Source organism: Pseudomonas sp. AC247, from assembly GCF_979258015.1.
The window spans coordinates 3078776-3540148 of the sequence record NZ_OZ409829.1 but is presented as its reverse complement, the minus strand read 5'-3'; the positions used below and the strand labels follow the sequence as shown (position 1 = coordinate 3540148).

General features: G+C 58.8%; 390 protein-coding genes, 5 tRNA genes and 15 pseudogenes (2 of these 410 only partly in view). 198 read left to right on the top strand and 212 right to left on the bottom strand.

Annotated features, from left to right (window positions below; genetic code table 11):
• From ACZZ0B_RS16115 to ACZZ0B_RS16080, 8 genes are all read left to right on the top strand, one after another.
• Nucleotides 1-199 carry the end of an SDR family oxidoreductase gene (locus ACZZ0B_RS16115; protein WP_008083223.1) on the top strand. Its footprint begins 578 nt before the window's first position, so the window shows 199 of its 777 coding nt (coding positions 579-777); its start codon lies beyond the left edge, outside the window; the stop codon is at nt 197-199.
• A 169-nt stretch (nt 200-368) separates the two neighbouring features.
• Nucleotides 369-444: transfer RNA gene (locus ACZZ0B_RS16110), tRNA-Val, on the top strand.
• A gap of 56 nt (nt 445-500) precedes the next feature.
• A tRNA-Asp gene (locus tag ACZZ0B_RS16105) sits at nt 501-577 on the top strand.
• A gap of 93 nt (nt 578-670) precedes the next feature.
• Nucleotides 671-747 (top strand) — tRNA-Asp (locus tag ACZZ0B_RS16100).
• Nucleotides 748-1220: 473 nt separating this feature from the next.
• Nucleotides 1221-4052 (top strand): xanthine dehydrogenase family protein molybdopterin-binding subunit, encoded by a 2832-nt coding sequence (locus tag ACZZ0B_RS16095; protein ID WP_463545755.1) that lies wholly within the window; start codon nt 1221-1223, stop codon nt 4050-4052.
• On the top strand, nt 4045-4584 hold the full coding sequence (locus ACZZ0B_RS16090; RefSeq protein WP_008083226.1) for a (2Fe-2S)-binding protein: 540 nt from the start codon (nt 4045-4047) through the stop codon (nt 4582-4584). The genes ACZZ0B_RS16095 and ACZZ0B_RS16090 overlap by 8 nt, the downstream gene beginning before the upstream one ends.
• A gap of 2 nt (nt 4585-4586) precedes the next feature.
• Nucleotides 4587-5822, top strand: a complete 1236-nt coding sequence (locus tag ACZZ0B_RS16085) for a c-type cytochrome (protein ID WP_463545754.1) — start codon at nt 4587-4589, stop codon at nt 5820-5822.
• Between the two features lies 1 nt (nt 5823).
• Complete coding sequence (locus ACZZ0B_RS16080) at nt 5824-6795, top strand: XdhC family protein (RefSeq protein ID WP_463545753.1); 972 nt, start codon at nt 5824-5826, stop codon at nt 6793-6795.
• A gap of 130 nt (nt 6796-6925) precedes the next feature.
• On the opposite strand, the gene ACZZ0B_RS16075 is transcribed toward ACZZ0B_RS16080, so the two are convergent.
• Nucleotides 6926-8209 (bottom strand): NAD(P)/FAD-dependent oxidoreductase, encoded by a 1284-nt coding sequence (locus ACZZ0B_RS16075; protein WP_463545752.1) that lies wholly within the window; start codon nt 8207-8209, stop codon nt 6926-6928.
• Between the two features lie 185 nt (nt 8210-8394).
• Here ACZZ0B_RS16075 and ACZZ0B_RS16070 point away from each other — a divergent pair.
• The 7 genes from ACZZ0B_RS16070 to ACZZ0B_RS16040 all read left to right on the top strand — a co-directional run bounded on the left by ACZZ0B_RS16070 (nt 8395) and on the right by ACZZ0B_RS16040 (nt 13940).
• A tRNA-Val gene (locus ACZZ0B_RS16070) sits at nt 8395-8471 on the top strand.
• Between the two features lie 255 nt (nt 8472-8726).
• The gene (locus ACZZ0B_RS16065) at nt 8727-9122 is read left to right on the top strand and encodes a hypothetical protein (RefSeq protein ID WP_463545751.1); all 396 of its coding nucleotides are present in this window, start codon (nt 8727-8729) and stop codon (nt 9120-9122) included.
• Nucleotides 9123-9426: 304 nt separating this feature from the next.
• Complete coding sequence (locus ACZZ0B_RS16060; protein WP_264364856.1) at nt 9427-9681, top strand: hypothetical protein; 255 nt, start codon at nt 9427-9429, stop codon at nt 9679-9681.
• Nucleotides 9682-9684: 3 nt separating this feature from the next.
• Nucleotides 9685-9957 (top strand): hypothetical protein, encoded by a 273-nt coding sequence (locus ACZZ0B_RS16055; RefSeq protein WP_463545750.1) that lies wholly within the window; start codon nt 9685-9687, stop codon nt 9955-9957.
• Between the two features lie 524 nt (nt 9958-10481).
• Nucleotides 10482-11621, top strand: coding sequence for a protein kinase family protein (locus ACZZ0B_RS16050; RefSeq protein WP_463545749.1), 1140 nt, complete (start codon nt 10482-10484; stop codon nt 11619-11621).
• A gap of 79 nt (nt 11622-11700) precedes the next feature.
• Complete coding sequence (locus ACZZ0B_RS16045) at nt 11701-12954, top strand: HAD hydrolase-like protein (protein WP_463545748.1); 1254 nt, start codon at nt 11701-11703, stop codon at nt 12952-12954.
• 2 nt (nt 12955-12956) lie between these two features.
• Nucleotides 12957-13940 carry a DNA-processing protein DprA gene (locus ACZZ0B_RS16040; RefSeq protein ID WP_264364859.1) on the top strand — a complete coding sequence of 328 codons (984 nt, stop codon included), beginning with the start codon at nt 12957-12959 and terminating at the stop codon, nt 13938-13940.
• Between the two features lie 429 nt (nt 13941-14369).
• On the opposite strand, the gene ACZZ0B_RS16035 is transcribed toward ACZZ0B_RS16040, so the two are convergent.
• The 3 genes from ACZZ0B_RS16035 to ACZZ0B_RS16025 all read right to left on the bottom strand — a co-directional run bounded on the left by ACZZ0B_RS16035 (nt 14370) and on the right by ACZZ0B_RS16025 (nt 15960).
• A complete protein-coding gene (locus ACZZ0B_RS16035) occupies nt 14370-15008 on the bottom strand; it encodes a recombinase family protein (protein WP_463545747.1) in 639 nt (212 codons plus the stop codon).
• A gap of 143 nt (nt 15009-15151) precedes the next feature.
• Nucleotides 15152-15367, bottom strand: coding sequence for a hypothetical protein (locus ACZZ0B_RS16030; protein ID WP_463546944.1), 216 nt, complete (start codon nt 15365-15367; stop codon nt 15152-15154).
• Nucleotides 15368-15708: 341 nt separating this feature from the next.
• Complete coding sequence (locus ACZZ0B_RS16025; protein ID WP_463545746.1) at nt 15709-15960, bottom strand: helix-turn-helix domain-containing protein; 252 nt, start codon at nt 15958-15960, stop codon at nt 15709-15711.
• A gap of 599 nt (nt 15961-16559) precedes the next feature.
• Between ACZZ0B_RS16025 and ACZZ0B_RS16020 the strand changes: the two genes are divergently transcribed.
• Nucleotides 16560-17006 carry a 3-isopropylmalate dehydratase gene (locus ACZZ0B_RS16020; RefSeq protein ID WP_463545745.1) on the top strand — a complete coding sequence of 149 codons (447 nt, stop codon included), beginning with the start codon at nt 16560-16562 and terminating at the stop codon, nt 17004-17006.
• Nucleotides 17007-17659: 653 nt separating this feature from the next.
• On the opposite strand, the gene ACZZ0B_RS16015 is transcribed toward ACZZ0B_RS16020, so the two are convergent.
• The 6 genes and pseudogenes from ACZZ0B_RS16015 to ACZZ0B_RS15990 all read right to left on the bottom strand — a co-directional run bounded on the left by ACZZ0B_RS16015 (nt 17660) and on the right by ACZZ0B_RS15990 (nt 21496).
• Nucleotides 17660-18469 carry a hypothetical protein gene (locus ACZZ0B_RS16015; RefSeq protein WP_463545744.1) on the bottom strand — a complete coding sequence of 270 codons (810 nt, stop codon included), beginning with the start codon at nt 18467-18469 and terminating at the stop codon, nt 17660-17662.
• A gap of 342 nt (nt 18470-18811) precedes the next feature.
• Nucleotides 18812-19309, bottom strand: coding sequence for a hypothetical protein (locus ACZZ0B_RS16010; protein ID WP_463545743.1), 498 nt, complete (start codon nt 19307-19309; stop codon nt 18812-18814).
• Nucleotides 19310-19320: 11 nt separating this feature from the next.
• Nucleotides 19321-19575, bottom strand: a complete 255-nt coding sequence (locus ACZZ0B_RS16005; RefSeq protein ID WP_463545742.1) for a hypothetical protein — start codon at nt 19573-19575, stop codon at nt 19321-19323.
• 160 nt (nt 19576-19735) lie between these two features.
• Nucleotides 19736-19978 (bottom strand): hypothetical protein, encoded by a 243-nt coding sequence (locus ACZZ0B_RS16000; RefSeq protein WP_463545741.1) that lies wholly within the window; start codon nt 19976-19978, stop codon nt 19736-19738.
• Nucleotides 19979-20222: 244 nt separating this feature from the next.
• Nucleotides 20223-20447: pseudogene (locus ACZZ0B_RS15995) on the bottom strand (hypothetical protein); the annotation flags it as partial.
• Between the two features lie 92 nt (nt 20448-20539).
• Nucleotides 20540-21496 (bottom strand): tyrosine-type recombinase/integrase, encoded by a 957-nt coding sequence (locus ACZZ0B_RS15990; RefSeq protein WP_463545740.1) that lies wholly within the window; start codon nt 21494-21496, stop codon nt 20540-20542.
• Nucleotides 21497-21777: 281 nt separating this feature from the next.
• On the opposite strand from ACZZ0B_RS15990, the gene ACZZ0B_RS15985 reads away from it, so the two are divergent.
• Nucleotides 21778-22254 (top strand): hypothetical protein, encoded by a 477-nt coding sequence (locus ACZZ0B_RS15985; protein WP_463545739.1) that lies wholly within the window; start codon nt 21778-21780, stop codon nt 22252-22254.
• Between the two features lie 51 nt (nt 22255-22305).
• Here the strand turns inward: ACZZ0B_RS15985 and ACZZ0B_RS15980 are convergent, their stop codons facing one another.
• Both ACZZ0B_RS15980 and ACZZ0B_RS15975 read right to left on the bottom strand, forming a co-directional pair.
• Nucleotides 22306-22641, bottom strand: coding sequence for a hypothetical protein (locus ACZZ0B_RS15980; RefSeq protein WP_463545738.1), 336 nt, complete (start codon nt 22639-22641; stop codon nt 22306-22308).
• Nucleotides 22638-23111, bottom strand: a complete 474-nt coding sequence (locus ACZZ0B_RS15975) for a hypothetical protein (RefSeq protein ID WP_463545737.1) — start codon at nt 23109-23111, stop codon at nt 22638-22640. The genes ACZZ0B_RS15980 and ACZZ0B_RS15975 overlap by 4 nt, the downstream gene beginning before the upstream one ends.
• A 394-nt stretch (nt 23112-23505) precedes the next feature.
• Between ACZZ0B_RS15975 and ACZZ0B_RS15970 the strand changes: the two genes are divergently transcribed.
• Nucleotides 23506-23961, top strand: coding sequence for a DUF2214 family protein (locus ACZZ0B_RS15970; RefSeq protein WP_463545736.1), 456 nt, complete (start codon nt 23506-23508; stop codon nt 23959-23961).
• A 209-nt stretch (nt 23962-24170) separates the two neighbouring features.
• Here the strand turns inward: ACZZ0B_RS15970 and csrA are convergent, their stop codons facing one another.
• Nucleotides 24171-24365: a carbon storage regulator CsrA gene (csrA, locus tag ACZZ0B_RS15965; protein WP_003179932.1), complete on the bottom strand. Its 195-nt coding sequence runs from the start codon at nt 24363-24365 to the stop codon at nt 24171-24173.
• 250 nt (nt 24366-24615) lie between these two features.
• Here csrA and ACZZ0B_RS15960 point away from each other — a divergent pair, with 250 nt between their 5' ends.
• Nucleotides 24616-24984 (top strand): hypothetical protein, encoded by a 369-nt coding sequence (locus ACZZ0B_RS15960; RefSeq protein ID WP_008083248.1) that lies wholly within the window; start codon nt 24616-24618, stop codon nt 24982-24984.
• 87 nt (nt 24985-25071) lie between these two features.
• The gene (locus ACZZ0B_RS15955; RefSeq protein ID WP_463545735.1) at nt 25072-25983 is read left to right on the top strand and encodes a siderophore-interacting protein; all 912 of its coding nucleotides are present in this window, start codon (nt 25072-25074) and stop codon (nt 25981-25983) included.
• Between the two features lie 58 nt (nt 25984-26041).
• On the opposite strand, the gene ACZZ0B_RS15950 is transcribed toward ACZZ0B_RS15955, so the two are convergent.
• From ACZZ0B_RS15950 to ACZZ0B_RS15940, 3 genes are all read right to left on the bottom strand, one after another.
• On the bottom strand, nt 26042-26734 hold the full coding sequence (locus ACZZ0B_RS15950; RefSeq protein ID WP_008083251.1) for an endonuclease: 693 nt from the start codon (nt 26732-26734) through the stop codon (nt 26042-26044).
• A 4-nt stretch (nt 26735-26738) separates the two neighbouring features.
• Entirely contained in the window at nt 26739-27008 is a 270-nt protein-coding gene (locus ACZZ0B_RS15945) for a DUF1654 domain-containing protein (protein WP_371924610.1), read from the bottom strand.
• A 198-nt stretch (nt 27009-27206) separates the two neighbouring features.
• Nucleotides 27207-28295: an asparaginase gene (locus tag ACZZ0B_RS15940; RefSeq protein ID WP_008083255.1), complete on the bottom strand. Its 1089-nt coding sequence runs from the start codon at nt 28293-28295 to the stop codon at nt 27207-27209.
• A gap of 341 nt (nt 28296-28636) precedes the next feature.
• Here ACZZ0B_RS15940 and ACZZ0B_RS15935 point away from each other — a divergent pair, with 341 nt between their 5' ends.
• The 8 genes from ACZZ0B_RS15935 to ACZZ0B_RS15900 all read left to right on the top strand — a co-directional run bounded on the left by ACZZ0B_RS15935 (nt 28637) and on the right by ACZZ0B_RS15900 (nt 36252).
• Nucleotides 28637-29083 (top strand): hypothetical protein, encoded by a 447-nt coding sequence (locus ACZZ0B_RS15935; RefSeq protein ID WP_463545734.1) that lies wholly within the window; start codon nt 28637-28639, stop codon nt 29081-29083.
• Nucleotides 29084-29279: 196 nt separating this feature from the next.
• Nucleotides 29280-30236 (top strand): sugar ABC transporter substrate-binding protein, encoded by a 957-nt coding sequence (locus ACZZ0B_RS15930; RefSeq protein WP_007913476.1) that lies wholly within the window; start codon nt 29280-29282, stop codon nt 30234-30236.
• A 56-nt stretch (nt 30237-30292) separates the two neighbouring features.
• Nucleotides 30293-31846: a sugar ABC transporter ATP-binding protein gene (locus ACZZ0B_RS15925; protein ID WP_463545733.1), complete on the top strand. Its 1554-nt coding sequence runs from the start codon at nt 30293-30295 to the stop codon at nt 31844-31846.
• Nucleotides 31843-32820 carry an ABC transporter permease gene (locus ACZZ0B_RS15920; RefSeq protein ID WP_008083263.1) on the top strand — a complete coding sequence of 326 codons (978 nt, stop codon included), beginning with the start codon at nt 31843-31845 and terminating at the stop codon, nt 32818-32820. Before ACZZ0B_RS15925 ends, ACZZ0B_RS15920 begins: the two co-directional genes overlap by 4 nt.
• 9 nt (nt 32821-32829) lie before the next feature.
• Entirely contained in the window at nt 32830-33849 is a 1020-nt protein-coding gene (locus ACZZ0B_RS15915; protein ID WP_440096493.1) for a LacI family DNA-binding transcriptional regulator, read from the top strand.
• A 24-nt stretch (nt 33850-33873) separates the two neighbouring features.
• Nucleotides 33874-34791, top strand: coding sequence for a ribokinase (rbsK, locus tag ACZZ0B_RS15910; protein ID WP_463545732.1), 918 nt, complete (start codon nt 33874-33876; stop codon nt 34789-34791).
• Entirely contained in the window at nt 34788-35192 is a 405-nt protein-coding gene (gene rbsD, locus ACZZ0B_RS15905) for a D-ribose pyranase (RefSeq protein ID WP_008083269.1), read from the top strand. The genes rbsK and rbsD overlap by 4 nt, the downstream gene beginning before the upstream one ends.
• A 31-nt stretch (nt 35193-35223) precedes the next feature.
• Nucleotides 35224-36252: a nucleoside hydrolase gene (locus tag ACZZ0B_RS15900; RefSeq protein ID WP_008083271.1), complete on the top strand. Its 1029-nt coding sequence runs from the start codon at nt 35224-35226 to the stop codon at nt 36250-36252.
• A gap of 148 nt (nt 36253-36400) precedes the next feature.
• Here the strand turns inward: ACZZ0B_RS15900 and ACZZ0B_RS15895 are convergent, their stop codons facing one another.
• The gene (locus tag ACZZ0B_RS15895) at nt 36401-36607 is read right to left on the bottom strand and encodes a hypothetical protein (protein WP_463545731.1); all 207 of its coding nucleotides are present in this window, start codon (nt 36605-36607) and stop codon (nt 36401-36403) included.
• A 132-nt stretch (nt 36608-36739) separates the two neighbouring features.
• Here ACZZ0B_RS15895 and ACZZ0B_RS15890 point away from each other — a divergent pair, with 132 nt between their 5' ends.
• Both ACZZ0B_RS15890 and ACZZ0B_RS15885 read left to right on the top strand, forming a co-directional pair.
• Nucleotides 36740-37045 (top strand): hypothetical protein, encoded by a 306-nt coding sequence (locus ACZZ0B_RS15890; RefSeq protein WP_463545730.1) that lies wholly within the window; start codon nt 36740-36742, stop codon nt 37043-37045.
• Nucleotides 37046-37211: 166 nt separating this feature from the next.
• Nucleotides 37212-37529: an I78 family peptidase inhibitor gene (locus tag ACZZ0B_RS15885; RefSeq protein WP_008083276.1), complete on the top strand. Its 318-nt coding sequence runs from the start codon at nt 37212-37214 to the stop codon at nt 37527-37529.
• A 72-nt stretch (nt 37530-37601) separates the two neighbouring features.
• On the opposite strand, the gene ACZZ0B_RS15880 is transcribed toward ACZZ0B_RS15885, so the two are convergent.
• Nucleotides 37602-37814 carry a cold-shock protein gene (locus tag ACZZ0B_RS15880; protein ID WP_003179963.1) on the bottom strand — a complete coding sequence of 71 codons (213 nt, stop codon included), beginning with the start codon at nt 37812-37814 and terminating at the stop codon, nt 37602-37604.
• A gap of 290 nt (nt 37815-38104) precedes the next feature.
• Complete coding sequence (locus ACZZ0B_RS15875; RefSeq protein ID WP_008083281.1) at nt 38105-38407, bottom strand: hypothetical protein; 303 nt, start codon at nt 38405-38407, stop codon at nt 38105-38107.
• Between the two features lie 371 nt (nt 38408-38778).
• On the opposite strand from ACZZ0B_RS15875, the gene thrS reads away from it, so the two are divergent.
• The 9 genes from thrS to ACZZ0B_RS15830 all read left to right on the top strand — a co-directional run bounded on the left by thrS (nt 38779) and on the right by ACZZ0B_RS15830 (nt 46231).
• On the top strand, nt 38779-40701 hold the full coding sequence (gene thrS / locus ACZZ0B_RS15870) for a threonine--tRNA ligase (RefSeq protein ID WP_007913488.1): 1923 nt from the start codon (nt 38779-38781) through the stop codon (nt 40699-40701).
• The gene (gene infC, locus ACZZ0B_RS15865) at nt 40701-41252 is read left to right on the top strand and encodes a translation initiation factor IF-3 (protein WP_170947229.1); all 552 of its coding nucleotides are present in this window, start codon (nt 40701-40703) and stop codon (nt 41250-41252) included. The genes thrS and infC overlap by 1 nt, the downstream gene beginning before the upstream one ends.
• A 60-nt stretch (nt 41253-41312) precedes the next feature.
• The gene (rpmI, locus tag ACZZ0B_RS15860; protein ID WP_002553160.1) at nt 41313-41507 is read left to right on the top strand and encodes a 50S ribosomal protein L35; all 195 of its coding nucleotides are present in this window, start codon (nt 41313-41315) and stop codon (nt 41505-41507) included.
• Between the two features lie 28 nt (nt 41508-41535).
• Nucleotides 41536-41892: a 50S ribosomal protein L20 gene (rplT, locus tag ACZZ0B_RS15855; protein WP_007913489.1), complete on the top strand. Its 357-nt coding sequence runs from the start codon at nt 41536-41538 to the stop codon at nt 41890-41892.
• Nucleotides 41893-42001: 109 nt separating this feature from the next.
• Entirely contained in the window at nt 42002-43018 is a 1017-nt protein-coding gene (pheS, locus tag ACZZ0B_RS15850) for a phenylalanine--tRNA ligase subunit alpha (protein WP_003226365.1), read from the top strand.
• 26 nt (nt 43019-43044) lie between these two features.
• Entirely contained in the window at nt 43045-45423 is a 2379-nt protein-coding gene (pheT, locus tag ACZZ0B_RS15845) for a phenylalanine--tRNA ligase subunit beta (protein WP_463545729.1), read from the top strand.
• A gap of 3 nt (nt 45424-45426) precedes the next feature.
• A complete protein-coding gene (ihfA, locus tag ACZZ0B_RS15840) occupies nt 45427-45729 on the top strand; it encodes an integration host factor subunit alpha (RefSeq protein WP_002553164.1) in 303 nt (100 codons plus the stop codon).
• Nucleotides 45710-46066, top strand: a complete 357-nt coding sequence (locus ACZZ0B_RS15835; protein WP_003179985.1) for a MerR family transcriptional regulator — start codon at nt 45710-45712, stop codon at nt 46064-46066. Before ihfA ends, ACZZ0B_RS15835 begins: the two co-directional genes overlap by 20 nt.
• An 88-nt stretch (nt 46067-46154) precedes the next feature.
• Nucleotides 46155-46231, top strand: a tRNA-Pro gene (locus ACZZ0B_RS15830).
• Between the two features lie 79 nt (nt 46232-46310).
• On the opposite strand, the pseudogene ACZZ0B_RS15825 reads toward ACZZ0B_RS15830, so the two are convergent.
• Nucleotides 46311-47342, bottom strand: a pseudogene (locus ACZZ0B_RS15825) (tyrosine-type recombinase/integrase); the annotation flags it as partial.
• Between ACZZ0B_RS15825 and ACZZ0B_RS15820 the strand changes: the two are divergent.
• The 4 genes and pseudogenes from ACZZ0B_RS15820 to ACZZ0B_RS15805 all read left to right on the top strand — a co-directional run bounded on the left by ACZZ0B_RS15820 (nt 47252) and on the right by ACZZ0B_RS15805 (nt 48424).
• Nucleotides 47252-47968 carry a phage minor tail protein L gene (locus tag ACZZ0B_RS15820; RefSeq protein WP_463545728.1) on the top strand — a complete coding sequence of 239 codons (717 nt, stop codon included), beginning with the start codon at nt 47252-47254 and terminating at the stop codon, nt 47966-47968. The pseudogene ACZZ0B_RS15825 and the gene ACZZ0B_RS15820 overlap by 91 nt on opposite strands.
• Nucleotides 47950-48042: pseudogene (locus tag ACZZ0B_RS15815) on the top strand (phage tail protein); the annotation flags it as partial. The gene ACZZ0B_RS15820 and the pseudogene ACZZ0B_RS15815, both read left to right, overlap by 19 nt.
• Nucleotides 48028-48171, top strand: a pseudogene (locus tag ACZZ0B_RS15810) (cell wall hydrolase); the annotation flags it as partial. The pseudogenes ACZZ0B_RS15815 and ACZZ0B_RS15810, both read left to right, overlap by 15 nt.
• Nucleotides 48172-48229: 58 nt before the next feature.
• Nucleotides 48230-48424, top strand: coding sequence for a hypothetical protein (locus ACZZ0B_RS15805; RefSeq protein WP_463546982.1), 195 nt, complete (start codon nt 48230-48232; stop codon nt 48422-48424).
• 9 nt (nt 48425-48433) lie between these two features.
• Here the strand turns inward: ACZZ0B_RS15805 and ACZZ0B_RS15800 are convergent.
• Nucleotides 48434-49402, bottom strand: a pseudogene (locus tag ACZZ0B_RS15800) (acyltransferase family protein); the annotation flags it as partial.
• 475 nt (nt 49403-49877) lie between these two features.
• The gene (locus ACZZ0B_RS15795; protein WP_463545727.1) at nt 49878-50267 is read right to left on the bottom strand and encodes a hypothetical protein; all 390 of its coding nucleotides are present in this window, start codon (nt 50265-50267) and stop codon (nt 49878-49880) included.
• 768 nt (nt 50268-51035) lie between these two features.
• Here ACZZ0B_RS15795 and ACZZ0B_RS15790 point away from each other — a divergent pair.
• Complete coding sequence (locus ACZZ0B_RS15790; RefSeq protein WP_463545726.1) at nt 51036-51311, top strand: hypothetical protein; 276 nt, start codon at nt 51036-51038, stop codon at nt 51309-51311.
• A gap of 519 nt (nt 51312-51830) precedes the next feature.
• On the opposite strand, the gene ACZZ0B_RS15785 is transcribed toward ACZZ0B_RS15790, so the two are convergent.
• Together ACZZ0B_RS15785 and gspH are read right to left on the bottom strand one after the other, a co-directional pair.
• On the bottom strand, nt 51831-52442 hold the full coding sequence (locus ACZZ0B_RS15785; protein ID WP_463545725.1) for a type II secretion system protein GspJ: 612 nt from the start codon (nt 52440-52442) through the stop codon (nt 51831-51833).
• Nucleotides 52439-52900, bottom strand: coding sequence for a type II secretion system minor pseudopilin GspH (gene gspH / locus ACZZ0B_RS15780; RefSeq protein WP_463545724.1), 462 nt, complete (start codon nt 52898-52900; stop codon nt 52439-52441). Before gspH ends, ACZZ0B_RS15785 begins: the two co-directional genes overlap by 4 nt.
• 111 nt (nt 52901-53011) lie before the next feature.
• Between gspH and ACZZ0B_RS15775 the strand changes: the two genes are divergently transcribed.
• Nucleotides 53012-53443, top strand: coding sequence for a type II secretion system protein N (locus tag ACZZ0B_RS15775; protein ID WP_463545723.1), 432 nt, complete (start codon nt 53012-53014; stop codon nt 53441-53443).
• 6 nt (nt 53444-53449) lie between these two features.
• On the opposite strand, the gene gspI is transcribed toward ACZZ0B_RS15775, so the two are convergent.
• The gene (gene gspI / locus ACZZ0B_RS15770) at nt 53450-53836 is read right to left on the bottom strand and encodes a type II secretion system minor pseudopilin GspI (protein ID WP_463545722.1); all 387 of its coding nucleotides are present in this window, start codon (nt 53834-53836) and stop codon (nt 53450-53452) included.
• A 147-nt stretch (nt 53837-53983) separates the two neighbouring features.
• Here gspI and gspG (ACZZ0B_RS15765) point away from each other — a divergent pair, with 147 nt between their 5' ends.
• The 7 genes from gspG (ACZZ0B_RS15765) (at nt 53984) to gspF (ending at nt 63527) form a co-directional block, all read left to right on the top strand.
• Nucleotides 53984-54433, top strand: coding sequence for a type II secretion system major pseudopilin GspG (gspG, locus tag ACZZ0B_RS15765; protein WP_463545721.1), 450 nt, complete (start codon nt 53984-53986; stop codon nt 54431-54433).
• Between the two features lie 8 nt (nt 54434-54441).
• Nucleotides 54442-55428 carry a type II secretion system minor pseudopilin GspK gene (gene gspK / locus ACZZ0B_RS15760; protein ID WP_463545720.1) on the top strand — a complete coding sequence of 329 codons (987 nt, stop codon included), beginning with the start codon at nt 54442-54444 and terminating at the stop codon, nt 55426-55428.
• Nucleotides 55425-56603: a type II secretion system protein GspL gene (gspL, locus tag ACZZ0B_RS15755; RefSeq protein ID WP_463545719.1), complete on the top strand. Its 1179-nt coding sequence runs from the start codon at nt 55425-55427 to the stop codon at nt 56601-56603. Before gspK ends, gspL begins: the two co-directional genes overlap by 4 nt.
• Nucleotides 56596-57138: a type II secretion system protein GspM gene (gene gspM, locus ACZZ0B_RS15750; RefSeq protein WP_463545718.1), complete on the top strand. Its 543-nt coding sequence runs from the start codon at nt 56596-56598 to the stop codon at nt 57136-57138. The genes gspL and gspM overlap by 8 nt, the downstream gene beginning before the upstream one ends.
• Nucleotides 57135-59534 carry a type II secretion system secretin GspD gene (gspD, locus tag ACZZ0B_RS15745; protein ID WP_463545717.1) on the top strand — a complete coding sequence of 800 codons (2400 nt, stop codon included), beginning with the start codon at nt 57135-57137 and terminating at the stop codon, nt 59532-59534. Before gspM ends, gspD begins: the two co-directional genes overlap by 4 nt.
• A 1375-nt stretch (nt 59535-60909) precedes the next feature.
• Nucleotides 60910-62316, top strand: a complete 1407-nt coding sequence (gene gspE / locus ACZZ0B_RS15740) for a type II secretion system ATPase GspE (protein WP_463545716.1) — start codon at nt 60910-60912, stop codon at nt 62314-62316.
• The gene (gene gspF, locus ACZZ0B_RS15735) at nt 62316-63527 is read left to right on the top strand and encodes a type II secretion system inner membrane protein GspF (protein WP_463545715.1); all 1212 of its coding nucleotides are present in this window, start codon (nt 62316-62318) and stop codon (nt 63525-63527) included. Before gspE ends, gspF begins: the two co-directional genes overlap by 1 nt.
• 363 nt (nt 63528-63890) lie before the next feature.
• Here gspF and ACZZ0B_RS15730 read toward each other — a convergent pair whose 3' ends face one another.
• On the bottom strand, nt 63891-65033 hold the full coding sequence (locus ACZZ0B_RS15730) for a pectate lyase family protein (RefSeq protein ID WP_463545714.1): 1143 nt from the start codon (nt 65031-65033) through the stop codon (nt 63891-63893).
• Nucleotides 65034-65232: 199 nt separating this feature from the next.
• Here ACZZ0B_RS15730 and ACZZ0B_RS15725 point away from each other — a divergent pair, with 199 nt between their 5' ends.
• Nucleotides 65233-65988, top strand: a complete 756-nt coding sequence (locus tag ACZZ0B_RS15725) for a FadR/GntR family transcriptional regulator (RefSeq protein WP_008079675.1) — start codon at nt 65233-65235, stop codon at nt 65986-65988.
• Between the two features lie 4 nt (nt 65989-65992).
• On the opposite strand, the gene ACZZ0B_RS15720 is transcribed toward ACZZ0B_RS15725, so the two are convergent.
• From ACZZ0B_RS15720 to ACZZ0B_RS15710, 3 genes are all read right to left on the bottom strand, one after another.
• On the bottom strand, nt 65993-66886 hold the full coding sequence (locus tag ACZZ0B_RS15720) for an SMP-30/gluconolactonase/LRE family protein (RefSeq protein WP_463545713.1): 894 nt from the start codon (nt 66884-66886) through the stop codon (nt 65993-65995).
• Entirely contained in the window at nt 66883-67725 is an 843-nt protein-coding gene (locus tag ACZZ0B_RS15715) for an NAD-dependent epimerase/dehydratase family protein (RefSeq protein ID WP_463545712.1), read from the bottom strand. Before ACZZ0B_RS15715 ends, ACZZ0B_RS15720 begins: the two co-directional genes overlap by 4 nt.
• A gap of 96 nt (nt 67726-67821) precedes the next feature.
• The gene (locus tag ACZZ0B_RS15710) at nt 67822-68547 is read right to left on the bottom strand and encodes an oligogalacturonate-specific porin KdgM family protein (RefSeq protein WP_016987796.1); all 726 of its coding nucleotides are present in this window, start codon (nt 68545-68547) and stop codon (nt 67822-67824) included.
• Nucleotides 68548-68907: 360 nt separating this feature from the next.
• On the opposite strand from ACZZ0B_RS15710, the gene ACZZ0B_RS15705 reads away from it, so the two are divergent.
• The 9 genes from ACZZ0B_RS15705 to ACZZ0B_RS15665 all read left to right on the top strand — a co-directional run bounded on the left by ACZZ0B_RS15705 (nt 68908) and on the right by ACZZ0B_RS15665 (nt 79341).
• Nucleotides 68908-70062 carry a mandelate racemase family protein gene (locus ACZZ0B_RS15705; protein WP_008079679.1) on the top strand — a complete coding sequence of 385 codons (1155 nt, stop codon included), beginning with the start codon at nt 68908-68910 and terminating at the stop codon, nt 70060-70062.
• A gap of 72 nt (nt 70063-70134) precedes the next feature.
• Complete coding sequence (locus tag ACZZ0B_RS15700) at nt 70135-71745, top strand: ABC transporter substrate-binding protein (protein WP_463545711.1); 1611 nt, start codon at nt 70135-70137, stop codon at nt 71743-71745.
• An 84-nt stretch (nt 71746-71829) separates the two neighbouring features.
• Nucleotides 71830-72843, top strand: coding sequence for an ABC transporter permease (locus ACZZ0B_RS15695; RefSeq protein ID WP_371924614.1), 1014 nt, complete (start codon nt 71830-71832; stop codon nt 72841-72843).
• A gap of 46 nt (nt 72844-72889) precedes the next feature.
• Nucleotides 72890-74500, top strand: coding sequence for an ABC transporter substrate-binding protein (locus ACZZ0B_RS15690; protein ID WP_463545710.1), 1611 nt, complete (start codon nt 72890-72892; stop codon nt 74498-74500).
• A 62-nt stretch (nt 74501-74562) separates the two neighbouring features.
• On the top strand, nt 74563-75480 hold the full coding sequence (locus ACZZ0B_RS15685; RefSeq protein ID WP_008079683.1) for an ABC transporter permease: 918 nt from the start codon (nt 74563-74565) through the stop codon (nt 75478-75480).
• 11 nt (nt 75481-75491) lie between these two features.
• On the top strand, nt 75492-76331 hold the full coding sequence (locus ACZZ0B_RS15680; protein ID WP_440096523.1) for an ABC transporter ATP-binding protein: 840 nt from the start codon (nt 75492-75494) through the stop codon (nt 76329-76331).
• 10 nt (nt 76332-76341) lie between these two features.
• Nucleotides 76342-77118, top strand: coding sequence for an ABC transporter ATP-binding protein (locus ACZZ0B_RS15675; protein ID WP_026000817.1), 777 nt, complete (start codon nt 76342-76344; stop codon nt 77116-77118).
• A gap of 23 nt (nt 77119-77141) precedes the next feature.
• On the top strand, nt 77142-77510 hold the full coding sequence (locus tag ACZZ0B_RS15670; protein ID WP_463545709.1) for a 5-carboxymethyl-2-hydroxymuconate Delta-isomerase: 369 nt from the start codon (nt 77142-77144) through the stop codon (nt 77508-77510).
• 13 nt (nt 77511-77523) lie between these two features.
• Entirely contained in the window at nt 77524-79341 is a 1818-nt protein-coding gene (locus ACZZ0B_RS15665) for a glycosyl hydrolase family 28 protein (RefSeq protein WP_463545708.1), read from the top strand.
• A gap of 8 nt (nt 79342-79349) precedes the next feature.
• Here ACZZ0B_RS15665 and ACZZ0B_RS15660 read toward each other — a convergent pair whose 3' ends face one another.
• The gene (locus tag ACZZ0B_RS15660) at nt 79350-79628 is read right to left on the bottom strand and encodes a hypothetical protein (RefSeq protein WP_008079695.1); all 279 of its coding nucleotides are present in this window, start codon (nt 79626-79628) and stop codon (nt 79350-79352) included.
• Nucleotides 79629-79728: 100 nt separating this feature from the next.
• Nucleotides 79729-81333 (bottom strand): RNA repair transcriptional activator RtcR, encoded by a 1605-nt coding sequence (gene rtcR / locus ACZZ0B_RS15655; RefSeq protein WP_463545707.1) that lies wholly within the window; start codon nt 81331-81333, stop codon nt 79729-79731.
• Between the two features lie 205 nt (nt 81334-81538).
• On the opposite strand from rtcR, the gene ACZZ0B_RS15650 reads away from it, so the two are divergent.
• From ACZZ0B_RS15650 to ACZZ0B_RS15630, 5 genes are all read left to right on the top strand, one after another.
• Nucleotides 81539-83086, top strand: a complete 1548-nt coding sequence (locus ACZZ0B_RS15650; protein ID WP_463545706.1) for an RNA-binding protein — start codon at nt 81539-81541, stop codon at nt 83084-83086.
• Between the two features lie 336 nt (nt 83087-83422).
• On the top strand, nt 83423-84649 hold the full coding sequence (locus ACZZ0B_RS15645) for an RtcB family protein (protein ID WP_008079700.1): 1227 nt from the start codon (nt 83423-83425) through the stop codon (nt 84647-84649).
• A gap of 14 nt (nt 84650-84663) precedes the next feature.
• On the top strand, nt 84664-85452 hold the full coding sequence (locus tag ACZZ0B_RS15640; RefSeq protein ID WP_463545705.1) for a nucleotidyltransferase domain-containing protein: 789 nt from the start codon (nt 84664-84666) through the stop codon (nt 85450-85452).
• A gap of 8 nt (nt 85453-85460) precedes the next feature.
• Entirely contained in the window at nt 85461-86486 is a 1026-nt protein-coding gene (gene rtcA / locus ACZZ0B_RS15635; RefSeq protein ID WP_463545704.1) for an RNA 3'-terminal phosphate cyclase, read from the top strand.
• 151 nt (nt 86487-86637) lie between these two features.
• Entirely contained in the window at nt 86638-86967 is a 330-nt protein-coding gene (locus ACZZ0B_RS15630) for a hypothetical protein (protein ID WP_463545703.1), read from the top strand.
• Nucleotides 86968-87025: 58 nt separating this feature from the next.
• Here the strand turns inward: ACZZ0B_RS15630 and ACZZ0B_RS15625 are convergent, their stop codons facing one another.
• Nucleotides 87026-87439, bottom strand: a complete 414-nt coding sequence (locus ACZZ0B_RS15625) for a VOC family protein (protein WP_158833031.1) — start codon at nt 87437-87439, stop codon at nt 87026-87028.
• A 158-nt stretch (nt 87440-87597) separates the two neighbouring features.
• Nucleotides 87598-88185: a hypothetical protein gene (locus tag ACZZ0B_RS15620; protein ID WP_463545702.1), complete on the bottom strand. Its 588-nt coding sequence runs from the start codon at nt 88183-88185 to the stop codon at nt 87598-87600.
• Between the two features lie 124 nt (nt 88186-88309).
• Between ACZZ0B_RS15620 and ACZZ0B_RS15615 the strand changes: the two genes are divergently transcribed.
• On the top strand, nt 88310-90121 hold the full coding sequence (locus ACZZ0B_RS15615) for an ABC transporter ATP-binding protein (RefSeq protein WP_463545701.1): 1812 nt from the start codon (nt 88310-88312) through the stop codon (nt 90119-90121).
• Here the strand turns inward: ACZZ0B_RS15615 and ACZZ0B_RS15610 are convergent.
• From ACZZ0B_RS15610 to ACZZ0B_RS15600, 3 genes are all read right to left on the bottom strand, one after another.
• Nucleotides 90118-91062, bottom strand: a complete 945-nt coding sequence (locus ACZZ0B_RS15610) for an alpha/beta hydrolase (protein WP_463545700.1) — start codon at nt 91060-91062, stop codon at nt 90118-90120. The genes ACZZ0B_RS15615 and ACZZ0B_RS15610 overlap by 4 nt on opposite strands.
• Nucleotides 91063-91174: 112 nt before the next feature.
• The gene (locus ACZZ0B_RS15605; protein WP_440096533.1) at nt 91175-92173 is read right to left on the bottom strand and encodes an NAD(P)H-quinone oxidoreductase; all 999 of its coding nucleotides are present in this window, start codon (nt 92171-92173) and stop codon (nt 91175-91177) included.
• 71 nt (nt 92174-92244) lie between these two features.
• Nucleotides 92245-93519, bottom strand: a complete 1275-nt coding sequence (locus ACZZ0B_RS15600) for a YbfB/YjiJ family MFS transporter (protein ID WP_463545699.1) — start codon at nt 93517-93519, stop codon at nt 92245-92247.
• Between the two features lie 111 nt (nt 93520-93630).
• Between ACZZ0B_RS15600 and ACZZ0B_RS15595 the strand changes: the two genes are divergently transcribed.
• Both ACZZ0B_RS15595 and ACZZ0B_RS15590 read left to right on the top strand, forming a co-directional pair.
• Nucleotides 93631-94506, top strand: a complete 876-nt coding sequence (locus ACZZ0B_RS15595) for a LysR family transcriptional regulator (protein WP_463545698.1) — start codon at nt 93631-93633, stop codon at nt 94504-94506.
• Between the two features lie 251 nt (nt 94507-94757).
• The gene (locus tag ACZZ0B_RS15590) at nt 94758-95216 is read left to right on the top strand and encodes a hypothetical protein (protein WP_008079730.1); all 459 of its coding nucleotides are present in this window, start codon (nt 94758-94760) and stop codon (nt 95214-95216) included.
• Between the two features lie 49 nt (nt 95217-95265).
• Here ACZZ0B_RS15590 and ACZZ0B_RS15585 read toward each other — a convergent pair whose 3' ends face one another.
• Nucleotides 95266-95988, bottom strand: coding sequence for a pirin family protein (locus ACZZ0B_RS15585; protein ID WP_008079732.1), 723 nt, complete (start codon nt 95986-95988; stop codon nt 95266-95268).
• Nucleotides 95989-96210: 222 nt separating this feature from the next.
• On the opposite strand from ACZZ0B_RS15585, the gene ACZZ0B_RS15580 reads away from it, so the two are divergent.
• Together ACZZ0B_RS15580 and ACZZ0B_RS15575 are read left to right on the top strand one after the other, a co-directional pair.
• Nucleotides 96211-97161: a GlxA family transcriptional regulator gene (locus ACZZ0B_RS15580; RefSeq protein ID WP_463545697.1), complete on the top strand. Its 951-nt coding sequence runs from the start codon at nt 96211-96213 to the stop codon at nt 97159-97161.
• 90 nt (nt 97162-97251) lie between these two features.
• The gene (locus tag ACZZ0B_RS15575) at nt 97252-98688 is read left to right on the top strand and encodes an ATP-binding protein (protein WP_463545696.1); all 1437 of its coding nucleotides are present in this window, start codon (nt 97252-97254) and stop codon (nt 98686-98688) included.
• On the opposite strand, the gene ACZZ0B_RS15570 is transcribed toward ACZZ0B_RS15575, so the two are convergent.
• The gene (locus ACZZ0B_RS15570; RefSeq protein WP_463545695.1) at nt 98641-101439 is read right to left on the bottom strand and encodes an ATP-binding protein; all 2799 of its coding nucleotides are present in this window, start codon (nt 101437-101439) and stop codon (nt 98641-98643) included. The two genes, ACZZ0B_RS15575 and ACZZ0B_RS15570, sit on opposite strands and share 48 nt — an antisense overlap.
• 122 nt (nt 101440-101561) lie before the next feature.
• Nucleotides 101562-101993: a helix-turn-helix domain-containing protein gene (locus ACZZ0B_RS15565; RefSeq protein WP_008079738.1), complete on the bottom strand. Its 432-nt coding sequence runs from the start codon at nt 101991-101993 to the stop codon at nt 101562-101564.
• Between the two features lie 208 nt (nt 101994-102201).
• Between ACZZ0B_RS15565 and ACZZ0B_RS15560 the strand changes: the two genes are divergently transcribed.
• The 5 genes from ACZZ0B_RS15560 (at nt 102202) to ycaC (ACZZ0B_RS15540) (ending at nt 107267) form a co-directional block, all read left to right on the top strand.
• The gene (locus ACZZ0B_RS15560) at nt 102202-103125 is read left to right on the top strand and encodes a LysR family transcriptional regulator (protein WP_008079739.1); all 924 of its coding nucleotides are present in this window, start codon (nt 102202-102204) and stop codon (nt 103123-103125) included.
• A gap of 517 nt (nt 103126-103642) precedes the next feature.
• Nucleotides 103643-104059 (top strand): DoxX family protein, encoded by a 417-nt coding sequence (locus ACZZ0B_RS15555; protein ID WP_463545694.1) that lies wholly within the window; start codon nt 103643-103645, stop codon nt 104057-104059.
• Nucleotides 104052-104678 carry an antibiotic biosynthesis monooxygenase gene (locus ACZZ0B_RS15550; RefSeq protein WP_463545693.1) on the top strand — a complete coding sequence of 209 codons (627 nt, stop codon included), beginning with the start codon at nt 104052-104054 and terminating at the stop codon, nt 104676-104678. Before ACZZ0B_RS15555 ends, ACZZ0B_RS15550 begins: the two co-directional genes overlap by 8 nt.
• Before the next feature lie 43 nt (nt 104679-104721).
• Nucleotides 104722-106560: an amidohydrolase gene (locus ACZZ0B_RS15545; RefSeq protein ID WP_463545692.1), complete on the top strand. Its 1839-nt coding sequence runs from the start codon at nt 104722-104724 to the stop codon at nt 106558-106560.
• An 83-nt stretch (nt 106561-106643) separates the two neighbouring features.
• The gene (gene ycaC, locus ACZZ0B_RS15540; RefSeq protein ID WP_007913541.1) at nt 106644-107267 is read left to right on the top strand and encodes an isochorismate family cysteine hydrolase YcaC; all 624 of its coding nucleotides are present in this window, start codon (nt 106644-106646) and stop codon (nt 107265-107267) included.
• A 78-nt stretch (nt 107268-107345) separates the two neighbouring features.
• Here ycaC (ACZZ0B_RS15540) and ACZZ0B_RS15535 read toward each other — a convergent pair whose 3' ends face one another.
• Together ACZZ0B_RS15535 and ACZZ0B_RS15530 are read right to left on the bottom strand one after the other, a co-directional pair.
• The gene (locus tag ACZZ0B_RS15535) at nt 107346-108773 is read right to left on the bottom strand and encodes a mechanosensitive ion channel domain-containing protein (protein ID WP_463545691.1); all 1428 of its coding nucleotides are present in this window, start codon (nt 108771-108773) and stop codon (nt 107346-107348) included.
• A gap of 249 nt (nt 108774-109022) precedes the next feature.
• Nucleotides 109023-110039, bottom strand: a complete 1017-nt coding sequence (locus ACZZ0B_RS15530) for an alpha/beta hydrolase (protein WP_463545690.1) — start codon at nt 110037-110039, stop codon at nt 109023-109025.
• 228 nt (nt 110040-110267) lie between these two features.
• Here ACZZ0B_RS15530 and ACZZ0B_RS15525 point away from each other — a divergent pair, with 228 nt between their 5' ends.
• Nucleotides 110268-111167, top strand: coding sequence for a LysR family transcriptional regulator (locus ACZZ0B_RS15525; RefSeq protein ID WP_158832997.1), 900 nt, complete (start codon nt 110268-110270; stop codon nt 111165-111167).
• Nucleotides 111168-111430: 263 nt separating this feature from the next.
• Here ACZZ0B_RS15525 and ACZZ0B_RS15520 read toward each other — a convergent pair whose 3' ends face one another.
• The 3 genes from ACZZ0B_RS15520 to gspG (ACZZ0B_RS15510) form a co-directional block, all read right to left on the bottom strand.
• Nucleotides 111431-111988 carry a hypothetical protein gene (locus ACZZ0B_RS15520; protein ID WP_463545689.1) on the bottom strand — a complete coding sequence of 186 codons (558 nt, stop codon included), beginning with the start codon at nt 111986-111988 and terminating at the stop codon, nt 111431-111433.
• Nucleotides 111989-112063: 75 nt separating this feature from the next.
• Nucleotides 112064-113251 carry a type II secretion system F family protein gene (locus ACZZ0B_RS15515; protein WP_463545688.1) on the bottom strand — a complete coding sequence of 396 codons (1188 nt, stop codon included), beginning with the start codon at nt 113249-113251 and terminating at the stop codon, nt 112064-112066.
• A 14-nt stretch (nt 113252-113265) separates the two neighbouring features.
• Nucleotides 113266-113694: a type II secretion system major pseudopilin GspG gene (gene gspG, locus ACZZ0B_RS15510; protein WP_007913548.1), complete on the bottom strand. Its 429-nt coding sequence runs from the start codon at nt 113692-113694 to the stop codon at nt 113266-113268.
• 206 nt (nt 113695-113900) lie between these two features.
• On the opposite strand from gspG (ACZZ0B_RS15510), the gene ACZZ0B_RS15505 reads away from it, so the two are divergent.
• From ACZZ0B_RS15505 to ACZZ0B_RS15400, 22 genes are all read left to right on the top strand, one after another.
• Nucleotides 113901-114509 carry a lytic transglycosylase domain-containing protein gene (locus tag ACZZ0B_RS15505; RefSeq protein ID WP_008087278.1) on the top strand — a complete coding sequence of 203 codons (609 nt, stop codon included), beginning with the start codon at nt 113901-113903 and terminating at the stop codon, nt 114507-114509.
• Between the two features lie 199 nt (nt 114510-114708).
• Nucleotides 114709-120543, top strand: coding sequence for a manganese-oxidizing multicopper oxidase MnxG (gene mnxG, locus ACZZ0B_RS15500; protein ID WP_463545687.1), 5835 nt, complete (start codon nt 114709-114711; stop codon nt 120541-120543).
• A gap of 664 nt (nt 120544-121207) precedes the next feature.
• A complete protein-coding gene (locus ACZZ0B_RS15495) occupies nt 121208-123130 on the top strand; it encodes a YncE family protein (RefSeq protein WP_463545686.1) in 1923 nt (640 codons plus the stop codon).
• Nucleotides 123131-123144: 14 nt separating this feature from the next.
• Entirely contained in the window at nt 123145-123795 is a 651-nt protein-coding gene (locus tag ACZZ0B_RS15490; RefSeq protein ID WP_463545685.1) for an SCO family protein, read from the top strand.
• Nucleotides 123792-124412, top strand: coding sequence for an SCO family protein (locus tag ACZZ0B_RS15485; RefSeq protein WP_463545684.1), 621 nt, complete (start codon nt 123792-123794; stop codon nt 124410-124412). Before ACZZ0B_RS15490 ends, ACZZ0B_RS15485 begins: the two co-directional genes overlap by 4 nt.
• A 9-nt stretch (nt 124413-124421) precedes the next feature.
• Nucleotides 124422-125972: an ABC transporter substrate-binding protein gene (locus ACZZ0B_RS15480; RefSeq protein ID WP_463545683.1), complete on the top strand. Its 1551-nt coding sequence runs from the start codon at nt 124422-124424 to the stop codon at nt 125970-125972.
• Nucleotides 125973-125987: 15 nt separating this feature from the next.
• Nucleotides 125988-126749, top strand: coding sequence for a SurA N-terminal domain-containing protein (locus ACZZ0B_RS15475; protein WP_463545682.1), 762 nt, complete (start codon nt 125988-125990; stop codon nt 126747-126749).
• Nucleotides 126750-126968: 219 nt separating this feature from the next.
• Nucleotides 126969-127499 (top strand): response regulator, encoded by a 531-nt coding sequence (locus ACZZ0B_RS15470; protein ID WP_008086646.1) that lies wholly within the window; start codon nt 126969-126971, stop codon nt 127497-127499.
• Between the two features lie 81 nt (nt 127500-127580).
• Nucleotides 127581-129287 (top strand): GspE/PulE family protein, encoded by a 1707-nt coding sequence (locus tag ACZZ0B_RS15465; RefSeq protein WP_463545681.1) that lies wholly within the window; start codon nt 127581-127583, stop codon nt 129285-129287.
• Nucleotides 129268-130071 carry a hypothetical protein gene (locus tag ACZZ0B_RS15460; protein WP_463545680.1) on the top strand — a complete coding sequence of 268 codons (804 nt, stop codon included), beginning with the start codon at nt 129268-129270 and terminating at the stop codon, nt 130069-130071. Before ACZZ0B_RS15465 ends, ACZZ0B_RS15460 begins: the two co-directional genes overlap by 20 nt.
• A gap of 1 nt (nt 130072) precedes the next feature.
• Complete coding sequence (locus tag ACZZ0B_RS15455; RefSeq protein ID WP_008086652.1) at nt 130073-130618, top strand: PilN domain-containing protein; 546 nt, start codon at nt 130073-130075, stop codon at nt 130616-130618.
• A complete protein-coding gene (locus tag ACZZ0B_RS15450; protein ID WP_008086654.1) occupies nt 130605-131153 on the top strand; it encodes a GspMb/PilO family protein in 549 nt (182 codons plus the stop codon). Before ACZZ0B_RS15455 ends, ACZZ0B_RS15450 begins: the two co-directional genes overlap by 14 nt.
• The gene (locus tag ACZZ0B_RS15445; protein ID WP_463545679.1) at nt 131153-131665 is read left to right on the top strand and encodes a hypothetical protein; all 513 of its coding nucleotides are present in this window, start codon (nt 131153-131155) and stop codon (nt 131663-131665) included. The genes ACZZ0B_RS15450 and ACZZ0B_RS15445 overlap by 1 nt, the downstream gene beginning before the upstream one ends.
• Nucleotides 131662-133509: a secretin N-terminal domain-containing protein gene (locus tag ACZZ0B_RS15440; protein WP_463545678.1), complete on the top strand. Its 1848-nt coding sequence runs from the start codon at nt 131662-131664 to the stop codon at nt 133507-133509. The genes ACZZ0B_RS15445 and ACZZ0B_RS15440 overlap by 4 nt, the downstream gene beginning before the upstream one ends.
• 2 nt (nt 133510-133511) lie before the next feature.
• The gene (locus ACZZ0B_RS15435; RefSeq protein WP_158832972.1) at nt 133512-133985 is read left to right on the top strand and encodes a type II secretion system protein; all 474 of its coding nucleotides are present in this window, start codon (nt 133512-133514) and stop codon (nt 133983-133985) included.
• Nucleotides 133986-133990: 5 nt separating this feature from the next.
• Nucleotides 133991-134365 carry a type II secretion system protein gene (locus ACZZ0B_RS15430; protein ID WP_007919395.1) on the top strand — a complete coding sequence of 125 codons (375 nt, stop codon included), beginning with the start codon at nt 133991-133993 and terminating at the stop codon, nt 134363-134365.
• Nucleotides 134340-134879: a type II secretion system protein gene (locus tag ACZZ0B_RS15425; protein WP_008086659.1), complete on the top strand. Its 540-nt coding sequence runs from the start codon at nt 134340-134342 to the stop codon at nt 134877-134879. The genes ACZZ0B_RS15430 and ACZZ0B_RS15425 overlap by 26 nt, the downstream gene beginning before the upstream one ends.
• A complete protein-coding gene (csgE, locus tag ACZZ0B_RS15420; protein WP_141126716.1) occupies nt 134876-135268 on the top strand; it encodes a curli production assembly/transport protein CsgE in 393 nt (130 codons plus the stop codon). The genes ACZZ0B_RS15425 and csgE overlap by 4 nt, the downstream gene beginning before the upstream one ends.
• On the top strand, nt 135265-135696 hold the full coding sequence (locus tag ACZZ0B_RS15415; RefSeq protein ID WP_463545677.1) for a curli assembly protein CsgF: 432 nt from the start codon (nt 135265-135267) through the stop codon (nt 135694-135696). Before csgE ends, ACZZ0B_RS15415 begins: the two co-directional genes overlap by 4 nt.
• A gap of 28 nt (nt 135697-135724) precedes the next feature.
• Nucleotides 135725-136585 (top strand): CsgG/HfaB family protein, encoded by an 861-nt coding sequence (locus ACZZ0B_RS15410; RefSeq protein WP_463545676.1) that lies wholly within the window; start codon nt 135725-135727, stop codon nt 136583-136585.
• A gap of 1467 nt (nt 136586-138052) precedes the next feature.
• On the top strand, nt 138053-138526 hold the full coding sequence (locus ACZZ0B_RS15405; protein WP_008077333.1) for a hypothetical protein: 474 nt from the start codon (nt 138053-138055) through the stop codon (nt 138524-138526).
• A 600-nt stretch (nt 138527-139126) separates the two neighbouring features.
• Nucleotides 139127-139498: a DUF6124 family protein gene (locus ACZZ0B_RS15400; protein ID WP_064120102.1), complete on the top strand. Its 372-nt coding sequence runs from the start codon at nt 139127-139129 to the stop codon at nt 139496-139498.
• Between the two features lie 174 nt (nt 139499-139672).
• Here ACZZ0B_RS15400 and ACZZ0B_RS15395 read toward each other — a convergent pair whose 3' ends face one another.
• From ACZZ0B_RS15395 to ACZZ0B_RS15370, 6 genes are all read right to left on the bottom strand, one after another.
• The gene (locus ACZZ0B_RS15395; RefSeq protein WP_463545675.1) at nt 139673-139945 is read right to left on the bottom strand and encodes a type II toxin-antitoxin system RelE/ParE family toxin; all 273 of its coding nucleotides are present in this window, start codon (nt 139943-139945) and stop codon (nt 139673-139675) included.
• Nucleotides 139946-140137, bottom strand: coding sequence for a type II toxin-antitoxin system RelB family antitoxin (relB, locus tag ACZZ0B_RS15390; protein WP_463546943.1), 192 nt, complete (start codon nt 140135-140137; stop codon nt 139946-139948).
• A 373-nt stretch (nt 140138-140510) separates the two neighbouring features.
• On the bottom strand, nt 140511-141962 hold the full coding sequence (locus ACZZ0B_RS15385; protein ID WP_463545674.1) for a curlin: 1452 nt from the start codon (nt 141960-141962) through the stop codon (nt 140511-140513).
• A gap of 28 nt (nt 141963-141990) precedes the next feature.
• A complete protein-coding gene (locus ACZZ0B_RS15380) occupies nt 141991-142455 on the bottom strand; it encodes a curlin (protein ID WP_008077339.1) in 465 nt (154 codons plus the stop codon).
• Between the two features lie 73 nt (nt 142456-142528).
• Nucleotides 142529-144757: an Ig-like domain-containing protein gene (locus tag ACZZ0B_RS15375; protein WP_463545673.1), complete on the bottom strand. Its 2229-nt coding sequence runs from the start codon at nt 144755-144757 to the stop codon at nt 142529-142531.
• A 35-nt stretch (nt 144758-144792) separates the two neighbouring features.
• Entirely contained in the window at nt 144793-146139 is a 1347-nt protein-coding gene (locus tag ACZZ0B_RS15370) for a hypothetical protein (RefSeq protein ID WP_463545672.1), read from the bottom strand.
• Between the two features lie 423 nt (nt 146140-146562).
• Between ACZZ0B_RS15370 and ACZZ0B_RS15365 the strand changes: the two genes are divergently transcribed.
• From ACZZ0B_RS15365 to ACZZ0B_RS15345, 5 genes are all read left to right on the top strand, one after another.
• Nucleotides 146563-148011, top strand: coding sequence for an ATP-binding protein (locus ACZZ0B_RS15365; RefSeq protein WP_463545671.1), 1449 nt, complete (start codon nt 146563-146565; stop codon nt 148009-148011).
• Between the two features lie 270 nt (nt 148012-148281).
• Nucleotides 148282-151089, top strand: a complete 2808-nt coding sequence (locus ACZZ0B_RS15360; protein WP_463545670.1) for a multicopper oxidase domain-containing protein — start codon at nt 148282-148284, stop codon at nt 151087-151089.
• Nucleotides 151086-152189: an SCO family protein gene (locus ACZZ0B_RS15355; protein WP_463545669.1), complete on the top strand. Its 1104-nt coding sequence runs from the start codon at nt 151086-151088 to the stop codon at nt 152187-152189. Before ACZZ0B_RS15360 ends, ACZZ0B_RS15355 begins: the two co-directional genes overlap by 4 nt.
• Before the next feature lie 94 nt (nt 152190-152283).
• The gene (locus ACZZ0B_RS15350; protein WP_463545668.1) at nt 152284-153774 is read left to right on the top strand and encodes a sensor histidine kinase; all 1491 of its coding nucleotides are present in this window, start codon (nt 152284-152286) and stop codon (nt 153772-153774) included.
• Nucleotides 153743-155173, top strand: coding sequence for a sigma-54-dependent transcriptional regulator (locus ACZZ0B_RS15345; protein ID WP_463545667.1), 1431 nt, complete (start codon nt 153743-153745; stop codon nt 155171-155173). The genes ACZZ0B_RS15350 and ACZZ0B_RS15345 overlap by 32 nt, the downstream gene beginning before the upstream one ends.
• A gap of 115 nt (nt 155174-155288) precedes the next feature.
• Here ACZZ0B_RS15345 and ACZZ0B_RS15340 read toward each other — a convergent pair whose 3' ends face one another.
• Both ACZZ0B_RS15340 and ACZZ0B_RS15335 read right to left on the bottom strand, forming a co-directional pair.
• Nucleotides 155289-155636 carry a hypothetical protein gene (locus ACZZ0B_RS15340; protein ID WP_463545666.1) on the bottom strand — a complete coding sequence of 116 codons (348 nt, stop codon included), beginning with the start codon at nt 155634-155636 and terminating at the stop codon, nt 155289-155291.
• Between the two features lie 98 nt (nt 155637-155734).
• A pseudogene (locus ACZZ0B_RS15335) lies at nt 155735-155872 on the bottom strand (helix-turn-helix domain-containing transcriptional regulator); the annotation flags it as partial.
• A gap of 333 nt (nt 155873-156205) precedes the next feature.
• On the opposite strand from ACZZ0B_RS15335, the gene ACZZ0B_RS15330 reads away from it, so the two are divergent.
• Nucleotides 156206-157003, top strand: coding sequence for a class I SAM-dependent methyltransferase (locus ACZZ0B_RS15330; protein ID WP_463545665.1), 798 nt, complete (start codon nt 156206-156208; stop codon nt 157001-157003).
• A 127-nt stretch (nt 157004-157130) separates the two neighbouring features.
• Here the strand turns inward: ACZZ0B_RS15330 and ACZZ0B_RS15325 are convergent, their stop codons facing one another.
• The 17 genes and pseudogenes from ACZZ0B_RS15325 to ACZZ0B_RS15245 form a co-directional block, all read right to left on the bottom strand.
• Nucleotides 157131-157823, bottom strand: a complete 693-nt coding sequence (locus ACZZ0B_RS15325; protein ID WP_463545664.1) for an N-acetyltransferase — start codon at nt 157821-157823, stop codon at nt 157131-157133.
• A 114-nt stretch (nt 157824-157937) separates the two neighbouring features.
• Nucleotides 157938-158729: a ChbG/HpnK family deacetylase gene (locus ACZZ0B_RS15320; RefSeq protein WP_463545663.1), complete on the bottom strand. Its 792-nt coding sequence runs from the start codon at nt 158727-158729 to the stop codon at nt 157938-157940.
• A pseudogene (locus ACZZ0B_RS15315) lies at nt 158701-159885 on the bottom strand (GNAT family N-acetyltransferase). The gene ACZZ0B_RS15320 and the pseudogene ACZZ0B_RS15315 overlap by 29 nt, the downstream one beginning before the upstream one ends.
• 4 nt (nt 159886-159889) lie before the next feature.
• Nucleotides 159890-160579 carry an N-acetyltransferase gene (locus tag ACZZ0B_RS15310; RefSeq protein WP_463545662.1) on the bottom strand — a complete coding sequence of 230 codons (690 nt, stop codon included), beginning with the start codon at nt 160577-160579 and terminating at the stop codon, nt 159890-159892.
• A gap of 313 nt (nt 160580-160892) precedes the next feature.
• The gene (locus tag ACZZ0B_RS15305) at nt 160893-162815 is read right to left on the bottom strand and encodes a hypothetical protein (protein ID WP_463545661.1); all 1923 of its coding nucleotides are present in this window, start codon (nt 162813-162815) and stop codon (nt 160893-160895) included.
• Nucleotides 162812-164119: a lipopolysaccharide biosynthesis protein gene (locus ACZZ0B_RS15300; protein ID WP_463545660.1), complete on the bottom strand. Its 1308-nt coding sequence runs from the start codon at nt 164117-164119 to the stop codon at nt 162812-162814. Before ACZZ0B_RS15300 ends, ACZZ0B_RS15305 begins: the two co-directional genes overlap by 4 nt.
• A complete protein-coding gene (locus tag ACZZ0B_RS15295) occupies nt 164116-165117 on the bottom strand; it encodes a polysaccharide deacetylase family protein (RefSeq protein WP_463545659.1) in 1002 nt (333 codons plus the stop codon). The genes ACZZ0B_RS15300 and ACZZ0B_RS15295 overlap by 4 nt, the downstream gene beginning before the upstream one ends.
• Nucleotides 165118-165130: 13 nt before the next feature.
• On the bottom strand, nt 165131-166267 hold the full coding sequence (locus tag ACZZ0B_RS15290; RefSeq protein ID WP_463545658.1) for a glycosyltransferase: 1137 nt from the start codon (nt 166265-166267) through the stop codon (nt 165131-165133).
• On the bottom strand, nt 166260-167228 hold the full coding sequence (locus ACZZ0B_RS15285) for a glycosyltransferase (RefSeq protein ID WP_463545657.1): 969 nt from the start codon (nt 167226-167228) through the stop codon (nt 166260-166262). The genes ACZZ0B_RS15290 and ACZZ0B_RS15285 overlap by 8 nt, the downstream gene beginning before the upstream one ends.
• Nucleotides 167225-168598 carry an O-antigen ligase family protein gene (locus ACZZ0B_RS15280; protein WP_463545656.1) on the bottom strand — a complete coding sequence of 458 codons (1374 nt, stop codon included), beginning with the start codon at nt 168596-168598 and terminating at the stop codon, nt 167225-167227. The genes ACZZ0B_RS15285 and ACZZ0B_RS15280 overlap by 4 nt, the downstream gene beginning before the upstream one ends.
• The gene (locus ACZZ0B_RS15275) at nt 168595-169698 is read right to left on the bottom strand and encodes a glycosyltransferase family 4 protein (protein ID WP_463546942.1); all 1104 of its coding nucleotides are present in this window, start codon (nt 169696-169698) and stop codon (nt 168595-168597) included. The genes ACZZ0B_RS15280 and ACZZ0B_RS15275 overlap by 4 nt, the downstream gene beginning before the upstream one ends.
• Nucleotides 169683-171275, bottom strand: coding sequence for a GumC family protein (locus ACZZ0B_RS15270; RefSeq protein ID WP_440096583.1), 1593 nt, complete (start codon nt 171273-171275; stop codon nt 169683-169685). The genes ACZZ0B_RS15275 and ACZZ0B_RS15270 overlap by 16 nt, the downstream gene beginning before the upstream one ends.
• 16 nt (nt 171276-171291) lie before the next feature.
• Nucleotides 171292-172317: a polysaccharide biosynthesis/export family protein gene (locus tag ACZZ0B_RS15265; protein ID WP_008084475.1), complete on the bottom strand. Its 1026-nt coding sequence runs from the start codon at nt 172315-172317 to the stop codon at nt 171292-171294.
• Between the two features lie 21 nt (nt 172318-172338).
• A complete protein-coding gene (locus ACZZ0B_RS15260) occupies nt 172339-172986 on the bottom strand; it encodes a CpsD/CapB family tyrosine-protein kinase (RefSeq protein WP_008084477.1) in 648 nt (215 codons plus the stop codon).
• Entirely contained in the window at nt 172986-173732 is a 747-nt protein-coding gene (locus tag ACZZ0B_RS15255; RefSeq protein ID WP_008084479.1) for a sugar transferase, read from the bottom strand. The genes ACZZ0B_RS15260 and ACZZ0B_RS15255 overlap by 1 nt, the downstream gene beginning before the upstream one ends.
• 18 nt (nt 173733-173750) lie before the next feature.
• Nucleotides 173751-174788, bottom strand: coding sequence for an NAD-dependent epimerase (locus tag ACZZ0B_RS15250; protein WP_463545655.1), 1038 nt, complete (start codon nt 174786-174788; stop codon nt 173751-173753).
• Entirely contained in the window at nt 174785-176137 is a 1353-nt protein-coding gene (locus ACZZ0B_RS15245; protein ID WP_008084483.1) for a UDP-glucose dehydrogenase family protein, read from the bottom strand. Before ACZZ0B_RS15245 ends, ACZZ0B_RS15250 begins: the two co-directional genes overlap by 4 nt.
• 389 nt (nt 176138-176526) lie before the next feature.
• Between ACZZ0B_RS15245 and ACZZ0B_RS15240 the strand changes: the two genes are divergently transcribed.
• From ACZZ0B_RS15240 to ACZZ0B_RS15210, 7 genes are all read left to right on the top strand, one after another.
• Complete coding sequence (locus ACZZ0B_RS15240; RefSeq protein ID WP_463545654.1) at nt 176527-178224, top strand: sulfatase-like hydrolase/transferase; 1698 nt, start codon at nt 176527-176529, stop codon at nt 178222-178224.
• 253 nt (nt 178225-178477) lie between these two features.
• Nucleotides 178478-179131 (top strand): ABC transporter ATP-binding protein, encoded by a 654-nt coding sequence (locus ACZZ0B_RS15235; protein ID WP_045123215.1) that lies wholly within the window; start codon nt 178478-178480, stop codon nt 179129-179131.
• Nucleotides 179128-181599, top strand: coding sequence for an ABC transporter permease (locus ACZZ0B_RS15230; protein ID WP_463545653.1), 2472 nt, complete (start codon nt 179128-179130; stop codon nt 181597-181599). The genes ACZZ0B_RS15235 and ACZZ0B_RS15230 overlap by 4 nt, the downstream gene beginning before the upstream one ends.
• A complete protein-coding gene (locus ACZZ0B_RS15225) occupies nt 181589-182656 on the top strand; it encodes a lipocalin-like domain-containing protein (protein ID WP_463545652.1) in 1068 nt (355 codons plus the stop codon). Before ACZZ0B_RS15230 ends, ACZZ0B_RS15225 begins: the two co-directional genes overlap by 11 nt.
• 201 nt (nt 182657-182857) lie before the next feature.
• Entirely contained in the window at nt 182858-183100 is a 243-nt protein-coding gene (locus ACZZ0B_RS15220) for a hypothetical protein (protein WP_008084199.1), read from the top strand.
• Between the two features lie 10 nt (nt 183101-183110).
• Nucleotides 183111-183293: a hypothetical protein gene (locus tag ACZZ0B_RS15215; protein ID WP_440096590.1), complete on the top strand. Its 183-nt coding sequence runs from the start codon at nt 183111-183113 to the stop codon at nt 183291-183293.
• 84 nt (nt 183294-183377) lie between these two features.
• The gene (locus ACZZ0B_RS15210; protein WP_463545651.1) at nt 183378-183962 is read left to right on the top strand and encodes a hypothetical protein; all 585 of its coding nucleotides are present in this window, start codon (nt 183378-183380) and stop codon (nt 183960-183962) included.
• A 334-nt stretch (nt 183963-184296) separates the two neighbouring features.
• On the opposite strand, the gene ACZZ0B_RS15205 is transcribed toward ACZZ0B_RS15210, so the two are convergent.
• Nucleotides 184297-185124, bottom strand: coding sequence for a glycosyltransferase family 2 protein (locus ACZZ0B_RS15205; RefSeq protein WP_463545650.1), 828 nt, complete (start codon nt 185122-185124; stop codon nt 184297-184299).
• A 223-nt stretch (nt 185125-185347) separates the two neighbouring features.
• Between ACZZ0B_RS15205 and ACZZ0B_RS15200 the strand changes: the two genes are divergently transcribed.
• On the top strand, nt 185348-186160 hold the full coding sequence (locus tag ACZZ0B_RS15200) for a VanW family protein (RefSeq protein WP_463545649.1): 813 nt from the start codon (nt 185348-185350) through the stop codon (nt 186158-186160).
• A gap of 15 nt (nt 186161-186175) precedes the next feature.
• Here the strand turns inward: ACZZ0B_RS15200 and ACZZ0B_RS15195 are convergent, their stop codons facing one another.
• The 37 genes and pseudogenes from ACZZ0B_RS15195 to ACZZ0B_RS15015 form a co-directional block, all read right to left on the bottom strand.
• Nucleotides 186176-186673, bottom strand: coding sequence for a hypothetical protein (locus ACZZ0B_RS15195; protein ID WP_440096594.1), 498 nt, complete (start codon nt 186671-186673; stop codon nt 186176-186178).
• A gap of 30 nt (nt 186674-186703) precedes the next feature.
• Nucleotides 186704-187174 (bottom strand): hypothetical protein, encoded by a 471-nt coding sequence (locus ACZZ0B_RS15190; protein ID WP_463545648.1) that lies wholly within the window; start codon nt 187172-187174, stop codon nt 186704-186706.
• Between the two features lie 23 nt (nt 187175-187197).
• Entirely contained in the window at nt 187198-187461 is a 264-nt protein-coding gene (locus tag ACZZ0B_RS15185) for a hypothetical protein (RefSeq protein ID WP_463545647.1), read from the bottom strand.
• Nucleotides 187458-187787: a hypothetical protein gene (locus tag ACZZ0B_RS15180; RefSeq protein ID WP_463545646.1), complete on the bottom strand. Its 330-nt coding sequence runs from the start codon at nt 187785-187787 to the stop codon at nt 187458-187460. Before ACZZ0B_RS15180 ends, ACZZ0B_RS15185 begins: the two co-directional genes overlap by 4 nt.
• 184 nt (nt 187788-187971) lie before the next feature.
• Complete coding sequence (locus ACZZ0B_RS15175) at nt 187972-189285, bottom strand: hypothetical protein (protein ID WP_463545645.1); 1314 nt, start codon at nt 189283-189285, stop codon at nt 187972-187974.
• 261 nt (nt 189286-189546) lie between these two features.
• Nucleotides 189547-190302 carry a hypothetical protein gene (locus tag ACZZ0B_RS15170; protein ID WP_463545644.1) on the bottom strand — a complete coding sequence of 252 codons (756 nt, stop codon included), beginning with the start codon at nt 190300-190302 and terminating at the stop codon, nt 189547-189549.
• 367 nt (nt 190303-190669) lie between these two features.
• Nucleotides 190670-191347 (bottom strand): permease, encoded by a 678-nt coding sequence (locus tag ACZZ0B_RS15165; protein ID WP_463545643.1) that lies wholly within the window; start codon nt 191345-191347, stop codon nt 190670-190672.
• Between the two features lie 293 nt (nt 191348-191640).
• The gene (locus ACZZ0B_RS15160; RefSeq protein ID WP_463545642.1) at nt 191641-192558 is read right to left on the bottom strand and encodes a hypothetical protein; all 918 of its coding nucleotides are present in this window, start codon (nt 192556-192558) and stop codon (nt 191641-191643) included.
• A gap of 159 nt (nt 192559-192717) precedes the next feature.
• Nucleotides 192718-193470, bottom strand: coding sequence for a hypothetical protein (locus ACZZ0B_RS15155; RefSeq protein ID WP_463545641.1), 753 nt, complete (start codon nt 193468-193470; stop codon nt 192718-192720).
• An 86-nt stretch (nt 193471-193556) separates the two neighbouring features.
• Nucleotides 193557-194624, bottom strand: coding sequence for a hypothetical protein (locus ACZZ0B_RS15150; RefSeq protein WP_463545640.1), 1068 nt, complete (start codon nt 194622-194624; stop codon nt 193557-193559).
• A 604-nt stretch (nt 194625-195228) separates the two neighbouring features.
• On the bottom strand, nt 195229-196290 hold the full coding sequence (locus ACZZ0B_RS15145; RefSeq protein WP_463545639.1) for a hypothetical protein: 1062 nt from the start codon (nt 196288-196290) through the stop codon (nt 195229-195231).
• Nucleotides 196291-196292: 2 nt separating this feature from the next.
• On the bottom strand, nt 196293-196961 hold the full coding sequence (locus ACZZ0B_RS15140; protein ID WP_463545638.1) for a hypothetical protein: 669 nt from the start codon (nt 196959-196961) through the stop codon (nt 196293-196295).
• Nucleotides 196962-196970: 9 nt separating this feature from the next.
• Nucleotides 196971-197867, bottom strand: a complete 897-nt coding sequence (locus ACZZ0B_RS15135) for a hypothetical protein (RefSeq protein WP_463545637.1) — start codon at nt 197865-197867, stop codon at nt 196971-196973.
• A 379-nt stretch (nt 197868-198246) separates the two neighbouring features.
• Nucleotides 198247-198405, bottom strand: a pseudogene (locus ACZZ0B_RS15130) (hypothetical protein); the annotation flags it as partial.
• A 114-nt stretch (nt 198406-198519) separates the two neighbouring features.
• Entirely contained in the window at nt 198520-199113 is a 594-nt protein-coding gene (locus ACZZ0B_RS15125; RefSeq protein ID WP_463545636.1) for a permease, read from the bottom strand.
• Between the two features lie 381 nt (nt 199114-199494).
• Nucleotides 199495-199922, bottom strand: a pseudogene (locus tag ACZZ0B_RS15120) (contractile injection system protein, VgrG/Pvc8 family); the annotation flags it as partial.
• 78 nt (nt 199923-200000) lie between these two features.
• Nucleotides 200001-200732, bottom strand: a complete 732-nt coding sequence (locus ACZZ0B_RS15115; protein WP_463545635.1) for a hypothetical protein — start codon at nt 200730-200732, stop codon at nt 200001-200003.
• A gap of 173 nt (nt 200733-200905) precedes the next feature.
• Nucleotides 200906-201619, bottom strand: coding sequence for a hypothetical protein (locus ACZZ0B_RS15110; protein WP_463545634.1), 714 nt, complete (start codon nt 201617-201619; stop codon nt 200906-200908).
• Nucleotides 201620-201942: 323 nt separating this feature from the next.
• A complete protein-coding gene (locus ACZZ0B_RS15105) occupies nt 201943-202575 on the bottom strand; it encodes a hypothetical protein (RefSeq protein WP_463545633.1) in 633 nt (210 codons plus the stop codon).
• Nucleotides 202576-202916: 341 nt separating this feature from the next.
• A pseudogene (locus tag ACZZ0B_RS15100) lies at nt 202917-203090 on the bottom strand (contractile injection system protein, VgrG/Pvc8 family); the annotation flags it as partial.
• Between the two features lie 99 nt (nt 203091-203189).
• Nucleotides 203190-203333: pseudogene (locus tag ACZZ0B_RS15095) on the bottom strand (Hcp family type VI secretion system effector); the annotation flags it as partial.
• 14 nt (nt 203334-203347) lie between these two features.
• Nucleotides 203348-204016, bottom strand: a complete 669-nt coding sequence (locus tag ACZZ0B_RS15090) for a hypothetical protein (RefSeq protein WP_158832282.1) — start codon at nt 204014-204016, stop codon at nt 203348-203350.
• 1107 nt (nt 204017-205123) lie between these two features.
• On the bottom strand, nt 205124-205375 hold the full coding sequence (locus ACZZ0B_RS15085) for a hypothetical protein (protein WP_463545632.1): 252 nt from the start codon (nt 205373-205375) through the stop codon (nt 205124-205126).
• 2 nt (nt 205376-205377) lie between these two features.
• A pseudogene (locus tag ACZZ0B_RS15080) lies at nt 205378-205632 on the bottom strand (type VI secretion system tip protein VgrG); the annotation flags it as partial.
• A gap of 132 nt (nt 205633-205764) precedes the next feature.
• A pseudogene (locus ACZZ0B_RS15075) lies at nt 205765-205914 on the bottom strand (Hcp family type VI secretion system effector); the annotation flags it as partial.
• 14 nt (nt 205915-205928) lie between these two features.
• Nucleotides 205929-206558 carry a hypothetical protein gene (locus ACZZ0B_RS15070; protein ID WP_158833135.1) on the bottom strand — a complete coding sequence of 210 codons (630 nt, stop codon included), beginning with the start codon at nt 206556-206558 and terminating at the stop codon, nt 205929-205931.
• Between the two features lie 596 nt (nt 206559-207154).
• Complete coding sequence (locus ACZZ0B_RS15065) at nt 207155-207484, bottom strand: hypothetical protein (RefSeq protein ID WP_463545631.1); 330 nt, start codon at nt 207482-207484, stop codon at nt 207155-207157.
• A gap of 51 nt (nt 207485-207535) precedes the next feature.
• Nucleotides 207536-208450, bottom strand: a complete 915-nt coding sequence (locus ACZZ0B_RS15060) for a DUF6708 domain-containing protein (RefSeq protein ID WP_463545630.1) — start codon at nt 208448-208450, stop codon at nt 207536-207538.
• Nucleotides 208447-209238 (bottom strand): hypothetical protein, encoded by a 792-nt coding sequence (locus tag ACZZ0B_RS15055; RefSeq protein ID WP_463545629.1) that lies wholly within the window; start codon nt 209236-209238, stop codon nt 208447-208449. The genes ACZZ0B_RS15060 and ACZZ0B_RS15055 overlap by 4 nt, the downstream gene beginning before the upstream one ends.
• An 84-nt stretch (nt 209239-209322) precedes the next feature.
• Nucleotides 209323-210117 carry a hypothetical protein gene (locus ACZZ0B_RS15050; protein WP_463545628.1) on the bottom strand — a complete coding sequence of 265 codons (795 nt, stop codon included), beginning with the start codon at nt 210115-210117 and terminating at the stop codon, nt 209323-209325.
• A gap of 87 nt (nt 210118-210204) precedes the next feature.
• On the bottom strand, nt 210205-211269 hold the full coding sequence (locus tag ACZZ0B_RS15045; protein ID WP_463545627.1) for a hypothetical protein: 1065 nt from the start codon (nt 211267-211269) through the stop codon (nt 210205-210207).
• 561 nt (nt 211270-211830) lie between these two features.
• Nucleotides 211831-212502 (bottom strand): hypothetical protein, encoded by a 672-nt coding sequence (locus tag ACZZ0B_RS15040; RefSeq protein WP_463545626.1) that lies wholly within the window; start codon nt 212500-212502, stop codon nt 211831-211833.
• Between the two features lie 349 nt (nt 212503-212851).
• Nucleotides 212852-213862: a DUF6708 domain-containing protein gene (locus ACZZ0B_RS15035; protein ID WP_463545625.1), complete on the bottom strand. Its 1011-nt coding sequence runs from the start codon at nt 213860-213862 to the stop codon at nt 212852-212854.
• A gap of 172 nt (nt 213863-214034) precedes the next feature.
• Nucleotides 214035-217454: a toxin VasX gene (locus ACZZ0B_RS15030; RefSeq protein ID WP_463545624.1), complete on the bottom strand. Its 3420-nt coding sequence runs from the start codon at nt 217452-217454 to the stop codon at nt 214035-214037.
• Nucleotides 217451-218323 carry a DUF4123 domain-containing protein gene (locus ACZZ0B_RS15025; protein WP_463545623.1) on the bottom strand — a complete coding sequence of 291 codons (873 nt, stop codon included), beginning with the start codon at nt 218321-218323 and terminating at the stop codon, nt 217451-217453. Before ACZZ0B_RS15025 ends, ACZZ0B_RS15030 begins: the two co-directional genes overlap by 4 nt.
• Nucleotides 218324-220372: a type VI secretion system Vgr family protein gene (locus ACZZ0B_RS15020; RefSeq protein ID WP_463545622.1), complete on the bottom strand. Its 2049-nt coding sequence runs from the start codon at nt 220370-220372 to the stop codon at nt 218324-218326. It abuts the gene before it with no gap.
• 132 nt (nt 220373-220504) lie between these two features.
• Nucleotides 220505-221020: an Hcp family type VI secretion system effector gene (locus tag ACZZ0B_RS15015; RefSeq protein WP_007919523.1), complete on the bottom strand. Its 516-nt coding sequence runs from the start codon at nt 221018-221020 to the stop codon at nt 220505-220507.
• A 407-nt stretch (nt 221021-221427) separates the two neighbouring features.
• Here ACZZ0B_RS15015 and ACZZ0B_RS15010 point away from each other — a divergent pair, with 407 nt between their 5' ends.
• The gene (locus tag ACZZ0B_RS15010) at nt 221428-222105 is read left to right on the top strand and encodes a type 1 glutamine amidotransferase domain-containing protein (protein WP_008082478.1); all 678 of its coding nucleotides are present in this window, start codon (nt 221428-221430) and stop codon (nt 222103-222105) included.
• A gap of 70 nt (nt 222106-222175) precedes the next feature.
• Here ACZZ0B_RS15010 and hglS read toward each other — a convergent pair whose 3' ends face one another.
• From hglS to ACZZ0B_RS14980, 6 genes are all read right to left on the bottom strand, one after another.
• Complete coding sequence (gene hglS / locus ACZZ0B_RS15005) at nt 222176-223588, bottom strand: 2-oxoadipate dioxygenase/decarboxylase HglS (protein WP_463545621.1); 1413 nt, start codon at nt 223586-223588, stop codon at nt 222176-222178.
• An 88-nt stretch (nt 223589-223676) separates the two neighbouring features.
• On the bottom strand, nt 223677-224897 hold the full coding sequence (gene glcF / locus ACZZ0B_RS15000) for a glycolate oxidase subunit GlcF (RefSeq protein WP_463545620.1): 1221 nt from the start codon (nt 224895-224897) through the stop codon (nt 223677-223679).
• A 2-nt stretch (nt 224898-224899) separates the two neighbouring features.
• Nucleotides 224900-225949 (bottom strand): glycolate oxidase subunit GlcE, encoded by a 1050-nt coding sequence (gene glcE / locus ACZZ0B_RS14995; RefSeq protein ID WP_463545619.1) that lies wholly within the window; start codon nt 225947-225949, stop codon nt 224900-224902.
• Complete coding sequence (gene glcD, locus ACZZ0B_RS14990) at nt 225949-227448, bottom strand: glycolate oxidase subunit GlcD (protein ID WP_463545618.1); 1500 nt, start codon at nt 227446-227448, stop codon at nt 225949-225951. Before glcD ends, glcE begins: the two co-directional genes overlap by 1 nt.
• Nucleotides 227449-227573: 125 nt before the next feature.
• Nucleotides 227574-228500, bottom strand: a complete 927-nt coding sequence (locus tag ACZZ0B_RS14985; RefSeq protein ID WP_008082472.1) for an alpha/beta fold hydrolase — start codon at nt 228498-228500, stop codon at nt 227574-227576.
• Between the two features lie 21 nt (nt 228501-228521).
• Entirely contained in the window at nt 228522-229976 is a 1455-nt protein-coding gene (locus ACZZ0B_RS14980) for a flavin-containing monooxygenase (protein WP_463545617.1), read from the bottom strand.
• A gap of 265 nt (nt 229977-230241) precedes the next feature.
• On the opposite strand from ACZZ0B_RS14980, the gene ACZZ0B_RS14975 reads away from it, so the two are divergent.
• A complete protein-coding gene (locus ACZZ0B_RS14975) occupies nt 230242-231315 on the top strand; it encodes a diguanylate cyclase (protein WP_008082470.1) in 1074 nt (357 codons plus the stop codon).
• A gap of 214 nt (nt 231316-231529) precedes the next feature.
• Nucleotides 231530-232768 carry a M20/M25/M40 family metallo-hydrolase gene (locus tag ACZZ0B_RS14970; RefSeq protein WP_440096607.1) on the top strand — a complete coding sequence of 413 codons (1239 nt, stop codon included), beginning with the start codon at nt 231530-231532 and terminating at the stop codon, nt 232766-232768.
• Between the two features lie 239 nt (nt 232769-233007).
• Here the strand turns inward: ACZZ0B_RS14970 and ACZZ0B_RS14965 are convergent, their stop codons facing one another.
• The 8 genes from ACZZ0B_RS14965 to ACZZ0B_RS14930 all read right to left on the bottom strand — a co-directional run bounded on the left by ACZZ0B_RS14965 (nt 233008) and on the right by ACZZ0B_RS14930 (nt 241338).
• Complete coding sequence (locus ACZZ0B_RS14965) at nt 233008-233877, bottom strand: isocitrate lyase/PEP mutase family protein (RefSeq protein WP_007919546.1); 870 nt, start codon at nt 233875-233877, stop codon at nt 233008-233010.
• Nucleotides 233878-234109: 232 nt separating this feature from the next.
• Nucleotides 234110-235144 (bottom strand): arginine N-succinyltransferase, encoded by a 1035-nt coding sequence (astA, locus tag ACZZ0B_RS14960; RefSeq protein WP_008082462.1) that lies wholly within the window; start codon nt 235142-235144, stop codon nt 234110-234112.
• A 61-nt stretch (nt 235145-235205) separates the two neighbouring features.
• Nucleotides 235206-236222, bottom strand: coding sequence for an arginine N-succinyltransferase (locus tag ACZZ0B_RS14955; protein ID WP_463545616.1), 1017 nt, complete (start codon nt 236220-236222; stop codon nt 235206-235208).
• Between the two features lie 118 nt (nt 236223-236340).
• The gene (locus ACZZ0B_RS14950; protein ID WP_008082459.1) at nt 236341-237690 is read right to left on the bottom strand and encodes an APC family permease; all 1350 of its coding nucleotides are present in this window, start codon (nt 237688-237690) and stop codon (nt 236341-236343) included.
• 82 nt (nt 237691-237772) lie between these two features.
• Nucleotides 237773-238525 carry an N-formylglutamate amidohydrolase gene (locus ACZZ0B_RS14945; RefSeq protein WP_463545615.1) on the bottom strand — a complete coding sequence of 251 codons (753 nt, stop codon included), beginning with the start codon at nt 238523-238525 and terminating at the stop codon, nt 237773-237775.
• Nucleotides 238509-239840, bottom strand: coding sequence for a type I glutamate--ammonia ligase (locus ACZZ0B_RS14940; RefSeq protein ID WP_440096611.1), 1332 nt, complete (start codon nt 239838-239840; stop codon nt 238509-238511). The genes ACZZ0B_RS14945 and ACZZ0B_RS14940 overlap by 17 nt, the downstream gene beginning before the upstream one ends.
• On the bottom strand, nt 239837-240481 hold the full coding sequence (locus ACZZ0B_RS14935; RefSeq protein ID WP_463545614.1) for a cysteine hydrolase family protein: 645 nt from the start codon (nt 240479-240481) through the stop codon (nt 239837-239839). Before ACZZ0B_RS14935 ends, ACZZ0B_RS14940 begins: the two co-directional genes overlap by 4 nt.
• 2 nt (nt 240482-240483) lie before the next feature.
• Nucleotides 240484-241338, bottom strand: a complete 855-nt coding sequence (locus tag ACZZ0B_RS14930; RefSeq protein ID WP_440096613.1) for a MurR/RpiR family transcriptional regulator — start codon at nt 241336-241338, stop codon at nt 240484-240486.
• 334 nt (nt 241339-241672) lie between these two features.
• On the opposite strand from ACZZ0B_RS14930, the gene ACZZ0B_RS14925 reads away from it, so the two are divergent.
• Together ACZZ0B_RS14925 and cobF are read left to right on the top strand one after the other, a co-directional pair.
• Nucleotides 241673-242242, top strand: a complete 570-nt coding sequence (locus ACZZ0B_RS14925; protein ID WP_463545613.1) for a histidine phosphatase family protein — start codon at nt 241673-241675, stop codon at nt 242240-242242.
• Nucleotides 242242-242997: a precorrin-6A synthase (deacetylating) gene (cobF, locus tag ACZZ0B_RS14920; RefSeq protein WP_463545612.1), complete on the top strand. Its 756-nt coding sequence runs from the start codon at nt 242242-242244 to the stop codon at nt 242995-242997. Before ACZZ0B_RS14925 ends, cobF begins: the two co-directional genes overlap by 1 nt.
• Nucleotides 242998-243613: 616 nt before the next feature.
• On the opposite strand, the gene ftrA is transcribed toward cobF, so the two are convergent.
• A complete protein-coding gene (gene ftrA / locus ACZZ0B_RS14915; protein WP_463545611.1) occupies nt 243614-244588 on the bottom strand; it encodes a transcriptional regulator FtrA in 975 nt (324 codons plus the stop codon).
• Nucleotides 244589-244690: 102 nt separating this feature from the next.
• Between ftrA and ACZZ0B_RS14910 the strand changes: the two genes are divergently transcribed.
• The 4 genes from ACZZ0B_RS14910 (at nt 244691) to ACZZ0B_RS14895 (ending at nt 248405) form a co-directional block, all read left to right on the top strand.
• Nucleotides 244691-245119, top strand: a complete 429-nt coding sequence (locus ACZZ0B_RS14910; protein ID WP_463545610.1) for a rhodanese-like domain-containing protein — start codon at nt 244691-244693, stop codon at nt 245117-245119.
• Nucleotides 245120-245407: 288 nt separating this feature from the next.
• A complete protein-coding gene (locus ACZZ0B_RS14905) occupies nt 245408-246187 on the top strand; it encodes an ABC transporter substrate-binding protein (protein ID WP_008082447.1) in 780 nt (259 codons plus the stop codon).
• A gap of 199 nt (nt 246188-246386) precedes the next feature.
• The gene (locus tag ACZZ0B_RS14900) at nt 246387-247499 is read left to right on the top strand and encodes a succinylglutamate desuccinylase/aspartoacylase family protein (RefSeq protein WP_440096241.1); all 1113 of its coding nucleotides are present in this window, start codon (nt 246387-246389) and stop codon (nt 247497-247499) included.
• A 189-nt stretch (nt 247500-247688) separates the two neighbouring features.
• Nucleotides 247689-248405: an alpha/beta hydrolase gene (locus tag ACZZ0B_RS14895; protein WP_463545609.1), complete on the top strand. Its 717-nt coding sequence runs from the start codon at nt 247689-247691 to the stop codon at nt 248403-248405.
• Here ACZZ0B_RS14895 and ACZZ0B_RS14890 read toward each other — a convergent pair.
• A complete protein-coding gene (locus tag ACZZ0B_RS14890; protein ID WP_440096239.1) occupies nt 248395-248955 on the bottom strand; it encodes a DcrB/PsbP domain-containing protein in 561 nt (186 codons plus the stop codon). The genes ACZZ0B_RS14895 and ACZZ0B_RS14890 overlap by 11 nt on opposite strands.
• Before the next feature lie 211 nt (nt 248956-249166).
• The gene (locus ACZZ0B_RS14885; protein ID WP_440096238.1) at nt 249167-249949 is read right to left on the bottom strand and encodes a hypothetical protein; all 783 of its coding nucleotides are present in this window, start codon (nt 249947-249949) and stop codon (nt 249167-249169) included.
• Nucleotides 249950-250096: 147 nt separating this feature from the next.
• Between ACZZ0B_RS14885 and ACZZ0B_RS14880 the strand changes: the two genes are divergently transcribed.
• Both ACZZ0B_RS14880 and ACZZ0B_RS14875 read left to right on the top strand, forming a co-directional pair.
• Nucleotides 250097-250633, top strand: coding sequence for a chalcone isomerase family protein (locus tag ACZZ0B_RS14880; RefSeq protein ID WP_463545608.1), 537 nt, complete (start codon nt 250097-250099; stop codon nt 250631-250633).
• 111 nt (nt 250634-250744) lie between these two features.
• Nucleotides 250745-252064, top strand: a complete 1320-nt coding sequence (locus ACZZ0B_RS14875) for an Nramp family divalent metal transporter (RefSeq protein ID WP_158831773.1) — start codon at nt 250745-250747, stop codon at nt 252062-252064.
• Between the two features lie 224 nt (nt 252065-252288).
• On the opposite strand, the gene ACZZ0B_RS14870 is transcribed toward ACZZ0B_RS14875, so the two are convergent.
• From ACZZ0B_RS14870 to ACZZ0B_RS14860, 3 genes are read right to left on the bottom strand one after another with little or no spacing between them, the layout of a single operon-like run.
• Entirely contained in the window at nt 252289-253470 is a 1182-nt protein-coding gene (locus tag ACZZ0B_RS14870; protein WP_463545607.1) for an acetyl-CoA C-acetyltransferase, read from the bottom strand.
• A gap of 11 nt (nt 253471-253481) precedes the next feature.
• Nucleotides 253482-254147: a CoA transferase subunit B gene (locus ACZZ0B_RS14865; RefSeq protein WP_008082425.1), complete on the bottom strand. Its 666-nt coding sequence runs from the start codon at nt 254145-254147 to the stop codon at nt 253482-253484.
• Nucleotides 254148-254171: 24 nt separating this feature from the next.
• Entirely contained in the window at nt 254172-254870 is a 699-nt protein-coding gene (locus tag ACZZ0B_RS14860) for a CoA transferase subunit A (protein WP_440096235.1), read from the bottom strand.
• A gap of 273 nt (nt 254871-255143) precedes the next feature.
• On the opposite strand from ACZZ0B_RS14860, the gene ACZZ0B_RS14855 reads away from it, so the two are divergent.
• Complete coding sequence (locus tag ACZZ0B_RS14855; RefSeq protein WP_440096234.1) at nt 255144-256025, top strand: LysR family transcriptional regulator; 882 nt, start codon at nt 255144-255146, stop codon at nt 256023-256025.
• An 87-nt stretch (nt 256026-256112) separates the two neighbouring features.
• Here the strand turns inward: ACZZ0B_RS14855 and ACZZ0B_RS14850 are convergent, their stop codons facing one another.
• The 3 genes from ACZZ0B_RS14850 to ACZZ0B_RS14840 all read right to left on the bottom strand — a co-directional run bounded on the left by ACZZ0B_RS14850 (nt 256113) and on the right by ACZZ0B_RS14840 (nt 258942).
• On the bottom strand, nt 256113-256961 hold the full coding sequence (locus ACZZ0B_RS14850) for an NAD-dependent protein deacetylase (protein ID WP_440096233.1): 849 nt from the start codon (nt 256959-256961) through the stop codon (nt 256113-256115).
• 212 nt (nt 256962-257173) lie between these two features.
• On the bottom strand, nt 257174-258220 hold the full coding sequence (locus ACZZ0B_RS14845) for a class I SAM-dependent methyltransferase (protein WP_440096232.1): 1047 nt from the start codon (nt 258218-258220) through the stop codon (nt 257174-257176).
• 260 nt (nt 258221-258480) lie between these two features.
• On the bottom strand, nt 258481-258942 hold the full coding sequence (locus ACZZ0B_RS14840) for a GNAT family N-acetyltransferase (RefSeq protein WP_463545606.1): 462 nt from the start codon (nt 258940-258942) through the stop codon (nt 258481-258483).
• 233 nt (nt 258943-259175) lie between these two features.
• On the opposite strand from ACZZ0B_RS14840, the gene ACZZ0B_RS14835 reads away from it, so the two are divergent.
• Complete coding sequence (locus ACZZ0B_RS14835) at nt 259176-259988, top strand: class I SAM-dependent methyltransferase (protein WP_463545605.1); 813 nt, start codon at nt 259176-259178, stop codon at nt 259986-259988.
• A 120-nt stretch (nt 259989-260108) separates the two neighbouring features.
• Here the strand turns inward: ACZZ0B_RS14835 and pcsA are convergent, their stop codons facing one another.
• Nucleotides 260109-260831, bottom strand: a complete 723-nt coding sequence (gene pcsA / locus ACZZ0B_RS14830) for a phosphatidylcholine synthase (protein WP_008082412.1) — start codon at nt 260829-260831, stop codon at nt 260109-260111.
• Nucleotides 260832-261088: 257 nt separating this feature from the next.
• On the opposite strand from pcsA, the gene ACZZ0B_RS14825 reads away from it, so the two are divergent.
• Nucleotides 261089-261868 carry a tellurite resistance TerB family protein gene (locus tag ACZZ0B_RS14825; protein ID WP_463545604.1) on the top strand — a complete coding sequence of 260 codons (780 nt, stop codon included), beginning with the start codon at nt 261089-261091 and terminating at the stop codon, nt 261866-261868.
• An 84-nt stretch (nt 261869-261952) separates the two neighbouring features.
• On the opposite strand, the gene ACZZ0B_RS14820 is transcribed toward ACZZ0B_RS14825, so the two are convergent.
• Nucleotides 261953-262411: an REP-associated tyrosine transposase gene (locus ACZZ0B_RS14820; RefSeq protein ID WP_463545603.1), complete on the bottom strand. Its 459-nt coding sequence runs from the start codon at nt 262409-262411 to the stop codon at nt 261953-261955.
• A 411-nt stretch (nt 262412-262822) separates the two neighbouring features.
• Between ACZZ0B_RS14820 and ACZZ0B_RS14815 the strand changes: the two genes are divergently transcribed.
• The 3 genes from ACZZ0B_RS14815 to ligD are packed head-to-tail and all read left to right on the top strand — an operon-like array spanning nt 262823 to nt 267773.
• Entirely contained in the window at nt 262823-264199 is a 1377-nt protein-coding gene (locus ACZZ0B_RS14815; RefSeq protein WP_463545602.1) for an iron-containing redox enzyme family protein, read from the top strand.
• 11 nt (nt 264200-264210) lie between these two features.
• Nucleotides 264211-265164, top strand: coding sequence for a methyltransferase (locus ACZZ0B_RS14810; protein ID WP_463545601.1), 954 nt, complete (start codon nt 264211-264213; stop codon nt 265162-265164).
• A 17-nt stretch (nt 265165-265181) separates the two neighbouring features.
• On the top strand, nt 265182-267773 hold the full coding sequence (gene ligD, locus ACZZ0B_RS14805) for a DNA ligase D (protein WP_463545600.1): 2592 nt from the start codon (nt 265182-265184) through the stop codon (nt 267771-267773).
• Here the strand turns inward: ligD and ACZZ0B_RS14800 are convergent, their stop codons facing one another.
• The 3 genes from ACZZ0B_RS14800 to sodC all read right to left on the bottom strand — a co-directional run bounded on the left by ACZZ0B_RS14800 (nt 267774) and on the right by sodC (nt 269254).
• Nucleotides 267774-268175 carry a hypothetical protein gene (locus tag ACZZ0B_RS14800; protein WP_177323315.1) on the bottom strand — a complete coding sequence of 134 codons (402 nt, stop codon included), beginning with the start codon at nt 268173-268175 and terminating at the stop codon, nt 267774-267776. It lies immediately after the preceding gene.
• Nucleotides 268176-268255: 80 nt separating this feature from the next.
• Nucleotides 268256-268570 (bottom strand): DUF2388 domain-containing protein, encoded by a 315-nt coding sequence (locus ACZZ0B_RS14795; RefSeq protein WP_008082402.1) that lies wholly within the window; start codon nt 268568-268570, stop codon nt 268256-268258.
• A gap of 162 nt (nt 268571-268732) precedes the next feature.
• The gene (sodC, locus tag ACZZ0B_RS14790) at nt 268733-269254 is read right to left on the bottom strand and encodes a superoxide dismutase [Cu-Zn] SodC (protein WP_463545599.1); all 522 of its coding nucleotides are present in this window, start codon (nt 269252-269254) and stop codon (nt 268733-268735) included.
• A 222-nt stretch (nt 269255-269476) separates the two neighbouring features.
• Between sodC and ACZZ0B_RS14785 the strand changes: the two are divergent.
• The 3 genes and pseudogenes from ACZZ0B_RS14785 to mqo form a co-directional block, all read left to right on the top strand.
• Nucleotides 269477-270253: pseudogene (locus tag ACZZ0B_RS14785) on the top strand (MCP four helix bundle domain-containing protein); the annotation flags it as partial.
• Complete coding sequence (locus ACZZ0B_RS14780; protein ID WP_440096247.1) at nt 270248-271111, top strand: methyl-accepting chemotaxis protein; 864 nt, start codon at nt 270248-270250, stop codon at nt 271109-271111. The pseudogene ACZZ0B_RS14785 and the gene ACZZ0B_RS14780, both read left to right, overlap by 6 nt.
• A gap of 532 nt (nt 271112-271643) precedes the next feature.
• The gene (gene mqo / locus ACZZ0B_RS14775; protein WP_008082399.1) at nt 271644-273290 is read left to right on the top strand and encodes a malate dehydrogenase (quinone); all 1647 of its coding nucleotides are present in this window, start codon (nt 271644-271646) and stop codon (nt 273288-273290) included.
• Between the two features lie 154 nt (nt 273291-273444).
• Here mqo and ACZZ0B_RS14770 read toward each other — a convergent pair whose 3' ends face one another.
• Nucleotides 273445-273873, bottom strand: coding sequence for a nuclear transport factor 2 family protein (locus ACZZ0B_RS14770; protein ID WP_463545598.1), 429 nt, complete (start codon nt 273871-273873; stop codon nt 273445-273447).
• Nucleotides 273874-274396: 523 nt separating this feature from the next.
• On the opposite strand from ACZZ0B_RS14770, the gene ACZZ0B_RS14765 reads away from it, so the two are divergent.
• Complete coding sequence (locus tag ACZZ0B_RS14765) at nt 274397-274843, top strand: NUDIX hydrolase (RefSeq protein ID WP_008086879.1); 447 nt, start codon at nt 274397-274399, stop codon at nt 274841-274843.
• Nucleotides 274844-274897: 54 nt separating this feature from the next.
• Here the strand turns inward: ACZZ0B_RS14765 and ACZZ0B_RS14760 are convergent, their stop codons facing one another.
• The 3 genes from ACZZ0B_RS14760 to ACZZ0B_RS14750 form a co-directional block, all read right to left on the bottom strand.
• Nucleotides 274898-275662 (bottom strand): PoNe immunity protein domain-containing protein, encoded by a 765-nt coding sequence (locus ACZZ0B_RS14760; RefSeq protein ID WP_463545597.1) that lies wholly within the window; start codon nt 275660-275662, stop codon nt 274898-274900.
• 144 nt (nt 275663-275806) lie between these two features.
• The gene (locus ACZZ0B_RS14755) at nt 275807-276673 is read right to left on the bottom strand and encodes a CAP domain-containing protein (RefSeq protein ID WP_463545596.1); all 867 of its coding nucleotides are present in this window, start codon (nt 276671-276673) and stop codon (nt 275807-275809) included.
• Between the two features lie 228 nt (nt 276674-276901).
• Entirely contained in the window at nt 276902-277672 is a 771-nt protein-coding gene (locus ACZZ0B_RS14750; protein WP_463545595.1) for an alpha/beta hydrolase, read from the bottom strand.
• A 112-nt stretch (nt 277673-277784) separates the two neighbouring features.
• Here ACZZ0B_RS14750 and ACZZ0B_RS14745 point away from each other — a divergent pair, with 112 nt between their 5' ends.
• Nucleotides 277785-278729: an aldo/keto reductase gene (locus ACZZ0B_RS14745; RefSeq protein ID WP_463545594.1), complete on the top strand. Its 945-nt coding sequence runs from the start codon at nt 277785-277787 to the stop codon at nt 278727-278729.
• A gap of 170 nt (nt 278730-278899) precedes the next feature.
• On the opposite strand, the gene ACZZ0B_RS14740 is transcribed toward ACZZ0B_RS14745, so the two are convergent.
• Nucleotides 278900-279793, bottom strand: a complete 894-nt coding sequence (locus ACZZ0B_RS14740; RefSeq protein ID WP_463545593.1) for a LysR family transcriptional regulator — start codon at nt 279791-279793, stop codon at nt 278900-278902.
• Nucleotides 279794-279891: 98 nt separating this feature from the next.
• On the opposite strand from ACZZ0B_RS14740, the gene ACZZ0B_RS14735 reads away from it, so the two are divergent.
• Nucleotides 279892-280368 carry a (R)-mandelonitrile lyase gene (locus ACZZ0B_RS14735; protein ID WP_440096218.1) on the top strand — a complete coding sequence of 159 codons (477 nt, stop codon included), beginning with the start codon at nt 279892-279894 and terminating at the stop codon, nt 280366-280368.
• A gap of 97 nt (nt 280369-280465) precedes the next feature.
• Here the strand turns inward: ACZZ0B_RS14735 and paoC are convergent, their stop codons facing one another.
• The 4 genes from paoC to ACZZ0B_RS14715 form a co-directional block, all read right to left on the bottom strand.
• The gene (gene paoC / locus ACZZ0B_RS14730) at nt 280466-282664 is read right to left on the bottom strand and encodes an aldehyde oxidoreductase molybdenum-binding subunit PaoC (protein ID WP_463545592.1); all 2199 of its coding nucleotides are present in this window, start codon (nt 282662-282664) and stop codon (nt 280466-280468) included.
• Nucleotides 282661-283614 carry an FAD binding domain-containing protein gene (locus ACZZ0B_RS14725; protein WP_463545591.1) on the bottom strand — a complete coding sequence of 318 codons (954 nt, stop codon included), beginning with the start codon at nt 283612-283614 and terminating at the stop codon, nt 282661-282663. The genes paoC and ACZZ0B_RS14725 overlap by 4 nt, the downstream gene beginning before the upstream one ends.
• A complete protein-coding gene (gene paoA / locus ACZZ0B_RS14720) occupies nt 283611-284234 on the bottom strand; it encodes an aldehyde dehydrogenase iron-sulfur subunit PaoA (protein WP_463545590.1) in 624 nt (207 codons plus the stop codon). The genes ACZZ0B_RS14725 and paoA overlap by 4 nt, the downstream gene beginning before the upstream one ends.
• 357 nt (nt 284235-284591) lie before the next feature.
• Complete coding sequence (locus ACZZ0B_RS14715; RefSeq protein WP_008086892.1) at nt 284592-286346, bottom strand: L-lactate permease; 1755 nt, start codon at nt 286344-286346, stop codon at nt 284592-284594.
• Between the two features lie 243 nt (nt 286347-286589).
• On the opposite strand from ACZZ0B_RS14715, the gene ACZZ0B_RS14710 reads away from it, so the two are divergent.
• Nucleotides 286590-286793 (top strand): hypothetical protein, encoded by a 204-nt coding sequence (locus ACZZ0B_RS14710; RefSeq protein ID WP_007918829.1) that lies wholly within the window; start codon nt 286590-286592, stop codon nt 286791-286793.
• A gap of 42 nt (nt 286794-286835) precedes the next feature.
• Here the strand turns inward: ACZZ0B_RS14710 and ACZZ0B_RS14705 are convergent, their stop codons facing one another.
• Nucleotides 286836-287111 (bottom strand): hypothetical protein, encoded by a 276-nt coding sequence (locus ACZZ0B_RS14705; RefSeq protein WP_008086894.1) that lies wholly within the window; start codon nt 287109-287111, stop codon nt 286836-286838.
• 307 nt (nt 287112-287418) lie between these two features.
• Between ACZZ0B_RS14705 and ACZZ0B_RS14700 the strand changes: the two genes are divergently transcribed.
• Both ACZZ0B_RS14700 and ACZZ0B_RS14695 read left to right on the top strand, forming a co-directional pair.
• A complete protein-coding gene (locus ACZZ0B_RS14700; RefSeq protein WP_463545589.1) occupies nt 287419-288501 on the top strand; it encodes a hypothetical protein in 1083 nt (360 codons plus the stop codon).
• Between the two features lie 2 nt (nt 288502-288503).
• A complete protein-coding gene (locus ACZZ0B_RS14695) occupies nt 288504-288857 on the top strand; it encodes a DUF1428 domain-containing protein (RefSeq protein WP_463545588.1) in 354 nt (117 codons plus the stop codon).
• A 109-nt stretch (nt 288858-288966) separates the two neighbouring features.
• On the opposite strand, the gene ACZZ0B_RS14690 is transcribed toward ACZZ0B_RS14695, so the two are convergent.
• Complete coding sequence (locus ACZZ0B_RS14690; protein WP_008086897.1) at nt 288967-289161, bottom strand: hypothetical protein; 195 nt, start codon at nt 289159-289161, stop codon at nt 288967-288969.
• A 107-nt stretch (nt 289162-289268) separates the two neighbouring features.
• Between ACZZ0B_RS14690 and thpR the strand changes: the two genes are divergently transcribed.
• Complete coding sequence (gene thpR / locus ACZZ0B_RS14685; RefSeq protein WP_463545587.1) at nt 289269-289790, top strand: RNA 2',3'-cyclic phosphodiesterase; 522 nt, start codon at nt 289269-289271, stop codon at nt 289788-289790.
• 242 nt (nt 289791-290032) lie between these two features.
• On the opposite strand, the gene ACZZ0B_RS14680 is transcribed toward thpR, so the two are convergent.
• The 5 genes from ACZZ0B_RS14680 to ACZZ0B_RS14660 all read right to left on the bottom strand — a co-directional run bounded on the left by ACZZ0B_RS14680 (nt 290033) and on the right by ACZZ0B_RS14660 (nt 295320).
• Entirely contained in the window at nt 290033-291130 is a 1098-nt protein-coding gene (locus tag ACZZ0B_RS14680; RefSeq protein WP_463545586.1) for a polyamine ABC transporter substrate-binding protein, read from the bottom strand.
• Nucleotides 291131-291286: 156 nt separating this feature from the next.
• Entirely contained in the window at nt 291287-292162 is an 876-nt protein-coding gene (locus ACZZ0B_RS14675) for an ABC transporter permease subunit (protein ID WP_034155531.1), read from the bottom strand.
• A complete protein-coding gene (locus ACZZ0B_RS14670; protein ID WP_463546941.1) occupies nt 292159-293040 on the bottom strand; it encodes an ABC transporter permease subunit in 882 nt (293 codons plus the stop codon). Before ACZZ0B_RS14670 ends, ACZZ0B_RS14675 begins: the two co-directional genes overlap by 4 nt.
• Before the next feature lie 29 nt (nt 293041-293069).
• A complete protein-coding gene (locus ACZZ0B_RS14665) occupies nt 293070-294212 on the bottom strand; it encodes an ABC transporter ATP-binding protein (protein ID WP_008086902.1) in 1143 nt (380 codons plus the stop codon).
• A gap of 346 nt (nt 294213-294558) precedes the next feature.
• Nucleotides 294559-295320 carry a gamma-glutamyl-gamma-aminobutyrate hydrolase family protein gene (locus ACZZ0B_RS14660; RefSeq protein WP_463545585.1) on the bottom strand — a complete coding sequence of 254 codons (762 nt, stop codon included), beginning with the start codon at nt 295318-295320 and terminating at the stop codon, nt 294559-294561.
• Nucleotides 295321-295602: 282 nt separating this feature from the next.
• On the opposite strand from ACZZ0B_RS14660, the gene ACZZ0B_RS14655 reads away from it, so the two are divergent.
• The 4 genes from ACZZ0B_RS14655 (at nt 295603) to ACZZ0B_RS14640 (ending at nt 301037) form a co-directional block, all read left to right on the top strand.
• Nucleotides 295603-296979 carry a glutamine synthetase family protein gene (locus tag ACZZ0B_RS14655; protein ID WP_064120847.1) on the top strand — a complete coding sequence of 459 codons (1377 nt, stop codon included), beginning with the start codon at nt 295603-295605 and terminating at the stop codon, nt 296977-296979.
• Nucleotides 296980-297163: 184 nt separating this feature from the next.
• Entirely contained in the window at nt 297164-298654 is a 1491-nt protein-coding gene (locus ACZZ0B_RS14650) for an aldehyde dehydrogenase (protein WP_463545584.1), read from the top strand.
• A gap of 49 nt (nt 298655-298703) precedes the next feature.
• Entirely contained in the window at nt 298704-299987 is a 1284-nt protein-coding gene (locus tag ACZZ0B_RS14645; RefSeq protein WP_463545583.1) for an NAD(P)/FAD-dependent oxidoreductase, read from the top strand.
• A gap of 501 nt (nt 299988-300488) precedes the next feature.
• Nucleotides 300489-301037, top strand: coding sequence for a cupin domain-containing protein (locus ACZZ0B_RS14640; protein ID WP_053121083.1), 549 nt, complete (start codon nt 300489-300491; stop codon nt 301035-301037).
• Nucleotides 301038-301102: 65 nt separating this feature from the next.
• On the opposite strand, the gene ACZZ0B_RS14635 is transcribed toward ACZZ0B_RS14640, so the two are convergent.
• The 3 genes and pseudogenes from ACZZ0B_RS14635 to ACZZ0B_RS14625 form a co-directional block, all read right to left on the bottom strand.
• Nucleotides 301103-302977 carry a hypothetical protein gene (locus ACZZ0B_RS14635; RefSeq protein ID WP_463545582.1) on the bottom strand — a complete coding sequence of 625 codons (1875 nt, stop codon included), beginning with the start codon at nt 302975-302977 and terminating at the stop codon, nt 301103-301105.
• Nucleotides 302978-302990: 13 nt separating this feature from the next.
• The gene (locus ACZZ0B_RS14630) at nt 302991-305537 is read right to left on the bottom strand and encodes a hypothetical protein (RefSeq protein WP_463545581.1); all 2547 of its coding nucleotides are present in this window, start codon (nt 305535-305537) and stop codon (nt 302991-302993) included.
• A gap of 242 nt (nt 305538-305779) precedes the next feature.
• A pseudogene (locus ACZZ0B_RS14625) lies at nt 305780-306000 on the bottom strand (fructose-bisphosphate aldolase); the annotation flags it as partial.
• Nucleotides 306001-306648: 648 nt separating this feature from the next.
• Between ACZZ0B_RS14625 and ACZZ0B_RS14620 the strand changes: the two are divergent.
• Entirely contained in the window at nt 306649-307074 is a 426-nt protein-coding gene (locus tag ACZZ0B_RS14620; protein WP_463545580.1) for a hypothetical protein, read from the top strand.
• An 85-nt stretch (nt 307075-307159) separates the two neighbouring features.
• Here the strand turns inward: ACZZ0B_RS14620 and ACZZ0B_RS14615 are convergent, their stop codons facing one another.
• On the bottom strand, nt 307160-307591 hold the full coding sequence (locus ACZZ0B_RS14615; RefSeq protein WP_463545579.1) for a hypothetical protein: 432 nt from the start codon (nt 307589-307591) through the stop codon (nt 307160-307162).
• 164 nt (nt 307592-307755) lie between these two features.
• On the opposite strand from ACZZ0B_RS14615, the gene ACZZ0B_RS14610 reads away from it, so the two are divergent.
• Nucleotides 307756-308145, top strand: a complete 390-nt coding sequence (locus ACZZ0B_RS14610; protein ID WP_008086910.1) for a hypothetical protein — start codon at nt 307756-307758, stop codon at nt 308143-308145.
• A 15-nt stretch (nt 308146-308160) separates the two neighbouring features.
• Complete coding sequence (locus ACZZ0B_RS14605) at nt 308161-308583, top strand: HD domain-containing protein (RefSeq protein WP_008086911.1); 423 nt, start codon at nt 308161-308163, stop codon at nt 308581-308583.
• A 116-nt stretch (nt 308584-308699) separates the two neighbouring features.
• Here ACZZ0B_RS14605 and ACZZ0B_RS14600 read toward each other — a convergent pair whose 3' ends face one another.
• Nucleotides 308700-309476: an NAD(P)H-dependent oxidoreductase gene (locus ACZZ0B_RS14600; RefSeq protein ID WP_463545578.1), complete on the bottom strand. Its 777-nt coding sequence runs from the start codon at nt 309474-309476 to the stop codon at nt 308700-308702.
• 61 nt (nt 309477-309537) lie between these two features.
• Here ACZZ0B_RS14600 and ACZZ0B_RS14595 point away from each other — a divergent pair, with 61 nt between their 5' ends.
• Together ACZZ0B_RS14595 and ACZZ0B_RS14590 are read left to right on the top strand one after the other, a co-directional pair.
• Nucleotides 309538-310455 carry a LysR family transcriptional regulator gene (locus ACZZ0B_RS14595; protein WP_463545577.1) on the top strand — a complete coding sequence of 306 codons (918 nt, stop codon included), beginning with the start codon at nt 309538-309540 and terminating at the stop codon, nt 310453-310455.
• A 254-nt stretch (nt 310456-310709) separates the two neighbouring features.
• On the top strand, nt 310710-311495 hold the full coding sequence (locus ACZZ0B_RS14590; protein ID WP_463545576.1) for a DeoR/GlpR family DNA-binding transcription regulator: 786 nt from the start codon (nt 310710-310712) through the stop codon (nt 311493-311495).
• Nucleotides 311496-311607: 112 nt separating this feature from the next.
• Here the strand turns inward: ACZZ0B_RS14590 and ACZZ0B_RS14585 are convergent, their stop codons facing one another.
• The 7 genes from ACZZ0B_RS14585 to ACZZ0B_RS14555 all read right to left on the bottom strand — a co-directional run bounded on the left by ACZZ0B_RS14585 (nt 311608) and on the right by ACZZ0B_RS14555 (nt 318103).
• Nucleotides 311608-312891, bottom strand: coding sequence for an NAD(P)/FAD-dependent oxidoreductase (locus ACZZ0B_RS14585; protein WP_463545575.1), 1284 nt, complete (start codon nt 312889-312891; stop codon nt 311608-311610).
• A gap of 147 nt (nt 312892-313038) precedes the next feature.
• Nucleotides 313039-314403 carry a glutamine synthetase family protein gene (locus tag ACZZ0B_RS14580; RefSeq protein WP_158831890.1) on the bottom strand — a complete coding sequence of 455 codons (1365 nt, stop codon included), beginning with the start codon at nt 314401-314403 and terminating at the stop codon, nt 313039-313041.
• A 545-nt stretch (nt 314404-314948) separates the two neighbouring features.
• The gene (gene moaE, locus ACZZ0B_RS14575; protein ID WP_463545574.1) at nt 314949-315410 is read right to left on the bottom strand and encodes a molybdopterin synthase catalytic subunit MoaE; all 462 of its coding nucleotides are present in this window, start codon (nt 315408-315410) and stop codon (nt 314949-314951) included.
• Between the two features lie 3 nt (nt 315411-315413).
• Nucleotides 315414-315665 (bottom strand): MoaD/ThiS family protein, encoded by a 252-nt coding sequence (locus tag ACZZ0B_RS14570; RefSeq protein ID WP_463545573.1) that lies wholly within the window; start codon nt 315663-315665, stop codon nt 315414-315416.
• On the bottom strand, nt 315662-316147 hold the full coding sequence (gene moaC / locus ACZZ0B_RS14565; RefSeq protein WP_008088779.1) for a cyclic pyranopterin monophosphate synthase MoaC: 486 nt from the start codon (nt 316145-316147) through the stop codon (nt 315662-315664). Before moaC ends, ACZZ0B_RS14570 begins: the two co-directional genes overlap by 4 nt.
• Nucleotides 316144-316977, bottom strand: a complete 834-nt coding sequence (gene fdhD, locus ACZZ0B_RS14560) for a formate dehydrogenase accessory sulfurtransferase FdhD (RefSeq protein ID WP_463545572.1) — start codon at nt 316975-316977, stop codon at nt 316144-316146. The genes moaC and fdhD overlap by 4 nt, the downstream gene beginning before the upstream one ends.
• Before the next feature lie 226 nt (nt 316978-317203).
• On the bottom strand, nt 317204-318103 hold the full coding sequence (locus ACZZ0B_RS14555) for a LysR family transcriptional regulator (protein ID WP_440096198.1): 900 nt from the start codon (nt 318101-318103) through the stop codon (nt 317204-317206).
• Between the two features lie 286 nt (nt 318104-318389).
• On the opposite strand from ACZZ0B_RS14555, the gene moaB reads away from it, so the two are divergent.
• Together moaB and ACZZ0B_RS14545 are read left to right on the top strand one after the other, a co-directional pair.
• A complete protein-coding gene (gene moaB, locus ACZZ0B_RS14550; protein WP_463545571.1) occupies nt 318390-318929 on the top strand; it encodes a molybdenum cofactor biosynthesis protein B in 540 nt (179 codons plus the stop codon).
• Nucleotides 318926-320131 (top strand): molybdopterin molybdotransferase MoeA, encoded by a 1206-nt coding sequence (locus ACZZ0B_RS14545; protein ID WP_008086938.1) that lies wholly within the window; start codon nt 318926-318928, stop codon nt 320129-320131. Before moaB ends, ACZZ0B_RS14545 begins: the two co-directional genes overlap by 4 nt.
• A gap of 178 nt (nt 320132-320309) precedes the next feature.
• On the opposite strand, the gene acnB is transcribed toward ACZZ0B_RS14545, so the two are convergent.
• Nucleotides 320310-322919 carry a bifunctional aconitate hydratase 2/2-methylisocitrate dehydratase gene (gene acnB / locus ACZZ0B_RS14540; RefSeq protein ID WP_440096246.1) on the bottom strand — a complete coding sequence of 870 codons (2610 nt, stop codon included), beginning with the start codon at nt 322917-322919 and terminating at the stop codon, nt 320310-320312.
• A gap of 410 nt (nt 322920-323329) precedes the next feature.
• On the opposite strand from acnB, the gene ACZZ0B_RS14535 reads away from it, so the two are divergent.
• Nucleotides 323330-323800, top strand: a complete 471-nt coding sequence (locus tag ACZZ0B_RS14535; RefSeq protein ID WP_045123298.1) for a DUF1289 domain-containing protein — start codon at nt 323330-323332, stop codon at nt 323798-323800.
• Between the two features lie 86 nt (nt 323801-323886).
• Here ACZZ0B_RS14535 and ACZZ0B_RS14530 read toward each other — a convergent pair whose 3' ends face one another.
• A complete protein-coding gene (locus tag ACZZ0B_RS14530) occupies nt 323887-324750 on the bottom strand; it encodes a universal stress protein (protein ID WP_008084221.1) in 864 nt (287 codons plus the stop codon).
• 158 nt (nt 324751-324908) lie between these two features.
• On the opposite strand from ACZZ0B_RS14530, the gene ACZZ0B_RS14525 reads away from it, so the two are divergent.
• From ACZZ0B_RS14525 to ACZZ0B_RS14515, 3 genes are all read left to right on the top strand, one after another.
• The gene (locus ACZZ0B_RS14525; RefSeq protein ID WP_008084220.1) at nt 324909-325517 is read left to right on the top strand and encodes a MiaE family protein; all 609 of its coding nucleotides are present in this window, start codon (nt 324909-324911) and stop codon (nt 325515-325517) included.
• A gap of 212 nt (nt 325518-325729) precedes the next feature.
• Entirely contained in the window at nt 325730-326437 is a 708-nt protein-coding gene (locus tag ACZZ0B_RS14520; protein WP_122660760.1) for a response regulator, read from the top strand.
• On the top strand, nt 326438-327724 hold the full coding sequence (locus ACZZ0B_RS14515; protein ID WP_463545570.1) for an ATP-binding protein: 1287 nt from the start codon (nt 326438-326440) through the stop codon (nt 327722-327724).
• Nucleotides 327725-328274: 550 nt separating this feature from the next.
• On the opposite strand, the gene ACZZ0B_RS14510 is transcribed toward ACZZ0B_RS14515, so the two are convergent.
• A complete protein-coding gene (locus ACZZ0B_RS14510) occupies nt 328275-330467 on the bottom strand; it encodes a TonB-dependent siderophore receptor (protein ID WP_463545569.1) in 2193 nt (730 codons plus the stop codon).
• A 204-nt stretch (nt 330468-330671) separates the two neighbouring features.
• Nucleotides 330672-331160 (bottom strand): GFA family protein, encoded by a 489-nt coding sequence (locus tag ACZZ0B_RS14505; RefSeq protein WP_463545568.1) that lies wholly within the window; start codon nt 331158-331160, stop codon nt 330672-330674.
• A 215-nt stretch (nt 331161-331375) separates the two neighbouring features.
• On the opposite strand from ACZZ0B_RS14505, the gene ACZZ0B_RS14500 reads away from it, so the two are divergent.
• The 3 genes from ACZZ0B_RS14500 (at nt 331376) to ACZZ0B_RS14490 (ending at nt 334584) form a co-directional block, all read left to right on the top strand.
• Complete coding sequence (locus ACZZ0B_RS14500) at nt 331376-332260, top strand: LysR substrate-binding domain-containing protein (protein ID WP_463545567.1); 885 nt, start codon at nt 331376-331378, stop codon at nt 332258-332260.
• Between the two features lie 99 nt (nt 332261-332359).
• A complete protein-coding gene (aguA, locus tag ACZZ0B_RS14495) occupies nt 332360-333484 on the top strand; it encodes an agmatine deiminase (protein ID WP_463545566.1) in 1125 nt (374 codons plus the stop codon).
• A 2-nt stretch (nt 333485-333486) separates the two neighbouring features.
• Entirely contained in the window at nt 333487-334584 is a 1098-nt protein-coding gene (locus tag ACZZ0B_RS14490; protein ID WP_463545565.1) for an extracellular solute-binding protein, read from the top strand.
• A 303-nt stretch (nt 334585-334887) separates the two neighbouring features.
• On the opposite strand, the gene ACZZ0B_RS14485 is transcribed toward ACZZ0B_RS14490, so the two are convergent.
• From ACZZ0B_RS14485 to ACZZ0B_RS14475, 3 genes are read right to left on the bottom strand one after another with little or no spacing between them, the layout of a single operon-like run.
• Nucleotides 334888-335505: a DNA-3-methyladenine glycosylase family protein gene (locus ACZZ0B_RS14485; protein ID WP_463545564.1), complete on the bottom strand. Its 618-nt coding sequence runs from the start codon at nt 335503-335505 to the stop codon at nt 334888-334890.
• Between the two features lies 1 nt (nt 335506).
• Nucleotides 335507-336304: an isocitrate lyase/PEP mutase family protein gene (locus ACZZ0B_RS14480; protein WP_463545563.1), complete on the bottom strand. Its 798-nt coding sequence runs from the start codon at nt 336302-336304 to the stop codon at nt 335507-335509.
• Between the two features lie 33 nt (nt 336305-336337).
• Nucleotides 336338-337420 (bottom strand): bifunctional transcriptional activator/DNA repair enzyme AdaA, encoded by a 1083-nt coding sequence (locus ACZZ0B_RS14475; RefSeq protein WP_463545562.1) that lies wholly within the window; start codon nt 337418-337420, stop codon nt 336338-336340.
• Nucleotides 337421-337604: 184 nt separating this feature from the next.
• On the opposite strand from ACZZ0B_RS14475, the gene ACZZ0B_RS14470 reads away from it, so the two are divergent.
• Nucleotides 337605-338018, top strand: coding sequence for a VOC family protein (locus ACZZ0B_RS14470; protein ID WP_008088990.1), 414 nt, complete (start codon nt 337605-337607; stop codon nt 338016-338018).
• A 3-nt stretch (nt 338019-338021) separates the two neighbouring features.
• Here ACZZ0B_RS14470 and ACZZ0B_RS14465 read toward each other — a convergent pair whose 3' ends face one another.
• The gene (locus ACZZ0B_RS14465; protein WP_463545561.1) at nt 338022-338642 is read right to left on the bottom strand and encodes a LysE family translocator; all 621 of its coding nucleotides are present in this window, start codon (nt 338640-338642) and stop codon (nt 338022-338024) included.
• A 288-nt stretch (nt 338643-338930) separates the two neighbouring features.
• Between ACZZ0B_RS14465 and ACZZ0B_RS14460 the strand changes: the two genes are divergently transcribed.
• The 3 genes from ACZZ0B_RS14460 to ACZZ0B_RS14450 all read left to right on the top strand — a co-directional run bounded on the left by ACZZ0B_RS14460 (nt 338931) and on the right by ACZZ0B_RS14450 (nt 342739).
• Nucleotides 338931-339545: a biliverdin-producing heme oxygenase gene (locus ACZZ0B_RS14460; RefSeq protein ID WP_440096188.1), complete on the top strand. Its 615-nt coding sequence runs from the start codon at nt 338931-338933 to the stop codon at nt 339543-339545.
• Nucleotides 339542-341779, top strand: a complete 2238-nt coding sequence (locus tag ACZZ0B_RS14455; RefSeq protein WP_463545560.1) for an ATP-binding protein — start codon at nt 339542-339544, stop codon at nt 341777-341779. The genes ACZZ0B_RS14460 and ACZZ0B_RS14455 overlap by 4 nt, the downstream gene beginning before the upstream one ends.
• Nucleotides 341780-342151: 372 nt before the next feature.
• Nucleotides 342152-342739 carry a LysE family translocator gene (locus tag ACZZ0B_RS14450; protein WP_440096186.1) on the top strand — a complete coding sequence of 196 codons (588 nt, stop codon included), beginning with the start codon at nt 342152-342154 and terminating at the stop codon, nt 342737-342739.
• 121 nt (nt 342740-342860) lie between these two features.
• On the opposite strand, the gene ACZZ0B_RS14445 is transcribed toward ACZZ0B_RS14450, so the two are convergent.
• A complete protein-coding gene (locus ACZZ0B_RS14445) occupies nt 342861-343694 on the bottom strand; it encodes a helix-turn-helix transcriptional regulator (protein ID WP_463545559.1) in 834 nt (277 codons plus the stop codon).
• A 35-nt stretch (nt 343695-343729) separates the two neighbouring features.
• The gene (locus ACZZ0B_RS14440) at nt 343730-344233 is read right to left on the bottom strand and encodes a VOC family protein (protein ID WP_008086693.1); all 504 of its coding nucleotides are present in this window, start codon (nt 344231-344233) and stop codon (nt 343730-343732) included.
• Nucleotides 344234-344381: 148 nt separating this feature from the next.
• Between ACZZ0B_RS14440 and ACZZ0B_RS14435 the strand changes: the two genes are divergently transcribed.
• Nucleotides 344382-345719: an XAC2610-related protein gene (locus ACZZ0B_RS14435; protein ID WP_463545558.1), complete on the top strand. Its 1338-nt coding sequence runs from the start codon at nt 344382-344384 to the stop codon at nt 345717-345719.
• A 13-nt stretch (nt 345720-345732) separates the two neighbouring features.
• Here the strand turns inward: ACZZ0B_RS14435 and ACZZ0B_RS14430 are convergent, their stop codons facing one another.
• The 3 genes from ACZZ0B_RS14430 to ACZZ0B_RS14420 all read right to left on the bottom strand — a co-directional run bounded on the left by ACZZ0B_RS14430 (nt 345733) and on the right by ACZZ0B_RS14420 (nt 349744).
• A complete protein-coding gene (locus tag ACZZ0B_RS14430) occupies nt 345733-348159 on the bottom strand; it encodes a TonB-dependent siderophore receptor (RefSeq protein ID WP_463545557.1) in 2427 nt (808 codons plus the stop codon).
• Nucleotides 348160-348249: 90 nt separating this feature from the next.
• The gene (locus tag ACZZ0B_RS14425; protein WP_440096182.1) at nt 348250-349227 is read right to left on the bottom strand and encodes a FecR domain-containing protein; all 978 of its coding nucleotides are present in this window, start codon (nt 349225-349227) and stop codon (nt 348250-348252) included.
• Nucleotides 349220-349744 (bottom strand): sigma-70 family RNA polymerase sigma factor, encoded by a 525-nt coding sequence (locus tag ACZZ0B_RS14420; RefSeq protein WP_008086700.1) that lies wholly within the window; start codon nt 349742-349744, stop codon nt 349220-349222. The genes ACZZ0B_RS14425 and ACZZ0B_RS14420 overlap by 8 nt, the downstream gene beginning before the upstream one ends.
• Nucleotides 349745-350032: 288 nt before the next feature.
• Between ACZZ0B_RS14420 and ACZZ0B_RS14415 the strand changes: the two genes are divergently transcribed.
• Entirely contained in the window at nt 350033-350284 is a 252-nt protein-coding gene (locus tag ACZZ0B_RS14415; RefSeq protein WP_440096181.1) for a transmembrane sensor/regulator PpyR, read from the top strand.
• A 164-nt stretch (nt 350285-350448) separates the two neighbouring features.
• Here the strand turns inward: ACZZ0B_RS14415 and ACZZ0B_RS14410 are convergent, their stop codons facing one another.
• The 9 genes from ACZZ0B_RS14410 to ACZZ0B_RS14370 form a co-directional block, all read right to left on the bottom strand.
• On the bottom strand, nt 350449-351117 hold the full coding sequence (locus tag ACZZ0B_RS14410; RefSeq protein WP_008086703.1) for a class I SAM-dependent methyltransferase: 669 nt from the start codon (nt 351115-351117) through the stop codon (nt 350449-350451).
• Nucleotides 351118-351165: 48 nt separating this feature from the next.
• Nucleotides 351166-352059, bottom strand: a complete 894-nt coding sequence (locus tag ACZZ0B_RS14405) for a LysR family transcriptional regulator (protein WP_463545556.1) — start codon at nt 352057-352059, stop codon at nt 351166-351168.
• 81 nt (nt 352060-352140) lie between these two features.
• Nucleotides 352141-353193 (bottom strand): alpha/beta hydrolase, encoded by a 1053-nt coding sequence (locus ACZZ0B_RS14400; RefSeq protein WP_463545555.1) that lies wholly within the window; start codon nt 353191-353193, stop codon nt 352141-352143.
• A 49-nt stretch (nt 353194-353242) separates the two neighbouring features.
• Entirely contained in the window at nt 353243-354187 is a 945-nt protein-coding gene (locus ACZZ0B_RS14395; RefSeq protein ID WP_463546940.1) for an alpha/beta hydrolase, read from the bottom strand.
• Nucleotides 354188-354308: 121 nt separating this feature from the next.
• Entirely contained in the window at nt 354309-355082 is a 774-nt protein-coding gene (locus tag ACZZ0B_RS14390) for a carboxymuconolactone decarboxylase family protein (protein ID WP_463545554.1), read from the bottom strand.
• 228 nt (nt 355083-355310) lie between these two features.
• The gene (locus ACZZ0B_RS14385) at nt 355311-355778 is read right to left on the bottom strand and encodes a (R)-mandelonitrile lyase (RefSeq protein WP_463545553.1); all 468 of its coding nucleotides are present in this window, start codon (nt 355776-355778) and stop codon (nt 355311-355313) included.
• A 68-nt stretch (nt 355779-355846) separates the two neighbouring features.
• The gene (locus tag ACZZ0B_RS14380) at nt 355847-356437 is read right to left on the bottom strand and encodes a flavodoxin (protein ID WP_463545552.1); all 591 of its coding nucleotides are present in this window, start codon (nt 356435-356437) and stop codon (nt 355847-355849) included.
• Nucleotides 356434-357423 (bottom strand): aldo/keto reductase, encoded by a 990-nt coding sequence (locus ACZZ0B_RS14375; protein WP_064390495.1) that lies wholly within the window; start codon nt 357421-357423, stop codon nt 356434-356436. The genes ACZZ0B_RS14380 and ACZZ0B_RS14375 overlap by 4 nt, the downstream gene beginning before the upstream one ends.
• 157 nt (nt 357424-357580) lie before the next feature.
• Nucleotides 357581-357946 (bottom strand): DUF6124 family protein, encoded by a 366-nt coding sequence (locus ACZZ0B_RS14370; RefSeq protein WP_150750890.1) that lies wholly within the window; start codon nt 357944-357946, stop codon nt 357581-357583.
• A 532-nt stretch (nt 357947-358478) separates the two neighbouring features.
• On the opposite strand from ACZZ0B_RS14370, the gene ACZZ0B_RS14365 reads away from it, so the two are divergent.
• The 3 genes from ACZZ0B_RS14365 (at nt 358479) to ACZZ0B_RS14355 (ending at nt 360834) form a co-directional block, all read left to right on the top strand.
• Entirely contained in the window at nt 358479-359762 is a 1284-nt protein-coding gene (locus tag ACZZ0B_RS14365) for an AAA family ATPase (RefSeq protein WP_463545551.1), read from the top strand.
• A complete protein-coding gene (locus tag ACZZ0B_RS14360) occupies nt 359759-360268 on the top strand; it encodes a hypothetical protein (RefSeq protein WP_463545550.1) in 510 nt (169 codons plus the stop codon). Before ACZZ0B_RS14365 ends, ACZZ0B_RS14360 begins: the two co-directional genes overlap by 4 nt.
• A 173-nt stretch (nt 360269-360441) precedes the next feature.
• Nucleotides 360442-360834 carry a GFA family protein gene (locus ACZZ0B_RS14355; RefSeq protein WP_463545549.1) on the top strand — a complete coding sequence of 131 codons (393 nt, stop codon included), beginning with the start codon at nt 360442-360444 and terminating at the stop codon, nt 360832-360834.
• A gap of 111 nt (nt 360835-360945) precedes the next feature.
• Here ACZZ0B_RS14355 and ACZZ0B_RS14350 read toward each other — a convergent pair whose 3' ends face one another.
• A complete protein-coding gene (locus ACZZ0B_RS14350; protein WP_463545548.1) occupies nt 360946-361776 on the bottom strand; it encodes an alpha/beta fold hydrolase in 831 nt (276 codons plus the stop codon).
• 262 nt (nt 361777-362038) lie between these two features.
• Here ACZZ0B_RS14350 and ACZZ0B_RS14345 point away from each other — a divergent pair, with 262 nt between their 5' ends.
• From ACZZ0B_RS14345 to ACZZ0B_RS14330, 4 genes are all read left to right on the top strand, one after another.
• Nucleotides 362039-362494: a (2Fe-2S)-binding protein gene (locus tag ACZZ0B_RS14345; protein WP_003224136.1), complete on the top strand. Its 456-nt coding sequence runs from the start codon at nt 362039-362041 to the stop codon at nt 362492-362494.
• Between the two features lie 19 nt (nt 362495-362513).
• Complete coding sequence (locus ACZZ0B_RS14340; RefSeq protein WP_463545547.1) at nt 362514-364676, top strand: xanthine dehydrogenase family protein molybdopterin-binding subunit; 2163 nt, start codon at nt 362514-362516, stop codon at nt 364674-364676.
• A 1-nt stretch (nt 364677) separates the two neighbouring features.
• Nucleotides 364678-365256 carry a hypothetical protein gene (locus ACZZ0B_RS14335; RefSeq protein WP_008088506.1) on the top strand — a complete coding sequence of 193 codons (579 nt, stop codon included), beginning with the start codon at nt 364678-364680 and terminating at the stop codon, nt 365254-365256.
• A gap of 62 nt (nt 365257-365318) precedes the next feature.
• Nucleotides 365319-366284, top strand: coding sequence for a GGDEF domain-containing protein (locus ACZZ0B_RS14330; protein ID WP_038366049.1), 966 nt, complete (start codon nt 365319-365321; stop codon nt 366282-366284).
• Between the two features lie 190 nt (nt 366285-366474).
• Here the strand turns inward: ACZZ0B_RS14330 and fabI are convergent, their stop codons facing one another.
• The 8 genes from fabI to gloB form a co-directional block, all read right to left on the bottom strand.
• The gene (gene fabI / locus ACZZ0B_RS14325; protein ID WP_007910591.1) at nt 366475-367269 is read right to left on the bottom strand and encodes an enoyl-ACP reductase FabI; all 795 of its coding nucleotides are present in this window, start codon (nt 367267-367269) and stop codon (nt 366475-366477) included.
• A 19-nt stretch (nt 367270-367288) separates the two neighbouring features.
• Complete coding sequence (locus ACZZ0B_RS14320) at nt 367289-368899, bottom strand: ABC transporter ATP-binding protein (protein ID WP_440096169.1); 1611 nt, start codon at nt 368897-368899, stop codon at nt 367289-367291.
• A 1-nt stretch (nt 368900) separates the two neighbouring features.
• Nucleotides 368901-369920, bottom strand: coding sequence for an ABC transporter permease (locus tag ACZZ0B_RS14315; RefSeq protein ID WP_064390489.1), 1020 nt, complete (start codon nt 369918-369920; stop codon nt 368901-368903).
• A gap of 1 nt (nt 369921) precedes the next feature.
• Entirely contained in the window at nt 369922-370995 is a 1074-nt protein-coding gene (locus tag ACZZ0B_RS14310; protein ID WP_008088514.1) for a microcin C ABC transporter permease YejB, read from the bottom strand.
• A gap of 4 nt (nt 370996-370999) precedes the next feature.
• Complete coding sequence (locus ACZZ0B_RS14305; protein ID WP_463545546.1) at nt 371000-372841, bottom strand: extracellular solute-binding protein; 1842 nt, start codon at nt 372839-372841, stop codon at nt 371000-371002.
• Nucleotides 372838-374670, bottom strand: a complete 1833-nt coding sequence (locus tag ACZZ0B_RS14300) for an extracellular solute-binding protein (RefSeq protein WP_463545545.1) — start codon at nt 374668-374670, stop codon at nt 372838-372840. The genes ACZZ0B_RS14305 and ACZZ0B_RS14300 overlap by 4 nt, the downstream gene beginning before the upstream one ends.
• A 175-nt stretch (nt 374671-374845) precedes the next feature.
• Nucleotides 374846-376309, bottom strand: a complete 1464-nt coding sequence (locus ACZZ0B_RS14295) for a LysM peptidoglycan-binding domain-containing protein (RefSeq protein WP_158836078.1) — start codon at nt 376307-376309, stop codon at nt 374846-374848.
• A 99-nt stretch (nt 376310-376408) separates the two neighbouring features.
• Nucleotides 376409-377176: a hydroxyacylglutathione hydrolase gene (gene gloB / locus ACZZ0B_RS14290; protein WP_440096167.1), complete on the bottom strand. Its 768-nt coding sequence runs from the start codon at nt 377174-377176 to the stop codon at nt 376409-376411.
• A gap of 66 nt (nt 377177-377242) precedes the next feature.
• On the opposite strand from gloB, the gene ACZZ0B_RS14285 reads away from it, so the two are divergent.
• The 5 genes from ACZZ0B_RS14285 to ACZZ0B_RS14265 all read left to right on the top strand — a co-directional run bounded on the left by ACZZ0B_RS14285 (nt 377243) and on the right by ACZZ0B_RS14265 (nt 382588).
• On the top strand, nt 377243-378001 hold the full coding sequence (locus tag ACZZ0B_RS14285; RefSeq protein ID WP_008088524.1) for a class I SAM-dependent methyltransferase: 759 nt from the start codon (nt 377243-377245) through the stop codon (nt 377999-378001).
• 91 nt (nt 378002-378092) lie between these two features.
• Nucleotides 378093-378554, top strand: a complete 462-nt coding sequence (gene rnhA, locus ACZZ0B_RS14280) for a ribonuclease HI (protein WP_123532078.1) — start codon at nt 378093-378095, stop codon at nt 378552-378554.
• A gap of 202 nt (nt 378555-378756) precedes the next feature.
• Nucleotides 378757-379515 (top strand): DNA polymerase III subunit epsilon, encoded by a 759-nt coding sequence (gene dnaQ, locus ACZZ0B_RS14275; RefSeq protein WP_008088528.1) that lies wholly within the window; start codon nt 378757-378759, stop codon nt 379513-379515.
• A 188-nt stretch (nt 379516-379703) separates the two neighbouring features.
• A complete protein-coding gene (locus ACZZ0B_RS14270) occupies nt 379704-381959 on the top strand; it encodes an Orn/Lys/Arg family decarboxylase (RefSeq protein WP_463545544.1) in 2256 nt (751 codons plus the stop codon).
• A 14-nt stretch (nt 381960-381973) separates the two neighbouring features.
• Nucleotides 381974-382588: a GNAT family N-acetyltransferase gene (locus tag ACZZ0B_RS14265; protein ID WP_008079598.1), complete on the top strand. Its 615-nt coding sequence runs from the start codon at nt 381974-381976 to the stop codon at nt 382586-382588.
• Here ACZZ0B_RS14265 and ACZZ0B_RS14260 read toward each other — a convergent pair.
• Nucleotides 382554-383447 (bottom strand): LysR family transcriptional regulator, encoded by an 894-nt coding sequence (locus tag ACZZ0B_RS14260; RefSeq protein WP_463545543.1) that lies wholly within the window; start codon nt 383445-383447, stop codon nt 382554-382556. The two genes, ACZZ0B_RS14265 and ACZZ0B_RS14260, sit on opposite strands and share 35 nt — an antisense overlap.
• An 85-nt stretch (nt 383448-383532) precedes the next feature.
• Nucleotides 383533-383763, bottom strand: coding sequence for a hypothetical protein (locus ACZZ0B_RS14255; RefSeq protein WP_008079601.1), 231 nt, complete (start codon nt 383761-383763; stop codon nt 383533-383535).
• 184 nt (nt 383764-383947) lie between these two features.
• On the opposite strand from ACZZ0B_RS14255, the gene ACZZ0B_RS14250 reads away from it, so the two are divergent.
• On the top strand, nt 383948-384505 hold the full coding sequence (locus ACZZ0B_RS14250; protein ID WP_008079602.1) for an NADPH-dependent FMN reductase: 558 nt from the start codon (nt 383948-383950) through the stop codon (nt 384503-384505).
• Nucleotides 384506-384696: 191 nt separating this feature from the next.
• The gene (locus ACZZ0B_RS14245) at nt 384697-385980 is read left to right on the top strand and encodes an arsenic transporter (RefSeq protein WP_463545542.1); all 1284 of its coding nucleotides are present in this window, start codon (nt 384697-384699) and stop codon (nt 385978-385980) included.
• A 104-nt stretch (nt 385981-386084) separates the two neighbouring features.
• On the opposite strand, the gene ACZZ0B_RS14240 is transcribed toward ACZZ0B_RS14245, so the two are convergent.
• A complete protein-coding gene (locus ACZZ0B_RS14240; RefSeq protein ID WP_008079604.1) occupies nt 386085-387035 on the bottom strand; it encodes a DUF1853 family protein in 951 nt (316 codons plus the stop codon).
• Nucleotides 387036-387150: 115 nt separating this feature from the next.
• Between ACZZ0B_RS14240 and ACZZ0B_RS14235 the strand changes: the two genes are divergently transcribed.
• The 8 genes from ACZZ0B_RS14235 (at nt 387151) to pepN (ending at nt 395690) form a co-directional block, all read left to right on the top strand.
• Nucleotides 387151-388041 carry an NAD(+) kinase gene (locus tag ACZZ0B_RS14235; RefSeq protein WP_008079605.1) on the top strand — a complete coding sequence of 297 codons (891 nt, stop codon included), beginning with the start codon at nt 387151-387153 and terminating at the stop codon, nt 388039-388041.
• Complete coding sequence (locus ACZZ0B_RS14230; protein ID WP_463546939.1) at nt 388038-389012, top strand: metallophosphoesterase; 975 nt, start codon at nt 388038-388040, stop codon at nt 389010-389012. The genes ACZZ0B_RS14235 and ACZZ0B_RS14230 overlap by 4 nt, the downstream gene beginning before the upstream one ends.
• A 57-nt stretch (nt 389013-389069) precedes the next feature.
• Nucleotides 389070-390419, top strand: a complete 1350-nt coding sequence (locus ACZZ0B_RS14225) for an AAA family ATPase (protein ID WP_463545541.1) — start codon at nt 389070-389072, stop codon at nt 390417-390419.
• Nucleotides 390419-390904 (top strand): hypothetical protein, encoded by a 486-nt coding sequence (locus ACZZ0B_RS14220; RefSeq protein ID WP_008079608.1) that lies wholly within the window; start codon nt 390419-390421, stop codon nt 390902-390904. The genes ACZZ0B_RS14225 and ACZZ0B_RS14220 overlap by 1 nt, the downstream gene beginning before the upstream one ends.
• The gene (locus ACZZ0B_RS14215; protein WP_463545540.1) at nt 390904-391827 is read left to right on the top strand and encodes a tetratricopeptide repeat protein; all 924 of its coding nucleotides are present in this window, start codon (nt 390904-390906) and stop codon (nt 391825-391827) included. The genes ACZZ0B_RS14220 and ACZZ0B_RS14215 overlap by 1 nt, the downstream gene beginning before the upstream one ends.
• Nucleotides 391828-391934: 107 nt before the next feature.
• Complete coding sequence (locus tag ACZZ0B_RS14210; RefSeq protein WP_463545539.1) at nt 391935-392195, top strand: YeaC family protein; 261 nt, start codon at nt 391935-391937, stop codon at nt 392193-392195.
• Nucleotides 392192-393022: a DUF2797 domain-containing protein gene (locus ACZZ0B_RS14205; RefSeq protein ID WP_463545538.1), complete on the top strand. Its 831-nt coding sequence runs from the start codon at nt 392192-392194 to the stop codon at nt 393020-393022. Before ACZZ0B_RS14210 ends, ACZZ0B_RS14205 begins: the two co-directional genes overlap by 4 nt.
• Nucleotides 393023-393032: 10 nt before the next feature.
• Entirely contained in the window at nt 393033-395690 is a 2658-nt protein-coding gene (gene pepN / locus ACZZ0B_RS14200) for an aminopeptidase N (protein WP_008079613.1), read from the top strand.
• A 150-nt stretch (nt 395691-395840) separates the two neighbouring features.
• Here pepN and katG read toward each other — a convergent pair whose 3' ends face one another.
• Entirely contained in the window at nt 395841-398114 is a 2274-nt protein-coding gene (gene katG, locus ACZZ0B_RS14195) for a catalase/peroxidase HPI (protein WP_463545537.1), read from the bottom strand.
• A gap of 270 nt (nt 398115-398384) precedes the next feature.
• On the opposite strand from katG, the gene ACZZ0B_RS14190 reads away from it, so the two are divergent.
• On the top strand, nt 398385-398780 hold the full coding sequence (locus ACZZ0B_RS14190) for a hypothetical protein (RefSeq protein ID WP_440096158.1): 396 nt from the start codon (nt 398385-398387) through the stop codon (nt 398778-398780).
• 51 nt (nt 398781-398831) lie between these two features.
• Here the strand turns inward: ACZZ0B_RS14190 and ACZZ0B_RS14185 are convergent, their stop codons facing one another.
• Nucleotides 398832-401042 carry an LTA synthase family protein gene (locus ACZZ0B_RS14185; RefSeq protein WP_463545536.1) on the bottom strand — a complete coding sequence of 737 codons (2211 nt, stop codon included), beginning with the start codon at nt 401040-401042 and terminating at the stop codon, nt 398832-398834.
• Nucleotides 401043-401551: 509 nt separating this feature from the next.
• Here ACZZ0B_RS14185 and ACZZ0B_RS14180 point away from each other — a divergent pair.
• Entirely contained in the window at nt 401552-402568 is a 1017-nt protein-coding gene (locus tag ACZZ0B_RS14180) for an ABC transporter substrate-binding protein (protein WP_463545535.1), read from the top strand.
• 221 nt (nt 402569-402789) lie between these two features.
• Here ACZZ0B_RS14180 and ACZZ0B_RS14175 read toward each other — a convergent pair whose 3' ends face one another.
• The 6 genes from ACZZ0B_RS14175 to ACZZ0B_RS14150 all read right to left on the bottom strand — a co-directional run bounded on the left by ACZZ0B_RS14175 (nt 402790) and on the right by ACZZ0B_RS14150 (nt 407123).
• Entirely contained in the window at nt 402790-402987 is a 198-nt protein-coding gene (locus ACZZ0B_RS14175; protein ID WP_463545534.1) for a helix-turn-helix transcriptional regulator, read from the bottom strand.
• Nucleotides 402984-403358, bottom strand: coding sequence for a hypothetical protein (locus ACZZ0B_RS14170; RefSeq protein ID WP_463545533.1), 375 nt, complete (start codon nt 403356-403358; stop codon nt 402984-402986). The genes ACZZ0B_RS14175 and ACZZ0B_RS14170 overlap by 4 nt, the downstream gene beginning before the upstream one ends.
• 139 nt (nt 403359-403497) lie before the next feature.
• Nucleotides 403498-403977 carry a copper chaperone PCu(A)C gene (locus ACZZ0B_RS14165; protein WP_008079651.1) on the bottom strand — a complete coding sequence of 160 codons (480 nt, stop codon included), beginning with the start codon at nt 403975-403977 and terminating at the stop codon, nt 403498-403500.
• Entirely contained in the window at nt 403977-404582 is a 606-nt protein-coding gene (locus ACZZ0B_RS14160) for an SCO family protein (protein WP_008079652.1), read from the bottom strand. Before ACZZ0B_RS14160 ends, ACZZ0B_RS14165 begins: the two co-directional genes overlap by 1 nt.
• A 156-nt stretch (nt 404583-404738) precedes the next feature.
• Nucleotides 404739-406139 carry an efflux transporter outer membrane subunit gene (locus ACZZ0B_RS14155; protein ID WP_463545532.1) on the bottom strand — a complete coding sequence of 467 codons (1401 nt, stop codon included), beginning with the start codon at nt 406137-406139 and terminating at the stop codon, nt 404739-404741.
• A gap of 189 nt (nt 406140-406328) precedes the next feature.
• On the bottom strand, nt 406329-407123 hold the full coding sequence (locus ACZZ0B_RS14150) for a helix-turn-helix transcriptional regulator (RefSeq protein WP_440096152.1): 795 nt from the start codon (nt 407121-407123) through the stop codon (nt 406329-406331).
• Nucleotides 407124-407609: 486 nt separating this feature from the next.
• Here ACZZ0B_RS14150 and ACZZ0B_RS14145 point away from each other — a divergent pair, with 486 nt between their 5' ends.
• The 5 genes from ACZZ0B_RS14145 (at nt 407610) to ACZZ0B_RS14125 (ending at nt 448285) form a co-directional block, all read left to right on the top strand.
• Nucleotides 407610-414020, top strand: a complete 6411-nt coding sequence (locus ACZZ0B_RS14145; protein WP_463545531.1) for an amino acid adenylation domain-containing protein — start codon at nt 407610-407612, stop codon at nt 414018-414020.
• A gap of 238 nt (nt 414021-414258) precedes the next feature.
• On the top strand, nt 414259-427269 hold the full coding sequence (locus ACZZ0B_RS14140) for an amino acid adenylation domain-containing protein (RefSeq protein WP_463545530.1): 13011 nt from the start codon (nt 414259-414261) through the stop codon (nt 427267-427269).
• Nucleotides 427266-445109 (top strand): non-ribosomal peptide synthase/polyketide synthase, encoded by a 17844-nt coding sequence (locus tag ACZZ0B_RS14135; RefSeq protein WP_463545529.1) that lies wholly within the window; start codon nt 427266-427268, stop codon nt 445107-445109. The genes ACZZ0B_RS14140 and ACZZ0B_RS14135 overlap by 4 nt, the downstream gene beginning before the upstream one ends.
• A 66-nt stretch (nt 445110-445175) precedes the next feature.
• The gene (gene macA / locus ACZZ0B_RS14130) at nt 445176-446324 is read left to right on the top strand and encodes a macrolide transporter subunit MacA (RefSeq protein WP_463545528.1); all 1149 of its coding nucleotides are present in this window, start codon (nt 445176-445178) and stop codon (nt 446322-446324) included.
• A gap of 2 nt (nt 446325-446326) precedes the next feature.
• Nucleotides 446327-448285, top strand: a complete 1959-nt coding sequence (locus ACZZ0B_RS14125; RefSeq protein WP_463545527.1) for a MacB family efflux pump subunit — start codon at nt 446327-446329, stop codon at nt 448283-448285.
• A gap of 142 nt (nt 448286-448427) precedes the next feature.
• On the opposite strand, the gene ACZZ0B_RS14120 is transcribed toward ACZZ0B_RS14125, so the two are convergent.
• The gene (locus tag ACZZ0B_RS14120) at nt 448428-449177 is read right to left on the bottom strand and encodes a helix-turn-helix transcriptional regulator (protein ID WP_463545526.1); all 750 of its coding nucleotides are present in this window, start codon (nt 449175-449177) and stop codon (nt 448428-448430) included.
• A 165-nt stretch (nt 449178-449342) separates the two neighbouring features.
• Entirely contained in the window at nt 449343-450797 is a 1455-nt protein-coding gene (locus ACZZ0B_RS14115) for an MFS transporter (RefSeq protein WP_463545525.1), read from the bottom strand.
• Between the two features lie 97 nt (nt 450798-450894).
• Here ACZZ0B_RS14115 and ACZZ0B_RS14110 point away from each other — a divergent pair, with 97 nt between their 5' ends.
• Entirely contained in the window at nt 450895-451674 is a 780-nt protein-coding gene (locus ACZZ0B_RS14110) for a helix-turn-helix transcriptional regulator (protein ID WP_008088726.1), read from the top strand.
• Nucleotides 451675-451689: 15 nt separating this feature from the next.
• Here the strand turns inward: ACZZ0B_RS14110 and ACZZ0B_RS14105 are convergent, their stop codons facing one another.
• Entirely contained in the window at nt 451690-453150 is a 1461-nt protein-coding gene (locus ACZZ0B_RS14105) for an L-lactate permease (RefSeq protein ID WP_463545524.1), read from the bottom strand.
• A gap of 125 nt (nt 453151-453275) precedes the next feature.
• Between ACZZ0B_RS14105 and ACZZ0B_RS14100 the strand changes: the two genes are divergently transcribed.
• A complete protein-coding gene (locus ACZZ0B_RS14100) occupies nt 453276-453764 on the top strand; it encodes an Lrp/AsnC family transcriptional regulator (protein ID WP_463545523.1) in 489 nt (162 codons plus the stop codon).
• A gap of 136 nt (nt 453765-453900) precedes the next feature.
• The gene (gene ycaC, locus ACZZ0B_RS14095; RefSeq protein ID WP_008081401.1) at nt 453901-454533 is read left to right on the top strand and encodes an isochorismate family cysteine hydrolase YcaC; all 633 of its coding nucleotides are present in this window, start codon (nt 453901-453903) and stop codon (nt 454531-454533) included.
• 118 nt (nt 454534-454651) lie between these two features.
• Here ycaC (ACZZ0B_RS14095) and ACZZ0B_RS14090 read toward each other — a convergent pair whose 3' ends face one another.
• The 4 genes from ACZZ0B_RS14090 to ACZZ0B_RS14075 all read right to left on the bottom strand — a co-directional run bounded on the left by ACZZ0B_RS14090 (nt 454652) and on the right by ACZZ0B_RS14075 (nt 460875).
• Entirely contained in the window at nt 454652-457189 is a 2538-nt protein-coding gene (locus tag ACZZ0B_RS14090) for a PAS domain-containing protein (protein ID WP_463545522.1), read from the bottom strand.
• Between the two features lie 51 nt (nt 457190-457240).
• Nucleotides 457241-458779: a cryptochrome/photolyase family protein gene (locus ACZZ0B_RS14085; protein ID WP_463545521.1), complete on the bottom strand. Its 1539-nt coding sequence runs from the start codon at nt 458777-458779 to the stop codon at nt 457241-457243.
• 210 nt (nt 458780-458989) lie between these two features.
• Entirely contained in the window at nt 458990-460114 is a 1125-nt protein-coding gene (locus ACZZ0B_RS14080) for an alkene reductase (protein WP_463545520.1), read from the bottom strand.
• Between the two features lie 83 nt (nt 460115-460197).
• Nucleotides 460198-460875, bottom strand: a complete 678-nt coding sequence (locus ACZZ0B_RS14075; protein WP_463545518.1) for a type 1 glutamine amidotransferase domain-containing protein — start codon at nt 460873-460875, stop codon at nt 460198-460200.
• Between the two features lie 211 nt (nt 460876-461086).
• On the opposite strand from ACZZ0B_RS14075, the gene ACZZ0B_RS14070 reads away from it, so the two are divergent.
• Nucleotides 461087-461373: the 5' end (the start) of a TetR/AcrR family transcriptional regulator gene (locus ACZZ0B_RS14070; protein WP_008081396.1), read on the top strand. The gene runs 298 nt beyond the window's last position; only the first 287 of its 585 coding nucleotides appear in the window; it begins with the start codon at nt 461087-461089; its stop codon lies beyond the right edge, outside the window.

Below are 461373 nucleotides of genomic sequence, written 5' to 3'. Positions count from 1 at the left end.
TGCGCGCGATCCTTCTGCGCGTCGAGCCGAGCCTTTGGCCGATGCCGATCATGCTCAGCATCCGGCGGGCAGGGTAGGGACGGTTGAAGATGTGGCGGCGATGGTCGCCTGGTTGCTGTCGAGGAATGCCGGGTTTGTCACCGGGCAGGAATTCGTCGTCGATGGCGGCATGACCAAGAAGATGATTTACAGCGAATAGCGACCGAAGCGGCGATCCCCTATAGGAGGGAGCCTGCTCGCGATAGCGGTCTGACAGTTGATGGCATCTTGAGGAATGAAGCAATTTCGTCTTTTTTAGAAAAACTTCAATCCTGCTATTGACTTAGGTTCGCTACCTGCGTAAATTTCGCGGCCTCGGAGATGCAAACGGGTGATTAGCTCAGCTGGGAGAGCGTCTGCCTTACAAGCAGAATGTCGGCGGTTCGATCCCGTCATCACCCACCACTCCCCGAGATACTTGCGTAAGCAAGAACGTAGGCTGAAAGTGCCTGCACCGACGCGCAGCGGTAGTTCAGTCGGTTAGAATACCGGCCTGTCACGCCGGGGGTCGCGGGTTCGAGTCCCGTCCGCTGCGCCATATTGTACAAATCAGACTTGTCTGGTTTGCGATTGAAAAGCACCGAAGCTTTCAATCAAAACGAGTTACTTGAGCGCAAGCTCAAAGCGATACGCAGCGGTAGTTCAGTCGGTTAGAATACCGGCCTGTCACGCCGGGGGTCGCGGGTTCGAGTCCCGTCCGCTGCGCCATATCTGCTTCAAGGACCACTGAACGCCTTGAAGCACCGAAAGCAACCACTGGTTGATTCGGAATCGATAGCAAAGACCCTGGTCGAAAGACCGGGGTTTTTTGTGTCTGAAATTTGACCTCCGCTCCCATCACGCAACCCGGCTCCCTGTAGGAGCTGCGGCACGCTGCGATCTTTTGATCTTGATCGCAGAAGCAAGATCAAAAGATCGCAGCCTCGTTTTACTCGACAGCTCCTACATGGAATGCCTGTAACCATCATGCGGTGCCACGTCGCATTGTCTTTTTTGATTCTTTAGTCAGAAATTTGTATCTGGTTGTTTGCTGCGAGCGCAGAAACCTTTAAAGTTAACCTTTCGGTCAGCTTTGCACTGTCAACACGCCCTTCGTTTAGCCAAGAAGGGCTTCTGCAAGACTCGAGATTCCCCAGTAGATAACCAGAAGGGCGGACGTATAACCGCCCAGAGGATGATCCATGTCCAACCGTGATATATCCCGGCGCTCGTTCCTCCAGGGCGGGCTGGTGGCGGGTGTGAGCGTCACGCTCACGCCGCTCAGCAGTCAGGCGCTGGCTGCCTTGATGGAAAACAGCGTTACCGTGCCGTCCGAGAAATGGCTCGGCAACAACGGCAAGGCGCGTCAGCGTAACGACGCACTGTCCAAGGTCTGCGGCAGCAAGGTCTTTGCTCGCGACATCCGTTCCAAGGACATGCCGGGCTGGCCGGAACAGCAAGGCCACGCCATGCTGCTGAAAACCATCAAGGCTGACCGCATCTACGACGGCTATGACCTGTCGTGGCTGGGGGCCGATTTGCAGCCTGACCGCATCGTCACCGCCGCGGATCTGGACAAGGACGGCATCGTCTTCCCTGAAGAGCACGCGCCGGATCCATTGCTGCCGGAAGGCAAAGTGCCGATGTTCATCGGTCACCCGGTGGCCATTCTGATCTGGAATGATTTCGAGCGTTTCCGTCAGGCCAAGAACAAGCTCAAATTCAATGACAAAGCGATTCGTTACGGTGCACAAGTGCCGTTCTACGAAGGCGACCCCTACGGCAGCTTCCGCTATGTGCGCGTTGGCGGCCCGACCTCGGCCGACGAAGACGAATTCGCCAGCCTGAAGGACTCGATCCTCTTTCCGATGCTGAAAAACCGTCGTCCGGTGTGGAATTCCCAGCCCAACCTGCACGGCAACCTGACCGAGCGCGGCCTGTTCTACGCCGACCGCATGAAGAAAGAGATCGACACCCCGCCTGACAACTGGCTGGTGTTCGACGAACGCTACAAGACCCCGTCGATCGAACCGGCCGCCATGGAGCCGGACAACGGCAACGGCTGGTACGACCCGAAAACCAAGACCCTGCATTTCGTGGTGGCCACCCAGTGCCCACTGGAAGCTGCGACCGAGACCGCGAAAATGATCGCGCCGTCGCGCTTCGGCCTCGACAACCTCAATATGCACCCGGGTTACACCGTGGGTTACGGTTCCAAAGACCACAACATCTTCGTCTACTACGCAGCCCTTGCTGCGCTGTACGGCGCCGGTGTGCCGGTGCGCCTGGCCAACGACCGCTACGAGCAGTTCCAGAGCGGCATCAAGCGTCACCCGTTCGACATCCGCTACCAATTGGCCGTGGACAAGAACGACTACAGCTTCAAGATTTTCCGCGCGGAAATGAGCGTCGACGGTGGTGGCCGGATCAACTACAGCCCGTCGGTGGCTGCGGTTGGCGCCACCGCTGCGCAATCGATCTACTACATGCCGCAGAACGACCTGCAAGTCACCGCCTATCACTCGCGTGGCGTTGAAGCCGGTTCGATGCGCGGTTACGGCACCCTGCAAAGCATGGCGTCGACCGAAATGATGGTCGACGAAATCGCCAATCGCCTGGGTGTTGATGCGATCGATCTGCGTCGCAAGAACGCCCTGCGTTCGGGCATGAAAAACACCCAGGGCGCGATCCCGGCCGGTGCTTTGCGCCTGCACGAGATTCTCGATAAAGCCTCGGTGCACGAAGTCTGGAAAAACCGCGACGCGATCAAGCAACAGCGCGAAGCCGCAGACCCGGATAACTGGTACGGCGTCGGTTTTGCCATTTGCCAGAAAGACTTCGGCACCGGTTCCGAAGCGCCGATGGCCAGCATCGAATTCACCGCTGACGGTCGCATCACCTTGCGCCACATCGGTATCGAAATCGGCACCGGTATGTCCACCTCGCAAGCCTTGGTGGTGGCCGATTTCCTCGGCAGTCCGGCGCACGAAGTGAAGACTGGCGAAACCGAATGGAAGGAAATGCAGCTGATCACCAGCGGCAACCCTTACATCATGACTCAGGCCGAGCAGGACAACTTCCTGCGCAACCCGCGTTGGGTTGGCAAATTGGCCTCGGCCTCGTCGGCGACCAACTCGGCGTACTACTTCAGCCACGCCACCCGTGAAGCGGCGCGCGTGTTGTTCAACCACGGTTTGTGGCCGGCAGCGCTGGAGATCTGGCGTCAGGGGCCGTTCGGCGGCCAGGCCAACCCTTACGTGGTACGTCGCGAAGATGCGCATTGGGTCGACGGCAAACTGACGGCCAACGGCATGCAGCCATTGAGCTTCGAAGAGCTGGCCAAACGCGCTCACGAGCGTGGTCTGGTCACCGCGGCCACCGTCCACGGTTTCAACCGCTGGAGTTGGGCCGAGGCTGAGTACAGCATCGACGGCGTGCGCGAGCGTCTGCCGCTTGACGGTCTGGCGGTGAAGTACGGCGACGGTGCGCCGAAAGCCAAGCAAGCGCTGATGAGCACGGCCGGTTTCCACCTGTTGGATCGCCAGAACATCAGTTACCCGGCGACTCAACTGAACAACGCCGCCGTGACCTACTACAGCCCGGTCGCCACGCTGGTCGAGCTGAAGGTCAACAAGGGCTCGGCCGAAGTCGAAGTGCTCAACCACCATTCGTGGGTCGAGTGCGGCCGTGTGCTGGTCGAGGAGCTGGTCAAGGGCCAGATGGAAGGCGGTATCGCCATGGGCATCGGTCACGCCTTGATGGAAGAGATGCCGCTGTACGAAGGCGGGCCGGGGGAGGGTGACTGGAACTTCAACCGTTACCGTCTGCCGATGGCGCGTCATGTTGCCGTGTGGAAACAGACGTCGGAGATTCTCCCGGCACTGTCGCCAAGCGATCCGTCCAAAGGCATCGCCGAAGTGGTGATGATCCCGATCGTCGGTGCCATCGGTAACGCCGTGGCGCACGCCATCGGCAAACGTGTTCGCGATCTGCCTATCACTCCAGCGCGCATCAAGGAGGCCCTCAATGGCTAACCGTCCGCTTCAACTGACCCTCAATGGTCAATCCGTCGGCCCGGTGGACATCCCTGATGACCTGCCGATGATCGACTACCTGCACGAATACAAAAACCTCACCGGTTCGCGTCTGGGCTGCGGCCAGGGCATCTGCCACGCCTGCGTGGTGATCGTCGACAACGCGGACGGCACCAGCGAAGAAGTGCGCACCTGCATCACTGGCGCGCATTACTTCGAAGGCAAGAAAGTCCGCACCATTGAATCCCACGCCAAGCGTGACGAGAGTGGTCAGGTCACCGAGCTGAACCCGATCCAGCAACGCTTCGTCGACGAGTTCGCTTTCCAGTGCAGCTACTGCGCCCCGGGTTTCGTCAATGCTGCGACCGTGCTGGTCGAGAAGCTGCAGCGCCAGCCGATCGTCAAAAGCCAGCTGGAAAAAGTCATCGAGGACAGCCTCGGCCATCACGTCTGCCGTTGCACCGGGTACGTGCGTTATTACAACGCCACCCGCAACGTGCTCACCGATCTCGGCCTGGTCAAGGAGGGTTAAGCATGAAGCTTTTTCTGACCCGCCTGACCCTGGCGGTCGGCCTCGCTGCGCCGGTGTTGTTTGCCCACGCTGATGATCAGGTCAAGCGCGGCGAGTACCTCGCCCGCGCCGCTGACTGCATGGCTTGCCACACCGCTCCGGGTGGCGCGCCGTTTGCGGGCGGCCTGCCGATTGTCTCGCCGTTCGGCACGATCTACGGCACTAACATCACGCCGAGCAAAGAGCACGGCATCGGTTTGTACAACGATGACGAGTTCTTCGCTGCGCTGACCGAAGGCAAGCGTCGTGACGGTGCCAACCTCTATCCGGCGATGCCGTACACCTCGTATCACCTGATGCCGCGTGCAGATTCGGACGCGATCCATGCGTACCTGAAAACCATCGAGCCGATCGAGCGTGCAGCCCCGGTCACCAGCCTGAGCTTTCCGTTCAACGTGCGCCCAGGCCTGATCGGCTGGAACATGGTGTACGGCAAAGCGTTGAAGCTGGAGCCGGCCGAAGGCAAAAGTGACGCCTGGAAACGCGGCCAGTACATGGTCGAAGTCCTCGGCCACTGCGGCGAATGCCATACGCCACGCGGCCTGCCGGGCGCGATGCAGTTGGACAAGCGCCTGACCGGCGGCATCCTCAATGGTTACCTGGCGCCGAGCTTGTTGGCCACCGATCTGGCCGCTCGCGGCTGGAACGAGCAGGATCTGGGCACGTTCCTCAAGCACGGCATGAGTGCGCAGGGGACGATGTTCAACGAGATGTTCCCGGTGTTCCACAACAGCACGCAAGGCCTGAGCGACACCGATCTGGCGGCGATGGCGACGTTCCTGCTCGGCGACAAACCGCCGGCAGCGAAAACGCTGGTTGAAGTGCCCGTGGACAAACTCAGCGCCAGTGCCCAGCGCGGCCAGCAGGAATACCTGAACGTCTGCGCCGGTTGCCATGCGGTCGGTGGCGAAGGCAAACCGCACATCGCGGTGGCCATGCGCGGCAATACCACGTTGCGCCTGGAAGACCCACGCAACCTGTTGCGCGTGATCGAAGACGGTATCGGCGAGCAGAAGTTCTCCGGGTTCGAACACATGCAGCCGATGCCGGGTTTTGCCGACAAGCTCAGTCCTGAACAGCTGACCGATCTGCTCAACTACCTGCGTCAAGGGTGGGGAGGGCAGTCCGCCGAGCTGGCAGTCAGCGAGGTGCAGAAGCTGCAAGCCGACGCACCGTCCATCGAGCACAAGGCCCACTGACATGCAGCATCTCGATCTGCAAGTGGTGCGCCGGGCGCTGGAGTGGTCGGTGGCGGGGCAGCGCATCTGGCTTTGCACCGTGCTGACCACTTACGGCTCGGCACCGCGTGCGCCAGGTTCGCTGCTGGCGGTGAACGATGGCGGGCAGTGGATCGGGTCGCTGTCGGGTGGTTGCGTCGAGGAAGACTTCCTTGAGCGTGTTGCCGAAGGTGCGTTTCTCGATGCGGTCAATGTCGTGCGTTACGGCGAGGGTGACGATCCGCGTTCGCGGGTCAGCCTGCCCTGTGGCGGCATTCTCGATGTGCTGGTTGAGAAATTTGACGCCGACTGCGAGGTGCAGGCGCATCTGCGTGAACTGGAGTCGGCGTTGCTGGGGCAGCGTCGCTTGATTCGCGAGGTCGATCTGGCCAGCGGTGCGCGCGCTCTGTTCGCTGATCGCGAGCAGGGTGCGCGGATCGAGCGCGAGATCGATCGGGTGCGGATTCGTGTCGGCGCGGCGCAGCGCTTGTTGCTCGCCGGCTATTCCAGCGTGGCGCAGGCGTGTGCCGAGTTCGCCGTTGGCCTCGGGTTTGAAGTGATTCTTTGCGATCCGCGCGACGAAGTGCTCGAAGGTGTGGTGCTGGATGGTGTGGAGATTCGCCGGCAATTGCCTTCGGTGTTTATCGCCGATGGCGGCTGTCACCGTGATACGGCAGTTGTCGCGTTGACCCATGATCCACGCATCGATGATCTGGCGATGATGGAAGCGGTGCGCACCGAAGCGTTCTACATTGGCGTGATGGGTTCGCTGCAGACGTCACAGAAGCGCTTTGAGCGGTTGCGTCGAATCGGTGGGCTGGGGGAGGCTGAGTTGGCGCGGATTCATGCGCCGATTGGTCTTAACCTCGGCAGCAAGACGCCGGCGGAGATTGCCTTGGCGGTGCTCGCCGACATTCTGCGGATCCGCAGCGGCATCGCCCGCGACCAGCTCTGATTAGGTGGTAGGTGCATTTGTGGCGAGGGGATTTATCCCCGATGGACTGCGTAGCAGTCCCATTTTTTGGGGCCGCTGCGCGACCCATCGGGGATAAATCCCCTCACCACAGGGTTTCCATAGCTCGAATTTAAAAGCCGTACTTATCCCGCAACCCGTAATACCAAGCCCCCAACGCCGCAAATGGCGTTCGCAACATCTGCCCACCCGGGAACGGGTAATGCGGCAAATCCGCAAAAGCATCAAAACGCTCAGCCTGCCCGCGCAACGCCTCCGCCAGCACCTTGCCCGCCAAATGCGTATACGTCACGCCATGGCCGCTGCAGCCCTGCGAGTAATAAATGTTGTCGCCCAAACGCCCCACTTGCGGCAAACGCGACAGGGTCAGCAGGAAATTGCCCGTCCAGGCGTAATCAATCTTCACATCCTTGAGCTGCGGAAACGCCTTGAGCATTTTCGGGCGGATGATCGCCTCGATATTCGCCGGATCGCGCGCGCCATACACCACGCCGCCGCCGAAGATCAGGCGTTTGTCGCCGGTCAAACGGTAGTAATCGAGCAGGTAATTACAGTCTTCAACGCAATAGTCCTGGGGCAGCAGCGTTTTCGCGAGATCGTCACCCAGCGGCTCGGTGGTGATCACCTGCGTGCCGCAGGGCATCGATTTGGCCGCCAGCTCCGGTACCAGATTACCGAGGTAGGCGTTGCCGGCGACGATGATGAATTTGGCGCGCACCCGGCCTTGTGGCGTGTGCACCACCGGGTTGGCTCCGCGCTCGATGCGCACGGCAGGCGATTGTTCATAAATAGTGCCGCCGAGCGACTCAACCGCAGCTGCTTCACCGAGCGCCAAGTTCAGCGGATGAATATGGCCACCGCTCATGTCGAGCATGCCGCCGATATATTGATCACACGCGACCACTTCGCGAATGCGCTGCTGATCGAGCAGTTCCAGTTGCGTATGGCCGAAGCGCTCCCAGAGACGCTTCTGCGATTCCAGATGCCCCATTTGCTTGGCAGTGAGGGCCGCAAACACGCCGCCATCCTTCAAGTCGCACTGTATGTTGTATTTCGCCACGCGCTCGCGAATGATCCGGCCGCCTTCAAACGCCATCTGCCCGAGCAATTGCGCCTGCTTGGGGCCGACGCTGCGTTCGATCACGTCGATGTCGCGGCTATAGCTATTAACGATCTGCCCGCCATTACGCCCGGAGGCGCCGAAGCCGACCTTGGCCGCTTCCAGCACGGTCACGCGAAAACCGTTCTCCAGCAGGAACAGGGCAGAGGACAGTCCGGTGTACCCGGCGCCGATCACGCAGACGTCCGTCTCCACATCACCCTGCAAGGCAGGGCGGGGCGGTACGGCAGTGGCCGACGCCGCATAATAAGACTCGGGGTAAGGAGTGTTCGCCATCCTGCAGCCTCTGTGTTTAATATATTTTACGAGTGCAGCGATCCTACCCGAGTTGAAAAACCTCCGCCAGCTACCGGAAATCCAATGCCGCCGGGCCGAAATTAAATATTTTGCATATTCATAGGGTTAGGTGAAAAAAAGGTGTTGACACCCCTCCGGAATTCCGTAGAATGCCGCCTCACAGCAGGCACGTAGCTCAGTTGGTTAGAGCACCACCTTGACATGGTGGGGGTCGTTGGTTCGAGTCCAATCGCGCCTACCAAACAAAATCCGCTCTGCTGGGCGGTCTAGAAGGGCTCACCGAAAGGTGGGCCCTTTTTTGTGCTTCGGATTTCATGCAGAACGTTCACAAAATATAGGCTCCGTTCACACTGGGCAATGTGAACGACCAATCAGCCGCTTCTCATGCGCAATCCTTCCTCTATCTCCCTGTCTTTTTCACCACCTGTCTTCTCCCGCTTGAGCGAGCGTTTTTCAAACCGTCGTGCATGCACGGACAGTATGTGGCGCTACCCAAATGAAAGACGACCTAATCGATGAGGCGGGATTTGAGCTTGGCTTGCCCTCACATGAAGAGCTGCTGAAGCATCAATGCGACTTGTTGTGCTCGGAGCTTGAGCTGACTCGCCGGAATCTTCGGAGCGCACACAAGGAGTTGTCCGGGCTGATATCGATGTGCCGTCAGGCGGGCAAAGAGCTTGGCTCGCTCAAGGTTGAGCATGAGCGGTTGCGTTGGACGCTGAGCGATTTATACCGGCGGGAGAGTGGCAGGGAGGCGGGGAAAATGGTGTACCAGTACGGCGATCACACACCTTCTAAAAAAAATATTAAACGTACTGGGCCAGTCGGCACGGGGCTTGCAGGACGGTTCCGAATTTTAGATGCATTTACGCACTGGTTTATCCACATGTAGTACGTTGCAATTGTCACACGAAACGCAATATCCTGTATCTCAACGGAGCAAAACCCCTACATATAGGGCTTCCGTTAGCTGCTGATCTAGAATTAGTTACTTAGAAAAGTCTGCGAATGGTCGTGCTCGGTCTGGACAACTTAGATCACAACCATCCGCACCAACTAAAGCTAAACAGTAGCGATTACGTTAGCCCCAGGGGGACTGCATTGAGCCAAACATTGGCGGGATCGTCAACAGCTCTCTGCTGGTCGGCAATCCTTGGGGGTGACAATTCTATCCTTTGCTACAAAGGTAAAATGTCATGCCTAGTAATTCAAAGCAGTCCTCCGCGAAGGTGGCCAAGCTGGCCTCTGAAACCCTCCGCGATCCTCATGCCTCTGCAATCGCCAAAAGTCTCGCTGCCTCCGCGTTGGCCCAAGCCAACACTGGTAAGCAAACGAGTGCTGAGATGGAAGCGAAAGCAGGTCGGGTGCTTCAGAGTGAGAAGTACAGCGAAGAGACAAAGACCCTTGCTGGTTCGGTCGTATCTCAAGCCAACAAGGCGCGGGGGGATTGAGTCATGACCATTTTTGTAACCTTAACGGTGGACTTGAACGGTAACGTAGCTCAGTCAGCGAGGGCTAAGTTTTACGAATATCTCAAGGGTCAAAACTATTCAAAGCACAAGCTCACAACCTTGTGGACCGCGTGGTTCCTTCCCGGTAACACGATAGACAGTGCGGTCACTTTCACGAAGGCAACAGTGGCGGCGGCTGCACGTGCTGCGGGCATCTCGAATTATGAGGCTTTGGTCATGCCGGGGGAGCAGGGGCCAACAGAGTGGCGGCAGTAATAGTTTTGAAGGTCGTGGTGTGATGCAAAGCCCCGCTTCGGCGGGGCTTTGTATTGCGGTATCCGCTTTAGCCTAATGTCTGAACGCGGCTTTCTATGGCTGTGGCGTATAAAGCCAAACAAAGCGGGATCATTCCTGATCGGGTAGCGGTTCTAGAGACGGCCTCAGCACCTGATATTGCAGCGCTCTATGAGCCATGCCCTAGGTATTAATGGCATTTCGAAATCATTCGTATGCTGCTAGTCTTCTGCGGATGCGGGGGAGGCGATGAGTCAACCGACTCCACTCTCTCAGACGTACTCATTGAGGTTCATTTGGCGAGGATTGCTGAATGCAAACAGGTTTCCAGGCTCACGAAGTTCTGGGTTGTACGGTGTCTCAGCGCGCCTATTTCAATGAGCATAAAGGTTTTAATTCAATATATTCATCTATGCGCAACGACTATTCGTGCCTGGAAAGCATAAGGCCAAGTTTCTGTTATAAGCTTCTGGCGGTTGTAACTAAAGTTATAAGGGGGGGGTTAAATGGAGATTGACAAAAAAATTCACTTTCCCTTTGGTAGAAGCTTTATGCTTCGAGCCGAACTAGGTCAAGGATCGTGCGGCAAAACAGTTCTCCTACATGATGAAGTGATTGATGAGTATTTTGTTTGTAAAAAATACTCCCCCCTACTGGATGAGTGGAAGGAGCTTTTGTTTAAAGGCTTTGTTGACGAAATAAAGCTACTGTACTCGCTGCACCATATTAACGTTGTCCGTGTATTCAATTACATGCTGTACCCAGATAAATATAGTGGATATATTTTTATGGAGTACGTCGAGGGAATGGATATTGAAGAATATTTGACCCTACACCCTGAAAGCATCAATGAAGTATTCTTGCAGGTAATTGATGCCTTCGCTCATCTAGAGTCGCGAAATATTCTTCATCGCGATGTCAGACCATCTAATTTGATGGTTACAAACGACGGAGTCGTTAAAGTTATAGATTTCGGATTTGGAAAGAAAGTGCTGGAAGACGTGGATTTCGATAAGAGTATTTCATTAAACTGGTGGTGTGAACTTCCATTAGAATTTGAAAGCAAGCTCTATACGCACGCAACTGAAGTATACTTTGTCGGAAAATTATTTGAAAAGATTGTTTTCGATAACTCTATTTTCTCTTTTAATCATTCGCCTTTAGTTGAAAGAATGACGAAGCGATCACCTCATGAACGTACTGACTCTTTTGCTGGCGTGAGGGAAGAAGCATTAACTAATACGACAGAATCCGTAGCTTTTTCGGACTTAGAAATTTCGACTTATCAGGAGTTCTCACGAAGTCTAGTATCAGCAATTTCGAAAATAGTGTCAGATGCTAAGTATTTTGAAGTTGATGAATTTTCTGTCCGCTTGGAAAAAACCTATAAAAGTGTAATGCTTGAAAATCAGGTACCTTCTAATTCACAGGTGATTAAATGCTTTGTAAACGGCGCTTACTATTTCAGCAAAGTTAACCGAATGCCTGTTAATGTCATTAAGGAGTTTCTGCAGCTTCTATCCAGTAGCAATAAGGAGAAAAGAAACATTATTGAGGCTAACATTTATGCAAGGCTGGATGCGGTGGAGAAGTATAAGCCGAAACCAGTGCCAGATTTTAGTTCTTTTGACGAAATACCATTTTGATTTGCTTCGCGATCTATAGATATATTTAGAATGAAGTATTGGTCGATAAATAATCATACATAACCTAAGGGTGGCACGGATGCATTTTCAGTTATTGATATTTGATCTTGACAACACTTTAATTGAAACCAGTGATCTTGAATTGGACTTTCGCGGTTACGCTTTTAAAGGCGTCCAGTCGGCAGAATATATTAACAATCTCCGCGAAAGAGCAACAGCAATTCCCCAGCGGGTCATATACACCCTGCAATTTCTAAACCAGTTGAGATCGAAATATCCGAACCTCAAGCTCGGCGTATTCACGCGAGCTCCAAAGACTTATACGCATACCCTCCTATCGACATTCTATGCGGGATTTCATTGGGACTCTATAATCACAGCTGAAGATGTTGTTCATCCTAAGCCTGCACCTGATGGAATACAGCGTGCAATGGCTTCATTAGGGGTAGTTGATATATCTGCAGTAGTAGTGGTAGGAGACGGTAAAGTAGATATCAACGCTGCCTACGCAGCGGGTGTGTGGGCCGTTGCCGATACAACCACATGGCCGGACCGCCGCGTTCCAGACAACTATTATGTTACCGAACGCTTGCCTGATGCGGTGATCAACAATCCGGATCAGCTAAATAGTTTTCTAGAAAACCCAGTAAGCGGTTGGCCGCTCCTGGAACAGCTAGAGTATTATAAATCCACTCCGCCTATTGGATTGCCGGAGAGGGTAGAGGTGATAAATCACTTCGACAAGTCAGGTGACAACAGGCAATTCATCAAAGTTTCTGTGCTAGGGAGACGGTTTCGAAATGACGATTCCTTATCTGCAAGGCGTAAATGGCATCCAGTTTCACACGAAATCGAAAGCCATAAGAACTCATCAATTTTCCCATTTCACTGGATTGAAAGCTTACGCCGTTTTATTGCTAAAGATATAAATGTTCAGTTTGGCAATCCTGTAATTATAACTGTGATTCCTGCTCGTGCAGGAAGAACACCTCGCCTTGAGAATCTTTTAAACCAATTAGCTCTTTCCCATTCAACTACCCCGCTCACTGGAATTTTTGGCGCTGCTAATATAGAATTCATCTCCGACATCTTTGCGTATACGGATGGAATGCGCTCCAACCACGGGGAGAATCTCGGAGCAAAAGATCGTTTTATTAACGTCAGGGATCACATGGTCGTGCGACCGGGGTGTTCACCTAATGGAAAACGATATATAGTAATTGATGACGTGGTTACAACAGGTGCCACTTTATTTTATGCATCGCATTACTTAAAGAGTGCTGGTGCAGTTGATGTAACTTTGATTTCTTTGGCAAAGGCGGTTTCGGTTTAATAATGGTAATCTCAGAGCAAACGGAAAAAATGCTAGGCTTATCTTTACTTAAAGGTATTGGACCTGCTTCTTTGCATCAGATTGCAACCTTTCCGGATTTTTTGACTGAAGATATCGGCCGAATAGCGAACAAGCTTTCAAAGTTGCAAAAAGCAATTGACGGGCCAGGCGCTTGGGATACCGCGTTAGAACAGGCTCGCTATCAAATAGCACAAGCTGAAGCTTCAAATTGTCGAATTCTAAGTTTACTTGATTCCGAATATCCGTCATTGCTTCGACTTACTAAAGACGCCCCTTACATAATATATGTAAAAGGAAAACTTCATCTGAATCCGGAAAAGTCGGTCGCGATCATTGGCACTCGCCAACCGACAGCTCATGGCACATTAATCGCAGAAAGAATTACTAACTTCTTTGCAAAGAATCAATGGAGTGTTGTAAGCGGACTTGCATTGGGTTGTGACACCATTGCCCATCAAGCTGCTTTAGTTGCGGGAGGTCATACTGTTGCGGTGTTAGCCCATGGGTTACATACAATTTCACCATCTAGTAATAAGCGTCTTGCATCAGAAATCCTTGAATCCGGTGGGGCATTAATAAGTGAGTATGGGTTTGGTAGCGCTGCAATCCCTGCCCACTTTGTTAAACGGGATAGAACGCAAGCCGGACTTGCTCAAGGTGTTATTATGATTCAATCGGATATAAGAGGGGGTAGTCTCCATGCATCTCGCGCAGCCCTACAATATGGCCGCTGGCTTACTGTGCCTTATCCAACTGAAAGAGACAGACAAGCTGAAGAATCAAAAATTCAAGCAAATATGCTATTCGCCTCAAACAAAACGAGTGAGATATCTGATCTGTTGAAGTGTGATATAAAGGACTTGGAAAGACTTCATATAATTACGGGCAAAGAAGATTATCAAAAAATAATTGGACTTGAAAAATACACAGATAAATCCCAAAAAACTGTCGTCAACCTTATTTGATCCCTGTAATCAATCATCCAACGATGGTCGAGCCCGTCCGATTTGTGCTGAGATGATTCAAGTAGTTAAGTGCAAATACTTTTTTGTTGATTAGTCTCTGGTCGGCATAGTCACTTGTCGTACGCAGGGCGTGATTGGACCTGGTCTGATGGCTTGTCTGCACCAGGTGTCGGTCACTCCGCCACAACTCCTGAAATTCACAGATTTGCAATCTGGGATTCAACGTTCTTGATAGTGATCCAATCCGATGGATGTTTGGATATTGGTCACGAGAATTTAACCGTCCCACCTTTTGCAGAAGGGTGAGTGCTCAAATTTTTGCAAAATCCGTGTGGATGTTGTGCGATGGTCGGTATGCAGTCGGGGGTTACGCAGGATAGCGTAAAGGCCGTTTTAACTTGATGTGATTGTGACGCACAGCCTAGCCGTTTATCGTTGCTGGGTGAGCTTATGCGAGTCACGTTTGATTCTGTACACCGTTGCGACACCACAGTCGGCGAGCTTTGCAATCTGCTCAGCAGACATTGTTGGATGCTTCGCCAACAACGACTTCACCTGTTCCCACAGCGTGGCATTCCGCCCCTTACCCGATGGTTTCCAATCCGGTTCAGCAAGTTTTTTGTTCTCTAACCCTTGCTTGATTCGTTCCACGCGCTTGTCCTGATCCAGCCGTGCCATGGTCGCCATAAGATCAATCAGCATGTTGTTGATCACATCCATGATTTGCCCAGTGATTCCCTTCGCTTCAACCAGCATGTGACTGGTAGGTAAGTCAGCTACAACAAGCCGCAACCCCTTGGCCTTCATCGTGTCCTTGAGCGTGTCCCAGTCAGCTTGGGAGAGGCGGCTCAGGCGGTCTACAGACTCAACCAATAGCACGTCTCCACTCTCGGCAGTATTGAGCAGAGCAAGCAGTTCAGGACGATTAAGTTTGGTTCCGCTGATGTTCTCCGCATGCACGCCCACGATGCTCAACCCTTTCTCGGCAGCGAACAACTCAAGGGCGACTTTTGCACGATTGGCATCCTGATCTTTGGTCGAAGCTCTGAGATACAAGTGGGTATTCATTGCTGGCTATCCTTTGGTCTATTTAATTAATAGATTAATGATAGCGTATCGTTAGTCTATTTAGAATAGATTATTGATGGATAAATGCGGGGTGCGATGGACCGACTGCGGACTATCGGAGGGCTAGAGTCAATTGATAGTGGTTACTCGCGTATCCGAAGAATGCCAGTGGCGATGGCCGAGGCATTTTTGTCGATTGTTTCCAAGGCGGATATGACGCTCTCATGCACCTCGGGTGAGCCTTTTGACCTGACCCACACGGCTAGTTCTTCAATTGCAGCAGCAATCGCGTGCTGGTTGTGCAGCAGAAGCGTCAGCACGTCCGCTGTGTCGATGTGGGCATCTGTATTGTCTGGCATATCTTTATCCTTGAGCGTTGAGTGGATGGGCTTCAAGGCTCTTGCTCCATATGTGACAGAAGAGCGCAGGCCGCGACGATTTGCTTACGTTTTTTCGAAGATTTGCTACAAATTTGGGGTGTGAGGGCGAGAGTGCAGTGCGCTTGGCCTAAAGGTGCTTCAAGCCCAGGTTTAATCAGTGTTGCAGCTTGATCGCTACAAAATGCCGACGCACAGCCCCTGTTATTCCCCCTGATACTAGCTCTGTTCAAACGCCTGAAAGTAGTCGTTTATGATTGGCTGACCGTCGAGGGATTAGCTTGGAGATGCGGTAGAAGAGCAGTGGTCAGCAAAGGGCTGAATTAGTTAGAAACCGCGATAGCGTTCTCTAGCTCCTGTACAAATTTGCAGAGACTAATCCCAAGCACCTTGCACAGGTCTCGGAGCTGAATAATATCCAGCCGACGTGTTCCACTTTCTACGTCACTCATAAACGATTGAGGGCGGCTCAAAGCCTTTGAGCACTCAGCCTGTGTCAGCTTGGCTGCATTCCTGTGCTTCTTCAAAAGTGATAGCAGTACGTCGTGTTCGGGTCTATAGATCGTTTTTGGCATGGGGGAGGCCGTTTCGCGAGATTCAGCCCAGCAAGCTATATCTGGTTTTCAGATATCTGAAATTCAGATATTCTCGCTGTTCTGCTTCCTCCCAATATGGGAAGAAGCATTCATCGTTGACCCTCCTGAAACTCATCTGGGTGACTACAGGCAGTGAATAATCGGAATGAAATCGTTATGAGCACTCTAAACACGTCGGCTGCAACCTTGATCTTGAGCATTCTGTGTAGCTCAGGGCTACAGGCAGCTAACAAGGTGTCATCGGTGCAAGGCGCTACGGAGCTTTACGCTCTTAAACTTGAGCTTTGTACAGGAGATTTGAGTTTCTGCCAGGAATTTCCAGTAACCGAGAAAACAAACCGAATTTACATGCATGACATACTATCTTGTACTCAGACAGGGAAAGGATTGGCGCTAATTAAGGCTAATGAAAGCTCTAAAGAAAACGAGCTTACTTATAAGGTTACTTGCTCGGGTAAGAGCTATGATGCCCCGATAATTAACACCTATATACCATCTGAAGATTTCATGTAGGAACGCAACTTGCCTCAAAGCAATAGCACTCAAATCTTCATTTCACCTAAAACAAGGAAGAACTCATGCGACCAATGATTGCCGTTGCCGTTGCCGTTGCCGTTGCCGTTGCTGCGATTGCGATTTTGAACGGCTGCGCGTCACCTCAATCTGCCGGGGATGCTATACCTGTACCTGCAAATCGATTGCTTGCCTACCAATCAGAAGACAAGGGACGCGATGCCAGCGTCACCGTTATCAGGGAGGGAGACGTGAATGGTGCGGGTTGTTTATTTGCTATTTCTATCGATGGCAAGCTTGTAGCGCAAATTGGTGGAGACGAGAAAGCTCGTTTTTATTTGAAGCCGGGTAGAAGGCTAATCGGCGTTGGGCCAGACCCTGAAGCAACCGGACGGTGTGGCGGCTCTAGTGCGTTCAGAAGAGAACTGGCAACATGGATACAGATTGGTGAGAACCAAATATTCAGAGTTGTCTTCCAGCCAATGATGGATATTCGTGCATCCTCGTACTAACAGCCTACTGACACATACAATACGTCGTAGAAAACCTCTGAGCGCCGATGGTCGCTCAGGGGGAGGGCGCATATTACTTTAAACGTGAAGTCGCTCAGAAGCGATTGCGGAGCCTTGCAGCTATCGTGCACAGTCTAGATGCTAATCAATCCTCTGGAAGATAATGATGACGTATCGTGTTCACCGTCAACGGTGAAAATGAATGTCTGAAGCTTCTTTCACTTTCCTCTCCTTCTGGGTGTACTTAAAATGTATTTCTGTGTGTCTCACACAGGACGTTGCTGACATGGTCTCATTGTCAATCAGGAGTGACTTCTAGAGTTTATCAACTCTAATGCATAGACATGATAGCAAGCTGAACGAAGTGAAGTGCTCTAGAGAGGTGGAGTAGCGAAGCCCACCCGCTTTTGATATTCTGCTGTGGAACAGAATAGTTATTATCTGTCGTAACGACAGAATAGTATTCTTTGAATCCATGCTTTTTACTTGGTGGATTTGCTTGCACATCTCTCTTTCACTTTCCCTAGAGTGCTTGCACAGGGTATTACCCTGAAGAAATAATGCCTCTGGATGACCTCCAGAATAACAAGTTTCTTCGCTTCGCTCATACCTTCTCGCCCACTCTAAGGTATGGGTGGCGCGACTGGGTGAAGTCATGCCGCTGCTTTCAGCCAGCCTTGTTCCTGTGCGAAATCGAGGAAGTAGTCATGTGTCTTAGGCTCTGGAATAAACTTATCGACCGACTGCCGAGCCTTAATTCGCTTCGATGCCGGGGTGTCGGAACTTCCTTCAAGCGCGTCAGTAGCCTTCTTGGATCGTTCGAGTAGTGCAGAGATGGGCTCTTCACCCAACCCACTCATGAGTTTGAGAACGTGGCGGCGAGCCGCGAATCGTTGTTTGATAACGGCTTGGCTACTATCATTCTCGCTGAACTCAAACATGAATTCATTTATCAGTTCATCAAGGCGAGAGGAAAGCACGCTCGCGGCCTGCTCAAGAGAGGTGCGGCTTCCAGTTGGAACTGATTCGTCAACCCAGTCCGGTATGAATTTGGCGTCTTGACCACTGGTGACTGTCTGCTCCATTATCTTTGCCTTTACACGTTTGATGGTGTGTTTGTCGAACAAGCTTTCGTAGCGTCCTTCAGAATGGTTCCATGCACAACCATATTCAGAGTGGAGGACGCTACGGAGTTCATAATCCTTGACCCCTTGCGCTCTGGTTGCGAGGTCGTAGATTTGCTTCACTGACTTGTCGAATGCTGTTGTTGGGAGTTTGTTGGTTACAGGAACGCCAATAACAGCTTTGCGGACGAAGTGTTCACTTTCGCCTGTGGTAGCAGCAATCTTTCGTCGAGACATGCCTGTGACATGCAATGCAATAACCCGCTCTGTGCGAGCATCGTCATTCGCAGCATGTTCGGTGTTAAACGATTTTGATGCGGCAGAATTCTGAATTTTCATTGTTGTTTCTCCTTTTTCAGTTCATTTCATAGGCATTGCTCTCAGTAGCTGCCAGTGGGTTTGGGGAAAGTTAAGATATTCAAATCGGTGTGGGTTCTCGTCTCCAGCGAATGAAAACATTCTCTAAAAAAGGCGTCAAGCATCTTTGACTTTTCTAAATAAAAAATAGTTTTCTAAAGAAAACGAGTTCTGTAAATGAAGTCGGCTACACTCGCATGAGGAACTGACGGCAAGTAAAAGCCCCGCACAGCCTTGGTAAGCTGTCGGGGCGATGATGGGTAGGGTTGCATTGGGGAGCGACCTGTAAACGCGTTATACGAGGTTCTATCTGGCGTCACCGTGTTAGTCAGGCACTACGAGTTCGGCCCAAACATCGTTAACCTCTTTCTCCACTTCAGCAAGCAGCTTAGCTCGTTTATCGGCCAGCTTTTTCTGCTCAGCCAGTTCCGCTTTCTCCAACAATTGCTTGGTGAGGAGTTCTCGGTATTGGGCAAGCTCTGTTTCCAACTCAGCAATGTAGTCTTGCTTTACTTTTTCATCAATGATCGCCAAGTCGGCAGTTTGCAAGTGCTCCGGTTTGATCATGTGACAGTGATAGTTCATGCTACTCATAGTCATAGGATAACGATCGGTCAAGATGTAGCCCTCACCGAATTTCTCAATCACCCTAGTAAGAAAGAGATATGGAAGCTCCCCCCGCACCATCTCACAATTTTGATCGGTTGACCGATACATAGAGTGAAAAGCCTGCTGGCGTAGTAGCAGTTCGTTAGCATCATACTTCCTAGGTGCACCCTTGATTGATATGCGTGTCCTTGGATTGGTAGCTGTATTGGTCATTAAATTATTCCTTATGATTGGTTGGTTTGTTGGTTGTTATCATCTGCTTTCATTTGTGCAAGCCGTTCTCTCATCTTGCACAGTAGAGATTCTTTGTATGCATCACCATCAAGCTTCTTGGCTGATTGCTTAGTAATAGTATTTATAATGGCGGTATCAATCTGCTGTGTAGCTTGTGTGCATTCCTTTGCTTGTTGTTGCATTGCACGTCGTCGCTCAAAAGCTCTCGCAATACCACGACTGAAGTAATCCGGACTAGCACTCATAGCAATTCATCCTTGTTGTTCAATTTCTTCCGGCCAGTGCCTCTCAGGTTATTTGCAATCGTCGTAAGCATTACTTGGAGCGTGTGTTGCTTGTTTGTGTAACCCGTACAATCCATGATGAACTCAAGGTGTGCGACCGCCCTGTCATTCAATTGCACTCTCATTGCTCACATCCTGCAATCGCTTGAGCTTGTAGATAATCACTGATCGATACACCAACAGCTTCGGCATTACCTTTAATGATTTCATAGTTGGTGAAATTGAACATCAATTTAACTGAAATCACTGCTGATTGCTTTGCATGCCAAATCCGCCAGCGGCAAGTATTTGAACATGTTCGGGCATGACTTCTTTTATTGGTTAGCGCTGTTCCGCAACTGGAACATTGTTTTGTTTTGGACATAATAGACCCTCCATTGGATTGGTGGTAATAAAGGCTTAGTGTTTGTTAAAAAGTCTGTTTCGAGACATTAAAAAAGGTCTAACCGTTAAGTAAGACCTTTTGAAATTAGGGGGTAAGGAAATGGCTAAGCTTGGTAAATGGGTGCTCAGATAGGCGGTGTTGCCTCTCTCTCCTTATATGCACCATTCTACACTAGGAAGCGCACTTTTGTCAATATGTTGAGCAACTTTGTCAAGCGCTTTCTTTAGCTATCTTTGAGTGTCAAAGTTGAGTTGATATCGCTTAGCAGCGAAAGGTGTCCCAATGCTTCGACCATAGCTTTTATCGGGATACGGCTGCCGTAAACACCGAATGTCACGGCAGAGTCTTCGTGACTAGCGATACGCTTGATCAGGGAATCTTGTACGCAAGCATTCCTTAAGTCATCGATCATTGTGTGACGGAAACTGTGAAAGGTTTTCTTGGGGTCGTGGCTCAGCATGCTGCATTGGAGCTGACGAATCATTTGGAAGGGGAGAGGCAGCCAACTCCTATCTCATCATGGCTGCCCGCCCTGTTTGATCAGTCGATCAGGTGCAGCACGTCCCTAACATTGAGGTGGGAGTATCGCGCCACGGATCGTGTATCTCTATGCCCTGACACAATCATGATCTGAGCATTGTTGAAGCCTTTCTTTGCGACGTTGGTGATTCTGGTGTGCCTGAGTTGATGTAGCCTGACACTGCTGTCTAAGCCAGCCTTCACACGTGCCAAGCGCACGGCTTGAGTAACGGCGTGCGGTGTAACGGTAAACACTTGACCGTTTGGGTGGCGTGCCACAATGGCACAAAGTTGGGCGAGTTCAAGAATCTCTACCGCACGGTGGGTGAGGGGAACTGACCGTGTACCATTCTTCCCGTCGATAACATCAGCGATACGGTCCTTGAGGTGGAGGCAGTCTTTTGTCAGCTTCAGAATTTCGGATCGTCTCATGGCAGTCTCATAAGCCAGTTCAACGATGAGCTTCATGGTGGGTGAGAGCTTCGCCAATAGTCGCTCAAGCTCGCTCGCTCGGATCACCTTGTCAGAAGATCGGTCTGGCTTCGGTAGGGCGATATCACTCACAGGGTTGTGAATGTCGATCAGCAATCCGCGTTTAGCGAACCTGTAGAAACGTGACATGAATGCAAGCTGCGTCCTGCACGTCGATGGCTTCACTTTTTTCAGTCGCATGATCTTGAAGTCGTTGATCATCTGAGGCGTTATTTCGTGAATGGGCTGTGTGAAGTGTCTGCCCAGATGCTCCACGATTTTCAGTGCGTGGTCGTAGCTGCCTTTGCCCTTCAGCATGGTTTCGCAGTAGGTCATGCCCAGCGTATATATAGTGTGATGCTTGCGATCCACCGTCACGGCTTCGATCTGTCTCGCCCATAGTTCTGCTTCGGCCTTCGTGCTGAAGGTTTTTGACTGGGGGGATTTACCTTTAACCCGTACCTGAGCGTTCCAGTTGCCGGATGGGAGTAAGCGAAAGTTAGCCATTTTTGACGCCTCATGATGTGAATGGGCGTTCTGAGAAATCCAAGAGCACCAGGGCTCGGAGCTCGCTTCGAGCAGACCTTGACATGGTGGGGGTCGTTGGTTCGAGTCCAATCGCGCCTACCAAACAAAATCCGCTCTGCTGGGCGGTCTAGAAGGGCCCACCGAAAGGTGGGCCCTTTTTTGTTGTCTGGCGTTTGGGCAAGCTTTGGGAATGTTTTGGGCAAACGACCACCGAACACACTGCAGAGCGTCAAAGCACAGCAAGTAAATGGAGAGATGAAATGGAACTTCGCAGCGAGTTAATGCCGCCTGTGCTGGATGAATCCCGGGTTGCCCGGCTGACCAAGCTGGCGCAAGAGATTGATTGCGGGCACCCCGAGCAGACGCTGAGTCAGTTGGCGCAATTCAATCGTGAGGCCATGACCGAGCTTGAGTTCATCGACTTCCAAGGCATTTATGGTGGTCAGGATCACGATACGTGGGTTCGCAAGATCCTGGCCACGCCTTACGAGCAGCGCGTGGCAGACATCACCAGGCAAGAGTTGATCGAACTGGCTCGCAGGGTCATGGAGGGCGATGGCGCCGATCATGACGTCGAGTTCTGGCTGAGCATGCTGGAAATCAACATTCCGAATGAGCGGATATCGGATTTGATTTTCTGGCCAGACGAATACTTTGACGATGTCAGTTATTCGCAGGTGCTGTCCCCGGAGCAGGTGATCGATATCGCCTCAAAGGATGGACAGGCCACACTGTGAAAATGCTCGCCACCATCCTGTGTCCCGTGAGCGCGGGTGTGCAGGGCGGGTCTACGGACACTTGAAGTCCCAGGCATCAACGACCAGGTCTTCAACTTCTTCGCCCGTCGTCGAGATGCCCAGGCATTCGCTGTTTTTTTGGTAATGGAATTCGCAATATTGCACGCCTTGGGTGCATCGCTCGATTTCTACAATGCCGATTCTTTCCAGTTCTACGGCAGTGCCAACGGGCTGCATCGCTTTTGGTGCGCTTGGCTGCCAGCCGTGTTTGATCAATGCTTTTCGCGCGGATAGAAACGGCATGCCTTTTTTAATCGGGATGTCGGTTGCGCAGGCAAGCGCGCTGGAGAAACAAAGCAGGATGCAAGCGCCGGGGAGGCATCTCACTTTTCAAGGTTTTCCTGTTCTACGTCAGGGCATTCAAAGTTCCACGAATAAATTCTCATGTCCTTGGTCTCTTCCCCGACGGTGCCAACCCCCAGGCAGGTGTTGTTTTTGGTGTAGTTGAAGATGCAGTACTGAACGCCCATGGAGCAGGATTCAACTTCAACAAAGCCTTTTCTCACGAGGATGTTTTCGACACCGTATTCGCCGGAATAGGTTTTGTTAGGTTGCCAGCCACTTTGCAGCAGCGCTTTTCTCGCACCTATAAACGACATGCCTTCCTTGATAGGGACATCGGTCGCGTTGGCGAAGAGGCTGATGCAACACAAGAAGCTGATGAGCAGGGTTTGGCGTTTCATTTTTTCGCGGCCATCAACGCTTGTGGGGTTCTGGCGCGGCTTGCGTGGATTGTGCAGGCCTCCACGACGAATGAAGGGCGAGGGCGTCCTGTCCATAGGCGAAGAAGTTTTCAATGTTTACCGTTCGTGTAAATTTGCGCGGGAATAATCCTCCTGCGCGGAAGCGGTGGTCAACAACTCTTACACTGTCAGATCGGTTGATTTTTGACCGTCTGTCGCCAGCGTCCTTTTAAAAAGTGTGGATATTGAATGACTTACGATGATTATTAACCGACCGGTTATCAAAAATAAGTTGTTACACGTCAATTGATTCAGTAACATTCGCCCCGCGTTCACCACCACGGTTTATGCATTTTTAAATCCCAAGCTTCCATCAGCTGCTTGGGATTTTTTTTGCCTGCGATTTGGCATTGCTACCGTCGTCCTGACAATTGCACACGGGCAAAACCATACTTTTTCAACTACTACTGACTGGCCGATTTTCAACTCTTTGCGCAGGAGTGTGTCGATGCTGGTTCACTGGTCGCTTGCTGCTATTCATCTACTGGCGTTTGCCTTGGGTTTCTGGGCGGTGCTCACGCGAGGCATTGCATTCAATCGCCTGGCGGCTGGGACGGCGGATGCCGGTCGTGTACTGATCGCCGATAACCTGTGGGGTATTTCTGCCGTGATTCTGCTGATCACCGGTGGAATGCGTGCCTTCGGCGGTTATGAAAAGGGCACTGACTATTACCTCCACCAGCCGCTGTTCCACCTGAAGATGACGCTGTTCGTGCTGGTTCTGTTGGTCGAGCTTGCACCGATGATCACGTTGATCAAATGGCGCATTGCCTCAGCACGCGGCACGGCGTTCGATACCTCTCGGGCAAAGTTGTTTGCGCGAATCAGTCATGTTGAAGCGCTCTTGTTGGTGCTGATCGTGATTGCAGCGACTGGGATGGCGCGTGGCGTGACATTTGGCTAGGAGGGCAAATTCGCTGAGTCCTATCGGAAATGTCCGACAGCCAGACTCAATCATGGCGGGTAGTATCGCCGGAACAGGAGGGGGTGAAGGGGCTCATGTGTCAGGCGCCGTGCCCAAGGGGATTGGGAAGCGGGTGGCAATACGGCGCGTGAATCTTTAGCCAGTCATTACGCGCAGGTAAAAGAACTGGCTACTGACTGCAATGTGGCTCAGGGCGTTTGTGGCTTGTCCGGTGCGGTCAGGCCAGCCTGAATGCGCTGATAAATTTCTTCACGGTGCACGGCAACGTTTTTTGGAGCGTTGATGCCGATGCGGACTTGTTGGCCGCTTACGCCGAGGATGGTGATCGTAATGTCATCACCAATATTTATGCTTTCACCGACTTTGCGGGTGAGTATCAGCATGGTCTTCTCCTTGATTGCTTTGTAGGGCACCTGATTCAGACAGTGCAGAGGTCGGTGGTACGTATAGATTAGTGCGAAGTCTCACGGTTTGGGTGCCTCTTTCTGACGCGCAGATGCGGCATTAATTCCCAGGGCGTAACTATACAGAGGCTGCAATCATCAATCTCGTTGTTTTGTGCCCATTTTGCGGGGCTCGCGAAGTATTTTTGAATGTTAAGATCGCCGCTTTGAGAATTTCGAGGAAAGCGTTGTGCGCAAATTGGTCTGGGTAGTCGCGGCACTGGTTTTGGCCGGTTGTGGTGAAGGCAAGAGTGTAGACGTGCCGAAGCCGAAAACGGCAGTGACAGCAGCGCCTGCGGTGGCCTCTGCTCCGCAGTGGGATCTTGAGGTGCGCGGTGAAACGCCTCAAGCGGTCAGCGACTTGAGCGGCTGGCTGATCGAGCATGCCTTCGTGCCCACAGTCATCAAGGACAGCAGCGGCAAGACGCGCATTCTGATTGGCCCGTTCAATTCCCAGGCCGAGGCTGAAGCACGAAAGGTGCAAGTGGACGCCGCCTTGGTGAAGGCGAAAAAGCAGAACGTTGAATCGGTGCTGGTCGAGCATCCGCTCACCCCGTAAGCGGTCCGTTCGGCGGAGCTGCCTAAAGGCAATCAAACGCGATTCGTTCCTATTGGAATCGCTGATGATTTCCACAAGGAGCTCCCCATGGCCTCCGCCAATCCGTACAAATTGTTCGATGTTGTCCTGCACCGTAAAACCAGGCTGAGCCCGCACATGATGCGGATCACTCTCGCCGGTTCACCTGTCAATGAAATGGCCACTTGGGCACCGGATCAGCGGGTGAAGCTGTTTTTTCCGGCCGCTGACGGTTCGCAATCAAGTCTCGCCCAGGAAGAGGGCTGGTACGCTCGATTCAAGTCGATGCTTGCCGATCGACGTCCCGCGATGCGCACCTACACCATCCGTCATCTGCGCGCCGAACAGGGCGAAGTGGATATCGATTTTGTCCTGCACGGTGAAACCGGTCCGGCCTCACGTTGGGCGTTGCGTGCGCAGCCAGGCGATTCGATGCAGATTCTTGCCCCTGACAATCATTTTTCAGCGCAGGAAGCCGGCGGATTCGAATGGAAGCCCCCGCAAATCCTCAAACAATTATTGTTGGTTGCTGACGCCACGGCGCTGCCGGCGGCCATGGGCATTCTTGATGAGTTGGCGGCGCTTGCCGAGCCGCCGCAGGTGCAGGCCTTTTTCGAGGTGGACAGCGCTCAGGACATGCTTGCCGTGCCGGACTGGCCGGGGTTGTCGGTGCAGTGGTTGATTCGCGATCAGGCAAATGAAACGGCCGCCGGAACACTGATGGTGGAAGCCGTGCGTGAGGCGACCTTGCCCGTCCATTTATCGCCAGCGGGGCGTGCAATCGAGTTGGCCGATGTCGATATCGACAAAGACATTCTCTGGGAAATTGCCGATACCGCCCCTGAAGGATTTTACGGCTGGATCGCTGGTGAGTCGGCAGCGGTGATGAGTTTGCGCCGGTACCTGATCAAGGAATGCGGCATCCCGCGCGAGTCGCTCAACCTGATGGGCTATTGGCGCTACAACAAGGCCGGCAGCTAGTCACAAACGAAAAGGCCCCGAGCATCACACTCGGGGCCTTTTGTTTTTACGCGTCTGTTCAGCCGCAGGTTTTCAGATTCACCGGGCCGACAAATTCGTTACCGCGTCCCATCACGCACGCTACGCTCTGATTGCGCTGGCGCTCCCAGTCTTGCACCGGGTAAGTCTTGTCCCAGGCTTCATACAATTGCCGATCCTGTTTCGACAGGCGCAAGCCATATTGCTTGCTCATGTAGAAATAAGTGCGGGCAATCATGCCGCGAATCGACGGGCGAGGCATGACCTTCTTCGCCTTGAAATCGACCTGGGTCAGGCACGAACCGTACTGCCCGGATTGCACCGGCAGCCAGCCGTAGCTGAAGTTGCTGCGGTCGCCATTGACCTCGCCAATGCTTGGCACCAGGTTATGCAGATCGGCTTCGGCTTTTTGATAGGTCGGGTCGTAACGCGTGCAGTTCTTGCGCCCACCTTCTTGCCAGCATTGGCGCTGATGGCCAAATTGCCAGGCCGGCACAATGTGTTCCCACTCGATGCGCGACGCGCGCTTGGCATTCTTGCGCGGGACGTAACCACACGCCTTCAGATCGACCTTGTTGCCAGTGTATTTGCACCCGCAATAAAACTCGGTGGACTGCGGTGCGTAGAGCTTCCACGCAACCTTCTTGGCTTCAGAAAAAGTGCGTGGCGCCCCAGCTTGGGCGCCAAAAGCGATGAACGATAACAACAGCAAAGCAAAACAGCGGACACTCATTGAATCAATCTTCCTTCGGCACAACCCAAAAAATCTGCACGCCACCGTCGTCGCGGTAGGCAAGGGTAACGTTGTCGTTCTCGTCGATTTCCTCGAGCAGGCGCTCCCACTCATCCATCGGCTCGTCCGGCAGACGGAAGATCAGCGCCGCTTTGGCTTTTTGTGCGGTAGGGGAGTTGATGATTTTTTGAACGCGCAGACCCATGCGTTCGAAAGCGTCAGGAGCATCAGGGGAGGTGGCCACGAGGTTATCCTTATTAAGCTGTACGTGCATACAGTATTTAACTGTAAGCATTTTCGCAACTGCTTAAAATTCAAGAAAATCCTCTGACAGCGGTTTTCCGAATTTGGTGTAAGGCGCGTCGTGTTTTTTGTAGGAAAAATGCAGGAGGGATGTGGGCGACACACCACTCGCCCGGTAAACGAGTGGCGTGAAGAGTGCCCGATCAAGAACAGATCGGGCGAAGGTCAATCAGTATTCCCAGAACATCCGCTGCAGCTCTTTGCTGTCATTGGTTTTGGTCAGTGCGACCATGGCCAGGATGCGGGCTTTCTGTGGGTTCAAGTCGTGCGCGACAACCCAGTCATACTTGTCGTCAGGCTGTTCGGCGTTACGTAGAACGAAACCGCCGGCATTGACGTGGGACGAGCGAATGATTTGCACGCCGTCCTTGCGCAGTGCTTGCAGGGTTGGCACTACGCGCGAGGACACCGAGCCGTTGCCAGTACCGGCATGGATGATTGCCTTGGCGCCGGATTGCGCCAGTGCTTTGTAGGCAGTGTCGCTGACGTTGCCGTAGGAATAGGCGATCTCTACGTCAGGCAGGCTCTTGATGTTCTTGATGTCGAATTCCGAATCCATGGTGTGGCGCTTGGCAGGCAAGCGGAACCAGTAGGATTTGCCTTCAACCACCATGCCCAGTGGGCCCCAGGCGCTTTTGAACGCTTCGGTCTTGATGTTGATCATTTTGCTGACATCGCGACCCGACTGGATCTCGTCGTTCATGGTCACCAGTACGCCTTTGCCATGCGCTTCTTTGCTGCTGGCGACGGCCACGGCGTTGTACAGGTTGAGCATGCCGTCGGCGGACATGGCGGTGCCCGGGCGCATCGAGCCGACAACGATGATCGGCTTGTCGGTTTTTTCCACCAGGTTGAGGAAGTACGCGGTTTCTTCGAGGGTGTCGGTGCCGTGGGTGATGACGATGCCGTCAACGTCTTTGCTGTCAGCCAGTTCGGCGACGCGACGCCCCAGTTGCAGCAGGTTGTCGTTGGTGATGCTTTCGGAAGCGATCTGCATGACTTGTTCGCCACGCACATTTGCCAGCTTGCTCAGCTCGGGAATGCCGGCGATCAGTTGCTCGACGCCGACCTTGGCCGCTTGATAGGTCGCACTGTTGGCCGCGCTGGCGCCTGCGCCGGCGATGGTACCGCCGGTGGCAAGTACCACGACATTGGCGAGTTTGGTCTGGGTTTCGACTTCTTTTGCCTGAAGGGCGGTAGGCAGGAGCAGGAGGAGGGCCAAAGCGCCCGGAACCAAGGTGTTGAAAGCAGATTTCATTATTTTTCTCTCTAGTAGTGAGACGGTGCTGATGCAGGTTCATCTAGATACACCCCGAACCGATCTGGATGTCCGGGGTGCAGAGGAGGGAGCAGGATCTGTACCAGACGTACTATGCTGGAGAAAAATGTTTAACCTGATGATTTACATCAATATTTTGTAGATGGTCGAATCGTTGGTACGAAGCGCTCATCCGGGTTTCCGAACACCGGCGGGGTAGTTGTTCGGCTGACCGAAAAGTACAAGCGGTGATCGGGGCGGTTGTTTCCCGCTCTTGGCTAAAGAAACCGCCGTGCAGGCCGATGCGTGTTCAAGGAATCTGGATTTATTGAGGAGTTAACATGTCACTGTCGGTTGGTTTTCCAAATGCCAGCGCTATCACCATTGGCGGCAAGTCCACGGCCACCGTTAATGCGCTCAGCGATGCAACTGCCGAGACTTCCACGCAGTTGCTGGGTAAGGAAGAAGGCGATTCCAAGCAGGTCAGAACTGGCGGTGCCGCGCAGGAAGAAAGCAAGGCCCAGAGCGGCGGCGATCAAAGCATTGCGGTAAAAATGCTGCTCAAGCGGATGCAGGAACTGCAAAAACAATTGCAGGAACAGCAGCAACAACTGGCGGCCGCGCAAGCTGCAAGTTACCCAACGCCGGAAGCCAAGGCGACTGCAGTCATGTCGATTCAGGGGCAGATTGCTGATACCAACGGTGCACTCTCGGAAGTTTCCGGCAACCTGATCAAGGAGCTGGCAAAAGATTCCAGCAGCGGCGGCCTGATCAGCACCACGGCGTGACAGTGGGGCGAATCGAGCGATTCGCCCTGCAACAATTACTATTTCTGAATGTTGACAAATGTCGGCGGGATTCGCATAGTCTGGTCTACGCAAACGTTTGCGCGGCTTTCTCGGTGGAGTATTCCGTTGAACAAGCCAAATTAGCTTACGCCAGCGCAAGCGTTGCTCACAATAATCATAAGATCGGAGTGAACCCATGAAGCTGCCATTCGCTGGACGCCTTCTTGCTGTCGCTATGCTGGCTGCCACAGCCGCCGCACTACCTGTCTCCTCGGCGTTCGCCGAATCTGCTGAAAAACCCAAAGTCGCGCTGGTCATGAAATCCCTGGCCAACGAATTCTTCCTGACCATGGAAGACGGCGCCAAGGCCTACCAGAAAGAACACTCCGCCGATTTCGACCTGATCTCCAACGGCATCAAGGATGAAACCGACACCGCTGGCCAGACCCGTATCGTCGAGCAGATGATTCTGGCCAAGGTCAATGCTCTGGTGATCGCGCCTTCTGATTCCAAGGCCATGGTGCCGGTGATCAAGAAAGCCGTCGACGCCGGCATCACCGTGATCAACATCGACAACCAGCTCGATCCGGCCATCGTCAAAAGCAAAAACATCAGCGTGCCTTTCGTAGGCCCGGACAACCGCAAAGGCGCGCGTCTGGTCGGCGAATACCTGGCCAAGCAGCTCAAGGCCGGTGACGAAGTCGGCATCATTGAAGGCGTTTCGACGACGACCAACGCGCAGCAGCGTACCGCGGGCTTCAAAGATGCGATGGACGCCGCGCAGATCAAGATCGTTTCCCTGCAGTCCGGTGACTGGGAAATCGACAAGGGCAACAAGGTTGCTGCGTCGATCCTCAGCGAATACCCGGACGTCAAAGCGCTGCTGGCCGGTAACGACAGCATGGCCGTCGGTGCCGTTTCCGCCGTACGAGCTGCCGGCAAGGCTGGCCAGGTGAAGGTCGTCGGTTACGACAACATCAATGCGATCAAGCCAATGTTGAAAGACGGCCGTGTGTTGGCCACTGCTGACCAGTTCGCTGCCAAGCAAGCCGTATTCGGCATCGAAACCGCGCTGAAAATCATCAAGGGCGAGAAAGTCGACAGCGGCGCCAACGGCGTGATCGAAACACCGGTCGAGCTGGTCACCCAGTAAGTCTTCTGGCGACACAACGGCGCTCGTCCGTCCGGGCGAGCGCATGGAGAGTTTTTATGTCAGTTTCCGCCCCGAACGCTGTCCTCTCGGTCAGCGGTATCGGTAAGACCTATGCGCAACCGGTGCTGACCGGCATCGAGTTGACGCTGATGCGCGGTGAAGTACTGGCGCTGACCGGCGAGAATGGCGCCGGTAAAAGCACCTTGTCGAAAATCATTGGCGGACTGGTCACCCCGACCACCGGCCAGATGCAGTTTCAGGGCAAGGATTATCGCCCGGGCAGCCGTACCCAGGCCGAAGACCTCGGCGTGCGCATGGTCATGCAAGAACTCAATCTGTTGCCGACCCTGTCGGTGGCGGAGAACCTGTTTCTCGATAATCTGCCGAGCAACGGTGGCTGGATCAGCCGCAAGCAACTGCGCAAAGCGGCGATCGAAGCCATGGCGCAAGTCGGCCTCGACGCAATCGATCCGGACACACTGGTCGGCGAATTGGGTATCGGCCATCAGCAGATGGTTGAAATCGCCCGCAACCTGATCGGCGATTGCCATGTGCTGATTCTCGATGAGCCGACCGCGATGCTCACCGCGCGCGAAGTTGAAATGCTCTTCGAGCAGATCACCCGCTTGCAGGCGCGCGGCGTCTCGATCATCTACATTTCCCACCGCCTCGAAGAGCTGGCCCGTGTGGCGCAGCGCATTGCCGTACTGCGCGACGGCAATCTGGTCTGCGTCGAGCCGATGGCCAATTACAACAGCGAGCAACTGGTCACGCTGATGGTCGGCCGCGAGCTGGGCGAGCATATTGATATGGGCGCGCGCAATATTGGCGCGCCGGCGTTGACGGTCAAAGGCCTGACTCGCTCCGACAAGGTTCGCGATGTTTCCTTCGAGGTGCGTGCCGGCGAGATTTTCGGGATTTCCGGACTGATCGGGGCAGGGCGCACAGAGTTGTTGCGCTTGATCTTCGGTGCAGACACCGCCGACAGCGGCACCATCGCCCTCGGTTCGCCAGCGAAAGTGGTCAGTGTGCGCTCGCCGGTCGATGCAGTGCGCAATGGCATCGCGCTGATCACTGAAGACCGCAAGGGCGAAGGTTTGCTGCTCAGTCAGTCGATCAGCGCGAACATTGCGCTGGGCAACATGCCGGAAATTTCCAGCGGCGGTGTCGTCAATAACGGCGATGAAATCGCCCTTGCCAAGCGTCAGATCGACGCCATGCGCATCCGCAGTTCGAGCCCGACACAGCTTGTTTCAGAGTTGTCCGGTGGTAACCAGCAGAAGGTGGTGATCGGCCGTTGGCTGGAACGTGATTGTTCGGTACTGCTGTTCGATGAGCCCACCCGTGGCATCGACGTCGGCGCCAAGTTCGACATTTATGCATTGCTCGGCGAACTGACTCGCCAGGGCAAAGCGCTGGTGGTGGTGTCCAGTGACCTGCGCGAACTGATGCTGATCTGCGACCGCATCGGCGTGTTGTCGGCCGGGCGTCTGATCGACACGTTCGAGCGCGACAGCTGGACTCAGGATGATTTGCTTGCCGCCGCGTTCGCCGGCTACCAAAAACGTGATGCGTTGCTCAACGAAGCGGCGCCTAGGGATCTCCCATGAAAACTGCATCTCCTGCCGGCAAACGTAGTGGCAATTTCTACGGCCTGGGCACTTATCTCGGTCTGGCCGGGGCCTTGCTGGCGATGATTGCGCTGTTCTCGGTCTTGAGCAGCCACTTTCTGTCCTATAACACCTTCAGCACCTTGGCCAACCAGATCCCGGATTTGATGGTGCTGGCGGTCGGCATGACGTTCGTATTGATCATCGGCGGCATCGACCTTTCGGTCGGTTCGGTATTGGCGCTGGCGGCATCGACGGTCAGCGTGGCGATTCTCGGCTGGGGCTGGGGCGTGTTGCCCTCGGCGTTGCTGGGCATGGCGGTGGCGGCACTGGCCGGCACAGTCACTGGGTCGATCACCGTTGCGTGGCGGATTCCATCGTTTATCGTCTCTCTCGGCGTGCTGGAAATGGCTCGCGGCCTGGCCTATCAGATGACCGGGTCGCGCACTGCCTACATCGGCGACTCGTTTGCCTGGCTGTCGAATCCCATCGCGTTCGGTATCTCGCCTTCGTTCATCATTGCCTTTTTGGTCATCATCATTGCCCAGGCGGTTCTGACGCGCACCGTGTTCGGTCGCTACCTGATCGGCATCGGCACCAACGAAGAAGCAGTGCGACTCGCCGGGATCAATCCCAAGCCCTACAAGATTCTGGTGTTCAGCCTGATGGGGTTGCTTGCCGGTATCGCGGCGCTGTTCCAGATTTCCCGTCTGGAAGCAGCGGATCCGAATGCCGGCTCCGGTCTGGAACTGCAAGTGATCGCGGCCGTGGTCATCGGCGGCACCAGCCTGATGGGCGGGCGCGGTTCGGTGATCAGCACCTTCTTTGGCGTGTTGATCATTTCCGTACTGGCGGCCGGTCTGGCGCAAATCGGTGCGACTGAACCGACCAAACGTATCATCACCGGTGCGGTGATCGTCATCGCCGTGGTGCTCGATACTTATCGCAGTCAACGCGCCAGTCGACGGGGCTAAGAAACCGATATGGCAACGATCAAGGATGTGGCGGCGCTCGCGGGGATTTCCTACACGACCGTGTCCCACGTGGTGAACAACACCCGGCCGGTCAGCCAGCAAGTGCGGCTGAAAGTCGAGGCGGCGATCAAGAGTCTCGACTATGTGCCGAGTGCGGTGGCGCGCTCACTCAAAGCCAAGACCACCGCGACCATCGGCCTGCTGGTGCCCAACAGTCTGAACCCGTACTTCGCCGAGTTGGCGCGGGGTATCGAGGATTACTGTGAGCGTAACGGCTACTGCGTGATCCTCTGCAACTCCGACGACAACCCGGAAAAGCAGCGCAGCTATTTGCGTGTGCTGCTGGAAAAACGCATCGACGGTTTGATTGTTGCCTCCGCCGGCGGTGACAGTGGTCTGGCGCAAGGGCTGGCGGGTGTGAAAACGCCCATGGTCATCGTCGACCGGGGTCTGGACGGCGTCGATGCCGATCTGGTGCGCATCGACCACGAATACGGCGCCTACCTCGCGACTCGCCACCTGTTGGAACTGGGCCATCGCGACATCGCCACCATCGGCGGCCCGGCGAGTACCAGCGTGGCGCAGATGCGTCAGGCCGGTTATTGCCGGGCGCTGAAAGAGGCCGGTATCGAAGTGCGCCAGGCGCGCATGCTGGAAAGTGATTTTACCAGCACCGGCGGTTACAACGCGGCAGCGATCCTGCTTGAAGACAACCCGCCCAGCGCGATCTTTGCCGGTAACGACATGATCGGTATCGGCGTGCTGCGCGCAGCGGCGGAGCGCAACGTGCGTGTGCCGAGCGAGTTGTCGGTAATCGGCTTCGACGATATCCAGATGAGCCGCTACGTATACCCGGCGCTGACCACCGTCGGCCAGTCGATCCTGCAACTGGGTGAGATGGCGGCTGAAGTATTGTTGCGAAGGATTGCCACCCCGAATCTGGGCACCGATCAACGCATCGTGACCCCGAGTATTGTCCTGCGCGAATCGACCGCGCCGCTGTCCGGCGTGTTCACCGAATACCGCTGAAACCGAATTGACGAGTAATGATGTATGCCAGCAAATGTAGTGGTAATAGGCAGCCTGAACATGGATCTGGTGACCCGGGCGCCACGCCTCCCTGTAGGCGGTGAAACGCTGATCGGTCATTCCTTTGCCACGGTGTCCGGCGGCAAGGGTGCCAATCAGGCCGTCGCCGCTGCGCGACTGGGGGCGCAAGTGGCGATGGTCGGTTGCGTCGGCAACGACGACTACGGCGTGCAATTGCGCGACGCCTTGCTGGCCGAGCGGATTGATTGCCAGGCGGTGAGCGTTGTCGAGGATTCCAGTGGCGTGGCGCTGATCGTGGTCGATGACAACAGCCAGAACGCGATTGTCATTGTCGCTGGGGCCAATGGCGCGATGACACCGGCAGTGATCGACCGTTTTGATGCCGTGTTGCAAGCGGCGGACGTCGTCATCTGCCAGCTGGAAATTCCCGACGCAACCGTTGGCCATGCGCTGAAACGGGCGCGCGCGCTTGGCAAAACCGTGATCCTCAACCCGGCGCCGGCCAGCCGTCCTCTGCCCGCCGACTGGTTTGCCGCGATCGATTATCTGATCCCCAACGAAAGCGAGGCGAGCGCGTTGAGCGGGTTGCCGGTGGACTCGCTGAAATCCGCTGAAAAAGCGGCCAGTCACCTGATCGCCATGGGTGCGGGCAAGGTCATCATTACCCTCGGTGCTCAAGGCTCTTTGTTTGCCAACGGTCAGGGTTTCGAGCATTTCCCGGCGCCGAAAGTGCAGGCCGTCGACACCACAGCGGCGGGGGACACCTTCGTCGGTGGTTTCGCCGCTGCATTGGCCGCTGGCAAATCAGAAGCCGAGGCGATTCGCTACGGGCAGATCGCTGCGGCACTGTCGGTCACTCGCGCCGGCGCGCAGCCGTCCATTCCAACCCTATCCGACGTACAGGCCTTTAAACCCGCATGAAAAAAACTCCTCTGCTCAACGTCGCGTTGTCGCGGCTGATTGCCTCCCTGGGCCATGGCGACATGGTGGTCATCGGTGACGCCGGGCTGCCGGTGCCGCCAGGTGTCGAGCTGATTGATCTGGCGCTGACCCACGGCGTGCCGGATTTCGTCAGCACCTTGAACGTCGTGCTCAGCGAGATGCAGGTGGAAAGTCATGCGCTGGCCAAAGAGATCTTCGACAAGCAACCGACGGCGCTGAATACGCTGGACGCGTTGAATGAAGAGGGCGCCTTGGGGCGTCGCGATCTGCTCAGTCACGAGCAATTCAAGGTGCTTAGCCGACAGGCGCGGGCGATTGTTCGTACGGGCGAATGCCAGCCGTACTGCAACATCGTGCTGGTCGCCGGGGTTACCTTTTAATTTTTGATTTCACCAGCACAAGGAATGCGCCATGCAACGCTATGCTCTGAAACTGCACCAACTGCTCCGGAGTCTGCTGCTCTTGTCCGTTATCTCTGCAACCGGCGCTCACGCGGCGGAAAAAATCGATCTGATCATCGACACCGATCCAGGCGCTGACGATGTCGTCGCCTTGCTGTTCGCCCTGGCCTCGCCGGACGAGCTGAATATTCGCGCGTTGACTACCGTGGCCGGCAACGTCCGTCTGGACAAGACATCGCGTAACGCCCGCCTGGCCCGCGAGTGGGCAGGGCGCGAAGACGTACCGGTTTACGCCGGAGCGCCGAAGCCGCTGATGCGCACGCCGATCTACGCCGAAAACATCCATGGCAAGGAAGGCCTGTCGGGTGTCGCCGTGCATGAGCCGAAAAAAGGCCTGGCTGAAGGCAATGCGGTCAATTACTTGATCGATACCCTGAAAACAGCCAAGCCGCACAGCATCACTATCGCCATGCTCGGTCCGCAGACCAACCTGGCGCTGGCACTGATCCAAGAGCCGGAAATTGTTCAGGGCATCAAGGAAGTGGTGGTCATGGGTGGCGCGCACTTCAATGGCGGCAATATCACCCCGGTTGCCGAATTCAACCTGTTTGCTGACCCGCAAGCGGCCGAAGTGGTGCTCAAGAGTGGCGTGAAACTGACCTATCTGCCGCTGGACGTGACCCACAAGATTCTCACCAGTGACGCGCGCCTGAAGCAGATTGCCGCGCTGAACAACAATGCGAGCAAAATTGTCGGCGACATTCTCAACGAGTACATCAAGGGCGATATGGAGCACTACGGTATTCCGGGTGGTCCGGTGCATGACGCTACCGTTGTCGCCTACCTGCTCAAGCCTGAGCTGTTCACCGGTCGTTCGGTGAATGTCGTGGTTGATAGCCGTGAAGGGCCGACTTTCGGTCAGACAATTGTTGACTGGTATGACGGCCTGAAGGCGCCGAAGAATGCGTTCTGGGTGGAAAATGGCGATGCTCAGGGCTTCTTTGATTTGCTCACCGAGCGTCTGAAGCGTTTGAAATAAAGCATTCGCACTCGCAGAAGGTGCGTCGCCAGGAAGGCCGCCTTCGCGAGCAAGCTCGGCTCCTACAAATTAACGCGACCCTGTAAGAGCCGAGCTTGCTCGCGAAGAGGCCCGCACAGACACCCCAAACTTTCAGTCCTGCAAAGCTTCACACCTTTTCTGCATGCCCGAATTTTTCAGTCGGATAACGCTCGAAAATCTGCTTGATGAATTGCTGGGCCGCTTCCGTGCCCAGCTCTTTGACCAATAGATCGATCCCGATCAGTGCCAGTTCTTCCGTAGTCCCCGGACTATAGGAGCTGTGTCCGTCTGCCCACTTGGCTTTAATGTCGGCGTCGATGCTGATGGTGGTCATGAGGTACGCTCGAGAAGTCGCGAAGTCTGTGCGTCGAGTTAACCATTTTGTCGGGCATTTGGCACTGCGACTTAGGCATGAGCGGAGTGCTATGCGACACTTGGTCTTTTACGGCTTTCCAAGGATCGTGCTGTGCAGATCGATTTGAATACCCCTGACGGCCTCACGCTTGATGCCGTGCGCCAACTGCTCGCCTCGGCCAGTGACGACGAACACACTCAATTGCGTGTGACCAAAGGAGGTATTGCTTACATTTCCTCAGGCGTGACCGGTGGTCAGGATATCGACGGCCTGCTGTTCCGACTCGAAACCTGGGCCAAGGGCTCCGGTTATGTGGGCAATGTCGCGGCCAGCGATGAGGTGTGGGTGATGCAGATTTTCAATGCGCTAAAGGACAATTGGCCGAATCCGCCGTTCGACTACATCGACGTTTACTGAGCACGTTAATATTCAGTCACGATTGATTGATGAAGAGCCGGTTGTCGCTCAGGCACACTCGGCGTTTTTCCGATAGTGGGGCAAGGTGATGGCATTTGCCGTGAAACCAAACGCCGGAATGGCGGTCGCACGATCTCAGCTTAACTTTTGAAAACAAGGAGGCTTCATGCCTTTGAAGTTCGCGACACTGGGTGCACTTATGGCCGTTGCCATGTTGGCCGGTTGCAGTACGACCTCCAGCGAGTCGGCAAAGGATCCGGTGGCGACCGAAGCCGGTCACAGCCGTTGTGAAGCATCGGCGGCGCAATTCGCCATCGGCAAGAAAGCTTCGCCAGAACTGCTGGAGCAGGCGCGGGCCAAGGCGGGTGCGCAGAATGCACGGTTCCTCAAGCCGACCGATATGATCACGTTGGAATACCGTTCTGATCGCCTGAACCTGAACACCGATAACAACCTGGTGATCAATCGCGTCAACTGCGGCTGATTGCAGGGCGCTTTTGTTGCAGGCATAAAAAACCCCGTCACATGGACGGGGTTTTTTTAGTGCGCCGAGAAATTACTCTGGGCGAACCTGTGCAGCTTGCATACCCTTTTGGCCTTTCTCAGCCACGAAGGAGACGGTCTGGCCTTCTTTCAGGCTTTTGAAACCGTCGGATTCGATAGCTTTGAAGTGTACGAACAGGTCGTCACCGCCACCTTGAGGAGTGATGAAGCCGAAGCCTTTTTCATCGTTGAACCATTTAACGGTGCCGGTTTGGCGATTAGACATGGTGTATCTCCAAGAAACATATATTTTCAGTAGTACTGTGCTGCTCAGGCCAACTGGGCACACCGGAGTATCATAGTCGAAATGTTCGCTTTGGTAGCCCCCCGGACGTGCTGTTTGCCAATCAGTCGTGTTTTCTTTACTGCCTTTATCGGCTGAAAGCCCCGGTTTACAAGGCTTTCAGCGGAACGTAAAGACGATAAAAAAACCTGTAAAACCTGCATAAATCGTCTGAAAAGACGCAAATTCAGCCCTTTTCAGGGGCGCTGAGCCGATTCAGAACGCTTTTTTGATCACTTTTTCGCCGGGGTGTTGGCCTTGCATTTGGCGATTTGGCCCAGCGCTTTCTGCTGCAGTTCAGGGGTGGCCTTATTGTCCATCAGTGCCTGAATGTCGCTCGCTGGATAGGATTTGATGGCGTCAGCGCCACAGGCGCAATGAGATTTGGCCGCCGCAGCGCCAATCTGTGGGGTCGCTGCCTGGGTGCACTGCGCCATGTACTTCTCGCGTTCACCCTTAGGCCAATCGGCGTGGGCGCTCAGCGGCAGCAGCAGAACAATGGGGGCGACTACGGCGAACAGGGTATTCAGACGCATGCGAGGATGCTCCTTGTGGGTCAATGTCTTGTTATCTGAGGGCTTGAAGGCCGATCAAGTTCAGCACTCTGGCATAAAAACGGACGATTTGCCTTCTGATCAAACAGAGGCATAAGTGACCGCTCATCTGTGCTAGCATGCCGGGCTCAAGCGTTCTCAGGCGCCGGATGGCCTTCAGCCCCGGACGCGGTCAGCGTGCGAATACTTCGATTTGAATCCCAGTCACTCTGGTTCGGTTTTCCGGTTGGCCGCAAGGCTCCTGCCGCTGTAAGGCAGGCGTTCGTCATTGAATGGCCTGGATCGGATCTTGTACTGGCTCATCCCAACCCACGTGACCTTTGGTAGGGGTCACCACTAGGAGAGGAGGCGCCATGCCAACTATTACTCTTCCCGACGGCAGTCAACGTTCATTCGATCACCCGGTTTCCGTAGCCGAGGTCGCCGCATCCATTGGTGCTGGCTTGGCCAAAGCCACTCTGGCCGGCAAGGTCAATGGTCAACTGGTCGACGCCAGCGACATCATCAGCAGCGACGCGACCCTGCAAATCATCACGCCAAAGGATGAAGAGGGGCTGGAGATCATTCGCCACTCTTGCGCTCACCTGGTGGGTCATGCGGTCAAGCAGCTGTACCCGACCGCTAAAATGGTCATCGGTCCGGTCATCGACGAAGGCTTCTATTACGACATCGCCTTCGAACGTCCTTTCACTCCGGACGACATGGCTGCCATCGAACAGCGCATGCAGCAGCTGATCGAGAAAGATTACGACGTGATCAAGAAAGTCACTCCGCGCGCCGAAGTGATCGAAGTGTTCAAGGCCCGTGGCGAAGACTACAAACTGCGCCTGGTCGAAGACATGCCGAACGAACAGGCCATGGGTCTGTACTATCACGAAGAATACGTCGACATGTGCCGCGGTCCGCACGTGCCGAACACGCGTTTCCTGAAATCCTTCAAGCTGACCAAGCTGTCCGGTGCCTACTGGCGCGGCGACGCCAAGAACGAGCAATTGCAGCGCGTTTACGGCACCGCTTGGGCAGACAAGAAGCAACTGGCGGCTTACATCCAGCGCATCGAAGAAGCTGAAAAGCGCGATCACCGCAAGATCGGCAAGCGTCTGGGCCTGTTCCACACCCAGGAAGAATCCCCGGGCATGGTGTTCTGGCACCCGAACGGCTGGACGCTGTACCAGGTGCTCGAGCAGTACATGCGCAAGATCCAGCGCGACAACGGCTACCTTGAGATCAAGACCCCTCAAGTCGTTGACCGCAGCCTGTGGGAGAAATCCGGGCACTGGGCCAACTACGCCGACAACATGTTCACCACGCAGTCGGAAAACCGCGACTACGCCATCAAGCCGATGAACTGCCCATGCCACGTGCAGGTGTTCAACCAAGGCCTGAAAAGCTACCGCGAGTTGCCGATGCGTCTGGCCGAATTCGGTGCCTGCCACCGTAACGAGCCGTCGGGTGCGCTGCACGGCATCATGCGTGTACGTGCGTTCACTCAGGACGACGCTCACATCTTCTGCACCGAAGAGCAGATGCAGGCCGAATCCGCTGCATTCATCAAGCTGACCATGGATGTTTATCGCGACTTCGGCTTCACCGACGTCGAAATGAAACTGTCCACTCGTCCGGAAAAACGCGTCGGTTCTGACGAGTTGTGGGATCGCGCTGAAGCTGCACTGGCTGCAGCCCTTGATTCTGCGGGCCTGCCGTACGATCTGCAGCCGGGTGAGGGTGCGTTCTACGGTCCGAAGATCGAGTTCTCGCTAAAAGATTGCCTCGGTCGCGTCTGGCAATGTGGTACCTTGCAGCTCGATTTTAACCTGCCTGTCCGTTTGGGCGCTGAATACGTCTCCGAAGACAACAGCCGCAAACACCCAGTGATGTTGCACCGCGCGATCCTCGGTTCCTTCGAGCGTTTCGTCGGTATTTTGATCGAGCACTATGAAGGTGCATTCCCTGCGTGGCTCGCGCCGACCCAGGCGGTGATCATGAATATCACTGATAAACAGGCAGATTTTGTTGCAGAAGTTGAAAAAACTCTCAACGAAAGCGGATTTCGTGCCAAGTCCGACTTGAGAAATGAAAAGATCGGCTTTAAAATCCGCGAGCATACTTTGCTCAAGGTTCCCTATCTCTTGGTAATCGGAGATAAGGAAGTCGAGATGCAGACTGTCGCTGTGCGTACTCGTGAAGGTGCTGACCTGGGCTCGATGCCCGTCGCCCAGTTCGCTGAGTTTCTCGCGCAAGCGGTTTCCCGGCGTGGTCGCCCAGATTCGGAGTAATTATTATTAAGCGTGAAATGAGACAAGATAAACGAGCTGCACCGAAAGCCCCGATCAACGAGAATATCTCGGCACGCGAGGTTCGGTTAATTGGGGCTGAAGGTGAACAGCTTGGGATTGTGTCAATTGAAGACGCGCTTCTTAAGGCTGAAGAGGCCAAACTGGATTTGGTGGAAATTTCCGCCGATGCAGTACCCCCTGTTTGCAAACTGATGGACTACGGCAAATCGATCTTCGAGAAGAAGAAGCAGGTTGCCGCGGCCAAGAAAAACCAGAAGCAGATTCAGGTTAAAGAAATCAAGTTTCGTCCAGGGACGGAGGAAGGGGATTACCAGGTAAAACTGCGCAACCTGGTACGTTTCCTGAGTGATGGGGACAGGGCCAAGGTATCCTTGCGATTCCGCGGCCGTGAGATGGCCCACCAGGAGCTGGGGATGGAACTCCTCAAGCGGGTTGAAGCTGACCTGCTCGAGTACGGTTCGGTCGAACAGCATCCTAAGATGGAAGGACGCCAGCTGATCATGGTCATCGCCCCGAAAAAGAAGAAGTAATCAACAGGGCACGGCAGGCCTTCTGATTATGTTTATCAACTGAATGCGGAGTATCCGAACATGCCAAAAATGAAAACCAAAAGTGGTGCTGCTAAGCGGTTTCTGAAAACTGCTAACGGTATCAAGCACAAGCACGCTTTCAAGAGCCACATCCTGACTAAAATGTCGACCAAGCGTAAGCGTCAACTGCGCGGTAGCAGCTTGCTGCATCCGTCTGACGTGGCAAAAGTCGAGCGCATGCTGCGCCTTCGTTAATTTTAGTCAAGAATAGAGGAAGTAACTCATGGCTCGTGTAAAGCGTGGCGTCATTGCCCGTAAGCGTCACAAAAAAATTCTGAAACTTGCTAAAGGCTACTACGGTGCACGTTCGCGCGTATTCCGTGTTGCCAAGCAAGCGGTAATCAAGGCAGGCCAATACGCCTACCGTGACCGTCGTCAGAAAAAACGTCAGTTCCGCGCTCTGTGGATCGCTCGTATCAACGCTGGTGCTCGTGTTAACGGTCTGTCCTACAGCCGTTTCATCGCTGGCCTGAAAAAAGCGTCCATCGAGATCGACCGTAAGGTTCTGGCTGATCTGGCAGTGAACGAAAAAGCGGTGTTTGCTGCGATTGTCGAGAAAGCTAAAGCCACCTTGGCTTAAGTACCCCCGACAATCACCCGGCCTCACTTCCGTGGGGCCAGGTGGTAAACGTCTTAAATAGGGGAAGAGCCTTCAAGCTCTTCCCCTATTTTGTATCTGGAGTCTGTACATGGAAAACCTGGATGCGCTGGTCTCTCAAGCACTAGAGGCTGTGCAAAGCGCTGAAGATATCAATGCCCTGGAGCAAATCCGGGTTCAATACCTTGGCAAAAAGGGTGAATTGACTCAGGTGATGAAGACCCTGGGGAATTTGCCGGCAGAAGAGCGTCCGCAAGTCGGCGCCCTGATCAACGTTGCCAAGGAACGTGTTACAGGCGTTCTCAATGCGCGCATGGCCCTGTTTGAAGAAGCCGAACTGGCTGCCAAACTGTCCGCCGAGTCCATTGACGTAACGTTGCCGGGCCGTGGTCAGACCTCCGGTGGTCTGCATCCGGTGACCCGTACTCTGGAACGTGTTGAACAGTTCTTCACCCGTATCGGCTACGGCATTGCCGAAGGCCCTGAGGTCGAAGACGACTATCACAACTTTGAAGCGCTCAACATCCCAGGCCATCACCCGGCCCGGTCGATGCATGACACCTTCTATTTCAATGCCAACATGCTGCTGCGCACCCATACCTCGCCGGTACAGGTCCGCACCATGGAATCGAAGCAGCCACCGATCCGCATCGTCTGCCCAGGCCGTGTGTATCGCAGCGACTCCGATATCACCCACTCGCCGATGTTCCACCAGGTCGAAGGCCTGCTGGTTGACCGCGACATCAATTTTGCCGATCTCAAAGGCACCATCGAAGAATTCCTGCGGGTGTTCTTCGAGAAAGAACTGGCCGTACGTTTCCGTCCTTCGTACTTCCCGTTCACCGAGCCATCCGCCGAAGTCGATATGGAATGCGTGATGTGCAGCGGTAAAGGCTGCCGCGTCTGCAAGCAGACTGGCTGGCTGGAAGTGATGGGCTGCGGCATGGTTCACCCGAACGTGCTGCGCATGTCCGGCATCGATCCGGAAGAGTTCTCCGGCTTTGCCTTTGGCATGGGCGTCGAGCGTCTGGCCATGCTCCGTTACGGCGTGAACGACTTGCGTCTGTTCTTCGACAACGACTTGCGGTTCCTCGCGCAATTTCGCTAGTCGTAACGAATTCTTAGGAGAGCAGGATGAAATTCAGTGAACAATGGCTGCGTGGCTGGGTTAGCCCGCAGGTAGATCGCGATGAGCTGGTTGCTCGTCTGTCGATGGCCGGTCTTGAGGTCGATAGCGTTACGCCGGCCGCCGGTGTTTTCAGCGGCGTGGTCGTGGGCGAGGTGCTGAGCACCGAGCAACACCCGGATGCCGACAAGTTGCGCGTTTGCCAGGTGAGCAATGGCGCGGAAACCTTCCAGGTCGTGTGCGGTGCGCCAAACGTGCGTCCGGGCCTGAAGATTCCGTTCGCCATGATCGGTGCCGAGCTGCCGGGCGACTTCAAAATCAAGAAAGCCAAGCTGCGTGGCGTCGAGTCCAACGGCATGCTGTGCTCGCAAGCCGAGCTGCAAGTCGGTGAAGGCAACGACGGTCTCATGGAGCTGCCGGCCGATGCGCCGGTGGGTGAAGATTTCCGCGTGTATCTGGATCTGGAAGACGCCAGCATCGAGGTCGACCTTACCCCGAACCGTGGCGACTGCCTGTCCCTGGCTGGTCTGGCCCGTGAAGTCGGCGCGCTGTACGACGCGCCGGTTACCCGTCCGGTGGTCATGGCCATTCCTGCCGTGCACGACGAAGTGCGTTCGGTAGAAGTACTGGCCCCTGCTGCATGCCCACGTTACCTGGGTCGTGTGATCCGTAACGTTGATCTGTCCAAGCCAACCCCGCTGTGGATGGTTGAGCGTCTGCGTCGCGCCGACGTGCGCAGCATCGATGCTGCCGTCGACATCACCAACTACGTGATGCTCGAACTGGGTCAGCCACTGCACGCTTTCGATCTCGCCGAAATCAATGGCGGCATCCGTGTACGCATGGCGGAAGAGGGCGAGAAGCTGGTGCTGCTCGACGGTCAGGAAGTCAGCCTGCGTAGCGATACGCTGGTGATTGCCGACCACACTCGCGCTCTGGCGATTGCCGGTGTCATGGGTGGCGAGCACAGCGGTGTGTCCGCGACCACTCGCGACGTATTCCTGGAATCCGCATTCTTCGACCAGATCGCTGTCGCTGGCAAGGCTCGCTCCTACGGTCTGCACACCGATGCGTCGCACCGCTACGAGCGTGGCGTTGACTGGCAACTGGCCCGTGAAGCCATGGAGCGCGCCACTGGCCTGCTGCTGGAAATCACTGGCGGTGAAGCTGGCCCGGTCATCGAGACCGTCAGCGAACAGCACCTGCCATCAATCGCGCCGATCACTCTGCGTTCCCAGCGCATCGCTCAGATGCTGGGCATGGAAATGGATTCGGCACAGGTCGAGCGGCTGCTCAGCGGTCTGGGTCTTGGCATTACTGCCGATGATGAAGGCCAGTGGCGCGTAGAAGTGCCAAGCCATCGCTTCGACATCAGCCTGGAAGTCGATCTGATCGAAGAACTGGCTCGCCTGTACGGTTACAACCGTCTGCCGGTGCGTTACCCGCAAGCTCGCCTGGCACCGCAAGCCAAGGCTGAAGCGCGTAGCGACCTGCCGGAACTGCGTCGCCTGTTGGTGGCCCGTGGTTATCAGGAAGCGATCACCTACAGCTTCATCGATCCACGTCAGTTCGAACTGTTCAATCCGGGCGTTGAGCCGCTGTTGTTGGCCAATCCGATCTCCAACGACATGGCCGCCATGCGTTCTTCGCTGTGGCCAGGTTTGGTCAAGGCGCTGCAGCACAACCTCAACCGTCAGCAAGATCGCGTGCGTCTGTTCGAGAGCGGTCTGCGCTTTGTTGGTCAGCTGGAAGGCCTGAAGCAAGAGCCGATGCTGTCCGGTGTGGTTTGCGGTAGCCGTCTGCCGGAAGGCTGGGCGCAAGGTCGCGACACCGTCGACTTCTTCGACGTCAAAGCTGACGTGGAAGCGGTGCTGGGCTTCGCCGGTGCGCTGGATTCGTTCACTTTCGCTCCGGGCAAACACCCGGCGCTGCACCCGGGTCAAACCGCGCGCATCGAGCGGGAAGGGCGTGAAGTCGGTTTCATCGGTGCCATTCACCCTGAACTGTCGAAAGCTCTGGGTCTGGACCGTCCGGTCTTCGTTTTCGAGCTGGTCCTGGCTGAAGTGGCACTCGGTAAAATGCCGAAATTCCACGAGTTGTCGCGCTTTCCTGAAGTGCGTCGTGACCTTGCACTGATTGCGCACAAAGACGTCGCCGCCTCGGCAGTACTGGACGTAATCCGTGAAAATGCAGGCGAATGGCTCACAGATCTCAGGCTGTTTGACGTATATCAGGGTAAAGGCATTGATCCTGATAGAAAAAGCCTTGCAGTTGGCTTGACCTGGCAGCATCCATCGCGCACTCTTAATGACGATGAGGTGAATTCGACGACGCAAAATATCCTCACCTCGCTCGAACAAAGGTTGAACGCCACGTTAAGGAAGTGACGTATGGGGGCTTTGACGAAAGCTGAGATGGCGGAACGTCTGTATGAGGAGCTGGGCCTGAACAAGCGGGAAGCCAAGGAATTGGTCGAACTGTTTTTTGAGGAAATCAGGCACGCTCTTGAAGACAACGAGCAGGTCAAATTGTCCGGTTTCGGCAATTTCGACCTTCGGGACAAACGCCAGCGGCCTGGCCGCAACCCGAAAACGGGGGAAGAAATCCCGATCACGGCTCGCCGTGTGGTCACCTTTCGTCCAGGGCAGAAGTTGAAGGCCCGAGTTGAGGCTTATGCTGGAACCAAGTCATAACGACGAACTTCCCGTCATCCCGGGCAAACGCTACTTCACCATTGGTGAAGTCAGCGAGCTGTGTGCCGTAAAGCCACACGTGCTTCGCTACTGGGAGCAGGAGTTTCCTCAACTCAACCCCGTCAAACGCCGCGGAAACCGCCGGTATTATCAGCGCCAGGATGTGCTGATGATCCGGCAGATCCGCGCGCTCCTTTATGATCAAGGTTTCACCATCGGCGGCGCACGCTTGCGCCTGTCCGGCGATGAGGCCAAAGACGACACGACCCAGTACAAGCAGATGATTCGGCAGATGATTGCCGAATTGGAAGATGTACTGGTGGTCCTCAAGAAATAAAAAGCTGCTTTTGAATACTTCCAGTTTTCAAAAGCTTGCGCTATATTCTTGAGCGCTCTTCGAGGTGAAGGGCGGGTTGTAAATCAGTCGGGGCGTAGCGCAGTCCGGTAGCGCACTAGCATGGGGTGCTAGGGGTCGAGTGTTCGAATCACTCCGTCCCGACCATATTTTTCAATGACTTAGGCCAATGTTTACAGCATTGGCCTTTTTCATGCGCGTGACATTTGCGTGACTTCTCCATTTCTCACGCCTGCTTCCTCTTCAATATCGTCAGCACCGGCCCACGCGAATCGGTTGCTGATACCATATTTGCAGCTTCAATCAGATGCCCGAGCTCAGCGCCCGAGTAGTGACTGGTGATGCTGCCGTTCTTATGACCCAGAAGTGCCTTTCGGTCTTCCTCGGTTACGCCCGACGCTCGAAGGCGACGGCCAAACGTGTGCTTCAAATCGTGGATCCTGATCGACAGATAGCCAGGGTGAGCGGGGCGAAGGTTTTCCTCCTGCCAGAGTTTCGCCGCTCTCACTCGCGCCTTCTTCCAAGCAGAGTCGTTCATCCGATGCATTGCGTTACCGTTGTAAGGAAAAACCCATTCCTTGCTCAGGCCGCGCTGCTGATCGATGATCGACTTGGCAACGCTGTTCAGCACCACTAGGCGCTCGTCGCCATTCTTCACGCCGGACCGTTCGTGTCTGCCGCCAAAGTCAGCCGGGATTAGGAACACGCTGGTTCCGAGTTCCGGAACCGAAATCTCCCAATCCCACCTCAACTTGCAAACTTCCTGCTCGCGGCAGCCGGTGTTTACCTTGAACAGCGCCATCGTCTGCAGGTGAGCCGGCAACTCTCCGAAAAGGATCGACTGTTCTTCCCATGTCATGGGGTAGGGCTCGCGAACTTTCTTCTTTAAGTCCAGCTTGACCAGCGTCGGCACCGAATCAAGCCATGGCCTACGCTCCTCGTCCCGCCACTTCCTTGCGCAAAGCGATAGAACCCGGATTACCCGCTCGATTGAAATGTTTATCGTGCGCGGCGCTACCGGCTTCAACTGCTTGCCGCACGGCAACACCATTCCCTTCAAACGATCCTTCACGAACGGCTCAAGCGCGTGGTCATCGATATGCGTCAATGGCAGGTCTTTGAGATAAGGGTGCAAATGCTTCAGGTGATGCGCCGTCAGCTTGATTGATGGCTGATCCTTGCTCTCAATCAGAAACTTTGTTGCTTCTTCCCACGTTCTGGTTCGGCTTACACCGTATATTTTTTGCTGCCGAAGCTCCGCCGGTGCTAATGCCGAACAATTGCCGGCGAAAGCGATTTACATGGCAGGGCAATGAGTATAGCGCCTGGCCAATGCAGATCGATGGCATCGAGGCGAACGGTGACGGCACTGCGGTTCGACCAACGCTATCGGTGGGCAACGTCAGCGGGCGCATCACCGCGCTTTGCCTGGCCTTCGAGGATCTCCTCGAGTTCAACCTGACGATGCGCCACACGCTCGGAACTTACCTCGATGCGGCGAACTTTCCCGCCGGTAACCCAAATGCTGACCCGACCCAAGAGACGATTGAAGTCTGGTACATCGACCAGAAAACGAACGTAGACGGGGAGACGGTCAGCTGGGAGCTGGCCAGTCCGGGCGACGTCGGGAACGAATCGATCGGCCGGCAAGCTACGACGCTCTGTCACTGGTGTCTCACCGGCGGATATCGCGGGCCGAACTGCGGCTACACCGGACCGTACGTCACGAAGGATGGCATCGTCACCGACAACTCGGAGCTCGACGAATGCGACGCTGGGCAAGGGTTGCATCCCGCGCTTCGGCGAGGGCAACCCGCTGCCGTTCGGTGGCTTCCCCGCTGTTTCCCTGATCGCACGGATCTGACATGCGAAAGCACATCTTGAATGCGATCCAGGCGCACGCGGCGGCCGAGCACCCGAAAGAGTGCAGCGGGTTGCTGCTGTTGATAGACGGGAAGGTACCGGATCCTACCGGCGGCGCCACGCACTATTACGCGGTCAGCATAAAAAAGCCGCCAGCGTGGGCGGCGAAGGCAAAGCAGACGCTGAAATTGGGTAGGCACATCTTCTTCAAAGATTTAGCGTGATGGTCATTCGGTGGAAAGCGGCGGGCATAGTGGTACTGGTACCGATCGGCGCCGCACCTTGGATCATGCAACCGAACGCGCCGGAATTGCCCCGGTGCATGCTCAACAAATTATCGCTATCAACGACACCGGCGACGGCGCGGTGGGCGTGCTGGAACTACGTGCCAGAAGTGACGCGCTGATGGGGCAACGGGGGGCTACTGACTTTGAAAAACTGATATCTGAATCGATCAATCGGTCGCTCAACAAATAGCACTACGAGTGACGATGCAAATATGACAAAGAACAGTAACGGCACGGCAGGTGCATGCTGTATGTCAAGCGCCCAAACAATAAGAAGTGCTATGGGCACGTGCAAAATATAAATTGGATATGAAAGATCGCCCAGAAATTTATCGAAATTGCTTTTCTTTGTTAGCTCGAACAGCGTTGGAATGGCAAGTGATAGCATTAAGTAAAGCCAGCTATAATTGTTTGGCAGTGCAATTGCGGACAACAAGTAGAACGGGGTGAAGATTTTTACTGTTTCGAGCAGTGATTTGGTTTTAATGCTTTCGCTTAATCGATACCCTAGGATGCCAAGGCCGAAGTATATAAAGACATTTTGGTAGAATAGGTCAGTCCTGAATAGACTGGCAATATCTGCATTGATGTACTTCACGTAGATGCAGGATATTATGCTTATGGTCAGAATTATAAGCGATGTCCTTAAGCTTCTCACTATGAAAGGCGCAGCTATATAAAACAAAATCTCAATGGATAGCGACCAGGAGGGGAAGTTTAATATATACGAAGAACCGTTATGGTCAGGATCTTTGCCGTACTCTGAAAACACTGTTCGGCCATCGATGGCGCTCAAATGAACCAGTAAATCATTCCCTATCATAGTTGTATTTGAGAATATTGCTAAATATTTTAGTGTGGTGGGAAGTTCAAGTATCCATTGCGTAACTGCTTGTAGTTTTCCAGTTGGGATAAGTAGTAGAAGCGATATAAAATAGGTAGGCCATAGTCTAAGCACTCTACCGATGTAGAAAGTGGTATTTTTGCTTGGATCTTTGTAGCGATTGTTCAGGCCTAATGATATATAAAAGCCAGACATCAAGAAAAATGTGTTGATTGCTATTTGTGAGTTAATAAATAGGCTATTTATAAAACGTAATGAATCATCCGTCAGCGGATAGTGAAAAATCAATACAGATACAGCTAAGTAAAACCTAATTAAGCCCATAATTTTTCTTGTTCAAGGATATATTTCCTATACTTTATAGTTCGAGCACGTTCGTGTCGAGCATTAGCATGGCTAGCGGCCAGGACGGTCAAGGGGGGGCGGCGGCTCCCCGGTCGAGTCGATAAGGACATTCTGCATGCTCAGCCTCGACCCGCGGGCGCCGGCTTCGTCACAAAACCTCTTCCGGCGCAGGTCGGGCAATCATCGCGCTTGCCAAAGCTATTAAGGCAGACAGGGCGGGTGCGGAAAGTCGCCGATACGATATGAGGCCGAAACTTTTCAAAGGCGCGCAGATCTCGTTCTTCTTGAGCGATCTACGCTGCATCTATAAGCGCCCGGTAAGTTTCCGCGTCGTCCGGCGGTCGCTGGGTGCTGCCGGCGATCATCCGTCCCGTCTCGATCAACTGGTACCGACAACCATTCATCTCCAGCATCAGACCAATAATCCTCCCGATCTTTCGGGAGAGCCCAAGCGTCAGCCGCACACCTTCCTGATCTGAGTACACTTTCCCGTCATAGGTGAAGGAGCGCCGCGCGGTTCGTTATTTGCGAAGTTGAATATCGACCGGTTGATTGTGCCGAGCAATTTTTGGCTATCGATCTGCACGACATCGTCGGTCGATGCGCCCCTATACTGGCCTGAGGAGTTCTGCAGCTCCTTGACGGCGTGCCAGTACGCAGCGTCTGCCATCTCATTCATGTCGAGCTGCTCAAGCTGGTTGATCAGTCCTTCACTCATAAGAGCCAGCGTCATTTCTCGCAGGGTTGCCCGGTGTGCTTCAGGGCTCTGTATACGGAAATCGTGGTCATCTAGAGTGGCGCGCCAGCGCTCGACGCGTAGTGATTTTGCTTGTTCGAAATTCATGCTGCGGGGTTCGCTGTACATATGTTGTATGCATGTACAGTAATCGAGGCGCGACAGGTGGGCGAGGGTGAGGCGACGAGCTGTAGGATTTTGGATTGGTGTTCAGTCGGCAGAACGCCGGAGAGCGCGCCAAAAAGGCTCAGTGACTTTCCGAGTGATTTTGTAAAACACGGTTGTGCAACGTTGGGCATCGTTGCAGCGAGCACCCGGCGCGAAGCCTCGGGTTTGGCGGGCTGTAGGCCAGTCCGCTTGGATGGGGTGCTAGGGTCGAGTGTTCGAATAACTCCGTCCCGACAATATAATTCAATGACTTAGCCCAACTTTTGTGAGTTGGGCTTTTTCATGTTCAGGGATTTTTACGGGGCATTCCGATTTTCTCCCCAAGATAGTCAGAGCCTGTCCTCTCGAACAGATTGCCGACACTTTGCGCGGCACCTAGTCTTCTGCCGGAGTCTCGCTGCAGCAGATTGACGATGTCGCCATCTAGTTCGTTGTACAAATCGGCATATGATCGCGGCTTCAGAACTCCGGCGGCACCGCCGAACGATTTGACGTGGCAGGTGTGCGTCGCAAAGTGTTGCAGCACCCCTGGCCTGAGCCGAATATGCCACTGTGGTCGCCGATGGCTGACTGGTGTGATTCGTATAAGTCAGGTATTCAGTAGCTGCGCTGGTTGAAAACGATTTTCTACCCGAGTTTCTTCAGTATTTCTTGATTTTTACACCCTCTCCTTGGTTGAATGCCGCTGCCTCAAAGGAGGGGGTGTGGATGAATTTTCAGAGTTTCGAAAAACCGGTCAACAGGTTTGGGTTTGTGGTTTTTTGCGTGTCTGTCGCTCTTTGCCTGATCGCTTTTCTTGTTTCTTATCGGTCCTACTACAGCCTAAGCCTGGAGCGGCTTGCGTATCTGTTTTTGGATTCATCTACCACTTGGCAGCAAACCGTGTTCAAACTCGGCGTTGCCGGGGCTTTCGTCGGTGCCGCGTTGACGTGGAATTATTTCGATAAAGTTAAGCGCGTCTATCAGTGGGTGGTGAAAGCCTGAGATCAGAAGCAATTGAAGGTTGTTCCTGACTAAAACCTGCCACTTGAGCCGATCAGGTAGATCGGCTTTTTCATGCCCGCGTCTAACCGTTCAATTGGAAAATAGTAAGGAAGTAACGTGCTACGGAAGCTCATCTTGATTTTGGCCGCATCTCAACTAAGCGGCTGCGCCTGGCTTGGGGCTATCACCAACCCGCCTTATGATTGCTATGACGGGGTCAAGGCTGAATACCCGCTCGCACAGTTCCTCGGACCGTTTGTACTCATCGATTTACCCTTCACTTTCTTAGCCGATACCGCATCGCTGACATTCTGCTGGTACTGACTCATCAGCTTTTGTCTCGAACCTGTGTAAGCGCGACCCCGACAGATTCGAGCCTTTTCAGATTTTCGGATTGCTCACTTCCGCATTATCCAGAGCAGGCCCAGCTCCCCAAGTGCTATCAACCGGGGTCAGATGAACGTTGTCCTCAACAGCGAATTCGGCTGCAAACCTGCAATACACAATATCGCCAGCGCGCTAGTCCAGTGGCCCCACTACCTGCCGATAATGCTCCTCGCCCTGCGGCGTCTCTCGAGTCAGGCGAATCTCCAGACCTTGTGGGTTTTCTTTGCGGTTACCACTGAGTTGGCGCCAGCCCATGTCTGCTTCCCAGACGCGCACTTGCAGGTCGATGATGCTGTCGAGTACGGCCACGGCTTCTTTGGGGGCGGGCAGGGGATATCGATTGCGGGCTGGCGCAGTGGCACGGTACAGGGTTTGATTTTTCAGCCACCAGCGCACGCGCTGCAAACCGTCCTGCGGGTCTGCGGCGCTGCGGATCACGTCGAGACGAAAACTCTGGTTATCCGTGCTGCGCACGCTGATCGCGGCGGGGCCTTGAGGTGGGTCATCGTCGTTGTTGGTCAGGTTCGGCTCGCGCAGTTCGATGCTGGCGCGCAACGCCACATCGCGTTCCAGTTGGTGCAACGTGCGCAATAGCGCTTCGGTTTGCTCGGTGCTGGCCTGCAAGTGACTGTCGGCGCGAGTCACGCTGTCCAGACCGCGCCAGGCGATCAGGCTGACGATGGCCATCAGCATGATCGCGACCATGACTTCGATCAGCGTGAAGCCGTCTTGACGGGCACTCATGGCCGGTTTGCCAACTGTATTTTGCCCGCCGCCGTGCGTTGCACGATGAGTGTGTGCTGACCGTCCGAGAGTTGCAGTTGCAAGGGAGAGTCAAACCATTCGGCTTGCAGCACGACCGGCCGTTGAGGCGTGACTCTTATGGTCAGCGAAGGTGTTTCCCATGTGCGCGGATGCAGTTGCGGGTCGGTCAAAAAGTGATCGCGGCCCACGCCCTGTTCGTCACGACGGCTAAAGTGAAAGCCTTTCTTGTCCGTCAGCCACGTGATCGGGCGCCCGTCTGCCAGCGCTTCGGCCTGGGCGATTTGCAGCAACTGGATCAGGCGATTGGCGTCCTTGCGCAGTTGTTGCGCCGGGTCGGGCTTGATGCTCAGGCTGACAGCCGCACTGGCGATGCCGATGATGATCAGCACCACCATCAACTCGATGAGGGTGAAACCCTTTTGTCTGTCCTTGGTCATGCTGCAACGTTCCTTCGTCGTGAATCTGTCCTGGATTCGAATGATCAGCCCGGATAAAAAACCGCCTGTTGTCCTGTAGACTGCGCTGCAGGACAACAGGGAGGTTGGGTCTTGGCATTTACTTTTCGTTTATCGGCAGCACAACTGCTGCAGTCGGCGGCGCTGGTCGCAACAGTGGCAGGGGGGCTGTTCTGGTCATCGTTGTTGTTGACGTCGGCACAGTCCCACGTCCCCGTGGTGGAGCCGCAGGCCTTGGCTGCACGCGCCGACACTGCTGCCTTGCAGTGGTTTTCCAACCAGTCTGCACCCGTGGAGATCAAGGTCTCCGGGCTGATGGCGGGAGTGCAAGGTGCGGTAGCGATCCTCACACTCAACGATGGGCCTGCACGCAGTTTTCTGGTGGGTGATCGTCTGACCCAGGACATGCGTGTGGTGGCCATTGAAAAAGATGCTGTGGTGATTGAGCAAGGTGCGCAGCAGCGTCGATTAAAGGTCAGCACGTTGCCCGACATCCCGTCACTGCCTCGATTGACTCGCCCCTGAGCCACGTCATTGACGCTGTTCAAGCGGTTGGCTGAGCAGTGTTTCCAGTTGCGCCAAGGGCGGCGCTTCACGCTCGCGATCGGTTACCACCACCTTGACGCGCACCAGTCGGCCATCACCGCGCGCTGTGATGGATTGCTCGCAGCGCAGTTGCAAACGTCCTTGATCGCACGCGAACGTTCTCAGTCCGGAAGGAAAGCGTCCTTCCAGGCGCAGTTCGGCGAGTCGGCTTTGCGCGGCCAGTAAAGCGATCGAACGATCGCGCAACAACCCATTACTTTGAGTCATCAGACCGGCAACGCGTACCGCCGCGGACATGGCCACGGCGATGATCGCCAACGCCACCAACACCTCGATCAGGGTAAAACCTCGCTCCTTGCGCATCGCTTCCATAGCCGGCTCTGGGGTGAAACAGGTCGGCAGAATAGCACCCGATTCTCGACCGATGTGCAGAAAAAACACGGCGTTAATGAGTGTTGTACGATGACTGGCTTTTGTTACACTGCGCGCCGAATTGTAATCAAGCCAAGGAAGGTTGAAATGGATTTCGCGCGCGTCAAATCTCAATCCGCGGGCCGACGCGGCCAGGCGGGTTTCACCCTGATCGAGATCATGGTGGTGGTGGTCATCCTCGGTATTCTCGCCGCGATGGTCGTGCCCAAAGTGCTCGATCGCCCTGATCAAGCCAGGGCGACGGCGGCCAGACAAGACATCGCCGGCCTGATGCAGGCACTCAAACTCTATCGCCTCGACCACGGCACTTACCCTAGCCTCAACCAAGGGCTAAAGGTGTTGGTCGAGCGTCCGGCTGACGCAAAAAACAGCAACTGGCGTTCTTATCTGGAGCGCTTGCCCAATGACCCTTGGGGTCGTCCTTACAACTATTTGAATCCTGGCGCGAACGGCGAAGTCGACATCTTCTCCCTCGGTGCGGACGGGCAGCCAGACGGCGACGGCGTCAATGCCGATATCGGTTCCTGGCAGCTCTAAGCGTCGCGATGAAATCGGCTTCGTCGACAGCGACGAAACAGCGTGGCATGGCAATTATCAGCGCCTTGCTGATCGCCGCCGTGGTGACGGTGATTGCCGGTGGCATGCTCACCCGACAGAGCGTTTTCACCCGTTCCCTTGAAGCTGAACAGTCTCGCGTGCAGGGTGGCGCGGTGCTGTTGGCTGGCCTGGAAGTGGGTCGGCAATTGCTGAACGATGCCCGCCTGCAAGACAGCCTGACCCGGCTCGATCAGCCATGGGCGCAACCTCTCCAAAGCACTCTGGTGAACTCGGCGAATGGTGCTTTTGAAGGGCGTCTGGAAGACCAGCAAGGCAAGTTCAATCTGCGCAACTTGATCAGCAACGAACGGGTTGATCTCGGTCAGGTGCGCAGCTTCGAAAGGCTCTGCGAAATGATCGGCATCGACGCTGTCCTCAGTCAGCGCATCAGCGAACGAGTCATTGCCGCGTACCCGCGAGTCATGAGTTCGCCAGACGTCGGGCAAAGCACTGCGCAAATCGGTTTTGACAGTGGTCGATTGACTTCGCCGAACGCCAGTCGCAGGCCGTTGCCTGCGACCCGGCCGATGCTGCGCAGTCTTGAGGAGTTGCGGGATCTCGACGGTATGAGCGATCAGGCGATGGCTCGGCTGGGTCAATACGTGAGCATTGTTCCGGCCAGAACCTGGGTCAATGGCAACACGGCCAGCGCCGAGGTTCTGGCGGCGGTGGTGCCTGGGCTGTCGCTGTCACAAGCCAGGGCATTAGTGGTCGAGCGTGATCACGGTCAGTGGTTTATCAACCGTGGAGACTTCGTCAATCGCCTGCGTTTGCCGCACCTGACGGTGGACGGGCTCAACGTCGGGATCAGCAGCGAGTGGTTCCAGCTGCGCGGACAGGCGCGAAATGAGCAACGCCGTGTGAGCCTTGAGGCGTTGCTGCATCGCCCGCAGGACGGCATGCCCAAAGTGATCTGGTCGAGGTTCGGTGCATGAGTCGCTTGCGAATTGCCTTGCCGCCGCTGCATCAATTGACCTCGCACACCGAGTTTGAATGGGCATGCCTGGATCAGGCAGGGCGCGTCATTCAGACCGGTGTCAGTACGTTGTCGCTGTTGGAGCAGGAATCTCGAGCGCAGGCTGCGGAATGTTTTCTTCATCCCGCAGACAGCGTGCTCACTCGCCTGCAACTGCCACCGCTGTCGGCGACGAAGATAGCGGCTGCGGTAGCCTGTGCCGCGCAGGCGCTGATACTCGGTGGCAGTGAACAGATGCACGTCGCCCACAGCGCTCGAGATGGCAGTGGCGAGGTCTGTCTGGCGTGGCTTGCGAAGGCTGATCTTCAGCGATTGGGTGAGTTGTTGAGACAGCATCGACTGAAGCTGCGAGGTCTTTACCCCGCGCCTTATGCGTTGCCGGTGCCACTGGCCGGGCAGATCAGCGCGTGCGTGCTGGACGGGCAGTTGTTGCTGCGCCTCAGCACTGAGCAAGCCTCGGTGGAACCGATGGTTGACGAGCGAATGCAGGCGCTTTTAGCCGGTGGCAGCGCCGTGCAGTGGATCGGTGACGACATGCCTGCGGCTGTGCTTGAGCACAAACCTGCGGATCAGCGCTGGGCTGGCGCCGCACCCGGATGGGGGCTGCACGGCGGTATCGAAAAAACCGCAGAGCCCACGCCGGTCGGGGCCCGGACAGTGTTTTGCTGTGCCTTGGCGGTGGCTGTATGGGTTGTCGGTCTGAACCTTTACGCGGCTCGCGAAGCCAGCCAGGGCCAGCAACTCAAGGCGCAGATGAGTCAGCGAGTGAAGCAGGCGTTCCCTGAGTTGCCGGTCATTCTCAACCCGTTGCAACAGGCGCGTCAGCAGTTGGCGACGCGTCAGAGTGGAGCGGCGACGGACGCCGATCATGGTTTTGCCTACCTGGTGCAGAACGCTGCCAGTGCGATGCCTTTTATGGCGGGCAGTGTTCAGCGACTGACTTTCGATCAAGGTCGTTTGCAGGTGGAACTGGCCGCTGATACGCCGCACACAAGCGCCGAGGGCTCGGTGACGGGGGCGCTCAGTCAGGCAGGGCTGACGGCTGTGCGTGATGACAACGTCTGGACGTTGAGCGCGCAAGTTGAGCCGGAGTCTGCTGACAGCGGCGCCATTATGGATAACGACGATGAGTGAATGGTTGGCGCTGTATCGAGGCCGTTGGGTGCAATTGCGTCAGCAGATTGAGCGGCATTGGCGATCACTCACGTCGCGCGAGAAACACATGGTGGCGGGTACTGCGCTGATACTGGGCGGCGTGTTGATCTGGTTGTTGCTGATCGAGCCGCCGCTGAAAAAGCTCGATTTCTGGCAGACCGAAACGCCGAAATTACGTTCACAGGCGGCAGCGCTGGAGTTGCTGTTGCGCGAGGTGGCGAGCCCGCCCGCCGGGCAGAGCCTCGAACAGTCGTTGCAACAGTCGCTCGACGCCAGCGGGCTGGCTGGGCACTACCGATTGCAGGCCGTGGCTGGCGCGTGGCAGTTGACGTTCGAGGAGGCTGCGGCTGATGCGGCGATCAGTTGGTTGTTGAGCAGTCCGGTGCAGTTTTCACTGGAAGTGGTCGAGGCTCGCTTGCAGCGTGCAAGTGAGGTCAAGGTCGATGATACGGCAGGCACTCTGTCGGGAACCGTTCGCATGGATCAGGCGCAGGGCGCTAAGGAAGCTTCATGAAGTGGTCAGGTTCCAATTGTGTACGTACGGCCGCGCCGTTTCTGTTGTTGGCACTAAGTGCATGCAGCAACACCAGCACCACACCGCAAGACCAGCCGCCGTTGCTGGTCGACAGTGAACTGGGCCGGCCGTTGGCCAACACCCAGCGCAGCGGCGACGCGGTTCTTGACCGCGAACGTGCGCAGGCCCAGGCGCGACCGGCGCCGAAGCAATTGCACAACATATCTAAAAGTGCGCGCAGTGGGGCGGCGGCGTCATCGGGCATTGCCTTGCCGAGCAATCCTTTGGGCGATCAACCGGTGACGCTGAATTTTGTCGATGCGGATATTCAAGCGGTGGTCCGGGCGTTGTCGCGGTCGACCGGCCAGCAGTTTTTGGTCGACCCTCGGGTCAAGGGCACGTTGACGCTGGTGTCGGAAGGTCAGGTGCCGGCGCGGCAGGCTTACGACATGCTGCTGGCGGCGTTGCGCATGCAGGGCTTCAGTGTGGTTGATGTCGGCGGCGTGGCGCAGGTGGTGCCGGAGGCGGATGCGAAGTTGCTTGGTGGGCCGATTTACAGCGCTGACAAACCGGCGGGCAATGGCATGCTCACGCGCACGTTTCGCCTGCAATACGAGAACGCGGTGAACCTGATTCCGGTGCTGCGGCCGATCGTTTCGCCGAACAATCCGATCAACGCCTATCCGGGCAATAACACCATCGTCATCACCGATTACGCCGAGAACCTGACCCGCGTTGCGCAGTTGATTGCGAGCATTGATTCGCCGAGTGCGATTGACACGGATGTGGTGCAGATCCAGAACGGTATCGCTGCTGACATTGCGCCGATGGTCGCGGACTTGCTCGATGCGCCTGGCAATGATCCGACGCAGAAAATTGCGGTGATCGGTGACCCGCGTTCCAACACCATCATCATTCGTGCCGGCAGTCCGGAGCGTACCGAGCTGGCGCGTAATCTGATCTACAAACTGGATAACGCGCAGAGCAATCCGAGCAATCTGCATGTGGTTTATCTGCGTAATGCGCAGGCGGCGAAACTGGCGCAGGCGTTGCGGGGTTTGCTCACGGGAGAGAGTGACAGCGGCACCAGCGACAGTGCGCGATCGGTGCTCAGTGCGATGGGTAGCAGCACCGGTGGCAGCGCTGGGCAGAATGGCCAGAGTGGTACGCAAAGCAGCGGCTCAACATCGACTAACAGCAGCGGCAGCACGGGCGGCAGTTACGCGCAGGGCAGCGGTGGCAGCGGTGGCAGCGCAACCGGTAGCGGCGGGTCGCAGAACAGCGAACAGAACGTGGCGTTCAGTGCCGGCGGCGTGACCATTCAGGCTGACGCCACCACAAACACCTTGCTGATTTCCGCGCCGGAGCCGTTGTATCGCAACTTGCGTGAGGTGATTGATCTGCTCGACCAGCGTCGTGCGCAAGTGGTGATCGAAAGCCTGATCGTCGAAGTCGGCGAGGACGATGCCAGTGAATTTGGTGTGCAGTGGCAGACCGGCAATCTCGGCGGTAACGGCGTGATTGGCGGGGCAAATCTGGGTGGTTCTGGCATCAACGTCAACGGCAAGACCAGCATCGACGTGTTGCCGCAGGGTTTGAACCTGGGCTACGTCAACGGCACCGTCGATATCCCCGGTATTGGCAAGATTCTCGACCTGAAAGTGCTGGCCCGGGCGTTGAAGAGCAAGGGCGGCACCAATGTGTTGTCGACGCCGAACCTGCTGACGCTGGACAACGAAGCGGCGAGTATTTTTGTCGGCCAGACCATCCCGTTTGTCAGCGGCAGTTACGTGACTGGCGGCGGGGGCACCAGCAACAATCCGTTCCAGACGGTGACCCGAGAAGAGGTCGGTTTGAAGCTCAACGTGCGCCCGCAGATTTCCGAGGGCGGCACGGTGAAGCTCGATATCTATCAGGAAGTCAGCAGCATTGATGAGCGTGCCTCGAACAGTGCTGCGTCGGCGGGGATTGTCACCAACAAGCGCGCGATTGATACCAGCATTCTGCTCGATGACGGGCAGATCATGGTCCTCGGCGGGTTGCTGCAGGACGGCTACAGTCAGAGCAACGACGCGGTGCCATGGCTGGGCAGTCTGCCGGGGATTGGTGCGCTGTTTCGCAACGAACGCCGGGCGATCACCAAGACCAACCTGATGGTGTTCCTGCGCCCGTACATCATCCGCGACAGCGAAGCGGGGCGCAGCATCACGCTCAACCGCTACGACTTCATGCGCCGCGCGCAAGGTGGTTTGCAACCGGAACGCAGCTGGGCGATGCCGGACATGCAGGCGCCGCAGTTGCCGACGGCGGCGCAGGGCGTGCCGGCGGTGGCGCCCGCCTCAGGCCCACGCGCCACGATCAAAGCCGTGCCAATTGAAGGGAGCACGCGCTTTTGAAACCGACCCTCAATCTGAAAAATAACCCTGTGGCGAGGGGATTCATCCCCGATGGGTTGCGAAGCAGCCCCAAAACCTGCAACCAGATTTTTTCAGACATACCGAGTGTTTCGGGTTTGCGACTGCTGCGCAGCCGATCGGGGATGAATCCCCTCGCCACAGGGGACCGGATTGCCACACCAATCGGGTGCAACCCCGGACCTGTAGGAGCTGCCGAAGGCTGCGATCTGTTGATCTGGCTCTTCGCCGGACCCAAGCGACCAAAAATCAAAAGATCGCAGCCTGCGGCAGCTCCTACATGGGGTTGGCGGGTGGGCAATGCCACAGCAATCGAGTGCAACACCGGACCTGTAGGAGCTGCCGAAGGCTGCGATCTGTTGATCTTGTTTTTCGCCGGACCCAAGGGGCTAAAGATCGAAAGATCGCAGCCTGCGGCAGCTCCTACATGGGGTTGGCGGGTGGGCAATGCCACAGCAATCGAGTGCAACACCGGACCTGTAGGAGCTGCCGAAGGCTGCGATCTGTTGATCTGGCTTTTCGCCGGACCCAAGGGGCCAAAGATCAAAAGATCGCAGCCTGCGGCAGCTCCTGCATGGGGTCGGCGGGTGGGCAATGCCACAGCAATCGGGTGCAACACCGGACCTGTAGGAGCTGCCGAAGGCTGCGATCTGTTGATCTGGCTTTTCGCCGGACCCAAGGGGCCAAAGATCAAAAGATCGCAGCCTGCGGCAGCTCCTACATGGGGTTGGCGGGTGGGCAATGCCAAAGCAATCGGGTGCAACACCGGACCTGTAGGAGCTGCCGAAGGCTGCGATCTGTTGATCTGGCTTTTCGACGGACCCAAGGGGCTAAAGATCGAAAGATCGCAGCCTGTGGCAGCTCCTACATGGGCTTGGCGGGTGGGCAATGCCACAGCAATCGGGTGCAACCCCGGACCTGTAGGAGCTGCCGAAGGCTGCGATCTGTTGATCTGGCTTTTCGCCGGACCCAAGCGACCAAAAATCAAAAGATCGCAGCCTGCGGCAGCTCCTACATGGGGTTGGCGGGTGGGCAATGCCACAGCAATCGGGTGCAACCCCGGACCTGTAGGAGCTGCCGAAGGCTGCGATCTGTTGATCTGGCTTTTCGCCGGACTCAAGGGGCCAAAGATCAAAAGATCGCAGCCTGCGGCAGCTCCTACATGGGGTTGGCGGGTGGGCAATGCCACAGCAATCGGGTGCAACACCGGACCTGTAGGAGCTGCCGAAGGCTGCGATCTGTTGATCTGGATTTTCGACGGACCCAAGGGGCTAAAGATCGAAAGATCGCAGCCTTCGGCAGCTCCTACATGGGGTCGGCGGGTGGGCAATGCCACAGGGATTGGGGAGGGTTTGAGATGAGTGTGTTGCCTTACGCCTGGGCCAAGGCGCAGCGGATTTTGTTGTGTGATGGGGTGTTGACGGTGTGTCCGTCGACGCCGGGCTGGTCGATCACTGAGGCGCGGCGGCAGTTTGCTGCGACCACGATTCAGCGGGTGCGCGATGATGAGCTGGATGGTTTGCTGGCCGCCGCTTACGCCGACACCGGCAGTGCGGCGGCGGTGGTCGGGGCGGCGGAAAACGAAGTTGATCTGGATCGGCTGATGCAGGACATGCCGGAAATCACCGACCTGCTCGACACTCAGGACGGTGCGCCGGTGATTCGCATGATCAACGCGCTGCTGACCCAGGCTGCGCGCGACGAGGCCAGTGACATTCACATCGAACCCTTCGAAACCCATTCGGTGGTGCGCTATCGGGTCGACGGCACGCTGCGTGACGTGGTCTCGCCGCGCAAGGCGTTGCACGGTGCGCTGGTGTCGCGGATCAAGATCATGGCCCAGCTCGACATCGCTGAAAAGCGCCTGCCGCAGGACGGTCGCATTGCCCTGCGCGTGGCCGGGCGGCCGATCGATATTCGTGTTTCCACGGTGCCGACCGGTCACGGCGAACGCGTGGTGATGCGCTTACTCGATAAACAGGCCGGACGTCTGCACCTCGAAACCCTCGGTATGGACGCACAGGTGCTGGCCAAACTCGACCACTTGATTCGCCAGCCCCACGGCATCGTCCTGGTCACCGGCCCCACCGGCAGCGGCAAAACCACCAGCCTCTATGCGGCACTCGCGCGCCTCGATGCGAGCACCAGCAACATCCTCACCGTGGAAGACCCGGTGGAATACGACCTCCCGGGCATCAGCCAGATTCAGGTCAACGCCAAGATCGACATGACCTTTGCCCTGGCGTTGCGAGCGATCCTGCGGCAAGACCCGGACATCATCATGATCGGTGAGATCCGCGATCTGGAAACCGCACAAATCGCCGTGCAGGCCTCGCTGACCGGGCATTTGGTGTTGGCCACCTTGCACACCAACGATGCGGTGTCGGCGGTCAACCGCTTGATCGACATGGGCGTCGAACCGTTTCTGTTGGCGTCTTCAATGCTCGGCGTTTTGGCGCAGCGCTTGGTGCGGCGCCTGTGCAATCAGTGCAAGCAGGAAGATCCTGCGACACCCGGAACCTGGCGCCCCGTCGGTTGCGCGGTGTGCAATCAAACCGGCTACAGCGGCCGCACCGGCATTCACGAATTGTTCTGCATCGACGACGAAATCCGCACCCTGATTCACCAAGGGGCAGGGGAGCAGGCCTTGCGCGCATCCGCCGCCAAGGCCGGGATGTTCAGCCTGCGTGAGGACGGTGAACGCTGGATCCGCAGCGGCGCCACCGCGCCTGAAGAAATCTTGCGTGTGACACGGGACGCCTGATGAATCGCTATCGTTTTGAAGCTGCTGATGCCACTGGCAAGATCGAATCCGGACACCTTGAGGCGGACAGCCAGAGCGCCGCTTTCACAACATTACGCGGGCGCGGGTTGACCGCGTTGTCGGTGCACAAGGAGAGCAATGTCGCCAGCCATGGTGGCGGTGGACTGTTCAGCGCCAAGCTCTCGGACAACGATCTGGCCTGGGCCACGCGGCAATTGGCGAGTCTGCTCGGCGCCAGTCTGCCGCTGGAAGCTGCACTCAGCGCCACAGTCGAACAGGCCGAGAAAAAACACATCGCCCACACCCTCAGTGCCGTTCGTGCAGATGTGCGCAGCGGCATGCGTCTGGCGGAGTCGTTGGCGGCAAGGCCACGGGACTTTCCCGAGATCTACCGCGCGCTGATTGCGGCGGGGGAGGAGTCCGGCGATCTGGCGCAGGTCATGGAGCGGCTCGCGGATTACATCGAGGAGCGCAACAACCTGCGCGGCAAGATTCTCACCGCGTTCATCTATCCGGGCGTGGTTGGACTGGTGTCGATCGGCATTGTGATTTTCCTGCTCAGCTACGTGGTGCCGCAGGTGGTCAGCGCGTTTTCTCAGGCGCGACAGGATCTGCCGGGGCTGACCTTGGCGATGCTCAACGCCAGTGATTTCATAAGGGCGTGGGGCTGGTTGTGTGCGGCGATCATCGCAGGCGCGTTCTGGAGCTGGCGCCTGTATCTGCGCAATCCAGCGGCACGCTTGAGTTGGCATCATCGGGTGCTGAAATTGCCGTTGTTCGGGCGATTCATCCTCGGCCTGAACACTGCGCGTTTTGCCTCGACCCTGGCGATTCTCGGCGGCGCCGGGGTGCCGTTGTTGCGTGCATTGGAGGCGGCGCGGCAGACCTTGTCCAATGACCGCTTGAGTTTGAGTGTCAGTGAAGCGACGGCCAAGGTGCGTGAAGGCGTCAACCTCGCCGCTGCGCTGCGTGTGGAAAACGTCTTTCCACCCGTGCTTATTCACCTGATCGTCAGTGGCGAAAAAACCGGGTCACTACCACCCATGCTTGAGCGCGCGGCGCAAACCCTGTCCCGCGATATCGAACGCCGGGCAATGGGCATGACCGCGCTGCTGGAGCCGCTGATGATTGTGGTGATGGGTGGGGTGGTGCTGGTGATTGTGATGGCCGTGTTGCTGCCGATCATTGAGATCAATCAATTGGTCCAGTAGTGGTGTAGTTGCGCAGGGCCTCATCGCGAGCAGGCTCACTCCCACAGGATTCTGTGTTGTGAAGTAAATTGCATTCGATCATTGAGAGCACTGAGTTGATCCAGTAGTGGTGTGTCTGATTTTTCGCTGGTGTCTGACCTGTCCTCATCGCTGGCAAGCCAGCTCCCACAGGTTTTGGTGTTGTGTCGCAAATCGCATTGACCACATGGCTCCTTGTGGGAGCTGGCTTGCCAGCGATGGGGCCAGTCGGGGCAATAAATAATCCAGATTTTTTTCAGGACTTCACCCCTGCACGGTCTTCAAGCAGACATGAAAAAGCCCTCGTCACCGAGGGCTTTTCATTAACACGGTTACATCAACCAATCAGATCTTGCCAGCGCCAGCCTTGGCTTTAACATCAGCAGCGACTTTGTCCGCGTTCAGCGGAGTGTAGCTGTAAGGCGGGGTCCAGCCGATGCTCGAACTCCACGAACAGCTCAGTGCGCTGCCATTGAGTGTCGAGCCTTGGTCGCGGTAAACGCTGCCGCCGTAGTCGCCGGCGATTTTGTCGCAGCCGCTGATGCCGGAGATTTCGAAAGCGTTTTTCTCGGAAAAAATCTTCGAGTTTTTGCCCACACCGTGCGCGTAGCTGAACGGGTAGACCTTATGACTGGTGCTGCCCACGTGATAGTTGTTGTACAGGTGCACCTGGCCGAAGCGAACGCGTGGTGCGCGTGCGGAGATGTTTTCGAACAGGGTATTGTGAATCGTGACCTTGAGCTTGCCATCATCGGTGGTGCGGCTGTCGCTCGAACCGATCAGGTTGTTCTTCTCGTGCGATTTGAACGCTGAGTAGGAAATGGTCACGTAGTTGGCACCGTTCTTTACGTCCAGTGCGCCGTCGTGGTGTTGCTTCGGACGACCGTTGGCGGTGCCGTTCTGGTCATCGGTGCGGCGGCCATCGGTGAAGGTGACATGGTCGACCCACACATTGTTGGCGCCTTCGATGGTCAGCCCGTCGTACTCGGAGTTCCAGTTGCCGGCGCTGCCGTCATTGGCGTCCCAGATCGGCTCGGGATCCCACGGGTTTTCGATGGTGAGGTTGCGGATGATCACATCGTTTTCCTTGGCATAGAAGAAACCCTCGCGGATCTCTGCCGTGCTGCTCGTACCGACGATGGTCGTCTTGCCCGGGATATCCAGACGGCCGCGCTTTTTCATATCGGCGGTCGTCGTATAAGCTTTGCCTTCGCTGACGTCGATGAGCCCGGTAATCTTGATGATGCGACCGTTGGTGCCGACCGACGCGCTGAGTGCGGCTTTCAGTTCGGCGGCGTTCTTCACGGTGTAGATGTTGTTGGCTGCGGCTTTGGAGCCGCCCTTGGTGCCACCGTTTTGCGTGGCCCAGCCCGTCGTTGCAACATCCAGCCAGATATCGGCCGCTTGTGCAGGCAGGCTGGAAAACAACAGGCTGCCGAAGATGGCGCTGGCCAGTTTGCAGGCCGTGAAGGTTGATGGTTTTGTCATGAGTAATCAGATCCTTGATTAACTTGAGTGTTTTACACGCGAAGTTTCGACGTGTTTCTCGAGCGGACGTCCTTATCGCCATTGCAGCGAATCGAACGTCCGCTGCATGAGAAATCCTATCATGTGAACTGGTGCGTTGTCGTACAACTGAATGGGCTATGATGCGTAATTATTCGAAAATTCGAGATTTTTGTTGCTGATGGACAGACCCAACGCCACACCCAATGTTCGTCGCCGGCATCGCAGCCTGGCGGAGGACCTGGTCACCGAGCTGTCCCGACGCATTTGCAGCGGCGAACTCGCGCGCGCGACGAAGCTGCCGACTGAATCCCAGGTCATGGCCGAGCACGGCGTCAGCCGCACAGTGGTGCGCGAGGCGATATCGCGTCTGCAGGCAGCAGGCCTGGTGGAAACCCGTCACGGTATCGGCACCTTTGTTCAGGACATTCCCAGCCCGAGCGGTTTTCGCATTGATCCGGACAGCATCGTCACGCTTGAGGATGTCCTGGCGGTGCTTGAGTTGCGCATCACCCTCGAGGTCGAGGCCGCTGGCCTGGCGTGCGCGCGACGTACCGATGAGCAACTGCAACTGATGCGTGACTCGCTGGACGCGATCAATTCCCGCGCCGTCAGCGTCGACTACGCCGTGTCGGCGGATTTCCAGTTCCACCAGCAAATTGCGCTGGCCACCGGCAACCGCTATTTCACCGACATCATGCTGCACCTGGGCGCGAACATTCTGCCGCGCACACGCTTGCATTCCAAACGCCTGGAGAATGACCGCAAGGAGCCGTATCTGGAGCGCCTCAGTCGCGAGCATGAAGACATTTACATTGCGATTGTCCGGCGTGATTCCGACGCCGCACGCGCAGCCATGCGCTTGCATCTGTCCAACAGCCGCGAGCGTCTGCGCCGTGCCTACGAAGCTGCAGACGCGGCGGCGTTGAACGTCTGAAGCCTCAGGCGCGGGCCTTGGGTTCGGGCAGGCCTTGAACGCCTGGGTTGAGGGCAAAGACTCCGCCCGCCAGTGGCTGATCGGTGAGGTCGATGCCTTGCGGGCGAATAGAGGTGACAAACAGGGTGTCCAGCCGCGGGCCGCCAAAGGCGCACATCGTCGGTTTCTTCACCGGCACTGGCAACGCGCGATCCAGTTTCCCCTGCGGGGTAAAGCGCAGCACCAGGCCGGCATCAATTGCGCAGATCCAGTAACAGCCGTGTGAATCGACGGCCGCTCCGTCCGGTCGGCCGGGGTGGTCGTTCATGTCGACGAACAGGCGGCGGTTGTGCGGCGTGCCGCTGTCAATGTCGTAATCGAAGGCCCAGATCAGTTGCCGGCTCGGGTGCGAGTCGGACAGGTACATGGTGCGGCCGTCGGGGCTGAACGCCAGGCCGTTGGGCACCACGAGTTCCTCCAGTTGCGGCGCCAGCACCGATACATCGTTGGGGTTTTGCGCGTCGTAGCGATACAGCGCGCCAACCGCCTCGGCGCCCATGGCGGTTGGCATCGAGCTGGCCCAGAAGCGTCCCTGACGATCGCAACGACCATCATTGAAACGCATGCTCGGGCGGGCGTGCTCGACGCCGATGAGCTTTTCCGCAGCCAGATGTCCGTCAGCCTGCGGGCGCAGTTTGAACAGGCCACTTTCCTGCGCGCCCAGCCAATGTCCCGCTTCGCTGCGGGCGATACAGGCGAGCATTTCATCCGCCTGCCAACAGTCGGTCTGGCCGTCGAGTTGCCAGCGATGCAAGCGGCCGGCCGGAATATCCACCCAATACAAGGCGTTCTCGTCGGCTTGCCAGACCGGGCTTTCACCGGTGGCGTTGCGCGCATCGACAATCAGTTCGGCCGTCATGAGCGCGTCTGCGCTGGCGCTTCAAACGGACCTGCTGCGGTAAAGGCGCCGCCCTGGTACAAGCGGTCGGGATGGTCGGCGGCGAGTGCCGGTTGTTGTTCGACTTGTGCGCGAAAGGCTTCGGAACTGTCCTGCGGCGCAAAGCCCAGGTGCGCGGCGTGGCGGTTGTTCCACCACTGATCACGGTTGGCGGACACCCCGTACACCACGCTGTGCCCGACATCGCTGGCCAGCAGAGCGCGGGCGATGAGGTGCTCGAGATCGGTATAGCTCAACCAGGTCGCCAGCATGCGCAGGTTGCGCGGTTCGGGGAATGAGGAACCGATGCGCAGGCTCACTGTTTCAATGCCATAGCGGTGGAAATAAAAGGTTGCCATGTCCTCGCCGTAAGCCTTCGACAAACCGTAATAACCGTCCGGGCGACGCGGCGAATGGGCGTCGATCTGTTCGTCCTGCGAGTAGAAACCGGTGACGTGGTTGGAGCTGGCGAACACGATGCGCTTGACCCCGTGCAGGCGCGCGGCCTCATAAACATGAAAGGTGCCGCGAATATTCGCCTCGAGGATTTCTTCGAAGGATCGCTCCACCGAGATCCCGCCCAAATGCACGATGGCATCGACGCCCTCGGCCAGCGCGGCGACAGCGGCCTTGTCACTCAGATTGCAGTTGATCACTTCATCATGCGCGCCGCGGCTCGGCGTCATCGCACTGATGTCCGAGGAGCGGACGATGTCGGCGTGAACCTGCAGGGTTTCGCGCAGAATCTGGCCGAGCCCACCGGCGGCGCCGGTCAGCAAAATACGGTTGAAGGGTTTGGCCAGCGTGGTTTGTGTGGTCATGGTCGGGTCTTCCATTACGCGGTGGTGAAGAGGGTGGGCGGCAGGGTGTCTGCCCGACAAGCGATGCGCGCTCGCCAGGCAAAAGCTGCGCGCGGCTTACATGAAGTTGTATTGCACGCCCAGACGCCAGCGAGCCTGGCGGTCGGGTGAGGTGGACTCGACTTTGATGTCGCCGATTTCCATGAAGGGCGCCCATTGTTTGGTGAGCTTGTATTTGACGATCAGGTTCTGTTCGTAGTCGCTCTTCTTGTTGTCGTAGCGGATGTAGTCGGTCTTGAAATAGATGAACTGATATTCGTAAGCCCACTTGTTGGCTGGCGTGTAGCCGAGCCAGCCTTCGAAGCGGTGGGTAGTCTGGTCATCCTTGTAGTGATCGGGCATGTCTTTGTTGACCTGATCGCGATCGAGTTTGCGCAGGTCCAGGCGATAGCGCGTCGCTACGTAAAAGGCGTCGTCGATTTTGTAGTTGTACTTGAGGCCGAACTTGTAGGCGGTCGCATCCTTGGAGCTGTCCATCTGAAACGCCGGGGTCAGCGTCGACTGCGCGCTGAGCTTGTAGTTGTAGCTCACCGTGAACTCGTGGCCGTTGTTGACCATGTTGTCGTAGGCGACATCTTTGCGGTCACCGGCCGTGCGGTATTTCATCTCCGCCTCAAATCCCAGTCCACTGTCCAGGCGGTAGTTGAGCTTGATTCGGTCGGCGTGGGCGCTGTCCTCCTCGGTGTACTGATGGCGGTAGTTGAGGCTGGCAGAGTCAGCGAGGGCAGAGAAGGGCAGGCCGAGGGCCGCGACAGTGACAAGCGTGCGTAGGGTGGTGTTCATACGGTCTTCTTTTTTGTTTTTGTTAGGGTCGTTTGACAAGTACTACAGGCACCGCGATGTTGCGTATGGCTCTCATTTGAGGCGCAGATATAAGTTATCGTACGACAAGATGACTCGTCTACGTGATTTTGCTCATTTGGAAACATGTTGATACATATATGCCCTGTGAATAGGGGTCTAAAGCAAATCCTGTTATTCAGTAGTCGTCTTTAAAATTGGCGCTTTGATGGGCGTTTAGCTGCAAAGGCTTGGAAGAGCAGAAGGGTTATTGGGTCTTTTCAAGTGTTGTACGATGACCTATGATCGGTCGCAATCGACGACACTCCTGTCACAAATCCAATAAGAAGGCTCAAGACGTCCATGAGAATCACAGCAGTCAACGTCCAGGTTTTTTCCTATCCCACCCGCCGCGCTGTCGACAGCGCCGGTCATGCTCATCCCGGCGATGTCAGTCAGGCGCAAATGGCGTTGCTGCGCATCCAGACCGAAGACGGCAAGGAGGGTTACGCTCTCGGAGCGCCGGAGCTGATTCGTCCTTATGTGCTGGATGGTTTTGTGCGCAAGGTGCTGGTCGGGCAGAACGCCTTTGATCGCGAAAAGATCTGGCATGACCTGGCGCACTGGCAGCGTGGCAGCGCCAGCCAGTTGACTGATCGCGCGCTGGCGTTGGTCGAGCAGGCGTTGTGGGACTGGGCGGGGCGCAAGCTGGGCGTGCCGGTGCACAAGTTGATCGGCGGTTTTCGCGATAAGGTGCCGGCGTACGGCTCAACCATGTGCGGCGATGAATTGCCTGAGGGCCTGGCGACGCCGGAAGACTACGGACGCTTTGCCGAAACGCTGGTCAAGCGCGGCTACAAGGCGATCAAGTTGCACACCTGGATGCCGCCGGTCTCGTTCGCACCGAGCCCGCGCATTGACGTCAAAGCCTGTGCGGCAGTGCGCGAAGCGGTGGGCCCGGACATCGCCTTGATGCTCGACGGTTATCACTGGTACAGCCGCACCGAAGCGCTGTACATCGGACGCGAACTGGAAAAACTTGACTTCGCCTGGTTTGAAGAACCGATGATGGAAGAGTCCGCTGAATCCTATGCCTGGCTGGCGGGGCAACTGGACATTCCGGTACTCGGCCCGGAAACCCTGTCCGGCAAACACCTGAGCCGGGCCAGTTGGGTCAAGCACGACGTCTGCGACATTCTGCGTGCCGGCGTCGCCGGGGTCGGCGGGATCGGGCCTTGCCTGAAAGTCGCGCACATGGCCGAGTCGTTTGGCATGGACTGCGAAATCCATGGCAACGGCGCAGCCAACCTGACGGTGGTCGGCGCGATCAAGAACTGCACCTGGTACGAGCGCGGCTTGCTGCACCCGTACCTGGATTACGACGAGGTGCCTGCGTACCTCAAGCGCCTGGTCGACCCGATGGACAGTGACGGTTTTGTGCATTTGTCCGACCTGCCGGGTCTGGGCGAAGACATCGACTTCAACTTCATCGAGATGAACACGCTTAAAAGCTTCTGACGTGTACGCGGGCTGCCCGGTGCATGCCGGGCTGTCCGAGAGCCCTATAAATATAAGAAAGGCACTCTCGCTATGAACATTCTTCCTTCGCTGTGGGCGCGGGTTCTGGCGGCTACCCTGACGGTGACCGCGCTACCTGTCGTCCATGCCAAAACCCCGGCCGATCAATTGATCGTCGGCATGAGCATGATCAATCTGCTGTCTCTCGACCCGGCGGCGGCCACCGGCCTGGACGTGTCCGAGATCAATGCCAATCTCTATGACATGTTGCTGGTGCAAGACGTCGCTGCGCCGGATCGGCTGTTGCCGGCACTCGCCGAGCGCTGGCAAGTCAGCGACGACCGCAAGACCCTGACCTTCAATCTGCGCCAGGGCGTGCAATTTCAATCGGGCAATCCGTTGAGCGCCGAAGACGTCGCCTGGTCGTTGCAGCGCGTGCTCAAACTCAATCTCGCACTGGCGTCGACCTGGAAGGCTTACGGTTTCACTGCCGAGAATGTCGAGCGTTCGATGCGCGCGACCGATGCCAATACCTTCGTCATTGAATTGCCGCGACCCACCGATCCGCAGTTGGTGCTCAACACGCTGGCGACGTCGCCAAGCGCTTTCATTCTCGACCGCAAAAAAGTCCTCGAACACCAGAAGAACAATGACCTCGGCGCCGCCTGGCTGGTGACCCACGCCGCCGGCAGTGGTGCCTTCGTGCTCAATGACTGGCGGGCCAACGATGTGATTCTGATGAGCCGTTTCGACGGTTATTGGGGTGGCCCGGCCAAGCTCAAGCGCATCGTCATGCGCAACATGACCGAGTCGCAGTCGTTGCGTCTGATGATTGAGCGCGGTGACCTTGACATCGCCAAAGGCATGTCGGCGCCGGACATCCAGGCCTTGCAGAACAGCGACAAGGTCCGCACGCAAACTCTGCAACGCGGCACGCTGTACTACGTCGCACTGAGTGTGAAGCAGCCGATGTTCGCCGACGCGCGCGTGCGCAAGGCTGTGCGCTCGTTGATCGACTACCAGGGCATCAACCAGACCGTCATGCCGCACTACGGCGTGATCAATCAGCGGCCGATGCCGTTGGGACTGGCCGCGCGTCTGCCGGATCCCGGTTATCGACTGAATGTCGATGAGGCAAAAAAACTTCTCGCTGACGCCGGTTACCCCAACGGGTTCAAGACCAGCATCCGCGTGCTGGCCGAACCGCCCTTCATCAACATTGCCTCCAATCTGCAATCGACGCTGGCGCAGGCCGGGATCGAAGCCAGCATCATCACCGGCACCGGTAACCAGATCTACGGCGCCATGCGTGAGCGCAGTTTCGACATCATCGTCGGCCGTGGCGGTGGCGGCGCCGAACGTCATCCCCATTCGAGCCTGCGCACGCTGGTGTACAACCCGGATAACCGTGACGAAGCCAAGCTGAGCAACTTCCAGGGCTGGCGCACTTCGTTTTACAGTCCCGAGTTGAATCAGTTGATCGAGAGTGCCGAAGTCGAGCCCGATGCGCAGAAACAGCAGGCGCAGTATCAGGACATTCAGCAACAACTCGATCAGCAAGTGGGCGCCATTCTGCCGGTCTCGCAGATGACCGACACGGTGCTGGTCTACGCCGATGTTGCCGATTTTCAGGGGCACACGGCCGCGACCACGCGCTACAAAGACGTCTACAAAAAACGCTGAAATGCACGGATGAACTTCGCGTGCCGGGTGCACCGGTGACCGTTTTATCAGGAGCTGACTATGTTTGTTATGACTGCCTCTGCCATGGGAGCCCGCGCCTCCAATACCGCGCGGCGTGCCAGCACGGTACTGGTGACGTTGCTGGGCCTGCTGGCGCTGACGTTTATCATCGGTCGGGTGATGCCGCTCGATCCGGTGCTGGCGGTGGTCGGGCCGGACGCCGACAGTTCGACCTACGAGCAGGTGTACCGGGCGATGGGGCTGGACAAGCCGATCTGGACCCAGTTCGGCCTGTACCTCAACGACTTGCTGCACGGTAATTTCGGCAACGCGCTGTTGACCGGGCACCCGGTGCTCGATGACATCCGCCGGGTGTTCCCGGCTACCATCGAACTGGCGACCCTGGCCATCCTCTTCGGTGTGCTGATCGGTTTGCCGCTGGGCGTCTGCGCGGCGAGCAATCAGGGGCGACTGGGCGATCATGTCGCGCGAGTGATCACCCTGTTCGGCTACTCCACGCCGATTTTCTGGCTGGGCATGATGGGCCTGCTGGTGTTCTACGCCTGGCTCGGCTGGGCCGGGGGCGCCGGTCGCATCGACCTGGCGTACGACGGCATGGTCCCCGAAGTCACCGGGCTGTTGCTGATCGATTCGAGCCTGGCGGGTGATTGGGAAGCCTTCGCCAGCGCCTTGCGTCACATCGTCTTGCCGGCGTTGATCCTCGGGCTGAACTCGGTGGCTTACATCAGTCGGATGACGCGCAGCTTCATGCTCGAGCAACTGTCTCAGGAATACATCATCACCGCTCGGGTCAAGGGATTGTCGCGCCGCCAGGTGGTCTGGGGTCACGCCTTTCGCAACATCCTCGTGCAGTTGCTGACGGTGGTGGCGCTGGCTTACGGCTCGCTGCTCGAAGGCGCGGTGCTGATCGAAACGGTCTTTGCCTGGCCGGGTTTCGGCCAGTACCTGACCAGCAGCCTGATGCTCGGCGACATGAACGCGGTGATGGGCTGTGTGCTGGTGATCGGTTTGATTTTTGTCGCGCTCAACCTGATCAGCGATGCCTTGTACAAGGTCTTCGATCCGCGCACGCGTTAACACGCCTGGCAGCAGCACTAAAAATTATAAAAAGAAGGATTTTTCAATGACGACTGCATTTACCAAACTGCACGCTGGCCTGTTGGCAGCGGTCCTGGCGCTGGTGCCGATGACGCAGGTCAGCGCCAAGACGCCGGCCGATCAACTGATCGTCGGCATGAGCATGGTCAACCTGTTTTCCATCGATCCGGCCAACGCGCCAGGTCTCGACGCTTCCGGCGTCAATGCCAATCTTTATGACACTCTGGTCAAGCGAGATCAGGGCAATCCGGAAAAGCATTTGCCGCAACTGGCCGAGCGCTGGACGATCAGTGACGACGGCAAGCAGGTAACCTTTCATTTGCGCCAGGACGTGAAGTTTCACTCCGGCAATCCGCTGACCGCTGAAGACGTGGCCTGGTCGCTGTACCGGGTGATGAAACTGAATTTCGGCCTGGCCACGACCTGGAAAGCCTACGGTTATAGCGTCGACAACATTCAGTCACTGATCCGCGCCAGCGATACCCACACGCTGGTCGTCGACTTGCCGCAAACCATGGACCCACTGTTATTGATCGACTCGCTGGCGATCTCGCCAAGCGCGGTGGTGATCGATCGCAAAACGGCTTTGGCGCATGAGAAAAACGCTGACCTCGGTGCTAACTGGCTGGTGACCAACGAGGCCGGCAGCGGACCCTTTGTGCTGAGCAAATGGACGGCGAACGACTCGCTGTTGCTGACCCGCTTCGACGGTTATTGGGGCGGTGCTGCCAAGCTCAAGCGCGTGGTGGTGCGGCACATGACCGAATCGCAGTCGCTGCGCCTGATGCTGGAACGCGGAGACCTCGATCTGGCGTATGGCATGGCCGCACCGGACATCCGCGCCATTGACGGTTCGGAAAAAATCCATGTGCAGTCACTGCCGCGCGGCACCATGTACTACGTCGCGCTGAGCATGAAACAGCCCGAATTTGCCAATCCCAAAGTGCGCGAAGCGGTGCGCAACCTGATCGACTACAAGGGCCTCGACGAACAGGTGATGCCGTATTACGGCCAGTTGAATCAGCAGCCGATGCAACTGAGTCTGGCGGCGCGCCTGCCGGATCCGGGTTATCACATGGACGTCGCCAAGGCGAAAAAACTCCTCGCCGAAGCCGGTTATCCGGACGGCTTCACCACGACCATTCGCACATTGTCAGAGCCGCCCTTCATCGACATCGCCGCGCGTCTGCAGGCGACGCTGGCCGAGGGCGGGATCAAGGCCAGCATTGTCAACGGCACTGGTAACCAGGTGTATGGCGCGATGCGCGCGCGCAACTTCGACATCATCGTTGCGCGCGGGGCCGAGCGCTATCCGCATCCTTATTTCAGCCTGCGCACGTTTGCCTACAACCCCAACAACAGCGATGACGCCGGCCTGCCGAATTTCCAAGGCTGGCGTGCGTCGTTTTTCAGCCCGCAGCTCAATAGCCTGATTGATCAGGCCGGGGTCGAGCGCGATGCCGGCCAGCGCCTGAACCTGTATCACCAGGCACAGAAAATCTACGACGAGCAGGTCGGCCCGATCATGATGATTTCGCAGATGACCGACACCGTGGTCAGTGCCGCCGACGTCAAGGGTTTCGCCGGTGATGATGCCGAGGCGACGCGGTATCTGGGTGTCTACAAACAACGCTGAACGCTGCCCGGTGCGTCGGCGTACGCGCCGGGTGATCCTGAATTCAATCCGAGAACATGCCCATGATTGCCAACATGTCTTCTACTGATTCGAGCGCCAAGCGGCGGTTGGATCGTACCCCCGGATCCAGCTTCGACGCCTTCTGCAAAAGTGCCCTGAAAGTCTTGCGGCACTTGTTGCGCAACCCGATGACCCTGGCCGGATTGCTGGTCGCTTTGGTGCTGGTGGTGGTGGCGCTGTTTGCGCCGTGGATCGCCACCCATGATCCGGTGGCGCAAAACCTCGCCAATGCCCTGCAGGCGCCGGGCGCTGCCCACTGGTTCGGCACCGATGAATACGGCCGGGATATCTTCAGTCGGCTGGTCTACGGCTCGCGCATCACGCTGTACATCATCAGCCTGGTGACCGTGATCGTCGGCCCGATCGGCCTGTTTATCGGCACTGTCTCCGGCTACTACGGTGGTGTGGTCGACACGGTGTTCATGCGCCTGACCGACATCTTCATTTCCTTCCCCAGCCTGGTGCTGGCGCTGGCGTTTATCGCTGCGCTCGGTCCGGGCCTGGAGCACGCGGTGGTAGCGATTGCGCTGACGTCGTGGCCGCCGATCGCGCGACTGGCACGGGCGGAAACTCTGTCGTTGCGCAAGGCTGACTTCGTCGTGGCGGTGGAGCTGCAAGGGGCTTCGTCCACGCGCATCATCCTGCGGCACATTGTGCCGATGTGCATGTCGTCGGTGATCATCCGCCTGACCATGAACATGGCCGGGATCATCCTCACCGCAGCGGCACTGGGCTTTCTCGGCCTCGGTGCGCAGGCGCCGTCGCCGGAGTGGGGCGCGATGATCTCCACCGGGCGTCGCTACATGCTCGAGTGCTGGTGGCTGGTGGCTGTTCCGGGGGCCGCAATCATGTTGGTCAGCCTGGCTTTCAACCTGTTGGGCGACGGCCTGCGGGACATTCTTGATCCGCGCAGCGAGTAATCGGAGGCTGTATGTCTGCAATCAAATTGAACGTCGAAGGGCTCAATGTGCGCTTCGTCAATGCTCAGAAAGAAACCCACGCCGTGCGCGACGTGTCCTTCACCTTGGGGCGGGAAAAACTTGCCATTGTCGGTGAGTCGGGCTCGGGCAAATCGACGGTCGGGCGCAGCCTGCTGAAACTGCACCCGGCCAGCGCGCGGATCACCGCCAAGGCCATGCAGTTCGGTGAAGTCGATCTGCTGTCAGCCGGCGAAAAGGTCATGCAGAAGATTCGTGGCCAGCGCATTTCGATGATCATGCAGGACCCGAAATACTCGCTGAACCCGGTGGTCAAGGTCGGCGATCAAATTGCCGAGGCGTATCTGGCGCACCACAAGGCCAGCCGCAGCGAGGCCCGCGAGCGGGTGCTGGAAATGCTCGAAAAGGTGCATATCCGTGATCCGCAACGGGTCTACAACCTGTACCCGCATGAGGTCTCCGGTGGTATGGGCCAGCGGATCATGATCGCGATGATGGTCATCACCCGACCACAAGTGATCATTGCCGACGAGCCGACCTCGGCCCTCGATGTCTCGGTGCGCCAGCAAGTGCTCAACGTGCTGGAAGAACTGGTCGAGCAGCAGGAAATGGGCCTGATTTTCGTCAGTCACGACCTCAACCTTGTGCGCAATTACTGCGACCGCGTGTTGGTGATGTACGCCGGCAGGGTGGTCGAATCGCTGGCCGCCTGCGACCTGCAACACGCGCAACATCCCTATACCCGAGGCCTGATGGCGGCGTTGCCGAGCATGGACAACCGTCGCGAACGGTTGCCGGTGTTGCAACGCGATCCACTGTGGCTGACTTGCTGAGGAATCGACCATGTCCATGATCCAAGCACACGCGCTGAACCTGAGTTTCGGTGCCGGTCCGGCCCTCAATCAGGTGCTGCACGACGTCAACCTCAGTGTCGCCGACGGTGAGTCCTTCGGCCTGGTGGGGGAGTCCGGCTCCGGCAAGACCACCGTATTGCGCTGCCTGGCCGGGCAGTACCGGCACTGGACGGGCGAGTTGAGCATTGCCGGCGCGCCGCTGCAGCACAAGATTCCCAAGGAACATTTCCGTCAGGTGCAGATGGTGTTCCAGGACCCTTACGGCTCGCTGCATCCGCGCCACACCGTCGACACGGCGCTGCGTGAGCCGCTGATTATTCACGGCGTGCGCGACAAGGACGACCGGATCAACGAGATCCTGCTCAAGGTCGGTCTGAACGACAGTTACCGTTTTCGCTATCCGCACCAGTTGTCCGGTGGCCAGCGCCAGCGGGTGGCGATTGCCCGTGCGCTGATTCTCGAGCCGCGCGTGCTGCTGCTCGATGAGCCGACCTCGGCGCTGGATGTCTCGGTGCAGGCTGAGATTCTCAATCTGCTGGCGGATTTGCGCCGCCGCGAGAAACTCACCTACCTGATGGTCACTCACGATCTCGGTGTGGTCACGCACCTGTGTGATCGGGTGGCGGTGATGCAGCAGGGCAAGATTGTCGAGCTGCTCGACAGTCAGGCGCTCAGCCAGGATCTGGCAAGCCACGCTTACACGCGGATGCTGGTGCAGGCCAGTCGTGATTTCAGTCAGGAATCGGTGCGCCAGCTCGCTGGTTGAGCCGATCCATCAAGGAGCGCGACATGCCGCATTGTCTTATCGATTGCCCGCAAAGCCTGGCCCAGCGTGTCGGCGAGCAAACCCTGCTCGCTGCCGTGCATGACGCCCTCGATGCCTTCGGCCTGTTCAAGGCCGGGGATATCAAGGTGCGCCTCAATACGTTCACACATTACCGCTGCGGCGCGGGCGCGGACGATTTTGTCCACGTCGTCCTGTCGGTGTTGTCCGGGCGCAGTGCTGAACAGCGCCGGCGTCTGGCTTCGGCGACCGTGGCGGCGCTGCTCGCTTTGCTGCCGGACGTCGAGTCGCTGTCGATGGAGGTTGTGGAAATGCCCCGCGAGACGTTCGTCAACCGCAGCCAATACCTGCAAGAAGCCGGATTGTCGGCCTGAACAAGGAGTGCTCATGCCTTATCGAAATGTTGTTCCGATGCGGCGCAAACAGCCTTTGGCTTTGTCGCTGGCGGCCACGTTGACGCTGGTTTGCAGTGTGCCGTCGTGGGCGCTAGAGGCGCCGGTAAAACTGCAGGTGCCGACCCTGGCCTACGATGATCAGCAGATCATCCTGGTCTGGGAAAAGCCCGCCAATCACGCCGATATCAGCGACTACCGGGTCTACGCCAACGGTGTGTTCCTGGGCGGCAGCAACGCCAACAATGACCGCGTCTCGCCGGCCAAACCTTACATCGACCGCTTCTACGAACAGGATGTCGCCGGTTTTCATCATCGCATCGGCATTCACAGTTACACCGCGCAAGGCTTGAAACCGGATACGGCCTATCGGTTCACCGTGCGTTCGGTGGGCACCGATGGCACAGAGTCGGCCGACAGCCCGCCCGTTGTACAACGGACGAGCAAGGTTGCCGCCGTGTTTGATGTCAGGAAGTACGGCGCCAAGGGTGACGGCAAAAGCCTCGACACCCTGGCGATTCAGAACGCCATCGACGCCTGCACCCCCGGCTGCAAAGTATGGTTGCCCAAGGGCACCTATAAAAGCGGGGCGCTTTACCTGAAGAGCAACATCACCGTGGAAATCGCCGAGGGCGCAACGCTGTTGGGTTCCGAGCGGGCGGAAGACTATCCGCTGGCCGGCTATATCCAGTATCCGTATTCGAGCACCGTGCGCCCGGCGTCGTTGATCAACGCCTTGCCGCGCGATCCGCGTCAGCATCAGTCGTTCGAAAACATCCGCATCGTCGGCAAAGGCACGATTGACGGTAACGGCTGGAAGCGCCGCGCCGATGTCGTCGACGAACGCGGTCAGCCATTGCCGTTCTACCTGCCCAGCGACAACACCCGCTACCAGCAGGACGGCATTCTGGCCAAGGCGCAAGTCGAACAAGCGGTGGCGCGCGGCATGAACGTCAAGGATGCCTACGGGCAGATGCGCTCGTCGCTGATCACCCTGCGCAACGTGAAAAATGTGTTCTACGGCGGTTTCACCGTGGTGAACCCGGCCTTCCACGGGATCATGAACCTGGAAACCGAAAACGTGGTGCTGGCCAATACCACGCATAAAACCTACGACGCCAATAACGGCGACGGCATCGAATTCGCCAACAGCAAGGGCGCGATGGTCTTCAACAACTTCTTTGATACCGGCGATGACTGCGTCAATTTTGCTGCGGGCACCGGGGCGGATGCCGTGCAGCAAAAGCCGCAGGAAGACGCCTGGATCTTCAATAACTACTTCCGCAAGGGCCACGGCATGGTGGTTGCCGGCAGCCATACCGGCGCGTGGATTCAAAACATCCTCGCCGAAGACAACGTTTCCGATGGCACCGATGCCGGCCTGCGCATGAAGAGCACCAACTTCATGGGCGGCGGGGCGCGTAACGTAATCTTCCGCGACTCGGCGATCCGCAATACGCTCAAGCAGGCGTTCATTTTTACCCTCGACTATAACGATCCGAACGCCAAGCTGGATTACCAGCGCTCAACCATTCCCGGGCAATTTCGCGATATCCGCGTCGCCGACGTGAGCGTGGAAAATGCTCAAGGCAAGGCGATCGAGGTCAAGGGCGACAGTCAGCATGACGCCTGGCATCAAGGGTTGGTGTTCGAGCGCGTACGCTTCAGTGGCTCGGCCAAGGCGCAGATTGACGGGTTGAAGGATTCGCTGTTCGACCATGTGTCGTTCAGCGGGCACGGCGCTGCCAACCCGTGGCAAATCACCGGCAGTGTCGGGCTGACGTTCAAGGATGTGCAGCCACCACCTCCGTAGAACCCTGATCAAGGTTTCGGCGATTTACCGAGATCTTCCGAGTCGCTTGAAGTGGCTGCATCTTTTGCCGTTTCATGCGACTCGGCGCCGGAGTTCGAGCCCGACGCCTCTTCACCTTTCTTGTCCGCCTTGTCTGCGTTGGATTGAGCTTTGCCGGCCTGATTCACGCCGGGAAGCGCGGTCGGTGGCGCGGCAGACTCGTCAGCGGTCTTCGCGGCTGCCGAGGCGAAAAGCGGGCAGGCTGCGAGCAGGCCGGCCAGGGTGATCGCTGCAATTTTGCTGTTCATGATGGTCGTCTTCCGGTCGAAGCGGATGGTGATTCATTGGAAGCGCCCGGCAAGCAAAGGTGCCCGCTGCTGGACGGGCGGTCTGTCGCTAAAACTCGCCTCACTTGGGTTCGATAATCTGGCCCCACTCGAGCCCGAATCGGCCGAGGTATTTCCTCAGTCGATCGGCATCGTTGGGTTGAGCCTTGGCCTGGCGCGATATTCCGAACAGCCGGCGGCCGGCATCGGACAAGCTGTCTGCCTGCCGGCATACCTCGATCACTGCCTTCAATTGCAAGCGGTCAAACAGATCCATGGTTTCGGCGTCCCCCGGCAACTCTGCTGAAATCGCCTGCGGTTGCGCCAAGCCCCAGGCATAACGCAGCCGGTCGATCTCTTCCTGCACCTGCGCCTCATCAATCCGTCCGCTGTCGGCGAGGGTCGCCATGCGCGTAATCGACGCCGACAATTCGCGGAAGTTGCCCAACCACGCCGCCTCGCGAGAGCTGGCGAACGCCAGATAACTGCGCCGGGCTTCGAGGTTGAAGCGCACCAGTTGCCCGTGTTCGCGGGCGTGGCGTTCCAGCTCGAAATCAATGTTCGGTTCGATATCCTCGCGGCGGCCGGCGAGGCCGGGCAGGTCGAACGTCCACAGGTTGATGCGCGCGTACAAATCTTCGCGAAACATACCATCAGCGACTCGGCTGCGCAGGTCGCGGTGGGTGCCGGCGATGATCAGGAAATCGCTTTCGACTTCCTTGTCCGAGCCCAGCGGAAAGAAGCGTTTTTCTTCAATCGCCTTGAGCAGCATCGCCTGTTCGTCTGCGCCCAACTCGCCGATCTCATCGAGAAACAGCATGCCGCCATCGGCAGCGCGCAACAGGCCATCGCGAGCGTTCTGTGCGCCGGTGAAGGCGCCTTTGACATGACCGAACAACGCCGACATCGCGCCATCGCCACGCAAGGTGGCGCAGTTGACCTCGACAAAACGCCCCTGCATCTGATGGCGGCTGCGTTTGAGTTCGTAGATGCGTCGGGCGAGGAAGGATTTGCCGGCGCCGGTCGGGCCGATCAGCAGCATCGGCGCCTTCGAGCGCACGGCCACGCGCTCGATCTGTTCGATCGAACGGTTGAAGGCGGCGTTGCGTGTGGCGATGCCGGACTTCAAGAACTCCAGGCCTTCGAGGCGCTTGTTGGCGAAGCGCGAAGCGATGCGATCGTAGCGCGACAGGTCGAGATCAATCAGGGCATGCGTGCCGATGGCGTGATCGCTTTCGCTGTTGCGTTTGGCCGGGGAGGTCTGGATCAGCCGCGCGGGCAAGTAGCGCGCCTCGGTCAGCAGGAACCAGCAAATCTGCGCGACGTGGGTGCCGGTGGTGATGTGGACGAGGTAATCCTCGCGCTCGGTGTCGAAATCGTAGGCGGTGGTGAAGTCGTGCAGTGCGCCGTAGACCTCTTCGAAATCCCACGGGTTGCGCAGTGACATCGGGTGCAGGCGCACTTCGGTCTCTGGCGAAACCTGCTGGATGTCGACGCGCACCCGCTCGGCGAGGCTGACGTCGCGGGCGTCGATGCCGTGAATCAACTCGAGCCGGTTGATCAGCACGTCTTGCTGTTGGCAAAGGCCAACGCTGGGACGCCAATGGCTCCAGCGATTGGCACCCTTGCCGACGCGATCAAGGGTGGCACCGATAAATCCGATGGCGACGGTTTGCTTGCTTGGCATGTTTATCTCAAAAGATAAAAGACGATATCTAATGATAAATATTCGGTGATGGGTTTGTCGTCAGTTGATTCGATGAAACACGACATAAAAAATAAAAACGTTGCAAATCAATAAGATATAAATATTTTTTCGTTGGAAAGCAAAAGCTGGCACAGCCGCTGCAATGTCTATCGCAACGAACAGGACAACACAGCGAGATGCCAAGATGGCCAACTCAACGCTCTTCAACACGCAATCGAATCACCTGCCGGCCTGCGACACCTTGAATGCTTCCGGTGCCAGCGCTTATGCCTACAGCCCGAAGCACCAACTGGCGCAATTGGCTGTGACCGGTTGCCTGAACCAGACCTTTTACGCCTCCGCAGAAAGTCAGCTGGATCAAGTGTTGAAGCTGGTGGCCGAACTGGACAGTCGCTTCGTGGCGAAAGCCGCGATCTACGCTCGCAAGAAAGGGCACATGAAAGACATGCCGGCATTGTTGCTGGCGGCATTGACCGCGCAGCGTTCAAGTCTGGTGCCAGAGGTTTTCGAGCAAGTGATCGACAGCGGCAAGATGTTGCGCAACTTTGTGCAGATCCTCCGTAGCGGTGCCACCGGGCGTAAATCCCTTGGCTCGCAACCCAAGCGTCTGGTGCAGAACTGGCTGAACAGCGCGACCGAGCGGCAACTACTGCAAGCGTCGATTGGCAATCAACCGTCGTTGGCGGACGTGGTGAAGATGGTTCACCCCAAACCTGCCGAAGCGTGGCGCGAAGCGTTTTTCGCCTGGTTGATCGGTAAACCGGTGGAGGCAAAAGCCTTGCCGGAGCTGACCCGCGATTTGCTGGCGTTTCGCAGCGGCGCGAGTGATGAGGTGCCGGCGGTGCCGTTTCAGTTGCTCGGCAACGAAACACTGAGCAAGGAACAATGGGCCAATCAAGCCCGCAACATGGGCTGGCAGGGACTGCGCATCAACCTCAACACCCTGGCGCGGCACGGCGCGTTTGAAGTGCCGGGGTGCATCGACTATGTCGCGGCGCGATTGGCCGATCCACAGGAAGTGGCGAAGGCGCGGGTGTATCCGTACCAGTTGTTGTCGGCTTATCGGATGATGGGCGAAAACACCCCGGCAGCGATCCGCGACGCCTTGCAGGAGGCCCTGGAGTTGTCGCTGACCAACGTGCCCAAGCTTGAGGGCGCGGTGGTGGTTTGCCCGGATGTGTCGGGTTCGATGGGCAGCCCGGTGACCGGTTATCGCCCTGGTGCGACCTCGCAGGTGCGCTGCATCGACGTGGCGGCGCTGGTCGCCGCAGCGGTCTTGCGCAAACAGCCGGCTGCGCGGGTCATGCCGTTCGAGGTCGATGTGGTGGATATCCAGCTCAACCCGCGTGACAGTGTGATCAGCAACGCCGAGAAGCTCGCCGGCATTTTTGGCGGCGGCACCAACTGCTCGGCACCGCTGAAGAGGTTGGCGGACAGCAAGGCCAGGGTCGATACGTTGATCATGGTCTCGGACAACGAATCGTGGATCGATGCGCAGCGTCGCGGTGCCAGCGAGACGATGCGTCAATGGGAGCGGATCAAGAAGCTCAACCCACAGGCACGGCTGGTGTGCATCGACATCCAGCCAGGCCATGCAACACAAGCGGCAGATCGTGATGACATCTTGAATGTCGGCGGTTTCAGCGATGCGGTGTTCGACGTGATCGAGCAGTTCACCGGCGGCCAATACAGTGCGCAGCACTGGGTCGAGGCGATCGAAAGCGCGTCATGAATTGATTGATCACCGGCGCTGAATGCCGATGGGACTACATCCAAAACGTCTCATCAAGCCCTTGTCAGCGCCAGTGACGGCACGAATGCCTGATGGCTGTACATCCAAGGCCGGTTAAGTCCGGAGCGCGGCAACGCGCAACAGTCATCAACTTTTGTCGTGCCACCTTTTTTGCGGTTATTGGCAGCGAATGCGACAGGCACTACATCGGAAAGCGGGTTCGACTCCCGCCCCGGCAACGGGGGCTCAACTGGCAGAGCCACAGTGCCTGTGTTTTTGTCGCTGCGACTTACAGAACAACGCCGAATCATCGGCCAATGAATAAAGAATGAAGACATGAAAGAACACACTTACCAACTGCTCGAAGTCGCCAACGGCAAACCGATCAAACTCTGGACCGAAGGCGTCCCGGTGGAAAAAGAGGCCCGCGAGCAGTTGATGAACACCGCGAAAATGCCGTTCATCTTCAAACATCTGGCGGTCATGCCGGACGTACACCTGGGCAAGGGCTCGACCATCGGCAGCGTGATCCCGACCGTCGGCGCGATCATTCCGGCAGCGGTCGGCGTCGACATCGGCTGCGGCATGATCGCCGCGCGTACGTCGCTGACGGCCGCTGATTTGCCGGACAACCTGCTCGGTCTGCGCAGCGCCATCGAGCAAGCCGTGCCGCATGGCCGCAGTTCAAACCGTTCGCGACGCGACAAGGGCGCCTGGGATGAAATCCCGCAGCAAGCCGATCAGGCCTGGGCGGGACTGCAACCACGGTTCAAATTGATTACCGACAAGTACCCGAGACTGGCCAACACCAACAACCGTGGGCACCTCGGTACGCTCGGCAGCGGCAACCACTTCATTGAAGTGTGCCTGGATGAAGCCAACCGGGTCTGGTTCATGTTGCACAGTGGCTCGCGCGGTGTCGGCAACGCCATCGGCAACCTGTTCATCCAGATGGCTCAGGCGGATATGCGTCAGCACATCGCCAACCTGCCGGACCGTGACCTGGCCTACTTCGAAGAAGGCAGCCAGCACTTTGATGATTATGTCGAAGCAGTGGGGTGGGCGCAGGACTTCGCCAGGCAAAACCGTGAGCTGATGATGCGCGCGGTGATTCAGGCGACACGGCAGATTATTCGCAAGCCGTTCGAAGTGGCGCTGGAAGCGGTCAACTGCCACCACAACTACGTGCAGAAAGAGCGGCATTTTGGTGAAGAGGTGCTGGTCACCCGCAAAGGCGCGGTGTCGGCGAAGAAGGGCGAGTTGGGGATTATTCCGGGCTCGATGGGCGCCAAGAGTTTCATCGTTCGCGGTCTGGGCAACGAAGAGTCGTTCAGCTCCTGCAGCCACGGCGCTGGCCGCACCATGAGCCGCACCAAGGCGAAGAACACCTTCACCGTCGAAGATCAGATTCGCGCCACTGCCCACGTCGAGTGCCGCAAGGACGAAGCGGTGATCGACGAAATTCCGATGGCCTACAAGGACATCGACAAAGTCATGCACGCCCAGCGTGAGCTGGTGGAAGTGCTGCACACCTTGCGTCAGGTGGTGTGCGTCAAAGGATAAAAGGAAAGCAGGTCATGGAACTGAAAGAGCGTCATCCGCTGTGCGACACGATGCGTGCGCGGGTAATGGAAGAGCTGGCGCGCCTTGAGCGTGAACGCAATGTCACCGTTTTGTATGCCTGTGAGTCCGGCAGCCGGGCCTGGGGTTTTGCCTCGACCGACAGTGATTACGACGTGCGGTTTGTTTATGTGGAGAAGCCCGAGTGGTTCGTCCAGGTCGATACGCCACGTGACGTGATCGAACGTCCGCTGGACGATGAGCTCGACGTCAGTGGCTGGGAACTGCGCAAGACCCTTGGGTTGTTGCGCAAGTCCAATCCGACGTTGCTCGAGTGGCTCGATTCGCCACTGGTTTATCGCAGCGAAACCGCTCAAGTGGCACAGCTGCGCGAACTCGCTGAAGCGTTCTACAGCCCGCCAGCGGCGCGCAATCACTATCTGTCGATGGCGAAGAAGAACTTCCGCGGTTATCTGCAAGGGGAAACCGTACGGTTCAAGAAGTACTTCTACGTGCTACGACCACTGCTGGCGGTGCGCTGGATCGACCAGGGCCGCGGCCGGCCACCGATGACCTTCGCCGACCTGCTGACCACCGTCGACGACCGCGCGCTGCTCGCTGAAGTCGACGAACTGCTGGCCCTCAAACGCAATGCCGACGAAAGCGCCTACGGGCCGCGTCGTCCGGCGTTGCACGGGTTCATCGCCGCCGAGCTTGAGCGCGAAGTGCCCACATTACTCAGAACGTCGGAAGACTCGCGACGCCTGGATCAGTACCTCAGGGAAACCGTCGGTTTGTACGCGTAAGGAATGCAATGAAACAGGAAGTGATAGAACTGGACGGTGCCATCGGTGGCGGCCAGGTGTTGCGCAGTGCCTTGAGCCTGTCGATGCTGACAGGCCGGGCGTTTCGCATTAAACAGATCCGCGCCAAACGCAGCCGTCCGGGACTGTTGAGGCAACATTTGACGGCGGTCATGGCGGCGGCCGAGGTTTGCGGCGCAACGGTTGCCGGTGCGCAGTTGGGCTCGCAAACGTTGAGTTTTGAACCCGGCGCGATTCGCTCGGGCGATTACCAGTTCGCCATCGGCACGGCCGGCAGTTGCACGCTGGTGTTGCAGACCTTGTTGCCGGCCCTGTTGCAGGCAGCGCAGGCGAGTCGGGTGCGCATCTCGGGTGGTACGCACAACCCGCTGGCGCCGCCGACCGATTTCCTCGCGCGCAGTTGGCTGCCGCTGTTGCGGCGTATGGGCGCCAACGTCGAGCTGGACTTGTTGCGACATGGATTCGTCCCGGCAGGCGGTGGCGAGATTGAGGTGAGCGTGCAGCCGTCAAACCTGACGCGGCTGGATCTGTGTGAACGCGGCGAGGCCATCTCGCAACAGGCATCGGCGCTCACCGCCGGGCTGGCGCCGACGGTGGCCGAACGTGAGCTGAGCCAGGTTGCCAAGCGCTTGAGTCTGCCGCCTGCGGCGCTGCAACATGTCACGCTCGATCCGGCGCGGGGCCCGGGCAATGTGTTGTTGCTGGAGTACGCATTCGAGCACGTCACCGAAGTGTTCAGCGCGTTTGGCCAAGTGTCGCTACGGGCTGAAAAGGTAGCTGATGCCGCGATCAATCAGGCCGCCGACTGGTTGCGCAGTGGTGCTGCGGTGGCCGAGCATTTGGCCGATCAGTTGCTGTTGCCAATGGCGCTGGCCGGTGGTGGCTCGTTCACCACGCCACGCATGACCGAGCATCTGCACAGCAATATCGCGGTGATCGAGTTGTTTTTGCCGGTTCGCATCGATTGTCGGGAGGAGGGCGCTGATCGATTGCGCATTGAGGTCATCGCCAACTGATTGTCAGGCCAGGGGCGGTGGGATTTCATCAGGAAATCCCGCCGCCCTTTTTTACGTCCGCAAAAAACTCGCAAAAGGCGGCAAATTGCTGGCCCCCGGATTTTTGCTTCCCCGGCAAAATCGCCTTTTTTCAAAAGGTTAGGTTGGCTCTATGCGGACGATTGTCATCACCGTCGCAACGCTTTCCCTGGCTGTCCTCGTCACTGGGGTGCAGGCGAAAGAGTTGAGTAAAAGCCATCGCTTTGCCTGCACCTGGGGCTCGGACATTGCTGCCGGTGCCCAGCAATCGAAGCTGTCGGGCGTCTCGCTGTATGGCGCACGCAAACAATTACAGGTGCGTCGCTTCCAGCAGCCGTGGATGCGCATGACCGCGATGGGGATTATCGAGCAAACCTATAACAGCACGTCGAAGCTCAAACCGGCGGCGGTCAAACAGACCTATTACGAACAATGCGTGCGTCACGAGTTGGCCCAGCGTTAATACAAAAAGCCCAACCTGAACAGGTTGGGCTTTTTCATGGCTGACGAAAATCTCAGCGTTACTTCTCACTCTCGCAATTGACCATCCACGACACACCAAAGCGATCCACCAACATGCCGAAGCGCGCAGCCCAGAACGTCGCCTCCAGCGGCATGTCGACGCGGCCGTCCTTGGCCAAGGCGTTAAACACTCGCTCGGCTTCAGCGATGCTGTCGACGTTCAGCGAAATCGAGCAGCCACTCATGCCCTGGGTCGGGCGGTCGGGCGTGGTGTCCGAGGCCATCATCCTCTGATCGCCAACCTTCAGGCAGGTATGGATGATCAGACCATGATGTTCTTTGGGCACATGCTCGGCCGCAGGTGTTTCGCCGAACGTCATCATCGCCTCAAGCGTTCCTTGCAGGGCTTGCGCATAAAAGGTGAAGGCTTCGCGGCAGTCACCATTGAAGATCAGGTACGGGTTGATTTTCATCTCTCTGCTCCCGGCAGTCAGGCGCGGAGCGTGGCGAGGGTTCACCGGGTTCCGCGATGGCGGTTAAAACATAGCAGAGCGTTGGACGCCGGGACGGGCAGAGTCTTCCAGACGTTTTTCTTATGAGAAGTGCTGGGCTTAGCACTGCACTGAGCTGCCTAATCGACGATGACGCGATCGTTGCCCAGGCAAATTGACAATTGGTGGCCTTGTTTATCGAATGCGCAACTCGGCAGCGGCTTTTGCAGGGCGTTGTTTATCGGAAACCCGACAAACAACAGGGCGATCAGCAGTGCCACGACGATCTGGCCGATGAGGAGAGGGCGGGACGGTAGAGCGGTGTTCTTGAAGCGCGGGCGCAGGAACAGCCCCAAGGCCACAAAGGCGGCACCGGTCAACATGGCTCGGCCGATTTCGTCTGGACTGACGCTATAGATCAACTGATCCGCATTGTCTGGATAGTTGAGGTAGCAAAAGGAGCCAATGCCCAAGGTAGAAACGCCTGCGCCGACGCAGGCAAAAATCGATCCCGGCGTGCGCAAGATCAAGGTCAACAACATTCCCGTCACGGCCATGAGCCAGCCACCGTTGAGCACTAGTCCGTTCATACCGCCCATCAAGGTGCCGCCGACGTCGGTCGGTTTCAATAGCTTCCAGTCAGTGAAAACGATGTGCGCCAGCAGTGACAGCGCGGCAAGCCAGCAGATCAGGTAGTAAATCCATAGAGCTTTGGGGCGGGTTAACACACGCAGTCCTTTTCGTGGTGTCGGGGAGGGCGCCAGTATGCCGAGGAACCTTTGCGGTGTGAAATTCAGTGGTGGCGCTGGAGTACCATGAGCCACTGTCATCATCTGCAGAGCTTATTACCGCATGCCTGATCTATCGCGTATCACCTCTTTGTTTGATCAGGCGCAGCGAGCCATGCGACTGGTCTGGGAAACGTCGCGTGGCTTGTTTCTGGGGCTGGTGCTGGCAACGCTGGTGGCCGGCTTGCTGCCAGCACTGGCGGCATGGCTGGGCCAGCGGATTGTCGATGCCGTGGTGGCGGCGATGCAGTTGCACGCACAACAAGGCAATGCGCCGCTGTGGCCGGTGTTGCGTTATGTATTGCTGGAAGCTGGGGTGTTGGCGCTGTTGTCCGGCACGCAACGAGCACTCTCGGTGCAGCAGTCGCTGCTGCGGGTGCAACTGGGGCAGAAGGTCAATACGCTGATCCTGGAAAAAGCGCAGACCCTGTCACTGGTGCAGTTCGAAAACTCCGAGTTCTACGACAAACTGGTGCGCGTGCGTCGCGAGGCATCGACCCGGCCACTGGCGCTGGTCATGAAGTCGTTGGGCTTGATTCAGAACCTGATCATGCTGATAAGTTTTGGTGTGCTGCTGGTGCACTTTTCCCCTTGGGCGCTGGTGCTGCTGGTGGTGGGGGCGTTGCCGGTGTTCTTTGCCGAGGCGCATTTTTCCGGTGATGCCTTCCGCCTGTTCACCCGCCGCGCGCCGGAGAGTCGCCAGCAGAGCTACATCGAAACTTTACTGTCCCACGAAGCCTATATCAAAGAAGTCAAGCTGTTCGGCTTTGCCCCACTGTTGCTGCAACGCTATCGCGACACGTTCGCCAGGCTGTATGCCGAAGACCGACGCCTGACATTGCGGCGCGACGGCTGGGGTTTCGGCCTCGGCCTGCTCGGTACTGCGGCGTTCTACGTGGCCTATGCGTGGGTGGTGATCGATGCCGTGCATGGCCAGATCAGTCTCGGTCAGATGACCATGTACCTGGTGCTGTTCAAGCAAGGTCAAAGTGCGGTGAGCAGCAGCCTGAGTGCGATCAGCGGCCTGTACGAAGACGGCCTCTACCTGACCAGTCTTTATGAATACCTGGCCGAACCGGTGCAGGCGGATACCGGCCACCTGACCGTCGGAGCCTGCCCGGGCGATGGTCTGCGTTTCGAAAACGTCGGTTTCCGTTATCCCGGTGCCAGTCGGCCAGCCCTGGAAAACATCGACCTGCAATTGGTGCCAGGCAAGAGCATGGCGTTGGTCGGGGAGAACGGTTCCGGCAAGACCACACTGATCAAATTACTGACGCGGCTCTACCGCCCTGATCAGGGGCGCATTCTGCTCGACGGCAGCGATTTGCAGGATTGGCAGGAGACTGCGTTACGTCGGCGCATTGGCGTGATTTTTCAGGATTACATCCGCTACCAGTTCAGCGTCGGCGAAAACATCGGCGTCGGCGATACCCTGGCGTTCAACGACCCGCAGCGTTGGCAGGAGGCCGCTGCCCAAGGCATGGCGGCACCCTTCATCGAAGGGCTCGACAAGGGTTATGCGACGCAGTTGGGACGCTGGTTTGCCGGTGGCCAGGAATTGTCCGGTGGGCAGTGGCAGAAGATTGCCTTGTCCCGCGCGTACATGCGCCGTGATGCCGACATTCTGATCCTCGATGAGCCAACCTCGGCGCTCGACCCGGCGGCGGAAGCGGCGGTGTTCGAGCATTTCAGCCAGCACAGCGAAGGACGCATGACGTTGCTGATCTCCCACCGTTTTTCCAGCGTGCGCAATGCCGACCACATCATCGTGCTGCAACAGGGGCGGATTCTCGAGCAGGGTGGCCACGAGCAACTGATCGCCGCTGCCGGGCACTACGCGCAACTGTTCGACTTGCAGGCGCGCGGCTACCGTTAAGTGTCCCGGCCGCTGCGCACGCTCGCCGGCCCGGCGACACGGGGCGCGGATTTGCTCTGCATCAGGCTGTCGATGGCCTTGCGGTAATTCTGCCCGCCGAGCGCCATGCTGTTGTTGTGGGTACCGCCCGGCACCAGTAGCAGACGCTTGGGTTGCTGCGCGGCATTGAACAGTTGTTCGCTGAAGCGTGATGGCACGAATGCGTCAGCCAGACCATGCACCACCAGCAGCGGCATGTGAATGTCGGCAATCTTGTCGATCGAATTGAATTTCTGCGACATCAGCCAGTTCACCGGCAGCGAGGTGTGGGCCACGGAGGCGGCGACATCCGCCAGCGTGGTGAAGGTCGACTCGATGACTAATCCACGCACCGGCAGCGGGGTGTGATTGCGCGCCGCGTTCTGACCCAGTTCAGCCGCCAGGTCGACCGCCACGGCACCGCCGAGGGAGTGGCCGTAGATCAGGCGTTTGTTTGGGTCCGGTTGCAGCAGTTTGAAACGTTCCCACGCCACCCGCGCATCTTCGTAAACACTGCTTTCCGACGGCAGATCGCCGCGACTCTGACCGAAGCCCCGGTAGTCGATGGCCAAGACCGAGTAGCCTGCCGCGCGCAATTGTTCGATGCGAAACAGTTGCCCGGTGAGGTTCCAGCGCACGCCGTGCAAATAAAGAATGGCCGGAGCATTGGCCTTTTCTGCCGGCCACCACCAGGCATGAATGTTTTGCCCGGCCTTGAAGCTTTTCGGCCGCAGGTCCAGTTCCTGCACGCTGCCGGGCAGGCCGTGATACCAGCCCGCCGTGCCCGGCTCGATGCGAAACAGCAGCTTGCGTTCGGCGTGTTCCAGCACCGCACAACTCGTCGGCACGCCAATAATCAGCGCGGCCATGCAGGCGAACGCCAAACGGCGGCGACGCAGACGAGTCATGAAAGACAGGAACATTAAACGTTTCACCCATGCGCAGACAAAGAACGCTTTTTACCAGATGCCTTGGTCGGCGCGGGACATTTTCGACCACCGCCCGCAGCGGACAGTTACAAAATGCTGCAACGGCTCAAGCCACCTGCAGGACAATTTTGCCGATATGGTCGCCGGCCTCCATGTGCGCATGGGCCTGAGCGGCCTCGGCGAGCGGGTAGACCTTGTCGATGATCGGCAGACAACGCCCGGCAGACAGCGCTGGCCATACGTGCTCGCGCAGTTGCCTGGCGATCGCGGCTTTTTCGGCAGCACTGCGGGCGCGCAGGAGCGATCCGGTGATGACCGCGCGTTTGGCCATCATCGCCAACAGATCAAAGTCGTTGGCCCGTGCGCCGCCGAGAAAGCCGAGCATGACCAGGCGGCCATCCATCGCCAGGGCGCTGACGTTATCGTTTAGGTACGAACCGCCCATGATGTCGAGAATCACATTGACGCCCTGCCCAGCGGTTTTCTCGGCAATGACTTTGGCAAACTCGGCCTCGCGATAATTGATCGGCTGGCCGCCGAGCTTGCTGATCGCTGCGCATTTCTCAGGGCTGCCGGCGGTGGCGAACGCTTCTATGCCGAATTCGCGGCAGAGCATCAGCGCGGTGGTGCCGATGCCGCTGGTGCCGCCGTGAATCAATGCGCGTTGCCCGCGACTGGCGCCGCCAAGGCCGAACAGGTTGGCCCAAACGGTAAAAAATGTTTCCGGGATCGCGGCCGCTCGGACCCAGTCCAGCCCGTCGGGTATCGGTAAGGTCTGGCCTGCCGGCACTGCGCAGTACTCGCTGTAACCACTGCCGTTGGTCAGCGCGCAGACTTTGTCGCCCACGGCAAACTCGCTGACACCGGTGCCCAGCGCGACCACTTCACCGGCCACTTCCAGACCGGGGATCGGGTCCATTCCGGGCTTCATCGGATACTTGCCGGCGCGCTGCAAGGCATCCGGCCGGTTGACGCCAGCGGCATGCACGCGGATCAGCACTTCGCCAGCGGCAGGCGTCGGCAACTGCACGCGCTTGGGCTGGAGGACATCCGGGCCGCCGGGTGCGGTGATTTCGATTCGGGTCATTTCGTTGGGTAGGGACATTTCGGTTCCTCCTGGTCAAGGTGTGTGTAGATGGGAGTCGTGCTTCGCTCGATAAATTCAGGTCGATCCGGTTAACCCTGTGGCAGTGAGCTTGTTCGCGTGGGCGCCATGGTGCTCAGTGATGTGTTTTCAGACGGATTGCTATCGCGAGCAGGCTCACTCCTACAGTGGCTTGCGTGTTTCCATGCATTTGCGGCCTGCTCCAACATCAGCGCCACGACGATTGCGCCAGCGGCAATCAGGAACAGCAAGGCGTGATGGCCGCCCGAGGCATTGAACAGCGCCGAATAAGCAAACCCGGCCAGCGCCTGAAAGGAGGCAAACGACACCGTGGCGCGGCTCCAGGCAATTTGTTGGCGATGATGCTCCGGGACCAGTTCATGCACGCGAGCCAGGGCCAGGGGGACGATGCCGGGCGGAAAAGAGCCGAGTATCACCGCAAGCAGCGCCAGCGCCAGGAACGAATGGGCCACCGCCAGCAAACCAAGGGCGAGCGCCTGCACCACCAGCACCAGGCGAATGCTCCAGAGCGCGCCAAAGCGATCCGCCAGAAAGCCATAACTCACCGGCCCGACAATTGCCCCCAAGCCATACATCACCCACACCAGCGCACCGACATGCGCGCCGGCGCCGAGCCCACGGGCGACGTAATCGACCAGAAAGACCATGGCTGGCACCAGGCCCGCCGCCATGAATGCGTATTGGGCAAACAACAAATAAACGCCGGCCGGTGTCGGCTGAGCCACCGCGCTGTGTGGCGCGGCAACCGGATGTGGCAAATCAGTCGGCCAGCCGAACCAACTCAGCGCCGTCAGCCCCAGCGACAAAGCGCCGAGCCCCAGCCAAGTGGCTTGCAACCCCAGGCTCAACAGCGGCGGGACAATTGTCCCGGAGCCGGCGATGCCCAGGCCAATGCCGAGAAAAATCGCTCCACTGGCCAGCCCCCGACGCGCCGCCGGTACATGCGGCAGCACGGTGGCGGCGACCAGCACCATGATCGCGCCACCGGCGACCCCCGACAGCAGGCGCCAGCCGAAAAACCAGCTCAGCGACAGCGGATACGCACAGGCAAAAAACGCTGCCGTCACCGCCAGCATCATCAGGCGCAGCGACGTTTTATTGCCCAGATGCCGCGCCAGCGGTCGGCCGAGCAGGGCGCCGATCAGATAGCCGACCAGATTGGCGGCGCCGAGGTAGACCACGTCACTGGCGGCAAACCACTGCGCCTGAATCAGCGAAGGAATCAACGGTGTGTAGGCAAAACGCGCCAGACCGATGCTGACCAGGCTGGCGCAGAGCCCGGCGAAGATCGGCAGCCAGACGCCGGTCGAGGATGAGGTACGCATAATGGCGATTCCGAGGAAGGTTTATGGCGCCCAGCTTATCGGCTATCGTTGCGGCGATAATGCAGCGAATTGGCGGCACACTGATGCAGATTTGCATCATCAGGAGTTTCTATGAATTGGGATGATGCGCGGGTATTTCTCGCCGTTTGTCGCGAGTCCACATTGCGCGGCGCGGCGCGCGTTCTGGGGGTAGATCAGGCCACCGTCGGCCGGCGTGTCACCGCGCTGGAAAAATCCCTTGGCGCGACCTTGTTCTTGCGCACTTCCGACGGCTACGCACTGACGGCGGTCGGCGAAGCGGCACTGAAAAGTGTGGAAAAAATGGAGCATTCAGCGCTGGAACTGGAGCGACAGATTCAGGGCCTCGATGATCGTCTGACCGGCAACGTGCGGGTCAGCACCACCGATTCGCTCGCCATCGACTTTCTGATCCCGGCCATCGCCAGGCTGCACGAGAAACACCCGGATGTGCGCGTGCAACTGGACGCGTCGACGCAGATTCTCAGCCTGGCCAAACGCGAAGCGGACATCGCCGTGCGCAACACCCGGCCGGACAATCCGGATTTGATCGCGCGACGGATCGCTCGTTGGCCGGTGGGGTTGTTCGCGTCCCAGGCTTATGTCGACGCCAAGGGTGTTCCGCAGCCGGGTTCAGCGTTCGAGGGCCATGATCTGGTGGTCTATCAACCGTACTTGCAGGGCAACAAAGACCTGACCCTTGTCTCTGAACCGCTGAATCGCGGGCGCATTGTCGCCGGGCTCGGCTCCAGCCTGTTGGTGCGCCGCTCTATTGCGGCAGGCCTGGGTGTAGGAGAAATTCCCGTGTACATGGGCGAGCGCGATGGTTTGGTCAGGCTCTGGCCAGAGCGGACGCGGCCATTGCCCTACGAGGTCTGGCTGGTGACTCACGCGGATCTGCGCCATACCGCGCGGGTGAGGGCGGTGATCGAGCAGATTGTAGAGGCGTTTGCGGCGCAGAACGAATAGTGGCGGGGCTGTTCTGGCAAGGCTACATCGCCTGACGAAACAGCCTACAGCAGAGGCAGAATCGGCCGGCTTGTCAGGTTTTTGGATGGGTTCTATTGTTTCGACAGCTCGGTAAGAGACGCAGGTCTCGTACTGATGTGATGTAACAGGGACGGTATCGGTAGACCCAGGAAGGTGTCGAATTGAAAACCATGCAAATCAGTCAATCTCCAGTCAGTGACGTAACGAGCAAAGGTCGGAACCCCCAAGCCATGAACGCTATCAGTCGTGAAGAATTCAATGCCAGGATCGAGACCATTGAAACAAGGATGGATGCTCGGCTGGACGCTGTGTCGGCAAAAATCGACGGGTTTCTCTCGGTTCAGGCAGGGCGCGACAAGACCCAAGCCGAACGCGAAAACACTCAAGTCGAACGAGAAAAAACTCAAACCGAACGAGACAAGCGCTACGACCTGATCGCTCAGGAGATGCACGAACTTGCCCGAGGAGCGCAGGAGGCTGCCCGGCAAGGCGCTACGGTAAAGGCCAATGTCTGGGCTGCAACGGCCGTCCAGTTACTGGGCATAGTCGCCATTGTCGTCGGCTCTTATTACGCCAACCAGGCCAACATGTATGTAGCGATTCAAAGCACCCTGACGGCCATTCAGGCCGGCAAGGAGTTCAGTGTTCCCACGCCGTTCATGTTGCCATTGCCCACACCGCCACAATAAAAAACGGCCTTCAAGGAAGGCCGTTTTTTGTGGGCGTTAAAACACCGCATCATGGCATCTGCGGCAACTCCTGCGGCCGCAGATCAAACACCAGTACTTCGGCATCCACGCCATTGCTCAAGGTCAGCGCCTGTTCTTCACGAACCCGTACGCCATCGCCTTCCTGCAATTGCACGCCATTGAGTTCAACACGGCCACGCGCCACATGCACGTAGGCATAACGGTCAGCCGCCAATTTCAGCGTGGCGCTTTCCTTGCCATCGAACAGGCCGGCAAACACCCGCGCATCCTGACGGACTTTCAACGAACCTTGTTTACCGTCGGGCGAAATGATCAGTTGCAAGCGACCACGTTTCTGCTCGGCGCTGAAGTGCTCCTGCTGATAGCGCGGTTTGGCGCCGCTGACTTCCGGCACAATCCAGATCTGCAAAAAGTGCACAGGCTGGCTCGCCGAATGGTTGAACTCGCTGTGCGCCACACCGCTGCCGGCGCTCATCAGTTGCACGTCGCCGGGGCGGATCACTGAACCGGTGCCAAGGGTGTCCTTGTGTTCCAGTGCGCCTTCCAGCACGTAGGAAAAAATCTCCATGTCGCGGTGCGGGTGTTGGCCGAAGCCCTTGCCGGCCGCGACGCGGTCGTCATTGATCACCAGCAGGTCGGAGAAACCCTGCTCCCGCGGGTCGCGGTAGCTGGCGAAAGAGAAGGTGTGGAACGACTTCAACCAGCCGTGATTGGCGAGGCCACGATCGGAGGCTTTGCGAAGGGTCAGCATGATGAAATCTCCTGGGGGGACGTGAATTCGTCCGAGTGAGGAGAAGCTTACTGGTTACCATCCAATGCAATAAGTAGATGAAAATTGAAAGACTGTCCCGTTCAGGTTGACAGTAATGCGCAGCAGTTCACGCATTTTTTTCCGTCAACCGCGCTGCACTTGGCCATAATGCTCAGCCTGCTTGATGCGTTCATTTATTTTTGATTTCAGCGATGGCTCCCCATGAAAACCGTGGCAATGGTGTTGTTCCCCGACTTTCTCCTGCTCGACATGGCCGGGCCGATGGAAGTTTTCTCGGTTGCCAACCGCTATCTCAAGCCTGAGTCGCATTACCAACTGACGACATTGGGTACCGAGCACGGGCCGCTGCGTGCATCCAACGGTGTGCTGGTACACACCGACCGTCATATTGATCAGGCGCAGGAGCACCATGATTTGTTGCTGGTGCCGGGCGGTCCGGGGGCCTACAACGAAAAACACCCACCGTTGCTCGAGTGGTTGCAAGGGGCGGTCCGGCGTGCCGAGCGCTACGGATCGATCTGTACCGGGGCGTTCGTGCTCGGTCACGCCGGTTTGCTCGATGGCTACCGAGTGACTACGCACTGGAGCTACACCGAGCGCCTGATCAAGGGGTTCCCCAAGGCCAACGTCACGACCGATCAGATCTTTGTCGAGGATCGCAACCTGATCACTTCAGGCGGTGTGACCGCAGGGATCGACCTGGCCTTGGCCGTCGTCGCCCGCGATCACGGGAAAAAGGTCGCGCAGGATGTTGCCAAAGTGTTGCTGGTGGTGATGAAACGCCAGGGCGGCCAGGCGCAGTTCAGCCCCTTGATGGCGGCGGTTGCACCGCAGGAAACACCGATCACCCGCGTGCAGAACTTCGTTCTGGAGCACATTGACGAAGCCTTCAGCGTCGAGCGCATGGCCGGGTTGGCCAACATGAGCGCGCGGCATTTCGCTCGCGTGTTCACCCGCGATGTCGACATGACCCCGATGGAGTTTCTGCAAAGCGCGCGCATCGACTGCGCGCGAAACCTGCTGGAAACCAGTGAGCTGCCCTTGAAAACCGTGGCCTATAAAAGCGGTTTCGGCAGCGTGCGGCACATGCGTTTCCTGTTTGCTGAAAAGCTCGGCCTGACCCCCGCGCAGTACCGCGAACAGTTCAGCTAGAGCGGTTCTGTCCGTTTCGCGCACCCGGATGTCCGTGTTGCGCCCCGCGTGGCAGTTGTCCCGTCACCCGAGGCTGCCAAGATGGTTGGCATGAACAGCCTCAACGATTTGCACGCGGCATCTGTCCTGCGTTTCGGGCCTTTCGCCTTTCATTTGCGCCAGCGTCTGATCCTCGAAGGGGATCGGCAATTGCGCATGGGCGGCCGCGCGCTGGACATCCTCCAAGTGCTGGTCGAGCGCGCCGGTCGGGTGGTCAGGAAGGAACAACTGATTGCGCTGGTCTGGCCCACGTCGGTGGTCGAAGAGATCAACCTGCGTGTACACATAGCGGCGTTGCGCCGGGCGCTTGGCGATGGCGAGAACGGCCAGCGCTACATCGTCAATGTGCCGCAATGCGGCTACAGCTTTGTCGCCCCGGTACACGGTGACAGCGTGGCGCAAGTGGTCTTCGAAAGCCTGCAAGCCCCCCAGCATAATCTGCCCGCGCGGTTGACACCGGTAACTGGCCGCGATTCGCTGGTCGGCGCCCTGGTGCGGCAAGTGCCACTGTGCCGGTTGATGAGTGTGACGGGGCCGGCAGGTGTCGGTAAGTCGACTGTGGCGTTGCGGGTTGCAGAACTGCTGCTGCAACATTTTCGTGATGGCGTCTGGCTGGTGGATCTGGCGCTGATCGATGATCACACGCGGCTGCTCGACCATGTTCTGCAAACCCTCGACACCGATGTGTCCACGCTGGCGACTCAGCACTGTTTGCTGGTGCTCGACAATTGCGAACACCTGCGCGAAGCCTGCAAGGCGCTGACCGAGACGTTGCTGGGAGCGGCGCCGCGCCTGTCGATCCTCGCCACCAGTCGCGAAGCGCTGCAAGCCCACCTGGAAACCGTGCAACTGTTGCCACCCCTGAGCGTTCCCACGTCCTCGGCGTTGAACAGTGTCGAGGAGACCATGGGCTATTCGGCGGTGCAATTATTTGTCAGTCGTGCGCGTGCCCGGCAGCAGGGTTTCTGCTTGCGCGAACAGGATTTGCTGGTGATCCGCGACATTTGCCGGCGACTCGACGGTCTGCCTCTGGCGATTGAGCTGGCAGCGGCGCAGATCGATGCGCTGGCGCTGCTGGGGTTGCAGGCGCAGTTGGGCAATTGCCTGCAATGGCAGGGTCGCCGCACTGCGGTGCCACGGCATCAGACAATGCACGCTGCTTTGCAATGGAGCTACCGAAGTTTGAGCGAACCGCAGCAGCGGGTGCTGCAACGTCTGACGGTGTTCAAAGTGGGTTTTACGCTGGAGGCGGCGCTGGCCGTCATCGCTGAGGCCGACGGCCAATCGATCATTGAGCAACTGGTGCACAAGTCGTTACTGACAGTGGTGCGCGGGGACGGGATTGCGCAATACCGCATGCTCCATACCACTCGGCTGTATGCCCGGGAAAAGCTCATCAGCGGCGATTTCGAGCATCGCCATTTACATTATCTGGGTCGTTCAGCCCAAGCGGGCGACGTGCACCTGACTGCGCAACGCATCGATTAGCAGGCGCACCTTGCGCAAATCCGGCGTGGCGTAGCCTTCGGTGAAACGCTGGTAGATCGGGGTCAGCAGGTCCAGCGCTTGGTCGTAGCGCGACTGTTGCTGCCAGAGTAGGGCCAGTGAAGTGGCGCTACGCAGTTCCCAGGCCAGCGCGCCTTGGGATTGGGCGATCGACAAGGCCTGCAGCAGGGTCTGTTCGGCTTCGTGAACTTCAGTAGGGGTTGAACTCAGCAACTGCTCCGCCCGAGCCCGCAAAATCTCCGCCGTGCTCCAGCCCGCCGCGCCACTGTGAGCCCGCTCCAACAGCGCTTGATCAACGAAACGGCTGTCCAGCGTGACCATGATTTCCTTGATCAATCCGCTGTCATCGGCCGGCACCGAGGCGTTTGTCGGCGCATCGATGACCTGCGCATAGTGCCGCGCCCACGTATGAAACAGCAGCACCGAATGCTTCTGCGCCTGTTCCAGCAACAGCTGCAGCAAGGCCTTGGCATTTTGCCGATCGCCGTTGTAATGAGCGATCAGGCAACTGGCCAGCGCCAGCGTGTAGCAGATCGAGGTGCCGTGATTGATCTGCACCGCGATGTCCAGCGCCTGGCGCGCCGTGCGCCAGGCCTGCTCGGGAAACCCCTGCAGCCACAAGACCCGGGCGAGCACCGTCAACGAAGCCACGCTCTGGTCGTATTGCACGCCGAAACCGTGAGTAAACCGATTGAGATGACCGCTCTGCGCCATGCGCTGAATCACCTGTTCGGCATGCAGGCGGGCCTGCGGCTGATCGCCGGCGTAATGCAGCGCCAGCACCCGCAACCGGTGAGTGCTCAGCGACAACAGTGGATCACCGTGCAGGCCGAGACGATCGAATTGTTCGCTTTGCGCCAGGGCGGCCTGATACTGGCCGCAACTGAGGTTGACAGCCATGTGCCCGGACACGGCGCGCAGTTGCCCGGCGACATCGCCATGCTGTTGCGCCAGGGCGTGGGCGCTGGCGAAGGCTTCGATGGTTTCCGGGGTGCCGCCCCAGGTGTGATAACAGGCGCTGCCGAGCGCCAGTTTCAAAGCGATTTGCAGGTGCGGGCAGGGCTCGTCAGCGTTTTCCAGCAGCGTCAGGGCCTGGCGCACGTAGCCGCCATACTCCTTGAGCAGCGACAACTCCTGCCATAACGGCGCCGACGTCGCCGCCAGCGCAATCGCCAAATCCGCCGGGCCAGCGCCCTTGAGGCTCCAGTCCAATGCCGCGCGCAAATCTTCCAGACCGCGGGCGTAGCGTTCGATCCACAGCGCGGTCGGAGTGTGCTCCCAAGCGCTCTGCGCCTGATGCATCAACGCCAGGCAGCGTTCGCCATGACGTTTGCGGGTTTCGTCGAGCTCGGCGACCTGATCGAGTTTTTCCAGGGCATAGCGCCGGGTGGTGTCGAGCAAGCGGTAAAACACTTCTTCATCGCCGACCTCGACATTGAGCAGCGACTTGGCCACCAACTGCGTGATCGAGCCAAACACGGCCCCGGGCACGATGCGCTGACCGCCGATCACGGCGGCGGCAGACTCGAGCGTAAAGCCGCCGCGAAACACGCCCAAGCGGCGCAGGCAGGTCTGTTCGCAAGGGCCGAGCAGATTGAAGCTCCAGTCCAGCGTGGCGCGCAGCGTGACGTGACGCTCCTGACTGCCCGGCACCAACGGCGGTAAGCGGCCCTGCAACTGACTGAGCAACCCCGACAGGTCGGCGCTGTTGATTTGCGCTGCCGCCAATTCCAGCGCCAGCGGAATACCGTCCAGGCGCTGGCAGATCTCGATGGCCTGCGCCAGGTTGGCCTCATCGAGTTCGAAATGTTCATCGGCGGCCATGGCGCGTTCGACAAACAGTTGCAACGCAGAAAACCCCAGCGCCTGCGTACGATCCTCGACGGCCGACGGTGGCGGACAATCGAGCGATTCCAGACGCTGCACGTATTCGCCCTCGGCGCGCAGGCTCTCGCGGCTGGTGGCCAGAATGTGTACCTGCGGCGCGCCGCGCAACAGGCTTTCGCTGAGCAGCGCTACCGCGTCGATCAGGTGTTCGCAATTGTCGATCACCAGCAGCATCTGCCGCTCGCGCAGGCCGTTGATCAGGCTCGCCAGCGGATCGCCGTCGTGCAGCAGAATGTCGAGCAGGGCGGCCAGGTGCGAGCAGATCATGCGCGGGTCGCTCAGGGGCGCCAGATCGAGCAAGCGAATGCCGTCGCGGTAGCGTCCGATCAACTGCTCGGCAACGCGCAAGGCGACGGTGGTTTTGCCGATTCCGCCGGGGCCGACCAGGTTGATGCAGCGCTGGCGCGGCAGTTGCGTCATCAGGCTGTCGACCAGTGGCTGGCGGCCGATCATCCGCGTGCGGCGCAATGGCAGGTTATGTCGCCCGGCGCTGTCGCCGGCAGGTTGCTGTTCGATGGCGTGCAGGAGGATCGGCGCAACAAAACTGTAACCGCGTTGCGCCACGGTGACGATGTAGCGCTGCCCGGCCTGACCGTCGCCGAGTGCCTTGCGCAGGGCTGCCATGTGCACACGCAGGTTGATCTCTTCGACAACGCTGTCAGGCCAGACCGCGGCCATCAACTGTTGCTTGCTGACCACCTCGCCGGCATGCGCCAGCAGGGTCAGCAGAATGTCCATGGCACGACGCCCCAGACGCAGCGGCTGCTCGCCTTCAAGCACCAGGCGTTGTGCCGGATGGATTCGATAGGGGCCGAAACCGATGGCCTGATTCGCTGGGAAACTCAACAGCTCGCTCCTGTGCTGATGCGGCGGCCCCGACAGACCGCGCGCAAGCCGTCTGTTTCGAGGTGTCCGGGCATAATCCTCAGGTTTGCGCGTCGGTGCAATGGCTGGTAGCGGCGGCGGGTTCACAACACGGCAGGCGAGGGGCGCACGCTGTGCTGTTCGCGCACGACTCGGCAGCGCCAGGCGAACGGATTGATCCCTTCGCTGCGGGTGAAAATATGGCAGAAATGCGCCTGATCGCAGAATCCGCACTCCAGGCTGATTTGCGTCAGGCTCAGGTCAGTGTGCTGGATCAGAAGCTTGGCGCGAGCGAGGCGTTGGCGGCGAATCCAGTCTTGGGGCGATACCCCGGTGCTGCACTTGAAGGCCCTGGAAAAGTGACTGCGCGACAGCGAACAGGCCTGTGCCAGTTCCGTCACTTCCAGGCTTTCGCCGAGGCGATCCAGAATCAGTTGTTTTACCCGCCGCACCCGTTGCGGGCTGAGGCCGCCGGTGCGCGGGGTGCCGGGTTCGCAGGCAGGGGCGAGGGCGGCGGTGTGCTGTGAATGAGCCATGGCCAAGGTCCGTGTCGGTGGGGAATGCACACGGGCGCCTTCCCTCAGGTCAAAAAACAACGCTGCGCAGTGAAGCGATTGTTGGGTGCAGACCTGCGGCTGACGAGTTAATCGTTGTTAATTTGCTTGGCTGACCGGCGCTTCAAGGGCGGTTGATCGAGTAAAGTGCGTAGCACTTGCTGGCTGGCCATAAAAGGAAATCGAGCCCATGAACCGTAATGATCTGCGCCGCGTCGACATGAACCTGCTGGTGATTTTCGAAGCGCTGATGTTCGAAAAGAACCTGACCCGCGTCGCTGAAAAACTGTTTATGGGGCAACCGGCGGTCAGTGCGGCGCTGGGCCGCTTGCGTGATCTGTTCGACGATCCGTTGCTGCTGCGCAACGGCCGGTCGATGGAGCCCACGGCTCGCGCCCTGGCGATTCTCAAGGAGTTGCAACCGGCGATGGACGTGATCTCCGGCGCTGTCAGCCGGGCCAAGGAGTTCGACCCGGCCAGCAGTTGTGATGTGTTTCGTATTGGTTTGTCGGACGACGCCGAGTTCGGCTTGTTTCCGCCGCTGTTGCGTCAGCTTCAAGAGGAGGCGCCGGGCATCGTCGTGGTGGTGCGGCGCGCCAACTACCTGTTGATGCCGGCGCTGCTGGCTTCGGGTGAAATCTCTGTGGGCGTCAGCTACACCACCGACCTGCCGGCCAACGCCAAACGCAAGAAACTGCGCGACATTCCCTGCAAAGTCTTGCGTGGCGATGATCGTCCGGGGCCGCTGACGCTGGACGAATATTGCGAACGTCCGCACGCGATGGTTTCGTTCTCTGGCGACTTGAGCGGCAATATCGACATGGATCTGGCCAAGGTCGGTCGCAGTCGCCGCGTGGTTCTCGGCGTGCCGCAGTTCAGCGGCTTGCGCGCCTTGCTCGCCGGCACCGAAATGATTGCCACTGTGCCGGATTACGCCGCCTGCGCACTGGTGGAAGGCTGTGCTCTGCGCGCCGAAGATCCGCCATTCCCGATCGATGCCGCGCAGTTGTCGATGGCGTGGAGCGGGGTGCACGACAACGACCCGGCGGAGAAATGGCTGCGCGCAAGGATCAGCCAATTCATGGCGGCGCCGCTGGATATCCCGGCGATTTAAATCCCATCCCCCCTGTAGGAGTGAGCCTGCTCGCGATAGCGGTTTATCAGGCAGCATTGCAGTGTCTGACAGACCGCCATCGCGAGCAGGCTCACTCCTACATTGGATGGGTGTGAACCAGGAATTGTCGGTGACTTAAACAACGCCGTTTAAGCAACACCCGCAGACACTCTTTCAGGCTACGCAACGTTGCGCCTTTGCCTACAGCCGGTTCTAGAGTCCCGGTCTGCGACCCGCGTATAGCTGCCACCCTCATTCGTCTCGCAGCGAATCGTGGCAGCTCCATCGAGTGTAGGAACGATCAGAAATCCTGTGGGAGCCTGGCTTGCCAGCGATGGCGTCAGCTCAGCCAACGGCGATGGCGCCTGACACTTCGCGATCGCTGGCAAGCCATTTCCCACAGGGTTCTGCTGTGTTCACAGAATCCCGGCACAGCGCAGAACTGAGCACACCCATCCAATTTCCTCCCAGCCCTCCACGGCATGATTCACCCCAATAACTATTCAAGGGTGGGCCCATGCACGTTGCTCAACGGGATGAACAGGCACACGACATCGGTTTGCTGTTCCTGCGGGTCAGCGGCGGGTTGTTTTTAGTGTGGGTCCACGGTTTGCCCAAGCTGCTGGACTTCACCGCGCAACTGCAATTGATCGAAGACCCGTTCCACCTCGGCGCCCACCTCACCCTGATCCTGGCGATCTTCGCCGAAGTCCTCTGTCCACTACTGATCGTCGCCGGGTTATTGGCGCGATTGGCCTGCGTGCCTATTCTCTTTGTGCTGCTGGTAGCACTGCTGGTCGTGCATCCGCAATGGAGTGTGGCCGAGGGGCAGTTCGGCTGGTTGCTGTTGATCCTGTTTACCACTGTGTTGATCGCCGGGCCGGGACGGCTGGTGATTCCTGTTCGTTTGCCCGGAGTGCTGCGTTATGCCTGAAGTCCTCAATCCACAAGCACCGGGGGCCGATGAGACCGTCACGTTGATCATCAAGCACCGGATCAAGGCCGGTTTCGAGTCGGCGTATGAAGCCTGGCTGCGCAATATCGTCCGTGTGGCGAGCCAGCGTGAAGGCCATTTGGGCGTAGACGTGGTGCGTGGCAAACGCGGCCGTCTCGATTTCTACACCTGTGTGCTGCGTTTCAGCTCCACTGAAGCGATGCAAGGCTGGCTGGAGTCGCCGCAGCGTCATGCTCTGGTCGCCGAAGCCGCGCCGATGCTGGCTGATGGCGATCAGACCGAAGTTGCGCCGATCAAAGAGTTCTGGTTCTCGCCGCTGGCCGATGCCGCTTCGCCGCCGCCGCGCTGGAAACAAGCAGTGGTCACGCTGCTGGTGATTCTGCCGCACACCTTGCTCGTGCCCCTGATCTGGGGGCCGCTGCTGGGGCTGCATCCAATCCTGTCCAATTACGTGGTCGCCACGTTCCTGATCACCCTGACCATCGTCCTGTCGGTGGTGTACGTGGTGATGCCGCCGGTCACCCGTTTGTTTACGCCGTGGCTCGAAGCCAGTCAGGCCCATGAACACCTCGATTCCCAAGAAACCTCGCCGCGTTGAGCGCGCGGGGTTTGCTCCTTTTTACTTTGCTTGAGGAACTGCGATGAGCGCCGATCTGATTCTGTTCAATGGCCAATTTCATACCATCGACCGCACCAAACCGCTGGCCAGTGCCGTGGCGATCACCGATGGGCGCTTCGTCGTCGTCGGCAACGACAACCAGGCCATGGCCTTGCGCGGGCCGAACACGCAAGTGGTCGACATGCACGGCCGCTGCGTGATCCCCGGACTCAACGACTCGCACTTGCACCTGATCCGTGGCGGTTTGAACTACAACCTGGAATTGCGCTGGGAGGGCGTGCCGTCGTTGGCCGACGCCCTGCGCATGCTCAAGGATCAGGCTGACCGCACGCCGACCCCGCAATGGGTGCGCGTAGTCGGTGGCTGGAACGAATTCCAGTTCGCCGAAAAACGCATGCCGACCCTGGAAGAAATCAACCAGGCCGCGCCGGACACCCCGGTGTTCATCCTGCACCTGTATGACCGTGCGTTGCTCAACCGCGCCGCGCTGCGCGTGGCCGGTTACACCCGCGACACGCCGAACCCGCCGGGTGGCGAGATCGTTCGCGACAGCAATGGCAACCCGACTGGCATGCTGGTCGCGCGGCCAAACGCGATGATTCTCTACTCGACGCTGGCCAAAGGGCCGAAGCTGCCGCTGGAATATCAGGTCAACTCGACCCGCCAGTTCATGCGCGAACTCAATCGCCTCGGCCTGACCAGCGCGATCGATGCTGGCGGCGGTTTCCAGAACTACCCGGACGATTATCAAGTGATCGAGCAACTGGCCAAAGACGACCAGTTGACCGTGCGCATCGCCTACAACCTGTTCACCCAGAAACCGAAAGAAGAACTGAGCGATTTCCAGAACTGGACTGGCAGCGTCAAGTTGCATCAGGGCGACGACTACCTGCGCCACAACGGCGCCGGCGAGATGCTGGTGTTCTCCGCAGCGGACTTCGAAGACTTCCTCGAACCGCGCCCGGATCTGCCGCAGACCATGGAAGAAGAGTTGGAACCGGTGGTGCGCCACCTGGTTGAACAGCGCTGGCCGTTCCGTTTGCACGCGACGTACAACGAATCGATCAGCCGCATGCTCGACGTGTTCGAGAAGGTCAATCGCGACATTCCTTTCAACGGTTTGCCATGGTTCTTCGACCACGCCGAAACCATCACCCCGCAGAACATCGAGCGGGTGAAAGCGCTGGGCGGCGGCATTGCGATTCAGGATCGCATGGCGTTTCAGGGTGAATATTTCGTCGACCGTTATGGCAAGCAAGCCGCCGAAGCGACACCGCCGATCAAACGCATGCTCGCCGAAGGTGTCCCGGTCGGCGCGGGTACCGATGCGACGCGGGTTTCCAGCTACAACCCGTGGACGTCGCTGTACTGGATGGTCAGTGGTCGCACGGTCGGCGGTCTGGCCTTGTACGAAGAAGGTCTGCCGCGCACCACCGCGCTGGAACTGTTCACTCACGGCAGCGCCTGGTTCTCCTCGGAACAGGGCAAGAAGGGCCAGATCAAGGTCGGGCAACTGGCGGATCTGGCGGCGCTGAGCGCGGACTTCTTCCATGTCGAGGAAGAAGCGATCAAGTGGATCGAATCGGTCATGACCGTGGTCGGCGGCAAGATTGTTTACGCCGCTGGCGATTTTGAAGACCTCGGCCCGCGCTCGATTCCGGTGCTGCCGGACTGGTCGCCGGTGGTGAAAGTCCCGGGCCACTGGCGGCCGAATTCGCCATTGCAGGCGCAGGTTCACCAGTGCAGCGGCCCGTGCGCCGTACACACCCACAGCCATGAAAAGGCGCGAATGTCGAACGCGCCGGTCAGCGACTTCGCCGGTTTCTGGGGCGCGTTTGGCTGCTCCTGCTTCGCTTTCTGATTCTCCCCCAAAGCGCCGGCCGACCGGTCGGCGCTTCACGCTTCACGCTTCATCCATCCATCCGTCCATCCAGGAGTTTTCCCATGAGCGTTCCTTACACACGTCTGAACAAAGATGATGCGGTTGTACTGCTGGTCGATCACCAGACCGGCCTGATCTCGCTGGTACAGGATTTCACCCCGAACGAATTCAAGAACAACGTGCTGGCGCTGGGCGACATCGCCAAGTTCTTCAAACTGCCGACGATCCTCACTACCAGCTTCGACGCCGGCCCCAACGGCCCGATCGTGCCTGAGTTGCGCGAGCAGTTTCCGGATGCACCGTTCATTCAGCGTCCAGGCCAGATCAATGCCTGGGACAACGAAGATTTCGTTAAAGCGATCAAAGCCACCGGTCGCAAGCAACTGATCATCGCCGGTGTGGTGACTGACGTTTGCGTGGCATTCCCGACGCTGTCGGCGATTGCTGAAGGTTATGAAGTGTTTGTTGTGACTGACTCGTCCGGCACCTTCAACACCACCGTGCAGCAAGCGGCGTGGGCGCGGATGTCGGCGGCGGGTGCACACCTGTTGAACTGGTTCTCGGTGGCGTGCGAGCTGCAGGGGGATTGGCGCAATGACATGGAAGGGCTGGCGCATTTGCTGTCGGAGCGTCTGCCTAACTACCGCAACCTGATCAACAGCTATACCAAGTTCACTGCCAAGTAAGATCAAAAGATCGCAGCCTTCGGCAGCTCCTGCACGCGTTCTCATGTAGGAGCTGCCGAAGGCTGCGATCTTTTGTTTTCAGCGCCTCTGCAACCAGCGCAGAAAACCACTTTTGCTGACAGGCGCCGGCCTTGCCATCAACGCGAGATGACTGTTCTGCTGACGCACCGCCTGCAATTTATTCAACGCCCGACTGACCTCCGTGCGCTGCTCCATGCACTGACGAGTGAGGTTCTTGTCGAGTCGATAAATGATGCTCGACGTCAGCGCCGTGAACGTCGCCTGCGACGGCGTATCCGCCAGAATGCTTTGTTCACCCATGACCTCACTCGGCCCCATCCGCCCGGCCTCGACCTTGCTGTCGCCGTCCGCCACCGTCGCGCTGACCACCCCGGTGGCAATCACGAACAGACTGTCCGGCACTTCGTCCAGATCCAGCACCACCTGGCCCGCCGAGTACTGCTGCGCGACCATCGATTCAGCGAGGCGATCACGTTCTTCGCTGCTCAGCGAACGGAAGATTTTCACTTCATCGAGCAGCGCGCGAGCACGGGTGGACGGTTCAATTACGCCGTCTGGATGGCGCGAAATGCCTGCCGCTTCCAAATGCCGGTGAGCCAGATCGAACAGCTGATTGCGCACCTCGCTTTTCTTGCCCAGTTCGGCAATGAAACCGCTGGCGACGTATTCCGACATCGTTTCACCGGCCTCTTTCAGCACGGCTTTGGGTGCCGGGTTGAGCAACAGAGCATTGCTGCCCTGCAAGGTTCGGTCGAGCGCATCGAGCACTCGACGCGGGCGAATGTGGTTCGGCACTTTGATGCTGATCGACACGCCGTGCATGTTGTTCGGGCGGCTGAGGTTGACGATTTTCGCTTTGGCCGCAACCGAGTTCGGCACCACCGCCATGGTCCCGGCGCTGGTCAGCAGATGCGTGGCACGCCAGTCGATGTCGAAGACCTTGCCTTCGACGCCGTCGATCATCACCAGATCATCGACCTGATAAGGCTTGGTGGTGTTGAGGACGATCCCGGAAAACACATCGGCCAAGGTACTTTGCAGCGCCAGACCGACGACGATAGCGACGACGCCGGAGGTCGCCAGCAAGCCTTTGACCGGCAGTTCCAGCACGTAGCCGGCGGCGGCAACGATGGCCACCAGAAACACCAGCGCACCGATGACGTCCTGCAACAACCGCCCGCTGTGACCGATGCGGCGCATCAGCGCCAGGCCGATTATTTCGGTCAACACGCGAGCTGCATACAGCCACCAGAGAATCCCCAGCGCCGTTGCCCCCAGTTGCGCCACGCGATCATCGGCGAACAGCGGCGCCTGCAACGGGCTGACACCGGCGTTGATCACCAGCGCGCTGAAGGCCAGAAACAGCACCAGGCGCACCGCCACTTTCGGCGCACGATGGGTGAAGGGCGTGAAGTGCCAGAGCACGGCGTCGAGCAGCAGCAGAACAGCGCTCAGGGACAGCAGGTGGGTGAGGAGGAAGGACATGGAAGACTCCAGTCTAAGTCGAACTCTGCGGGCGATAATAATTTTGTCATTGAGGAACCTGTGGCGAGGGGATTTATCCCCGTTGGGTTGCGAAGCGACCCTAAAACCATCGACTACGATTTTTCTGAAATACCGCATTCGCTGATTTCACGACGGCTGCGCCGCCGAACGGGGATGAATCCCCTCACCACAGGTTCTTCATTTGCAGGGAGATCTCACCACACTGTTGGGTGTGGCGAGGGCTTGGGCTCAGTTCAAATGGGTTTTCAGCTCAGCCGCTGCCTGACGCACCGCTGCCTTCACTTCAGGAATCTGGCTCAGCGGATTGAGCAGGCCAAAGTCATGAATCATCCCGTTGTAACGCACCGAGGTCACCGCCACGCCGGCCGCATCGAGATGCCGCGCATAGCCTTCACCTTCATCACGCAACACGTCGAATTCAGCGGTCTGCACCAGGGCGGCAGGCAAGCCTTTGAGCTGGTCGGCGCTGGCGTTGAGTGGCGAAGCATGGATCTGCGCACGTTCGGCCGGGTTGGTGGTGTAGTTGTCCCAGAACCACTGCATCATGCCTTTGGTGAGGAAATGGCCCTCGGCAAATTGCTGGTACGAACCGTCATCGAACTGCGCATTGGTCACCGGCCACATCAACAGCTGAAAGCGCAGTGCCGGGGTTTTCTGTTCCTTGGCCATCAACGCCACGACCGCCGCCATGTTGCCGCCGACGCTGTTGCCGGCCACTGCCAGACGCTTGCCGTCGACACCGATGTCCTTGCCGTGCTCGGCCACCCATTTGGTTGCGGCGTAGGCCTGGTTGATTGCGGTCGGGTACTGCGCTTCCGGCGACGGCGTGTAATCGACGTACACCGCGACGGCGCCGGAACCCACCACCAAGTCACGAATCAAGCGCTGGTGCGTCGGGTAATCACCGAGCACCCAGCCGCCACCGTGGAAGAACATGAACACCGGCAATTCACCTTTGACCTTGCCCGGACGCACCACTTTCAGGTTGATCGTCTGGCCATCGACCTTGATCGCCTTGTCGCTGACTTCAACACCGGACAAATCCACTTTCACCGAAGCCTGCGCACCAGTGAGCAACGCACGGGCGTCTTTCGGGCTGAGTTGCTCCAGTGGTTTGCCACCACCGGCGGCGAGGGCGTTGAGGAAGGCTTGGGTGTTGTGTTCGACACCGCTGCTTTCGGCGGCGAAAGCGTTGCCGATGGAGAGGGCGAGGAGGGAGGCGGTCAGCGTCTTTTTAATGTTCATGTTCAATTCCATTTTCAAATGTGTGATGTAGGAGCTGCCGCAGGCTGCGATCTTTTAATCCTGCTTTGGCCTTTTTCCAGCCTCTGCGCAGATCAGGATCAAAAGATCGCAGCCTGCGGCAGCTCCTACCGGTAGGGGGTTGTTTTCAAACCGTGAGCACAGATTAATGAGCTGCTCGAAAGTGAAAAAGCGGCTATAAAGCGTTTGACTGTCCACCAGAGAGTGACAATGAACCCGTTCGAAGACATGCGTATTTTTTGCCAGGTCATGGAGTCCGGCAGCTTCACGTCGGCGGCTGATCAACTGGGGCTGTCCAAGCAGTTCGTCAGCCGGCGTTTGATGCAGCTGGAAGAACGCCTCGGCGTACGGTTGTTGAACCGCTCGACGCGGCGACTGGACGTCACGCCGCTGGGCCAGAGTTATTACGAATCGGCATTGCGCTTGCTCGGCGAAGTCGAGCAGGTGGAGCAGGGCATCGCCGGGCAGACCGCCGAGCCGCGTGGGACGATCCGCGTGAGTGCGCCGCTGTCGTTTGCCGTGGCGCATCTCGGTTGTCTGCTGCCGATGTTTTTGCAGCGCTACCGGGAGGTCACGGTAGAGGTGGATCTGAGTGATCGGCCGGTTGACCTGCTCGGTGAAGGCTACGACCTGGCGCTGCGCATCGGCGTGCTGGAAGACTCGACTTTGATTGCCCGCCGTATCGCTTCCATCGAACGGGTGTACTGCGCCAGCCCGGCGTATCTGGCTGAACGCGGCACGCCCCTTGAACCGGAAGACCTGCACAGCCATGACTGTTTGCCGTACGGGCATAGTCGTTCGGTGCAATGGCGCTTCAACGCGGGGCAGGGCAAGCCGGTGCTGGTGAATGTCACCGGACGCATGCGGGTGAACAACGGCGAGCTGCTGCGGGATGCGGCGGTGCAGGGGATGGGGATTACGTATTTGCCGACGTTTATTGTTGGCGCGGCGCTGAAGGATGGCCGGCTGGTGCCGGTACTGGATGATTTGCGTCCGGAGCCGCTGACGTTGTCGGCGGTGTATCCGCAGCATCGTCAGGCTTCACGACCGGTGCAGGCGTTGATCGAGTTCCTGCGCGAACGCCTCAACCAAAGCAACGTCGCCCTCTGATCCTTACGCAGATCAAACTGTAGGAGCGAGCCTGCTCGCGATAGCGATTATTCAGACACTTATGCTGTGCCTGATTCACTGCTATCGCGAGCAGGCTCACTCCTACAGTTGATCGCAGGCGACTGTGGATCTGCGTACACCACTGAACCCTGTGGGAGCTGGCTCGCCAGCGATGGCGGTGGGTCTGGCAATGCAGCAGTGTCTGATCTGGCCTCATCGCTGGCAAGCCAGCTCCCACAAGGGTTTGTGGTGTTGCAGGATCGTCAGTTGGTGCGTTTGTCGTCGCCGGGTTCGCCGCCGACATGTACGCCGCGATCATCCCCCGGTTCGCCTGCTGCATGCAGTCCTCGGTCATCGCCGACTTCGCCAGCGCGATGGACGCCATGGTCATCGCCGACTTCGCCGGCCCGGTGCACGCCGTGATCATCGCCTGGCTCGGCGTGGGTGCCGTTGCGGCCGGAGGATGAGGTGGAATCACCGGAGTGTCCGGAGCCCTGGCCGCTGCCGCTGTGTCCACTGCCGCCGTCACCGTGACCACTTCCACCATTGCCACTGCCGCCGTGGCCACCACCATTGCCGCCACCGCCACCGCCACCGCCGCTTCCGCCGCCTCCACCACTACCGCCATGCCCGCCGCCATTTCCTCCGCCGTTACCGCCACCCCCTCCGCCGTGTCCACCGCCACCACTCCCTCCACCGCCACTGCCACCTTCCTTGGCCTGAACACTGGAAATGCCGGAAAGACTATCCGGAATCAGCACGGTGGACGCCGACAGAACTGCGCCGATGGCCATTGCGAGCACGAGCTTTTTAATGTGCATATCGTTCTCCGTCTTTGTGGTCTTGTTGGGAACGTAAAAGTGCGTTGTTGCAGGGACCGGACCCGTTCCCGGGGGTCAGTGAATACTTGAAGCCAGTTCGAAAATCGGGATGTACATCAGGATCACGATGACCCCGATCAGCAGGCCGATAAACGTCATCAGCAGCGGCTCGAACAACTTCACGAACCACTCCAGCCAGCGGCTGATTTCCTCGTCGTAGAAGTCGGCACTGCGTTCCATCATTTGCCCGAGGTTGCCGGACTGTTCGCCGGCGCGCAGCAGTCGTAGCGACACCGGCGTCACCAGGTTATTGAGTTCCAGCGCGGTGGACAACGATTGCCCCTCGCGCACCCGCTCGCAGGCCTGATCCAGTCGCGTCCGCGAAGCCACGGTGAGCAAACCTCGGACCATGGCCATGGCGGTCACCAGCGGAATCCCGCCCTGCAGCAGAATCCCCAGCGAGCGATAAAAGCGCGCCAGTTCATACATGAAAATCCGTTGATGCACCGCCGGCAGTTTCTCCACCAGCCGATCCAGCCCTCGGCGAAACGCCGGTTGTTTTTGCAGCACGGCGAGGGCGATGACAATCACCGCCAGCGCGCCAAAGAATTCCGCCTGATGCGCATGCAAGAACATGCCACTGCTCATCAACACCTGCGACAGCCACGGCAGGTTATTGCCCAGCCCTTCGAACACCAGGCTGAAGCGCGGCACCACATAACCCATCAAGAACAGCACCACGCCACCGCCGACTATCAGCAACAGCATTGGATAGATCGAGGCGCTGATGATCTTCTGCCGCACCTCGTCCATGCGCTGCCGATAGCTGACGTAGCGACCCAGCGCATCGCCGACCGCGCCGGTCTTCTCGCTGGACTGTACCAGCGCCACGTACAACGGCGGGAACACCGCCGACAACTGGCCCAGCGCCTGCGAAAACGATTTACCCTCGTAGAGCAGGCGCACCAGCTCACTCAAGGTTTTCCGGGCCGCGGGGGCGGTTTCTTTTTCGGCGAGGCTTTCCAGCGCATCGATCAACGGCAGGCCGGCATTGAGCAGCGTGGTCAGTTCCTGGCTGAACAACACCAGATTGAAGGTTTCGCGCTGACGCAGTCGTAGCGAGCGCCAATGCTTGTCGGCGTGCGAACTGAGCACGCGCAGACCCTGATCCTCGGCAATGCGCCGCGCTTCGCTATCGCCCGCTGCCTCGACGCTCAAGGACACCACGCCAGCCTTGCCGACCGCTTTCAAATGAAATCGCATGGGCCGCGCTCCGCTTACTGCCAGTTGGTCACTTCAGCGTTTTCGCCTTCGCCGCCGGGCTGGCCGTCCTTGCCCATCGACAGCAAGTCGTACTCGCTGTTTTCGCCGGGGTAGCGGTAGGCGTAATTACGCCCCCAGGGATCCTGCGGGAGTTTTTTCTGCAAATACGGGCCGGTCCATTTCGCCTCGTCGCTCGGTGCGGTGACCAAGGCCTGCAAGCCCTGTTCGGTGGACGGGTAATGGCCGACTTCGAGGCGATAGATGTCCAGCGCTTTGCTCAGCCCTTCGATCTGCGCCTTGGCCACTTTGACTTCCGAGCGACCGAGTTGAGCGAAGTATTTCGGCGCGACGATCCCGGCCAACAGGCCGAGCACCACCAACACCACCAGCAGTTCGAGCAGGGTAAAACCGCGTTGGCCACGCGGACGAAATTGCAGCTTCATGATGACCTCCCGTGAGTGGCAGCCGTGTCGCCTGAAGGGCTTATGCAATTGCCATGCTCAGCCCCCGTTAAAAACCTGCTCACACGCCGGAACCCTTGTGATAGGGGCCTTTCAAGAGTCGGCACAGTGCTTGCGTATGGCTCAAACGTGATCGGCCATTGGGGCATTTCCCCCAATTTATCGGGGCCGATCCGGGGAGGCCCGACATGAAATTTCTCGCCAGCGGATTGCTCGGTTGTGTGCTGCTCAGCGGCGCCGCGCAGGCCGATGTGTTCATCTCGGTGGACGCCAAGGGCAGCTACGTGCTGTCCAACGTTCACCGTCCCGGACGCACCTACGAACGGGTGATCCACGAGGCTGAAATGCCTGTGGCCAGCCTCGATCAACAGCCGCAAATGATCGCCAACCAACCCTATGCGGAACTGGTTTCGGCAGCCGCCAAAGTCAACCAGTTACCCGAAGCGCTGCTGCACGCGGTGATCAACGCAGAATCCCACTACAACCCCGGCGCAACCTCGGCCAAAGGCGCGGGTGGGCTCATGCAGTTGATGCCCGACACCGCGCGGGAAATGGGTGTGACCGACGTCTACGACCCCAAGGCCAACATCCAGGGCGGCGCGAAATACCTCAAGCGCCTGATGACCCTGTTCGACAACGACATCGCCCTCGCCGTGGCGGCCTACAACGCCGGGCCCGACGCGGTGCTCAGCCGTGGCCGGGTGATTCCGCCGTTCGCCGAAACCCAGCGGTATGTACCGAATGTGTTGCGTCAGTACCGGCGTCTGCAGGGGTTGGCCATGGATGCGCCGTTGTGACCCCAACCCGGTTTCCCCACTTTCGGGGCAAACCGGATACACCCGAAAAGTGGGGAAAAGGGGTGGGGGATTTGCCCCGGATTCTCAAGTCGTCGCGGTAACTGATTGAACGCTAATGCAATTTTTTGTGGCACGCGGATTGCTCCGAGGCATTTGTCGAGAAGTGTTCCCAAGAGCACCCACTACGAGGTTACTGATCATGGTTGGCATTCATCACGCACCGTCTCTGTTCAACTGGCTGCTGATTCTGGCCTCGATGCTCAGCGTCGAGCTGGCCGGCGCGGCCGTACGTTGCGAGCGCAACCTGGTGGCCAACGTCGTCGCCTTCGATCAACCGCTGATGTTCAACCGCCTCGGTGCGCAGAATATCAACGGCATGATGTTTGCCCTGCGCCGCGACGTCGTTGATGACCGCAACATGTCGCTGGCCTACGGCGGTTCAGCGGTGCCGGGCAAGGTTTCGCTGCGCCCGGACAAGCGGCCACGGCCACTGGTGTTGCGCGTGGCGGCGGGTGATTGCTTGACGATCAATCTGCAAAATCTGCTCGACTATCAGGCCAACCCGAACAAGCACTTCGAGAATGAAGGTGAAGAAGAGGAGGGCGTGGAAAACGCCAACGCGGCTGAAGACTTCAAAGTCGATGAGCAAGTCGCTGACCGTCACGTCGGTTTCCAGGTCAATGGCCTGCAAGCGGTAAACAGTATCGATGACATTTCTTCGTTCACCGGGCGTAACGCCAACACCTTGGTGCCGCCGGGTGCGAGCCGTTCTTACACCCTGTACGCCGAGCGTGAAGGCGCGTTTGCCGTCAGCAGCCGTGGCGCAACGTTTGGCGGCGAGGGCGCGGCCGGCAACGTCGCCAATGGCTTGTTCGGCCAGGTTGTCGTCCTGCCCAAGGGCGGCCGCACCTATCGCAACACCCTCACTGAGGAAGAAATGCGCCTGGCCACCACCGGCCGCGCACCTACCGGGCAACCGATCGTTGACTACCAGGCGCGCTACCCACAGCGCGAGCCGTGGTTGCGCGAAGGCAAGGCTGGCACGCCGATCATCGGCATGGTCGACGGCAATGAAATCATTTCCAGCGAAAGCGATGCGATCGTCATGGGCAGCAATGCCGACGGCAGCTTCCCACCCAGCACTTATCCGCTGGAATCGGTTGGCAAACGCAACCCGGCAATCCCAAATCGACTGGAAGCGTTCCGCGATTTCGCCTCGCAATTTCAGGACGAAACCGCTGCCACTCAAGCGTTTCCGGCGTACTGGGCTGATCCGGTGATGGCTCATGTGCTGGAGCCGACCCGCGACTCGTTCATGATCAACTACGGCTCCGGCGGCATGGGCGCCGAAGTGGTGGCCAACCGTTTGGGTGTCGGGCCGATGCACGACTGCCTTTCGTGCGCCTACGAAGAATTCTTCCTCAGCTCGCACACCGTCGGCGACGTGGCGATGCTGGTGGACGTACCGGCCAACGCCGGGCTTGAGAACATCGCCCCTGGCCAGACACCCCGCGCTGATCAGATCGGTGTGAAAGCGACCATGGCGCTGTATCCGTCGGAGCCATCGAACGTCAACCACAGCTACATCGGTGACTTCGTCAAATTCCGTAACACCCACAATGGTCACGAGCAGCACATCTTCCACTTGCACGGCCATCAGTGGCTGTTCAACCCCAATGACGACAACTCCGATTACGTCGACGCCCAGGGCATCGGTCCGGGCGCCGGTTACACCTATGAAATCGCCAACGGCGGCTCGGGCAACCGCAACCGCGTGGCCGGCGATGCGATCTATCACTGCCATTTCTATCCGCACTTCGCCCAAGGCATGTGGGCCATGTGGCGGGTGCACGATGTGTTTGAAGAGGGCACCCGGCTCGACGTTTCCCAGCAAGGCGCCGACGGTTATCACAGCGAACCGTTTGCCCTGCGCAGCGGTAAACCGGCGACCGGCGCGCGCGCCTTGCCTGATGGCGAAATCGTCGCCGGCACACCGATTCCAGCGATAGTGCCGCTGCCGGGCAAAGCCATGGCACCGATGCCGGGCAAAGTCGTGGTCGTGCCGAAAATCGGCGAAACCCTGATCGCCGGCAATGATGACGACGAGGAGGAAGAAGAGGGCGATGACGATGGTGAGCACCATGGCGGCAATGGCGGTGGTCAAGCCATCGGTTCGCTGGCGCTGGTCGATCGCAGCGAAGCCAACCGCAATGCCGACGGCAGCCTGAAAAACCCTGGCTATCCGTTCTGGATTGGTGGCATGGAAAGTTCGGTGGGCCAACGTCCACCAACTCCGCCACTGGACATGCTCGACGCCGCTACCGCGCAATCGCTCAAGGCCAGCGGCAAAGCGCTGTGGGCCAACCTCGACCCGGCGCAGTCCGGTGGTTGGGACGGTGGCTTGCAGCGTCATACACTCGACGGCGTCTCGGCCGGTGGCGAAGCGCACACCGTGACCACCTCGCTGGATTTCTCCAAGGAAGTCACCCGCGCCAAACCGATTTACCTGCCGGAAGAAGGCACCGAAGTCGAACAGGCGGCGATGGCCTTCCACGCGAAAAAAGACCATCCAAGCTATGCCTTGTTGCCCGGCAATCAAGTGGTGGCCAAGGCGTTCCGCACCAACGGTGCCTTGCCAATGGCCGGCGCGCCGTACTACGAACCGTGCATGGACGATCGGCAAAAACGCCTGACCAGCAGCGCCGGCAGCGGTGAGTTCGCCAGCGGCGAGCGCATCGACGGCATGTCCTTTGTCGGCGCCTCGAGCTTCACCGCCGACCGCCCTCGGATCTACAAAGCCGCCAACATTCAGTTCGACGCGGTGTACAACAAGGTCGGTTATCACTTCCCGCAGGCGCGCATTCTCGCGCTGTGGGAAGACGCCTGGCCGGTGATCACCAAGCAGCGTCCGCCAGAACCGCTGGTGATGCGCATGAACACTTTCGATTGCGTGCAGTACCAGCAAACCAACCTGGTGCCGGCCACCTATGAGATGGACGACTATCAGGTGCGCACGCCGACCGATGTGATCGGTCAGCACATTCACCTGCCGAAGTGGGATCTGACCTCGGCGGACGGCTCGTCCAACGGCTGGAACTACGAGGACGGCGTGCTCTCGCCCGGCGCCGTGCAGGAACGTATTCACGCGATTCGCGAGTTCAACCAATGCGCCGGCACTGATCCGCGCGACGGCACCCAGGCCTGCCCGAAAGCCAAGAACCATCCGTTCTTCGGCCAGTACGGCCGCGCCGATTGGCTCGGTGCGCGCACGGCGATGCAGCGCTGGTTCGTCGATCCGGTGGTCAACGCTAAAGGCGTCGATCGCGGCCTCGGTACCATTTTCACTCACGACCACCTGGGCCCATCGACGCATCAGCAAATTGGTCTGTACGCCACCGTGTTGGCGGAACCGGCCGGTTCGACCTGGTTCCACGCCGAAACCGGTGAGCCTCTGTACAGCGGCGCGCGCCAGGACGGCGGGCCGACCTCGTGGCAAGCGGTGATCAATACCGGCGACCTCGATGGCGACGGCAAGAACGACAGCTTCCGCGAGTTCTTCCTCGAATACAGCGACTTCCAGCACGCCTATGAAGCTGGCGTCTATGTCGGTGCCGGCCCCAACGGTGTGCCGAATGCGCAGGCGTTCCCGGCCACCGCTGACAGCTTCCGCTACGCGATCAATCCGCCGGTGCGTAACAACGCCAGCAACTTGCTTGAAGGCGTGCTGGAAGTGCAGGGCGGTCAGGTGCCGGGCTGCCCGAGCCGGCCATGTCCGCAGGCGATTTCGGTGGATGATCCGGGCATGTTCGTCGTCAACTATCGCAACGAGCCGCTGGCCCTGCGCGTTTACGATCCGAACAAGGTCGGCCCGGATGGCAAGCGTGGCATGCAGGCTGACGGCCTCGGTGGCGATCTGTCGTTCGCCATGCAAAGCCGCACCGACCGCGCAATTCCGGCGATGAACCTGGCGCCGAATCTGCTCACCGCCGCCACCGGCCCAACCGGCGGCACTACGCTGTTCCCGCCGCACATCAACAAGGGCGGCGCTGAACCGGGCGATCCGTTCACGCCGATGTTGCGCACCTACACCGGCGACAACGTGCGGCTGCGGGTGCATGCCGGCGGCCATGAAGAAGAGCACAACGTCACCCTGCACGGCGTGAAATGGCTGCAGAGCGGTTCCGGGTTCGGCAACAGCTCCAACTCCGGCTGGCGCGCCTCGCAAATGATCGGCATCTCCGAGCAGATGGGCTTCATTGCGCCGGTGTCGATGCTCTCCAGTTCCGCTGCGACCACGGGCGACTATCTGTACTCGATGGACGCTTCGATCGAAGGCTACTGGAGCGGTATCTGGGGCGTGATGCGCAACTACACCGCCAAACGCGCCGACCTGTTCGCCATCCCGAACAACCCGAGCCCGGCGGGCATGCGCAACACCGTGGCGTTCGAGGGCAGTTGCCCACGGATCAGTGCCAACCCTAATGGCATCGGCACGCGGCCGACGGTACAGCGCAACTATGAAGTGGTGGCGGCGCTGGCCAACGACATCCTCGGCAACTCGCTGGGCCTGACCATCGGCGATCCCGAAGGACTCGGGCAGCATGTCGGCGGGCCGCTGAATCCGGCGGGTGGCACCCTGGTGCTGAACTCGCGCACGGTGAGCATTCCACAAGTCACCGTGACCGATCCGGAGGATGGCGAAACCATCACCATTGGCGGACAGAGCGGGCCGCTGCATGATCCGACCGCGATCCTGTACGTGCGTAAATCCGATCTGGATCCGCTCAGCGGCAAGCTGAAACCCGGCATCCCGGTTGAACCGCTGGTGCTGCGTGCGGCGGCAGGGGATTGCATCAACATCACGTTGGAAAACCGTCTGCCGAGCGTGATGCCCGACCTGACGCAAACCGCAGTGATGCAGGGCATGGTCAAGCGTGATCGCAACAGCGGGCTGGGCTCGACCACCTTCAGCAACAACCTGATGCGGCCGTCCAGCCACGTCGGTCTGCACGCACAGTTGCTGGCGTATGACATCACCAAATCCGACGGTGCCAACGTCGGCGCCAACCCGATCCAGACCGTGCCACCGCGCGTCGGCAACAGCGGCGCGTACCCGACCCGTACCTATCAGTACTACGCCGGGCACCTGGAGCGTGAAGGCAAACCGGTGACGCAACTGGGCCGCAGCGTCGACAACATCAACGCCACGGCGGTGGAGTTCGGCGGCTTGAACATCACCCCGGCGGACGTGATCAAGCAGCCGCAAAAAGGTCTTGGCGGGGCGATGAGTATTCTGCCGATCGGCGCGACCTGGGTTGACGATGCACGCAAGGTCAACGCAACGGTGACGGCGCCTGGGCAGACCAGCTACCGCGACTTCGCGATGGTCTGGCACAAGGCGTTGAACACTCGTTGGGCCAATGGCCGGCCGGTGGAAGGAATTGCCGCTGAAGGCTTCGGCGTGCCGACCGATCCGCAGGACAACTCGAGCATGGCGATCAACTACAAGACCGAGCCGCTGTGGTATCGCTTCGGCCTCGCCCCGGACGCGCCGTTTGGTCATGCCGATGGCGCGGGTTATGGCGACATGGTCAATGCGCACATGGCTTACAGCAATGCGTTGGTGGGTGGCGATCCGCAGACGCCGGTGCTCTATGCCAAACCGGGGCAGCCGTTCCGTACGCATATTTTGATGCCGAGCGGTGGCAGTCGCGGCACCACGTTCCAGCTCGACGGGCACGTCTGGTCGGTGAACCCGTTCCAGGCCGAGAAGAGCGATGTCGGTGGTTATCCGATGGGCTCGCCGGGCGTGGGCTCGGTGCGCTTCGGCTACAACCCGATGTCGATGTACATCGGCGCCCACGAAAGCATCCTGCCGGCCGCGCACTTCAGCTTCATGATCCCGAGCGCCGGCGGCAGCAACGCGATCCCCGGCGACTACCTGTTCCGCGACTACGCGGCCTACGGCAACACCTCCGGATTATGGGGACTGCTGCGCGTAACCAACGAACCGGAACCGGCACCGACCCCGTAGGAGCAAGGCTTGCCCGCGAAGGCCGCGCCTCAATTCTGGAATGGCGGTGGCACTAAAAGCTTCGCGAGCAAGCTTTGCTCCTACAGAGCGGTGGTTGGCAATGAGGACGGTGGGATGAATGCGAATCCCCTGTAGGCCTTCGCCTGCTCGCGATCGGGGACAACCCGGTTTCGGACGGTGAGGCGGATGACGCCATCGCGAGCAGGCGAAGGCCTACAGTGGGCCGGTGGTGGGCAGTGAGGGGCGGGATGCATGCAAATCCCGTGTGGGAGCGAGCCTGCTCGCGAAGCGGTCGGCACAGGCAACAGGTGTGGTGGCTGGCAGATTGCTTTCGCGAGCAGGCTCGCTCCCACAGGGTCTGCGGTTGGCAGTGAGGTTGGCGGGATGCATGCCAATCCCCTGTAGGAGTGAGCCTGCTCGCGATTGGGGCAGCTCGGTTTTCGATGGTGAGGCGGATGACGCCATCGCGAGCAGGCTCACTCCTACAAGGGGCTGCGGTTGGCAGTGAGGATGCGGGATGAATGCAAATCCCTTGTGGGAGCGAGCCTGCTCGCGAAGAGGGCGGCACAGGCAACAGGTGTGGTGGCTGGCAGATTGCTTTCGCGAGCAGGCTCGCTCCCACAGGGATCGCGTCGTTTGGCTGGAATGCGTAGCGGAGGGTGGTATGAACAGGATCATCAACATCATCGGGATTTGCACGCTGGCCATGGCCGGGGCGTTGCTGACGCTGAGTGAAATTGCGTTGGCGCAAACCGGCGCGGGTCAGACGCTAAACCGTGACGGTGTGGCGGTGGATTTCGATCTCAAGCCACTGGCCGCCGACGGCAAACTGCGTGAAGGCGAGTTCGCCGATGTGCAGTTCCGCATCCGCGACAGCGCTTCCGGCCAGCCTCTGTCCGGCGTGGCCCCGGGTGCCTGGGTCGATCCGCAAACCCTCGCTGCCGATAAGGCCCAGGGCCGTGACCAGAGCTGCAAAGCCCGGGTCGGCGTGTTCCTCAAGTCCAACATCGGCGCGCGGCCGTTGCTCGACCTCAACAGCTATTTCCTGCTGGTGATGAACCGCGACGCGAGCATCGCCGTGGTCGATCCATCAGTGTCCGTAGCCGGCATCACCAGCACCCTCGCGCGGATCGAACTCAAGCAACCGCCGATGGATTGGGTCACGCCCAAAGACAACAAACGCGTGTTCGTCTCGATGCCAACCGCCGGCGAAGTCGCGGTGATCGACAGCGAACAATTCAAAGTCATCGCCTCGATCAGCGCCGGCAGCCAACCGTTTCGCGTCGCCCTGCAACCGGACGGACGCCTGCTCTGGGTCGGTAACAACGCCAGCAAACCTGCAGACTCCGGCGTCACCGTAATCGACAGCCAAAGCCTCAAACCCCTCAAGTATTTGCAGACCGGTCGCGGCCACCACGAAATCAGCTTCAGCAAAGACAGCCGCTTCGCCTTCGTCAGCAACCGCGACGACGGCACCGTCAGCGTGGTCGACGTTGCCAGCCTGAACATCGTCCAGCAGATCAAAACCGGCTCCCATCCTCTGTCAGTCGCCTACTCGGCGCTGTCCGGCGCGGTCTACGTGGCCGATGGCAAGGACGGCACCGTCACCGTGATCGACGCCAGCACCCACGCCATTCGCCGGGTGATCAAACTGCAACAAGGCCTCGGCCCGATGGGCTTCAGCGCCGACGGCCGCTTCGGCGTGGTGCTCAACACCGTGGAAAACCGCGCCAGCGTCATCGATGCCGCCACCAACAGCGCCATCCATGATCTGGACGTCAGCGCCGAACCCTACCAAGTGGTGTTCACTCTGGCCTACGCCTACATTCGCGGACTCGCCTCGCCAAAAGTCACCATGATCAACCTGTCCTCGCTCGGCGAAGGCCGCCAGCCGATCAGCCAGGGTTTCGAAGCCGGCCCGCAAGCGCCGCGTCTGGCCGGGGATCTGCCGCTGGCCTCCAGCCTCGCGGTGTCGCGCGATGACAACGCGGTATTCGTGGTCAACCCGGTGGACAACACCACCTACTTCTACGCCGAAGGCATGAACGCGCCGATGTCCGGTTACCCCAACCGTGGCCAGATCGCCCGCGCCGCCATGGTCATTGATCGCAGCCTGCGCGAAGTCTCGCCGGGCCTGTACAGCGCACGGGTGAAACTGCCGGCAGCGGGGCGTTTCGACGTGGCGTTCCTGCTCAATCAACCGAACATCATTCACTGCTTTACCGCGCAGATTGATAGCGACGGCAAACAGCCCAAACACCTCGGCCAGCCGAAAGTCGAGTTCCTCCTCGACAAGACTGCCGTAGCGCTCAACGACCCCTACGTCGTGCGCTTCCGCATCGTTCAGGGCAAAGACAAAAGCCAACGCAGCGGCGTCAAAGACGTGCAACTGCGCTACTACCTCGCGCCCACCTCGCATCCGCGTGAAGTGGCGGCGCTGGAAGTCGCCGACGGCGTGTACGAAGCACCGATCACCCTCGACCGCAGCGGCGCCTGGTACCTGCATGTGCGCGCGGCATCGCTGGGTGCCGCTTTCGATGACAAGACCTTTGCCAGTGTTCGGGTAGCCCCCGGCCAGGCCCGTTGAAGAGGAGTTTCGACATGAACCGATTTGCATCCAGTGGCCTGCTGACCCTGTGCCTGTTGAGCCTCGGCGTTCAACATGCCAACGCCCATTCGGCGGACGAACACGCCGGGCACAAAGCCCCCGCCAGCAGCACGCAAGAACACACCCAGGTGAAATTCGCCAACGTGCCGCTGCTCGACCAGACCGGCAAAACCGTGCGCCTCGAACAAGACCTGGTACAGGGCAAAATCGTTGTCATGAGCTTCATCTACACCAGTTGCACCACGGTCTGCCCGGTGGTCTCGTCGATCATGGGCAAGGTGCAGAAACAGCTCGGCGCGCGGGTCGGCAAGGAAGTGCAACTGGTGTCGATCAGCATCGACCCGCAACGCGACGACCCGAAACGCTTGCAGGATTATGCGCGCGCCTTCCAGCGCGGCCCGGGCTGGAGCTGGCTGACCGGCTCAGCACAATCGATTAATGAAACCCTCAAGGGCCTCGGCAGTTTCAGCGGTGACCTGAAGAGTCATCAACCGCTGATCCTCGTCGGCGACGGCGACAGCCGCCACTGGATGCGCTACTACGGCTTCACCGATCCGGCGTTGCTGGCCAAGGAAGTGGAAAAACTCAGCGGCCTGCGCACCCACGCCAAACACACCGCCATCGCCATGGAGCAACAGCCATGAGACTGCTCGACTGGATCTCCCTGACCATATGTTTCTGGATTCTCAGCAACGTCGCGCTGGCCCACGAAGGTCACGTTTCAGAACCGCCAGCCGCTGTGGCTGCCGCGCCGGCCAAAGGCACCCACGACGCGAAAACCTGGTTCACCGACACGCCGTTGCAGGATCAGAACGGCGAGACGTTGCGCTTCTACAGCGACGCGCTGCAAAACCGCATCGTTCTGCTCAACGTGATCTTCACCAGTTGCAACGATGCCTGCCCGCTGATCACGCAAAAGCTCAAGGAAGTCCGCGAGCTGCTGGGCGACAAGGCGCCGGACATCACCTTCATTTCCCTTACCAGTGACCCGCTGCGCGACACGCCGGCGGTGCTCAAGGCTTACACCTTGAAGCAGGGTTCCGATGACCCTCATTGGCTTTTTCTTACCGGCGACAAGGCGCAGATGGATCTGGTGCTGAGTCGCATCGGCCAGATCGTGCCGACGCCCGAGCAGCACTCGACGCAGTTGATCGTTGGGGATGTCGCCAACAAACGCTGGAGCAAGATCCGTCCCGACGCCCCGGCCGCCGCCATTGCCCAGCGCTTGCAGTTGCTGACAATGCCCGTGGCCGGTCGCTGAGCCCGCGCCATGAACCGCTGCCGCGTACTCGCCCTGATCCTGCTCGCTGGCCTCAGCCTTGGCGCGGGTGCTGCGCCGCTGACCCCGGAAGAGGCGGCGGGCAAGCGCCTGTACCGTCAGGGCTTGTCGGCCAGTGGCGAGGCGATCATGGCGCGGGTCGGCGCGGCGGATGTGTTGCTGCCGGCGACCAGCCTGCCGTGCGCCAATTGCCACGGCGCCGATGGCCTCGGTCGACCCGAAGGCGGGGTGCGTCCGCCGCCGCTGAACTGGGCGCGACTGACCAGCACTTACGGTCAGCAACAGGTCAACGGGCGCAGCTATCCGGCGTACACCGAAAACACGCTGGCGACGGTCATCGAGCAGGGCCGCGACCCCGGCCACAATCGCCTCGACCCGAGCATGCCGCGCTTTGTGCTGTCGATGAAGGATCAGCGCAACCTCACCGCCTATCTCAAACGCCTGGCCGATGAGCGTGATCCCGGCCTTGAGGCGCAAACCTTGCACCTCGGCACCTTGCTGCCCAGCCAAGGACCGCTGGCCGAGGAGGGCATGACCGTGGCAGCGGTGCTCAACGGCAGTGTTGCGCGGATCAATCAGGCCGGTGGCATTCATGGGCGGCAACTGCGCCTGACGGTGATCGATCCCGGCCCGGATCGCGCCAGCGCCGAGCAAGCCCTGCAGCAGTTGATCGAGCAAGAACAAGTGTTCGCATTAATCGCGCCGCTGGCGCCGGCCCTCGACAGCGAACTGGGAATGCGTCTGGAACAGGCCGGTGTGCCGCTCATCGGCGCGCTGTCGTTGCTCGGCTCGATGCAGGCCAGTCCGCAGATTTTCGAGCCGTTGCCGGGCCTGCGCGAGCAACTGATCGCCTTGGCCGACTACGCCACGGCCAGCCTGCGCGTGCTGCAAGGGCCGACGCTGATTGCCTATCCGGACGACCCGTTGCAGGCGCAAGCGGCCACCACCCTCGCTGGATACTTGCAGGAACACGGCTGGCAGAAAGTCCATCTGCAAGCCTACGACCCGGCGGCGGAGGCGCTGCCGTTGGGCTCGCGCTCGGTGTTTTATCTGGGCAATGGTGGCGGTTTCGGGCGTCTGGCAACGAGGCTGCAAAGCGCCGGGCAAGTGCCGTATCTGTTCGCCGCTTCGAGCCAGGTTGCGGGTGAGTTGCTGCAAGTGCCGGAGGGATTTTCCCGGCGGGTGTTTCTTGCTTATCCATTCGTGCCCAGCGACTGGACCCAAACCGGGCGCATGGCCCTGACGCTGCTGCGCGAAGGTCAGGGCCTTGGCGCCCAGCACGCGGTGCTGCAAGTCGGCGCCTACGCCTCGATGCTGCTGCTCAGCGAAGGCATGAAACAGGCCGGCCGCGACGCCAGCCGCGAGAAACTGGTGGCGGCGCTGGAAGGCCTGCATGACTTCGACACCGGCCTGACCCCGCGCCTGAGTTTCGGCCCCGGCCGACGTCTGGGCTTGAGCGGCGCCCATGTGGTCACCGTGGATTTGCCCGATCAGCGTTTCTATCTGGTCGCGCCTTATAAACCGATTGTTGCCAGCCCCTGAACGGAGGGCCCGATCATGAAACGCACAACGCTGATCTTGCTGCTGAGCTGTTGGCTGCCACTGGCGTGGGCCAACAACGAAGCGGCCGTGGCGCGGGTCAACGGCGAGGAAATCTCCGGGTTTCGTTTCGAGCGCTTCTTCGCCGAATACCTGGAAGATCAGGGCCGCGCCGTGGCGAGCATTCGCAATCCCAAAGCCTACAAACAGCTGCGCCAAACAGCGCTGCAAACGCTGATCGATAAGGAGCTGCTGTGGCAAGAGTCGCAGAAACGCGGGGTGCAGATCGACCCGCACAGGGTGCTTCAGCAGGTTGAGCAAACCCGCAGCGCCATCGGCGGCACGGACAAATTCCTCCGCCGCTTGCAGGACGCCGGTTTCGACGAGGCTTCCTTCACCGAGTACACCCGCCGCGAACTGGCGGCGCAGCAGGTGTTCGCCGAGTTGATCCGGGCGAACACTTTGCAACCCCGGCATCAACTGATCCGCGTACCCGCGCACGCCGATGCCGCCACAGATGCCGCGGCGCGTCTACGCTTGATGCAAATGCGCGCCTCGATAGTCGACGGCGCCACGTTTGCCAGCCAACCGCTACGTTCACCGTTCGGCTGGCACCTGATTTATTTGCCGAACCACTTGGAGGCCGCCGATGTCCCAGATTTGCAGGGGCTGGATACAGTCAGGGCACAGCTCGCCCGACAGCAACAGACCCAGGCTCGTCGTCAGGTGCTCGCGCAATTACGGGTGCAGAACAGGATCGAACGAATTGACGACGATTGAAGGTTCCCCCCCAATAGTGGGGAATGGCTTCGATGCCCATTCAGGTGCTTCCCCGTTTCTGGGGAACGGGGTACCGGGACGAGCGGGCATTGTCATTAATTTCAAGGACATGAAGAGATAAAATTACCGGCGCTCAGCCTGGCATGAAGTGTGCGTTACCACGTGTAAGGCGCACTCTCAGGGCGGGGTCATCGGACCTGCTGTTTCAAGGAGTCGACCTTGGTTAACAAAGTACTGGTTGTCGAAGACGAACAGCTGCTTGCACAAAACCTTCAGGATTATCTGTCGGCGCAGGGGCTGGACGTCCGGATTGCACATGACGGAGCGACGGCGATCGGCCTGGCCGAAACCTTTGCCCCGGACGTGCTGGTGTTCGATTACCGCTTGCCCGATATGGAAGGCTTTGAGGTGCTCGACGCAGTCCGCCAGAACAGGACGTGCCATTTTGTGCTGATAACGGGTCACCCGACCGCTGAAGTCTGTGAGCGGGCGCGGCAACTGGGGGTCAGCCACATCCTGTTCAAACCGTTTCCATTGGCGGAACTGGCCCGAGCGGTCTGCGACCTTCTTGGCATCAAGCGTGAAGCGAAACCCGGTGCGAGCCCTTCCGAGGGCTTTGTCGAACGACGCCAGAGCAGGACCGAGAGCTTCCCGTTGCAGTTGTACGATGGCAGTTGGGTGTTGGCGGATCGGCGACGACAGTTGCACGCCATGGCACCGGACGACGATCAAATGCTCACCGGGGAGTAATGGCGCGATCAGACGTTCCGGCACTTGCCGCCAAGGTTTGCCGCGCCGACAGGGCACTAAGCCCCGGTTGGAGAGCAAGCCATGGAACGTCTGTCCGTTGTCGTCGAACCGCTGTTGGCCGAAAGCGCCCCCGCGCGCTTTTCCAGTGAACAGCTTGCCCAGGCCCGGGCGCGGGCCGCCACCTCTGGCGAACGCGTGCTTGAAGCCCTCGGCGTACTCTGTGAAATGGCGCCGATGCCGTTCATTCATACCCTCGGCGCCACCCTGCATTACCCGGTGCTCGACACCGACAGCCTGTTTCAAGCGACGCCGGTGTTTGACCGGGTCACCCTCGCACAATGCCTGAAACGTGAATTCATCCTGCTGCGCCACAACGACGAAGTCATCGGTGTGTTTGCCGACCCCTTCGACCCGGCGCGGCTGGCCTGGATTGACGACTGCCTGCACGGCGCGCCGCTGCATCTGGTCCACGCCGATGACCTCAAGGCCTATCTGGCCCGCCACGAAGAAAGCTTCCACGCCGTCGAATCGCTCAACGCCCAAGGCGACACTCACCACGAAATCGACACCCTGCAAAGCCTGTCGCTGACCAGCATCAGCGAAGACGCCAGCAGCGTGGTGAAACTGGTCAACTCGACCCTCTACGACGCGCTGAAAATGCACGCCAGCGACATCCACCTCGGCACCACCGGCAACGGTCTGGTGATCAAGTACCGCATTGACGGCGTGCTCAACAACATCAGCAAGGTCCAGGGTACGGAGTTCTCCGAGCAGGTGATCTCGCGGGTCAAGGTCATGGCCGAACTGGACATCGGCGAGAAACGCGTGCCCCAGGACGGTCGCTTCAAAATCGGCATCAGTGGCCGTCAGATCGACTTTCGCGTGTCGATCATGCCGAGCATCTTCGGCGAAGACGCGGTGCTGCGGGTGCTCGACAAACAGGATCTGGCCGACAAGGTCTGCGGCGTGCAATTGCAGGCGCTGGGCTTTGAAGATGAAACCCTGCGCCAGTTACGCCGCCTCGCTGCCGAACCCTACGGCATGGTGCTGGTCACCGGCCCGACTGGCAGCGGCAAGACCACCACGCTGTACGCGATGATCACCGAGATCAACCATGGCGTGGACAAGATCATCACCATCGAAGACCCGGTCGAATATCAATTGCCGGGGGTGCTGCAAATCCCGGTCAACGAGAAAAAAGGCCTGACCTTCGCCCGGGGCTTGCGCTCGATCCTGCGCCACGACCCGGACAAAATCATGGTCGGCGAAATCCGTGACCCGGACACCGCACAGATCGCCGTGCAATCGGCGCTCACTGGTCACCTGGTGTTCACCACCATCCACGCCAACAATGTCTTCGACGTGATTGGTCGCTTCACCCAAATGGAAATCGACCCCTACAGCCTGGTCTCGGCGCTCAACGCGATTCTCGCCCAACGTCTGATTCGCTTGGTCTGTGCCAGCTGCAGCGCGCCGGTCAATCCGAGCGATGAAGAGCTGCGCGCATCCGGCCTCGATCCGCAGAAAGTCGACCATTACCACTTCGTCCACGGCAAGGGCTGCGGCCATTGCCGGGGCAGCGGTTATCGCGGGCGCACGGCGATTGCCGAGTTGCTGCACCTCGACGACGAACTGCGCCAGATGATCGTCGAGCGCCAACCGATCAAACAAATCAAAGCCCTGGCCTGCGCCCGTGGTTTGCGCCTGCTGCGCGAATCGGCGCTGGAGCTGGTGGAACAAGGTCGCACCACGCTGGAGGAGATCAACCGTGTCACATTTATCTCGTGAGCGTTTTGTCGCCGTGCTCGGCGCCAGCGGTGTTGGCCTCGGTCAACGGCGTGGCAGCGACACCCTGTGGCTGGGCAGCGTCGGCTACATCGACGAAGGCTTCCAGAGCTACGCGGTGGCGCTGGACACCCTCGACTGCCTGCTCGGTGAACACGCCGGTGCCGGTGCCGAGTTGAGCGTGGTCATCTCCGGGCACTTCAGCCGCTTCTGCCTGGTGCCATGGAGCGCGCAGATCAGCAGCCCGGAAGAACTGCGTGGTTTCGCCCAACTGTGTTTCGAAGACCTGTTCGGTGCACCAACCCAGCCGTGGAGTCTGGTGTTGTCCGCCGAACCAGCCGGTTACGACCGCATCGCCAGCGCCTTGCCGCAAGACTTGCTCGAACGCCTGCGCACGCTGGTCAGCGGTCGCGGTTTGCGCCTGCGCTCGGTGCAGCCGTACCTGATGGCGGCGTTCAACCGCTTCGACAAAAGCCTCGATGCCGGCGACTTCCTCTTCGTCGTCGCCGAGCCGCAACGCAGTGTGTTGTTGCTGGCGAGGGAAGGGCGCTGGGCCGGTGTGCGTTCGGTCGGCGGCAGCGACAGCGATGCCGCGTTGAATGCCCTGATCGGTCGCGAACGGCAGCTGCAAGCCTCGACCAGCGAACGTGCGTTCAACGTGTATCTGCATGCGCCGGCGCGCCTCGATGCGCATCCGGACGTGGCGGGTGTGCAACTGCGCACCCTTGAAGATGACTCGATGACTGTGCGTGACGGCTTGTACGTCATGTCCCGGGCGGTGGCCTGAGATGCGCGCGCTCAATCTCGACTTCCAGCCACGTCCTCGTTCCGGCCCATTAGGTTGGAGTTTGCTCGGCGGCGGAGTGCTGCTGGCGCTGCTGTGCTTTGGCGTGCAACAGCACCTCGACGCGCACACCGAACAGCAACAGGGCCACCTGCAAACCACTCAGCGCCAGCTCACCGGCGACAACGGCGCCAAGTCCACCCTGAGCCCGGCGGAAACCCGCGAGCAGGCACAAAACCTCGCCGAAATGCGCAAAGTCTCGCAGCAACTGCGCCGGCCGTGGGAACGCCTGTTCGCCATGCTCGAAGCGATGCCGCGCGATGACGTCGCACTGCTCAGCCTGACCCCGGATGCGCGCAAAGGCCAGGTCCGCATCAGCGCTGAAGCGCGGGATCTGCAAGCGATGCTCGACTTCCACAAACGTCTGGAAGCCAGCGACGAGCTGTCCGACGTCTCGCTGTTGAGCCACGAGATCGTCGTCAAATCGCCGGAACAACCGGTGCAATTCAACCTGTCGGCGACTTGGGAGATGGGCGATGCGAATCCCTAGACTGATCGTCCACGAATACCTGCAAGGCCTCGGCATTCCAGGCCTGGCCGGGCTGGCGCTGCTGCTGGTCGCCGTGGCTTGGGCACTCGGTGGCTTGCTGCCGGGCTGGCAATCGTTGCAGCACCTCAGCCAGCAGACTCAGGAAGCCACCGCGTACCTGGCCAAGGTTGAAGACGGCAGTATCGCGCCGCCGGTGGTGCCGCAACGTCAGCTCGACGACTTCCGCAACAAACTGCCGGCGCAGCCGCAAGCCACCGTCGCCATCGACCGCATCTACGCCCTCGCAGCCCAGGAGCACATCACTCTGGCGCGTGGCGAATATGCCCTCGGCGTCGACCCGAAAACCCATCTGGCGCGCTATCAGATCCTTCTGCCAGTGCGCGGCAGCTACCCGCAACTGCGCCGCTTTGTGCACGCCTTGCTCGGCCAGTTGCCAGCGGTGGTGGTGGAAGACCTCGAGTTGCAACGCAAGAAAATTGGCGACACCGACCTCAATGGCCGGATCCGTATGACCCTTTACCTGTCGAGGTCATGATGAATACCAAGCGCGTGACAGGTTGGTTGGCGTTCTTCGGCGTAGCGGCCGCGCTGGCGTGGTTGCCGGCGTATTTCTCGCCAAGCGAAGACGTCGATTCCAATGAAGTGGCCGTCGCCACACCGGGGAAAACCCGTGGTGCGCTGCCAGCCAGCAGTGCCAAGGCCAAAGACGCGCCGATCAAGGACCTGAGCCCGGCCGGCGATCTGTTCGCGGCGAAATCCTGGAAGGCCGCGCCGACCCTGGCCACGGTCACCGAACAAGCGATCAACCCGGCCACAGTGGTGCAAGCCCCGAGCCTGCCACCGGTGCCGTTTCAGTTCGTCGGCAGGCTGCATGACCGCAGCGACCTGCAAGTGTTTTTGCAGAACGGCGAAAAAATCTACGTCGTGCGCAACGGGGATGTGATCGACGACACCTGGAAGATCACCGGCATTTCCGATGTGGAATTGAGCCTGGTCTACCTGCCTTTGCATTTGTCGCAGACCCTGTCTGTGGGGAGTACGCAATGAACCGTTCCCGTTTGCTGATGAGCCTGGGCCTGTGCGCCGGGCTGGCCGCGTGCAGTTCTGCACAAGTGGCCAACAAGGAAGCCGCCGACCTGATTGAACAGGGTCAGTACGAGGCGGGGCTGGCCCGCATCGAGGAAGGTCTGCGTGAAAATCCTCGCGACACCGAATTGCACTTGCTGCTCAACAGCGGCCGGGCCAAGGCGATCACCGCGCTGCTGACTTCCGGCGACACCGATCGCTCGCGTCGCGACTTCGCCTCGGCACGTATCGCTTACGCACGAGTGCTGACCATCGAGCCGAACAACCGCCGCGCTCAGGATGCCCTGAAGCAGATGGATTACCTGCGCAGCATGGACGAAAAACTCGAGCTGGCCCGTGGCGACCTGCGTCGCGGCGATATTTATGGCGCCGATCGTCAGGTCAAACAGATCCTCGAACTCGACCCGAACAACGACGGTGCGCTGGAGCTGCAAGGCAACATTCGTCTGGTGCAGAGCCGCAACGTGATTGCCTATCCGCAACTGCGCACCAAGCTTGATCGCCCGGTAACCCTGGAATTTCGCGACGCCAACCTCAAGACCATTTTCGAAGTGCTGTCGCAGGTCGCTGGTCTGAATTTTATCTTCGACAAAGACCTGCGCCCGGACATGAAAGCGACGATCTTCGTGCGTGACGTGCGCATCGAAGACGCCGTGACCCTGCTGCTGCAACAGAACCAGTTGCACCAGAAAGTGGTGAACGAAAACACCTTGCTGATCTACCCGGATTCGCCGCAGAAAGTGAAGGATTACCAGGAACTGGTGATGCGCACTTTCTACTTGACCAGCATCGATGCCAACACCGCACTGAACATGGTGAAAACCATGCTCAAGACCCGCGATGTGTTCGTCGACGAACGCCTCAATACCCTGACCATGCGCGACACCGAAGACGCCGTGCGCATGGCCGAGAAACTCCTGCAATCGCAAGACCAGTCCAACCCGGAAGTGGTGCTCGAAGTGGAGGTGATGGAAGTCGCCACCCAGCGCATTCTCGACCTTGGCCTGCAATGGCCGAGCACCTTCGGCGTGGTCAACTCCGATGGTTCGCCGGTGACGCTGTTGGGCCAACTCAAAGGCATCAACTCTGACCGCATCACCATCGGCCCATCGCCGCAAGCCAAGATCAACGCGCAGGACAACGACATCAACACCCTCGCCAGCCCGGTAATTCGCGTCAGCAACCGCGAGCAGGCGCGCATTCACATCGGTCAGCGTGTGCCGATCATCAGCGCGACCTCGGTGCCGTCGACACAGGGGCCGGTGATCACTGAAAGCGTGACCTATCTGGATGTCGGTCTGAAGCTCGAAGTGACGCCCACCGTGCACCTGAACAACGAAGTGGCGATCAAGATTGCCCTGGAAGTGAGTAACGCCACGCCGCTGGAACCGACCCGTCAGGGCACAATCCCGGTGCAGGTCGATACCCGCAACGCGCAAACCTCGCTGCGTTTGCACGACGGCGAAACGCAGATCCTCGCCGGACTGGTGCGCAACGATCACGGTGCTACCGGCAACAAGATTCCGGGCCTCGGCGACATTCCGGGCTTGGGCCGCTTGTTCGGCAGCAACAAAGACACCATCGGCAAATCCGAACTGGTGCTGTCGATCACCCCACGGATCGTGCGCAACCTGCCGTATCAGAGCCCGTCGGACATGGAGTTCTCCACCGGCACCGAAACCAGCATGCACATCCAGGCACCGGATCGTTCGCAGAGCTACGTGATGCCGTCACCGGCCGCGCAGCCGCGTGCCGTCGGTGAATCGGCCGTGGCCACCACCCGCGTCACCGTCGAGAAGCCTTGATCATGAACGCCTCCCAACGCGGTTTCACCCTGATCGAAGTCGTGGTGACGCTGGCCCTGATCGGCCTGTTGGCGAGCATGGCCGCGCCACTCACCGAGACCCTGGTGCGGCGTGGCAAGGAGCAGGAATTGCGCAACGCGCTGTACCAGATTCGCGATGCCATCGATGCCTACAAGCGTGCCTTCGATGCCGGTTACATCGAGAAGTCGCTGAACAGCAGCGGCTACCCGCCGAACCTGAAAGTGCTGGTCGAAGGCGTGCGCGATGTGCGCAGTGCCAAAGGCGCCAAGTTCTACTTTTTACGCCGCATCCCGCGCGATCCGCTGGTGACGGCCAAACGTGATGACGAAGGGGGTTGGGGCGTGCGCGCCTACAACAGTTCGGCTCAGAACCCGCGCGATGGCGAGGACGTGTTCGACGTCTACTCCCACGCCCGGGGCAAGGGCCTCAACGGCATCGCCTACCGCGAGTGGTGAACCTCATGCGCCGGGAAAAAGGTTTTACCTTGCTGGAGCTGATGGTGGTGATGGCGATCATCGCCACGCTGATGACCATCGCGCTGCCGCGCTACTTCAACAGCCTCGAAGCGTCGAAGGAAACCACCCTGCGCCAGAGCCTGTCGGCGATGCGCGAGGCGCTGGATCACTTTTACGGCGACACCGGGCGTTATCCGGATTCCATCGAGCAACTGATCGAACAACGTTACCTGCGCAATGCGCCACTCGATCCGATCACCGAACGCAAAGACCAGTGGGTGCTGATCGCGCCACCGGACGGTGTGGCTGGCGGCGTGGCCGACATCAAAAGCGGTGCTACCGGGAGGGCGCGTGATGGCAGCCAGTATTCCGAGTGGTAACCGTGCGCAGCAGGGTGGTTTCACTTACCTGGGCGTGCTGTTCCTGATTGTGGTGATGGGCATGGGCCTGGCCAGTGCCGGCGAGTTGTGGTCGACCGCTTCACGCCGCGACCGCGAGCGTCAGTTGCTCTGGGTCGGCACCCAATACGCACAGGCGCTGCGCAGCTACTACCGCAGCTCGCCGGGGCTGGCGCAGTACCCGAAAGAGCTTGAAGACCTGCTCGACGATCAGCGTTTTCCTGAGGCTAAGCATCACTTGCGTCAGCTCTATCCGGATCCGATCGGTCAGGGTGAATGGGCGCTGCAACGCGGTTTTGACGGACGCATCACCGGCCTCAACAGCCCGTCGACCGAGCTGCCTTTGAAGCAGGCGGACTTCCCGACGCAGTGGTCGGATTTCGATGGCATGCAGCGTTATTCCGATTGGCAGTTCGTCGCTGAAAAAGCCTTCCTCGAAGGCACTAATGGCCCGGCCAAAGGCCAGTCGAATTTGCCGCAGGCGTTGCAGCCATGACTCGTCAGTGGTGGTGCGCGCTGATCTTTACCGCTGTGGCGTGCTGCGCCAGCGCCGGTGAAGAAGACGAAATGATGGGCTTCATCGTCGACGACACGATCTCGCACATCGGCCACGACTTTTATTACTCGTTCAGTGAACGCTTGCGCGACACCAGCCCGATGGATTTCAACCTGGTGGTGCGCGAGCGGCCCGACGCGCGCTGGGGCAGCCTGGTGACCGTGGAATATCAGCAACGCCTGGTTTATCGGCGCTTCCTGCCGCCGAACACCGTGGAACTGAAGGACGAGGCGTATGACGCCGCCGACTGGGTTCGACGCCAGGTTGTCCAGCGCAAGCTGGAGGCTCTGTTGCAGGACACCACCGACCTTGAGAAGGACGAACTATGAACAGCACAACGTTCTCACGGCGCAGCGGATTGTGGATCTCGGGGTTGTTGATCGGGCTCGCCAGCGCTGCCGCTGTCCAGGCCACTGAACTGGTCTACACGCCGGTCAACCCGTCGTTCGGCGGCAACCCGCTCAACGGCACCTGGTTGCTCAACAACGCGCAGGCGCAAAACGATCACGACGATCCGGATTTGAAAAGCCGTTCGACCGTGGCCGGCACCTCGGCGCTGGAGCGCTTCACCAGTCAATTGCAATCGCGGCTGCTAGGGCAGTTGCTGGACAACATCTCCACCGGCAACACGGGGAGCCTGTCCACCGACTCTTTTATCGTCAACGTCATCGACGACTCCGGGGCACTGAGCATTGAAGTGACCGATCGAGCGACCGGTGAGGTTTCGGAAATTCAGGTGAACGGCCTCAACCCATGACGGGCTGACGGTTCCGGGGAGAACGGACATGAAAAAGATCATCGCGTTAGGGCTGCTGTTGGCGACATTACAAGGGTGCAGTCTGCGTGAGCCGATGTCGGCCGAGCAGGACACCGAAACCCCGACCCTGACCCCCAGGGCCTCGACTTATTACGACTTGCTGAAAATGCCGCGACCCAAGGGCCGGTTGATGGCGGTGGTGTACGGCTTCCGTGATCAGACCGGGCAGTACAAGCCGACGCCGGCGAGTTCGTTTTCCACCAGCGTGACCCAGGGTGCGGCGTCGATGTTGATGGACGCGATGCAGGCCAGTGGCTGGTTTGTGGTGCTGGAGCGGGAAGGGCTGCAGAACCTGTTGACCGAGCGCAAGATCATTCGCGCGTCGCAGAAGAAGCCGAATACGCCGGTGAATATTCAGGGTGAGCTGCCGCCGTTGCAGGCCGCGAACATGATGCTTGAGGGCGGGATCATCGCGTATGACACCAATGTGCGTAGCGGTGGGGAAGGGGCGCGGTATTTGGGGATTGATCTGCAGCGTGAGTATCGGGTGGATCAGGTGACGGTGAATTTGCGTGCGGTGGATGTGCGTAGCGGGCAGGTGTTGGCGAATGTGATGACCAGCAAGACGATTTATTCGGTGGCGCGCAGTGCGGGGATTTTCAAGTTTATCGAGTTCAAGAAGTTGCTTGAGGCGGAGGTTGGCTACACCACGAATGAGCCGGCGCAGTTGTGTGTGTTGTCGGCGATTGAGGCGGCGGTGGGGCATATGGTGGCGCAGGGGATTGAGCGGCATTTGTGGCAGGTGGCGGGTGACAGTTCTACGCCTTCGCAGGATGATGTGTTGAATCGGTATTTGACCCAGAACAAGATTGATCCTGAGGCGGAGTGAGGTTTTTGCTGTTGAGCTTGGCGGCCTGATAGCCGACCAGGCTCTCTCGGTCGAAACCGGTTTAAACCTGTAGGAGTGAGCCTGCTCGCGATAGCTATCTATTGGGCATCGACGATATCGCGAATGCACTCAGACCTTGTGGGAGCTGGCTTGCCAGCGATGGCGGCCTTACAGCCGATCAATCTCTGGCAGATGTACCCAGTTCCAATTGTGGGAGCCAGCCTGCTGGCGATGATTCTCTGGTTGGCTGAGTACATATCCATTCCTGCGGCAACGGCTGCTTAGGGTTTCGCCCTGACGGCGACTCACTTTTTTTTCAAACGCCTAAAAAAAGTAAGCAAAAAAACGCTTGCTCCTACGTGCGGCCCACTCGCTAACGCTCGGGGTTCCTTCGCTCCGGGACCGATCCGGGCGCAGCGCCTACGGTTTGCTTCGCTGCACCTCCTCTCGCTGTGTTTGGCTGCGCCAAACGGTCGCTGCGCTCCCACGCCCGGATCAATCCCTCCACTCAGCCTTCCGACGTCGCCCGTGGATCAAGATCAAAAGCAGGCGAGCTGACACTCGGCCTAATGGCGGGCGCGTTCACTGTAGGAGCTGCCGAAGGCTGCGATCTTTTGATCTCGCCCTTGCTCTTGTAGGAGTGAGCCTGCTCGCGATAGCTATCTATTGGGCATCGACGATATCGCAAATGCACTCAGATCTTGTGGGAGCTGGCTTGCCAGCGATGGCGGCTGATGAGCCGAGCAATCCCTGGCGGTTGCACACGTTCACTGTAGGAGCTGCCGAAGGCTGCGATCTTTTGATCTCGCCCTTGCTCTTGTAGGAGTGAGCCTGCTCGCGATAGCTATCTATTGGGCATCGACGATACCGCGAATGCACTCAGATCTTGTGGGAGCTGGCTTGCCAGCGATGGCGGCTGATGAGCCGAGCAATCCCTGGCGGTTGCACACGTTCACTGTAGGAGCTGCCGAAGGCTGCGATCTTTTGATCTCGCCCTTGCTCTTGTAGGAGTGAGCCTGCTCGCGATAGCTATCTATTGGGCATCGACGATACCGCGAATGCACTCAGATCTTGTGGGAGCTGGCTTGCCAGCGATGGCGGCTGATGAGCCGAGCAATCCCTGGCGGTTGCACACGTTCACTGTAGGAGCTGCCGAAGGCTGCGATCTTTTGACTTTGATTTTTTAGGATCAAGATCAAAAGATCGCAGCCTTCGGCAGCTCCTACATATGCGTATTTCGATTCGAAATGTTTGAAGGTTGTTTTGATTTTGCAGACTCTTCCGACCGGGTTTTCAGGTTATCCGTCCGCAACATTTCGCTTCGTAGACTACAGCCCAAACCTATCGACAGATTTTCAATGCTGTCTACTGTCAACCCTGACAGTAGACAGCGCAAAAAGCCGTACCTACCTTGATTCATCCAGATTCACTATCTGGTCACAGGACAAGACAATCAAGGAGATGAACATGGTGACTGAATTTGTTTTTCCGAGTGAAGAAAGCCCTACCTCAGGTTCCCTGCGCGCCAACATCAATGGTGTGGCTTTTGCGGCGGACGGTTTGAATTTCGCTTATGACTATCACGTTCCCATGCGACGGATGTATCTGACATTGGCTGCTGCCCAGGAAACGCAGGATGCCCAAGGGAAAACAGTGGTGAACGTCATTGAGGTTGTATTCAGTGCCGAGATAGAAAACGGTCGCAGTGATATCGTCAACGGGCACGTGGCCGCAGCCTATTCCACGATGCAGAAGACAGGCGGGAAATCCTCTACCCGGATCTTCAACGCCGATGAAGGCTCGTTCGATATAACCTTTGATCGCGAGAAGAATATCTACAAAGGCACATTTCACTTCCAGTCAAAGGATGCTGTACATCCCGGTGTTCTGATCAGCGACGGTGAATTCGATATCACGGGCCGAGACAGCTTTACCATCTAGCTGGAAAGCAGATTTTCCAGCACGGGTCGGCGTAGTCAGTACCTATTTCACGTGACGTCCAACGTGTTCGCAAAACGTTTGGGGCCTCGTTCATCGCCTGGTGGATAGCCCGGTGGTTTGAGAGCGGAGAGGCGGCCGGTTTTGGCGCTTTCCGAGACTTGAATTTAACTCGGTAGCGCACGTCGACGTCTCTCTCTCAATCTCCTCGGCAGTTCCCTCTCCCTACGGGCGGTCCGACGTTTCGGGAGGGCCAGGGTGAGGGTTGCGATCTGCGTTTGTTTAAAGACGTGTCTGAATCAGCGGAACCTTCCCACAAGGTTTTCAGGTTGTCCGTAGGACGTCCGGTCTTTAGCCTGTGTTCGTCGCTACCAATTCAGCGACCGGGCATGGAAACCCGAAGACACGAGAGAGCAGATAAGCCTTTCATAACGTATGCTTGCGCACTTTCATTGTGTGCACTCTGTTATGGCGGTTGTGCGCGGGAGACATTCGTGTCTGCCGGGTTGCTCTCTCCCGGATTTCCAGCCTGCGTACAGCTGCCACCCATTTTTCCTGGAAGTCGAATGGGCCAGCTGCAACTATCAATGAGAGAGAATCACCATGAAAAAACCAACCCCCAACCCCCCAGAATCAGACGCCGACACCACATCCCCCTACGCCTCAGTCGACAGCAAAAAACTCCACGAAGCCGCCGATCGCGCCCTCGATTTCTACCTCAACCCCACCGCCCACATCATGTCCAGCGCCAACGAGCCGGAACCCATGTACCTCGCCAACCCCCGGTACAACACCGAATCCCTGCTGGCCAACGCCAGCGAAACCCTCGGCTCGGCCAGCGAAATGCTCATCAACTTCGCCGCCTCCCTGGAAACCTCACATCGCAAAACCGCCTTGGGCATCGCTCAAGTCGTCATGCTGGGCGAACTGGCAGTCAACCAAGCGCTGGATCACGTCGAGTTGAAGGATGGCTAATTAGATCGTTCCCACGCGCAGCAAAGGAATGCCGCCCCTGACGCTCTGCGTCAAATTCGCGAGTTGGAACGCGGAGCGTCCCGAGAGGCATTCCCACGCAGAGCGTGGGAACGATCAAAAAAACTGTACCTCCACGGCAAGCACGGTTTCTTGTGTTGAGACGAGGAAGCGATCTTAACTGGGGTCGCGTCGAGGGTACTCCTGACCCGCATGCAAGATGCTCACAATCTCAATGTGGTCCGCCACTTGATAAACGACGAGATAGTTCGGGCTTACCACAATCTCTCGAGTGCCGGGAGAGCGGCCCTTGCGATACAGGTGTGGATGCCAACAAAGCGCAGATGTAGTTTTGACGACGGACTTGTGAAGTGCAGTCGCCGCTAAAAAATTCGCTCGCCAATGTACTTCAGGATTTTCGAGAGTTCGACCCGAGCCTTGGGTCGCCACTTAATCTGCATCAGCGCTTTTGCGCATTGATTCCATCAAGGCATTGATTTCCTCCATCACTTGCTCATGGGGAATACTCGGACGCGGATCATCGAGAGACGCTTGTACTTCCGCCCTGAACCAGCGGTCATAGCTCGCAGCCTGTTCTCCAGGATCAAGGTTCGAGACGACTGGGCACAGTGGGTCAATCATCTTTGGGTCGATCATGGCACCTCCGGGATCAATGCCTGAAAGTCTATTCGGTAAGGGGAATGTTGTCGTGGTTGTCTGGATGAATTGCACGTTGGTCGAGCTCCTTTGGGTTCAGGTTGTCCCGAAAAATCCTAGTCCTTGCGCTTCCGACGGCCAACCGCCAGAGGTAGTAGGAAAACGTGCAGCTTTTCCAGAAACCATTCCTTTTTCTGAAGCAAAAGAAATCTCATGTAGGAGCTGCCGAAGGCTGCGATCTTTTGATCTCAATCTTTAAAAGCAAGATCAAAAGATCGCAGCCTTCGGCAGCTCCTACATAAGGTTAAAAACCGCGACCCCCCTCACCAGAGAATCGCGGCCTATCAACACCCAACCCCTACTGCTGCAACACCGTCGCCTGGTTAGCCGAGCCAAACTGCTGAATATTCGCCGTCTGCGTAACCCCACTCTGATCGACATTGGCAATGTTCCCCGTCCCGCCCTGGGTCACATACGCCACGTTCATCGTATCCGCCTGCTTAACAGTGATCATGTTGTCGCTGCCATACAACTGCGCGGTATACGCCTGGTTGCCAGTCCCGGATTGATCGAACTCAGCACTGTTGCCGGTGCCATTCGAAGAACCCTGAATCAGGTTGGTCGTCCCGCGCTGATCCGAGATCAGAATGTTGTCGCTACCATTCTGATCAAAATACAGCTCGTTATACGACTCCGCCTGACTGACCGTGGTCTTGTTGCCAGTCCCGGTCTGATGCGTGGTCATCACGTGCCCGACGCCATCCTGAGTGAAGCTGGCGATGTTGCCATTGCCCGCCTGAGTAACCGTCGCGCGTTGGCCACTGCCGAACTGGCCGCCGGCTTGCGGGCCTTTCCAGTTGCTGGCGTAGACCTTGTTGTCGTTACCCACGGAGGTGGCGCTGAGCACGTGACTGTCGCCGTTCTGGTAGGTGAAGTGCACGTTGCCGTTACCCACCTGATACAGCGCCAGTGTCGAGTTGACCGATTCGAACTGGTCGGCGTAGATCGCGTTGGTGTTGCCGACTTGGGTGACGGCGGCGTTGTTGTTTTCGCCGAAGCTTTGGTCGACCACGGTTTCGTTGCTGTCGCCATATTGGTTGACGGTGGCTTGGCTTGCGAGTTGCGAGTCTTGCCAGATTTCGCTGCCGTTGAGGTTGCCGAACTGGTTGATGCTGATGTTGCCGCCGGTGCCGTTGCGCTGGTCGCCGTAGGCGTAGTTGCCTTCGCCGGCCTGGTTGATGCCGATCTGGCCGCCGTTGTGCAGTACTTGTTCGGCGGTGCCGTAGTTGGCGGTGCCGTATTGGGTGATCACCGAGCTGTTGCCGCTGCCTTCATAGAGTTGTTCGATGTTGGCTTCGTTGCTGTCGCCGAACTGGAAGGTTTTGCCTTCGCTGCCGTTCTGCGAGTCCTGATAAATGAACGAGAAGTTGCCGGTGCCTTGTTGCTGTTGCAACGCGCTGTTCGGTGAGCCGAAGCCCAGCGACTGGCTGGCGTGAGCGGTGTTGAAGGCGCCGACTTGTTGTTGGGTGATGGTGGCGTTGTCTTCGTAAAGCTGTTCGGCGTAACCGGCGTTGTAGTCGCCGACCGCGTCCTGGGTAATCACGCTGGTGGCGTGGTCTTGCACGGCGGCGGCGTCGTTGCCCTGGCCCAGTTGGGTCTGGGTGGCGGTACTGAACGGGGCCTGGGTCTGTTTCACGTCGGCGATGTTGGCGGTACCGACCTGGCTTTGGTTGGACAGGCTGTCGTCGGCCATGGTCTGGGCACTGATCATGACCAGCAGGGCGGCGGTGAGGGGCGTCAGTTTGAACATGATTGAACTCTCCGATGATTTGCAGTGCTTAGCGATATTGCTTGACCGAAACGCTCATGCCGTTGCCCGACTGGGTCACGGCGCTTTGCAGCCCCGCGCCGGCCTGCTCGATGCTGGCGTCGTTGTTGTTGCCGTTTTGCGAAATCTGCGCGCGGTTGTGGCTGCCGTTTTGCGTGATTGAGGCGGCGTTGCCGGAACCGTTCTGGTTGATCAGGGCCATCAGGTCGCTGCCCTGTTGCAGGATGTACGCCTCCTGATTGCTGCCCGACTGCACGATCTGCCCGAGCAGCGACTGACCGTTCTGTTGCAGCAGGGCGACGTTGGCCTGGCCGAGCTGGTCGATCAGGGCTTGCTGACCCACGGGTGGGGGCAGTTCGCCGAGGTCGCTGCTGGTCGGGGCCAGGTCGTCGTTGTCCATCAGGTCGTCGGCGCGCACGCCCGCAGTGCTGCACAGCAGGAGCAGACAAAGCAGGGCGGCGGTCGGCGTGTTCATGGCGAAAATCCTGTGTGGCGTTATCCGGTTGAGAACCGTGCCCCAGCCACCCGAAAGTGGCTGGGGATCTGGCCTACAGCGTGGTCACCGAGACCGTGCGCACGGTGCCTTGGGACGAGCGGATCGTCGCGGTCGGGTTGGCCGATGGCACCACCGTCGTGTTGTTCAGCGTCAGCCGCCAGCGACCGGTCACCGGTACGGTGGTGGTGCCGAGGGTGACCAGCCCGGTCGGGGTGGTGACCTGCACGGTGATGGTGTTGCCGGTGGTCACCGACGAGGTGCCGGTGAAGTCCCAGTTGAAGCGCCCGCCGGAGCGTGCCTGCACCGTCGATGCGGTCACGGCGAAGGTTTCCGCCGCTGGCCGTGGCGACACTTGCACCGTGACCGTGGCTGGCGTCGACAGGGCGCCGAAGCTGTCCCGGGCGATGTAGGTGAAGGTCGTGGTGAACGCCGTGGTCACGGTGGCCGGTGGCGTGTAGGTGATCACCGTGCCGTCAGTGCTGACCGTGCCACGGCCGGCGGCCGGTTGGGTCAGACTGGCGACGCCCAGCGGCACGTTGCCTTCCGGATCGGTGTCGTTGGCCAGCACGTTGATCGGGATCGCCACACCCAACGTGGCGACGCTGTCGGCGACGGCGGTCGGTGACCGGTTCGGTGCGACGGTGATCGTCACGGTCGCCGGATTAGCCGAGGCCAAGCCTTTGGCGTCTTGCGCTTTGTACGTGAACGTCGTGGTCAGTGGCGCGTTGACCACGGCGGGCGGCGTATAGACCACAGCGGCGGTGCCACTGAGGGCTACGGTGCCTTGGCCGGCCGCCGGTTGAGTCAACGCGGTGATGCCCAGCGGATTATCGCCATCGGGATCGCTGTCGTTGGTCAACAGGCTGAGGGTGATCGGCACACCGAAGCTGGTGCTGCCGGTGTCGGCATTGCTGATCGGCGCCTGGTTTTCCCCGGTGTCCGGCGCGGTGCCGACCACGACGACCGCCTCGGTGTCACTGCCGCCGGCGGCGGATTTCACCGTGACGGTGGCCGGTGGCTGGGTCAGGTCGGCGACGGTGATGCGTTGCAGCGTGCCGGTTTTCGACAGACGTCCGTAGCCTTGGGCAACCATGTCCGGGATCGCCACTTCATCGGTCGATGTCGCTTCGATCAACAGACTTTTGTTGGCCCAGCTGTAGCGCGCGGTCTGCACTTTCACCACGTCAGTGAGTTTGGCCGACACGGCGGTTGGCCGCGTGGTGCCCGTCGGGTTGGTGGCGGTCACGACCACCACCGGCGGCACGGCGCCAGTGCTCAGTCGCTGGCCGAAGAACAGACCGTTGTTGTCACCCAGCAAGTTGGTCTGGCATGGGGTCTGCGGCGGACCGGGCAGCAGCGCCACGCTTTCGCGGAAGCACAGGGTCGAGCTGCTGTCAGCCTTGGCGAACACCTCGGCACGCACGCCGGCGGCGGTGCGGCGGTAGGTGGCGCGGTCGATGTCGACGTGGGTTTGCTGACGATTGTCGAGCACTTTGCCGGACAGGCTGAACACGTTCGACTGGATGGTTCCGGCAGGCCCGGTGATGCGCACGAAGTTAGTGTTGAACGGGCTGCCGGTCACGGCCTCGTTGAGGTTCGGGTCGCCGACGAACGTTTCGCTGGCGCCGGAGTCCGGGTTCACTTCTGTGTAGGGGCCGTTGACGCTGCGCAGGAACGGGCCGATTGCGCCACCGACAGCGCCGCTGAAATTGCCCGGCGCGCCGATGCCGATGTCGCGAGTGATGTTGATCGCTCGCCGGCCAGGCGCGGTGACGTTGACCGTTTCCACACCATACGGGTGAGTGATGGTGTAGGTGCCGGCAAGGGGCACGTTCACCCGGATGCGAATCCGCGCGAAGCTTTGCTGATCACCATCGGCCGGATTCTCCGAAGCAAACGCTGCTTCAATCCCGGCGACATAGGCGTCCATCCCGTAACCGGCGGCGTTGTTGGCGATGGTGGTTTCGGCGAGAAACCAGAACGCTTCCGGCGGCCAGTTGTCCGGGAAAATCATCGGCTGAGCATCATCGTAGATACCCGGCTCGGCGAGCAGGATGCACATGTAGGCCGGTGGCACGCTGGCCGCCACTCGTGAGCTGGCGGCGCGCGACTGGCAGAGTTCCATCGACAGTTGGTTTTCGTCCTGATACCACATCGGGAATTTCCCGGTGGCGAAGGTGTAGGGGCCGGGGTCGACGGCGGCAAGTTGCGCATAGGCACTGCCGGTCAGCGAGAGAGCGAGCCCGAGCGCGTTGAGCGCAAAGCGTGGCCACTTGTTCATGATGCCTCCTGATGCGGATCTGGGCATGTGAGCGTTCATTGCACGATGACCACTTCTTCGGTATCGCTGCCGCCGTTGGACGACGTCACGCGGACCCGGGACGGTGGGATCGGTGAGATCCCGGTGGCCAGGGTTTTCACCGCACCGTCGCCACCGAGCGCGCCGATGGCGGCGCCGCTGCCGGAGGTGGCGGTGAGCACCGGCGGCGAAGTTTCGTCACTGGTCGAGGCCACCACGGTGAGTTGTCCGGAGCTCAGGCTGTATTGCGCGCTCTGGATCACCACCAGGTCGGTCAGGGCCATGGGCAGGGTGGTCGGTGTGCTGCTGGCGATGGCGAGGTGGTTGTCGGCGGTCACTTGCAGGGTGGTCGGCAAGGCCGGGTTGACCGAGGACTGTGCGTACCAACTGCCGGTGCTGTTGGCTTCGGTCATGTTCAGCACAGGCGTGCTGCTGGTGACGGCCGCCGTGCCCGGAGCGGGCGGGGCAAGGACGAAGACGTCTTGCTGCGCCACCGGTGCGCTGTCGCCGGCCTTGCGTGAGTAAGTGCTGCGCTGGGCGATCATCGGCGTTGGCCGCACGACGGTCGACAACTTGCCGGAGACGGCAAACGCCGTCGTACGCAGGTCGATCCCGCCGGGGCCTTCAATGCGCACGTAGTTGGTGTTGAACGGACTGCCGGTGACCGCCTCGCTGAGGTTCGGGTCGCCGACGAATTGCTCGGCGGCGCCGGTCACCGGGTTGGTCTCGGTGTACGGGCCGTTGACGCTGCGCAGGAACGGGCCGATGTCGCCCTTGAGTGCGCCGTCGTAGGTTTTCGGCGTGCCAATGCCGATGTCGCGGGTCATGTTGATCGCGCGGCGGCCGGGGGTGTCGATGTTGAACACGTCGACGCCGTACGGGTGGGTGATGACGTAAGTGCCAGCGGTCGGCACATCGACGCGAATACGGATGCGCGCGAAGCTGACTTGATCGCCCTCGACCGGTTCTTCGGCGGCGAAGGCGGCTTCGATGGCGCTGACGTAGGTCAGGTCGATGCCGCGCGCCGCGTCGACGAGGGTAGTTTCACCGGTGAACCAGAACGCTTCGTCAGGGAAATTGGTCGGGAAGACGATCGGTTGCGCGTCGTCGAACACCCCGGGAGTCGGCAGCAGCGAGCACATGTACGACGGCGCGCCGGGTGCGCTCGGTACGCGAGAACTGAGTGCTTTGGACAGGCACAGGTCCAGGGTGCGACCGTGGGTGTCCTGATACCAACTGGCGAAACCGCCGTTGGCCGGCGCGTACGGACCGGGGTCAACAGCAAACAAAGCGGCCTGAGCAATGCCCTGGGCCAAGGCGCTCACGACCAGGACGGTCGCGGTTTTGGACAGTAAAGGGTGCATGAGTTAATCCCTCTATCAAAGTACCTGCCCCTTGGGGTTGGGTCAGTTGCACAGGGCCTGTACACCTTCCATGCCAAGGTGCGGTGGATGGGCGGGAGAGGGCCGGATCAGAAGGGTTGGCGCGTGTGAGGCTGAGGTTTTCAGGCCGCGGGAAAAGGGCGTCATTCCCCAGGATTGGGGACGGTGGGGATACCCTCGATGGCCCGCTGTACACAAAACCCCTGTAGGAGCTGCCGAAGGCTGCGATCTTTTGATCTTGATTTAAAAACAGGATCAGAAGATCGCAGCCTCGTTTTACTCGACAGCTCCTACAGGGATTTGGGGTGGGTTTGGGAGGTGTACATCGGGTCGATATCCCCGCATCCGGGCAAACCCCCACCCGTGGGCTATAACCCTATAGGGACGTATCGGGAAGTCGCCGCCATGAATATTCAGTCAAAATCGCTACCCGTCGAGGAGGGCACCCTACGGTTGGGCTCGCGCAAGCAGCCGTTCAACCTGCTGCGTTGGTTTTCGCTGATCAGCATGGCGGTGATCGGCACCGTGGCCGTGGCCCTCGGAGCGGTGTCGACGCGGTTTGTCATCGAGGAAAGCGTGCAGCGCGATGCCTTGCTCACCGCGCAGTTCATTCAGGCCATCGCTTCGGCCGAGGTGCGCCACGTCTCCATTCCCAACGTGCGCACCATGGGCGAATTGCTCGACCCGCGCCAGGACATGCATTTCCCCGACGTCAGTCCACAGGCCCGGGCCGATGCGCGTGGTGAATTTCTCGATCACATCGAACACCTGCCGGACGTGATTCTCGCCAACATCTATGCGCCGGACCGCCAGGTGATCTGGTCGACAAACCCCGTGCTCATCGGCACCAGCATTCATGCCGACGAAGACCTTGATCGGGCGTTCAACGAAAAGATTCCGGTGTCCGCCAGTTATCACGACGTCGACAAGGCCCGTGAGGAACAGAAGTTCGTCATCCCGCCGGATTACATCTTTATTGAAAACTACATTCCGCTGTTCGACGCCGAGGGCAAGAACGTCACGGCGATGGTCGAGATCTACAAGGAACCCAAGGACCTGATCGCCCGCATGGAGCGTGGGCTGACGCTGATCTGGCTGGCCACCGCGCTTGGCGGCGGGCTGATTTATCTGGGTTTGTACTGGATCGTGCGGCGCGCGGCGATCCTGCTCGCGGCCCAGCAGAAACAACTGATCGCCAATGAAACGTTTGTCGCGCTGGGCGAGATGTCCTCCGCCGTTGCGCACAGCTTGCGCAATCCACTGGCGACCATCCGTTCCAGTGCCGAACTGGCGCTGGAGTTCGACGCGGGCCCTGCCGAAAAGAACATCAAGGACATCATCGGCCAGGTCGACCGCATGTCGAAATGGGTGCGCGAATTGCTGCAATCGCTGCGCCCGCTCAACGATGATCCGGAGCCGGTCAATCTCGTCGCGACGTTGCACGAAAGCCTCGTTGCCTTCGAACAGCAGATCGCCCGTGCCGGCGTAAAAGTGGTGTTCCACCCGCAGCACACGCCGATGGTGCTCAGCCAGTCGGTGCAACTGACGCAGATCCTCAACAGCCTGCTGGCCAATGCACTGGAGGCGATGGACAAGGGCGGCACGTTGACTGTCACTCTCGAGCCGAGCGACGACCGAGGTGTTTGCGTGGTGCTCAGCGACACCGGCAAAGGCATGAACGAAGAGCAGCGCACCATGGCCTTCCGGCCATTTTTCACCACCAAGGCCGGTGGTCTCGGCGTCGGCCTGGTGCTGGTCAAACGCATCATGGAACGCTTCGGCGGCGGCGTAACCCTGCACAGCCGCGAAGGTGAGGGCACCACCGTGCGCCTGGCCTTTCAATTAGTCCCCTGATCCACACCTTCCGCCCTGTAGGAGCTGCCGAAGGCTGCGATCTTTTGATCTTAAAAACCAAGATCAAAAGATCGCAGCCTTCGGCAGCTCCTACATGAGGTTTGTATAACTGAAAAATTGTGAACTTCCCCCACCAGTGGGTGTCAAGCCCCGGTCACCGGGGAGTGGGGAAACCCACAGCGTCCTCAAGTCCCTGTTACAACTGGAAATAATTTCTTGGCGCACTAGTTGCAAAACACCATCACCCCTTCCTTGATGAGGCGGCTGGTGATGGACAGAACAACGCGTGACCCAAGCAACACCTTCCTGCTGACGCCTTTGAGCGTCTTTCTGATGTTGACCCTCGGCACCATGGCCAGCGTTCGCGCCAGCCCCATCGATGACGAACGACAGCCAGAAACCTCCGACCCGTCGGCGTACTACGACGAACCGGCTGATCGTGCCGGGGCGCTCAATAACATCCTGACCCTGCCCGAGGCCAACGAAGACTCCTTCGATTTGCCCGACGGCGTCAAAGGCAGCCGCGACTCGACCCGCACGGAAAACATCCTGCCGCCGACGGTGCAGACCAGTTTCAACTACCCCACCAACGGCAAGCCCAGCCCGCTCTATGGCGCGCAGCCGTTCACCCAGCAGTTGACCCTGTTTGAAGAGTTCGGCCCGGAAAAACTCGACCCGACCACCCCGGCCGCGCCGCTGCCATTTCCACCGGCCGCGATTGGCCCGGCCCCTGCGCAGGACCCGAACAATGTCGCCCGCAGCGCGCCCCCCGGCAGCGCCCTCGATGCGTTCCTGCGCCAACCCGGACTGACGCCATTCCCCAGTCAGTTCTCCAACGTCGTCGACCGCAATCCGTGGCAGGCGCAGATCGAGGTGTTCCTCAATCGCCACATCGGTTCCTCCGCTGAAGGGCGGCCACCAGGAAAAGGCTGGGCGCACCAGCGCTGGAACGAGTTCTACCCACAAGTGGCGTACAAAACCGTGCAGACCGGCGCGCGCCTCAACGGTGGCCTGCGTGACAGCGTGCAAATGCACCATTACGCGGTGGGCGAGTTCGGCCCTGGCGGCCTGTACCACAACGTCGCCGGTGTACCGCTGACCGACGGCACCTCGAAGGGCGTCGACCCGCGTTTTCACCCGGCGATGCCGGCGCAAAACCACAACTCGGTATGGACCTTCGACGGCACGCTGCCGCCAAAACTGTTGATGGTGCGTTACGGCCAACCGGTGATGATGCGTCACTACAACGGCTTGCCGATCGATCCATCGGCCAACCACGGCTTTGGCCTGCACACCATCAGCACCCACGAGCACAACGGCCACGCGCCAGCGGAAAGCGACGGCTATGCCAACGCGTTCTTCTTCCCCGGCCAGTTCTACGACTATCGGTGGCCGATCCAGCTCGCCGGTTACGACAGCATCAACACCAAGGCCGAAGACCCGCGCGCCGCGTTCCCGTGCGCACCGGGCGAAACCCTGTGGGTCAACGACCTGGCGCCGGCGAAGAAGACCTGTGACAACGGCACCATCAAGATCCGTGGCGACTGGCGCGAAACCATGAGCACCCACTGGTTCCACGACCACATGCTCGATTTCACCGCGCAGAACGTCTACAAGGGCAACGCGGCGATGATGAACTACTACAGCGCGCTGGATCGCGGCAATGAGTCGATCAACGATGGCGTCAACCTGCGTCTACCCAGCGGCAGCGCCTTGCCGTGGGGCAACCGTGACTACGACGTAAACCTGGTGCTCGCCGACAAGGCCTGGGATCAGGAGGGTCAGTTGTGGTTCAACCCGTTCAACACCGACGGCTTCATCGGCGATCAGGTGCTGGTCAACTGGCAGTGGAAACCGACGCTGGACGTGCGCGCACGCAGTTATCGCTTCCGCATCCTCAACGGTTCGGTGTCGCGCTATTTCAAACTGGCGCTGGTGCGTGAAATCAAAGGCAGCGGCGGTGAGTTCCAGGGGCCGAAAAACGCCGGCGTGTCGTACAGCCGCGTGCCGTTCCACATGATCGCCAACGACGGCAACATCATGGAGCACAGCGTGCCGTTCGACGGCAGCATGGACCTCGACGCCGACGGCGATAAACAGAACCACAACGCGATCCTGCCGACCCAGGGCATCGCCGAGCGCTTCGACATCATCGTCAACTTCTCGAAAAACGGCATCAAGGCCGGCGACAAGCTGTTCTTCCTCAACCTGCAGGCGCAGGACGATGGCAAGGGGCCCAAAGACGTGATTTCGCTGGCCGATGTGCTCTCGGAGAAATACCTGCCGGTGATCAAACAGACCAGCAAAGGTCCGCAATGGGACAAGGGAGATCCGGCGGTGGGCAAGGTCTTGCAGCTCAACGTCAAGGCTTACACCGGTCAGGATCTGGCGATGAACCCGGCAGCCTACGAACCGGCCAAACCGGGCAAGGCCGAAGGGCTGGTGATGATTCCGCTGAAGATCCATCGTGACAACGCCGCCGACAAAGCGCTGCTGGCCAAGGCTCGTCACCGCACCTTCACCTTCGGCCGTTCCGACGGCACCGATGAAGCACCGTGGACGGTCAAGACTGACGGCGGTTTCGGTTACCACATGGACCCACGTCGCCTGAATGCCTCGACCCAGTTGTCCAGTGGCCCGACCGATGCCGGTGTCACCGGGTTCGGCACGTTGGAGGTGTGGAACATCAAGGCCGGCGGCAAGGGCTGGAGCCATCCGGTGCATGTGCACTTCGAGGAAGGCATCATCCTCAGTCGCGGCGGCAAGACCCCTCCAGAGTGGGAAAAATGGGCGCGCAAGGACGTCTACCGCATCGGTTCCGAAGCCGATGGTCTGGACAGCGTCGAGATGGCGATCAACTTCCGTGAGTTCGCCGGGACGTACATGGAGCACTGTCACAACACTCAGCATGAGGACAATTCGATGCTGCTGCGTTGGGACCTTGAGAAGCCGGGCCAACTGCAACTGATGCCAACCCCTCTGCCAAGCTGGGACGGTGTGCGCTACGTCAACTCCGCCGCGCTGCCAACCTTCCGCAACGGCGACGGTATGGGCCCGCAAGTGGTGGTCAAGCCATGAACCGCCGCCACGGTGACCGCCAACCGCTGCATACCCCGCGCTCCCGGGCGCTGGGCATGCACCTGGTGCTGCTGCTGGTGGCCTGTGTGCTTGGCAGCCGCGTGCTGCTGGCGCACCAGGCCAGCGTCAGCGAACCGCCAGCGTCCAGCGAATCCGCCACCCCGTGGGGTGGCGACTATTTCCCCAACACCTTGCTGACCGATCAGGACGGTCGGCAGGTGCATTTCTTCGATGACCTGATCAAGAACAAAGTGGTGGTGATTAATTTCATCTTCACTTCGTGCAGCGACTCGTGCCCGCTGGAAACCGCACGCCTGCGCCAGGTGCAGAAATTGCTCGGCGATCGGGTTGGGCAGGACATCTTCTTCTACTCGATCAGCATCGACCCGCTCAGCGACACCCCCGAAGTGCTCAAGGCTTACGCGCAACGCTTCAAGGTCGGCCCCGGCTGGAAGTTTCTCACTGGCGAATTCGAAGACGTCACCGACCTGCGCAAAAAACTCGGGCTGTTCATCGAAGGCGTCGACAACGGTCGCAACAAGGATCACAACCTCAGCCTGATCGTCGGCAACCAGACCACCGGGCGCTGGATGAAAGCCTCGCCGTTCGAAAACCCGTGGATCCTCGCCGATCAACTGGCCAACACCTTGCAGAACTGGAAGCAGCCGAGCATCGAGGAAAGTTACGCCAACGCCCCGGACATTCGCCCGCCGAGCAATGGCGAAGAACTGTTCCGCACCCGCTGCGCCTCGTGCCATAGCCTCGGCCCGCAGGACGGTCAGGGCATCGGCATGCGCAGCATCGGCCCCGACCTGATCGGCGTGACCCGCAACCGTGACAACAAATGGCTCAATCGCTGGATCCGCGAACCGGATCGCCTGCTCGCGGAAAAAGACCCGATTGCGCTGCAACTGTATGAACAATTCGAGCGAATCCCGATGCCCAACCTGCGCCTCGACGAGCCATCCGCGCAGTCGATCATCGACTTTCTCAGCGATGAAACCGAGCGTCAGCAACCGTCCACCGCGGCTGTGGCCGACGGTGCTTTGACGCCAGTAAAACCGGGCGATCCAGCCGCGACGGTGAGTCGTATGCAGTAGCGGCGAAATAGCATCATTGAACCGTGTGTTGCGGTCATAGCCACCTACACTGATGGCTGTAAGCGCTTCGATACAAACACTCCAGGGCACTCCCATGCAGCGACTGGAAGCACAAAAAACCACTGCACCGAACGCCTCGGTCGCAGGCAAGGGCTGGCGCGAGCAGTTCAATCTGCTGCGCTGGTTCTCGCTCGCCAGTTTTTTCATCATCGCCGCGGTGGCGCTGGGGCTCGGTTATATCTCCACACGCTTCGTGGTCACCGAAAGCGTGGAGCGCGATGCGCTGCTGACCGCGCAATTCGTCCAGGCCATCGGCGCGGCGGAAATACGCCACGCTGGCATTACCCCGGCGCGAACCATGGGCGAGATGCTCGACCCGCGTCAGGACAACAACTATCCCGATGTCGACCCGGCCGCACACGTCTCGGCGCGCACCGAGTTTCTCGACCACGTCGAACACCTGCCGGACATTCTCCTGGCCACGGTTTACGCACTGGATCGCACGGTGATCTGGTCGACCAACGCTGAGCTTATCGGTGTGCACATCAAGGATGACGATGAGCTCGACGAATCATTCGAGATGAAAGTGCCGGTGTCTTCCAGCTACCACAAAATCGACGATGAGAAACCCGAGCAGCAATTGCTGCGCGAGCCGAAATACCTGTTCATCGAGAACTACATCCCGATGTTCAACGCCGACAAAAGCAAAGTCATCGCCATGGTCGAGATCTATAAGGAACCGTCGGATCTGGTCGATCGCATCGACCGTGGTTTCGCCTCGATCTGGGCGGCGACCTGTTTTGGAGGCGCGGCGATTTTTCTGGCGTTGTTCTGGATCGTCCGCCGTGCGGCAAAACTGCTGCAGAGCCAGCAGCAACAACTGATCAGCAACGAAACCTTTGTTGCCCTCGGCGAGATGTCCTCGGCGGTGGCGCACAGTTTGCGCAATCCACTGGCGACCATCCGCTCCAGCGCCGAACTGGCCCAGGAAGTCGCCAGCCCCGGTGCGCAACGCAATATCGGCGACATCATCAGCCAGGTCGATCGCATGTCGCGCTGGGTGCGCGAATTGCTGGTGTCGCTGCGGCCGATGAATGACGACGGTGAAGCGGTCGATCTGAGCATGGCGGTCGAGGACACCCTCGGCGCGTTTGATGCGTTGATCCGGCGCAACGGCGTTGAAGTGCGATTCACTCCGCAAAACTGCGCGCCGGTCGTCAGTCAAAAGGTGCTGCTCACGCAAATACTCAATAGCCTGTTTGCCAACGCCCTGGAAGCCATGCCCAAGGGCGGTGTGCTCACCGTCGAGTTCGAATCGCCGCAGCCGGACAGGGTGCGCATGACGGTGATCGACACCGGCAAGGGCATGAGCGCGCAGCAGCAACTGTTGGTGTTCAAACCTTTTTTCACCACCAAACAGGGCGGCCTCGGGGTTGGCCTGGCTTTGGTCAAAAGAATCATGGAGCGTTTTCAGGGCTCGGTCGTCTTGACCAGCAAAGAGCAGGAAGGAACCCGCGTCAGTCTCAACTTCAAAGTGGCATCGGGAGGGGAATATGGAACACAGCATTCTGCTGGTCGAGGATGACGAACTGCTGGCCGAAAATATTCAGACCTACCTGGAGCGCAAGGACTTCGAGGTGACGGTCTGCCATTCGGCTGAAGACGCGCTGGAGCAATTGGGCAGCTTCATGCCTGACATCGTGCTGACCGACAACTCGCTGCCGGGCATGAGTGGCCACGACCTGATCCAGAAGCTGCGCATCAGCGCGCCGGATCTGAAAGTGATCATGATGACCGGTTACGGCAACGTCGAAGATGCCGTGGTGGCGATGAAAGAGGGCGCCTTTCATTACGTGACCAAACCGGTCGCGTTGCAGGAACTCAAACTGCTGCTCGACAAGGCGCTGGCGACTGAACGGATGGAGCGCACGCTGTCCTTCTATCAAGAGCGCGAGGCGCAGAAATCCGGGGTGCAGGCGCTGATTGGCGACTCGGCGCCGATGCAGTATTTGAAGAACACCATCGGCCAGTTGCTCGACGCCGAGCGGCGCATGGCCAACACCGATCTGCCGCCGGTTTTGGTCGAAGGCGAGACCGGCACCGGTAAAGAACTGGTGGCCCGGGCGCTGCACTTCGACGGTCCGCGCAGCAAAGGTCCGTTTATTGAATTCAACTGTGCGTCGATTCCGTCGAATCTGGTCGAGTCGGAGCTGTTCGGCCATGAGAAGGGTGCGTTTACCGACGCCAAGGATCGCCGGGTCGGACTGGTAGAAGCGGCGGATGGCGGCACGCTGTTTCTCGATGAGATTGGCGAAATGGACCTGCTGTTGCAGGCGAAGATTTTGAAGTTGCTGGAGGATCGCACCATTCGCCGGGTCGGTTCGGTGAAGGAGCGCAAGGTCAATCTGCGGGTGATCAGCGCGACCAACTGCAACCTTGAACAGATGGTGCAGCAGGGCAAATTCCGTCGAGATCTGTTTTTCCGGCTGCGGATCATTTCAATCAAAGTGCCGCGTTTGTACGCCCGGGGCGAGGATATTTTGCTGCTGGCGCGGCACTTCCTCGCCAGCCATGGCAAGCGTTACGGCAAGCCGAATCTGCATTTCAGCCAGCAGGCCGAGGAGTTGCTGCTCAGTTACACCTGGCCGGGAAATGTGCGCGAGCTGCGCAACATGCTTGAGCAAACGGTGCTGCTGGCGCCGAGCGACACGATTGCCGCGCATCAGTTGAATGTGTGCATGAGCCTGGTCGATGAGCCGCCGCTGCATATTCATGAAGCGCCGGTGCACTACGAACCACGGCCGGCGAGCAATACCGAATCGATGAACCTGCCGGAAGTCGAGCGCGACATGGTGCGCAAGATGCTCGACAAGACCGACTGGAACGTCACCAAATCCGCGCGCCTGCTGGGCCTGAGCCGCGACATGCTGCGCTACCGCATCGAAAAACTCGGCCTCGCCCGCCCTGACAAACGCCAGTGGTAGCGGCCGTACACAATAAATGTAGGAGCTGCCGCAGGCTGCGATCTTTTGATCTTGTTTTAAGATCAAGATCAAAAGATCGCAGCCTGCGGCAGCTCCTACAGTAGGCGTTCGGTATTCAGTGTTGTTGCCGGCTCAGACACTCCAGCAAACAACTAGGATCCAGCACCTCGTCATTCACATAAATCCCGCGTTCGGCATCGTACGTGCGAATAAACACCCGCACCGTCGCATCCGCCACCGTCGGCAGTTGCGAATCGTAGAACTCATGGTCACCCGGGATCACCACAAAATCCTGCGGCGCCGTATCGTCGTAAGGCTTGGGCGGCGTGGAATTCAGCGAATACGGAGCAGGGTGGGCGAAGGGCTGGTTCGGCCCGTAGTAAACAAAATTGCTGTCCAGCGCCTGCGCCTGAGTGGCAGCAAGCAGACAACCCAGCAACAACAGCCGTTCGAACATCAGCATGGCGGCACCTGCGAGTGCGGTATTCCCCAAGGCTATTAACTATAGCTGCCCTGCATTCAAGCGACTGGGTGATTGATCGCATGCCCCGGCTGATCGCAGGCCTTGATCACATAGCCGATTGCGCGAAGAAACTCTTCGTTATCCCCGTCTGCGAGTACCTCAGACAGGTATTCGCTGATGGCTTCGTCACTGTCCAGCAATGCTGCCACGTCGAAATTCGTTAACTTCTGGCTCATGGTTAAACCTCCTTAGCCATTTTTTGTGCGCGGCGGAAGTCTGCGCTTCGTGAGGATATCCATGTGAGCCGAGTTGAATAGTCAGCCGTGTCCGCTATCTGTTTTGATAATTCGCCGACACTTGTAGGCATAAACACTCAGATATGTAGGAGCTGCCGCAGGCTGCGATCTTTTGATCTTGATCTTAAAACAAGATCAAAAGATCGTCCGAACGCGGCCCGAGCCTTCGGCAGCTCCTACAGGGGGGGGGGCTTACAAGTTTGCAACAACCGGGATTGGCGGGCTGATCTAGACTCGGTTTCGCTCAATCACGAGCATCGTTTGGAGTGCGCCATGGAAGTGCCCAACAATAAAACCGCCATCGAAAGCAATCGACAGGCGTGGAACGATTCCGCTCGCCATCATGAGGATTCGCCTGATTGGCAGGTCTTGCTCGGCGAAGTTGCGCAGGCGGATTTCTCTTGCCTTGATGAGACGTTGAGCGGGTTGCTCGAGGTCGATGGTAAGGATGTGATTCAGCTGTGCTGCAACAACGGCCGCGAGAGCCTGTCGTTGTTTGCCCACGGTGCGAAGAGTGTGGTCGGGGTCGATCAGTCGGCGGCGTTTCTCGATCAGGCGCGTGAGCTGAACAAGCGTTCACCGCACAACGCTGAATTCATCGAAAGCGATATCCATCATTTGCCGGCGTCTTTGCACAACCGTTTTGACGTGGCGCTGATCACCATTGGTGTCTTCGGCTGGATGCCGGACATTGGCGAGTTCTTTCGCCATGTCGCTTCGACGCTGAAACCGGGTGGCAAACTGGTGATCTACGAAACCCATCCGTTTCTGGAAATGGTTGATCCCGATGCCGAGGATCCGTATCGCCTCGACAGCTCATACTTCCGCACCGAGCCGTTTGTGCAGGACGAGCCGATTGTGTATGTCGGTAAGGTCGAGCAGCAGGCGGCGAAGTCGTATTGGTTTGTGCACACGCTGGGGGATATTTTCAGTGGTGCGATTGCGGCAGGGTTGAACATTGCGCACTTCAAGGAGTATGCGCATTCGAATCGGGAAGAGGTGTATGACCAGTACCTGAATCGCGAGGCACAGATGCCGATGTGTTTTACCCTCATCGCCATCAAGACCTGATAATAATCTGCGCGGCTACCGACCTCATCGCGAGCAGGCTCACTCCTACAGGGGAATGCATTTCCAATGTAGGAGTGAGCCTGCTCGCGATGACGACATCAGTGCTGATGCAAATTTCAGATCTGAATCAAGCCTGCGCCGCCGCACTCACCACCGGCCGCCCCGGTTTGCGCAGCGGTTCCAGCCTTGAACCCTCATACCGCGTTTCGCGGAAAAACTTCCAGCGGCCAAACAGGCAATACACGTGCATCACGCGCCCCTGCTCGTGATAGCCCATCCGCATATGCAGCTTCAGCGCCGGAATGTTGTGCGTCTCGCAAACGTCCACCACCTTGTTGCAACCCTGCGCCGCCATGGCCTCCCACAGCGCCACCTGCACGTCCACCGAAAGGCTGCTACCGAAGTAGGTGCGGATCATCTCGCCGCCAAACTCAAAAAATTCACCCGGCTTCACCGGGAACGTGCAGCCGTAATAATGACGGTCGTGATAATCACGAATACTGCCCCAGATAAACCCGACCGCATGCCCGTCCGAATCGACGTACATGTGCCCGGTGTGACCCTCGGCGGCAAGTTCTGCCATGGTCTCGACCCGGTCGCCAAAATGCTTTGTGAACGCAACAGCATTCTCCGCCGTGATGTCGACTTTGCGCAGGCCCTCGTAAGGGCGCAGCTTGTGCGGCGGCACCGGGCTGACCAGGTCGCGCTCCATCCACAGCAGCTCCCAATGGAAAAACACGTAGCGTTTCCACAGCGTGCCGAAGGTGCGGCCGAGGCCTTTCTGGCGGATGCGTTCTTGTAGTTTTGTGATGACGCTCATGATGCCCTCCGTGGCCGCAGCCCGGGTGTTGTGGATGGTGCTTTTGAGGGTATAGATCACCCTTGCCAGTTCATTTCAAAGTGCCATCTTCGAAAGTATTGCAAGGTATGTAACTCAATCGAGTGCCGCGGCACCGCGTAGAAAATCCTTGTTCAGATCGGTGTAGGAAACCCGTGCAACACCTGCCAGCCGCTGCTCTAGCACGCGGCTCAGGGATTCGTCGGGGTTGAGGTAGGCGTCACCGAAGTCGGCGCCGAGTTGCGTCGGGTGCGCGACGATTTCCAGCACGCCGTCGGTCGGCGCGCTGTCGTTACGCAGGTCGATCGGCGTGCACACATAGTCAGCGGTGATACCGGCCAGACTCTGCAGACGCCAGTTGAGCAAACCCTTGAATACACGCTTGGGCAGATTGAGGTTCTGCCCCAGGTTACGCGCCAGCCGAATCGGCACACCTTGCTGTGCGGCAAACCGCGCGACGATCTCGCCAATCGGCCAGATGTTGTGCACGTGCTGATGCGAATCGATATGGCTGGGGCGCATGCCGTGGTCGACGCAACGCTGCCACTGCGCCTGCAACTCCTGATGCACCGCATCACGGTCTTCGCGGCCGAGCCAGAGGCTGTGGCGCGGCAGGCTAAGGTCGAACACGCCGTGGTCATCGCAAAAGGTACGGCGAGCAAGAATCGCCTGGCTCAGGGGGCGTCCGTAGGTCAGGTTGAAATGCAAACCGACCCGGCCTTGCAACGTCGGGTGTCGGGCCATGGCACATGCCGCTTCGAACGCCGGCATGTTGGCCATCGCGGTGGCAGAACTGATGACCCCGGCCTGAAACGCGGCAAAGATCACTGCGTTTTCGTTCGGGCTGAGGCCGAAATCGTCAGCGTTGACTATGACTTGGCGAGGCATGTTCGCCCTCCGTGGTGACCGCGACAGGTTTCAGTGGTGGTTTCGCCGGCTCGGCACGCCGCGCGCGCTAGGCTTGCACGTGCGGTTTGAGTCGATGCCACAGGCGCAAGCCCAGACCGAGCACAAGGCCACTTGGCCGCCAGGAATAGAAACTCCAGCGCCAGTGCTCAAGGTGCCCGGTCATGCGTTCGTGCAGTTGATGGCTGGAGTTTTCCAGGCTGACCCGCGAGGCATCGATCCAGCGCCAGTTGTCGTCCAGCCCCCAGCGAATCCATTCCTCCAGCAGCACCCGGCCGCTGCCCAGGTCGGCGTATTGCGGCAGAAAGGCGAGGTTGTAATCATAGAGCCGACCCTGCTCCAGCAGGCCGAGGCGATAGCTGATGCAGCGGCCGTTCAGCTCCAGCGTCACCACGCGCACCAGACCTTGGCCGGCGAGGGCGGTGAAGGCGCGTTCGATCAATTGCCGGCTGTGTTCGCTGGCAAAAATCCCCACGCCTTCGTCACCTTTCCAGCTCACCGCTTCGACTTCGCTGATGGCTTGCAACAACGGCCCCATGCTTGTCGCATCGGGAATGATCCTGCGCACTTGGGCACCACACGCGGCAATTCGCTTGCGCGCGCGGCGCAGCTTGTAGCGCGGATCGCCGGAGACTTCCTGATGATCGGCCTCGCTGATCAGATGCACCGGCACCCGACAACTCAAACGTCGCTCAGCGGTCGAGCTGCGCGCCATCCATTCGGTCAGCGCACTCTCTTCACCGGCAGGCTCGGACAGTTCATTGAGTTGCAGCAGCGCATGGGGCAGACGTTGGCGAATCAACACCAGTGCCTTGTGCATGTCCTCACGGTCGAGCAACGACAGCAGGGCCAAGCGATCTGCCAGCGGATACCCCAAGTGATGCAGCACTCGAAACGGCACGCCGGCAAAGCGCTCGCGACTCGCCACCAGCGGCAGACACAAACGCAATTCGTCCGCTTCCCAGCCCAGCAGGATGTGCAACCGCTCATCCGTACCAAGGGCCTGCTCGGCCGCGCACAACCAACCGAGGTTGTTGAACGGCGTGTGATCCGTCACCCGCAGGCGCAACGTTTCATACGCTGCTTCGGGGAAATCGGCGGCGCACAGTGAAGTGCGCCATTCAAATCGCGTCAGCATAGGCTCAGGCCGCCGTGGCTGTTACGGGTGGACGGGACGGTTTGCGCAACGCATCCAGACGCGAGCCGCTGTAGCGGCTTTCGCGGTAGAAGCGCCAGCGACCGAACAGGGTGTACACATTCATGATGCGGTTTTGCTCGGTGTAGCCCATGCGCAAGTGCAGTTTGAGCGCCGGGATGTTGTGGAATTCGCAGACGTCGACGACCTTGTTGCAACCTTGCGCGGCCATGGCTTTCCACAGCTCCAGTTGCAGATCCACCGACAGCTCGGTGCCCCAGTAAGCGCGGGTCAGTTCGCCGCCGAACTCGAAGAACTCGCCGGGTTTCACCGGGAACAGGCAGCCGTAGTAATGCCGGTCGAAATAGTCCCGCGAACTGCCCCAGATAAACGCCACGGCATCGCCCTGATCGTCCAGGTGCATGTGCCCGGTGTGGCCCTCATTGGCGAGTTCGGCCATGGTGCCGACGCGGTCGCCGAAGTAACGGGCGAAGGCGCTGGCGTTGTCTGGCGTGATCTTCATCACCCGCAACGGCGGGTAGGGTTTGAGGCTGTGCGGCGGCACCGGGCTGACCAGATCGCGCTCCATCCACAGCAGTTCCTGGTGGGAAAAGATGTAGTGTTTCCAGGCTTTCGCCAACGTGGCGCGCAGGCCTTTTTGTTTGATGTGTTCGCTGAGTTTGCTGACGATGCCCATGGTGTGTACTCCTGAACCTTGGCACGGCGAACCCTGTGGGGTGAGGCTTTTGTGGTGAGGCTCCTGAGGTAACGGGGTTCTGTGGTGATGAACTTTTGTGGTGAGGGGATTTATCCCCGATCGGCTGCGTAGCAGTCGTCGCTTCTCTAACTTGAAAAGCGGGGGCCGCTTCGCAGCCCATCGGGGATAAATCCCCTCGCCACAAAAACTGTTCAACACAACTTCCATCACCACAAACTCCCTTCATAAAAAAGCTTCATCACCACAGTTTTCAGGTTCGCCTGGCCTTTCTCATGATTGTTCGGAATTGGCTTCATGACGCGATCCAGCTCAGTGCAAACAGGGTCTGGCCTGGCAGATCAAAGCTGACGCGTCCATCGCGGCAGGTGAACGGTGCGTCGCGGCTGCGGTTGTCAGCGCCGAAGTAGCGTAGGGCGCCGTTGTTCAGCGGGCACTTGGCGCCGCTCAGATTCATGCGTTGCAGGCGCGTGCCTTTGTTCACCCCGAGCAAGCCACGCTGATCGTCGCCGGCCATCGCCAGCACATCGACTTCAAAGGAATCGTTCTCCAGCCACAGCACCTGATGCAGCCAGTGCTCAGCGATAAACTGCTGCGCCAGGCCAACGGGTTTCAGCTCGAAGCGTTGTTCATCCGCCGAAACCCGCAACATGCCCTTGGGATGCTGCGGCTCATCGGCAGCCTGGAACCAACTGAGCATGCTCAGCAGTCCATCCTGCGAAGCGTTGATCACTACCGACGCCCACCACAGCGAAGCGTAGTGGGTTTCCTGATCGTAGGGGCTGAGGCTGGAGCCGCTGGACATATTGGTCTGATCGAGCAGCAAGGCTTTGCGCGGCTGGCCTTGGCTGTCGAGGCCAACCAGTTCGGCGGCACGGCGCACGCTGTCGCGATAAACGCGCGTGGCGAGCAGGTCGCGGATCATCCATTCGTGCCACGCCAGCGCATCGACCTGATCGCCGGATTCACTGAGCAAACGCCGCGCCCAATCGATCCCGCGCTTGCTCACCGCGTTGTCGGCGAACGGCCCGTTGACCAGACGCGAACTGGCCGGCATGGCAATGCGCACGCCGGCCTTGGCATTCGCCGGGTCGCTGTGTACCTGCCGGGCCATGCTGGTGAAAATCGCCTGATACTGCGCGTAGCTGGAGTAATTGAGGTTCGGCTCGTCGGCAAAACCAATGTAGTGCGTACCTTTGCCGCCCAGCGCACGCGTCCCGGCCAGCCACGCATCGAGGCCGCTGTTGCTCTGCACATCGGCGCGCAGATCGGCCTGACGCTGACTGCCGGCCAGCAAGGTGATGTCCTGCTTGATGCCGAAACGCTCCTGGTACACCTGACGGAACGCGTCTTCGAAATGCGGATTCTTCGCCATCACATCAACAAAGCTGTAGTAACTCGCTGCCGTCGGTTTCAGCGCATCCAGCGCCGCGTGACTGGCGGGCGGCGGCATCACGTAGGGCAGGGCGATGCCCAGATCCGGCGTGCGCCCGAGGACTTTATCGTGCAGGGTCAAACGGGTTTGCCCGACGTCTTCGCGCAGCGGTTTCAGTTGCTGCGGATTCTGTGCGAACAGGTTCGCCGTGCCATCGAGCCAGAACGCCGCTTTGCCGCTGCCTTGCAAACGCAGGCGCCAGATTTGCTCGCGCTCGCTGACCGGCAGGGCCACCTGATCAAACTGCCAATAGGCGCGGTAGGGTTTCAGCGCCAAGGTCAGTTGCTGATCATCGCCAACCCGCTGCGCCTGCAAACCACTGACACCGCCATGAAACTTGCCGGCCAGTACCGCGTGCTCACCCGGCGCAACCTTGAAATACAACTCGTCGCCATTGTGCGTATCAGCGCTGAAATGCACTTTCGCCGGGGCGAACAACGCGACCGTGCGTTCGTCATGCTCGACGCGATAATTGCGGAAGCTGTAGCCGGGAATCTCCAGCCGATAACTGGCCGCGCCGGGCAACAATGGCCAGCTCTGACTGCCACGTACTTCGCTGGCCTTGATAAACCGATCACCCGCCAGTTTGCCCTGACCGTCGAGCAGGTACACATGCTCTTCATTGGCCTCGGCCTGCCACGCAGGCGTCCAGCGTACGGTCACCGTGTCCGGCCGATCCGCTTGCAGATACAGACTGCCGTCGCGGATCTCGCCCCAACGCATCGACGCGGCAAAGGCGTCCAGCGACAGGCCGAGACCGAGCAACAGGGCCAGGCCTTTCATGCAGTTTTCCGGCGTTGCAGCATCAGCCACATCGGCGTGAGGTCGCGGGGCAGAATGATCAGCACTTGCCAGAACGGCACGCCGCTCAAACGGCAGTAAAGCACCAGCATCGCCACGGTCACCGCCAGGTAGGCAATCGATGAAGCCGCCGCCGCACCGACAATCCCGTAAGCCGGAATCATGACCAGGTTCAAAGCCAGATTGAGCAGAGCGCCCAAGCCCATCAGCAACGACACCGTGCCCGGGCGATTCTTGCCCAGCAGATCCAGACGCAGAATGCTCGCGTAGCAAAGGCCCAACAGCCCCGGCAGCAAGGCGAGCAGGGCTGGATACGCCGGTTGGTACACCGCACCAAACAAGGTGACGATCAGCCATTCGCCAATCACCGCCATGGTCAGGCAGGCGCCGAGCATTACCGTGGCCGTCAGGCGCAGGGCCAGCGGCGTGACCTTGTCCATGCCTTCGTCCTGTTGCAACAGGCGTTTCATCAGTGGCGTGGTCACCGCTTCCGGGACGATCAGCAGCAGTTCGGCGGCAGCACTGGCCATCGCGTAATGACCGAGCGCGGTGCTGCCGAGCAGGGCGCCGATAAATAGATAATCCGAACGCAGGATCACTTGCTGGAACAACAGATCCGGATGACTGCGCGCGCTGTAGCGCAGCAGTTCTTTCTGGCTGGCGCGGTCCCATTGCAACTGCAAAGGTTGCGCGCGTTTGAGCCAGACCCAACCGGCCAGCACCACCAGACTGATCCCGGCCAGCCAACTGATCAGCGCCGCTTCGAGGGCGGCGCTTTTCCACATCCAGAACAGCGCAAGAAACAGCAGCAGCGGCGCCAGCGACTCGACCAGACGCAAGGCGTTGAACGCAACCACACCACCCGAGGCGTTGTGCAGCGTCAGCAAACCACTTTTCAGCACCGTCAACGGTACCGCCAACAACAACAGCCAAGCGAGCAAGCCCAGCTGCATCGTGACATCCAGTTCGCTACCGAATTCACGCACCAGTGCCACCACCAGCAAGGTCAGCAAAGCCGCGAGCAAACAGCCGAACACCAACACCTGACTCAGCAGCAAACCCATCGGCCGCTGCTTGGCCGCCTGATAACCCACGGCCGAATTCAAGCCGCCACTGGTGGCCGCGCTGATCAGATCCGGCAGGGTGCTGAGCAGCGCAAACAGCCCGCGCTCACTCGGCCCGAGAATCCGCGCCAGCAATACGTTGCGCAGCAAGCGCAGGGCGATCATCGCCAGTTTGGTGCCCATGCTCAGCGCCAGATGCTTGAGGTAGTTGCTTCGGCTCATGGCCGCGCCCCGCGAAAAATCCGCCACGACAACAACTCCGGATTGCGTGCGGTGCGCTGGCTGACACCAAAACGCGGCAGGTTCAGCGGATCGCTTTCGCCGCGATAAATGCCGGTGCCGGTACCCAGCGCAAACGGATATTCATGATTGGCAATCTGTTGCCGCACGCGCTCGTCGTTGTCGCCATTGGGGTAGCAATACACCGGCAGCGGCCGGTTGCAGCCGTTGTACAGGGCATCGCGGCTGCGAGTGATTTCTTCGTCCAGGCGCACATCGTCGAGGCCGGTGAGGATCGCGTGACTGGCACCGTGCGGGCCGAAACGCACCAGACTGGAGGCCTCCAGCGCGCGCACCTGATGCCAGTCCAGCGCTTGCGGTTGTGACTCCTGCGGGCACTCATCGGTCAGCCGTTCCAGCTCCTGCGGGTCAATCGACTTCAACCCTTGCAGGTAATGCAGCAGCGCCAGGCTGCGCCGGTCGACGTCGATGTCATCAAGCAATACCGGCAGCGGGTGATGCAGGCTGTGTAGGCATTCGATCAAATGCATCCGCGCCTTGTCGCCGTGGCTGCCCCACAGGGTTTCGCCGAGGCTTTCCCACCAGAAGCGCTGGCGGCTACCGATGAAATCGGTGGAGAGAAAAATACTCGCCGGCACCTGATGTTTTTGCAGCAACGGGAAGGCATTGACCGCGTTATCGCGCCAGCCGTCATCGAAGGTCAGCGCCACGCGCGGACGCTCGGTGCGCAGCGAGTTGGGCTGGAGGATTTCCATCAGCGGCACGCAATCGAAATGCTTGCGCAGCCACACCAGCAAATGCTCGAAGGCTTTCGGCCCCACGCACAGTTCGTTGCGGTGCGGCAGGTCGGCGGCGCGGTCGTTGGCCAGCACCCGGTGCAGCATCAGAATCACCCCGGCGCCGTGCAACTGGTTGCGGCCCATCGACGAGTTGAGATAGAGCCAGCCACTGGTGCGTTTTAGTAGTTGCTTGATCGCCATGGCTTCGGTCCTCTTAACGGTTCTGTTCAGGATTCCACTGGGCATACCGCTGACCGCGCAGGAACTGCCACAGGCCAAGACTCATCCCGGCGAGGGTGACCAGCAGAAACGCGGCGAGGCGGAAGGGTTTCGGCAAGCGGTGTTGCGAATCCAGCAGCCCGGCAATCGCAATGGCGTAGCCGAACAGTTGCGCGATCAGGGCGAGGCGATAGAAACCGTGGTCGTCCCACAGCCAGAAGTTGCTCAGCAACAGCGGCAGCAACAGGATCGGCGCCAGTCGGCGGATCAGTTTGTGGCTGATCAACGCGATCGAATACAGACCATATTTCAGCGGATTGAGCAGCTCGCGACGTTGCGCAAGGCTTTGCAAACCACCGACGGTGACGCGCTGACGGCGACGGAATTGTTTGTCCGCCTCATCGACACCGTGGTCGATCACTTGCGCCTCGGGCACATAGACAATGCGTTTGTGCGCGACCGGCGCGCAGGTGCTGATGAAGAAGTCGTCGTTGACCTCGGCCGGCACGTTCTGGAACAACTCGCGGCGCAGGGCGAGCAGGGCGCCGTCGGCGGAAACCATGCAACCGGTGCGGTTCTCGACCCGGCGCAACCAGCCTTCGTAATGCCGATAAAGGCTATCGCCAACGCTCAAGCCACCGCCGGTGACCGGGATCACCATGTGCCCGGCACAGCCGCCGACCTGCGGATCATTCAACGGTGCGAGCAGGTAGCCGAGGGTTTCGCGGGACCATTGGTTATCGGCATCGGTGAACACCAGAATGTCGCCAGTGCTCAGGGCTACGCCGGCATTCAGCGTCGCGGCTTTGCCCTGGCGCGGCAGGTCGAGAATGGTGATGCGCGAGTCGACGATTTTGTGCGCGCAGGCCACGGTGTCATCGGTCGAACCGTCGCTGGCAAGAATGATCTGCAGGGTCGCTGGCTGATAGTCCTGCGCCAGCAACGTGCGCAACTTGTGCTCGATATGCCGCGCCTCATTGTGTGCGGCAATCACGATGCTGACATGCAGCGGCGGCGCCGGGGTGTGGCGCCAGGCCGGAAACAGCGGCGCGACCAGCGTCAGCAGCAGCGGGTAGCCGAAGTAGGCGTAGACCGGCAGCAACAGGCACATCCAGAAAATGAACTCAGCCACGGGCAGGCCTCCTGGCGTTCCAATGACACAGACTCAAAATGAACGCGGCGCCGGCCAGGTGCAGACGCACCCAGTGCAGGCCCCACAGTTGAAGGGTCAGGCCGATGTTCCGGTGTTTGAAACTTTGGCGCAGGCTGAGCACCAGCCCCGGTATCAGTGTCAGCGTGACCATGACGGCCGCGTGATGCGGAAAGCCGTCGAGCAGCGCCGAAATCGCCAGAAAATCCAGCAACCACACGAACAGCGACAGCATCGGGAAACGCAGCAGGCGCAGGCTGAAGCCATGGGTACGCAGCAGTTGCAGATGACTGCCCTGACGCCACAATTCCTTGCCCATCCACTCGCGCCAGTTCATCTCGTAACCCCAATGCAGGGCGACGTTGTCATTGATCGACAGCAGTCGCGCGCCCTGTTCGTGCAGGCGCAGGGTGAATTCCTTGTCCTCGCCAGTGCGCAGGGTTTCGTTGAAACCACCGACCTTGTCGAACCAGCGCCGGCGCATCAGCAGGTTGGCGCTGGGCAGCCAATCGACAGCATGCGAGGCCTGCGACGACACGCGCAAGGTCCGGCGTTGCCAGGCGGTGGCGTACCACGGCGCTTCGGCGGGCGTGTGCAGATCCAGGGCGAAAACATCGGCCTGGCCGCTGGCCTCGATGTCGAACAATGGCTTGAGCCAGTTCTCCGGCATTTCGATGTCGGCATCGATGAACGCCAGCCACTCACCGCTGGCGATGGCCGTGCCGCGATTGCGCAACGCGCCGATCAACAACCCCGGCAATACCAACACCGTCGCACCGAACTGGCGGGCGATGTGCGGGCCATCATCGCTTGAACCGTTATCGACGACGATCAGCTCACATTCGACATTGGCGGCGAACGCGGCTTTTTGTGCGGCGAGCAACGTGCGGCCAATGTGCCGCGCCTCGTTGAACATCGGAATAACGATGCTGATCAGGCTCATGCCTTCACCTCCATCGCCAATGGCGCCTGTTCGGCTTTCAGGCGCAGTACGCTGGTCAGCGCGAGCATGATCCACACGTACTTCTGGTTCGGCGCGCTGAGGAACATCAGGAACAGGGTCAGCGACAGGAAGCTCACGCCCAGGTGCGTCATCAAGTCCGCCTGATACGCATCCCGGCGCAGCATCCACGCGGCGCGCGCGCGAATTAGGTTGTACAGACCGAGGCCGAGCATGCCGACGAACAACAATCCGGCAGGAACGCCCAATTCACTGAAAATTTCCAGATAGGTGTTGTGCGCACGGCGGTACAAGTCGCCGATCTTGCGGTTGGCGGAAAACGCCTTGGCGTAGCCAGTGGTCGCGTAATGCAGCGGGAAGGTGCCGGGGCCGGAGCCGAGCAGCGGGTTCTCGCGGATCATCTGGCTGCCGACCACGATGTATGAAGCGCGGCGGCCGAGGGATTCGTCGTTGTGGCCCTTGGCACCGGCACTCAACACGCTCAGCGACTGAATCCGCGCGAGGTAACCGGCGGGCATCGCATAAATCGCCAACGGAATCACGATGGCCGCGCCGAGCATGGCGAAACCCAGATGCCGTGGACGGATGTGGGTCAGTTGCGAGCGGTAGTGCCAGCAGCCGATCAACAGGCTCAGCGCCAGCACCACCAGCCCCGAGCGCGATTCGGTTTTGGTCATGCCGCCAAGCAACAGCAGGCAGCAACCGCCCCAGAACAAGCGGTGCAGCAGGTTCGGGCTGCGGATCACCAGCAGCAGGGCCAATGGAATGGCGAAAGCAATCAGCATCGCGAAGGCGTTAGGGTCTTCGAGCAACCCGGCGGCGCGGCCCTGGTCCTGGAATTTGGCCGAGAACATCGCCATTGCGCAGGTGGTGCTGATGGCGAGGGTGGCGAGGCGGGCAAACAGATCCAGATTCAGTTCGCGGCCGATCAACAGGGTGATGACGAACAGAATCAGCCCCACGCTCAGCTCGCGCAGATGCCCCAGCGACATGCCCAGATCATCGGTGTTGAGCAGGCTGAGGAAGTACAACAGCATGAACCAGATCAGGAAACGCCAGATATTGCTGCGCAAGCGTTCCGAGGGAATCTGATGCAGCGCCAGTTGCAGCATCAAAATCACTGCCAGCCCTGCGCCAAGCAGTTTGCTGCCGGACAGCGGGCTGTCTTTGAAAAATCCTTCAAACGGCACTAGCGCGACGATGCCGAGCAGGCCCCAGGTCGGCTTGCGATACAACACCGCGAAACCGACCAGCCCAAGCACCGCCCCCGGGGCCAGATACGGATAGGGGCTGGCCAGCAAAGCGATGCAGACCAGGCCAAGAAAACTGACGATCGAGAGCGGGAAAATCATGCGCGTGCCTCCCGTGCCGTGCGGATGTACAGCTGCGACCAACGCTCGGCCAGGGCCTTGAGGTCGTAGCGATCCTGTTGCGTGCGTTTTGCGTTGTCGCGCAGTTGCCGGGCCAGTTTCGGCTCGCTCAGCAACGTGTCGAGCTGGCGGGTGAGATCCGCGCAGTCGGTCGGTGTGGCGAGTAAACCGCTGTGCCGATGTTCCAGCACATCAGGGATCCCGCCGACGCCGAACGCCACCACCGGCACCCCTGCCTGCATGGCTTCGAGCAAAATCATCGGCGTGCCTTCGGTGCGCGAGCTGATTACCAGCGCATCGAATTGCTGCCACCACGGTTGCATGGCGGTCTGATAACCGGGCAAGCCAATCCGCTCGTGCAAACCAGCGTTGTCTATCCGCGCCTGCAGCACCTCGCGCTCGGGGCCGTCGCCGAGCATCACCGCATCCAGTTGCGGATGTTGATGACACAGCGGAATCAGCGCGTCGAGAAACAGATCCGGGCCTTTCTCACTGCTCAAACGACCTACGTAACCGGCCAGCCAGCGTTGCCGATTCGCATCCGGCACCATGGCTGCTGCCGCCGGCAAACCGTTGGGGATCACCTGCAACTTATCCGCCCGCACGCTGGCCTGACGGTGCAGCGTGGCGATGCTTTCCGCCACGCACACCACCCGATCCACCGACGCGGTGCGGCACAGTTGCAGGCTGAGCCAGGTGTAAAACTTCTGTTTGCGACTGCGCGGGGTAAACCCGTGCTGGGTGATCACCAGCGGCAGGCGCCATAACGTCGCGCCGACCCAGCCAAACAACAGGCCCTTGAAATTGTGCGTGTTGATCAACGGCTTTTCACCGCGACGCTGGCGCAAGTGCCGCAGCAACTCCCCAAGCCCGGCACAGCCACGACAGTCGACCCCGGCCTCGCGAAAGCGCGCGATCAATTCTGGCGGCGCGTCGAGGAACAGCACCTGATGCTGCCCCGGCGTCGCCAGACAGTGATCCAGCAACATCCGCTCGGCCCCATAGAAACCGCCGCTGCTGAGCAAATGAATGATCGGCAGCGCGGCCACAGGGGAGGGTGCGATGTTCAATTGCGCACCCAGTGCAGGAAGCTCGGCACGGTCCAGTTCTTGTGCGGATTGCTTGGCAGCGCGTTCTGGTCGTTGATCACCAGCAGCACCGGCACGCCCAGTTCGTGGCTGATTTGCGCTGGGTGTTTGAAACGGTGATCGAAGAACTCACGCACGTAGACCAGGGCAATCGCCAGCAGCAACCCGGTGAACAAGCCGAACGGAATGATCAGGCCAGGTTTCGGGAACGCTGCTTCGGTCGGTTCGAACGGCGGGCTGAGCACCCGGGCGTTGGACAGATCATCGCTGAGCGACCGCGTGGTGCTGCTTTCGGCAAACCGTTGGGCGTAGGTCGAGAACGCGGCATGCATCGCATCGATCTCGGTGTCCATCTGCCGCAGTTTGCTTTGGGTCTGCTGCAACTCGTGGATGCGGTTCTTGAAGTCAGCGATGCGCGCGGTTTTCTGATCGATGACTTGCTTGACCACCGCCAGATCGTTGGTGCGTTCCTGAATGCGGTTGCTCACCACTTTGAGAAACTGTCCGCGGGTGCGGGAGATCTGCTCACGGGTCAGCAGCATCGGTTCGCTGCTCGGCTGAAACACTGCCAGATCGTTCATGTAGCGGCTGACCTGTGTGGTCAGTTGCTCACCGAGCTGTTTGATTTCCCGATCCTCGAACGCCACGTTGTCGACGGTGGTGGTGAAGGTGTAGGGGAAGGTGTAGTCGTTGAGCTTGTTATTGCTCGCGGCGGCGAGGCTGGTTTTCAAGTATTCGAGCCAGCGCTGGCTCTGCAGCAGACGATCCTGGTACAGGTTCAGCGCCTGCTCTTCGGTGTTGATCGCGTTGAGACGGAAGGTGATTTCTTCCTTCGGATCCGACGAGCCAACGCTCTCCAGCAGGGCCTGACGGTTACCTTCGAGGCCATCGAGACGCACTTGGTAGACCTGCTTTTTCGACTCGTAGAAGGACTGCGGCAAGTCGATTGACTGCAGGGCCTGACGGCTCACCAGATAGTTCTGCAAGAGGGCGGCGACAAACGTCGTGCCCTGATGCGGATCAGGGAAGCTGTAGATGATCGAGATCACGTTGGAACCTGGCAGCGTCTCGATTTTCAGGCTGTCGATGGCCTGCTGGGTCAAGGCATCGAGCGCGGTGTCACGCACAGGATCGGTCTCAAGCCCGAGCATATTGCGCACCGGGTTGATCACGTACTGGCGCAGCGGCGAACTGACGTAGCGCTTGAACGGGTCGGCTACCAGTTTGCTGAAGATGCCCGGCGAAGGTGTGTACTCACCCTTGTCGCGCAGTTCGCTGATGGTCTGGCGGATCAGCGCCGGCGAACGGAGGATATTGCTCTCGGTTTCCATGTCAGCCAGCGACGGCGGAATGAAGGTGGCGTTGTCCACCGTAAGCGACGTGGTGGCGTCGCCTTGGGAGAGTTTTTTCGACTGCACGATCACCTGCGCGGTGATATCGAAGCTCTGTTTGAGCACCAGTGGCAGGAGCAGGGCGATCACTGCAAAGATCAGGAAGACCCGTTTCACCAGTTGCTTGTTGGCGAAGAAGATCCTGAAGAACTCGTGCAGGTAGTTTTCCTTTGGATTCATGTCGGTCACCTGAGAGTTAGTTGCTGTCACTGTCTTTGTTGTCGACGCGGTAGCCGAAGCTGAACCCGACGCCCTGGAACAGCACCACGTCGGCCAATTGCCGGGCGAGTTCGCCGGCGCTGGCCAGTTTGGTTTTCGGCACGTAGAGCATGTCGTCCGGTTGCAGGTAGGCGATTTGCGGCGCCTCACCCGACAGGGCCTTCTCGACGTCGTAACGCACCGCCTGCACCTGATTGCCGTTGCGGCGCATGATCACCACCGAATCAAGGCGTGCCTTGACGTTGGTGCCACGAGCCAGGGTCAGCGCTTCCAGTACCGAGACCGGCCGGCGGATCGGGTAGGAACCCGGTTGGCCGACTTCGCCGAGCACATAGATTTCGTTGCCGGCGGTGGACTTCAGCAGCACGTCCACGGTCATCCGGCCGGGCAGTTGCGCGTACTTCTTGTTGAGGAAGGTTTCCAGTTGATTGACGGTCATGCCTTGCAGCGGCACGGCGCCGATTTCCGGAAAACTCGCGTAGCCGTCGGTGCCGACAGTGATCTCGCGGCTCATGCCGGTGGCCGGGTGATTCAGCGCGCTTTTCAGGTTCTGCTCATTGGTCAGCGGGCTGATGATCTGCACGGTCAACTGATTGCGATTGGGCTGGAACAGTTGTTTGCGCTGATAGGCACGCTGGATTTCTTCGCGGGCCTGATCACTGGTCAGCCCGGCGATTTTCACCGAAGTGTTGGCGCCCGGCAGTTCGATGGTGCCGTCGGGCAGCACCAGTTGATTGCCGTTGAGCTGGCTGGCGGCGGTGAAGTTAAGGCCGATCTGGTCACCTGACTGCACACGGTAAGCGTCCGAGCCGCTGGTGCTGATGTGGAAGATCACGTCGAGCACATCCTGCGGACGCAGGGTCTGCTCGATCTTCGGCATATCAGTCGCTTGGGCGTTGGCCGGCGTGGCGGTGAGGATATTCACCGGCATGTTCTGGGTTTCGGAGGTGCTGGAGCAACCTGCAAGCGGCAGCATCAGCAGCACAAGAATCTTGGCGTTCATGGCGTCATCCTTCGCGTTCGCTTAGAGGTTTTTGTAAAGCCATTTGGGCATGTAGTACTTGCGCCGGTTGAACACGCTACCGACCACTTTTGCCCCGGCCTGCGTCAGGCGTTGCACGGCGGCCTGGGCGACTTCCCAGCGGGTGTCTTCGGCGCGCACCACGAACACCACGCCATCGACTTGCGTACTGATCACCAGCGTGTCGGCGGCGGAATACACCGCGTCGCCGTCGATCACCACAAAGCGGTACTGGCTGCCCAGTTGATCGAGCAACGGGCTCAGGCGCTCAGCGGTCAGGTGTTCCATGGTGCGGATCGGCCGGCCGTTGGGCAGCACGTGGAAGGGCAGGCTCGACACCTGCACCACGCAATCCTGCAACAGCGGTGGGTTGTCCGGGTTGAACAGCAAGTCGCGCAGGCCGCGTTCCTTGCTCAGGTTCAGTTGCTGGGTGAGGTTGCTCGCCGACTGGCTGGCGTCGACCAGCAGCACCTGGCCGCTGCTCATTTGCGCCAGTTGGCTGGCCAGCGCCAGTGCGCTGGTGGTCGTACCCGCGCCGGGGTTGGCGGCGGTCAGGAACAGGATCCGCAGATCAAGATCCAGCACGGTCGAGGTCAGGTTCGATTCGCTGGGATTGGCGATGCTCAGGCTTTTGTTGGTTGAACCGTCCATTAGCTTGCTCCGTGGCCGCTGAATACTTTGAAGGGGGTTTTCAACAGAATCTTCAGATCAAGCAAAAGGCTCTGCTCGGCGATATAGCTGAGGTCCAACTCAACGCGCTGGTCGAAGTCGATATTGCTGCGCCCGGAGATCTGCCACAGGCCGGTCATGCCGGGGTAGATCGCCAGACGGGCGAGGTGACTGTCCTTGTAGCGGTAGGCGTTGAACGAGGTCGGACGTGGTCCGACCAGGCGCATGTCGCCGGTCACTACATTGATCAGGTTGGGCAGTTCATCGAGGCTGGTGCGCCGCAGAAAACCGCCGATGCCGGTGATGCGTGGGTCCTGGTCAATCTTGAAGTCGATGGCGTCGGCACCGTGTTTGTTGAGGTGACGCAGCGACTCTTTCAATTCTTCGGCGTTGGCGACCATGGTGCGAAATTTGTACATGCCGAATTTGCGACCGCGATAACCGGTGCGCTTTTGCACGAACATCACCGGGCCTTTGCTGGAGTACTTGATGGCCAGTGCGAGCCCGAGCAACAGCGGCGAAATCAGCAACAGAATGGTCAGCGCGCCGAGGCAGGCGACCACGCGGTTGGTGCGCGACAGCTGCCATGGGCGACCGCCGTCACGGCCGGTAAACCAGCCGCGACCCTGACGGTGAATCGCTGCATCGAGGCGCATTCGCTGTTCCGGATCCATGCGCTTGTCGCGCTGCAGTTGTTGGATCGGTACACCTTTTTCATGTCCAGTCATAAAGTCCTCCGCTGATGTTCAGCCGCGAGCGGCGCGTGGGCGATAGGCAGTGGGGTAGTAGTCGCGAAACCATGCGATGAATCGTCCAAGTCCTTCGTCCAGCTCGATGCGTGGCTGGAATCCGGTGGCCTGGGCCAGATCGCTGGCGTCGGCACAGGTGTTGAGCACGTCGCCCGGTTGCAGCGGCAGCAGCTCGATAAGGGCTTTCTGGCCGAGGTGTTTTTCCATCAGCGCCAGATAGGTTTTCAGCTCGACCGGGTGCTGCCCGCCGATGTTGAACAACCGCCACGGCGCCATGCTGCTGGCCGGGTCGGGCTGCTCGCGATCCCACTGCGGGTTGACCTGCGGGGGTTGTTCGATAAGGCGGGCGATGCTTTCGACGATGTCGTCGACGTAAGTGAAATCGCGCTGATGCTCGCCGTAGTTGAACAGCTTCAGCGGCTCGCCTTCGCTGATCGCCCGGGCGAACTGGATCGGTGACATGTCTGGCCGGCCCCAAGGACCGTACACGGTAAAAAAGCGCAGGCCGGTGCAGGGAATGCCGAACAGGTGGCTGTAGCTATGCGCCATCAGCTCATTGGCTTTTTTGGTGGCGGCGTATAGCGACAGCGGGTGGTTGACGCCGTCCTTCACCGAGTAGGGCGTGTGCTGGTTGGCGCCGTACACCGAACTCGACGAGGCGTAGATCAAATGCTCGACCGGGTGATGCCGGCAGCTCTCCAGAATGTTCAGGAATCCGTTGAGGTTGCTGTCCAGGTACGCCCGTGGATTTTCCAGCGAATAACGCACCCCGGCTTGCGCCGCGAGGTGAATCACCACTTGCGGGCGTTCGCGGACAAACAGCGCTTCCATGGCCGAGGCATCGGCCAGGTCAACCGTTGCGAGCTGGAAATCGCCGACCTGCTCGCGCACCCATTGCACGCGGTCGTGCTTGAGTTGCGGGTCGTAGTAGCTGTTGAAGTTATCCAGGCCGACCACCGAGTGCCCGTCGCGCATCAGCCGCAACACGCAATGAGCACCAATGAAACCGGCCGCGCCGGTGACCAGAACCTTCATGGCCGTAGTCCTTCGGGCGCGATGTGGCGCAGGCCGATGCCGCTGTAATGCAGGCCGGCGGCGGCCACTTGTTCCGGGTTGTACAGGTTGCGGCCGTCGATGATCACCTTCGAACGCAGCTTTTCCGCGAGCAGTTCGAAATCGACCACACGGAAGTTTTTCCACTCGGTGCAAATCACCAGCGCATCGGCGTCTTCGAGGGTGTCGTCGCGGGTCGCGCACAGGTGCAGATCGTTGCGGTAGCCGTAGAGGCGGCGGCATTCGGACATGGCTTCCGGGTCATAGGCCTGCACGCTGGCACCTTCGGCCCACAGCGCGTCCATCAGATAACGGCTTGGCGCTTCGCGCATGTCATCGGTGTTCGGTTTAAACGCCAGGCCCCAGACCGCGATGGACTTGCCGGCCAGCCCTTGCGGGAACTGTGCTTTGAGTTTGCTGAACAGAATGTGCCGCTGCAGGTCGTTGACGTCGGTGACGCTGCGCAGCAATTTCAGCGGCATGCCGTTGTGTTCGGCGGTGTGCAGCAGGGCGCGCAGGTCCTTGGGAAAGCACGAGCCACCGAAGCCGCAGCCCGGATAGATGAAGTGGTAACCGATGCGCGGATCAGAGCCGATGCCTTTGCGCACCGCCTCGATGTCGGCACCGAGCAGCTCGGTGAGATTGGCCAATTCGTTCATGAAGCTGATGCGCGTGGCGAGCATCGCGTTGGCCGCGTACTTGGTCAGCTCGGCGCTGCGGTTGTCCATGAACATCAATTTTTCGTGGTTGCGGCAGAACGGCGCGTACAACTCACTCATCTGCTCGCGCGCCGCGTCGTCGCGGGCTCCGATGATGATCCGGTCCGGGCGCATGCAGTCGGCGAGGGCACTGCCTTCTTTGAGGAATTCCGGGTTGGAGACCACGCGCACGTTCAGCTCGGATTTACCGCGAAGCAGCAGTTCGCTGTTGGCAGCGGCCAGCACCTGATCCGCCGTGCCGACCGGCACCGTCGATTTGATGATCAGCGTGCGATCGGCCTCCATGTGCGAGGCGATCTGCCGGGCAACGTTGAGCACGTGGCTGAGGTCGGCGGAGCCATCCTCATCGGCAGGCGTGCCCACGGCGATGAAGATCAACTCGGCGTGCTCGACCGCATCGCTGGCCTGGGTACTGAACAATAAGCGCCCGGCTTTAATGTTTTCTTCCAGTGTGCTGGATAAGCCCGGTTCACTAATCGGAGGAACTGCTTGTTGCAGTTGCTTGATTTTATTCGGATCAATATCCACGCACAAAACGCGATGTCCAACATCGGCAAGTGCCGCTGCTTGTATCAGGCCAACATAGCCCGTACCAAATACGCTCACGTCCATATTGGCGTGCCTCGTAAGACGGTGGAAGAGTTCGAAATGAGACTGTCAAAAGGGGTATAGCGCAGGGTGGGAAAAGCGTGTCAGCAAAATGACATGTTGCACCTGTATAACAGCCCCAATTTTGGGGGCGATTGGCCATCAAGTGCTTGCTATTGCTGGATTTGTCCCGTGCTTGACGCTTTTTTCACATTTAAAAGAAAACGATAAACGGTCGAAGGCCGCGAAATTAAAGGCTTTCAGCAACTTGAGTGTGTCAGATTTGAGTCAACGTTTTTTTGACGCTTTATCGAAAAGTCAGCCATTTCTTGCGCTTTGATGGCCGGGTGCTAGTGTCAGATTTTGACCGACAAAACCTTGACCCTTTGCCGTCTCGCGCGACCGGAAAAGCCATGTTTCGATACCTCAAAGAACTGCTTTTAGTTATTTATCTGCTGCTTTATTGCGAATATTACATTGAGCGGTTAAATGCTATCGGCCTCGGTTTTTCTGTAGTTCTTTTTGGCGCGATGTTTTTGGCGCTTACTTTAGCGTTATATCTAACGGCCTATATACGACAGACCCTCGTTCGACATTTATTCGCATTGGTAATGTTTGCCTCTGCGGTGTTTTTTGATGTCTATACACGGGTCACTGCTGATTACCTGAACTACAGCAGTTTTGTCTCGCTGGTGTATTCCGGTGGCTTCATCCAGGAGGCCGCGTATCAGTATCGCGATGCGATCCTCCACGGCGTGCTCAACGGTTTGTTGCTGCTGTTCGGTATCGGTCTCAAGCCTCGCCATTCGCTGGTGATACCCAATGCGTTGCGCGTGGCGGCACCGGTGTGCGCCGTGTTGCTGCTGAGCGGGGTGCTGTTTTTACGTGCGGGTGAGGGCGCCCGCGGCTTGCCGATCATGTACACGCCGCTGGCCTACCTCAACCTGTTTGCCTATGAGGCGCTGCACAACACCGTCGGCCCGCGTGAACCGGTAACGCTGGCGCGCGTTTCGCAACCCGTCGGCCATGACATCGTGCTGATCATCGATGAAAGCATCTCCGGCAATTACCTCGACATCAACGCGCCGTTCGGTGTGCACAGCAATCTCAAACAGACGCACTCAGGCGTCGACATTTTCAATTACGGCTACGCCGCGTCCATTGCCAATTGCAGCGCCGACACCAACGTCACCCTACGCTACGGCGGCACCCGCGCTGATTACATGCGCATCAACAGCACGCTGCCGTCGATCTGGCAGTACGCGAAAAAGGCCGGGCTGCGCACGGTGTACATCGACGCTCAGCGCACCGGCGGCAATCTGCAGAACCTGATGACCAACACCGAAAGGAACGACATCGACGAGTTCGTGCAATTCGACCAGACCAGCGTGCGCGATCGCGACATGGCGGCCGCGGCGAAACTGATCGAGTTGCTCAACGACGACAAAGCGGAGTTGGTGGTGATCAACAAGATCGGCGCACATTTTCCGGTGCACGACAAATACCCCGATGCGTTCATGGCGTATCGCCCGACCTTGCCGCGCGGTCAGTTCACCGAGGTGGCGGATACCGGCGAGCGCACCGGTTTCAATGGCCAGCCCGATGATTGGGGGCTGTACCGCAATGCCTACAAGAACACCGTATTGTGGAACGTCGGCGAGTTCTTTGCGCGGGTGTTTGCCCAGGCCAATCTGAACAATGCGTTGCTGATTTATACGTCTGACCATGGTCAGGATCTGCATGAGCGCGGTAATCCGGGGTTGAACACGCACTGCGGTGGCGATCCGGTGGAGGAGGAGGGGTTGGTGCCGCTGGTGGTGATTCAGGGCCGCGATCTGAAAACGCTGGATTGGTCAGCGCAACTGGCCGTGAACAAGGATCGCTCCAGTCACTACAACATTTTCCCGACGCTGCTGCAGTTGATGGGCTATGACCTGGCGGGGATCGAGACGGTTTATGGCAAGCCACTGAGCGTGGCTACGGCGGATGAATTCACGTTTAACTACCGGTTTAATGCGCGGTTGGGGGCGAAGCCGGAGTGGAAGCATATTGATCTGGGCAGCATTGTCACGCCGACGCAGGCGCCGGCGAGTGTGGCGGCGGGGCAATGAGTTTTGGAGGGAATCCGCAGGCCTCATCGCGAGCAGGCTCACTCCTACAGGGGAATGGATTCCAAAGGTAGGAGTGAGCCTGCTCGCGATGGCGGTGTGAGGTTCATTAAATTTTTGCGTTTGCTTCCGATCCCGCCAAACTTTCGGACGCATGCCCTACCTGCAACAAACTCAACGTTCATTTCACCGCAAGATTCCGAGCGGTCATCGGCATCCGCTATCCTTGCCCCACACTGACCGATCAGGTGGCGGCATGCTTCGCGTTGAAAACGTTTTCAAAAGTTATCTCACTCCTCAAGGACCGTTGCCCGTGCTGCAAGGCGTCGACCTGACGCTGGACGCCGGCAGCAGCCTGGCGCTGATGGGCGAATCAGGCAGCGGCAAAAGCACGTTGCTGCATTTGGTGGCCGGTCTGGACAAGGTCGATCGCGGCAGCATCCGCAGCGGCGAGCATCGGCTGGAGGAGATGAACGAGGCGCAACTGGCGAACTGGCGGCGTACCGAAATCGGTCTGGTGTTCCAGCAGTTCAACCTGATCGGCAGTCTGCGCGTCGAGGACAATCTGGCGTTTCAGGCGCGTCTGGCCGGGCGCCATGAGCCGCGCTGGCAGGCGCATCTGGTGCAGCGCCTGGGTTTGGGTGATTTGCTCAGGCGTTATCCCGAACAACTTTCCGGCGGCCAGCAACAACGGGTCGCGTTGGGCCGGGCATTGGCGTCGCAACCAAAACTGCTTTTGGCTGATGAACCCACCGGCAGCCTTGATGAAGCGACCAGCGATGAAGTGCTGCGGCTGCTCCTCGAATTGCTCGATGACACGCCGACGACCTTGTTGATGGTCACCCACAGTCAGCGAGTCGCGGCGCAATTGGCGCAGCGCGTGGTGCTGTCCAAAGGTCGGCTGACGTGAAGGTTTTTCGCCAGACCCTGCGCGCGTTGCTCAGCCATTGGCGGCGCCATCCGGTGCAGTTTTTCAGTGTGCTGACCGGGTTGTGGCTGGCGACCAGTCTGCTGACCGGCGTCGAAGCGCTGAACAGTCAGGCTCGTGACAGCTACGCCCGCGCCAGTCGGATGATCGGTGGCGAACCGCAGGCCAGCCTGAGCACGCCAAGCGGGGCGACGTTTAGCCAGCAGTGGTTTGTCGATCTGCGGCGGCAGGGCTGGCCGGTGTCGCCGCTGTTACAGGGCCGCCTGACGCTTAAAGGTCACGAAAACCAGCGGCTGCAACTGATGGGCATCGAGCCGGTGTCGCTGCCAACGGATTCGGCGGTGGCCGGGCAAGCCATGCCGATCGAGCGCATCGTCGAGTTCTTCACGCCTCCGGGTAACACTTGGATTTCCCCGGAAACCCTACAAGCCCTGAACCTCGCCGAGGGTGCCACGCCGCAGACAGTCAACGGACGTTTACTGCCGCCGCTGCTTGCACAAAAGGACATGGCGCCGGGCGTGTTGCTGGTGGACATCGGCATGGCGCAAACCCTGCTCGAACAACCGGGGCAGCTGTCGCGGCTGTTGTTGCCCAAGGATTTCCACGCTGAGTTGCCGTCCTCATTCAAAGGTCAGTTGCAGCTGAAAAGCAGCGATGAGGAAAACAATCTGGCGCGCCTGACCGAGAGCTTCCATCTCAATCTTGATGCCCTGGGATTTCTCTCGTTTCTGGTTGGTCTGTTCATCGTCCATGCCGCCATCGGTCTCGCTCTGGAACAGCGTCGAGGCTTGCTGCGTACGTTGCGCGCCTGTGGTGTCAGTGCGCGGATGTTGATCGGTTGTCTGATCGTCGAGCTGGGTGTGCTGGCGCTGATCGGCGGACTTTTCGGCGTGGTCAGCGGCTACTGGCTGGCCAGCGTCTTGTTGCCAGACGTCGCCGCCAGCCTGCGCGGTTTGTACGGCGCGGAAGTGGCGGGGCAGTTGCGCCTGAGCCCTTGGTGGTGGTTCAGCGGCATCGGTTTGAGCCTGCTCGGCGCCATGCTCGCGGGCGGCAACAGCCTGCTGCGTGCGGCGCGTCTACCGTTGCTGGCCGTGGCCGACCCGCAAGCCTGGCATCAGCAATACGCGCGATGGTTGCGTCGTCAGGGTTGGCTGGCGGCCGTCCTGCTGGTGGTGGCCTTGGCGGCATTGATCTGGGGCGACAGCCTGGCCAGCGGTTTTGTGCTGATGGCCGGATTGCTGCTCGGCGCTGCATTGGCGCTGCCGGTGTTGCTCAGTGCGATCTTGAATCAGTTGCTGGGTCGCAGCCGTTCGGTGCTCGGCCAATGGTTTCTCGCCGATTGCCGCCAGCAATTGCCGGCATTGAGCCTGGCGCTGATGGCGTTGTTGTTGGCGCTCGCCGCCAATATCGGTGCGGGCAGCATGACCGCCGGTTTTCGCCAGACCTTCAACGACTGGCTCGAACAACGCTTGAGCGCCGAGCTCTACATCAACCCGAGCAATCCTGCGCAGGCTCGCGAAATGTACAGCTGGCTCCGACAGCAGCCGAACGTCACTGCGGTGCTGCCCAACTGGCAGGTCTCAGTGACGTTGCAAGGTTGGCCAGCGGACGTCTTCGGCGTGATCGATCACCCGCATTATCGCGAACACTGGCCGTTGCTCGATGCCAGCGGCGGCGATCCGTGGGGGCACCTGGCGACGGATGATGCGGTAATGCTCAGCGAACAACTCGCCCGACGCCTGAAATTGCACGCCGGTGAACACCTGGCGATTCCCACGCCGAATGGAACGTGGTCGCCGCGCATCGTCGGCATCTACGCCGATTACGGCAATCCCAAGGGACACCTGCTGGTCAACGTCAATCACCTGTTGCGCGGCTGGCCGCAGCTGACGCCGAACCGATTCAACCTGCGCATTGAACCGCAGAATATCGCGACGCTGCTGAGTACGTTGCAAGCGCGCTTCCAGCTCGATGACAGCCGTATCGTCGATCAGGCGCGGCTCAAGGGCTGGTCGGTTCAGGTGTTCGAACGCACCTTCGCAGCAACGGCCGCATTGAACAGTCTGACCCTGGCGGTCGCGGGCGTGGCGTTGTTTATCAGCCTGCTGACGCAAAGTCAGAGCCGCCTGGGGCAGCTCGCGCCCTTGTGGGCGTTGGGCGTCACGCGGCGGCAACTGATGCTGCTCAACCTCGGGCAAACCTGGCTGCTGGCGGTGTTGACGCTGGTGTTGGCGTTGCCTTTGGGGATTGCCCTGGCGTGGTGTCTGGACGCGGTGATCAATGTGCAGGCGTTTGGCTGGCGCCTGCCGTTGCGGGTGTTCCCTTGGCAATTGCTGCAATTGATGGGGTTGGCGTTGCTGGCGACGTTATTGGCTTCGGCCTGGCCGTTGTATTCGCTGTACCGCACGCAGCCGGCGGATTTGTTGAGGACGTTTGCCCATGAGGATTAACCGCGCGGTGCTGATGCTGGTGCTGCTGCTCGGCGGCTGCGATCAACCCGCGCCCGAACAGAAGGGCTTTGCCGGTATGGGCGATGAGGCGGCGGCGTTCACTGCGGTGGTGCCGGGGCGGGTGTTCAGCTTTCCGGCGGATCACGGCGCGCATGACGGCTTTCGCATCGAATGGTGGTACGTCACGGCCAATCTCAAGGATCAGCAGGGCCGCGAATTCGGTGTGCAGTGGACATTGTTTCGCAGCCCTTTGAAAGCGCTGCCCGAGCAAGCGGGGTGGGGCAATCAGACGATCTGGCTGGGGCATGCGGCGGTAACGTCCGCCGCTGTTCATCATGCCGCCGAGCGTTATGCGCGGGGCGGCGTCGGGCAGGCGGGCGTGCGGGTGGCGCCGTTCGAGGCGTGGATCGATGATTGGCGGTTTGCCAGTCAGGCCGCCGATCCTTTGAATGACCTGCAACTCAGCGCTCGCGATAAGAATTTCGCCTATCAACTGCACCTCACTTCCAGCCGTCCGCTGGTGTTGCAGGGGGACCAGGGTTTCAGCCGCAAATCCGCAGAAGGGCAGGCCTCGTATTACTACAGTCAGCCGTTTTTCCAGGCCAGCGGCACCTTGCAGATCGACGGCCAGACTTACAGCGTCATCGGCCCGGCGTGGCTCGATCGCGAATGGAGCAGCCAACCGCTGAGCGCCAATCAGACTGGCTGGGACTGGCTCTCCCTGCACCTGGACAACGGTGAAAAAGTCATGCTTTTCCGCACTCGACAGAAGGACGGCGCACCGTACCTGACCGGCACCTGGATCGCCGCCGACGGCCAGACGCAAACCCTGCGCAGCGAGCAGATCACGCTCGCCCCGCAAGACACCGCCGAAGTGGCCGGCCGCAAAATACCGATACGCTGGGCGATCCGCATCCCCGACAAACACCTCGACATCTCACTCGATGCCCTCAATCCGAATGCCTGGATGAACCTGCGCATCCCCTACTGGGAAGGCCCGGTGCGCATCAGCGGCAGCCATCCGGGCCGAGGCTATCTGGAAATGACCGGCTACTGATCGACCCCACATACAGACCCCAGGATATGCCTACTGATTGAACCTACAAACCCATGTAGGAGCTGCCGAAGGCTGCGATCTTTTGATCTTGTTTTTTGCAGGGCAACATCAAAAGATCGCAGCTTCGGCAACTCCTACAGGGTTCGGTTGAACTTGGTGGAGTGTGCGCTCCTCTACAGGGAAACCTATGGAGGATTGGCCATGAGCGACGACCTGCAAGCCCCGGATGTGAACACCTGGCAGCGTCTGTTCGAGGATGAGACTTACTGGCAGCAATCCCCCGACGCCCACTACTTCGACCTGCAACGCATCGCCGACGACCTGCTCGGCCAAGGCGCCATCGACCTGGAGCAGTGGCAGATCCTGCGTGCCAAAGCCGATGATTTGCACAAAGATTCCCCCGCCGTAAACGTCGCCCGCGAACTGGACGACCCCCAAGCCTGAGGACAGCCCCATGAAACCCATCACCCAAGGCGAACACCCCGACGAACCCCGGCCACCGGGCGAAACCGAACGCGACAACGACGCACTGCGCCCCACCGATCCAAAACAGCGCGAGCGCAGCGGCAAAGGCACCCCCAGCGGCGAATCGACTGCGCAGGACACCGCAAAGCAACAAACCAAAGCCAAGCCCTGAACAGCGTCTATGCTCAGTGGCACGCCCGCGCCGAACACACGTCGGCGCTTGGCGCTGCCATTCATCACAGGGAAAGTATCGCTTATGAAGCTCAACGCACTGGCCAAGGCCATCACCCTCGCAACTGTACTGTCCACCACCAGTTTTGCGGCACTGGCTGCCGATATTCCGTTGTCCGCCACGGTTGAGGCGGATAAGGTCACCACCAAAGTGATTTCCGTCGATGCGGCCAATCATCAGGTGGTACTGGAAGGCGCCGAAGGTAAGCCGGTTCACGTTCAGCTCAGCGACAAGGCAAAAAACCTAGGCAATCTGAAGGCCGGCGATAAGGTCGATATCGAAGTGCAGCGCTCGGTCGCCGCTTATCTCGATACTGATGTGGATAAAGGTCTGCCTGGCTCAGTCGAGCGTAGCGGTGAGTTGCGCAAGGCCCTGGGCAGCGATAATCCCGGCGGCGAAGCGTTCCGTCAGGTTCAGGTGCAACTGAAAATCACCAAAATTGATTTGAAGAAAAACCAGGTGACCCTGGAAAACCCATCGGGGCAATCGAAAACACTCGACGTCAAACGGCCAGAGATTCAGGCGAAACTCAAGGATTTGAAAGAAGGGCAGAGCGTCATCGTCACTTACACCGATATATTAAAAGTGACCAGCGAGCATGAGAGCTGAGTATTAACTCTACAGAATGATTATTCTTGTACAGCTTGTTGTATGAGAATAATCATACTATTTGAGTTCAACCAAGAGACTGGAAAGTTTGCCGGGAAATATCGGCGATACACAGTTTTTAACTTTTCAGTACATAAATTTCATGATTATGCCTGACGACATAAGCGCCAACTTCCATTAAAATCCCTTCCGTTCGCCCAGTGTCAGGGCTCTTTACCGGTGCATGGATTGCCAGGCCATTACACTGGGCGAACACCTCTTCGGAGGTGTATGTATACAATTTCAGATAAAAAAACGGCGACTTATAAAAGTCGCCGTTTTTTATTGCCACCGATCAGGCTGATGTGCGTATAGCCGGTTTACCCTGTTGCCCCTGAAAACGTTTGAGCGTGGCCTGATACATTTTGGTTCGCCGATGTTCTTTGCCGTAGGTGCCTGCCGCCGCCACGGTGCCGGACTGGATATGGTCGAGGTAACGGAATATCTTGCGTGGCGAAAGAAACTTGATGCCATAGCCGCGCGCCGCCATGCGGTCCTGTAGCGTGTAACCCGGCACGCGATCATCCATGCAGAAGTGCAGGCCTTGGGACTTCATCAATCGAGCATTCCACAAGGTGCAGAAACTCTTCAGATGAGTTTCCCTGTAGGGTTTTGGTTCTTTCGAGCGCAAGCCCAACTGTTGTTTTGCGCGACGAACATAGTGCTTGCAAAAACGCGAAGTTAAGCGCCAGGTATCTCTCAATGCGCCGCGATTGATTTGCTCGACACAACCGACCGCGGCGATATCCGCAGACTTTGTGCACTCATGCATCATCATTGCGAAGACTTCCTTGTCGTAGACAAAGGTGTCGGTGTGCAACAAAAACAGATAATCGCTTTCAACTTTCTCCAGCGCCAGATCCAGTGCCTTGCCATGGGCAATGTGTCCAGGCTCTTTGCCCGGTGAGCGCCGTTCGATCAGATTGATCCAGTCCAGCGAACGCAAGTAATCCAGACTTTCATCGGCTGAATCATTGTCCACAACCCACATTGGAATCCGCTGTTCCTGAACGTGCTCACGCAACAGCTCCAGACACATACGAGTGAGGTCCGGGGTCTTGTAATTGACCAACACAAGACTGAACTTCGACGGTAGTGGGGCGGGTAAATTGAACGCGCTCATGGGCAAAGACTCATCCACGGATAAAGGGGCGACAGTGCTTTCTTGAGCTCGGATGCTAACGGTGCAACCTTAGGCGAACCTTAATTTGCCGTTTTTGCAGCGCGGCGCCGTTGTATCGAGATGAGACCGAGTCAACGCCTCAGCTTTTTTCATGAATTACACGCTAGAATGCGCGCCCTTTTAACGCCTCAAGGATGATAACGGCGTCGCCGTTGGGTCACGGATGAAACCACTTTCCCTCTACCACCCGGCCTTGTACTGGCTACGCGTGTGGCAAAAAAGACTGTTCCGCCAGATCGCCTGGCGCTGCTCCAGCAAACGCTATGCTCGACCGGCCGCCACCCCCGAACGCCTGCCGTATCGCTACCTCAAGCACACCTCGAAACTGATCCGCAAACTCGGCGACTCCGACCTCGTCCTGCAACACAACAAGGTCATCAACCTTAAACTCGCCGTTGCTGCCATCGACGGCGTAACCATTGCCCCCGGCGAACACTTCTCCTTCTGCCGCCTGGTCGGCCGCCCGACACGTCAACGTGGCTATGTCGAAGGCATGGAGCTGTCGTTCGGCGAGGCGCGACGTGGCGTCGGCGGGGGCATCTGTCAGCTGAGCAACCTGATCCACTGGATGGCCATTCACTCGCCGCTGGTGGTGGTCGAGCGTTCCAACCACAGCTTCGACCCGTTCCCGGATGAGGGGCGCGTGCTGCCGTTCGGCTCCGGCGCGGCGATTTTCTATAACTACATCGATCTGGTGCTGCACAACCCGACCGACCGGCACTTCCAACTGAAGTTGAACGTGGGCGAGACGCAACTGGAAGGCGAATTATTGTGTGATCAAGTGCGCGATTATCGATATCACGTGTTTCAGCAGGCGCACCGGTTTGTGCGGGAGGCGGGCAGGGTGTTTCGCGAGAATGAAATCTGGCGAGAGATCAGGAACAAAGGCCAGGTCGGTGAGCTGGTGAAACGCGAACGGCTCTATCGCAACCGCGTAGTGGTCAAGTACGCGGTTGCCGACGAGTTGATCGAATAGAGGGTTTTTGCCTGATCAGTTTCTGAAGTAAAGCTCATCCAGTTGGCGTCGACGAATTGATACGTACTCGTTCCAGACGGCGGGGAAGTCCTGAACTTTGGTCAGCGGAAAGGTCAGGTAAATGAACTTGCCGACAACTTGTATGTATTGGCGCGCACGTTTGAAAGCAGGCTGTTCGTAGAGCGAAATACCCTCATCGTATGCGTCGTGGTGGTGATGAATACTCATGCGGTGGGGCGCGATCATTACCCGGGCAAAATCAATCACCCAGCTGCTATCCATGCCGGTGCTCAAATAACCATAAACCCCGTCACTTGAGAGCCGAATACACGACTGGGCCTGCGTGCCTTCATCGTCATTGACCACAATGATCTGGTCGGCGAAGTACTGAATACTCCTGTCGTCAGGCCCTTGCAGGTGCAAGCCCCAACCTTCTGCGCCCATGCGGAACTCACCGTTGTTTTCAAAGGTGGCGGTCCAGCCATTGGCCAATGTGATCACGTGCTTATTCATGGGGTCTTCCCTGGTTCATTTGATTCGACGTTAAAGCTTTTCCAGATCGACAGTGCAACCTCTGTCCTTCAGCCTTTGCAGTTCCTCAGCGAATGAGTACTTCGGCAGGTCCTGGTTTTCCTTGTCGTACACCTGCCGGAGCAGTCGGAAGAGCACGCCAACCGTTGTTTTACTTGTTTCATCAAGGGCCTCAATCACGTCGTAGCCTTGCGCCGATAGAAAAGTGATTTTGCTTTTGAGGACGTAATAAGCAGTGATGTTGCAAAGCAGTCCCTGCGCGTCAACATAGTTTTTCTTCAGGGTTACGACATATGTTTCGAAGAGCCGGGTCAGGGTATTTTGCGGGGTGTCCTGCGTTTTCAGTGCAGCACACAGGCCTTGCCAATTGCCGATATGCAGGTGATCCCCCCAGTCGCAGCCGCGCGCAAAATAGCGTCCGCTGCCTTTGAAAAAGTCCGGGATCTCATGCTGATCCAAAGCCGTTTGAAAACTGTCGGTCACGGGGGTATTTCCTGCGGTGGTTATCAGGTGGCGACGCCACGGTCCGAACCGGGCGCGAACATCAGGTGTTCATCTTCCAGCCTGTTCCGGCAGCGCTCGACAAATGCCAAGGCAGCCGCTGAGTCGATCAAAAACAAGGCGTAGGATTTCTCGCTGATTGCGTAGTATTCCTCATAATCGACCAGACGACTGCTCACGGGGATGGAAACGTAATGGCGACCCGTGCTGGTTTCGACGCCGAGGGTAAAGCGCTCAGTCCGGTTGACCAATGTTTCGTCGAACTTCAATTGTCACCTCGCTCGATTGCTTCAATACGTGGTTCGTAGCCTGACAGTCTGTTCGTCAGGCTATCGTCGTCTGAATACTTTTGCTTGAGCTGTTTCAGACGCTGGTCGGTTCCTTTGCAGGCGTGATTGATTGCGCTGATGACCTGGGCGAGGTTGTCGGGATCCGTCGGATCAGGCTCGGGGATGTCGCCGCGAAGCGTGTCACAGTTGGCTCGGTCGTTGATGAAAACGGCGACGTCGGCGGGGAGTTGTCTGTGGGCATTGGCTGCATTGGACATAACCGGAAAGGTCAGCGCGATGAGCAGGAAGAAGGGGGCGGCGTTCATGGTTTGACTCTTGATTGGCGCTTTTTTCGGGCGGTGCTGGCTGAGTGGCTGCGACTGCGTTCACGCTGTGCTACATCCAGTGTATAAATAAATTTGGCCTCATTTTCGACACCTGGCTCGCCCTGAAACAAGCTTGCAGCTATTTCAGGCTCAGCCAGTTTTCGAAGAGACATATCTATCCCGCCTATCCTCTATGGATATTGTCGTAGTCAGTTGCTTTAGGAGTAGCTTTAATGCCTTTCTTCTCTTGAGAGTGATAGTAGTCTTCGATGCTCAATGTGGAGTCAATTTTGGCCGTCAAAATGCACGCTTCAGTTTGCCAAGGATAATTCAGGTTTTTATTCATCATGGCTGGTCGTTCTGTGCGATCCCATACTTTGTATTTAGTATCGCGCCAACGGCGTGGTGGTCGGTTGGAAAGTTTGTCATGAGCCACAGTGGTTGGATCTAGATGGCGGAATTGTTCAAGGATCGGTAACTCCGGCAATGGCTGAGTTACGTCCATGTAGCGCTGTAAGGTATCCCAGAATGCCATGCATTCTTCACGACTCATTCCTAAGGATTGGACCTTGCCTCCAAGAAATATCTCAAAGGAACTGTAGCGGTGGTGCAACCAAACGGCCATGCTGCTGTTGCCATGTGGGGCTGGTCGCAATTCCATGGTCGCATCGAATTCATAAAATGGGGCAGTGAAGGCTGAGCGAAAGGGGCGAGCGACGGTGAGCATTCCCGTTTTTCTATTGAGTTCACTTACTCCTGCTCGGAGCAGCCGTAAGTAAAAGGAGATTACAAAGTCCCACCCAGCTAGCCCCATGAATACAGTTACCAACATCGCCATGATTAATTTTAGTGGTGAAGTATTTTCTGAAACTGTTTCAGGGGTGAGAATATATGAGGCTGTAGCAATAAATACTCCAACAGAAACCAGGATTATATATTTTTTATACTTTGGCTTATCTCTCCATATCATCCATGTGCTTATTGCCATAGATGATAGCGTGGTTGCTACTATTAATAGCATTAGAGACATTGTTGTATAAACACCTTTAGATGCATTGATATTATCGAATACATTTGAAAGCGCCTCGGTTACTGCGAATCCCCACAGGATCCATGGGATAAATATTATAGACCACCATTTGAGAAGCGGCAGAAGTGTTAAAAGTATATTGGAGGTTTCAAATCTCCATCGCTGATGGTTGATATAATGGTCAGGGTTGCTATCTTCCTTCGAAGTGTTTTGCAGCTCTAGTTGCAATTGGGCATCCACATCTTGCCAAGGGTCCAAGTTTGCATAGTTGCCCCAGTTCAGGGTCGTCCGAAAAATGCCAGATCGACTAGAATCTTCTTGCCATAAATGTCCGGGCTGAACTGGGATTTCACCGCTGTTGTATGAGGCTGGACCATAGTTGAGCGGAGCAGAATTTAAATAATTTGCGAATAACGGGGCACATGTATTCTCGGTAAATACTTGTTCAGGTTTATGTTCGTTGAGCAAGATAATATTTCCGCGCTGACTGTAAATGCTGGGTCATAGGGCTTGCATGGTATAGCCATTTCACAACAATGACTTCATTGTAATGCACAAACGTGCAATGGGTACTCGATCTTTCATGTAGGTTGTAATAAATCTGTTTCCTTTACTCTTCATTCGTTGTTGTTGTCTGCTCAAAACAACCTTATGGCGAGATTGTAGTCGTGAAGCCAAATGTAATATTTTTGGTTAGGTCTATTTTATTTGGTAGTGCTAAAGCCACCTTTAAGAAGTGGTGCTCATTGGTACATTTACCGTGGCTTTAATGAACGGGGTTTCAGGAAGTAGGTGTGGCTTGATGAAATTAGCTATGTTGCCTTTCTGGTGTTTTTTGCAAAAAATATTTAGGTTCCATTTCACGATTCGCCTGAGCCGCTCATCAAACTTTGTGAATTTTAGATCCACAACCTCTCGATTGGTTGCAATCGCCAGTTGGGTGAAGTCCTTCCATTCAAACTCTAGATGATGATATTGAGTATGCATGGCCTGATAATTTTTCGAATTGGCAAGCGAAATATACATTAGTGCCATGCTTCCCGGTCCAATTAGCGTACCTATCAAAAATTCGGGGTCAGTAATTGCCAAGCCCATAAAGATTATGGCCGTGATTCCAGTTAACCATTTCAAAATCGTTAGCGGCCATTTTGAAGGATTTTTCCACTCGCAGTACTCTATACCGGCATGTGTGAAGCGATAGGCGAAGTTCATTTTTTGATGAGTCATGCAGGAGATTGTGAACAGCATAAATGCGAAAAAAAACACGCAGGATAGAGTGCGCCAAGGTTGTTCCATTCCCTCATAGACAGAATACATAAATAGGGTTGCACACAGGATTATTACAGCCATAAATAAAAACATACAGTTTGCAACAAATGTGTTGTAGTTGCGTGCTCGGATTGTCCACCCAAGTAGCTCCGGTTTGTCGGCGTGCTTCCAATGAAGTTGTAGTGGTAGGGAGGGTGGTTTATTCAAATTTAGCATAATTCCGCCTGTAGGTGGATAGTGGGATCGACAGCTGTATAGACTGGGCGTGTTTCGAGATTGAACTCGTGTCTTCATTCTGATTTAACTCCCCCACTGAACTTTCCAGATTTGGTTTAATTCAAAAGTGGCCCACTCCAAAGCTATCCTGAACGTAGGCGCCTCCACCGTTTTGCTGAAATGTCCCAGGGGTAACTGGATAACGGAGCTTTTATACTGGTTGAGCAAGCGGATTTCAGGTTTAAATATGTTCTCTTCAGTTGTAGCTGAATCAGACTACGTGGCTTGTTCACGTTGTTTGTTTTGTTGTAAATTCCGGGCTCCATGCTTTGATAAAAAGTTTGGGTTTGCGCATTAGGGATTAAAATTATTGTTCCCATTTTTTTTGTGTATATATGGCAGTTTCGGGAAGTAGCGTCTTCAATGTTTTTAGGTACTGTTCGAGCAGTTGTTTGTCTGGGAAGCGAGCTTCAAATCCTACTGTTTGATCGTTGCAGTGAGTAATCACCATTAGTCTTTCGTGATCGATGGTGATGAAGTTGTATTCATTCCACGAAGTGCTATTTCTAGTGTGCGTTTCATTTTTCCAAAATAATAAAAATCTGGCAGAGCCTAAAGCCATCGCAACTGGGCCTATCAAAAATAAGAAAGAACCAGTATAGATTGCCGTTCCAATGAAGGATAAAGTCGCTAGCGCCGCGATGCTCTTAAACAAAGTGCCTGCGAAGTCAGGGTAGTGGAGATAGTAATCTGCTCGTCCGTTTTCAGAGTTTATCGTATATGTATATACGGTCTTTTGTCGTACGATCACCATTATAATATAAGTCGCAAATACAATCAGTGCTGCTCCAGTAGTTGCTGCCAACCTTATGCTATTATCAATTTTTACGAATGCTAACCAAGCTGCATATAAAAAAATCAGAGAGAACCCTACGATAATTTGAAGTTCGGCCTGCCTGATTTTTCTGGGCGACGCAGTGATTGCTTTGGTTGTCCAACACATAAGGGGCGTACTTTCATTTTGCATCATTAGCTGATTTTGCATGTAGATCTCTTTAATAGATTAGAGCTGTTACGTAATTGGGGGAAGTGAGTCTCCTTAATCGTTCCACTTATATGTGTTGGCGTGAAACAGTTACCGTGGATCCTACGGTGTAGTTCCCGACATCTAGAAATACGTCGTTCTTCTACCAAATGGTGTTCAGCACATCCGAGGGTTTGTGACCTGTAAGGAGGGGCAGCGGCGCCAAATAGTCATTGCGCGAAAACAGCCCGTTTTGCGTTGTGCCTGTCGGTGGTGTGCTCATGCGTGGCCCTGGATTATACAGCTACTCATCATCAAGCTAATGCTTGAGCCGTTTGTGCGGCTAATTCGGCTTCGCGCTTGGCGATGGCTTCTTCCAGTTCTGGGGAACGCTTTGCCCATTGCTCTGGCGGCAGTGGTTTTGACCTTTCGATAATGTCGGGGTAGAGCAGGTCTGGTGGGGAAGACAATTTCAAGTTCTGCAACTTTTCAGCGAAATAGGTTCCCAAAATCGTGATGCAGAATACCCCCCATATAACACCTATCAGATCGCCCTGACGCAGGTCGATCATGAGCGAGCCGATTTGCGTTTTTTCGTAGGGCGTGAAACCTACCCGGCTATTGGGTACGGCGTCCGGTCCTACTTCCATGTAGCTGCGTGTGCACTCCCACAACGCCATTGCTGTGGAACCGCCGCCGCAGTTGAAACCGAATGAAAAATGTTTGTTGTCCTCTTTGGCCTGCGGGTCTGGGTTTTCAAAACCAATGATCAACAAGCCCATGGTGGCTTTACCCGCCTGGCTCACCGAGGAATGTTGCGTCGCTGCCGCCGTGACGCTTTCCCAAGGCACCAGCCAATATTCGCCATTCTCTCGAGGCACACATACTTCACGACGTTGCCGATTGAAGCGCACGGGCAAGGGGACATCGCGGAGCAGGCCCTGAACAATAAAGAGTGCGGGTACTCCAATTATGATTGCCCCTACAATCAAGATCATTGCAGGCTTGGGGGTGATGTACGCCATCAGCGCTAATACCACCACCATCGGCCATAGCACCATCACCGCAGAACCGATGCTGTAGTTGCCGATGTCGAGAAAAACGTCGTTTTTACGCCAGATGGTGTTAAGCACATCAAAGGGTTTTTCACCGGTTGGGATGGGTAGCGGCGCTAAATAATCTTTACGTGAAAACAACCTTTTTTTTGTGGTGCCTGCCGGTGGCGTAATCATCTGCTTTCCTTGGCTTTATAAATCCCGCTACTCAACATCAAGCTAATGCTTGATCTCTCTGGGCGGCTAATTCGGCTTCACGCTTTGCGGTGGCTTCTTCCAGTTTAGGGGAGCACTTGGCCCATTGCTCGCGTGGCAGTGGTTTTGACCATTTGTGCTCTAATTTAAGACATCGATTTTCTCCGTTGTGCAAGTGGCGTCGAGGGGTAAATTGGATTTAATAATATCAGTCGCTTCTTCTCGTTGCGAGTCAAAAAAAACATAGAGGCTTCCTAGTGCTAGGTGCTTGGAGTTTTTTTGTGGTACGCCATACTCAAGTTCTACCATGTTTCTGTTTGTAGATATTATTAGTTTTTCTAGTTCTTTCCATTGTAAGAAATGGTGGTGATACTCGGTGTGCAAGTTTTGATAGTCTTTAGAGTTTACCATCGATAGATACATCAATCCCATGCCTCCAGGGCCTACCATCGCTCCTATCAAAAAAACTGGATCAATCGTTGCCAAAAAAATGAAAATAATCGCAGCCGCACCGGCGAACCACTTAACGAAAGTTAATGTCCATTTGGCGGGGGATTTCCATTCGCAATACTCAATTCCAGACTTGGTAAAACGATAAGCAAAACTTACCCGCTGGTGGGTCATGCACGAAATTGTAAATAATATGAAAAAAAAGAAAAATACACACGATAAGGTTCGCCATGGCTGGCTCATCCCTTCATAGACAGAATACATAATGAAAGAGCCGCCGAGCGTGATTGCAGCCATAAAAGCAAGCATGCAATCAGCCACGAATGTGTTGTAGTTTCGTGCGCGAATGGTCCACTCCAAAAACTTTGGTTCTGCAAAGTATTTCCATTGGACTTGCGGCGGTAAATCAGGTGCTTTGTTGAAATTGAATATTGTATGAATCATTTTGCTATTCCGTTAGGCACAGCTAATTTCAAAAATATGGTGCTTTTTTACTTAACACAATGTTAGGTGCTGTTAATGCTGGTGCCTCAGTCGGAATAATTCACATGCATTGCCATAAGATTTGGGCGGTTGAACGTGTCGATGTTATCTATGCGGGCACGCATTTGTTTGACTTTGATATTGAATGTGTCGTTTTCCATATCAATCCAGTAACGTGCGTTTCGACCATTTTTCAAATCGTGGGAGGCTGTAACGGGATCCAAGTGGCGATAGGGTTCGTGTGCGGGAATCTCTGGCAATGGTCGGCTGATGTCCATGAAGTTCTGTAGGAAATCCCATAAGGCGCAAGGTTGCTGAGTAGTATTGTCTGGGGCTATCAGGTCGTTAAAACTAATAGCGATATTGCTATACCGATGAGCTAGAGAAAGCCCGTTCATTGGTAGGCCTTGGCGATCTGGATTGGTAATGATATATGCATCAAACTCATAAAAAGGTGTTTTGATTTCTTTGGCTTTTCTTTGGTCTTTAAAATCTGTGTAATCGAATTTTGTTATGAACCCTGTACGCCGGTTTATTTCCCACAGAGGTCCAATAGGAGGTCTAAACCAAAATTTTGGAAAGTTTTGGATGATGATGTAGCCTACGATCCAACAAAGTAGTGGAATACCAATGAGCCATGAGTAAAAATTTATCAATAAATTACTTTTGAAATCCCATGGTGTTTTTTCTGAAGCAGGCATTATTGTCAGATGAGCAAGCAATGCTATAGGGGTCAGCATAATGGTTATCCACTTTCCCCAAGTCTTAAGAGACAACCAAAACTGTGAACGAAACGGCAGTTGGGCATGGCGGATCATCTCATGGTCATGCTTATAATGCAGTTCCATTCCTTCAAGTGGTCGTGATATATAAGTGCCATTCTCATTCATTTCTTTTTTTTCTTTTTCCCAGTCTTCCCAGTAACGCATGCTTTCAGGCGTAAGTTCTGTTAATACCCGCTCAGGCATCACGTCTTGTGTGTTTCCCCAAGGCAATCGCGTTCCTGAAAATTTATGAATGAAACTGCGTTTTGATGCTTCGGGTTGTACCAAATACTGATTTGAGGCATACGCTTTGCTCGAATAGTAAGAGTGAGATTCGCGAAGGTGAGACATTACGTAGCCTTAATCAGCTCATTGGTTCGTCCACTTTGTTTTTTACGTTGTAGGCAGCTCTCCATGTTTTGATGATAAGTCTGGTGTGGAATGTTAGTGATTAGCATAATTATGCCCTTTTTTTGTGTATATATGGCGGTTTCGGGAAGCAGCGTCTTCAATGTGTTTAGGTGTTTTTCAAAAAACTGGTTGTCTGGAGCGAGCTTCGAATCATACCGTTTGATTGGTGCAGTAAGTAATTACCATCAGTCTTTCTTGGTTGAAGGTGGCGAAGTTGTAGTTATTCCACGAACTGCTATTTGCAGTATGCGGAGCAGCGTGTTGATTGTAAGAAATACCCGCTGAAATTCTTGAGTTGGTGCTCGCTTAAATTTGTGTGCATACCATGCCTTGGCTTTGCGGAGTTGGATAAATGACTTGGCCGGACGGATACGCTTCAGATGAGCTTATAATTTTTTTTTGTGAATTTATGAAGCTTCTGAAACGCAGATATCGGTTCTAGATCCTCTGATGCAGCGTTTTCGCTATGTGGAAATGATGATAACGTTTTCAAGGAGAAGGATCTTTCACCATCGTCCAAGACCGTTCCCCATCTAAACACCGTTTAATCAATGTATTTTACTGCTTTTGCCATAAGGTTCGGGCGATCAAAGGTATCTATGGCGTCGATTTTTTCTAGCATTTCCTTAACCTTTGCTTTAAATGTATCGTTGTCCATGTCGATCCAATAGCGCGTTGGTCGTCCGTTTTTTTCATCATATTCAGAAGTGGTTGGATCCAGATTTCGGTAGGGCTCATACAGCGGGATTTCAGGTAGTGGGCGTTGGGTGTCCATAAAGTTTTGCAAGAAATCCCAGAGTGCACAGGGTCTTTGTGTCGTATTGTCAGGGGTTATCAGGGCGCTTAGATTAATGGTGGCATCACTATAGCGATGAGCAAGTTGTAATCCATTCGTGGGCAGTCCTTGGCGATCGGGTGAAGTTACGATATAGGCATCGAATTCGTGAAATGGTGCAACCATGTCAGCGGTTTCACTTTTTATATTCGTACGCGCACTATTGAAAATAGTCACCTGTCCTGTAACACGATTCAACTCCCATAGCGGCCCTTTTGGAGGTCGAAACCAGACTTTCGGAAAGTAATTTACAATAACGCTACTAATTAACCAGGCTGGGAGTAGTATTTTTATAACGAGTAGGGTGATGGAGTTTTTTATAATTTCCCCTATATCGAATGCAGATGAATCCATTTCGAATAGCCAGTCAATCAGAAAACAAAGTGGGAGGAGAATGATCAATCCCCACTTGCAGAAAGTTCTAAGGAAGAGCCAGAGCTGAGATCGAAAGGGAAATTGAGCGAATCGGAAATGTTCATGATCATACTTACAGTGCAGTTCCACGTCTTCGAATGGGCGTGGCACGTATTTCCCATTTGTTTTCATCTCTGCCTTTTCTTTTTCCCATTGCTCCCAAAAGCGCATATTCTCAGGTTTTGGATCTTCCATTATGTTTTTTGGAACCACATCTTGTGTGTGACCCCAAGGCAAGCGCGTGCCGGTAAGTTTGTGAAGGGGGCTTCGCTTCGTTGAATCTGCTTGCACGGGTAGACGGTCAGCCCGATAAGCGTCTTTAGAGTAGTAAAGCTGCAATTCAGCGTCTTTTGACATGCTCAGGCCTTGTTCGTCTGTTCGTCGGCCCAGAACGGGCGGTTGGTTTTGTTAAAGTCTGCCTTAGCATACGCTGCGTTAAAACGAGTAGGGTCTTTTACACCGGGTGCTGGAAAGTAACGTGTTTCAGACTTGCTTTTTAAAACGAACTGCGCACGTACAACCCATTCGAATCCTGTTGATTTTTTGGGTGTGATGATCATTTTTGGAGTATCAACGTACAGCTCCAGCGCATCCATGTATATACGCTGTGCTTTATAAATAGGATGGCTGCCAGAAACGCTTTTCTGAGTTGATAATGGCGAACCACGAAAATTAGTAGTCACCACTTCACGCATTCGACACTCGGCCTGAATTCCAATACTGCCTATGCTTCCAATAAGCCCGGGCAGTCTGCTTTCGATACGAATCAGTGTGTTGTCGCTCCGGACTTCAAAAGGGTTTTCCGAATGTATGTCCAGTTTTGCGTTGGGATCAAAAAGCGTGTTTTGTTTCACCGAAATTCCGATGCCGGAAAGCAACCCGATCAATCTATAAAAAGCTTCCTGCGAATCTTTAAGATGCTTAGCGTTGTCCTCACCCTCCGATGCAAAAGGGCCGTTCAGGAGCCAATCCTCCAGTGGAGTGCTACTGAGCCAAAGTACTAAACCTGCTCCAGTGCCGATGAGCAAGAGTGCCAGCTAACCCAAAGGGGTCAGCCCGAGCACCGGACCAGCACTCGCCGCACCCGTTGCCATTCCGGCAACTACACCAGATGCAGCACCGCCAGCCATCAGCAAGTATCCATACATCGCGTTGTCATTCCATTGCCAAGCATACCAGGCATCGTAAAGGCTTATGCCAGCAAAAATGATTCCTGAGAATGATTGAGTGATCAATCGAGCCGTGATTTTTTGTGTTAGTCGTTCAGTCAGGGCTTTACCGATCCACCTTTTTACATTGCTGTCCGCCAAGTCGTAAATCTGTTTTCGAGCTAAAGCGAGCGCGGATTGGGTCCCCAACAGTTTTACAGTCAATGACTCCATCGCAATTATCAGGTCTATTCCAGCAGCCAAAACCCCCAATCGGACTCGGTTTTTATTTTTCTCTCTGCTTGCGGCTTCCCTTACTTGCAACTCTGCATTCACATTCCACATTTCAAGCATCGGTACTGCTATTGAGAACGGGCGTGAATTTAAAATTCGGAATGTGGGGGCGCTATTGCGAGTTCTGTGTTGATCCACTGCTTCAGTGAGAGCGGATCCGGTCTGTACGACTCGTGCATTCGCTGCATCGGATGTCGCATTGGAAAGTTGGGCAGCCGTAAGTTGCTGGTTCATGTTTCTGACTAACTGCGCAGTACTATGATTGCGCGGGATTGCCAGCACCAAATGTTCGGAGCTTACGACGCCGGCTTCAGGCAGACGCGTTCGATCTGTGCTGCCTAAAAGTTTCCCTCTATTATCCAGAAACTCTCCGTAGTACGTGACGGGTACAGATTCGCGGGTGGGAAGATCTTCCAGACCAAAGAGATAATAGTTTTGTGTGACGGCTCCTCGACGCATGAAATAGGCGGGGCCGAATGTGTTCGGCATCATGCTGCGAAGCTGCTCCACTCCTCGTGCGTGTAGTTTCACATTGACGGGGCGCGCGCGTTCCGCGAGTCGATCACGTGTCCTTCGCATCCGATCATTTGCCCGGTTTCGGGCATCATTACTTGCATCGGCATCGGCATCGGCATCGGCTGACGCCTGATTGAATGCCTCCCGCGGCGGCAGGGTGGCGGCGAGCGCACTTTCAACCGCCGATTGAAGCGTGTCGCAGATGCCGAGAGAGCGCTGCTGATATTCTCTGAAGAGATGAGGTCGTCATTTTTATGAAGGTTCGGATTCTGTGGGGTTTCCTGTTTTTTAAACAACGATTCACTCCTGAATTACTAAAGCTAGCGCACCTTCACGATTTTCTTATTGTACTTGCGTGGCGCAGGGGCGGGCGGTTGGGCACGTCCCACGGCGTGGCCTTGAAGCGGTTGCGGTAGCCTTGGTGGAAATCGTCTTTGAGTGCGGTGGTGTCGCTGGTCACCGACTCTTCAAGCACTTGCGGCTGTTTGCCTTCGTGGTGGACTTCGGTGAGCAGATTTTCAGTTCTTTTTAATAGTATGTTAGTTTATAAGATTAAGTGTTTGTAATTATTTGTCCTCTAACTGTTTTCTGGAATGTGAAACTGAAATTCTAGGATTAGAATCTTTAATTACCATATCCAGTCGCGCTCTGTGAAGACTGCATTTTGTGGGAGTATTTTACGAAGTGTTTCTATATAGTTTTCGAATAATTCTTTTGTTGGTCTAACTTCAAAGCCGACCATTAATTCTGATTCTTGGGCTACGATGAGATTTCTTTTTCTATCAATGGTGACAAATTTATAATCGCCCCAGTTGGATGATTTTTCAATATGGGGCGTGTTGTCCCAGCTTAGAAAAAATTTGGCTGCTATTATTGCCATGCCAGCAGGGCCGGCGAGTATGATAAATAATGCCGGGTCATATGCGATGATGCCGATAATGGATGCTAGGAATAATGCTGAAATAACTTTGAATATTGTGGCGGCAGCTTTCGGAAAGTTAAGTCTTGATTCTTCTATCCCTGATACATCGCTAATTGTATAAGTATAGATTTTTTTTTGCCGGACAACGAGTGTCCACAAATAAACGCACATCAGGGTCCATACGATTCCAGCGTGAAGGCTTAGGAATACAGATCGCTCTGGTTCGGGCAAAAGAATAACGTAGGTTTCGTAAAATCCATTCGTGATCGCCGTTAGCCCTATTAGAGTTAAGATTGCCATACCTATGTCCATATGCACTGTGTCTCGAGGTAGCGCCTTTATTGTCCACGTCATTAGTAGTTTTGCATGCGTCGACCTTTCTTCGTTCGAAAATTCTTTGGCTTTATCCGTATTTTCATTTTTCATAGCAGGAAATTTTCATTAATTAAGAATGGGAGTACGGTTGCATTGTCGCGTCCTCCGAGTTTCTGCACGGCTAAGTTGCTCTTGTCTAAAGGGTTTAAGCGTGCGTCTTTCTGGTCGTCTACTCCATCATCTGTAAGCTCCAATTAGTAGCGGTAGCCTCTATCGCCTTCACCAGAAGCAAGAGTTTCAGTAGGGTACCAGATCTGGAATTCAATATTTTGAGCGTCAACAGTGAGAGGAACTCAAGTTTGCCTTGAGTTTCGGGAACACCGTGTGGTCATCGCCGAAGATCAGTTTGTGCGGCGCAGCGCGGCGCTGTGCTGGAAGTGGTAGTGAATGCTTTCTTCTTCGCACAGGCGCTGGATGAAGTGCAGGTCCGATTCGTCGTACTGCACGCAGTAAATGCGCTCGGGGTAGACCGCGCCGGTCTGAAAGGCGTAGGCATTGCCCTGGATGCCGTGCTCTTCCAGCACCTGGCTGATGATTTTCGGCACGCTGAGGTTCTGGAAGATGCGCTGGTTGATGCGGTGCGCGAGGTACGCCAGTTGCGGGCGCAGGGTCAGCGAATAGCGCGTCAGGCGTTTGCCCGAGTCGCCCTGCGCGGCGCGGTAGATCTGGCCGTGGATGCCGCTGCCGTCGGGCGACAATTGCAGGAAGGCCGGTTTGTGCAGGAGGGTTTCGAGAACCACGATGTTTGCTCATTGGCCAACTCAGGTTTAAAACGAAAACCTAGTTGCGGGCTCTTTGGTCGTGCAAAAAAATCAATTTTTGTCGCGGCCCTCTTCAAAACTTGTAGACGGTCGAGTAAGTTTTTTTGCGAGTACTAAGAATTTGTCAATGTCAGCTTTAGGTAGGTGTACCGGTATATATAGGTAGTTGTCTTCAAGGCGCATTTTTGGATTGTGACGGCGCTGGACAGCGACTAAATTTCGCTTTCTATCAGTAATTACGAGATTTGGTCGATCCCAAGTGAATCTTAAACTTTTTGTCGGGTTTTTCCAGTTTAAAAGATGTATGGCACTCACTATAGAGATTCCAGCGGGACCGGCTAGTAGCCATGCTGCTGATGGGTTGAAAATAATAAATACTAAAACTGCGAAGAGGAATATTCCAGATAGCCATTTGAAGAAGGTCCCCGCAAGCTTCGGGAAGTGAGTTTTGTATTTGACATCGATTTCTTTATCGGTAACTACGTAGTGGTATATATATTTTTGCCGTATCACTAATATCCAAAAATATAAAGTCATGCAGAGGCATACAGTTCCGAAGTGTGCGCTTAGAAATATTGAGCGTTGTCGTAGTGGGAGCTCAAGATAAAATATTTCATATATTCCATTTAAGAGTGCAGTTAGTCCGATTAAGGTAAGTACAATCATGCCCATGTCCATGATTGAAGTATTGTGAGGTAGAGCTTTAATTGTCCAAGACATCTGGACATTGCCCGCAATTGGTGCCTGTTCGATGGCGTTTTTGTCTGGTATTGAAGTAGTCATTTATTTTTCTTAAGCGGAGCTCGCATCAAGGCGCCACGTATTCGACCGCCTAGTATTTGATTTAGATGTGTGTGATTAAAAAGTTCTTTTTATGTCCTTATTCCTGTCAGTGTATTGGCTGGCTGTTCAGATTTAAATATATTGAAATTAGTGTTGGCTTGGTGTTTTAGCGCTCACCATTTCCAGTCTTCCTCAGAAAAAATTGCATCATCTGGAAGTATTGTGTGAAGGGTTTTTAGATACTCATCGAACAATTTGTCTGGCAGTCGGGCTTCAAATCCAACCATTAAGTTGGTTTGGTGGATTACTATTATATTTTTTTTTCGATCAACTGTTACAAATTTATATTTATCCCAGTTGCTACTCGTTTCGGTATGTGTTTCATTTTTCCAGCCTAAAAAGAATTTTGCAGAAATTATGGCCATGCCGGCTGGCCCCGCAAGTATTATAAGCATTGAGGGGTCGTATATGCATGCGCCGATAATCGCTATCAAAAAAAACGCTGAAATTGATTTAAATATATAATTCGCTATTCTTGGAAAGTTTAGTTGTGACTCTTGAGTTCCGAAAGTTCGATTGATTTTATAGTGGTAGATTTTTTTTTGGCGAACGACAAGCTTCCATAAGTAAATTGTCATAATCGTCCAGGCGAACCCTGCGTGGAGACTCAGAAATGTCGATTGGTCTTTTTCAGATAAGTTCAAGATATAGACTTCGTGAATCCCGTTTGCTATGGCCGTTAATCCGAGTATCAGCATTGCCGCCATGCCGATATCCATAAACCTGGAGGCGTGTTGTCGCGTTTTTATTGACCACTCCATAATAGGAGGAAGTTTGTTTGTATTTTTAATATTAGCGAGGGTTGGAGTGTCGTTATTTTGGCTCATTATCTTTTGCTCCATTTACTCGAGAATAGGAAGAACTGCTGCATTTTCACGTCCTCCTAATTCTTGTACTACGAGAGTGCTGTCATCCAAAGAACTAATTCTAGTATCATTTTGGTCATTGATTCCGTCGCTTTACATCTGTGTACATTCAAGATACAAAGATGTATGTCTCTCTTTGTTGATAGAGCCATGCAACCACCGTTTTTCTCCCAACGGTGCAAACGGGTCGTTGGGTTTTTGATCTATGCTCCAACTGTATCAAATAAAACTGGCAAGTTCTATCTGCGTCTTTTTTTTTGTTGTTTGATCCGGGTTTTATACTGCTACCATGGCCAGCGCTCAACACGATACTCTACAGATTCTGGAAGTAATTCGTGCATTATTTTCAAACAGTCATGAAGTGTTTCTTTATTCGGTAAGCGCATATTGAACCCAAATAATGGGTTGCTAGTGCATGTGGCGATTACCATCAATCTGTCCTGATCTATAATAACCAAGTCGTAAGTGCTCCATGCTACCGAATTGTTTTTTACTTCGTTCTTCCAATTTATAAAGAATCTGGCTGAGCTTAAAGCCATTGCAATCGGCCCAATCATGAAGGCAAGAGATCCTGTGAACACCGCAACAGAAACAAAGAGTATTACGATGGCGATGGCTGGAGATTTGAACATGGGCGTTGCAAACTTTGGGAAGTATAAATATTTCTCAACTTCTGCGCCGTTTTTGGTGATTCGATAATTAAATACGGTTTTTTGGCGTGTCATCATTAGGAATATAAGAAAAAGGCCATAAGCGATGCCGCAAATCGCTAACCAAATATCTAGATTTTCATGGATGTTATCCCACATATACCAAGTAATACCCAAGCAAATTAGTGTGGGTATTAGCATCATGACCACAGGGCCGAGATTTATGTCCCTTAATGGTTGCTCTAAAGAGCGAGTTGTCCACGCCAATAGAGCCTCGCTGGAGGGCTGGGGGGAGGGCTGTCGCTTTCTAAGTTGGAGTCGTCTGTAGTGTTGGTCGGTATTCTTCTGATATCGTTCATGTTATGTCTTTTTAATCTAGAACAAAAACAAGCGACTCATCCCGGCTTGCCGATTTAACTTGCAAGTTTTTTACTCAGACCGTCTGCCTCTGTTGAACCATCCGTGCTTATTTCGACTTGATAAAGGTTACCACGATCGTCGCTATCACCGCTGACAATGCGGGATGGGTACCATATTTGGAACTCTAAATAGTCTGTATTTTCTCCAAGTGTTACCCACGCCTGCCAGATAAAGCCCTTTCCTGGATCTACGCAGTAAATGCGTTCGGGGTAGACCGAGCCGGTCTGGAAGGCGTAGGCATTGCCCTGGATGCTGTGTTCTTCCAGCACCTGGCTGATGATTTTCGGCACGCTGAGGTTCTGGAAGATGCGCTGGTTGATGCGGTGCGCGAGGTACGCCAGTTGCGGGCGCAGGGTTACTGCCCGCAAAAGCGGGTCAACGTACGCGGAAATCTGGAGGGGCGTAAACAACATCGACCAGCAGAGCTGGCCGATGTTTGTAGCGATGAACCGTAATTGAACGACTGGAGCACGCCAGTCATCGGATCCCGAAGTACTGGATACTTCGTGGGTCCAGGTGATTTTACGGTAGGTGAACTGCACTTCTTCCAGGTGGGTGAAGTGCGAGTTGCCTGGATCCTGGCAGTTGTGCATTTTGTTGTTGATGGCGCCATAGGTAATCATGAACGATGAATATTATCGAAGTCATCGGCTTTCGGAGTTGCATGTATCCCTTTTGCTTCTTGAGCGCGGTAATACGCCTCAATCGTCAACGATGGGTCGATACGCGCTTTCACGATGCAGGGTTCTTTTTGCCATGGATATTCTTGCAACTGTTTGGCCAGAGCCTTCTGGCCGCCTGTAATCCATCCTTTCTCCGACTGATCTCTCCATCGTCGTGGGTTGCGGCCAGTTTTTGCGTCGTGGGCCACTGTCACGGGATCAAGATGGCGACTTTGCTCAAGTACAGGCAGGTCAGGCAACGGTTGTGTGACATCCATGTAACGTTGCAGGCAATCCCAGAACGCCAATGTATTCGGCTGGTCAAGACCTAAGGCGTGAACTTTGGTGGCTAGGCATACCTTGTTGTCGGTATATCGGTGATGCAGCCACAGGGCGTAGTCGTGAGAACCATAACCGCTAGGCAGTAGTTGGAGCACCGGATCAAATTCTTCAAAGGGTGCTACAAAAATTCTACGAAAACGTCGCTTGAAGCGGAGCATTCCGTCGAGGCGATTGAACTCGCTTCCGTCGTGGGTGCTCATTCTGCCGTACAGCCACAGCAGGCTATCAGTCCCTACAGTTGCTACGAAATAAAGAAATGTGCCTAGCCAGAGGCAAACTTGCATGCTGTCAGTTCCAAAAAGTGAACCATACCTCCATAAAACGGTACCGGCGAAAATTACGAAACCGCCGATTTGGATCTGATGCACCAGTTTTTTGCCACTCATGAATAGCGCAAGTGAAATATACATGGCAGCCACGACAGCTATGCATCCAATTAACATATAGAACGCATTAACATCGCTTCTCCCTGTGTCGGGGACGAACTCAATGACTATTCCGAGTCCCCAAACAGCTGATACGAAAGAGATACAAATTAATTTAAGTATAAATAGTAGGTGTGGAATCTTAGTGGTGCTTTGAAATTGCCAGCGGTTCGCGTTGCAGTATGTATTTTCAGTGTGTCCCGTCTCCCGCTGTCGGCGATATGCAGACTGTTCTTTACTCTCTAATTGGGCAGTGACTTCCATTTCTGGCTCTATGTATGCGTAGTGACCAAAAGCAAGATGAGTATCAAAGGTGCCTGAACGATTGAAGTCTTGTGCCGATTTGGGTGGCGGCAACGCTTCTTGGTTGTTGCTGTAATATGCACTTACAGCATATGGAGTGTCCAATTTAAATGTCATACAGGGAACTCAGTGATTTCAATTTGCCAATAGGGGGTGTTTCATTTGCAGGCAGATTGTCTGGCGGTAGTCGACGGTTTGACGGTGAAAATGCTGACCAGTTTTTAGGGCTGGGCTGAGGTAAAATCAAATGCTCGTCTTGCTGGTCTGAGCTTAATTCAAACTGAGCACTAATTTTTAAGCCTTGAGTCACCCGAACATTATAACGATCTAGGGGGCTAAGCTGAATTATGGCTAAGCTTGCGGGTACGATGTAAAGCACGCTAGTCGAGTCCAACGAAAGTGCTGCTACCTTAGGCGCTGCAGCGGGTACACGATGGTAGCGTTTTACGTCGAAAGGACCGTTAATTCGCAAGCTACTTTGGAACTCTTGAGTGATCAATTGAAATTGCTTGGTATTCTCGAACATTGACAATAGTGGAGAGCTGAGAACTATAGCCCAGTCCTGATCGTCTAGAGCTTGTTTCTGAGGTACAACGCATTGAAGCCCCGAAGTTGGTATTGGCGAGCGATCATGATCCGCTTGTTCTAAAGCCTTGCGGTGAGCTACGGGTGCTTTTTTTCGCCATTCGGCCAACCGTTGTACGAATATTTGCGGTTTTCCGAAATGCCGAGTAGTTGCTGATAGGCAACCTGCGGATCCTTCAAGTGAGAAAGACGCTGACCATTGCCCAAAGCATGATCCAGCATTCCCGCTTCGGCAAATTGGCTAGCGAATGGGCCTTTTTTCACCACTATCTCTATGTCACTGCCGGTCAGCAGATTGGCAGCGATAGTACCTCCTATAGCCAGAACCATGCGCGTTTGCCCGAGTCGCCCTGCGCGGCGCGGTAGATCTGGCCGTGGATGCCGCTGCCGTCGGGCGACAGTTGCAGGAAGGCCGGTTTGTGCAGGAGGGTTTCGAGGTCCAGCGACGGTTTTTCATTGACCAGTTCCACCTCGAACACGAAGGGTTGGCTGATGGCTTCCCGGCCTTGCAGGGTAAACACCTGAAAGTCGGCGGGGAGACCTTCGATGGTCAGGGCAAAGTGGGTTTCATTGGCCGGCGCGAACATCCGTTGTTCCTCGTGCTGTACAGCGGCGCTCGTCGACGGCCGCGAAAGCGGGTCAACGTACGCGAAATTCTGGAGGGGCGTAAACAACATCGACCAGCAGAGCTGGCCGATGTGTGAAGCGATCAGCCGTAATTAAACGACTGGAGCACGCCAGTCATCGGAACCCGAAGTACCGGATACTTCGTGGGTCCAGGTGATTTTACGGTAGATGAACTGCACTTCTTCCAGGTGGGTGAAGTGCGAGTTGCCCGGATCCTGGCAGTTGTGCATTTTGTTGTTGATGGCGCCATAGGTAATCATGAACGATGAATATTATCGAAGTCATCGGCTTTCGGAGTTGCATGTATCCCTTTCGCTTCTTGAGCGCGGTAGTACGCCTCAATCGTCAACGATGGATCGATACGCGCTTTTACGATGCAGGGTTCTTTTTGCCATGGATATTCCTGCAACTGTTTGGCCAGAGCCTTCTGGCCACCTGTGATCCATCCTTTCTCCGACTGATCTCTCCATCGTCGTGGGTTGCGGCCAGTTTTTACATCGTGGGCCACTGTCACGGGATCAAGATGGCGACTTTGCTCAAGCACAGGCAGGTCAGGCAGCGGCTGCGTGATATCCATGTAGCGCTGTAGACAATCCCAAAAAGCGAGTGTGTTGGCCTGATCCAACCCCAGCGAGTGAACCTTGGTCGCCAAGCAAATTTTGTTGTCGGTATAGCGATGATGCAGCCACAACGCGTAGTCGTGGGAGCCATAACCGCTTGGAAGCAGTTGCAGCACCGGATCGAATTCCTCAAAGGGGGCGACGAAGAGTCGACGGAAGCGACGCTTGAAGCGGAGCATACCGTCCAGGCGGTTGAACTCGCTTCCGTCGTGGGTGTTCAAGTTGCTGTAAACCCAGAGCACGCAATTGAAGCCAACAGCACCCAAAAAGTAAAGAAAGGTACCGAACCATAAGTAAATATGTAGCTTATCACTACCCCATAGCGCCCCTGTCTGTGAGTAGGCAGATATGGATAATGCAAAAAAACCTATTATTTGTAAGTAATGAACGGCTCTTTTTCCGCTCATGTAAAGAGCGAGTGAGCTAATCATTAGAGCGACAACTAGAAGTGATGACACTAAAATCAGAAATGCATTGAAGTCTTTACGTCCGGTATTAGGTAGAAACTCAACTATGAGTCCCGTCCCCCAAAGAACCCATATGAAGAAAAAACACATCATTTTACATGCAAGAATAATCTGTGGAATCTTGCTTGAGTTTTGAAAGCGCCAGCGCTTGGCATCGCAATATGCTTCTTCCTCTTTTCCTTGCTTATGTTGTCGCTGATATATATATTGCTCTTCACCTTGCAACTGGTTACTTGTCTCAGTCGCAGGTTCTAAGTTGGCGTAATGACCAAAGGCTAGATGCGTGTCAAAGTTTCCTGACCTATTAGCATCCTCAGCCCATTTCGGAGGAGGTAATGGTGAATCGCTATTGCTGCGATAGACACCTGTTGTATAAGGGGCGTTTATTTTAGCAGTCATAAAGAAAACTCGGTTGTTTCAATCTGCCAGTAAGGCGGTGCATCGGATCGCGGGTCATCCGATGGCAAACATCGGTTTGCCCCCCAAAAGTATCCGCCGGAATCGCGCTCGTGGTGAACGAGCCAAATACAGATCAGCATGACTGGCCAAATAACCATCACAGCAGAGCCAATGCTGTAAGAGCCAATATCGAGGAATACATCGTTTTTTCGCCAGATTGAGTTCAGTACGTCTTTTGCAGGCTGGCCAGTTGGAATAGCAGGGGGAGCCAAATAGTCTTCTCGCGAGAGTGGTCCCTTGCGGCTGCCGGGTGTGGCTGAGGTCATGCCTTATCCTTGGGCTTCAAACGTTAGAGCTCTACGGTTCTTAATTTTTATTCATTGCACCGTCTGCATAGCCAATTCGGCTTCACGCTTTGCGATGGCTTCTTCCAGTTCTGGGGAGCGTTTGGCCCAATGCTCGGGAGGAAGGGGTTTGGACCATTCGACGATGGCGGGATCGCTCAGATCAGGTGGTGGTGCGAGTTTCCAATTTTGCAATTTTTCGGCCCAGTATGTTCCTAGGAAAATAACGAAAAACAACCCGTGCAAGACGTCCAGAATGTCGCGTTTGAAAAGGCTGGCAACGATGGAACCGATCTGTGTTTCGGCGTAAGGTTTTCGACCCAATCGGCTATCCGGGATTGCATCTGGCCCCTTCTCCATGTAGCTGCGCATGCACTCCCAGAGGCTCATAGCCGTTTCACCACCGCCGCAGTTGAACCCTAGACTGAAGTCGCGCTCCTTTTCTGGGGCGTCGGGATCGGGATTGCGAAAGCCCACTACCAATAGACCTTGAGTGGTTTTTCCGTGCTGACCTACCGAGTCCATCGCCACTGCTTGGGCAGTAACCTGCTCCCAAGGCACGATCCAGTATCGGCCATCTTTGAATGGCACACATACTTCGCGGCGTTGACGGTTGAAGCGCACCGGAAGAGGGACCGGACGGCTCAACATGTAGATGAGGATCAAGATCGGAAACCCGCAGAAACACATAAAACCGTACCAGTAGGCAGCATCCAACGCGTCAAAACCCATGGCTTGCGTTAACCATAAAAAAATCAACAGCACAGGCCATAACACCATCACAAGAGAGCCGATGCTGTACGAGCCGATATCGAGAAACACCTCGTTCTTGTGCCAGATGGTATTAAGGACATCCTTGGGTGTTTGCCGCGTAGGAATGGCAGGTGGCGCCAGATAATGTTCTTGTGATAACAGTCCCTTACGGCTGCCGGGTGTTGCTGAGGTCATAGCTTGTCCTTTGGACTCAGAAAGCTGGAGTTCTGCTCAGGGCCTATTCGATGGACGATGGCCCTATCCAGTTCAGGGGTTGGTTCGCCTGGACGTAAAGTTATAATTTCACCGTCAGGGCTCAACAGGCCGCCATTAGGCGACAGCGTATAGGAAAGCCCCTTGGCGCCGCCGATGGTAGCACCGACACCAGCCAGCAATGCCACAGGACTGAGGTAACACAAACTTAGGGACAGACGGGTGAGGGGCTGCGGAAAGCTGCCGCTCAAGCGTAGACCTTGGCCGGCATCGACCGGGATCCAAGTACACAGACTTCCGTTCAGCCAACTGGCTCCGATATCCGTCGGCGTACCTCTAGTACCGGACCCAAACCCGGCCGAGACAGGGGTCAAGTTGCCGCTCATAGATAGATCGATTTGTGCGGGACCTGGAGCAGCCCCTGGCCAATCAATGATCAGTTGGCTAATGCCGTCCTGCGTGATGGTATCGCCCAGCGAACCACTGATCCGCACTTCCCAGGTCTCCATCGCCAATCGTGGCTGGTAGAGGAGCATCATCAGCTCATTGATTTCGTCCAGTTGAGCTTGAGGAGCGATAGTGTTGCTAGTGTTAGCTCTGCGATGAGACCAGCAACAGTTAGCGAGATAGCCTTGCATGGGAGTGGCTTGGCGGAACCAAGCGTACAAATACAGACCGCCGAGAGCCAACAGCAATAGGTTAATTGAGCCCATACCCAAGCGAAAGCGGCGAATTGCGACAGGTGTACTTATCATGTTTGCCAAACGCATGCATGTGAGACTTAAACCACAAACGGGCCGGCAGGTTTTCGATCTGTGCTCCATCCAGAAGCAGATAACGCGTGGCTGCGGAAATCATTTCATCGCCTTCAGTTTTCCAAATACAGCCCATGTCAGGGTCCGCAGAATCAGGCCTTTTGAATATGTTGCCATCTTGTTAGCAGCAGTCACGTCTGTACTTCCACTACCGTTCGTCTTGATTGCGGTTTTGGCTTCATCTATCCATTGTGCATAACTGGCTTGTGTTAGTTTCAGCGTTTTTTCACCCACTTCCAGGGACATCGCTCCAGCACGACTCCAAGCAGGGCCGACCCACAACGCAGCAAAAGCATTGGCGGCGTATGCAGCGCTTGATCCTAAATTTCGTAATTCATCTTCCGTAAAGTTACCGTCGTTTTGCGCTTGTTTCGCCGTGTTGTAAACGTTCCACACATTCAAACCGACCAGCAAGGCAGGCAAAGCATTGCCCAGGTTCTGTCCCACCCATGTTTTTGTGCGTGTCACATATTCAATGGTGCCTGCGCTTCTCAGTTGTGCAGCCAACTCTGACTGCCCAAGGTCGGCGAGCCAGCTGTTGATTTTAGGAAGGCCCGCATCCAGGCGAGTGCTGCCAGACGCTTTCGCAACGATTTGATGGGGTTGCGTCGAGAACAGGACTTTGAGCTCTTGTTCAAACGCTTGCAGAGATATACGCGCCGAGCGCTGATCGTAAGCAGCCCCCGGGCGCTCCAATACCCCTCTGGCACCGTCCATCTTCTTGTTCAGGGTGCTCAGCTTCATCTGCCAAGCTTGGTATTCACGCTGGTAGTTCGGATTGAAGGAGAGTTGAGTCGCGCTGGAAATCTCGTTGGATATCAGCACCTGCGGCACGGCGATTATCAGTGCGATTTCCTGTTTGATCGCTGGTATAGCCCCCAGCCACGTACAAGAATAATGGATGCTGTTAATGCTGGTACCTCAGTCGGAATATTTCACATGCATTGCCATAAGATTTGGGCGGTTGAACGTGTCGATGTTATCTATGCGGGCACGCATTTGTTTGACTTTGATATTGAATGTGTCGTTTGTCATATCAATCCAATAGCGTGTTTTTCGACCATTTTTCAAATCGTGGGAGGCTGTCACGGGATCCAAGTGGCGATAGGGTTCGTGTGCGGGAATCTCTGGTAATGGACGGCTAATATCCATAAAGTTTTGTAAAAAATCCCACAGTGCGCAGGGTTGCTGCGTCGTATTGTCTGGAGCTATTAAGTCATTAAAATTAATGCCGATGTCACGATGACGATGTGCAATCGATAATCCATTCATTGGAATACCTTGGCGATCTGGGCTTGTAATAATATAAGCGTCGAATTCATAGAAAGGAGCTTCTGCCTCTTCTATTTTGCCTTGGGTTTTAAAGTTTTTGTAATTGAAGATTTTCAACATGCCGGTACGACGGTTTAGCTCCCAGAGAGGGCCGGCGGGAGGGCGGAACCAAAACTCTGGAAAGTTATTAATGACTATATGACCAATCGCCCAGCACGATAGCGGGACTCCAATGGCCCAAGAATAAAAGCTAAAAATCAACCCGATGGTAAATTCCCATGCGGTTTCTTCGGATGAAGACATTACTGTAAGGTGGGTTAACATCAGGATTGGTATCAAGATAATGGTTAACCATTTTCCTCCTCCTCTTAAGAATAGCCAGAATTGAGATCGGAAAGGTAATTGAGCATGGCGTATCACTTCGTGATCATGTTTGATGTGTAAATCAAAATTTTCCAGAGGGCGAGGCACATAGGTGCCGTTCGCTTTCATTTCATTTTTTTTTCTCTCATGAACCTCCCAAAAGCGCATATTTTCAGGAGCGGGGTCTTCCATTATTCTGATAGGTACGACTTCTTTAGTATTGCCCCATGGTAATCGGGAGCCAATAATTTTATGTAAAAAACTACGAAGTGGCGCATCTGCCTGATTAGGGATTCGACGTGGATCGTATGCATATTGCTCGTAATAAGACTGTGGTTCGATGCTAGACATTACGTGGCCTTATGGGTCTGTTCATCGGCCCAGAAAGGCCGGTTAGTCTTGTTGAAATCCGCTTTGGCAAATTCAGGGCCATACCGTGTAGAGTCTTTAACGCTTGGTGTTGGGAAGTGACGTATTTGAGTCTCGCTCTTAAGAGTGAATTGTGCACGAACTGCCCATTCAAAACCTGAATATCTATTAGGCATAGACCTACTTTTAGGAGTGTTTAGATAGAGTTCTAAAGTGTCTGCGTAAATTCGCTGAGCTTTAAAAGGTGCTGGCACAGGATTTGAGCGCTTGAGTTTGAAATGATCGAGAAAAGTTTTTCCCTTTTCAAAAGTCGAGCGAATTTCGGCGCTTTTATTCAGACATGCTAGCTGTTGTAACGGATTATTTTTTTAGGATGGTACACAAATTTATCCTTGTAATCGCGAATATCCATACTTACCATGTTTATATATATGTATGAAGGCGATAGAGTAGATGGGTCCATCTTTTTGGGGGGGGTATCTATTTTTGGTGGTAGTCATGAAGTTTACGGTAGCTTTAGCTTGAAAGGGGGGGGCTTCTATTTCAGTGTGTTTGGCAAGTTTTGGATTCGCGCAATGCTGAGAAAAGTGCTAGCCGAATTGCTCCCGTCTTTACGTTAGTCTCATGATCCGAAGTGTTAATGTTTTTCGGTACTTTCTGAAATCGAAAAGGAATAGATTTTTTCTGATCCTTGTAAAAGCCATTTATAACTAATTCTTCACCGGGGAATATCAGGTAGCCGGAGTTGCCATCGTTTCCCTTCCCTTCAGATATGACGTCATTGCCATCCACAGTTGTCACGAGTTCGTAAGATACGGTGCTCATATTGCTGATCACTAACTCATACTTGTCTCCGGCCTTGCCAAGCGCAGTCGGATTATCAAAATCAAGATCGACATCTACGCTAAGCTCATAACCAGCCTCATGACGTACACTCAGTTGGACATTCTCAGCAAGGGGTAGATATACAAACCCCAAGCTTAACGAAGAGGCTGATTCATTGATGTAACGCAATACATTGACTGTGGTCGGAGTGTCAGGAGTCGCGCGTTCAAATCTTTTGTAATCTACTTCCTTCGCCTGTATACGCTCGTTTCCACTACTGTCGATGAGGTACAAACTGGCGATCATGCTAGGCGTAGGTAGCAATGACCCGCTGCAAGCTGTCAGGCCGATAATACCGGTGATTAATGAGAGACGTCTAAGTAAAGTCATTGTGCATAGCTCGAATATTGTGCAGGTGGTTTTCCCAAAAGCTTCCACCGAAAGGACAGCGGAAAATCTACGACGAGTTGGCGCTACGAATCATGCGGTGCTCATCGGTACGTTTACCTTGGCTTTGATAATAGGCACATCTGGCGATAAGTATGGCTTTATGAAATTGGCTACGTTCTCTTTTTGTTTTGGCTTGCAGAATATGTTGATGCTGTAACTTATGGTTTTCCCAAGGCGCTGGTTGAAATGAGTGAATTTAAAGTCGACTACCTCTCGATTCGTTGCAATGGCCAGTTGAGTTAAATCTTCCTATTCGTATATAAGATGATGGTATTGAGTGTGCATTTCTTCATGGATGAAACCCTGCACACTTGCATGCTTCGATAAACGTAGCTCCTTTTTTATCCATTGCTTCTTTTATAACCCCGTTGGCTTTTACTAAAGCTGGACTTGGTTTAGCCCAATGGTCTTCAGGCAGTGGATTTGACCAAGTTGTTACCTTCTCCGGTAAAGCAGGGCGTCCTGCGCGGTGGGCCCATTCAGCCAGCATATATGGCATTTTCCAAAAACTTAGGACTCGCCACATATACCAGCGGCGTAGTGGCCAGGGTGTGCGCTTAGGGTAGCCGTAATGTTCACGCTCTTTATCTGAGAGGTCCGCGCCTTCATCTTTCATATTACACATCCACCGAGCGTCATCACGTTCGACTTCAAATGTATGTAGCCCTTCGTAGGGTTTTAGTCGACTTTCAGTAGGGGGTAGCCCCAAAGCCGCCAGCATCGGGTTCGGTGTATCTACGAGTACGCCGTCCTCCATGTAATTGCGAATTGATGTCCACATCCCTAATGCATGAGCATCACTGGGTTGAGGGATGAGGAAAAACAATATTTTGTCTTGTTCGCTATCTTTGAGGCCTATTCCAAATGAATATTGACGAGTGGCGCCGTAACTTGTTATTCCTTGAGTGTTGGAAATCCAAGCAGCAACATTTTCCCACGGAGTTATTAGAACTCTCTTAGTGCTTTTGTCGACGTAGCATACTTCACGCCGCTCTCGATTGAAGCGGACCGGATAGCTTTTTGCAGAATGGCGAATTCCAGAAAGTATTCCATATATGTAGACGCCAATTGGTAGAATGAATAGTAGAGATCCCGTGGTGAAGACTTGCAAGGCATCTCCTATTATATCGGGAAATCTACGTTCGATTTCGGGTGGGCTGAAAGCAACTAGCCACGTACAAAGGATAACGGGCGCTATGAATGCTGTAGTTAAAGCCATCCAAATCAGGGCGGCAAGTATCTTACCCTGTGCTACAACTCCATTATTATTACCACCCAATTCTAGGTAGGTGCCATTCATTTCCGAAAAAATTCGACTCGATGCTGGGGGCTGACCTGTGTAGACGGGTAGAGGAGCAAGGAATAAAGTCTCGGTCAAACCCTCTGTACGTGTTTCTCCAGCGCACGGCGGAGAATGAAGAAATGTTTGAGAAGGTAGGTTGTCAATATCACTTCGTCGATTTCGGATTTTTTTAGACATCGATAATCGCCAACTCTTCTTTTTTAAGTGATTTGAAAATCCCTTTGCCTGTGTTTGGCGGCATGGTATCGGTAGATTCAAGCATATACGCCCCGATCGTTGGAACCCTTACTCCGTGGCTGGTAAGGATACGGAGATCTTTTAGAATAAAGCAGGTGCGATGCATTAAATCCCGCTCGGCTTCCAATTGATATCCAATATTAATGGCAAGGGCGAAATCTGAGTTTTGCAATGAGTTGCTGATAGGTAAATGAAGTGTGAGTGCTTCCTTTTCTTTGCTGGTGACAATAAAGCGCGTAGACCACAATGCCGTATTGTCACTCCAGCGCAAAGGCGGAAGATTGGGGTTATAAGCTCCTCGCATGGGAGTATCTCGAACCTGCTGATACGCCAGAAGTTGTAACTGACGATTATCCATTTCCTTGGTCGTGATACCTGGAAGAGTTAGCTTTAAATAGGTTTCTTTTTTATCGCGAATGAATTCGCAGGTAGGTTTTTGAACGATTTTTGCCAGTTCGCTCCACTCGTCTTGTGCATTTCGTTGTTTGCTGTTATTTCCCCAAGCACTGGACTCCATCCATTTTTGCAAATCGTCTAAATTAAAGTAATTGTATAGGCCTTCACCAAGCAGTTGTAAGGCAGTACCAATTAAGCCGATCACATTAGCTTTTGTTCCGATGGATAGTAGCCTTGGACTTGCATCTGCCCAAGCAATAGCTCGTATTTCCGTCGGCGCTTTCATTACAGTTCTTACAATAGAGGTTGTATGCTTGAGCCCGTAGGTGTTTGTGCCAATCAGTATTGCGTCTCCGCTAATTTGAAGCGTTGAGGCTCCCAGAGCTTTGTAGTCTCCTTCGCCATAGGCTTTGCCCCACTGCAAGGAGTGTTTGCTTAAGTCGATCGACGCAGATATTAAACCAAATCCGAAGGCTCCGACACCTGCGATCCCTGTCCACTGTCCCAAGCGAGTCATCGTGTTTAGTTTGCCTGCCGCACTGCTCATCTCTTCGAGGTGGGCTTGGAATATCGTAACCGATAGACCCTGAATCATCGCAAATCCTGCGCCGGACATACCTACAACTGCCTCAAAGAGTGCCCACCAGTCAGAAGTCGAAGGAACCGCCTTCTTGTTCACGGCGCTCATCGCTTCAATGAATTTTTTACCTTGTATAATAAATAATCCTAAAGCAAGGTGATCTCCTTTTGACTTTAAAGCGCCTAGAATGGGTTTTTTATAAGTCCCTGTAGCTCGGAAGTCTCGAACCGTCCTGTCCATTTCGACTCGAAGCTGCGGATCTAGACCATCTACAATAGTACCAATCTGGGCTGGACTGTTACTACCAACAACTAGTGCATTACTCAGTTTTTCTTCCAAAGGTAAAAGTTGCAATTTTAGCTGGTCGATACGTTGTTGGTGTACAACTTCGCTGCCTGCTAGAGAGGGGTCGGAAGCTTGTAGCATGAGTGCGCGATTGCGGAGTTTGTAGGCTTCGCTTAGTTGACTGCGAAAATTTAACGATAGATCACGTGCGTGATTGTAGGACGCTATTTCAGTGGCGTTGGCCGCGCGAAGCGTGAGCCCTTTGCTGGAAAATTCGTGAAGTAATTTTAAGCGCGCTGGGCTGCCGATACTGCGGATGTAGCTGTTTGGGTCAACATTCTGCATTCTTTTGAATGACTCATGAGCCTTTTCTAACTGATCCGCAGCTCTCAATTGTAGGGCTGGACTGTACGCCTCAGTTAGCATGCTTTGCAATCCCGAAAATTTAGTATTTATTTTTTCGTAATTAGGAAGACTTTTTGCCATTAAGCTGTGGAACTGATTAGACAGTATCTCAATGTTGGCTAGGTTTTCCTTGGCAGACAGCGCGTTCATAGCTAAGCTGCTCAAATCAACTAGTTTCTTTGCGATGTCGATCTGGGCGAACAAGTTTAGCGTGTCGAGTCCAGGTACAACGGTCAGTAAGTTAGCCTCCATGTAGATAGCAAGTTTTTCAACTGCTTCCCGATCTGGACAAATCGCTGAAACGCAGAGGAACTCGGTTTTTAAACGGTGTTCAATTTGTGCGTCAACGTGGAAGTCGTAATACCACGCAGAACGATGGAACAGTCCGCCTGAGAACATGGTCAGACGATCTTCGCGTATTTTTTTTAAGCGTTTTTGCCAATGGCTCAGCAGGTTTTGCTGGCGGGTAACAAATGTTTCCATTTCGTCCCGCTGGATCAGCTGTTCGATACCGCGCTGGCCTAGATCCTTTCCATGTAAGGCCTCCCAAGTTTGGAGACTTAGCGTATTGATTGTGCTTTCGTGCTTACGATAAAGCGTTTGCCCCATCGCATCGGTCATATCGATAAAAGCTTTGGCGTAAGGATTGGTCTGAGCGGCCCTTCTCCAGTTAGCTTCGTCACCGTACACACCTGGGTCACGATGGTCGCGACGGGCCTTCAAATAGTCGTATATTTTTGACTGCTGTTGCTCGGTCGTTTCATTTTTTAGGGCTTTGACGTTTGGATCCGTATTGCTCAGGGCTGACAGTCGAGACGCATTTACGTCATACAGCGACTGAATGTAGGAGCCGCTAAGGTACTGCGCCTGACACTTATCGTCAGCACTCCACTTTCCAATCCAATCAGCCACTTTCAACTGTGCGCTGGCCAGATCGCGCATTACACCAATGTCATCACGTAGCACCAGAAACAGGTAATCATCTTTATACGGGCCCTGTACCTTGCTGGTGAGCGTTTCTATCGCCGTATTTTGGAAGAGCGGCTCATATTCCCAATTGTAGGGTTTGTTCTCTTCTGGGTCGGCACCCTCCGGAAGGGCCTTTGCTCGAGATTCATTCTCAGCAACCTCTGCCAGCCATTTTTTTGCCTGTAACGTGCTCAGCAGACTTTCGCCACCCTTTTCAGGGCAGGCACTCGCCAGATCAATTGCCTGCATCAAGCGCTTTCGCTCATCCTTGGATTTAAGTACTTGTGAGCACTTGAAAGCCGTCCATTGGATTTCCGAATAACTGGCATACAACGCATGATTTCGAGGAAAAACCAGGTGCGGCTCACCAACGGAACTGGTTCGTGTATCGCCTGATACTTCTTGGTTGTTCCAAAGGAGCTTGGTGATTTGCCCTTTTTCAACGCGGTATTCGTGCAGGTAACCGGTAGTGCCGTCGATGATGTACAAGTAGCCGTCGCGTAACAGCCGGACGCCAAGTGGCTGGCTTTTTGTCTGAAATGGCATGGCCAGCTCTGTCTTCGGATCGAGATACTCAACAAGTCCAAAACGCAGCGGCAGTAACTGTACTTTTTTCTTTGCCAATTGACACTCACCCATAGGGGCCCGGGTATCCTTTGCGCTCTTGGCCATGGCGGCGGTATTAGGGCTGAGTTTTGGCGGTTGTTGGGTAGTCACGATGGGCTTCCTTGTCGATCGATGGCAAGGCGCTCAGCCAATTCGGCTGCTCGCTCAAGACGCTTCAATGGCGCCTCCGGTGTTGACTCCGTCAACAGGTGAAAGATATCGGGATGGTCAGTTACCGGCTCACCGGCTAGATACCCGAAAATATTCGCATAAAGAGTTATTTCCTGTTCAGAAGCAAACCCTTGCTGATAGGCGTCATCTGCGATTTTTTGTGCGTACTTGCGACGTTCTGGCTCTACAAAAGATGACATAAAGTCTGGGAAGTAATTTTGCAGATGTTCATTCAGCTCAGAGACGAAATTACGGAACTCTACTTCACCCAAGGCGGTTAGTTCTGAATCCGTCAACCGGTAGGTTTGTGGTTCGGCGTTGGCAGGATCTGGTCGCTTGTGTTGACGCCATTTACCCTCTACGCAGTCAGGTAAGCAGGCATGTGAGAATGGCCCGAACCAACGGGCGCTGCGTGCTTCCTCTGCTATTCCGAACAGTTGGTGCATGACTGCCGGATCTGCAATTCGGGGCATGACCTCCACACCGCTTGGATGCTCCACAGTTAGAAGACTGCGCCAGTGATCCCATAATTTATGGATATCAGCATCACTGAACAACAGATAGCCCCATTCAAACGCAGCATTGTCCTTGAAGTGCGCCAGAAGTGGATCGCTAGCGCCTTTAAGGGCGATCAGATAGGGCGAAATATCTGATAGCTCTTGCCAACGTGTGGTTTGGTAAAGGCTGTAGGCCGGGTTATCCCATTGGTAAAGTCGTTGCGCCAGATTCGGAACGCTGACTCCGTCCAGCAGCAAATAGGCCGGTAGCTTCCAAGGCAAGTCATTCGGGAGTGGCGGTAACTCATTCATTTATTTTTCAACCTTTTGCGCTGCGAGTTTGGCGGCTTCACACACCGCACAAATCGGCTTCTTCTGCATCAACGCCTGCCGCTGCGCCGGCACCAACAGCTGCCCAGCCTTATCCGCATCCGCCTGCTTCAACGGCCCCGGCAACAACGGCGCCGCCCCCGTGCCGCTTCCCGGCCCACCACCAGAGTTGATGTTGATCACCGGCCCGCTCAGAGTCACCCCACCAGCATCAATCTTGATAAAACTTCCACCACCAATCAGCGTCAGTTCCGCACCAGCCTCCATCACCACTTTCATGCCGCTGCTGAGGTGAATTTCCTGCCCCGCATCCATGAACTGCCCAGTACCAATCTTGACGTGCTGATTCACCCCAACCGTCAGGTGGTCATTGGCCTGCGCTTCAACTTTACGGTCTTCATAAACCGTGTGATGTTCTTCAGCTTTGAACTCGGTGTAGCTGTTCTTCTCAACCGTATCGTGACGCTCATTGCCGACCCGAATTTTCTGGTCGTGCTCGATGTTTTCATCCCAATCGCGCTGGGCGTGCAGGTAAATCTGCTCCTGACCTTTCTTGTCCTCGATGCGCAGTTCGTTGTACCCGCCGCCACCCATCGAGCTCAGGGTCTTGAACGTGCTGCGGGTCTTGTTCGCCGGCAGTGCATACGGGACGGTGTTTTCCTTGTGGTACAGGCAGCCGCTGATCAGCGGTTGGTCGGGGTCGCCTTCAAGGAAGGTGACCAGCACTTCCATGCCGATGCGCGGGATGGCGATGCCGCCGTATTGGGCGCCGGCCCAGGCGCTGGAGACGCGCAGCCAGCAGCTGGTTTTGTCGTCGGCCTGGCCTTCGCGGTCCCAGTGGAACTGGACTTTGACGCGGCCGTATTCGTCGCAGTGGATTTCTTCGCCTTTGGGGCCGGTGACCACGGCGCTCTGGCTGCCGAGGATGCGCGATTTGGCGTGGCGCAGGGGCGGGCGGTTGGGTACGTCCCACGGCGTGGCCTGGAAGCGGTTGCGGTAGCCCTGGTGGAAATCGTCTTTGAGTGCGGTGGTGTCGCTGGTCACCGATTCTTCCAGCACTTGCGGCTGTTTGCCTTCGTGGTGGATTTCGGTGAGCAGCCAGAGGTCGTTCCACTTGGCTTTCGGGTGCGCGGTGAGCGCGAGGAAATGGCCGCTGACCAGCAACGGTTGATCGCTTTTGCCTTCGGCCAGCTGGAAGTCGCTGCGGTGGCGTTCGAGGGCGCGTTTGGCCAGGTGTTTGCCGCGCGCGCGGTCGACGAAGCGGCCGGGGTAGTCGTAATCCTCAAGGTCGGGCAGGGCGTCGCCACGGTGTTCGCTTTCGAGGGTGAGGCGCGGTTTTTCGAAGTCGTAATCGCGGCGCGTGGTGCGGCTGGTGCGGGTTTCCAGGCGCAGGTCGAAGCGCTTGATCACCGGGTCGCTGGCGACCATGCCGGAATCTTGCTGGTAGGCCACGGGCTGAAGTTTCGGGAACACCGTCTGGTCATCGCCGAAGATCAGTTTGTGCGCCGTGGCGCTGTGCTGGAAGTGGTAGTGAATGCCTTCTTCTTCGCACAGGCGCTGGATGAAGTGCAGATCCGATTCGTCGTATTGCACGCAGTAGATGCGCTCGGGGTAGACCGCGCCGGTCTGAAAGGCGTAGGCATTGCCCTGGATGCCGTGTTCTTCCAGCACCTGGCTGATGATTTTCGGCACGCTGAGGTTCTGGAAGATGCGCTGGTTGATGCGGTGCGCGAGGTACGCCAGTTGCGGGCGCAGGGTCAGCGAATAACGCGTCAGGCGTTTGCCCGAGTCGCCCTGCGCGGCGCGGTAGATCTGGCCGTGGATGCCGCTGCCGTCGGGCGACAGTTGCAGGAAGGCCGGTTTGTGCAGGAGGGTTTCGAGGTCCAGCGACGGTTTTTCACTGACCAGTTCCACCTCGAACACGAAGGGCTGGCTGATGGCTTCCCGGCCTTGCAGGGTAAACACCTGAAAGTCGGCGGGGAGACCTTCGATGGTCAGGGCAAAGTGGGTTTCATTGGCCGGCGCGAACATCCGTTGTTCCTCGTGCTGTACAGCGGCGCTCGTCGACGGCCGCGAAAGCGGGTCAACGTACGCGAAATTCTGGAGGGGCGTAAACAACATCGACCAGCAGAGCTGGCCGATGTTTGTAACGATCAGCCGTAATTAAACGACTGGAGCACGCCAGTCATCGGAACCCGAAGTACCGGATACTTCGTGGGTCCAGGTGATTTTACGGTAGGTGAACTGCACTTCTTCCAGGTGGGTGAAGTGCGAGTTGCCTGGATCCTGGCAGTTGTGCATTTTGTTGTTGATGGCGACGATGATCGCGTCTTCCAGTTTGGTGGTGTAGTAGTGCTCTTGAGTACCTTGAGCCGAAGTACGGAACCACTGGATAACGATTTCGCTCATGCGCTCGCCCGAAGTCAGAGCAGCTTGCAGCAGCGGCGAAGCCTTGTCGTAGACCTTGGTGATCACAACTGGCTTGTGCACGCGTTGGCCGGTTGGCTGACCGGATTGTGGGTCACGCGGGATGATCACGTCGTGGCTGAAAGCCTGAACCATCACCTGGTCTTCGTGGCCTTCCTGGTAGGTGTTGCCTACGGAGTCAGCGGTGAATGCGCCTGCAGTGATCAGGCCTTGTTTTTCGCCGGTAACCGACATGTACGCTGGTGTTGCCATGGGGTGCTCTCCTTGCGGAATAATTTAAGGTGCCCGGGAGGCGAAATCGCCCGGTGGGTGCCTGACTGTTATCAAGGACCGTGCCAGCTTTTGCCAAGTCCCCGGCAGCCGGGGGTTAGACTGCTATAGCCTGCGGCTTTGCAGTTTTTTGGCAGGCGAAAGAGGGTAAAAGTGCGCAAGAAGTTGCGCAGTACTGCGCAACTTCTTGCGCACTCGTCTGCAGGCCACGTGGGACGTGGGCTGTAGAGCAGTTGATAGGTGGAAGTCGAAAACAAGTGCGCAACTTCTTGCGCACAATGGCTGTGTGCCATCATTCGGCAAATTGAAACGATTCGTCGTCGATCAAGGTCAATCACTGACATCTGTAAAAGTGCGTCTGACCTTTCCTCAAACCGAGTGAGACCGACATGAAAATTCTGATGGTTCTGACCTCCCACGATCAATTGGGCGACACCGGCAAGAAAACCGGCTTCTGGCTGGAGGAGTTCGCCGCCCCGTACTACGTGTTCAAGGATGCTGGCGCACAACTGACGTTGGCGTCGCCCAAGGGCGGTCAGCCGCCACTGGACCCGAAAAGTGACGAGCCGGATGCGCAGACTGCTGCGACCGAGCGTTTTCGCAAGGATTCTGCCGCGCAGTCGGCGCTGGCTTCGACAGTCAAGCTGGAGACGGTGAAGGCTGCAGATTTCGACGCAGTGTTCTATCCGGGCGGCCACGGGCCGTTGTGGGATCTGGCCGAGGATCGCCATTCGATTGCGCTGATCGAAGCGTTTTACAACGCGGGCAAACCGGTGGCGGCGGTGTGTCATGCGCCGGGTGTGCTGCGCCATGCCAAAGGCGCCGATGGTCAGCCGCTGGTCAAGGGTAAGCAGGTGACCGGGTTTACCAACAGCGAGGAAGAGGCGGTGCAGTTGACGAATGTGGTGCCGTTTCTGGTCGAGGACGAGCTCAAGGCCAAGGGCGGAATTTTCTCGAAAGGCGCGGATTGGTCGAGTTATACCCGCGAGGATGGGTTGCTGCTGACGGGGCAAAATCCGGCCTCGTCGGAAGAGACGGCGTTTGCGCTGCTTTCGAGATTGCGCTGAATAATCTCTGTGCTGAGGAGATTTGTGGTGATGGGATAAATCCCCTCACCACAGGGATATTTATTGGTTTTCAGGTCAGTTGAGCAGACAGGGTTTTGACGCACTCTTCGAGGGAACGTTGCTGCGTTTCGGCGTACAAGCCCAGCTCATCAATGGTCGAGCGGCCCAGCGCCTGTTCGAAGGCCTGGCGGTTGGAGTGTTCGCCATAGTGCGTCTGCGCAGCGTCCCCAAGGTTTGACTGAAAAATCCCCGCCGCACTCACCGGCAGGAAATCTTCGTACACCAGCGGTTCAGCTTTCACGTAGCCATCGCGCAATAAATCTTCCAGCGGCACCTCGCCCAGACTGCCTGCGGCCAGGCCTTTTTCCGTAACGAAATAGCGGAAATACGCCAGCCCTTGGTCACGCATGCCTTCGATGCTGTCAGGGAATTCGCCAAAGTGCTCAGCCATCAGCGCGTTGTAGTGTGCGGCGTTTGCTTCGTTGGGAAATGTGCCCAGCGCTTCGCGGGCGGCATTCAATAACAGGTCGTACAGCGCACGGCCCTTGGGCGTCAGCGCCGCGCCACGTTGTTCGATTTCACCGAAACGCGCGCTGTGGCTGCCACGGTTCTTACATTGATCGACACCTTGATCGATACCTTGATCGGTGAACGCGATCGGCTCGTCCAGTGCCTTGAAACTGGTCTGGCGCAGCAGGATGGGGAATTGTCGCCGTGGCGGACCTTCGATGACTGCTTTCGGCGTGATGCCATGGGCCGGCATCTGCTCCTGAACGCTGTCGATGTCCAGCGTGCGCGGCGTCAGGTGATTGATGTGCGGGCCTTTGAACGCCACTACGTCGGCGATCAAGCGGTGCTGGGCACTGAGCGTCTGGTATTGCGCGGCGGTGACGGTGGCGCTGTGGTGCCAGCGAAAAGTCTCCAGTGCCTGCAGGACAAATTCCCCGGCTTCGGTTTCATTCAGGCCGCCGGCCGTTTCGGCCTGGGCGATCAGGCGCAGCGCTGCCGGGGTGAAGATCGACCGCTTGGCCAACACCGATTCAGCAAATGCGCGCAGTTGCGGATCTTCAATCAGCTCCAGACGCAACAGCGAGGTAAACACCCGGAACGGACTGACCTGCAACGCCTGCTCATGCACGGCGCGAAACGCTGTGGAGTGCACCGGCACACCTGCCGGTGTCAGGTCGTAATAACCCACCGGTTGCATGCCCATCACCGCAAACAGGCGGGCGAGGGTGGCGAGTTCGCTCGCGGTGCCGACGCGGATCGCGCCATGGCGCTCCATGTCCAGCCGCTCGATCTCTCCCGTGCTGTGCAACTGCCGGGCGATCTGTGGCTCACGGTCGAGAACCTGGCGATTGGTCTGCTCCACCAGCGCCATCAGCGCGCCGTACAGCGGCACTTCTTCGCGGTACATGTCGGACATCGCTTTGGAGAAGCGTTGACGGATCAGGTCGGGGCTGACGAAAGGCTGCACGCTCATGAAAAAAATTCCTGCCACGGTCACGTATGGGATGGCAGAAAAGATCGCAGCCTTCGCCCACGCCGGCAAACGAAGAATCCTACGGACTTCATTCTGCCAACGACTGATCCACCAGTTCGATCCAGTGCACCACGGGCGTTCGTCTGGCGCTGGCCAGATGACTCTGGCACCCGATGTTGGAGGTGACGATCAATTGCGGCCCGCCGCTTTCCAGCGCATTGAGGCGGTTGTCGCGCAGTTGTCGGGCCAGCACCGGTTGCGTCAGCGAATAGGTGCCCGCCGAGCCGCAACACAAATGCCCGTCGGGCACGGCGGTGAGGTTGAAGCCGATTCGGCTCAGCAGCGCTTCGACGGCGCCGCCGAGTTTCAACGCGTGCTGCAAGGTGCACGGGCAATGCACGGCGATGCGCCGTTCACTGGCGGCGCACAGCTGTTCCAGCGGCTCGCGGGCGAGTATTTGCACCAGATCCAGGGTCATTTCGCTGATGCGCTGGGCTTTCGATGCGTAGGCCGGATCGTCCGCCAGCAAATGCCCGTAATCCTTGATGAACGCGCCACAGCCGCTGGCCGTTTGCACAATGGCCTCGGCGCCGTTTTGCAGGTGCGGCCACCAGGCGTCGATGTTCTGCCGAGCGCGGTCGAGGCCTTTGGCTTGCGCGTCGAGGTGATAATCGAGCGCACCGCAACAGCCAGCCTCGGCCACTGGCGTGACGCTGATGCCCAGACGATCAAGAACACGCGCGGTCGCGTCATTGGTGTTCGGTGACAAACCGGGCTGCACGCAACCTTCGAGCAGCAATACCCGGCGCGCATGCCGAGGGGCGGGGCGAGAGCCGTTAGCCGGCAAGTGCTGCGGCAGTTTGCTTTCTATCAATCGTGGCAGCAGCGGCCGAAACGTGCTGCCGATACGCAGCAAACCTTTGAACAACTGCGGATTCGACGCCAACGCGCGTAAGCCTTCACGCAGCAGGCGCTGGGCGGCCGGGCGCGGCACCGCCTGATCGACCACCGCGCGGCCAATGTCGAGCAGGTTGTGGTAATCGACGCCGGACGGGCAGGTGGTTTCGCAATTGCGACACGACAGGCAGCGATCCAGATGCAGTTGGGTCTGCACAGTCGCCGGTGCGCCTTCGAGCACTTGCTTGATCAGATAGATGCGCCCGCGCGGGCCGTCGAGTTCGTCGCCGAGCAATTGATAGGTCGGGCACGTTGCGTTGCAAAAGCCGCAATGCACACAAGTGCGCAGGATCTTTTCCGCCTCGGCGGCGCGGGGCAATTGGCGGGATTGCTCGCTGAGGGTGGTTTGCATGGCTAAAACTCCGCGTACATCCGGCCGGGGTTGAACAGCCCTTGTGGGTCGAGTTGCGCCTTGAGTTGCCGGTGGTAGCGCAACAGCGTCGCGGGCAATGGCTGAAACGGGTGCTCGCTCGCGCCGTGAGTGAAGCAGGTGGCATGGCCGCCGAAAGACTGGGCGAGGGTATGAATATCGTCGCTGGAGGATTTCAGCCAGCGTTGCGCACCGGCCCAGTCGATCAACTGCTCGCCGGGCAGATCCAGTGGCCCGAGATTGTTTGGCAGCGACAGGCGCCAGAGCGGCAGGCCTTCATCGAAAAAGCTCAGGCGGTGCTCATTCAAATCGCGCCAGAACCGTGAATCGAGTGGCTCACCGCCGAGCCGTTGATGCGCCGCTGTGACTGAGCCTTCGCCGCCCTCAAGACGCAGATACAGACTGTTGCCATCGTGGCACGCCGCGCTGATCGGCAACGGTTGCTGGCCCCACTCGGCCAGTTTGGCCAGCGCTCGTGCGCAATCGATGTCCAGGCGAATGCTCAGGCACTGACGGGGTTTGGGCAGGACTTTCAACGAGACTTCGGTGAGCACGCCGAGACAGCCGAAGCTGCCGGCGAGCAGTCGCGACAGGTCGTAACCGGCAACGTTTTTCATCACCTCACCGCCGAAACGCAAATGCTGGCCGAGGCCGGTGATCACCCGTGTGCCGAGGACGAAATCGCGAACCGAACCCGACCATGGCCGGCGCGGCCCTGACAACCCCGTGGCGATCATGCCGCCGACCGTGGCGCCATCGGCAAACGAAGGCGGCTCGCACGGCAGCATCTGCCCGCTGGCGTCCAATGCCGCGAGCAGCTCTGACAGCGGCGTGCCGGCGCGCACGCTGACCACCAGTTCGGTCGGTTCATACCGGACGATGCCGCGATGGGCTCGGAGGTCGAGCACTTCACCGGCCACTTCGCGGCCGAGGAACGCTTTGCTGTTACCGCCCTGGATCTTCAGCGGCGTGGCATTGGCCCGCGCCTCGTTGACCTGCTCGAGCAGGGCGTCGGCGGCATCGACGTCAGCCATCAGAAACGCTCCAGTTCGGGGAAGGGCAGTTGCCCGGCATGAATGTGCATGGCGCCGAATTCGGCGCAGCGGTGCAGGGTCGGGATGTTCTTGCCGGGGTTGAGCAAGCCCTGCGGATCGAAGGCGGCTTTTACCGCATGGAACAGGCTCAGTTCGTCGCTGTTGAACTGCGCGCACATCTGATTGATTTTCTCCCGTCCCACGCCGTGCTCGCCGGTAATGCTGCCACCCACCTGCACGCACAACTCAAGAATCTTGCCGCCCAAGGCTTCCGCGCGCTGCAGTTCGCCGGGTTGGTTGGCGTCGAACAGAATCAGCGGGTGCATGTTGCCGTCACCGGCATGGAACACATTGGCCACGCGCAAACCGTATTCCTCACCGAGGCGAGCGATGCCTTGCAGGACGCCGGGCAATTCGCGGCGCGGGATGGTGCCGTCCATGCAGTAATAGTCCGGCGACAGACGCCCGATGGCCGGGAAGGCGTTTTTGCGACCGGCCCAGAAGCGCACGCGCTCGGCCTCGTCGCGAGCCTGGCGCACTTCAGTGGCGCCGGCGAGGTTCATCACTTCGCGTACCCGCTGACAATCATCGTGGACATCGGCTTCGACGCCATCGAGTTCGCACAGCAGAATCGCCTCGGCATCGACCGGGTAACCGGCGTGGATAAAGTCTTCGGCGGCACGGATGGCGAGGTTGTCCATCATCTCCAGGCCACCGGGAATGATCCCGGCGGCGATGATTTCGGCGACCGCGCGGCCAGCCTTTTCCACCGAATCGAAACTGGCCAGCAGCACTTTTGCCACCTGCGGTTTGGGCAGCAGTTTGACCGTGACTTCGGTGATGATCCCCAGCAACCCTTCGGAACCGGTGAACAACGCCAGCAAATCGAAACCTGCTGAATCGAGGGCGTCGGAACCCAAGGTCAGGCGTTCGCCTTCGATGGTCAGCACTTCGATTTTCAGCAGGTTGTGCACGGTCAAGCCGTATTTGAGGCAATGCACGCCGCCGGCGTTTTCCGCGACGTTGCCGCCAATCGAGCAGGCGATTTGCGACGATGGGTCCGGCGCGTAATACAGCCCGAAAGCGGCCGCCGCCTGGGAGATCGCCAGGTTGCGCACGCCCGGCTGGACCCGCGCGGTGCGGGCGGCGGGGTCGATGTGCAGAATATTGTTGAAGCGCGCCATCACCAGCAGCAGGCCTTGTTCCAACGGTAAGGCGCCGCCGGACAGTCCGGTGCCGGCACCACGGGCGACCACCGGGACGTGGTGCTTGTGGCAGAGCGTAAGCAAGGTTTGCACTTGCTCCAGCCGCCGGGGCAGGGCGACCAGCATCGGTGTGGTGCGGTAGGCCGAGAGGCCGTCGCATTCGTAGGGTTTGAGTTCCTCCTCGCGCCAGAGGATGTCGAGATCCGGGAGGGCCTGCTGCAGGGTTTTCAACAGTTCGGCTTTGTTTACCTGCGGCAATGGGCCGTCGAGGCGTTCGTCATACAAAATGTTCATTTCACCCCCAAAATCCCGACCACTGAATTCTGTCCCTGTAGGAGCTGCCGAAGGCTGCGATCTTTTGATCTTAAAAGCACAATCAAAAGATCGCAGCCTTCGGCAGCTCCTACAGGGGATTCAGGTCAGCGTTGGTTGCCGAGGAATTGCCGGTATAACCGCGCGGTGTTCGACGGTTGTTCGACCATCGGCATGTGCCCGACGTGATCCCATACATCGACCTGCAGATTAGCGATGCCCTTGCTCCAGACCGGTACGCTGCTGACGTCGATCAAGCGATCCTTGCGTCCCCACAGCAGCAGCGCCGGGCATTTGATTTCGGCCAGTTTCGGCTCCATCGGCGGGCTGGCGCGGAAGTCGCGGAAGATTTCTTCCAGTTCATCACGCTGCTGTTCGTAGCGCTGCGCAATGGCGTCCAGCACCAGGCTCGGCACCCACGGTGGGGACTCCATGGTCATTGCGTAAAACTGGCGAAACTCCTCGCGGGAATTGATCAGGAACGGGTTATGCCCGCGCGCCAGATGACGCTCCATGTCACTGACTTCGGGGGCCGTGACGCCCGCCGGGTCGATCAGCGCCACCGAGGCAATCCGCTCCGGATATGTCGCCGCCAGCCATGCCGCGATGTAACCGCCCATGGAGTTGCCGATCACATGGACTTTCTCCACGCCACACACGTCGAGCAACTGGATCATGCGCTTGGCCTGCAGCGGGATGTCATAGCCACCGCCGGCCTTGAAGCCGGTTTCGCCATGGCCGGGCAGGTCCGGAATGATCACCCGGTACTGGCGGACGAAATGGCGGGCGCAGCGCAGCCACAGGTTCTTGTCGGCGCTGTAGCCGTGCAGCATCAGAATCGCGCTCGACGCTTCATAAGGCCCGCCTTGCCAGGTCGAAACACTCAGCTCGGCGATCGGCACTTCGATCTTGTGCAATTTGTACAACTTGGCCTCGATGGCCATGTTCAGGTCATACAGCCAATGGCCGACCGCTGGGTAACTCAACCAGCTCCAGGCCACGAAAACCGCGAGGGCGACAAACAGCAAAAGCATCGACGTCTTCCTTTTACGTGTTCAGGACAGAATGTGGTCGGCCGGTTTCAGCGCCCGGGTCAACCGGTAATAGCTGAAACTGAAGCCGGGAAACATCGCGATCACATGACCGCTCTTGCTTTGATACCAACTGTGGCAGCCGCCGGACTTCCACACCGTGCGTTCCATCTCCCGGTGGATCATTGCAGTGTAGGTACGTTCCGCCTCGCGACGCACTTCGATGCTGCGCAGGCCCTGGATTTTGAGGGTGCGAATGCAGTCGATGATGTAGTTCATCTGCGATTCGATGATGAACAGCGCCGAGGTGTGGCCAATTCCGGTGTTGGGCCCGGTGACGATAAACAGGTTGGGGAAGTCCGGCAGGCTGGTGCCGAGGTAGGCGCGCGGGTACTCGGCCCAGACCTCTCTGAGCTGCGCGGCGTTTTTTCCGCTGACCGGGTAGGAAATTACCCCGTCGGTGGCGTCGTAACCGGTCGACCAGATGATCAGATCAACCTCCAGGTGTTGCCCGTCCTGCGTATTGATCCCGCTTTCATCGATTGAGGCGATGCCTTGCTCGCGGGTGTGCAGCGTCACATTGGGTCGGGTCAGCGCCGGGTAATAGGTGTTGGAGAGCAACACCCGTTTGCAGCCGATGGTGAAGTCGGGCGTGAGTTTTTCCCGCAGCAGCGGGTCGTGTACCTGACGTTCAAGCAAGCGCAAGGCCTGACGCTGAACCATGCGGATCGCCGGTTTTGAATACTTGAAAGCGATCACCCGCGTTTCGAATTGCCAGTAGATCAGCCAGCGCAGCAGCTTGTAGGCCGGTTTCAATCCGAGCAGCCAGCGCTGGAACCGCCCGAAGACGCGATCAGCACGCGGCAACACCCAGTGCGGCGTACGCTGAAACACATGCAGTTGCTCGACCTGCGGCGCAATCGTCGGAATCACCTGCACAGCGCTGGCGCCGCTGCCCACGATGGCCACACGTTTACCGCGGTAGTCGTAGCTGTGATCCCAATTGTTTGTATGAAATGTCTTGCCCTGAAAGCGATCCTGCCCGGGGATTTGTGGGATGACCGGCTGGCTCAACGGCCCGCTGGCATTGATGACGAATTGCGCATGGAAAGTGCCTTTGCTGGCGGTGTGCACGGCCCAGCGCTTTTCTGTGTCATCCCACTCGATGCGCAAGACATCGGCCTGCAACTCTACGCGCTCACGCAGGCCGAACTGCTCGATCACCTGCTCGGTATATCGTTGCAGTTCAGCTTGTGCGGCGAACATCTGCGACCAGCGATAGGGCGCAAACGATAGCGAATACAGGGGCGACGGCACGTCGACCGCTGCACCGGGGTAGGTGTTCTGGCACCAGGTGCCGCCGAAGAAATCCCTTCGCTCCAGCAGGCGAAAATCATCGATCCCGGCCTTGAGCAAATTGACCGCCGCACATTGGCCGCCAAAGCCGCTGCCGATGATCAACACTTGGTAAGTCTGCATGGGCCTCCTTATAGTTTTTTTTCCGTTTTGCTCCTTTCATGTATAGCCAAATATTCGCTTGGCGGGGGTGTAGGAGCTGACGAGTGAAACGAGGCTGCGATCTTTTGATCTTTTTTACCAGGATCAAGATCAAAAGATCGCAGCCTCGTTTCACTCGTCAGCTCCTGCATGGCTTGCGCAGTGATGGCTATTTAACGTCGCCCTGATAGACTCCCAACACAGCCGTCCTACGGTGTGCAGGTTACGTCGAGTAATCGAGGCCCTTATGGGAAACACGGGAGGAAAGGGACTTTCATTGGCCAGGAGGCTTTATACGTCGCGAACCCTCGGGCTGCTGCTCGGGCTTGTGTGCGTCAGCGTGGCGATGTACCCGCTCGATCCGCCGCTGTGGGTCTGGGCGCTGATGCTGTTCAACGGCCTGCTCTGGCCGCATCTGGCCTTTCAATGGGCGCGCCGCTCGCCGACGCCTTATCACGCCGAACATCGAAACCTGCTGATCGACGCTTTTCTCGGCGGCTTCTGGGTCGCCGCCATGCATTTCAATCCGCTGCCCAGCGCCACGACGATTTCAATGATGGCGATGAACAATGTTGCCATCGGCGGCGTACGGTTTCTGCTGGCCGGTGCGGCTGCGCAGATTCTCGGGGTGGGCGTCGGTCTGGTGGTCTTCGCCCCGGCGTTCATTCCGTCAACCTCGCCGCTGCAACTGTATGCGTGCCTGCCGATGTTGATGTTGTATCCGCTGGCATTGGGCTTGTTGTGCTTTCGTCAGGCCCACACCCTGGGCCGACACAAACGTGAGTTGCTGGCCCTGAGCCGCACCGACAGCCTCACCGGTCTGCTCAACCACGGTGCGTGGAAGGATCAACTGGAGATCGCTTTTCAGCGCTGCAAACGGCAGAAGCAGGGCGCGGCGATTGCCTTGATCGACATCGACCATTTCAAAGCGATCAATGACACCTACGGCCATGTCGCCGGTGACATTGTGCTGCGCCAACTGAGCAAGTTGCTCAAGCAGAACCTGCGCGCCACCGACATTGCCGGGAGGTACGGCGGCGATGAGTTTTGCGTGATTCTGCCGGAGCTGCCGCTGTTCAACGCTGCTCAGGCCATGGAAGCGTTGCGCGAGCGTTTTATCACGTTGGGGTATGAGCAAAATCCGGCGTTGAAAGTCAGTCTGAGCATTGGCCTGGCGGCGTGGGATCCGTCTCACGTCGATGCGACGCGCTGGCTCAATGACGCCGATCAGGCGCTGTACGAAGCCAAGGCCAATGGACGCAATCGGGTGATCTGCAACTGCGACAACAAGCCCAGGCGCGAACTGCTCGACTCAGTCTGACCCCACAAATCCCCTGTAGGAGCTGCCGAAGGCTGCGATCTTTTGATCCTGATTTTTTAACAGCAAGATCAAAAGATCGCAGCCTTCGGCAGCTCCTACAGGTGTTTGGGAGCAGGTGTTCGGTGTGGGTCAGGGTGATGTCGTATTGGGAGTAGAGCGTCGCGCCGATGTCGGGTACGGTTAAATCCCCCCGACGCGAAACAAGGATCGCTTCATGACGTTCTCCTTTTCCCGCTCTCTGTTGGCCGCAAGCCTGGGTCTGTCCCTCGCATTCTCTGCGGCCAGTGCCTTTGCCGAACCGCATAAACAAGTCCTGGCCGATGCTGAGCAATATCAGCCTGATGCACTGAAACTGCTGGAACGGCTGGTCAATATCGACTCCGGCTCCGGGTATGAACCGGGCCTCAAGCAAGTCAGCGAGATCGCCATCGATGAGCTGAAAAAGCTTGGCGCGACGATCGAGTTGGTACCGAATACGCCGGAAAAATCCAACCATGTGCTGGCCACGTTCAAAGGCACCGGCAAGGCGAAAATCCTGCTGATGGCGCACATGGACACGGTGTTCAAGGAGGGCTCCGCCGCCGAGCGACCGTTTCATATCAAGGACGGCCGCGCCTACGGTCCGGGGGTGATGGACGACAAGGGCGGCATCGTTGCCGGGATCTACGCGCTGAAAGTCCTGAAAAACCTCGACTTCAAAGACTACGCACAAATCACCTTCCTGCTCGACGCCAGCGAGGAAACCGGTTCGGACGTCGCCACCGACCTGATCAAGAAAACCGCCAAACAGCACGACGTGACCCTCAATCTGGAGCCGGGGCGCCCGGCCGATGGCCTGGTGGTGTGGCGCAAGGGTAGCGCGACGGCGCTGGTCGAGGTCAAGGGCAAGGCGGCGCACGCCGGTGTCGCGCCAGAACTGGGACGCAACGCCGCGATGGAGGTGGCGCACCAGATTCTGCAACTGGGCAAGCTCGGTGATGAAGCGAAGAAAACCACCATCAACTTCACCGTGCTCAAGGCCGGCGACCGCACCAACGTGATTCCCGACCAGGCCACGGCCAAAGGTGATGTGCGCGCGGCGGTGCCGGAAGAGTTTGATCGGATCGAGAAGGATCTGGCGCGGGTGTCGCAGGACAAGCTGATTGCTGAGACAGAAGTGAAGACTTCGTTGCAGCGAGGTTTGCCACCGATGCCGCAAACGCCCGAGTCGGATCGCCTGATGGCCATGGCCCAAGGGATTTACGGCGAGATCGGCCGCAAGTTGACCGAGGAGGGCAGTGGTGGTGCGGCGGATGCCAGTCTGTCCGCTGGAGTAGGCACGCCGACGCTGGATGGGTTCGGGATTGTTGGTGGCAATATCCATACGCCTGAGGAATACGCCGAAGTGGCGAGCGTGGCGCCGCGGATCTATCTGTTGTCGCGGATGATCATGGAATTGTCCAAATCGTCGTGAGATTAGCGGTGCAGCGGCTGGCCTCATCGCTGGCAAGCCAGCTCCCACAGGGTTCGGTGCTGAACCATCAATCGATGTCGAACCGCATAACCTGTAGGAGCCTGGCTTGCCAGCGATGGCGCCAGCTCGGCCAATCCATCACTCAGCCCAAAGGATTTGGTATGAGCCATTAAGCCATGGTTGGCCGCATAACCTGTGGGAGCTGGCTTGCCAGCGATGGCGTCAGCCAGGTCAATCCATCACTCCTTGACGCTCATGTACTCCTTGGCCCACAGGATGTATTCCTCGGGCTGGGTATAGGTGTGCGTCAGTTCGGTTGCGCTCAGGTCGGAGGCCTGGGTGAAGATTTGTCGCTGTTCGCGCAAGCTGTCGTACGTTGCCTTGATCGCGGCAAAGTAGGCGCCGTGGCCGTCAATGGTCACGCGCACACCGAGTTCAGCCAGACGCTTGTCGTCGCGTAGCGCCGGGTTGCCGTAGGTGACCAGCATCAGCGGTACGGTCAAATGCTCGGCGATTTGTTCGAGCTGATCGAAGTCCTGAATCCCGACCATGCAGATCCCGTCGGCGCCCGCTGCCTGGTACTGCCGGGTGCGGCTGATGATTTCCTGGTTGGGCAGGATGCCGGCGTTGGTACGGGCGATGATTGCCATTTCCGTATCGACTCGAGCTTCCAGCGCTGCGCGGATCTTGCCGACGCCTTCGGCGACGGTGATCAGGTCGGTGGATTTGCGCCCGAATTGCGCGGGCAGCAGAGTGTCTTCGATGGTCAGGGCAGCGACGCCGGCGCGTTCCAGTTCAACGATGGTGCGCATCACGTTGAGGGCGTTGCCGTAGCCGTGGTCGGCGTCGGCGATCACCGGCAATTGCGCGACGCGGCCAATGCGCGTGGCCTGTTCGGCGAACTCGCTGAGGGTGATCAGGGCAAAGTCCGGTGCACCCAGCACCTGCAACGACGCCACCGAACCACCGAGAATCCCCACTTCAAAACCCAGGTCAGCGGCGATCCGCGCGGACATCGGGTCGAACACCGAGGCCGTGTGGTAGCAGGTGTCGGAGGCCAGCAACTGTCGGAAATTACGGCGCAAATCTTGATGAGAAAGCCTGGTCATACGAGTTCCACCAATACAAAGGAATGGAAAGGCTTGAGCAAATGTGTCAACGCCGAAGGTTTAAAAGGCTATCACGCGAATGGGTCAAGGATCATGACGAATTTGCAAGGGTCAGTTGGACGGGGGAGCTGTTTGCTGAAAGGTATCACCTGTGGAGAGGGGGCATATCTTTGCTGAAGGGGATTGGGCTGTGGTGCAAGGATGCCTGTGGCGAGAGGGTCGTGGCGGGCAATCAGGCCGCAACGGCCTGCTGTTGTTGATTGGGCAACATGACCGCGCGCACGGAGTTGCCTGGCTGCAGTTGCAGGCGTTTGGCCGTCAGGCGATCAATCACCAGGCTGCTGCCAACTCGACGGGCGCGGGCGACGGTGATGCGGCAGTTCTCCAGGCGGCGGTTGTGGATCAGCCACAGTGGCGCCTGGTCATCCGGGGTGCCGAGGCTCAGGGTCAGTTCCACGCTGTCGCGCACGGTACGGATACTGCGCACGGGGGCTTCAATCACCGGTCCACCGTCGAAAATGTCGATATAACCCTTGTGAGAAAAACCCTCGGCCTGAAGGATTTTCAGCGCCGGCTCGGTATTGGGGTGCGCCTGGCCGATGGCCGCCTGAGCCTCTTCGGTGAGCAGGCAGGTGTACAGCGGCTGGCGCGGCATCAGTTCGGCGATGAACGATTTGTTGCCCAGTCCGGACAGGTGATCGGCGTGGCTGAAATCCATCTGGAAGAAGTGTCGGCCCAGACTGTCCCAGAACGGCGAACAGCCCAGTTCATCGGCACTGCCGCGCAGTTCGGCGATCATCTTTTCGCCAAACAGGTGTGGAAACTCGGCGACGAACAACAGCCGCCCCAGTGACAACAACCGGCCATTGCTGCCATGACGTTGAGCATGGCCGAGAAACAGCGAGCACAGTTCCGATTGGCCGGTCAGTTCGTTGTTGAGAAACAGTGTCGGGATTTGCCGTTGTATGCCCAGGTCCGGCGCCGAACTCACCGTCAGCCCCACTCGATAGTTGTACCAGGGCTCGCGCAAGCCGACCGCCCCGGACAGCGCGCTGACGCCGACCACGCGCATGTCATCGTCTTCGAGCACGAACAAATAATCCGCGTCGGCACGTTCTACCTGCTCGGCGAATGCCCGTTGCGCCCAGCGTACCCGATGGGCCAGGCGATCTTCGTTGGCCGGCAGGGTGGTGAACCCCGGGCCGGCCTGTTGAACCAGAGTCATCAACGCTGGCAGGTCGCTGACATTGACCGGGCGGACAATCATGCTGTAACTCCTTTTGCGCGCCTGTTCGGGCACTGTCGTTGGCTGCGGCACCGGGCGTGGTTCACAGGGCAATCAGCCGGATCGGGCTGCCATCGGTCACGTTCAGCGCCGCACACATGGCCGGGGTGAGGGCCAGCGGTTGATCGGCCTGGACATCCAGTTCGGCGACGATGGCCCGGAAACCCTGCAGCGCATCGTTGCTCAGCAGGTAGCGGCCACGGGCATCGATCCGCGGCTGCTGCTGCACCGGGAGGATCTGGCTGCGAACGATCGACCGAATGTTTGCGGTGCGCGCATAGAGCGTCGGGCCGGCGTCGAACAGGTCGATGTAGCTGTTGGTTTCAAAGCCCTCACGCTCAAGAATGTCGAACGCTTCCTGCCCGTCAGGGTGAATGCGCCCGATGCATTCCTGCGCCGCCAGCGGCAGCATCGGCACGTAGATCGGGTATTGCGGCATCAGTTCGGCAAGGAACGAGCGGCTCTGCAACCCACACAACCTTTCGGCTTCGACGTAAGGCAGATCGAAGAAGTGTTTGCCCAGCGCATCCCAGAAGGGCGATTGGCCGTTCTCGTCGCTGTAGCCGACGATTTCAGTAATCACCGCTTCGGCGAAACGCGGCGCATGAGCGGCGATAAACAGCAGGCGCGCCCGCGAAAGCAATTCGGAAAAAGCTGTACGCACCAGCCCTGCGTCAATGTGAAAACCGCGCAGCAGCGTGTGATCGTTGAGGTCATGGCACAGCGACAGCGCCGGCACGCCGTGCTCGATGTTCAACTCCCGCGAGGCGCTGGTGAAATGGCGGTTGCGCAGGCTGTAGAACGGCTCGTTGAAGCCGGCGGTGGCAACAATTTCCGAGCAACCCGACAGGCGCCGCGTTTCAAGGTCTTCGAGCACGAAGAAGTAATTCTCCGGGCCCTGCGCCGCCGCTGCGCTTTCGAATGAGGCACAGGAGGCGGTGATTTTCTCGCGCAAGCGTTCGCTGTCATCCGGCAGAGAGGTCACGCCCACCAGGCTATCGCGGGCCAATTGTTGTAACTGAGGCAGGTCGGTTAGCTCGACTGGGCGTAAGACCAGCATGGATGTACTCCTGTATCAAAAGGTCCGGTGAGTTCACCGCACCTGACTATCACTGTCGGGTTCCACGCGTTAAATCAGCGGTCGCCTGATTTGTTGTCAGACGCCGCCCTTTTTCTTGTCAGCCATTGCTCGGGTCGGGCAGCGCGGTACTGGCGCCGAGCTTGTTCAGGAAGAACAGATACACCAGGCCCAGCGCGATCCAGATCAGCCCGAGTTTCTGCGCATCGACGCCCATGTTGTACATGATGGCCGCGACGATGATGAAGCCGATCACCGGGCAGATCAGGTGGCGCACGACCTTTCCGGACTTCTGCCGACGCCAGTAGTAGTTGATCACTGTCAGGTGCAACAGCATGAAGCCGCTGAGGGCGCCAAAGTTGACGAGGGAGGTCAGGGTGTCGACCGAGTTGATGAACAGGTAGCAGATCAACAGCGACAGTACCGCCACCAGATAAATGCTCAGGTACGGCGTGTTGTGTTTCGGATGTACTTTGGCCAGCACTTTCGGCAATTTGCCGTCGCGGGCCATGCCGAACAGCAGGCGCGACACCGCGGCTTGCGAGGTGATTGCCACGGCCACGCCCCACGCCAGCGCGGTGGCTACGCCGGTCAACGTCGCCAGCCAGCTGCCGGCAGCGATTTCGGCGATTTCATAGAACGCGGTGTCGGCGGAGGTGAAGCCCATGCCGGCCGCCAGATCGGTGGCGATCCAGGTTTGCGCGACGAAAATCACGCCCATGACCAACAAGGTAATCAGCGCCGCTTTGCCAACACTCTTGCCCGGATCGCCTTTGATTTCTTCGGCGAGCGTCGAGATTGCATCGAACCCGAGGAACGACAGCACCGCAATCGACACCGCTTGCATCAACAGGGCGAAATTGAACGTTTCGGGGTTGTACAGCGGCGCCAATGTCAGCTCGCCGTGACCGCCACCGTTATGCAGGGCCGTCCAGGCGTAAAACAGGAAGATCCCCAGCACGACCAGTTGGGCCAGCAGGAAGATGATGTTCATCCGCGCGGTGAACGTGATGCCGCGCAGGTTGACGAATGTTGCGCTGACGAGGAACGCCAGAATAAAGCCGACTTTTGGAATGTCCGGGTACAAATGGTTGAGCGCCATCGCCGCATACACATACAGCAGCGGTGGAATCAGCAGGTAGTCGAGCAGCATCAACCAGCCAGCGATAAAACCGACATGCTGGTTCAAGCCACGTTGTGCGTAGGAATACACCGAGCCTGCGATCGGAAATGCCTTGGCCATGCTGCCGTAGCTGAGCGCGGTAAACAGCATCGCCACCATGCCGATGATGTAGGCCAGCGGCACCATCCCCGGCGCCTCGGCGTTAACGTAGCCATACACACCGAACGGGGCGATGGGGATCATGAAGATCATCCCGTACACCACCAGATCGGTCAGCGTCAGGCTACGTTTCAACTCTTGCTTGTAGCCGAATTCTTCAATTTCCATGAAGCGCAACTCCTTGTCAGCCAGATCGGTCGTTTTTTAGTTGTTATGTCGGTCCATCGTTTACAGCGTCAGCAGTCTTGCGTTACAGCAATGGCGCGAGGTATCCGGCCCAGCGCGATACCGCTTCGGGGCTGCGCAACAAGTCGTTGCGCACCTCGATCAGCACCGAATCCAGGCCCCGGGCATCGCCGTGTACCGGCACGGTCATGTCGCCCAGCGGATCAATCTTGTACGGCTGGTTGCCCGCCACTTTCAGCGGATGCTCAGCGAGCCCGTCGAGCAGGCGTTGTGCGTAGTCCTTCGCCTGACCAAACAGCACGCCGACTTCCAGCGGTCGTGGCTGGCCGTAATACACCGGGGTAAAACTGTGAACCCCCACCACCCGTACCGGTTGCCCTTTGGCGATGCGTTCGTCGATCAGCGTCTGCAAACGTGCGTGAAACGGCTTGAACAGGGCCTGGCGCCGGTATTCGCGCGTGGCTTCGTCCAGCTCACGGTTGCCCGGGATCTGATAGATCTCGCTCTGTGCCGGAATGCTGTCGGGCGCATGCCGTGGGCGGTTCAGGTCAATCAGCAGTCGCGAATAATTGGCGCTCAACAGTGTGGCGCCAAGTTTTTCCGATAATTGCTCGGCCAGTTGCAGTGCGCCGATGTCCCAGGCGATGTGTTCACGGGCGGCGGCCTCATCCAGGCCCAGATTGTGCAGGGCATCGGGGATGTAGCGGCTCGCGTGTTCGCACACCAGAATCAACGGATGTGTCGAGTCCTCGCGGCTCAGGTTGTAGGCCGGGCGGGTGTACAACCCAAGCTCGGCGGATTCAGTACAGGCGTGCATAGTGCTCACACAGGTCAGCAGGCGAGAGCTGTTCCGTCAGCGCCAGTTCCTCGGTTTTAAGGGCGTGATACGTGTCGAGCAACGGCTTGGGCAGCCATTCATTGAAGGCTGCACTGTCGCGCAGGCAATCCAGCGCCTGGGCGAGCGAGGCGGGCAGGGCAACGATGCCCCGGGCCTGGCGTTGCTCGTCGTTGAGTGAATCGGGCACTTCGTCGGTGATCGCGTTCAGGGCCAGACGCTGTTCAATGCCCAGTCGCCCGGCAATCAGCAGTGCCGCCATGGCCAGGTGCGGCGACGCCGTGGCGTCCATGGCGCGAAATTCGAGGTTGAACTGCTGGGCCACGGATTTGCCACCCAGGGTCACGGTCGGGCAGATGCGCAGCGCCGCTTCACGGTTCTGTTGACCGAGGCAAGCGTAGGACGCGCTCCAGTGGTGCGGCTGCAAGCGTTGGTACGACACCGGCGTCGGCGCAGTGAACGCACACAGGGCCGGCAAGTAATGCAGAACGCCCGCTGCCCAGTGCTGGCCAAGACTCGACAGACCGTTGCTGGTGCCCGCGTCGTAGAGCATCGGCTGACCGGCCAGATCCAGCAGGCTGACGTGCAAGTGTACGCCGTTGCACACCGCATGCTCGGCGGTTTTCGGTGCGAAGCTCAGGTCCAGGCCCATTTGCCGGGCGATCTCGCGGGTGATTTCGCGCACGTTGACCGCGCGGTCTGCCGCGGCGACGCCCAGTGTCGGCCGACAGGTGATTTCGTATTGATGCTTGCCGTACTCAGGCAGGAACATTTCCGGCTCGACACCCCCCGCGCGCAGGGCGCTGAGCAGCCAGCCACCGAATTCGGCGCCCTGACGCTGGGCTTCGAGGGAAAACGCCAGATGCTCGACAAACCCGGCGTGCAGGTTGAATTCGTGTTCGAACGCGGCGTTGACTTGCAAGCCCAACGCATCGCGATAGCGCTCGATCTCATCACGCAGCAGTGTGCGCGGGCAGGCGCCCCACGCGCGACCATCGGTCTCGCGGATATCGCCGTGGATGAAGTCCAGCGCCGGCGCATCGGCATCCGGACCATTGCCAACGGTGACGCGACTGCTCAGATCGGGAATCAAACGCAGGTCGCCATAAGCGCCCCACGGATTGGTCGAGGCAATGATGTCCTGTGGCGTCAGCGCGCTGTTGGCCGGCACCCAGCCGCAACCGGCGGCCTGGTAATGCTCAAGCTCATCGGTGGGAAACGAGCGGCCACGGGTGATGCCGATCAGGTCGGTGGTGACGATGGTGGTCATCGGCAGCGGCGTCAGGCGTGCGCTCATGGCTGCATCTCCTGCAGGCGGCCGAGCACGGTGTCGGTGTCGGTGATCCAGCAATAACCCTTGATTGCGTTCAGGCAAGCGTGATGGCGTTCGGCGCTGTAGGTGGCGCAAGCGTCCTCGACCAGCGTCACCAGATAACCGCGATCGGCGGCATCGCGCACGGCCATGTCCACGCACTGGTCGGTGACGATGCCGGCGATGATCAAGTGGCGGGTTTCGAGGTTGCGCAGCACGTAGTCGATGGCGGTCGAGTTGAACACGCCGGACGAGGTTTTAGGCAGGACGATTTCGTTTTCCTGCGGGGTCAGTTCAGCAATGACCTGCGCCTGCGGGCTGCCCTTGGGCAGGTGCATGTCTGACAGCTTGTGATCGAGCGAGCGGTCGCGACCATCGGCGGTCAGGCTTTCAATAATCGTGTGCAACACATTCTGCCGGGCCTGGCGAAAGGCGCCGAGCAACCGCTGCTGGTTGGGCACCACCTGCGTGCGGGCGCGGTTGAGGAAGTACTCGGCGTCCGGGCCACTGAGGTGCGGGTCGAACTGCGGTTCGAGCCAGGCGCGCTGCATGTCGACCAGCAGCAACGCCGTGTGGTCGGTGACAAACGGCAGATCCCGTGGCGAGCGGTGGGGAAGGCTGAACATCCTTATTTTTCCTCCAGCAGATGAGTGGCGAATTCGTTGCGCAGGGCGTCGATGCCTTCCAGGCGATCGGCCAGCTCCGGGCCGCGCAGGGTCAGGCAGGCAATCAATGCCTCGACTTGGGCCAGCGCCGGCACCATGGTGTCGAACGGTGAGGCCGATTCGACCGGGGCGCTGATGATCAGATCAGCCAACTCGCGCAGGGGCGACGCGTAGATATCGGTAAACAACACCACCCGGGCGTTGTTGTTTTTTGCCGCGCTGGCGACGCGCAGGGCCTGGGTCTGATAACGGCGATAGTCGAACACCAGCACCACGTCCTGACGTTGCAGGTCGAACAACCGGTCGGGCAGCAGCGCATTGTCTTCCAGGGCAAAACAGCCGGGACGCAACAGGCGTAAATGATTGAGCAGGTACGTGGCCATCAGGCTGCTGAAACGGCCGCCGAAGCAGTACACCTGATGGCGTGCATCCAGCAGCCAGTCGACGAGGATTCGTATGTCTTCGGGTTGCGTCAGCGCCTGGGTTTCAAGTAACAGACGATGGCTGTCAGCAAGGTAGTGGCTCCAGGCATCGTCCTTGTTCTGATGCGAGCGAGGCTGCAACAGGGTGCTTGGCGAGCGCAGGCGATGGTCCATGTCACTGAGCAGGGCATCCTGGAATTCGGCATAACCACCAAAACCGAGCTTCTTTACCAGCCGCACGATCGTCGGGTCGCTGACACCGGCATGTTCGGCCAGACGTGCCATCGGCCCCAGGCCGTTACGCGGGTACTGATCAAGCAAGGCGCGAACGACTTTGCGCTCCGACGGCGTAAGATCAAGGCCGGGGTCGGTGATCAGGTCTCTGAGAGGGGGCATCCGGGCTCCTGCTGGATGGGGGGGGTGTTGAATTCGCTTCATAATCCGTTAAAACAGTATTTATGTAACTGACGCTACATGTCTAGTGAATTTTTTACCGTGGAGCAAAAGCCCCAAAATGGGGCGAGACGCCCGTGTAACAAGGGCTACACGGTAGTCGCACTGTCTTGTAGTCCATTGCCCGGAACGACGTCAGAAATTGCCGATTCGGCACTTCGCAAAAGGTTGCCGTCAGCGCCGTCGAGTTGGCTGCAACCCACCGGCATACGGCACAATGGCGGTTATTGCCGACGGCTGCGCCGATTTTTCCCGACCTTCGAATGAGTGACTGCTTGTGCGTACCACCCGTTTGACTCTGATTTGCCATGCCCGAACCGTCGCACAGAAATTGTCGCGTTTTCCTACAAACGAGCCTGTTGAAAATGAGCAATTAGCGTCTGACTTGTGGGCGACACGGCTCGATTCACCGTTCCGTCTGTTGTGTGGTCCGGAATTGCGCACCCGGCAAACGGCTGAGTGGTTCGGCACGGACGCTGAAGTGGTCCCGGCCTTGCGCGACTGCGACTGGGGGCATTGGCACGGGCAGTCGATCAAGGATCTGCAGCAGACCGATGCACAAGCATTGCAAGCCTGGCTGGCCGATCCTCACGCGGCACCGCATGGCGGTGAGTCAGTGGCGCAAGTGGGCGAGCGGGTCGCCGCCTGGCTCGAAGGGCTGACCGCAACACCCGGGCATGTCGTCGCCGTTACCCATCCTTACATTGTGCGCGCCGCGTTGATGCAGGTGGTGCAGGGCGCGGCTTTCAACGCAGTCGACGTCGAGCCTCTGGCCATCCTCGAGTTACGCTTCAACGGTATCTGGCGGCTACGCTTGCCGGGTATCGACAGCAAGGAGACGCGCTGATGAAAAAGCTGCTGGTGATCGGCATCGGCGCCGGTAATCCGGACTACATCACGATGCAGGCGGTGAAGGCGCTGAATCTGGTCGATGTGTTCTTCCTCATGGATAAAGGTCAGAGCAAGGACGCGTTGATTGACCTGCGCCGCGAGATCTGTGAACGCTACATCACCGATCGCGCTTACCGTTTCGCTGAAGCCCACAGCCCCGAGCGTGAACGCGGCGATGTCGACTACGCCGCCAGCGTCGCCGAGCTCAACCACGCCAAGCAACGCACCTTCGAAAGGCTGATCAATGACCAATTGTCTGACGGTGAGTGCGGTGGTTTCCTGGTCTGGGGCGACCCGGCGTTGTACGACAGCACGATTCGTATCCTGCAGGCGATTCTGGCGTCAGGGCGGTGTGCCTTTGAGTTTGAAGTGATCCCGGGAATTACCAGCGTCCAGGCGCTGGCGGCACAGCACAAGGTGCCGTTGAACACGATTGGCCGCTCAGTTGAAATCACCACCGGGCGGCGTTTGGCGGCGGGGCAGGTGAGTGACGCGGACAGCGTGGTGGTGATGCTCGACGCTGAAGATTCCTATCACACGGTGACGGATCAGCAGACGGAGATTTTTTGGGGTGCTTATCTGGGCACGTCGGACGAGATTTTGATCAGCGGCAAGTTGAGTGATGTTGCCGATGAAATCGAGCGGGTGCGCAAGGCGGCACGGGCGGAACATGGGTGGATCATGGACACGTATTTGCTGCGCAAGCCTTAGATTTTTGCTGGCCGGGCGGGCCCAATCGCCGGCAAGCCAGCTCCCACAGGTTTTTGTGTCGCTGGGGATTATGGATCTACCCCCGAACGGTGTAGGAGTGAGCCTGCTCGCGATGGCGTTGGTTCAGTCAATGAGGATGTTGGCTGGGCTGGCCTCATCGCGAGCAGGCTCACTCCTACAGGGATATGTTTTGAGTAGAGACAGTGGCAACAGTGCTGATCATTGGGGGAAAGGCGTCGGCATAGCTTGAATCGATGCCATCTGATCCACCGCCATCGCTCAGGTTTTTGTGTCGCTGGGGATTATGGATCTACCCCCGAACCCTGTAGGAGTGAGCCTGCTCGCGATGGCGTTGGTTCAGTCAATGAGGATGTTGGCTGGGCTGGCCTCATCGCGAGCAGGCTCACTCCTACAGGGATATGTTTTGAGCAGAGACAGTGGCAACAGTGCTGATCATTGGGGGAAAGGCGTCGGCATAGCTTGAATCGATGCCATCTGATCCACCGCCATCGCGGGCAAGCCTTGCTCCTACAGGTATTTGGGTTGTTCACACATCTTCAGTCAGCGCAAACCCTGTGGGAGCTGGCTTGCCAGCGATTGGGCCATCGACCACACCTCAGGAATCGGCATTGACCCCTCGCCCGAACCGCTCGCGATACACCGAGGGCGGCACGCCGACCACCGTGCGAAACGCCACCCGAAAACTCTCCACCGAGCGATACCCGCAACGCTGAGCAATCTGCTCGGTGTTCTGCGGCGTGCTCTCCAGCAGCTCCCGCGCTCGCGCCAGTCGTTCGTGCTGCAGCCACGCCTTGGGTGATTGGCCACTGGCCTCGGTAAATCGCCGCAGAAAGGTCCGTTCGCTCATCGCCGCCTCGCTGGCCAGGTCGCGCACCTCCAGCGGCTCATGCAGACGCTCGCGGGCCCATTGCATGACGCGTGACAGATCGTTGCGCGGCGTCGGGCTCACGGGCGTCGGAATGAACTGCGCCTGGCCGCCGGTGCGTTGCGGCGACATCACCAGTCGGCGAGCTACGGCGTTGGCCACTTGAGTACCGAAGTCCCGCGCCACCAGATGCAGGCAGGCATCAATCCCGGCAGCGCTGCCAGCGGAAGTAATCAACTGGCCAGAGTCGACGTACAGCACATCGGGATCGACCGCGATGGCCGGAAAGCGCTGCGCCAGTTCCGTGGTGTAGCGCCAGTGCGTCGTCGCGCCATGGCCGTCGAGCAAACCGCTGGCCGCCAGCACGAACACCCCGGAGCAGATCGACAACAGCCGCGCCCCTCGGGCGTGGGCCTGACGCAATGCGTCGATCAGTGCCGGCGGCACCGTGGCGTTCCGGTCGCGCCAGCCGGGGATGATGATCGTGCGGGCTTCGTCCAGCAGTTCCAGACCGCCGTCGGCCAACACCTGAATCCCGCCCATGGCGCGCATCGGGCCTGGATCGACCGCCGCAATCGCATGTTCGTACCACGGAAACTCGAACTCGGGACGCGCCAGGCCGAAGATCTCCACGGCAATGCCGAACTCGAACGTGCAGAGGCCGTCGTAGGCCAGAATCGCAACCAGACCTGGTGATGTCGGCATTTGGCGGAAAATTCCCGATGAGTGTCTTGTGCGCCACTGTAGCGATTCGCGGCGGCTGGATAAAGTCTGTTCATCCCCAACGAGACACAGGAGCAACCCCTTATGCCTAGCCTGGTTCGCGACATTCCCGCCGCCCCTTGCGCCATCGCCCTGATGCATTTCAGCAACCGTCTGACGTTCGAAACCGATTGTTCCGACGTCCACAGCAGCCAAGAGGCCGCCGAGGTCGACTTCGTGCTGGTCGACGTGCGCGGGCTGCTGGCCTTTGAGCGCGGCCATGTACCCGGTGCCATCAATATTCCGACGCGATTGCTCACGGCTGAAGGGTTGGCGATTTACCCGAAAACCACGCTGTTCGTGGTCTATTGCGCCGGCCCGCACTGCAACGGCGCGAACAAGGCGGCGGTAAAACTGGCGGCGCTGGGTTACCCGGTCAAAGAGATGATCGGTGGCGTGACCGGGTGGCTGGACGAAGGATTCCAACTGAGCGTGGCGCAACCCGCCCGCAGCGCATTCCCCTGCGAATGCTGAACCTTGTAGGAGCTGCCGCAGGCTGCGATCTTTTGATTCGTGTCGTTAAAAAGATCAACAGATCGCAGCCTGCGGCAGCTCCTACAGGGGGATTGGTGTTTTTCCTACAGCCTTTGATGTTGCTGAATTGTCTCGCCGGTTTTTTGTAAGTATTTGTCGCATCAACACAATTTACCCTGTGCGCGCCGCCATAGACTGCCGGCCACTTCAGTATTTGCCGCCAAATGGCCATGACTGAACGCTGAATCGAAAGCTGCCAATAAAAGCCTCCGCACACAGGAGTAATAAATGAAGAAGCTAGTGATGTTCGGTGCCCTGGCACTGTCGATGTTGTCCCTGACCGCTGTGGCCGAAGACGCCAAGCCGATCCGCATCGGTATCGAAGCCGGTTACCCGCCATTCTCGATGAAAACCCCTGACGGCAAACTCGCCGGTTTCGACGTGGACATCGGCGATGCGCTGTGCGAGCAGATGAAAGTCAAATGTACCTGGGTCGAGCAAGAGTTCGATGGCCTGATCCCGGCACTGAAAGTGAAAAAAATCGACGCGATCCTGTCCTCGATGACCATCACCGACGACCGTAAGAAAAACGTCGATTTCACCATCAAGTACTACCACACCCCGGCCCGCTTCGTGATGAAGGCAGGCTCGAACATCACCGACCCGCTGACCCAGCTCAAAGGCAAGAAAGTCGGCGTGCTGCGTGCCAGTACCCACGACCGTTTCGCCACCGAAGTACTGGTTCCAGCCGGGATCGACCTGGTACGTTACGGTTCGCAGCAGGAAGCCAACCTCGACATGACTTCGGGTCGTCTTGACGCGATGCTGGCCGACTCGGTCAACCTCAGCGACGGTTTCCTGAAAACCGACGCCGGCAAAGGCTTCGAATTCGTTGGCCCGACCTACGAAGACGCCAAGTACTTCGGCGGCGGCGCCGGCATTGCTGTGCGCAAGGGCGATACCGCGCTGGCCGAGCAATTCAACAAGGCAATCACCGAAATCCGCGCCAATGGCAAGTACAAGCAAGTGCAGGACAAGTACTTCGACTTTGACGTTTACGGCCATTAATACGCCGTAGGAAAAAAGTGGCCCCGTTTGCGCGGTGGCCACTTTTTTTGCGTTTTAATTGTGACCAGACCCTGTAGGAGTGAGCCTGCTCGCGATAGCGGTATGTCAGGTGCCATCGGTGCTGAATGTAAAACCGCTATCGCGAGCAGGCTCACTCCTACAGCGGATCTGTGTGATCCAGCTATTGAGGAGTCTTCCCATGCAACGTATCGATCATGTCCTGCCTTGGAGCCACTTGGGCAGCGAGCGCTCCCTCAGCGTGTTTCGTTATGGCGCCGGCGCGCGCAAGGTGTACATCCAGGCCAGCCTGCACGCCGATGAATTGCCGGGCATGCGCACCGCGTGGGAACTCAAGCAGCGCCTAAACGAACTTGAGCAGCAAGGGCGTTTACACGGCGTGATCGAGTTGGTGCCGGTGGCCAACCCGATTGGTCTCGATCAGCATCTGCAGGGCGCGCACATGGGGCGCTTCGAGCTGGGCAGTGGCAAGAATTTCAATCGCGCTTTCGTCGAACTGAGCACCCCGGTGGCGGCGTTGGTCGGTGAGCGCCTGGGCGCGGATGCCGCCGCCAACATCGCGCTGATCCGCCAAACGATGCTCCAGGTTTTCGATGACTTGCCAGCCCCGGCCTCGCAACTGGAGGCGCTGCATCGTCTGCTGCTGCGTCATGCCTGCGACGCCGACATCACCCTCGACCTGCACTGCGATTTTGACGCTGCGATTCACTTGTATGCGTTGCCGCAACACTGGCCACAATGGCAATCGCTGGCCGCACGCCTGAAAGCCGGTGTGGCGCTGTTGTGTGAAGACTCCGGCGGCAGCTCGTTTGATGAATCCTGTTCTTCGCCATGGCTGCGTCTGGCGCGCACCTTTCCTGACGCGGCAATTCCCCCGGCGAACCTGGCAACCACGCTGGAGCTGGGCAGCATGGGCGATACTCGGGTCGATCAGGCGCAGGCCAATTGCGAGGCGATTCTGGGCTTCCTCGCCGAGCAGGGCTTCATCGACGGCGAATGGCCGGCGGCACCGGCCGACTGCTGCGAGGGCTTGCCGTTTGAAGGCACCGAATACCTGTTCGCCCCGCATCATGGTGTGGTGAGTTTCCTGCGCAATGCCGGCGAGTGGGTGGAGAAGGGCGATGCGCTGTTCGAAGTGGTTGATCCTTTGCAGGATCGCGTAAGCACCGTGCGCGCCGGCACTAGCGGCGTGCTGTTTGCGATTGATCGTGGGCGTTATACGGAGCCTGGGATCTGGCAGGCGAAAGTGGCGGGGCGGGTAGCGTTTCGTACCGGGAAGCTGACTAACGACTGAGGGTTTACGCTGAATCCGCTGGCCTCATCGCTGGCAAGCCAGCTCCCACAGTGAATGAAGGTGTTCACACAAATCCTGTGGGAGCTGGCTTGCCAGCGATGTCGGCATCGAAAGCACCGCCGCATATTGATCTTTGCCGGGGAATGTTAGGCTCCCCCGCGAACCCGACACTCTGTGAAGGAAGGCTTTATGTTGAAGGCGTTTGCTCTGTTGACCCTGTTGGCGTCCACCGCCGTTCAGGCTCAAACCACACTGCAATCCGATCTGCCGCTCAAGTACATCGAACAGGTTCACGCTGACGCCGATCCGCGTCCGCTGGTGATTTTCCTGCACGGTTACGGCAGCAACGAAGCCGACCTGATCGGCATGAAGTTCCAGCTGCCGGCGCAATACAACTATCTGTCGGTGCAGGCGCCGCTGGCGTTGGGCGAAGGACGTTATCAGTGGTTTCGCAAGAAGGGCGAAGGGGCCTACAACGGCGAGACCGATGATCTGAAGGTCAGCGGCCAGAAACTGTGGGATTTTGTCGCGCAAGCGGCGAAGAAATATCACACCACCCCGGACAAGGTGTACCTGATCGGTTTCAGTCAGGGCGCGATGATGACCTACGAAGTGGGCTTGCGACCGCCGGCAGCTGTTGGCGGTATCGCGGCGTTGAGCGGGCGCTTGTTGCCGGTGTTAAAAACCGAGCTGAAGGCCGAACAACAACCGCTGCCGCTGAGCATCTTCATCGGCCACGGTACTGCCGATGATCGAGTGCCGTACCACGACGGCACCGAAGCCAAAGCCATGCTGGAGAAGCTCGACTACAAACCACAATTTCACGCTTATCCCGGCGTCGGCCACAGCATCAGTGCGGCCGAACTGCGGGATTTGAACGGTTGGTTGCAGCAGCTCAATCCTTGAGGATGGTTTTCACCAGCTTATCGTGGCCAGCCTTGTCGCTGACCCGGGAAATCACCTGAACCAAGGCCATGTGCGTGCCGGAGCCGGCCATCAACGTGGTGTTGAGGGTCTGGCCGCCACCTTGGGTAGCGGTGCTGTCGACTTGGCGCAGGCCGAGGCCGCTGCTTTTCTGCGTCAGACTTTTCTCGGTGAGTTTGTTGAAGTCCGGCAGCGCCTTACGTTGGGCGTCGATGAAGTCCGACACGGTGCCGTCGAGGAACGCACTGTCGTTGTCCTTGACGTTGTTGCCTTCGGGAATCACGTTCTCGGCGGCGATGACCACGGTTTTGGTGGTCTGGTTGGTGTACATCGTGCCTTTGGCGCCCGTCGGGCCGGCCGGCAGCGGGTCGGCCACGAAGCCTTTGGGCAGGACGAAGGTGAACTTGCCATCGAGCATCGAGACCTTCTCGCTGCCCGTGTCCTTGGCCTTGGCCGCCTGAGCATTGATGGCGCCGAGGCCGGCGACTGCCGCGAGTAAAAGGACAACGGCTTTTTTGCTCAACAATGACATTCGAATCTCCAGGGGATGGTCGCGCTTGGGCGGGCGATCATCCCATGCAGAGGACTGGCACTCCAGCCCGGCTCGTCTGAACATGGTTTTGAGTTGGCGACTTACCTGTGGCGAGGGGATTTATCCCCGCTGGCGTGCGCAGCGCGCCCATCTTTTTTACGACTGCTGCGCAGCCGTGCGGGGATAAATCCCCTCGCCACAGGGGACGGTTTCAACTTTGAGGCTGGGGCGTTTTAGAGGAAGGCGGTTTTGCCAGCAGCTTGCGGGTAACGCCAAGCATCGCCACCGACACAGCCACACCCACCGCAAACCCACTCAGCCCCATGCTCGGCAACGTCAGCGCCGACACCAGGCAAAACGCCGAAAACGAATACATCCCCGTCGCCGTCGCGCGCAGCAATGCCGCGGTAAACGCCGGGCCGCGTGTCTGCTGGGAAAACACCGCCATCACACTGCCGAGCACCGGGAACACCGCGAGCAAACCGCTCCAGCGTTCGCCGACGGTGCTGGCGAGCATCGTCACCAGCAACGTCAAAGCCGCACCGGCAATCATCCGCCAGATCAGTTTGTCCGACTTCGGTGCCGTACCATTCAGCACCGGTTGCACATCCGGAAACAGATACGGCGAGGCGAGCAGGGCAACCGCCGCCGCCACCACCGAAAACGGCAGCGACGGTGGAATCAGCGACAGCAGCAGCGCCAACACAGCCCAGACCGTCATCGATATCGCCAGCGCCCACGGCCAGTTCGCCCGTTGTGCGACCTGCGCATAGGTGATGCAGAAGGCAATCATTGCGAACATCGCCGACAACGCCGCCACTGCTGAATGCGCGGCAAACTGCGGCCCCTGTTCGATGGCGAGGAAAAACAGAATCGGCCCGACCACCACCGGCAACCCCGACAGCCACCCGGCCACACTCGGCCCCCAACGCTTGCCCGCCAAAGAAATCAGCAAGAGAAATCCGGGAATCAGCAGCAGTTTGAGGATCAGCACGCAGGTGGCTCCGTCGAGTGAGAGACGCTCACGTTAGCATCGTCGATCGTGGATTGCTGCATCGTTGTACAAAAATTGTATACAAAGTGCTCGGGCGGATAGCCGACTATGCTCTGATTATCAGGGCTTGCCGGAGTCGATGCCGCGATGAACAGAACACCGAAGGTGTTGCGGGGATGCTGCGGCATAGGCTTGTGGGCCCTGTTGTTGACGCCGACCTGGGCCAATTGGCAGGACGCCGTGCCCGGCGCGCAAATCATCGGCACCGGTGATTTCAGTGTGTTCGGTTTCGATGTCTACAACGCGCGATTGTGGAGTGCCGCGCGACCGCTGGCGGACGGTCAACCCTTCGCGCTGGAGCTGATCTACCGCCGCACCATCTCTCGGGATGATCTGGTCAAGGCCAGTGTCGACGAAATCAAACGCCTGGCCGGCCCCCGTGTCAGCCCGGCGCAACTGGCCGGTTGGCAGATTCAGATGCAGCAATCCTTCGTCGATGTGCAGGCCGGTACGCGCATCACCGGCGTCTATCTGCCGGGGCAGGGCGCGCGGTTTTTCGTCGGGCAGCAATTGCAGCATGAAATCGATGATCCACAGTTCGCCAGGGCGTTTTTCGACATCTGGCTGGATCCGCGCACCCGTAGCCCCGAATTGCGCGAGCAATTGTTGGGCGCGAGCCGATAAGATCAAAAGATCGCAGCCTGCGGCAACTCCTACAGGTGCGATCTTTTGATCTTCAACGTAACCGCTGAAACGTCTAAGCTGCGTCTTTCCGACTTGTTTCTGGATGTGTGCGTGAAATTCAGTTTGCCCAAAATCGCCACCGCGCCGTTTTGCCCACCAGAGGTGGCCGGCAGTGTCGCGGTCGACCCCAACGCCCCCTTCTTCAAACGCGTACTGCGTTTCGCCGGCCCCGGTCTATTGGTGTCGATCGGCTACATGGATCCGGGCAACTGGGCGACTGCGATCGAGGCCGGTTCGCGGTTTGGCTACAGCCTGTTGTTCGTGGTGTTGCTGGCGAGTCTGGCGGGCATGGTTGTGCAATGTTTGTGTTCGCGGCTGGGCATCGCCACCGGCCGCGATCTGGCGCAACTGTCGCGCGAACGCTACAGCACGCCGACCGCACGCTTGCAGTGGGTGTTGGCGGAAATCTCGATAATCGCCACCGACCTCGCCGAAGTACTTGGCTGTGCGTTGGCGTTTCACCTGTTGCTCGGTTGTTCGCTGACCTTCGGCATTGCCCTGACTGCATTCGACACGCTGCTGGTGCTGGCTCTGCAGAACCGTGGATTCCGCCGACTGGAAGCGATCATGTTGGTGCTGGTCGCGACTATCGGCGTGTGTTTCTTCGTTGAACTGGTGCTGATCAAACCGTACTGGCCAGACGTCTTCCAAGGTTTCAAACCTTCGCTGTCGGCGATCAGCGACGCCGCGCCGCTGTACCTGGCAATCGGCATTCTCGGGGCGACGGTGATGCCGCATAACCTCTACCTGCACACTTCGATCGTGCAGACCCGGATGATCGGCAAGGATCTGGCGAGCAAACAGGACGCAGTGAAACTGGCGCGCATCGACACCATCGGCTCGCTGGCGCTGGCGTTGCTGGTCAACGCGGCGATTCTGATTCTCGCGGCAGCGGCGTTTCACCAGTCGGGGCATACCGACGTGGTCGATATTCAGGACGCCTATCACTTGCTCGATCCGCTGGTCGGTGGCGCGCTGGCCAGCGTGTTATTCGGCGTGGCGTTGCTGGCCTCCGGGCAGAGTTCGACCTTCACCGGCACCATCGCCGGGCAGGTGATCATGGAGGGGTATCTCAATCTGCGGATTCCGTGCTGGCAGCGCCGTTTGATTACGCGCGGGCTGGCGCTGATTCCGGCGTTTATCGGCGTGTGGTTGATGGGCGATAACGCGGTGGGCAAGTTGCTGGTGATGAGCCAGGTGGTGTTGAGTCTGCAACTGCCGTTTGCGCTGTATCCGCTGATTCGCATGACCAATGACAAACAACTGATGGGGCCGTTTGTGAATCGGCTGCCGACGCGGGTGTTGGCGTGGGGATTGTTTGTGGTGATCAGTGGGGCGAATGCTTGGTTGATCCTGCAGTTGGCTGGCTGAGTTTTGAGGTGTTTGAGCTGGCCCCATCGCGAGCAGGCTCACTCCTACAGGATCGGGTTCACAAATCCCTTGTAGGAGTGAGCCTGCTCGCGATGGCGTCAAAACATTCAGCGCAGATTTTGAACAGACAAAAAAAGACCCGGTGCAACGCAAGCTGCACCGGGTTTTTTGTTGCCGGCAACCAGCGGATGTCGTGGATCCGCCGCCCGCCGTTGAACTCTTGCTTACGCGCGCTCCAGCGCCAGCGCTACACCCTGGCCGCCGCCAATGCACAGGGTCGCCAGACCCTTTTTCGCATCGCGCTTGATCATTTCATGCAACAGCGTCACCAGCACACGGCAGCCCGATGCACCGATCGGGTGGCCCAGCGCGATGGCGCCGCCGTTGACGTTGACCTTGCTCAGATCCCATTGCAGATCCTTGGCCACCGCCAGCGATTGTGCAGCGAAGGCTTCGTTGGCCTCGATCAGGTCGAGCTGCTCGATGTTCCAGCCAGCCTTGTCCAGGCAGCGGCGGGTTGCCGACACCGGGCCGATGCCCATGATTGCCGGGTCAACGCCCGCGTTGGCATAAGCAGCGATTTTCGCCAGCACTGGCAAACCCAAGGCTTTGGCTTTTTCTGCGCTCATCAGGATGACTGCGGCGGCGCCGTCATTCAGCGACGAAGCATTACCAGCGGTGACGCTGCCGTCCTTCTTGAACGCTGCACGCAGTTTCCCCAGCGATTCAGCGGTGGTGTCGCCGCGTGGCTGCTCGTCGACCTTGAATGCAACAGGATCGCCTTTGCGCTGCGGGATCAGGATCGGGGTGATTTCATCGACAAAGCGGCCGGCCTCGATGGCCGCGGCGGCTTTCTGTTGCGACGCAGCAGCGAAGGCGTCCTGTTGCTCACGGCTGATATCGTATTTGTCGACCAGATTTTCCGCGGTGATGCCCATGTGGTAATCGTTGAACGCATCCCACAGACCATCGCTGATCATGGTGTCGACGATTTGCGCGTGGCCCATGCGCAGACCGGTGCGTGCGCCCGGCATCACATAGTTGGCCAAGCTCATATTTTCCTGGCCGCCGGCGATGATCACATCAGCGTCGCCGCAACGGATTGCTTGCGCACCCAGGTGCAGCGCCTTGAGGCCAGAGCCACAGACTTTGTTCAGGGTCAGCGCCGGTACCGCATGCGGCAGGCCAGCCTTGATCGCCGACTGACGCGCTGGGTTTTGACCTGCGCCGGCGGTCAACACCTGGCCCATGATCACTTCATCAACCTGCGCACCGTCCAGACCGGTTTGTTCGAGCAACTGGCGGATCACCGCCGCGCCCAGATCCACCGCCGAAACGCTGGCCAGGGCACCTTGGAAACTGCCGATCGCGGTACGCGTGGCGGCAACAATGACGACGTCTTGCATTTTCGAATTCCTCACTCGGCAGCGAACTGCATTTCCGGTACGTGATCCGGGACGATCAGTTTACCAGCGGTTTTGGCGACGATTTCCTCGACGCTGACGCCAGGTGCGCGTTCCTTGAGGACAAAAGCGCCATTTTCGATTTCCAGGTAGGCGAGGTCGGTCAGCACACGCTTGATGCAACCGGCGCCAGTCAGCGGCAGGCTGCATTTGGACAGCAGCTTGGACTCACCATCTTTCGATGCGTGGGTCATGATCACGATGATGTTGTCGGCGCCCGCCACCAGATCCATCGCGCCGCCCATGCCCTTGACCAGTTTGCCGGGGATCATCCACGAAGCGATGTTGCCCTCGACGTCGACTTCGAACGCGCCGAGCACGGTCAGGTCGACGTGGCCACCGCGGATCATCGCGAAGGATTCGGCGGAGTTGAAAATCGACGCGCCGATGCGTGCGGTCACGGTCTGTTTGCCGGCGTTGATCATGTCGGCGTCGATGGTTTCTTCAGTCGGGAACGGGCCCATGCCGAGCAGGCCGTTTTCCGATTGCAGCATGACTTCCATGCCTTCAGGAATGTAGTTGGCGACCAGGGTCGGAATGCCGATGCCGAGGTTCACGTAGAAGCCGTCCTGCATTTCGCGGGCGACGCGCTGAGCCATTTGTTCGCGGGAAAGTGCCATGTTGTTATTCTCCGTCAGCCTGAATTATTTGCGGATGGTGCGCTGTTCGATGCGTTTTTCGAACGTGCCGCAAATGACCCGATCGACGTAGATGCCCGGGGTGTGAATCTGCGTCGGATCCAGCTCGCCGGGTTCGACGATTTCTTCGACTTCGACCACGGTGATCTTGCCGGCAGTGGCGGCCAGCGGGTTGAAGTTCTGCGCGGTGTGACGGTAGACGACGTTACCGAAATGGTCGGCTTTCCAGCCTTTGACGATGGCGAAGTCGCCGGTGATGGATTCTTCCATCAGGTACTTGCGACCCTTGAACTCTCGCACTTCCTTGCCATCGGCGACGGGAGTGCCGACGCCGGTGGCGGTGAAGAAGGCCGGAATGCCGGCGCCGCCCGCGCGCATTTTTTCAGCGAGGGTGCCTTGCGGGGTCAGGATGACTTCGATGTCGCCTTTGAGCAGTTGCTCTTCGAACAGCTTGTTTTCGCCAACATAGGAGGCGATCACTTTGCTGATCTGGCGATCGGTGAGCAGCACGCCAAGGCCAAAGCCGTCGACGCCGCAGTTGTTGGAGACGACGGTGAGGTCGCGGGTGCCTTTGCGCTTGATCTCGGCGATCAGGTTTTCCGGAATGCCGCACAGACCAAAGCCGCCGGCGATGACGGTCATGCCGTCTTCCAGCCCGGCCAGGGCTTCCTCGTAGGAACTCACGCGCTTGTCGAAACCTGCCATATGCACCTCTTTTATTATTTGCGGGCGGCTGGCTAGCCGAATGGTTGGAGTGTCGCGCTGGGGGATATATTTGTTAAGTTGATTTTTAAGGTTGATTGATTGATAAAGCTCAACAATCACCGAAATCGTCGAATACCTGTGGCTGATCGTTCCCACGCTCCGCGTGGTAACGCCTCCATGGACGCTCCGCGTCCAGTGACGCAGAGCGTCACGGGCTGCATTCCCACGCGGAGCGAGGGAACGATCATGCATCGAGAATTCTGAGGCTTGAGTATGACCATCAAACAGATCCGCGCTTTCCTCGCCGTCGCGCAAAGCCTGAGCTTCGCCGTGGCCTGCGAGCGCCTGCACCTGTCGCAATCGGCGCTCAGCCTGACCATCAAGGCGTTGGAAGAGGGCCTGGGCGGGCGCTTGTTCAGCCGTAACACGCGCAACGTCGCATTAACCCCGGAAGGCGAATCGCTGCTGCCACTGGCCCGCCGCCTGATCGCTGACTGGGACAACGCCGAAGATGAAATGCGCCAGCGCTTCAGCCTGCAACGCGGACGCGTGACGCTGGCGGCGATGCCGTCGTTTGCCGGCAATCTGCTGCCACCGATCCTCAAGACTTTTCGTGCGCGCTATCCGAACGTCAACGTTACGGTCAACGATGTGATCAACGAGCAGGTGCTGGAAATGGTCCGCGATCGCCAGGTTGAACTGGGCGTGGCCTTCGAGCCGATGCAGAACACCTCGATGACCTTTACGCCGCTGTACATGGATCGCTTCGTCGCAGTGGTGCCGAAGGATTCGCTTTTGGCCGCCCGCAACGAGATCGACTGGCAGACGTTGTTGCTGGAACCCTTTATCACCCTGCAACGACCCTCAACAGTGCGGGTGATGCTGGAGGAGCACTTGCAGGCGCGGGGCATGAAGTTGCCGGTAGAGTTCGAAAGCCACCAACTGGCAACGGTCGGGCGCATGGTCGCCAGTGGGTTGGGAGTGAGCGCAGTGCCGGCGTTGTGCGCCGAGCAGATGCAAGAACTCGGCGCGCATTGCCTGACACTGATTGATTCAGTCGAGCGGGCCATCGGCGTGCTGACCGAGCCGGGCAATGAACTGTCGGCGGCGGCGCAGGCACTGTTCGATATTCTTCAGCAGGAACACTACGCCTGAAACACATATCCCCGGTAGGAGCTGCCGAAGGCTGCGATCTTTTGATGTTGGTTTTAAAGATCAAAAGATCGCAGCCTTCGGCAGCTCCTACAGGGGGGTATTCAGGTGGTGGGCGAGCAGGGGCAGGAGCTGTTCGCAGGAGGCTTCGATTTTCAGGTCAAGCAAATCGTCTGCGCGGGTCTTGCCCAGATTGATCGCAATCAACGGTTTGCCGCGATCGGCAATCACCCGGCACAGGCGAAACGCCGAGTACGCCATCAACGATGAGCCAACCACCAGAAGGCCTGCCGCATTCTCTGCCGCAGCCATGGCCCGCGCCGCTGTCTGCGCCGCCACATTTTCGCCAAAAAACACCACATCCGGTTTCAGCCGCTCACCCGCGCAGCGCGGGCAGCGCGGGGTCTGAAAGCGTGCTTCGAAGGCCGGATCGAGCAAGGTATCGCCGTCCGGCGCCTGCACCGCATCGACGCCGGCCAGGTACGGGTTCTGCGCCTCCATCAACTGCTGGATCGCATCGCGCTCGCTGCGCTGGGCGCAATCCAGGCACAGCACCCAGTGCAGGCTGCCGTGCAATTCAATCACGTCATGGCTGCCGGCCTGATCGTGCAGGGTATCGACGTTCTGCGTGATCAGGCCGCTGATCTGGCCTTGGCGCTGCATCGTGGCCAATGCCTCGTGGGCGACGTTCGGCTGGGCCTGGCGCACGCGCGGCCAGCCGAGCATGGCCCGCGCCCAATAGCGGCGGCGTGATTCGGGGGCGGCGAGGAATTCCTGATACATCATGGGTTGCCGGCCCCGGCGTACGCCCTCGCTGTCGCGATAATCCGGAATGCCGGAGGGCGTGCTGATGCCGGCCCCGGTCAGTACCAGGAAGTCGCCGTCGGCCATCGCCTGTTGCAGCGTGTCGAGGTGTTCTTGGGTCGGGCTGTCGAACATGCTCAGCACTCCGAAGTGGACAGTGCCAGCAGGTTAGCACCAACCTCTGTGGTGGGGCGGATTGTGGCGAGGGAGCTTGCTCCTGCGGGATCGCCAAGCGACCCCGGGATCGGTTAATGATGTGTGTCAGGCACGGCGAGTTACGGGTTTTGCGACGACTTTGTCGCCGATCGGGGATAAATCCCCTCGCCACAAGGGTTGTCGTCACGCCTTTATTTACGCGCCTCGAGGATCAGGTTGAAGGGTGTTTGGGTGGCCCGGCGGAAGTGTTTGAATCCGGCTTCAGTGAAAACTTTGCGCAGGCGCATTTCCCCAGCCTGCGCGCCGAGTCCGAGGCCGACTTCCTGGGACAGCGAGTTTGGCGTGCAGATAAACGTTGACGCCGCATAGAACAATCGGCCGACCGGATTGATGTTGTCGTCCAGCGTGTCGTTGGCGAAAGGCTCGACCAGCAGCACCGTGCCGTCGTCTTTCAGCGAATCGTAGGCATGCCGCGCAGCACCGACCGGGTCGCCCATGTCGTGCAGGCAGTCGAAGTAGCAGATCAGGTCATAGTCATCGCCCGGATAGCTTTTGGCTGTGCCCTGGAAAAATTTCGCCCGACTGCTGACGCCGCCTTCTTCCGCACGTTGGCTCGCCACGGTGATCGACGGCGCGTGGTAGTCGAAACCGACGAAACGCGAGTTGGGAAACGCCTGGGCCATGATCACCGTCGAGGCGCCATGACCGCAGCCGACGTCGGCAACTTTGGCGCCGTCTTCAAGTTTGGCGACAACGCCGTCCAGCGCCGGCAACCATTCGGCGATCAGGTGGCCTTTATAGCCGGGGCGAAAGAACCGTTCGGTGCCGGTGAACATGCACGGATGGTGATCGCCCCAGGGCAGGGCGCCGTTGCCGCGCATGGCTTTGACCAGTTTGTCCTTGTCATGGAAAAACGACGCCACCACGCCGAGCCCGCCGGCGACATACACCGGCGAATCCTCCACAGCCAGCGCCAGCGCCTGTTCTTCCGGCAGGCGAAACTGGCCGTCGTGGTGTTCCATGTAGCCGGACGCCGCATGGGCGCTGAGCCATTCACGCACCAGGCGTGGGTTGCAGGTGGTTTTTGCAGCGAGGGCTTCGGGGCTGATCGGTTGGCTGTCGGCCATCGCCCGGTAGAGCCCGAGTTCTTCGCCGACGATGACATTGGCCAGCATCGCCGCGCCGCCCATGTCATTGACCAGTTTGCCCATGAAGTCGTTGAGTCGGGCCTCGTCCATTGTGTGTGCTCCTGAAACAGGATCACAGTCCGGCGGCGTTGAGGGTCGAGGCATGCGCCACCGGGCGGTGGTCGGGGATACGGGCAGGACGTACGCTGCGCCCTGCGGCCCCCTCGACTGGGTCATGAATGAGTCTAGCCCGACTGCGCCCCGTCACAACCCTCCTTGTAGGCGCTGCGGCACGCTGCGATCTTTTGATCTTCAAAACAAGATCAAAAGATCGCAGCGTGCCGCAGGTCCTACAGGGGAATGTGTCGGGTTCAGAGGTTGCGTACCATCAGCCACTGTTCGTTGTCCCAGGCGCGAAACCGCTCCAGAACCTGCCAGCCACGCTTGGCGTAATAATCCTGCTTGTTCTGAGTGTGCAGGTACAGATGCGCGATCCCGCGATCTTTCGCCTCCCGACAAATCCCTTCAATCAGTTGCTCCGCCAGACCCTGACCGCGCGCTTCGGGGTCGACGAACACGCAGGCCAGCCACGGCCCCAGATCGGGCCGATGCGCCAAGTCATCGCGGGCCAGCGCGGCACCTCCGACCAACTGTTCACCGTCCATGGCAATCAGGCACGACCAATCGCCGTTGCTTTGCCCTTCGGCAAATTCGCGCTGCCATTCGGCTAACGGTTGGTGGGCGTATTCGTAGTGAAATTGTCGGTGAATCCATTCGGCATAGTGGTCGCTGTGGTGCAAGTGATGAGCCAGCCAATCGAGGTGCAGTGACATCAGGTGAGTCCGTTGCAGAGGCGAGCGTGCATCAGAAACCAATCCGTCGGCACTGGCAATCCCGCAGGTGTTGCAGCGCCTTTACAAATTCTCGCCACTCATCGGCAAAGCCGCGGTTTTACAGGGTGCCGGACGATTGACAGGGACGCCGGCACGACTCGGCGCGATAGTGGCCGAGCAGGCTCATCAACAGCCCTGTGACCCAAAACAAGAACGCAGCGGAGCTCGACTTCATGAGTACCCCGATTGAACTGACTGCCTTAAAGGAACGCCAGAAAGTCGCCTGGGCCAGTGGTGACTACGCCGTGATCGGCACCACCTTGCAAATCGTCGGCGAAAACCTCGCCGAAGCCTGTGACCTGCGTTGCGATGAGCAAGTGCTGGACGTCGCCGCCGGCAACGGCAATGCGACGCTGGCGGCGGCGCGGCGCGGGTGTCTGGTCACATCGACCGATTACGTCGCGGCGCTGTTGGAACGCGGACAGGACCGAGCGCGGGCCGAGCATCTGGACGTGACGTTTCAAGTCGCCGACGCCGAGGCGCTGCCGTTCGCAGATGACAGTTACGACGCGGTGCTCTCGACCTTCGGCGTGATGTTCGCCCCGGATCAGGACAAGGCTGCCGTCGAATTGGGCAGGGTCTGTCGCCGTGGCGGGCGGATTGGCCTGGCAAACTGGACGCCGGAAGGCTTCGTCGGGCAGATGTTCAAAATCCTCGGCCGCCATCTGCCGCCCCCGGCAGGTGCGCAACCACCGTCGAACTGGGGCTCGGACGCGTGGCTGCACAAGCACTTCGATGATCGCGATTTTCTGGTGCGGGTCAGCCGGCGGGAATTCAACTTCCGTTATCGCTCGGCGGCGCACTTCATCGACATCTTCCGGCATTGGTACGGGCCGGTGCACAAAGCGTTCGCAGCGTTGCCGCCGGAGAGTGGTCAGGCGCTGGAAAGTGATCTGGCGGAGTTGCTCAATCGCTCGAACCGGGCGGGGGAGGGTTCGCTGGTGGTGCCGAGCGAATACCTGGAAGTGGTCATCAACAAACGCTAGAGACCATTGTAAGAGTGAGCCTGCTCGCGATAGCGGTGTGTCAGTCGAAAATGAGTTGACTGACACACCGCTATCGCGAGCAGGCTCACTCCTACAGGGGTTTGTGTTGGTGCTGGGGGCTTATTTCAGATGCGGCCGATCAAACCACTCCAGTGCCGTGCGCCAGATGCAGATGCCCAGAAAGTACGCCGACATCAATAACCACAAGCCCATCACCAGCGGGTTGATCACCGGGTGATTGAGCACCAGCGACAAGCTGCACAGCAGCCAGATCGCCGTCACCGCAATATTGATCGGCATGAACCGGCGCACGCGGAACGGGTGCAGGAACTTCATCTGCGTGACCGTCAACAGCGCCAGGCCGATCACCGTCAGGAAGGTAATCCATGGTCCCGGGCCGATGATGTACAGGCACAGCGCAACCACATTCCACGCGGCCGGAAAGCCGACAAAGTAATTGTCCTTGCTCTTCATATTGACGTTGCAGAAACAGAACAGCGACGACACCAGAATCAGCGACACCGTCAGCAGCAGGGTGTAGTCAGGCAACGGAATATAGCGATAGATAAACAGCGCGGGAATGAACACATAGGTCAGGTAATCGATCACCAGATCGAGGATCGAACCGTCGAAGCTCGGCAGCACCGATTGCACATTGACCTTGCGCGCCAGCGCACCATCGAGGCCGTCGACGATCAGCGCCACGCCCAGCCACATCAGGCAGTGGGTCGGTTGGTTTTCCAGCAGGGCGAGGGTGGCCAGGAAAGCTGTGACCACGCCAGTCGCGGTAAAACCATGGGCGCCCCATGCTTTGAGCCTGGCGATGTGTACGGTCGATATCACGGGGGCGTTCTCCAGAAAGTGAAGCAAGCCGGTTATCACCCTTGGGCAAAGGGCGCCGGCAAACCGGGTCGGGGTTGCAGCTATCGACCGGTCTGGCCGGGATAAGGTTCACCACCCTTGAATCTTAGCTGGCGGCTGGAAAAAATCCCGGGGCAAACCGCCCAGGCCTTGAGTGTCGGCCAAACGGTGCTGGCGCTATGGCCGCAGAGGTCTAGAGTTGCCTGACGCAGTCACTGCCAATGCCTGAGGATGACGTCATGAACACCAGCGATTTGCTCGAACAACTGCTGCGAGGCCAGGCCTCGGCTGGACAACAAGGTAGCGCCTCGGCCGGCGGAGGGCTGGGCGGGCTCGGCGGTTTGCTCGGTGGCCTGCTCGGCGGCGGTTCCGGTGCTGCCAGTGGCGCGGGCTCTGCTGGTGGGCTTGGCGGCCTGGGTGGTTTGCTCGGTGGGTTGCTTGGCGGCGGGGCCGGCGGTGGCCTGGGCGGCGCATTGGGTGGGGCGTTGGGCGGTGGTGGCGGTGGGGTCGGTACGCAAAGCCGTTCCGGCGGCACTAATTACGCGGCACTCGCATCGCTGGGAATGATGGCTTATCAGGCGTATCAAGCCTGGCAACGCAGCCAGGCCAGCGCGGCGCCGCAACAGATCCCGCAAACCGCCAATCTGCTTGCAGGCCCCGAGGTGGAAGAACACAGCCATGCGGTGCTGCGCGCGCTGATCGCGGCAGCCAAGGCTGACGGTGAGATCGATGACCGGGAACAGCAGATGATCAACGTTGAAATCAGCAAACACACCGACGATCCACAATTGCAGCAGTGGTTTGAAACCGAAGTCGCCAAACCGCTGGATGCGAACGAAGTCGCCCGAGCAGCCAACGACGACCCTGCAGTGGCCGCCGAGATGTATCTGGTCAGCGTGATTCTGGTGAACGATCAGCAGGACGCCGAACGCAGTTATCTCGATGAACTGGCGGCGGCGTTGCAGATTGATCCGGATTTGCAAGTGCATCTGGAGCAGCAGGCCAAAGGTCAGGCCTGAAGCAACGTCAAAAGATCGCAGCCTTCGGCAGCTCCTACAGGTGATTCCATGTAGGAGCTGCCGAAGGCTGCGATCTTTTGATCTTCAAAGCCAGACCGCATCCCACAACGGATAATCTCCCAAGCGCCGAACCAGCCCCGCGCGCAGAGGGTTCATCACAATGTACCGCGCTGTCGCCTGAAGATTCACATCGCGCCGTAAAGCCCGATCGTGATACCCGCGCTGCCATAACCGCCCATTGCTGCTGCGGCAGAGATTGATCGAACGACAACTGCGTGATTTGACCCGACACATCAGCTCTGCCAAAGAACCTCGCTTCAGCTCAACCAACCAATGCAAGTGATCGGGCATCAACACAAAGGCCAGCGACCGAACCATTCCTGATTCTTCTGCCAAGCGCAATTGCTCAACTAACAACCGCCCCAATCTCCAATCAGCGAAAACCGCCACCCGCTGGTCTACGACAACCGTTAACAAATAAACCTGACCCACCTCCGAATACCGCCCCTTCCTCAAACCACATCCTTTTGCCGCAACAGGCATTCCCTTGCCCTCCAAAAATGATCGTCCCTAAACCCTAGCCATCCCTGGCCCCTGCGCGAATCCAACCCATTGCACGATGTAACCCATTGCACAACCCAACCCCATTGCAGCTCATTGCACGATCTAACCAAATTGCACGATCTGACCCATGTAGGAGCTGCCGAAGGCTGCGATCTTTTGACGTTGTTTTTTAAGATCAAAAGATCGCAGCCTTCGGCAGCTCCTACAGTGAGTTTCAGCAGTTTCAGCAGTTTCAGCAGTTCCGCCAGTTTCCGGGGCTGCGAAAGCGCCGTAAGTCGCCGTCCGTCCGGGCAAATTTCACGTCGATTGAATTTTTCACAGGCGCACACCCTCTGCTGCTGTAGAGGCGTGTGAAACAGCGCCCTGCCAAAACCGACCGAGAACATTGCCATGACTGTCCTGACACGCCTGCACTCCGCGCCGGCCCAGCCGCAAGCGATCAATCCTGCCGGGAACCTTCGGCAAATATATGAAGCCTTGCTGCGCGAGGATGATCCTCAGGCCCTCGCGCAAGCGTTCTTGCAGGAACAACTGCAAGACGCTGCGCAACTGACCAATCCGCTGCCGGCTGACCCGACGATGTGGCACGCGTGGGTCGCCGACCATTGCACCGACGTCGGGCGCCAATACGCCGACTACCTGCAACGTCGCAAGGCTGGCGGGCCGCGCCAGTTTTTCGCCTGCAAGGCGCAAGCGCTGTACTTTCTGCAAGCCGTGGCGCCAACCAAACTGGTTGACGGCGCTTGGCTCGCCGGCCTGCTTCCGCAATGGCAGGATCCACGTTTCAGCGATTTACTGACCACCTATCTTGAAGAACTCGGCGACGGCAACCCCGCGCAAAACCATGTGGTGATCTACCGCAAACTCCTTGCCGAACATGACTTGCAAGACAGCAGCGCAACGGCTGATGAACACTATCTGCAAGGCGCTTTGCAACTGGCCCTCGGCATCGCCGGTGTCGATTACTTGCCTGAGGTGATCGGCTACAACCTTGGCTACGAGCAACTGCCGTTGCACCTGTTGATCAGCAGTTACGAACTCAGTGAACTGGGGATCGATCCGTACTACTTCACCCTGCACGTGACCATCGACAATGCCAGCACCGGCCATGCGCAAAAAGCCGTGCAGGCGGTTCTCGACCTGATGCCGCTGGAGGCCGATCGCGCGGAGTTTCTGCGCCGGGTATCGCTGGGGTATCGGCTCAATGATCTGGGGCAGGGCAGTCGCGCGATCATCGAAGGTTTCGACCTGGAGCAAGCGTTGCTGGCGATGCTTGAGCGCAAGCGCCCATTCGGCCAGCACATGCATTCCGATTACTGCCGCTTCGAAGGGCAGACCGTCAATCAATGGCTGTCAGCACCTGAGCAATTGCCCGGGTTCCTTGAGGCCTTGCAGAACAAAGGCTGGATCAAACGCCATGAAGACCCGCAGGCAAGTCGCTTCTGGCAACTGATCGCCGGCGATGGCGCGGCGATGTTCGGCGTGTTCAATGCTTATGAAAAGCAACTCGTGCACGACTGGATTGCCGGTGACTGGACGTCGTCGGAAAAACCGCGAGCGCCGCGGCGGCACAGTCAGATGGCGGCAGCCATCGAGGTCCCTGAACAGGATCCGGATGTGCAGCAACTCATGGCGGCGCTGCAAGGTCAGGACGCCCTCACGCAAATCGCGACACTCTTGCCCTGGCTCGCGCCAGCGCGGCATGCGCACCCGGCCGGGTTGCTCGCCACTCGGCGCTTTATCGAACTCAAATCCCGCCTGCCTTAAGGAAGCCGCCAATGACTCAGGAAGAACAACTCGACAGCAACGACTTGGCGTTGCTGCAACTCGGTCGGCGTCTGCAGGCCGACGGTTATCGCTTCATCACCCCGACGCCGCTGACGCATCAGCGCGTCAATCAGCGCGACGAAGGTCAAGCGGCCGATTGCCTGCGCGATGTGTTCGGCTGGTCGCGTCCGTTCCAACCGGGATTGTTGTCTGCCGATGAGCAACGGCAACTGCAAGACGCGCAGATCATCGATGCATACGACGGCCATTTGAAAAGCCGGGTGCGTTGGTCGAGTCTCGACGATTTGCTGTTCGTGCATTCATCGTTTCCCACTGACGCGGCGGATGCAGTGTTCTTCGGTCCCGACACCTATCGTTTCGCCCAAGTGATTCACGCTCATCTGCAGCAGAATTTTGCGCCGATCCATCGCGCCGTGGACATTGGCTGTGGTGCTGGCGTCGGCGCCATCGTGATCGGTCGTGCTCGCCGAGAAGCGCAAGTGCTGGCGCTGGACATCAACCCTGCTGCGCTGCGCCTGACTACGATCAACGCCGCGCTGGCCGAAGTGGCCAACGTCGAGGCACGCGCCAGCGATCTGCTGCAAGGTGTCGATGGCGAGTTCGATCTGATCGTCGCCAACCCACCGTACATGGCCGATCCGGCGGGGCGCGCGTATCGCCATGGCGGCGGCACGCTGGGGGCCGGGTTGTCGTTGCGGATTGTCGAGCAGGCACTGAATCGGCTGGCACCCGGTGGCTCGCTGTTGCTCTACACCGGTGTGGCGATGGTCGACGGTCGGGATCCGTTTCTCGACACGGTATTGCCACGCCTGGACGAAAAGCGCTTCGGCTGGACGTATCGTGAACTCGACCCCGATGTCTTCGGCGAGGAATTGCTCAACCCCGGTTACCAACGGGTTGACCGGATCGCCGTGGTGGCGCTGACCGTGACCCGATTGGGTTGACACAAGGCAGGTGTGTGATGAACAGGAACCTCGACGACTACAACCGCATGCGCGATTTTTCGGCGACGTCGGAACCGGCCGCGACCAAGCGCCGGGGGGGTAAAACCGCCACGGATCACGCCCTGCAGTTCTGCATCCAGAAGCACGACGCTTCGCACCTGCATTACGACTTTCGCCTGGAACTCGATGGCGCATTGAAGAGCTGGGCGGTGCCGAAGGGGCCGTCGCTCGACCCCAAGGTCAAGCGTCTGGCGGTGCATGTCGAGGATCATCCGCTGGATTACGCGACGTTTGAGGGCAACATTCCAGAAGGGCATTACGGTGCCGGCGACGTGATCGTCTGGGATCGCGGCGTGTGGATTCCGCTGGAGGACCCGCAAAAGGCCTACGCCAAGGGCAAACTCAAGTTCGAACTGCAAGGCGAAAAACTCGGTGGCATCTGGAATCTGGTGCGCACGCACAGGCCGGGGAAAAAGGAGCAGTGGTTTCTGATCAAGCATCAGGACAACGCCGCGCGCCCGCAGGATGATTACGACGTGCTGGTCGCCGAGCCCGACAGTGTGCTCAGCGAACGCACGATCGTCGGCAAACCCAAACTCGCTGCCGAGCAAAGCAAACCGGTCAAGAAACCCGCCGCCAAAGCGCGCAAAAAAGCCACCGGCACGCTGACCGGGGCGCACAAAGCCAAACTGCCCGCGCAGCTCAAGCCCGAGCTGGCGACGCTGGTCGACAGTGCGCCGGAAGGCCAGTGGAGCTACGAAATAAAATTCGACGGCTACCGGATCATGGCGCGGATCGATCATGACCAGGTGCAACTGTTCACCCGCAACGGCCACGACTGGACGCACAAATTGCCGCAACAGGCCGAAGCCCTGGCTGCGCTGGGGCTGGAATCGGCCTGGCTGGACGGCGAAATGGTCGTCGCCAACGAACACGGCGTGCCGGATTTTCAGGCACTGCAGAATGCCTTCGAAGTCGGGCGCAGCGCTAACATCCTCTACTACTTGTTTGATTTGCCATACCTCAACGGCGTGGATTTGCGCGAAGTGCCGGTCGAGGAGCGGCGAGCTGCGCTGTCGACGATCCTCGGCGCACAGAAAAATCCACTGTTGCGCTATTCCGAAGCGTTTGACGAAACCCCGGACGCCTTGCTCAACAGCGCCTGCCAGATGCAGATGGAAGGGCTGATCGGCAAGCGTCTCGGCTCGCCCTACGTGTCCCGGCGCAGCAGCGACTGGATCAAGCTCAAATGCAAACATCGGCAGGAATTCGTCGTGGTCGGCTACACCGAACCGAAAGGCTCGCGCAGTGCCTTCGGCGCATTGTTGCTCGGCCTGCATGATCGCGACAGCGGCGAATTGCGCTACGCCGGCAAGGTCGGCACCGGGTTCAACGAAGCGACGCTGAAAAGCATTCTTGCGCAACTGAAACCGCTGCAGACAAAGAGCGCGGCCGTGGTCAATCCACCCACGGGATTCGAAGCCAAAGGCGTGCACTGGCTGAAACCGAAACTCTTGGCCGAAGTGGCTTTTGCCGAAATGACCAAGGACGGCTCGGTGCGCCATGCTGTGTTTCATGGTCTGCGCAATGACAAACCGGCCAAGGATATCACCGAGGAGCGAGCGAAGCCCGTGAAGACTTCCGAGAGCAAAACCGCTGCGAAGAACCCGGCGAAAAAAGCGCCTGCGGAAAAAGCTGACACGGCGCCATCGCAACTCGGTCTGGCCAGCGGCAAAGTGCGCATCACCCACCCGGATCGGGTGATCGATGCTGTCAGCGGCACCACCAAGATGCAACTGGCCGAGTATTACGCCAGCGTTGCGCAGTGGATCCTGCCGCAGCTCAAGGATCGCCCGGTCGCCCTGGTGCGTGCGCCGGATGGCATTGCCGGCGAGCTGTTCTTTCAGAAGAACGCCGAGCGCCTGGCGATCCCCGGCATCACCACGCTGGACAAAGACGTCACCGGACAACCGGTGATGCTCATCAACAATGCCGAAGCGCTGATCGGCGCGGTGCAGATGAGCACAGTCGAACTGCACACCTGGAACGCGACCACCACTGACCTGGACAAGCCTGACCGCTTCGTCCTCGACCTTGACCCGGATCCGGCGTTGCCCTGGAAAAGCATGGTCGAAGCGACGGCCCTGACCTTGACGGTGCTCGATGAACTGGGGCTCAAGGCCTTTCTGAAAACCAGCGGCGGCAAGGGCATTCACCTGATGGTGCCGCTGACGCGCAAGCTGGGCTGGGATGAGGTGAAAGACTTCAGCCACGCGATTGTCAGTCACATGGCCAAGCTATTGCCGGACCGCTTTTCGGCGGTGTCGGGGCCGAAGAATCGCGTCGGAAGGATCTTCATCGATTACCTGCGCAACGGCCTCGGCGCCACCACCATTTGCGCCTACGCAGCGCGCACTCGCGAAGGTCTGCCAGTGTCGGTGCCGTTGTTTCGCGAAGAGGTTGCCGAGATCAAGGGCGGAAATCAGTGGAACATCCACAACGTCCACGAACGCTTGGCCGAAGTGGGCGACGAACCGTGGGCGGATCTGAAGAAAACCCGCCAGAGCATCACCGCCGAGATGCGCAAACGGGTCGGCATGAAGAAGTGATCAGGTGTCGCGCAACAGGTCGTTGGCGTTGAGCAGTTCGAAGGCGATTTCGGGGTTGTTATTCAGGCCACGACGAATCGCGGTGGGGATGGCCTTGCGCGTCTTGCGGCAGAGCCCCGGTAACTCGTCGATCTCTATTTCGATACCGAGCATGGTGCGCACTTCGTGAAAGCCGGGCGCGACCTCGACGCGGATACCCAACTGCTCGAACATGCGCTTTTGCAGATGCTTCAGATCATCGAGATTCTTCAGTTTTTCCAAGCGCGCGAGCAGGACTTTTTCTTCCTCGCGGGTCAGACGCAAGATGCGCAGATCCGCGCCGGGTTGCTCCAGCAACGGATCGCGCCCGCAGATGCAGGCGCCGGGCGGGCAGGGTGAACGCAAGGGTACGGAAGTCGTCATGGCCTCCATCATAGAGGCCGTCGGACAGTTTTGCCTATGCGCCTTCAGCGGCCATCCATCGGCTGCCTGATCCGTGAGCGCTACTGATTCAAACCTTCGTAATGCACCAGAATCGCATTGGCGAGGTCTTCATCGCTGGCGTTCAGGCCAGGGTTGTCCTGGCGAACCTGTTGCAGCACGGATTCAAGATAAACCCCACGAATGGCCCCGCCACTGGCGACAAATGCAGACAAGTCGTCACGGGCCGGAATCACCATTTTGTGATCCTTGAAGGTCGAGTACAGCGACGCGGAGACACCGGCCGAGGTAGCGACATCTCCGGCATCGACTTTGGCCAGAGCGGAGCCAACGGGCAGGCATAGGAGTAAAGAAGAAACGAGCACTAACTTGCGCATGACGGTGTTCCTCCACAAGCGCGAAGCAAAAAGGGAAGGACTACATAATGTGAGAGGGGCTTGGTGGGCGGGAGTTCCGTGGCAGGGCAAAGTCTGCGTTTTTGCAAAGCAAACGCAGGCAGCGCCATGGCGGGGCTGCCCGGTTTTTTCCACGGAGAAGCGTCAGATCACCCCGCACGCCATGCGATCACCGCCACCGCCCAGCGGTTTGGGCATGTCGGCGTGGTTGTCGCCACCGGCGTGGATCATCAGCGCGTGCCCCTTGATCTCGGAAATCTTTTTCAGGCGTGGCGCCAGTACGGGATAGTTGGCGATGCCGTCAGCTGTCACGTAAACCGCCGGCAAGTCGCCGAGATGGCCATCGGCGTAAGGGCCGAGGTGTTTGCCGGTTTTTTGCGGGTCGAAGTGGCCGCCGGCAGCCAGTGCTGCGCCTTTGACACCGTCTTTCATACCCGCCTCGCAACTGCCGTTTTCATGCACATGAAAGCCATGGATGCCGGCCGGCAGGGATTTCAGATCAGGGGTGTACAACAGGCCGTACGGCGTTTCACTGACAGTGACCGAGCCGATCGCCTGCGGCGCACCGTCGGCGCTGACCAGATTGATGGCGACTTTTTCCGTCGCTGCCTGCGCGGTGCCGATGGCGAAGGTGCCGAGCAAGCCTAACCACAGAGCGCGTTTCATAAGCGTTTCCTTGTGCATGAGGGTTTTTCAATGACGGACTCAATAGCCGGCCGGCATTAACCGGCGATGAAGGCCTCGGCCGCCTGCGTGCAAAGTGTGACTTGTCACGCAATCGGAAAGTTTTCTGGCATTCAGCCCTCACGCGGACACCTGCTGACACGCACTGGCCCGGCAGACCTGCGCAGATAGGCTTAACTGAAGGTCTGACAAGCGTTTACGGGCGTGACCAAGGAGGAAAACCCGGTGTCGATCAAACTGCGTTTAGTGTTGCTGATTGTTACTAGCCTGCTGACGGCGTTGCTGGTCAGTCTGGTCAGCTATGTCGGCAATCAGCGGATGGCCACGGCAGTCAGCGATAACGCGGTCAGCATGAGCGCGCTGCGCAACCACATGGAAGCCGACATGATGCACGACGCCCTGCGCGCCGATGTCTACTCGGCAATGCTGGTCGGGCTGGGCAAAAGCACCAGCACGGCAGTCGAAGCGCGAAACTCGATCGACGAGCATGCGGGGCATTTCCGTGAAGTGCTGGAGGAGAATCTCAAGCTGCCGATCAACCCGACGTTGCGCACGGCGTTGGAGCAGATCAAGCCGAGCCTCGACACCTACATCAATGCCGGTGAACGGATTGTCGGTCTGGCGCTGGACAATCCGCAGGCTGCGCAGCAGGAACTCGGCACGTTCAACAGCGCCTTCAGCCAGCTCGAAACACAGATGGCCGCGTTGAGCGAGTTGATTGAAAGCAATACCCGGCAAACCAGCGAAGCCACTGAAGCTGCCATCCGCAACGCCAACATCGCCCTCGCTGTCGTGTTGCTCGCCGGTTTGCTGCTGTTAATGGTGGAAGGGCGCTGGGTGATTCGCAGCATCACGGGGCCGTTGCAAACCGCCAGCCGCATCGCCGAGAGCATCGCCCACGGTAATCTGAGCGAGCCGATCAACGAGCCAACCGGCAAGGACGAAGCCAGCGCCCTGATTCGTACGCTGGCAACCATGCAGCGGGATTTGCGCAACATGATCGACGTGGTGCGCAGCAATGCCCATGGCGTCAGCGGCATGAGCGAGCAGCTCAGTCACGGTTGCCATCAGGTCGCCGACAGCAGCCAGCAGCAAAGTGTCGCCGCCAGCACCATGGCTGCCGCGGCCAGCCAGATGACCGCGAGCATCGAGGAAATCACCCGCCACGCCGAACGTGCCTTGAGCATGGCCAGCCAGGCCGAAAACCTTGCCAAGGAGGGCGGCGGGGTGATTCATCAAGTGGTCAGTGACATGGATGACATCGCCCGTTCGGCGCAACAGTCGGCACAGGTGATCCGCACGCTGGATCAGGAATCCGAAGGCATCTTCAACATCATTCAGGTGATCAAGAGCATTGCCGACCAGACCAACCTGCTGGCGCTCAATGCCGCGATCGAAGCCGCTCGCGCGGGAGAACAGGGTCGGGGCTTTGCCGTGGTGGCCGACGAAGTGCGCAGTCTGGCAGCGCGCACCAGTGCTTCTACCCAGGAAATCGCCGCGATGGTCGCGCGTATTCAAAGCAGCACGCGCGAGGCAGTCAGCAGCATGGAAGCGGGGGTTGCGCAGGTCGACAAAGGCATGGCGGTGACGGCGGATGTCGAGCGGGCGATCCGCGAAATCCTCGACGCCACGTTGAGCACGACGCAACTGGTCAACGACATCACCCGCACGATTGGCGAGCAGAGTCAGGCCAGTAACGAGATTGCCCACCAGGTGGAAATGATTGCCGGGATGTCCGAGGGCAACAGCCGGGTGATCGGGCAAACGGCGACTACCACCGATGAGCTGTCGAGCCTGGCAGGGCAGCTGGCGCAGTCGGTGGATCGGTTTCGGTTGTGACAGCAGGGCGGTTCTATGGTGTCGGGCCTGACGCCATCGCGGGCAAGCCCGCTCCCACAGTTTCTGCGGTGTAAATACAAACCTGGTAACACCATCAAACTTTGTGGGAGCGGGCTTGCCCGCGATGAGGCCAGACCCGTCACCCTGACGCTATTGATAAAACACACGGTCATGTTCAGCTGCTATCGGCCGATAAGCCCCTGAGCGGAAAAAGACTCTCAAGTCGGGAACAGACGCGCGGGTTTGCCCTGACGTGATATTCTGCGCGCCAACTTGGTTTGACCTAATTCAGTTTGCTTGCCTTCGGGCGGGCTGACGGAATCCCTGTCGCTCAAGTAGCTGAAGCCAATAATGATAAAAAGTCAGTTCAGAAGGGACATTAACTGAGGTCGATGCAGCACGTCGGCCTTGTGTGCCCACCCGTCAAAATTGAAGTGTGCCGGAATCTGCGACGCTAGCCTGAGCGTCATCAAAGCGGATCGCATACAGATAACAGCGGCGGGCGGAAGGCGTTTTATCATAGGTGCAACAGATGTTTAAAAAAGTGAACACAGCCCTGCTGGGTCTGGCTTTGGCGATGGGGATGACATCCGCCAATGCTGACGAAGCAAAGAAAGTCGACGTTCTGCTGATCGGCGGCGGCATCATGAGCACCACCCTGGGTGTGTGGATCAATGAGCTGGAGCCAAGCTGGTCGATGGAAATGGTCGAGCGCCTCGATGGCGTCGCCCTGGAAAGCTCCAACGGCTGGAACAACGCCGGTACCGGTCACTCGGCTCTGGCTGAGCTGAACTACACCCCGGAAGACGACAAAGGCAACGTGACGATCCCGAAAGCCGTCGAGATCAACGAAGCGTTCCAGGTGTCCCGTCAGTTCTGGGCCTGGCAGGTTCAGCAAGGCGTTCTGAAGAACCCTCGCTCGTTCATCAACACCACGCCGCACATGAGCTTCGTGTGGGGTGATGACAACATCAAGTTCCTGAAAAAGCGCTACGAAGCCCTGCAAGCGAGCCCGCTGTTCGCCGGCATGCAGTACTCCGAAGACCCGGCTGTGATCAAGAAGTGGGTTCCGCTGATGATGGAAGGGCGTGACCCGAACCAGAAAATCGCGGCCACCTGGAGCCCGCTGGGTACCGACATGAACTTCGGCGAAATCACCCGCCAGTTCGCTGCCCACCTGCAAACCAAGCCTAACTTCGATCTGAAACTGTCGAGCGAAGTCGAGGACATCACCAAGAATGCCGATGGCACTTGGCGTGTCAGCTACAAAAACCTGAAAGACGGCACTAAAACCGAAACCGACGCCAAGTTCGTGTTCATCGGCGCTGGCGGCGGTGCACTGCACCTGCTGCAGAAGTCGGGCATTCCTGAAGCCAAGGAATACGCTGGCTTCCCGGTAGGCGGCTCGTTCCTGGTGACCGATAACCCGACCATCGCTGAACAGCACTTGGCCAAGGCCTACGGTAAAGCATCGGTCGGCGCACCGCCGATGTCCGTTCCGCACCTGGACACCCGTGTTCTGGACGGCAAGCGCGTGATCCTGTTTGGCCCATTCGCGACCTTCAGCACCAAGTTCCTCAAGGAAGGTTCGTACCTGGACCTGCTGACCAGCACCACCACCCACAACATCTGGCCTATGACCAAGGTCGGCATCAAGGAGTACCCGCTGGTCGAGTACCTGGCTGGCCAACTGATGCTGTCGGATGAAGACCGCATGAACGCGCTGAAGGAATACTTCCCGAACGCCAAAGCCGAAGACTGGCGCCTGTGGCAAGCCGGCCAACGCGTGCAAATCATCAAGCGTGATGAAGCCGCTGGCGGCGTGCTGAAACTGGGCACCGAAATCGTTGCTGCACAAGACGGCTCCATCGCCGGCCTGCTGGGCGCATCGCCAGGCGCGTCGACCGCTGCTCCGATCATGCTGAGCGTGCTGCAGAAAGTCTTCAAAGACAAAGTGGCTAGCCCAGAGTGGCAAACCAAGCTGCATCAGATCGTGCCAAGCTACGGCACTCAGCTGAACAGCGATCCAGCCAAAGTGGCTGCAGAGTGGGCTTACACCGCCAAGATCCTCGAACTGCCGACGCCTCCAGTCATCGGTCAGGTAGCTGCTCCGGCCGCACCTGCTGCTGAAAAAGCTGAAGCACCGAAGGAAAACGCTGCACGTGACATGGCTCTTTAACTAGACCCCTGACACACAAAACCCACTGAACCGGCGACGGTCAGTGGGTTTTTTTATGCACTGTCCCCCTGTAGGAGCTGCCGAAGGCTGCGATCTTTTGATCTTGTTTTTAAGATCAAAAGATCGCAGCCTTCGGCAGCTCCTACAGGTCCATTCAGGGTTTGGCGGAGGCGAGGTACGCGCCGAGTCGACGGCCCATCTCTTCACCCAGCGCCTGCAATCCGCTCAGCGGTCGCACCATCACTTCAAACTCGACAATCTTGCCGTGCTCATCAAAACGAATCATGTCGATGCCTTTGAGCTCCTTCGCTCCCACCTTGGCGCTGAATTCCAGAACCACGTTCAAACCATCCGCTGTCGCCAGTTCACGGTGGTAGTGGAAGTCCTCAAACACCTCGAACACCGTATTGAGGATCATCGACACCACCGGTGCGCCGGGATAGGGCGTGTGTGCCATTGGCGAGCGAAACACGGCTTGCGCATCGAGCAGCTCGGGCAGGGCGCTCAAGTTGCCGGTGCGGATTATCTCGTGCCAGCGGTTCAGGGACTCTGCAACGTTGGCTTGCAGCTTCAGCTCAGTCATGTGCACTCCGGTTATTTTTGTTGTTGTTCAGACGATGGCGATGACTCTAGATCAACACGCCAACAAGGCAACCATGTTGCTATCCCCTGAATATCCCCCCATGCACACCTGTAGGAGCTGCCGCAGGCTGCGATCTTTTGACTTTCAATCTCGAAAGAAAAGATCAAAAAATCCCGGCCGCGACAGGATCAGATGTCATCTGATACGCTTTTTTCGTTTCAATCTGCCTCTGTAACCGGTTCAGTCACAGGCTCAGAATAGCTGCGCAGTCCGGTCACTCGCGACAGTTCTTCATCCCGAAGCGTCCGGTGCTCCGCAAGCTCAGCAATGGAGAGAGCAACATGAACAAGATGGCTTTTTTTCTCGGTGGATTTCTGACATTGACCATTCTGATCGGCATGCTGGCAACCATTTCTCCGGTCTGACCTCACAACGACGTCTGAGCGTGTGAAGTTCACGGATTGGGGCGCATTAATCATGTTTTAATGCCGCGCCCAAAAAACTGCAAATGGACTTCACACTCATGGCCGAACAACGTATTCGCGCGCTCGCACTCTGCGTCTTTCATGACAAAGGCCGGATCCTCGTCAATCAGTTTCACGACCCCGTCACACAGCAGACGATCTACCGGCCTGTCGGCGGTGGCATCGAATTCGGCGAAACCAGCGCCCAGGCAATTGCCCGAGAAGTCGAGGAGGAGTTGGGCTTTGCGATGACCGCGCTTCAACTGCTCGGGACGCTCGAAAGTCTGTTCGTCTACAACGGCACGCCCGGCCACGAGATCGTCCAGGTCTATGACGCTCACTTCGCCGATTCCAGCCTCTATGAGCGATCCCACCTTGAGGGGCATGAAAGTGACGGCGCTGCCTTCACCGTGCGCTGGCATGACAGCGCCAGCTTCAGCGAACAGACGCCGTTGGTGCCGGTGGGGCTGGAGGCGCTGCTGAAGAACGCCGGGTTGCTTGATTGAGTTCAGCGCAAGGTCGTGATGTGCGCCTTGCGCCTGATTGCAACGTGCATCGCCTCAATGATTGCGTGCGTACTCGATCAGGTCTTTCGGGTAGAACATGTGATCGATTTTGCTGTCATCGATGTTGTACAAAAAGGCAATGGCTGCCGCTTCGATCGCCCAGTAACCGACGAAGTTGCCGCACTCGCCCTGCAAGTGAGTGTCATGCCAGGGCGCGTGTTCGAAGGACGCGTACCAGCCCTGGCAAAACTCATCCAGGCGCGCCGAAGCTGCTTCAGCCGTCTCCACGTAAATCGCCTGAACAAGCGGCGTATAGGCGTCGTGATACCACTGATCGATGTCATGCCGCCCCGGCAGCACTTTTGTCAGCAGATCCTCATACAGCGTGTCATCGCCGGCATAACCAGCCTGGTCCAGCAGTTTGACGAAGCGTGCCAGCAAGTCGTGGCGGTGCAACAAAATGCACAGCCCCATGACTTGAACCGCTTCTTGATAATCGTTCGGCCAGTCATCGATCGCCAGCGGGGAAATATGTTCGAGTTCGTTATAGATCTCTAGCGCACGCTGCAGCACTTCATACTTTTCAATCACATCCTCAAGCAATGGCACCAGTAACTCGATGGCTTCTCCGGCCGTGTAAGTCGCCAGTAGCTTATCCAGGGCGAGGCCCTGCATGTGTCTCGCACGCAGGGAGGCTTCTTCTTCGTCGGAGTCGGACTCGAATCGGTTGGTCTTGCAAAACTCGATCACCTCATCGTGTTCTTTGAAGAAGTTTTCGTAGTGGCGCGCACTGAAATACGGCTGACGCTCGATTGGCATACAGGGATCCATACATTGGAAAAAAACGCGCAAAGGGTGCGGCATTCGGGTAGGCCGATCAAGCGCACGAACGTATTCTTTTGATCTTGAAAAAACAACATCAAAAGATCGCAGCCTGCGGCAGCTCCTACATTGGAAGGGAAATCAGGGGGCGCCGAACAGCATTGTCCAGTAAACCCCTTCATCGCTGCGCGCCTCACTGGCAAAACCGGCGCCGACCTGTGTGAACATCGGGTTCATCAGGTTGGCGCAATGCCCGGGACTGGCCAGCCATCCGGCCATCGCCTTGCCCGGTGAACTCTGCCCGGCGGCAATATTTTCGCCGACCTGTCGACCCCTATAACCCGCCGCTTTGGCACGATCCGCCGGCAGATCACCATCAGGATCGCGGTGGGCGAAATAGTTGCCATACGCCATGGCTTTGCTGTGGCCCTGAGCCACTGCGCCCAACGCCCCATTCCAGCTCAATGGTCGCGCCGCCGCGAAACGCTGGCGGCCGCACATTCTTGGGCGGGCGCGGGCGGCGTTGACCTCGGCGAGCAACGCTGTGCCGACACTGCGGTTGTCACCGACGCGGCTGTCGAGCACCGGGCGGGCCAGCACCACTTGCCATTCGCTGCGAGTACGACGGATGCCGATGTCGGCGTAGGTTGCATCCAGCAATGCACCGCAATAGTCGCTTTGCAGTCGGTCGAAGGCTTCTTCTGCGTCCTGCGCACCGACGATGCGGATACTGCGCACCGCAACCGCCGAATACCCCGCTGACTTCAGCGCCTCGCGCATGCCGCCGCTGTAGCGATAACCGTTGGGTAGCACCAGATTGGATTTCAGTGCCAGCGGCGCCAGCCGTTGCGCGGGGCGCCGATCACAGCGCTGTGGGTGCGCGCGGTAATCGTTGATGGCAGCCACCAGTTGCCGTTCTGCACCGGCGTGGGCCGTGGTGGTGACGAGGGGGGAAAGGATCAGCAGGCACAGCGAAACAAGGCGAGACGAGCGAACGGCGTGGCGCATGGGGTGGATGGCTCAGAAGAAAGACAGCGCTCAAATGGGTTGCGCCGCAGAAAGCGGCGCGAATAGGACTGGGGTTTCTGGACTTGGTTCATGGCGTAGCTTGGCTTTTGTGGCGGGATGACGCCATCGCGAGCAGGCTCACTCCTACATTGGAACGCGTTCCCCTGTAGGAGTGAGCCTGCTCGCGATGTGGTCGTAGGACCACACAATTTTTCAGGCGTCCAGACATCACCGATTCAACACATCCCCCATCCACCGCCAATACTCACGACGCTCGGAAATCGAGTTATGCCCCGAATCTGGCACGATTTTCTGCGTCGCCACGCCGTTGGGGAAGTTCTCCAGCAAGCGCTGCGTACTGTCCCGCGCTATCACCTCGTCATCACTCGCCGCCAGCAGCAACGTCGGCACGCGTAAATGCGCGGCGTACTTGCCCGACTCGTAGCGATCCTTGAGCAACCATTTCACCGGCACCCACGGATACTGTTTCACGGCGACTTCTTCGAGGTTGTTGTACGGCGTCACCAGAATCAGGTTTTGCACCGGCCGCTGACTGGCCAGACGCACGGCCACCCCCGAGCCCAGGCTGCGCCCGACCACGGCGATTTGCGGATGGCTGGCATACACCTGGTCAAACAGCGCCAGGGCATCCTCGGCAATCGCCTCTTCGGACGGCGAACCGCCGCTGCCACCGAAGCCACGGTAGTGCAGGAAATACAACGCGTAATCGGGAAATGCTGCGGCGAACTCCGGCACGTTGCGCGAGACGTCTTCGGCATTGCCGCCAAAATAGATCAGTGCCCGCGCGCCGACGCGCTCGTGCGTGGTCACCCAAACGTCCGCATCGGGCATTGCCAGTTTCAGGCGCGAGTCGGCCGAATTCACCGCACTGGGCTGCGGAAAATAGATCAACGAGCGCTGAAAAAAGAACAGCGCCGCACACAGCGCCAGGTACACGGCGACGATCAATACGACGAGTGACATCAGGGTTCGGGACATTCGGCTACTTTTAACGGGACAAGAAGGTTTGCTGTCGCAGTGTAGTTCAGGGTGTTCGCCGGGCAGCCTGCGCACACAACATGCAACAGATCCACGGAGCAGGGGAACCAGCATGAGCCACACTGAGGGTTACTCCCGTCGCCGATTGCTCACGCTGGCTGCCGGGGTTTCGGCAGTCTTCACTTTTGATCGGGCGTTGGCCGCAGCCACGCCTTCCGCGACTACCCGAGGCCAAACCATGCAGACCCGCGCCATCCCCTCCAGCTCAGAGTCATTGCCCCTGGTCGGTCTGGGCACGTATCGCGGTTTCGATGTGGCGCCGGGCGACCCGGTTTATCGGCAATTGCCCGCAGTGCTCGATGAGCTGTTCACCAAGGGCGGCACGGTGATCGACAGCTCGCCGATGTATGGCCGCGCCGAACAGACCACCGGTGAACTGCTGTCGATCCATGAACCGCGTTCGCCGGCGTTTCTGGCGACCAAGGTGTGGACACGCGGGCGCAAGGAGGGCATCGCACAAATGGAGCAGTCGTTCAGCCTGCTGCGCACCGAACGCATCGACCTGATGCAGATCCACAACCTGCTCGACTGGCAAACGCACCTGCCGACGTTGCGCGAGTGGAAAGCGCAGGGGCGCATCCGCTACATCGGCATCACTCATTACACGCCGTCGGCCTACGATGAAGTCGAAGCGGTGCTGAAGGCCGAACAGCTGGATTTTCTGCAAATCAACTACGCCCTTGATGACCGGGGCGTCGAGAAGCGGATTCTGCCGCTGTGCCGCGAGCGAGGGGTCGCGGTGATCTGCAATCGGCCGTTCGGCGGCGGTGGTTTACTGGGCCGGCTCAAGGGTAAACCGCTGCCAGCGTGGGTGTCGGACGTCCAAGTCAACAGCTGGCCGCAACTGGCGCTGAAGTTTCTGCTGGCGCATCCGGCGGTGACCTGTGTGATTCCGGGGACGAGCAATCCGCGTTATATGGCCGACAACGTCAGGGCCGGATTCGGGCCGATGCTCACGGATGCGCAGCGGCATCAGTTGATTGCTTTACTGGGCTAGTCAGCGGGGATATCCAGCTTGTGCCACGCGCGTGGGCCAACTCTTGCAACAAATTTTGCAGGAGCCGAGCTTGCTCGCGAAAACGGTGTATCAGTCAGCGAAAATATCGACTGATATGGCCTCTTCGCGAGCAAGCTCGGCTCCTACAGAAAGCAGGTTGGCGGTTGGGGTCAGGGACGATAGCGCAACGCTTCCAGCAACAACGCGAATGCCGGTGCTGCCTGGCGCCGGCTCGGGTAATACAGGTGGTAACCGGCGAAGGTCGGGCACCAATCCTCCAGCACTTGCACCAGGCGCCCGTCGGCCAGATAAGGTGCGACGATGTTTTCCGGAATGTAGCTCAGACCGAAGCCATCCAGCGCCGCATCAAGCAACGGGTAGACGCCGTTCAAGGTGATCTGCCCGGACACCCGCACTTTCAGGCTTTCGCCATCCTTCTCGAACTCCCAGCTGTAGAGCCCGCCATTGGTGGGCAGGCGCAGATTGTTGCAGGCGTGGTCGGTCAGGTCGCGTGGGGTTTGCGGGGCGCTGCGTTTGGCGAAATACGCGGGCGAGCCAACTACCGCCATGCGCATGTCCGGGCCGATACGTGTGGCGATCATGCCTTGCGCAACGTCTTCGCCCAAGCGCACGCCGGCGTCGAAACCCTGCCCGGCGATGTCGACGAAACCGTAATCGCAGCTGACTTCGACGGCGATGTCGGGGTATTGGGGCAGGAATTCCTTGAGCACCGGGCGCAGCAGCCAGTCCAGCGAATGGTCTGTGGCGTTGATGCGGATCTTGCCCGCCGGGGTTTCGCGCAGGTTGCTCAGGGCGGCCAGTTCCACTTCGATCTCTTCGAAACGCGGGCCGATGGTTTGCAGCAGGTGTTCGCCGGCCTCGGTGGGAGAGACGCTGCGGGTGGTGCGCGTCAACAGGCGCAGGCCAAGGCGTGCTTCGAGCGCCCGAATGGTGTGGCTCAGCGCCGATTGCGAGACGCCGAGTTTGGCCGCGGCTTTGGTGAAGCTACGTTCACGGGCCACGGCGAGGAAGGCGAGCAGGTCGGTGGCGTTTTCTCGGAGCATTGATGAGTGTCCTGCATAAGTTTTTTCGAATTCTAGTCGATTATCAAAAGAGTGCGGGTCGGTAAAGTAATTGCATTGATTCTGAGGAGGACATTGCCATGAACCCGATTGCTGCTTCTGCGTTGACCCTGTCCCTGCTGGCGGGTGAGGTACAGGCCAATGAAAATCCCCGGGTGAGCGTTACGCCCAATGGCTCGCAACCTTCGGCCCGTGGCCCGGCGGATTGGTTCACCGGCACTGTGCGCGTCGATGCGCCGTTCAAGGGCTCTGATGAAGCGCGGGTCAGTGGCGCGACGGTGACATTTGAGCCGGGTGCGCGCACCGCTTGGCACACGCATCCACTGGGACAGACATTGATCGTCACCGCCGGGGCGGGGTATGTGCAGGAATGGGGGCAGCCGGTGCGCGAGATTCGTCCAGGCGATACGGTGTGGATTGCGCCGGGCGCCAAGCATTGGCACGGTGCGGCAGCGACCACGGCCATGACCCACATCGCCATTGCTGAAGTGCTCGATGGCAAAGTGGTGGAATGGATGGAGCAGGTGAGCGCCGAGCAATACCCACAGATCGACTAATGGTCCATGTAGGAGCTGCCGCAGGCTGCGATCTTTTGACTTTTGATTTTTTAAAAGCAAGATCAAAAGATCGCAGCCTGCGGCAGCTCCTACAGAGTTAGATCATTTCGGGGAGTGAAGAGAGGATTTTATCGAGGGTGATCGGGTAATCCCGTACCCGCGCTCCAGTGGCGTTGTAGATGGCATTCGCCACCGCCGCGCTGACGCCGCAGATGCCCAGCTCACCGACCCCTTTGGCCTTCATCGGCGACGAGATCGGGTCGGTTTCATCGAGGAAAATCACCTCCTGATGGGGAATGTCGGCATGCACCGGCACCTCGTATCCGGCCAGGTCATGGTTGACGAAAAAGCCGAGCTTTTTGTCCACCGACAACTCTTCCATCAACGCCGCACCGACGCCCATGGTCATCGCACCGATCACCTGACTGCGCGCCGCTTTCGGGTTGAGAATTCGCCCGGCCGCGCACACCGCCAACATCCGCCGCACGCGCACCTCGCCGGTTGCTGCGTCCACCGCGACTTCGACGAAATGCGCGCCAAAAGTCGATTGCTGATACTGCTCGGCAAGGTCGGCGAACTCGATACTGTCCTCGGCCGTTATTGCGCCGTTTTGCGCCGCATTACGCAGCGGCACATGCTTGTCGCCTACTCGTACCTGACCGTCGACAAACTCCGCTTGATCTGCTGCCAAACCCAACTTGCCGGCTACTGCCTCGCGCAGTTTCATGCACGCGGCGTAGACGCCGGCGGTCGAGCAGTTGGCGCCGAATTGCCCACCGGAGCCGGACGAAACGGGGAAGCTCGAATCACCCAGATGCACGGTCACATCCTTCAACTCAACGCCCATCATTTCCGCTGCCGTCTGCGCGATGATCGTATAGCTGCCGGTGCCGATGTCGGTCATGTCGGTTTCCACCGTGACCCTGCCGTCGCGCTCCAGCCGTACTCGCGCGCCGGACTTGACCAACAGGTTGTTGCGAATCGCCGCTGCTACGCCCATGCCGATCAACCAGCGACCTTCGCGCCGGGTCCCGGGTTGTGCTTTACGTTGGTTCCAGCCGAACTTTTCAGCACCGACTTGCAGGCATTCGATCAACTGTCGCTGAGAAAATGGCCGGTCGGTTTTGACCGGGTCGACCTGCGTGTCGTTGAGGATGCGGAACTGAATCGGGTCGAGTTTGAGCTGCTCGGCCATTTCATCCATGGCAATTTCCAGCACCATTAACCCCGGGGTTTCGCCTGGCGCGCGCATGGAGTTGCCTTCTGGCAGATCCAGCGGTGAGAGACGCATACTGACCAGACGATTTTCAGCGGCGTAGAGCAATTGGCTAGGCTGCGCCGCAACTTCGACCTTGCCTTCTGCGAGGTTGCCCGACCAGCCTTCGTGGGCGATCGCGGTGAGTTTGCCGTCCGCCGTCGCGCCCATGCGAATGTGCTGAATGGTGGCGGGGCGGTGGGTGGTGTTGTTGGCCATCTGCGGGCGGGCGAGGGCGACTTTTACCGGTCTGCCAGCCATACGCGCACCGAGGGCCGCAAGGATTGAGTCGGCGCGGATGAACAGTTTGCCGCCGAATCCGCCACCAATGTACGGCGAGATCAGCCGAACTTTTTCCTTCGGCAGACCGAGGGTGGCAGCGATGTCGGCGACGCTCCAGGCGATCATCTGATTCGACGTCCACAGGGTCAGTTGATCGCCTTTCCACGCGGCCAATGTCGCGTGCGGCTCCATCATCGCGTGGGACTGATCCGGCGTGGTGTAGGTCTGGTCGAACTGCACCGGTGCGGCAGCAAAAGCCTTGGCGAAATCGCCGTGTTTGACATCAGGCAACTCGTCTTTCGGCTCGACGCCTTGGTCGCGCACGCTGGCCAGGTCGAACTTGCCTTCGGCGGTAACGTAATCGACCTTGACCATTTGCGCAGCGGCGCGGGCCTGTTCGAAGGTCTCTGCGACCACCAGCGCTACGGCCTGGTGATAGTGCTGAATCTCGGGCCCGGCCAGCAATGGCGCGGCGTTGTATTTACCCTTGCCGAGTTTGCCGGCGTTGGCGGCGGTGACAATGGCCAGGACGCCGGGCGCAGCTTTGGCGTCCTCCAGATCAATGTTGTTGATCCGCCCCTTGGCGATGGCCGAGCCGACCATGAAGCCGTAAGCCTGATTGGCCACGGCCTCATGCTGCTCATAGGCATAAGGCGCCTGGCCGCTGGTTTTCAACGGGCCTTCGACGCGGTCGGTGGCTTTGCCGACGACCTTCAACTGGTCAATCGGGTTGGTGGTGGCGGGCGTGTCGAATTTCATGCTTCGTCCCTCGCTTGGGCCAACACCGAGCCGAGCGTGCGCTCCACCAAGGTCAGTTTGAATTGGTTGTCATGGGTTGGCGTCGCACCGTCGAGGAGACGTTGGCTGACGGCTTTTGCGCCTTTGGGCAACAGCGCTTCGGCGGCCTCGACGCGCCATGGTTTCGGTGCAATACCGCCGACAGCGATGCGGCCACTGCCGTCCTTTTGCAGGATCAGGCCGACCGAAACCAAGGCGAACGCGTATGACGAGCGATCGCGTACCTTGTGATAAATGTGTGTGCCGCCGACGGGCGCCGGCAGTGTTACGGCGGTGATCAATTCGCCGGGCGTGAGGCTGGTTTCGATGTTCGGCGTGTTGCCCGGCAACAAATGAAAATCGGCCATGGCGATGCTGCGTGTGCTGCCGTCGGGTTTGACCGTTTCAATCTGTGCATCCAGCGCGCGCATGGCGATGGCCATGTCGCTGGGGTGCGTGGCGATACAGGCGTCGCTGACACCGATGATCCCCAGTTGCCGACTGACTCCGCCAATCGCCGCGCAACCGCTGCCGGGTTGGCGCTTGTTGCAGGCCTGATTGGTGTCGTAGAAGTAAGGGCAGCGCGTGCGTTGCAGCAGGTTGCCGGCAGTGGTCGCCATGTTGCGCAGCTGTCCGGAAGCACCGGCAAGCAATGCACGGGAAAGCAAACCGTAGTCCTTGCGCACGCGTTGGTCGGCGGCCAGATCGGTGTTGCGCACCAGCGCGCCGATGCGCAAACCGCCCTCTGGCGTGGCCTCGATTTGATCAAGGCCCAAGTGATTGACGTCGATCAGGTGCAGCGGGGTTTCGATGTCGAGCTTCATCAAATCGAGCAGATTGGTGCCGCCGGCAATGAAACGCGCACCTTCGGCTTGAGCGGCTTGCGCTGCGGCGGCCGGGGAATCGGCGCGGCTGTAACTGAACGGTCTCATGCTGGCACCTCCGCGACTTCGCTGATGGCTTCGATGATGTTCGAGTAGGCGCCGCAACGGCAGATGTTGCCGCTCATGCGCTCTTGAAATTCCCGGGCGATCAACTGTGGCGCCTCGGTGAGGCTTTCACTGACGTGGCTTGGAATGCCGTCACGGATTTCCTTGATGACAGCCACTGCCGAGCAGATTTGCCCGGGCGTGCAATATCCACACTGATAGCCGTCGTGCTTGATGAACGCGGCTTGCATCGGATGCAACTTGTCGGGCATGCCGAGGCCTTCGATGGTGGTGACTTCGCTGCCGTCGTGCATCACTGCGAGGGTCAAACACGAGTTGATCCGCCGGCCATCGGCAATCACCGTGCAGGCGCCGCATTGGCCGTGGTCGCAGCCTTTTTTGGTGCCGGTCAGTTGCAGGTGTTCGCGCAGGGCATCGAGCAGGGTGGTGCGGGTGTCGACATCAAGCGCGCGCGGCTTGCCGTTGACGTTGATCGTCACTTTGCTCATGGCCGGTTGCTCCAGGTTGGCCGCGTAGGCCTTAAGGCTGATAAATGGCGGCATCGCGAATGCCGTGGCGGTCACGGCGCCGAGGATCAGAAATCCGCGTCGGGAAATCGTCATGGTTCGATTCCTTTTCTCTCTCAATCAGGGCAGCAGGGTCGTCGATGGCCCAAGCGGGCAGCCAGCGTGATCGCCGGTCTCGTTAAGGAGTGACTGCTGGAGAGAGGAAAAGGTTTTTGCGGATTTTCGCTATAGAGTTATGCGCAGGGCTCATCAATCGCAGCTGCGACACGCATTACATGTAGGAGTGAGCCTGCTCGCGATAGCGCCCTGTCAGCCAACCTAAGTGTTGAATGACATGGCCCCATCGCTGGCAAGCCAGCTCCCACAGAGTTGCATGTTGTGAGTGAGATTGTGTTTACAGCACAAATCTCTGTGGGAGCTGGCTTGCCAGCGATGGGGCCAGATCACCCAACCTTAATGCCCGCCAACCACCATGGAGGTGAACGGCGCCACATAGGCCTGCAATGTCACCAATCCACCGACCAGTATCGCCAGCACGATCGAGTGGAAGAACACGTAGCGCAGAATCTCACCCTCATGCCCATACCAGCGGGTTGCGGTGGAAGCGACCACGATCGACTGCGCATCGACCATTTTGCCCATCACTCCACCCGAACTGTTTGCCGCCGCCATCAGCACCGGACTGATGCCGAGTTGCTCTGCCGTCACTCGCTGTAAACCGCCAAACAGCACGTTCGAGGCCGTATCGGAGCCGGTGAGCGCCACCCCGAGCCAACCGAGCAACGTGCCAAACATCGGGTAGAAAATCCCCGTCGCCGCAAACGCCAGCCCCATGGTTGCGTCAAGCCCCGAGTAGCGCGTAAGAAACCCCAGCGCCAGCATCGCCGCAATGGTGATCAGCGAAAAACGCACCACCCACAGCGTGCGCAGGTACTGCTTGATCAGTTGCGGAATCGAGTAGCCCATCAGCAACCCGCCGACGATTGCTGCCAGCAATATCCCGCTGCCAGTCGCCGTGAACCAGGTGAATTTGTACACGGCTTCTTCAGCCTTCGGCGCGGCCACCACCGGCGGGACTTTTTCGATCTGCAGGTGCAAAGAAGTGAAGATCACGGCCGGGGCGAAAATCGGGTTGGCTTCGTTGACCGGTTTGCCTTGCGGATCGAGCTTGGCCGAATGGGTGACTGGATCCATCGCCGGACGCACATCGAAGATGTTTTTGAAACCCTGCGTGCCCCAGGCAAATACGAACACGGTGAGGATGATCCACGGCATCCACGCACGCATGATAGCCGGGCGCGCCTGATCGCTGAATGCGGCGCTGGCGGTGACTTTCTCTTCATCGACTTTCGAGTTGTCGACCCGCCCGGAAAGCGCCGCCGAGGTGTGGATGGTCGCCGGTTTCCATACCTTCAAAAACAGCGTTAGGCAGGCCATGGAAATCAGTGCGGCGATCACGTCTACCAGCATCGGCCCGTGGTAATTCGACACGAGAAACTGCGGCACGGCGAAACTGACGCCGGCCACCAGAATCGCCGGCCAGATTTCCAGCATTTTGCGCCAACCGGCAAAAGCCCAGATCAGCCAGAACGGCACCAGCACCGAGAAGAACGGCAACTGCCGACCGACCATCATCGACAACTCCATTTCATCCAGCCCGGTAACTTTTGCCAGGGTAATAATCGGCGTGCCAAGTGCGCCAAACGCGACCGGAGCGGTGTTGGCGATCAGCGCCAGGCCAGAGGCTGCCAATGGCGAAAAGCCGAGCCCGATCAGAATCGCCCCGGTGACCGCCACTGGAGTGCCGAATCCTGCCGCGCCTTCAAAAAACGCGCCGAAGCAGAAGGCGATCAGCAGCAACTGCAAACGACGGTCATCGGTGATTCGGGCGAGGGAATCCTGTAGCACTTTGAACGAGCCGTTCTCGGTGGTCAGGCGATGCAGAAAGATGATGTTGAGGACGATCCAGCCAATCGGCAACAAGCCATTTGCCGCGCCGAACAACGCCGCCGAACCGGCCATGCTCGCCGGCATGCCGAAGGCGAAGATTGAAATCAACAGCGCCGATGCCAACGCCAGCAGCGCTGCGAGGTGTGCCTTGACGTGGAAAAACGCCAGCGCCGCGAGCATCACCACCACCGGCACGGCGGCCATCAGTGTGGAGATCAACGGATTGCCGAACGGATCGTAGATTTGCTGCCAGACCATGGTCCACCTCTGCTTGTTGTTATTGAGGGCGCAGATCCATTGCGTGGGGCTAGGTTGCAAGGAGTATAGGTGGCATTTCGCCGCCGTCCGCACAGGGCCGGCGGGGCGACAAACGGTCGCTAGTGGCCAGTGAATCAACCTCGATTTGCCCGGTCGTATCTGCGGCTGCGCGCACCGCGTCCTGAAGGCGTGGGCAGCGTGGCCGATTCCGTCGTCAAGACCTTGGTTTTAGGGAAGTGTTGAATGAAGCGCGCTACAACGATGCTGCTGACCGTGACCGCCGCCGTTTTGCTCGGTGGCTGTGTGGCGGATTTTGATGATGACCACCGCCATGGCCGGCACTACGACCGCGACCATGGCCGTAATTACGACCATGACCGCCGTTGGGATGACCGTGACGATCGCCGCGACGGACGTCGCTACTACCGTGATCGGGATGATGATTGATTGAACAGAAAAGGGCGTCCCGCAATGGGACGCCCTTTGTTGTTAAAAATGAGCGCTCGCCTGGACGCTGGATCGCGCAGGCACAGAGGCCTCGATGTCCAGCAAATGGGTGGCGAGAATGTCGCTCAGAAAGCGGAACTGATCGTTGATGCCCACCACTTCATTGCTGAAATGATTGGTAGCGGCGGGCATCAGCAAATCTTCGAAATCTTCGTTGAACAGCAGCGCCTGCGCTTTGTGCGACACCGCGTGCTGATCGTAGTAGTTGCTGCCAAACACCGGGAAACTCACGGAGAGGGTGACGTGGGTATGAATCATGCTGTGTGCTCCTCGTTGTGTCTCGGATGGGGTAATCGTGCCTATCGTTGGCGGCGGGCGGAAGGCAATCGTGGCGATGGTGAATATCGACGGCAGTGATGGTTCGGGTTTTTGTGTGAATTTGCGGGCCCCATCGCTGGCAAGCCAGCTCCCACAGGGAGCCATGTTGTGGCTAAGGTTATGTTTCCAACATAAGTCTTTGTGGGAGCTGGCTTGCCAGCGATGAGGCCGGTACATCCACCATCAGGCCCGGCTGATCCACCTATAATCAAAACTGCCTCTTCCTCATTCAAAGGATGCCCTCACCGTGAACCTGCGTGCGCTGGTCGTCGCCGCACTGTTCCTCCTGGCCGGCTGCGCCACGTCGGCGCGGGCCCCGGTGTCAGCGCCGCAGGCCGTGGTGGTTTCGCCTGCGACCTGGCAGCAGATCGACCGCGAAATCGTCAGCGCTTCGCAACAGGCCACCGAGCAGGTCAAGCTGTTCGCCCGTGGCTCGATGGAACATTGGCGTACTCGCGTCTATGAGCAAACTGAAGAAAATTTCATCCCGTGGTTCAGCAGCTACTGGACGCAGGAATGGCTGTCGATGAAGGTCAGTTGGTACACGATCAGCGCTGGCGGAGAGCAGGATGCTTCGGCCAAGCGTCTGGCGACGTATCTGCTTGAGCAATATCAGGAAAAAGTGCTGGCGCCGGTGGCGGTGGAGATTGATCCAGATGCGATTCTGGGTCAGGCCACGGCGTTCTATGCGCAGTTGATGGCGCAGCAAATGCCGCTCATCGCCCAACGTCATGGCGTGCCGGTTGCGCAGCTCAATGGCCGTCTGCAAAAGATTCCGGCGATTGCCCTCGGCCCGCCCCCGGCGCGCGATGCTTCGCTGTTTCAGGTCATCAGCACCGAACCGCTGAACACCTTGCCGGCCTATGCCGCGCTGATTGACAAGATCCACACCGATGGCGGCGCCAAGGGCATTGCCTCGACCGACGCCGGCATGGCGCCGGTGGCCAAGCGGGCCAGCCAGCGCATTGAAGCGGAAATGGCGCCTCGCGGTGCGGCGAGTGCCGTCGCCGCTGCCGCGGGCAAGCTCGCCGGGGCAATGATCTCGGTGGGCGTGGTGGGCATCCGCGCGATCATTCAGGCCAACGATCGCCCTGACAGCGAGGCGCTGATCCGCAGCAGCCTGGGCAACACCTTCGACAAGGCCTGGTTGAAACTGGTGCAGAACCCGACCACTGGTGTCATGGCGGGTACGCTGCACATGGCCGGGCAGGTCGAGCGCAATCTCGGGGCTAGTGACGCGCCGTCGGTCGGGTTGGGTGCCAATCGTGTCGAATGGCAGCCACCGCAATCGACCAATCAGCAGATCGAACCCAACGTGCAAGGAGAATGATCATGGCTTACATCGATATTTTTGTAGCACCCGTGCCGACCGCCAATCGTGAGCAGTACAAGCAGCACTGCATCATTGCCGCCAAGCTGTTCAAGGAATACGGCGCCCTGAGCGTGGTCGAGTGTTGGGGAGATGACGTGCCGGACGGCAAGCTCACCTCGTTCCCGATGGCAGTGCAGCTCAAGGACGGCGAGACCGTAGCGTCCGGCTGGCTGATCTGGCCCGACAAAGCCACCCGCGATGCCGGCATGGCAAAAATGATGGAAGACCCGCGCATGCAACCGGACGTCAACCCGATGCCCTTCGACGGCCAGCGGATGATCTACGGCGGCTTCCAGGACCTCCTCGAACCCTGAACCACGCACACACCCCTGTAGGAGCTGCGGCACGCTGCGATCTTTTGATCTTTTTTTACAATCAACATCAAAAGATCGCAGCGTGCCGCAGCTCCTACAGGGAATGTTGTCACTCGGGTGAGGGGGTGATGCGGCAGCTTTTGCGCTCGCGAATCTGTTCGTCCGTGGGGCGTTCGCGGACGAATTCGAAGCGCGGTTCACCCTCGCTGTAATGCACCAGCCAGCCCCATTCCAATTCCTGTTCGTCCTGCCCGGGCTGCGGCGGGCGGGCCCACCATGGCTCTTTGCTGAGGATCTCGCGCATGGCGGCCTCCGGTTGATGGCAATCCTTGAACTATAGCTTCCCGTGACGAGTCGTCAGTTCAGGCTGTGTAGAATCCGGCGGATCAGAATAAACAGGGGAGCAGGGCCATGACCGATGAAGCGAAGCGACTGTTTTTCGCCCTCGATTGTCCGCCGGTGCAGCGCAAGGCGATTGCTCAGTGGCGCGGGGAGTTGGGTTTGCGCACCGGTAAGCCGGTGCCGGCGGATAACTTTCATCTGACATTGCTGTTCCTCGGTGCTGTGCCGTTGGCGCAGATCAACGAGGTTTGCGAGGCGGCTGGCAACGTGCGAAAACCGGGTGAGCCGTTGCGGATTGCGCTGGATCGTTTGCAGGTCTGGCATCGCGCCGGCGTTTTGTCGCTGGCGCCGGAGCAGGCGCCACAAGCGTTGCTGCGGCTGGTCTACGCGCTGGAGCAGGCGATGTTGCCGTTCGGCCTTGAAGAGACTGCCCGCGAGTTTCGTCCGCACCTGACCTTGGCCCGCGACTACCGCGCACCGGAGCCGGAATCCGCCACGCCCCCGGAGTTTTTCCTGCGCGCTGAACGTTTTGCCTTGTTTGAATCGCACAAGGGCCGCTATCGGATTCTGCAGGAGTGGTCGCTGATTTGAAGGCACAAAAAAAGGCGCCCGAGGGCGCCTGAATTCACCTGAGCCGAGGGAGCCAGGTGAGGCCGTTCATAGCAGGGTGCAGCGGTGGTAAGGCGCTGCGCGAACGGGAAATTTTTACACTGATCGTTCCCACGCTCTGCGTGGGAATGCCGCTTGTGACGCTCCGCGTTACGCTTTGGGACGCAGAGCGTCCCGGGCTGCGTTCCCACGCGGAGCGTGGGAACGATCATCGTGCGTATCAGTTACTTACCGAGTTTCACCCGGGTCCAGCCGCGCGTCATGATGCGCTGCGTGGCAATCGGTTGATCCGGCACGGCGTACAACGTCGCCATCACCGCGTCTGTCGGGTACGAACCCGGGTCGTTGCGGATCGCTTCGTCCACCAATGGCGTGGCCGCCGCGTTGGCGTTGCTGTAGCCGTTGCTGTTGGTGATCTCGGCGATGATGTCCGGGCGCATCAGGAAGTCCATGAACAGGTAGGCGTTGTCGACGTTGGCGGCATCGCGCGGGATCGCGACCATGTCGTAGAAGCTGCCGGCGCCTTCCTTGGGAATGCTGTAATCGATCACCACGTTGTTGCCCGACTCCACCGCGCGAGCCTTGGCCTGCAGCACATCACCGGAGTAACCGACCGCCACGCAGATGTTGCCGTTGGCCAGATCGGAGATGTATTTCGAGGAATGGAAGTACGCCACGTTCGGGCGAATCTTCATGAACAGTGCCTCGGCTTCCTTGATGTGCGCGGTGTCCTTGTCGTTCACCGGATAGCCCAGATAGTGCAGGGCGGCCGGGATCATTTCGGTCGGCGAGTCGAGGAAACTGATGCCACAGGCTTTGAGTTTTTCAGCGTTTTCCGGCTTGAACAGCAAGTCCCAGGAATTGGTCGGGGCGTTGGCGCCGAGCACTTCCTTGACCTTGGCCGGGTTGAAACCGATGCCGATCGAGCCCCACATGTACGGGAACGCGTGGGCGTTGTCCGGATCACTGGCGGCAGCGTTTTTCAGCAGCACCGGGTTGAGATTCTTCCAGTTCGGCAGCTTCGATTTGTCCAGCGTCTGATAGACGCCGGCCTTGATCTGCTTGGCCAGGAAACTGTTCGACGGCACGACCAGGTCGTAACCGGATTTGCCCGCCAGCAAGCGCGCCTCAAGGGTTTCGTTGCTGTCGAAGACGTCGTAGGTCACGCGGATGCCGGTCTCGTCTTCGAACTTCTTGACGGTGTCCGGCGCGATGTAATCGGACCAGTTGTAAACACGCAGCACCTTGTCGTTGGCCTGGGCGCCCATGACCATCGCGCCCATTAAGGACAGTGTCAGCAGAGTCCTGCCAAACATATTCATCGGTACAACTCCATTCTTCTTATTCAAAAAACACAAAGCCAGAACTCGGTTAACAGCGCCTGCTTATGTAGGAGCTGTCGAGTGAAACGAGGCTGCGATCTTTTGATCTTTCACATCAAGGTCAAAAGATCGCAGCGTGCCGCAGCTCCTACAGGGTTATGCGGTGGCGGCTTGTTGCGGCTGTTGCCACGACTCGTTCGCCGTCTGATCCATCGCTTCCTGAATTGCCCGCTTGCGGTTGGCCTCTGCCTTGCGGCCGAAGTACCAGACCAGGAAGGTCACCAAGGAAACCGCCAGCAGAATCAGGCTCGCCACCGCGTTGATCTCAGGCTTCACGCCCAGACGCACCGCCGAGAACACTTCCATCGGCAACGTGGTCGAACCCGGCCCGGAAACGAAGCTGGCCAACACCAGGTCATCCAGCGACAAGGCGAACGACATCATCCCGCCCGCTGCCAGCGACGGCGCGATCATTGGAATGGTGATCAGGAAAAACACCTTGAACGGCTTCGCTCCGAGATCCATCGCCGCTTCTTCGATCGACAGATCCAGTTCACGCAGGCGGGCGGAGACTACCACCGCCACATAGGCGGCACAAAAAGTGGTGTGGGCGATCCAGATCGTGACGATGCCACGCTCCTGCGGCCAGCCGATCAACTGCGCCATCGCCACAAACAGCAGCAACAGCGACAGACCGGTGATCACCTCCGGCATCACCAACGGCGCGGTCACCAGACCACCAAACAGCGTGCGACCCTTGAAGCGCGTCACACGAGTCAGCACGAAGGCGGCGAGGGTGCCCAATGCAACAGCGGCAATCGCGGTGTAGCAGGCGATTTCCAGCGAGCGCACCACCGAGCCCATCAGTTGCGTGTTGTCGAGCAAACCGACGTACCACTTCACCGACCAGCCACCCCACACCGTCACCAGTTTGGATGCGTTGAACGAGTAGATCACCAGAATCAGCATCGGCAGATAAATGAACATCAGGCCGAAGATCAGCATGAACTTGGAAAAACCGAAGCGTTTCATCCCCGTGCCTCCATCTCTTTGGCCTGGCTGCGGTTGAACAGCAGAATCGGCACAATCAGGATCAACAGCATCACCACCGCCAGCGCAGACGCCACCGGCCAGTCGCGGTTATTGAAGAACTCTTGCCACAGCACGCGACCGATCATCAGCGTCTCCGGGCCACCCAACAGTTCAGGGATCACGAACTCACCGACCACCGGAATGAACACCAGCATGCAGCCGGCAATAATCCCGTTCTTGGCCAGCGGCACGGTGATTTTCCAGAAGTTGTTGAAGTTGCTCGAACCCAGATCCTGCGCGGCTTCCAGCAGGCTGCCGTCGTGCTTGACGAGGTTGGCGTACAGCGGCAACACCATGAACGGCAGGTAGGCGTAAACCACACCGATATAGACGGCGGTGTTGGTGTTGAGGATCTCGATCGGCTGATCGGTGAGACCCGTCCACATCAGAAACGCGTTGAGCAGACCGTTGTTGCTGAGGATGCCCATCCACGCGTAAACGCGGATCAGGATTGCGGTCCAGGTCGGCATCATGATCAACAGCAGCAGGACGTTTTGCGTTTCCTTGCCGGTTTTGGTGATCGCATAGGCCATCGGGAAACCGATCAGCAGGCACATCATTGTGCTCAGCGCCGCGACTTTCAGCGAACCGAGGTAGGCCGACAGGTACAGCTCGTCTTCGCCGAGCATGGTGTAGTTGCCGATGTTCAGCAGCAGCTGGAATTTCTGTTCGGCGTAGGTGTAGATCTCCGAGTACGGCGGGATCGACAGCGCGGCTTCCGAGAAGCTGATCTTCATCACCAGGAAAAACGGCAGCATGAAGAACAGGAACAGCCAAATGAACGGAATACCGATCACCAGTTTTCGTCCGCTGGGCACCAGGCGCAGGAATTGCTGATTGAAGGTTCTCATGAGCGCAGTACCACGCCGCTGTCGTCTTCCCACCACACGTAGACTTTGTCGTCCCAGGTCGGACGCGCGCCACGGCGTTCGGCGTTGGCCATGAACGACTGGACGATTTTGCCGCCGGGCAATTCGACGTAGAACACCGAGTGACCGCCGAGGTAGGCGATGTCATGCACTTTGCCTTCGGACCAGTTGTAGCGGAACTCGGGTTGGGTGGTGCTGACGAGCATTTTTTCCGGACGGATCGCGTAGGTGATCGACTTGTCCTGCACCGAGGTGCTGACGCCGTGACCGACGTAGATCTTCTGCTGCAAGTCCGGGCTGTGGATGATTGCGTGACCTTCAAGGTCTTCCACCACGGTGCCGTCGAAGGCGTTCACGTTGCCGATGAATTCGCAGACCATGCGGCTGACCGGTGCTTCATAAATGTCGATCGGGCTGCCGATCTGGGCGATCCAGCCGAGGTGCATGATCGCGATGCGCTCGGCCATGGTCATGGCCTCTTCCTGGTCGTGAGTCACCATCACGCAGGTCACGCCAACACGTTCGATGATCTGCACCAGTTCCAGTTGCATCTGCGAACGCAGCTTTTTATCCAGCGCACCCATCGGTTCGTCGAGCAACAACAGCTTCGGACGTTTGGCCAGGGAGCGGGCGAGGGCGACGCGTTGACGCTGACCGCCGGACAACTGATGCGGTTTGCGTTTGGCGTATTGGGTCATGTGCACCAGGCGCAGCATTTCATCGACGCGGGCATCGATTTCACTGGCTGGCAAACGGTCCTGCTTCAGGCCGAAGGCGATGTTCTGCGCGACGGTCATGTGTGGGAACAGCGCATAAGACTGGAACATCATGTTGATCGGCCGCTCGTAGGGCGGCATGTCGGTGATGTCCACGCCGTCGAGCAGAATCCGCCCTTCAGTCGGCCGTTCGAAACCGGCGAGCATGCGCAGCAGGGTCGATTTGCCCGAACCGGAGCCGCCGAGCAGGGCGAAGATTTCGCCCTGATGGATCTCCAGGGACACATCGTCCACGGCGGTGGTTTCGTCGAACTTCTTGGTGACACGATCGACTTTCACCAGCACCTTTTTCGGTTGCTGATGACCTTCAAGTGCCTTCCTGTAAGTGCTGGAGGCGTTTGCCATGTGAAACTCCCAACAGGTTTCAGTCGCGCGGCCAATGTGGCCGGGCTTAAGTGGATTGCAAGCCAGGAACAACCATTCCCCTCACACATGGCCCTGTAGGAGCTGCCGAAGGCTGCGATCCTTTGATCTTGTTTTTTACAATCAACATCAAAAGATCGCAGCCTTCGGCAGCTCCTACAGGGGCCACGTTTTCAGCGGGTTGCCCTGGCTTGGTCGGCGCCGCCGTCCTGGCTGCCTGGGTCGTACTTGTTGTTATTACGGGTGTTGCTGTTCACGAATGACGGATGCGCGCAGGCACACCCGATATTCATGGGGGCAGTAAATCGTTACTAATTCCTGGGTTGGATCAGCGCTGGTTGCGCCGCGCCGCCCGTTGCCGGCAAGCCTCGCCGAATGCCTGGAAAATCTTCAGGTAGTTCGGGTTGTCGAGCACTTGCCATTCCGGGTGCCATTGCACGCCGAGGGCGAAGGTCGGGCTGTGCTCGACCGAGACCGCCTCGATCAAACCGTCCGGCGCCAGCGCTTCGGCACGCAGGCCGGGCGCGAGGCGATCGATGCCCTGGCTGTGAATCGAGTTGACCTGAAACTCGCCCGGCAGCTCCAGTGCTTCGAACACACCGCCACCAAGCACGGTCACCGCATGGGCCGGTGCGTATTGCACGGCCACGTCCGGGCTGTCGGCTTCGCGGTGATCGAGCATGCCCGGCAGCTCGTGCACCTTCTGATGCAGGCTGCCGCCGAACGCCACGTTCATTTCCTGGAAGCCACGGCAAATGCCGAGCACCGGAATGCCCGCCGCGATGGCTGCACGTAATAAAGGAAGGGTGGTGGCATCCCGCGCCGGATCGTGATCCGTGCCGGGGGCGCTGGCCGGGCCTTGATAGTGGAAGGGTTCCACGTTGGAGGGCGAGCCGGTCAGCAGCAGACCGTCGAGTTGACCGAGCAGGTCTTCGATTTCTGTCAGGTTGCCAAGGGAAGGAATGACCACTGGCAACCCTTCAGCGCCAACGCTGACAGCACGTAAGTACTTGTCGCCGCTGATGTGATAGGGATGCAGGCCAATCTGTTTGACGCACGCAGTAACGCCGATCAATGGCTTGAATGCCATTTTTATTCACCTCGAAGTTTGACACTTGAACGAGCTTTTCCGGAGCTTAGCCTCGTTGATTTTAATTAACAACTGCCATGTAAAAAATTCTAAACGCCGTTCATCATATCTTCATGATTCTCGGGGCTCCGGCACCTGTATTGGCACTCAAGTGTTAAAAAAAGCCCGAAAAATAAACCCTGAGCGGTCATCTGTTCGCTATTGACTTCACTTTGCCGTTCGGGTTGACTGGCTCGGCGAAACAGCAGTGAACATAATAATTAACAGCTAAATAGGTGCATCATGTCGGTCCCTCTGCGTACCGTTCAACTCAACGAAGCAAACGCATTCCTTAAGAAATATCCTGAGGTTTTGTACGTCGACCTTCTGATTGCGGATATGAACGGTGTGGTGCGCGGCAAGCGCATCGAACGCACCAGTCTTCATAAGGTTTATGAGAAAGGCATCAACCTGCCGGCCTCGCTTTTCGCCCTCGACATCAACGGCTCCACGGTGGAAAGCACCGGTCTGGGTCTGGACATCGGCGACGCTGACCGCATCTGCTACCCGATCCCCGGCACCCTGAGCATCGAGCCGTGGCAGAAACGCCCAACCGCACAACTCCTGATGACCATGCACGAGATCGAAGGCCAGCCGTTCTTCGCTGACCCGCGTGAAGTGCTGGCGAACGTCGTGCGCAAATTCGACGATCTCGGTCTGACTATTTGCGCGGCATTCGAACTCGAGTTCTATCTGATCGACCAGGACAACGTGAACGGCCGTCCGCAGTCGCCACGTTCGCCAGTGTCCGGCAAGCGTCCGGTGTCGACTCAGGTGTACCTGATCGACGATCTCGACGAATACGTCGATTGCCTGCAAGACATCCTCGAAGGCGCGAAAGAGCAGGGCATCCCGGCTGACGCGATCGTCAAGGAAAGCGCCCCGGCGCAATTCGAAGTCAACCTGCATCACGTCTCCGACCCGATCAAGGCGTGCGACTACGCCGTCCTGCTCAAGCGTCTGGTGAAGAACATCGCCTACGACCACGAGATGGACACCACCTTCATGGCCAAGCCGTATCCGGGCCAGGCGGGCAACGGTCTGCACGTACACATTTCGATCCTGGACAAAGAAGGCAACAACATCTTCGCCAGCGAGGATCCCGAGCAGAACGCCGCGCTGCGTCACGCGATCGGCGGTGTGCTGGAGACCCTGCCTGCGCAAATGGCGTTTTTGTGCCCGAACGTCAACTCGTACCGTCGTTTCGGCGCGCAGTTCTACGTACCGAACTCGCCGAGCTGGGGCATCGACAACCGCACCGTGGCCGTGCGGGTACCGACCGGTTCGCCGGACGCCGTGCGCATCGAACACCGTGTTGCCGGTGCCGACGCCAACCCGTATCTGTTGATGGCTTCGGTGCTGGCCGGTATTCACCACGGTCTGACTAACCAGATCGAGCCGGGCGCTCCGGTGGAAGGCAACAGCTACGAGCAGAACGAACAGAGCCTGCCGAACAACCTGCGCGACGCACTGCGCGAGCTGGACGACAGCGAAGTCATGGCCCGCTACATCGACCCGATGTACATCGACGTGTTTGTCGCGTGCAAGGAAAGCGAATTGGCCGAGTTCGAGAACTCGATCTCTGACCTTGAGTACAACTGGTATCTGCACACAGTCTGACGGTTGACCCACCGCCGTAACCCTGTAGGAGCTGCCGAAGGCTGCGATCTTTTGATCTTGCTTTTAAAAAATCAAAGTCAAAAGATCGCAGCCTTCGGCAGCTCCTACAGGGGGGCGGGTTAGCAGATTTTGATCGGCGGCGTTCGTCCGCCGATCACCCCATCCCCCTTGTCGAGCCACAACAATGACAACGACCCGCAACGACTGGGAACAACGCTTCCAGTCCCTGACCATCGAAGCCCGCGCGTTCATCAACGGTGAATACCGCCCGGCCATCAGTGGCGAAACCTTCGAATGCCTGAGCCCCGTCGACGGCCGTTTCCTCGCCTCCGTGGCCAGCACCGATGAAGCCGACGCCAACCTCGCCGTTGAAGTCGCGCGCCAGTCTTTTGAATCCGGCGTGTGGGCGAAAAAAGCCCCGGCCGAGCGCAAGCGCATTCTGATCCGCTTCGCCGATCTGATCCTGCAGAACCAGGAAGAACTGGCACTGCTGGAAACCCTCGACATGGGTAAACCGATCAGCGATTCGATGAGCATCGACATCCCGGCGACCGCCAATGCGATCCGCTGGAGCGCCGAAGCCATCGACAAGATCTACGACGAAGTCGCCGCCACCCCGCACGACCAACTCGGCCTCGTCACCCGCGAGCCTTCCGGTGTGGTCGCGGCCATCGTGCCGTGGAATTTCCCGCTGATCATGGCCAGCTGGAAATTCGCCCCGGCGCTGGCCGCAGGCAACTCGTTCATTCTGAAACCTTCGGAAAAGTCGCCGCTGACGGCGATCCGCATCGCGCAGTTGGCGCTGGATGCCGGCATTCCGAAAGGCGTGTTCAACGTCCTGCCAGGCTTCGGCCACACCGTCGGCAAAGCGTTGGCGTTGCACATGGATGTCGACGTGCTGGCCTTCACCGGCTCCACGGCGATTGCCAAGCAACTGATGATTTATGCCGGCCAAAGCAACATGAAACGCGTCTGGCTCGAAGCAGGGGGCAAGAGCCCGAACGTGGTGTTTGCCGACGCACCGGACTTGCGCGCGGCAGCACAAGCAGCGGCCGGCGCCATTGCCTTCAACCAGGGCGAAGTCTGCACCGCCGGTTCGCGTTTGCTGGTCGAGCGTTCGATCCGCGAACAGTTCATCCCTTTGTTGGTGGAAGCGCTGCAAGCGTGGAAACCGGGTCACGCACTGGATCCGGCGACCACCGTCGGCGCCGTGGTCGATCAGCGTCAACTCGACAACGTGCTGCGCTACATCAGCATCGGTCGTGAGCAGGGCGCCGAGCTGATTACTGGCGGCCAGCGCACCCTCGAAGAAACCGGCGGCCTCTATGTGCAACCGGCGCTCTTCGACGGCGTGACCAACGCAATGACCATCGCCCAGGAAGAAATTTTCGGCCCGGTGCTGTCGCTGATCACCTTCGACACCGCCGAAGAAGCGCTGCAGATCGCCAACGACAGCATCTTCGGCCTCGCCGCCGGCGTGTGGACCAGCAATCTCAGCAAGGCGCACACCTTCGCCCGTGGCCTGCGTGCCGGCAGCGTCTGGGTCAACCAGTACGACGGCGGCGACATGACCGCACCGTTCGGTGGCTTCAAACAGTCGGGCAACGGCCGCGATAAATCGCTGCACGCGTTCGACAAGTACACCGAGCTGAAAGCGACCTGGATCAAGCTCTGACTCTATTACAGCGGTGGTCGCCGTTCATTGGCGGCCCTCGGAGAAACGTATGAAACAGCAACACGTAAACAGCTACTATGCCGCCACCCGCAACGAAGTCATCGACTTCCCGGTTCTGGAAGAAGCGGTGGACTGCGATGTCTGCATCATCGGCGCGGGCTACACCGGCCTGTCTTCGGCACTGTTCCTGACCGAGGCCGGCTACAAAGTGACCGTGCTGGAAGCGGCGAAAGTCGGCTACGGCGCCAGCGGTCGCAACGGCGGCCAACTGGTCAACTCCTATAGCCGCGACGTCGATGTGATCGAAGAGCGCTACGGCGACAAAACCGCGGAAATTCTCGGCAGCATGATCTTCGAAGGCGCCGACATCATCCGTTCGCGCATCAAGGAATACGACATCAAATGCGACTACCGCCCGGGCGGTATCTTCGCAGCGATGAACAAAAAACAACTCAACGGTCTGGCTGAGCAGAAGCGCGGTTGGGAACGTTATGGCAATCGCAATCTGAAGATGCTCGACGCGGCCGACATTCGTCGCGAGGTCGGCTCCGATGCTTACGTCGGTGGCCTGCTGGACATGCAGGGCGGGCACATTCACCCGCTGAACCTGGCGCTGGGTGAGGCCGCCGCCATCGTGCGTCTGGGTGGCAAAATCTACGAGCAATCCGCTGCCGTGGAAATCACCTATGGCGAGCCGATTACCGTGCGCACGGCCAAAGGCCTGGTGCGCGCCAAGTACCTGCTGATCGCCGGCAACGCCTACCTGCCGCAAGGTCTGGATAACCGCGTGACCGCGAAAAGCATGCCGTGTGGCTCGCAGATCGTCGTCACCGAGCCGTTGACCGAAAAGCAGGCCCGCAGCCTGATCACCAACAACTACTGCGTCGAAGACTGCAATTACTTGCTGGATTACTACCGCCTGACTGCCGACAACCGTCTGCTCTACGGCGGCGGTGTGGTCTACGGCGCGCGCGAACCGGATGATATCGAACAACTGATCCGGCCGAAGATCCTCAAGACCTTCCCGCAACTCAAAGACGTCAAAATCGATTACCGCTGGACCGGCAACTTCCTGCTGACCATGTCACGCATGCCGCAATTCGGCCGCATCGAGAAAAACGCCTACTACATGCAAGGCTACAGCGGCCATGGCGTTACGTGCTCGCACCTGGCCGGCAAACTGATCTCGGAAATGATCCGTGGCGACGCCGAGCGTTTCGACGCCTTCGCGTCCTTGCCGCACATGCCAATGCTCGGCGGCCGCACCTTCTCGGCGCCGCTGACGGCCCTGGGCGCCGTCTACTACTCGCTGCGCGACCGCTTCGGCATCTGAGTTACCTCCCCGGCGGCGGTCCCCAAGGCCCCGCCGGTTTTTCTTATCGCAACACCGCAGATATCCAGATGTGGGCGCGGGCTTGCCAGCGATGAGGCCAGTCAACACAACATCAATCCGACTGAAACACCAAAGATCAAATCGTAGGAGTGAGCCTGCTCGCGATGAGGCCAGCCCAGTCAACATCACCCCCGCTGACACACCACAAAACCCTGTGGGAGCTGGCTTGCCAGCGATAGCGGCCGATCAGCAAAAGGGATGTTGAATGTGCCACCCAATCGCTGGCAAGCCAGCTCCCACAGGTTTTGCATTCAGCCCGGATTACCACCGGCAGGTTCATTTCACCCACCGTCCATCGAACCTGCTGAGCAACACCGGCAAACGTGATTTAATAGCCGCCTTTCACGGTTCCGGGACACGGGAGCAACGTGATCCGCGCCCTCGGCGCGTCACCCGCCACCCACCCCCATCGCCCTTAAGTCGTTCTCACATAAGGCTGTCATGGATACGGGTTCTCGACTCAAACTAGTACGCGAAAGCTACAAACTCTCCCAGCGCGAGCTGGCCCGGCGTAGCGGCGTGACCAATGCCACCATCTCCCTGATCGAACAGAATCGCGTCAGCCCTTCCGTCAGCTCATTGAAAAAGCTGCTCGAAGGCATCCCGATGTCCCTGGCCGACTTCTTCACCTTCGACCAGCCGCCACGCGAACATCAATACGTATTCCGCGCCAACGAACAGCCGGACCTCGGCCGCCATGGTTTGCGCCTGCTGCTGATCGGCGCCTCGGTACCGAGCCGGCAGATGCGCTTGCTGCGCGAGCAATACGCGCCGGGCGCGAGTTCCGGGGAAGAGCCGATTGTGCACGCGGAAGGCGAAGAGTGTGGGCTTGTCACCCGTGGCACAGTCGAGTTGACAGTGGATGGGCAGGTGAGTGTGTTGGGGGCAGGGGACGGGTATTACTTTCCGACGACGCTGCCGCACAAGTTCCGCAATATCGGGGCGGATGAGGCTGAGATTATCAGTGCGAATACGCCGGCGAATTTTTGACGAGGATTTACTCTCACAAAGGCAGCCCTATTTTGATAGAGCTGCCTTTTTAATTGGTGCTGATGTTATGCAACTATTTCTAGGTACGTTTTTCTGTTTTCTTTTTTAAAGCTGGATCTCATTAAATATAGAAATTGAGAAATGTTATTCTTTAGGTCTGAGTTTTTTTCCTCTGTTTCGCCTGGCGTGATGGAACTCACTAGTAAGGCTGGTGTGACTGGGGTCGCACCATAAATGCTATAGCGCTGGTGATGGAAGTGTCGTGTTATACAGTGCTCGCTCGGATTAACAATCATTAGGCCAATCGATGGGTTAAGTCCAGTTTCCTTCTCATGAAGTCCATGTAAATACTTCATCGTAAGTTCTGGGAGGTAGTGAGTAAAAGCCTTCTTGCTGTTCGTGTATTTCGCATCAATGATCAGCTGTCGGGTTTCTCCATCAGATGATGTGATTGCTAGCAGTATGTCTGGGCAGCGATTGGCATTTGCACCCGTTTGACCTCTAGGTTTTAAGTCACCATTGTATTGGTTGAAAGTCCAGCCTTCGGAGTTAATTATTTGTGATGCGCTTGATTGTAGGTGCTCATGAGTCCACGCCTTGGGTTCGTACATTATCTTTATGTTGTAATCGCCCCATTGGTACTCGAAGTCATTTTTGCTCGGTGATGGGTTTTGCAGGAATTCAAACTTTTCGCCTAAAACTGTTTCGGTGTCCAAATGATTTTTTACTAAGAATAATAAATAGTACTCGAATAACTTAGGGATGCTTTGAATTGAGAAGAGTTCCTCTTGAACACTCCAGTCTGGTGAACCGAATCGGTGCCATGCGATAATTTTATGAAATATTTTTTGATAGTGAAGGTTGTAGCGAGCTTTTCTTGTGAATTGAGGGGTTCCTATGATAGGGCTGGTAACTGGCACCTTGTCATCAAATTTGCGTTTTAAACCCTGAAGCGCTTCTATTAGCTCTCTGCATCTTTCCGCTTTTTTTCGATTAATAATTTTGGCGTATTTGCTGAGTTGAGAAAAAAACGAAAGGTAGCCGGAGAGATCCTGTTGTGTGCGGATTTTAGAAGCTGGGTAATCTTCTAATCTCCGAAGCAGCTCTGATGCTGCCCTCATAAGTGAAATAATGAATCCATGTACTACTTGGTTCTCGTATATGCTTAGCTCTTCCTTTAAATGATTCTCTAGGATTTTTTCTGAAGAATATAATTTGCTATCGAACTCAAGCAATGCTCGTTCGATATCGTCAACAGGGAATAAACCGTCACAGTTTTCAGCGATCCACGCTAAAGTAGTGTCGTCTATCACCGAGTTCTCAGAGAATGCAACTACCTTTGTTACGGGGATGAGTTTCGCTATAGGTTTGGAGTATATCTTTGGTAGTTCTGCGCTTAGTAGTAGTACGTTTCTTTCGAGTTGGTCGATAAGAAAACTAACGGACTTGTCTCCCTCTTTAAATCCGGCCTTTAATCGAGTCACTCGAAAAAAAGCCGCCAGCGCTTCGTTGTCATGAGCCGCTAGAAAAGAAAGCATTTTTTCTGCACGTTCTGCGTTTATTTTTTTTGCCAATACTTCGATTGGCGAAAATTGTTCAATAATTATCCTTTCGTTGTAATTGTCTATTTTTGTTGCTAGTACAAGTTCAGCCATTCCGTAGTAGTTATGAAAAAAGCATTCGTAGCCCCACTTTGCTAGTGATTTTGGTTTCCATTCGTATATCCATTTTTCACCTTCTTTAAAATTATTTGTGGCGGAAATTTCATTTTCATGCAGGCATAGAGTAATGTCATCAACTGGTCTTTCTAGCTCAAGTTTGAATTCAATTGCCTCGTCTTCAAGAAAATAAATATTCTCGCCGATATGTGCTTCTATAGGGGTAAGTTCAAATATTTGATCTTTTCGTTTTCCGCTAATTATACGTGCTATGAATCGCATTTGATGCCCCTCTCTAGAAGTAAGAATAGGTGTCGGCGTAATTATCTCCTTCCTCGATAATGTTTCGTAGGGCGCGTTTTGAAATATTCAAATCGAAGTCGCTTAGTTTTTGTTCTAGTTTTAATAACCTATCTCGAAAGGCGGCGCCATATCCTTCAATTGCGGGGAGGATATGCTGGGCTACAGCATAGTCTAGAGGGCGGTTACGCATTCCTCCGAGCTCGTTTGCGATGTAGCAATATCTTTTTATTGCATTGGTTTTGCGTTTGCTAATATGGATTGCGCTGGTTTTTGCTACTTGAGACGTCAGAATAGAAAGTATCTGTTCAAGCGAAGCTTGCTCGTCTGGAAGGAGGTCAGCTTCGCTAGAAGAAATGTTGAAGGCTTGGTTAATTTGCTCGTGTGGAACTGCCCCGTTGAATCTGTGGGAGCTTATTAGTGAGGATATATCTTCCAGGTTAACATCTTCTCCGAGAGAAATAATTGGTGCGCGATCAATTAATCGCGGGGAAAGTTTTTCAGTTGTGGCATCGTTGTTTATAGTTGCAATGAATCTGAGATTGCCGCCAACTTCTAGGTACCGCTGAGTAGCATCGGGTATACCTAGGTCAATTCGGCGCTTGGTTCCCTCTGTATCACACATGCCTAAAAAGTCAGACCAGTAATGTTCAACGCTAGAAAGATTAGCCTCATCCAGCAGTACTATTTTCGTGAATTTTTCCGCAGATGTTTCTTTGTTTTTTAGAAATTGATAGAGACCACTGCGCGAAGGTTGGTAGACATCTTTTAATGAGTTGTAAAACCCTAGAATATCTCGCCCGGCCACCCAGCCACGGCCGACTGCTACGTTAAGGAAATTGCCGGCTCCATGATCATCTTCTGCTCCATTTAGCTTCAGCGCATGTGCCAGTCGTAGAGCTGTGGAAGTTTTACCGGTGCCCGGTGGTCCTGATAGGAACGTGAGGAAGGATTGAGTTGTGCTAATTACCAAGTTGGCCATTTCGTCATAAGTAAATGGCCGGCCCTCATCAGCATGAAATGTATTTAGTAAATGGTGTATATAGTCGGATCGGTTCTCTTTTGTTAATTCAATTTCTGAAGCTTTCAGGTGCGCAGTCTTTGCGTCTGTTTTTGTTTCGTAGTCCGGCTTCCCATTCAGCATTTGAATTAACGTTTTTAATTCTGTTAATTTCTCTCCTAGCTGAGGCGATGCAATGAGGGTTTTTTGACTTTCTAGAGTTCTTTCCAAGTCTATAATTTCTTTTTGTCGATCTTGGTTTGTTCTTTGCTGGAACTGGATTTCTTCCTTTAGACTGGTTACATGTCTTAGGTCTTGATTTTTCTCTAGTATTTCTTCCAGTGCTTTTTGGTTTTCTTTTATTTTTTGTTCTAGTTCGGTGTTCGTGTTGGTAAGTAAGGTTTGTTTCTCAAGCAGGCTTTGGTGGGCTTGCTCCGCGGACTGTTCTTGAATTCGTTTTAACTCCAGTTCCGCTTCTGTTCGCGCTCGCTCAACATCTTGATCTATTGTTTCGAGTTCCTTTCTTTTTTGGTCAGCGACCCGAGACATATCATTTATTTCTCTCTGTATTTTTTCCTTTTTTTCTATGGTTTGCTCATCAATTTCCTGTATTTTTTCTTTTATAAGGATGTCTTTATTTTTTTCGAAGTAGCTATCTAAGTATTTCTTTCCTTCGATATTGTCTAGTAAGAATTCTTCAATTATACCTTTTCCGTAACCTTCGTCATCCAAAAAGTCCGCAAGTACAAGTTCCAGTCGCTTTAAGCGCTGATCGTTGTCCATTGCTTTGTTTTTCTTTTTATATGAGTCTATTATTTGGGTTAGCTTGGTTGCTTCGTTCTTTCCCAGTGTAGGGTTGCCCTTGCCAAAACCAGATTTCGCGTAATATTTAATAAGTCGAGATGCTGAGATGTAATCTATTTTATCGAAATCTAATTTCTCTAGTTTTTTGAGTGAAGTAATAAAGCTTCTTGGTCCCCCCCTTACTTCAAACCGGAGTAGTTCGCCGCTGTGCTCCAAGGTGCTTTTGTCAAATTTGGCGATATGATCGGTAGGGAGATTTAAAGGTGTCAATCCAGTTGATGGTGTTAAAAACCAGTCATCTTCGTCTTTCGTAGCTAAAAATGGGCCATTTACAGTGCCCTCATTTTCTATAAAGAACAGGATGTTCCTAGGCAGATCGTAGCCTAAGCTTACTTTTCCAGTGTCTATATCTGGCATCGGCATTTTTATAACGGGAATTAAGGCATTATGCTCTAGCCGTTCAGCCCATTCACCTTTCGAATAGTACTTTTGCTTTCGCTTATCTTCCTGCCATTCGTTATCTGTCTCATGCCATTCTTTGATTATGAAAAGCTCGTCATCCTTAAAAAGCTCGTCAATTTTCATGTATTCTTTTGATATAAATATCCCTGAGTTTGGAAACTCCGAAATTTCAACGTTTCTGAAACTACCGTCTTCATGCTCCAGAGCTACGGGGATTACACTGCCGAGATCTGGATTGAAATTGCTTGAATCCTTTACGACTAACAAACGTCCCATACGATGTCCTTGTGTGTGGTTGAATAGCTTTTTGGTGCAGATGATGGCTTTTTGCCCGAGCCAATCTATCGTCTTCAGCTTAACTAACCAAGCGTATTTCGTCGTTTCCTTCGCGTGGGGGATCAAAAAGGCTGAGCAGATTTGGTTACCATCCTAAGCATCCATGCACGTCGCAAACGCGTATTTAGCACTGAAGGCTCAGTCTTAAAGCACATTATCGATTCGGGAATTTCGAGGTCATATCAAACCTCGCTGCTCAACCGAAACACATCACTCACGTCTTGCACCATTATCCTGGCGATGCTAGTTACGGTGTTAATGTCTGCTCGGCGTGGTCGGGCAGGCAGGTGCTTTCGATGAGGTCAAGATATTTGAGGACAGCGTTGAGGCGTTCGGCGACGCACTCATGGAGATCCTGTAATGGGGCGTTGGCGTCGATGAGGAGTACGGAATGGTCGGCGGCGGGGAGACATTTTTATAAGGAGTGAATCGGCTTTTGCATTGTCATGGTGATAATCCTAAGTGAAGAAGAATTGCCACCATTGAGTTGCGAAACAGAAGTGTGGTAGCTATGCGCGGGTTCGCAGACCGGAGAAGAGTCAAACCGGCAGACCCGAAGGTTTCCCACACACACAGCTGCCATATAGCGAAACGGCGGCGAATTTTGCCACAGTTGTCATCTAGCGGAGTGTGTCACTTCTGAGGGCTGCGAAACCCATCGCCAACTGCGGTCAGCGACAGCCCACTCTAGGCAGCAATTACCGCACCCACAAACGACCTGTAGGACGCAAACCCAACCTTGTGGCGAGGGGATTTATCCCCGCTCGGCGACGCAGTCGTCGCAATCCGTGGCGTGCGGCGTATCTGGAGAAATGAGCTAGCCGGGATGGGGCCGCTTCGCAGCCCAGCGGGGATGAATCCCCTCGCCACAAGGGGTGTTTTCCTACGCGTTTTTCAGATTTCAAATTCGGTCGAATCTCAAATCATGGCTTTGCATCCCGTTGGGAACTTTCCTTTAAAACGATGTCAATTTGACGGCGTGTCGCGACGCTCGTTTTGAACGGATCTAGCAGTGCCAGGCTGTTTCCTGGTAAGCCCAAGGAAGTGTGAGATGAAGCTGGTTCTTGCGATGTTGTTGATGTTCAGCGGTTACGCTTTTGCCGGTTGCGGCAATATTGATGACCATGACCAACGTGCCTTTTGCTATACGCGGGAGAGCGGTGGCAGTTGCGGCAACATTGATGATCATGATTTGCGTGAGCGCTGCAATGCGGAAAATGGCAATGGCTCCTGTGGCAACATTGCTGATCACGATCAGCGCACTTATTGCAATGCCAGGAAGAGCGGCGGCAGTTGCGGCAATATCGATAATCATGATTTGCGTGAGCGCTGTAATGCAGAAAATGGCAACGGCTCCTGCGGCAACATTAGTGATCATGACCAGCGCACTTATTGCGAGGCCATGAAGGGTAATGGGAGCTGCGGCAATATCAGCGACCATGACTTGCGTACCCGGTGTGATGCCAATAAGCGCTAAGCGCTGATAACGATGGTGAAGACAGCCCGGCTATGAGCCGGGCTTTTTTATGTAGTGAGCATCACGGATTAGCCGTTCGTTGCTTTCATTTTGCCTTCCATCGTCCACCCCCACTTTCACAATCAATCTTCGCCTGCCCCAGATTCTCCGCACCGTAGTAGTACGTGGTCACCTGCGCACCATCAGGAATATTCAACGCTTTGGCGTTTTTATCCTTGCTGGTGGAGTGCGGGTTGGCCAGTGATTCCTGGGTGAGGGTGGCGATGCAAGTGGCTTGGTAGTGGTCATCGCACTGTTGGACCTTTTTCTTGACGGCGTTAACCATGTCTTTGCTTTCGTTGCTGCATGACCAGTCGATGGAATTGACGGGCATGCCGTCGTATTCGTAGCAGCTGTGGCCGGATACGGCCGGCACCGAGGCGCTGGAGGATTGCGTTTGCACATCGCAACCCTCGGCCATGACGCAGGTGGGGATGACGCTGAAAGTGGCAAGCAGGAGCAGAAATCGAATGTTCATCGCTGTTTCCTCTGCGGTGACGCCATTGCCGATCACTGACAGGGCGTCTCTTTCTTTCGAGATGACGTGGCGCAGGGAGGTTCAATCAGGTTGTTCGTTTGCACCGCTCCGGTAGACTGCCAACCATCGCGACTCTCCAGCGCCCCAAGGATCGGAACATTGCCATGATCGAAATCGGCAGCCGCAACAACGCCCCCACGCCGCAACACAAAAGCCACGATGTGTATCTGTTCAGTATCGACCCGTCGCGGCCGGCGACACCGTTCTGTTTCGAGCAGTCGATTGGCGGTGGGCATGCCGAGCAGGGCGGGGCGCGCTGGCTGGCGCTGGACGAGCTGGACGCGTGGCCCGGCCAATGTCGGGAGCACCTGAAAAAAGCCGATTGCGCCTGGGTCGTCGAGTTGCTCGATGCCCACCCCGATGCCGATCAGGCAGCGCTGGTGTCGATGATTCTCAAGCAGCATGCCGAGGCGGGTACGTCCGGTGGGCGCTTGAAGGCGATTGGCGGTTGGCTCAAGCGCAATATTCATGTTGGCGGCCGCTACGGCCTTTAACCCTCGGAGACTCCCATTACTCAGACACTCGAACGCGCCATTGCCATCGCTGCCACGGCTCATGCGGGGCAGGTCGACAAGGGCGGCGCGCCGTACATTTTGCATCCGCTGAAAGTGATGATGCGCATGTCTTCGCTGGAGGAGCGCATCGTCGCCGTGCTGCACGATGTGGTCGAGGACTGTGACATCAGCCTTGAGGACCTGCGCCAGGAAGGTTTCAGCGAGGACGTGCTGACGGCCATTGCAGCCGTCACCAAAGTGCCTGGCGAGTCCTACGAGGACTTCGTCGAACGCGCGGGGCAAAACCCGATCGGGCGAGTGGTGAAACTGGCGGATCTGGAAGAGAACAGCGACCTCTCGCGTATCGCCTCGCCGAGCTGGGAAGACCTCGAGCGGATCGAGAAGTATCGCCGCGCCATCGCAAGACTGCGCAACTGAAACCCCGTCGGGCTGAAAGCACGCCACACCGCATCCGGTAGGAGCTGCCGCAGGCTGCGATCTTTTGATCTGCTTTTTGAAGAACAAAGTCAAAAGATCGCAGCCTGCGGCAGCTCCTACAGGAGGTGTGCTGCGAAGCCTTGGCGCTCGGGGGTGATTGGGTCTTTGAGGGTCAGTGCCGGAATCTCGTAATCGCCCGCGTTCTGTTGCCGAAACGCAATCGGGCGCGTACTCCACAACTCATCCAGTCGGCGGCCTAATTCGTCGCAGGTCTCGGCATACCGCGCCGTGTCCATCCGGCTGGTGCGATACACCAGAAACGGCGGCACCACTTCAAAACCGGGGTAGTACAAAATCCCGTGTTGAATCGGAAACAGCAAATCATCCATCGGCCCGTTAATCCCGCGCGGCGCGTAATGCGACTCCCACCCGCCAGTGGTAACCATCAACATCGCCCGTTTGCCTTTCATCTTCCCTTCGCCATAACGCTCGCCCCAACGACTGTCGGAGTGTTCACCGACGCCGTAGGCAAAACCGTAGGCGTACACCCGATCGACCCAACCTTTGAGAATGGCCGGCATGGTGAACCACCACAGCGGAAACTGCAGGATCAACGCATCCGCCCACAGCAGTTTCTCTTGCTCGCGAGCGATATCGTCGGCCTGGGTGCCTTCGGCGTAGGCGAGTTTCGAGTCGAGGGAGGCGTGGAATGCTTTCGTCGCATCGCGCTGCGGGGCGTCGTCGGCGTCGAGGGTGGGTTTCCAGTTCATCGCATAGAGGTCGGAGACCTGCACGGTGTGGCCGGCGGCTTGCAGGCGCTGGATAGTGAAGTCCCGCAGCGAGCCGTTGAGGGAAGTCGGTTCAGGGTGGGCGTAGACCAGTAAGACATTCATGTTGAGGTTCCTGTGCTTGAGTGGCAGCAGGATCGGCGTTCACCCGGTATATTGGAAATGAATGTCTGATATGTCTGGTATAGCCGTGAATAATTTGAGACGCCTCGATATCAATCTGCTGCTCACGCTCGATGTGTTGCTGTCCGAGCACAACGTCACCCGCGCGGCGCAACGGCTGAACCTGTCGCAGCCTTCGGTGAGCGTGCATCTGGCCAAGTTGCGCGACATTTTTGGCGATCCGTTGCTACTGCCGGGGCCGCGAGGAATGCGCCCGACTGCGCGCGCCGATGAATTGCGCGAACCGTTGCGCGAGGCGTTGGAGGCATTGGAAAGGGCGGTCGCGCCGGCCAGTGCGTTCGATCCGGCGCAGGCGACGCACACCTGGAAAATCGCCGCTACCGATTACGGCGAATCGACCGTCGTTCTCCCGGCGCTCAGCGGGTTACGCGAGCAGGCACCGGGCACGCGATTGGCCGTGATCGATCTGACACCTGCGCAGTTGGTCAAGCAGGCCGAGCAGGGTGTGTTTGATATTGCTCTGCACATCAGCGAAGACGCGCCGCCGGAGTTGCACTCACGACCGTTGTTCACGGAGCGATATGTGCTGGCCGGTCGTGTCGGTCATCCGGATTTACAGCGCGCACCCACCCGGCAACAGTTCTGCGCATTGGAGCATGTGATGGTGTCGCGTGAGGGCGGAGGGTTTTTCGGCGTGACCGACAAGGCGTTGGCCGATGTCGGGTTACAAAGAAAAGTGGTGTTGTCGGTGCCGCACTTTCTGATGGCGATGTCGGTGCTGGCCAGCACCGATCTGGTGGCGATGCTGCCGTCACGCCTGGTGCGTGGCAACCCGGCATTGCAAGTGGTCGACGCGCCGCTGGAAGTACCCGGTTACGAGATGACGATGTTCTGGGGCGAACGCTCGCACCGCGATCCGGCGCACAAATGGCTTCGCGAGCAGTTGCTGGCCTCGGTCTGACGGGGGTTACGCGTGGCCGAGCGCGACGGCAAACGACACGACGATCATGCACGCGAACGCGAAATTGAGATTCATGAGGTGTTCATCCTGAGCCTTATTGAAGTGCAGCCATTGTGGACAGGCTGAAAGCGAAGAAAAAATTCGCCTTGTTGATTCCAATGATCGAAACAATTGATAGCCGCTTGTTTGTGTTTGCCCGAAGCTTTCGCTAGTCTCGCTAAAACCTGCAATTACAAGCATAAACAGGCGTAACCATGCACGACCACTCCGCGTCCGAACTTCCCTCTCTGCGCCGCCAGAAAATTCTCCTGATCCTTGAACGCGACGGCAAAGTCATGGCGTCCGAGCTGAGTCAGCACTTCGCGGTGTCCGAAGACACCATCCGCCGCGACCTCGCTGAACTGGATAACGCAGGGCTTGTGCAGCGGGTTCACGGTGGCGCGCTGCCGCGTCCGAAGGACTCCGGCAAGGATTACTTCGCGCGGCTGGATGAAACCGATGAGGTGAAAATCCGTCTCGCGCAATTGGCCGCGCAGCAGATCGAGGATGGGCAGATTGTGCTGTTCGACTCCGGCTCGACGACGTTGCAGGTCGCGCGCTCGTTGCGTGCCGATATCAGCATCACGGCGGTGACGGCCTCACCGATGACGGCGATTGCGTTGTCGGAATTCAAGGGAGTGAAGGTGATTCTGGCGGGCGGGGTGTTGAACCCGAGGACCATGTCCGCGAGTGGTCATGAGACGTTGCGTTTGCTTGCGGGGATCAAGGCGGATCTGGCGATTACCGGCGTATGTGCGATCCATCCGGAGGTGGGGATTACCTCGTTGCATTTCGATGAAGTGCCGGTGAAACAGGCGATGCTCGAGGGCGCGGCGCGGGTGATTGCGGTGACCTCGGCGGACAAGCTTGGGGCGGTTGAGCCGTTTGTCGTGGCGGGGTGCGAGCGGTTGCACACGCTGATCACTGAACGGCATCTGGCATCAGGGAGTGTCGAGGATTATCGGCGCTTGGGCATCATTGTCGAGCAACTGCCAGACTGAGACCGCCCCCCCTGTAGGAGCTGCCGAAGGCTGCGATCTTTTGATCTTGATTTTAAAAAACAAGATCAAAAGATCGCAGCCCTCGGCAGCTCCTACAGGGGAGGGTGTTGTATCAGCGCAGCTTTTCGAGCATCTGGTAGTACCACATGCCTGCCGCCAGCATCGGGTTCCCCAGCCAATCCCCCATCGGCACACGAATGTGCTGGCACGCGGCAAACGTGTCGAACTGCTCCAACTGCCCGGTAATTGCCCGGCTCATGATTTCGCCCATGATGTGCGTGGTGGCGATGCCATGTCCCGAGTAGCCTTGGCAATACCAGACATTGTCCGAGAGTTTGCCCAGTTGCGGGATGCGGTTGATGACGATGCCCATCGCGCAGCTCCACTGGTAGTCGATCTGCACGCCTTTGAGCGCTGGAAAGGTTTGCTCAATGCAAGGCCGCAGTTCGCCGGCAATGTCGCGTGAATCCTTGCCGCTGTAGTTGGCGCCGCCACCGAACAGCAAGCGCCCGTCGGCGGTGAGGCGGTAGTAGTCGAGGACGAAGCGGCAGTCGTAGACCGCGAGGTCTTCGGGGTTGATCTGCCTGGCCAGTTCGCCCAGCGGCGCGGTGGTGACGATGCCGCCCATGGCCGGGAAGATCTTGCCTTTGAGCTGGCCCGGTTCGAGCTTGTGGTAGACGTCGCCGGCGAGCATCACTTGCTTGGCGTCGATCTGACCGTGAGCGGTTCTTACCCCTGGCGTATCGCCGTGAATGATCTCCAGCACTTCGCTGTTTTCGAAGATCAGCGCGCCGAGGCTTTCTGCTGCCCGCGCTTCGCCGATGCACAGATTCAGTGGGTGCAAATGCATGTTGCGGGTGTTCTTTATGGCGCCGTGATAGAGGTCGCTTTGCAGCAGATCGCGGACCTGGCTGCGGTCGAGCAGGCTGACTTCATCGCCCAGTCCACGACGCACCGCCTCTTCGTAATCGTTGCGCAGATCGGTCATGTGGCTCGGCTTGTAGGCCGCGTGCAGATGGCCGTGTTTGAGATCGCACTGGATGGCGTATTTTTCAACACGCTGTTTGATGATCTCGTGCCCGCGCCAGCGCAGGTGCCAGATGAAATCGTCGACGTTATCGCCGAGTTTCGCGCGCATCTGTTTACGCATTGCGCCGTCGCCGGAGAGGCTGCCGGTGACCTGCCCGCCGTTGCGCCCGGTGGCGCCCCAGCCGATTTTGTTGCTCTCGACGATGGCAACTTTCAGGCCTTTTTCGGCGAGTTCAACGGCGGTGGCGACGCCGGTGAAACCGCCCCCGATGATCACCACGTCAACCGCGTGCCGACCTTGCAGGGTCGGGTAGTGGGTGTCCTGGTTGAGGGTGGCGGTGTAGTAGGAATTGCAGCGTTCGGTCATGTCAGTGTCCACACAAATTCGCAAGGCTAAACAGGATCCTTGTGGGAGCTGGCTTGCCAGCGATAGCGGATTATCAGTCACCAACGATGCTGAATGTGCCGACCCCATCGCTGGCAAGCCAGCTCCCACAGGGTTTGTGTCAAATGGTCAGGCTTCGGTGAGGTACCAACGCCAATCCTGCTCGCCCACTTCAGCCATGAATTGCCGGTACTCGGCACGCTTCACCGCCAGATACACCCCGAGAAATTCCTGCCCCAACGCATCGCGTGCCCACACGGAATTTTCCAGTGCCTGCAACGACGTCAGCCAGTCAGTCGGCAGCAATTCCTTGGCTTGCGCGTAACCATTGCCCTCGACCGGCGCTCCCGGATCGAGGTGTTCACGAATGCCGCGATGAATGCCGGCAAGGATCGCCGCCGCCGCCAGATACGGGTTGGCATCGGCGCCGCAGATGCGGTGTTCGATGTGTCGGGTGTTGGCCGGGCCACCGGGTACGCGCAGGCTGACGGTGCGGTTGTCGACGCCCCAGGTCGGCGCCAATGGCGCGTAGCTGTTGGCCTGGAAACGACGGTAAGAGTTGGCGTTCGGGCAGAACAGCAGCAGCGTGTCCAGCAACGATGCGAGCATGCCGCCAATCGCCGTACGCAGCAGCGGCGTGCCAGCGGGGTCTTCGGAAGCAAACAGATTGTGCCCCGCGCTGTCGGCGAGGCTGACGTGCATGTGCATGCCGGTACCGGCCAGATCGTCGAACGGCTTGGCCATGAACGTCGCCTGCATGCCGTGCTTGTGCGCCACGGCCTTGACCAGGCGTTTGTAGCGCACTGCCTGATCCATCGCCTGCAACGCATCGCCATGTTCGAGGGTGATTTCCACCTGGCCCGGTGCGTATTCGGAGATCGCCGTGCGTGCCGGAATACCGTGCAGTTTGCAGGCGCTGTAGAGGTCGGCGAGGAACGGTTCGATCTGCTCCAGCTCGCGCAAACCATAGACCTGCGTATGTCGCGGTCGACCACCGTCAGCATCCAGTGCCGGTTGCGGGCGTCCGTTGTGATCGCGCTTGGCGTCGAGCAGATAGAACTCCAGTTCGCACGCCATGATCGGGTAGTAGCCCTCGGCCTTGAGGCCGTCGATGACCTTGATCAGCAGATGGCGCGGGTCGGCAATACTGGCCGGCATGCCCTCGGTCGGGTGCATGCTGACCTGCACCGCCGCGGTCGGAATCTGCCGCCATGGCAAGCGCACCAGGCTGCCTTCCAGCGGGTAGGCACGGCAATCGATGTCGCCGACGTCCCAGACCAGACCGGAGTTCTCGACGTCTTCGCCTTGCACGGTCAGGCCAAGGATGGTGCTCGGCAGCGGGCGACCGCTTTGATAAACGGCGAGCAGTTCTTCGCGGTGCAACAGCTTGCCGCGTGGCACGCCGTTGGCGTCGAGAATGAACAGCTCGATCATGTCGATATCAGGGTTTTGTTCGAGGAACAGGCGTGCGTCTTCAATGGCTGCGAATTTCATGGCAAACACTCAGGGGGGCGCCGCACAGGCGCGCAGATTCGGGCCGGACGACTTTAGAGGGCAAAAGCCCAGGCGTCCTGGCAGGGATATCGAAAGAGAAAGGGCCTACACGTTTTTCAGACGTGATCAGGCAGAAGCGCAGATATCCGGCGGGCGTGCGGAGTGACGCAGCTTGGAGCGGCGCAGGGCCATGGGGAGATTGACGATGCGATTCATGCGCAACCCCTGTCGCAGAGGGGGCGCACAGCGGAGACGTTCAACGATTTTAGTTGTTGTAGTGACGTGCTCATAACGCGTGTTTCCGTTGGCGGAAAACGTCGGTGGCGGGGCGGACCCGCTTACCGGTGTGCCACGGATAGTAAGGGGGAATCTGCGGGCGTGTAAACGCTCAATGTGAAATATCTTGAACACCCAAATCTGAAGAAGATTTTGTGGTGAAGGGATTTATCCCCGACGGGCCGCGCGGCGGTCTGCAAAAAAGCTGGGCCTGCTGCGCAGTCCATCGGGGATAAATCCCCTCGCCACAGGTTTTCATTCAATCGTGTTCAGGCGTGCGCCAGGCTCCAGCGCAGCGCCGCATTCTGGTCGCAGTCGCGCGCTTGCACCCAGTGCGCGCCTTCAGGCGTGGTTTCGCGTTTCCAGAACGGTGCGCGGGTCTTGAGCACGTCCATGATGAACGCGCAGGCTTCGAACGCCATGTGCCGGTGTTTGCTGCTGACGCCGACAAACACGATCGGCTCGCACACCGACAGTGCGCCCATCCGATGGATGATTTCCACACCCAGCAACGGCCAGCGCTCGCGCGCTTCGTCGGCAATCTGTTCGAGGGATTTTTCAGTCATGCCCGGATAGTGTTCCAGAAACAACTCGTTCACCGGTTGGCCAATGTTCAAGTCACGCACGTAACCAATAAACGTCACCACCGCGCCCACTCGTGGATTGCGCGCGTGCAGATCGGCAGTCAGTTGACCGATGTCGAAGCTCTTGTACTGGACTCGAATTGTCATCGGTCAGCCCCCGGTAACCGGTGGGAAAAAGGCGATTTCGTCGAAATCTTCAATTGCCTGACTCGGCTGGCACAGCTCCTGATTGACTGCGCACATCAGGTTGCCGGCACCGAGCACTTCGCGCCAAAGCTCACCGCGTGCCATGAGCATCTGTCGAACATCTTCGACACTGCCCAAGGCTTTGCTCAGCGGAATCTTTTCCCCGCCCAGGTTGAGCCGGTCACGGTAGCTGGCGAAGTAGTTGATCAGGATCATTGCGCATCCTCCCATTGAAAATGTCCGGAGCGACCACCCTGTTTGCTGAGCAGGCGGATGTCGCCGATGACCATCGCCCGGTCGACGGCTTTGCACATGTCGTAAATAGTCAGCGCGGCGACGCTGGCGGCGGTCAAGGCTTCGAGCTCGACACCCGTCTGCCCGGTGAGGCGGCAGGTGCTGGTGATTTGCACGCGATCCGGTGCGCAGGCCTTGAGCTCGACGTGAATCGAGCTGAGCAACAGCGCGTGGCACAGCGGGATCAGCTCGTGAGTACGCTTGGCCGCTTGAATCCCGGCGATACGCGCCACGGCGAACACGTCGCCTTTGGGATGACCGTTGGCCTGGATCATCTGCAGGGTTTCCGGGCGCATATGCACCCAGGCTTGCGCGGTGGCTTCGCGGCGAGTGGCAGCCTTGTCGCTGACATCGACCATGTTGGCGCGGCCCTGATCGTCGAGGTGGGTGAGGGTGTTGCTCATGCGGAAAACTCCTGAACCGGGCTATAAATGCGCGGGGCGTTGCGGTGGGGTACGTGGATCAGATTGAGCCGGTGCTTGAGCGCCCAGCGCACGGTCAATGCGGTGGGTGCCGACAGGCTGACGAGGGTGCCGAGGCGGGCGCGCACGGCTTTGTGAATCAATTCGAGGCTGCAACGGCTGGTGACCACGACAAAGCCTTGGCGGACGTCGACAGCATCGCTGTGCAGAGCGCCGATGAGCTTGTCGAGGGCGTTGTGGCGGCCAATGTCCTCGCGACACAGCAGGGCTTCACCCGTGGCATCGAAGTACAGCGCCGCGTGCAGGGCGCCACTGCTGCGGGCCAGTGATTGAGCCTGCTCGATGCGCTGGCGGATGTTGTCGAAATGCGCCGCCGGTGGCAGCGTTGACGGCGGCAGAATCTCCAGCGGCGGCAGCGCCTGCTCCAGCGCTTCGACGCCGCACAGGCCACAGCCGCTGGTGCCTGCCATTTGGCGACGATGTTCCTTCAGCGCCCAGAAGGCGCGGTTGGAAATCTGCACGTCGGCCTGGCAGGCCTGATCGAAATGGGTGAGTCGCAGGTCATGGATTTCGTCAACGCTGGCGATGATCGCGTTGCTCAGGCTGAAGCCTCGGATGAAGTCTTCAATATTGCCGGGCGAGACCATCATCACCGCTTGATTCAAGCCGTTGTAGGTGATGGCCAGAGCGATTTCCGCCGCGAGCGCCGTGCGCGATACCGCTGCGTCAGGCAGGTATTCGCGATACGCCACCTGCGCCGGTTGTGGTGCGGGGGCGTTGGGTTCGGTGGTGGGTTCGACGTGGCAGAGCATCTTGAAAGTCCCGAAGCGCTGAAGAGTGTTCAGGCTACGGGGGCGTAAAAAAAGCGTCCAATCGCTTGTTCCGATCTGCTGATCGGATGCATCTATCACTCCCTGTAGGAGCTGCCGCAGGCTGCGATCTTTTGATTTTGATTGTTAAAAACAAGATCAAAAGATCGCAGCCTGCGGCAGCTCCTACAGGTTCTGGATTTTGCGCAGGCTGGGTTGAACTGGTCAATTATTCGGCAGGCACCTCAACCCCAAACAGCTTGCGCGCCTCGGCAAAGCACTTCTCGGCAATCGCCGAGCGCGGTTCGGTCTTGCGCATCACCAGGCCCAATGGCGCAAGCACACTGGCATCCGGTAACTGCATGAACGACAGATGCTCGATCGGCTCCTCAAGCCCGCTGTCCAGCGGCATGATCGAGCAGCAGAACCCCTGGTGAATCGCCTGCAACAGCTGATACGTCGAATCGCTCTCCATGATCGGCTGCGGACTCAGCCCACGGCTGCGAAAGCTCAAGTCGATCGATTTACGGTAATGCATGCCGGTGGTGATCATGCCCAACGGCAGTTCGGCGGCAGCTTCCCAGCTCATTTCCGTGCCTTCGAAATGGAAGTGACGGTTGTCATAGAGCAGCCCGACGCGGGTTTCGCCGATCTCGAAAAACTCGAAATAGTTCGGGTTGACGTGGTCGAGGTAACACACGCCCAGGTCCAGTTGGTTGTTGCCCAGCCCTGCGATGATTTCGTCGGAACTGAGTGACGACAGGCTGAATTTCAGCTCCGGATACGAGCCCGACAAGCCCTGTATGTAATTGACCGGGTTGAAGCTGCTCAGTGGCACCAACCCCAGGCGCAAGCTGCCGACCAGTTGCCCGCGACACGCCGCCGCTTCGGCGAACAAGCCGTCGTGCGCCGCCAGCAAGGTCCGCGCCCAAGCCAGCACGCGCTCGCCTGCCTGGGTAAATCCTTCAAAGCGCTGGCCACGGTTGACCAGTACCAGATCCAGCTCATCTTCCAGATTGCGCAGGCGCATCGACAGGGTCGGCTGAGTGATATGGCAGCGTGCGGCGGCCTGGCCGAAGTGACGGGTTTCGTCCAGCGCGATCAGGAACTTGAGTTGTTTGATGTCCACGATGGCACCTGCTCGATGGGAATTTTGATTGAGTATTGACGCAGAGGCGCGCAGCGCACGAAAAGCGCAGGCGGCGACGATCTCATTTAAGCGGTTATTCGTCCAATCGGAAGCATTGAAAGGATTATCGACCGGCTCTATCAGCCACGTCGTTAGTGGCTTTCAGCGCAGTTGCGGCGGGCGATAGAGGCGCTCGATAGTCCGGTTGGCCAGAGTGATTAGACAGTACTAAGAAGAGGCACTTAGGCTTGTCGGCAATTGGATTAATTGCTGCCGGAGAATTCCCATGAGCGCGAAATCGGATGCCCTGTTTGTCCCCCTGAACATTGCCGTGCTGACGGTCAGCGATACCCGCGATTACGCCAGCGACACCTCGGGCCAGTTGCTGGTCAGCCGCTTACTGGAAGCCGGTCACACGTTGAGCGAACGTAATCTGCTCAAGGATGATTTGTACAAGATTCGCGCTCAGGTCGCGCACTGGATCGCCGACGACAGCATTCAGGTGGTGCTGATCACTGGCGGCACCGGCTTCACCGGACGCGACAGCACGCCGGAAGCGGTGACCTGTTTGCTGGACAAGAAAATCGACGGGTTTGGCGAACTGTTCCGCGCAATTTCGATTCTCGATATCGGCACCTCCACCGTGCAAAGCCGCGCCCTGGCCGGGCTGTCCAACGGCACGCTGGTGTGTTGCCTGCCGGGCTCGACCGGCGCCTGCCGCACGGCGTGGGAAGGCATTCTGGCTGAGCAACTCGACAACCGTCACCGCCCGTGCAACTTCGTCCCGCACCTCAAATCGGTACAAGCCTGCGGAACCCGCGGATGAGTCGGGCACCGTTGATGCCGGTCGAGGAAGCCCTCGACCAACTGCTGGCCATGGCCAATGAGCAGCCGCTGGTGGATAGCGAAATGCGCTCGCTCGATGACGCGCATGGTCGGGTGCTGGCCAGTGATCTGGTGGCGACGCTGGACCTGCCGCCCTGGCCGAACAGTGCCATGGACGGTTACGCCTTGAACCTCGCGGATCTGCACCGTCAGCCGTTGGCCGTGTCGCAACGGGTGTACGCCGGTCTGGCGCCGGATGCCTTGTTGCCGGGCAGTTGTGCGCGGATCTTCACCGGGGCACCGCTGCCGCCGGGTGCCAACTGTGTGGAAATGCAGGAAAACGTCGAGGTGCTGGAAGATGGCCGTGTGCGGTTTTTGCAGCCGCTGAAGGTTGGCCAGAATATTCGCGCGCAAGGTCAGGAGAATCGCGTTGGCGACATTCTGCTGCGCGCCGGCAAACGTCTCGGGCCGTTCGAACTGGCAGTGGCAGCGGGGCAGGGCGTGGCGCAAGTTCACGTGGTGCGTCGGCCTCGCGTGGCGTTGTTGTCGACGGGTGACGAACTGGTCGAGCCGGGGCTGCCACTGCGTCCCGGGAGCATCTATAACAGCAATCGCGTATTGCTCGCGCACTGGCTGCGTGAACTGGGCTGCGAGGTGATAGATGGCGGCATCCTGCCGGATCGTCCGGCACAGACGCGGCTCAAGCTTGAGCAGTTGCAAGTTGGCGCTGACCTGATTCTGACCACGGGCGGAGTGTCTGCCGGCGATGCCGATTGCCTGGGTCAGGTGCTGCGCGACAACGGTAAACCGCTGCTGTGGAAACTCGCGATCAAGCCCGGCAAGCCGCTGACAGTGGGGCATTTCGGCACGGTGCCGGTGATCGGTCTGCCGGGTAATCCGACCTCGGCGCTGGTGACGTTCGGTTTGCTGGCCAGGCCGTATCTGCTGAGGATTCAAGGGGTCGAAGAGGTGATGCCGCTGAGCTTCACGGTGAAGGCGGGCTTCGACTGGGCGAAACCGGGCAGCCGCCGCGAATACCTGCGAGCACGCCTGGAAGCGGGGGCTGCGGTGCTTTATCCGAATCAGAGTTCGGGCGTATTGCTTGGCGCCACGTGGGCTGATGGTCTGGTGGAGATTCCTGAGAACAGCACGCACACGCTCGGCGAACCGCTGCGCTTTATCCCGTTCAACGAACTCTTCTGACCCCCTGTAAATCTGTAGGAGCAAAACTTGCTCGCGAAAGCGGTTAACCATTGAACGAATATGTTGGCTGATGCGACGCCATCGCGAGCAAGCTCTGTTCCTGCATCGGTGGGTTGTGCGGGCATAAAAAAACGCCGCTCATCTTGCGATGGGCGGCGTTTTTCAGTGCGTTGTAACGTTAGGCTTGAACGACCGGAATGTTGGCGTTCGCAGCAGCTTCACGGAACTCGGCGATCTGGTCGAAGGACAGGTAGCGGTAGATATCGGCCGCCATGCTGTCGATCTTGCCAGCGTATTCCATGTACTCCTCGACGGTCGGCAGGCGACCCAGGATCGAAGCCACGGACGCCAGCTCGGCCGAAGCCAGGTAGACGTTCGCGCCGTCGCCCAGACGGTTCGGGAAGTTACGGGTGGAAGTGGAGACCACGGTCGCGTTCGGCTCTACACGTGCCTGGTTACCCATGCACAGCGAGCAGCCTGGCATTTCCATGCGTGCGCCAGCCTTGCCGTAGATGCCGTAGTAGCCTTCTTCGGTCAGTTGGTGAGCGTCCATCTTGGTCGGCGGCGACAGCCACAGACGGGTTGGCAGCTGACCCTTGACCTGATCCAGCAGTTTACCGGCAGCGCGGAAGTGACCGATGTTGGTCATGCACGAACCGATGAACACTTCGTCGATCTTCTCGCCAGCAACGCTGGAGAGCAGACGGGCGTCGTCCGGGTCGTTCGGCGCGCACAGTACAGGCTCGCTGATGTCGGCCAGATCGATTTCGATGACTTCGGCGTATTCGGCGTCGGCATCGGCTTCCATCAGTTCCGGGTTGGCAACCCACGCTTCCATCGCTTGAGCACGACGTTCCAGGGTACGTGCATCGCCGTAGCCTTCGCCGATCATCCAGCGCAGCAGGGTGATATTGGAGTTCAGGTACTCGGTGATCGACTCTTTCGACAGCTTGATGGTGCAACCGGCAGCCGAACGTTCGGCCGAGGCGTCGGACAGTTCGAACGCCTGCTCCAGGGTCAGACCTTCCAGACCTTCGATTTCCAGGATGCGGCCGGAGAAGGCGTTTTTCTTGCCTTTCTTCTCGACGGTCAGCAGACCGTTCTGGATGGCGAAGTAAGGAATCGCATGAACCAGGTCACGCAGGGTGATGCCAGGTTTCATTTTGCCTTTGAAGCGCACCAGGATCGATTCCGGCATGTCCAGCGGCATAACGCCGGTGGCCGCAGCAAACGCAACCAGACCGGAACCGGCCGGGAACGAAATGCCCATCGGGAAACGGGTGTGCGAGTCACCACCGGTACCGACGGTGTCCGGCAGCAGCATGCGGTTCAGCCACGAGTGGATGATGCCGTCGCCCGGACGCAGGGAAACGCCGCCGCGGGTCATGATGAAGTCAGGCAGGGTGTGGTGGGTGGTCACGTCGATCGGCTTTGGATAAGCCGCGGTGTGGCAGAAGGACTGCATCACCAGGTCAGCCGAGAAGCCCAGGCACGCGAGGTCTTTCAGTTCGTCACGGGTCATTGGACCGGTGGTGTCCTGAGAACCCACGGTGGTCATTTTCGGTTCGCAGTAGGTGCCAGGACGGATGCCTTTGCCTTCTGCCAGACCGCACGCCTTGCCGACCATTTTCTGCGCCAGGGTGTAACCCTTGGTGCTTTCGATCGGTGCATCAGGCTTCTTGAACAGGTCGAACGCAGGCAGACCCAGTTCGGCGCGAGCCTTCTCGGTCAGGCCGCGGCCGATGATCAGCGGGATACGGCCGCCGGCACGGACTTCGTCCAACAGTACCGGGGTCTTCATTTCGAAGGTGGTCAGGACTTCGTCGGTGCCGTGTTTGCAGACTTTGCCAGCATGCGGGTACAGGTCGATCACGTCGCCCATATTCATGTTGGACACGTCGAACTCGATTGGCAGTGCGCCGGCATCTTCCATGGTGTTGTAGAAGATCGGAGCGATTTTGCTGCCGAAGCAGAAACCGCCAGCACGCTTGTTCGGCACGTAAGGAACGTCGTCACCGAAGAACCACAGTACCGAGTTGGTCGCGGATTTACGCGAGGAACCGGTACCGACCACGTCACCGACGTAGGCGATCGGGAAGCCTTGACCGCGCATTTCTTCGATCTGCTTCATCGGGCCGATGGCGCCCTGCTGATCAGGAACGATGCCGTCGCGGGCCATTTTCAGCATGGCCAGGGCGTGCAGCGGGATGTCTGGACGCGACCAGGCATCAGGAGCAGGGGAGAGGTCGTCGGTGTTGGTTTCGCCGGTCACCTTGAATACGCGCAGGCTGATCTTGTCGGCCAGGGTCGGACGGTTTTTGAACCACTCGCCGTCAGCCCACGATTGCAGCACGGCTTTAGCGTGAACGTTGCCGTTCTTGGCTTTTTCCGCGACGTCGTGGAACGCATCGAACATCAGCAGGGTGTGCTTGAGTTGCGCGGCAGCGACTGGCGCCAGCTCGGCGTCGTCCAGCAGGTCAACCAGAGTCACGATGTTGTAGCCGCCCTGCATGGTGCCGAGCAGTTCTACAGCGCGTTTTTTGTCCAGCAGCGGGGAGGAAACTTCGCCCTTGGCCAGTGCAGACAGGAAGCCGGCTTTTACATAGGCCGCTTCGTCCACGCCTGGTGGAATGCGATTGGTGATCAGGTCAACGAGGAATTCTTCTTCGCCAGCCGGAGGGTTTTTCAGCAGCTCGACCAGGCCTGCTGTTTGTTCGGCGTTAAGCGGCTGGGGAACGATACCCAGGGCTGCACGCTCTTCGATATGTTTGCGGTAGGCTTCAAGCACAGTTATTACCCTCATCAGTGGTCCCAAATGGGTGTCCGGGACGCTCATCCCGAAATTGCCGTACTCATGCTCCTCACGACGTTGTGGGTCGTTCGGCCAGAATTACCGGCAATTCCTTACAGAAGCTGCTTTCAAAGTTTTACGCCTGCAGAACGGGGAGCTGATGAGGGTTGGCGTTGGGCTTTTCCCCGCTGGAAAAACCCCTCGCCAACACCGCTCTGAAGGAACGACTGTGCTCGTGACGCTTTGAAAACAGCTTCTAACGGACATTGGCGCCTTAAAAGGCTGGCTGATTCTACGGCAAAAAAAAATTAAACGTAAGTTCGTCCCTGAAGTTTGAGGGGTGATGAATGTTAGACAAAGGGCTAACATGCCGACCTGTTCCGCGTTTCAGTGCCTTTGCCTATCTTATGCCCAATCAGACCATCAAGACCCCCTGCGTCGGCCTCTGCTCCACTGTTTACGGTGATCTGGTGTGCCGTGGCTGCAAGCGTTTCCATCACGAAGTGATCCATTGGAATGGTTACAACGAGGAGGAAAAACGCGCGGTGTGGCTGCGTCTGGAACAATTGCTGTCACAAGTGATGGCGGGCAAGGTCGAGATTTTTGATTCGGCGCGTCTGCGCGAGCAGCTCGAACAGCGCAAGATCCGCTTCGTGCCGCATCAGTCGGAATATTGCTGGGCGTATCAGCTGATCGCGCGGGGGGCGCGGGTGATCATTAATCTCGAAGCGTACGGCATGGTGTTGCTGCCGGAGTTTCGCGAGTGGAATTTGCCGGAATTGCGTGACGCCATTGATCGGGAATTCTTCCTGCTGTCGGAAGCGCATTATCAGCGCTACATCGCCCCCGGTTTCCTTAAAGACGCCTTTGGTGCCTGAAGGTCAAAAGATCGCAGCGTGCCGCAGCTCCTACATGGAATGCGTTCTACCTGTAGGAGCTGCCGAAGGCTGCGATCTTTTGATCTTTAATGTTTCACCGCCAATTCCACCAGATGATCCTCAACCTCCTGCGGCTTGAGCACCAGCACGTCGCTTTCCAGCGCATCCAGCACCACTTCCGCGGTATTGCCGATCAGCGCCCCTGATAAACCGGTCCGCGCCACCGTGCCAATCACCGTCACCGCCGCCTGCAGCTTGTGCGCCATGAACGGAATCAACACATCCGCCGGCCCTTCCTCAATGTGCAGATGTTCATCATCGACATCGAACTCCGCCTGAAACGCCCGGCATTGTTCGCGATAGCGCGCCTCGATGGTTTCGCTCAGTTGCAGCGTCGGGTCCGCCGCTGACAACATCGGTGAGGGATGCGCTGCGATCACATGCAGGTGCGCTTTGGCCAGACTGGCAATGTCGTAGCCATGATCAATGATCGTTGTGTGCAAATGCCGGTGTTCGCCATCGACATTGCCGACATCCACCGCCGCCAGAATCACTTTGTCCTTCCACGAACTGGCGGTTTTCACTAGCAGCACCGGGGTCGGGCAGTGGCGCAGCAGTTTCCAGTCTGCCGGGGTCAGCAGGGCTTTTTTTAGCGAACTGTCCGGGAAATGCTGTTTGACTACCAGCCCGCAGCCCTCGGCCTGCTGCACATCGATGATGGTTTCATGCAGGCTTTCGTTCCACGCCTGCTCGGTGGTGACGCTGTAACCGTCGGCCAGCAGCGCGGCCTTGAGCACGCCGAGCATGCCGGCGTGGTCGTGCTTTCTGTCGCACACCAGCAGGTGCAGATGGGCCTGGGTCACACCCGCGATCAACTTGGCGCGCTTGAGCGCCAGGCTTTCCGAATGTTCGGGTTCGATGACCACCAGAATGCTGCGAATGGCTTGCATGAGCGGAGTCTCCAGCAAAGAAAAGGCACGGCGTTGCACAACTATAGTTGCTGCTCATGCGCCCGTGACTTGATGCATATCAACGCGGGCGGCTGGTGGTCTGCGGGCAGGCCGGTATAATCGGCGCCCTTCGCTCGAACACCTTTACCGTGAGCCCCATGATCCTTCCCGAAATCCACGAATTCCTTGGCTGCCGCACGCCAGACGCCTGGGTCCAGGCCGCACTGGCCGATCAGGAAACCCTGCTGATCGACCACAAGAACTGCGAGTTCAAGGCTGCCAGCACCGCGCTGAGCCTGATAGCCAAGTACCATTCCCACGTCGACCTGATCAACATGATGTCGCGTCTGGCACGGGAAGAACTGGTACACCACGAACAGGTCATGCGCCTGATGAAGCGTCGCAAGATCGAACTGCGCCAGCTCCACGCCGGCCGATACGCGTCGAGCCTGCGCAAAGTGGTGCGCAGTCATGAACCGGTGAAACTGGTGGATACGCTGGTGGTGGGGGCGTTTATCGAAGCACGCAGTTGCGAGCGGTTCGAAGCGCTGGTGCCGCATCTGGACGAAGAACTCGGCAAGTTCTACTTTGGCCTGCTGAAAAGCGAGGCACGGCATTTTCAGGGATACCTGAAGCTGGCCTATCAGTACGGCGAGGCCAAGGACGTTGAGCAAGTGATCGTGCGGGTTCGTGCTGCCGAGCAAGAGCTGATTGAGTCGCCGGACGAAGAATTCCGGTTTCACAGTGGTGTGCCTGTCGCGGCATAGCCCTGTTCGAAAAACAACGTCAAAAGATCGCAGCCTTCGGCAGCTCCTACGGGGAAACGCATTCCAAATGTAGGAGCTGCCGAAGGCTGCGATCTTTTGCGTGTGATTGTTAAAAACTCTTAAGAGTATGAAACATCACCGATAACCGGCTTCCACCCACGAATGCCGCCATAATGTCGACCCTTTCACACATGGGTTGGCACACGGTCGTTATGGATAACCTGGGTTTTGGCAAAGTCCTGCTGGTGGAAGACGACGAGCGCCTCGCGGCGCTGATCGCGCACTTCCTCGAACAACATGGCTACGAAGTCCGCTCGGTGCATCGCGGCGATCTGGCCGTGGCCGCGTTTCTTGAATTCAAGCCGAAAGTGGTGGTGCTCGACCTGATGCTGCCGGGGCAGAGCGGTCTGCAGGTGTGCCGCGAGATTCGCAGCGTGTCGGACACGCCGATCGTGATTCTGACGGCCAAGGAAGACGACCTCGATCACATCCTCGGCCTGGAATCCGGTGCCGACGACTACGTGATCAAACCGATCAAGCCGCCGGTTCTGCTGGCCAGGTTGCGTGCCTTGCAGCGACGTCAGGTGCCGGACAGCAGCGTGGTCAGCGCCATGGAGTTCGGCCGGTTGAGCATCGACCGCAGTTGTCGCGAAGTGCGCCTGGCCGGCGAGATCATCGAAATGACCACCATGGAATTCGAGCTGCTCTGGTTGCTGGCCAGTGCCGCCGGCAAGATTCTTTCGCGCGATGACATCCTCAATCGCATGCGCGGCATTGCCTTCGATGGCCTTAACCGCAGCGTCGACGTGTACATCAGCAAGTTGCGCAACAAGCTCAAGGACAACCCCCGCGAACCGGTGTGCATCAAGACTGTGTGGGGCAAGGGGTATCTGTTCAATCCGTTCGCGTGGGAGCTGTAGATGCTGCGGTTATTTCTCGGGCTGTTTCTGGTCATGACGGTGGGGCTGGTGTTGGCGTTGCAGACGGTTGAACACACGTTCGATGCGCTGCTCGATTATCAGCAACGCGACTACAACCGTGAAGCCGTGCGCGGTCAGGCCTGGACGCTCACTCAGCAGTTACGTGAACTCGATGGCCCGGCCCGGGAAAACCAGCTGCAATCGATACGCCCGCACTACGGGCTGGGGCTGACGCTGGTCGATGCCGGCCAACTGAACCTGACCGACGAGGAAAAAACCGAGCTGGCCGATGGCTTGCTGGTCATCCGCGACAAATACAGCCAATACATTTCCGCGATCGATGGCGGCGCGCAGTTGCTGAGTATTCGCCTGCCCGCCGAACCGAGCCTGATGCCTTTCTACATCGTCGCGGCGTACCTGATGATTGCCGTGGTGATCGGTATCGTCCTGTTTTTCTGGGTGCGCCCGCACTGGCGTGACCTGGAAAAGCTGCGGCTGGCCGCCGAGCGTTTCGGCGGCAACGACTTGTCGTCGCGTATTCAATTGTCGAAACGCTCGAACATCCGCGATCTGGCGGAGCACTTCAACTTGATGGCCGCACGCATCGAGGGACTGATCGCCAATCAGCGCGAGCTGACCAACGCCGTGTCCCACGAATTGCGCACGCCGATTGCGCGGTTGTCATTCGAACTTGATCAACTCAAGCAACAACCGGACGCCAGCCAGAACCGCGAACTGATCGCCGACATGTACGCCGACCTCGGCGAGCTGGAGGAGATGGTTTCCGAACTGCTGACCTACGCCAGCCTTGAGCGCGGCGCGACGGTGATCAAACGCGAGAACATTCAGGCCGCCAACTGGCTCGACAGCGTCGTCGGCAGCGTGGCGCTGGAAGCGGAAGCGGCGGGGGTGCAGTTGCTGATTGGCGATTGCCGGCTCGACACCGTGCGCATCGAACCGCGGTTCATGGCGCGGGCGGTGATCAATCTGCTGCGCAACGCCATTCGTTATGCCGAGCAGCGAGTCGAAGTGACCCTGGTGCGCCACGGCGATTATTACGAAGTGCGCGTAAACGACGATGGCCCGGGCGTGCCGCTGGAAGGGCGGGAGAAGATTTTCGAGCCATTTTCTCGGCTGGATGCCAGCCGGGATCGGCGTACCGGCGGGTTTGGTTTGGGCCTGGCGCTGGTGCGGCGGGTGTCGCAGTCCCATGGCGGGCAGGTTGAAGTCGGCGAATCGGAGTGGGGCGGGGCGTCGTTTCGGATGAGCTGGGCGCATCTGGATTGAATGATGTTGCCCGTGCTGGCCCCATCGCCAGCAGGCTAGCTCCCACAGGGTTGGTCGGTGTTGCCACTGTATTGGCAACGCCGCAAGACCTTGTGGGAGCCTGGCTTGCCAGCGATGGGGCCGGTCCGCTCGGTATTTTGTGACTGCCCCACCGCCATCGCTGGCAAGCCAGCTCCCACAGGGTTGGTGGGTGTTGCCACTGTATCGGCAACGCCGCAAGACCTTGTGTGAGCCTGGCTTGCCAGCGATGAGGCCGGTCCGCTCGGTATTTTGTGACTGCCCCACCGCCATCGCTGGCAGGCTAGCTCCCACAGGGTTGGTCGGTGTTGCCACTGTATCGGCAACGCCGCAAGACCTTGTGGGAACCTGGCTTGCCAGCGATGAGGCCGGTCCGCTCGGTATTTTGTGACTGCCCCACCGCCATCGCTGGCAAGCCAGCTCCCACAGGGTTGGTCGGTGTTGCCACTGTATTGGCAACGCCGCAAGACCTTGTGGGAGCCTGGCTTGCCAGCGATGAGGCCGGCACAGGCAGCAAAAAATCAGCTGAAGATCAGAAATCCCACTTGGTCGTCAGCATCACATTGCGCGGCTCGCCGTAGAACGTCGTGTCGAAGTTGCCCAGCCCTGTCAGGTAGCGCTTGTCGAACACGTTGTTGGCGTTGACCGTAAAGCTCAGATGCTCGTTGTACTGATAGCGGCTCATCAGGTCGACAAGGGTGTAGCCACCTTGCTTGATGCGCGTGTAATCGCCGGCCGGCGCACTGTAGATCTTGCCGTAGAACGCGCTTTGCCAGCTCACACCGCCACCGACGGTGACTTTGTCGAGCACGCCGGGCAAACGGTAGGTGGTGAAAGTGCGCACCACGTGTTCCGGCTTGGTGGTCGACAGCGGATAACCGTAGATGCGCTGCTCGTCGGCATCGCGGCTGCGCGCGTAGGTGTAGCCGGCGGAGACGTTCCAGCCGTCGGCCAGTTCGCCGGCCAGTTCCAGTTCCACGCCTTTGGTGGTGGCGCCGTCGATGGCTTTGTAAATGCCTTCGTTGGTCACCGCATTGGTGCCGATCGACTCGGCAACGCCGTCCTGTTCGATGCGGAAGAACGCCAGGCTGGCGTTCAGGCGACCGTCGAAGTACGCGGCTTTAAGGCCGGCCTCATAGCTGTCGCCCTCGACCGGCGCGAGGGTCGAACCGTTGCTGTCCTTATAGGTTTGCGGTTGGTAGATGCTGGTGTAACTGGCGTACAGCGAGTAGGTGTCATCGAGGTCATAAACCACCCCGGCGTAGGGCGTGACCACGCCGTGTTCCTTGTAGCTGGCGTGGGTGTCGTCGAGCCCGGCGCCCGGGTTGTAGCCGTAGTCTTCGTTGTATTTGAAGGTGCTCAAGCGGCTGCCGAGAATCACCGACAAATCATCGGTCGGGTTCAGGCGCGTGGCCAGGTAAATGCCGTTCTGGCTCTGTGTGCGCTCGTACTTGCCGTTCTTCGGGAAATCCTGTTTTGGCAGATCGCCGCGCCAGTCATAGATGCTCCCCGGTACTTGCGAAAAGGCGCTGGTGTCGTAGGTCGAACCGGTCTGGCGCGAGTGCGCGGTCATCACGCCGGCCACCAGTTCATGTTCGCGACCGCCGAGGGAGAATGGACCGGAGACGTTGACGTCAGCCGTGTTCTGCACGCGATGGCCTTCCCAGCGGCCCCAGTACAGGAACATCCCTTCACCCGTGGCGCGATCCGGGTTGCCGCCGCTCGCCGACGCCAGGCGAGTGTCGTGGTCGGTGGTTTTCTGGTCGACGCTGACCTTGAATTTCCAGTCATTGGCCAGCGCCTGTTCGAGCGAGGCGAAGTAGGTGATGTTGTCGAAATCGCGACGGCTCCAGTCGGCACCGGAGTTGAAGTGGCGCGCAAAGTCTGTGCGACCACCGTCGCTGAAGTACACCGGGTTGCCGGTCCAGGAGGTGCCGCGTGGGGTGGTGCTGGACTTGTCGATGCCGAAGGTCAGCAGGGTATCGTCGGTCAGGTCGGCTTCGAGGATGCCGTAGAACAGGTCTTTCTTCTGGCTGTAGTGATCGAGGTAGGAATTCTTGTCCGAGTAAGCGCCGACGAAACGCCCGCGCACATTGCCCGAATCGGTCAGCGAACCGGAGATGTCGCCGACAGTGCGGTAGGCATCCCACGAGCCGACGGTGCCGCTGATCGAGGCCTTGAATTGCTTGGTCGGCTTCTTGCGGATCAGGTTGACCGTGGCGGACGGGTCGCCATTACCGGTCATCAGCCCGGTCGCGCCCTTGATGATTTCGACGCGGTCGATGCTCGCGGCGTCGTCACCGTTGTTCGGGTTCTCGCCGTAAACACCGTCATACGGGATGTTGATGCCGTCGTACTGGAAGTTGGTGATTGCCAGGCCCCGCGCGGAAAATTCGCTGCGGTCGCTGTCGTATTTCTGCGTCGAAACACCGGGCGTGTTGCGCAGCGCATCGCCGACGCTTTGCACGCCGCGATCGTCCATTTGCTGGCGGGTTATCACGGTGACCGATTGCGGCGTTTCGCGAATCGACAACGGCAGGCCGGTGGCCGAGGACATGCTGCCAGTGGTGTAGGCGTGAGTGTCTTCGGTGGTGGCGCCGAGGCCTTCGGCAGAAATATTGGTGGCGCCCAGTTGCAGGGCGGCGGTTTCAGCGGCTTGGGCATTAAGGCTCAGCAGCGCCAGCGCCAACGGGCACAAGGCAAAACGAAAACGGACGTACGGCATGGAGATCCCTTTGCATCAAATCGATCGGTCGTTGAAGTGCTTCTGAGGGTTAACCGAACGAAAAACACAAAAGGGAACTGCCCAAGCAAAAATCCCCACATTCCTCCCTGTAGGAGCTGCCGCAGGCTGCGATCTCTTGATGTTGGTTTTTAAAAAAAGATCAACAGATCGCAGCCTTCGGCAGCTCCTACATTGGGGTGTTTATCAGGTGCTGATGCCGAGGCGTTCGTGCCACTGGGCGAGGGATTCTTCGGGGTAGACGTCGAATTGTTTGTCCTTGGCTTGGGCGTCGACTTCCACCCACGGTGCCTTCGAGCCGAGCATCAGGTGCGTGTGCTCCGGTGGCACGGGCAGCGGCGTATCGATTGCGCTGGCAAACGGGTGGATCAGCTCCGGCCACTGCGGGCTGAACAGCCACAGACCGCTGCCGCACAATGAGCAGAAATGCCGTTCGGCGCTGCTGCGATGGGCACGCTTGTCACCTTCGTCTTTCATCTTCGCGTGGTAGATGGCGATGTTTTTGCGGCCGTGAACCTTGAGCGTGGTCGCGTCACCGCCCAGGTTGATCGCGTAGCCGCCACCGCCCTGGGTCTTGCGGCAGATCGAGCAGTAGCAACGTTGATAAGGGTAGGGATGGGCGCTGGTGAGACTGAAGGTGACAGCGCCGCAGTGGCAGGAGCCTTTTAAATGCATGACGGGGGCCTCCGGTTGGCTGGGATGGGTTCGGTTCAGCCTAGAAGATGTGCGGTGAATGTGTTGCCGCCATCGCGAGCAGGCTCACTCCTACAATTTGAAATGCATTCCCCTGTAGGAGTGAGCCTGCTCGCGATAAACGATAACGCGGTTGCACTGGACGCCCACTCTTCCCCAAGTCAGCATGTTCCCCTAAAAACAGGGATCAAAAACCCATGCGACGACTTCCCTCACTGGCCGCCCTGCGCACTTTCGAATGCGCCGCCCGTCATGCGCATTTCGGCCGGGCCGCCGCTGAACTGTGCGTCACCGACAGCGCCGTCAGCCACCAGATCCGCCAGCTCGAAGAACAGCTCGGCGTCTCGCTGTTCATCCGCGAAGGCCGGCAGATTCGCCCGACCATCGCCGCCGGGCGCCTGATGCAGAGTCTGCAGCAAGCCTTCGAACTGATCGGCGATGCCTGCGATGAACTGCGCGATCCGTCCTCGCTGGCGGTATTGCGCCTGGCCGTCACCGCTGAGCTGGCGCAGAAATGGCTGATGAGTCGTCTCAGCGATTTCTACGCGCGCTACCCGCACATCACCTTGCACCTCTACGAACAACCGATCGACGCCAGCGCCCCCGGCGAAGACATCGACCTGGCGATCACCTACGGCACCGGCCCGGCCGACAGCAGCGCTTATTTCGTGCGGCCCTTGCCGGCGCTGCAGTTCTTCCCGGTGTGCAGCCCCGGCCTGTTCAACCAGGGCACATTGAAATCCCCGAAGGATCTGGCCCGCCACTGCGTGCTGCACGACGACCAGGACGGCAAGACCTGGACCGCCTGGCTGACCAGTCACGCCGGCGATCAACGCCCGCAGCGTCAGTTGTATTTCGCCCATGCAGGTCTGGCGCTGGAAGCGGCGGCGCAAGGGCAGGGCGTGGCAATGGGCGACAACCTCACCGCGCAGGAGGACTTGCAGAGCGGTCGGTTGGTGCGGCCGTTCCCCTGGAGCATGACCGCGCTCGGCCAATACGCGCTGGTGTGTGAGCGCGTGCGGATGGAGCGTCCGGCGGTGGCGCAGATGCTTGAGTGGTTCAACGATCAGCTGGCTGATTGATGAGTTGAATTCAACTGTTCCGCAATATTCATCGTTGGCGAGCCCGCCGCCAACGCCCGTACCTTGTGGTCATTCCCATCGCGAAGACGAGGTTTGACCATGGCACGTTTGCTCGACTCCACCCCTAAACACGACGGCTTCCGTCTGCCCGGCGAATTCGAAAGCAAGTCCGGCTGCTGGCTCGGCTGGCCGGAACGCACCGACGTCTGGCGCAACGGCGCCAAGCCGGCGCAGAAAGTCTGGGTGCAGATTGTCACCGCCATCTCCCACAGCGAACCGGTCACCGTCTGCGCCTCTGCCGCGCAATTCGCCACCGCTCGCCGCCAGTTGCCACCGCAAGTGCGCGTCGTGGAAATGACCTGCAACGACACTTGGTTCCGCGACAGCGGCCCGTGCTTCGTGGTCAACGACCAGAGCGGCGAAGTGCGCGGCGTCGATTTCGAGTTCAACGCCTATGGCGGCCTCGACGGCGGTCTCTACTACCCCTGGGACAAGGACGACCAGATTGCCAGCAAGATCCTCGAAATCGAGCGCTTCGACCGCTACCGCGCACCGTTGATTGCCGAGCTTGGCGGCATTCAGAGCGACGGTCAGGGCAGCATCCTCACCACCGAACAATGCCTGCTCAACCGCAACCGCAACCAGCACCTGGGCAAGGACGAAGTCACCCGGCGGCTCACCGATTATCTCGGCGCCGAACAAGTCATCTGGCTGCCGCGCGGCTGCAAGTTCGATGAAACCGATGGCCACGTCGACGACCTCGCCTGTTTCGTCCGTCCCGGCGAAGTGGTGCTGCAATGGACCGACAACCGCGACGATCCACAGTGGGAAATCTATCAAGAGGCCTACGACATTTTGCGCAGCACCCGCGACAGCCGTGGGCGCGAGTTGACTGTGCATAAACTGCCGCAACCGGACGTGCTCGAATGGACCGCCGAGGAAGCCGAAGGCCTCGACCAGCAGGACAGCACCCACACCCGTCAGGCCGGCACGAAAATCTGCGCGTCGTACATCAACTACTACGCCGGCAACAGCTCGATTGTGGTGCCGCTGTTTGGCGATCGTCAGGATCGGGTAGCCCTGGCGACGCTGGCCGAACTGTTCCCGCAACACAAGATCGTCGGCATCGAAAACTCCCGGGAAATTCTCCTCGGCGGCGGCAACGTCGCGTGCATCACCATGCCGCAATACGCCGGCACGCCTGTCCACAAGAAGGGAGCCTGACCATGCGCCTGCACAAACTGACTCAAGCGTTATTGCTGGTGCTTGCACCCTTGTGTGTGCAGGCCGCCGACACCGCCAAACCGGTGGTCAACTTGTACATCTGGGGCGAGTACCTGGCCCCGGATACCTTGAAAAACTTCGAGGCGAAAACCGGCATTCATGTGGTTGCCGATCATTTCGATTCACTGGAAACCGTCGAGACCAAACTGCTCACCGGGCGCAGTGGCTACGACCTGGTGCTGACCGCAGGCCAGCACCTGTCACGGGCCATCGAAAGCGGCGCGATTCAGCCGCTGGACAAGGCGCGGGTGCCGCACTTTACCGGCGTCGGTGAGGAATTCCGTCAGCACATGGCGGTGTTCGATCCGGGCAATCGTTACGCCGGGATCTACGCGTGGGGCACCACGGGCGTGGGCTATCAGGAAGAGGCTGTCAAAAAGCGTTTGCCCGATGCGCCAAAGGACAGCTGGGCGATGTTGTTCGATCCAGCGGTGGTGTCGAAATTCGCTGATTGCGGGGTGAGCCTGCTCAATGATCCGAACGAAGTATTCGCGGCGGTTATGAAGTACATGGGCCTGGACATCAACCGGCAAAACCTCGACGACCTGAAACTCGCCGAGCAGCAACTGGCGAAAATCCGTCCGTACATTCGCTACTTCGACAATGACCTGAACATCAGCGATCTGGCCAACGGCAATACCTGCGTGGCGATGTCGTGGAACGGCAACGTGGCGATTGCGGCGGGGCAGGCGGAGGCGGCGAACAAGCCGTTCAAACTCAGTTACCGGATTCCGAAAGAGGGCACGTTGATCTGGTTTGACGCGATGGTCCTTCCCAAGGACGCCCCGCACCCGCAGGCCGGGCTGGCGCTGATGGATTACTTGATGACGGCGGAAGTCATGGCGCCGATCACCGACACCATTCACTACGCCAACGCGATCACGGCGGCGGACGGTCTGGTCGATGCGGCGATCCGCAATGATCCGGGCACCTACCCCTCGGCCGACGTCAGGGCCACGCTGTACAGCAAAAACGACAACGGCAAAGCCTTCAATCGCGCGCTGATCCGCGCCTTCAGCCGCCTCAAATCCGGTCTCTAAGCCCCATTCCACCCGTAGGAGCTGCCGCAGGCTGCGATCTTTTGATCTTGTTCTAAAAATCAAAAATCAAAAGATCGCAGCCTGCGGCAGCTCCTACATGTTTGGGTTTTCAGCACAGGTGAATCGGTGCCATCTGACCCACCCCTGAACTCTGTAGGAGTGAGCCTGCTCGCGATGGCGGTGGTTCAGTCGATGGGGATGTTGACTGGACTGGCCTCATCGCGAGCAGGCTCACTCCTACAGGGTTCGGTGTAGCAAAAAACCTGTGGGAGCTGGCTTGCCAGCGATGAACGATAACGCGGTCTACACCTTGGCAACGCGCCAAAGGTACCAGGCGGCGACGGTTCTGAACGGGCTCCACTTCAACCCGATCTCGATCATCTGCTTGCGCGTCGGCTGCACCTCCAGCCCCTTCAGCCGCCGATAACCCTCACGCACACCAAAGTCATCGGCCGGCAGGATATCCATGCGCTCCAGGCTGTAAATCAGCAGCATCTCCACCGTCCAGCGGCCGACCCCGCGGAGGCTGATCAAGCGTTCGATCAGCACTTCATCGTCCATCGCCAATGCCGTGGCGTAATCCGGCACCACGCCGTCGAGCGTTGCCTGGGCGATCCCTTGAATCGTGGCAATCTTGCCTGCTGAAAACCCGCAACTGCGCATTCGTTCAAAGTCGGTCGCGAGGATTTGTTCCGGCCGTGGAAATGACTGCGACGGAAACAGCCCCACCAAGCGCCCGACAATCGCATCCCCGGCCTTGGCATGCAGCTGCTGATAGGCAATCGCCCGTACCAGCGACTCGTACGGATCGCGCGCCGGGTGCGGTTGATGCAGGCACGGGCCGACAGCGGCAATGTGCCGCTGCCAGTCGGAGTCGAGGCTGGCGAGGTATGCGCTGGCCGCTTGATAGGCGTCGGGCATGCTATTTCAGCAAGCCGTTGACTTCGCCGTAAGTGAAGGCCTTGAGGTCATGGGTATCGAGTTTGCCGCTGGCGAGGAAGCTTTTCACCAGCCCGCCCATCGCGCCGTAGAGGAACTCGGCGATGCCGGAGCCGGCGCTCAGGCGGCGCACACCCAAGGCTTGCAGTTCGGCGGGCGAGGGCAGGCAGGCGAAGCCGAGCACGTTGACCGGCAGCGTCGTGCCTTTGCAGATCGCTTCGATTTCGTAGCCCGAGGTGACCCCGGCGGCGAACAAGCCATCGGCACCGGCGGCCTGATACAGCGCGGCACGGCGAAGGGTTTCGGCGACGCGGTCTTCAGCCGGCACCAGGCTTTTCAGATAGACATCGGTGCGCGCGTTGATGAACAGTTTGACCGCGCGTTTGTCGGCGACTTGCCGCGCCACTTCGATCTTGCGCGCGAGCAGCTCCGGCGTTTGCGCGCCGTCTTCGATATTGACGCCGACCGCGCCCGCGGCAATGACCGCATCGAGCACTTCGGCGACCCGCCCGAGGTCATCGGAATAACCGGCCTCGACGTCGACGGTCAGCGGCACGCTGATGACTCGGGCGATGGATTCCACCGTCGACACCAGCCGTTCGAGGGGCAGCGTGTTGCCGTCCGGGTAACCGTGGGCCCAGGCCACGGCCGCGCTGCTGGTGGCGACGGCCTGACCACCGAGCTGTTCGACCAGTCGCGCGCCAGTGGCGTCGGCGACGTTGGTCAGGATCAACAGGCCTTGCTGGTGCAACTGGTGAAAGCGAGTGTCGAGCGTGCTCATCGAAATTCCTTGTTGTTGATGGGGCAAAAATCGTCAGAAAGCCAATGGTTGAGTGAGCTGCAGTGCGGCGTTTTCCAGCCTCAGCAAGAATGCCTTGCGCGGTTGTCCTCCACCATAGCCGGTCAGCGAGCCGTCCGCGCCAATCACCCGATGACACGGCACGACAATCGACAGCCGATTGTGCCCGTTGGCCAGCCCGACCGCCCGACTCGCGCCGGGTTTGCCCAACGCCGCCGCGATGGCGCCGTAAGTGCTGGTGTGACCGTAAGGGATTTGCAGCAGCGCTGCCCAGACCTGCCGGGAAAATTCGCTGCCGGGCAAATGCAACGGCACCGTGAATACGTTCAGCGTGCCGGCGAAGTAGGCCGTCAGTTCCTCTTCGATTTGCTGCAGGTGTGCGTTATGCCCCGGCGCGACCGCGTAGCCATAGCGGCTCTGCAATGCTTCAACTTCGCCGGTCAGCGCCGGCCGATCAAGAAACTCCAGCAACACCAATCCACGGCGTTCGGCCATGGCGATCATCGGCCCCAGCGGCGTGGTCAGCCGGGTGAACAGCAGCGGCTCGCTCTGTTCGGCGCGGCCCGGTGTGATGTGGAACGACTTCTGAAAGGCGTCACGAAAACCGCTGAGCGACTCATACCCCGAGTCGAATGCGGCATGATCAATCGAGGTGCCTTGCTTGATCCCGCCCAGCGCCATGCCCAACCGCCGGGTACGTAGCCAGGCGTGGAAAGTCATGCCGAAATGCTGCTTGAACCAACGCCGCAGCTTCAGGGGCTCGATGCCTGCGGCGAGCAGTTGTGCATCGCTCCAGCGCAGCTCCGGGTCGGCGTCCACAGCGTTGAGCAGGCGCTGCACCCAATCCGGGGCGATCGCCGCAGCGTCCAGTGGCTTGCAGCGCAGGCAGGCGCGATAACCGGCGGTCAGGCATTCATCGGCGTGCGCGAAGAACTCGACGTTCTCCGGTTTCGGTTTGCGCGCCGTGCAACTGGGGCGGCAGAAGATCCCGGTGGTTTTCACGGCCGTGAAGAACACGCCTTCATAGGCAGTGTCGCGTTCGAGCATGGCGCGAACCATCTCGGCGTGGGGCGGCAGGACAGCGGTCTGTATGTTCATGGCATGACTGTAAAAGCAGATTCTCGATGGCTCCACCGAAAAATCGACAGTGAATTTCCATTACCCCTGAACTACCGTGTAGGAGCTGCCGAAGGCTGCGATCTTTTGATCTTGTTTGTATAAATCAAAGTCAAAAGATCCCAGCCTTCGGCAGCTCCTACAGAGATTGTGAGGTATCGGGTTTATGCATCCGTTTTCCATTCAGCGTATTGATCACATTGTCCTGCGCGTGCAAGACCTGCAGCGCAGCATCGACTTCTACGGCCAGGTGTTCGGCGCCGAGGTGGTCAGGCGCAACGAACCGCTGGGGTTGATCCATCTGCGCGCGGGCAGCTCGATGATCGATCTCGTCGACCTGCAAGGCGAACTCGGCCGCAAGGGCGGCGGGGCGGCCGGTGCCGAGCGGCGCAACGTCGATCACTTCTGCCTGCGCATCGAGCCCTTCGATGAAGCGCTGCTGAGCGCACATTTGCAGTCTTTTGGTCTGAGCGTTGCCAAAGCCGAGTCGCGCTTCGGCGCCGAGGGCAAGGGTTTGTCCCTCTATTGCTTCGACCCGGACGGCAATCAGGTCGAACTCAAAGGGCCGTCCGAGGCGTAGACCTCAGGCGCGTTTGGCCATCAACAATACCGAAGCCGCCGCCGACAGCAGCCCCGCGCAGCAACGATTGAATATCCGTTTGCCGCGCGGCTCGGCGAACCAGCGGCGCATGTGCAGGCCCATCCACGCATAAGCGCTGATGGCGATCCATTCCAGCAGCAGGAACAGCACACCCAGTACGGCGAATTGTGCCGGCACCGGGTGGGCCGGATCGACGAACTGCGGCAGAAAAGCGGTGAACAGCAGAATCGCTTTCGGATTGCCGGCCGCGACCAGAAATTCCTGTCGCGCCAGGGCGAAGAAGCCAACGGTTGCACCCGCCACGTGCTCCTCGGCTTGCGGATTGGCCCGCCACAACTGCCAAGCCAGATACAGCAGGTACGCCGCGCCAATGATCTTGATCGCATGGAACAGCCATTCCGACGTCTGCAACACCACCGACAGACCGGCGCCGGCCAGCGCGATCATCCCGGCAAACGCCAGAATACGCCCGATGCCCGCCGTGCAGGCGCGGCGAAAACCGTAGCGGGTAGCGTTGCTCACCGACAGCAGGTTATTCGGGCCGGGGGCCATGTTCAGGGCAAAGCAGGCCGGGAGAAACAGGGAAAGGGTGGCGAGATCCATGACGGCACTCCAGAAACGAGAAGGCCATTTTTATCACAGCCCACGCGCCGCCAGACCCATACAGTCAGGCCCGGCTGTCGCGGTACAGCGCCCGGCCGTGCAGGACAACCCCGTCGAACTTTTTGCGGACGGCGCAACTCTGAAACAGTCAGAGGGCGATGGTTTCGTCAGAAAAAGTTATCCGCACGGTCAGAAACAGCGATTGCCGTGTAACATTTGCCCCCTGTTTCTGCTCCCTGTTTCAAACATCCCGCACGGCCCCAGGCGGCCCCACCAAGAGCGATCTACATGCAAGCAAAGGCCCGTGAAGTTTATGTGCCACCGGTGCTGCAAGATCTGCGGGCCGGCACTGCCGAACTGCACATCGCACTGGAAAAACGCCTTCCATTTTTCTCCGATACTCTCGATACCCCAGCTTTTGTGCAGTTGATGCAGGCTTATTACGGCTTCTATCTACCGCTGGAAGACGCGCTGCTGAGCAGCGGTGCAATTCCCACTGATTTTGATCTGACGCCACGACTCAAGGCGCCAACCTTGCGCGCCGACCTGCATGCCCTGGGCGTGAGCAGCGAGGCGCTGGCACGTCTGCCACAGTGTGAAGACTTGCCCCTGATCAATTCAGCGGCTTGCTGCCTCGGCATACTGTATGTGCTCGAAGGTGCGACGCTGGGCGGGCAGATCCTGCGCCGGGAAATCGCCAGCCGACTCGGCCTGGAAGCCGACAATGGCGCGGCGTTTCTCGATATCTATGGCGCCGCCACTGGCCGCCGCTGGCGCGATTTCATTGAATACCTGAGCCGTCGACCGATGGATGCGGACGAGCGCAAGGCCGTGGTTGCGGCCGCACACACCACATTCAGCTGTTTCGAGCGCTGGCTCGAACGCCGGGAGGTACTGGCATGACCCCGCAAGACCAACAAGCCTTTGAAGAACTGCTGGCCAACTGTGCCGACGAGCCGATTCGCTTCCCCGGCGCGATCCAGCCCCACGGTTTGCTGCTGACCCTGAACGAACCTGCGCTGGAGATCGTTCAGGTCAGCGCCAACGTTGCAACCCTGTTGGACCGTGAGCCGCTCGGCCTGATCGGCCAGCCACTGGCGCAACTGATCGGCGACGCCGAGGCCGCGCAAGTGCGCGAAGCCTTGCTGCAGCCGGCATTGTCCGACACGCCGCCGCTGCACTTTCGCCTCAATGGCACGGCGTTCGATGGCTTGTTGCACCGGCATCAGGGCGTGCTGATCCTGGAACTGGAAATCCACGTCGAAAACTTCCAGCCACGCAATGTCGCCGGCAACCAGACCCATCTGGGGCGCATGCTCCAGCGTCTGCACGCGGCCACGTCGTTGCAGGCGCTGTACGACATCAGCGTCAAGGAAATCCAGGCCATGACCGGTTACGACCGGGTGCTGATTTACCGCTTCGAAGAGGAAGGGCACGGCCAGGTGATCGCCGAAGCGTCCGACCCGTCGATGGAAGTGTTCAATGGTCTGTTCTTCCCGGCCTCGGACATTCCCGAGCAGGCCCGCGAGTTGTATCGGACCAATTGGCTGCGGATCATCCCCAATGCCGATTACCAACCGGTGCCGTTGCTGCCGAAGCTGCGCCCGGACACCGACACGCCGCTGGATTTGAGTTTTGCCACCCTGCGCAGCGTGTCGCCGATCCATTGCCAGTACATGAAAAACATGGGCGTGCTGTCGTCGATGAGTATCTCGCTGCTCAAGGGCGACAAGCTTTGGGGCCTGATCAGTTGCGGCAACCGTCAGCCCCTGCACGTGCCGCATGAACTGCGCGCGGCGTGCCAGACCATCGGCCAGGTGCTGTCGCTGCAGATCAGCGCGATGGAAGCGCTGGAGATCAGCCGTCAGCGTGAAGCAAAAGTCGCGGCGCTGGCCTTGCTCAATCAGGCGATGATCGATTCGCCACAAAACGTTTTCGATGGCCTGGCCAACCAGCCGCAAGTGCTCATGGCGCTGAACAATGCCGGCGGTATCGCGATCATTGAAGACAATCAATTGCACCGTTACGGCAATTGCCCGGAGCCTGCGCAGATCCGCGCCCTGCACAAATGGCTGCAGGACAGCGGCGAGCCGGTGTTCGCCAGCCATAATCTGGCCAGTGTGTATCCGCCGGCTGCGGAGTATCAGCAAGTGGCCAGCGGCGTGCTTGCCATGAGCCTGCCGAAACCGGTCGACAACGGCGTGCTGTGGTTCCGTCCCGAGGTCAAAGAGAACATCAACTGGAGCGGTGATCCGCGCAAGCCACTGGACCTGGAAAATTCCGACGCCGGTTTGCGCCTGCGCCCGCGCACCTCGTTTGAAATCTGGAAAGTCGAGATGGCCGGGATCTCCACCAAGTGGAGCCACGGCGATCTGTTTGCCGCCAACGATCTGCGTCGCTCGGCGCTGGAAAACGATCTGGCGCGCCAGGTGCGCCGCGAACAGGAAGCCGTGCGCGCCCGCGATGAACTGGTGGCGGTGGTCTCGCACGACCTGCGCAACCCGATGACAGTGATCTCGATGCTCTGCGGCATGATGCAGAAGGCGTTCAGCTCCGACGGCCCACACACCTCGCGCCGCATCTCCACCGCAATCGACACCATGCAGCAGGCGGCCGGGCGCATGAATACGTTGCTCGAAGACTTGCTCGACACCTCGAAGATTGACGCTGGGCGCTACTCCATCACCCCGCAGAAACTCGACGTCGGGCAGATGTTCGAGGAAGCGCAGGCGCTGCTCGCACCGCTGGCGCTGGACAAGGACATCAGCATTTCCTTTGCTGCTGATCCCGATTTGCGCATTCACGCCGATCCGGAGCGGCTGTTTCAAGTGCTGTCGAATCTGGTCGGCAACGCGATCAAGTTCACCCCGCGTCTGGGCACCGTCGGCGTGCATGCCAAATCAGTCGGCGATGAAATCGTCTTCACCGTGCGTGACAGCGGCGAAGGCATCCCCAAAGAGCACCTGCCGCACGTGTTCGACCGTTACTGGACGGTAAAGGAAGGCAACCCGAACGGTACGGGCCTCGGTTTGTACATCACCCAAGGCATCGTCGAAGCCCACGGCGGCCGGATCGTCGCCGAGAGTGAGCCGGGGCAGGGCAGCGAATTCCGCTTCACCGTGCCACGCCTCGATTGACCCCCTGTAGGAGCTGCCGCAGGCTGCGATTTGTTGATGTGATCGTTCCCCCGCTCCGCGTGGGAATGCCTCAACGTACGCTCTGCGTTCGGCTCTGGAAGGGACGCGGAGCGTTCCGGGCTACATTCCCACGCAGAGCGTGGGAACGATCAGGATCACAGGGGCATTTTCTTTTGATCGTTCCCACGCTCCGCGTGGGAATGCCTCAACGGACGCTCTGCGTTCGGCTCTGGAAGGGACGCGGAGCGTCCCGGGCTACATTCCCACGCAGAGCGTGGGAACGATCAGATCACAGGGGCATTTTCTTCAATACCGGGGATTGGGCGCTCGATACCGTGAGCACCTTGTTCCTCGATTTGAAGCAGGTGTGCGATGAGTCTGATTGTTTCGATGGCGGCGTTTGCGTTGGCGGCGTCGATCACGCCGGGACCGGTGAATATCGTGGCATTGAGTTCGGGGGCGCAGTTCGGCTTCCGCGCCAGCCAGCGGCATGTCGCCGGGGCAACATTGGGGTTTGTGTTGTTGCTGGTGTTGATGGGCCTGGGCCTGCACGAGGTTCTGCAGCTGTGGCCGTTCATGACGCGAGTGGTGCAACTGGCCGGGGTGGCGTTTCTGCTGTTCATGGCCTGGAAACTCGCCAGCGACGACGGGCAGTTGAACGCAAAGGATGCCGCGCGTGCGCCGTCGATGCTGTATGGCGCAGTGATGCAGTGGCTCAACCCCAAGGCCTGGCTTGCCTGCGTGGCAGGAATGGGCGCGTTCGTGGCGGATGGCGAGGCGCATCTGGTCTGGCAGTTTGCGGCGGTGTATCTGGTGATTTGCTATGTGTCGGTCGGCTGTTGGGTGTATGCCGGGACATTCCTGCGCGGCTATTTGAGCAATGCGGCAGGCATGCGCTGGTTCAATCGAAGCATGGCGTTGTTGTTGGCGCTGAGCGCAATCTACTTTTTGTTCACTTGACCCTGTTGGAGCGAGCCTGCTCGCGAATGCTGTGGTCAGTCACTGGATATGTCGACTGAACCACCGCTTTCGCGAGCAGGCTCGCTTCCACAAGGGGAAGTGTTCAATTTCAGGTGAAATGTCAGCCGCGATATTGGCCGGGGGTTGCGGCCAGGTGTTGCTTGAACGCCCGTTGGAAATGCGCCTGATCGGCAAACCCGGCCTCCAGCGCCACATCGGCAATCAGTTGTCCGCTGCGCAATCGCTCGCGAGCGAACTGGATGCGCTGATTGACCAGAAACGCATGCGGGGTCATGCCGTAATGCTGTTTGAAGGCGCGGATCAGATACGACGGTGACAGCTGCGCTGCCGCGCAGATGTCATCGAGGCTGAGCAGGTCGGTGCAATGTTCGCGGATGAACTCCGCGGCGCGTTCCAGCTTGAAGTTCGGCTCGCGCAACGCTTGCCCGGCAGGATTCAGGCGCAGTTGCAGATCGCTGAAAAACTCCACCGCCGTGCTCTGCTTACGCAGCACATCCTGCTGCTCGTCGACCAGCACTTGGTAAAGCGCGATCAACTCGCGAAACAGCTCGGCATCGTGCAAGTGCGTGGCCGAGAACCGTCGGAATTCCACATCCTCGGCAAAGCCCAACTGATGCTGCAAATCCGTCAGCCACGGCGTCTCGACATACAACATCACGTACGACCACGGCTGATTATCGATGGGGTTGCAGGCGTGCACATCGCCAGGATTCATCAACACCACCGTGCCCGCCGCCACCTCGAATTGCGCCTGCTCATGCACGTAAGTACTGCGCCCGGCGGTGATCGCACCGATCGAGAAGTGCGCGTGGGAATGCCGGGCGTAACAGACTTCGCGGCCATCGGCGATGGCCCGCGCTTCGATGAAGGGCAGGGCGTCGTCGCGCCAGAAGCGCGGGGCTTTTTCAGGGTTTTTGGCGGCAGCGTGTTTCATTGTGATTATTCCCGGCAGGCCAGTGCCCGAGTGTATTAGCTCTGGCCGGCAAAGGCCCGTTCCAGTTCGGCGATGTCGAGTTTTTTCATTTTGAACATGGCCTGCATTGCCCGTTGCGACTTGCTGGTGTCGGCATCCAGCATCATCTGCATGAACGCCACCGGTACGATCTGCCACGACACACCGAACTTGTCCTTGAGCCAGCCGCATTGCTGGGCTTCGACCGGGCCACCCTCGGACAGGTTGCCCCAGAAGTGGTCGACTTCTTCCTGATTCTGGCAATTGACTTGAAACGAGATCGCCTCGCTGAACTTGAACATCGGCCCACCGTTGAGCCCGGTGAAGGTCTGGCCGTCGAGTTCGAAACTGACGGTCATCACCGCACCTTCCGGCTTGCCGTGAAATTCCTGACCGACCTTGCTGTAGTGGGTCAGGCCGGTGATTTTCGCGTGATCGAAGATCGAGCAGTAGAACTTCGCCGCCGCTTCGGCCTGATCGTCGAACCACAGGCAGGGCGTGAGTTTTTGAAAGCGTTGCATGGCAGTCATCCTCGGCAGGTTAGACACGCTGGACTATCAGCGTAGACAGTCCTTGGTCGACTGGCAGCGCCGTAGATCGACAAGTGCGCGGCCCTTCGATTGTCGATAGACTTGCCGCCCCGATTTTGCCGCAAGGACGCTTCGCATCATGGTTGCCCCACGTTCACTGTTTTTCGCCTGCCTGTTCGCCACGGCCTCGGCCAGCGCTGCGCCGTTGAGCTGCCAGCTGCAGGACCCGGCGCAGAAATACCTCATCGACGTGCGTGTCGAGCAACCACCGGTAGCAAGCTTCGATCCGGTGGCGGCACACATCGTCCTGCGCGATAAAACCAGCGGGGCGGTGCTGCAAACCCTCGAAACTGCCGACGCTGCCGAGCTGCTGAAGACTGACGGCACAGGGCCAAGCCTGCGCTGCGACAACCAGCAACTGTTGGTGTTTGGCGACTTCAATTTCGATGGTCAGCAGGATGTGGCCGTGCGCAACGGCAATGACGGTGGCTACGCTGCCGCTTCCTACGATATCTACCTGTTCGATGCGGCGAATCCGGTGTTGATTGCGAACAAGGCATTCTCTGCGCTGACCCGCGAGCCGAACCTGGGCATGTTTGAGGTCGACAGTGCAGGCAAGCGTCTGATTACGCGTTCGAAAAGCGGCTGCTGCTGGCGGCAGCAGGCGAGTTGGGAGATTCAGGACAAGCTACCGGTGCGTGTAGCGGAGACCATCGAGGTGGCGCAGGCGCCTTCCGAAGGCAGTCCGTTTATGCCTAAGGGCTACACCGAAATCACCCAACGGGATTTGAAGGGCGGTCAGTGGGTCGAGCAACGTCGTCTCGAAGGGCCGATTGGAGAGGCGCCGGTGATGTTGCGGGGGAAGCTGGACGAGAAGATCGCTTTCCAATTGTGGTGGCAGTTGCAGGGCGGCGTTTATGTCGGCGAAGTGCGCTATGTCAGCGGCAGCGGCGTGCCCATTCGCTTGGTCGGCGAACCTTACGACGATGGCGGCATTGCCTTGCATGAAATCAGTGACGAGGGCGCGATCACGGGTAACTGGTTCATTGCCGGTGAGCCCGATGAACAAGGTTTTCAGGGCGGGACGTGGCACAGCGGCACCAAGTCGTATGTTATTCAAGCGCGGCCGACAGCGTTTCATGTTGCGCCGCAAAAATTCGCCGCTGTTGCGGCCAGCCAGCGCGAAGGGCGCTACGTGATGGTGACCGACGATGGGCGCTCCGCGTGGTTGACGTTGAAAATCAGCAAAGATGCGCAGGGCAGCGAGATAGCCTCGGTGCAAATGGCGGTCACGCAGCCAGGCAAACCCGCCAATCAAGTGGTTGAACAATGGCCTTTGCAAGCGGGCAATCTGATCATTGGCCAAAAGGAAGTCGCCGAGCCGCTCTATCGCGTGCGTTTGCTCGATGGTGTTGTCCGTGTGGAAGCTTTCGGTGAGTACGGCGATTTTCGCGGCACTTACCTGAAGCAACCGTAAATCGGCGGCAACCTCAGAAATCCCAGCGCGCAGTCAGTTGCAGGCTGCGCGGTTCGCCATAGAACCCGGTGCCGAAATTGCCGAGCCCGGTGTAGTAGGTCTTGTCGAAGAGGTTTTTGACATTGAGCGTGGTGCTCAGGTGGTCGTTGAAGCGGTAGCGTGCCATGGCATCGACCAGGTAATAACTGTCCTGAGTGATGCGTACGTTCTGGCCTGCTGTGGGCTGGAACACGTTGCCGAAGAACTCACTCTGCCAACTGACGCCGCCGCCCAGGGTCAGATTCTGCCAGGCGCCGGGCAGGCGATAGCTGCTGAACAGTCGCACCAACTGCTCCGGCGCGGTGGTTTGCAGGATTGAGGCATACACCGGGTCGCCCTTGGCATCGCGGGTGTGGTTGTAGGCATAGCCGGCGGAGAGGTTCCAGCCCTCAGCGATTTCGCCGGCCACTTCGAACTCGAAACCTTTGGTCGTTGCACCCTGCACGGCGCGATACACCGCCTGATTGTCGAAGCCGCTGACCTGCTCGGCGACGTTGTCCTGTTCGATGCGGAACACGGCAAAACTGGCGTTGAGCCGGCCCTCGAAGTATTCGGCTTTTATCCCCGCTTCATAGCTGTCGCCTTGCACCGGGTCGAGCACCTGGCGTGAGGCGTCCTTGCTCAGTTGCGGCTGATAAATGCGTGTGTAGCTGGTGTACAGCGAGTACGTGTCGTCGAGGTCGTAGACCGCGCCGGCGTAGGGTGTGACCACGCCGGTCTGGCGATAGCCGTCGCGGACATTGGCGGTGTTCGGGTCGCGATAGTCGAGGTGGTCGCTGGCGCTGAAATCACTGACACGTGCGCCGAGAATCAGCGCCAGATCGTCGCTGGCCTTCAAGCGCGTCGAGGCGTACGCGCCGGTCTGGCGTTGGCTGATGGCGTCGGTGCCGATCTGCGGGATGTCGGGTTTGGCGAACGCGCCGTGCCAGGCGAAAATGCTGGCGCCCAGCGCCGGATAAACCGAACCGTACACCGGGTTGTCCTGGCGGGTGTTCATCGACATGAAACCGACGATCAACTGATGCTCGCGACCGAACAGGCTGAACGGTCCGCCGAGGTTGAGATCGACATTGTCCTGCACCTCGTCGCCCTTGAATTTGCCCATGTACAGGAACATGCCGTCGCCGGTCAGCGGGTCCGGATTGCCGCCGCTGGCGGAGCCGAGCAGGGTGTCGTGCTCACGGTGTTTGCGGTCGTAGCTAAGCTTCAGCGTCCAGTCGTTTTGCAGTTGCCGGGTGAGGGCGGCGAACAGCGTCTGGTTGCTGAAATCCCTGCGGCTCCAGTCGGTGGCCGGGTTGAACGAACGCGAGAAATTCGTCCGCGTACCGTCGCTGTAGAACATCGGGAAACCGGTCCAACTGGCGCCGCGTGAACGGGTGTTCTGCTGATCGAAACCAAGGGTCAGCAGGGTGTCCGGGGTCAGGTCGGCTTCGACAATGGCGTAGGCGATGTCCTTGCTGTTCTGGTAATGATCGGCGTGGGCGCTGCGTTGCTGATGGACACCGACAAAGCGTGCGCGCAGATTGCCGCTCGCGGTTAATGGGCCGGAGATGTCGGCCTCACTGCGGTAGTTGTCCCACGAGCCGACGCTGCCGCTCAGGGATGCCTTGAACGCTGGGGTTGGACGTTTACGGATCAGGTTGACCGTGGCAGAGGGATCGCCTGAACCGGTCATCAGGCCAGTGGCACCCTTGATGATTTCGACCCGGTCGAACGTCGCCATGTCGGTGCTGGTGGTGCCGTAATCGTAGACGCCGTCGTAGTCGGTATTGACCCCGTCGTACTGGAAATTGGTGATCGGCGCGCCACGGCTGGAAAACTCCCAACGCTCACTGTCGTAGTTCTGCACACTGATGCCCGGCGCGCGGCGCAGCACGTCGGCGATGCCGGTGGCGCCTTGATCGTCAAGTTGCTGGCGAGTGATCACGCTGATCGATTGCGGGGTTTCGCGCAGGGACAGTGCCAGGCCGGTGGCGGAAAAGGTCTGGCCGGTGGTGTAGGCGTGGGTGTCTTCGCTGATGGCGCCGAGGGTTTTGCCGTTGATGGTGGTAGCGTCCAGTTGCAGCGGTTCTGCAGTGGCTGCGCTGCGCAAGACATAACCGCCGCCGCGTTGTTGCTGGGCTTGCAGGCCGCTGTCCTTGAGAAGAATTTGCAGCGCTTGTTGCGCGGTGTAGTCGCCGTTCAGGCCCGGGCTGCGCTTGTCGGCGGCGAGGTCGTTGTGGCCGGCGATGAACACGCCGCTCTGTTGTGCGAAGCGGTTAAGCGCTGAAACCAGTGAGCCGGCCGCGACTGAATAATGCTGCTTCTGCGCCTCTGCCCACGCACTCGACGCGCACAGCCCCGGCACGGCAGACGCCAAAGCCAGGGCGAAACGAGTACGGGCGAGGGTGAAGCGCAACATGGAGTTCCCGGGGGCGATCAACGAAGTGAGGGTTGCTGGGGGTTAACCGAATGAAAAAGCCAAAAGGGAACCACGTGGTGAAAAAAGTCCTCAGGCTTTCGGCCCGATGCTGACCCACCAGTTGAAGGTCTTGTCGACACGGATCGGCAGCGCCGCTTCCAGCAGGCGCAAGGCTTGATCGGTATCCGTGAGCGGGAATGAACCCATCACCGGCAGCGCCGCCACGGCCGGATCGCAATGCAGATGCCCCGGTCGATAGCGGCTGAGCGCGTCGATCAGTTCGCCCAGCGGCGTGTTGTCGGCCAGCAACAGGCCTCGGTGCCAGGCTTCGCGGGAGGGATCAGCGGCTGTCGCGGTGTTCAATCGGCCCGTGCTGAAGGCCATTTGCTGACCGCTCTGGACCACCTCGGTTTCACCTTGGCGGTTGTGCACTTCGACCGCGCCTTCGTAGACATTGAGCACGGTGTTGCGCTCGTTCTGCTGCACGCTGAAACGCGTCCCCAGCGCGCGCAATCGACCATGTTCGGTCTCCACCCAAAAGGCCCGGCCGAGGTCTTTGGCCGTGTCGATCAACACTTCGCCGGCGCGTAATTGCAGCAGTCGCTGATGGGCGTCGAAACGAATATTCAGTGCACTCAACGCGTTGAGCCAGACCCGGCTGCCATCGCTCAATGTGGCTTCGCGGGTTTCGCCGGTGCCCGTCGAGAGGTCGGCCGTCAAGCGATCGACCGAATCCATCAGCGGCGTATTGCGCCCGACAGCCCAGCCCGCCAGGCCGGTCGCGGCAATAACCAGCAAGCCCTTGAGCGACTGGCGGCGGCTGATCGCGTGGCGTGCGTTATTACGCAGGGCGTGGCTGCTGGCCTCGTTTTCGCTCTGCAACGGCGCAAAGCGCTGGCCAACGCGTTCGACATAACGCCAGGCTGCCTGATGCTCCGGGCTTTGTGCGAGCCAGGCCTGCCAACGCAGACGCTCAGGCTCGGCGACCTGTTCGTCATGCAATTGCACGTACCAGTTCGCCGCCTGTTCGAGGGAGGCATGGCTGAGCGTGTTCAGCGGATTATTCAATGAGCAGACCGTCGAGTTCGGCTTCGAGGATCGCGCAGTGCATCATCGCCTGCGCCAGATACTTCTTGATCATCCGCTCGCTGACGCCAATCTGGTCGGCAATCAGTTTGTAAGGCATGCCATGCAGTTGCGCGAGGATAAATGCCTCGCTGACTCGCGGCGGCAAGCGCTGGAGCATGGCGTCTACTTCGTGCAGGGTTTCAACGATGATCGCTTGCTGCTCGGGCGAGGGTTGCAAGGCTGGCGGACGGCTGGCGAGGGTGTCGAGCCAAGTCTGTTCCAGTTGCCGACGGCGCCAGTGATCGACGCACAAACCGCGGGCGATGGTCGCCAGATGCGAGCGCTCGTGGACTTCGCCATTGAAGGTTTGCGGGCGCTTGAGCACGCGGATGAAGGTGTCGTGGGCGAGGTCGGCGGCATCCATTGCGTTGCTCAGGCGTCGACGCAACAGCTCGTGCAGCCAGCGGTGATGGCTGAGGTAGAGATTCTGCACAAGTGAGGTGTCGGCGACCGTCATCAGAGCAAGCGTCCAGAACGACCGTGATCGGTCTAAATAGGAATGGGTCGCGATTAAAGCAAAAGGCTGGATGGTGTGCAAATGATATTGGTTTGCTTTTAGGCAGTGGGGTTCTGGTTTTTTTGCGGATGTAGTCGTAATGACTCTTGCTGGAGTCAAATTGACTTTTGGTTACCCGTGTCAAATTGACTCTCGTCGGCTCAGGTGCTTGATTCTATTGGGCTAAAAAACTGGCACGAGACTTGAAATACATAACGTACCCACCGAACGGATCAGGAGTACGCCGCCATGCTCACCTTCTTCGAAAGCCCGCTGCATGTTCTGCACCTGTCGAGCAAAGTCCTCGCTGCCGGCCTGATCATGCTGCTGGCCGGCATCTACGGCGCCTACCTCTACAACGGCCCCATGCCGATTGCCCTGCTGGTGGCGATGCATGCGCTGACCATCCTCGGCCCGACCCTGATCAAGATCGGCTACGTCATGCGCCTGCTGGCGCAATACCGCCTGCGCGGGCCACGACTGGTCCCGCAAGCTGCCTGACTCCCACAGGTTTATGGGGTGCCCACAAATCCCGATGACAACTGAAATCACTGTGGGAGCTGGCTTGCCAGCGATGAGGCCGTTCCCTTCAAGATCAATGTTGCCTGACCCGACGCCATCGCTGGCAAGCCAGCTCCCACAATGATTGGGGGTGTTTTCGAATGTCAGCGTCGCTCAGCGACGATCAGTAGCGCCTGCGGCACCGGGCTTTGTGGGTGTTGGGGTTCCTGCAGGCTGATCAGGCGGAAGCCGGCCATGTCCAGCGCATTGAACCAGCTCGACAACGTGCGGAAATACCACGGCATCGGCTGCCACTGGCCTTTGAACCCGACGAATGATTCTTCGCGCCAACCATCCTGATAATCGCCTGCCGCTGCTGCCCATGGATGCAATGTCTGAATCACCAGCGCACCACCGGGAACCAGCAGCACATTCATCGCGGCCAGTAGAGGAATAATGTCCTGATGCAGCAGCGAGAAATTCGCGCAGATCAAATCGAAGTCACAACCGATATCGACCTTGGCTTCGACCAGCGCGTCGTAGTCGGCGACATGCACCGTCGAAGATCCGCCCAGACGCGCCGCTTCAACCAGCGTCGCATCACCGTCCACGCCCACCGCAGCGATGCCCAGGTCCGCCAGCGCCCGCAACAACCAGCCTTCGCCGCAACCCAGATCAAGCACATGCTCCGGCTGGCGGCCCATGATCGCCAGCAGAATCGCCTGATTGGTCACCTGTTGACGGCTTTCGATGCCGCCGCTGCGGATCACTTCGATCCAGGCATCGGCGTTGTCGTGCCAGCTCTGCAAAAGGCTGGATTCGGGGGAGGGCATGGCGGTTTCCCGACGATTGAAAAACCCAGTATGGACGATGATCGCAAGCTAGGGCTTGTAGATCAGCGCATCCACCACAACCCCGAACGCAGACGAATGTTCACGGCGATTCGGGTAATAAAGATGATAGCCGGCAAAGGGCTGGCACCAGTCCTCCAGCACCCGCACCAGACTGCCGTCGGCCAGATTCCCGGCGACCATGTCTTCGGGCAGAAAGCCCAGACCGCATCCCGCCACCGCTGCGCGCAGAATCGGCACACTGCTGTTGAACGTCCATTGCCCTTCAACGCGCGCCTTGAGTTCGTGACCGTCCTTCTCGAAATCCCATTGCATCAGGCTGCCATGCGTCGGCAGACGCAGATTGATGCAGTTGTGCGCGGCCAGATCACCCGGCTCCTTGGGAAATGACCGCCCCCGAAAGTACTCAGGTGATCCCACAACTGCGATGCGCAACGACGGACCGATCGGCACGGCGATCATGTCCTTGGCCACCTGATCGCCCAGCCGCACACCGGCGTCATAGCGCTGCGCGACGATGTCGGCGAGCGCGTAATCGACGGTGATTTCGACCTTGATGTCGGGGTAGTCGGGCAACACCTTCAGCAGCTTCGGCCAGAGAATATTGTTCGCCGCATGCTCGGAGGCCTGGATACGCACATTGCCGGCCGGGGTGTCGCGAAACTCGCTGACCGCTGCCAGTTCCAGTTCGATCTCGTCAAAGCGTGGCGCCATCGATTGATACAAGCGCTGACCCGCTTCGGTCGGCGATACGCTGCGCGTCGTTCGCGTCAGCAGGCGCACACCCAGTCGGCTTTCCAGTGCACGCAGGGTGTGGCTCAACGCCGACTGCGAAACGCCCAGTTGCGCGGCAGCGCGGGTAAAACTGCCTTCGCGAGTGATGACCACGAAGGCTTGCAGGTCGTTGAGGTTGGCGCGGGACATTGATGAGAGCCTCTCATGAGGAGCGCGTGATTATTCCATGTAAGCAGGTCGCACACGGATGCGCGACCCTCAAAGCGCTCATCACAGGGTGCGTGCGTAGAACTCGCTCAGTTTGCCGATCGCCGCATCGACATAGCGCGGCACCCAATAGGTTTCGATGTGCGTGGCGCCGTCGAGTATGAACACTTCCTTGTCGGTCGAGCCGGTGGCTTTGGGGAACGCATCCTGAGTCATGTACAGGCTGTCGGCCTTGCTGCCGGCGATCATCAGCAACGGTTGGTTGATCAACTCGATATGGTCGGTGGCGTCGAAACGCATCAGGTCAATAAGGCTGCTGGTGGTGTATTTGAAGGTCGAGTTCGGGTGCGCATGGGTCTTCCAGTAGTACTCGTAGCCTTGGCGATACAGCTCGAAGGGCAGTTTCGCGATCTGCTCATCGGTGAGGTTGGCATCATCCGAATACAACACCGCGCCGCCGGCCGCTTCTTGCGCGCGGGCTGCTGATGCTTGTTGCAAACGTTGCTGGATGCTGTCGATTTGCGAGTCGTTATAGCCGTTGCGGCGTACCCGACCCGAGTTGAACATGCTCACCGTCGCCAGCGATTTGAAGCGTTTATCGGTTTGCGCCGCCGCCAACGAATAACCACCGCCGCCACAGATGCCGAGCAGGCCCAGACGCTTGTTATCGACGCCGGCAAACTGACTGATGAAGTCGGCCATGCCGTGGATGTCTTCGATGCGATACGCCGGTTTATCGATGCTGCGCGGCTGACCACCGCTGGCGCCCTGATAGGCCGCATCGGCAGTAATGGTGATGTAACCCTGTTCGGCCAGGCGCTGGGCATACAGCCCGGCGACTTGTTCTTTTACGCCGCCATTGGGGTGTGCGATGACCACGGTCGGGTAGGTCTTTTTCGCGTCGTAATTGGCCGGGGTGTAAACGTTGGCCACGATGTCCAGACCGTTGAGCTTGTAGCTGACCGGGCGGATGTTGACCTTGCCCGGTGCGTTCTTGCTGATCGCGCCGTCGTAGGCGAGGGTGAACGGGTTCTTTTTGTAGTCGGCGGCCAAGGCTTCGCCGCCCGAGAGGCCGACCAGTGCCGACATGAGCGTGGCTTTGAGGGTGTTTTTCACGTGAAGCTCCTGAGCAATCAAAAGGGCGGCAGTTGCAAAAGTGTCTGGGTCAGTCCAGCTGTTTTTCTTTGAGGAATTGCGCGACCAGATCAGCGATCTGCACGTTGTTCAGATCCGACATGGGGAAGTGGGTGTTGCCGTGGATGCCGATCTCCGGCAGGTGGATCAGGCGTACATCGCCGCCGTGGCGATTGACCGCATCACGCCACAGTCGGGCCATCTTCAGGCGTGCGCGCCAACTGTCCTGAGCGGGCAGGTCGACCGCCTGTTCCGGGATGTTGTCGCCGTAAAGGATCAGAATCGGAATGCGCGTCAGCGCCATGAACTGAGCCATTGGCACCGCTGCGCCTTGCACCGTGTCGAACGCGCTGGGGATCGGCGCCGGCACTTCACCTTCGGCAAACACGAAACTACTACCCGGCTCGAACGCCACGATAGCCTTGACCTTGTCGTTCTTGATCGCCGTCAACCAACCCGGCCCGCCACCTTGGGAATGGGTGAACAAGATGCCTGGGCCGACTCGGTCAAAAATTGCTGATACGCCGTCGGACATCACGCCCATGTCGAACGGCCCGGTGTTCGGCGTCATCGCCCGGAAAAACTGCTCGCGGGTCTGTGCGTCCTGTGCCACTTGCACGCCGTTGAAATAGTTGGGCCACAGGCCGATGCGAAACTGGTTGAACCACAGCTGTTCGTCCGGCACCGGTTTGATTGTGGTCTCGACCATGCTGCGCCCGGCGTCGCCACGCCGTGGTTGATCGATCAGATAAACGCCGTAGTGGCGACGCAGGAAAATGTTCTGAAAACCTTCGCGGCCATCGGCGGTGGTTTCCCAGGTCTTGGAAAACTGACCCGCGCCGTGCCACATGACGATGGGCAGTTTCCGCGCGTCGGCCGGGATCTGGTAGAACGCGTAGGCGTGATCACCGTGATAGGTCTGACCGTCGGGCATCATCGGTTTGCGTGGATCGAATATGCCCGCCGCGGTGGTCATCGTGCCGCCAGCGGCGAAACTGCCTTGCTTCTGAATCAGCAACGGGCCTTCGGGATGGTTCGCACACGCGGCCAATGCGCCGAACAGGGTGATCCCCAGCAGGTGTTTTGCCGATTTCATGTCATTTTCTCGAGGCCGCGACGGCCTGGGTCAGCGCTGCGTTGGCCCGTTCGGCAGTCTGAGCATCGCCATGTTTTTTCAGCAGTTCGGTGACCTCGCGCAACTGTGCCGCGCTGAGCCCGACGCGCAGGCTCGCCGCCATGTGCGAGCGCAATTGCGATTCCACGCCCGGCGTCGCTGCCAGCGCGCCGACGGTGGCCAGTTCGCGGCTTTGCCAGTCGAGGTTGTCGCGCTCGAAGATATCGCCGAACAGGTGGGTTTGCAGAAACTGGTTGGCCACCGGCGCGAACTCGAACACCGGGCCTTTGACCGGAGCGCCGGAGATCTTCGTTTGATTCGCGGTGCCGGCGGCCAGCAGTTCATCACCGACTGGAATCGCCCGGCTCGGCTCACGCCCCGGCGCATCTTCGATGCCGCGTTGTTTGCGCGCCTGCACCACGGTCATCAGCTCGTTCAAGGCGTTGAGGCTGCGCGGGAAACCGACGTAGGCGTAGAGTTGCACGAGAATTTCCCGGGTTTCGCTGATGCTCAGGCCAGCATCGAGACCTTGATTGAGGGCTGCGTTGAGGTTGGGCATGTCACTGGTCGCCATGAACGCGGCGATCAGTGGAATGGTTTGTTGTTTACTCGACAGTGCTGCTGCGCTGACTGGCGTGCTGGTCATGGTTTGCGATGCCTCGGCTGCTTGAGTGGTAACGCTGAATATCGCCCCGACGCTCAGGCAGAGCGCCATGAGTGCGGGGAGGGCAGTGCGGTTGCGTGCGTCAGTGTTCATCGTGAAAGGCTCCGTCCATTGCAGGTCACTGCGGTGTCGCTGGATCGTACGGAGGATGGTTGTAGCGATTAACCCCGAAATTGCGCATGGACTCCTGAGCAGAACTCATGAGTCGGCTCGGCGCTAAACGCTGAAATCCTGACGCGGCCCCGCTGGTGTGGGGCCTTGATGTCGTTTGCCGATTTGTTGCGAAAGTGCCGGCAGGAAACTTCGACACATTCCGTAACTTCATTGGCCAGCGTATTGCGCCTCTGAAACCTGTTCTGCCCAAGTGACAGTCTTGCCGTCCTCGGCTTCAGCGATGGCGATGTGGGTCATGCCGTTGCTGGCGGAGGCGCCATGCCAATGGCGGGTGTGCGGCGGTATCCAGACAATGTCGCCCGGGCGAATCTCCTGGCGCGGGCCACCTTCTTGCTGCACATAGCCGACACCAGCAGTGACGATCAGCGTTTGGCCCAGTGGATGGGTATGCCACGCCGTGCGTGCGCCGGGGTCGAAGGCCACCGTGCCGCCACCGATACGCGCCGGCGGTTCACCTTTGAACAGACCATCGACGCGTACGGAGCCGGTAAAATTTTCCGCCGCGCCCTTGATCGAGGGCTGAGCGCCGTTCGGGGTAATGCGGATTTCGCTGGCGGCCCCGGCCTCAGCGGTCATGAGCGACAAGGCAACAAATGGCGCAATTAATCGATTCAATGGATGAACTCCGGTCAGACAGTGAAGTGATCCGTGCAGGGAATCGCCGTGGCAGGGCAAGTGATCGCCTAGCCCTTGAGAGGGTTATCCGACAGCCAGCCGTTCACACGTTCCATGGTTCTGCGCTCCTGCTCGCCCTCCATTACAAAACCTTCGATCAGCCTGGCATTGGGCGCGTGCTGTTCGAGGACACTGCGGCTATTGCCCAAACCAAATCCACCGTGGGTGTTGAAGGGGATGAGGGTCTTGCCGGTCAGGTCGTGGGCGCTGAGGAATGCGCGCACGATCGGTGGGGCGGTTTCGCCCCAGATCGGAAAACCCAGATAGATCGTGTCGTAGTCGCTGAGGGCATGAACCCGTTTTTGCAACTCGGGTTCGAAGCCGCTGTCACGTTCCTGACGCGCCTGCTCCACGGTTTGCAGATAGTCCTCGGGGTAGGCGTGGGCCGGGCGAATCTCGAACAGATCGGCACCCAGTCCACGCTGAATCAGCCCAGCGACCACGCGGGTATTACCCGAGCGCGAGAAGTACGCGACCAGAATCCGCGAGCCTGAGCGCGGTGTTTCACTGGCACTCTGCGTGTCGGCGAGCGACAGCAGCGGGGCGCTGGCCAGTGCGGCGATTACCGTGCGCCGCAGCGGATCGTGATCGTGGCTCATCGGCCGACGCGCGCCTTGAGGGCTTCGGGATAACGCTCGCCTTCGATGCGAATCTGCGCCAGCGCCGTATCAATGGCCTTGAGTTCGGCGGCGTCGAGGGTGATGTCCGCGCCGCCGAGGTTTTCTTCCAGGCGATGCAGTTTGGTCGTCCCCGGAATCGGTACGATCCACGGTGCCTGCGCGAGCAGCCAGGCCAGCGCGATCTGCGCCGGTGTGGCTTGTTTCTGCGCGGCGATCTGACGAATCAACACGACGAGGCCCTGATTGGCTTGCAGCGCGGACTGGCTGAAACGCGGGACGATGCTGCGGAAGTCATCGCTGCCGTAAGTGGCCTCGGCCGACACCGTGCCGGTGAGAAAACCTTTGCCCAATGGGCTGAACGGCACGAAGCCGATGCCCAGCTCCCAAAGCGTCGGCAGGATTTCCTGCTCGGGCTCGCGCCACCACAGCGAATATTCGCTTTGCAGCGCCGTGACCGGTTGCACTGCATGGGCACGGCGAATGGTTTGCGCACCCGCTTCCGACAGGCCGAAGTGCTTGACCTTGCCTTCGCCAATCAGATCTTTCACCGCGCCGGCGACGTCCTCGATCGGCACGTCCGGATCGACGCGGTGCTGGTAAAGCAAATCGATGTAGTCGGTTTTCAGTCGGCGCAACGAACCCTCGACGGCCATTCGAATGTGCTCGGGGCGGCTGTTGAGAATCTGCTGCTTATTGTCATCGCCGAAGGTGAAGCCAAACTTGGTGGCGATGACCACTTGATCTCGAACCGGCGCCAGCGCTTCGCCGACCACCTGCTCGTTCAGGTAAGGGCCGTAGACCTCGGCGGTGTCGAAGAACGTCACGCCTCGGTCAACGGCTGAGCGGATCAGTGCGATGGCTTGTTGGGTATCCGTGGCCGGGCCGTAGCCATGGCTCAGGCCCATACAGCCAAAGCCGAGGGCGGATACTTCGAGTGAACTGTTGCCGAGTGTGCGCTTGTGCATGTCGATCTCCCGTTGGGCGTGGGGAGAACAGTAAGCGAGGTGACTGGTGAGGACTAGACGGGTAAAACGGGATGGCTTGATGAGTGTTGTTCATTAATCGACAGAGGGGGCAAACGCGAAAGTGAGGGGGTACTCCCTCACTTATTCCGTGTGTTGGCTACTGCGGGATGCGCAGCTTGTCCAGCAGACGGTTGACCAACAGCTCGTTCAGCATGATCACCTGTTGCAGCGCCAGCAGCGGTTTGCGCTCCGGGCCGCCTATTGAGTTGGCGATGTTACCGGCCATGGAGTGGGCGTAGGAAAGCGACTCACAGGCTTCGACCAACAGGGTTTCTTCATCCAGCGTGGGGTCGACCAGATAGACCGGGCGAAATGGAGGCGAGCTTGGTGGAGCACCCAGTGCTTCGGGTCGCAGGTAGTAGTCGAGGGCGCGGTCGGTTGCCTCTTTGACCTTTTGCGGGTCAAGCGCGGGGTCGTGAGGGATTGGATCGGTGTCTGGCGGATTTGGCGTGATTTTGAACATAGATAAAGCTCCAATTTGAAAAAATGGGAGCCATCACCCTCGCTACCAAACGGCGGGTGGCGGCCATGCGCGGGTTGGTAGACCGGTCAAATTGGGTAACCCGGCGCTCACGGATGAGCCCCACGCATGCCCACCATTCAAAGCCATACCTCAAAAAAAGGAGACAGCATCGACGGTGTCGCAACAACGACAATTTAAAGCGGGCTACCAAACCCGATCACTGTTTTGCAGTGACAGGCAAACGATATAGCCCGGCTCATAGCCGTGTAAGCCGGCGGATTCTGGCGTACGCGTAGGTAACGGCGCAAGGTGTTGTAGGGAGGAGGGCGTAACGGGTTGTGTTATTTAAACGTATCTGCTTAATCGTGTTTATGAACGCCAGACGAAGTGAACTGCCGGGTACTTGGACTGCGACAACGAGGGTCGTGTAGGTTTAGCCATTTTGTATCTATTAGCACCACGTCAAACGTTATGAGCGCCGAGTAACTGTATGATGGCGCAATTTATTCAAGGGTCTTAGCAAGGAGCACCCATGATCACTGAGCTGTCGCTCGAAAATTGGAAGAGCTACGAGAAAGCCACCCTTTATATCGATCCACTGTCAGTGCTTGTGGGCACCAATGCCAGTGGTAAGTCGAACGCCTTGGACGCGCTCCTGCTGCTCAATCGCTCCGCGTCCGGGATTATGCTGACTTCAGCCTTGCAGGGTGATGGCGTCCAGATCCCACTGCGAGGCGGCATCGAATGGGCGGCTAGGCGACCGGGTTCTATTTTCGCTTTGGCGGTCACCTGTCGTGCCGACGACCTGACGGATTACGAATACCGTCTCGAATGCAGCATTCGAGAGAATCGTTGCGAGTTGCAGGCAGAACAGCTCGTTCGAGTGAAGTATCGACTGGGCAAGGACGGTATTCGAAAATCGCCAGCTGGCAACATCAAGTTGTTCCGCACGGATGCTGGTGCGGAGGACTCGCCGACAATCGTCGCGCGTCTTTACAATGAAAAAAAGGGCTCTCCACGCCAGTTGAGTCGGACCAACTCAGTCCTTTTTCAGTTGGTTGGGCAGAAGTTGAGGCAGGAAATCCAGGATGGCGTCAACCTGGTCATTTCTTCGCTCAGAGACATTTTTATTCTCGACCCCATCCCCTCGCACATGCGGGGTTACTCCTCTCTTTCGGAGCGACTGGAGTCAGATGCGCGCAATATCGCTGGTGTGCTGGCGGCATTACCTGAAGAAAAGAAAGAAGAAATTGAAGCAGTACTGACCCGATACGCAAGCAAACTACCCGAGCGAGACATTCGAAGGGTATACGCAGAAACGGTAGGGAAATTTAACTCTGATGCAATGCTTTATTGTGAAGAGTTTTGGCGAGACCAAGGCGAAACCCCGACTGTTGATGCTCGTGGTATGTCAGATGGCACACTGCGGTTTCTTGCGATCCTGACTGCTTTGCTCACTCGCCCACCCTCAAGTTTGCTGGTCATTGAGGAGGTGGATAACGGCCTACATCCATCGAGGGCGCGCTTACTCCTGGACATGCTTAAAAGTGTAGGCACTCAGCGCGGCGTAGATGTTTTGGTGACTACTCACAATCCGGCGCTCCTGGACGCCATGGGCAACGAGATGGTGCCTTTTATTACGGTAGCCAATCGAGATCCGTCTACAGGTCATAGCGTACTCACCTTGTTGGAAAGCCTTGAGCAGTTGCCGAAACTATTAGCTCAGGGGCCTATAGGGCGCCTTTCTAGCCAAGGACTGATTGAGGAGAGTATTTCCAACGCGCAAACCGCATTGGCAGAAGGAGTTGCCGAATGAGTAAGCGCATTTTGATCATGGACACCTCAGTACTGTGTTGCTGGCTACAAGTTCCGGGGAAAGCAGAAGCAGGTCCGGCAGCGGATCGCTGGAACCATGAGCGAATCAGTAAGTTGATCGCTTTGGAACTTGAGTCAAAGAGCACGTTGGTTCTGCCTTTAGCGACTCTGATCGAGACGGGTAACCATATAGCCCAAGCCCCTGCTGAGCGGTTCGAGTGCGCCACAGCCTTGGCGGGTTATCTTCGCGAAGCCGCAAGTGCTACATCGCCTTGGGTGGCATTCACAGAGCAAACAGTCTTGTGGCAATCGGAGAACCTTCACGCCCTCGCTGATGCATGGCCAAAGCTTGCTGCCGAGAAACTGACCATCGGTGACACCACCATCAAGGACGTGGCGGAGTACTATGCCAAGGCCGGGTACTCAGTTGAAATTCTGACAGGGGATGCTGGCTTAAAAGCGCATGAACCAGCACAGCCTGTAAATGTTCCTCGGCGCCGTCGCTGAATGTCAACGCAAGTGGCTGGTCTAGCTGAAAAAACAAGACTGCCTTGATGCTGACGGGATTGAGAAAAGGCCGTTTTTTAAAAGCGGCCTTTTTAGTACTTCAAGGATAGCTGCCGAGGTTTGCACAACTGCTATGTTTCAACGGTGAAACAGGTAAACAGAGGACCGGTACTATGAACCGAGTTACCGGGGGATGCCTATGCGGCGATGTCCGCTTCGAAGTGACAGGTCAGCCCTACCGTGTCGGCATCTGCCACTGCCTCGACTGCCGCAAACGCCACGGCACGCTCTTTCACACTTCGGCAATATTTCCCGAGGATGCGTTGAAGGTCACTGGCAAAACCCGCGACTACAACGGCCGGTTTTTCTGCCCACGCTGCGGTTCACCCGTGTTCACGCGCTCGGCAGACGAAGTGGAAGTCAACGTCGGATCGCTCGATGAGCCGAATCAGTTCAAACCCACCTACGAACTCTGGACCATTCGCCGCGAGGCTTGGCTGCCGGCGCTTCCGCTGGCTCACCACTATGACCGTGATCGCGAAAACACTGGCCGAACCGAAGATTAATGGCAGCCCACAATCTGCCTGTGTAGGAGCTGCGGAACGCTGCGATCTTTTGACGTTGATTTTCAAGGCGCAAAATCAAAAGATCGCAGCGTTCTGCAGCTCCTACATTGTTCAGCCTCGAATAAAGGCTAAAAGATCCGCGTTGATTGTTTCGGCCTCCGTCGTCGGCATCCCGTGCGGAAACCCCGGATACGACTTCAACGTGCCATTGGGCAGCAACTTCGCCGACAACGGCCCCGAGTTCGCATACGGCACAATCTGATCATCCTCGCCATGCATCACCAGCACCGGCACCGTGACCTTCTTCAAGTCCTCGGTGAAATCCGTCTGCGAAAACGCCACGATCCCGTCGTAATGGGCTTTTGCGCCGCCGATCATGCCCTGACGCCACCAGTTGGCAATGATCCCCTCCGAAGGCGTGGCGCCCGGCCGGTTGTAGCCATAGAAAGGCCCCGTCGGAATATCCCGATAAAACTGCGCACGATTCGCCGCCAACTGCGCCTGAAAATCATCGAACACCGATTTCGGCAGCCCACCCGGATTGCTCTCGGTCTGCACCATCAGCGGCGGCACCGCGCTGATCAGCACACCTTTGGCGACGTTGTCCTGGCCATGCCGGGCGATGTAATGAATCACCTCACCACCACCGGTCGAATGACCGACATGCACGACATTCTTGAGGCCCAGATGATTGACCACCGCCAGCGTATCGTCGGCGTAATGATCCATATCGTGGCCATCCCAGACCTGGCTCGAACGGCCATGCCCACGCCGATCATGCGCAACCACCCGAAAGCCTTTGCCGAGAAAAAACAGCATCTGCGCATCCCAATCGTCTGAGCTGAGCGGCCAGCCGTGGTGGAAGTGGATCACCGGCGCGTCTTTCGGGCCCCAATCCTTGTAGAAGATTTCGACGCCGTCTTTGGTGGTGACAAATCCCATGTTCGCTACTCCAGACCAATGTGATGGATAACCCGCGCGGTGGGCGCGGACCGGTTTCGCTGATGACGTGCCTTCTGATGGCTCAGGTGCGAGCCGTTATCAACTGTAGGATTAAAGTCGACATCTGCATGACCGGTGGTCGCAACGTCTGGCTTCAAGCGCAAATTAGGCTTTGCTGAAAGGGATAAGCCGAGGCGCGCGTAGGCATTGCTGGCCACAGCGGCGCCCCTTCAGAACACCGTGAGTCTGAGGAAATTCCCCGATGCTGACCTTGAATATCAATGGCAAGGATCAGGAGCTCGATGTCCCCGCGGACATGCCGTTGCTCTGGGTCCTGCGCGATGTCGCGCACCTGACCGGCACCAAATTCGGCTGTGGCATGGCCCAGTGCGGGGCCTGCACCGTGCATGTTGACGGGGCGCCGCTGCGCGCCTGCATCACGCCCGCGACCGCCGTGGCTCACGGGCAGAAAATCCTCACCATCGAAGGCCTGTCCACCGACGGTTCGCACCCGGTGCAGCAAGCCTGGGCCGAACTCGACGTGGTGCAGTGCGGTTACTGCCAGTCGGGGCAGATCATGTCTGCTGCCGCATTGTTGGCGAAAATCCCCAAACCCACCGACAGCGATATCGATCAAGCGCTGTCCGGCAACATCTGCCGCTGCGGCACCTATCCCCGAATCCGCGCGGCAGTAAAGCGTGCTTCGGAAATCGGCTGATTTGGTGGGGAGATAGACGATGAACACTCCTGTATCGCGTCGGGGTTTTCTTAAAGGCAGTGCCGTGTTGGGCGGTGGGTTGGTGGTGGCGTTTGTCGTCCCTGGCGGGCACAAGTTTGCCTATGCCGCCGAGAACGAAGGCAAGGTCTTTGCGCCGAATGCGTTCTTGCGCATCGCGGCGGACAACAGCGTCACCGTGCTGCTCGGGCATTCGGAGATGGGCCAGGGCATCTGGACCGGCCTGACCATGTTGATTGCCGAGGAGCTGGACGCTGACTGGTCGAAAATCCACGTCGAGCATTCCCCCGCATCGGCGGCGGATTACGGCATGCCGGGGTTTGGCGGCATGCAGATTACCGGCGGGTCGACGTCGACCTGGATGGAGTTTGATCGCTATCGACTGGCGGGCGCGACCGCTCGGCAAATGTTGGTTGAAGCAGCGGCGAAGCGTTTTGAAGTGGCGCCCTCGACGATTCGCACTGAATCCGGTGTGGTGATTGCTGGCGACAAACGCGCCACTTACGGCGAATTGGCGGATGCCGCCGGGCAACTGCCGGTGCCGGATCCGAAGTCGATCACGTTCAAGGAAGCCAAAGACTGGAAAGTCATCGGCAAACCGACCAAGCGCCTCGACACCCCGGAGAAAATCACCGGCCGCGCCAAGTTCGGCATGGATGTGCAGTTCGAAGGACTGATGACGGCGATGGTCGCGCGTGCCCCGGTGTTTGGCGCCAGTGTCAAATCGTTCGAAGGCGCCGAGGCGTTGGCGATACCCGGCGTACAAAAAGTGCTGCAGGTGCCGACCGGTGTCGCGGTGATTGCCGATCATTATTGGGCGGCGAAATTGGGCCGGGATGCGCTGAAAGTTGATTGGGACTTGGGCCCGCATGCCGATCTGAGCAGTGAAAAACTGCTGGAAAGTTTCCGCAAACTGGCCACGACACAAGGCACTTCTGCCAGTCAGGCCGGCGATGCCAAGGGCAGTTTTGGCAAAGCGGCGAAGAAGATTGATGTCGAATACAGCGTGCCGTATCTGGCTCACGCGCCGATGGAGCCGCTCAACTGCACAGTGAAGATCAGCGCTGAAAAATGCGAAATCTGGACCGGCACGCAGTTTCAGACCCTCGATCAAATGGTCGCCGGCAAGATCACCGGGCTGAAGCCGGAGCAGGTGGAAATCCACACTGAATTCCTCGGCGGTGGTTTTGGACGCCGGGCCAACCCCACCTCGGATTTCGTCGCTGAAGCGGTGCAAGTGGCGAAAGCCGCGGCGATGCCGGTGAAAACCGTGTGGTCGCGCGAAGACGATATTCGTGGCGGTTATTACCGTTCGATGTTCTTGCATCAGGCGAAAATCGGTTTGGGCGCTGATGGTTTGCCCTCGAGCTGGCAACACGTGCTGGTCGGGCAGTCGATCATGACCGGTACGCTGATGGAGGCGACGATGGTCAAGAACGGCATCGACCCGACTTCGGTCGAGGGCGTATCAGACAGTCCTTACGTCAAAGGCCTGGCCAATCATCAGGTCGATCTGCATTCGCCGCAGACCGGCATCAATGTGTTGTGGCTGCGCTCGGTGGGCCATAGCCACACCGGTTTCGTCATGGAGTCGCTGATCGATGAAATGGCCACGGCGGCCGGTAAGGATCCGGTCGAGTACCGACGCACCTTGCTCAAGGATCATCCACGGCATTTAAGCGTTCTGAATCTAGCGGTGGAGAAAGCCAACTGGAAAGCACCGTTGCCGGACGGTCATGCCCTCGGCGTCGCCGTACACGAATCATTCGGCAGCTACGTCGCGCAGGTCGCCGAGGTGTCGCAGGACAATCTGGCGATCCGTGTGCACCGCGTGGTTTGCGCGGTGGACTGCGGGATTGCGGTGAACCCGCAGAGCATCGCTGCGCAGATGGAGTCGTGCATCACCTTCGGCCTGGGCATGGCGCTGCACAGCAAACTGACGCTCAAGGACGGCGCGGTGTTGCAGTCCAACTATCACGATTATCAGGTGCTGCGGCTCAACGAGATGCCGGTGGTCGAAGTGCACATCGTGCCCAGCAGCGACAAACCCGGCGGCATCGGCGAGGCCGGTGTGCCGCCGACCGCACCGGCGGTGGCCAACGCGGTGTTCGCCCTGACCGGGCAACGCTTGCGTGAACTGCCACTGCAACTGTCGGGGGTGTGAGATGAAACGACATCTGTTGTTGGGGACGGTGATTCTGCTGGGGCTCGGCGGTTATGCGTCAGACTTGTTCGCGGAGGATCAGGAGGCCTTGAAAGCCTTCGGCACGGTGCAGAAAGTCTTCCAGAGTCCGCGTTGCCAGAATTGCCACATTCCTGGTGATTCGCCATTGCAGTTCGACGCTGGCATCCCCCACGCCATGAACGTGGTGCGCGGCATGGACGGCAAGGGGGCGGCCGGTTTGCCCTGTGCAACCTGTCACGCAGAAAACAATCCGCCGGCCAGTTACGGCCCGCACGCACCGCCGGGTGCGCCGCATTGGAGCCTGCCGCCGGCGTCGCACAAAATGGCCTGGATTGGCCTGCCGCCAGACAAGCTTTGCGCGATGATCAAGGACCGTTCGAGCAATGGCGATCGCGACTTCGCCGCGCTGATCAAACACGTCAGTGAGGATAAATTGGTGCTCTGGGGCTGGAATCCCGGGGCAGGGCGCGCGCCGGTGCCGGTGCCGCACGATATTTTCGTCGCGCAATTCAAGCTCTGGGCCGATGCCGGCGGGCCGTGTCCGGTGGCGGGGATCTGACGGGGTGAAGCCTCGCTGATTTGCGCTACGCTCAAGTGCATTGATGACAATGGAGTGTACGAATGCTGGTTCCAGGAAAACCTGCCAATGAAGCTGCGCGGATTCAGGTGTTGCACGGGCTCGATCTGCTTGATTCGGCGCCGGAGGAGCGTTTTGATCGGCTGACGCGCTTGGCCAAACGCCTGTTCAATGTGCCGATCGCGCTGGTGACGCTGGTCGACAAGGATCGGCAATGGTTCAAGTCCTGCGTGGGCCTGGACGCCACCGAAACGTCGAGGGATGTGTCGTTCTGCGGCCACGCGATTCTGCAAAACGATTTGTTGCTGGTGCCCGATGCGCGCGAGGACGTGCGTTTCCACGACAATCCGCTGGTCACGGGCGAACCGAATATTCGCTTTTACGCCGGCTATCCGCTGACCGTGCCCAATGGCAATAAAATGGGCACCTTGTGCCTGATCGACACCAAGCCCCGTGAACTCGACGATGAGGAACGCGCGCTGTTGCGTGATCTCGCGGAAATGGCCGAGCAAGAGCTGACCGCCGTGCAGATGGCGAGCATGGACGAGTTGACGTTGCTGTCCAATCGTCGCGGCTTCAAGCAACTGGCGCAGCATGCGCTGGACGCGTGCGCCCGGCTGGAGCGGCCGGCGACGTTGCTGTTTTTTGACCTGAATGATTTCAAGCAGATCAATGATCTGTATGGGCATGCCGAGGGCGACAGTGCGCTGAAGACCTTTGCTGATGTGTTGCGTATAGCCTTTCGCGAGAGTGATGTGGTCGGGCGCTTGGGCGGCGATGAATTTGTCGCGCTGCTGACGGGGTCGAGCCATATCGAAACCAACGCGATCATGGCGCGGCTCAAGGAGATCCTTGAAGAGCGTAATGCCACGCTGCACCGGGGTTATGCGATTCGCTTCAGTGTTGGGCAGATCGAGTACGACGGCAAACGCCACGAAACCGTGGATCGCCTGCTCGCCGACGCCGATGGGGCGATGTATGCGCACAAGCAGGCCCTGAAGCGTTGTTAGTGAATGCACCGCAGATCCCCTGTAGGAGTGAGCCTGCTCGCGATTGCGTCCGCACATTCAACCTCTTCATTGGCTGACCCACCGCTATCGCGAGCAGGCTCACTCCTACAAGGGATTTGGGTTGTTCAAGAAATAGCAGGCATAAAAAACCCGCCTGAAGAGGCGGGTTTTTTTATCGGCTAAGCGAAGATCACTCTTCGATGTTGCCCATGGCGGTGGTGTTGAAACCGCCGTCGACGTACATGATTTCGCCGCTGATGCCCGACGCCAGGTCGGAGCACAGGAAGGCGCCGGCGTTGCCGACTTCGTCGATGGTGACGTTGCGACGCAGCGGAGTTTGCGCTTCGTTGGCGGCCAGCATCTTGCGGAAGTTCTTGATGCCCGAGGCTGCCAGGGTACGGATCGGGCCAGCCGATACGCAGTTGACGCGGGTGCCGTCCGGGCCCAGGGAGCCGGCCAGGTAACGTACGCCAGCTTCCAGCGAAGCCTTGGCCATGCCCATTACGTTGTAGTTAGGCATGGTGCGCTCGGCGCCCAGGTACGACAGGGTCAGCAGGCTGCCATTGCGGCCTTTCATCATTTCGCGGCCGGCTTTGGCCAGGGCCACGAAGCTGTAGGCGCTGATGTCGTGCGCGATGCGGAAACCGTCACGGGTGGTGGCTTCGGTGAAGTCGCCGTCCAGTTGGTCGCCCGGGGCGAAACCAACGGAGTGGACGATGCAGTCCAGACCGTCCCACTTCTTGCTCAGTGCTTCGAAGACCTTGGCGATTTCTTCATCGCTGGCCACGTCGCACGGGAAGCACAGCTCAGGGCTCGAACCCCAGCCTTGGGCGAATTCTTCAACACGACCTTTCAGTTTGTCGTTCTGATAAGTGAAGGCAAGCTCAGCGCCCTCGCGATGCATGGCGGCAGCGATGCCGGATGCGATGGACAGCTTGCTGGCGACACCGACGATCAGTACGCGCTTACCGGCGAGAAAACCCATGTGTTGCTCCTCTTTCAGGTTATTGCGCAGTGGCTGGTGCCAAAAAAGCGGCTTCCAGCAACTGCTGTGTATACGGATGTTGGGGGGCGGCAAAAATACTTTGCGCGTCTCCCTGTTCGACCACTTGGCCATGCTTGACCACCATCAACTGGTGGCTCAGCGCTTTGACGACAGCCAGGTCATGGCTGATAAACAAATACGTCAGGTTGTACTTGGCTTGCAGTGAACGCAACAGCTCCACCACTTGCCGCTGCACCGTCCGGTCGAGCGCGGAGGTCGGCTCGTCCAGCAGGATCAGCGCCGGTTTCAGCACCAAGGCCCGGGCAATGGCGATTCGCTGCCGTTGCCCACCGGAAAATTCGTGGGGGTAGCGGTGCCGGGTTTCCGGATCCAGACCTACCTCCTTCAATGCCGCAATAATCGCCGCCTGTTGCTCCTCGGCGGTGCCCATCTTGTGAATCCGCAGGCCTTCGCCAACGATGTCACTGACACACATGCGCGGGCTCAGGCTACCAAACGGGTCCTGAAACACCACCTGCATCTCCCGACGCAACGGGCGAACCTCGTTCTGCGTCAGGCAGTCTAGCTGCTTGCCTTCAAAACGGATCGCGCCTTTGCTGCCGATCAGCCGCAAAATCGCCAGACCCAGCGTGGATTTGCCGGAACCGCTTTCGCCGACAATCCCCAGAGTCTGACCCTGAGGCAGGCTGAAATTGATGCCGTCCACTGCCTTGACGTGATCCACCGTGCGTTTGAGCAGGCCTTTCTTGATCGGGAACCAGACTTTCAGGTCCTCGACCTCTAGCAGCGGCGCGCCGATTTTATTGCTCGCCGGGCCTCCGCTGGGCTCCGCGCCGAGCAATTCCCGAGTGTACGGATGCTGCGGCGAACGGAACAGCTCTGCGCACGATGCCTGTTCGACGATGCAACCGCGCTGCATGACACATACGCGATGCGCAATTCTTCGCACGAGGTTCAAATCGTGACTGATCAGTAACAGCGACATGCCCAATCGGGCCTGCAATTGCTTGAGCAAATCGAGAATTTTCAGCTGAACGGTCACGTCCAGCGCCGTGGTCGGCTCGTCGGCAATCAGCAGTTCCGGCTCGTTGGCCAGGGCCATGGCGATCATCACCCGTTGGCGCTGGCCACCAGACAATTCGTGGGGCAGGGCCTTGAGGCGCTTGTGCGGCTCAGGGATGCCGACCATCTCCAGCAGCTCCAAAGTGCGTTTGGTCGCGACTTTACCGGTCAGGCCCTTGTGGATGCCGAGCACTTCGTTGATCTGCTTCTCGATCGAATGCAGCGGGTTCAGCGAGGTCATCGGCTCCTGAAAAATCATTGCGATGCGATTGCCGCGAATATGCCGGATGGTCTTTTCGCTCATCCCCAGCAGATTTTGCCCGGCGTAATTGATGCTGCCGGCCGGATGACGGGCCATCGGGTAGGGCAGCAGGCGCAGGATCGAGTGCGCCGTAACCGATTTGCCCGAGCCGGATTCGCCAACCAACGCCAGGGTTTCGCCACGCTTGATGTCGAAACTCACGCCTTCAACGACCCGGTGTACGCGCTCGCCGAAACCGAATTCGACGGCGAGGTCGCGCACTTCGATCAGATTGTCCTGATTCATTTCACTTCCTCGGGTCGAAGGCATCGCGAGCGGACTCGCCGATAAACACCAGCAAACTCAACATTAACGCCAGCACGGCGAAGGCACTCATGCCCAGCCACGGCGCTTGCAGGTTGGATTTGCCCTGGGCGACCAATTCACCCAGCGACGGACTGCCGGCCGGCAAACCGAAACCGAGGAAGTCCAGCGCGGTCAGGGTGCCGATGGCGCCGGTGAGGATGAACGGCATGAAGGTCATGGTCGAGACCATCGCGTTGGGCAGGATGTGGCGGAACATGATCGCGCCGTTCTGCATGCCCAGCGCCCGCGCCGCGCGCACGTATTCAAGGTTGCGACCCCGGAGGAACTCGGCGCGCACCACGTCGACCAGGCTCATCCACGAGAACAGCAGCATGATCCCCAGCAGCCACCAGAAATTCGGCTGGACGAAACTGGCCAGAATAATCAGCAGGTACAACACCGGCAGCCCCGACCAGATTTCGAGAAAACGCTGCCCGGCCAGATCGACCCAGCCGCCATAGAAACCCTGCAACGCGCCGGCAATCACGCCGATGATCGAACTCAACACGGTCAAGGTCAGCGCGAACAGCACGGAAATGCGGAAGCCGTAAATCACCCGCGCCAGCACGTCGCGGCCCTGATCGTCAGTGCCGAGCAGGTTGTCCGCCGACGGTGGCGCCGGCGCCGGGACTTTCAGGTCGTAGTTGATGCTTTGGTAGTTATAGGGAATCGGCGCCCACAACACCCACGCATCCTTGGCCTTGAGCAGTTCGCGGATGTACGGGCTCTTGTAGTTGGCTTCCAGCGGGAATTCACCGCCGAAGGTGGTTTCCGGGTAGCGCTTGATCGCCGGGAAGTACCAGTTGTTGTCGTAATGCACCACCAGCGGCTTGTCGTTGGCGATCAGTTCGGCACCGAGGCTCAGCCCGAACAGAATCAGAAACAGCCACAGCGACCACCAGCCGCGCTTGTTGGCCTTGAACAGTTCGAAGCGGCGGCGGTTGAGAGGGGACAGGTTCATCTCAATGCTCCCGGCTTTCGAAGTCGATACGCGGATCGACCAGGGTGTAAGTGAGGTCGCCGATCAGTTTCACCACCAGCCCGAGCAGGGTGAAGATGAACAGGGTGCCGAACACCACCGGGTAATCGCGGTTGATCGCCGCTTCGAAACTCATCAGGCCGAGACCGTCGAGGGAGAAGATCACTTCCACCAGCAGCGAGCCGGTGAAGAAGATACCGATAAACGCCGACGGGAATCCGGCAATCACCAGCAACATCGCATTGCGGAACACGTGGCCGTAGAGCACGCGATGACGGGTCAGGCCTTTGGCTTTGGCGGTGACCACGTACTGTTTGTTGATCTCATCGAGAAAGCTGTTCTTGGTCAGCAGGGTCATGGTCGCGAAGTTGCCGATCACCAGCGCCGTCACTGGCAACGCGAGGTGCCAGAAGTAATCGAGGATCTTGCCGCCGAAACTCAGTTCATCGAAGTTGTTCGAGGTCAGCCCGCGTAACGGAAACCAGTCGAGATAACTGCCGCCGGCAAACACCACGATCAGCAGGATCGCAAACAGGAACGCCGGGATCGCATAACCGACGATGATCGCCGAACTGGTCCACACGTCGAAGTGGCTGCCGTGCCGCGTGGCCTTGGCGATCCCCAGCGGGATCGACACCAGGTACATGATCAGCGTGCTCCACAGCCCCAGCGAGATCGACACCGGCATCTTTTCCTTGATCAGATCGATGACCTTGGCGTCGCGGAAGAAACTGTCGCCGAAATCCAGCTTCGCGTAGTTCTTGACCATGATCCACAGACGTTCCGGGGCCGATTTGTCGAACCCGTACATGTGCTCGATTTCCTTGATCAGCGCCGGGTCCAGACCCTGCGCGCCGCGATAGGACGAACCCGCCACCGACACCTCGGCACCGCCGCCGGCAATGCGGCTGGTGGCGCCCTCGAAGCCTTCGAGCTTGGCGATCATCTGTTCCACCGGGCCACCGGGCGCGGCCTGAATGATCACGAAGTTGATCAGCAAGATGCCGAACAGCGTCGGGATGATCAGCAGCAGTCGCCGAAAAATATACGCCAGCATCTGATTACTCCGTGCCCACAGGGTCGGCTTGCAGTTTGGTTTCGACTTCTATCGCCGGTTTCGCGTCAGGCTTGACCCACCAGGTGTTGATGCCGATGTCGTATTTGGGTGAGACCTTCGGGTGACCGATGTGATTCCAGTAAGCCACGCGCCAGGTCTTGATGTGCCAGTTGGGAACTACGTAGTAGCCCCATTGCAGCACACGATCCAGCGCACGGGCGTGGGCCACCAGGCTTTTGCGCGAGTCGGCATTGATCAGGTTCTCGACCAGTTGATCGACGATCGGATCCTTCAGGCCCATGGTGTTGCGGCTGCTGGCCTTGTCGGCGGCGGCGCTCATCCAGTATTCGCGCTGCTCGTTGCCCGGCGAGTTGGACTGCGGGAAGCTGCCGACCATCATGTCGAAGTCCCGCGAACGCACGCGGTTGATGTACTGCGAAACGTCGACACGACGGATCACCAGGTCGATACCGAGGTCGCTGAGGTTGCGCTTGAACGGCAGCAAGACGCGTTCGAATTCGGTCTGCGCGAGGAGAAACTCGATGACTACCGGTTTGCCGGTGGCATCGACCATTTTGTCGTCGACGATCTTCCAGCCGGCCTCTTGCAGCAGCTGATAGGCCTCGCGTTGCTGGGTGCGGATCATGCCGCTGGCGTCGGTCTTCGGGTTCTCGAACGCTTCGCTGAATACCTGCGCCGGCAGCTTGCTGCGGAACGGCTCGAGGATCGCCCGTTGATCGGCGTCGGGCAGGCCGGTGGCGGCCATTTCCGAGTTCTCGAAATAGCTGCGGGTGCGGAAGTAGGCACCGTTGAACAGTTGCTTGTTGGTCCATTCGAAATCGAACAGCAGGCCGAGCGCCTGACGCACGCGCACATCCTGAAACAGCGGGCGACGCAGGTTGAAGACGAAACCCTGCATGCCGGTCGGGTTGCTGTTGGCGATCTGTTCCTTGATCAGGCGCCCCTCGGTGACCGCCGGGATGTTGTAAGCGTTGGCCCAGTTTTTCGCGGTCATCTCCAGCCAGTAATCGAACTGCCCGGCCTTCAACGCTTCGACGGCAACGGTGTTGTCGCGGTAGTAATCGCTGGTCATCGTGTCGAAGTTGTAGAAACCGCGATTGACCGGCAGGTCTTTGCCCCAGTAATCCTTGACCCGCTCGTAACGTATCGAGCGACCAGCCTTCACTTCGGCGACCTTGTACGGGCCGCTGCCGAGCGGAATTTCCAGGTTGCCCTTGGTGAAATCACGATCGGCCCACCAATGTTTTGGCAACACCGGCAGTTGGCCGAGGATCAGCGGCAGTTCGCGGTTGTTGCTGTGCTTGAACTTGAACAGCACTTTGAGCGGGTCTTCGGCGATGACTTCGGCGACGTCGTTGTAGTAGCCGCGAAACATCGGCGAGCCTTCCTTGGTCAGCGTGTTGAAGCTGAACACCACATCGTCAGCGCGCACCGGATGGCCGTCGTGGAAACGCGCTTCGGGGCGCAGATAGAAGCGCACCCAGCTGTTGTCCGGGGCTTTTTCGATTTTGCCGGCGATCAAGCCGTATTCGGTAAAGGGCTCGTCGAGGCTGTGCTTGGTCAGCGTGTCGTAGATCTGCCCGATGTCATCGGCGGGCACGCCTTTGCTGATAAACGGGTTGAGGCTGTCGAAGCCACCAAAACCGGCCTGACGGAAGACGCCACCCTTGGGCGCATCGGGGTTCACGTAATCGAAATGCTTGAAATCGGCCGGGTATTTCGGCGGCTCGTTGTACAGGGTCACGGCGTGTTGCGGGGCGGCAAAGGCCAGCCCGGCGAACAGCAAGCCGCTGGCCTGCACGAGCAGGGCGCGGATGGGTTTCATCGATCTTTCTCCGAAGACTTAAGCCACCATGCGCTCAGGCCCAGGGTGTAGGGCGGCGTGGTGACGAAGGCCAACCGGTTGCGGTAGGCCAGACGGTGATAATTGAGGTACCAGTTGGGAATGCTGTAATGCTGCCAGAGCAGCACGCGGTCGAGCGCCTTGCCAGCGGCGACCTGCTCGTCGCGAGTGCGCGCGGCAAGCAACTGTTCGAGCAGGTGATCGACCACCGGGTTGGCGATGCCCGCGTAATTTTTGCTGCCCTTGACTCCGACCTGGCTGGAGTGAAAGTACTGCCACTGCTCAAGGCCCGGGCTGAGGGTCTGGTTGAGCGTCATCGAGATCATGTCGAAATCAAATTGATCGAGGCGTTGTTTGTACTGCGCCCGATCCACGGTGCGCAGGCGCGCGTCGATGCCGATGCTGTTGAGGTTCTCGATGTAGGGCTGGTAGAGGCGTTCCAGGTTCGGATTGACCAGCAGCAGCTCGAACCGCAACGGTTGGCCGGCAGCGTTTTGCAGGCGCTGACCATTGAGCTTCCAGCCGGCCTCGCCGAGCAAGGCCAGCGCCTTGCGCAGGGTTTCCCGGGGAATGCCGCGACCGTCGGTTTTCGGCAGGGTGAACGGCTCGGTGAACAGCTTGGCCGGCAGTTGCTCCTTGTACGGCTTGAGCATCAGCCATTCGTGCCCGACTGGCAGGCCGCTGGCGCTGAATTCGCTGTTCGGGTAGTAACTGGTGGTACGTTTGTAGGCGTCGCTGAACAGCGCGCGGTTGGTCCACTCGAAATCGAACATCAGGCCTAGCGCTTCGCGGGTTTTGACATCCGAGAATGTCGCGCGGCGGGTGTTCATGAACAGGCCCTGACTCTGGGTCGGGATCTGATGCGGGATCTGCGCCTTGATCACGTCGCCACGGCGAATCGCCGGGAAGTTGTAGCCGTTGGCCCAGTTCTTCGCCTGATGCTCGATGTAGATGTCGAACTCGCCGGCCTTGAACGCTTCGAAGGCGACATCGCTGTCACGGTAGAACTCGACTTCCATGCGATCGAAGTTGTACTTGCCGCGATTGACCGCCAAGTCCTTGCCCCAGTAATCCTTGACCCGCTCGAAAATCAACTGCCGGCCCGGCGTCACCGAGGTGATGCGATAGGGGCCGCTGCCCAGTGGCGGTTCGAACGTGGTGGCCTTGAAGTCGCGGCCTTTCCAGTAATGCTGCGGCAGTACCGGCAATTCACCCAGACGCAGGATCAGTAGCGGGTTGCCCGAACGCTTCAGCACGAATCGAATGCGCTGTTTGTTGAGGATGTCGACGCGCAATACTTCCTGCAGGGCGGTGCGGTACAGCGGATGACCGTCCTTGAGCAGCGTTCGATAAGAGAACGCCACGTCATAAGCAGTGATCGGCGTGCCGTCGTGAAAATGCGCCTCGGGGCGCAGATTGAACACCACCCAGCTGCGATCTTCGCTGTACTCCACCGATTGCGCGATCAAGCCGTAGCTGGACGCGGGTTCGTCACCGGAGGGTGAATACTGGCCGGTGCCGACCATCAGTGGCTCGTTCAGCTCGTTGATGCCGTACTGGAGGAAATTCGGCGTGGTCACCGGGCTGGTGCCTTTGAACGTGTACGGGTTGACCGTATCGAAGGTGCCGAACGCCATCACCCGCAACGTACCGCCCTTGGGCGCTTGCGGGTTGACCCAGTCGAAGTGGGTAAATCTGGCCGGGTACTTGAGCGTGCCGAACTGCGCATAACCGTGACTTTCGGTAATCGTCGCGCTTGCGGTTGAGCTCAAGGCCAGGCTGATCAGGAGCAGGAGGAGGGGACGCTTCAAGTCAGATCTGATCCAGGCGGCTTGGGCTTTGTGGGCCGTACAGTAACAGCTTGTCTGGACAGGAAAAAGATGCGGGTTAATGCGGGGTTAATGCGCAAAAAAGATCGCAGCCTTCGGCAGCTCCTACATGGATCCTTGTAGGAGCTGCCGAAGGCTGCGATCTTTTGATTTCAAATCAGTGCGGCTGGTAAACCGTGAGCATCTGCCCAGGCTTGAGTGCCTTGCCCGCACCCGGATTCCAGCGTTTGAGATGTTGCATCTCAACGTTGAAACGCTTGGCCACCACGTACAGCGTGTCGCCGCGCTTGACCTTGTACTGGGTCTGCTGCGCGCTGTCGTCCTTGCCTTTGGTCTTGCTGTTGGCGGCAACCACCGTGTTGACCCGGCCGGACTTGCGTGCCGGGCTGCGCTTGGTGGTGTCCTGCATGACCAGGGTCTGGCCGACCTTGAGGTTCTTGCCGCTGAGCTTGTTCCAGCGCTGCAGATCCTTCACTTCGACCTTGTTGGCCTTGGCGATGGAGCCGAGGTTGTCGCCACGCTTGACGCGATAGGCGCGCTTGAGCTTGGCCACTTCCGACGGATCGGCACCTTCGAACACTGGTTTCAGCGAACGTTTGCTGATCAGCTCATCAGGACGCATGGTCTGCAGGCTGGCGGTCAACAATTGCGCTTTCGATGTTGGCACCAGCAAATGCTGAGGGCCGTCGATGGTGGTGCGCTGCTTGAATGCCGGGTTGAGCTGGAACAGTTCGTCTTCGTCGATGTTGGCAACCGCGGCGACTTTGGACAGGTCCATGCGCTGGTTGATTTCGACCACCTGGAAGTACGGTTCGTTGGCGATCGGGTTGAGGTTGACCCCGTAGGCTTCCGGCGCCAGCACCACTTGCGACAGCGCCAGCAGCTTCGGCACGTACGCCTGGGTTTCCGCCGGTAGCGGCAGGTTCCAGTAGTCGGTCGGCAGGCCGAGCTTCTCGTTGCGTTCGATGGCACGGCTGACCGTGCCTTCGCCGGCGTTGTATGCCGCCAAGGCCAGCAGCCAGTCACCGTTGAACATGTCGTGCAGACGGGTCAGGTAGTCCATGGCCGCAGTGGTTGACGCGGTAATGTCGCGGCGGCCGTCGTAGAAGCGGGTCTGGCGCAGGTTGAAGTAACGCCCGGTGGACGGAATGAACTGCCACAGCCCCGATGCATCGGCCCGCGAGTAGGCCATCGGATTGTAGGCGCTTTCAATCACTGGCAGCAGAGCCAGTTCCAGCGGCATGTTGCGTTCTTCGAGGCGTTCAACGATGTAATGGATATAGAGACTGCCGCGTTCGCCGGCATTCTCGAGGAAAGAGGGATTACTGGCGAACCACAGGCGCTGTTGCTCGATGCGCGGGTTCACGCCCAAGCCTTCCTGCAGCTGGAAACCCTGGCGCATGCGTTCCCAGATGTCCTGGGGAACCTGTGGGCTGGGCTTCTCGGTCAGCCAGATCGGCTTCTGCTTGGCTCGCGCAGCAATGTTGGGCGTATGGGTCGCTTCAGTCTGCGGAGCATGGCTGGAACAGCCCGCCAGCGTGGCGGACACAGCCACCGCGATGGCTTGCGCCAAGCGGGTCAATGCGTCTGAATTGACGGACTTACGTATGGATGACGACATTGGCTGGAAGTAAGTTCCGGGCAAAAATGTCGGGCGATTCTAGAAAGCGCACCCCCTGCGGTCAACCATTCAGAATTTTTGTACCAAGCCATGAGCCACTTAGAACTTATCTTTCCATGCCCGCAGAGCCGCAAAAACCTCGCTCGGCGCCCGGTTTTGAGCGCCTTCCCGTTCGTCCACTTTTTGTTTAACTAATGTTTCAGAGGTACGCAAAAACGGGTTGGTGAGCAATTCCAAAGCCAAAGTAGAGGGCAGGGTCATGACGCCGTTTTGTCGTTGCTGGCTGACTTTTTCCAGACGGGCGGCAATGTCCGGGTTGCCCGGCTCGACGGCGGCGGCAAACTTCAGATTGCTCAGGGTGTATTCGTGAGTGCAGTAGACCAGCGTATCTTCGGGTAGCGCAGCAAGACGGCCGAGCGAGTGGTGCATCTGCTCAGGCGTGCCTTCGAACAGTCGGCCGCAACCGGCGGCGAACAGCGTATCGCCGCAAAACAGCAGGCCGTGGTGGTAATAGGCAATGTGTCCCAAGGTGTGACCTGGCACCGCATAGACTGCGAAGTCCCAGCCGAGCACGCTGACGCTGTCGTTATCCTTCAACGCCACGTCGCGCGCCGGGATGCTTTCGCTGGCAGGCCCGTAGACTTTGGCGCCGCTCGCCGCTTTCAGGCGTTCGACGCCGCCGACATGATCATGGTGATGGTGGGTGATCAGGATATCGCTCAACACCCAGCCCGGATGGGCGTCGAGCCACGCCAGCACAGGCGCGGCATCGCCGGGATCGACCACCGCGCAGCGCTGGGTGCGGTGATCCTGTAACAACCAGATGTAGTTGTCGGTGAACGCGGGCAGGGCACTGATCTGTATCATCGTCGGAATTCGCCAAGCGGAAAACATTGGCGCATCTTAGTAGTTCCTGGCGCTTTGGAGAATGCGATGAGTGATAAAGCGTTCGCACAGGCTGATCCTGACTGGCTGGCCCTGATCGGTGCAGCCCGTGAATGGCTGTCCGGCCCGCTCGGGCAATTTCTGCTCGATGAAGAGCGGCGCATGCTCGAAGACGAGCTCGGTCGGTTCTTCGGCGGTTATCTGGTGCATTACGGCCCGTCCGCTGAAACCCCGCCGTCGGCCCCGCAGGTGCAGCGCAATGTGCGCCTCGGTGCGCCGTTGCCCGGCGTCGAAATTGTCTGCGAAGAGCAAGCCTGGCCATTGAGCGAGCACGCGGCCGATGTGGTGGTGATGCAGCACGGTCTGGATTTCTGCCTGTCGCCCCACGGTTTGCTGCGTGAGGCAGCGAGCAGCGTGCGCCCCGGCGGGCATTTGCTGATCATCGGCATCAACCCCTGGAGCACTTGGGGGCTGCGGCATGTTTTCGCCCATGACGCCCTGCGAAAGGCGCGCTGCATCTCGCCGTCGCGGGTCGCCGACTGGCTCAACCTGCTGGGCTTTGCGCTGGAGAAACGCCGCTTCGGGTGCTATCGTCCGCCGCTCGCGTCACCCAAGTGGCAGGCCCGCCTGGCCGGCTGGGAACGCAAGGCCGGTGACTGGCAACTGTCGGGCGGCGGCTTCTATTTATTGGTCGCGCGCAAGATCGTCGTAGGGCTGCGGCCGTTGCGTCAGGAACGTCGCGAGCCGATGGGCAAGCTGATTCCGCTGCCGATGGCCAAGGTCAACCGCCGTCGTATCGAACCGTAAACCTTCTTTTATTTGTGACCGGGTTTGTCCCGGTCCAGGTCATTGTCGATCCGTGATCGGCAAGACACGCATTTTTTCTGGATAGAGTGGCATGAGCGAAAGCGTCGATAGCGTAGAACTGTTCACCGACGGCGCCTGCAAGGGCAACCCCGGCCCGGGTGGCTGGGGCGCCTTGCTGGTGTGCAAGGGTGTCGAAAAGGAACTGTGGGGCGGCGAAGCCAACACCACCAATAACCGCATGGAACTGCTCGGCGCGATTCGCGGCCTTGAAGCGCTCAAGCGTCCGTGTGAAGTGCTGCTGGTGACCGACTCCCAATACGTGATGAAGGGCATCAACGAGTGGATGGCCAACTGGAAGAAGCGCGGCTGGAAAACCGCGGCGAAGGAGCCGGTGAAGAACGCTGACCTGTGGAAAGAGCTGGATGAGCAGGTCAACCGCCACAAGGTCACCTGGAAATGGGTGCGCGGCCACATCGGCCATCACGGCAACGAACGGGCTGACCAACTGGCCAACCGTGGGGTTGACGAAGTGCGCGGTTACAAACAGACCTGATTCCCAATACATACCCCCTGTAGGAGCTGCCGCAGGCTGCGATCCTTTGATCTTGATTTAAAAAACCAACATCAAAAGATCGCAGCCTGCGCCAGCTCCTACAGGTTGGTGGGGTGTCATTCAAGCCGGCGCGCGATGCGAACCGTGAGCGTGTTAACATCCGCGTTTTTGCACGATTGACCCCGTTGAGAGCTGAGCACTGATGGCCACCAGATCCGTTGTACTCGATACCGAAACCACCGGCATGCCGGTGACCGATGGTCACCGGATCATTGAAATCGGCTGTGTTGAACTGATCGGTCGGCGCCTGACGGGCCGGCACTTTCACGTTTACCTGCAACCGGATCGTGAAAGTGATGAAGGCGCCATCGGCGTCCACGGCATCACCAACGAGTTCCTGGTCGGCAAGCCGCGCTTCAACGAAGTCGCCGACGAGTTCTTTGAGTTCATCAAAGGCGCGCAGCTGATCATCCATAACGCGGCGTTCGACGTTGGCTTCATCAACAACGAATTCGCCTTGATGGGCCAGAAGGATCGTGCTGACATCACCCAGCACTGCTCGATCCTCGACACCCTGATGATGGCCCGGGAACGTCACCCGGGGCAGCGCAACAGCCTCGACGCGTTGTGCAAACGTTATGGCGTCGACAACTCCGGCCGTGAATTGCACGGCGCTTTGCTCGACTCGGAAATTCTCGCCGACGTTTACCTGACCATGACCGGTGGCCAGACCAGCCTGTCGCTGGCCGGCAACGCCTCGGACGGTAATGGCTCGGGCGAGGGCGCGGACAACTCGGCGACCGAGATTCGTCGCTTGCCGGCGGACCGTCAGCCGGCGCGGATCATTCGTGCGACTGAAGATGAGTTGGCGGCGCATCTGGTGCGGTTGGAGATTATTGCCAAGTCTGCCGGTGGCCCAGCGTTATGGACGCAGATCGCCGAAGCCGACGCCCAAGCCTGAAGATCAAAAGATCGCAGCCTGCGGCAGCTCCTACAGGGGATCACATTCCAATGTAGGAGCTGCCGAAGGCTGCGATCTTTTTGTTTCTGGAAATACTGACAACTGGCCACCCTCGCCACATTCGCTGCAACCCTCTACCCTGAGTGCATTGGCAGCCGCAAACCTGCCGCCTCAGGACACTGAGCCCCATGTACAAAGATTTGAAATTTCCGGTGCTGATCGTCCACCGCGACATCAAGACCGACACGGTCGCCGGTGACCGTATCCGTGGCATCGCCCGGGAGTTGGAGCAGGAAGGTTTCAGTATCGTCTCGGCCACCGACTACGCCGAAGGGCGGTTGGTCGCGTCGACCCATCATGGCCTCGCGTGCATGTTGATTGCCGCCGAGGACGCCAGCACCAACTCCCATCTCTTGCAGAACATGGCCGAACTGATCGGCCTGGCGCGGGTGCGTGCCCCGGATCTACCGATCTTTGCCTTGGGCGAGCAGGTCACCCTGGAAAACGCCCCGGCCGATGCCATGGCCGAACTCAATCAATTGCGCGGCATTCTCTACCTGTTCGAAGACACCGTGCCATTCCTCGCCCGGCAGGTCGCGCGAGCGGCGCGCAAGTACCTGGATGGCTTGCTGCCGCCGTTTTTCAAAGCGCTGGTGCAGCACACCGCCGACTCCAATTATTCCTGGCATACACCGGGCCATGGCGGCGGCGTGGCTTATCACAAGAGTCCGGTGGGGCAGGCGTTCCATCAGTTCTTCGGTGAGAACACCCTGCGTTCGGACTTGTCGGTCTCGGTGCCGGAACTCGGTTCATTGCTCGATCACACCGGGCCACTCGCCGAAGCTGAGGCGCGTGCGGCGCGTAATTTCGGCGCCGATCACACCTTTTTCGTGATCAATGGCACCTCGACCGCCAACAAGATCGTCTGGCACTCGATGGTCGCGCGCGACGATCTGGTGCTGGTCGATCGCAACTGCCACAAGTCAGTGTTGCACGCGATCATCATGACCGGCGCGATCCCGTTGTACCTGTGCCCGGAGCGCAATGAACTGGGGATCATCGGACCGATTCCGCTGAGCGAATTCAGCCGTGAATCGATCCAGGCCAAGATCGACGCGAGTCCGCTGACCAAGGGCCGTGCGCCGAAGGTCAAGCTCGCGGTGGTTACCAACTCGACCTATGACGGCCTCTGCTACAACGCCGAGCTGATCAAGCAAAGCCTCGGCAACAGCGTCGAAGTGCTGCATTTCGATGAGGCCTGGTACGCCTACGCGGCGTTTCATGAGTTTTTCGCCGGGCGCTACGGCATGGCCACCTCGCGCAGCGAAGACAGTCCGCTGGTGTTCACCACCCATTCCACGCACAAACTGCTCGCGGCGTTCAGCCAGGCCTCAATGATCCACGTGCAGGATGGCGGGGCGCGACAGCTGGATCGTGACCGCTTCAACGAAGCGTTCATGATGCACATTTCGACGTCGCCGCAGTACAGCATCATCGCCTCGCTGGACGTGGCCTCGGCGATGATGGAAGGACCGGCCGGGCGCTCGCTGTTGCAGGAAACCTTTGACGAAGCGCTGAGCTTCCGTCGTGCGCTGGCCAATCTGCGCCAGCACATTGCCGCCGATGACTGGTGGTTTTCGATCTGGCAGCCGCCGGGTGTTGAAGGCATTGATCGTGTACAGACTCAAGACTGGCTGTTGAAACCGGAGGTCGACTGGCACGGTTTCGGCGAGGTCAGCGACGACTACGTGTTGCTCGACCCGATCAAGGTCACGCTGGTGATGCCGGGGCTGAATGCCGGTGGCGCGCTGAGCGAGAAGGGCATTCCGGCGGCGGTGGTCAGCAAATTCCTCTGGGAGCGCGGACTGGTGGTCGAAAAGACCGGCCTGTATTCGTTTCTGGTGTTGTTCTCCATGGGCATCACTAAAGGCAAGTGGAGCACGTTGCTCACCGAACTGCTGGAGTTCAAGCGCAGTTACGACGCCAACGTCCGCCTCGACACTTGCCTGCCGTGCGTGGCGCAAGAAGACACTGCGCGCTATCGCGGCATGGGCCTGCGCGACCTCTGTGATCAGTTGCACGCCTGCTACCGCAGCAATGCCACGGCCAAACACCTCAAGCGCATGTATACCGTGCTGCCCGAGATCGCCATGAAGCCGGCCCACGCCTACGACCACTTGGTGCGTGGCGAAGTCGAAGCGGTGCCCATCGATGAACTGGAAGGGCGGATCGCCGCCGTGATGCTGGTACCGTACCCGCCGGGCATCCCCTTGATCATGCCCGGCGAACGCTTTACCGAGGCGACCCGCTCGATCATCGATTACCTGAAATTTGCTCGCACGTTCGATAGCAGCTTCCCCGGTTTTGTCGCGGATGTGCATGGATTGCAGCACGAAGACGAAGGCAATGGACGGCACTACACCGTCGATTGCGTCAAGGAATGAGGACTTTTCCCAGTATGCAACCGGTCATGAATCCGAAATACCCAGGGTTGTCGGTGCGGGTCGCCGATGAAGGTTTTGCGCCGTATATCTGGGGCAGCGACTTCAGTTTCGAGGTCGGCGCCTACGGTGAGGCGGTGATCGGCATGCCGGTCGAGCAATGGCGGGTCACGTCGATCGTGCCGTACCGCAAGTGCTACGGCATTGATCCCGAAGAATTCAGCAGCTTCCACAACGCCACCGACAGCGCCATTTTCATGGCCTATCTGGATGACGAGCCGGTCGGCCATCTGGTGATCAGTACCAATTGGAACGGCTTTGCCCACATCGACGAACTGGCGGTGCATGCGCCGGCCCGCCGTCACGGCGTGGCCAAGGCATTGCTCGATGTCGCGCAATTCTGGAGTCGCAAGAAGAAGCTGCCGGGGATCATGCTCGAAACCCAGAACAACAACCTCGGGGCCTGTCGGTTATATGAGCGCTGCGGTTATGTGATTGGCGGGGTCGACCAGTTGCGCTATCGCGGCATCGACCCGAACACTGCCGAAGTAGCGTTGTTCTGGTATCGCCTGTTTGATAACCCGTTGGAAAATTCGCTTAGCTCGACAGCATCGCCTCGGCTTGTTCCGTGATGATCGCCAGCAACGTCTGAATCGCTGATGACGGCGCGGCGTGCTTGAAGGTCAGGGCATAGAGGCTGATCGGCACGGCTGGCGACAGCGGGCACACGTCAAGTCCGGCGGCACGCGCGCCCAGTGCGGTGAACGGGTCGACGATGGCCAGGCCTTCGCCGGCCTCGACCATGCTGCGCATCATTTGATGGGTTTGCACGCGGGTCTGGATGCTCGGCGACGGGCGCAGCCCCTGGAGTTTGTTTTCCAGCGCCGGGCTCAACGGGTCCTGGCCTTCGAGGCCGACCATGGCCTGGCCGGCGAGATCCTGCAGGGAAATGTATTTCTGTTTCGGTTGCAGCCAGCCGTGGGGCGCGAGCAGTTGCAGCTTGCCTTGGGCCAGCGGCTGGCAATCGATATCGGGATGCTCGGGATCGTGCAGGCTCAGGCCCAGGTCACTCTCGCGCAGCAGCAGGCTGCGGACGATGTCGCGGGTGGGCGCGCTCAGCAGGCTGCACGGTGCATCGGGCAGGCGTCGGCGCAGGGCGGCCAGGCTTTGCGGTAACAGTTGTTGGGTGAGCGGCGGGGTGCCGATGATGCGCAGGGGCGGGGCGAGGTATTGCTTGAGGCTGCTGGCCAGCCGCTGGACGGGCTCCAGCGCCTCATACACGTGGGCGATCTCGACCTGCAACGCCCGCGCTTCGGGCGTTGACTGCAGGCGTCCGCGAACGCTGGCGAACAGCATGAACCCCAGCTGACTCTCGGCTTCGCGCAAACGCTCTTCAACCTCGGTCACTGGCAACTGCAGCCATTCGGCGGCAGTGCCCAGGTGACCGGTCTGCAAGAGCGCCTGAATCACTTCGATATGACGTAAACGCATGCGTGAAGTCCATGTTCAGCAGGTGGGGTCAGTGGCTGAATCCTACCCCAAGTCTGCGCATATGACTTCTGCTCATAACGGCCAGTTATGAAGCGACGGTTGGCTCAGGTTCGCGAATCAGGGTGATACCCGACTGAACCAGTTCGAACGTCTGGTCATCGATCTTTTTGATGCGATCGCCAATGGCCAGTTTGTAAATCGGCTCCGAGCCAGTGAGACCGTCGACCGACGGGGTGGATTCCTGGAATTCATGCACGGAATAAACGCGGCCTTCCGCATCTCTTGCATGGAACTGACCGACGAGTACTGCTGCCATCTGCTTAGAACCTCTGGAGATAAAACGCTTGATTTGCGGCTTGGTAGACCGTCATCAAGCGCGGTAAGTTTTCCTACAGGAAAAAAATAATCCGGACGCGGGAATTTCCCTCGTCGACTGGTGGAGTCGTCATTGAATCATCTATAACTACAGGCTCCTTCCCACGGACAGTCGAGAGTCTTCCATGAGCAATGTCTACAACGTCGCCGTAGTAGTCGGTAGCCTGCGCAAAGCGTCGATCAATCGCAAGGTCGCCTTGGCACTGGCGGAGCTGGCACCGGCCAACCTCAAGCTGGAGATCGTCGAGATTGGCGATCTGCCGCTGTATAACGAAGACATCGACGGTGATTCACCGCCGGCAGCCTACAGTACTTTCCGGCAAAAAGTGGGTTCATCCGACGCGGTGCTGTTTGTGACGCCTGAGTACAACCGTTCGGTGCCGGCGCCGTTGAAGAACGCGATCGACGTTGGCTCGCGGCCCTATGGCAAGGCCGTCTGGAGTGGCAAGCCGGGGGCGGTGATCAGTGTATCGCCCGGCGCCATTGGGGGTTTCGGGGCAAATCAGCATCTGCGCCAGTCGTTCGTGTTCCTCAATGTGCCATGCATGCAGCAGCCGGAGGCCTATCTGGGTGGCGCGGGCTCGGCGTTCGATGAATCAGGCAAGTTGAGCGAGACGGTGAAACCTTTCCTGCAAAGCTTTATCAATGCTTACGGACAATTCGTCGAGCAACACAAAAAATAATCCAGCACATTGGTGAATTCCTTGTGGTGAGGGGATTTATCCCCGAACGGCTGCGCAGCAGTCGCAAAACCTGCGAGCACGGTTTGACTGAATGGCGCAGGGGGCTGCTTCGCAACCCATCGGGGATAAATCCCCTCACCACAGGTATCCTGCCGTTTCTCAAAATTTTCTATTGAACAAGGCTGTTACGGATGCTGGCTGCGTCACTGATTTTCCTGCTGACCATTACCCTTGTCATCTGGCAACCCAAAGGCCTCGGCGTCGGCTGGAGCGCGACGCTTGGCGCCGTGCTGGCGTTGATCTTCGGCGTCGTGCACCTTAGCGACATCCCGCTGGTGTGGCAGATCATCTGGAATGCCACCGGCACCTTCGTCGCGCTGATCATCATCAGTCTGCTGCTCGACGAAGCCGGGTTTTTCAACTGGGCCGCGTTGCATGTGGCGCGATGGGGCCGTGGCAGCGGGCGCAAGCTGTTTGCCTTCATGGTGCTGCTCGGTGCGCTGGTGTCGGCGTTGTTCGCCAATGACGGTGCGGCGCTGATCCTTACGCCGATCGTGATTTCGATGCTGCTGGCGCTGCGCTTTTCCCCTGCGGCGACGTTGGCGTTCGTCATGGGCGCGGGGTTCATTGCCGACACCGCGAGCCTGCCGCTGGTGGTGTCCAATCTGGTCAACATTGTTTCCGCAGACTTCTTTCACATCGGCTTCAACCGCTACGCGGCGGTGATGGTGCCGGTGAACTTCGTCAGCGTGGCGGCAACGCTGGGCATGTTGCTGTGGTTTTTCCGTCGCGATATTCCCAAGGCGTACGACCCCGAGCAACTCGAACATCCTGAAACCGCGATCCACGACAAGGCCACGTTCTATGCCGGCTGGGCGGTTCTGGCGATTCTGTTGATCGGCTGTTTCGCGCTGGAGCCGTTGGGCATTCCCATCAGCGCGATTTCTGCCGTGTGCGCCGCGCTGCTGCTGGGCATTGCCGCGCGTGGTCACAAGATTTCCACGCGCAAAGTGATGAAAGAGGCGCCGTGGCAGATCGTGATTTTCTCGCTGGGCATGTACCTGGTGGTCTACGGCCTGCGCAATGCCGGGCTGACCGGGTATCTGGCCGGTTGGCTGGATGTTTTCGCAGGTCACGGTGTGTGGGGTGCGGCAATGGGCACGGGGGTGCTGACCGCGTTGTTGTCGTCGATCATGAATAACTTGCCGACGGTGCTGATCGGTTTGCTGTCGATTGATGCGAGTCAGGCGAGCGGGGTGATCAAGGAGGCGATGATCTACGCCAACGTGATCGGCAGCGACCTGGGGCCGAAGATTACGCCGATTGGCAGTCTGGCGACGTTGTTGTGGCTGCATGTGCTGGAGCGCAAGGGCATTCACATTGGCTGGGGGTATTACTTCAAGGTCGGGATTGTATTGACGGTGCCGGTGTTGTTGGTGACGTTGGCGGCTTTGGCTGTGCGGCTTTCCCTGTAGACCGAGTGGGCCCCATCGCGAGCAGGCTCACTCCTACATTGGAATGCGTTCCCCTGTAGGAGTGAGCCTGCTCGCGATGGGGCCGGTACAAACGCCCCAAAAACTCAGGCCTGGCCGGGAACGTTCGGCCAAAGGTCCGAGACCAGAAACAAGCGCTCCGCCTCTTCCCATTCCCCACGCGCATTTTCAATCAGGCGCACCATCAGTTGCGCCGGCGCCAGCGGCTCAAGATCCTCCAGCCACATTCGCAAATGCTCCGCAGTCCAGGTCTGATCCGCCGGATAATGCGCCGGCGCCAGCCAGGCATGGCGGGGCAGGGGTTGCCAGCGTCCAGCCGGGCGCTGCGCAACGAACGCCGGCCAGTCCTTCTGATGCAACCAACTGCCGCGCAAATGCTGTGGATGCGCGCCAACCGGTGACTCGGCCTGGCCAGGCCACGGATACAGCAGATAACCGCCCAGCCACAGCTGCGCGCTGAACACTTCGATGTCCAGTGCCGCCAGCACTTCACGGCTTTCCGGGCGCGCGGAAATCGGCAGTTGATGCTCGGCCAGGTGCGCCAGTTTGCGATCCAGCCGATCATGACAACCCGGCCCCAGCCATTGCGCCGGATCGCGCCCGTTGCCGTTTTGCGGGCCGAGGTAGAGCTTGATCGCCAGTTCCAGGTGATGCACGCCGTCGCGGTCGCGCAGCAGCATGTCCAGTTCGCCGAGGGTATGCCCCTCGCGCCGGATCGGCAGGTTGGCAGCAATCAACTCGATCCCCGGCGCCTGCTGAACGGCAAATTGCCACAAGCGCTCGTAATACAAGCCCAGCCGCCGCGTGCGTGCCTGCGACAACCAGTGCAGCAAGCCATAACTGTCGCGGTCGAGCTGACGTAACCAGCGTTCCAGCCGCTCGGGATCAGCCACCCAGTCGCTGCCGGCCAGCGGGTGGCGCTGTGGCCATGGTGTGGCCGCGAGCATTGGCGGGGCGAGGATCACCCACGCCAGATCACGCACTTCCGGATGGCGTAATTGGTGGGGCAGCTGCAGCAAGTCGGGAAATAGGATCATCTTGCGAGCATAGCCTTAAACACGCGCGCACCCCTGAGGCTGAAAGGATTTTGTCTATCGCAGGCTTTCGCCCATAATCGTGCTTTTCGCGTTTTCGATTGTCCGCAGAGGTCCCATGGAGCAATTTCGTAATATCGGCATCATCGGTCGCCTGGGCAGTTCCCAGGTGCTGGATACCGTCCGCCGACTGAAACGGTTTCTGCTCGATCGTCACCTGCATGTGATTCTCGAAGACACCATCGCTGAAGTCCTGCCCGGCCACGGCCTGCAAACCTCGTCACGCAAGATGCTCGGCGAAGTCTGCGACATGGTCATCGTCGTCGGCGGTGACGGCAGCCTGCTTGGCGCCGCGCGGGCGCTGGCGCGGCACAATATTCCGGTGCTCGGGATCAACCGGGGCAGCCTGGGGTTTCTGACCGACATTCGCCCGGACGAGCTGGAAGTCAAAGTCGCCGAAGTGCTCGACGGCCACTATCTGGTGGAAAACCGCTTCCTGCTGCAAGCCGAAGTCCGCCGCCATGGTGAGGCCATCGGTCAGGGCGATGCGCTCAACGATGTGGTGCTGCACCCGGGCAAATCGACGCGGATGATCGAGTTCGAGCTGTACATCGACGGCCAGTTCGTCTGCAGCCAGAAGGCCGACGGCCTGATCGTCGCGACCCCGACCGGTTCCACCGCCTACGCGCTGTCTGCCGGCGGGCCGATCATGCATCCCAAGCTCGACGCTATTGTGATTGTGCCGATGTACCCCCATACCTTGTCGGGACGGCCGATTGTGGTCGATGGCAACAGTGAGCTGAAAATCGTCGTGTCCAAAGATATGCAGATCTACCCGCAGGTGTCCTGCGACGGCCAGAACCACTTCACCTGCGCACCGGGCGACACCATCACCGTCAGCAAAAAAGCGCAGAAGCTGCGCCTGATTCACCCGCTCGACCACAATTACTACGAAGTCTGCCGCACCAAGCTCGGCTGGGGCAGCAAGTTGGGTGGTGGAGGCGACTGATGCTCGATCCCGCGCGCAGTTATGACCTGATTGGTGACGTGCACGGATGCGCCCTGACCCTCGAACACTTGCTTGACCGACTCGGTTATCACAAGCAGGGCGGGGTCTGGCGGCATCCATCGCGCATGGCCGTGTTTGTCGGCGACATCATCGACCGTGGCCCGCGGATTCGCGAGGCACTGCACATCGTCCACGACATGGTCGAGGCCGGTCAGGCCTTGTGCATCATGGGCAACCACGAATTCAACGCCCTCGGCTGGAGCACCCCGGCGCTGCCCGGCAGTGGCAAGCAGTTCGTCCGCGAGCACACGCCACGCCATGCGCGTCTGCTGCACGAAACCCTGACCCAGTTCGAAGGCCACCCCGGTGACTGGCACGATTTCCAACGCTGGTTCTACGAGTTGCCGCTGTTTGTCGACGCCGGACGATTCCGCGTTGTCCACGCCTGTTGGGATGCCGGCCTGATCGAGCCGTTGCGCGCGCTGTTCCCCAATGGTTGCATCGACGAACACTTCCTCCAGGCTTCGGCCGTGCCGGACAGCTTTGCCTGCACGGTTTTCGATCGCCTGCTGCGCGGCACCGACATGCGTTTGCCCGATGGTCTGACCATGACCAGCGGCGACGGTCTGGTGCGTTCGTTCTTCCGCACCAAGTTCTGGGAAGACGATCCGAAAACCTACGGCGACATCGTCTTTCAGCCCGATGCCTTGCCGGAGCCAGTGGCGCAGACGCCGCTGACCTCCATCGAAAAGAATTCCCTGCTGCGCTACGGCGTCGACGAGCCTTTGCTGTTCGTCGGCCACTACTGGCGCAGCGGCAAACCGGCGCCGATCCGCCCGAACCTCGCCTGCCTGGATTACAGCGCGGTGCTCTACGGCAAACTCGTCGCCTACCGTCTGGATCAGGAAACCCGCCTGGATCCGCATAAATTTGTCTGGGTCGATGTCGAGCGGCCGGAGGTGCTGCAATGATCGCGGCCTGCTCGTTCTGCTATTTCAATTCGCAACTGGCTGTCACAAGGATTCACCATGGATGACACGACGCTGGATCAACTCGAGGCCGCCTTGCGCGCCTCGCCGGGAAACGTCGCGCTGCTCACGCTGGTGCTCAAGGCCTGCCTTGAGCGCGGTGACCACGAGCGCGGCCTCAAACTTGTGCCCGCCGACCTGCACCAACTGCCGGACGCCGAGGCACTGAAGCCGATCGCCGCCCAGTTGTACCTGGCTGCCGGCCAGGCTGATAAGGCCCTGAGCCTGGCGGACGGTGAGGGCGCGTCGCTGCAACTGCTGCGCGCACGGGCACTGGCCGACCTTGACCGCCTCAAGGATGCGCTGGTCGAATACCGCGCGGCCATCAGTGCCAACCCGGCGCTGGAAGACATGGCGCTGTGGCGTCGCTTGAACGTGTCGGTAGTGGATTTCGCCGCCGGCGAAGGTCGCCCGAAGTTGCGCGTGATCTCCAACGATGACACCGACCAGACGGAAGTGCGCCGCCTGCTGGTGCCCGACAGCGAGACCGTGACCTTCAACGACATCGGTGGTCTGGACGATCTGAAGAAGACCATCCATAAAAAGATCATCCTGCCGTATCAGAAACCCGGGCTGTTCGAGCGCTTTCGCAAGCGCGTCGGTGGCGGTGTGCTGCTCTACGGGCCACCGGGTTGCGGCAAGACTCTGCTGGCGCGAGCGACGGCCGGCGAGTGCAAGGCAAAGTTCTTCAACGTGGCGATTTCCGATGTGCTGGACATGTACATCGGCGAATCCGAGCGCAAGCTGCACGCCTTGTTCGAGCAGGCACGTGCGCAGGCTCCGGCGGTGATGTTCTTCGATGAGGTCGAGGCATTGGGCGGCAAACGCTCGAATACCCGTGAGTCGACGTCGTCGAAACTGGTTAGCCAGTTCCTTTCGGAAATGGACGGTTTCACCCATGACAATCACGGCGTACTGATCCTCGCCGCGACCAACGTGCCGTGGTCGGTGGATTCGGCGTTCCGCCGTCCCGGCCGCTTCGACCGCGTGCTGTTCGTGCCGCCACCGGACCGTGCCGCCCGCGAAAACATGCTGCAACTGATGGTCAAGGGCCGTCCGGTGGCGGCGGATATCGATTTCGCGTTCCTCGCCAAACACACTTCGGGCTTCTCCGGTGCCGACCTCAGTGAGCTGGTGGAAACCGCTGCCGATGAAGCCATTGAAGCATCGATCAGCGAAGGCGCCGAGCAGCCGATCTGCGACCGCCACTTCAAGCAGGCCTTGAAGGAAGTCCGCGCGACGACGCTGGAATGGCTGACCACCGCGCGCAACTACGCGCGCTATGCCAATGAAGGCAATCAGTACGATGAAGTGCTGGCCTTCCTCGACAAACATGGCAAGGGACGCTGATGGGTACCCAGAATATTTACCGCATTGAAGACGAGCCGCGTCCGGGCGGCCTGGCGCGGTTTGCCGTGTCGCCGTTCTGGCCGTTGCTGGCGCTGATGATGGGCGGACTGTGGTTGGGTTTACCGTGGTTCGTGCTCAACTCGGTGGCGGTGGGCAGCCCGACGCGCAAGCGTGAGTGGATCTGGGTCGGCGTCGGTGCCGTGGGCAGCGTGCTCATCGGTCTGGCCTTGATCAGCTTGCTGAACAACGGCTACCTGAGCACTCAGGCACAGATCCAGTACGCCTTGCTGGTGCTGGTGGTGTGGAAACTCAGCGTCGGTTACGTGCTGTACACCCTGCAGAACTCGACCATCGAGCTGTACCAATATTATGGCGGCGTGCTCAATCGCTTCGCGCCGCTGGTCGCGCTCGCCGGCGCCTTCCTGCTCAAAGGGATCGTGGTCACGCTGGTGCCGGCGACCCTTTGGTACCTGGTGGTGAGCTGATGAATACCTCCTATCTGTTGCAAGTGGCCTATCAGCGTTTGCAGTCCGGCCACAATGACGGCGCCATCGACAGTCTGCGACAACTGCTGGCCGATGACCCGGAATGTGCCGAAGCCCACGCCTTGCTGGCGTTGTGTCTGCTCAACATGCGTCGTCTGCATGCCGGGCGCCACGAAGCCTCGATGGCGTTGGCGATGGACCCGGCCTTGCCGTTGGCGCATTACGCCGCCGCGCACATCGACATGGCCGCGCGGCAATTCAAGACCGCCGAGCAGCACTTGCTGCAACTGCTCGACATGGAGCCGACGGAGCCGCGCTACTACCGCAGCCTCGCCGACCTGTTTCAACTGACCGGACGCCTGGCGCAGAGTCAGCCGCTGCTGGAAAAAGCGCTCGAGTTGCAACCTGACGATCCGACCAACCTGGTGGCGATGGCTGAATATCATCAGGCCTGTGGTCATTGGCAGCAGGCGGAAAGTTTTGCCCGCCAGGCGCTGCAGGCTGATCCCGGGCATGCCGGGGCCGTGGTGGTGCTTGGTCGTTTGCTGCTGCGCCAGGGTGATATCAACGGTGCGCGCGAACACGCGATCTGGGCCCTGCAGGAAAACGCCAGCAATGTCTCGGCGCTGAGCCTGCTGACCGCCGTCAAGGCGCGCAGCAATGTGTTCATGGGTTTCTGGTGGCGGTTCAACAGCTGGATGACCGAGCGCAGTGCGACTGGCGCGATCATTCTGTTGCTGGCGATGTTTGTGGTTTATCGCGTCACCGTGATCACCGTCACCGCCCAAGGCTACCCCGGGGCTGCCGAGGTGATTGACTGGGTGTGGCTGGCCTTCGCGCTGTATACCTTCACCGCACCGCAGATTTTCCGCCGTGCGCTGGAGAAAGAACTGACCCAGGTAAAACTTTCAAGGGAGTTCTAGGACGCCGGGCCTTGCGCCCGGCGCTCCGCTCGCTGACCTGATGCCCGGCAGTGTCTTGCCGCTTCAGCGCCGTTAAACTAGCGACATTCATTGGAGAGTGTTCAAACATGTCGTCTTTTGCCGAAATGATCAAAAACATCACCCCGGACATCTACGAGAGCCTGAAACTGGCCGTGGAAATCGGTAAGTGGTCCGACGGTGGCAAGCTCACCGCCGAGCAGCGCGAGCTGTCGTTGCAGGCGATGATCGCCTGGGAAATCCAGAACCTGCCTGAAGACCAGCGCACCGGTTACATGGGCCAGCAAGAGTGTGCGTCGAAGTCGATCGAAGTGCCGAACATCCTGTTCAAGTCGGACGCTATCCATTGATCGAGATTGGCCGTGGTGCAATCAGCAAAATGTCGGCGCGCCTCGACGGGCCGAACGTGCAATACGCGTTTCGTCTGGATGACGTCGAGGTGCCGGTCAACCCCATGATCGGCACGACGGTGCGTCTGGAATACCTGGGGGCGATCCACTGCACCCATTGTGGGCGTAAGACCAAAACCAGTTTCAGTCAGGGCTATTGCTACCCGTGCATGACCAAACTGGCGCAGTGCGACCTGTGCATCATGAGCCCGGAGCGTTGCCACTATGACGCCGGCACGTGCCGCGATCCGGTGTGGGGCGAGCAGTTCTGCATGACCGATCATGTGGTTTACCTGTCCAATTCGTCGGGCATCAAGGTTGGCATCACCCGTGCAACGCAACTGCCGACCCGCTGGATCGATCAGGGCGCGTGTCAGGCCTTGCCGATCATGCGCGTGTCGACGCGGCAGCAGTCGGGCTTCGTCGAAGACCTGTTTCGCAGTCAGGTTGCGGATAAAACCAACTGGCGTGCTTTGCTCAAGGGCGATGCCGTGGCGGTGGATCTGGCGCAGGTGCGCGATCAACTGTTCGACAGCTGCGCCGAAGGCTTGCTGGGTTTGCAACAGCGATTCGGCCTACAGGCAATTCAGACGATTCCCGACGTGCAACCGCTGGAAATCCGCTATCCGATCGAGCAATACCCGGCCAAAATCGTCAGCTTCAACCTGGACAAGAACCCGATTGCCGAAGGCACGTTGATGGGGATCAAAGGCCAGTACCTGATCTTCGACACCGGCGTCATCAACATTCGCAAGTACACGGCTTATCAACTCGCCGTGCATCAATAAGGACTCCAGCATGCGCACCGAACAACCGAAGATGATTTACCTGAAGGACTATCAGGCGCCCGAGTACCTGATCGACGAAACACACCTGACCTTCGAGTTGTTCGAGGATCACAGCCTGGTGCACGCGCAGTTGGTCATGCGCCGCAACCCGGCGCGTGGCCCGGGCCTGCCGCCGCTGGTGCTCGACGGCCAGCAGCTGGAACTGCTTTCGGTGACCCTGGCCGATCAGGAGCTTGGCGCCGCTGATTATCAATTGTCCGAAAACCACCTGACCCTGCAGCCGACCGCCGAAACCTTCACGGTCGACACCAGCGTCAAGATCCACCCGGAAACCAACACTGCGCTGGAAGGCCTGTACAAGTCCGGCACGATGTTCTGCACCCAGTGCGAGGCCGAAGGCTTCCGCAAGATCACCTATTATCTCGACCGCCCGGACGTGATGAGCAAGTTCACCACCACCGTGGTCGCCGAACAGCACAGCTATCCGGTGCTGCTCTCCAACGGCAACCCGATTGCCTCGGGCCCGGGTGAAGACGGCCGGCACTGGGCGACGTGGGAAGACCCGTTCATGAAACCGGCGTACCTGTTCGCGCTGGTGGCCGGTGATTTGTGGTGCGTCGAAGACACCTTCACCACCATGACTGAGCGCAACGTCGCGCTGCGCATCTACGTCGAGCCGGAAAACATCGACAAGTGCCAGCACGCGATGAACAGCCTGAAGAAGTCGATGCGCTGGGACGAAGAGGTTTACGGTCGCGAATACGATCTGGACATCTTCATGATCGTCGCCGTCAACGACTTCAACATGGGCGCGATGGAGAACAAGGGCCTCAACATCTTCAACTCCAGCGCCGTGCTCGCTCGCGCCGAAACCGCCACCGACGCTGCCCACCAGCGCGTCGAGGCGATCGTTGCCCACGAATACTTCCACAACTGGTCGGGCAACCGCGTGACCTGCCGCGACTGGTTCCAATTGTCGCTGAAGGAAGGTTTCACAGTGTTCCGTGATTCCGGCTTCTCCGCCGACATGAACTCGGCCACGGTCAAGCGCATTCAGGACGTGGCTTACCTGCGTACCCACCAGTTCGCCGAAGATGCAGGTCCCATGGCCCACGCCGTGCGCCCGGACAGCTTCATCGAGATTTCCAACTTCTACACCCTCACCGTGTACGAAAAGGGCTCGGAAGTGGTCGGCATGATCCACACCTTGCTCGGCGCCGAAGGCTTCCGTAAGGGCAGCGATCTGTACTTCGATCGCCATGACGGCCAGGCCGTGACCTGCGACGATTTCATCAAAGCGATGGAAGATGCCAACGGTGTCGACCTGACCCAGTTCAAGCGCTGGTACAGCCAAGCCGGCACGCCGCGTCTGGCGGTGAGCGAGTCTTACGACGCTGCGGCGAAAACCTACAGCCTGACCTTCCGCCAGAGCTGCCCGGAAACCCCGGACAAAGTTGAAAAACTGCCGTTCGTGATTCCGGTCGAGTTGGGTCTGCTGGACAGCCAAGGCAACGAAATTGCCCTGCGTCTGAGCGGCGAAGCATCGGCGCAAGGCACCACCCGCGTGATTTCGGTGACCGAAGCCGAGCAGACCTTCACCTTCGTCGACATCGCTGAACAGCCGCTGCCATCGCTGCTGCGCGGCTTCTCGGCGCCGGTGAAACTGAGCTTCCCGTACAACCGTGATCAATTGATGTTCCTGATGCAGCACGACAGCGACGGTTTCAACCGCTGGGATGCTGGCCAGCAATTGTCGGTACAGGTGCTGCAAGAGCTGATCGCTCAGCAACAGAAGGGCGAGAGCCTGAAGCTCGATCCGCGTCTGGTCTCGGCACTGCGCACGGTGCTGTCGGACGAATCGCTGGATCAGGCGATGGTTGCCGAGATGCTTTCGCTGCCGGGTGAGGCGTACCTCACGGAAATCAGCGAAGTGGCGGATGTTGATGCGATCCATATCGCCCGTGAGTTCGCGCGCAAGCAATTGTCGGAAGGGTTGTTCGAGGCGCTGTGGCTGCGTTATCAGGCCAATCGTGACCTGTCCAAGCAAACCCCGTACGTGGCCGAGGCCGAGCATTTTGCCCGTCGCGCGCTGCAGAACATTGCGCTGTCTTATCTGATGCTCAGCGGCAAGCCAGAAGTGTTGGCGGTGGCGCTGGAGCAATTCGAAGCGGCTGACAACATGACCGAGCGTTTGACCGCGTTGGCGGTGTTGGTCAACTCGCCATTCGAAGAGCAGAAAGCACTGGCGCTGGCCAGTTTTGCCGAGCACTTCAAGGATAACCCGCTGGTCATGGATCAATGGTTCAGCGTGCAGGCCGGCAGCACTTTGCCGGGCGGTCTGGAGCGTGTGAAAGCGCTGATGCAGCACCCGGCGTTCAACATCAAGAACCCGAACAAGGTGCGTGCGCTGGTCGGTGCGTTTGCCGGGCAGAACCTGATCAACTTCCATGCGGCGGATGGTTCGGGTTATCGCTTCCTCGCGGATCTGGTGATTGAGTTGAACGGGTTCAACCCGCAAATCGCTTCTCGCCAATTGGCACCGCTGACGCGCTGGCGCAAATATGACAGCGCCCGTCAGGCGTTGATGAAAGCTGAGCTGGAGCGGATCCGGGCGTCGGGACAGTTGTCGAGTGATGTATACGAAGTGGTGAGCAAGAGCTTGGCGTAACCCGATCTAAAAACAATCCCACAGGTTTTTGCGTCACCAACTCATCGCGTTCTGTAGGAGCTGACGAGTGCAACGAGGCTGCGATCTTTTGATCTTGATGTTAAAGATCAAAAGATCGCAGCGTGCCGCAGCTCCTACATGTTTCAGGTTTCAGTTTCTCAGGTCGAAACGATCAAGGTTGGTGACTTTCGTCCAGGCAGCGACGAAGTCTTTGACGAACTGCTCCTTCGCATCCGAACTGGCATACACCTCGGCCAACGCCCGCAATTGCGCATTGGAACCAAACACCAGATCCACCCGCGTCGCCGTCCATTTCACGCTACCGGTTTTGCGATCACGCCCTTCGAACTCATCCGCATCCCGCGAAGTCGGTTTCCACTCCACCCCCATGTCCAGCAGGTTAGTGAAGAAGTCGTTGGTCAACGCTTCCGTCTGGGAAGTGAACACGCCATGGCGACTTTGCCCGACGTTGGTGTTCAACACCCGCAAACCACCCAGCAACACAGTCATTTCCGGCGCGGTGAGGGTGAGCAGTTGCGCCTTGTCGATCAACAGTGCCTCCGCCGAAACCGTGTATTTGCCTTTGCTGTAGTTGCGGAAACCATCGGCAATCGGTTCAAGGAAACCGAACGAGTCGACGTCGGTTTGCTCCTGAGTGGCATCGGTGCGTCCTGGACTGAATGGCACGCTGATCGAATGCCCGGCGTTTTTCGCTGCTTGCTCGACCCCGGCATTCCCCGCCAGCACGATCAGGTCCGCCAGCGAAACTTTTTTGCCAGCGGCACCGCCGTTGAATTCGTTCTGGATGCCCTCAAGGGTTTGCAACACTTTGGCCAGTTGCTCAGGCTGGTTGGCCTGCCAGAACTTCTGCGGTGCCAGACGCAGACGCCCGCCATTGGCGCCGCCGCGTTTGTCTGAGCCACGGAACGTCGAAAGTGCCGCCCAGGCGGTGGAAACCAACTGGGAAACTGAAAGGCCTGAGGCGAGGATTTTGCTTTTCAGCGCGGCGGCGTCGCTGTCGTCGATCAGCGGATGAGTCGCCTCCGGAATAGGGTCCTGCCAGAGCAGTTCTTCGGCGGGCAGTTCCGGGCCGAGGTAGCGGGACAGCGGGCCCATGTCGCGGTGGATCAATTTGTACCAGGCGCGGGCGAAGGCGTCGGCCAGTTGATCGGGGTTGGCCAGGAAGCGCCGCGAGATTTGCTCATAAGCTGGATCGAAACGCAGCGCCAGGTCAGACGTCAACATGGTCGGCGAGAGTTTTTTGCTCGGGTCATGGGCATGTGGAACCGTGCCGGCACCGGCGCCGTTCTTTGGTATCCACTGGTGGGCACCGGCCGGGCTCTTGCTCAATTCCCATTCGAAGCCAAACAGGTTTTCCAGATAGTTGTTGCTCCACTTCGTTGGCGTGGTGGTCCAGGTGACTTCCAGGCCGCTGGTAATGGTGTCAGCGCCCTTGCCGGTGCCGAACGCGTTTCTCCAACCCAGGCCTTGTTCTTCCAGCCCAGCCGCTTCCGGTTCAGGCCCGACATTGTCGGCAGGGCCGGCGCCGTGGGTTTTACCGAAGGCGTGACCGCCGGCGATCAGTGCCACGGTTTCTTCATCGTTCATGGCCATGCGGCCGAAGGTTTCGCGAATGTCGTGAGCGGAAGCGACGGGATCGGGATTGCCCTCAGGGCCTTCCGGGTTCACATAGATCAAACCCATCTGCACGGCGGCGAGCGGGTTCTCCAGATTGCGTTCGCCCTGATCGGTGCGGCTTTCTTCTTTGCCGTGCAAGTCCGGCTCGGCGACCAGCGTGCCGTCACCGGGCTCCTGCATGGGCGCATTGTCTTTGCCGTAGCGACTGTCGCCGCCCAGCCATTCGTGTTCCGAGCCCCAGTAGACATCTTCGTCCGGTTCCCAGACATCGGCACGGCCGCCGGAATAGCCGAACGTCTTGAAGCCCATCGACTCCAGCGCAACGTTACCGGTGAGCACAATCAGGTCAGCCCAGGAAATATTGCGGCCATATTTCTGTTTGATCGGCCACAGCAAGCGTCGGGCCTTGTCGAGGCTGACGTTGTCCGGCCAGCTGTTGAGCGGGGCAAAACGTTGCTGGCCGGAACCGGCCCCACCACGGCCATCCGCGGTTCGATAGGTACCGGCGCTGTGCCAGGCCATGCGCACGAAGAGCGGGCCGTAGTGGCCGAAGTCCGCCGGCCACCAGTCCTGGGAGTCGGTCATCAGCGCGGTGAGGTCTTGTTTGAGTGCCTGGAAATCGAGGCTCTTGAAGGCTTTGGCGTAGTCGAAGTCCTTGCCCAACGGATCGGACTTGGGCGAGTGCTGACTCAGGATTTTCAGGTTGAGTTGATTCGGCCACCAGTCACGGTTCGTCGTACCACCACCGGCGGCGTGGTTGAACGGGCATTTCGATTCGTTTGCCATGTTCGAGTCCTTATCAGGTCTGCTACGGCCGGCTGGTGCCGACTTCGGACTTGTAAGGCTAGACCCGACTGGGCAAGTCAGCTAATAGGCCGACTATTGGGGGGTGATAGGGCGACTCTCTCAGGATTTTTAATTTAGTTATTAGCGGCCAGTTTTTTACTTTGAATAGAAATACGTCACTGTCATTTGTGACAGGTGTAATGTCATTTACATGGCGTTAGTTTAGGGGGGGGGTAAAGACGATATCAATGGGTGAAAGGAGCAATCGATATGGTGAATGAGCAAATTCGAAAACTGTTCGAAGATAAAGAACGGGCGTCAGGGAAATTTGTCGCTTCTATAGATGGTGAACCATTTCTTGTAGGTACCAGCTTCGTATTTCACGGTACGAGCAAGGAATTTATCGTCGTGGGAAACGACAATAACAAGCACTGGGTGGCTTTTGCCGTTCCCAGTTCCTTACAAGGTGGCCCTCATGTTGTATCGCTCTACAACAGTTGGCAGACGTGGGAAGTCTTGATCGACTCTCAGTCTCATCGGGTCAAATCAGGCTCGGTAACTGTCACCTTTAATGATGACCAACTCGGTGTAAAAGGGACTGTTGATTTTGTTCTTCCAGATGGTCGGAGAGTGAGTGGAAGTTTTGATATTTCCAGGTCCGATTAATTGAATATCAGGGCGTTAGCGCGCCCCGATATTCGTTGAGCAACAAGTTGATTAGCTGGATTGAGCGGTGTCATCCACCGGCATTTCATCCAGCAAATCCTCCTGCCCCGGCAATTCAGTGATCACGCTGAAATCTGTCACCTCAACTGCACCTTCTCCATAGCCCAGCAAGTGGAAGGAAAACGCCTTGCGCTCTTGCGGGTTGTCGAAGCTGAAGTTCATTTGAAGCGGTTGCTCGGGGGTTGCCACCATCTCCGATGGCAAACCAATCTGCACGTCCTGTTCAAACTCCTTGGCCTTGAGTTGAATGTACGCTGCTTGCTGCGGATCAACCGAGCGCACGGTCAGGCGCACGCGGGTGTGCGAGCCCTTGGGCATTTCCAGATACTGCGCACCGATCAGGTTGTCGGCCCAGTCGTCCTTGATCTGCGCCTGCAGCGGGATGACGTTGGTGCTGCCGAACTGGTAGCGGTGATTGAGCGGGGTGCGCAGCAGCGACAGGTCCAGCGCGTTGGCGCGGGCGGCGATCTGGCGGGCCGGGTGACCGCTATAGTTGCCCTTGTACGTAGCGCTTTCAGCGATGAAACCGGCGCTTTCGTAATAACGGCAACGGCGCGGCATGTCGCATTCGGCGAAGATCCCCTGACCGTTGTGATAGCGCAGTTTGCCGTTGGTGAACGACATGATCTCGCGGCCAGTCTCGTAGTCGCGGAACAACGAACGACCGCTCAGCGCGGTCGGAACCGGCAGGTCGAAATAGTCGAGGATCGAGGTGCTCAGGTCGACGTGGCCATACACGCCTTTGTTCAGCCGTGGCAGTTGTTCGTGCTCCGGCGCCAGCGTCAGGTTGAAACCCCAGGAGGAGGCGAGGCGAACGCCATCGATGCCATGGGATTCATCCGAAGTAATCACCACCAGCGTGTCTTTCAACACGCCTTGGCGTTCGAGACCGCTGAGGAACTGCTCCAGCGCGTCGTCGAGGTAGCCGACGGCGGCTTGCTTGGGCGTTTCATAACGCTCCAGATAGTCTTCCGGTGCGGAGTAGGGCTGGTGCGTGCCCACGGTCAGCAGCGTCAGCATCCACGGGTTTTTCTGTTTTTTCAGTTGGCCGACATAGTCCAGCGCACCCTCGAAGAAGGCCTTGTCGTCCTTGCCCCAGGGGAATTCCAGATAGTTGCTGTTGGTGAACCATTCAAGACCGTGGGTCACATCGAAACCGATGTGCGGCATGATCTTGTCTTTGGCCATGAAGCGCAGCCCGGCACCTTGCAGGTAGTGAGTGCTGAAACCGTGTTCACGCAATTGCGCCGGCAGACACGCTTGATTGCGTTCGTTGAGGGTGAGCATTTCCACGCCTTTTGGCGTGCCGTTATTGAGCTTGTCGTAATCGCCGCAAAGCATCGCGTACAGACCGCGAATGGTCTGGTGCGTGTGCAGCACGTAATCGGGGGTGTTCATGCCGCGCTCGGCCCAGCGGCTGAGGTTGGGCATCAGGTCTTCCTGATAGTGGCTGCCGATGGCTTCGCGGTTGGCGCGGATGTAGGCGCCGGGAATGCCTTCCAGCGCAATGATCAACACGTTGCGCGCCTGACCCGGTGCCGCCAGCAGTTTCTGGCCGTTGAGGTCGACATCGGTCAGCCCGGTCATGGCCGGCGCAGGTTCTTCGACATCGCCGTCCAGCCATTCCTCGGCGCGGATCTGCAGATCCGCGACTTCGCTGGCCATCAGTTGATGCGGCAGGTTGTAGGCGCGCCAAGGATCAGCCTCGCTCGGCCAGAGGTTCTGCACGCCCCAATGAGCGGCGAACAACACCAGCGGCGCGCTCCAGAGCGCACGCGGCAGGGCTGGGCGCGCCTTACCGCGCGCGGTGAATTGCGTCAGCAGCCAGAACAGCAGGGCCAGCAGCAGCGTGAGGCCCAGCGCCGGATGGGCGAGGCCGCCGCCGCTGGAGTTTTCGACGAATTGCGGATCGATCAGATAATGAATGTCGGAAGGCGTCGGCAGACGCCCGACCGCGCTGACCAGTTCAGCGGTCGCCACCGCCAGCAGGCCCCAGAACAGCAAGACCGGTAGCGCCAGCCACCACGCCCGGCGATGCAGCAACACAATCAACAGGCTGCCGATGGCCAAGTCTGACAAATAGCCCAACGGCGTCGACCAACCCAGCGCCGCGCGCAGGCACACCGGTACGATCAGCACCAGGAGAGTCAGCGAAAAGAGGCGGGCAGACGGCCGCCGTAACCGGTTAAAAAGAGCGCTCACAAAAAAAGACCTTCCAGCCATTAAAACGTCATAAAAGTGTGCGCGATGATACCAAGGGTGAGCGGTCTGATCGTCTTTTAAAACAATTGGGTGATCTGGTTTTGGCAGGTGCTGGATGGCTTGCAGCCCTGAGTGGCTCTCGTCTGCCTCGGCAATTGGCGATATTGCTGTCGATGGTTTTATTGTTTCAGGCTGTTTAACCCGTACCCAAATCTGCTGTAGGCGCTGCGGCACGCTGCGATCTTTTGATCTTGTTTTTTAACAGTCAGGATCAAAAGATCGCAGCCTCGTTGCACTCGTCAGCTCCTACAGGGGGGCGGTGAGGCTGACTGCCAACGTTACCTGACGCTGTACAGCCTGACCGTCACGCCCTTCGTCGAGGCCGCGCGACGTTTTCGGCCCGCTGAACGTCCCCGTGCTATCGATATGCGATAAAGGTATTTAATTTCTATTTTTTATAGCGATAAAGTCAGGCCTTTCAGCACACCACCCCCTGTTGCGAGGTTGTCATGGCCACACCGTTCAAACGTTCCGCGCTGACTCTGTTGGCCGCATCCCTGGCAGCGAGCGCGCTGTTCAGCACCGGCGCCCAGGCCGAAGGCAAGATCAGCATCGCCCAGCAATTCGGCATCGGTTACCTGATTCTTGATGTGGTGCGTGATCAGCAACTGATCGAAAAGCACGGTAAAGAACAGGGCCTCGACATCAAGGTCGACTGGAACAGCATCTCTGGCGCCACCGCGATGAACGAAGCGCTGCTGACCGGCTCGCTCGATGTGGTCTCGGCAGGCGTGCCGCCGATGCTCACCGTGTGGGACCGCACCAAAGGCAAACAGAACGTCAAAGCCATCGCCGCGCTCGGTTCGATGCCCAACTTTTTGCTGACCAACAACCCGAACATCAAGACACTCAAGGACTTCAGCGACAAGGACCGGATCGCCGTGCCGGCGGCCGGCGTGGGCTTCCAGTCGCGCACCTTGCAAATCGAAACCGCCAAGGAATTCGGCGACGCCCAGTACAAGAAATTCGACGACATCTCGGTCAGCCTGCCGCACCCGGACGCCACGGCGGCGTTGATTGCCGGCGGTTCGGAAATCAACTCGCACTTCTCCAGCCCGCCGTTCCAGTACCAGGCGCTGCAGAACCCCAACGTGCACAAAGTGCTGAGTTCCTACGACATCCTTGGCGGTCAGGCCACGTTCAACGTGCTTTACACCACGGAAAAATTCCACGACGAAAACCCGAAGACCTACAAGGCGTTCTACGCCGCACTGGCTGAAGCCGAGAAAATCATCAAGGCTGACAAGCCCGCAGCCGCTCAGGCCTACATCCGCGTCGAACAGTCGAAGTTGCCGCTGGCGCTGGTCGAACAAATCGTCAAGGACCCGGAAATCGATTTCACCGTGGTGCCGCAGCGCACATTCATCTACGCGGAGAAATTGCAGGAATTGGGTGTGCTGAAGAATAAGGCGGGGAGTTGGAAGGATTACTTCTTTGAAGAGGCGCATGAGGGGGCGGGGAGCTGATACACGCAATACATCGAGCAGTGCGCCGCCCAGTAATCACTGTAACAAGTAGCCCGGTGATGAGACTTTCCGGAATGAGATAACCTGTGGTGAGGGGATTTATCCCCGATGGGTCGCGCAGCGGCCCCTCTTTTGATTCAGAAAAAGATGGGCCTGCTGCGCAGGCCAACGGGGATAAATCCCCTCGCCACAGGTTCTACTCACCAGCATCATCGGGGCGGTCAGGTTTGGCTGTCGTTGAAGATGCTTTCTATGGGCATTTCAAATGCCCGGGCAATCTGGAATGCCAGCGGCAAGCTTGGGTCGTAGCGTTCGTTTTCGATCGCATTGATGGTCTGGCGCGACACCTTCAGGCGTTCCGCCAGATCGACCTGTGACCACTTACGCTCAGCGCGCAGTTCCTTCAGGCGATTTTTCATTGGTAGCGGCGTCGCGCAATCTGCAGACCAACAATCCACATCAGACCCATCACCGGCCACACGCACGTCCACGGAATGTGCGGCGCGCCGACGTTTTCCAGAAAGCCATAACTGAAGGTCAGCAGTGCCGAGGCGGCGAAGGCAAAACCGAGGGCTTCGAACTGGATGCGCAGATGCATTTCATCCATGCGGCGCATGTTGCGCACAATGGCCCAACACATCAGGCCTGCCGGAATGACCGGGGCCAGAGCCACCACGGATCGCAGGAAAATATTGGCGTCCATCAGGTACTGACTAGCGATCAGGGAAAGGCTCAACACCAGCACATAGAGAACCAATGCGGCGCCCAGTTCGAGGTAGTAGCGGTTCATGCTTCACTTCCTATGTAAAAGACCCTTTACATCCTCGCCGAAGAATTTCCTGATGTAAAGCTCGCTTTCCATCAGCGCAAAAAAACGGGGCGGCATGATCGTTAATCATGCCGCCCCGCAGGTGTTTCAGTCAGTCAGATCAGTGCATTTTGCTGTGATCGTGACCTTCCATGTTGGTCAGCGCGCGCACCGGGGCTTTGACCTCGATGGTTTCTTTCTCGCCCTTGGCGTTCTCGACGGTCAGGGTCAGCGGCACGCTTTCGCCTTCTTTCAGTTGACCGGTCAGGCCCATCAGCATCACGTGGTAGCCGTTCGGATCAAGCTTGACGGCTTTGCCGGCCGGCAGCTCGACGAACTTCACCGGGCCCATGCTCATGACGTCGTTCTTCATGGTCATTTCGTGAATCTGCACGTCTTTCGCCACCGGCGTGGCGACGCTGAGCAGTTTGCTGTCGCTGTCGGCGGTGAGGGTCATGAATGCGCCGCTGGCGGTCTGGGTCGGCACCGTGGCGCGGACCCAGGCGTCGTCGACTTTGGTCTGGGCCGACGCCTGGAACGCCAGGCCCATCAGCGACAGGGTCAGTGCGGCGCGTTTGATGTGGTTCAGAACAGGGTGCATCAGCAAACCTCCATAACAGTAAGCAAATCTTCCGTGCATTGTTCTGCCGAAAGCGAAGTGGACAGACCCAGGCGCAGACCGCCGTTGGAGTCGTAAACGTAACTGGTGGCGGTATGCGAGATGGTGTAGGTGTCGCCGGCCGGGACTTTCTCGTAGAACACGTCGAATTCCTTGGCGGTGGCCGCGGTTTCCTCAAGCGTGCCGTACAGCGCAACGAAGGTCGGATCGAAGGCTTTCATGTAGGCGTCGAGGATTTCCGGCGTGTCGCGCTCGGGATCGAGGCTGATGAAAATCACCTGCAAGCGGTCGCCATCGGCGCCCATCAGCTTCTTGATTTTTGCCGCGCGGGCGAGGGTGGTCGGGCAGACTGCCGGGCACTGGGTGAAGCCGAAAAACACCATCGGCATCATGCCGCGAAAGCTCGACAGCGTCATGGTTTCGCCATCGGTGTTCTTCAGTTTGAAGGTGCGCCCCATGATCTTGTTACTCAGATCCTTGCCGTACTTGTACGACAGTTGGCCGCGGGTGTCGCAGCCGGCGAGCAGGCCGAGCCCGAGCACGCCCATTCCCGCAAGCACCTTGCGGCGAGTCAACAAAGCCGTCATCTAATACCGCCTTTTGCAGCCCGTCAGTCGACAGGACTGGCGGGGGGTTAACCGTAAAAGCGGCGCATGATACCAAACTGAGACCAGACGACGGCTGCGGATCGCCATGCGGTGTGGGATAGGGCGACAAAAGGTGTAAGAAAAAGTGACGTAGGCTCACTGCACGCGCGATTCATCGCCCCGCCAGCTGCCGCCCAGCGCGGTGTACAGGTTGACCTCGGCCACCAGTTGCGCGAGGCGGTCGGTGATCAGACCTTGCTGCGAACTGAACAGCGAACGCTGCGCATCGAGGAACGTCAGGCTACTGTCGACGCCGTTCTTGTAACGGTTCTGCGCGAGGTTGTAATAGGTTTGCGTGGCCGCGACCAGATCGCGTTGCGCCTGCAATTGCTGCTGATAGGTGGCACGCGCCGCGAGCCCGTCGGCGACTTCCTGAAACGCCGTTTGAATCGATTTTTCGTATTCGGCGACAGCGACGTCTTTCTGCAACTTTGAATAATCGAGGCTTGCGCGCAGGCTGCCGGCGTTGAAGATTGGCAGGCTGATTTGTGGCTGAAAAGTCCAGGCGCCAGAACCTGCGTTGAATAACCCGGATAGATCGCGGCTGGAAGTGCCGGCATTGGCGGTCAGGCTGACACTGGGGAAAAACGCCGCGCGCGCCGCGCCAATATTGGCGTTGGCGGCTTTGAGTTTGTATTCGGCCTGGAGAATGTCCGGGCGTCGTTGCAGCAAGTCCGAGGGCAAGCCGGCCGGCAGTTGCTCGACCAGATCGCTGGCCAGTGGTTGCCCGGGCAAGGACGCCGACACCGGCGTACCGACCAGCAAGGTCAGGCTGTTCAGGTCCTGCGCGACCTGGCGCTGATAGCGCGCCAGATTGGCCCGTGAACTGTCGACGCTGGTTTGCGCCTGAGCCTGTTCCAGCGCCGAAGATTTGCCGGCCTCGCGGTTGCGCGTGGTCAGGTGCAGGCTCTGCTCGTCGGCGGCGAGGGTGTCGCGGGTCAGCTCCAGCAGTTCCTGATCGGCGCGCCAGGTCAGGTAAGCGTTGGCAACGTTCGCCACCAGACTCAACTGCGCACTGCGCCGCGCCTGCTCGGTCGCCAGCCAGGTTTGCAGCGCCTGTTCGCTGAGGCTGCGCACCCGGCCGAAGAAGTCCAGCTCGTAGGCACTGATGCCAAGGTTGACCGCGTAGGTCGAATTGATCAGCGCTTTGCCTTGGGTCACGCTCGGCGGCATGCGCTGGCGTGTTTCGCTGGCATTGGCCGACACCGCCGGGTACAGGTCGGCCCGTTGAATGCGGTATTGCGCCTGGAACGCTTCGACATTGAGCGCCGCGACGCGCAGGTCGCGGTTGTTGACCAAGGCGCTTGCGATGAGTTGTTGCAGCGCCGGATCGTTGAACAGCGTGCGCCAGTCTTCAGTGCTGGCCGAGGCCAGCGTCGGCGTCGGCGTCGGGTATTGCGCGGCAATGGGGGCTGCGGGCCGCTGGTAGTCAGGAATCAGGGAGCAGCCGGCCATCAGCATGACCATGGACAGCAGAGAAAATCGCAACGTCGACATCGAACAGCCTCGTTCAAGAAAGAGCAGATGCTTGTAGTGAACAACCCGTAACCAGACACTCCCCCCTGTAGGAGCTGCGGCACGCTGCGATCTGTTGATCTGGTTTTTAACAAAAGCAGAATCAAAAGATCGCAGCGTGCCGCAGCTCCTACAGGGGGGGTTGAAGTCAGTGGGGGATTTTGAACCGGCTCAGGCCCCAGCCATCCATTTCGCCAGCCCATGCCGGCCGCTGACTCCCAGTTTCGCCGCGGCGCGTTTGAGGTAAGTCTCGATCGAGCTGTTCTTGACCCGCAGTTTTTCCGCCATCTGCGGCACGGTGCCGCCGGTCAATAAGCCCAGACACACCTCTTTCTCGCGCGCTGACAGAACAATCCCGTTCACCCCGAGACGCTCGTCAAACACCTGCGCCAGCGGCGCCTGATCCAGTTCGGCCAAAGGCTGGCGCGGTTGTCTGGCGAGGGTTTGCCGACTGATCTGCGCATGGCGTTCGATCAGCGGCAGCAGGGTGTCGGAGAGACTCTTGAGAAACGACAGTTCCGGGAGGGAAAACACTCGCTGGGTGCGCGGACGGTAAAACGAGATGACACAGCGCCGGTTGGAAGTGCGCGAGACCAGATTGCATTGATGAGCACTGTGCGAGGGGTGTTGCGATTGCAGCGAAGCTCTCAATTGAATCAACAGCGAGTCGTTCATTTCGATCATCTTTTCCAGCAGTGGATGATCGTCCGGGCGCTCCAGCGGATCCGGCGGCGGCAAGGTCTGCGGCAATCCGGCGCTGCCCAGTGCCTTGATCTCGACGACGCTGGCCTGTCGCTCGTCCAGCGTCCACTCGCTGAGATCGACCCGGTTGACCGGCACCAGCGTGTCGACCAACTGGAACATGTTCGTGGCGAAGTGGTCGTTGCCGGTGCTGGCAATCAGTTCGCCCAGTTGCCAGTAAAAATGCGGGTTTTCCATGTTGCGAATACTGCCGGTCAGATTCATATCCTTGTCATCCCTGGTTCAGAGCCGTCGCTGAATCGTCCGCCGTCTATGCAAAAGCCGCCCACGCAGTCATTTCTCCTTGAACATGATCTGAGGCGGGATTTAAGCCCATGGCTTTGTCCTACGTCTGTAGGGGAAAACAGGGACACAAAGTGCCACTATTTCTGAAGATTGGCGCCGGGGTTCTGACGGGGGCTGGGGCTGTCGACAGGCGGGAAGTGACTGCTCGGTCACGTCCGAGCCCGTAAAACCGGGTGCGGCGTGATCGCGGCTCAACAGCGCGCGGGCAAATGGCAGCGCTGGTGTGTGGCTCTTTTCCTACAAGCTTTTCAGTATTTCCTCTCCGAATTTTTCGACAATACCTGCGCCAGTCAGGCCAATAAGGTCGATGGACGCCCAAGCGCGCAGTGATGTCCGGGTTTCAGGTGTCATGTCGGCGTCAGGGCCGATGCTTGAATACCGGCAAAATCACATGAGAAGGATCTTATGCAGCCTACTTCTGCCAACGTGGCGGACGATCTGTCCGTGCCTGTCGAGACATTCCCGCTGACTGCCGCCCAACGGGATATCTGGCTGGACCAACTGAGTCGCGGAGATTCGCCGCTGTATAACATTGGCGGTTATGTCGAACTGAGCGGGCCGCTGGATCCGTTGTTGCTGCATTCGGCGCTTGAGCAACTGGTTGCAGGCAACGATGCCTTGCGCACGATTCTGCTCTGCGACGTCAGTGACGATGGGTTGCCGTTGCAGGGGTTTGCGTGGGCGCTACCGGTGGTTATGCCGTTGCATGATTTCAGTGAACAGCGCGATCCACAGTCGGCGGCACAGGCGCTGGTCGAACAGCAGATGGCCCAGCCTTACACGTTGAACGGGCAGGCGTTGTTCCGCTTCTGTCTGATTCGCCTCGATCACAATCGTCACTGGCTGGCGGCACAGGCGCACCATCTGATTATTGATGGCTGGGGGTTCGGCCTGCTGTTCAAGTCGGTGGGCGAAATCTACAGCGCGTTGTGCCGTGGCGAGCAATCAGGGGTGGCAGCGCCGTCCTATGTCGGCTTCATCGAGGATGACGCGCGCTACCAGCAGTCACCGCGCTATGAGCTTGATCAACGCTACTGGCTGGACAAATACCGCAGCGTCCCCGAGCCCTTGTTGACCCCCCGTCATCGCGAACCCCTTGACCCTGAAGCGGCGCCCGGTCGCATCCATGTCGAGGCGTTTCCGACCCCGTTGCACGAGCGCATGAAAGACACGGCGCGGCAGTTGCGCGGCTCGGCGTTTCATGTGTTGCTGGCGGCGCTGCACGTGTATTTCAGTCGCACCGCGCAACGCGACGAGTGGGTGGTCGGCTTGCCGATTCTCAATCGCTCCGGTGCCCGTTTCAAAAGCACACTGGGCCTGTTCACCCAGGTCAGCGCAATGCGCATGGGCTTTGGCCGAGCGTTGCCCTTTGGCGAATTGATCAAGGCAATCGGCGATGGCCTCAAGCAGGATTTCCGTCATCAGCGCTACCCGCTGAGCGAGATGAACCGCGCGCTGGGCCTGTTGCGCGAAGACCGTTCGCAGCTGTTCGAACTGTCGGTGTCCTACGAGCAGGACGACCATGACTACCGTTACGGCGACGCACCGGGGCACGTGGTCAAGGTCTCCAACCAGCACGAAGCGACACCGCTGGCCATTCACCTGCGCAGCAACCGCTACAACGACAAGGCCTGGCTGCATCTGGTGTATTCGCCAGGCTATTTCACGGCTGACGAGATCGCGTCGTTCACCGAGCACTTGTTGCTGATCCTGGAGCAAGGCCTGGAGTCTCCTAAGCGGATCGTCGCCGATTTCAATCTGAACAGCCCGGCAGAACTCGCCCGGTTGAATGAGTGGAATGACACCCGAGTCAGCTATCCGCAAAACCGGACAATTCATCAACGCTTCGAGTCGCGCGTGGCCGAACAGCCGGACGCCGTGGTCGCGACTTATCAGGGGCGGTCGCTGAGTTACGCCGAACTGAACCGGCAAGCCAATGCGCTGGCCCATCATCTGCTGGGCCTCGGCGTACGGCCCGATGACCGGGTGGCGATTGTCGCCCGCAGAGGCCTGGAAACCTTGGTCGGGCTGCTGGCGATTCTCAAGGCTGGCGCCGCTTATGTGCCGATCGACCCGGCGCATCCACCCGAGCGCCTGAGTTATCTGCTCAGCGACAGCGCGCCGGTGGCGCTGCTGACGCAAAGCGATGTGCGCGAGCGTTTGCCCGCCACAGCGCTGCCAGTGATTGAGCTTGATCGGCGCGAGTGGTCGCTCGACAGCGTCACCAATCCCGAGGTGCCGGGGTTGACCACGAATAACCTCGCCTATGTGATTTACACCTCGGGCTCGACCGGGTTGCCCAAGGGCGTGATGGTCGAACACCGCACCTTGTGCAATCTGGTCGACTGGCACTGCGCGGCATTTGGTCTCGGCCCCGGGCAGCACACGTCGAGCCTGGCCGGCTTCGGTTTCGACGCGATGGCGTGGGAGGTCTGGCCGGCGCTGTGTGCCGGGGCGACGGTGCATTTTTCACCGGCATCCGACGGCAGCGAAGACATCGATGCGTTGCTGGCGTGGTGGCGAGCGCAGCCGCTGGACGTCAGCTTTCTGCCCACGCCGGTCGCCGAATACGCCTTCAGCAAACAACTCGATCATCCGACCTTGCGCACCTTGCTGATCGGCGGTGATCGCCTGCGCCAGTTCAACCGCGCGCAGGGTTTTGCGGTGATCAACAACTATGGCCCGACCGAAGCCACGGTGGTCGCCACCTCAGGACTGATCATGCCGGGGCAGACGTTGCACATCGGCAAACCGGTGAGTAATGCCACGGCTTATTTGCTCGATGATCAGCAGCGCCCACTGCCGATCGGCATCATCGGCGAGCTGTATGTCGGTGGCGCCGGGGTGGCCCGGGGTTATCTGAATCGCCCGCAGTTGACGGCCGAACGCTTCCTCGACGACCCGTTCAGCGCACTGCCAGGCGCGCGCATGTACCGCACCGGCGATCTCGCCCGTTGGCGCGCCGACGGCAACCTTGAGTACGTCGGCCGCAACGATGACCAAGTGAAAGTCCGTGGGGTGCGTGTCGAGTTGGGTGAAATCGAAGCGGCACTCGCCAGCCATGACGCGGTGCAGGAAGCCGTGGTGTTGGTGCGTGACGGCCAGCTGTTGGCGTGGTTCACCGAACGTCAATCGCTGGACATCCTGCAACTGCATGCGCACCTGACCTCGCGCTTGCCAGCCGCCATGTTGCCGGCCGCTTACGTTCGTCTGGCGAGTCTGCCCCTGACCGCCAACGGCAAGCTTGACCGCCAGGCCCTGCCGCCACCGGGGCCGGAAGCGTTGATTCGTCGTGAATACGAGGCGCCACAAGGTGACGTCGAAATTGCCCTGGCGCAGATCTGGGCCGAAGTCCTGCAGGTCGAGCGGGTAGGGCGTCACGATCATTTCTTTGAGCTGGGCGGCCACTCGTTGCTGGCCGTCGGCCTGATCGAACGCATGCGTCAGATCGGCATGAGCAGCGATGTTCGGGTGCTGTTCAACCAACCGACACTGGCCGCGTTGGCCGCGGCGGAGGGCAGCGGCCGTGAAGTCGCGGTGCCGGCCAACCGTATTGCCGCCGATTGCACGCACATCACGCCGGACCTGTTGCCATTGGTGCAACTGGATCAGGCGATGATCGAGCGTATCGTCGCAACCGTGCCAGGCGGTGCCGCCAATGTGCAGGACATCTACCCGTTGGCGCCGTTGCAGGAAGGCATTCTCTATCACCACATCACCGCCGCACAGGGCGATCCGTACCTGCTGCAATCACTGCTGGCGTTCGACAGCATCGAGCGGGTCGAGTCCTTCGCCGCTGCGTTGCGTCAGGTCATGGCACGCCACGACATCCTGCGCACGGCCGTGGTCTGGGAAGGGCTGACATCACCGGTTCAAGTGGTGTGGCGCGAGGCGATTTTGTCGGTGCAGGAAGTCGAACTGGATCCTGCTCACGGCGCGATCATCGATCAATTGCACGAGCGTTTTGACGCGCGGCGTTATCGCCTCGACGTGAGTCAGGCTCCACTGCTGCGCCTGATGTTTGCCCGCGATCCTGCGCATGACCGCGTGGTCGGCATTTTGCTGTTCCACCACTTGGCAATGGATCATGTCGCACTGGAGGCAATGCGCGAAGAAATCCACGCCAGCCTGTCCGGGCACGGCGAACCGCTGGCAGCACCGGTGCCGTACCGCAACTATGTGGCGCAAACGCGATTCGGCGTCAGCGAACAGGAGCATGAACAGTTCTTTCGGCAGATGCTCGGCGACATTGACGAGCCGACCTTGCCGTTCGCGCTGCAGAACGTCCAGGGCGACGGCAGCAACATCGAAGAAGCCGAGCAAACCCTGGCGAGCGATCTCTACCAGCGCCTGCAACAACAGGCGCGTGTGGCTGGCGTGAGCGTTGCCAGCCTGATCCACCTTGCCTGGGCGCAGGTGCTGGCGGCGACGTCCGGCCAGCAAAGTGTGGTGTTCGGCACGGTGCTGATGGGCCGCATGCAGGGTGGCGCGGGGGCCGACCGTGCGCTGGGGGTGTTCATCAACACCTTGCCGCTGCGGGTCGATGTCGGCGAAGGCGCGCGCGCAGCGGTGAAGTCCACCCATGCCCGGCTGAGTGCTTTGCTCGGCCATGAACATGCCTCGTTGGCGCTGGCCCAGCGTTGCAGTGGCGTCGCCGCACCCGCGCCGCTGTTCAGCGCCTTGCTCAACTACCGGCACAGCGATGATGTCGAGCAAGACACCTCCCGGCAAACCTGGCAGGGCATCGAAACGTTGGCCAACGAGGAACGCACCAATTACCCGTTTACCTTGAGTGTCGATGACTTCGGCAGCGGTTTGCGGCTGACCAGCAGAACCTTGTCGAGCATTGGCGCGCAGCGGATTTGCGCTTACGTGCAGGCCGCTTTGAACGGTTTGGTCGAGGCGTTGGAAACTACCCCGCAACGGCCGTTGAACAGTCTGCCGTTGCTGCCGCAAGACGAGCTACAACAACTGCTGATCGAGTTCAACGATACGGCAGTCGATTGCCCAATGGACCAGCCGCTGCAGGCGCTGTTCGAACAACAGGTTCTGCGCAAGCCGGATGCCATTGCGGTGCAATTCGCCGAGAAGTGCCTGACCTATCGCGAACTCAACGAGCAAGCCAACCGCTTGGCCCATCACCTGCGCGGGTTGGGCGTTCAGCCTGATTCGCGGGTAGCGATTTGCGTCGAGCGCGGGCTGGAACTGGTGATTGGTCTGCTGGGCATTCTAAAGGCTGGCGGTGCGTATGTGCCGCTCGATCCGGATTACCCGCTGCAACGGCTGAACTACATGCTGCAGGACAGCGCGCCGGTCGTGCTGCTGGTGCATGCCGCGACGCGCGATCTGCTCGGCGAACCCGGCGTGCCGCTGATCGATCTCGACCTCGGCGCCTGGCAGGACCAGCCGCACGACAATCCGCAGGTGCCGGGTCTCGGCGCGACCAATCTGGCCTACATGATCTACACCTCCGGCTCCACGGGCACGCCGAAGGGCGTGATGATCGAGCACCGCAGCGCCTGCAACATGGTGCACTGGGGCTCGCAACTGGCGCCGCCGACTGAACACGGCGCGTTGCTGCAAAAGGCCCCGTACAGTTTCGACAGTTCGGTGTGGGAGATTTTCTGGCCGCTGTGTTCGGGCATGCGCCTGGTCCTTGCGCGCGCCGATGGCAATCGCGATTCGGCGTATGTGACGCAAGTGATCCGCGAGCAGAACATCACGGTGGTCAAGTTCGTCCCGGCGCTGTTGCAGCAGTTCATCGAACAGGACGACGTCAGCCAGTGCACCAGCCTCACCGACGTGCTCAACGGTGGCGGCGAGTTGACCGTCGCGCTGGCCCGGCAAGTGCGTGAACGCCTGCCGTGGGTGCGCCTGCACAACGTCTACGGGCCGACCGAAACCACGGTCGACAGCAGCGGCTGGACCCTGGAGCCCGGCGAGCCGCTGCCGCCGACACTGGTGCCGATCGGCAAGGCCCTGAGCAACACTCGGCTGTATGTGCTTGATGGCTGCGATCAACCGGTGCCGCTTGGCGTCAGCGGGCATTTGCACATTGGCGGAGTGGGCGTGGCGCGCGGCTATCTGGGACTGCCACAACTGCAGGCCGAGCGTTTTATCGACAGCCCGTTCGTGGCCGGTGATCGTTTGTATCGCACCGGGGATCTGGTGCGTTACGGCGCTGACGGCAATCTCGAGTTCCTCGGGCGCAATGACTTTCAGGTCAAGCTGCGCGGGGTTCGTCTTGAGCTCGGCGAGATTGAAGCGCGTTTGCTCGAACACTCGGCTATTCGTGAGGCGGTGGTGCTGGTGCGCGATGAGCGACTGGTGGCTTATTACAGCGTCCGTGCCGGGCTGGCTGCTCCGACGCTTGAAGCGTTGCGCGCGCATGTGTTGGCGCGGTTGCCGGAGTTCATGGTGCCCGGCGCTTACGTGCTGCTGGCGGCGCTGCCGTTGACACCCAACGACAAAATTGATCGCAAGGCCTTGCCGGAACCGGGGGCGGAGGCACTGCTCAGTCGGCCTTATGCGGCACCCGAAGGGGACGTTGAAACGGCTTTGGCGCAGATCTGGGCGCAGGTGCTCAAGGTCGAGCAGGTGGGGCGCGACGACAATTTCTTCGAACTGGGCGGGCATTCGTTGCTGGCGGTCAGTCTGGTTGCGCGCATGCGTCTGGCCGGGCTGCATGTCGATGCGCGGACGCTGTTCAGCCAGCCGACACTGGCCGCGCTGGCGGCCCAGACCTCGCGGCAGGCCAGGCAGGTCGAGATCGCCCAGACCACCATCCCCAACCTCAACCGCAAACGCCGCCTCTGACCTCTCCCTGTAGGAGCTGCCGCAGGCTGCGATCTGTTGATTTTGTTTTTAAAAGCAGATCAACAGATCGCAGCCTGCGGCAGCTCCTACAAAGGCGAACAGCGGGCAGGGCGGCTTGTCCCCGCTTCCCATGTCAGACACCCACGCCCCGATGTTTTAGTTTTTCCAGGCTGCGCGCCGCGTGCACGGACTCGCTGCTGCGCGCTCCTTTTTTTTCGTATTTACAGCAGGTTACCTCATGCATTTCAGCGAACTGATGGCTGTTATTTCCACCCATGCGATCCGCCTTCAACAGGAAGATGAAGACCTGGTCATTCTGGGCAGCGACGACGCGCTGGATGACGCGTTGTGGGACAGCCTCGCGGCGCACAAGGCGCAATTGCTGGAACTGGTCGCCGAACACGGCGGTGACTGGCTGAGCCCGGCCTTTCGCATTACCCCGGACATGCTGCCACTGGTGAACCTGGCGCAGGATGCCCTCGACCGCATCGTCGCCACAGTGCCGGGGGGTGCGGCCAACGTGCAGGACATTTATCCGCTGTCCGCGTTGCAGGAGGGCATGCTTTATCACCATCTCTCGGCGGTTGCCGGCGATCCCTACATCTCTCAGGCGCGCTTCGTGTTCGACAGTCAGCAACGGCTGAACGCCTTCGCCGACGCGCTGCGCTGGGTGGTCAAGCGTCACGATATTCTGCGCACCTCGTTTGTCTGGGAATACCTCGACGAAGCGGTGCAAGTGGTCTGGCGCGAGGCGCCGCTGGTGTGTCAGGCAATCAGCGTCGACGGCGACCGCGATGTGCTCACGCAGTTGCTGGAGCGTCACGACCCGCAGCATTTCCGCCTCGACATGCAGCAAGCACCGCTGCTGCGCATGGTCTACGCACAGGATCCCGCTCAGGGCCGCGTAGTTGCGTTGTTGCTGTTTCACCACATGATCATGGACCACGTGGCGCTGGATGTGCTGCGCCGGGAAATCCAGGCATTTCTGCTCGGGAAAACCACGCAAGTGCCTGCGGCCGTGCCGTACCGTGATCACCTGGCGATGGCGCGCAGTGCCGGCAATGAACAGGCGAAAGAGGCGTTTTTCCGCGAGATGCTCGCCGACATCGACGAGCCGACGCTGCCGTGTGGTTTGCAGGATGTGCAGGGTGACGGCCACGCCATCGAGGAAGCCGCGTTGCTGCTCGACAGTCGCTTGAGCCGGCGGTTGCGCGAGCAGGCGCGGCAGCTCGGCGTGAGTGTCGCGAGCCTGACGCATCTGGCCCTGGCCCGCGTGCTCGGGCAATTGTCCGGGCGCACGGCGGTGGTGTTCGGCACCGTGCTGCTGGGGCGCATGGACGCGGGCGAGGGCGGCGAGCAGGCGTTGGGCATGTTCATCAACACCTTGCCGCTGCGCGTTGATGTCGGCGAGCAAAGCGTGCGCGCGGGGGTCTTGGCGACCCATCGACGCCTGACAGCGTTGCTGGCGCATGAGCAGGCCTCGCTGGCCCTGGCCCAACGCTGCAGCGCCGTCGCGGTACCGACGCCATTGTTCAGCGCGATCCTCAACTACCGGCACAGCAGCGTCGAAGAAGTCGCTGACGTGGTCGATATCGCCCCCGGTGTGCAGGTGCTCGGCGCCCGCGAGCGCACCAACTATCCGCTGACGATCAATATCGATGACCTTGGCGAAGACTTGCGCATCACCGCGCTGGCGGATGAGGCACTGGGTGCCGAGCGCATGGCCGCGTACCTGAACACGGCGCTGGAAAGTCTGACGGCGGCCCTGCAATCCAGCGCCGATGTGGCACTGCAAGCGCTGAACATCCTCCCTGCCAGCGAACGCGAACAACTGCTGCGCGGCATCAATTCCCCGCTGGCGCAGTTCCCCGAAAAGCCGCTGATCCACCAGCAATTCGAAGCCCACGCGCAGGCCCGACCTGACGCCACAGCGCTGATTTTCGACGGGCAGACGCTCAGCTACGGCGAACTCAACCGCCGCGCCAATCAGGTCGCCCACCATTTGCTGGCGCTGAACATTCGCCCTGACGACCGCGTGGCCATCTGCGTCGAACGCGGCCCGCAAATGATCATCGGCCTGCTCGGAGTACTCAAGGCCGGCGCGGGTTATGTGCCGATCGACCCGGCCTATCCACTGGAGCGAATTCATTTCACCTTGCAGGACAGTGCCCCGGCAGCAGTGCTCCTGCAAGCCGCGAGGCGCGAGTGCGTCGCCGATCTCGACGTGCCGCAGATCGACCTCGACAGCGGCCAGCTCAAGGCCGAACTCGACAGCAATCCGCAGATCCCCGAACTGACCCCGGCGCATCTGGCGTACGTGATCTACACCTCGGGCTCCACCGGTTTGCCCAAAGGTGTGATGGTCGAGCACCGTAACGTGGCGCGGCTGTTTTCTGCCACCCATGACTGGTTTCAGTTCAATCAACAGGACACCTGGGCGCTGTTCCATTCCTTCGCCTTCGACTTTTCGGTGTGGGAAATCTGGGGCGCATTGGCTTTCGGCGGGCAATTGCTGCTGGTCCCGCAAGCCATCAGCCGCGCGCCGGACGACTGCTACGCATTGCTCTGCCAAACCGGCGTGACCGTGCTCAACCAGACGCCGAGTGCGTTCCGCCAACTGATCGCCGCGCAGGGGCGCAGCACGTTGCAGCATTCCTTGCGGGAAGTGATTTTCGGTGGCGAAGCGCTGGAGCCAGGCCTGCTCAAACCGTGGTACGCGCGGGTCGGCAACGCCGGCACACGGCTGGTGAACATGTACGGCATCACCGAAACCACCGTGCACGTGACCTATCGGCCGTTGCAAGCCGCCGACGCGCAGTTGCTCGGCGTCAGCCCGATTGGCGTGCGCATTCCCGACCTGCAACTGTATGTCCTCGATGCGCTGCGCGAACCGGTGCCGGTCGGCGTGATTGGCGAGTTGTATGTCGGCGGGGCCGGCGTGGCGCGCGGTTATCTGAATCGCGAAGCGCTGACCGCCGAGCGTTTTATCAATGATCCGTTCAGCGAAAACGGCCAGGCGCGTTTGTATAAAACCGGCGACCTGGCGCGCTGGGCCGCCGACGGCAGCCTCGAATATCTGGGGCGCAACGACGATCAGGTGAAAATTCGCGGTTTCCGCATTGAACTGGGCGAAATCGAAGCGCGCCTGTCTGCCTGCGCAGGCGTGCGCGAAGCCGTGGTGATTGCCCGTGAGGACAGCCCCGGCGATCAGCGACTGGTCGCTTATTGGCTGGCCGACGCAGGTGCGGCGCCGGATGTCGTGCAATTGCGCGATCAACTGCTGGTGTCGCTGGCTGAGTACATGGTGCCAAGCGCCTTCGTGCGTCTGGACGCTTTGCCGCTGACCGCCAATGGCAAGCTCGACCGCAAAGCCCTGCCGCAACCGGACAGCGATGACTTCGTCCGTCGTGGTTTCGAAGCGCCGGTTGGCGCCGTGGAAAACCTGATCGCCGGGCTCTGGCAGACGTTGCTCGGTGTCGAGGAGGTCGGCCGCCATGACAACTTCTTCGAACTCGGTGGTCATTCATTGCTGGCCGTGAAGCTGATCGAGCGTATGCGCCAGCAGGATTTGCATTGTGACGTGCGCGTACTGTTTGGTCAGCCAAGCGTGGCGGCGCTGGCGGCGACCTTGAGCAGCGAACGTGCCATCGTTGTCCCGGACAACCTGATCGAACCGGGTTGCACGCGCATTACCCCGGCCATGTTGCCGCTGGCCCATCTCGACCAGGTCGCGATCGACCGTGTGGTTGCCAGCGTGCCGGGCGGTATCGCCAATGTGCAGGACATCTATGCTCTGGCGCCGTTGCAGGCGGGGATTCTTTATCACCATCTGGCGACCAGCGCCGGTGATCCGTACGTGCTGCAGGCGCAATTTGCCTTCGACGGTCTGGCCCAGATCAAAACCTTCGTTCGCGCCTTGAACGGCGTGATCAAACGCCATGACATTTTGCGCACTGGCATCTTCTGGGAGGGTCTTGAAGAGGCCGTGCAAGTGGTCTGCCGTGAGGCGCCACTGGCGCTGGAACGCGTCGACGCCGATGAACTCGACGGCGATGTGCTGGAGCAGATGCAGGCGCGTTTCGATCCACGGCACTATCGACTGGACCTCAATCGCGCGCCGCTGATGCGTTTCGCTTACACCGAAGATCAGCCGCACAAACGCTGGATCGGCATGCTTCTGCTGCACCACATCGTCCTCGATCATACGGCCCTGGAAGTGCTGATCGCGGAAATGAACGACGTCATGCTCGGCCGCAGCAGCGACTTGCCGCCGCCGGTGCAATACCGCCAGTTTGTCGCGCAGGCGCGGCTCGGCGCCGATGATCAGGCGCATGAGACGTTCTTCCGCGAAATGCTTGCCGACATTGACGAGCCGACCGTGGCGTTCGGATTGCAGGATGTACACGGCGATGGCAGCGACATCCTCGACAGCCAATCAGACCTCGATGCCGGCCTCGGCCAACGTCTGCGCGAGCAGGCGCGGCGATTGGGGATCAGCGTGGCCAGCCTGGTGCATCAAGCCTGGGCTCAGGTGTTGGCGCAGGTGTCTGGCCAACAAGACGTGGTGTTCGGCACCGTGTTACTCGGGCGCATGCAGGGTGGAGAGGGCGCTGATCGGGCGCTGGGTATGTTCATCAACACCTTGCCGTTGCGCGTCAGCGTCGGTGCGGATTCGGTAGAAAGCGCCGTGCGTGCCACGCATGCGCGTCTGGCGCAGTTGCTCGGCCATGAGCAGGCGTCATTGGCGCTGGCCCAGCGTTGCAGCGGTGTCGGCGGTTCGCAGACGCTGTTCAGTACCTTGCTCAACTACCGCCACAGTGCGCCGGAATCGGCCGCGGTAACGTGGCAAGGCGTGCAGATTCTCAGCTCGCGCGAGCGCAGCAATTATCCGCTGGTGGTCAGTGTCGACGACCTCGGCGAGGGTTTCCGTTTGAGCGTGCAAGCGGTGCCGCAGGTCGACGGGGCGCGGGTCTGCGATTACTTGCAAACCGCGTTACACAGTCTGGTCACGGCACTTGAGTACACGCCGACGGCGCCGTTGCAGCAACTGACGATCGTGTCGCCAAGCGAACGGCAACGGGTGCTGGTCGGCTTCAACATCAGCGGTCGTGAATACCCGCCCGCACAAACAGTGCCGCGCCTTTTTGAAGCGCAAGCCTTGGCACATCCCGAGGCGCTGGCGGTGGTGCAGGGCGAGCAACAGTTCAGCTACCGCGAACTGAATCAGCGCGCCAATCGCCTCGCCCATCACCTGATCGGCCTCGGCGTGCAGCTCGATGACCGTGTTGCGCTGTGCCTGCGTCGCGGCCCGGACATGCTCGTTGCGCTGCTGGCGATTCTCAAGGCCGGCGCCGGTTATGTGCCGATTGACCCCGATTACCCGGCTGAACGCATCGCCTACCTGTTGCAGGACAGCGACCCGATCGCGGTGCTGGCGCAGGCCTCGACGCGCGACCTGCTCGGCGCCGTCCCGGTGATTGATCTGCACGCCAGCGACTGGCGCCACCTGCCTGACGATAATCCGCAACAGCCGGGGCTGACCCCGGCGAATCTGGCCTACGTGATCTACACCTCGGGCTCTACCGGGCAACCGAAAGGCGTGATGGTCGAGCACCGTACCCTGGAAAACCTCGTGCACTGGCACGCCGAAGCCTTCGACCTGTATGCCGGCAGCCACACTGCCAGCGTCGCCGGTTGCGGCTTCGATGCCATGGCGTGGGAGGTCTGGCCGGCGCTGTGCGTCGGCGCAACGGTGCATCTGCCGACGGCGTCGATCGGCAACGAACACCTCGATGAATTGCTCGAATGGTGGCGCGCGCAGCCGTTGCAAGTGAGCTTTCTGCCGACCCCGGTGGCCGAATACGCGTTCAGTCGCGGGCTGGGCCATCCGACCCTGCGCACGTTGCTGATCGGTGGCGACAAGTTGCGCCAGTTTCCGCGTGATCAGACCTTCGATGTAATCAACAACTACGGCCCGACCGAAGCCACGGTGGTGGCGACTTCCGGGCGCATCGAGCCCGGGCGGGTTTTGCACATTGGCCGGCCGATTGCCAATGCCAAAGTCTATCTGCTGGACCGTCAGCAACAGCCCGTGCCAACCGGTGTGCAAGGCGAGTTGTATGTCGGTGGCGCCGGGGTAGCGCGCGGCTATCTTAATCGTCCGGAACTGACCGCTGCGCAGTTCCTCGACGATCCGTTCAGCGACGAACCGCACGCGCGGATGTACCGCACTGGCGACCTCGCGCGCTGGCTGGACGATGGCAACATCGAATACCTGGGACGCAACGACGATCAGGTGAAACTGCGCGGTGTACGGATTGAACTGGGTGAAATCGAGGCGGTGCTGAGTGCCCACGATGCGGTTCGCGAGTGCGTGGTGCTGGTGCGCGACGGGCGATTGCTCGCCTGGTTCACTGAAATCGAGTCGGTCGAGATCAGCGCCTTGCACCAGCATCTGCAAGCGCGACTGCCGGACACTTTAGTGCCCGCGGCTTACGTGCGACTGGGCAGCCTGCCGCTGACCGCCCACGGCAAACTCGACCGCAAGGCCTTGCCCGAGCCGGATCAGGACGCGTGGCTCAGCCGTGAATATGCAGCGCCGCAAGGCCCGGTCGAAGTGGCACTCGCGCAGATCTGGGCCGACGTACTGAACATCGAGCAGATCGGCCGCCACGACAATTTCTTCGAACTGGGCGGCCATTCGCTGTTGGCGGTTAGCCTGATCGAGCGCATGCGTCAGGCCGGTTTGAGCGCCGATGTGCGCGTGCTGTTCAATCAGCCGAACCTGGCCGCGCTGGCACGGGCCTTGGGCAGTGGACGGGAAATCGTAGTACCGGCCAATCTGATTCCGGCCGCTTGCACCCGCATCACGCCCGACATGCTCACCCTGACCACGCTGGATCAGGCCAGCATCGAGCGCATCGTCGAGACGGTGCCCGGCGGCGCTGCCAATGTGCAGGACATCTATCCGCTGGCACCGCTGCAGGAAGGCATTCTTTATCACCATTTGAGTGCCGAGCAGGGCGATCCGTACCTGCTGCAATCACGTCTGGCCTTCGACAGCCTCGAACGTTTGCAGACCTTCGCCGAACACTTGCAGCAGGTCATCGTCCGCCACGACATTCTACGCACCAGCGTGGTCTGGGAAGGCTTGCCCAGCCCGCAGCAAGTGGTCTGGCGCGAGGCCCGGATGGTTGTGCAGCAGGTGTCGCTGGATGTTCGGGATGGCGACATTCTCGAACAGTTGCACGCACGTTTCGACGCGCGGCATTACCGCCTCGATCTGACGCTGGCGCCGCTGATCCGCATGGTCTACGCCGAGGATCCGTTGCAACAGCGAGTCGTCGCCATCGTGCTGTTCCATCACTCGATTCTCGACCACACCGCGATGGAGGTGATCGGCCGGGAAATGCATGCGCTGATGTTCGATCAACTCGACACGCTGACGCCGCCGATGCCTTACCGCAACTACGTGGCGCAGGCACGCCTTGGCGCCGATGAGCAGGAGCACGAAGCGTTCTTCCGCGAGATGCTCGGCGATATCGATGAGCCGAGCTTGCCCTTCGGTCTGCAGGATGTGCAGGGCGACGGGCGTGGCATCGAAGAAGCGCTGCAGCCGGTCGATGCCGCGCTCAATCTGCGTCTGCGTGAACAGGCCCGGCAATTGGGCGTCAGCCCGGCGAGCCTGATGCACATGGCCTGGGCGCAGGTGCTGGGCGTGGTCTGCGGCCGCCGCGACGTGGTCTTCGGCACGGTGTTGATGGGGCGGATGCAGGGCGGCGAGGGCGCCGACCGCACGCTCGGGGTATTCATCAACACCTTGCCGCTGCGCGTCGATCTCGCTGAAGGCGTGCGCGCCGGGGTGAAAACCACCCATGCACGGCTGACGGCGCTGCTCGGTCATGAGCACGCTTCGTTGGCGCTGGCCCAACGTTGCACGGCCATGGCCGGCTCCGCACCGTTGTTCAGCGCCTTGCTCAATTACCGGCACAGCGCCGCCGCACAACAGCCGCGTGATGACCAAGGTATCTGGCAAGGCGTGCGCATGCTCGGTGGCGAGGAGCGCAGTAATTATCCGCTGACCCTGTCGGTCGATGATCTGGGCGAAGCCTTTGCCCTCAATGTGCTCGCGGTCGCAGAGATCGGCGCGCAACGGATCTGCAGTTACATGCACACCGCGCTCGAGCATCTGGTGACGGCACTGGAAGAGACGCCGCAACGTCCGCTCAACCGTTTGCCGGTGCTTCCGGTGGCGGAATACGAGCACTTGCTGCTCGGCTTCAACCAGCACTCCGCGGCCTATCCGCGTAGCACGACGATTCACCGTTTGATCGAGGTTCAGGCCGAGCAGCAGCCGGATGCACTGGCAGTGGTTCAGGGCGGTCAGCAACTGACCTACGCTGAGCTCAATCAGCGCGCCAATCGCCTGGCCCATCACTTGCTCGGCCTCGGCGTGCAGCCCGATGACCGCATCGCCGTGTGCCTGCGCCGCAGCCCGGACATGCTCGTCGCGTTGCTGGCGATCCTCAAGGCCGGCGCCGGTTATGTGCCGGTCGATCCGGCGTACCCGGCAGAACGCATCGCCTATCTGTTGCAGGACAGCGCGCCGATGGCGGTGCTGGCACAGGCTTCGACCGCTGATTTGCTCGGCGCAGTGCCGCTGATTGATCTGGACAATCCCACTTGGCAGCACTTGTCCGAGAGCAATCCGCAACTGCCGACGCTGACGCCAGCGCACCTTGCCTACGTGATCTACACCTCCGGCTCCACCGGCCAGCCGAAGGGCGTGATGGTCGAACACGCGACGCTGGAAAACCTCGTGCACTGGCACTGCGAGGCCTTCGACCTGCGCGCCGGCAGCCACACGTCGAGCGTCGCCGGCTTCGGTTTCGATGCCATGGCGTGGGAGGTCTGGCCGGCGCTGTGTGTCGGCGCGACCCTGCACTTGCCGCCGCAAACGGTGAGCAACGAGCACCTCGACGAGTTGCTGCAATGGTGGCGTACGCAGCCGTTGCAGGTGAGTTTCCTGCCGACACCGGTTGCCGAGTATGCGTTCAGTCGCGAGCTCGGCCACCCGACCTTGCGCACGCTGTTGATCGGTGGCGACAAGCTGCGGCAGTTCCCGCGTGAACAGACCTTCGCGGTGATCAATAACTATGGCCCGACCGAAGCCACGGTGGTCGCTACCTCCGGCGCAATCGAGGCCGGGCAAGTGCTGCACATCGGTCGGCCGATCGCCAACGCGAAAATTTATCTGCTCGACGATCAGCAGCGCCCGGTACCGGTTGGCGTTGCGGGCGAGTTGTATGTCGGCGGTGCCGGTGTGGCGCGCGGTTATCTGCATCGCCCCGAGCTGACGGCCGAACGCTTCCTCGACGACCCGTTCAGCGACGAACCGCAGGCGCGTATGTACCGCACCGGCGACCTCGCACGCTGGCTCGCTGACGGCACAATCGAATACCTGGGGCGCAATGACGATCAAGTCAAACTGCGCGGCGTGCGCATCGAGCTGGGTGAAATCGAAGCGGCGTTGAGCGCTCACGAAGCCGTGCAGGATTGCGTGGTGCTGGTGCGCGACGGCCAGTTGCTGGCGTGGTTTACCGAACGCCTGAGCATCGACATCGAGGATCTGCGCAATCATCTGCAAGCGCAGTTGCCGCAAGCGCTGGTGCCTGCCGCTTACGTGCGCCTCCAAGCACTGCCGCTGACTGCCAACGGCAAACTCGACCGCAAGGCATTGCCGCAGCCAGATCAAACGGCGTGGTTGAGCCGCGAATATGCCGCGCCGCAAGGTTCGGTGGAAATCGCGCTGGCGCAGATCTGGGCGGACGTCCTCAAGGTCGAGCAGGTCGGTCGTCACGATAACTTCTTCGAACTGGGCGGGCATTCCTTGCTGGCGGTGACGCTGATCGAGCGCATGCGCCAGGTCGATCTGAGCACCGACGTGCGTGTGCTGTTCAGCCAGCCGACGTTGGCTGCGTTGGCTGCGGCGGTGGGCAGCGGTCGCGAAGTCAGCGTGCCGGACAATCTGATTCCGGCCGATTGCACGCACATCACTGCGGACATGCTGCCGCTGGTGCAACTGGATCAGGCCAGTGTCGAGCGCATTGTCGCCACGGTGCCGGGTGGTGCGGCCAATGTGCAGGATATTTATCCGCTGGCGCCGTTGCAGGAAGGGATTCTGTATCACCACCTCAGCGCCGCGCAGGGTGATCCGTATCTGCTGCAATCATGTCTGGCCTTCGACAGCCTTGAGCGTTTTCAAGCGTTCGCGGCAGCGCTGCGTCAGGTCATGACGCGCCACGACATCCTGCGCACGTCGATTGTCTGGCAAGGGCTCGCGGCGCCGGTGCAAGTGGTCTGGCGCCATGCCGAGCTGCCGGTACAAGCCGTGGCACTGGCGCCCGCGCAGGGTGAAGCCATCGATCAGTTGCGTGCGCGCTTCGATGCGCGCCACTGGCGTCTGGAGCTTGATCAGGCACCGCTGCTTCGTCTGGTGTATGCCCTCGATCCGGACAATCAGCGCGTGGTTGCCATGCTGTTGTTCCATCACATCGCCATGGACCACACCGCGCTGGCGGTGGTCAGCGAAGAAATGCAGGCGATTTTGCGCGGCGATGAGCGATTGCCGGCGCCCGCTGTGCCATACCGCAATTATGTCGCGCAGACCCGTCTTGGTGTCAGTGAACAAGAGCACGAAGTGTTCTTCCGCGAGATGCTCGGCGACATCGACGAACCGACGCTGCCGTTCGGTTTGCAGGACGTGCACGGCGACGGCAATGACATCGAGGAAGTCTGCCAGCCGCTGCCTGCTGTGCTGGCGCAGCGTTTGCGTAGTCAGGCGCGATTGCTTGGCGTCAGCGTCGCCAGCCTGATCCATCTCGCCTGGGCGCGGGTGCTGGCGGCAACGTCCGCTCAGGAGCGCGTGGTCTTCGGCACGGTGTTGCTCGGCCGCATGCAGGGTGGGGCGGGCGCGGATCGTGGGCTGGGCATGTTCATCAACACCTTGCCATTGCGCGTGGACATTGACGAAAGCAACGTGCGCGCCGGGGTCAAGGCGACGCACGCGCGGCTCAGTGCGCTGTTGGCCCACGAACATGCCTCGCTGGCGTTGGCCCAGCGTTGCAGCGGTGTCGCGGCGCCGTCGCCGCTGTTCAGCGCGATGCTCAATTACCGCCATAGCGACAGCGAAGCTCAGCAAAATACCCAGCGTGAGGCCTGGCAGGGCATCGAATCCCTCGCCGGCGAGGAACGCACCAATTACCCGTTGACCCTCAACGTCGATGATCTCGGCAGCGGCTTCCAACTGACAGTGATGACCCCGTCGCGCATCGGTGCGGCACGTATTGGCCAGTACATGGAGAACGCGCTGTTCGCGCTGGTTGAAGCGTTGCAGCACACTCCGCAGCAACCGTTGAATCGCCTGACGGTGTTGGCGGACGAGGAGCGGCAGGCGATGCTGTTCGGCCGCAACGACACCGCCGTCGATTACGACTTGCAGCAGACGCTGCACGGCTTGTTCGAAGCGCAGGTGCTGCGCACGCCACAAGCTGTCGCAGTAGGCGCCGACGATCAGACATTGAGCTACGCGCAGTTGAACGAGCGCGCCAACCGCTTGGCCCGGCACTTGATCAGCCTCGGCGTGCAAGTGGACTCACGGGTGGCGATCTGCGTCGAACGCAGCCTGGAAATGGTTGTTGGCTTGCTGGCGATCAACAAGGCCGGTGCCGGTTATGTGCCGCTGGATCCGGCCTATCCGCCGGAGCGCCTCGCCTACATGCTCGAAGACAGCGCGCCGGCCGTGGTGTTGGTGCACGGGGCGACCCGCGAGTTGCTGGGGGATATCAAGGCGGTCGATCTTGACCAGAACACCTGGCAATCCCTGTCCGCCGACAATCCGCAAATCCCGGCGCTGACCCCGCAACACACTGCCTACGTGATCTACACCTCCGGCTCCACCGGCCAACCGAAAGGCGTGGTCAACGAGCATGCCGGTGTGGTCAACCGCTTGTTGTGGATGCAGGACGCTTATCGCCTGACGGCTGCCGATTCGGTGTTGCAGAAAACCCCGTTCAGCTTCGACGTGTCGGTGTGGGAGTTCTTCTGGCCGTTGATGACCGGCGCGCGACTGGTCATGGCGCGGCCCGACGGGCACAAGGATCCGCAATATCTGAGCGAAGTGATCGAACGTGAAAACATCACCACGCTGCACTTTGTGCCGTCGATGCTCGACGTGTTCCTCGCCAACAGCGACACCGCGCGCTGCGACGGCGTGCGTCGGGTGATGTGCAGCGGTGAAGCGTTGCCGGGCAGTCTGGTGCGACGTTTCAAACTCCAGTTAACGGGCAGCGAGTTGCATAACCTCTACGGCCCGACTGAAGCCGCCGTCGATGTCACCGCGTGGAACTGCGCCGGGCCTATCGAGCAGACCCCGGACAACACGCCGATCGGCAAACCGATCGCCAACACCCGCCTGTACATCCTCGATGCGCAACAGCAACCGGTGCCGCAAGGCGTGATCGGCGAGCTGTACATCGCTGGCGTGCAGGTGGCGCGCGGTTATCTGAACCGGCCTGAGTTGAGTGCCGAACGTTTCCTCGATGATCCTTTCCATCCGAACGGGCGCATGTATCGCACCGGCGACGTCGCGCGATATCGGCCTGACGGCAATATCGAATACCTGGGCCGTAACGATGATCAGGTGAAGATTCGCGGTCTGCGCATTGAACTGGGCGAAATTCAGGCACGTCTTGCCCAGATCGAAGGTGTGCAGGAAGCCGTGGTGGTCGCCCGAGAAGACGTGCCCGGCGATAAACGTCTGGTTGCCTATTACACCGGTGAACGCCTGGAAATCGACGTGCTGCGCAGTCATTTGCTTGAGCACTTGCCGGACTACATGGTGCCTGCCGTGTTCGTGCATCTCGATGCTTTGCCGCTGAGCCCCAATGGCAAGCTCGACCGCAAGGCGCTGCCGGCGCCGGACCGGCAAGCGCTGAAAACCCGCGAATACGAAGCCCCGGTCGGCGATGTCGAAATCACCCTCGCACGGCTCTGGGCCGAACTGCTCAACGTCGAGCGGGTAGGGCGTCACGATCACTTTTTTGAGCTGGGCGGTCACTCGCTGCTGGCGGTCAGTCTGATCGGCCGGTTGCGTCAGGAAGGCATGGAAGCCGACGTCAGGGCGTTGTTCGAACAACCGACCCTGGCCGGCTACGCCGCAATTACCGAAAGAATGGAGATCGTCCTGTGAATGTGCTCGAACTGTTGGCAACCCTGAAGGCAAAAGACATTCAGTTGGCGGTGACCGATGAGCAATTGCGCGTCAATGGCAACAAACAGGCGTTGAGCGACCCAGCGCTGCTGGCCGCGCTGCGTGAGCACAAACCGGCGTTGATCGAGCTGATCAAGGCCGGCCAATATTCTGCCACCCGCGTCGGCCAGATCGATGTACCGGCCAACGGCATTCTTCCCGGCACTACGCACATCACACCAGCGATGGTGACCCTGGCTGAAGTCGATCAGCCAACCCTCGACCGCTTGATTGCCGAGGTACCGGGTGGCGCCGCCAACGTGCAGGACATCTATCCCCTGGCGCCGTTGCAGGAAGGCATTCTCTATCACCACGCCAGCAATGAGCAGGGCGATCCGTACGTCATGCAATCGTACTTCGCGTTCAGCAGCCGTGAGCGATTGCAGGATTTTGCCCTGGCGTTGCAAAAGGTCATCGATCGCCACGACATCCTGCGCACGGCGGTGCATTGGGAGGGGCTGGACGTGCCGCTGCAAGTGGTCTGGCGTCAAGCGCAGTTGCCGGTGGAAGAAGTCGCGGTGCACGCCAGCGAAAGCGCTGTACTGCAGCAATTGCACGAGCGCTTCGATGCGCGGCATTTCCGTCTCGACGTCAAGCACGCACCGATGATGCGGCTGGCCTACGCGTGGGATGAGGACGGCCAGCGTGTGGTCGCGACGTTGCTGTTCCATCACATGGCGCTGGATCACTCGGCGCTCGACGTGGTGCGTCACGAACTGCTCGCCTGCCTTACCGGCCAGGATCAATCGCTCGGGCGCCCGGTGCCGTTTCGCAATTACGTCGCGCAAGCGCGGCTGGGCATCAGTGAGGCCGAGCACGAGGCGTTTTTCCGCGAGATGCTCGCTGACATTGCCGAGCCGACGCTGCCGTACGGTTTGCAGGATGTGCAGGGTGACGGCCTCGGCATCGCCGAGCTGAGCCTGCCGATCAACCCGCTGCTCGGCCAGCGTCTGCGCGCGCAGGCGCGGCAGCTCGGCGTGAGCGCGGCGAGCCTGTTTCATCTGGGCTGGGCGCAGGTATTGGCCACGCTCACCGGCAAGCAAAACGTGGTCTTCGGTACGGTGCTGATGGGACGCATGCAGGGCGCCGAAGCCACCGAACGGGCGCTGGGGATCTTCATCAATACCTTGCCGCTGCGGGTCGATGTCGATACGCAAGGCGTGCGAGCGGCGGTGGAGGCGACCCACAAACGCCTGACCACGCTGATGCGCCACGAACACGCGCCGCTGGCACTGGCCCAGCGTTGCAGCGGCGTGGTCGCGCCGACGCCGTTGTTCAGTGCCTTGCTCAATTACCGTCACAGCCACACGGCGGCGACGGCCAGTGCTGAAACTCTCGCCGCGTGGCAAGGCATCAGCACCCTCAGTTCCGAAGAACGCACCAACTACCCGCTGACCCTGAGCATCGATGATTTCGGCGACGCGTTCAGCCTGACATTGCTGGCCACCACCGAGGTCGATCCACAGCGTATCTGCGATTACCTGCACTGCGCCCTGGAAAGTCTGGTGTTGGCACTGGAGCGGGCGCCCGATACTGCGATCAACCAATTGCCGATTCTCCCCGCAGCATTACGCGAGCAGGTGCTGCTAACGTTCAATGCTAACCACGCCGATTACCCGGCAACGCTGACCATCGCTCAACGTTTCGAAGCGCAAGTGGCGCAGCGGCCAGAAGCTGTGGCAGCACAGTTTTTAGCTGAGCAATTGAGCTATGCCGAGCTCAACCGGCGGGCCAACGCCTTGGCCCATCACCTGATTGCACTGGGGGTGACGCCCGACGATCGCGTCGCCATCGTCGCCCGCCGAGGCCTCGATACGTTGGTCGGGCTGGTGGCGATACTCAAGGCGGGCGCCGGTTATGTGCCGGTCGACCCGGCGCACCCGGCCGAGCGGCTGCACTACTTGCTCAGCGACAGCGCGCCCGTTGCCGTGCTCACCCAGAACGCTCTGCGCGAGCGTTTGCCGGCGCTGGAAGTGCCAGTGATCGATCTAGACCCGCTGACCTGGCCGCTCAGCGAAACCTCTGATCCGCACGTGCCGGGCCTGACCACTGCGAATCTGGCCTACGTGATCTACACCTCCGGTTCCACCGGCCTGCCCAAAGGCGTGATGGTCGAACACCGCACCTTGTCGAATCTGGTCGATTGGCATTGCAGCGCGTTTGATCTGTGCGCTGGTCGCCACACTTCAAGCCTTGCCGGCTTCGGTTTCGACGCCATGGCCTGGGAAGTCTGGCCGGCGATGTGCGCCGGCGCGACCCTGCACCTGGCACCGACTCACGAAGGCAGCGAGGACATCGATGCGCTGCTCGATTGGTGGCGCGCACAGCCACTGGATGTGAGCTTTCTGCCGACGCCGGTGGCCGAATACGCCTTCAGCCAAAACCTCGAACACCCGACGCTGCGTACGCTGCTGATCGGTGGCGACCGCTTGCGCCAGTTCAGCCGCAATCAGCAATTCGATGTGATCAACAACTACGGCCCGACCGAAGCCACCGTGGTCGCGACCTCTGGGCGAATCGAGGCGGGCGACGCCTTGCACATCGGCAAACCAGTGGCCAACGCCACGGTGTACCTGCTCGATGAACAACAGCGTCCGGTGCCGATTGGCGTCATGGGCGAGTTGTACGTTGGCGGCGCCGGGGTCGCGCGCGGCTATTTGAACCGCGCCGAGCTGAGCGCCGAACGCTTCCTGCATGACCCGTTCAGCCCCTCGCCGAATGCGCGTATGTACCGTACCGGCGACCTCGCACGCTGGCGCGCCGACGGCACAATTGACTACCTGGGGCGTAACGACGATCAGGTGAAAATCCGTGGCGTGCGCATCGAACTCGGCGAAATCGAAACCCGCCTCAATCAATTGCCCGGCATTCAGGAAGCCGTGCTGCTGGCGCGCGAAGATCAACCCGGGCAACCACGCCTGGTGGCCTATTTCACCGAGCAGAGCCAGGTCGAACCGCTGGCCGTGGCCGAGTTGCGCGCGCACCTGTTGACGCAGTTACCGGAGTACATGGTGCCGGTGGCTTACGTCCGACTCGACGCATTGCCGTTGACCGCCAATGGCAAGGTCGATCGCAAGGCCCTGCCGAAACCCGAGCGTGCGGCGCTGTTCACCCGCGAATACGAGGCGCCGCACAACGAATTGGAAAGTGCCTTGGCGCAGATCTGGGCACAGGTGCTGCAAGTCGAGCGAGTCGGGCGTCAGGATCATTTCTTCGAACTTGGCGGCCATTCACTGTTGGCGATGCGCATGGTTTCTCAGGTTCGCCAGCGCCTTGGCGTCGAACTGGCGCTGGGTGATCTGTTTGCCAACGCCGAACTGGCGGCGGTCGCCGAGGCCGTGGCGCAGGCCGGGCGCAGCACGCAACCGGAGATTGTCGCGGTGGCCCGTGACGGCGCCTTGCCGCTGTCGTTCGCTCAGCAACGCTTGTGGTTTCTGGCGCAAATGGAAGGCGCCAACACCGCGTACAACATTCCCATCGGCCTGCGCCTGCGCGGGAAGTTGAATGAACCGGCCCTGCAACAAGCCTTGGCGCGCATCGTCGCGCGGCATGAAACCCTGCGCAGCCGTTTTGCCCAGTTCAATGATGAGGCGCAAGTACTGATTGCTCCGCTCGACAGTGGCTTGCTGCTGCGCGTCGAAGATTTGCGCCAACATCCGCAACCCGACGAGACCTTGCAGGCGCTGATTCAGGGCGAGGCTTCAGGGCCGTTCGATTTGCAGGACGATGCGCTGATTCGCGGGCGCTTGGTGCGGCTGGCCGACGATCATCACGTGCTGTTGCTGACCTTGCACCACATCATCTCCGATGGCTGGTCGATGGGGGTTTTGACCCGTGAACTGATGGCGTTGTATCAGGCCTTCAGCCATGGCCAGCCGGATCCGCTAGCGCCGCTGGCGCTGCAATACACCGATTACGCGGTGTGGCAGCGGCGCTGGCTCAGCGGCGAGGTGTTGCAGCGCCAAAGTGAATACTGGCAGCAGACCCTGGCTGGCGCGCCGGCACTGTTGACGCTGCCGACCGACCGCGTGCGCCCGGCGCAGCAGGATTACGCCGGCAGCACCGTCGACGTGGTGCTCGACGAACGCCTGAGTGTGGGACTCAAGGCTTTGGCTCAGCGTCACGGTGTGACGATGTACATGCTCATGCTCAGTGCCTGGGCGAGTCTGTTGAGTCGTTTGTCCGGGCAATCGGAAGTGGTCATCGGCTCGCCGGTGGCCAACCGCACTCGTGCCGAGATCGAAGGCCTGATCGGCATGTTCGTCAACACCCTGGCCCTGCGTATCGATACGTCGGGTGAGTTGAGCAGCGAAGCGCTGCTGGCGCGGGTCAAGGCGCGGACGCTGCAAGCGCAGGCGCATCAGGACCTGCCGTTCGAACAAGTGGTGGAAATCACCAAACCTGCGCGCAGCATGGCGCACAGTCCGTTGTTTCAGGTGATGTTCAGTTGGGACAGCGGCCATGGCGCCAGTCTGAGTCTCGGCGATCTGACCCTGGAAAGCGTCGCCGAGCCTAGCCACTTCGCCAAATTCGATCTGTCGCTGACGCTGGCAGATGCGCCGGGCGGGATTCGTGGTGTGCTGGAGTACGCGATCGCCCTGTTCGACGAATCGACCATTGAGCGTTATGTCGGCTACTTCCAGCGACTGTTGCAGGCCATGGTCAGCAACGATCAAGCGGTACTGGATCAGGTCGCGTTGTTGGCGGAAGACGAGCGTCAGCATCTGCTGGTTGATCTTAACGACACCGCCGTCAAACACGATCTTGAGCAGACCGTTCACGGTCGTTTCGAGGCGCAGGTGTTGCGCACGCCCGAGGCTGATGCCGTGGTGGCCGGTGAGCTGCGTTTGAGTTACGCCGAGTTGAACCGGCGCGCCAACCGACTCGCTCATCACTTGCGCCGGTGCGGTGTCGATCGCGATTCGCGGGTGGCGATCTGCGTCGAGCGCGGGCCGCAGTTGCTGGTCGGTCTGCTGGCGATTCTCAAGGCTGGTGGTGCTTATGTGCCGCTGGACCCCGGTTATCCTGCCGAACGTCTGGCTTACATGCTCGAGGACAGCGCGCCCGTAGCGGTGCTGGTACATGCGCCGACGCGCGCGCTGATCGGTGGGTGGGCCGGCGGACTGGTCGATTTCGACCATTGCTCCTGGCAAGACCTTGCGTCGAGCAATCCGCAGGTGCCGGACCTGAGCGCCGCGAACCTGGCTTATGTGATTTACACCTCCGGTTCCACCGGCACCCCGAAAGGCGTGATGGTCGAGCATCGTAATCTGGGTAATCTGCTGCACTGGAGCGCCAGCCTGTGTCCGTTGTCGAGCGGCGCCGCGCTGTTGCAGAAAACCCCGTTCAGCTTCGATGCCTCGGTGTGGGAGCTGTTCTGGCCGTTGAGCTGCGGCATGCGTCTGGTCCTCGCCGGCCCGGACGATCATCGTGATCCCGCCGCGCTGGTGCAGCTGATTCGTCAGCAACAGGTCAATGTCATCCAGTTCGTACCGGCGCTGTTGCAGCAATTCCTTGAAGTGGAAGAAGTCGTTGAGTGCCGCAGCCTTAGCGATGTGTTCTGTGGTGGCGGTGAGCTGACTGCCGCGTTGGTGCGCAGCGTGCGTGAACGTCTGCCGCAGGTGCGCCTGCACAACGTTTATGGCCCGACCGAAGCCACCGTCGACAGCACGGTGTGGACGCTGGAGCCTGATTCGCCGGTTCTGGAAAGCACGCCGCCGATTGGCAAACCGCTGTGCAACACCCGCGTGTATGTCCTCGACGCTCATCAGCAACCGGTGCCATTCGGTGTGGTCGGCGAGATGTATCTGGGCGGTGTGCAGGTGGCGCGGGGCTATCTGAATCGACCTGAGCTGACGGCCGAACGCTTCTTCGACGATCCGTTCAGCGATCAGCCAGGCGCGCGTTTGTACCGCACCGGCGACGTCGCACGGTATCGGGCCGATGGCAACATCGAGTACCTGGGGCGCAATGACGATCAGGTCAAGATCCGTGGTTTGCGCATCGAACTGGGCGAGATCCAGGCGCATCTGGCGCACGTCGACGGCGTGCGTGAAGCGGCGGTGCTGGCCCGTGAAGATGTGCCGGGTGATCAGCGTCTGGTCGCGTACTACAGCGGCGAGCCACTGGAAATCGATCAGCTGCGCAGCCAACTGCTCAAGCAATTGCCGGACTACATGGTGCCTGCGGTGTTTGTGCATCTGCCAGCTCTGCCACTGAGCCCCAACGGCAAACTCGATCGCCAAGCCTTGCCGGCCCCTGACCCATCGGCGCTGCAAACCCGCGCGTACGAAGCCCCGATCGGTGAAGTCGAAACCGTGATTGCCGGGATCTGGGCCGAGTTGCTCAAGGTCGAGCGGGTAGGGCGCTTTGATCATTTCTTCGAACTGGGCGGCCATTCGTTGCTGGCGGTCAATCTGGTTGCGCGCATGCGCCGCGCCGGGCTGTCGGCGGATATTCGCGTGCTGTTCGGCCAACCGACGCTGGCCGCACTGGCGGCGGCAGTGGGTGGGGCGCCTGAAGCGGCGGTGCCGGCAAACCTTATTCCGGCCGATTGCACGCACATCACGCCCGAACTGCTGCCGCTGGTGGCACTGGATCAAGCGACGATCGACCGCATCGTTGCGAGTGTCCCTGGCGGCGCGCGCAACGTGCAGGACATCTACCCGCTGGCGCCGCTGCAGACCGGCATCCTGTTCCATCATCTGTCGGCCGCGCAGGGCGATCCGTACGTGTTACAGGCGCAGTTTGCCTTCGCCGATGAACAGCGTTTGCAAGCCTTCACCGACGCCCTGCAACGGGTGATCGAGCGCCACGACATTCTGCGTACTTCGCTGTTCTGGGAAGGGCTGGATGAGCCGGTGCAAGTGGTCTGGCGTCAGGCTTCGTTGAGCTGCGAGGCCCTGCAACTGGACGCCGAAGCGGGCGATGCACTGAGTCAGTTGCATGCGCTATTCACCGTCGAAACCTACCGTATGCCGGTTACCGAAGCACCGCTGATGCGCGTGGTCTACAGCCGCGATGCAGCCCATCAACGTGTGGTGGCATTGCTGCTGTTCCATCATCTGGTGATGGATCACGTCGCGCTCGAAGTGCTGCAGCACGAGATGCAGGCGTTTCTGCTGGGCAATGCCGAGCAACTGAGCGAGCCGGTGCCGTACCGCAATTACGTGGCGCACACCCGCTCCGGGCTGAGCGAACAAGAGCACCAAAGCTTTTTCAGCGAGATGCTCGGCGCTGTTGATGAACCAACTTTGCCGTATGGTCAGCAACGGGTCGACGACGCGCCAGCGCAAGAGGCGCAGCTGGCGTTGCCAAACTCACTGAGCCACAGCGTGCGGCAGCAGGCACGGCGATTGGGTGTCAGTGCTGCCAGCCTGATGCACCTCGCCTGGGCGCAGGTGCTGGGGCAATTGTCCGGGCGCGATGCCGTGGTGTTTGGCACGGTGTTGCTCGGCCGGTTGCAGGGCGGCGAAGGCTCGGAGCGCGCGCTCGGCGTGTTCATTAATACCTTGCCGCTGTGCATCGAGCTGAACACTCATAGCATCAAAGGCGCCGCACTGGCGACCCACGAACGCCTGAGTCAGTTGCTCGCCCATGAACATGCGCAGCTGGCGCAAGTCCAGCAATGCAGCGCCATGCCGGCGGGCACGCCGCTGTTCAGCACATTGCTCAATTATCGTCATAGCGCCCCGGTCGGGCCGATAGCTGCCGAGGTGCAAGCGGCGTGGCACGGCATGCAATTGCTCGATGCCGAAGAGCACAGCAACTATCGCCTGACCCTCAGCGTTGACGATCTCGGCGAAGACTTCCGCCTGAAGGTATTGGCCGGGGCCGGCATTGATCCGCAGCGCATCTGCGGGTACATGCAGGGAGCGTTAAGCGTACTGCTTGATGCGCTGGAGCACACGCCGCACGTGGGCTTCGATCGGTTGTCGATCTTGCCGGCAGCAGAACGTGAACAGTTGCTGATGGATTTCAATGCGACCGAAGCCGACTACCCGCGTGGGCTGACGATTGCCCAGCGCTTCGAATCGCAGGTCGCCGAGCGTCCGCAGGCTGTGGCAGCGGTGTTGGCCGGGCAGCCACTGACGTACTTGCAACTCAATCGCCAAGCCAATGCGTTGGCGCATCACTTGATTGCCAACGGGGTGAAAGCCGATGACCGCGTGGCCATCGTCGCCCGTCGGGGTCTGGACACACTGGTCGGGCTGGTCGCCATTCTCAAGGCCGGCGCCGGCTATGTGCCGATCGATCCGGCGCATCCCGCCGAGCGGATCAGCTATTTGTTGAACGACAGTGCGCCGGTCGCGGTGCTCACGCAAAGTGATCTCCACCAGAGACTACCGCTGCTGAGCGTGCCAGTGATCGATGTCGACCTGTGCGCATGGCCGGCGCAGGCGCAGCACAACCCTTCGGTAGCAGATTTGACGATCAAGCATCTGGCGTACGTGATCTACACCTCGGGTTCCACCGGCCTGCCCAAAGGGGTCATGGTCGAGCATCAGACACTGTCCAACCTGATCGACTGGCACTGCGAAGCGTTCGATTTACGCGCCGGCAACCACACCTCAAGTCTTGCTGGCTTTGGTTTCGATGCGATGGCGTGGGAAGTCTGGCCGGCCCTGTGCGCGGGCGCGACTTTGCACCTGGCACCGACCCATGACGGCGCTGAAGACATTGATGGACTGCTCGACTGGTGGCGCGCGCAACCGCTGGACGTGAGCTTTTTGCCGACACCGGTCGCCGAATACGCGTTCAGCCAGAACCTTGATCATCCGACCTTGCGCACCTTGCTGATCGGTGGCGATCGCTTGCGTCAGTTCAGCCGTCAGCAGCGCTTCGCCGTGATCAACAACTACGGCCCGACTGAAGCCACCGTGGTCGCCACTTCCGGGCATGTCGAAGTGGGCGCGGCGTTGCACATCGGCAAACCGGTGGCGAACGCGGCGGTTTATTTGCTCGACGAGCAGCAACGCCCGGTGCCAATGGGCGTGATGGGCGAGTTGTACGTCGGTGGCGCCGGAGTCGCTCGGGGTTATCTGAACCGTGCTGATCTGACCGCCGAACGTTTCCTGCACGACCCGTTCAGCCGCACGCCGAATGCGCGCATGTACCGCACCGGTGACCTTGCCCGCTGGCGCGAAGACGGCTCGCTCGACTACTTGGGACGTAACGACGACCAGGTGAAAATCCGTGGCATGCGCATTGAATTGGGCGAAATCGAGACCCGTCTCAATCAGCTCCCCGGGATCAACGAAGCAGTGCTGCTGGCCCGCGAGGATCAACCCGGCCAGCCGCGACTGGTGGCGTATTTCACCGAACAGGCGGGGGGCGGTCCACTCGCAGCGAGCGAGTTGCGCGAGCATCTGCTGGCGCAGTTGCCGGACTACATGGTGCCGGCGGCGTTTGTCCGGCTTGAGGCTTTGCCGTTGACCGCCAATGGCAAGGTCGACCGCAGGGCCTTGCCGAAACCGGATCTGACCGCGTTGCCGACCCGCGAATACGTGGCGCCGCAAGGCGAGCTGGAAACCGCACTGGCGCAGATCTGGGCCGAAGTGCTGCAAGTCGAGCGGGTTGGTCGTGACGATCACTTCTTCGAACTCGGCGGCCATTCGCTGCTGGCGATGCGCATGGTCTCGTGGGTCCGTCAGCGCCTCGGCGTCGAACTGGCATTGAGTGATCTGTTTGCCGACGGGCAATTGAGCGCAGTCGCCGCAGTATTGAATCGCGCCGGGCGCAGCACGCTTGCGCAAATGGTGCCGGTATCGCGTGATCAACCCCTGCCGATGTCCTTCGCCCAACAACGCCTGTGGTTCCTGGCGCAGATGGCCGGCGGCAACTCGGCGTACAACATTCCGGTCGGGTTGCGCCTGCGCGGGCACCTCGACGTCGATGCCCTGCAAAGGGCGCTGGCACGGATCGTGGCTCGTCACGAAACCCTGCGCAGCCGTTTCATCCGCATCGACGACACTGCGCAGGTGTCGATTGCCCCGGTCGACAGCGGTTTGCTCTTGCGCGTGGAAGACCTGCGTCAAGACTTGCAAGCCGAACTCACCTTGCAGGCATTGATGGCGCAAGAAGCCTCGACAGCCTTTGATCTGCAGGACGATTCGTTGATTCGCGGACGGTTGGTGCGCCTGGCCGACGAGCATCATGTGCTGCTGTTGACCGTGCATCACATCGTCGCCGACGGCTGGTCGATGGGCGTACTGACCGCTGAGTTGATGGCGTTGTATCAAGCGTTCAGCCAGGGTCAGCCTGATCCGCTGCCAGCCCTGACCCTGCAATACGGCGACTACGCCGTGTGGCAACGGGGTTGGCTCAGCGGTGAAGTTTTGCAACGGCAAAGCCATTACTGGCAGCAGACCCTCGATGGCGCGCCGGCCTTGTTGACGCTACCCACCGATCGCCCGCGACCGGCGCAACAGGATTACACCGGCGCCAACCTCGAAGTGCTGCTGGACCCGCGCCTGAGTGCAGGGCTCAAGGCCTTGAGCCAACGTCACGGCGTGACCCTGTTCATGACCGTGATGAGCGCCTGGGCATCGCTGATGAGTCGCCTGTCCGGGCAGACCGATGTGGTGATCGGTGCGCCGGTGGCTAACCGCAGCCGCGCGGAACTCGAAGGCTTGATCGGCATGTTCGTCAACACGCTGGCCTTGCGCATCGACACCTCGGGCGCGGTGAGCGTCGAAGCGCTGTTGGCGCAGGTCAAGGCGCGGACACTGGAGGCCCAGGCGCATCAGGATCTGCCGTTCGAACAAGTGGTGGAAATCGCCCGACCGCTGCGCAGTCTGGCGCACAGCCCGCTGTTCCAGACCACGCTGAACTGGGACAGCAGCGTCGGCCCGCAACTGGCGCTCGGCGAGCTGACACTGGAGGGCGTCGCCGGGCCGGGCGATGTCGCCAAGTTTGATTTGACGCTGACACTGGGCGAGGTCAACGGAGTGATTCGCGGCTCGCTGAACTACGCCACGGCGCTGTTCGATGCGTCGACGGTCGAGCGGTACATCGGGTACTTGCAGCGCTTGCTTGAAGCGATGATCAGCAGTGATCAAACGGTGTTGGAACAGGTGCCGTTGCTTGCAGCAGATGAGCGTCAGCGCTTGCTGTACGACTTCAACGCCACGGCGCGCGATTACCCGCAAACGCTGACCGTGCACGGGGTTTTCCAGCAGCAGGCAGCGGCGCATCCCAAGGCTGTAGCGGCGGTGCATCGCACGCATTCGCTGAGCTACTTTGAGCTGAATGCCCAGGCTAACCGACTGGCCCATCACCTGATCGCTCACGGCGTGCAACCGGGCGACCACGTGGCGATCCTGCTGCCGCGCTCGCTGGAGCTGCTGGTCGCACAACTGGCCATCGCCAAGTGCGCGGCGGCGTACGTGCCGCTGGACATCAATACGCCGAGCGAACGCCAGGCGTTCATGGTCGAGGACTGTCAGGCAGTGGCGCTGTTGACCTTGAGCAGTGAAAGCATCGCCTACGCTGCGCCGCGCATCGATCTCGACACGCTGACCCTCAACGGCCAGCCGACGCACAATCCGAATCTTGTGCAGTCCTCCGAAGCGCTGGCGTACATCATGTACACCTCCGGTTCCACCGGCACGCCGAAAGGGGTGATGGTGCCGCATCGGGGCATCGGTCGGTTGGTGCTCAACAACGGTTACGCCGATTTCACTGCGCAGGATCGGGTGGTGTTCGCCTCGAACCCGGCGTTCGATGCGAGCACCATGGACATCTGGGGGCCACTGCTCAACGGCGGTCGCGTGGTGGTCATCGACCATCAAACCCTGCTTGATCCGAATGCCTTCGGCCGCGAACTGAGTGCCAGCGGCGCGACGATCCTGTTTGTCACCACCGCGCTGTTCAACCAGTACGTGCAACTGATTCCGCAGGCGCTCAAGGGCCTGCGGATTCTGTTGTGCGGCGGTGAGCGTGGCGATCCGGCGGCGTTCCGACGTCTGCTGGCCGAGGCTCCGGCATTGCGCATCGTGCATTGCTACGGCCCGACCGAAACCACCACCTACGCAACGACGTTCGAAGTGCAGGAGGTGGCTGAAAATGCCGAGAGCGTGCCGATTGGCGGCCCCATCGGCAACACGCAGGTGTACGTGCTCGACGCGTATCAGCAACCGGTGCCGATGGGCGTGACCGGTGAGCTGTACATCGGCGGGCAGGGCGTAGCGCTGGGTTACCTGAATCGACCGGATCTGACCGCCGAGAAATTCCTCTGCGATCCGTTCAGTGAAACACCGGGTGCGCGGCTCTACCGCACCGGCGATCTCGCGCGCTGGCTGGCGCCTGGGCAACTCGACTGCATCGGCCGCAACGACGATCAGGTTAAGATCCGGGGCTTTCGCATCGAACTGGGGGAAATCGAAAACCGCCTGCTGAACTGCCCGGGGATCAAGGAAGCGGTAGTGCTGGCGCGCCGCGACGGTCAGGACGCCACGCGTCTGGTGGCTTACTACACGGCGCACGATGGCGTCTTGGACAGCGCCGAACTGCACGCGCAATTGCACGCACGACTGCCGGAATACATGGTGCCGACGGCGTGGGTGCAACTCGAGGTTTTGCCGCTGAACAATAACGGCAAGGTCGACCGCAAGGCACTGCCGGCACCGACACAGGAGGCACTGCTCAGTCGGGTTTACGAGGCACCGGCCAATGCACTGGAAATCAGCCTCGCACAGGTCTGGGCCGAGGTGTTACAGGTCGAAAAGGTCGGCCGTCATGACAACTTCTTCGAACTCGGCGGCCACTCGTTGCTGGCGATGCGCATGCTGTCCCAGGTGCGTCAGCAGTTGGGTGTGGAGCTGGCGCTGGCCGATCTGTTTGCCAACCCCGAACTGGCGGCGGTTGCCCAGGTCCTGGGTCAGGCCGAACGCAGCACCTTGCCCGAGATTCTGCCGGCACCGCGAGATCAGGCGCTGCCGCTGTCGTTCGCCCAGCAACGTTTGTGGTTCCTTGCGCAGATGGACGGCGGCAACACCGCCTACAACATTCCTCTGGGCTTGCACCTGCGTGGTCGACTCGACGCCGTGGCCCTGCAACGGGCATTGGCGCGAATCGTCGCGCGCCACGAAACCCTGCGCAGCCGTTTCGCGCAATTCAACGACGAAGCACAGGTGCTGATCGCTCCGGTCGACAGTGGCCTGCCGCTGGTCGAGGAAGATTGGCGCCAACACCCGCAGACCGCCGAGGCCTTGCGCACATTGCTCGACACGGAAGCACGCGGGCCCTTCAATTTGCAGGACGACCCATTGATTCGTGGACGTCTGGTGCGACTCGCCGATGATCACCATGTGCTGTTGCTGACCATGCACCACATCATCTCCGACGGCTGGTCGATGGGCGTGCTGACCCGCGAATTGATGGCGCTGTATCAGGCGTTCAGCCATGGCGAGGAGGATCCGCTGCCGCCGCTGACCCTGCAATACGCCGACTACGCGGTGTGGCAACGGCGCTGGCTGAGCGGTGAGGTGCTGCAGCGTCAAAGCGATTACTGGCAGCAGACGCTGGCCGGAGCGCCGGCGTTGCTGAGCCTGCCGACTGACCGCCCGCGTCCGGCACAACAGGATCACCACGGCGGCAGTGTCGAAATCGTGCTGGACGAGCAGACCAGCGTCGGTCTCAAGGCGTTGTGTCAGCGCCACGCCGTGACGCCGTATATGGTCATCATGAGTGCCTGGGCGATGTTGCTGGCTCGCTTGTCCGGACAGTCCGATGTGGTGGTCGGCTCGCCGGTGGCCAACCGTACCCGCGCCGAGATCGAGGGGCTGATCGGCATGTTCGTCAACACCCTGGCGCTGCGTATCGATACCTCAGGCGATCTGACGGGGGCAGCGCTGCTGGCGCGGGTCAAAGCGCAAACGCTGGCGGCGCAGGCGCATCAGGATCTGCCCTTCGAACACGTGGTGGAAATCACCCGGCCGCTGCGCAGCCTTGCCCACACACCGTTGTTCCAGACGTTGTTGAGCTGGGACAGCAGCGTTGCGCCCGCTTTGGCACTGGGCGGCCTGACGCTGGAAGGCGTCGCCGGGGAAAATCACTTTGTGAAGTTCGACCTGTCGTTGAGTCTGGGTGAAACCCCGCAGGGAGTTCGCGGCGCGCTGCGCTACGCCACAGCGTTGTTCGATGAGTCGACGGTGCGGCGTTTTGTCGGTTACTTCCAGCGCTTGCTGACCGCGCTGGTCAGCGATGACCAGGCTGTGTTGGCGCAAGTGGAGCTGCTTGCGGCGGATGAGCAGCAACGCCTGCTCGGCGAATTCAATGCGACGGCGCTTGATTGCCCGGTCGAGCAGCCGATTCAGAGCCTGTTCGAAGCGCAGGTGCAGCGTCAGCCGGACGCCATTGCCGTGCAGATCGGCGAACACAGCCTGACGTATCGCGAACTGAATGCCCGCGCCAACCGTCTTGCGCATCATCTGCGCGAGCAGGGTGTGGGGCCGGATGCGCGGGTGGCGCTGTGCGTCGAACGAGGGTTGGATCTGGTAGTGGGTTTGCTCGGCATTCTCAAGGCCGGTGGCGCTTATGTGCCGATGGATCCGGCTTATCCGGCGGAGCGCCTCGACTACATGCTCAGGGACTGCGCGCCGACGGCGGTGTTGGTACATACGGCGACCCGATCGCTGTTCACCGCGACCGATGCGCTGCTGATCGACTTTGATCAATGCAGCTGGCACGACCGGTCAGACAGCAATCCGCAGGTGCCCGGCCTGAGTGCTTCGAATCTGGCCTACATGATCTACACCTCGGGTTCGACCGGTACGCCGAAAGGCGTGATGCTCGAGCATCGTGGCCTGTGCAATCTGGTGCATTGGGGTTCGCAGATCTGCCCGCCGACCACAGACGGCGCGCTGTTGCAGAAAGCGCCCTTCAGTTTCGACGGTTCGGTGTGGGAGTTCTTCTGGCCGCTGACGGCGGGTGTGCGTCTGGTATTGGCACGGCCGGGCGGTCACCGGGAACCGGCGTATCTGGCGCAAGTCATTCGTCAGCAACGCATTACCGTGGTCAAGTTTGTGCCGGCGTTGTTGCAGCAGTTTCTTGAGCTGCAGGAGGTCAGTGAGTGCACCAGCCTCACCGATGTGTTCTGTGGCGGCGGTGAACTCACGGCGGCGCTGGCCGCTGCTGTGCGCCAGCACCTGCCTTGGGTGCGCCTGCATAACGTGTATGGCCCGACCGAAGCCACGGTCGACAGCACGGCGTGGACGCTGGAACCGCACATGCCACTGCCGTTATCTGAATTGCCAATCGGCAAGGCTATCTGTAACACCCGGCTGTATGTGCTCGATGCGCACGACCAGGCTGTGCCGCTCGGCGTCATTGGCCAGTTGCACATTGGTGGTGTCGGTGTGGCGCGCGGTTACAGGGGACTGCCGCAGATGCAGGCCGAGCGCTTTATCGACAGCCCGTTCATGGCCGGTGATCGCTTGTACCGCACCGGCGATCTGGTGCGTTACCGCGCGGACGGTAACCTCGAATTCCTCGGGCGTAACGACTTCCAGGTCAAGCTGCATGGCTTGCGCCTGGAACTCGGTGAAATCGAAGCGCGATTGATCCAGCACCCGGATGTGCGCGAGGTGGTGGTGCTGATGCGCGACGAGCGTCTGGTCGCCTATTTCACTGCGGTTGATCGCAGTGCTGTGCCGGCGATCGACACGCTGCGCGCGTTCGTCCTCGAGCAGTTGCCCGAATACATGGTACCGGGCGCGTTTGTTGCGCTCGACGTCTTGCCGTTGAGTCCCAACGGCAAGATCGACCGTCAGGCGCTGCCGGCACCGGGCCTCGACGCCGTGCTCAGCCGGCACTACGAAGCGCCTCAAGGCGAAGTCGAAACCTTGCTGGCGCGGGTCTGGAGTGAGGTGCTGAATGTCGAGCAGGTCGGACGCCACGACAACTTCTTCGAATTGGGCGGGCATTCATTGCTGGCGATTCGTCTGGTCAATTTGCTGCAGCGGGCGGGGCAACAGGTGACGCTGGCGGAGCTGTTCCAGCGGCCGAGTATCGAATCACTGGCAGCGCTGATCAGTCAGCGCAGTGGCGTGCCTGAACAGCCGGAAGGACTGGTCGTGGTGCGGCCGGGCGAGGGCGGTCATGCGCTGTTCCTGATCCATGAATTCAGCGGCCGGGAGGTGTATTTTCCGGCATTGGGCTCGCACATCGACGGTCAGTTTCCGATTTACGGTTTGCCGGGTGTGCCTCTGGGGCAACCGCAACTGCGCACCCTTGAATGCATGGCTGCGCGGATGGTCGGGATCATCCGCTCGGTGCAGCCGCACGGCCCTTACTGTCTGGCCGGGTGGTCGTTTGGTGGCTTGCTGGCCTTTGAAGTCGCGCAGCAACTGCTCGGTCTCGATGAGGCCGTGGCGTTTGTCGGCCTGCTCGATACCTATGCACCGCACCCGGCCAGTCAGGATAAAACCCGCTGGAGCGGCGAGCATCGCGACAAGCGTCAATTGCTCGAACATTGTCGGGCGCGCTCGCAGATGCTTGGTGAACAAGGGCTGCAGGCGTTGGCTGATGTCGAAAGGCTTGAGGCTGAAGTCGAACTCATCGGCTTCGACGAACTGTTCCTGCGCTGCTGCGAACAGCAATTACCTGACCCGGAATTGGCTGCACTGAGCGCAGCGGACGCCTGGAGTTACTTTGATCGCGAGGCCGCTCATGGCCTGGCGCTGGCGCACTACCGGGTCAGCCCGGCCAGTCAGCCGGTGCATTTGTTCCGCGCTCAGGCACTGATGCCGGGGCAGGCACAGCCGAGTCCGACCCGTGGTTGGGAGACCAAGGTCGCCACTGGATTGCTGCGTTGCATCGATGTGCCGGGTGACCACCGCAGCATGATGAAAACCCCGGATATTCAGGCCCTCGGCCAGGCCTTGAGTCAGGCCATGGCTGCGGCGCAGGCACCGCAGCCACAGGCCTATCAGCCGTTGTTGACCATCCAGAGCGGCCACGTCGGGCATGCGCCGATCTTTTGCGTGCCGGGGGCGGGCGACAGTGTCACCGGGTTTATTCACCTGACCGAAGCACTGGGCCCGGAATGGCCGATTTTCGGTCTGCAACCGCGCGGGCTCGATGGCAGCGGCGTACCGCACAGTCAGGTCGAAGCGGCGGCGAAGTGTTATCTGCACGCCGTCGAACAGCTGTATCCGCAAGGCCCGGTGCACCTGATCGGCCATTCGTTCGGCGGCTGGGTCGTGCATGCCATGGCCGCGCAGTTGCAGGCGGCCGGACGTGAAGTTGCGTCGTTGACCCTGATCGACAGCGAAGCCCCCGATGGTAACGGCACGGCGGGCAAACCGTATACGACGACCGCCGCGCTGGAGCGGTTGATCGAGACCTTGCAGCTGTCCAGCGGCAAGTCTTTGGGCATCGATCCGCAAGCCTTTGCCGAGGCTGACGAGACTGTGCAAATGCGCCTGTTGCACCAAGGCATGGTCCGCGCCGGCGTGTTGTCGGCGCGCTCATCGGAGCAGGCAATGCACGGCCCGGTACGCACTTTTGCCACGGCACTGCGCACGGTCTATCAACCGCAACTGGCCTACACCGGCCCCGTGCGGCTGGCACTGGTCGATGACCCAACGCTGGATGCGTGGGGCAATCAGCGCGAGCAAGCGGCGATGGTCGAAGGCTGGCAGCGGCAGGTCGCGGACCTGGCGGTGTGGTACGGGCCGGGCAACCATTTCACGATTCTCAAGGCGCCCAACGTCTTCAGTTTCGCGGCGTGGTGGCATGACGGCCGGAAAGTTCCGGCGGGCGAAATATTGTCCTGATTGTTGTTTATCTAGCAGAGCCCGGCGTTGCGCCGGGCTCGATCCTGAACGGACTTGTGGGCATTTATGGAAAAGTCGAAGTGGCGCAAAGTCGGTATGGGTTTGGCGTTGGCGGTGGTGGCGGGGTTGGTGTTTTACACGGTGCAGGCCCCGGCGGAGGCGCCGCAGTACCTGACCGCGACGGTCGAACGCGATGACATCGAGAACGCGGTGCTGGCCACCGGCGTGCTCGAAGGGATCAAGCAGGTTGACGTCGGTGCGCAGGTCTCGGGTCAGCTGAAGTCGCTGAAGGTCAAGGTCGGCGACAAGGTGAAAAAGGGTCAGTGGCTGGCGGAAATCGATCCGCTGGTGCTGCAGAACACCCTGCGTCAGGCGCAGGTTGATGAGGAAAACCTGCAAGCGCAAAAGCGCGCCACGCAGGCCCAACTGAAACAGACCAAGGCGATTTACCAGCGCTATCAGAACCTGCAGGAGGATGCGTCGATTTCGCGCCAGGATTTTGAAACCGCCGAGTCGAACTATCAGGTGCAGCAGGCCAATCTGATGTCGCTGGATGCGCAAATCAAAAGTGCGCACATCCAGATCGACACTGCCAAGGTCAACCTGGCGTACACGCGGATTGTCGCGCCGATCGATGGCGACGTGGTCGGCGTGGTCACTCAGGAAGGCCAGACGGTGATCGCCAGCCAACTCGCGCCGGTCCTGTTGAAACTGGCAGACCTGGACACCATGACGGTCAAGGCACAAGTGTCCGAGGCCGATGTGATTCACATTGCGCCCGGGCAAGAGGTGTATTTCACCATTCTTGGCGAGGACAAACGCTACTACGCGAAACTGCGCGGCACTGATCCGGCGCCGCAGAACTTTCTCGAAACCCCGCCCGCCGGCACGCCGAAGCAAAGCAGCGCGGTGTTCTACAACGCCTTGTTCGAGGTGCCGAACCCCGACCATCGCCTGCGCATTTCGATGACCGCGCAGGTGCGCATTGTGCTCGACACCGCCAAGGCTGTGCTGACCGTACCGGTGGCGGCGCTCGGCCCGCGCAATGCCGACGGCAGCTTTCCGGTGCGCGTGCTCGATGCCAAGGGCCAAGCGCAGTCGCGCAATGTGCAGACCGGGATCAACAACAACGTCAAAGTGCAGATCAATGGCGGCCTGGCTGAAGGCGATCGCGTGGTCATCGGTGATCCGTTGACCAACGTGGCGGGGGCCTGAGCATGACCGAGCCACTGTTACAGCTGACCGGCATCACCCGCAGTTTCACTGCCGGCGACCGCGAATTTCTCGCGCTGAAGAACATCGACCTGACGATCCATGCCGGGGAAATGGTCGCGATCATCGGCGCCTCGGGTTCCGGTAAATCGACGCTGATGAACATCCTCGGTTGCCTCGATTACGCCACCGCCGGCAGCTACAAAATCAACGGCCAGGAAACCCGTGATCTGGACAATCAGGCGCTGGCCGAACTGCGCCGCGACTATTTCGGCTTCATCTTCCAGCGCTACCACTTGCTGCCGCACCTGAGTGCGATGCACAACGTCGAGATGCCGGCGATTTATGCCGGTACCCCCCAGCTGCAACGCCATGCCCGCGCCAGAGAGCTGTTGGCGCGACTGGGCCTCGAAGGTCACCTGACGCATCGGCCGAGCCAGTTGTCTGGCGGCCAACAGCAGCGGGTCAGTATCGCCCGGGCCTTGATGAACGGCGGCGAAGTGATCCTCGCCGACGAGCCTACCGGTGCGCTCGACACGGCCAGCGGCAAAGAGGTGATGCGCATTCTGCTGGAGCTGCACGCCGCCGGGCACACGGTGATTCTGGTGACCCACGATCCGAAAGTCGCGGCCAACGCCGAACGCATCATCGAAGTCAGCGACGGTGAAATCCTCAGCGACCGCGCCAACGAACGTGACACCACGCACTTGCTCAGCGATGAGCCGGTGGCGCCGAAAGCCATCGCCTCGCGGCGTCTGGTGGCCAGCCTTGGCCTGTTCAAGGAAGCATTCAGCATGGCCTGGGTCGCATTGATCTCGCACCGCATGCGCACCTTGCTGACCATGCTCGGCATTGTCATCGGCATCACCTCGGTGGTGTCGATTTCGGCGGTCGGCGAGGGCGCCAAGAACTACGTGCTCAAGGACATCGCGGCCATCGGCAGCAACACCATCGATGTCTATCCCGGCAGCAGTTACGGCGACAAACGTGCGGCGGCCATCGAAACCCTGACCCCGGCGGATGTCACGGCGCTGAATCAGCTGTATTACGTCGACAGCGCCACGCCGATGATCGGCCGCAGCCTGTTGCTGCGCTATCGCAATATCGATCTGGATGCGCAGGTCAACGGCGTCAGCGATCAGTACTTCAAAGTGCGCGGCATCAAGATGGCGGCGGGCATCGCGTTCAGCGAAAGCGATGCGCGGCGCCAGGCGCAGGTAGTGGTCATAGATCACAACACCCGTCAGCGTTTGTTCGGCCAGGATGTCGATCCGTTGGGCCAGGTGATCCTGATCGGTAACCTGCCGTGCACGGTGATCGGCGTCGCCGCACAGGATAAAAGCCTGTTTGCCTCGGGCAAGACCCTCAACGTCTGGGTGCCTTACGAGACGGCCGCCGGACGGGTGTTGGGCCAGCGTTATCTGGACAGCATCAGCGTGCGCATGAAGGAAGGTCAGCCGAGCAAGGTGGTGGAAGAGCACGTGACTCAGCTGTTGCTGCAACGCCATGGCAGCAAGGATTTCTTCACCAACAACCTCGATAGTGTGTTGCAGACGGTGCAGAAAACCAGCCGCTCGCTGGCGCTGCTGCTGTCGTTGATCGCGGTGATTTCGCTGGTGGTGGGGGGGATTGGCGTGATGAACATCATGCTGGTCTCGGTGACTGAGCGCACGCGGGAGATCGGCATTCGCATGGCGGTGGGCGCGCGGCAGTCGGATATTCGTCAGCAGTTTCTGGTGGAGGCGGTGATGGTCTGTCTGTTGGGCGGGGCGATCGGGATTTCGCTGTCGTATGCCATCGGGCATCTGTTTTCGCTGTTTATCAAGGAATGGGAGATGGTCTTCTCGCTGACCTCAGTGCTCACGGCGGTGATCTGCTCGACGCTGATCGGCATCGTCTTCGGCTTCGTCCCGGCCCGCAATGCCTCACGCCTCGACCCGATCGAAGCGCTGGCACGCGATTGATGAAACCATTGATCGTTCCTACGCTCGGCGTGGGAATGCAGCCAGTGACGCTCCGCGTCACTGGACGCAGAGCGTCCCTAGAGGCATTCCCACGCAGAGCGTGGGAACGATCAAGATCGCAGCCTGCGGCAGCTCCTACCGATCAGGCGGCGGTGGAGGTTGAGGTGTCCAGTGGCGAATACATCCAGCGCATCAATGAATGTCGCCCGCTGATGCCGAGCTTGATCGCGGCGCGCTTCAGGTAGCTTTCCACGGTGTTGACCTTGAGCTGCAACTGTTCGGCCAGCTCCGGTGCCGTGCGCCCGGTGAGCAGGCCGATGCACACTTCGCTTTCACGGTTCGACAGGCTCAACCCCAATTGTTGCAAACGCTCATTGAAGCGCAGGCGCAGGGTCTCGATGCCCGAGCCTTCAGTGGCCTCGGCCGGGCGTTCGCAGTCGGCATCGTCCGGTTGCAGGGCACTGATGTGTTTTTCCACCATCGGCAGCAGCAGCGGCGAAATATCTTGCAGGCGGCTGCGTTCCTGTGCAGAAAAGCGTTGCGACTGACCGTTGCGGTACACCGAAATCACGTAGCGGTAGCCGTCCTTGCGCCGGGTCAGATGCAGTTGCGAGGCATCGGTGGCCGTCGACGGATCAGGGTTCGGCAGGTCATGGGCGGTCGCTGTGTTGTGCTCGGAAAACAGCGTTTCGGCGAGCAACGCGGCGTCTTTCAATGGTTCGGGTTCATTGCGGCGGGTGGCACGGCCCACCGGCTCGACACGCATCTGCCGAATATGGGTGGCATCGACGGCCAGTTGGGTGAGGATCAGGTCATGCAGCATGCGCGGAAAATGCCGGCTGCCAGTGCTGGCGATGACCTTGCCGATATGCGGGAACAGGTGTGAGTTCATATTGTTCGTCCATGAGTTGCAATGGGGTACTCGCGTCCCTGGAATACCGGCGTGAAGCTCCATGGCCGGCAAAAACGTTTCCAGAAGACGATCCTATCCTAGTACAACGTTTCGACGACCGTTTAATGAAGGCGTTATTAGCTCATAACCGCGCACCGTTTTTGATCAGGTCAAAGGCCGTTGCGTTTTCGCCAGCAGCAGCAACAGCACGCAGACCAGCACGGCCGCCCCAAGGTTGTAAATCATCGCGTTGACGAACGCAGCCGTGTACCGGTCGGCTAGCGTCGGGATGTCAGCGCCGCTGGCAAGCGTCGCACTGAACAGCATGCCGACCACGGCGACGCCCAGCGCCGCACCGACTTGCTGGACGGTGGAAATAATCCCCGACGCCATGCCCGCCCGGGCCTCATCGATGAAACCCAGCACCAGGTTGAGCAGTGGCGTCATGATCAGCCCCTGGCCCGCACCGACCACGATCAGCACGGGAATCAGGCGTGTGGGCTGCAAGTCTGCGCCGGCCAGTTGGACTTGCGTGATCAGCAGTCCGATGGACGCGCTGTACACCAGCGCCCCGGCGAAGATCGCGCGTGTTCCCCAGCGAGCCACCAGCCGAGGCGCGGTCAGTGACGCCAGTACAAAACCTACGCTGCAAGGTGCGAAAATGCTGCCGGCCAGGAAGGGGTCGAGCCCCAGCCCGGTCTGCATCAACAAGGCAAAACACAAGAAGAACGAACTGGACGTGGAGTAGACCAGCAGCACCAATAACGTGCCCAAGGCAAACCGTGGTTGGCCAAGCAAACGCATGTCCACCAGGGGCATCTCACCCGTGACACGTCGTCGTTCCTGTTGGCGATAGAAGCCCAGCAGCAGGGCCAGCGCCGCCAGCAATGACAACGTGCTCCAGGCCGGCCAGCCTTGCCCCGGCCCCTCGATCAGGGGCACCAGCAGCAAGGCCAGCCCGGCGCTGACCAGTGCCACGCCCGTCCAGTCCAGCGTCGGACGCTGAGGTGCGCGGGTTTCCGGGAACCACCGCGCCGCTGCGATCGCGCACAGGCCGACGGGAACGTTGATCAAAAACACCGCGCGCCAGCCCAGCCCGAACAGATCGGCCTGCACCAGCCACCCACCGAGCACCTGACCGGCGATGGCGGCCAGGCCCAGTGTCATGCCGAGCAGGCCGAAGGCGCGGCGGCTGTCGTCACCCTCGAAACTCACACGAATCGACGCATAGACTTGCGGAAACAACAACGCCGCCGCCAAGCCTTGCAGCACCCGCGCGCCAATCAGAAAACCGGCGTCGGGCGCCATCCCGCATAATGCCGACGCCAAAGTGAAACCGGCCATGCCGATCACGAACAGACGACGTCGTCCGTACAGATCACCCAGGCGTCCGCCGGTAATCAGCAATACGCCAAAGGCCAATTCATAGCCGGCCACGATAAAGCCGATTTGCGAGAAACTTGCACCCAGCCCTGACTGCATGTCGGGGATGGCGACGTTGACCACAAACAGATCGAAGATCGTCACGAAACCTGCGATCAACAGGACGCAAAGGCCCAGCCATGGAGCGCTGGCAGCCGTGCGGGCGGGCAGGGCGGAAGAGGATAAAGGTGCGCTCATCTTGAGTATCCGAGTCAGTGAGCGCGCATTCTCAAAGCGTTCTTACGCACTTACAATTTAACCCTTTATGCTGTTACTGAAAGTAATGAGGTAAACGATGCGAACCATGGAACGAACTCGCAACGATCTGGCGGCCTTCTTGCGCGCGCGGCGTGAACGGTTGTCACCGGCCGACGTCGGCCTGCCCAGTGGAGGGCGGCGGCGCACACCCGGGCTGCGCCGTGAGGAAGTCGCGGCGCTCGCCGGGGTCGGACTGACCTGGTACACCTGGCTGGAACAGGGGCGCGACATCGGCGTGTCGGCGGCCTTTCTGGATAACCTCGCGCGGGTGCTGAAACTGGATGCCCCCGAGCGGCGGCATCTGTTTTTGCTGGCGCACGACCGCCCGCCGGCTGAACCGGGCAAGACCTGGTGCGTGGTGCCACCGCTGGTAGTGCGCTTGATGCACGACCTGCCGCACGCCGCATACGTGCTCAACCTGCGCTGGGATGTGCTGGCGTTCAACGCTGCGGCAGAGGATCTGTTCGGTTTCGACCGGCAGGCCCCGGCGCGGCGCAATCTGCTGTGGATGCTGTTTACCGATCCGACCCTGCGCGAACGCTTCGCCCGCTGGGACCAACAGGCACCGCAAATGCTCGCCAGTTTCCAGCGCGACTATGCGCGCGCCTCGCAGGAGGCCGACATTCAGGCACTGGTCGATGAGCTGCAAAAAGCCTCGCCGGATTTCAGTCTCTGGTGGCGTCAGCATGACGTACAAGCGCCGTGCAACGGTGTACGCCAATTGCTGATCGACGGCATCGTCGAGCCGTTCGAACACACCACGTTGACCATCGATGCTGACCGGCATTTGCGTCTGGTGGTGTACGCCAGACAGTGATGGGCGCGCGCTGGCCTAGCGTATCCAGAGACTTGAAAAGCCTGCGGCCAACGCCACCAGCGCGGTGTTGAGGCAAACCAGCGCGAAGCCGAACCTCACCAGTTCGCCTTCTTCCGTGGCCTGGGTCTTGGCCAGTCCCAGTATCAGCATGACGATCGACAACGAACCCAAAGCGGCATGGCCTGCCGCGCTGTTTTGCGCCGCCGCCAGCAACAGGCGCGAGGCCTCGGGCAGCATCGCGATGGCCGGCATGAAGATCGCGTTGCCGCCGACATTTGATCCGGTCATGTAGCCGGACAGGGCGCCCAGCAGGCTCACCAGTGAGGTCGCCATCGTCGGTGAGAGGCCGGCGAGCAGTTGCATCAGACCGGCGAGAAATCCGGCCTTGACCATCATCTGCGACATCGCCAGAAAGAAAAATATCGTCAGCAACGGCCGCTTGGCCCGCGCCGCCAGTGCGGCCGGCAGGCTGACATCGGGATTCGCTGAGCGCGGTATATTTCGCCCACGAATGACCAAGCCGAGCAGCACCAACAGCAAGGCAACACCCGGCGAGGCCAGTGGTTTCCAGGTGACTTGAGTACCGTGAACGATCCACAGATCCTGCCAGGCGGTGAGCGCCCACAAGGTTTTCAAAGCAACAATGCAGACAATCAGCGCCAAGTACGGCCAGGCCTGACGTGGCCAGTGCACTGAACCGTGGTCGTTGTGGCGGCGATGCAGACGCCACAAGCCACTGGCCAGAACGGCGCTGGCGGTAATCAGTCCCGCCGCTACACCGGCAACTTCCGGCCCCAGCCAGCGACTCGCCGCGTAGAGCACGCCGACAAATAACAACCAGGACAGACCCAGGGCACGCCATTCCCGTGCCTCACGCACGCCGGCCAGGAACAACGCCAGCGCGCTCAGGACGAGAAACACCGGTGCACTGGTCAGCGCTGACGCCGCCGCCAGCGCTCGCGCGTCGAGGTGCGCCAGTGAAGCGCCGATCACCGAGGCCAGGCCCAGCGTTCCCCACGGCATGATGGCCATGCCGGTCAGGGCAATGCGCAGCGCCACCCGGCGTTCGAACAGGCTCAACAGCAAAGGTACCGTGGCGATCAACGACACGCCGAAGCCGGTCATGGCTTCCAGTAGCGGCGCCAGTCCGAGGACGATGAACACCAGTTGATCGCCGCGTCCCAGCCCCAGCGAACTGACCCAGCGGCTCAGCGCCAGATTGACCCCCAGCCGCTCAATGACAATCACGAACGCCAGCCCTGGCACGATCACGAAAGCGGTGCTGGCAAACAGCACGGCGCTGTCCTCGGCCGCCGCGATCATGCTCGTCAGGTGCCACGCATCGGCGACGCCGGCGAGCCACAGCAGCACCACCAACAAGGTGCCGGCGATCGCCGCGTGCACGGGCGGGCGACGCAGCACGACGAGCATGGCGGTGACCAGGAAAACCGGAGAAAGATGAAACAGAGCGACCATGCCAATGAAATCCTGTGTGAGTTCGCACTGCGAAGGCAGGCGGCGAACTCGATAATATTTCTCACGGCTAGATAAAGGGTCGCGGTTTTCTGCTAGTTTTCGAGAAAATTTCTCACGGATCGATCATGGCCAAAAACCTCGCAGCTGCAACCTCGCTGGACAAGTTCGATCGGGCCATCCTCGACCTTGTCCAGCGCGACAACACCACGCCGCTTCGGTTGATGGCCGAGCAAGTGAATCTCAGCACCGCTGCTGTTCAACGCCGTATCAAACGGATGGAAGAGGCTGGCGTGATCACCGGCAACGTCGCCATCGTCGACCCGACGGCGGTAGGGCGGCCGATCACCATCATTGCCGAAGTCATGGCCGAACGCACCAGCCTCCAAGCACTGGAAGCCATGAAGGCGCACTTTGCCGTCCCCGAAGTCCAGCAGTGCTACTACGTCACCGGCGAAGTGGATTTCGTCCTCGTGTTGACGGTGGCCAGCATGCAGGAATACCAGCTGTTGGCGCGCAAGCTGTTTGCCGAAAACGCCAATGTGACCTGGTTCAAGACCATCGTGGCGCTGGACCGGGTCAAGGTCGGGCTGGAGGTGCCGAGTATGGTTGACTAGTGGTCTGCTGTTAATTGTCGCTTTTAAGTTGACGGTGAAACGCTATTCAGCCGATTTATCCCCCTTCGATGCGTCAGTAATCTGTACCCAACTTGAACGCAACAACAACTTCCAACATCGAAAAGGGACGCAGACCATGACCACTCCAACCTACAACCGCCTGAACAAAGACGACGCCATCGTGCTGCTGGTCGACCACCAGACCGGGCTGATTTCGCTGGTGCAGGACTTCTCGCCGAACGAGTTCAAGAACAACGTGCTGGCCCTGGCTGACCTGGCCAAGTTCTTCAACTTGCCGACTATCCTCACCACCAGTTTCGAACAAGGCCCGAATGGCCCGCTGGTACCGGAATTGAAAGAGATGTTCCCGGATGCGCCGTACATCGCCCGTCCAGGCCAGATCAACGCCTGGGATAACGAAGACTTCGTCAAAGCGATCAAGGCGACTGGCCGCAAGCAGATCATCATTGCCGGTGTGGTAACCGATGTCTGTGTCGCGTTCCCGACGCTGTCGGCACTGGCGGAAGGTTTTGATGTGTTCGTGGTCACCGATGCTTCCGGGACTTTCAACACCACCGTGCAGCAGGCCGCATGGAGCCGCATGACTCAGGCCGGTGCGCAGATGATGAACTGGTTCTCGGTAGCCTGTGAGTTGCACCGCGACTGGCGCAACGATATTGAAGGCTTGGGCAACCTGCTGTCGCAGCGCATCCCTAACTATCGCAACCTGATGAACAGCTACTCGGCGCTGACGGCGCAGCAGAAATAAGCTGAAGCCGTGAATCGAAAAGCCTGCTTATAAAGCAGGCTTTCTTTATTGGCGAGCCTGAAAAATGGTTGGGCGCTATCCGGCGAAGACGGCAGGCCAAACCGTGCGATGGCGCGCCTCAGTCAACCCTGGCAGCCATCAGGTTCCTCACCCGCAAGACCAGCGTGTCGACCGCAAAAGGCTTGGTCAATACCTGCATGCCTGGCCCGAGCTGGCCACTGCCGAGCACTGCGTTTTCGGCGTAACCGGTGATGAACAGGGTCTTCAACCTGGGCCTGATCTGCCTCCCCGCATCGGCCATCTGGCGTCCGTTCATGCCGCCCGGGAGGCCGACATCGGTGATCAGCAAATCGATGTGTGCACCGGAGCGCAGCGCTTCCAGGCCTTCGACACTGTCGGCGGCTTCAAGCAAGTGGTAGCCGAGGTCGCCCAATACGTCTTTAAGCAGTGTTCGAACGGTGGGTTCGTCGTCGACGATGAGGATCGTTTCACCAGTTTTTGCATGCGCTGCCGGCGTGCTGCGCAGGTCAGCTTGATCGTGGCGGGTCTCGCCGTGATAGCGCGGCAGATAGATGCACATCGTCGTGCCTTGGCCCACTTGCGAATGCACGCGCACCTGGCCGCCGGATTGTTTGGTAAAACCGTAAATCATCGACAACCCCAGGCCCGTGCCCTGGCCGATGGGTTTGGTGGTGAAGAAGGGGTCGAAGGCTTTGGCGATGACCTCTGCGCTCATGCCCGTACCGGTGTCGGTGACGCACAGGCACAGGTATTGCCCTTGGGGGATGTCCAGCGCGCGGGCTGCTTCATCGTCGATCGATCGATTGGCGGTCTCGACCGTTATTCGCCCCCCGTCAGGCATCGCATCCCGGGCGTTGATGCACAGGTTCAGAAGCGCGTTTTCCAGCTGGCTGGCGTCGACGAGTGCCGGCCACAGCTCGGGTGCAGCGTGGGTTTTCAGGCGAATACTGGGGCCTACGGAGCGCTGGATCAGTTCGCTCATGCCATCCACCAGCGAGTTGACATCCGTCGGCCGTGGATCGAGGGTCTGTCGTCTGGAGAAGGCCAGCAGACGATGGGTCAGTGCCGCTGCACGCCTGGCCGCGTCCTGGGCGATCACCATGTATTTGTCGACGTCCTTCAGACGGTCCTGGGCGATGCGCTTTTGCATCAATTCCAGGGCGGCCGAAATGCCGGCCAGAAGGTTGTTGAAGTCATGCGCCAAACCGCCCGTCAGTTGCCCGACGGCTTCCATTTTCTGCGATTGGCGCAGCTTCTCTTCCGCCTGCATAAGGTCCGTGGTGCGCTCCGACACCCGCTGTTCCAGCGTGTCGTTGAGTGCGCGCAACGCCGCCGTCGCGCGGTCGCGTTCCGCTTCGACGTTGCGACGATCTTCAACATCGATTAGCACGCCGGGAAAGCGTCGCGGCGTGCCGTCATCGGCGCATTCGACGCGGCCGTTGGCTTCGATCCAGGTGTATTTTCCATCCGCACCGCACACCCGGTATTGATGGGAGTAGGCGCCGCCACGGGCAATCACTGCGTTGATCGCATCCGTGAGTTCGTCCCGGTCATCAGGATGCACGGTGGTCACCACTTGTTCCAGGCTCAGGCCGTCACGCCCCAGCGCCGGATCAAGATTGAACACCCGGGCGAAGGCTTCGTCGACGGTGAAACGGTCGGTGAGCAGGTCCCAGTGCCAAGTGCCGATAATCGCCCCTGCGGCGAGGGCGAGTTGCACGCGTTCGACGTTTTCCTTGGCGACGGCCTCGCTGACGAGCAGACGTTCCTGGGCATCGCGCCGCTCGGTGACGTCGCTGAAGAAGATTGCGATTTGCCGATCCGCAGGATCACCCACCCGCACGGCTCGCACATCGAACCAGCGCTCGAAGGTGTTGGCGTAGTTTTCGAAGTTTGCCGGTTCACCGGTCTTGGCGACGTGTCCATAGGTTTCGAACCAGAAGCTTTCCAGGTTGGGCGCAAACTCGGTGACCCATTTGCCCCGCAGGTTGACGCCGGCCTGACGTTCGAACGCGGGGTTGGCCTCGACGAAGCAATAGTCCACGGGGCGATCGTCGGCGTCGAACTTGACTTTGACGATGGCGAACGCCGCCTCGATGGTTTCCAGAATCGTGGCGAAGCGCTCTTCGCTCAGGCGCAATGCGGTTTCGGCTCTGCGCGAGCGTGTCAGGTCGAGCATGGCGCCAATCATGCGCTCGGCCCGGCCATCGCCGTTGCGGATCAGGTGCCCGCGATCCAGCACTTCAGCGTAGGTGCCGTCTTCACAACGGAACCGGTATTCCGCGTTCCAGGCTGTGCCGGAGCCATTGATCGCGGTATCGATCGATGCCTTTACACGCGCGCGATCCTGCGGATGAATCTGCGCAAACCGCCAGTCACAGGTCGGCTCGATGGTGCCCGAAGCATAGCCATACGCCTCTTGCAGTGCATCGTTCCAGGTGATCTGGTCAGTCTGCAGATCCCAGTCCCAGACCGCGTCGCAGGTCATCTTGACGGCCAGACGCAGGCGCGTGACTTCGGACTCGAGTTCCTCGCGGGTAAGGTTTTTCAGAATTCCACCACTCGTGCCTTGTTGATTTTCTGGTCTGAGTCCAATCAGTGTGTCGAACGCACATCCAGTCGCCATCTCACCCATTGACCGGGGGCGTCACGCTTAAGTTGCACCGCAGCAAGACACCCGCAACGTTCAGAGCGCTTCGCCGTTATCCAGTGTGTCGAGCAGCCGCTGGCCGCGCTGCCACAATGCCCGCTGTTTCACTTCGGGCATGCGGTCGAGGTTTTTGTAGATCATGCCCATGCGCTGATTGCCACGCAGCAAATCGCCATGGCGCATGAGGAAATGCCAGTACAGCGCATTGAACGGGCAGGCGTCGTCGGTAGTGGTTTCGCGCACCTTGTAGGTGCAACCGCCACAGTAATCGGACATTCGATTGATGTACTGGCCGCTGGCACAGTAAGGCTTGGAGCCGAGATAACCACCGTCGGCGTGCATGACCATGCCCAGCGTGTTGGGCAGTTCGACCCAATCAAACGCGTCCATATAGATGGCCAGGTACCATTCGCAGATCTGGCTCGGTGCAATCCCGGCCAGCAGGGCGAAATTGCCGGTCACCATCAAGCGCTGGATGTGATGGGCGTAGGCGTGTTTGAGGCTCTGACCGATCGCTTGGCGCATGCAGTTCATCTGCGTTTCGCCGGTCCAGTAGAACTCCGGCAAGGGCCGCTGGTTACCGAACACATTGCCCTCGGCGTACCCGGGCATTTTCAGCCAGTAGACGCCATGTACATATTCACGCCAGCCGATCAGTTGCCGGATGAATCCTTCGGCTGCATTCAGGGCAATGTGGCCAGACCAATAAGCGGACTCGACATCGCTGCACAACTGGCGCAGATCGAGCAAACCGATGTTCAGTGCGGCGCTGATGCGCGCATGAAACAGATAGGGTTCGTCGCTGGCCATGGCGTCCTGATAGTCGCCGAAACCGGCCAGTCCATAGTCGAGAAAGTATTCCCACAGGGTCTGCGCGTCGGCGTGTGTCACCGGATAGTTGAAATCATCCAGTGCACCGTAGTGACCGGCGAAACGCTCGCGCACCAACGCCAGCACCTCGTCGGTTATTGCATCGGCGGTAAATCTGGCCGGGTAGGGCGCTTTGGCATTTTTCGGCAGAGCCTTGCGGTTCTCGGCATCGTAATTCCAGGCGCCACCGACGGGCGTGCCGTCGCCATTGAGCAACAAGCCGCTTTTACGGCGCATCTCGCGGTAGAAGAACTCCATGCGCAGCTGTTTTTTCTCGGCAGCCCACGCGGCGAACTCGTCGCGAGAACAGAGGAAGCGCGTGTCGGTGTGCCATTGGATAGCAACCGCGCATTCACGCAGAGATTGCTCCAGACGCCAGTCGCCGCACTCAGTGACGTGTACTTCTTGCGCCTGCAGCAGGGTTTGCCAGCGCTTTAATTCGCTGGGCACTGAACCGGTGTTTTCGCGATCGTCGAGGCGCACGTAGTGCACAGGTATGCCGCGCCTGTGCAGGGCTTGAGCAAAGTGGCGCATGGCGCTGAAGATCAGGGCGATCTTCTGTGGATGGTGGGCAACGTGGGTTGCTTCCTCCATCACCTCGACCAGCAGCACTGCATCACCAGCGCCATCAATCCCCTGTAATGAAGCGAGGTCGAAAGACAGTTGGTCGCCCAGAACCAGGCACAAGCGTTTGACGTTTTTCATTTGAAAGGCTTCAGCCCGATCGAAGGCGCAATGGGTTGCCGTGAACCGGCAAGGGTCTGCTTTCAAATAGTTGTACGAAAATATGGATTTGTATAGGTATTTTTCGCGAAGGGTCAGCTATGCCAAATCATTCAGCGCTGGCGATAGCGTCTAAAGCATGCGCTCCCCAATAATGGTGGCGCATGCTTTGGGTCTTCTGATGCTTAGCGATTACCCGCTATACAATGGGTAATCCACGTAGCCTTCGGCATTGCCGCCATACACTGTGGCCGGGTTCAAGGCGTTCAGCGGCCAGTCATTGGCGATGCGTGCGGGCAGATCCGGGTTGGCCATGAACGGCCGGCCGAACGCGACGAAGTCGGCCAGTCCGGAGTCGAGCAACTGCGCACCGGATTCGGCGTTGTAGCGGCCGGCGTAAATGATCGCGCCACTGAAGGTGTCGCGCACGGCCTGGCGAAACGTGAGCGGCATGGCGGGTGCGTTGTCCCAATCGGCTTCGGCGATGGACAGGTAAGCAATGCCGACGTCTTGCAGAATCTTGATCGCTTCGATGTAGGTGGTGTGCGGGTCTTCCTCGACCATACCGAGGTAAGTCCGCGCTTCATCGGTGGTGGTGAACAGCGGCGCAAAACGTACGCCGACCTTTTCCTTGCCGATGCATTCGGCGACACCGGCCACCACTTCACGCAAAAAGCGCAGGCGATTGTCCAGCGAACCACCGTACTGATCGGTGCGCAGGTTGCTGTGGGCCGAGATGAACTGGTTGACCAGATAGCCATTGGCGCAGTGCAGTTCGATGCCGTCGAACCCTGCTTCCATGGCATTGCGCGCCGCCTGGATATACAGCTGCACCAGTTCCTCGACCTCATCGGTGCTCAGCGCGCGCGGCGCCGAAGGCGGTACCAGTGCGCCGGCGCCCGGCGCGGTTTCGATGAACACGCTGACCCGGTCGGTGGCCACGGCGGACGCCGAGACCGGCGCCGCACCGTCGGGTTGCAACGCGGTGTGCGACACGCGGCCAACATGCCAGAGTTGGGCGAAGATCACCCCGTCCACCGCGTGCACAGCCTCGGTGACTTTGCGCCAGCCGGCGATTTGCTCGGCGGTGTGGATACCCGGCGTCCACGCGTAACCCTGGCCACGCGGCTCGATCTGTGTGCCTTCAGTCACCAGCAAACCTGCGCCGGCACGTTGCTGGTAATACTCAGCCATCAATTCATTGGCAATGTTGCCCGGTTGCGTACTGCGCTGGCGGGTGAGGGGCGGCAGCACGATACGGTTTTTCAGGGTGTGCAGGCCCAGTGTCGCGGGTTGGAAATAACTGCTGTGGTTCATGCAAATACCTTGTCGACTGGTTTATTAGACCAGTCGACTATTAGCGAGATAAAAAAATAAGTACTGAATAGTCAGATGCTGAATCAACCGAGCATTTTCAACAGTTGTTCGGCCACCGCAGCGGAGCTGGCAGGGTTCTGGCCGGTGACCAGTTGCCCGTCAGTGACTACATGCACTTGCCAGTCAGTAACCTTCGAGTAACGCCCGCCGAGACGCTGGAACTCGTCTTCGATCAGGAACGGCACGACGTCGGTGAGGCCGACGGCGGCTTCTTCCGAATTGGTGAAACCAGTGACTGCGCGACCGGCAATCAGCGGTTGGCCGTCTGCCGCCACCACGTGACGCAATACACCTGGCGCGTGGCAGACAAAACCGTGGGGTTTGTTGCTGCGGTCGAAGGCTTGAATCAAGTCAATCGAATGCGCGTCTTCGGCCAGATCCCACAGCGGGCCGTGGCCACCTGGGTAAAACACCGCATCGAAATCGTCAGCGCGGACATCCGCCAAGCGTCCGGTATTGGCCAGTGCCTGTTGTGCCGCTGGGTCGTTACGGAAGCGATCGGTCTCGGCAGTCTGCGCACCAGGTTCCTCGCTTTTCGGGTCGAGCGGCGGTTGACCGCCGGCCGGCGACACCAGCGTGATGTCGGCACCGGCGTCCTTGAAGGCGAAGTAGGGGGCGGCGAATTCTTCCAGCCAGAAACCGGTTTTCTTGCCGGTGTTGCCGAGTTGATCGTGTGAAGTCAAAACCATCAAGATTTTCATAGAGCACCCTGGATTGATCAGGTGGACTCGCCGTGCGAGGGATTCGCCTGGCGTCGACACCCGGAAAAGCGGTTGACGGGGCGCAGCATAGATTCCAATTAGACCAGTCGTCTAGTAATTTTTTCGCGTGCAGGTTTTTCCTCGGCAGCTGTGGCAAACTCGCCATCTTCTGAAATATACGACTGGTCTATTGTCTGGTACTTTGCGCCCCATGAAACCGACTTACGACGACACCCGCCAACATTTGCTCGACACCGGCCACCGGATGATGGCCGAGAAGGGCTTCACCAGTGTCGGCCTCAACGAAATCCTGCAAACCGCCGGCGTGCCCAAGGGCTCGTTCTATCACTACTTCAAGTCGAAGGAGCTGTACGGCCAGGCCTTGCTCGCGGATTACTTCGTCGGCTACCTCGCCGACATGGAGCGACGCCTGACGCTGCCGGGGCTGACGGCTTATGAGCGGCTGATGGATTACTGGCAGGGCTGGCAGGATCGCTG

Coding starts and splice junctions, on each gene's coding strand:
- ACZZ0B_RS14870 (WP_463545607.1), bottom strand. CDS start 253,470: ATGCAAGACGTCGTCATTGTTGCCGCCACGCGTACCGCGATCGGCAGT.
- ACZZ0B_RS15785 (WP_463545725.1), bottom strand. CDS start 52,442: ATGAGTGCCCGTCAAGACGGCTTCACGCTGATCGAAGTCATGGTCGCG.
- ACZZ0B_RS14080 (WP_463545520.1), bottom strand. CDS start 460,114: ATGAACCACAGCAGTTATTTCCAACCCGCGACACTGGGCCTGCACACC.
- ACZZ0B_RS15530 (WP_463545690.1), bottom strand. CDS start 110,039: ATGAACATTAAAAAGACGCTGACCGCCTCCCTCCTCGCCCTCTCCATC.
- ACZZ0B_RS16000 (WP_463545741.1), bottom strand. CDS start 19,978: ATGTCCAAAACAAAACAATGTTCCAGTTGCGGAACAGCGCTAACCAAT.
- ACZZ0B_RS15035 (WP_463545625.1), bottom strand. CDS start 213,862: ATGAATGGCACCTACCTAGAATTGGGTGGTAATAATAATGGAGTTGTA.
- ACZZ0B_RS15245 (WP_008084483.1), bottom strand. CDS start 176,137: ATGGACGTGAGCGTATTTGGTACGGGCTATGTTGGCCTGATACAAGCA.
- ACZZ0B_RS15280 (WP_463545656.1), bottom strand. CDS start 168,598: ATGATTTTCCCGCTCTCGATCGTCAGTTTTCTTGGCCTGGTCTGCATC.
- ACZZ0B_RS15215 (WP_440096590.1), top strand. CDS start 183,111: ATGAAACCCATCACCCAAGGCGAACACCCCGACGAACCCCGGCCACCG.
- ACZZ0B_RS15295 (WP_463545659.1), bottom strand. CDS start 165,117: ATGGCGATCAAGCAACTACTAAAACGCACCAGTGGCTGGCTCTATCTC.
- ACZZ0B_RS14370 (WP_150750890.1), bottom strand. CDS start 357,946: ATGTTCAAAATCACGCCAAATCCGCCAGACACCGATCCAATCCCTCAC.
- ACZZ0B_RS14600 (WP_463545578.1), bottom strand. CDS start 309,476: ATGAATGTCTTACTGGTCTACGCCCACCCTGAACCGACTTCCCTCAAC.
- ACZZ0B_RS15330 (WP_463545665.1), top strand. CDS start 156,206: ATGGAAGTGCCCAACAATAAAACCGCCATCGAAAGCAATCGACAGGCG.
- ACZZ0B_RS14125 (WP_463545527.1), top strand. CDS start 446,327: ATGACCGAGCCACTGTTACAGCTGACCGGCATCACCCGCAGTTTCACT.
- ACZZ0B_RS14955 (WP_463545616.1), bottom strand. CDS start 236,222: ATGCTGGTCTTACGCCCAGTCGAGCTAACCGACCTGCCTCAGTTACAA.
- moaE (WP_463545574.1), bottom strand. CDS start 315,410: ATGACAATTCGAGTCCAGTACAAGAGCTTCGACATCGGTCAACTGACT.
- ACZZ0B_RS15410 (WP_463545676.1), top strand. CDS start 135,725: ATGAAAAAGATCATCGCGTTAGGGCTGCTGTTGGCGACATTACAAGGG.
- ACZZ0B_RS15545 (WP_463545692.1), top strand. CDS start 104,722: ATGAGCGCCGATCTGATTCTGTTCAATGGCCAATTTCATACCATCGAC.
- ACZZ0B_RS14630 (WP_463545581.1), bottom strand. CDS start 305,537: ATGGGACGTTTGTTAGTCGTAAAGGATTCAAGCAATTTCAATCCAGAT.
- ACZZ0B_RS16015 (WP_463545744.1), bottom strand. CDS start 18,469: ATGAAAATTCAGAATTCTGCCGCATCAAAATCGTTTAACACCGAACAT.
- ACZZ0B_RS15345 (WP_463545667.1), top strand. CDS start 153,743: ATGGAACACAGCATTCTGCTGGTCGAGGATGACGAACTGCTGGCCGAA.
- ACZZ0B_RS14740 (WP_463545593.1), bottom strand. CDS start 279,793: ATGCTCCGAGAAAACGCCACCGACCTGCTCGCCTTCCTCGCCGTGGCC.
- ACZZ0B_RS14525 (WP_008084220.1), top strand. CDS start 324,909: ATGATCCTTCCCGAAATCCACGAATTCCTTGGCTGCCGCACGCCAGAC.
- ACZZ0B_RS14665 (WP_008086902.1), bottom strand. CDS start 294,212: ATGGCAAACGCCTCCAGCACTTACAGGAAGGCACTTGAAGGTCATCAG.
- ACZZ0B_RS15935 (WP_463545734.1), top strand. CDS start 28,637: ATGTCACTGTCGGTTGGTTTTCCAAATGCCAGCGCTATCACCATTGGC.
- ACZZ0B_RS15145 (WP_463545639.1), bottom strand. CDS start 196,290: ATGTCAAAAGACGCTGAATTGCAGCTTTACTACTCTAAAGACGCTTAT.
- ACZZ0B_RS14675 (WP_034155531.1), bottom strand. CDS start 292,162: ATGAAACGCTTCGGTTTTTCCAAGTTCATGCTGATCTTCGGCCTGATG.
- ACZZ0B_RS14335 (WP_008088506.1), top strand. CDS start 364,678: ATGAAACGACATCTGTTGTTGGGGACGGTGATTCTGCTGGGGCTCGGC.
- ACZZ0B_RS15415 (WP_463545677.1), top strand. CDS start 135,265: ATGAACAGCACAACGTTCTCACGGCGCAGCGGATTGTGGATCTCGGGG.
- ACZZ0B_RS15435 (WP_158832972.1), top strand. CDS start 133,512: ATGAACGCCTCCCAACGCGGTTTCACCCTGATCGAAGTCGTGGTGACG.
- ACZZ0B_RS15200 (WP_463545649.1), top strand. CDS start 185,348: ATGAAACCACTTTCCCTCTACCACCCGGCCTTGTACTGGCTACGCGTG.
- ACZZ0B_RS15505 (WP_008087278.1), top strand. CDS start 113,901: ATGAAATTTCTCGCCAGCGGATTGCTCGGTTGTGTGCTGCTCAGCGGC.
- ACZZ0B_RS15915 (WP_440096493.1), top strand. CDS start 32,830: ATGGCAACGATCAAGGATGTGGCGGCGCTCGCGGGGATTTCCTACACG.
- ACZZ0B_RS14265 (WP_008079598.1), top strand. CDS start 381,974: ATGCAACCGGTCATGAATCCGAAATACCCAGGGTTGTCGGTGCGGGTC.
- ACZZ0B_RS14175 (WP_463545534.1), bottom strand. CDS start 402,987: ATGAAAAATCGCCTGAAGGAACTGCGCGCTGAGCGTAAGTGGTCACAG.
- ACZZ0B_RS15680 (WP_440096523.1), top strand. CDS start 75,492: ATGTCTGCAATCAAATTGAACGTCGAAGGGCTCAATGTGCGCTTCGTC.
- ACZZ0B_RS15430 (WP_007919395.1), top strand. CDS start 133,991: ATGCGCCGGGAAAAAGGTTTTACCTTGCTGGAGCTGATGGTGGTGATG.
- ACZZ0B_RS14380 (WP_463545552.1), bottom strand. CDS start 356,437: ATGAGCCACGATCACGATCCGCTGCGGCGCACGGTAATCGCCGCACTG.
- ACZZ0B_RS14235 (WP_008079605.1), top strand. CDS start 387,151: ATGGAGCAATTTCGTAATATCGGCATCATCGGTCGCCTGGGCAGTTCC.
- ACZZ0B_RS14250 (WP_008079602.1), top strand. CDS start 383,948: ATGAGCAATGTCTACAACGTCGCCGTAGTAGTCGGTAGCCTGCGCAAA.
- ihfA (WP_002553164.1), top strand. CDS start 45,427: ATGGGGGCTTTGACGAAAGCTGAGATGGCGGAACGTCTGTATGAGGAG.
- ACZZ0B_RS15355 (WP_463545669.1), top strand. CDS start 151,086: ATGAACCGCCGCCACGGTGACCGCCAACCGCTGCATACCCCGCGCTCC.
- ACZZ0B_RS15255 (WP_008084479.1), bottom strand. CDS start 173,732: ATGACTGGACATGAAAAAGGTGTACCGATCCAACAACTGCAGCGCGAC.
- ACZZ0B_RS15515 (WP_463545688.1), bottom strand. CDS start 113,251: ATGCGATTTCATTTGAAAGCGGTCGGCAAGGCTGGCGTGGTGTCCTTG.
- ACZZ0B_RS14570 (WP_463545573.1), bottom strand. CDS start 315,665: ATGATCCTGATCAACTACTTCGCCAGCTACCGTGACCGGCTCAACCTG.
- ACZZ0B_RS15135 (WP_463545637.1), bottom strand. CDS start 197,867: ATGATGCCGAACACATTCGGCCCCGCCTATTTCATGCGTCGAGGAGCC.
- ACZZ0B_RS14445 (WP_463545559.1), bottom strand. CDS start 343,694: ATGAAACACGCTGCCGCCAAAAACCCTGAAAAAGCCCCGCGCTTCTGG.
- ACZZ0B_RS14735 (WP_440096218.1), top strand. CDS start 279,892: ATGAACCCGATTGCTGCTTCTGCGTTGACCCTGTCCCTGCTGGCGGGT.
- thpR (WP_463545587.1), top strand. CDS start 289,269: ATGACCGATGAAGCGAAGCGACTGTTTTTCGCCCTCGATTGTCCGCCG.
- ACZZ0B_RS15055 (WP_463545629.1), bottom strand. CDS start 209,238: ATGCGTTTGGCAAACATGATAAGTACACCTGTCGCAATTCGCCGCTTT.
- ACZZ0B_RS15585 (WP_008079732.1), bottom strand. CDS start 95,988: ATGCTGACCCTTCGCAAAGCCTCCGATCGTGGCCTCGCCAATCACGGC.
- ACZZ0B_RS15885 (WP_008083276.1), top strand. CDS start 37,212: ATGCCTTTGAAGTTCGCGACACTGGGTGCACTTATGGCCGTTGCCATG.
- paoC (WP_463545592.1), bottom strand. CDS start 282,664: ATGAAATTCGACACGCCCGCCACCACCAACCCGATTGACCAGTTGAAG.
- ACZZ0B_RS15405 (WP_008077333.1), top strand. CDS start 138,053: ATGGTGACTGAATTTGTTTTTCCGAGTGAAGAAAGCCCTACCTCAGGT.
- ACZZ0B_RS15600 (WP_463545699.1), bottom strand. CDS start 93,519: ATGCGTACCTCATCCTCGACCGGCGTCTGGCTGCCGATCTTCGCCGGG.
- ACZZ0B_RS15605 (WP_440096533.1), bottom strand. CDS start 92,173: ATGTCCCTACCCAACGAAATGACCCGAATCGAAATCACCGCACCCGGC.
- ACZZ0B_RS15725 (WP_008079675.1), top strand. CDS start 65,233: ATGGACAGACCCAACGCCACACCCAATGTTCGTCGCCGGCATCGCAGC.
- ACZZ0B_RS16040 (WP_264364859.1), top strand. CDS start 12,957: ATGGTAATCTCAGAGCAAACGGAAAAAATGCTAGGCTTATCTTTACTT.
- ACZZ0B_RS15180 (WP_463545646.1), bottom strand. CDS start 187,787: ATGAACGCCGCCCCCTTCTTCCTGCTCATCGCGCTGACCTTTCCGGTT.
- ACZZ0B_RS14715 (WP_008086892.1), bottom strand. CDS start 286,346: ATGGTCTGGCAGCAAATCTACGATCCGTTCGGCAATCCGTTGATCTCC.
- ACZZ0B_RS15685 (WP_008079683.1), top strand. CDS start 74,563: ATGATTGCCAACATGTCTTCTACTGATTCGAGCGCCAAGCGGCGGTTG.
- relB (WP_463546943.1), bottom strand. CDS start 140,137: ATGATTGACCCACTGTGCCCAGTCGTCTCGAACCTTGATCCTGGAGAA.
- ACZZ0B_RS15875 (WP_008083281.1), bottom strand. CDS start 38,407: ATGCGTCTGAATACCCTGTTCGCCGTAGTCGCCCCCATTGTTCTGCTG.
- fdhD (WP_463545572.1), bottom strand. CDS start 316,977: ATGCTCTGCCACGTCGAACCCACCACCGAACCCAACGCCCCCGCACCA.
- ACZZ0B_RS14075 (WP_463545518.1), bottom strand. CDS start 460,875: ATGAAAATCTTGATGGTTTTGACTTCACACGATCAACTCGGCAACACC.
- rtcA (WP_463545704.1), top strand. CDS start 85,461: ATGAAACAGGAAGTGATAGAACTGGACGGTGCCATCGGTGGCGGCCAG.
- ACZZ0B_RS15475 (WP_463545682.1), top strand. CDS start 125,988: ATGAAACGCACAACGCTGATCTTGCTGCTGAGCTGTTGGCTGCCACTG.
- ACZZ0B_RS14505 (WP_463545568.1), bottom strand. CDS start 331,160: ATGCATTTAAAAGGCTCCTGCCACTGCGGCGCTGTCACCTTCAGTCTC.
- ACZZ0B_RS14640 (WP_053121083.1), top strand. CDS start 300,489: ATGGATACGGGTTCTCGACTCAAACTAGTACGCGAAAGCTACAAACTC.
- ACZZ0B_RS14115 (WP_463545525.1), bottom strand. CDS start 450,797: ATGAGCGCACCTTTATCCTCTTCCGCCCTGCCCGCCCGCACGGCTGCC.
- ACZZ0B_RS15985 (WP_463545739.1), top strand. CDS start 21,778: ATGGAACTTCGCAGCGAGTTAATGCCGCCTGTGCTGGATGAATCCCGG.
- ACZZ0B_RS16045 (WP_463545748.1), top strand. CDS start 11,701: ATGCATTTTCAGTTATTGATATTTGATCTTGACAACACTTTAATTGAA.
- ACZZ0B_RS14390 (WP_463545554.1), bottom strand. CDS start 355,082: ATGAACACTGACGCACGCAACCGCACTGCCCTCCCCGCACTCATGGCG.
- ACZZ0B_RS16080 (WP_463545753.1), top strand. CDS start 5,824: ATGCAGCATCTCGATCTGCAAGTGGTGCGCCGGGCGCTGGAGTGGTCG.
- ACZZ0B_RS15010 (WP_008082478.1), top strand. CDS start 221,428: ATGAAAATTCTGATGGTTCTGACCTCCCACGATCAATTGGGCGACACC.
- rbsD (WP_008083269.1), top strand. CDS start 34,788: ATGAAAAAAACTCCTCTGCTCAACGTCGCGTTGTCGCGGCTGATTGCC.
- pheT (WP_463545729.1), top strand. CDS start 43,045: ATGAAATTCAGTGAACAATGGCTGCGTGGCTGGGTTAGCCCGCAGGTA.
- ACZZ0B_RS16060 (WP_264364856.1), top strand. CDS start 9,427: ATGCCTAGTAATTCAAAGCAGTCCTCCGCGAAGGTGGCCAAGCTGGCC.
- ACZZ0B_RS15955 (WP_463545735.1), top strand. CDS start 25,072: ATGGCCTCCGCCAATCCGTACAAATTGTTCGATGTTGTCCTGCACCGT.
- ACZZ0B_RS15835 (WP_003179985.1), top strand. CDS start 45,710: ATGCTGGAACCAAGTCATAACGACGAACTTCCCGTCATCCCGGGCAAA.
- ACZZ0B_RS15340 (WP_463545666.1), bottom strand. CDS start 155,636: ATGCTGATGTTCGAACGGCTGTTGTTGCTGGGTTGTCTGCTTGCTGCC.
- ACZZ0B_RS16005 (WP_463545742.1), bottom strand. CDS start 19,575: ATGAGTGCTAGTCCGGATTACTTCAGTCGTGGTATTGCGAGAGCTTTT.
- ACZZ0B_RS15165 (WP_463545643.1), bottom strand. CDS start 191,347: ATGCAAAATCAGCTAATGATGCAAAATGAAAGTACGCCCCTTATGTGT.
- ACZZ0B_RS15110 (WP_463545634.1), bottom strand. CDS start 201,619: ATGAGCCAAAATAACGACACTCCAACCCTCGCTAATATTAAAAATACA.
- mqo (WP_008082399.1), top strand. CDS start 271,644: ATGTTTAAAAAAGTGAACACAGCCCTGCTGGGTCTGGCTTTGGCGATG.
- ACZZ0B_RS14820 (WP_463545603.1), bottom strand. CDS start 262,411: ATGCCTGTTGCGGCAAAAGGATGTGGTTTGAGGAAGGGGCGGTATTCG.
- ACZZ0B_RS14945 (WP_463545615.1), bottom strand. CDS start 238,525: ATGCACGCCTGTACTGAATCCGCCGAGCTTGGGTTGTACACCCGCCCG.
- ACZZ0B_RS16055 (WP_463545750.1), top strand. CDS start 9,685: ATGACCATTTTTGTAACCTTAACGGTGGACTTGAACGGTAACGTAGCT.
- thrS (WP_007913488.1), top strand. CDS start 38,779: ATGCCAACTATTACTCTTCCCGACGGCAGTCAACGTTCATTCGATCAC.
- ACZZ0B_RS14750 (WP_463545595.1), bottom strand. CDS start 277,672: ATGTCCCGAACCCTGATGTCACTCGTCGTATTGATCGTCGCCGTGTAC.
- ACZZ0B_RS15730 (WP_463545714.1), bottom strand. CDS start 65,033: ATGACAAAACCATCAACCTTCACGGCCTGCAAACTGGCCAGCGCCATC.
- ftrA (WP_463545611.1), bottom strand. CDS start 244,588: ATGCCGACATCACCAGGTCTGGTTGCGATTCTGGCCTACGACGGCCTC.
- ACZZ0B_RS15090 (WP_158832282.1), bottom strand. CDS start 204,016: ATGCAAGTTTGCCTCTGGCTAGGCACATTTCTTTATTTCGTAGCAACT.
- ACZZ0B_RS14170 (WP_463545533.1), bottom strand. CDS start 403,358: ATGAACCGCTACTACCTCGAACTGGGCGCCGCATTGGTTCTCTATGTG.
- gspH (WP_463545724.1), bottom strand. CDS start 52,900: ATGACCAAGGACAGACAAAAGGGTTTCACCCTCATCGAGTTGATGGTG.
- ACZZ0B_RS14420 (WP_008086700.1), bottom strand. CDS start 349,744: ATGACGGTCGCCGACACCTCACTTGTGCAGAATCTCTACCTCAGCCAT.
- ACZZ0B_RS14900 (WP_440096241.1), top strand. CDS start 246,387: ATGCAACGTATCGATCATGTCCTGCCTTGGAGCCACTTGGGCAGCGAG.
- ACZZ0B_RS15695 (WP_371924614.1), top strand. CDS start 71,830: ATGGGAGCCCGCGCCTCCAATACCGCGCGGCGTGCCAGCACGGTACTG.
- rplT (WP_007913489.1), top strand. CDS start 41,536: ATGGCTCGTGTAAAGCGTGGCGTCATTGCCCGTAAGCGTCACAAAAAA.
- ACZZ0B_RS14340 (WP_463545547.1), top strand. CDS start 362,514: ATGAACACTCCTGTATCGCGTCGGGGTTTTCTTAAAGGCAGTGCCGTG.
- ACZZ0B_RS15360 (WP_463545670.1), top strand. CDS start 148,282: ATGGACAGAACAACGCGTGACCCAAGCAACACCTTCCTGCTGACGCCT.
- ACZZ0B_RS14825 (WP_463545604.1), top strand. CDS start 261,089: ATGAACACCAGCGATTTGCTCGAACAACTGCTGCGAGGCCAGGCCTCG.
- ACZZ0B_RS15020 (WP_463545622.1), bottom strand. CDS start 220,372: ATGTTCGCGCCGGCCAATGAAACCCACTTTGCCCTGACCATCGAAGGT.
- ACZZ0B_RS16030 (WP_463546944.1), bottom strand. CDS start 15,367: ATGCCAGACAATACAGATGCCCACATCGACACAGCGGACGTGCTGACG.
- gspG (WP_463545721.1), top strand. CDS start 53,984: ATGGATTTCGCGCGCGTCAAATCTCAATCCGCGGGCCGACGCGGCCAG.
- ACZZ0B_RS15575 (WP_463545696.1), top strand. CDS start 97,252: ATGAACAGCCTCAACGATTTGCACGCGGCATCTGTCCTGCGTTTCGGG.
- ACZZ0B_RS15550 (WP_463545693.1), top strand. CDS start 104,052: ATGCCTGAAGTCCTCAATCCACAAGCACCGGGGGCCGATGAGACCGTC.
- ACZZ0B_RS14935 (WP_463545614.1), bottom strand. CDS start 240,481: ATGTTCAGCCTTCCCCACCGCTCGCCACGGGATCTGCCGTTTGTCACC.
- moaC (WP_008088779.1), bottom strand. CDS start 316,147: ATGAGCAACACCCTCACCCACCTCGACGATCAGGGCCGCGCCAACATG.
- ACZZ0B_RS15970 (WP_463545736.1), top strand. CDS start 23,506: ATGCTGGTTCACTGGTCGCTTGCTGCTATTCATCTACTGGCGTTTGCC.
- ACZZ0B_RS14480 (WP_463545563.1), bottom strand. CDS start 336,304: ATGAGCACGCTCGACACTCGCTTTCACCAGTTGCACCAGCAAGGCCTG.
- ACZZ0B_RS15665 (WP_463545708.1), top strand. CDS start 77,524: ATGCCTTATCGAAATGTTGTTCCGATGCGGCGCAAACAGCCTTTGGCT.
- ACZZ0B_RS15895 (WP_463545731.1), bottom strand. CDS start 36,607: ATGACCACCATCAGCATCGACGCCGACATTAAAGCCAAGTGGGCAGAC.
- ACZZ0B_RS14155 (WP_463545532.1), bottom strand. CDS start 406,139: ATGTCGACGTTGCGATTTTCTCTGCTGTCCATGGTCATGCTGATGGCC.
- ACZZ0B_RS14350 (WP_463545548.1), bottom strand. CDS start 361,776: ATGGGATTTGTCACCACCAAAGACGGCGTCGAAATCTTCTACAAGGAT.
- mnxG (WP_463545687.1), top strand. CDS start 114,709: ATGGTTGGCATTCATCACGCACCGTCTCTGTTCAACTGGCTGCTGATT.
- ACZZ0B_RS15045 (WP_463545627.1), bottom strand. CDS start 211,269: ATGTCTAGCATCGAACCACAGTCTTATTACGAGCAATATGCATACGAT.
- ACZZ0B_RS15640 (WP_463545705.1), top strand. CDS start 84,664: ATGGAACTGAAAGAGCGTCATCCGCTGTGCGACACGATGCGTGCGCGG.
- ACZZ0B_RS15690 (WP_463545710.1), top strand. CDS start 72,890: ATGACGACTGCATTTACCAAACTGCACGCTGGCCTGTTGGCAGCGGTC.
- astA (WP_008082462.1), bottom strand. CDS start 235,144: ATGATTGTCCGCCCGGTCAATGTCAGCGACCTGCCAGCGTTGATGACT.
- ACZZ0B_RS15520 (WP_463545689.1), bottom strand. CDS start 111,988: ATGCACATTAAAAAGCTCGTGCTCGCAATGGCCATCGGCGCAGTTCTG.
- ACZZ0B_RS14140 (WP_463545530.1), top strand. CDS start 414,259: ATGCATTTCAGCGAACTGATGGCTGTTATTTCCACCCATGCGATCCGC.
- ACZZ0B_RS14815 (WP_463545602.1), top strand. CDS start 262,823: ATGACTGTCCTGACACGCCTGCACTCCGCGCCGGCCCAGCCGCAAGCG.
- ACZZ0B_RS15040 (WP_463545626.1), bottom strand. CDS start 212,502: ATGACTTTACTTAGACGTCTCTCATTAATCACCGGTATTATCGGCCTG.
- ACZZ0B_RS15990 (WP_463545740.1), bottom strand. CDS start 21,496: ATGGCTAACTTTCGCTTACTCCCATCCGGCAACTGGAACGCTCAGGTA.
- ACZZ0B_RS14975 (WP_008082470.1), top strand. CDS start 230,242: ATGGGAAACACGGGAGGAAAGGGACTTTCATTGGCCAGGAGGCTTTAT.
- ACZZ0B_RS16075 (WP_463545752.1), bottom strand. CDS start 8,209: ATGGCGAACACTCCTTACCCCGAGTCTTATTATGCGGCGTCGGCCACT.
- gspM (WP_463545718.1), top strand. CDS start 56,596: ATGAGTGAATGGTTGGCGCTGTATCGAGGCCGTTGGGTGCAATTGCGT.
- ACZZ0B_RS15670 (WP_463545709.1), top strand. CDS start 77,142: ATGCCGCATTGTCTTATCGATTGCCCGCAAAGCCTGGCCCAGCGTGTC.
- ACZZ0B_RS15170 (WP_463545644.1), bottom strand. CDS start 190,302: ATGCTAAATTTGAATAAACCACCCTCCCTACCACTACAACTTCATTGG.
- ACZZ0B_RS14485 (WP_463545564.1), bottom strand. CDS start 335,505: ATGCCCGACGCCTATCAAGCGGCCAGCGCATACCTCGCCAGCCTCGAC.
- ACZZ0B_RS15700 (WP_463545711.1), top strand. CDS start 70,135: ATGAACATTCTTCCTTCGCTGTGGGCGCGGGTTCTGGCGGCTACCCTG.
- ACZZ0B_RS14260 (WP_463545543.1), bottom strand. CDS start 383,447: ATGCGTTTACGTCATATCGAAGTGATTCAGGCGCTCTTGCAGACCGGT.
- ACZZ0B_RS15555 (WP_463545694.1), top strand. CDS start 103,643: ATGCACGTTGCTCAACGGGATGAACAGGCACACGACATCGGTTTGCTG.
- ACZZ0B_RS15590 (WP_008079730.1), top strand. CDS start 94,758: ATGAACGCTATCAGTCGTGAAGAATTCAATGCCAGGATCGAGACCATT.
- ACZZ0B_RS16090 (WP_008083226.1), top strand. CDS start 4,045: ATGGCTAACCGTCCGCTTCAACTGACCCTCAATGGTCAATCCGTCGGC.
- ACZZ0B_RS14500 (WP_463545567.1), top strand. CDS start 331,376: ATGCGACGACTTCCCTCACTGGCCGCCCTGCGCACTTTCGAATGCGCC.
- ACZZ0B_RS14755 (WP_463545596.1), bottom strand. CDS start 276,673: ATGCGCCACGCCGTTCGCTCGTCTCGCCTTGTTTCGCTGTGCCTGCTG.
- ACZZ0B_RS16050 (WP_463545749.1), top strand. CDS start 10,482: ATGGAGATTGACAAAAAAATTCACTTTCCCTTTGGTAGAAGCTTTATG.
- ACZZ0B_RS14980 (WP_463545617.1), bottom strand. CDS start 229,976: ATGCAGACTTACCAAGTGTTGATCATCGGCAGCGGCTTTGGCGGCCAA.
- ACZZ0B_RS16085 (WP_463545754.1), top strand. CDS start 4,587: ATGAAGCTTTTTCTGACCCGCCTGACCCTGGCGGTCGGCCTCGCTGCG.
- ACZZ0B_RS15615 (WP_463545701.1), top strand. CDS start 88,310: ATGCCTGATCTATCGCGTATCACCTCTTTGTTTGATCAGGCGCAGCGA.
- ACZZ0B_RS14330 (WP_038366049.1), top strand. CDS start 365,319: ATGCTGGTTCCAGGAAAACCTGCCAATGAAGCTGCGCGGATTCAGGTG.
- ACZZ0B_RS14795 (WP_008082402.1), bottom strand. CDS start 268,570: ATGCGCAAGTTAGTGCTCGTTTCTTCTTTACTCCTATGCCTGCCCGTT.
- pepN (WP_008079613.1), top strand. CDS start 393,033: ATGCGCACCGAACAACCGAAGATGATTTACCTGAAGGACTATCAGGCG.
- ACZZ0B_RS15900 (WP_008083271.1), top strand. CDS start 35,224: ATGCAACGCTATGCTCTGAAACTGCACCAACTGCTCCGGAGTCTGCTG.
- rtcR (WP_463545707.1), bottom strand. CDS start 81,333: ATGCCAAGCAAGCAAACCGTCGCCATCGGATTTATCGGTGCCACCCTT.
- ACZZ0B_RS14410 (WP_008086703.1), bottom strand. CDS start 351,117: ATGCCCTCCCCCGAATCCAGCCTTTTGCAGAGCTGGCACGACAACGCC.
- ACZZ0B_RS14395 (WP_463546940.1), bottom strand. CDS start 354,187: ATGACCACCGCGGCGGGCATATTCGATCCACGCAAACCGATGATGCCC.
- ACZZ0B_RS15465 (WP_463545681.1), top strand. CDS start 127,581: ATGGAACGTCTGTCCGTTGTCGTCGAACCGCTGTTGGCCGAAAGCGCC.
- ACZZ0B_RS15225 (WP_463545652.1), top strand. CDS start 181,589: ATGAGGATTAACCGCGCGGTGCTGATGCTGGTGCTGCTGCTCGGCGGC.
- katG (WP_463545537.1), bottom strand. CDS start 398,114: ATGGCAAACGAATCGAAATGCCCGTTCAACCACGCCGCCGGTGGTGGT.
- ACZZ0B_RS14725 (WP_463545591.1), bottom strand. CDS start 283,614: ATGAGACCGTTCAGTTACAGCCGCGCCGATTCCCCGGCCGCCGCAGCG.
- ACZZ0B_RS14440 (WP_008086693.1), bottom strand. CDS start 344,233: ATGCAACGCTTTCAAAAACTCACGCCCTGCCTGTGGTTCGACGATCAG.
- ACZZ0B_RS15820 (WP_463545728.1), top strand. CDS start 47,252: ATGGCTGATCCTTGCTCTCAATCAGAAACTTTGTTGCTTCTTCCCACG.
- ACZZ0B_RS15705 (WP_008079679.1), top strand. CDS start 68,908: ATGAGAATCACAGCAGTCAACGTCCAGGTTTTTTCCTATCCCACCCGC.
- ACZZ0B_RS15305 (WP_463545661.1), bottom strand. CDS start 162,815: ATGAAAGGCCTGGCCCTGTTGCTCGGTCTCGGCCTGTCGCTGGACGCC.
- ACZZ0B_RS15065 (WP_463545631.1), bottom strand. CDS start 207,484: ATGACCTCAGCCACACCCGGCAGCCGCAAGGGACCACTCTCGCGAGAA.
- glcE (WP_463545619.1), bottom strand. CDS start 225,949: ATGGCTGACGTCGATGCCGCCGACGCCCTGCTCGAGCAGGTCAACGAG.
- ACZZ0B_RS15645 (WP_008079700.1), top strand. CDS start 83,423: ATGAAAGAACACACTTACCAACTGCTCGAAGTCGCCAACGGCAAACCG.
- ACZZ0B_RS15150 (WP_463545640.1), bottom strand. CDS start 194,624: ATGTCTCACCTTCGCGAATCTCACTCTTACTATTCGAGCAAAGCGTAT.
- ACZZ0B_RS15155 (WP_463545641.1), bottom strand. CDS start 193,470: ATGATTCATACAATATTCAATTTCAACAAAGCACCTGATTTACCGCCG.
- ACZZ0B_RS14545 (WP_008086938.1), top strand. CDS start 318,926: ATGAGTCGGGCACCGTTGATGCCGGTCGAGGAAGCCCTCGACCAACTG.
- ACZZ0B_RS14800 (WP_177323315.1), bottom strand. CDS start 268,175: ATGACGACTTCCGTACCCTTGCGTTCACCCTGCCCGCCCGGCGCCTGC.
- ACZZ0B_RS16020 (WP_463545745.1), top strand. CDS start 16,560: ATGCGACCAATGATTGCCGTTGCCGTTGCCGTTGCCGTTGCCGTTGCT.
- ACZZ0B_RS14680 (WP_463545586.1), bottom strand. CDS start 291,130: ATGAATATGTTTGGCAGGACTCTGCTGACACTGTCCTTAATGGGCGCG.
- ACZZ0B_RS14405 (WP_463545556.1), bottom strand. CDS start 352,059: ATGTCCCGCGCCAACCTCAACGACCTGCAAGCCTTCGTGGTCATCACT.
- hglS (WP_463545621.1), bottom strand. CDS start 223,588: ATGAGCGTGCAGCCTTTCGTCAGCCCCGACCTGATCCGTCAACGCTTC.
- ACZZ0B_RS15560 (WP_008079739.1), top strand. CDS start 102,202: ATGAACCGTAATGATCTGCGCCGCGTCGACATGAACCTGCTGGTGATT.
- ACZZ0B_RS15790 (WP_463545726.1), top strand. CDS start 51,036: ATGAATTTTCAGAGTTTCGAAAAACCGGTCAACAGGTTTGGGTTTGTG.
- rnhA (WP_123532078.1), top strand. CDS start 378,093: ATGAGCGAAAGCGTCGATAGCGTAGAACTGTTCACCGACGGCGCCTGC.
- ACZZ0B_RS14615 (WP_463545579.1), bottom strand. CDS start 307,591: ATGAACATTCGATTTCTGCTCCTGCTTGCCACTTTCAGCGTCATCCCC.
- ACZZ0B_RS14165 (WP_008079651.1), bottom strand. CDS start 403,977: ATGCACCCTGTTCTGAACCACATCAAACGCGCCGCACTGACCCTGTCG.
- ACZZ0B_RS14590 (WP_463545576.1), top strand. CDS start 310,710: ATGCACGACCACTCCGCGTCCGAACTTCCCTCTCTGCGCCGCCAGAAA.
- ACZZ0B_RS14520 (WP_122660760.1), top strand. CDS start 325,730: ATGGATAACCTGGGTTTTGGCAAAGTCCTGCTGGTGGAAGACGACGAG.
- ACZZ0B_RS14215 (WP_463545540.1), top strand. CDS start 390,904: ATGAATACCTCCTATCTGTTGCAAGTGGCCTATCAGCGTTTGCAGTCC.
- ACZZ0B_RS15565 (WP_008079738.1), bottom strand. CDS start 101,993: ATGGCTCATTCACAGCACACCGCCGCCCTCGCCCCTGCCTGCGAACCC.
- ACZZ0B_RS15250 (WP_463545655.1), bottom strand. CDS start 174,788: ATGAAGGTTCTGGTCACCGGCGCGGCCGGTTTCATTGGTGCTCATTGC.
- gspF (WP_463545715.1), top strand. CDS start 62,316: ATGAATCGCTATCGTTTTGAAGCTGCTGATGCCACTGGCAAGATCGAA.
- ACZZ0B_RS15455 (WP_008086652.1), top strand. CDS start 130,073: ATGCGCGCGCTCAATCTCGACTTCCAGCCACGTCCTCGTTCCGGCCCA.
- ACZZ0B_RS15625 (WP_158833031.1), bottom strand. CDS start 87,439: ATGAAAATCAACCCGTACCTGATCTTCAATGGTGACTGCCGCGAAGCC.
- gspG (WP_007913548.1), bottom strand. CDS start 113,694: ATGAAGCTGCAATTTCGTCCGCGTGGCCAACGCGGTTTTACCCTGCTC.
- ACZZ0B_RS14455 (WP_463545560.1), top strand. CDS start 339,542: ATGACCCCGCAAGACCAACAAGCCTTTGAAGAACTGCTGGCCAACTGT.
- csrA (WP_003179932.1), bottom strand. CDS start 24,365: ATGCTGATACTCACCCGCAAAGTCGGTGAAAGCATAAATATTGGTGAT.
- ACZZ0B_RS14860 (WP_440096235.1), bottom strand. CDS start 254,870: ATGGCAGGTTTCGACAAGCGCGTGAGTTCCTACGAGGAAGCCCTGGCC.
- ACZZ0B_RS14710 (WP_007918829.1), top strand. CDS start 286,590: ATGAAGCGCGCTACAACGATGCTGCTGACCGTGACCGCCGCCGTTTTG.
- ACZZ0B_RS15350 (WP_463545668.1), top strand. CDS start 152,284: ATGCAGCGACTGGAAGCACAAAAAACCACTGCACCGAACGCCTCGGTC.
- ACZZ0B_RS14855 (WP_440096234.1), top strand. CDS start 255,144: ATGACCATCAAACAGATCCGCGCTTTCCTCGCCGTCGCGCAAAGCCTG.
- ACZZ0B_RS15940 (WP_008083255.1), bottom strand. CDS start 28,295: ATGAAATCTGCTTTCAACACCTTGGTTCCGGGCGCTTTGGCCCTCCTC.
- ACZZ0B_RS16065 (WP_463545751.1), top strand. CDS start 8,727: ATGAAAGACGACCTAATCGATGAGGCGGGATTTGAGCTTGGCTTGCCC.
- ACZZ0B_RS14585 (WP_463545575.1), bottom strand. CDS start 312,891: ATGACCGAACGCTGCAATTCCTACTACACCGCCACCCTCAACCAGGAC.
- ACZZ0B_RS15525 (WP_158832997.1), top strand. CDS start 110,268: ATGAACCCGTTCGAAGACATGCGTATTTTTTGCCAGGTCATGGAGTCC.
- ACZZ0B_RS14940 (WP_440096611.1), bottom strand. CDS start 239,840: ATGAGCGCACGCCTGACGCCGCTGCCGATGACCACCATCGTCACCACC.
- gloB (WP_440096167.1), bottom strand. CDS start 377,176: ATGATACAGATCAGTGCCCTGCCCGCGTTCACCGACAACTACATCTGG.
- ACZZ0B_RS14835 (WP_463545605.1), top strand. CDS start 259,176: ATGAGTACCCCGATTGAACTGACTGCCTTAAAGGAACGCCAGAAAGTC.
- ACZZ0B_RS15445 (WP_463545679.1), top strand. CDS start 131,153: ATGAATACCAAGCGCGTGACAGGTTGGTTGGCGTTCTTCGGCGTAGCG.
- ACZZ0B_RS14100 (WP_463545523.1), top strand. CDS start 453,276: ATGGCCAAAAACCTCGCAGCTGCAACCTCGCTGGACAAGTTCGATCGG.
- ACZZ0B_RS15265 (WP_008084475.1), bottom strand. CDS start 172,317: ATGAACGCCAAGATTCTTGTGCTGCTGATGCTGCCGCTTGCAGGTTGC.
- ACZZ0B_RS14320 (WP_440096169.1), bottom strand. CDS start 368,899: ATGAATCAGGACAATCTGATCGAAGTGCGCGACCTCGCCGTCGAATTC.
- ACZZ0B_RS15085 (WP_463545632.1), bottom strand. CDS start 205,375: ATGGTTCTGGCTATAGGAGGTACTATCGCTGCCAATCTGCTGACCGGC.
- ACZZ0B_RS14360 (WP_463545550.1), top strand. CDS start 359,759: ATGAGTAAGCGCATTTTGATCATGGACACCTCAGTACTGTGTTGCTGG.
- dnaQ (WP_008088528.1), top strand. CDS start 378,757: ATGGCCACCAGATCCGTTGTACTCGATACCGAAACCACCGGCATGCCG.
- ACZZ0B_RS14245 (WP_463545542.1), top strand. CDS start 384,697: ATGCTGGCTGCGTCACTGATTTTCCTGCTGACCATTACCCTTGTCATC.
- ACZZ0B_RS14880 (WP_463545608.1), top strand. CDS start 250,097: ATGAACAGAACACCGAAGGTGTTGCGGGGATGCTGCGGCATAGGCTTG.
- sodC (WP_463545599.1), bottom strand. CDS start 269,254: ATGAAACGCGCTCTGTGGTTAGGCTTGCTCGGCACCTTCGCCATCGGC.
- ACZZ0B_RS15320 (WP_463545663.1), bottom strand. CDS start 158,729: ATGCCTCGCCAAGTCATAGTCAACGCTGACGATTTCGGCCTCAGCCCG.
- ACZZ0B_RS15610 (WP_463545700.1), bottom strand. CDS start 91,062: ATGTTCCTGTCTTTCATGACTCGTCTGCGTCGCCGCCGTTTGGCGTTC.
- ycaC (WP_008081401.1), top strand. CDS start 453,901: ATGACCACTCCAACCTACAACCGCCTGAACAAAGACGACGCCATCGTG.
- ACZZ0B_RS14465 (WP_463545561.1), bottom strand. CDS start 338,642: ATGGATCTCGCCACCCTTTCCCTGTTTCTCCCGGCCTGCTTTGCCCTG.
- glcD (WP_463545618.1), bottom strand. CDS start 227,448: ATGAACATTTTGTATGACGAACGCCTCGACGGCCCATTGCCGCAGGTA.
- ACZZ0B_RS15205 (WP_463545650.1), bottom strand. CDS start 185,124: ATGAGCGCGTTCAATTTACCCGCCCCACTACCGTCGAAGTTCAGTCTT.
- ACZZ0B_RS14810 (WP_463545601.1), top strand. CDS start 264,211: ATGACTCAGGAAGAACAACTCGACAGCAACGACTTGGCGTTGCTGCAA.
- ACZZ0B_RS14635 (WP_463545582.1), bottom strand. CDS start 302,977: ATGCGATTCATAGCACGTATAATTAGCGGAAAACGAAAAGATCAAATA.
- ACZZ0B_RS15720 (WP_463545713.1), bottom strand. CDS start 66,886: ATGACGGCCGAACTGATTGTCGATGCGCGCAACGCCACCGGTGAAAGC.
- moaB (WP_463545571.1), top strand. CDS start 318,390: ATGAGCGCGAAATCGGATGCCCTGTTTGTCCCCCTGAACATTGCCGTG.
- ACZZ0B_RS15880 (WP_003179963.1), bottom strand. CDS start 37,814: ATGTCTAATCGCCAAACCGGCACCGTTAAATGGTTCAACGATGAAAAA.
- ACZZ0B_RS15270 (WP_440096583.1), bottom strand. CDS start 171,275: ATGAATCCAAAGGAAAACTACCTGCACGAGTTCTTCAGGATCTTCTTC.
- ACZZ0B_RS15370 (WP_463545672.1), bottom strand. CDS start 146,139: ATGCACCCTTTACTGTCCAAAACCGCGACCGTCCTGGTCGTGAGCGCC.
- ACZZ0B_RS14965 (WP_007919546.1), bottom strand. CDS start 233,877: ATGACCAGGCTTTCTCATCAAGATTTGCGCCGTAATTTCCGACAGTTG.
- ACZZ0B_RS15425 (WP_008086659.1), top strand. CDS start 134,340: ATGGCAGCCAGTATTCCGAGTGGTAACCGTGCGCAGCAGGGTGGTTTC.
- ACZZ0B_RS14645 (WP_463545583.1), top strand. CDS start 298,704: ATGAAACAGCAACACGTAAACAGCTACTATGCCGCCACCCGCAACGAA.
- ACZZ0B_RS15240 (WP_463545654.1), top strand. CDS start 176,527: ATGTTTCGATACCTCAAAGAACTGCTTTTAGTTATTTATCTGCTGCTT.
- ACZZ0B_RS15115 (WP_463545635.1), bottom strand. CDS start 200,732: ATGACTACTTCAATACCAGACAAAAACGCCATCGAACAGGCACCAATT.
- ACZZ0B_RS14760 (WP_463545597.1), bottom strand. CDS start 275,662: ATGCCAATCGAGCGTCAGCCGTATTTCAGTGCGCGCCACTACGAAAAC.
- ACZZ0B_RS14650 (WP_463545584.1), top strand. CDS start 297,164: ATGACAACGACCCGCAACGACTGGGAACAACGCTTCCAGTCCCTGACC.
- ACZZ0B_RS15440 (WP_463545678.1), top strand. CDS start 131,662: ATGAACCGTTCCCGTTTGCTGATGAGCCTGGGCCTGTGCGCCGGGCTG.
- ACZZ0B_RS14345 (WP_003224136.1), top strand. CDS start 362,039: ATGCTGACCTTGAATATCAATGGCAAGGATCAGGAGCTCGATGTCCCC.
- ACZZ0B_RS15015 (WP_007919523.1), bottom strand. CDS start 221,020: ATGGCAACACCAGCGTACATGTCGGTTACCGGCGAAAAACAAGGCCTG.
- ACZZ0B_RS14355 (WP_463545549.1), top strand. CDS start 360,442: ATGAACCGAGTTACCGGGGGATGCCTATGCGGCGATGTCCGCTTCGAA.
- ACZZ0B_RS14705 (WP_008086894.1), bottom strand. CDS start 287,111: ATGATTCATACCCACGTCACCCTCTCCGTGAGTTTCCCGGTGTTTGGC.
- ACZZ0B_RS14510 (WP_463545569.1), bottom strand. CDS start 330,467: ATGCCGTACGTCCGTTTTCGTTTTGCCTTGTGCCCGTTGGCGCTGGCG.
- ACZZ0B_RS16035 (WP_463545747.1), bottom strand. CDS start 15,008: ATGAATACCCACTTGTATCTCAGAGCTTCGACCAAAGATCAGGATGCC.
- ACZZ0B_RS14530 (WP_008084221.1), bottom strand. CDS start 324,750: ATGCAAGCCATTCGCAGCATTCTGGTGGTCATCGAACCCGAACATTCG.
- ACZZ0B_RS14840 (WP_463545606.1), bottom strand. CDS start 258,942: ATGTCACTGCACCTCGATTGGCTGGCTCATCACTTGCACCACAGCGAC.
- ACZZ0B_RS14865 (WP_008082425.1), bottom strand. CDS start 254,147: ATGGCACTTTCCCGCGAACAAATGGCTCAGCGCGTCGCCCGCGAAATG.
- ACZZ0B_RS15580 (WP_463545697.1), top strand. CDS start 96,211: ATGAAAACCGTGGCAATGGTGTTGTTCCCCGACTTTCTCCTGCTCGAC.
- ACZZ0B_RS14765 (WP_008086879.1), top strand. CDS start 274,397: ATGGCCGAACAACGTATTCGCGCGCTCGCACTCTGCGTCTTTCATGAC.
- ACZZ0B_RS15630 (WP_463545703.1), top strand. CDS start 86,638: ATGCGGACGATTGTCATCACCGTCGCAACGCTTTCCCTGGCTGTCCTC.
- ACZZ0B_RS15945 (WP_371924610.1), bottom strand. CDS start 27,008: ATGCACGTACAGCTTAATAAGGATAACCTCGTGGCCACCTCCCCTGAT.
- ACZZ0B_RS14210 (WP_463545539.1), top strand. CDS start 391,935: ATGTCGTCTTTTGCCGAAATGATCAAAAACATCACCCCGGACATCTAC.
- ACZZ0B_RS14220 (WP_008079608.1), top strand. CDS start 390,419: ATGGGTACCCAGAATATTTACCGCATTGAAGACGAGCCGCGTCCGGGC.
- gspK (WP_463545720.1), top strand. CDS start 54,442: ATGAAATCGGCTTCGTCGACAGCGACGAAACAGCGTGGCATGGCAATT.
- ACZZ0B_RS14190 (WP_440096158.1), top strand. CDS start 398,385: ATGGTGAATGAGCAAATTCGAAAACTGTTCGAAGATAAAGAACGGGCG.
- aguA (WP_463545566.1), top strand. CDS start 332,360: ATGGCACGTTTGCTCGACTCCACCCCTAAACACGACGGCTTCCGTCTG.
- ACZZ0B_RS15025 (WP_463545623.1), bottom strand. CDS start 218,323: ATGAATGAGTTACCGCCACTCCCGAATGACTTGCCTTGGAAGCTACCG.
- ACZZ0B_RS14890 (WP_440096239.1), bottom strand. CDS start 248,955: ATGTCATTGTTGAGCAAAAAAGCCGTTGTCCTTTTACTCGCGGCAGTC.
- ACZZ0B_RS15710 (WP_016987796.1), bottom strand. CDS start 68,547: ATGAACACCACCCTACGCACGCTTGTCACTGTCGCGGCCCTCGGCCTG.
- macA (WP_463545528.1), top strand. CDS start 445,176: ATGGAAAAGTCGAAGTGGCGCAAAGTCGGTATGGGTTTGGCGTTGGCG.
- ACZZ0B_RS14450 (WP_440096186.1), top strand. CDS start 342,152: ATGAGTCTGATTGTTTCGATGGCGGCGTTTGCGTTGGCGGCGTCGATC.
- ACZZ0B_RS15195 (WP_440096594.1), bottom strand. CDS start 186,673: ATGAATAAGCACGTGATCACATTGGCCAATGGCTGGACCGCCACCTTT.
- ACZZ0B_RS14105 (WP_463545524.1), bottom strand. CDS start 453,150: ATGGTCGCTCTGTTTCATCTTTCTCCGGTTTTCCTGGTCACCGCCATG.
- ACZZ0B_RS15400 (WP_064120102.1), top strand. CDS start 139,127: ATGAAAAAACCAACCCCCAACCCCCCAGAATCAGACGCCGACACCACA.
- ACZZ0B_RS14145 (WP_463545531.1), top strand. CDS start 407,610: ATGCAGCCTACTTCTGCCAACGTGGCGGACGATCTGTCCGTGCCTGTC.
- pheS (WP_003226365.1), top strand. CDS start 42,002: ATGGAAAACCTGGATGCGCTGGTCTCTCAAGCACTAGAGGCTGTGCAA.
- ACZZ0B_RS15160 (WP_463545642.1), bottom strand. CDS start 192,558: ATGATTACGCCACCGGCAGGCACCACAAAAAAAAGGTTGTTTTCACGT.
- ACZZ0B_RS14120 (WP_463545526.1), bottom strand. CDS start 449,177: ATGAACTCACACCTGTTCCCGCATATCGGCAAGGTCATCGCCAGCACT.
- ACZZ0B_RS15285 (WP_463545657.1), bottom strand. CDS start 167,228: ATGAGCCTGATCAGCATCGTTATTCCGATGTTCAACGAGGCGCGGCAC.
- ACZZ0B_RS15300 (WP_463545660.1), bottom strand. CDS start 164,119: ATGAGCCGAAGCAACTACCTCAAGCATCTGGCGCTGAGCATGGGCACC.
- ACZZ0B_RS14085 (WP_463545521.1), bottom strand. CDS start 458,779: ATGAAAAACGTCAAACGCTTGTGCCTGGTTCTGGGCGACCAACTGTCT.
- paoA (WP_463545590.1), bottom strand. CDS start 284,234: ATGACGATTTCCCGACGCGGATTTCTGATCCTCGGCGCCGTGACCGCC.
- ACZZ0B_RS16095 (WP_463545755.1), top strand. CDS start 1,221: ATGTCCAACCGTGATATATCCCGGCGCTCGTTCCTCCAGGGCGGGCTG.
- ACZZ0B_RS14295 (WP_158836078.1), bottom strand. CDS start 376,309: ATGTCGTCATCCATACGTAAGTCCGTCAATTCAGACGCATTGACCCGC.
- ACZZ0B_RS14695 (WP_463545588.1), top strand. CDS start 288,504: ATGGCTTACATCGATATTTTTGTAGCACCCGTGCCGACCGCCAATCGT.
- ACZZ0B_RS15210 (WP_463545651.1), top strand. CDS start 183,378: ATGAAGCTCAACGCACTGGCCAAGGCCATCACCCTCGCAACTGTACTG.
- ACZZ0B_RS15650 (WP_463545706.1), top strand. CDS start 81,539: ATGGCCAACTCAACGCTCTTCAACACGCAATCGAATCACCTGCCGGCC.
- ACZZ0B_RS15490 (WP_463545685.1), top strand. CDS start 123,145: ATGAACCGATTTGCATCCAGTGGCCTGCTGACCCTGTGCCTGTTGAGC.
- ACZZ0B_RS14535 (WP_045123298.1), top strand. CDS start 323,330: ATGCCCAATCAGACCATCAAGACCCCCTGCGTCGGCCTCTGCTCCACT.
- ACZZ0B_RS16025 (WP_463545746.1), bottom strand. CDS start 15,960: ATGCCAAAAACGATCTATAGACCCGAACACGACGTACTGCTATCACTT.
- ACZZ0B_RS15535 (WP_463545691.1), bottom strand. CDS start 108,773: ATGTCCTTCCTCCTCACCCACCTGCTGTCCCTGAGCGCTGTTCTGCTG.
- ACZZ0B_RS14315 (WP_064390489.1), bottom strand. CDS start 369,920: ATGAACCTGTCCCCTCTCAACCGCCGCCGCTTCGAACTGTTCAAGGCC.
- ACZZ0B_RS14150 (WP_440096152.1), bottom strand. CDS start 407,123: ATGAATCTGACCGGCAGTATTCGCAACATGGAAAACCCGCATTTTTAC.
- ACZZ0B_RS14225 (WP_463545541.1), top strand. CDS start 389,070: ATGGATGACACGACGCTGGATCAACTCGAGGCCGCCTTGCGCGCCTCG.
- ACZZ0B_RS15235 (WP_045123215.1), top strand. CDS start 178,478: ATGCTTCGCGTTGAAAACGTTTTCAAAAGTTATCTCACTCCTCAAGGA.
- ACZZ0B_RS14110 (WP_008088726.1), top strand. CDS start 450,895: ATGCGAACCATGGAACGAACTCGCAACGATCTGGCGGCCTTCTTGCGC.
- gspI (WP_463545722.1), bottom strand. CDS start 53,836: ATGGAAGCGATGCGCAAGGAGCGAGGTTTTACCCTGATCGAGGTGTTG.
- ACZZ0B_RS16010 (WP_463545743.1), bottom strand. CDS start 19,309: ATGACCAATACAGCTACCAATCCAAGGACACGCATATCAATCAAGGGT.
- ACZZ0B_RS14780 (WP_440096247.1), top strand. CDS start 270,248: ATGCAGCGGGATTTGCGCAACATGATCGACGTGGTGCGCAGCAATGCC.
- ACZZ0B_RS14655 (WP_064120847.1), top strand. CDS start 295,603: ATGTCGGTCCCTCTGCGTACCGTTCAACTCAACGAAGCAAACGCATTC.
- ACZZ0B_RS14375 (WP_064390495.1), bottom strand. CDS start 357,423: ATGCACAAGCGCACACTCGGCAACAGTTCACTCGAAGTATCCGCCCTC.
- ACZZ0B_RS14365 (WP_463545551.1), top strand. CDS start 358,479: ATGATCACTGAGCTGTCGCTCGAAAATTGGAAGAGCTACGAGAAAGCC.
- ACZZ0B_RS14240 (WP_008079604.1), bottom strand. CDS start 387,035: ATGATCCTATTTCCCGACTTGCTGCAGCTGCCCCACCAATTACGCCAT.
- ACZZ0B_RS14475 (WP_463545562.1), bottom strand. CDS start 337,420: ATGAACATACAGACCGCTGTCCTGCCGCCCCACGCCGAGATGGTTCGC.
- ACZZ0B_RS14950 (WP_008082459.1), bottom strand. CDS start 237,690: ATGGAAATTGAAGAATTCGGCTACAAGCAAGAGTTGAAACGTAGCCTG.
- fabI (WP_007910591.1), bottom strand. CDS start 367,269: ATGGGTTTTCTCGCCGGTAAGCGCGTACTGATCGTCGGTGTCGCCAGC.
- ACZZ0B_RS15595 (WP_463545698.1), top strand. CDS start 93,631: ATGAATTGGGATGATGCGCGGGTATTTCTCGCCGTTTGTCGCGAGTCC.
- ACZZ0B_RS14460 (WP_440096188.1), top strand. CDS start 338,931: ATGCAAGCAAAGGCCCGTGAAGTTTATGTGCCACCGGTGCTGCAAGAT.
- ACZZ0B_RS14515 (WP_463545570.1), top strand. CDS start 326,438: ATGCTGCGGTTATTTCTCGGGCTGTTTCTGGTCATGACGGTGGGGCTG.
- ACZZ0B_RS15310 (WP_463545662.1), bottom strand. CDS start 160,579: ATGGGCATCGTCAGCAAACTCAGCGAACACATCAAACAAAAAGGCCTG.
- ACZZ0B_RS14930 (WP_440096613.1), bottom strand. CDS start 241,338: ATGCCCCCTCTCAGAGACCTGATCACCGACCCCGGCCTTGATCTTACG.
- ACZZ0B_RS15060 (WP_463545630.1), bottom strand. CDS start 208,450: ATGACCTCAGCAACACCCGGCAGCCGTAAGGGACTGTTATCACAAGAA.
- ACZZ0B_RS14415 (WP_440096181.1), top strand. CDS start 350,033: ATGCTCACCTTCTTCGAAAGCCCGCTGCATGTTCTGCACCTGTCGAGC.
- ACZZ0B_RS14285 (WP_008088524.1), top strand. CDS start 377,243: ATGAGTGATAAAGCGTTCGCACAGGCTGATCCTGACTGGCTGGCCCTG.
- ACZZ0B_RS14255 (WP_008079601.1), bottom strand. CDS start 383,763: ATGGCAGCAGTACTCGTCGGTCAGTTCCATGCAAGAGATGCGGAAGGC.
- ACZZ0B_RS14905 (WP_008082447.1), top strand. CDS start 245,408: ATGAAGAAGCTAGTGATGTTCGGTGCCCTGGCACTGTCGATGTTGTCC.
- ACZZ0B_RS14910 (WP_463545610.1), top strand. CDS start 244,691: ATGCCTAGCCTGGTTCGCGACATTCCCGCCGCCCCTTGCGCCATCGCC.
- ACZZ0B_RS14620 (WP_463545580.1), top strand. CDS start 306,649: ATGAAGCTGGTTCTTGCGATGTTGTTGATGTTCAGCGGTTACGCTTTT.
- rbsK (WP_463545732.1), top strand. CDS start 33,874: ATGCCAGCAAATGTAGTGGTAATAGGCAGCCTGAACATGGATCTGGTG.
- ACZZ0B_RS15220 (WP_008084199.1), top strand. CDS start 182,858: ATGAGCGACGACCTGCAAGCCCCGGATGTGAACACCTGGCAGCGTCTG.
- ACZZ0B_RS14435 (WP_463545558.1), top strand. CDS start 344,382: ATGGTTGCCCCACGTTCACTGTTTTTCGCCTGCCTGTTCGCCACGGCC.
- ACZZ0B_RS14430 (WP_463545557.1), bottom strand. CDS start 348,159: ATGTTGCGCTTCACCCTCGCCCGTACTCGTTTCGCCCTGGCTTTGGCG.
- ACZZ0B_RS15380 (WP_008077339.1), bottom strand. CDS start 142,455: ATGAACACGCCGACCGCCGCCCTGCTTTGTCTGCTCCTGCTGTGCAGC.
- ligD (WP_463545600.1), top strand. CDS start 265,182: ATGAACAGGAACCTCGACGACTACAACCGCATGCGCGATTTTTCGGCG.
- gspE (WP_463545716.1), top strand. CDS start 60,910: ATGAGTGTGTTGCCTTACGCCTGGGCCAAGGCGCAGCGGATTTTGTTG.
- ACZZ0B_RS14595 (WP_463545577.1), top strand. CDS start 309,538: ATGTCTGATATGTCTGGTATAGCCGTGAATAATTTGAGACGCCTCGAT.
- ACZZ0B_RS14690 (WP_008086897.1), bottom strand. CDS start 289,161: ATGCGCGAGATCCTCAGCAAAGAGCCATGGTGGGCCCGCCCGCCGCAG.
- ACZZ0B_RS14270 (WP_463545544.1), top strand. CDS start 379,704: ATGTACAAAGATTTGAAATTTCCGGTGCTGATCGTCCACCGCGACATC.
- ACZZ0B_RS14985 (WP_008082472.1), bottom strand. CDS start 228,500: ATGCTTTTGCTGTTTGTCGCCCTCGCGGTTTTCGTGGCCTGGAGCTGG.
- ACZZ0B_RS15375 (WP_463545673.1), bottom strand. CDS start 144,757: ATGAACAAGTGGCCACGCTTTGCGCTCAACGCGCTCGGGCTCGCTCTC.
- ACZZ0B_RS15260 (WP_008084477.1), bottom strand. CDS start 172,986: ATGGACGGTTCAACCAACAAAAGCCTGAGCATCGCCAATCCCAGCGAA.
- ACZZ0B_RS15385 (WP_463545674.1), bottom strand. CDS start 141,962: ATGTTCAAACTGACGCCCCTCACCGCCGCCCTGCTGGTCATGATCAGT.
- ACZZ0B_RS15485 (WP_463545684.1), top strand. CDS start 123,792: ATGAGACTGCTCGACTGGATCTCCCTGACCATATGTTTCTGGATTCTC.
- ACZZ0B_RS14845 (WP_440096232.1), bottom strand. CDS start 258,220: ATGGACGAGGCCCGACTCAACGACTTCATGGGCAAACTGGTCAATGAC.
- ycaC (WP_007913541.1), top strand. CDS start 106,644: ATGAGCGTTCCTTACACACGTCTGAACAAAGATGATGCGGTTGTACTG.
- ACZZ0B_RS14090 (WP_463545522.1), bottom strand. CDS start 457,189: ATGGGTGAGATGGCGACTGGATGTGCGTTCGACACACTGATTGGACTC.
- ACZZ0B_RS15480 (WP_463545683.1), top strand. CDS start 124,422: ATGAACCGCTGCCGCGTACTCGCCCTGATCCTGCTCGCTGGCCTCAGC.
- ACZZ0B_RS15325 (WP_463545664.1), bottom strand. CDS start 157,823: ATGAGCGTCATCACAAAACTACAAGAACGCATCCGCCAGAAAGGCCTC.
- ACZZ0B_RS14610 (WP_008086910.1), top strand. CDS start 307,756: ATGATCGAAATCGGCAGCCGCAACAACGCCCCCACGCCGCAACACAAA.
- csgE (WP_141126716.1), top strand. CDS start 134,876: ATGACTCGTCAGTGGTGGTGCGCGCTGATCTTTACCGCTGTGGCGTGC.
- glcF (WP_463545620.1), bottom strand. CDS start 224,897: ATGCAAACCACCCTCAGCGAGCAATCCCGCCAATTGCCCCGCGCCGCC.
- ACZZ0B_RS15125 (WP_463545636.1), bottom strand. CDS start 199,113: ATGGCAATCTTAACTCTAATAGGGCTAACGGCGATCACGAATGGATTT.
- gspL (WP_463545719.1), top strand. CDS start 55,425: ATGAGTCGCTTGCGAATTGCCTTGCCGCCGCTGCATCAATTGACCTCG.
- ACZZ0B_RS14160 (WP_008079652.1), bottom strand. CDS start 404,582: ATGACGGCTTTGTTGACTCGCCGCAAGGTGCTTGCGGGAATGGGCGTG.
- ACZZ0B_RS14305 (WP_463545546.1), bottom strand. CDS start 372,841: ATGAAACCCATCCGCGCCCTGCTCGTGCAGGCCAGCGGCTTGCTGTTC.
- ACZZ0B_RS15795 (WP_463545727.1), bottom strand. CDS start 50,267: ATGAATTTCGAACAAGCAAAATCACTACGCGTCGAGCGCTGGCGCGCC.
- ACZZ0B_RS14770 (WP_463545598.1), bottom strand. CDS start 273,873: ATGACTGAGCTGAAGCTGCAAGCCAACGTTGCAGAGTCCCTGAACCGC.
- ACZZ0B_RS14310 (WP_008088514.1), bottom strand. CDS start 370,995: ATGCTGGCGTATATTTTTCGGCGACTGCTGCTGATCATCCCGACGCTG.
- ACZZ0B_RS15450 (WP_008086654.1), top strand. CDS start 130,605: ATGCGAATCCCTAGACTGATCGTCCACGAATACCTGCAAGGCCTCGGC.
- ACZZ0B_RS14660 (WP_463545585.1), bottom strand. CDS start 295,320: ATGGCATTCAAGCCATTGATCGGCGTTACTGCGTGCGTCAAACAGATT.
- ACZZ0B_RS15930 (WP_007913476.1), top strand. CDS start 29,280: ATGAAGCTGCCATTCGCTGGACGCCTTCTTGCTGTCGCTATGCTGGCT.
- ACZZ0B_RS14970 (WP_440096607.1), top strand. CDS start 231,530: ATGACGTTCTCCTTTTCCCGCTCTCTGTTGGCCGCAAGCCTGGGTCTG.
- ACZZ0B_RS15495 (WP_463545686.1), top strand. CDS start 121,208: ATGAACAGGATCATCAACATCATCGGGATTTGCACGCTGGCCATGGCC.
- ACZZ0B_RS15920 (WP_008083263.1), top strand. CDS start 31,843: ATGAAAACTGCATCTCCTGCCGGCAAACGTAGTGGCAATTTCTACGGC.
- ACZZ0B_RS14180 (WP_463545535.1), top strand. CDS start 401,552: ATGGCCACACCGTTCAAACGTTCCGCGCTGACTCTGTTGGCCGCATCC.
- gspD (WP_463545717.1), top strand. CDS start 57,135: ATGAAGTGGTCAGGTTCCAATTGTGTACGTACGGCCGCGCCGTTTCTG.
- ACZZ0B_RS14490 (WP_463545565.1), top strand. CDS start 333,487: ATGCGCCTGCACAAACTGACTCAAGCGTTATTGCTGGTGCTTGCACCC.
- ACZZ0B_RS15365 (WP_463545671.1), top strand. CDS start 146,563: ATGAATATTCAGTCAAAATCGCTACCCGTCGAGGAGGGCACCCTACGG.
- ACZZ0B_RS14850 (WP_440096233.1), bottom strand. CDS start 256,961: ATGTTCGACAGCCCGACCCAAGAACACCTCGACACGCTGCAACAGGCG.
- ACZZ0B_RS14745 (WP_463545594.1), top strand. CDS start 277,785: ATGAGCCACACTGAGGGTTACTCCCGTCGCCGATTGCTCACGCTGGCT.
- ACZZ0B_RS14895 (WP_463545609.1), top strand. CDS start 247,689: ATGTTGAAGGCGTTTGCTCTGTTGACCCTGTTGGCGTCCACCGCCGTT.
- ACZZ0B_RS14580 (WP_158831890.1), bottom strand. CDS start 314,403: ATGAAATTCGCAGCCATTGAAGACGCACGCCTGTTCCTCGAACAAAAC.
- rpmI (WP_002553160.1), top strand. CDS start 41,313: ATGCCAAAAATGAAAACCAAAAGTGGTGCTGCTAAGCGGTTTCTGAAA.
- ACZZ0B_RS15925 (WP_463545733.1), top strand. CDS start 30,293: ATGTCAGTTTCCGCCCCGAACGCTGTCCTCTCGGTCAGCGGTATCGGT.
- ACZZ0B_RS15660 (WP_008079695.1), bottom strand. CDS start 79,628: ATGAACAGCAAAATTGCAGCGATCACCCTGGCCGGCCTGCTCGCAGCC.
- cobF (WP_463545612.1), top strand. CDS start 242,242: ATGAAAAAGCTGCTGGTGATCGGCATCGGCGCCGGTAATCCGGACTAC.
- ACZZ0B_RS14470 (WP_008088990.1), top strand. CDS start 337,605: ATGCATCCGTTTTCCATTCAGCGTATTGATCACATTGTCCTGCGCGTG.
- ACZZ0B_RS15950 (WP_008083251.1), bottom strand. CDS start 26,734: ATGAGTGTCCGCTGTTTTGCTTTGCTGTTGTTATCGTTCATCGCTTTT.
- ACZZ0B_RS15715 (WP_463545712.1), bottom strand. CDS start 67,725: ATGACCACACAAACCACGCTGGCCAAACCCTTCAACCGTATTTTGCTG.
- ACZZ0B_RS15675 (WP_026000817.1), top strand. CDS start 76,342: ATGTCCATGATCCAAGCACACGCGCTGAACCTGAGTTTCGGTGCCGGT.